The sequence below is a fragment of the Pseudomonas moraviensis subsp. stanleyae genome, from assembly GCF_036283065.1.
In the GTDB taxonomy this organism is placed as follows: domain Bacteria; phylum Pseudomonadota; class Gammaproteobacteria; order Pseudomonadales; family Pseudomonadaceae; genus Aquipseudomonas; species Aquipseudomonas stanleyae.
The window spans coordinates 57,672-390,897 of record NZ_JAADJI010000007.1; the positions used below are offsets into that span (position 1 = coordinate 57,672).

General features: G+C 59.8%; 288 protein-coding genes, 3 tRNA genes and 5 pseudogenes. 169 read left to right on the plus strand and 127 right to left on the minus strand.

The annotated features are described in order from the left end of the window. Positions 1-51: 51 nt before the first annotated feature. A complete protein-coding gene (locus GXB78_RS13815) occupies positions 52-819 on the plus strand; it encodes a GntR family transcriptional regulator (RefSeq protein ID WP_110646639.1) in 768 nt (255 codons plus the stop codon). Between the two features lie 149 nt (positions 820-968). On the opposite strand, the gene smpB is transcribed toward GXB78_RS13815, so the two are convergent. After that, positions 969-1,451, minus strand: a complete 483-nt coding sequence (gene smpB / locus GXB78_RS13820) for an SsrA-binding protein SmpB (protein WP_007953781.1) — start codon at positions 1,449-1,451, stop codon at positions 969-971. A gap of 119 nt (positions 1,452-1,570) precedes the next feature. Here smpB and GXB78_RS13825 point away from each other — a divergent pair, with 119 nt between their 5' ends. Genes GXB78_RS13825 through GXB78_RS13835 form a run of 3 tightly spaced genes read left to right on the plus strand, consistent with a single transcriptional unit; the run spans position 1,571 to position 3,723 of the window. After that, positions 1,571-2,974, plus strand: a complete 1,404-nt coding sequence (locus tag GXB78_RS13825; protein WP_329515787.1) for a sodium-dependent transporter — start codon at positions 1,571-1,573, stop codon at positions 2,972-2,974. A 7-nt stretch (positions 2,975-2,981) separates the two neighbouring features. Continuing rightward, positions 2,982-3,416: a type II toxin-antitoxin system RatA family toxin gene (locus GXB78_RS13830; protein WP_329515788.1), complete on the plus strand. Its 435-nt coding sequence runs from the start codon at positions 2,982-2,984 to the stop codon at positions 3,414-3,416. Next, entirely contained in the window at positions 3,379-3,723 is a 345-nt protein-coding gene (locus GXB78_RS13835; RefSeq protein WP_329515789.1) for an RnfH family protein, read from the plus strand. The genes GXB78_RS13830 and GXB78_RS13835 overlap by 38 nt, the downstream gene beginning before the upstream one ends. A 61-nt stretch (positions 3,724-3,784) precedes the next feature. Here GXB78_RS13835 and GXB78_RS13840 read toward each other — a convergent pair whose 3' ends face one another. After that, positions 3,785-4,312 (minus strand): outer membrane protein assembly factor BamE, encoded by a 528-nt coding sequence (locus GXB78_RS13840; RefSeq protein ID WP_329515790.1) that lies wholly within the window; start codon positions 4,310-4,312, stop codon positions 3,785-3,787. Between the two features lie 97 nt (positions 4,313-4,409). Between GXB78_RS13840 and fur the strand changes: the two genes are divergently transcribed. Then, entirely contained in the window at positions 4,410-4,814 is a 405-nt protein-coding gene (fur, locus tag GXB78_RS13845) for a ferric iron uptake transcriptional regulator (RefSeq protein ID WP_016771770.1), read from the plus strand. A gap of 76 nt (positions 4,815-4,890) precedes the next feature. Here the strand turns inward: fur and recN are convergent, their stop codons facing one another. Continuing rightward, complete coding sequence (recN, locus tag GXB78_RS13850) at positions 4,891-6,564, minus strand: DNA repair protein RecN (RefSeq protein WP_329515791.1); 1,674 nt, start codon at positions 6,562-6,564, stop codon at positions 4,891-4,893. A gap of 240 nt (positions 6,565-6,804) precedes the next feature. On the opposite strand from recN, the gene grpE reads away from it, so the two are divergent. The 8 genes from grpE (at position 6,805) to GXB78_RS13890 (ending at position 17,278) form a co-directional block, all read left to right on the plus strand. After that, on the plus strand, positions 6,805-7,371 hold the full coding sequence (gene grpE / locus GXB78_RS13855; protein WP_039759570.1) for a nucleotide exchange factor GrpE: 567 nt from the start codon (positions 6,805-6,807) through the stop codon (positions 7,369-7,371). Between the two features lie 102 nt (positions 7,372-7,473). After that, entirely contained in the window at positions 7,474-9,390 is a 1,917-nt protein-coding gene (gene dnaK, locus GXB78_RS13860) for a molecular chaperone DnaK (RefSeq protein ID WP_042608859.1), read from the plus strand. Positions 9,391-9,687: 297 nt separating this feature from the next. Further along, positions 9,688-10,812 carry a molecular chaperone DnaJ gene (dnaJ, locus tag GXB78_RS13865; RefSeq protein WP_039759565.1) on the plus strand — a complete coding sequence of 375 codons (1,125 nt, stop codon included), beginning with the start codon at positions 9,688-9,690 and terminating at the stop codon, positions 10,810-10,812. A gap of 9 nt (positions 10,813-10,821) precedes the next feature. After that, positions 10,822-11,625 carry a 4-hydroxy-tetrahydrodipicolinate reductase gene (gene dapB / locus GXB78_RS13870; protein WP_016771766.1) on the plus strand — a complete coding sequence of 268 codons (804 nt, stop codon included), beginning with the start codon at positions 10,822-10,824 and terminating at the stop codon, positions 11,623-11,625. A 258-nt stretch (positions 11,626-11,883) separates the two neighbouring features. Continuing rightward, complete coding sequence (gene carA / locus GXB78_RS13875; protein WP_016771765.1) at positions 11,884-13,020, plus strand: glutamine-hydrolyzing carbamoyl-phosphate synthase small subunit; 1,137 nt, start codon at positions 11,884-11,886, stop codon at positions 13,018-13,020. Positions 13,021-13,144: 124 nt separating this feature from the next. Beyond that, positions 13,145-16,366: a carbamoyl-phosphate synthase large subunit gene (gene carB, locus GXB78_RS13880; protein WP_039759558.1), complete on the plus strand. Its 3,222-nt coding sequence runs from the start codon at positions 13,145-13,147 to the stop codon at positions 16,364-16,366. A 2-nt stretch (positions 16,367-16,368) separates the two neighbouring features. Further along, positions 16,369-16,845, plus strand: a complete 477-nt coding sequence (gene greA, locus GXB78_RS13885; RefSeq protein ID WP_101158199.1) for a transcription elongation factor GreA — start codon at positions 16,369-16,371, stop codon at positions 16,843-16,845. A 28-nt stretch (positions 16,846-16,873) separates the two neighbouring features. Further along, complete coding sequence (locus tag GXB78_RS13890; RefSeq protein ID WP_016771762.1) at positions 16,874-17,278, plus strand: hypothetical protein; 405 nt, start codon at positions 16,874-16,876, stop codon at positions 17,276-17,278. Positions 17,279-17,287: 9 nt separating this feature from the next. Here GXB78_RS13890 and GXB78_RS13895 read toward each other — a convergent pair whose 3' ends face one another. Further along, entirely contained in the window at positions 17,288-17,596 is a 309-nt protein-coding gene (locus GXB78_RS13895; protein ID WP_003221534.1) for a YhbY family RNA-binding protein, read from the minus strand. 101 nt (positions 17,597-17,697) lie between these two features. Here GXB78_RS13895 and rlmE point away from each other — a divergent pair, with 101 nt between their 5' ends. The 16 genes from rlmE (at position 17,698) to GXB78_RS13975 (ending at position 33,300) form a co-directional block, all read left to right on the plus strand. Beyond that, positions 17,698-18,327, plus strand: coding sequence for a 23S rRNA (uridine(2552)-2'-O)-methyltransferase RlmE (gene rlmE, locus GXB78_RS13900; protein ID WP_329515792.1), 630 nt, complete (start codon positions 17,698-17,700; stop codon positions 18,325-18,327). A 202-nt stretch (positions 18,328-18,529) separates the two neighbouring features. After that, positions 18,530-20,437 (plus strand): ATP-dependent zinc metalloprotease FtsH, encoded by a 1,908-nt coding sequence (gene ftsH / locus GXB78_RS13905; protein ID WP_016771759.1) that lies wholly within the window; start codon positions 18,530-18,532, stop codon positions 20,435-20,437. Between the two features lie 8 nt (positions 20,438-20,445). Further along, positions 20,446-21,297, plus strand: coding sequence for a dihydropteroate synthase (gene folP / locus GXB78_RS13910; RefSeq protein WP_329515793.1), 852 nt, complete (start codon positions 20,446-20,448; stop codon positions 21,295-21,297). Between the two features lie 16 nt (positions 21,298-21,313). Beyond that, the gene (glmM, locus tag GXB78_RS13915) at positions 21,314-22,651 is read left to right on the plus strand and encodes a phosphoglucosamine mutase (protein ID WP_329515794.1); all 1,338 of its coding nucleotides are present in this window, start codon (positions 21,314-21,316) and stop codon (positions 22,649-22,651) included. A gap of 65 nt (positions 22,652-22,716) precedes the next feature. Next, positions 22,717-23,472 (plus strand): triose-phosphate isomerase, encoded by a 756-nt coding sequence (gene tpiA, locus GXB78_RS13920; protein ID WP_329515795.1) that lies wholly within the window; start codon positions 22,717-22,719, stop codon positions 23,470-23,472. 4 nt (positions 23,473-23,476) lie between these two features. Next, positions 23,477-23,860: a preprotein translocase subunit SecG gene (secG, locus tag GXB78_RS13925; protein WP_016771756.1), complete on the plus strand. Its 384-nt coding sequence runs from the start codon at positions 23,477-23,479 to the stop codon at positions 23,858-23,860. Between the two features lie 22 nt (positions 23,861-23,882). Then, a tRNA-Leu gene (locus GXB78_RS13930) sits at positions 23,883-23,968 on the plus strand. Between the two features lie 97 nt (positions 23,969-24,065). Next, positions 24,066-24,142 (plus strand) — tRNA-Met (locus GXB78_RS13935). Positions 24,143-24,281: 139 nt separating this feature from the next. Continuing rightward, positions 24,282-24,740, plus strand: a complete 459-nt coding sequence (rimP, locus tag GXB78_RS13940; RefSeq protein ID WP_007973115.1) for a ribosome maturation factor RimP — start codon at positions 24,282-24,284, stop codon at positions 24,738-24,740. A gap of 47 nt (positions 24,741-24,787) precedes the next feature. Then, a complete protein-coding gene (gene nusA, locus GXB78_RS13945) occupies positions 24,788-26,269 on the plus strand; it encodes a transcription termination factor NusA (RefSeq protein WP_024011569.1) in 1,482 nt (493 codons plus the stop codon). A 27-nt stretch (positions 26,270-26,296) separates the two neighbouring features. Next, positions 26,297-28,825 (plus strand): translation initiation factor IF-2, encoded by a 2,529-nt coding sequence (gene infB / locus GXB78_RS13950; protein ID WP_329515796.1) that lies wholly within the window; start codon positions 26,297-26,299, stop codon positions 28,823-28,825. A gap of 159 nt (positions 28,826-28,984) precedes the next feature. Then, positions 28,985-29,386, plus strand: a complete 402-nt coding sequence (rbfA, locus tag GXB78_RS13955) for a 30S ribosome-binding factor RbfA (RefSeq protein WP_016771753.1) — start codon at positions 28,985-28,987, stop codon at positions 29,384-29,386. Between the two features lie 4 nt (positions 29,387-29,390). Next, on the plus strand, positions 29,391-30,308 hold the full coding sequence (truB, locus tag GXB78_RS13960) for a tRNA pseudouridine(55) synthase TruB (RefSeq protein ID WP_024011571.1): 918 nt from the start codon (positions 29,391-29,393) through the stop codon (positions 30,306-30,308). Positions 30,309-30,451: 143 nt separating this feature from the next. Then, positions 30,452-30,721 carry a 30S ribosomal protein S15 gene (gene rpsO / locus GXB78_RS13965; protein WP_016771751.1) on the plus strand — a complete coding sequence of 90 codons (270 nt, stop codon included), beginning with the start codon at positions 30,452-30,454 and terminating at the stop codon, positions 30,719-30,721. A gap of 204 nt (positions 30,722-30,925) precedes the next feature. After that, positions 30,926-33,031, plus strand: coding sequence for a polyribonucleotide nucleotidyltransferase (pnp, locus tag GXB78_RS13970; protein WP_329515797.1), 2,106 nt, complete (start codon positions 30,926-30,928; stop codon positions 33,029-33,031). A gap of 196 nt (positions 33,032-33,227) precedes the next feature. Next, positions 33,228-33,300, plus strand: a tRNA-Thr gene (locus tag GXB78_RS13975). 21 nt (positions 33,301-33,321) lie between these two features. Here the strand turns inward: GXB78_RS13975 and GXB78_RS13980 are convergent. Further along, positions 33,322-33,663: a type II toxin-antitoxin system HicB family antitoxin gene (locus tag GXB78_RS13980; protein WP_056782875.1), complete on the minus strand. Its 342-nt coding sequence runs from the start codon at positions 33,661-33,663 to the stop codon at positions 33,322-33,324. Next, entirely contained in the window at positions 33,660-33,911 is a 252-nt protein-coding gene (locus tag GXB78_RS13985) for a type II toxin-antitoxin system HicA family toxin (RefSeq protein WP_329515798.1), read from the minus strand. The genes GXB78_RS13980 and GXB78_RS13985 overlap by 4 nt, the downstream gene beginning before the upstream one ends. A 353-nt stretch (positions 33,912-34,264) precedes the next feature. Between GXB78_RS13985 and GXB78_RS13990 the strand changes: the two genes are divergently transcribed. Further along, entirely contained in the window at positions 34,265-34,564 is a 300-nt protein-coding gene (locus GXB78_RS13990; RefSeq protein WP_064119459.1) for a DUF6388 family protein, read from the plus strand. Between the two features lie 117 nt (positions 34,565-34,681). On the opposite strand, the gene nadC is transcribed toward GXB78_RS13990, so the two are convergent. After that, positions 34,682-35,530, minus strand: coding sequence for a carboxylating nicotinate-nucleotide diphosphorylase (nadC, locus tag GXB78_RS13995; RefSeq protein ID WP_329515799.1), 849 nt, complete (start codon positions 35,528-35,530; stop codon positions 34,682-34,684). 265 nt (positions 35,531-35,795) lie between these two features. On the opposite strand from nadC, the gene GXB78_RS14000 reads away from it, so the two are divergent. The 5 genes and pseudogenes from GXB78_RS14000 to GXB78_RS28185 all read left to right on the plus strand — a co-directional run bounded on the left by GXB78_RS14000 (position 35,796) and on the right by GXB78_RS28185 (position 41,756). Beyond that, positions 35,796-37,979, plus strand: coding sequence for a DUF1631 domain-containing protein (locus GXB78_RS14000; RefSeq protein ID WP_329515800.1), 2,184 nt, complete (start codon positions 35,796-35,798; stop codon positions 37,977-37,979). Between the two features lie 64 nt (positions 37,980-38,043). After that, positions 38,044-38,604 carry a 1,6-anhydro-N-acetylmuramyl-L-alanine amidase AmpD gene (ampD, locus tag GXB78_RS14005; protein ID WP_329515801.1) on the plus strand — a complete coding sequence of 187 codons (561 nt, stop codon included), beginning with the start codon at positions 38,044-38,046 and terminating at the stop codon, positions 38,602-38,604. After that, on the plus strand, positions 38,601-39,440 hold the full coding sequence (ampE, locus tag GXB78_RS14010; RefSeq protein WP_329515802.1) for a regulatory signaling modulator protein AmpE: 840 nt from the start codon (positions 38,601-38,603) through the stop codon (positions 39,438-39,440). The genes ampD and ampE overlap by 4 nt, the downstream gene beginning before the upstream one ends. 1,254 nt (positions 39,441-40,694) lie before the next feature. Beyond that, positions 40,695-40,898 (plus strand): annotated as a pseudogene (locus tag GXB78_RS28180) (HAMP domain-containing protein); the annotation flags it as partial. A 153-nt stretch (positions 40,899-41,051) separates the two neighbouring features. Further along, on the plus strand, positions 41,052-41,756 hold the full coding sequence (locus GXB78_RS28185; RefSeq protein ID WP_408005132.1) for a methyl-accepting chemotaxis protein: 705 nt from the start codon (positions 41,052-41,054) through the stop codon (positions 41,754-41,756). 122 nt (positions 41,757-41,878) lie between these two features. Here GXB78_RS28185 and GXB78_RS14020 read toward each other — a convergent pair whose 3' ends face one another. Together GXB78_RS14020 and cra are read right to left on the minus strand one after the other, a co-directional pair. Next, positions 41,879-42,655 carry a TatD family hydrolase gene (locus GXB78_RS14020; RefSeq protein ID WP_329515804.1) on the minus strand — a complete coding sequence of 259 codons (777 nt, stop codon included), beginning with the start codon at positions 42,653-42,655 and terminating at the stop codon, positions 41,879-41,881. Between the two features lie 3 nt (positions 42,656-42,658). Next, entirely contained in the window at positions 42,659-43,654 is a 996-nt protein-coding gene (gene cra, locus GXB78_RS14025) for a catabolite repressor/activator (RefSeq protein WP_227973672.1), read from the minus strand. 305 nt (positions 43,655-43,959) lie between these two features. On the opposite strand from cra, the gene ptsP (GXB78_RS14030) reads away from it, so the two are divergent. The 4 genes from ptsP (GXB78_RS14030) (at position 43,960) to GXB78_RS14045 (ending at position 51,220) form a co-directional block, all read left to right on the plus strand. Then, positions 43,960-46,821, plus strand: a complete 2,862-nt coding sequence (gene ptsP / locus GXB78_RS14030) for a phosphoenolpyruvate--protein phosphotransferase (RefSeq protein WP_329515805.1) — start codon at positions 43,960-43,962, stop codon at positions 46,819-46,821. Then, positions 46,821-47,762: a 1-phosphofructokinase gene (pfkB, locus tag GXB78_RS14035; protein WP_329515806.1), complete on the plus strand. Its 942-nt coding sequence runs from the start codon at positions 46,821-46,823 to the stop codon at positions 47,760-47,762. The genes ptsP (GXB78_RS14030) and pfkB overlap by 1 nt, the downstream gene beginning before the upstream one ends. An 11-nt stretch (positions 47,763-47,773) precedes the next feature. Continuing rightward, complete coding sequence (locus GXB78_RS14040; RefSeq protein WP_329515807.1) at positions 47,774-49,507, plus strand: PTS fructose-like transporter subunit IIB; 1,734 nt, start codon at positions 47,774-47,776, stop codon at positions 49,505-49,507. A 171-nt stretch (positions 49,508-49,678) separates the two neighbouring features. Continuing rightward, complete coding sequence (locus GXB78_RS14045; RefSeq protein ID WP_329515808.1) at positions 49,679-51,220, plus strand: alkaline phosphatase D family protein; 1,542 nt, start codon at positions 49,679-49,681, stop codon at positions 51,218-51,220. A 188-nt stretch (positions 51,221-51,408) separates the two neighbouring features. Here GXB78_RS14045 and GXB78_RS14050 read toward each other — a convergent pair whose 3' ends face one another. The 3 genes from GXB78_RS14050 to GXB78_RS14060 all read right to left on the minus strand — a co-directional run bounded on the left by GXB78_RS14050 (position 51,409) and on the right by GXB78_RS14060 (position 57,117). Beyond that, a complete protein-coding gene (locus GXB78_RS14050; RefSeq protein ID WP_329515809.1) occupies positions 51,409-51,777 on the minus strand; it encodes an endonuclease domain-containing protein in 369 nt (122 codons plus the stop codon). Positions 51,778-52,036: 259 nt separating this feature from the next. Next, positions 52,037-54,565 carry a sulfite reductase flavoprotein subunit alpha gene (locus tag GXB78_RS14055; RefSeq protein ID WP_329515971.1) on the minus strand — a complete coding sequence of 843 codons (2,529 nt, stop codon included), beginning with the start codon at positions 54,563-54,565 and terminating at the stop codon, positions 52,037-52,039. A gap of 233 nt (positions 54,566-54,798) precedes the next feature. Beyond that, positions 54,799-57,117 carry a TonB-dependent receptor gene (locus tag GXB78_RS14060; RefSeq protein WP_329515810.1) on the minus strand — a complete coding sequence of 773 codons (2,319 nt, stop codon included), beginning with the start codon at positions 57,115-57,117 and terminating at the stop codon, positions 54,799-54,801. A 207-nt stretch (positions 57,118-57,324) separates the two neighbouring features. Here GXB78_RS14060 and GXB78_RS14065 point away from each other — a divergent pair, with 207 nt between their 5' ends. Together GXB78_RS14065 and GXB78_RS14070 are read left to right on the plus strand one after the other, a co-directional pair. Further along, positions 57,325-58,005 carry a Fe2+-dependent dioxygenase gene (locus GXB78_RS14065; protein WP_329515811.1) on the plus strand — a complete coding sequence of 227 codons (681 nt, stop codon included), beginning with the start codon at positions 57,325-57,327 and terminating at the stop codon, positions 58,003-58,005. Further along, positions 58,002-58,757: a tetratricopeptide repeat protein gene (locus tag GXB78_RS14070; protein ID WP_329515812.1), complete on the plus strand. Its 756-nt coding sequence runs from the start codon at positions 58,002-58,004 to the stop codon at positions 58,755-58,757. Before GXB78_RS14065 ends, GXB78_RS14070 begins: the two co-directional genes overlap by 4 nt. 270 nt (positions 58,758-59,027) lie before the next feature. Here the strand turns inward: GXB78_RS14070 and GXB78_RS14075 are convergent, their stop codons facing one another. The 5 genes from GXB78_RS14075 to GXB78_RS14095 form a co-directional block, all read right to left on the minus strand. Next, the gene (locus tag GXB78_RS14075) at positions 59,028-60,191 is read right to left on the minus strand and encodes a type III PLP-dependent enzyme (protein WP_073473833.1); all 1,164 of its coding nucleotides are present in this window, start codon (positions 60,189-60,191) and stop codon (positions 59,028-59,030) included. Positions 60,192-60,844: 653 nt separating this feature from the next. After that, the gene (locus GXB78_RS14080) at positions 60,845-62,002 is read right to left on the minus strand and encodes an osmoprotectant ABC transporter ATP-binding protein OsmV (protein ID WP_281924808.1); all 1,158 of its coding nucleotides are present in this window, start codon (positions 62,000-62,002) and stop codon (positions 60,845-60,847) included. Then, positions 61,999-62,652, minus strand: coding sequence for an ABC transporter permease (locus GXB78_RS14085; RefSeq protein WP_042608800.1), 654 nt, complete (start codon positions 62,650-62,652; stop codon positions 61,999-62,001). The genes GXB78_RS14080 and GXB78_RS14085 overlap by 4 nt, the downstream gene beginning before the upstream one ends. 13 nt (positions 62,653-62,665) lie before the next feature. Next, positions 62,666-63,559 carry a glycine betaine ABC transporter substrate-binding protein gene (locus GXB78_RS14090; RefSeq protein WP_329515813.1) on the minus strand — a complete coding sequence of 298 codons (894 nt, stop codon included), beginning with the start codon at positions 63,557-63,559 and terminating at the stop codon, positions 62,666-62,668. A 19-nt stretch (positions 63,560-63,578) separates the two neighbouring features. After that, a complete protein-coding gene (locus tag GXB78_RS14095; protein WP_177327464.1) occupies positions 63,579-64,268 on the minus strand; it encodes an ABC transporter permease in 690 nt (229 codons plus the stop codon). Positions 64,269-64,718: 450 nt separating this feature from the next. On the opposite strand from GXB78_RS14095, the gene GXB78_RS14100 reads away from it, so the two are divergent. The 3 genes and pseudogenes from GXB78_RS14100 to GXB78_RS28190 form a co-directional block, all read left to right on the plus strand. Continuing rightward, the gene (locus GXB78_RS14100) at positions 64,719-66,302 is read left to right on the plus strand and encodes a peptide chain release factor 3 (protein WP_016771727.1); all 1,584 of its coding nucleotides are present in this window, start codon (positions 64,719-64,721) and stop codon (positions 66,300-66,302) included. 326 nt (positions 66,303-66,628) lie between these two features. After that, positions 66,629-67,753 carry a protein adenylyltransferase Fic gene (fic, locus tag GXB78_RS14105; protein ID WP_071174372.1) on the plus strand — a complete coding sequence of 375 codons (1,125 nt, stop codon included), beginning with the start codon at positions 66,629-66,631 and terminating at the stop codon, positions 67,751-67,753. A gap of 12 nt (positions 67,754-67,765) precedes the next feature. Continuing rightward, positions 67,766-67,885, plus strand: a pseudogene (locus GXB78_RS28190) (hypothetical protein); the annotation flags it as partial. Positions 67,886-68,620: 735 nt separating this feature from the next. Here the strand turns inward: GXB78_RS28190 and GXB78_RS14115 are convergent. After that, positions 68,621-69,073, minus strand: coding sequence for a hypothetical protein (locus tag GXB78_RS14115; RefSeq protein WP_329515815.1), 453 nt, complete (start codon positions 69,071-69,073; stop codon positions 68,621-68,623). 737 nt (positions 69,074-69,810) lie between these two features. On the opposite strand from GXB78_RS14115, the gene GXB78_RS14120 reads away from it, so the two are divergent. Together GXB78_RS14120 and GXB78_RS14125 are read left to right on the plus strand one after the other, a co-directional pair. Beyond that, the gene (locus GXB78_RS14120; protein WP_329515816.1) at positions 69,811-70,992 is read left to right on the plus strand and encodes an MFS transporter; all 1,182 of its coding nucleotides are present in this window, start codon (positions 69,811-69,813) and stop codon (positions 70,990-70,992) included. A gap of 159 nt (positions 70,993-71,151) precedes the next feature. Next, positions 71,152-71,412 carry a hypothetical protein gene (locus tag GXB78_RS14125; protein WP_329515817.1) on the plus strand — a complete coding sequence of 87 codons (261 nt, stop codon included), beginning with the start codon at positions 71,152-71,154 and terminating at the stop codon, positions 71,410-71,412. A 218-nt stretch (positions 71,413-71,630) separates the two neighbouring features. On the opposite strand, the gene GXB78_RS14135 is transcribed toward GXB78_RS14125, so the two are convergent. From GXB78_RS14135 to GXB78_RS14175, 9 genes are all read right to left on the minus strand, one after another. Further along, positions 71,631-72,611, minus strand: coding sequence for a peptide ABC transporter ATP-binding protein (locus tag GXB78_RS14135; RefSeq protein ID WP_329515818.1), 981 nt, complete (start codon positions 72,609-72,611; stop codon positions 71,631-71,633). Beyond that, positions 72,611-73,579, minus strand: coding sequence for an ABC transporter ATP-binding protein (locus GXB78_RS14140; protein WP_016771722.1), 969 nt, complete (start codon positions 73,577-73,579; stop codon positions 72,611-72,613). Before GXB78_RS14140 ends, GXB78_RS14135 begins: the two co-directional genes overlap by 1 nt. 10 nt (positions 73,580-73,589) lie before the next feature. Continuing rightward, on the minus strand, positions 73,590-74,516 hold the full coding sequence (locus GXB78_RS14145) for an ABC transporter permease subunit (RefSeq protein ID WP_016771721.1): 927 nt from the start codon (positions 74,514-74,516) through the stop codon (positions 73,590-73,592). An 11-nt stretch (positions 74,517-74,527) separates the two neighbouring features. Further along, the gene (locus tag GXB78_RS14150) at positions 74,528-75,538 is read right to left on the minus strand and encodes an ABC transporter permease subunit (RefSeq protein WP_016771720.1); all 1,011 of its coding nucleotides are present in this window, start codon (positions 75,536-75,538) and stop codon (positions 74,528-74,530) included. Positions 75,539-75,611: 73 nt separating this feature from the next. Continuing rightward, on the minus strand, positions 75,612-77,207 hold the full coding sequence (locus GXB78_RS14155) for an ABC transporter substrate-binding protein (protein WP_329515819.1): 1,596 nt from the start codon (positions 77,205-77,207) through the stop codon (positions 75,612-75,614). A 77-nt stretch (positions 77,208-77,284) separates the two neighbouring features. After that, on the minus strand, positions 77,285-78,706 hold the full coding sequence (locus GXB78_RS14160; RefSeq protein WP_329515820.1) for an OprD family porin: 1,422 nt from the start codon (positions 78,704-78,706) through the stop codon (positions 77,285-77,287). 175 nt (positions 78,707-78,881) lie between these two features. Then, positions 78,882-80,480, minus strand: a complete 1,599-nt coding sequence (locus GXB78_RS14165; protein WP_329515821.1) for an ABC transporter substrate-binding protein — start codon at positions 80,478-80,480, stop codon at positions 78,882-78,884. Between the two features lie 301 nt (positions 80,481-80,781). Continuing rightward, positions 80,782-82,407: an ABC transporter substrate-binding protein gene (locus GXB78_RS14170; RefSeq protein ID WP_042608790.1), complete on the minus strand. Its 1,626-nt coding sequence runs from the start codon at positions 82,405-82,407 to the stop codon at positions 80,782-80,784. A 260-nt stretch (positions 82,408-82,667) separates the two neighbouring features. Continuing rightward, on the minus strand, positions 82,668-84,269 hold the full coding sequence (locus tag GXB78_RS14175; protein WP_329515822.1) for an ABC transporter substrate-binding protein: 1,602 nt from the start codon (positions 84,267-84,269) through the stop codon (positions 82,668-82,670). Between the two features lie 1,190 nt (positions 84,270-85,459). Here GXB78_RS14175 and GXB78_RS14180 point away from each other — a divergent pair. Then, positions 85,460-85,822, plus strand: coding sequence for a DUF6124 family protein (locus tag GXB78_RS14180; RefSeq protein WP_329515823.1), 363 nt, complete (start codon positions 85,460-85,462; stop codon positions 85,820-85,822). A 169-nt stretch (positions 85,823-85,991) separates the two neighbouring features. Here GXB78_RS14180 and GXB78_RS14185 read toward each other — a convergent pair whose 3' ends face one another. Further along, positions 85,992-86,708: an SIMPL domain-containing protein gene (locus GXB78_RS14185; protein ID WP_329515824.1), complete on the minus strand. Its 717-nt coding sequence runs from the start codon at positions 86,706-86,708 to the stop codon at positions 85,992-85,994. Positions 86,709-87,110: 402 nt separating this feature from the next. Between GXB78_RS14185 and GXB78_RS14190 the strand changes: the two genes are divergently transcribed. The 4 genes from GXB78_RS14190 (at position 87,111) to GXB78_RS14205 (ending at position 91,683) form a co-directional block, all read left to right on the plus strand. Beyond that, complete coding sequence (locus GXB78_RS14190) at positions 87,111-88,373, plus strand: ATP-binding protein (RefSeq protein WP_212615312.1); 1,263 nt, start codon at positions 87,111-87,113, stop codon at positions 88,371-88,373. Next, entirely contained in the window at positions 88,366-88,926 is a 561-nt protein-coding gene (locus tag GXB78_RS14195) for a response regulator transcription factor (protein ID WP_003221630.1), read from the plus strand. The genes GXB78_RS14190 and GXB78_RS14195 overlap by 8 nt, the downstream gene beginning before the upstream one ends. Before the next feature lie 96 nt (positions 88,927-89,022). Next, positions 89,023-90,750, plus strand: a complete 1,728-nt coding sequence (locus GXB78_RS14200) for an ABC transporter ATP-binding protein/permease (protein ID WP_329515825.1) — start codon at positions 89,023-89,025, stop codon at positions 90,748-90,750. A 186-nt stretch (positions 90,751-90,936) separates the two neighbouring features. Continuing rightward, positions 90,937-91,683 carry a FadR/GntR family transcriptional regulator gene (locus GXB78_RS14205; RefSeq protein ID WP_110603732.1) on the plus strand — a complete coding sequence of 249 codons (747 nt, stop codon included), beginning with the start codon at positions 90,937-90,939 and terminating at the stop codon, positions 91,681-91,683. 4 nt (positions 91,684-91,687) lie between these two features. Here the strand turns inward: GXB78_RS14205 and GXB78_RS14210 are convergent, their stop codons facing one another. Together GXB78_RS14210 and GXB78_RS14215 are read right to left on the minus strand one after the other, a co-directional pair. Further along, a complete protein-coding gene (locus GXB78_RS14210; protein WP_329515826.1) occupies positions 91,688-92,035 on the minus strand; it encodes a hypothetical protein in 348 nt (115 codons plus the stop codon). Between the two features lie 190 nt (positions 92,036-92,225). After that, positions 92,226-92,606, minus strand: a complete 381-nt coding sequence (locus GXB78_RS14215) for a hypothetical protein (RefSeq protein WP_329515827.1) — start codon at positions 92,604-92,606, stop codon at positions 92,226-92,228. Between the two features lie 298 nt (positions 92,607-92,904). Here GXB78_RS14215 and kdgD point away from each other — a divergent pair, with 298 nt between their 5' ends. The 5 genes from kdgD to GXB78_RS14240 all read left to right on the plus strand — a co-directional run bounded on the left by kdgD (position 92,905) and on the right by GXB78_RS14240 (position 99,678). After that, positions 92,905-93,816 carry a 5-dehydro-4-deoxyglucarate dehydratase gene (gene kdgD / locus GXB78_RS14220; RefSeq protein ID WP_329515828.1) on the plus strand — a complete coding sequence of 304 codons (912 nt, stop codon included), beginning with the start codon at positions 92,905-92,907 and terminating at the stop codon, positions 93,814-93,816. A gap of 71 nt (positions 93,817-93,887) precedes the next feature. After that, on the plus strand, positions 93,888-95,333 hold the full coding sequence (locus GXB78_RS14225; RefSeq protein WP_329515829.1) for an aldehyde dehydrogenase family protein: 1,446 nt from the start codon (positions 93,888-93,890) through the stop codon (positions 95,331-95,333). Positions 95,334-95,511: 178 nt separating this feature from the next. Continuing rightward, on the plus strand, positions 95,512-96,873 hold the full coding sequence (locus GXB78_RS14230; RefSeq protein WP_329515830.1) for an MFS transporter: 1,362 nt from the start codon (positions 95,512-95,514) through the stop codon (positions 96,871-96,873). A gap of 11 nt (positions 96,874-96,884) precedes the next feature. Next, on the plus strand, positions 96,885-98,438 hold the full coding sequence (gene garD / locus GXB78_RS14235; protein ID WP_065615781.1) for a galactarate dehydratase: 1,554 nt from the start codon (positions 96,885-96,887) through the stop codon (positions 98,436-98,438). Positions 98,439-98,736: 298 nt separating this feature from the next. Then, on the plus strand, positions 98,737-99,678 hold the full coding sequence (locus tag GXB78_RS14240; protein WP_329515831.1) for an AEC family transporter: 942 nt from the start codon (positions 98,737-98,739) through the stop codon (positions 99,676-99,678). A 100-nt stretch (positions 99,679-99,778) separates the two neighbouring features. Here GXB78_RS14240 and GXB78_RS14245 read toward each other — a convergent pair whose 3' ends face one another. From GXB78_RS14245 to gatC, 6 genes are all read right to left on the minus strand, one after another. Next, positions 99,779-100,159 carry a carboxymuconolactone decarboxylase family protein gene (locus tag GXB78_RS14245; RefSeq protein ID WP_123443389.1) on the minus strand — a complete coding sequence of 127 codons (381 nt, stop codon included), beginning with the start codon at positions 100,157-100,159 and terminating at the stop codon, positions 99,779-99,781. Further along, positions 100,156-101,232 (minus strand): calcium/sodium antiporter, encoded by a 1,077-nt coding sequence (locus GXB78_RS14250; protein ID WP_329515972.1) that lies wholly within the window; start codon positions 101,230-101,232, stop codon positions 100,156-100,158. Before GXB78_RS14250 ends, GXB78_RS14245 begins: the two co-directional genes overlap by 4 nt. A gap of 31 nt (positions 101,233-101,263) precedes the next feature. Then, positions 101,264-101,635: a septal ring lytic transglycosylase RlpA family protein gene (locus tag GXB78_RS14255; protein ID WP_042608775.1), complete on the minus strand. Its 372-nt coding sequence runs from the start codon at positions 101,633-101,635 to the stop codon at positions 101,264-101,266. 153 nt (positions 101,636-101,788) lie between these two features. Next, complete coding sequence (gatB, locus tag GXB78_RS14260; protein WP_329515832.1) at positions 101,789-103,234, minus strand: Asp-tRNA(Asn)/Glu-tRNA(Gln) amidotransferase subunit GatB; 1,446 nt, start codon at positions 103,232-103,234, stop codon at positions 101,789-101,791. A gap of 10 nt (positions 103,235-103,244) precedes the next feature. Beyond that, a complete protein-coding gene (gene gatA / locus GXB78_RS14265) occupies positions 103,245-104,696 on the minus strand; it encodes an Asp-tRNA(Asn)/Glu-tRNA(Gln) amidotransferase subunit GatA (RefSeq protein ID WP_150742786.1) in 1,452 nt (483 codons plus the stop codon). Between the two features lie 16 nt (positions 104,697-104,712). Next, positions 104,713-105,000 carry an Asp-tRNA(Asn)/Glu-tRNA(Gln) amidotransferase subunit GatC gene (gene gatC, locus GXB78_RS14270; RefSeq protein WP_024011606.1) on the minus strand — a complete coding sequence of 96 codons (288 nt, stop codon included), beginning with the start codon at positions 104,998-105,000 and terminating at the stop codon, positions 104,713-104,715. Positions 105,001-105,211: 211 nt separating this feature from the next. On the opposite strand from gatC, the gene mreB reads away from it, so the two are divergent. From mreB to tldD, 8 genes are all read left to right on the plus strand, one after another. Then, positions 105,212-106,249 (plus strand): rod shape-determining protein MreB, encoded by a 1,038-nt coding sequence (gene mreB / locus GXB78_RS14275; RefSeq protein ID WP_002555108.1) that lies wholly within the window; start codon positions 105,212-105,214, stop codon positions 106,247-106,249. Positions 106,250-106,554: 305 nt separating this feature from the next. After that, positions 106,555-107,661 carry a rod shape-determining protein MreC gene (mreC, locus tag GXB78_RS14280; RefSeq protein WP_329515973.1) on the plus strand — a complete coding sequence of 369 codons (1,107 nt, stop codon included), beginning with the start codon at positions 106,555-106,557 and terminating at the stop codon, positions 107,659-107,661. After that, positions 107,661-108,152 carry a rod shape-determining protein MreD gene (gene mreD, locus GXB78_RS14285; protein WP_042608773.1) on the plus strand — a complete coding sequence of 164 codons (492 nt, stop codon included), beginning with the start codon at positions 107,661-107,663 and terminating at the stop codon, positions 108,150-108,152. The genes mreC and mreD overlap by 1 nt, the downstream gene beginning before the upstream one ends. Positions 108,153-108,189: 37 nt before the next feature. Beyond that, entirely contained in the window at positions 108,190-108,786 is a 597-nt protein-coding gene (locus GXB78_RS14290) for a Maf family protein (protein ID WP_329515833.1), read from the plus strand. Between the two features lie 58 nt (positions 108,787-108,844). Then, the gene (gene rng / locus GXB78_RS14295; protein ID WP_329515834.1) at positions 108,845-110,302 is read left to right on the plus strand and encodes a ribonuclease G; all 1,458 of its coding nucleotides are present in this window, start codon (positions 108,845-108,847) and stop codon (positions 110,300-110,302) included. Positions 110,303-110,377: 75 nt separating this feature from the next. Further along, a complete protein-coding gene (locus GXB78_RS14300) occupies positions 110,378-114,181 on the plus strand; it encodes a YhdP family protein (RefSeq protein ID WP_329515835.1) in 3,804 nt (1,267 codons plus the stop codon). A 132-nt stretch (positions 114,182-114,313) separates the two neighbouring features. Next, a complete protein-coding gene (locus tag GXB78_RS14305; protein ID WP_329515836.1) occupies positions 114,314-115,174 on the plus strand; it encodes a carbon-nitrogen hydrolase family protein in 861 nt (286 codons plus the stop codon). 4 nt (positions 115,175-115,178) lie between these two features. Next, positions 115,179-116,621, plus strand: coding sequence for a metalloprotease TldD (gene tldD, locus GXB78_RS14310; protein ID WP_329515837.1), 1,443 nt, complete (start codon positions 115,179-115,181; stop codon positions 116,619-116,621). A 51-nt stretch (positions 116,622-116,672) separates the two neighbouring features. Here tldD and yjgA read toward each other — a convergent pair whose 3' ends face one another. Continuing rightward, complete coding sequence (gene yjgA, locus GXB78_RS14315) at positions 116,673-117,197, minus strand: ribosome biogenesis factor YjgA (protein WP_042608768.1); 525 nt, start codon at positions 117,195-117,197, stop codon at positions 116,673-116,675. 108 nt (positions 117,198-117,305) lie between these two features. Here yjgA and pmbA point away from each other — a divergent pair, with 108 nt between their 5' ends. The 6 genes from pmbA to GXB78_RS14345 all read left to right on the plus strand — a co-directional run bounded on the left by pmbA (position 117,306) and on the right by GXB78_RS14345 (position 122,673). Further along, the gene (gene pmbA / locus GXB78_RS14320) at positions 117,306-118,652 is read left to right on the plus strand and encodes a metalloprotease PmbA (protein ID WP_042608767.1); all 1,347 of its coding nucleotides are present in this window, start codon (positions 117,306-117,308) and stop codon (positions 118,650-118,652) included. Positions 118,653-118,904: 252 nt separating this feature from the next. Continuing rightward, positions 118,905-119,312, plus strand: coding sequence for a FagA protein (locus GXB78_RS14325; protein WP_329515838.1), 408 nt, complete (start codon positions 118,905-118,907; stop codon positions 119,310-119,312). Beyond that, positions 119,293-120,669 carry a class II fumarate hydratase gene (locus GXB78_RS14330; protein WP_329515839.1) on the plus strand — a complete coding sequence of 459 codons (1,377 nt, stop codon included), beginning with the start codon at positions 119,293-119,295 and terminating at the stop codon, positions 120,667-120,669. Before GXB78_RS14325 ends, GXB78_RS14330 begins: the two co-directional genes overlap by 20 nt. A gap of 27 nt (positions 120,670-120,696) precedes the next feature. Beyond that, positions 120,697-121,137, plus strand: coding sequence for a hypothetical protein (locus GXB78_RS14335; protein ID WP_329515840.1), 441 nt, complete (start codon positions 120,697-120,699; stop codon positions 121,135-121,137). A 1-nt stretch (position 121,138) separates the two neighbouring features. After that, entirely contained in the window at positions 121,139-121,750 is a 612-nt protein-coding gene (locus GXB78_RS14340) for a superoxide dismutase (RefSeq protein WP_329515841.1), read from the plus strand. Positions 121,751-121,779: 29 nt separating this feature from the next. Then, positions 121,780-122,673, plus strand: a complete 894-nt coding sequence (locus GXB78_RS14345) for a ZIP family metal transporter (protein WP_329515842.1) — start codon at positions 121,780-121,782, stop codon at positions 122,671-122,673. 66 nt (positions 122,674-122,739) lie between these two features. On the opposite strand, the gene GXB78_RS14350 is transcribed toward GXB78_RS14345, so the two are convergent. The 10 genes from GXB78_RS14350 to GXB78_RS14395 all read right to left on the minus strand — a co-directional run bounded on the left by GXB78_RS14350 (position 122,740) and on the right by GXB78_RS14395 (position 129,743). Then, positions 122,740-123,015: an HPr family phosphocarrier protein gene (locus GXB78_RS14350; protein WP_137215498.1), complete on the minus strand. Its 276-nt coding sequence runs from the start codon at positions 123,013-123,015 to the stop codon at positions 122,740-122,742. A 15-nt stretch (positions 123,016-123,030) separates the two neighbouring features. Continuing rightward, positions 123,031-123,888, minus strand: coding sequence for an RNase adapter RapZ (gene rapZ / locus GXB78_RS14355; RefSeq protein ID WP_042608760.1), 858 nt, complete (start codon positions 123,886-123,888; stop codon positions 123,031-123,033). 2 nt (positions 123,889-123,890) lie between these two features. Further along, a complete protein-coding gene (gene ptsN, locus GXB78_RS14360; RefSeq protein ID WP_039759380.1) occupies positions 123,891-124,355 on the minus strand; it encodes a PTS IIA-like nitrogen regulatory protein PtsN in 465 nt (154 codons plus the stop codon). A 12-nt stretch (positions 124,356-124,367) separates the two neighbouring features. Further along, positions 124,368-124,676, minus strand: coding sequence for a ribosome hibernation-promoting factor, HPF/YfiA family (gene hpf / locus GXB78_RS14365; protein ID WP_007912419.1), 309 nt, complete (start codon positions 124,674-124,676; stop codon positions 124,368-124,370). 73 nt (positions 124,677-124,749) lie between these two features. Beyond that, the gene (locus tag GXB78_RS14370) at positions 124,750-126,240 is read right to left on the minus strand and encodes an RNA polymerase factor sigma-54 (RefSeq protein ID WP_329515843.1); all 1,491 of its coding nucleotides are present in this window, start codon (positions 126,238-126,240) and stop codon (positions 124,750-124,752) included. 166 nt (positions 126,241-126,406) lie between these two features. Beyond that, a complete protein-coding gene (gene lptB / locus GXB78_RS14375) occupies positions 126,407-127,132 on the minus strand; it encodes an LPS export ABC transporter ATP-binding protein (RefSeq protein WP_024011621.1) in 726 nt (241 codons plus the stop codon). Beyond that, entirely contained in the window at positions 127,132-127,677 is a 546-nt protein-coding gene (lptA, locus tag GXB78_RS14380) for a lipopolysaccharide transport periplasmic protein LptA (protein ID WP_329515844.1), read from the minus strand. Before lptA ends, lptB begins: the two co-directional genes overlap by 1 nt. Then, on the minus strand, positions 127,664-128,236 hold the full coding sequence (gene lptC, locus GXB78_RS14385) for an LPS export ABC transporter periplasmic protein LptC (RefSeq protein WP_024011622.1): 573 nt from the start codon (positions 128,234-128,236) through the stop codon (positions 127,664-127,666). Before lptC ends, lptA begins: the two co-directional genes overlap by 14 nt. Positions 128,237-128,244: 8 nt before the next feature. Continuing rightward, a complete protein-coding gene (locus GXB78_RS14390) occupies positions 128,245-128,769 on the minus strand; it encodes a KdsC family phosphatase (protein ID WP_016771677.1) in 525 nt (174 codons plus the stop codon). Continuing rightward, positions 128,769-129,743, minus strand: a complete 975-nt coding sequence (locus tag GXB78_RS14395) for a KpsF/GutQ family sugar-phosphate isomerase (protein ID WP_042608754.1) — start codon at positions 129,741-129,743, stop codon at positions 128,769-128,771. Before GXB78_RS14395 ends, GXB78_RS14390 begins: the two co-directional genes overlap by 1 nt. 272 nt (positions 129,744-130,015) lie before the next feature. Between GXB78_RS14395 and GXB78_RS14400 the strand changes: the two genes are divergently transcribed. From GXB78_RS14400 to hisC, 10 genes are all read left to right on the plus strand, one after another. Beyond that, positions 130,016-130,825, plus strand: coding sequence for an ATP-binding cassette domain-containing protein (locus GXB78_RS14400; RefSeq protein ID WP_329515845.1), 810 nt, complete (start codon positions 130,016-130,018; stop codon positions 130,823-130,825). After that, complete coding sequence (gene mlaE / locus GXB78_RS14405; protein WP_039759366.1) at positions 130,825-131,622, plus strand: lipid asymmetry maintenance ABC transporter permease subunit MlaE; 798 nt, start codon at positions 130,825-130,827, stop codon at positions 131,620-131,622. Before GXB78_RS14400 ends, mlaE begins: the two co-directional genes overlap by 1 nt. Further along, on the plus strand, positions 131,622-132,089 hold the full coding sequence (mlaD, locus tag GXB78_RS14410; RefSeq protein ID WP_016771673.1) for an outer membrane lipid asymmetry maintenance protein MlaD: 468 nt from the start codon (positions 131,622-131,624) through the stop codon (positions 132,087-132,089). The genes mlaE and mlaD overlap by 1 nt, the downstream gene beginning before the upstream one ends. A gap of 11 nt (positions 132,090-132,100) precedes the next feature. Further along, positions 132,101-132,754 carry an MlaC/ttg2D family ABC transporter substrate-binding protein gene (locus GXB78_RS14415; RefSeq protein ID WP_329515846.1) on the plus strand — a complete coding sequence of 218 codons (654 nt, stop codon included), beginning with the start codon at positions 132,101-132,103 and terminating at the stop codon, positions 132,752-132,754. Next, entirely contained in the window at positions 132,751-133,056 is a 306-nt protein-coding gene (locus tag GXB78_RS14420) for an STAS domain-containing protein (RefSeq protein ID WP_329515847.1), read from the plus strand. The genes GXB78_RS14415 and GXB78_RS14420 overlap by 4 nt, the downstream gene beginning before the upstream one ends. A gap of 115 nt (positions 133,057-133,171) precedes the next feature. Next, positions 133,172-133,411 (plus strand): BolA family protein, encoded by a 240-nt coding sequence (locus GXB78_RS14425; protein ID WP_042608750.1) that lies wholly within the window; start codon positions 133,172-133,174, stop codon positions 133,409-133,411. Between the two features lie 22 nt (positions 133,412-133,433). After that, positions 133,434-134,699 (plus strand): UDP-N-acetylglucosamine 1-carboxyvinyltransferase, encoded by a 1,266-nt coding sequence (gene murA, locus GXB78_RS14430; RefSeq protein ID WP_329515848.1) that lies wholly within the window; start codon positions 133,434-133,436, stop codon positions 134,697-134,699. Between the two features lie 128 nt (positions 134,700-134,827). Next, on the plus strand, positions 134,828-135,463 hold the full coding sequence (gene hisG, locus GXB78_RS14435; RefSeq protein WP_123451702.1) for an ATP phosphoribosyltransferase: 636 nt from the start codon (positions 134,828-134,830) through the stop codon (positions 135,461-135,463). A gap of 126 nt (positions 135,464-135,589) precedes the next feature. Continuing rightward, positions 135,590-136,927, plus strand: a complete 1,338-nt coding sequence (gene hisD / locus GXB78_RS14440) for a histidinol dehydrogenase (protein WP_329515849.1) — start codon at positions 135,590-135,592, stop codon at positions 136,925-136,927. A gap of 2 nt (positions 136,928-136,929) precedes the next feature. Further along, positions 136,930-137,982, plus strand: a complete 1,053-nt coding sequence (gene hisC, locus GXB78_RS14445) for a histidinol-phosphate transaminase (RefSeq protein WP_329515850.1) — start codon at positions 136,930-136,932, stop codon at positions 137,980-137,982. Between the two features lie 52 nt (positions 137,983-138,034). Here the strand turns inward: hisC and GXB78_RS14450 are convergent, their stop codons facing one another. Beyond that, positions 138,035-138,421 (minus strand): hypothetical protein, encoded by a 387-nt coding sequence (locus GXB78_RS14450; protein ID WP_329515851.1) that lies wholly within the window; start codon positions 138,419-138,421, stop codon positions 138,035-138,037. A 164-nt stretch (positions 138,422-138,585) separates the two neighbouring features. Between GXB78_RS14450 and GXB78_RS14455 the strand changes: the two are divergent. Beyond that, positions 138,586-138,723 (plus strand): annotated as a pseudogene (locus tag GXB78_RS14455) (histidinol-phosphate transaminase); the annotation flags it as partial. A 192-nt stretch (positions 138,724-138,915) separates the two neighbouring features. Here GXB78_RS14455 and GXB78_RS14460 read toward each other — a convergent pair. From GXB78_RS14460 to algW, 3 genes are all read right to left on the minus strand, one after another. Further along, complete coding sequence (locus GXB78_RS14460) at positions 138,916-139,635, minus strand: DUF4198 domain-containing protein (RefSeq protein WP_329515852.1); 720 nt, start codon at positions 139,633-139,635, stop codon at positions 138,916-138,918. A gap of 12 nt (positions 139,636-139,647) precedes the next feature. Next, positions 139,648-141,753: a TonB-dependent siderophore receptor gene (locus GXB78_RS14465; RefSeq protein WP_329515853.1), complete on the minus strand. Its 2,106-nt coding sequence runs from the start codon at positions 141,751-141,753 to the stop codon at positions 139,648-139,650. 88 nt (positions 141,754-141,841) lie between these two features. Next, positions 141,842-142,999 carry a Do family serine endopeptidase AlgW gene (algW, locus tag GXB78_RS14470; protein WP_016770590.1) on the minus strand — a complete coding sequence of 386 codons (1,158 nt, stop codon included), beginning with the start codon at positions 142,997-142,999 and terminating at the stop codon, positions 141,842-141,844. 104 nt (positions 143,000-143,103) lie between these two features. On the opposite strand from algW, the gene GXB78_RS14475 reads away from it, so the two are divergent. From GXB78_RS14475 to cysN, 4 genes are all read left to right on the plus strand, one after another. Continuing rightward, positions 143,104-143,862: a Nif3-like dinuclear metal center hexameric protein gene (locus GXB78_RS14475; protein WP_329515854.1), complete on the plus strand. Its 759-nt coding sequence runs from the start codon at positions 143,104-143,106 to the stop codon at positions 143,860-143,862. 243 nt (positions 143,863-144,105) lie between these two features. Continuing rightward, complete coding sequence (gene cysD / locus GXB78_RS14480) at positions 144,106-145,023, plus strand: sulfate adenylyltransferase subunit CysD (protein WP_007912374.1); 918 nt, start codon at positions 144,106-144,108, stop codon at positions 145,021-145,023. Positions 145,024-145,127: 104 nt separating this feature from the next. Further along, positions 145,128-145,469: a four helix bundle protein gene (locus GXB78_RS14485; RefSeq protein WP_039759341.1), complete on the plus strand. Its 342-nt coding sequence runs from the start codon at positions 145,128-145,130 to the stop codon at positions 145,467-145,469. Between the two features lie 53 nt (positions 145,470-145,522). Continuing rightward, positions 145,523-147,421, plus strand: a complete 1,899-nt coding sequence (cysN, locus tag GXB78_RS14490; protein WP_329515855.1) for a sulfate adenylyltransferase subunit CysN — start codon at positions 145,523-145,525, stop codon at positions 147,419-147,421. Positions 147,422-147,600: 179 nt separating this feature from the next. On the opposite strand, the gene GXB78_RS14495 is transcribed toward cysN, so the two are convergent. Genes GXB78_RS14495 through GXB78_RS14505 form a run of 3 tightly spaced genes read right to left on the minus strand, consistent with a single transcriptional unit; the run spans position 147,601 to position 150,981 of the window. Next, positions 147,601-148,503, minus strand: a complete 903-nt coding sequence (locus tag GXB78_RS14495; RefSeq protein ID WP_329515856.1) for an acyltransferase — start codon at positions 148,501-148,503, stop codon at positions 147,601-147,603. Then, positions 148,504-150,603 carry a phosphate acetyltransferase gene (gene pta / locus GXB78_RS14500; protein ID WP_329515857.1) on the minus strand — a complete coding sequence of 700 codons (2,100 nt, stop codon included), beginning with the start codon at positions 150,601-150,603 and terminating at the stop codon, positions 148,504-148,506. A gap of 51 nt (positions 150,604-150,654) precedes the next feature. Further along, positions 150,655-150,981, minus strand: coding sequence for a DUF3565 domain-containing protein (locus GXB78_RS14505; protein ID WP_329515858.1), 327 nt, complete (start codon positions 150,979-150,981; stop codon positions 150,655-150,657). Between GXB78_RS14505 and GXB78_RS14510 the strand changes: the two genes are divergently transcribed. The 3 genes from GXB78_RS14510 (at position 150,950) to GXB78_RS14520 (ending at position 153,357) form a co-directional block, all read left to right on the plus strand. Further along, positions 150,950-151,435, plus strand: a complete 486-nt coding sequence (locus GXB78_RS14510) for an FKBP-type peptidyl-prolyl cis-trans isomerase (protein ID WP_016771661.1) — start codon at positions 150,950-150,952, stop codon at positions 151,433-151,435. The genes GXB78_RS14505 and GXB78_RS14510 overlap by 32 nt on opposite strands. A 123-nt stretch (positions 151,436-151,558) precedes the next feature. Beyond that, complete coding sequence (locus GXB78_RS14515; RefSeq protein WP_253499088.1) at positions 151,559-152,041, plus strand: glutathione peroxidase; 483 nt, start codon at positions 151,559-151,561, stop codon at positions 152,039-152,041. A gap of 212 nt (positions 152,042-152,253) precedes the next feature. Then, positions 152,254-153,357 carry an NADH:flavin oxidoreductase gene (locus GXB78_RS14520; RefSeq protein WP_329515859.1) on the plus strand — a complete coding sequence of 368 codons (1,104 nt, stop codon included), beginning with the start codon at positions 152,254-152,256 and terminating at the stop codon, positions 153,355-153,357. 116 nt (positions 153,358-153,473) lie between these two features. On the opposite strand, the gene GXB78_RS14525 is transcribed toward GXB78_RS14520, so the two are convergent. Beyond that, a complete protein-coding gene (locus tag GXB78_RS14525) occupies positions 153,474-154,673 on the minus strand; it encodes a glycosyltransferase family 4 protein (protein WP_329515860.1) in 1,200 nt (399 codons plus the stop codon). A gap of 40 nt (positions 154,674-154,713) precedes the next feature. Beyond that, the gene (cysZ, locus tag GXB78_RS14530) at positions 154,714-155,466 is read right to left on the minus strand and encodes a sulfate transporter CysZ (protein WP_329515861.1); all 753 of its coding nucleotides are present in this window, start codon (positions 155,464-155,466) and stop codon (positions 154,714-154,716) included. 311 nt (positions 155,467-155,777) lie between these two features. Between cysZ and trxB the strand changes: the two genes are divergently transcribed. Beyond that, positions 155,778-156,740 (plus strand): thioredoxin-disulfide reductase, encoded by a 963-nt coding sequence (gene trxB, locus GXB78_RS14535; protein WP_042607647.1) that lies wholly within the window; start codon positions 155,778-155,780, stop codon positions 156,738-156,740. Between the two features lie 190 nt (positions 156,741-156,930). Here trxB and GXB78_RS14540 read toward each other — a convergent pair whose 3' ends face one another. The 5 genes from GXB78_RS14540 to GXB78_RS14560 form a co-directional block, all read right to left on the minus strand. Then, positions 156,931-157,269, minus strand: coding sequence for a HopJ type III effector protein (locus tag GXB78_RS14540; RefSeq protein ID WP_329515862.1), 339 nt, complete (start codon positions 157,267-157,269; stop codon positions 156,931-156,933). After that, positions 157,262-157,558 carry a DUF1244 domain-containing protein gene (locus GXB78_RS14545; protein WP_039759325.1) on the minus strand — a complete coding sequence of 99 codons (297 nt, stop codon included), beginning with the start codon at positions 157,556-157,558 and terminating at the stop codon, positions 157,262-157,264. Before GXB78_RS14545 ends, GXB78_RS14540 begins: the two co-directional genes overlap by 8 nt. 112 nt (positions 157,559-157,670) lie before the next feature. Further along, positions 157,671-158,042, minus strand: a complete 372-nt coding sequence (gene folX / locus GXB78_RS14550; protein WP_016771653.1) for a dihydroneopterin triphosphate 2'-epimerase — start codon at positions 158,040-158,042, stop codon at positions 157,671-157,673. 72 nt (positions 158,043-158,114) lie between these two features. After that, positions 158,115-158,825, minus strand: a complete 711-nt coding sequence (gene folM / locus GXB78_RS14555) for a dihydromonapterin reductase (RefSeq protein WP_329515863.1) — start codon at positions 158,823-158,825, stop codon at positions 158,115-158,117. 58 nt (positions 158,826-158,883) lie between these two features. Next, entirely contained in the window at positions 158,884-159,453 is a 570-nt protein-coding gene (locus GXB78_RS14560; RefSeq protein WP_329515864.1) for an antibiotic biosynthesis monooxygenase, read from the minus strand. 211 nt (positions 159,454-159,664) lie between these two features. Between GXB78_RS14560 and GXB78_RS14565 the strand changes: the two genes are divergently transcribed. Beyond that, positions 159,665-160,624, plus strand: a complete 960-nt coding sequence (locus GXB78_RS14565) for a MerR family transcriptional regulator (RefSeq protein ID WP_329515865.1) — start codon at positions 159,665-159,667, stop codon at positions 160,622-160,624. A 3-nt stretch (positions 160,625-160,627) separates the two neighbouring features. Here the strand turns inward: GXB78_RS14565 and GXB78_RS14570 are convergent, their stop codons facing one another. Next, positions 160,628-161,233 (minus strand): hypothetical protein, encoded by a 606-nt coding sequence (locus GXB78_RS14570; protein WP_329515866.1) that lies wholly within the window; start codon positions 161,231-161,233, stop codon positions 160,628-160,630. A 54-nt stretch (positions 161,234-161,287) separates the two neighbouring features. Beyond that, entirely contained in the window at positions 161,288-161,764 is a 477-nt protein-coding gene (locus GXB78_RS14575; RefSeq protein WP_329515867.1) for a PAS domain-containing protein, read from the minus strand. Positions 161,765-161,918: 154 nt separating this feature from the next. Between GXB78_RS14575 and GXB78_RS14580 the strand changes: the two genes are divergently transcribed. The 4 genes from GXB78_RS14580 (at position 161,919) to GXB78_RS14595 (ending at position 165,346) form a co-directional block, all read left to right on the plus strand. Further along, positions 161,919-162,374 carry a flavodoxin gene (locus tag GXB78_RS14580; protein WP_329515868.1) on the plus strand — a complete coding sequence of 152 codons (456 nt, stop codon included), beginning with the start codon at positions 161,919-161,921 and terminating at the stop codon, positions 162,372-162,374. A 174-nt stretch (positions 162,375-162,548) separates the two neighbouring features. Then, positions 162,549-163,331, plus strand: coding sequence for a class II aldolase/adducin family protein (locus GXB78_RS14585; RefSeq protein ID WP_329515869.1), 783 nt, complete (start codon positions 162,549-162,551; stop codon positions 163,329-163,331). Then, positions 163,331-164,233 carry an alpha/beta fold hydrolase gene (locus tag GXB78_RS14590; protein ID WP_329515870.1) on the plus strand — a complete coding sequence of 301 codons (903 nt, stop codon included), beginning with the start codon at positions 163,331-163,333 and terminating at the stop codon, positions 164,231-164,233. Before GXB78_RS14585 ends, GXB78_RS14590 begins: the two co-directional genes overlap by 1 nt. A 201-nt stretch (positions 164,234-164,434) precedes the next feature. Next, positions 164,435-165,346: an SDR family oxidoreductase gene (locus tag GXB78_RS14595; RefSeq protein ID WP_329515872.1), complete on the plus strand. Its 912-nt coding sequence runs from the start codon at positions 164,435-164,437 to the stop codon at positions 165,344-165,346. 42 nt (positions 165,347-165,388) lie between these two features. Here GXB78_RS14595 and GXB78_RS14600 read toward each other — a convergent pair whose 3' ends face one another. Both GXB78_RS14600 and GXB78_RS14605 read right to left on the minus strand, forming a co-directional pair. Continuing rightward, the gene (locus tag GXB78_RS14600; protein WP_329515873.1) at positions 165,389-165,649 is read right to left on the minus strand and encodes a hypothetical protein; all 261 of its coding nucleotides are present in this window, start codon (positions 165,647-165,649) and stop codon (positions 165,389-165,391) included. Beyond that, complete coding sequence (locus tag GXB78_RS14605; RefSeq protein ID WP_329515874.1) at positions 165,649-167,730, minus strand: S-type pyocin domain-containing protein; 2,082 nt, start codon at positions 167,728-167,730, stop codon at positions 165,649-165,651. Before GXB78_RS14605 ends, GXB78_RS14600 begins: the two co-directional genes overlap by 1 nt. Positions 167,731-168,440: 710 nt before the next feature. Between GXB78_RS14605 and GXB78_RS14610 the strand changes: the two genes are divergently transcribed. The 5 genes from GXB78_RS14610 (at position 168,441) to GXB78_RS14630 (ending at position 177,933) form a co-directional block, all read left to right on the plus strand. Beyond that, entirely contained in the window at positions 168,441-170,234 is a 1,794-nt protein-coding gene (locus GXB78_RS14610) for a DUF1302 domain-containing protein (protein ID WP_329515875.1), read from the plus strand. Positions 170,235-170,257: 23 nt separating this feature from the next. Further along, positions 170,258-171,625 carry a DUF1329 domain-containing protein gene (locus tag GXB78_RS14615; protein WP_329515877.1) on the plus strand — a complete coding sequence of 456 codons (1,368 nt, stop codon included), beginning with the start codon at positions 170,258-170,260 and terminating at the stop codon, positions 171,623-171,625. A 138-nt stretch (positions 171,626-171,763) separates the two neighbouring features. Continuing rightward, positions 171,764-174,319: a LuxR C-terminal-related transcriptional regulator gene (locus GXB78_RS14620; protein ID WP_329515878.1), complete on the plus strand. Its 2,556-nt coding sequence runs from the start codon at positions 171,764-171,766 to the stop codon at positions 174,317-174,319. Between the two features lie 150 nt (positions 174,320-174,469). Beyond that, positions 174,470-174,868: a hypothetical protein gene (locus tag GXB78_RS14625; RefSeq protein ID WP_329515879.1), complete on the plus strand. Its 399-nt coding sequence runs from the start codon at positions 174,470-174,472 to the stop codon at positions 174,866-174,868. Positions 174,869-174,900: 32 nt separating this feature from the next. Then, positions 174,901-177,933, plus strand: coding sequence for a dermonecrotic toxin domain-containing protein (locus GXB78_RS14630; RefSeq protein ID WP_329515881.1), 3,033 nt, complete (start codon positions 174,901-174,903; stop codon positions 177,931-177,933). A gap of 14 nt (positions 177,934-177,947) precedes the next feature. On the opposite strand, the gene GXB78_RS14635 is transcribed toward GXB78_RS14630, so the two are convergent. After that, the gene (locus tag GXB78_RS14635; protein ID WP_329515882.1) at positions 177,948-178,739 is read right to left on the minus strand and encodes an IclR family transcriptional regulator; all 792 of its coding nucleotides are present in this window, start codon (positions 178,737-178,739) and stop codon (positions 177,948-177,950) included. Between the two features lie 163 nt (positions 178,740-178,902). On the opposite strand from GXB78_RS14635, the gene hmgA reads away from it, so the two are divergent. The 3 genes from hmgA to maiA are packed head-to-tail and all read left to right on the plus strand — an operon-like array spanning position 178,903 to position 182,163. Continuing rightward, positions 178,903-180,207, plus strand: coding sequence for a homogentisate 1,2-dioxygenase (gene hmgA / locus GXB78_RS14640; protein WP_329515883.1), 1,305 nt, complete (start codon positions 178,903-178,905; stop codon positions 180,205-180,207). A gap of 3 nt (positions 180,208-180,210) precedes the next feature. Then, on the plus strand, positions 180,211-181,515 hold the full coding sequence (fahA, locus tag GXB78_RS14645) for a fumarylacetoacetase (RefSeq protein WP_329515884.1): 1,305 nt from the start codon (positions 180,211-180,213) through the stop codon (positions 181,513-181,515). Between the two features lie 12 nt (positions 181,516-181,527). Next, on the plus strand, positions 181,528-182,163 hold the full coding sequence (maiA, locus tag GXB78_RS14650; RefSeq protein ID WP_329515885.1) for a maleylacetoacetate isomerase: 636 nt from the start codon (positions 181,528-181,530) through the stop codon (positions 182,161-182,163). Between the two features lie 101 nt (positions 182,164-182,264). Here the strand turns inward: maiA and GXB78_RS14655 are convergent, their stop codons facing one another. Beyond that, positions 182,265-183,068 (minus strand): SirB1 family protein, encoded by an 804-nt coding sequence (locus tag GXB78_RS14655; protein WP_329515886.1) that lies wholly within the window; start codon positions 183,066-183,068, stop codon positions 182,265-182,267. A 183-nt stretch (positions 183,069-183,251) separates the two neighbouring features. Between GXB78_RS14655 and GXB78_RS14660 the strand changes: the two genes are divergently transcribed. Further along, a complete protein-coding gene (locus GXB78_RS14660; protein ID WP_252875628.1) occupies positions 183,252-184,271 on the plus strand; it encodes a Glu/Leu/Phe/Val dehydrogenase family protein in 1,020 nt (339 codons plus the stop codon). A gap of 167 nt (positions 184,272-184,438) precedes the next feature. On the opposite strand, the pseudogene GXB78_RS14665 reads toward GXB78_RS14660, so the two are convergent. Then, positions 184,439-184,693: pseudogene (locus GXB78_RS14665) on the minus strand (YebG family protein); the annotation flags it as partial. Between the two features lie 336 nt (positions 184,694-185,029). On the opposite strand from GXB78_RS14665, the gene GXB78_RS14670 reads away from it, so the two are divergent. Beyond that, on the plus strand, positions 185,030-185,530 hold the full coding sequence (locus GXB78_RS14670; RefSeq protein ID WP_016771633.1) for a phosphate-starvation-inducible protein PsiE: 501 nt from the start codon (positions 185,030-185,032) through the stop codon (positions 185,528-185,530). Here GXB78_RS14670 and GXB78_RS14675 read toward each other — a convergent pair. Both GXB78_RS14675 and GXB78_RS14680 read right to left on the minus strand, forming a co-directional pair. After that, positions 185,527-185,844, minus strand: coding sequence for a DUF3509 domain-containing protein (locus GXB78_RS14675; RefSeq protein WP_253499151.1), 318 nt, complete (start codon positions 185,842-185,844; stop codon positions 185,527-185,529). The two genes, GXB78_RS14670 and GXB78_RS14675, sit on opposite strands and share 4 nt — an antisense overlap. Positions 185,845-186,107: 263 nt before the next feature. Next, on the minus strand, positions 186,108-187,484 hold the full coding sequence (locus GXB78_RS14680) for an L-serine ammonia-lyase (protein ID WP_329515887.1): 1,377 nt from the start codon (positions 187,482-187,484) through the stop codon (positions 186,108-186,110). A 135-nt stretch (positions 187,485-187,619) separates the two neighbouring features. Between GXB78_RS14680 and GXB78_RS14685 the strand changes: the two genes are divergently transcribed. Together GXB78_RS14685 and GXB78_RS14690 are read left to right on the plus strand one after the other, a co-directional pair. After that, a complete protein-coding gene (locus tag GXB78_RS14685) occupies positions 187,620-188,567 on the plus strand; it encodes a LysR substrate-binding domain-containing protein (protein ID WP_329515888.1) in 948 nt (315 codons plus the stop codon). A 200-nt stretch (positions 188,568-188,767) separates the two neighbouring features. Continuing rightward, positions 188,768-189,175, plus strand: a complete 408-nt coding sequence (locus GXB78_RS14690) for an HPF/RaiA family ribosome-associated protein (RefSeq protein ID WP_016771629.1) — start codon at positions 188,768-188,770, stop codon at positions 189,173-189,175. A gap of 292 nt (positions 189,176-189,467) precedes the next feature. On the opposite strand, the gene fecA is transcribed toward GXB78_RS14690, so the two are convergent. The 3 genes from fecA to GXB78_RS14705 all read right to left on the minus strand — a co-directional run bounded on the left by fecA (position 189,468) and on the right by GXB78_RS14705 (position 193,437). Beyond that, positions 189,468-191,801: a TonB-dependent Fe(3+) dicitrate receptor FecA gene (gene fecA, locus GXB78_RS14695; RefSeq protein WP_329515889.1), complete on the minus strand. Its 2,334-nt coding sequence runs from the start codon at positions 191,799-191,801 to the stop codon at positions 189,468-189,470. Positions 191,802-191,977: 176 nt separating this feature from the next. Next, a complete protein-coding gene (locus tag GXB78_RS14700) occupies positions 191,978-192,910 on the minus strand; it encodes a DUF4880 domain-containing protein (protein ID WP_329515890.1) in 933 nt (310 codons plus the stop codon). Next, positions 192,907-193,437, minus strand: coding sequence for a sigma-70 family RNA polymerase sigma factor (locus GXB78_RS14705; RefSeq protein WP_408005128.1), 531 nt, complete (start codon positions 193,435-193,437; stop codon positions 192,907-192,909). The genes GXB78_RS14700 and GXB78_RS14705 overlap by 4 nt, the downstream gene beginning before the upstream one ends. A gap of 146 nt (positions 193,438-193,583) precedes the next feature. Here GXB78_RS14705 and GXB78_RS14710 point away from each other — a divergent pair, with 146 nt between their 5' ends. From GXB78_RS14710 to GXB78_RS14735, 6 genes are all read left to right on the plus strand, one after another. Further along, positions 193,584-193,889 carry a DUF3649 domain-containing protein gene (locus GXB78_RS14710; RefSeq protein ID WP_039759274.1) on the plus strand — a complete coding sequence of 102 codons (306 nt, stop codon included), beginning with the start codon at positions 193,584-193,586 and terminating at the stop codon, positions 193,887-193,889. Beyond that, entirely contained in the window at positions 193,886-195,469 is a 1,584-nt protein-coding gene (locus tag GXB78_RS14715; RefSeq protein ID WP_329515892.1) for a PepSY-associated TM helix domain-containing protein, read from the plus strand. Before GXB78_RS14710 ends, GXB78_RS14715 begins: the two co-directional genes overlap by 4 nt. Next, positions 195,469-195,795 (plus strand): DUF3325 domain-containing protein, encoded by a 327-nt coding sequence (locus GXB78_RS14720; RefSeq protein ID WP_329515893.1) that lies wholly within the window; start codon positions 195,469-195,471, stop codon positions 195,793-195,795. The genes GXB78_RS14715 and GXB78_RS14720 overlap by 1 nt, the downstream gene beginning before the upstream one ends. Before the next feature lies 1 nt (position 195,796). After that, complete coding sequence (locus GXB78_RS14725; protein ID WP_408005129.1) at positions 195,797-196,363, plus strand: RNA polymerase sigma factor; 567 nt, start codon at positions 195,797-195,799, stop codon at positions 196,361-196,363. Then, the gene (locus GXB78_RS14730; protein ID WP_329515894.1) at positions 196,360-197,349 is read left to right on the plus strand and encodes a FecR family protein; all 990 of its coding nucleotides are present in this window, start codon (positions 196,360-196,362) and stop codon (positions 197,347-197,349) included. Before GXB78_RS14725 ends, GXB78_RS14730 begins: the two co-directional genes overlap by 4 nt. A gap of 211 nt (positions 197,350-197,560) precedes the next feature. Beyond that, on the plus strand, positions 197,561-199,990 hold the full coding sequence (locus GXB78_RS14735; protein WP_329515895.1) for a TonB-dependent siderophore receptor: 2,430 nt from the start codon (positions 197,561-197,563) through the stop codon (positions 199,988-199,990). A gap of 200 nt (positions 199,991-200,190) precedes the next feature. On the opposite strand, the gene GXB78_RS14740 is transcribed toward GXB78_RS14735, so the two are convergent. Further along, the gene (locus GXB78_RS14740) at positions 200,191-201,066 is read right to left on the minus strand and encodes an AraC family transcriptional regulator (protein ID WP_329515896.1); all 876 of its coding nucleotides are present in this window, start codon (positions 201,064-201,066) and stop codon (positions 200,191-200,193) included. Between the two features lie 141 nt (positions 201,067-201,207). Here GXB78_RS14740 and GXB78_RS14745 point away from each other — a divergent pair, with 141 nt between their 5' ends. After that, positions 201,208-202,110, plus strand: coding sequence for a DMT family transporter (locus GXB78_RS14745; protein ID WP_329515897.1), 903 nt, complete (start codon positions 201,208-201,210; stop codon positions 202,108-202,110). 18 nt (positions 202,111-202,128) lie between these two features. Here GXB78_RS14745 and GXB78_RS14750 read toward each other — a convergent pair whose 3' ends face one another. From GXB78_RS14750 to GXB78_RS14765, 4 genes are all read right to left on the minus strand, one after another. Further along, positions 202,129-202,638, minus strand: a complete 510-nt coding sequence (locus GXB78_RS14750) for a DUF2165 domain-containing protein (protein ID WP_329515898.1) — start codon at positions 202,636-202,638, stop codon at positions 202,129-202,131. 149 nt (positions 202,639-202,787) lie between these two features. Further along, positions 202,788-203,762, minus strand: coding sequence for a 2-hydroxyacid dehydrogenase (locus GXB78_RS14755; RefSeq protein WP_329515899.1), 975 nt, complete (start codon positions 203,760-203,762; stop codon positions 202,788-202,790). 933 nt (positions 203,763-204,695) lie between these two features. Then, complete coding sequence (locus GXB78_RS14760; RefSeq protein ID WP_329515900.1) at positions 204,696-205,070, minus strand: DUF6124 family protein; 375 nt, start codon at positions 205,068-205,070, stop codon at positions 204,696-204,698. 390 nt (positions 205,071-205,460) lie between these two features. Beyond that, positions 205,461-206,429, minus strand: coding sequence for a LysR family transcriptional regulator (locus GXB78_RS14765; RefSeq protein WP_325721256.1), 969 nt, complete (start codon positions 206,427-206,429; stop codon positions 205,461-205,463). Between the two features lie 279 nt (positions 206,430-206,708). Here GXB78_RS14765 and GXB78_RS14770 point away from each other — a divergent pair, with 279 nt between their 5' ends. From GXB78_RS14770 to GXB78_RS14785, 4 genes are all read left to right on the plus strand, one after another. Further along, complete coding sequence (locus GXB78_RS14770) at positions 206,709-208,208, plus strand: efflux transporter outer membrane subunit (RefSeq protein ID WP_329515901.1); 1,500 nt, start codon at positions 206,709-206,711, stop codon at positions 208,206-208,208. 139 nt (positions 208,209-208,347) lie between these two features. Beyond that, positions 208,348-210,540, plus strand: coding sequence for an FUSC family protein (locus GXB78_RS14775; protein WP_329515902.1), 2,193 nt, complete (start codon positions 208,348-208,350; stop codon positions 210,538-210,540). Further along, the gene (locus GXB78_RS14780; protein WP_329515903.1) at positions 210,530-210,730 is read left to right on the plus strand and encodes a DUF1656 domain-containing protein; all 201 of its coding nucleotides are present in this window, start codon (positions 210,530-210,532) and stop codon (positions 210,728-210,730) included. Before GXB78_RS14775 ends, GXB78_RS14780 begins: the two co-directional genes overlap by 11 nt. 25 nt (positions 210,731-210,755) lie before the next feature. Next, positions 210,756-211,622 (plus strand): HlyD family secretion protein, encoded by an 867-nt coding sequence (locus GXB78_RS14785; protein WP_329515904.1) that lies wholly within the window; start codon positions 210,756-210,758, stop codon positions 211,620-211,622. A gap of 96 nt (positions 211,623-211,718) precedes the next feature. On the opposite strand, the gene GXB78_RS14790 is transcribed toward GXB78_RS14785, so the two are convergent. From GXB78_RS14790 to GXB78_RS14800, 3 genes are all read right to left on the minus strand, one after another. Further along, complete coding sequence (locus tag GXB78_RS14790; RefSeq protein WP_329515905.1) at positions 211,719-212,714, minus strand: SEL1-like repeat protein; 996 nt, start codon at positions 212,712-212,714, stop codon at positions 211,719-211,721. 237 nt (positions 212,715-212,951) lie between these two features. Continuing rightward, complete coding sequence (locus GXB78_RS14795; protein WP_329515906.1) at positions 212,952-213,776, minus strand: SDR family oxidoreductase; 825 nt, start codon at positions 213,774-213,776, stop codon at positions 212,952-212,954. Positions 213,777-213,813: 37 nt separating this feature from the next. Then, positions 213,814-214,278, minus strand: a complete 465-nt coding sequence (locus tag GXB78_RS14800) for a multidrug transporter (protein ID WP_071174448.1) — start codon at positions 214,276-214,278, stop codon at positions 213,814-213,816. A gap of 168 nt (positions 214,279-214,446) precedes the next feature. Between GXB78_RS14800 and GXB78_RS14805 the strand changes: the two genes are divergently transcribed. Continuing rightward, a complete protein-coding gene (locus tag GXB78_RS14805) occupies positions 214,447-217,275 on the plus strand; it encodes an RHS repeat domain-containing protein (protein WP_329515907.1) in 2,829 nt (942 codons plus the stop codon). 74 nt (positions 217,276-217,349) lie between these two features. On the opposite strand, the gene GXB78_RS14810 is transcribed toward GXB78_RS14805, so the two are convergent. From GXB78_RS14810 to yaaA, 13 genes are all read right to left on the minus strand, one after another. Further along, a complete protein-coding gene (locus GXB78_RS14810) occupies positions 217,350-218,801 on the minus strand; it encodes a mannose-1-phosphate guanylyltransferase/mannose-6-phosphate isomerase (RefSeq protein WP_186568165.1) in 1,452 nt (483 codons plus the stop codon). A 101-nt stretch (positions 218,802-218,902) separates the two neighbouring features. Continuing rightward, positions 218,903-219,559, minus strand: coding sequence for an alginate O-acetyltransferase AlgF (locus GXB78_RS14815; protein ID WP_137215452.1), 657 nt, complete (start codon positions 219,557-219,559; stop codon positions 218,903-218,905). Positions 219,560-219,573: 14 nt separating this feature from the next. Next, positions 219,574-220,746 carry an alginate O-acetyltransferase gene (locus tag GXB78_RS14820; protein ID WP_329515908.1) on the minus strand — a complete coding sequence of 391 codons (1,173 nt, stop codon included), beginning with the start codon at positions 220,744-220,746 and terminating at the stop codon, positions 219,574-219,576. 10 nt (positions 220,747-220,756) lie between these two features. After that, positions 220,757-222,322, minus strand: a complete 1,566-nt coding sequence (locus GXB78_RS14825) for an MBOAT family O-acyltransferase (RefSeq protein WP_329515909.1) — start codon at positions 222,320-222,322, stop codon at positions 220,757-220,759. A 285-nt stretch (positions 222,323-222,607) separates the two neighbouring features. Beyond that, entirely contained in the window at positions 222,608-223,732 is a 1,125-nt protein-coding gene (locus tag GXB78_RS14830) for a mannuronate-specific alginate lyase (RefSeq protein WP_329515910.1), read from the minus strand. An 8-nt stretch (positions 223,733-223,740) separates the two neighbouring features. After that, positions 223,741-225,207: an alginate O-acetyltransferase gene (locus GXB78_RS14835; RefSeq protein ID WP_329515911.1), complete on the minus strand. Its 1,467-nt coding sequence runs from the start codon at positions 225,205-225,207 to the stop codon at positions 223,741-223,743. 11 nt (positions 225,208-225,218) lie between these two features. Further along, positions 225,219-226,790, minus strand: a complete 1,572-nt coding sequence (algG, locus tag GXB78_RS14840; protein WP_329515912.1) for a mannuronan 5-epimerase AlgG — start codon at positions 226,788-226,790, stop codon at positions 225,219-225,221. Between the two features lie 26 nt (positions 226,791-226,816). Next, on the minus strand, positions 226,817-228,298 hold the full coding sequence (locus GXB78_RS14845) for an alginate export family protein (protein WP_329515913.1): 1,482 nt from the start codon (positions 228,296-228,298) through the stop codon (positions 226,817-226,819). Further along, positions 228,295-229,797 carry an alginate biosynthesis TPR repeat lipoprotein AlgK gene (algK, locus tag GXB78_RS14850; protein WP_408005130.1) on the minus strand — a complete coding sequence of 501 codons (1,503 nt, stop codon included), beginning with the start codon at positions 229,795-229,797 and terminating at the stop codon, positions 228,295-228,297. The genes GXB78_RS14845 and algK overlap by 4 nt, the downstream gene beginning before the upstream one ends. Before the next feature lie 15 nt (positions 229,798-229,812). Then, a complete protein-coding gene (locus GXB78_RS14855; RefSeq protein WP_024011680.1) occupies positions 229,813-230,982 on the minus strand; it encodes an alginate biosynthesis protein Alg44 in 1,170 nt (389 codons plus the stop codon). A 35-nt stretch (positions 230,983-231,017) separates the two neighbouring features. Beyond that, a complete protein-coding gene (gene alg8 / locus GXB78_RS14860) occupies positions 231,018-232,499 on the minus strand; it encodes a mannuronan synthase (protein WP_161806094.1) in 1,482 nt (493 codons plus the stop codon). 85 nt (positions 232,500-232,584) lie between these two features. After that, positions 232,585-233,901 carry a nucleotide sugar dehydrogenase gene (locus GXB78_RS14865; RefSeq protein WP_186551312.1) on the minus strand — a complete coding sequence of 439 codons (1,317 nt, stop codon included), beginning with the start codon at positions 233,899-233,901 and terminating at the stop codon, positions 232,585-232,587. A gap of 809 nt (positions 233,902-234,710) precedes the next feature. After that, a complete protein-coding gene (gene yaaA / locus GXB78_RS14870; protein ID WP_329515915.1) occupies positions 234,711-235,490 on the minus strand; it encodes a peroxide stress protein YaaA in 780 nt (259 codons plus the stop codon). 326 nt (positions 235,491-235,816) lie between these two features. On the opposite strand from yaaA, the gene GXB78_RS14875 reads away from it, so the two are divergent. The 6 genes from GXB78_RS14875 to GXB78_RS14900 all read left to right on the plus strand — a co-directional run bounded on the left by GXB78_RS14875 (position 235,817) and on the right by GXB78_RS14900 (position 241,052). Continuing rightward, complete coding sequence (locus GXB78_RS14875) at positions 235,817-236,941, plus strand: polysaccharide deacetylase family protein (protein WP_329515916.1); 1,125 nt, start codon at positions 235,817-235,819, stop codon at positions 236,939-236,941. Between the two features lie 337 nt (positions 236,942-237,278). Next, a complete protein-coding gene (locus GXB78_RS14880; protein WP_024011685.1) occupies positions 237,279-238,673 on the plus strand; it encodes a PhoH family protein in 1,395 nt (464 codons plus the stop codon). 175 nt (positions 238,674-238,848) lie between these two features. Beyond that, positions 238,849-239,322 (plus strand): cyclic pyranopterin monophosphate synthase MoaC, encoded by a 474-nt coding sequence (gene moaC, locus GXB78_RS14885; RefSeq protein ID WP_041479492.1) that lies wholly within the window; start codon positions 238,849-238,851, stop codon positions 239,320-239,322. Next, on the plus strand, positions 239,319-239,561 hold the full coding sequence (gene moaD, locus GXB78_RS14890; protein ID WP_090188144.1) for a molybdopterin converting factor subunit 1: 243 nt from the start codon (positions 239,319-239,321) through the stop codon (positions 239,559-239,561). Before moaC ends, moaD begins: the two co-directional genes overlap by 4 nt. Before the next feature lie 2 nt (positions 239,562-239,563). After that, positions 239,564-240,016: a molybdopterin synthase catalytic subunit MoaE gene (gene moaE, locus GXB78_RS14895; protein WP_329515917.1), complete on the plus strand. Its 453-nt coding sequence runs from the start codon at positions 239,564-239,566 to the stop codon at positions 240,014-240,016. Between the two features lie 259 nt (positions 240,017-240,275). Then, positions 240,276-241,052 carry an ABC transporter substrate-binding protein gene (locus GXB78_RS14900; protein WP_329515918.1) on the plus strand — a complete coding sequence of 259 codons (777 nt, stop codon included), beginning with the start codon at positions 240,276-240,278 and terminating at the stop codon, positions 241,050-241,052. A gap of 102 nt (positions 241,053-241,154) precedes the next feature. Here GXB78_RS14900 and GXB78_RS14905 read toward each other — a convergent pair whose 3' ends face one another. From GXB78_RS14905 to GXB78_RS14925, 5 genes are all read right to left on the minus strand, one after another. Further along, entirely contained in the window at positions 241,155-241,781 is a 627-nt protein-coding gene (locus GXB78_RS14905) for a helix-turn-helix transcriptional regulator (RefSeq protein WP_329515919.1), read from the minus strand. A gap of 84 nt (positions 241,782-241,865) precedes the next feature. Then, positions 241,866-242,993: an NAD(P)/FAD-dependent oxidoreductase gene (locus tag GXB78_RS14910; RefSeq protein ID WP_329515920.1), complete on the minus strand. Its 1,128-nt coding sequence runs from the start codon at positions 242,991-242,993 to the stop codon at positions 241,866-241,868. Between the two features lie 149 nt (positions 242,994-243,142). Continuing rightward, entirely contained in the window at positions 243,143-244,087 is a 945-nt protein-coding gene (locus tag GXB78_RS14915; RefSeq protein WP_329515921.1) for an ornithine cyclodeaminase family protein, read from the minus strand. Between the two features lie 117 nt (positions 244,088-244,204). Further along, the gene (gene rhlB, locus GXB78_RS14920) at positions 244,205-245,683 is read right to left on the minus strand and encodes an ATP-dependent RNA helicase RhlB (RefSeq protein WP_329515922.1); all 1,479 of its coding nucleotides are present in this window, start codon (positions 245,681-245,683) and stop codon (positions 244,205-244,207) included. Positions 245,684-245,779: 96 nt separating this feature from the next. Further along, positions 245,780-246,436, minus strand: coding sequence for an alpha/beta hydrolase (locus GXB78_RS14925; protein ID WP_329515923.1), 657 nt, complete (start codon positions 246,434-246,436; stop codon positions 245,780-245,782). Between the two features lie 468 nt (positions 246,437-246,904). Here GXB78_RS14925 and GXB78_RS14930 point away from each other — a divergent pair, with 468 nt between their 5' ends. From GXB78_RS14930 to GXB78_RS14945, 4 genes are all read left to right on the plus strand, one after another. After that, complete coding sequence (locus GXB78_RS14930) at positions 246,905-247,936, plus strand: amino acid ABC transporter substrate-binding protein (RefSeq protein ID WP_016771583.1); 1,032 nt, start codon at positions 246,905-246,907, stop codon at positions 247,934-247,936. Between the two features lie 66 nt (positions 247,937-248,002). After that, the gene (locus GXB78_RS14935) at positions 248,003-249,184 is read left to right on the plus strand and encodes an amino acid ABC transporter permease (protein WP_329515924.1); all 1,182 of its coding nucleotides are present in this window, start codon (positions 248,003-248,005) and stop codon (positions 249,182-249,184) included. A 10-nt stretch (positions 249,185-249,194) separates the two neighbouring features. Next, positions 249,195-250,289, plus strand: coding sequence for an amino acid ABC transporter permease (locus GXB78_RS14940; protein ID WP_329515925.1), 1,095 nt, complete (start codon positions 249,195-249,197; stop codon positions 250,287-250,289). 13 nt (positions 250,290-250,302) lie between these two features. Further along, positions 250,303-251,067, plus strand: coding sequence for an amino acid ABC transporter ATP-binding protein (locus tag GXB78_RS14945; protein WP_016771581.1), 765 nt, complete (start codon positions 250,303-250,305; stop codon positions 251,065-251,067). 55 nt (positions 251,068-251,122) lie between these two features. Here GXB78_RS14945 and GXB78_RS14950 read toward each other — a convergent pair whose 3' ends face one another. Both GXB78_RS14950 and GXB78_RS14955 read right to left on the minus strand, forming a co-directional pair. Next, on the minus strand, positions 251,123-251,611 hold the full coding sequence (locus tag GXB78_RS14950) for a type II toxin-antitoxin system MqsA family antitoxin (protein ID WP_329515926.1): 489 nt from the start codon (positions 251,609-251,611) through the stop codon (positions 251,123-251,125). Further along, a complete protein-coding gene (locus GXB78_RS14955) occupies positions 251,608-251,919 on the minus strand; it encodes a type II toxin-antitoxin system MqsR family toxin (RefSeq protein ID WP_329515927.1) in 312 nt (103 codons plus the stop codon). Before GXB78_RS14955 ends, GXB78_RS14950 begins: the two co-directional genes overlap by 4 nt. A 166-nt stretch (positions 251,920-252,085) precedes the next feature. Between GXB78_RS14955 and GXB78_RS14960 the strand changes: the two genes are divergently transcribed. The 5 genes from GXB78_RS14960 (at position 252,086) to GXB78_RS14980 (ending at position 256,063) form a co-directional block, all read left to right on the plus strand. Further along, positions 252,086-252,745, plus strand: a complete 660-nt coding sequence (locus GXB78_RS14960) for a FadR/GntR family transcriptional regulator (protein ID WP_329515928.1) — start codon at positions 252,086-252,088, stop codon at positions 252,743-252,745. After that, positions 252,735-254,039, plus strand: coding sequence for a CynX/NimT family MFS transporter (locus GXB78_RS14965; RefSeq protein WP_329515929.1), 1,305 nt, complete (start codon positions 252,735-252,737; stop codon positions 254,037-254,039). Before GXB78_RS14960 ends, GXB78_RS14965 begins: the two co-directional genes overlap by 11 nt. Positions 254,040-254,229: 190 nt before the next feature. Then, positions 254,230-254,700, plus strand: a complete 471-nt coding sequence (locus tag GXB78_RS14970; protein ID WP_329515930.1) for a nuclear transport factor 2 family protein — start codon at positions 254,230-254,232, stop codon at positions 254,698-254,700. Between the two features lie 40 nt (positions 254,701-254,740). Next, positions 254,741-255,043 (plus strand): GIY-YIG nuclease family protein, encoded by a 303-nt coding sequence (locus GXB78_RS14975; RefSeq protein WP_329515931.1) that lies wholly within the window; start codon positions 254,741-254,743, stop codon positions 255,041-255,043. A gap of 84 nt (positions 255,044-255,127) precedes the next feature. After that, positions 255,128-256,063, plus strand: a complete 936-nt coding sequence (locus GXB78_RS14980) for a glutathione S-transferase family protein (protein WP_329515932.1) — start codon at positions 255,128-255,130, stop codon at positions 256,061-256,063. Positions 256,064-256,146: 83 nt separating this feature from the next. Here GXB78_RS14980 and GXB78_RS14985 read toward each other — a convergent pair whose 3' ends face one another. Both GXB78_RS14985 and yejK read right to left on the minus strand, forming a co-directional pair. Beyond that, positions 256,147-256,497: a glutaredoxin family protein gene (locus GXB78_RS14985; protein ID WP_329515933.1), complete on the minus strand. Its 351-nt coding sequence runs from the start codon at positions 256,495-256,497 to the stop codon at positions 256,147-256,149. Continuing rightward, positions 256,497-257,501 (minus strand): nucleoid-associated protein YejK, encoded by a 1,005-nt coding sequence (gene yejK / locus GXB78_RS14990; RefSeq protein ID WP_039759184.1) that lies wholly within the window; start codon positions 257,499-257,501, stop codon positions 256,497-256,499. Before yejK ends, GXB78_RS14985 begins: the two co-directional genes overlap by 1 nt. Positions 257,502-257,986: 485 nt before the next feature. On the opposite strand from yejK, the gene GXB78_RS14995 reads away from it, so the two are divergent. Beyond that, the gene (locus GXB78_RS14995) at positions 257,987-258,268 is read left to right on the plus strand and encodes an HU family DNA-binding protein (protein ID WP_003221909.1); all 282 of its coding nucleotides are present in this window, start codon (positions 257,987-257,989) and stop codon (positions 258,266-258,268) included. A 195-nt stretch (positions 258,269-258,463) separates the two neighbouring features. Here the strand turns inward: GXB78_RS14995 and rlmF are convergent, their stop codons facing one another. The 5 genes from rlmF to GXB78_RS15020 form a co-directional block, all read right to left on the minus strand. Continuing rightward, positions 258,464-259,483, minus strand: a complete 1,020-nt coding sequence (gene rlmF / locus GXB78_RS15000) for a 23S rRNA (adenine(1618)-N(6))-methyltransferase RlmF (protein WP_329515934.1) — start codon at positions 259,481-259,483, stop codon at positions 258,464-258,466. Between the two features lie 225 nt (positions 259,484-259,708). Then, positions 259,709-262,555, minus strand: a complete 2,847-nt coding sequence (locus GXB78_RS15005; protein WP_329515935.1) for a valine--tRNA ligase — start codon at positions 262,553-262,555, stop codon at positions 259,709-259,711. Between the two features lie 140 nt (positions 262,556-262,695). Further along, positions 262,696-263,097, minus strand: coding sequence for a DNA polymerase III subunit chi (locus GXB78_RS15010; RefSeq protein WP_329515936.1), 402 nt, complete (start codon positions 263,095-263,097; stop codon positions 262,696-262,698). Between the two features lie 8 nt (positions 263,098-263,105). Beyond that, positions 263,106-263,534, minus strand: a complete 429-nt coding sequence (locus GXB78_RS15015) for a DNA polymerase III subunit chi (RefSeq protein WP_329515937.1) — start codon at positions 263,532-263,534, stop codon at positions 263,106-263,108. Positions 263,535-263,591: 57 nt separating this feature from the next. Continuing rightward, positions 263,592-265,082, minus strand: coding sequence for a leucyl aminopeptidase (locus tag GXB78_RS15020; RefSeq protein ID WP_329515938.1), 1,491 nt, complete (start codon positions 265,080-265,082; stop codon positions 263,592-263,594). 575 nt (positions 265,083-265,657) lie between these two features. On the opposite strand from GXB78_RS15020, the gene lptF reads away from it, so the two are divergent. The 8 genes from lptF (at position 265,658) to pdxJ (ending at position 274,060) form a co-directional block, all read left to right on the plus strand. Further along, a complete protein-coding gene (gene lptF, locus GXB78_RS15025) occupies positions 265,658-266,779 on the plus strand; it encodes an LPS export ABC transporter permease LptF (protein WP_329515939.1) in 1,122 nt (373 codons plus the stop codon). Beyond that, positions 266,772-267,833, plus strand: coding sequence for an LPS export ABC transporter permease LptG (gene lptG, locus GXB78_RS15030; RefSeq protein ID WP_329515940.1), 1,062 nt, complete (start codon positions 266,772-266,774; stop codon positions 267,831-267,833). Before lptF ends, lptG begins: the two co-directional genes overlap by 8 nt. Before the next feature lie 173 nt (positions 267,834-268,006). Further along, positions 268,007-269,803, plus strand: coding sequence for a translation elongation factor 4 (gene lepA, locus GXB78_RS15035; RefSeq protein WP_016771564.1), 1,797 nt, complete (start codon positions 268,007-268,009; stop codon positions 269,801-269,803). Positions 269,804-269,812: 9 nt separating this feature from the next. After that, positions 269,813-270,667, plus strand: coding sequence for a signal peptidase I (gene lepB, locus GXB78_RS15040; protein ID WP_258640550.1), 855 nt, complete (start codon positions 269,813-269,815; stop codon positions 270,665-270,667). A gap of 169 nt (positions 270,668-270,836) precedes the next feature. Next, a complete protein-coding gene (gene rnc, locus GXB78_RS15045) occupies positions 270,837-271,526 on the plus strand; it encodes a ribonuclease III (protein ID WP_024011703.1) in 690 nt (229 codons plus the stop codon). Next, positions 271,519-272,421 carry a GTPase Era gene (gene era, locus GXB78_RS15050; protein ID WP_016771562.1) on the plus strand — a complete coding sequence of 301 codons (903 nt, stop codon included), beginning with the start codon at positions 271,519-271,521 and terminating at the stop codon, positions 272,419-272,421. Before rnc ends, era begins: the two co-directional genes overlap by 8 nt. 166 nt (positions 272,422-272,587) lie before the next feature. Beyond that, complete coding sequence (gene recO, locus GXB78_RS15055; protein ID WP_329515941.1) at positions 272,588-273,277, plus strand: DNA repair protein RecO; 690 nt, start codon at positions 272,588-272,590, stop codon at positions 273,275-273,277. A 39-nt stretch (positions 273,278-273,316) separates the two neighbouring features. Next, positions 273,317-274,060 carry a pyridoxine 5'-phosphate synthase gene (gene pdxJ, locus GXB78_RS15060; RefSeq protein WP_076566005.1) on the plus strand — a complete coding sequence of 248 codons (744 nt, stop codon included), beginning with the start codon at positions 273,317-273,319 and terminating at the stop codon, positions 274,058-274,060. Between the two features lie 126 nt (positions 274,061-274,186). Here pdxJ and mltF read toward each other — a convergent pair whose 3' ends face one another. Next, positions 274,187-275,647, minus strand: a complete 1,461-nt coding sequence (mltF, locus tag GXB78_RS15065) for a membrane-bound lytic murein transglycosylase MltF (RefSeq protein ID WP_329515942.1) — start codon at positions 275,645-275,647, stop codon at positions 274,187-274,189. Positions 275,648-275,932: 285 nt separating this feature from the next. On the opposite strand from mltF, the gene purL reads away from it, so the two are divergent. The 3 genes and pseudogenes from purL to GXB78_RS15080 all read left to right on the plus strand — a co-directional run. Next, positions 275,933-279,829: a phosphoribosylformylglycinamidine synthase gene (gene purL, locus GXB78_RS15070; RefSeq protein WP_329515943.1), complete on the plus strand. Its 3,897-nt coding sequence runs from the start codon at positions 275,933-275,935 to the stop codon at positions 279,827-279,829. A gap of 5 nt (positions 279,830-279,834) precedes the next feature. Next, a complete protein-coding gene (locus GXB78_RS15075; RefSeq protein ID WP_095050948.1) occupies positions 279,835-280,146 on the plus strand; it encodes a Nif3-like dinuclear metal center hexameric protein in 312 nt (103 codons plus the stop codon). 895 nt (positions 280,147-281,041) lie between these two features. Next, a pseudogene (locus tag GXB78_RS15080) lies at positions 281,042-281,242 on the plus strand (DUF6124 family protein); the annotation flags it as partial. A gap of 66 nt (positions 281,243-281,308) precedes the next feature. Here the strand turns inward: GXB78_RS15080 and GXB78_RS15085 are convergent. The 8 genes from GXB78_RS15085 to GXB78_RS15120 form a co-directional block, all read right to left on the minus strand. Then, the gene (locus GXB78_RS15085; RefSeq protein WP_329515944.1) at positions 281,309-287,041 is read right to left on the minus strand and encodes a membrane-targeted effector domain-containing toxin; all 5,733 of its coding nucleotides are present in this window, start codon (positions 287,039-287,041) and stop codon (positions 281,309-281,311) included. Positions 287,042-287,244: 203 nt separating this feature from the next. Then, positions 287,245-288,960: an N-acetylglucosamine-specific PTS transporter subunit IIBC gene (gene nagE / locus GXB78_RS15090; protein WP_329515945.1), complete on the minus strand. Its 1,716-nt coding sequence runs from the start codon at positions 288,958-288,960 to the stop codon at positions 287,245-287,247. 34 nt (positions 288,961-288,994) lie between these two features. After that, positions 288,995-291,508, minus strand: a complete 2,514-nt coding sequence (gene ptsP / locus GXB78_RS15095) for a phosphoenolpyruvate--protein phosphotransferase (protein WP_329515946.1) — start codon at positions 291,506-291,508, stop codon at positions 288,995-288,997. 30 nt (positions 291,509-291,538) lie between these two features. Beyond that, complete coding sequence (locus tag GXB78_RS15100) at positions 291,539-292,561, minus strand: SIS domain-containing protein (protein ID WP_329515947.1); 1,023 nt, start codon at positions 292,559-292,561, stop codon at positions 291,539-291,541. Then, on the minus strand, positions 292,542-293,648 hold the full coding sequence (gene nagA / locus GXB78_RS15105; RefSeq protein ID WP_329515948.1) for an N-acetylglucosamine-6-phosphate deacetylase: 1,107 nt from the start codon (positions 293,646-293,648) through the stop codon (positions 292,542-292,544). The genes GXB78_RS15100 and nagA overlap by 20 nt, the downstream gene beginning before the upstream one ends. A 24-nt stretch (positions 293,649-293,672) precedes the next feature. After that, complete coding sequence (locus GXB78_RS15110) at positions 293,673-294,404, minus strand: GntR family transcriptional regulator (protein WP_065615855.1); 732 nt, start codon at positions 294,402-294,404, stop codon at positions 293,673-293,675. Between the two features lie 282 nt (positions 294,405-294,686). After that, complete coding sequence (locus GXB78_RS15115; RefSeq protein ID WP_329515949.1) at positions 294,687-295,202, minus strand: L,D-transpeptidase family protein; 516 nt, start codon at positions 295,200-295,202, stop codon at positions 294,687-294,689. A 74-nt stretch (positions 295,203-295,276) separates the two neighbouring features. Continuing rightward, the gene (locus GXB78_RS15120; protein ID WP_329515950.1) at positions 295,277-295,831 is read right to left on the minus strand and encodes an NUDIX hydrolase; all 555 of its coding nucleotides are present in this window, start codon (positions 295,829-295,831) and stop codon (positions 295,277-295,279) included. 147 nt (positions 295,832-295,978) lie between these two features. Here GXB78_RS15120 and GXB78_RS15125 point away from each other — a divergent pair, with 147 nt between their 5' ends. From GXB78_RS15125 to purT, 5 genes are all read left to right on the plus strand, one after another. Continuing rightward, positions 295,979-296,578 carry a CoA pyrophosphatase gene (locus GXB78_RS15125; protein ID WP_329515951.1) on the plus strand — a complete coding sequence of 200 codons (600 nt, stop codon included), beginning with the start codon at positions 295,979-295,981 and terminating at the stop codon, positions 296,576-296,578. 39 nt (positions 296,579-296,617) lie between these two features. Next, positions 296,618-297,142, plus strand: coding sequence for a gamma carbonic anhydrase family protein (locus GXB78_RS15130; protein WP_329515952.1), 525 nt, complete (start codon positions 296,618-296,620; stop codon positions 297,140-297,142). After that, entirely contained in the window at positions 297,139-297,354 is a 216-nt protein-coding gene (locus GXB78_RS15135) for a DUF1289 domain-containing protein (RefSeq protein WP_329515953.1), read from the plus strand. Before GXB78_RS15130 ends, GXB78_RS15135 begins: the two co-directional genes overlap by 4 nt. A 154-nt stretch (positions 297,355-297,508) precedes the next feature. Then, the gene (locus GXB78_RS15140; protein WP_016771544.1) at positions 297,509-297,976 is read left to right on the plus strand and encodes a VUT family protein; all 468 of its coding nucleotides are present in this window, start codon (positions 297,509-297,511) and stop codon (positions 297,974-297,976) included. A gap of 100 nt (positions 297,977-298,076) precedes the next feature. Next, positions 298,077-299,258: a formate-dependent phosphoribosylglycinamide formyltransferase gene (gene purT, locus GXB78_RS15145; protein ID WP_024011715.1), complete on the plus strand. Its 1,182-nt coding sequence runs from the start codon at positions 298,077-298,079 to the stop codon at positions 299,256-299,258. 92 nt (positions 299,259-299,350) lie between these two features. Here the strand turns inward: purT and GXB78_RS15150 are convergent, their stop codons facing one another. From GXB78_RS15150 to GXB78_RS15160, 3 genes are all read right to left on the minus strand, one after another. Next, a complete protein-coding gene (locus GXB78_RS15150; protein ID WP_329515954.1) occupies positions 299,351-300,667 on the minus strand; it encodes an MFS transporter in 1,317 nt (438 codons plus the stop codon). Positions 300,668-300,934: 267 nt separating this feature from the next. Next, positions 300,935-302,176, minus strand: a complete 1,242-nt coding sequence (locus tag GXB78_RS15155; RefSeq protein ID WP_329515955.1) for a CNNM domain-containing protein — start codon at positions 302,174-302,176, stop codon at positions 300,935-300,937. 12 nt (positions 302,177-302,188) lie between these two features. Next, a complete protein-coding gene (locus GXB78_RS15160) occupies positions 302,189-303,001 on the minus strand; it encodes a cytochrome C assembly family protein (protein ID WP_016771539.1) in 813 nt (270 codons plus the stop codon). A gap of 210 nt (positions 303,002-303,211) precedes the next feature. Between GXB78_RS15160 and ffh the strand changes: the two genes are divergently transcribed. The 12 genes from ffh (at position 303,212) to GXB78_RS15220 (ending at position 314,322) form a co-directional block, all read left to right on the plus strand. Beyond that, positions 303,212-304,588 carry a signal recognition particle protein gene (gene ffh, locus GXB78_RS15165; protein ID WP_007967791.1) on the plus strand — a complete coding sequence of 459 codons (1,377 nt, stop codon included), beginning with the start codon at positions 303,212-303,214 and terminating at the stop codon, positions 304,586-304,588. A 310-nt stretch (positions 304,589-304,898) separates the two neighbouring features. Further along, complete coding sequence (gene rpsP, locus GXB78_RS15170; protein WP_003185073.1) at positions 304,899-305,150, plus strand: 30S ribosomal protein S16; 252 nt, start codon at positions 304,899-304,901, stop codon at positions 305,148-305,150. Between the two features lie 5 nt (positions 305,151-305,155). Beyond that, complete coding sequence (gene rimM, locus GXB78_RS15175; protein ID WP_016771538.1) at positions 305,156-305,692, plus strand: ribosome maturation factor RimM; 537 nt, start codon at positions 305,156-305,158, stop codon at positions 305,690-305,692. Positions 305,693-305,694: 2 nt separating this feature from the next. Continuing rightward, on the plus strand, positions 305,695-306,447 hold the full coding sequence (trmD, locus tag GXB78_RS15180; RefSeq protein WP_038860625.1) for a tRNA (guanosine(37)-N1)-methyltransferase TrmD: 753 nt from the start codon (positions 305,695-305,697) through the stop codon (positions 306,445-306,447). Positions 306,448-306,492: 45 nt separating this feature from the next. Further along, positions 306,493-306,843, plus strand: coding sequence for a 50S ribosomal protein L19 (rplS, locus tag GXB78_RS15185; protein ID WP_003175895.1), 351 nt, complete (start codon positions 306,493-306,495; stop codon positions 306,841-306,843). A gap of 187 nt (positions 306,844-307,030) precedes the next feature. Next, positions 307,031-307,927, plus strand: coding sequence for a site-specific tyrosine recombinase XerD (xerD, locus tag GXB78_RS15190; protein ID WP_329515956.1), 897 nt, complete (start codon positions 307,031-307,033; stop codon positions 307,925-307,927). Between the two features lie 249 nt (positions 307,928-308,176). After that, the gene (gene dsbC, locus GXB78_RS15195) at positions 308,177-308,908 is read left to right on the plus strand and encodes a bifunctional protein-disulfide isomerase/oxidoreductase DsbC (protein ID WP_329515957.1); all 732 of its coding nucleotides are present in this window, start codon (positions 308,177-308,179) and stop codon (positions 308,906-308,908) included. Between the two features lie 131 nt (positions 308,909-309,039). Beyond that, positions 309,040-310,344: a homoserine dehydrogenase gene (locus tag GXB78_RS15200; protein WP_024011722.1), complete on the plus strand. Its 1,305-nt coding sequence runs from the start codon at positions 309,040-309,042 to the stop codon at positions 310,342-310,344. A 105-nt stretch (positions 310,345-310,449) separates the two neighbouring features. After that, positions 310,450-311,859, plus strand: coding sequence for a threonine synthase (gene thrC / locus GXB78_RS15205; RefSeq protein WP_329515958.1), 1,410 nt, complete (start codon positions 310,450-310,452; stop codon positions 311,857-311,859). A gap of 120 nt (positions 311,860-311,979) precedes the next feature. Next, entirely contained in the window at positions 311,980-313,353 is a 1,374-nt protein-coding gene (locus tag GXB78_RS15210) for a transporter substrate-binding domain-containing protein (protein ID WP_329515959.1), read from the plus strand. A 117-nt stretch (positions 313,354-313,470) separates the two neighbouring features. Beyond that, complete coding sequence (locus GXB78_RS15215; protein ID WP_129999847.1) at positions 313,471-313,878, plus strand: response regulator; 408 nt, start codon at positions 313,471-313,473, stop codon at positions 313,876-313,878. Positions 313,879-314,040: 162 nt separating this feature from the next. Continuing rightward, positions 314,041-314,322 (plus strand): DUF3509 domain-containing protein, encoded by a 282-nt coding sequence (locus tag GXB78_RS15220; RefSeq protein WP_016771530.1) that lies wholly within the window; start codon positions 314,041-314,043, stop codon positions 314,320-314,322. A gap of 222 nt (positions 314,323-314,544) precedes the next feature. Here GXB78_RS15220 and GXB78_RS15225 read toward each other — a convergent pair whose 3' ends face one another. Continuing rightward, a complete protein-coding gene (locus tag GXB78_RS15225; RefSeq protein ID WP_329515960.1) occupies positions 314,545-315,744 on the minus strand; it encodes a CaiB/BaiF CoA transferase family protein in 1,200 nt (399 codons plus the stop codon). Between the two features lie 146 nt (positions 315,745-315,890). Here GXB78_RS15225 and GXB78_RS15230 point away from each other — a divergent pair, with 146 nt between their 5' ends. The 3 genes from GXB78_RS15230 (at position 315,891) to GXB78_RS15240 (ending at position 319,568) form a co-directional block, all read left to right on the plus strand. Continuing rightward, the gene (locus GXB78_RS15230) at positions 315,891-316,433 is read left to right on the plus strand and encodes a YaeQ family protein (RefSeq protein ID WP_007908961.1); all 543 of its coding nucleotides are present in this window, start codon (positions 315,891-315,893) and stop codon (positions 316,431-316,433) included. Between the two features lie 54 nt (positions 316,434-316,487). Further along, positions 316,488-318,197 carry a single-stranded-DNA-specific exonuclease RecJ gene (recJ, locus tag GXB78_RS15235; protein ID WP_329515961.1) on the plus strand — a complete coding sequence of 570 codons (1,710 nt, stop codon included), beginning with the start codon at positions 316,488-316,490 and terminating at the stop codon, positions 318,195-318,197. 264 nt (positions 318,198-318,461) lie between these two features. Beyond that, positions 318,462-319,568: an NADH:flavin oxidoreductase/NADH oxidase gene (locus GXB78_RS15240; protein ID WP_329515962.1), complete on the plus strand. Its 1,107-nt coding sequence runs from the start codon at positions 318,462-318,464 to the stop codon at positions 319,566-319,568. Between the two features lie 176 nt (positions 319,569-319,744). Here the strand turns inward: GXB78_RS15240 and GXB78_RS15245 are convergent, their stop codons facing one another. Next, the gene (locus GXB78_RS15245) at positions 319,745-321,373 is read right to left on the minus strand and encodes a glucan biosynthesis protein D (protein ID WP_329515963.1); all 1,629 of its coding nucleotides are present in this window, start codon (positions 321,371-321,373) and stop codon (positions 319,745-319,747) included. 403 nt (positions 321,374-321,776) lie between these two features. Here GXB78_RS15245 and GXB78_RS15250 point away from each other — a divergent pair, with 403 nt between their 5' ends. From GXB78_RS15250 to GXB78_RS15265, 4 genes are all read left to right on the plus strand, one after another. Then, complete coding sequence (locus tag GXB78_RS15250) at positions 321,777-321,962, plus strand: hypothetical protein (protein WP_016771524.1); 186 nt, start codon at positions 321,777-321,779, stop codon at positions 321,960-321,962. 303 nt (positions 321,963-322,265) lie between these two features. Next, positions 322,266-322,847, plus strand: coding sequence for a ComF family protein (locus GXB78_RS15255; protein ID WP_329515964.1), 582 nt, complete (start codon positions 322,266-322,268; stop codon positions 322,845-322,847). A 5-nt stretch (positions 322,848-322,852) separates the two neighbouring features. Next, positions 322,853-323,410 carry a hypothetical protein gene (locus tag GXB78_RS15260; RefSeq protein ID WP_042606925.1) on the plus strand — a complete coding sequence of 186 codons (558 nt, stop codon included), beginning with the start codon at positions 322,853-322,855 and terminating at the stop codon, positions 323,408-323,410. Between the two features lie 281 nt (positions 323,411-323,691). After that, positions 323,692-324,423 carry a tellurite resistance TerB family protein gene (locus GXB78_RS15265; RefSeq protein WP_329515965.1) on the plus strand — a complete coding sequence of 244 codons (732 nt, stop codon included), beginning with the start codon at positions 323,692-323,694 and terminating at the stop codon, positions 324,421-324,423. 294 nt (positions 324,424-324,717) lie between these two features. Here GXB78_RS15265 and GXB78_RS15270 read toward each other — a convergent pair whose 3' ends face one another. The 5 genes from GXB78_RS15270 to tssI all read right to left on the minus strand — a co-directional run. Next, the gene (locus GXB78_RS15270; protein ID WP_329515966.1) at positions 324,718-325,149 is read right to left on the minus strand and encodes a hypothetical protein; all 432 of its coding nucleotides are present in this window, start codon (positions 325,147-325,149) and stop codon (positions 324,718-324,720) included. A 1,268-nt stretch (positions 325,150-326,417) separates the two neighbouring features. Further along, entirely contained in the window at positions 326,418-327,386 is a 969-nt protein-coding gene (locus GXB78_RS15275) for a tetratricopeptide repeat protein (protein WP_329515967.1), read from the minus strand. Then, entirely contained in the window at positions 327,379-330,387 is a 3,009-nt protein-coding gene (locus GXB78_RS15280; RefSeq protein ID WP_329515968.1) for a hypothetical protein, read from the minus strand. Before GXB78_RS15280 ends, GXB78_RS15275 begins: the two co-directional genes overlap by 8 nt. A 1-nt stretch (position 330,388) precedes the next feature. Further along, on the minus strand, positions 330,389-331,222 hold the full coding sequence (locus GXB78_RS15285) for a DUF4123 domain-containing protein (RefSeq protein WP_329515969.1): 834 nt from the start codon (positions 331,220-331,222) through the stop codon (positions 330,389-330,391). Further along, a partial coding sequence (gene tssI / locus GXB78_RS15290; protein WP_329515970.1) for a type VI secretion system Vgr family protein occupies positions 331,207-333,226 on the minus strand: 2,020 nt, incomplete at its 5' end. The genes tssI and GXB78_RS15285, both read right to left, overlap by 16 nt.

Genomic DNA, 333,226 nt, shown 5'->3' on the forward strand with positions numbered 1-333,226 from the left:
AGGCCAGAATAGACAGCCCGGCGAGCGGTCGGGATCGTGGAGAAATGAGTTATGGGCTTTGATCAGATACGTCAGCGCCGTTTGTCTGACGATATTGTCGAGCGCCTCGAAGGGATGATCCTCGAGGGCACGCTGAAGTCGGGCGAGCGGCTGCCGGCCGAGCGCGCGCTGGCCGAACAATTTGGCGTATCACGCCCGTCGTTGCGCGAGGCGATTCAGAAGCTGGCAGCCAAAGGCTTGCTGGTCAGCCGCCAAGGCGGCGGCAATTATGTGGTGGAGGGGCTGGGTTCGACGTTCAGCGATCCGCTGTTGCAATTGCTTGAAAGCAATCCTGAAGCGCAGCGCGATTTGCTCGAGTTTCGGCACACCCTGGAGGCGTCGTGCGCTTATTACGCCGCATTGCGCGCCACCGATGTAGATCGTGAGCGCCTGACCGCTGCCTTCGAAGAGCTGCAGGATTGCTACTCGCGTCATGAAGAAGTCAGCCGCGCGGAAGAGGGCGCGGCGGATGCGAAATTTCATCTGGCGATTGCCGAGGCCAGCCACAACGCGGTGTTGCTGCATACGATTCGCGGCTTGTTCGATCTGCTCAAGCGCAACGTCGTGACCAACATTGGCGGCATGTACAAACAGCGCACGGAAACCCGCGACATGCTGATCTCGCAGCATCGCGAATTGTATCTGGCGATTATCGAAGGGCGTGCCGAGCAGGCGCGCGAGGTGTCCAGCCGACATATTCTGTATGTACAGGAAGTACTGGAAGAGGTGCGTCAGGAGGTGCAGCGCATGGCTCGGGCGGAGCGGCGCAAGGGGATGTGAAATAGCGCATCAATTGTGGCGAGGGAGCTTGCTCCCGCTCGACTGCGCAGCAGGCGCATTCGACTCCCGCGACTCTGAAAAAAGCGAGAGCCGCTGCGCGCCTCAACGGGAGCAAGCTCCCTCGCCACAGTTGTGCTTCAGGGCGAGGATCAGTCTTCCTTGCCCTTGTTGCGCACCGCTCGCTGCAACTCACGACCGGCGTCGCGCTCGCGCTCGGTGTCACGCTTGTCGTATTCCTTCTTGCCCTTGCCCAGAGCGATCTCGCACTTGACCATGTGCTTGCTCCAGTACCAGGACAGGCAGACGCAGGCGTAACCCTTTTGCTGCACGGCGGCGGCGAGCTTGTCCAGCTCGCGGCGGTTGAGCAGCAGTTTGCGTGTGCGCACCGGGTCGGCGATGACGTGAGTGCTTGCGGTCATCAACGGCGTGATGTGGCTGCCGAGCAACCATGCTTCGCCGTCCTTGAGCAGCACGTAGCTGTCGACCAGCTGTAGTTTGCTCGCCCGCAGACTTTTTACTTCCCAGCCGGCCAGGACCAGACCAGCCTCGAACTTGTGCTCGATGAAGTAATCGTGTCGCGCCTTTTTGTTCTGCGCGATGGTCCCTGTTGGGTGTTTCTTCTGTTTAGCCATAGGGGCGGCATTATATGGAGTTGTTCGGCTGTCGGCTACGGTGTTGCTGCGTGCTTGAGCAGGTTGAGTGAATCCCGGACAATGCGGCCTCTTTTTCTAACGCTTGGGCGTGATAAACGATGTCGACAGACAAGGTTTCTGTCCACGGCAGTTGGGCTAGCCGCTGGGTATTCATACTCGCCGCGACCGGTTCGGCCGTGGGACTGGGTAGTATCTGGAAGTTCCCCTACATGGTCGGGGTCTACGGTGGCGGCGCCTTCGTGCTGATGTTCCTGGCGTGCATCGCGCTCATCGGCGTCCCGGTCATGCTCGCGGAAACCCTGATCGGCCGGCGCGCCCGGCAAAGTCCGGCGAACGCCTTGAAGGTGCTGGCGCTGGAGGCGGGGCACTCGGCCAAATGGTCGTGGGGCGCGTTTGCCGGGATGATCACCGCCCTGTTGATTCTGTCTTTCTATAGTGTGGTCGGCGGCTGGTCGCTGGACTACATCGTCGATATGGGTCGGGGCGATTTCCAGGGCGCGACGGCCGATCAGGTCGGCGCCTATTTCGGCAATGTCATCTCCAACCCATGGCGCCTGACACTTTGGCACACGATTTTTATGCTGCTGTCGGCCTATGTGATCGCCAAAGGTGTGGTCGCCGGGCTTGAGCGCAGCCTGCGGATCATGATGCCGCTGCTGTTCGTGATGGTGTTGGTGTTGCTGGGTTACAGCATGACCACCGGACATTTCATGGAAGGCGTGCATTTCATGTTCGACTTCCACCCGGAAAAAGTCCTCGACGGCCTGCTGCCAGCGATGGGCCACGCGTTCTTTTCGCTGAGCGTTGGCGTCGGCTCGATCATGATCTACGGCGCCTACATGCCGAAGAACACCTCGCTGTCGGGCACGGTGGTCGGTGTTGCGCTGCTGGATACTTTTGTATCGTTGGTCGCCGGTCTGGCGTTGTTTCCGATTGTGTTCGCCGCGGGCCTGAACCCGAGCGAAGGTCCGGGCCTGATGTTCGTCAGCCTGCCATTCGCTTTTGGTAACGTATTTCTTGGCCAGTTGATGGGCGTGGTGTTCTTTGTGCTGGTCGCGGTGGCCGCGTGGAGCTCGGCAATTTCCCTGCTCGAGCCGATGGTGGCTTACCTCGTTGAGCGCACGAAAATCAGCCGCGCCTGGGTGACTTTCTGGCTGGCGTTCACCTGCTGGTTTGTCGGTCTGGGCACGGTTTTTTCCTTCAATATCTGGAAGCAAGCCAAGTTTTTCGTGAACGAAGGCGGGACGTTCAGCCTCTACCAATGGGGTGCGCAGGGCGGTCTCGACTTCTTCGGCGTGATCGATTTCTTCACCTCGCGGATCATGTTGCCCCTCGGTGGCTTGTGTTTCGTGCTGTTCGCGGGATGGGTGATGGGGCGTGAAGCGGTGCGGGATGAATTGTCCATCCGTAACCCGGTTCTGTTTGCCCTGTCCCTGTTCTTGATGCGCTACGTGGCGCCTATCGGCATTCTTGTAGTCTTTGCCGCTCAGCTCTGGAAGTAACGCTTACATGACGACACATATCCAACGATCCGCGCTTCTGCCGTACCCGGCGCAATTTCTCTACGACCTGGTCAACGACGTCGCGCGGTACCCGGAGTTTCTGCCGTGGTGCTCAGAGGCCGAAGTACTGGAAAGCTCCCCGGACCACATGCGCGCCAGTGTCGGCGTGGCCAAGGGCGGCCTCAGTCAGCATTTCGTCACGCGCAATACGCTGGTGCCGGGGCAGTCGATCGAGATGAATCTTGAAGAAGGTCCGTTCACTCAGTTGCACGGCATCTGGGTATTCAAGGCGCTGAACGAAAAGGCCTGCAAGATCAGTCTGGATCTGTCGTTCGATTACGCCGGGCCTCTGGTGCGCGCTACGTTGGGCCCGTTGTTCAATCAGGCGGCCAATCAGCTGGTGGATGCTTTCTGCCAGCGCGCCAAGCAGATGCACGGTTGAGCCGGTGATCGACATAGAAGTTGTTTACGCGGCGGTTGATCGGCAGGTTTTGCGTGCGGTCAGCGTCGCAGATGGCGTTAGCGTTCGGGCGGCGGTGGACGAATCGGGCATCGCGGCTGAGTTTCCTGAGCTGAATCTGGCGGAATGTCCGCTGGGGATTTTTGGCAAGGTCGTGACTGACGCGGATGCGCGTGCTGTTCAGGCCGGCGATCGCATCGAAATTTACCGGCCGCTGCTGGCAGATCCCAAAGAGGTTCGGCGCCTGCGTGCGGCCAAGGCTGCCGAGGCCAAGGCGCGCAATTCCTGATCAAGCCAAACGGCAGGCAATAAAAAACCCGGAATCTCCGGGTTTTTTATTGCCTCGCGTATTACTGCGGCGAGGTGTCCAGCGGTTCTGGTGTCGGAACCGGTACGGTTTCCACACCATCGACATCCTTCTGGATCTGATCCAGCAAGGAGCCTGGCTTGGCCGGCTTTTCAGCTTCTGGCTTCTCGACGTTTTCAGCAGGCGCGGTCACGTTCGTGCCGCTGTCCTTGCCGAGAATGGCTTCGTCACGGCTCACGCCCGGCATGAAGTCACCGGACAGGCTGACAAGCTGGTCGTTGGAATTGAAGATAACGCTGATTCGTTCCTGCTGGCGTTCACCGCCACCCGGTTGCAGGCTGTACAGATAATCCCAGCGATCGGCATGGAACGTGTCGGCAAGCAGAGGGTTGCCCATGATAAACCGTACTTGCGGCCGGGTCATTCCCGGGCGTAACTGGTCTATCATGTCCTGCGTGACGACATTGCCCTGCTGGATGTCGATTTTGTAAACCCCGGGGAATGAACAACCGGCGAGTGCGAGCAGTCCCACAAAGGTGAAACTGGTTAGCAAGAGCTTGGTGTTTTGCATCGGTGGGCGACTTCCACTATCTTGGCTGGGACAACGTAAACGCCGATCATACCCGCATTAAGAGAAGCTGCGAAGCAGCATCGCGAGAAAGCTGACCATGGTTGAAAATAGCGAACTACGCAAAGCCGGCCTCAAAGTGACCCTGCCACGGGTCAAGATCCTGCAAATGCTCGACTCCACCGAGCAGCGCCACATGAGTGCCGAGGACGTCTACAAGGCGTTGATGGAAGCTGGTGAGGACGTCGGTCTGGCCACGGTTTACCGTGTACTGACTCAGTTCGAAGCGGCCGGCCTCGTGGTCCGCCACAACTTCGACGGCGGCCACGCGGTCTTCGAACTGGCTGACGGTGGCCACCACGACCATATGGTCAACGTGGAGTCGGGTGAAGTGATCGAATTCTTCGACGAAGAAATCGAAAAACTTCAGAAATCGATCGTCGAGAAGCATGGCTTCGAGATGGTTGATCACAATCTCGTACTGTACGTACGCAAGAAAAAGTAAGCATGTCGCGCGAATTTCACATTCGCGAAACGAACGAAGGCGACCCAAGGGTCGCCTTCGTGCTTTCTACCGTTTGTCAGGCTTTGGCGGTCACCACCATTTTTTTCGCGTGAGCCAGGGATTCCTTGGTCAGATCGATGCCACCGAGCATGCGCGCGACTTCTTCGATGCGCTCGTTCTTTGTCAGCTTGGCGACAGCGGTGTGAGTCGCCTTCTCGTCGCGAACCTTGTGCACGAACAGATGCTGATGACCCTGCGCCGCCACTTGCGGCAAGTGGGTCACGGTCAAGACCTGGCCGCGATCACCGAGGCGCCGCAGTAGCTGCCCTACGATCTCGGCAGTCGGGCCGCCGATACCTACGTCCACTTCGTCGAATACCAGCGTTGGCACGCGGGATGTCTGAGCGGTGATTACCTGAATCGCCAGACTGATCCGTGACAGCTCACCGCCGGAGGCGACTTTGGCCAGTGCCTTGAGCGGTTGGCCGGGGTTGGCGCTGACCAGCAGTTCGACCTGTTCAAGCCCGTTCGGCAGCAACTCGTCGCTGCTGTTGGCTTTCAGTTCAATGGTGAAGCGGCCGCCGGGCATGCCCAGGCGCTGGATTTCCTGTTCTACCGCGCTGGCGAGGCTGCCGGCTGCCTGGTGACGAAGATCACTGAGTTCGCGGGCTTTCTCTTGATAGTGGCGGGCGTAGGACGCCAGTTCTTCACCAAGGCGCTCGATGGATTCATCGTTGGCGTTCAGGGTTTCGATTTCATCGAGCAGCTTCTGCTGCATCTCGCCGACTTCGGTCGGCTGGATCCGGTGTTTGCGCGCCAGGGTGTAGATAGCGTCGAGGCGCTCTTCGAGATATTGCAGGCGAGCCGGGTCGGCATCGAAGTTGTCGAGGAAGCGGTTGAGCTCGCCGACCGCTTCTTCTACCTGAATCTGCGCGCTGGTCAGCAGGCTACTGGCTTCACCCAGCGCACCCACCGAATTGTTCACGCTGGACAGGCGATTGAGACTGGCGGTCAGCGCATTCAGTACGTTGCCGGAATCGCTTTCGCTGCACTGCTCGACCACTTGTCGGCAAATGCCCAGCAAGGTTTCGGCGTTGGTCAGGTTCTTGTGTTCCTGCTCCAGCTGTTCGAGTTCGTTTTCCCCGAGCCCGAGGTTTTCCAGTTCTTCGAGCTGGTAGCTGAGCAGTTGATGACGTGCGCGTTGTTCATCGCCGGAGTTGGAGAGACGCTCCAGTTCCTGGCGGGTCTGGCGCCAGCGCTGCGCGGCAAGTTGCACCTGACGCGCCAGATCGGTCGCGCCAGCGTACTCGTCGAGCAGGCGGCGATGGGTGTCGGTTTTCAGCAGCGACTGGTGTTCATGCTGGCTGTGGATATCGATCAGCAGCTCGCCAAGGGCTTTGAGGTCGCCAAGCGGGCAGGGCGTGCCGTTGATATAGCCGCGCGAACGACCTTCCGAGGTGATGACCCGGCGCAGGATGCACGGCCCGTCGTTTTCCAGATCGCGCTCGGCCAGCCAGGCGCTGGCTTCGGGGATATCAACCAGGTCGAACGTCGCGAGAATGTCGGCCTTATCGGCGCCCGGGCGAACCACGCCGCTGTCGGCACGATCGCCCAGAGTGAGGCCCAGGGCATCGAGCATGATCGACTTGCCGGCGCCGGTTTCCCCTGTGATCACGCTCATCCCGCGATCAAGTTCGAGATCGAGATGTTCGACGATGGCGTAGTTGTGTACGGACAGGTGCACCAGCATAAAGGCAGCTCCCAGGCTTGAAGTCTGGTTATTTATACAGTGTTTTGTTCAGGCCTGACAATGCCCACGCTTAGCTCGATTTCCTTGATCGAAAAGTTTTCTTAGCGCATTCGAGAATGACTATTCAGCACTTTTTTGTAGGGGCAATCGATTACAGCCCTTGAAGCCTGATTTTGCGGCCCCATATATCGGGGCAGAAGCGCGAGTCAGACTCGCGGACGAAATTGAAAGGAGAATTCTATGGCTGACGAACAGACAGTAGATACGCAAAACCCAGATGCCAATCAGGCGCCCGAAGGTTCGGGTGACGACCTGGCGACCCGTGTGCAAGTGCTCGAAGAGCAATTGGCCGCCGCGCAGGATCAGTCTCTGCGTGTTGCTGCCGATCTGCAGAACGTTCGCCGCCGTGCCGAGCAGGACGTCGAGAAGGCGCACAAGTTTGCCTTGGAAAAATTTGCCAGCGACCTGCTGCCGATCGTCGACAGCCTGGAGCGCGGCCTCGAACTGTCGAGCCCGGACGACGAAAGCATCCGTCCGATGCGCGAAGGCATCGAGCTGACCCTGAAAATGTTCCACGACACCCTCAAGCGCTACCAGCTTGAAGCGATCGATCCGCATGGCGAACCGTTCAACGCCGTTCACCATCAGGCGATGGCCATGCAGGAAAGCGCCGACGTCGAGCCGAACAGCGTGCTGAAGGTTTTCCAGAAGGGCTACCAGCTCAATGGTCGTCTGCTGCGCCCGGCAATGGTCGTGGTCAGCAAGGCGCCGGCACCGGTTTCGCCTTCGATTGACGAGCAGGCTTGAAATTAGCCGCAAGGCCCCCATTTAGAAGTCAAGCGTTTAAGTGCTACCGCAGTCAGCCACCACTGCTGCGGCAACAAAATCCAAAGTTTCGGGAGAGTGAACATGGGCAAAATTATCGGTATCGACCTGGGGACTACCAACTCCTGCGTCTCCGTGCTGGAAAACGGCAAAGCCAAAGTTATTGAAAACGCTGAAGGCGCGCGTACCACGCCGTCGATCATCGCTTACGCCAACGATGGCGAAATTCTGGTAGGTCAGTCGGCCAAGCGTCAGGCTGTCACCAACCCGCACAACACCCTGTACGCAGTAAAGCGTCTGATCGGCCGTCGTTTCGACGAAGAAGTTGTGCAGAAAGACATCCAGATGGTCCCTTACAAGATCGTCAAGGCTGACAACAATGACGCCTGGGTTGAAGTGAACGGCCAGAAAATGGCTCCGCCACAAATCTCGGCTGAAATTCTGAAGAAGATGAAGAAGACTGCCGAAGACTACCTCGGCGAGGCAGTGACCGAAGCGGTGATCACCGTTCCGGCCTACTTCAACGACAGCCAGCGTCAGGCCACCAAAGACGCCGGCCGCATCGCTGGTCTGGACGTAAAACGTATCATCAACGAACCAACCGCAGCCGCTCTGGCCTACGGTATGGACAAGGCCAAGGGCGATCACACCGTGATCGTTTATGACCTGGGTGGCGGTACTTTCGACGTTTCCGTAATCGAAATCGCTGAAGTTGACGGTGAGCACCAGTTCGAAGTGTTGGCCACCAACGGTGACACCTTCCTCGGCGGTGAAGACTTCGACATTCGTCTGATCGACTACCTCGTTGACGAATTCAAGAAAGAAAGCGGCATGAACCTCAAGGGTGACCCGCTGGCCATGCAGCGCCTGAAAGAAGCCGCTGAGAAAGCCAAGATCGAGCTGTCGTCCGCTCAGTCGACCGACGTCAACCTGCCGTACATCACTGCAGACGCGACCGGTCCTAAGCACCTGAACGTGAAAATCTCCCGTGCCAAGCTCGAAGCACTGGTTGAAGACCTGGTTCAGCGCACCATCGAACCTTGCCGCATTGCCATGAAAGACGCCGGTATCGACGTCAGCGCGATCAACGACGTGATTCTGGTCGGTGGTCAGACTCGTATGCCGCTGGTGCAGAAGCTGGTTACCGATTTCTTCGGTAAAGAAGCGCGTAAAGACGTCAACCCGGACGAAGCCGTTGCCATGGGTGCTGCGATTCAGGGTGCTGTTCTGGCCGGCGACGTGAAAGACGTGCTGCTGCTCGACGTCAGCCCGCTGACCCTGGGTATCGAAACCATGGGTGGCGTGATGACCGCGCTGATCGAGAAAAACACCACGATTCCTACCAAGAAATCGCAAGTGTTCTCGACTGCCGACGACAACCAGGGCGCTGTGACCATTCACGTTCTGCAGGGCGAGCGCAAGCAAGCCGCACAGAACAAATCGCTGGGCAAGTTCGACCTGGCCGACATTCCACCAGCTCCACGTGGTGTGCCGCAGATCGAAGTGACCTTCGACATCGACGCCAACGGCATCCTGCACGTCGGCGCGAAAGACAAGGCTACCGGCAAGACCCAGTCGATCGTGATCAAGGCCAACTCCGGTCTGTCCGACGAAGAAATCGAGCGCATGGTGCGTGACGCCGAGGCGAATGCCGAGGAAGACCGCAAGTTCGAGGAACTGGCCGCTGCCCGTAACCAAGGTGATGCACTCGTGCACTCGACTCGCAAGATGATCGCTGACGCGGGCGACAAGGTCACCGCCGAAGAGAAGACTGCAATCGAAGCCGCCGTGGTTGCTCTGGAAGCCGCCGTCAAAGGCGACGACAAGGCTGCCATCGAAGCCAAGGTTGAAGAGCTGTCGAAAGTCTCCGCTCCGGTTGCTCAGAAGATGTACGCCGAACAGGCTCAGCCAGCTGATGGCGCAGCCCCGCAAGGCGAATCGGCTGAGAAGGCTGACGACGTTGTCGACGCCGAGTTCGAAGAAGTAAAAGACCACAAGTAAGTTGTTGGTCGCCCGGTTGACTGCCTTGCGGCGGTGACTGGTAGGATGTCGCCGCGCGGGAGCTTGCCTCCCGCGTTGGCGTATCTGGAATACGCGAATTTTTACAGCATGCGACAGCGTTCGGATGTTGGCGGTATGGCCGGGAATGCTCCTGCTTTTCGCGCCGCAGATACCGCATCAATCAAGACCAGGATCGTTGAATTGACGTGAGTTGGGTCCGGGCCTTAATGGGGGCTCAACGAGTTTGGCGAGGCTCAGGAGGGGTTTGCCGAACGTCCTTAAGAGTGCAAAGAACTTATGGCAAAGCGTGACTATTACGAAGTATTGGGTGTCGAGCGGGGCACGAGCGAAGCGGACCTGAAAAAGGCCTATCGCCGTCTGGCCATGAAGCACCACCCCGACCGTAATCCCGGCGACAAGGCTTCGGAAGAAGCATTCAAAGAGGCCAACGAGGCCTATGAAGTGTTGTCCGACGCCAGCAAGCGCGCGGCATACGACCAGTATGGTCATGCTGGCGTCGATCCGAGCATGGGCGGCGGCGGTGCAGGTTTCGGTGGCCAGAATTTCTCGGACATCTTTGGCGATGTCTTCAGTGACTTCTTTGGTGGCGGTCGCGGCGGTTCCCGTGGCGGCGCGCAGCGTGGCAGCGATCTGCGCTACACCCTGGAGCTGAATCTGGAAGAAGCAGTGCGCGGCACGTCGGTGAATATCCGCGTTCCGACACTGGTCAATTGCAAGCCGTGCGATGGTTCCGGTGCGAAGAAAGGCTCCTCGCCGACGACGTGCCCGACCTGCGGCGGCATCGGTCAGGTGCGCATGCAGCAGGGCTTCTTCTCGGTGCAGCAGACCTGCCCGCGCTGCCATGGCCAAGGCAAGATCATTTCCGATCCGTGCGACTCCTGCCACGGCGACGGTCGCGTCGAAGAGTACAAAACCCTGTCGGTGAAAGTACCGGCCGGTGTTGATACCGGCGACCGCATTCGTCTGTCCGGCGAAGGCGAGGCGGGTACCCAGGGCGGGCCGACTGGCGACCTGTATGTTGTGATCAATGTGCGCGAGCACGACATCTTCCAGCGTGACGGCAAGCATCTGTTCTGCGAAGTGCCGATCAGCTTCGTCGATGCAGCGTTGGGCGGCGAGCTGGAAATCCCGACCCTCGACGGTCGCGTCAAACTGAAAATCCCCGAAGGCACGCAGACCGGCAAGCAGTTCCGCGTACGCGGCAAAGGCGTGGCGCCAGTGCGTGGCGGCGGTGCCGGTGACCTGATGTGTCGTGTGGCTGTGGAAACGCCGGTCAACCTCAATCGTCGTCAGCGTGAACTGCTGGAAGAATTCCGCAGCTCCCTGGCTGACGACAACAGCCATTCGCCGAAAACCACCGGTTGGTTCGACGGTGTGAAGCGTTTCTTCGGCGATTTGTAAGGAGTCGGCATGCGACGTATTGCAGTGATGGGCGCCGCCGGGCGCATGGGCAAGACCCTGATTGAAGCAGTGCAGCAGACGCCGGGTGCCGGTCTGACGGCGGCGGTCGATCGTCCCGACAGCACGCTGGTCGGCGCGGATGCCGGTGAGCTGGCAGCGCTGGGCCGTATCGGCGTGCCGCTGTCCGGTGATCTGGATCGTGTGGTTGAGGAGTTCGATGTGTTGATCGACTTCACCCACCCGACTGTGACCCTGAAGAACCTCGCGTTCTGCCGCAAACATGGCAAGGCGATGATCATCGGTACCACCGGTTTCAGTGTGGAAGAGAAGCAGTTGCTGGCCGAGGCGGGCAAGGACATTCCAATCGTCTTCGCCGCCAATTTCAGCGTTGGCGTCAACCTCTGCCTGAAGTTGCTCGACACCGCTGCGCGCGTGCTGGGCGACGATGTCGACATTGAAATCATGGAAGCCCATCACCGCCACAAGGTCGATGCCCCGTCGGGCACCGCCGTGCGTATGGGTGAAGTGATTGCTGATGCGCTGGGGCGTGATCTGAAGAAGGTCGCGGTCTACGGTCGCGAAGGTCAGACCGGTGCGCGTGAGCGTGAAACCATTGGTTTCGCCACCGTGCGCGCCGGCGATATCGTCGGTGATCACACCGTCCTGTTCGCTGCCGATGGCGAGCGCGTCGAGATCACCCACAAGGCTTCGAGCCGCATGACCTTCGCCAAGGGCGCGGTGCGTGCGGCGCTGTGGCTGGATGGTCGCGAGCCGGGCCTGTACGACATGCAAGACGTGCTCGACCTGCGTTGAGTCGTTGCTGAACCCGGCGCAAACGTCCCGTTTTGCGCCGGTTTTTACCGCTTGGCGACGACCTGTCGCATTCCCCGGCCTTTAAGGCTCTTTAGCGGTGGACCAAAAACGGCCTTTTCTGTAAGCTACAGCTTTAGTGTGTCCACTAAAAGCGCGCAGAATAATTTCAGTGAAGAAGCGGGGTGACGTGTCCATACGTCACTCCGCTTTTTTACAACCTGCGATTGCCCTTTCATGCGTTATTTACGGGAGGTCTTCTTGACTAAGCCAGCCATACTCGCCCTTGCTGATGGCAGCATTTTTCGCGGCGAAGCCATTGGAGCCGACGGTCAGACCGTTGGTGAGGTGGTGTTCAACACCGCAATGACCGGCTATCAGGAAATCCTTACCGATCCTTCCTACGCCCAACAGATCGTTACCCTGACTTACCCGCACATCGGCAACACCGGTACCACGCCGGAAGATGCCGAGTCCGACCGCGTATGGTCCGCTGGCCTGGTCATCCGTGACCTGCCGCTGGTAGCGAGCAACTGGCGTAACACGATGTCCCTGTCCGATTACCTGAAAGCCAACAATGTAGTGGCAATCGCTGGTATCGACACCCGTCGCCTGACCCGCATCCTGCGTGAAAAGGGCGCACAGAACGGCTGCATCATGGCCGGCGACAACATCTCCGAAGAAGCGGCCATCGCCGCTGCGCAAGGCTTCCCGGGCCTGAAGGGCATGGACCTGGCGAAAGTCGTCAGCACCAAGACTCAATACGAATGGCGCTCGACTGTCTGGGATCTGAAAACCGACAGCCACGCAACCATCGAAGCTTCCGAACTGCCATACCACGTGGTCGCCTACGACTACGGTGTCAAGGTCAACATCCTGCGAATGCTGGTCGAGCGCGGCTGCCGCGTCACCGTAGTGCCTGCGCAGACTCCAGCCGCCGATGTGCTGGCGCTGAAGCCGGACGGCGTGTTCCTGTCCAACGGCCCTGGTGATCCGGAGCCATGCGACTACGCGATCCAGGCGATCAAGGAAGTGCTGGAAACCGAGACGCCGGTGTTCGGCATCTGCCTCGGCCACCAGCTGCTGGCTCTGGCCTCCGGCGCCAAGACCCTGAAAATGGGCCACGGCCACCACGGTGCCAACCACCCGGTGCAGGACCTGGACACGGGCGTGGTGATGATCACCAGCCAGAACCACGGTTTTGCGGTAGACGAAGCCACCCTGCCGGCCAATGTGCGCGCGATCCACAAATCGCTGTTCGACGGCACCCTGCAAGGCATCGAGCGCACCGACAAGAGCGCGTTCAGCTTCCAGGGTCACCCTGAAGCGAGCCCGGGCCCGAACGATGTTGCGCCACTGTTCGACCGCTTCATCAACGAGATGGCCAAGCGACGCTAAGCGTTCGCCTTGAGACTATAGAGAGAAGCCCTCGAGGGCGGCCCCGGCACCGGCGGCCCCTTCGGGACTTCAGAAATCGATCAAGACGGCTTGCCGACTGACCTGCGGATTTGAGTGACAAACCATGCCAAAACGTACAGACATTAAAAGCATCCTGATTCTCGGTGCTGGCCCGATCGTGATCGGCCAGGCCTGCGAATTCGACTACTCCGGCGCCCAGGCCTGCAAAGCCCTGCGCGAAGAGGGTTACCGCGTCATCCTGGTGAACTCCAACCCGGCCACCATCATGACCGACCCGGACATGGCCGATGCCACCTATATCGAGCCGATCAAGTGGCAGACCGTTGCCAAGATCATCGAAAAGGAACGTCCGGACGCCGTACTGCCAACCATGGGCGGCCAGACTGCATTGAACTGCGCCCTGGACCTGGAGCGCGAAGGCGTTCTCGAGAAGTTCGGTGTAGAGATGATCGGCGCCAACGCCGACACCATCGACAAGGCTGAAGACCGTTCGCGTTTCGACAAGGCGATGAAATCCATCGGCCTGGCGTGCCCGCGTTCCGGCATCGCGCACAGCATGGAAGAGGCCAACGCGGTTCTCGAAACCCTCGGTTTCCCGTGCATCATCCGTCCGTCCTTCACCATGGGCGGCACCGGTGGCGGTATCGCCTACAACCGTGAAGAGTTCGAGGAAATCTGCGCCCGTGGTCTGGACCTGTCGCCGACCAAAGAGCTGCTGATCGACGAATCGCTGATTGGCTGGAAAGAATATGAAATGGAAGTTGTCCGCGACAAAAAGGACAACTGCATCATCGTCTGCTCGATCGAAAACTTTGACCCGATGGGCGTGCATACCGGCGACTCGATCACCGTCGCTCCAGCCCAGACGCTGACCGACAAGGAATACCAGATCCTGCGTAACGCCTCGCTGGCGGTACTGCGCGAGATCGGCGTCGAGACCGGCGGTTCCAACGTGCAGTTCGGTATCTGCCCGAACACTGGCCGCATGGTCGTGATCGAGATGAACCCGCGAGTATCGCGTTCCTCGGCACTGGCTTCGAAAGCCACCGGTTTCCCGATCGCCAAAGTCGCGGCCAAGCTGGCTGTGGGTTACACCCTCGACGAGCTGTCGAACGACATCACCGGCGGCAAGACCCCGGCGTCCTTCGAGCCGTCGATCGACTACGTCGTGACCAAGTTGCCACGCTTCGCCTTCGAGAAATTCGCCAAGGCTGACGCGCGCCTGACCACGCAAATGAAGTCGGTCGGTGAAGTCATGGCCATCGGCCGGACCTTCCAGGAATCCCTGCAGAAAGCCCTGCGTGGTCTGGAAGTCGGCGTTTGCGGTCTGGACGAGAAGCTCGATCTGAGCAACCCGGAAAGCATGAGCGTGCTCAAGCGCGAACTGACCGTGCCGGGCGCCGAGCGTATCTGGTACGTGGCGGACGCCTTCCGCGCCGGTCTGTCGGTCGAAGACATCTTCGGCATGAACATGATCGATCCGTGGTTCCTGGTGCAGATCGAAGACCTGATCAAGGACGAAGAGAAGGTCAAGACTCTCGGTCTGTCCTCGATCGACCGTGACCTGATGTTCAAGCTCAAGCGCAAAGGTTTCTCCGATCAGCGTCTGGCCAAGCTGCTGGGCGTCACCGAGAAAAACCTGCGCACTCATCGTCAGAAGCTCGAAGTATTCCCGGTTTACAAGCGCGTTGACACCTGCGCCGCCGAGTTCGCCACCGACACCGCTTACCTCTACTCGACCTACGAGGAAGAGTGCGAAGCCGCGCCGTCGGGTCGCGACAAGATCATGATCCTGGGTGGCGGTCCGAACCGTATCGGCCAGGGCATCGAGTTCGACTACTGCTGCGTTCACGCTGCTCTCGCCCTGCGCGAAGACGGCTACGAAACCATCATGGTCAACTGCAACCCGGAAACCGTTTCCACCGACTACGACACTTCCGACCGACTGTACTTCGAGCCGGTAACCCTGGAAGACGTGCTGGAAATCTGCCGCGTCGAGAAGCCGAAAGGCGTGATCGTCCAGTACGGCGGCCAGACTCCGTTGAAACTGGCTCGCGCGCTGGAAGCTGCTGGCGTGCCGATCATCGGCACCAGCCCTGATGCTATCGACCGTGCCGAAGACCGCGAGCGCTTCCAGCAAATGGTCGAGCGCCTGAACCTGCGTCAGCCGCCAAACGCCACCGTGCGCAGCGAAGACGAAGCAGTTCGTGCTGCCGCGAAAATCGGTTATCCGCTGGTGGTGCGCCCGTCCTATGTACTGGGTGGCCGTGCGATGGAAATCGTCTACAAGGAAGACGAGCTCAAGCGTTACCTGCGTGACGCGGTGCAAGTGTCCAACGACAGCCCGGTGCTGCTCGACCACTTCCTCAACTGCGCCATCGAAATGGACGTGGACGCGGTTTGCGACGGCAAAGACGTGGTGATCGGCGCGATCATGCAGCACATCGAACAGGCGGGCGTTCACTCCGGTGACTCCGCGTGCTCGCTGCCGCCGTACTCGCTGCCGGCGCACATCCAGGACGAGATGCGCGAACAGGTCAAGAAAATGGCCCTCGAACTGGGCGTTGTCGGCCTGATGAACGTGCAATTGGCTTTGCAAGGCGAAGACATCTACGTCATCGAAGTCAACCCGCGCGCCTCGCGTACCGTGCCGTTCGTTTCCAAGTGCATCGGTGTTTCCCTGGCGATGATCGCTGCCCGCGTGATGGCCGGTAAGACCCTGAAGGAAATCGGCTTCACCAAGGAAATCATCCCGAACTTCTACAGCGTGAAAGAGGCGGTGTTCCCGTTCGCCAAGTTCCCTGGCGTTGACCCGATCCTCGGCCCAGAGATGAAGTCGACCGGTGAAGTAATGGGCGTCGGCGACACCTTCGGCGAAGCATTCGCCAAGGCGCAGATGGGCGCCAGCGAAGTACTGCCGACCGGCGGCACCGCGTTCATCAGCGTGCGCGATGACGACAAGCCACTGGTTGCAGGCGTGGCCCGTGATCTGATCAACTTGGGCTTCGAAGTGGTCGCCACTGCTGGCACTGCCAAGCTGATCGAAGCGGCAGGCCTGAAAGTGCGCCGCGTAAACAAGGTGACCGAGGGGCGTCCACACGTGGTCGACATGATCAAGAATGACGAAGTCACGCTGATCATCAACACTACCGAAGGTCGTCAGTCGATCGCCGATTCGTACTCCATTCGTCGCAACGCCCTGCAGCACAAGATCTACTGCACCACCACCATCGCTGCGGGCGAAGCGATCTGCGAAGCGCTGAAGTTCGGTCCGGAAAAGACCGTACGCCGCTTGCAGGATCTACACGCAGGATTGAAGGCATGAGCATAACCAAGTACCCGATGACTGTTCAGGGCGCCAAAGCCCTGGAAGAAGAACATGCTCACCTGACCAAGGTCGTTCGTCCGAAGCTCAGCCAGGACATCGGTACGGCCCGCGAATTGGGTGACTTGAAGGAAAACGCTGAATACCATGCCGCGCGCGAACAGCAGGGCATGGTCGAGGCGCGGATTCGTGACATCGAAGGCCGGATTCAGAATCAGGTCATCATCGATGTCACGGCGATTCCGCACACCGGCAAAGTGATTTTCGGTACTACCGTCGAAATCGCCAACGTCGAGACTGATGAAAGCGTCACTTACCACATCGTGGGTGAGGATGAGGCTGACTTCAAACTCGGCAAGATTTCCGTCGGTTCGCCGCTGGCCCGCGCCTTGATCGGCAAGGAAGAGGGCGACGTGGTCGCCGTCAAAACGCCAAGCGGCGTGATCGAGTACGAGATTGTCGAAGTTCGTCACATCTGAAAGAAGGCGCCCGCTGCATGCGGGCGCCATGCTTTGGCAACTGACCCAGATGCTTTGGGTCGGTGGTCTATGGTTGATTCACATCGGTTTGCAGCCGGCGCTGGGCCAGATCGGTCTGGCGCCGCTGTTGATCGACGAAGTTGCCAGTGCATTCGAAGTGCTGGTGGTGGGATTCGCCGCTCTGTGCGTGATTTTTCAGGCTTTGGTGCTGGTACAGGCCGAGGGCCTTGGCAGTCTATGGCGGGATTTTCGCGGGCAGGTGCTGTTGATGGCGTTGTACGCGTGCGCAATGTATGTCGCCGTGCGTGTCGGCTGGCCGGATGCGCAGCGCTGGCAGGTATTCAGTTATCTGGTGCTGGGATTTTCCGGGTTGGTGCTGGTCATGCAGCCGGTGCCGGGATGGAGTGGCAGGGTGCGCGAAGCACACCCTTGACCCTGCGCATCACTTGAAGCGATGAACGTTCGACAGCTGCTTGTTGACGCTGAAGTTCTTGCGGTAGACCAGAGCCATCTTGCCGATGACCTGAACCAGGTCCGCTTTGCCGACCTTGCACAGTTCGGCGATGTGCGCCAAACGCGACTCGCGGTCGAGGATGTTGAGCTTGATCTTGATCAGCTCGTGATCCGCCAGGGCGCGTTCAAGTTCGGCTAAAACACCTTCGGTCAAACCGTTGTCCGCCACCGTCAATACTGGTTTGAGGTGGTGGCCGATGGATTTGTACTGTTTCTTCTGCTCTGGAGTGAGCGGCATAATCTGACCCTTTCGTCTGGATTCTGTAAAATGGCGGCCATTTTACCCGAGGGTTCGTGGATCCGCCCAACTAATCACGACCCTAATCATCGAGGTGCCCAATGGCGCGTTCCAAGACAAGCCTTGGTTGGCTGAAAAGACATGTCAACGATCCTTATGTGAAGCAGGCGCAGAAGGATGGCTATCGCTCGCGTGCAAGTTACAAGCTTCTGGAGATCCAGGAAAAATACAAATTGATCCGTCCGGGCATGAGCGTGGTCGACCTCGGCGCGGCGCCGGGTGGCTGGTCGCAGGTCACCAGTCGATTGATCGGTGGCCAGGGGCGTCTGATCGCTTCTGACATTCTTGAAATGGACAGTATTCCGGACGTGCATTTTATCCAGGGCGACTTCACTGAGGATGCGGTGCTCGCTGAAATCCTGGAGGCCGTGGGTAATTCGCAGGTGGACCTTGTGATTTCCGATATGGCCCCCAATATGAGTGGTACGCCCGAAGTGGATATGCCCAAGGCCATGTTCCTCTGTGAGCTGGCTCTGGACCTGGCGGAACGGATCCTAAAGCCCGGTGGCAATTTTGTTATCAAGATTTTTCAGGGTGAAGGGTTCGATGTTTATCTGAAGGATGCTCGGAAGAAATTCGACAAGATCCAGATGATCAAGCCAGACTCTTCCCGTGGCAGCTCCCGCGAGCAATACATGCTCGCCTGGGGTTATCGCGGCGGTGATGCGTAAAACGAGGTTTTTCGGCAGGGCGATAGGTTTTTCATATTTCGCTCTGCGTGCATAAGCGAATATTGTGTAGAAAGTGTTTCACAAAGGGTTACAGACGGCGCCTGCCAGAGTTGTAGGTAATGTAGTAAGTTAGGCCGGTGAATATCATGCGAAGCGCGCGCCAGTAGCGGAGCTTGCTTCAGAGGGTAGTTAATTGAACGATATGGCAAAGAATCTGATCCTGTGGTTGATCATCGCGGCTGTCCTGGTGACGGTGATGAACAACTTCTCCAGCCCTAACGAGCCGCAGACCCTCAACTATTCCGACTTCATCCAGCAGGTCAAGGATGGCAAGGTCGAGCGCGTAGCCGTCGATGGCTATGTGATTACCGGCAAGCGCACCGATGGCGACAGCTTCAAGACCATTCGTCCGGCAATCCAGGACAATGGCCTGATCGGCGATCTGGTCGACAATCACGTTGTGGTTGAAGGCAAGCAGCCTGAGCAGCAAAGCATCTGGACCCAGCTTCTGGTGGCCAGCTTCCCGATCCTGGTGATCATCGCGGTGTTCATGTTCTTCATGCGCCAGATGCAGGGCGGCGCCGGTGGCAAGGGCGGGCCGATGAGCTTCGGCAAGAGCAAGGCGCGCCTGCTCTCCGAGGATCAGGTCAAAACCACGTTGGCTGACGTTGCCGGTTGCGACGAAGCCAAGGAAGAAGTCGGCGAGCTGGTCGAGTTCCTGCGTGATCCGGGCAAGTTCCAGCGTCTGGGCGGCCGCATTCCACGCGGTGTGCTGATGGTCGGCCCGCCAGGTACCGGTAAAACCTTGCTGGCCAAGGCGATTGCCGGCGAAGCGAAAGTGCCGTTCTTCACCATTTCCGGTTCCGACTTCGTCGAAATGTTCGTCGGTGTCGGCGCCAGCCGCGTCCGCGACATGTTCGAGCAGGCCAAGAAGCACGCACCGTGCATCATCTTCATCGACGAAATCGATGCCGTGGGTCGCCATCGTGGTGCCGGCATGGGTGGTGGTCACGATGAGCGTGAGCAGACTCTCAACCAGTTGCTGGTAGAGATGGACGGCTTCGAAATGAACGACGGCATCATCGTGATTGCCGCAACCAACCGTCCGGACGTACTCGACCCTGCGCTGCTGCGTCCGGGCCGTTTCGACCGTCAGGTGGTGGTTGGCCTGCCAGACATTCGTGGTCGCGAGCAGATTCTCAAAGTACACATGCGCAAAGTGCCAATGGGCGACGACGTTGCTCCGGCAGTCATCGCACGTGGTACTCCGGGCTTCTCCGGTGCTGACCTGGCCAACCTGGTCAACGAAGCGTCGCTGTTCGCTGCTCGCAGTGGCAAGCGTATTGTCGAGATGAAAGAGTTCGAACTGGCCAAAGACAAGATCATGATGGGCGCCGAGCGCAAATCCATGGTCATGTCCGAGAAAGAAAAGCAGAACACTGCTTATCACGAAGCTGGCCACGCCATTGTCGGTCGCGTCGTACCTGAGCATGACCCGGTCTACAAGGTCTCGATCATCCCGCGCGGTCGTGCGCTGGGTGTGACCATGTTCCTGCCGGAAGAAGATCGCTACAGCCTGTCCAAGCGCGCGTTGATCAGCCAGATCTGCTCGCTGTACGGTGGCCGTATTGCTGAAGAAATGACGCTGGGCTTCGATGGTGTGACCACCGGTGCCTCCAACGACATCATGCGTGCAAGCCAGATTGCCCGGAACATGGTGACCAAGTGGGGGCTGTCGGAAAAACTCGGTCCGCTGATGTACGCCGAAGAAGAGGGCGAAGTGTTCCTCGGTCGCGGCGGTGGCGGTCAGGCTGCCAGCTTCTCCGGTGAGACAGCCAAGCTGATCGACTCCGAAGTGCGCAGCATTATCGATCAGTGCTACGGCACCGCCAAGCAGATCCTCACGGACAACCGTGACAAGCTGGATGCCATGGCTGATGCGCTGATGAAGTACGAAACCATTGATGCCGAGCAGATCGACGACATCATGGCGGGTCGCACCCCTCGTGAGCCGCGTGACTGGTCCGGTGGCACCGGTACGCCTCCGCCGCCTGTCGTGCAGGACGAGCGTCCGGAAAAACCGATTGGCGGTCCGGCTGCTGACGTTTAAGGTTTGAAATGACTTCTGTTCAGTCCCTGACCCGGTTGCCTTGCGGCAACCGGGTTCTTGATTTGGCCCATACGCATGTCATGGGCATTCTCAATGTCACTCCCGATTCCTTCTCCGACGGTGGCCGTTATAGCCAGCTGGACGCAGCTCTGCGCCACGCCGAAGCCATGGTGCTGGCTGGTGCGACGCTGATCGATGTCGGCGGCGAATCGACCCGGCCGGGTGCTCGAGCGGTTTCTCCTCTGGAGGAGCTTGAGCGCGTCGCACCGATTGTCGAGCTGATCAATCGCGAGCTGGATGTCATCATTTCGGTTGATACTTCTACGCCGGCAGTCATGCGCGAAACCGCACGGCTTGGCGCTGGATTGATCAACGACGTGCGTTCTCTCCGTCGCGCTGGTGCGCTGGATGCGGCAGCGGCGACCGGGTTGCCGGTCTGCCTCATGCATATGCTCGGCGAGCCGGGCGATATGCAGGATAATCCGCAGTATCAGGATGTCACTCGCGAGGTCGGTGATTTTCTTGTCGAGCGCATGGATCAATGCGCGCAGGCGGGCATTCCTGCCGAGCGGATCATTCTTGATCCCGGCTTCGGCTTCGCCAAAACCCTGCAGCACAATCTAAGCTTGTTCAAGCACATGGAGGCCCTGCATGCGCTGGGTCGACCGCTGCTGGTAGGGGTTTCGCGCAAGAGTATGATTGGTCACGCTTTGAATCGTCCCGTTGGCGAGCGTCTGCATGGCGGCCTGGCGCTGGCGGCGTTGGCGTCGGTCAAGGGCGCGCGGATATTGCGCGTTCACGACGTGGCGGAAACCGTCGATGTGGTGCGAATGATCGCGGCCGTTGAATCAGCCGAATAAGAATGATGGAGCACTTATGAGCAAGAAATATTTTGGTACCGACGGCATTCGCGGTCGCGTTGGTGAGTACCCGATCACGCCTGACTTCATGCTCAAGCTCGGCTGGGCGGCAGGCATGGCTTTCCGCAAGATGGGCGCCTGCAAGGTGCTGGTCGGCAAAGACACGCGGATCTCCGGCTACATGTTCGAGTCTGCACTCGAGGCGGGGCTGACCTCGGCGGGTGCCGATGTGATGCTGCTCGGCCCGATGCCGACGCCAGCCATCGCCTACCTGTCGCGCACTTTCCAGGCTGAAGCCGGGATCGTGATCAGTGCATCGCACAACCCGCATGACGACAACGGTATCAAGTTCTTCTCCGGCAAGGGCACCAAGCTGCCGGATGAATTGGAGCTGATGATCGAAGAGTTGCTGGATACGCCGATGACCGTCGTCGAGTCGAGCAAGATCGGCAAGGTCTCGCGAATCAATGACGCATCGGGTCGCTACATCGAGTTCTGCAAAAGCAGCGTACCTACCGGGACCAACTTCGCCGGTCTGAAAATCGTCATCGACTGTGCCCACGGTGCAACCTATAAGGTAGCGCCGAGCGTCTTCCGTGAATTGGGCGCCGAAGTCGTCGTGCTTTCTGCCCAGCCGAATGGACTGAACATCAACGATAACTGCGGTTCCACGCACATGGGGCCATTGCAGGCGGCAGTGCTGGCCGAGCATGCCGACCTGGGTATCGCCTTTGATGGTGATGGCGATCGGGTATTGATGGTCGATCACACCGGCACCATTGTCGATGGTGATGATCTGTTGTTTATCATTGCCCGCGATCTGCATGAGCGCGGCAAGTTGCAGGGTGGCGTGGTCGGTACCCTGATGAGTAACCTTGGCCTCGAGTTGGCTTTGGCAGATCTTTCGATCCCGTTCGTGCGCGCCAATGTCGGTGACCGCTACGTGATCGCTGAGCTGCAGGAGCGCAACTGGCTCGTAGGCGGGGAAAACTCCGGGCATGTCGTCTGTTTCAATCACACCACCACGGGCGATGCGATCATCGCAGCCTTGCAGGTGTTGATGGCTTTGAAATCGCGCAACGAAGGTCTCGCACAAACCCGGCAGGCGTTGCGCAAGTGCCCTCAGGTGTTGATCAACGTTCGCTTCGGTGGCGGTGAAAGTCCGCTGGAGCATCCGGCTGTCAAGGAAGCCAGTGCCCGTGTGACTCAGGCGATGGCGGGGCGCGGTCGCGTGCTTTTGCGCAAGTCCGGCACAGAGCCTCTGGTGCGCGTAATGGTCGAAGGCGAAGATGAAAACCAGGTTCGCGGCTATGCCGAAGAGCTGGCAAAACTGGTAGCCGAAGTTTCTGCCTGATACGGCTTGCAAGCCATGATTGTGTTGGGTAACATCTGCGCCCACTTTGACCGACGAGGTACAGCATGCGTCGCCCTATGGTAGCTGGTAACTGGAAGATGCACGGTACCCGCGCCAGCGTCGCTGAGCTGATCAATGGCCTTCGTCATCTGGCCTTGCCAAGCGGTGTTGATGTCGCGGTATTCCCGCCTTGCTTGTATATCAATCAAGTGATTGATGGCTTAAAAGGCAAGTCGATTTCGGTCGGCGCGCAGAATTCCGCGGTGGAAGCCATGCAAGGTGCGCTGACCGGTGAGATTGCTCCCAGTCAGCTGGTGGATGCAGGATGTTCCCTGGTGCTTGTCGGGCACTCCGAACGCCGCCAGATTATGGGTGAGCGAGACGGGATGCTGAATCGCAAGTTCGCAGCGGCGCAGGCATGTGGCTTGATTCCGGTGTTGTGTGTAGGGGAAACCCTCGAGCAGCGCGAAGCCGGAAAAACTCTTGAGGTTGTCGGGCGTCAGCTGGGCAGCATCATCGAGGAGCTGGGTGTCGGTGCCTTTGCCAAGGCAGTCATTGCTTACGAGCCGGTCTGGGCCATTGGTACCGGGCTGACTGCAACGCCGCAACAGGCGCAGGATGTGCATAAAGCCATTCGCGACCAGTTGGCGGCAGAGAATTCTGAAGTCGCACGAGGTGTGCGGCTTCTATACGGCGGCAGCGTGAAGGCGGCCAATGCGGTCGAACTGTTCGGCATGCCGGATATCGATGGGGGGCTCATTGGTGGAGCTTCCCTGAATGCAGATGAGTTCGGTGCGATCTGTCGCGCCGCGGGAAACTGAAAAAATGCTGGAAACAGTCGTAGTCGTTTTTCATCTGCTGGGTGCATTGGGCGTAGTTGCTCTGGTTTTGCTGCAGCAGGGTAAGGGTGCGGACGCTGGCGCGTCTTTCGGAGCAGGTGCTTCAAATACTGTGTTCGGAAGCCAAGGTTCCTCTACCTTTCTTAGTAAGTTTACTGCTATACTTGCCGCCGGTTTCTTCATAACCAGCTTGGGGTTAGGTTACTTTGCTAAAGAGAAGGCTCATCAGCTGACTCAGGCAGGTCTGCCAGATCCAGCAGTGTTGGAAGTACCTAAGCAACAACCGGCTTCTGATGATGTCCCGGTGCTTCAAGAGCAAAAGTCGGCTACTCCGGCGACTGACGTGCCTCCAGCTCAAGAGCAGAAGTAAGAAGAGTTTCAAACGTAGTATTGCCGAGGTGGTGGAATTGGTAGACACGCAACCTTGAGGTGGTTGTGCCCATAGGGTGTAGGGGTTCGAGTCCCCTTCTCGGTACCAATTAGTCAGGAGAGCCCGCTGTTGCGGGCTTTCTTGCAGGTGGAAGGTTACATTGACCCTAAAAGGGATCGGTCGTATACTTCCGCCCCAGCTTTGTCGCGGGGTGGAGCAGTCTGGTAGCTCGTCGGGCTCATAACCCGAAGGTCGTCGGTTCAAATCCGGCCCCCGCAACCAGTTTAAGGAGCCCCTTTTAAGGGGCTTTTTGTTAGCTGGATACTTTCAACGCCGCTGTTCGACGGCGTTTCAAGGATGGGCGTTATGCCCATTTTTTTATTTTGCAAAGCATGCACATATCATGCACTAGGGGGTTCAGGTGTCGAGCAAGCTAGAAGAGTTGCAGGCCTTGCTGGCCCCGGTGGTCGTGGCCCTGGGCTATGAATGCTGGGGTATCGAGTTTTCGGCTCAGGGTCGTCACTCGATGTTGCGCGTTTATATCGATAAAGAGGGTGGCGTGCTGGTGGACGATTGCGCCATTGTCAGCCGTCAGATCAGCGGTGTTCTGGATGTTGAAGATCCGATCTCCGTTGAATACACCCTTGAAGTTTCCTCGCCTGGCATGGAGCGCCCGCTGTTCACTCTTGAGCAGTTTGCCAAATTTGCCGGTGAACAAGTGAAGATCAAGCTGCGCTCGCCTTTCGAAGGTCGACGCAACTTTCAGGGCCTTCTGCGCGGTGTAGAAGAGCAGGACGTCGTGGTGCAGGTGGAAGACCACGAGTTCCTGTTGCCGATCGATATGATCGACAAGGCCAACATTATTCCCAGTTTTGACTGAGACGCGGATCCCGCGGATCCAATGGCTTGCGAAAGGCGAGGCGTACGATGAGCAAAGAAGTACTGCTGGTTGTTGAGTCGGTATCCAATGAAAAGGGTGTACCGGCAAGCGTAATTTTTGAAGCGCTGGAGCTGGCTCTGGCCACTGCTACCAAAAAGCGTTTTGAAGACGAAGTGGACCTGCGTGTGGAAATCAACCGCCACACCGGTTCCTACGAAACCTTCCGTCGCTGGACGGTCGTCGAAGAGAATGATCTCGACGATCCGGCCATCGAGACCTGGCCAAGCAAGGTTGCCGAAACGCATCCTGGCGCCAAGGTTGGTGACGTCGTCGAAGAGAAAATCGAATCCATCGAGTTCGGCCGCATCGCTGCACAGACTGCCAAGCAGGTCATCGTGCAGAAAGTTCGCGAAGCCGAGCGCGCTCAAGTGGTTGACGCCTATCGCGAGCGCCTGGGAGAAATCATCTCCGGCACCGTGAAAAAAGTTACCCGCGATAACGTGATCGTCGATCTGGGCAATAATGCTGAAGCATTGCTGGCCCGCGAAGACATCATTTCTCGCGAAACCTTCCGTGTCGGCGTGCGTCTGCGTGCGCTGCTCAAGGAAATCCGCACCGAGAACCGCGGCCCGCAGCTGATCCTGTCGCGTACCGCGCCGGAAATGCTGATCGAGCTGTTCCGTATCGAAGTGCCGGAAATCGCCGAAGGCCTCATCGAGGTCATGGCCGCCTCCCGTGATCCGGGTTCGCGCGCCAAGATCGCCGTCCGCTCCAAGGACAAGCGCATCGACCCGCAAGGTGCATGCATCGGTATGCGCGGTTCGCGCGTCCAAGCGGTATCGGGTGAGTTGGGCGGTGAGCGTGTTGATATCGTGCTGTGGGACGACAACCCGGCCCAGTTCGTGATCAACGCCATGTCCCCGGCCGAGGTTGCGGCAATTATCGTTGACGAAGATGCCCATGCCATGGACATCGCCGTTGGCGCAGACAATCTGGCTCAGGCCATCGGTCGCGGTGGTCAGAACGTGCGTCTGGCCAGCCAGTTGACTGGCTGGACCCTGAACGTGATGACCGAATCGGACATCCAGGCTAAGCAGCAAGCAGAAACCGGCGACATCCTGCGCAACTTCATCGACGAGCTGGAAGTCGACGAAGAGCTGGCTCAGGTGCTGGTAGATGAAGGCTTCACCAGCCTGGAAGAGATTGCCTACGTACCGGTGGAGGAGATGCTCAACATCGACGGCTTTGACGAGGACATCGTCAACGAGCTTCGTGCTCGCGCCAAGGATCGCTTGTTGACCAAAGCCATCGCTACTGAGGAAAAGCTGGCAGACGCCCATCCGGCCGAAGACCTGCTCTCGCTTGAGGGTATGGACAAGGATTTGGCGATGGAACTGGCGGTGCGCGGCGTAATTACCCGCGAAGACCTGGCCGAGCAGTCTATTGACGACCTGCTCGACATCGACGGCATTGACGATGATCGTGCCGGCAAGTTGATCATGGCCGCCCGAGCCCACTGGTTCGAGTAATTAGGCGCGGCCTGAGGAGAGAAGTGCATGACGCAAGTCACGGTGAAACAACTGGCCGATGAGGTCAAAACACCGGTAGAGCGCCTGTTGCAGCAGATGCGTGAGGCAGGTCTGCCGCACACCGCCGCCGACGAAAATGTGACTGACAGTGAGAAGCAATCCCTGCTGACTCACTTGAAGAGCAGTCACAAGGCGAAAGTGGAAGAACCACGCAAGATCACGCTGCAGCGTAAAACCACCAGCACCCTGCGTGTGGCTGGTAGCAAGAGCATCAGCGTTGAAGTTCGCAAGAAGAAAGTTTTCGTACAGCGCAGCCCGGAAGAAATCGAAGCCGAGCGCAAGCGTGAACTGGATGAGCGTCGCGCAGTAGAAAATGCTGCCCGTCAGAAGGCTGAAGAAGAAGCCAAGCAACGCGCCGAAGAAGAAGCGCGTCGCCAGCCTGCTGCTGCGCAGAACGCTGCCAGCGACGCCGTTGCGGCGCCGGCTGCTGCCGAACCTGTTCGCGAAAGCGCACCGGTGGTGGCTGCTGCTCCAGCTCCTTCGGCTGACGTTCGCAACAAGCAGAACGAACAGCGCCGTCCGGACAAGCCACGTGCCGACGACAACAATCGTCGCAGCGGTGGCGGTGATGGCGAGCGCAAAAACGCTCCGCATCGCGCATCGGTCAAGGAAAAAGCCCCGGCGCCACGCGTGGCGCCACGCACTACCGACGAAGAAAGCGATGGCTTCCGTCGTGGTGGTCGCGGCAAGGCCAAGCTGAAGAAGCGCAACGCCCACGGTTTCCAGAGCCCGACCGGCCCTGTCGTGCGTGATGTGCAGATCGGCGAGACCATCACGGTTGGCGATCTGGCCAACCAGATGTCGGTCAAGGCTGCTGAAATCATCAAGTTCATGTTCAAACTGGGTACCCCAGCGACCATCAACCAGGTGCTTGATCAGGAAACTGCTCAACTGGTAGCCGAAGAACTGGGCCACAAAGTGACCCTGGTCAGCGACACTGCCCTGGAAGATTCCCTGGCCGAGTCCCTGAAGTTTGAAGGCGAGTCGTTCTCCCGTGCACCAGTCGTGACCGTAATGGGCCACGTTGACCACGGTAAGACTTCCCTGCTCGACTACATCCGTCGTGCCAAGGTAGCTGCTGGCGAAGCCGGCGGTATCACCCAGCACATCGGTGCATACCACGTTGAGACTGATCGCGGCATGGTCACTTTCCTCGACACCCCGGGTCACGCTGCGTTTACCGCAATGCGTGCCCGTGGTGCCAAGGCGACCGACATCGTGATCCTCGTGGTCGCAGCGGACGACGGCGTGATGCCGCAAACCATCGAAGCCGTTCAGCATGCTCAGGCAGCTGGCGTGCCGCTGGTGGTCGCAGTGAACAAGATCGACAAGCCGGGCGCCGATCTCGATCGCATCCGCAGCGAACTGTCGGTTCACGGCGTGACTTCCGAGGACTGGGGTGGCGACACGCCATTCGTACCGGTTTCGGCGAAGATGGGTACCGGCGTGGACGAGCTGCTTGAAGCCGTTCTGCTGCAGGCCGAAGTTCTCGAACTGAAGGCCACTCCGTCGGCTCCTGGCCGTGGTGTCGTGGTTGAGTCGCGTCTCGACAAAGGTCGTGGCCCGGTGGCAACCGTGCTGGTTCAGGACGGTACCCTGCGTCAAGGCGACATGGTTCTGGTCGGTTCGAACTACGGCCGCGTACGTGCCATGCTCGACGAGAACGGCAAGCCGATCAAGGAAGCCGGTCCTTCCATCCCTGTCGAGATTCTCGGCCTGGACGGTACGCCGGACGCTGGCGACGAGATGAGCGTGGTTGCCGACGAGAAGAAAGCCCGTGAAGTGGCTCTGTTCCGTCAAGGCAAGTTCCGCGAAGTCAAACTGGCTCGCGCTCACGCCGGCAAGCTGGAAAACATCTTCGAAAACATGGGTCAGGCCGAGAAGAAGACGCTCAACATCGTCCTCAAGTCCGACGTCCGTGGTTCGCTGGAAGCGTTGAACGGTGCCTTGAATGGCCTGGGCAACGATGAAGTGCAAGTGCGCGTCGTGGGTGGCGGTGTCGGTGGTATCACCGAATCCGACGCCAACCTGGCACTGGCTTCCAACGCTGTACTGTTCGGCTTCAACGTGCGTGCCGATGCTGGCGCTCGCAAGATCGTCGAGCAGGAAGGTCTGGATATGCGTTACTACAACGTGATCTACGACATCATCGAAGACGTCAAGAAAGCCCTGACCGGCATGCTCGGCAGCGATGTTCGCGAGAACATCCTGGGTGTGGCCGAGGTGCGTGATGTGTTCCGTTCGCCGAAGTTTGGCGCGATCGCCGGTTGCATGGTGATCGAAGGTGTCGTGCACCGTAACCGTCCGATCCGTGTACTGCGTGAAGACATCGTTATCTTCGAAGGCGAGCTGGAATCCCTGCGCCGCTTCAAGGATGACGCTTCCGAAGTGCGTGCCGGCATGGAATGCGGTATCGGCGTGAAGAGCTACAACGACGTCAAAGTCGGCGACAAGATCGAAGTCTTCGAGAAGGTTCAGGTTGCTCGCAGCCTCTGACTCGCGCACTTCAAGGGCCGCGATGGGCCGTAGCATGCAAATGCACGGCACAGCGTCCGGACTCTAAACGCAACGCCCGGTCTGGCTTTTGTCAGGCCGGGCGTTTGCCGCTTTCAGACCTTGCGGGTTTCACCGCTGGGCAGTAACAGGTAACAAATCATGGCAAAAGAATACAGCCGTACCCAACGTATCGGCGATCAGATGCAGCGCGAGCTGGCGCAACTGATCCGTCGCGAAGTCAAAGACCCGCGCGTCGGCCTGGTCACCATCACTGCTGTGGAAGTGTCCCGTGACGTCGGTCACGCGAAGATTTTCATCACCGTGATGGGTCAGGACAACGCTGAAGACATCGCGCAAAGCATCAAGGTGCTCAATGCCGCCGCAGGTTTCCTGCGCATGCAATTGGCCCGTGAAATGAAGCTGCGCAGCGTGCCGCAATTGCACTTCCACTACGACGAATCCGTCGTGCGTGGTGCGCACCTGTCGGCATTGATCGAGCGCGCCGTGGCTGAAGACAATCAGCACGTTGCCGCTCCAGCACCTGAAGACACCAAGGAGTAATTCGGTGGCTCAGGTCAAACGTATCCGTCGTAACGTCAGCGGCATCATCCTGCTCGACAAGCCGTTGGGTTTCACTTCCAACGCCGCGTTGCAGAAGGTGCGCTGGCTGCTTAATGCCGAGAAGGCCGGGCACACCGGCAGCCTCGACCCGCTGGCCACCGGCGTGTTGCCGCTGTGCTTCGGCGAGGCGACCAAGTTCTCGCAGTACCTGCTCGATTCCGACAAGGGCTATGAAACCCTGGCGCAACTGGGCAAGACCACCACCACGGCCGATGCCGAAGGCGAGGTTTTGCAGGAGCGTCCGGTGACCGTTGGTCGCGCCGATGTCGAAGCGGTTCTGCCAAAATTTCGTGGGCAAATCAGTCAGATACCGCCGATGTACTCGGCGCTCAAGCGTGATGGCCAGCCGCTGTACAAACTGGCACGTGCAGGCGAAGTAGTGGAGCGCGAACCGCGTTCTGTTACTATTGCGCGCTTGGAATTGCTGGCCTTCGAAGGCGATACTGCGCGGCTTGCGGTGGACTGCAGCAAGGGCACCTATATTCGGACCCTGGTGGAGGATATCGGTGAGCAACTCGGTTGTGGTGCGTACGTCGCAGAATTGCGTCGGACCCAGGCCGGGCCTTTCACCCTCGCGCAGACCGTGACCCTCGAAGAGCTGGAAGCGGTACATGCCGAAGGCGGCAATGAAGCGGTCGACCGCTTCCTGATGCCATCGGACAGCGGCCTGCAGGATTGGCCGTTGCTGCACTTCTCGGAAGCGAGCGCGTTCTACTGGCTCAACGGCCAGCCGGTACGTGCCCCGGATGCACCGAAGTTCGGCATGGTGCGAGTACAGGATCACAATGGTCGCTTCATCGGTATCGGTGAAGTGAGCGAAGACGGGCGTATCGCGCCGCGTCGCTTGATTCGGTCAGAATGACCGGAACCGGTCTGCGTTAAGCGGGCCGGCGAGTGTGGCTGTTAACAGGCATGGTCACTACTCATTTATAGATACAGGGATTTGTCCCTGGCCTGTTGAAGCTGTTTCCCTGAAACAGTTTCCTGATAAGGAAGGATTGCCTCATGGCTCTCGACGTTCAAGAAAAAGCTCAAATCGTTGCTGACTACCAGCAAGCTGTTGGTGACACTGGTTCGCCAGAAGTGCAGGTTGCACTGCTGACCGCCAACATCAACAAACTGCAAGGTCACTTCAAGGCCAACGGTAAAGATCACCACTCCCGTCGTGGTCTGATCCGCATGGTTAACCAGCGTCGCAAGCTGCTGGACTACCTGAAAGGCAAGGACGTGAGCCGGTACGCCGCTCTGATCGCTCGCCTGGGTCTGCGTCGCTAATCAGCGATTGCGCTATGAGGTTGGTGGTCTGTCGGACGTCAGCGGTTTTCCGCTGGCGTCTTGCAGGCTCCCAGCCTCAAGTTTTATCTGCAGCATGGCTTTACCTGTAATACCCGGACAATTGCCATCGGGCCGATTCCCGAGATTGCCCAAGAATTCGCAAGAAACCGTTTCCCCCAAGAGCCACAAAGAAGGTAGGACACCGTGAACCCGGTAATCAAAAAATTCCAGTTCGGTCAATCGACCGTTACCCTCGAGACAGGCCGTATCGCCCGTCAGGCCTCCGGCGCAGTATTGGTCACCGTTGACGACGACGTCAGCGTGTTGGTGACTGTTGTCGGTGCAAAGCAAGCCGATCCGGGCAAGGGCTTCTTCCCTCTGTCCGTGCACTACCAGGAAAAGACTTACGCTGCCGGTAAGATCCCTGGCGGTTTCTTCAAGCGTGAAGGCCGTCCTTCCGAGAAAGAAACCCTGACTTCGCGACTGATCGACCGTCCGATCCGTCCACTGTTCCCAGAAGGCTTCATGAACGAAGTGCAGGTTGTCTGCACCGTCGTTTCCACCAGCAAGAAGACCGATCCGGACATCGCTGCGATGATCGGTACCTCGGCTGCCCTGGCCATTTCCGGCATTCCGTTTGACGGCCCGATCGGCGCCGCTCGCGTGGCGTTTCACGAAAGCACCGGCTACCTGCTGAACCCGACTTATGAACAGCAAGCCGCTTCGAGCCTGGACATGGTCGTTGCCGGTACTTCCGACGCCGTACTGATGGTTGAATCCGAAGCCAAAGAGCTGACCGAAGACCAGATGCTGGGCGCGGTACTGTTCGCTCACGACGAATTCCAGGTTGTGATCAACGCTGTTAAAGAACTGGCTGCCGAAGCCGCCAAGCCAACCTGGAACTGGGCTCCACAGCCTGAAGCCACCGAGCTGCTGGGCGCTATCCGTGCCGAGTTCGGCGAAGCGATCTCCCAGGCTTACACCATCACCATCAAGGCCGACCGTTACGCTCGCCTGGGTGAGCTGAAGGACCAAGTGGTTGCCAAGCTGTCCGGTGAAGAAGGCCAGCCAAGCGCTGCTGAAGTCAAGGCAGCCTTCGGCGAAATCGAATACCGCACCGTTCGCGAAAACATCGTTAACGGCAAGCCACGTATCGACGGTCGCGACACCCGCACCGTACGTCCGCTGAACATCGAAGTCGGCGTTCTGCCGAAGACCCACGGTTCGGCACTGTTCACCCGTGGCGAAACCCAGGCACTGGTTGTGGCAACACTGGGCACCGCCCGTGACGCGCAACTGCTGGACACCCTGGAAGGCGAAAAGAAAGACCCGTTCATGCTGCACTACAACTTCCCGCCGTTCTCGGTAGGCGAGTGTGGTCGCATGGGTGGCGCCGGTCGTCGCGAAATCGGTCACGGCCGTCTGGCCCGTCGTTCGGTTTCGGCCATGCTGCCAGCCGCTGACGTGTTCCCGTACACCATCCGCGTAGTGTCGGAAATCACCGAATCCAACGGTTCGAGCTCGATGGCTTCCGTGTGCGGCGCTTCCCTCGCGCTGATGGACGCTGGTGTACCGATGAAAGCACCGGTGGCCGGTATCGCCATGGGTCTGGTTAAAGAAGGCGAGAAGTTCGCCGTCCTGACCGACATCCTCGGCGACGAAGATCACCTGGGCGACATGGACTTCAAGGTAGCCGGTACCGCCAAAGGTGTGACCGCGCTGCAGATGGACATCAAGATCAAGGGCATCACCGAAGAGATCATGGAAATCGCTCTGGGCCAGGCCCTTGAAGCGCGCCTGAACATCCTCGGCCAGATGAACCAGATCATTGGCCAGTCGCGTACCGAACTGTCGGCCAACGCTCCGACCATGATCGCGATGAAGATCGACACCGACAAGATCCGTGACGTTATCGGTAAAGGTGGCGCGACCATCCGTGCGATCTGCGAAGAAACCAAGGCTTCGATCGACATCGAAGACGACGGTTCGATCAAGATCTTCGGCGAAACCAAGGATGCCGCAGAAGCAGCGCGTCAGCGCGTTCTGAGCATCACTGCAGAAGCCGAGATCGGCAAGATCTACGTAGGTAAGGTTGAGCGCATCGTCGACTTCGGCGCATTCGTCAACATCCTGCCGGGCAAGGACGGTCTGGTGCACATCTCGATGCTGAGCGACGCTCGCGTAGAGAAAGTCACCGACATCCTGAAAGAAGGCCAGGAAGTGGAAGTGCTGGTACTGGACGTGGACAACCGCGGCCGTATCAAGCTGTCCATCAAAGACGTGGCAGCTGCCAAGGCTTCGGGCGTTTAATCACCCCAACGCTTTAGCGCAATGAAGATGCCCCCGCCGTGAACACGGCGGGGGCATTTTTTTGCCTGAAATAAAGAGCAAAAGATCCCAGCCTGCGGCGGCTCCTACAGAAGCGGTGTGATAACCCGATCATGTGGGAGCTGCGGCAGGCTGCGATCTTTGCTTTTGTGAAAACCGGTGCTAGGTTTAGCGCACCGCCCGTGTAGCTCAGCCGGTAGAGCAGCGCACTCGTAACGCGAAGGTCGCAGGTTCGATTCCTGTCTCGGGCAAAAAAATTTTCGCCTTCGGTTTCATGCGTGGTGTTGGAGGTATTCGTTCAGTGCTTGACGTGTCAGATCATTCAACGACACATTTTGACGGGTTGCCGCCAAAGCCGCTGCCAAATGCAGATCGTGACCGATGCGAACATTGAATGATCCTTTGCACGGAATTTCCGGCTTCTGCCCGAGCTGCTGACAGGTTTGCAAATAGTCATCTACCGCCTCGCGAAAGGCTGCTTCCAGCTCAGCCACCGTTTGTCCTTCATAATTCACCAATGCCCTGATGAAAAGGAGTTTTCCGAACAGGCACTTATCCTCGGTGCTCGCCTCAATAGAGCCAACATAGCCTTTGTAGTGCAGCTGGGAACTCATGGAATCAGGCCTCCTGTTTTCAATTGCTCGATAATCTGGCGTCTTGCGTATGTTTTGATCTCATTTCCGGGATGTGGTTTGTGCAGGTTGATCATTGCGCTCGGGTCGCCATTGTCGAATTTGATCCTGCTGCCGGATCCTTCCAGTTGGGAATAACCAAGCCGACCTAACAGAGTCACAAGCTCGGACCACATGAATGCGCTTTGCCCGTTGATTAGCTTGGCGAGAAGTTTTTCAGTCTTTGACATGCTGGCCTTTTTTGCAACTGAATATAGTTGCACGTTTTTAAGCGGTCAATGTGAAGGTTCGTTCGTCGTAACCTGAAAAATCGATGGTGAGGGTTTATACGCAGTGAATTTCGCGCATGGAAACAGGAAACTGTAACCAAGCGCATACCACCCTTCATTTCATTCCCCCAGTTGCACTGGCTTGCGTCTCTGTTAGGATTCCTTTGTTCCAGACAAGCAAGCACCGTTGTTTTCACATGATCCACGAATGGTCCTGAAGGCCAGGAAAACCCGAGCTCCCAATGGCTTCCTGCGTCAGAGAGATCCTTGATGATCCAGATCCATCCTCCATTCTTAAGATCAGCGAGAACCCCATGACTGAATTGACCCAAGAGCAACGCCACGAACAAGCGCTCGAGAAATACAAACTGGATGCGCCGCAGCTGTTGGAAGAGATCAAGGACTTGAGTCCTGATGATCAGAAAGACCAGATCCAGTGGGCCTTCGAAGACGAAGCCGAAGCGCAGGGCTTGCAGCCGTGGGAGCTGACGCTCAAGTACACGAGCACGCCGGAGGAGTTCGAGGCGCAGCGCCTTGTGCTGCACAAGGAAGCGGCGGAAGTATTGGGTGTCGAGTGGGACGAGTACTGCGAGATGAACAATCTAGTCGTTTAAAAGCAGCTACAAGTTTCGAGCTGCAAGCTACAAGTCAAAGCAGAATCGCTCAGCTTGCAGCTTGCAGCTTGCAGCTTGCAGCTTGCAGCTTGCAGCTTGCAGCTTGCAGCTTGCAGCTCAGAGACTGAGTCGCATCGACAGATCCACCGCTTTGACATCCTTGGTCATCGCGCCAATCGAGATGTAATCCACGCCCGTTTCGGCGATTGGCAGCAGCGTGCTTTCGTTGATGCCGCCGCTGGCTTCCAGTTTTGCTTTGCCGGCGGTCAGGCGGACCGCTTCGCGCATGTCGTCCAGGCTCAGTTCGTCGAGCATGATGATGTCGGCGCCGGCCTCCAGCGCCTGCTTCAACTCCTCAAGACTTTCCACTTCGATCTCCACCGGTTTGCCCGGGGCGATCTTGTGCGCGGCGGCCACGGCTTCAACGATGCCACCGCTGGCGGCGATGTGGTTTTCCTTGATCAGGAAAGCGTCGTACAGACCGATGCGGTGGTTGTGGCAGCCGCCGCAGGTCACTGCGTATTTCTGCGCCAGGCGCAGGCCGGGCAGGGTCTTGCGGGTGTCGAGCAGCTTCACCTGCGTTTCGCCGACGAAGTCCGCCAGGTACTGCGCGCGGGTCGCCACACCGGACAGCAACTGCAAGAAGTTCAACGCGCTGCGTTCACCTGTCAGCAGTGAGCGAGCCGGCCCTTCCAGATGAAACAGCGGCTGATTGGCTTTGACCCGCTGGCCGTCGACCACTTGCCAATGCACCGCCACGCGCGGATCGAGCTGGCGAAACACCGCATCGACCCACGCGGTGCCGCAGATGACCGCGTCGTCACGGGTGATGATGGTGGCTTTGGCCAGGCGTTCGGCCGGGATCAGTTGCGCGGTGATGTCGCCGCTGCCAACGTCTTCGAGCAACGCACGGCGCACGTTGTTTTCGATTTCGGCGGTCAGATCGGCGAGACGTAGATTCGGCATAACGGACTCCACAAACAAAGTGGTTCGATTATAGGGGCAGGGCGCGAGCCAACCCAAGGCGAGAACGCGCGTGCCTGACGCATCTGGTCGATTTTCTCAGCCGAGGGCGGGGTTCGTGGCGTATAGGGGAAACCCTGAGGCCTATAGCATCGGCGACATCTTTTGCCAGATAATCCGCCTTGTATTTGACGTCATGGCTTTGACGAACGACTCCGCTGGGGCAGTGTCAAAGCGACGAACCGAATCACCGGTCCAGGAGGCTTGGATGCGCAACGACGGGAAAGTGGTGCCTTTGCACCGGGCGACTGCCGATCTGGCGGACCACTCGCCGCTTGCCCGCTTGCCGGTGATCCTGCTGCAAGTCCGCGACAAGGCTGCGCAGCAGCTGCGCCACGATTTGCAGGAGCTGTTCGATAACGCCGACGACACGTTGTTCGAAATGGCCGACCGGGCGCGCAACGATGTCGATCAGAACATCTTTTTCGAAGCCATGCGCGACCTGCGCCTCAAGCGCAAGAACATCGAGCGCGGCTTTCTCGAATTGTTCTTCGAAGCCTTCGCCGGTCTTACTCAATACGATCCGGCGGCCAATACCCTGCCCCGCACGCTGGTGGTCGAAGATTCGGCGCTGCGCACCGATGCCATGGAGCGCACCGTCGCCGTGCAGACCATGGTCAGCCGTGTGCTCAAACGCGACGGCTTCGCCCTCGACCAACTGACGGCGCGGTTCAGCTCAATGCTCGGCAAGCGTCTCGACGATCAGCACAATCCGCTGAGCCCGGCGATGCTCTGCGAATATTTCCTGCAGGCCGGGCGTAATCTTGGCGTCGAGATCAAGGTCAAGCTGATCCTGCTCAAACTGTTCGAACGCTACGTGCTGGCTGACACCGAGCAGTTGTACGCCGAGGCCAATCAGTTGCTGCTCGCCACCGGCGTGTTGCCGCATCTGAAACCCGCTGTGGCTCGTCGCGTTGTCGAACCTGCGGACAGCGACACCTTCATTGAAGATCTCGACGCGCCGCCGCCAGCGGACGAAGGCGTCGAGGAAGTATTCGCCGCGATGCAGCAATTGCTCGCCCACGTGCGCGGCCGCGTCACACCGACACTGGAACCCGGCGCGCCGGCGCATCCGATCAACACCCGCGACCTGCTGCGTCTGTTGTCGCACTTGCAGCAGTACGTACCGGCGCTGGAGGCTCAGGAAGATTTCGATCTGCGTCATCAGCTCGAACAGCTGCTGACCCGGGTCAGCGTCAGAAGCGGCCGCTCCCGCGTCGTCGCGACTGCCGACGAAGACGTGATCAACCTGATCGCCATGGTCTTCGACTGCATCCTCGAGGATCGCAACGTGCCCGACGCGCTCAAGGCGCTGATCGGCCGATTGCAGATTCCGATGCTCAAGGTTGCGGTACTGGACAAGAGTTTCTTCAGCCGCAGCACCCATCCGGCGCGGCGCCTGCTCAACGAAATCGCCGAAGCCGCCATGGGCTGGAGCGATTGCGACGGTGCTGAGCGCGACAGCCTCTACGTGCGCATCGAGCAAGTGGTGCAGCGCTTGCTGAGCGAGTTTGTCGACGACCCGGCGATCTTCTCCGAACTGCTCGCCGACTTCCTCACCTTCACCCAGGAAGAACGCCGCCGCACCGAACTGCTCGAACAACGCTTGCGCGATGCCGAGGAAGGCCGGGCGAAAGCCGAGTTGGCTCAGCATCGCGTCGCGCAGGCGTTGCAGCAGGCATTGCTGGGCAAAGTGCTGCCGGCCTCAGTGGTCAGTTTCGTCCAGCAGGCCTGGAGCAAAGTGCTGTTGCTGACTTGTCTCAAGCATGGCGATCAGTCTGCCGAATGGCACGCCGATGTGCAGACCATGGAACAGTTGGTCTGGAGCGTGCAACGCCACGACGACGGCGAATCCAGCCTGCGTCTGCTGGCGCTGGTGCCGGGTCTGCTCAAGTCGCTGCGCGATGGCCTGAGCAGCACTGCGTTCGACCCGTTCGCCACCAGCGAATTCTTCAGTGAACTGGAGGCTCTGCATGTGCGCGTGCTGGAGCGCTCCGAGGCCGCCGATCACAGCGTCACGCCGCAGATCGAAGTCACGCCGCAGATTTTGCAGCACAGCGCCGAGCAAGCTGCGGCATCCGCTCCAGCACCGGGCTCGGCGCATGGCGCTGCCGGTTTGTCTCAGGTCGAGCAGTTGCGTGTGGGCAACTGGGTGGTGTTCGACGAGGACGACGAACAGACCTTGCGTTGCAAACTCGCGGCGATCATCGATGAGACCGGCAAATATGTCTTCGTCGACCGTACCGGTATGAAAGTGCTGGAGCGCAGCCGCACCGATCTGGCCCTGGCATTGAGCCGTGGCGTCGCGCGCGCACTGGATGACACCTTGTTGTTCGACCGCGCACTGGAAGCGGTGCTGGGCGACCTGCGGCGACTCAATCGCGGCAAGTGATCGCGCGCCGGGGGCGGATCGCGGCATACTGGGCGCCCACATGGTCGGCGTTGAAGGAATCGGTATGCAGTTGGATCCCGCGAGCGGGTGGTGTCATGGCGTGCAGATCTGCCCGTCGCCCAACTTCAATGAGCGCCCGGCGGGCGAAGTGTCCCTGTTGGTCATCCACAACATCAGCCTGCCGCCGGCGCAGTTCGCCACCGGCAAGGTCCAGGAATTTTTCCAGAATCGTCTGGATGTCACCGAACACCCGTACTTTGCAGGCATCGCTGACCTGCGCGTCTCGGCGCATTTTCTGATCGAACGTGACGGCAAGGTCACCCAGTTTGTCTCTTGTCTTGCGCGGGCATGGCATGCCGGCGTTTCGATGTTCGAAGGTCGTGAAACCTGTAACGATTTTTCCGTGGGCATCGAGCTGGAAGGCACCGATGATCTGCCGTTCACCGACGAACAATATCGCTCGCTGACGGCGCTGACCCGGCAGTTGCAGGAACGTTTTCCGGCGATCACCGATCAACGCATCTGCGGCCACAGCGATATCGCTCCGGGGCGCAAGACCGATCCGGGACCGGCATTCGACTGGGCACGCTACCGCGCCGCCCTGGCAAAAGAGGAAGGACAATGAGTTTTCTGGTGTTACTGCTGGCGGTGTGGATCGAGAAGTTTTCGGCCCTGCGCCATCGGCTTCAACGCGACGGCGGATGGATCCGCGAACTGCACAAGCTCGAAAGCAGTGAACGGCTGGCCAAACAACCGTGGCTGGTGCTGACGATTCTGGTGCTGTTCCCAGTGGCGTTGCTGGCGCTGTTGCTATTGGTGCTGGAACCAGTGGCGTACGGTTTGCTGGCGCTGCCGGTGCATTTGCTGGTGGTGATTTACAGCCTCGGGCGTGGCGATCTGCTCGGCGGTCTCGGGCCGTTCCGCGATGCCTGGCGCCGTGAGGATCTGCAAGCGGCGGCGCATGTGGCCAAGCGCGACCTGAACATCTGCGCCGACAGCGGCGAGCAATTGCTCGAGCAGGTGCAAGGGCATCTGCTGTGGCAGGCTTATCAGAGTTTCTTCGCGGTGATCTTCTGGTACTTCCTCCTCGGCCCGGTGGCGGCATTGGCCTATCGCTTGCTGGCGCTGGCCGAAGAGCACGGTATCAACCCGGCGCTGGTCGAGCGCGCTGCGCAGTTGCGTCATGCCTTCGATTGGGTGCCGGTGCGTTTGCTGGCGGCGAGCCTGGCCCTGGTTGGCAACTTCGTCGCGGTCAGCCGCGTGATGCTGCATGAGCTGCTCAACTGGAACATCAGCGCTGCACAGTTGATCAACAAGGTCGGCCTCGCCGCTGGAGAGATCCCGCCCCCAGCGGTCGGCCCGGACGGCATCAACACCCTCGACTGCCTGTGGGAACTGCTGCTGCGCGCGGCGGTGCTGTGGTATGCCGGGTTTGCCTTGTGGACTGTTCTGGTTCACTGATGATCTGAAGTGAACATTGTGGCGAGGGAGCTTGCTCCCGCTGCGTGGCAAAGCCGCCCTCGCTGTTTCGTCACCTACAACAGTTTTGTCTGATTGGCGACTGCTACGCAGCCGAGCGGGAGCAAGCTCCCTCGCCACAGTGGCTGTCGTTCGTCCTTCTGCCATTAACCTTAAGTTACAAAACCCTCCGCTGATTTGAGCTATACAGAGATAGCGCCCGATAGTGGCTATCTGCTGTCGCCCGCGCCTGCCAATAAAAACAAGAAAAACCAAGGGAGACTTCCAGTGAAGAGCTTGCTCTATCCCGCCGTCTCGCTGATGAACCGTCTGAGCTTCGGCATGAAGTTCAGCCTGATCAGCGTGTTGTTCCTGGTGCCGATGCTGGTGACCAATTTCTATCTGGTGCGCGACTCCTATCGCGAATTTCAGGGCACCCGTGTCGAACTGCAGAGCCTCGACCTGTTGGGCAGCAGCCTGACCCTGCGTCGGGATCTGGAGACCTTGAACAATCTGGTGCAGATCGACGTCACCCTCGGCCAGTCCGCCAAGGCGGGCAATGTCGAAGCGCAGATCCAGACCCTGGAGCAGGCCGTGCTCGCGCGTCTCGAAGGGCTGACGGCGATGACCGACGACCCGGAGCAGATCAAGCAATTCGAGGCCAAGCGCGATGAAATGATCGCCGCGTTCAAGGCCCAGCAAGCGGAGAGCTCGCGGCAAAGCAAAAGCGCGTTGATCGGCAAATTGCTGGCCAGTGCGCAGATTTTCAGCCAGATCATCAGCAGTCAGGCTGGCCTCAGTCGCGATAATCAAAGCGATATTCGGCAGCTCAGCGAACTGGTGACGCTGATCACCCCTAGCGTCACGCAAATCCTCGGCGAAGGCCGGGCAATGGGTTCGTACTCATTGGGCCAGGGCTTTCTCAATAGCTCCTCGAGCACACGTTTTGACGAATTGCTGGTGCAGATCGAAAAACTCCAGGCCGAGTACGCGCTGAAACTGCAAGACGCCCTTGCTTCCAGCAGCGCCGCCCGCGAATCGCTCAGTGCCCAGGCCGACAGCAGCAAGGCTTCGCTCAAGCAGGCCAGCGAACTGTTCGAAGAACAAGTGGTGATGGCCGACACCCTCGATGCGCCGTGGCAGGGGTTTTACGATCAGGTCACCGGGCTGATGGAACACACCTACCAGCTCAATCAGGCCACGCTGAAATTTCTCGACAGCCAGTTGCAACGGCGCCTGGCGCAGAACCGCACGCATATGATCCTGCAGGCCTCGGCGCTGTCAGTGGTGTTCGTGCTGATTTTCTATCTTTATGGCGGTTTCTACGCCTCGACCCGCACCACCCTGAAAAGCCTGGGGGCGATGATGGACAAGGTCGCGGCCGGTGACATGACCGTCAATTTCAAGGCCAGCAGCCGTGATGAACTGGGCGAGTTGGGAGAGGTGTTCAACGGCACGGTGAAGAAGATTCACGACCTGATCGAACGCGTCGGCCACACCGTTGGCGAAGTCGAGCGTCAGGCCGGGCAGGTGGAAAGCGTGTCGGCACAGAGCAATCAGGCTGTCGCCGGGCAGCGTTCGCAGATCGAACAAGTGGCGACGGCGATGAACCAGATGTCGGCGACTTCAATGGAGGTTGCCCGCAGTGCCGCCGCTGCGGTGAGCAGCGCCCACAGCGTCAACGATGAAACCCTCAGCGGACGCGGGCTGGTGGAATCGCAGCAGGACAGCATTGCCGCGCTGGCCAGCGAGATCGATCAGTCGGTGCTGGTGATCAATCAACTGGCCAGCGACAGCCAGTCGATCAGCCGTGTGCTGGAAGTGATCAAGAGCATCGCTGAACAGACCAACTTGCTGGCGCTCAACGCCGCGATCGAAGCGGCGCGGGCCGGTGAGCAGGGCCGCGGCTTTGCCGTGGTCGCCGATGAAGTGCGCACCCTGGCCAAGCGCACCCAGCAATCGACCGAAGAGATCGAGCAGATGATCGCCAAACTGCATGGCGGCGTCGGCGCGGCGGTGAAGGCCATGGGCATCAGCCATCAGATGGCCAATGGCACGGTGGGGCAGTCGGAGAAGGTCCAGCAGGCGCTGGAAAATATTCTCGGCGCGGTGGGCATGATCGTCGACCAGAACCAGCAGATTGCCGCTGCCGTGGAGCAGCAGACCGCTGTGGCGCATGACATCGACCAGAACATCGTCGAGATCAACCGCGCCGGCGAACGCACGGCGCAAGGCGCACACCAGACCGAAGATGCCAGCCGCGCACTGTCCGCGCAGGTGGTTGAACTCAAACAACTGATCAGCGCGTTTCGAGTCTGAGCCATTCACCGTCCCCCTGTAGGAGCTGACGAGTGCAACGAGGCTGCGATCTTTTGATCTTCAAATGCAAAGTCAAAAGATCGCAGCCTCGTTGCACTCGTCAGCTCCTACAAGGGGATCGGTTACCAGCCAAAGACTTCGCAGCAGTTGGCGGTGCTGGCGTTGGCGAGTTGTTCAGGCGTGATATTCATCAGCTCGGCCAACGCGGCACAGATTGCCGGCAAATGCGCCGGGCTGTTGCGCTGGCCGGGGAACATGGCGGGGGCCATGTCCGGTGAGTCGGTTTCCAGCACCACCGAGTGCAGCGGCAGTTCCGGCAGGACCCGATGCATGCGCAACGCCTGCGGCCAGGTCGGTGCGCCGCCAAGACCCAGTTTGAAACCGAGCTTGATGTATTCCCGTGCTTCTTCGCGGCTGCCGGCGAAGGCGTGGATGATGCCGGCGCGTTTGAGCTTGAAGCGTTTGAGCGTGGCGATCACCGCCGCATGGCTGCGGCGTACGTGGATCAGCGCCGGCAGATCGAAATCCACCGCCAGTTGCAGTTGTGCTTCGAACAACGCTTGCTGGCGCTCGCGATCCAGGGTTTCGATGAAATAATCCAGACCGATCTCGCCCACCGCACACAACTGCCGATGCCCGCGCAGGCGCGTCAGCCAGTCACCCAGTGCGTGCAGATCCTCGGGGCGATGCTGATCGAGAAACACCGGATGCAATCCGAACGCCGCATACAGGTCGGCATCGCTCTGCACCAGATCCCAGACCCTTTGCCAGTTGCCCTGATGCACGCCCAGCACGACCATGCGCCGCACGCCGAGGGCGCGGCTTTCGGCCAGCAGCGCCGTGCGATCGGCATCGAAGTCGGGGAAGTCGAGGTGGGTGTGACTGTCGATCAGCTCCACGATTCAGTCCCGATGAATACGCTGCTTGAAGGTCCGCGCAATGGCTTGCACGCCCGGCTGGTAATCGTCCTGCTCGACGGCGGCCAGGGCCAGTTCCAGGGCCTTGTCGGCGATCAACTGGTGTTGCTGGGACATGGCGTTGACCGGCAGCGGCAGGAAATCCAGCAACTGCGTGTCGCCGAAGGTGCCAAGGCGCAGCGGCCGCGATTTCAGCGGGAAATCATGCAGCGCATCGAACACGCCCTGCAGCAGCACGTAGGACGTGGTCACCAGCGCATCAGGCAAATGCCCCAGCCGCTGCAGGAGTTCTTCCATCAATTGCTTGCCGCACTCGCGGCTGAACGACTCGGCGTGCTCGACCAGCACCTCGCCCTGGAAATCTTTGAGCGCTTCGCGGAAACCGGCAGCACGTTCCTGGCTGATGCTCAATTCCGGGCGGGCGCCGAGCAGCACGATCTGTTTCGGCTGCGGATCGAGCAGGCTCTGGGTCAGGTGCAGGCTGGCCTCGCGGTCATCGCTGATCACCGAGCAGAAATGCTCCGGCTCCATGACCCGGTCGATGGCGATGATCGGCAGACCCTTGGCCTGCAACTGGCGGTAGCTGTCATCGCCGGCCGGCAGGCAACTGGCAACGATCAGCGCATCACAGCGACGGGCGCGGAACAGTTGCAGGAGCTGGCGCTCGCTGTCCGGCGCATCGTCGGAACTGGCGATCAGCAATTGATAACCGCGCGCCCGGGCGCCTTGTTCGAGCAACTTGGCGATCCGCGCGTAACTGGGGTTTTCCAGATCCGGCAGGATAAAGCCCAGGGTGCGCGTGTGCCGACTGCGCAGGCCGGCCGCTTGCGGATTGGGCGTAAAGCCATGCAGATCGACCACCGCGCGCACGCGCTCGACGGTCGCGTTGCTGATGCGTTGCTGTTCGGCCTTGCCGTTGATGACGTAGCTGGCGGTGGTGACGGAGACGCCGGCCAACCGCGCGATATCACTGAGTTTCAACCCGGTATTTCCTTGTTTTTTCGAGCATGCCGCGACATTTTCGCCAATCCTACCCGATAAGGGCAGCCGACTTATTGCCTGGGCAGATCCGACCAGTTGGACTTCAAGGATGAGACATTATCGAGTAACGTGCCGATCAATCTAGATTAAACGTTTCAGCAAGCGTATTTTCTACGTTTTGGACGCCTTTGGCCGGTCCTGCCGTGAAACCGCCAAAACTGCCGCTGAAAAGCGCGGCAGAGCGCCTAAGCTGTGAACCATTCAAAACAATACCTGGCGTTGAACTGCGCCAAAAAGGAGATCGCATGCTCGAGCTCACTATAGAGCAGATATCCATGGGCCAGTCGGCCGTGGATAAACCCGCCGCCCTGCAATTGCTCGCCAGTCATCTGGTCGCCGACGGTCTGGTGGCCGACGGTTACCTCGCTGGCCTGCAGGCCCGGGAAGCCCAGGGCTCGACCTTTCTCGGTCAAGGCATCGCCATTCCCCACGGCACCCCGGAAACCCGCGATCAGGTATTCGCCACCGGCGTGCGCCTGATGCAGTTTCCTGATGGCGTCGATTGGGGCGATGGCCAGATCGTCTATCTGGCGATCGGCATCGCGGCGAAATCCGACGAACACCTGCGCCTGCTGCAACTGCTGACCCGCGCCCTCGGCGAGACCGATCTGGGCCAGGCGTTGCGTCGTGCCAGCTCGCCCGAAGCGTTGCTGAAGTTGCTGCAAGGCGCGCCGCAGGAACTGGCGCTGGACGCGCAGATGATCGGCCTCGGTGTGTCGGCCGACGATTTCGAAGAGCTGGTCTGGCGCGGCGCGCGTCTGCTGCGTCAGGCCGACTGCGTGAGCAACGGCTTTGCCGGCGTGTTGCAGCAAGTCGAAGCGCTGCCATTGGGCGATGGCCTGTGGTGGCTGCACAGCGAGCAGACCGTGAAGCGTCCGGGACTGGCGTTCGTTACCCCGGATAAACCGATGCGCTACCTTGGCCAGCCGCTCAGCGGTTTGTTCTGCCTGGCGAGCCTGGGCGAAGCGCATCAGGCCCTGCTTGAGCGTCTGTGCGCGTTGCTGATCGAAGGTCGCGGCCACGAACTGGGCCGCGCCACCAGCAGCCGCAAAGTCCTCGAAGTGCTCGGCGGTGAACTGCCGGCTGACTGGCCGAGCGCGCGCATTGCCCTGGCCAACGCCCATGGCTTGCACGCGCGCCCGGCGAAAATTCTTGCGCAACTGGCGAAAAGCTTTGATGGCGAAATTCGCGTGCGCATCGTCGACAGTCAGGACAGTGCCGTGTCGGTGAAGAGCCTGAGCAAACTGCTCAGCCTCGGCGCCCGGCGCGGTCAGGTATTGGAGCTGATCGCCGAACCAAGCATCGCCGCCGATGCCTTGCCGGCCCTGCTCGCGGCGATTGAAGAAGGCCTCGGTGAAGAGGTCGAGCCGCTGCCGGCCGTGAGTCAGCAGCGCGAAGCGATCGCCGACATCGCCGAAGTGCTGGTCGCTCCGGCCTCCGGCAGCCTGTTGCAAGCGATCCCCGCCGCCCCGGGCATCGCCATCGGCCCGGCGCACATTCAGGTGCTGCAGGCCATCGATTACCCGTTGCGCGGCGAGTCGGCGGCGATCGAGCGCGAGCGCCTCAAGCAAGCGCTGAGCGACGTGCGCCGCGACATTCAGGGCTTGATCGAACGCAGCAAGGCCAAAGCGATTCGCGAGATTTTCATCACCCACCAGGAAATGCTCGACGACCCGGATCTGACTGACGAAGTCGACACCCGCCTCAAGCAAGGCGAAAGCGCTGAAGCGGCGTGGATGGCGGTGATCGAAGCAGCGGCGAAACAGCAGGAAGCGCTGCAGGACGCTTTGCTCGCCGAGCGAGCCGCGGATCTGCGTGACATCGGTCGCCGGGTGCTGGCGCAGTTGTGTGGCGTGCAGACCGCGAACGAGCCGGAGCAACCGTACATTCTGGTGATGGACGAAGTCGGCCCATCCGATGTCGCGCGGCTGGATCCTGCGCGAGTGGCGGGGATCCTCACCGCGCGCGGTGGCGCTACCGCGCACAGCGCCATCGTCGCCCGTGCCCTCGGAATTCCGGCATTGGTCGGTGCGGGAGCGGCGGTGTTGCTGCTCGAACCGGGCACGCCGCTGTTGCTCGATGGTCAGCGTGGCCGTCTGCATGTCGACGCCGATGCCGCGACGCTGCAACGCGCCGCTGAAGAACGCGACAGCCGCGAGCAACGCCTGAAGATCGCCGCCGAACAACGTCATCAACCGGCGCACACCACCGATGGTCATGCGGTCGAAGTATTCGCCAACATCGGCGAAAGCGCCGGTGTCACCAGTGCGGTGGAGCAGGGCGCCGAAGGTATCGGCCTGCTGCGCACCGAACTTATTTTCATGGCCCACCCGCAGGCGCCGGACGAGGCGACGCAAGAGGCCGAGTACCGTCGCGTCCTCGACGGTCTCGCCGGGCGGCCGCTGGTGGTGCGTACGCTCGATGTCGGCGGCGACAAACCGCTGCCGTATTGGCCGATTGCCAAGGAAGAAAACCCGTTCCTCGGTGTACGCGGCATTCGCCTGACCTTGCAGCGTCCGCAGATCATGGAAGCGCAACTGCGTGCCTTGCTGCGCTCGGCCGACAATCGCCCGCTGCGGATCATGTTCCCGATGGTTGGCAGCGTCGAAGAGTGGCGCCAGGCCCGCGACATGACCGAGCGTCTGCGCAAGGAAATTCCGGTCGCTGATCTGCAACTGGGGATCATGATCGAAGTGCCGTCGGCCGCACTGCTCGCGCCGGTGCTGGCCAAGGAAGTCGACTTCTTCAGCGTCGGCACCAACGACCTCACGCAATACACCCTGGCCATCGACCGTGGTCATCCGACCCTGTCGGCGCAGGCGGATGGCTTGCACCCGGCAGTGCTGCAACTGATCGACATCACCGTGCGCGCCGCCCATGCCCATGGCAAATGGGTCGGTGTCTGCGGCGAGCTGGCGGCCGATCCGCTGGCGGTGCCGGTGCTGGTCGGCCTCGGCGTCGATGAGCTCAGTGTGTCCGGTCGCAGCATTGCCGAAGTCAAGGCGCGCATCCGTGAACTCAGCCTGACCCAGGCGCAAACCCTCGCTCAACAGGCCCTGGCCGTGGGCAGCGCGAATGAAGTGCGCGCATTAGTGGAGGCCCTGTAATGGCCAAGATTCTCACCCTGACCCTCAACCCGGCACTCGACCTCACCGTTGAGCTGTCGCGGCTGGATGCCGGTCAGGTCAATCGCAGCGACGAGATGCACACCCACGCTGCGGGCAAGGGCGTCAACGTCGCCCAGGTGCTGGCGGACCTCGGCCATCAGGTCACCGTCAGCGGCTTTCTCGGCGAAGACAATCTGCAAGCATTCGAAACCCTGTTCGCCAAGCGCGGTTTCGTCGACGCGTTCATCCGCGTGCCGGGCGAGACGCGCAGCAACATCAAAGTCGCCGAACAGGACGGGCGCATCACCGACATCAACGGCCCGGGGCCAGTGGTCGATGCAACAGCGCAGCAAGCTCTGCTTGATCGACTGTTGCAGATCGCACCGGGGCACGATGCGGTGGTGGTCGCCGGCAGCTTGCCGCGCGGCGTCACTGCGCAGTGGTTGCGTGAGCTGATCGAGAAGCTCAATGCCCTCGGCTTGAAAGTCGCCCTCGATTCCAGCGGAGAAGCCTTGCGCGCCGCGTTGCACGCCAGCCCCTGGCTGATCAAACCGAACACCGAAGAACTGGCCCATGCACTGGGCTGCGAAGTGGTTTCGCCGATTGCCGAAGCACAAGCCGCCGCACGTTTGCACGGGCAAGGCATCGAGCACGTGGTGATCTCCCACGGCGCCGACGGGGTCAACTGGTTCAGTGTCGGCTCGGCCCTGCATGCCTCGCCGCCGAAGGTCAGCGTCGCCAGCACCGTGGGTGCAGGCGATTCATTGCTCGCCGGCATGCTCCACGGTCTGCTCAGCGCCGACACCCCCGAACAAACCCTGCGCACCGCCACCGCGATTGCGGCGATGGCGGTGACCCAGATCGGTTTTGGCATCAACGACCCTGCGCAACTGGCGCAGCTCGAACAGGGCGTGCGCGTGCGCCCCCTGACAGAACAATAAGAGGGTTTGTCATGAAGTTAGCCATTGTTACGGCTTGCCCGAACGGCATGGTCACCAGTGTGCTGTGCGCGCGTCTGCTCGATGCAGCGGCGCAGCGTCAGGGCTGGAGCACCAGCGTCGAAGTGGTCGATCCGGCGCACCCGGAACGCGAATTGTCGGCGGCGACAATCGAAGCCGCCGAGTGGGTGTTGCTGGTCACCACTGGCGCGGTGGACATGAGTCGCTTTGTCGGCAAGCGCGTGTTCCAGATCGCTCCGGCGCAGGCCTTGCAGGATGTCGAAGCGGTGCTGCGTCGCGGTGCTGAAGAGGCCGAAGTCTACGTGGCCAGCGAGGTCGAACCGGCGATCGATGCGCCACGTGCACCACGCATCGTCGCCATCACGGCCTGCCCGACCGGCGTCGCCCACACCTTCATGGCCGCCGAAGCGTTGCAGCAGACTGCCAAGCGTCTGGGCTATGAATTGCAGGTCGAAACTCAAGGTTCGGTGGGCGCGAAAACCCCGCTCAGCGCAACGGCCATCGCCGAGGCTGACGTGGTGCTGCTGGCGGCGGATATCGATGTTGCCACCGAGCGTTTCGCCGGCAAGAAAATCTATCGCTGCGGCACTGGCGTTGCGCTGAAGCAGTCCGAAGCAACGCTGAAAAAAGCCTTGGCCGAAGGTGCGGTAGAAAGTGCGGCAAGCGACGGCAAGGCCCCGGCCAAGTCCGAGAAAACCGGCGTCTACAAACACCTGTTGACCGGCGTCTCGTACATGCTGCCGATGGTGGTGGCGGGTGGTTTGCTGATTGCGTTGTCCTTCGTGTTCGGCATCACCGCGTACAAGGAAGAGGGCACGCTGGCAGCGGCGCTGATGCAGATCGGCGGCGAAACCGCGTTCAAGCTGATGGTGCCGCTGCTGGCCGGTTACATCGCCTACTCGATCGCCGATCGCCCGGGCCTTGCTCCGGGGATGATCGGCGGCTTGCTCGCAGGCACTCTGGGCGCCGGATTCATCGGCGGGATCATTGCCGGTTTCATCGCCGGTTACGCCGCCAAAGCCATCGCCCGCTATGTGAAATTGCCGCAGAGCCTGGAAGCGTTGAAGCCGATTCTGATCATCCCGTTGCTGGCCAGTCTGGTCACCGGCCTGGTGATGATTTACGTGGTCGGCAAACCGGTCGCCGGCATGCTCGCTGCGCTTACGCAGTTCCTCGACAGCATGGGCACCACCAACGCGATTCTGCTCGGCGTATTGCTCGGCGGCATGATGTGCGTCGACCTCGGCGGGCCGATCAACAAGGCTGCCTATGCGTTCTCGGTGGGGCTGCTGGCCTCGCAGAGTTACGCACCGATGGCCGCGACCATGGCCGCCGGCATGGTGCCGCCGATTGGCCTGGGCATCGCCACCTTCATTGCCCGGCGCAAGTTTGCCCAGACTGAACGCGAGGCCGGCAAAGCAGCCTTCGTGCTCGGCCTGTGCTTCATCTCCGAAGGGGCGATACCATTTGCCGCGAAAGACCCGCTGCGGGTGATTCCGGCGAGCATCGCCGGCGGCGCGCTGACCGGCGCCTTGTCGATGTATTTCGGCTGCAAACTCATGGCGCCGCACGGTGGCTTGTTCGTGCTGGCGATCCCCAATGCGATCAACCATGCGTTGCTGTATCTGCTGGCGATTGTTGCGGGGAGCCTGGTCACGGCGGTGGTGTATGCGCTGCTCAAGCGGCCTGAGGCTGTCGAGCTGGCAGTCGAACCCGTCAATGCCTGACACCCGCTAAACCCTGTGGGAGCGAGCCTGCTCGCGAAGGCGGTCTGCCAGCGACGTCCAGGTTGACTGACACATCGCTTTCGCGAGCAGGCTCGCTCCCACAGGAGTCTGCGTTGTCATAGCGGGTTCATACAGCCGTGCTTAAGTTTTCCCTTTTGCAGGGAGAACACCATGAGCGATTTCAATCTCGGCCGGCGTCGCGTCATGCAAGCGGTTGGTGCCGGGCTGTTGCTGCCGGGGTTGGCGCCGGCGGTGATTGCTTCGGTCAAGGATCGTCCGCAGCTCACTGACGGCGTGCAGTCCGGCGACCTGCTCGGCGACCGCGCGATGATCTGGAGCCGCAGTGATCGCCCGGCGCGCATGGTGGTCGAGTGGGACACCGGCAGCCTGTTCGGCAACCCGCGCAAATTCGTCTCGCCCCTTGCCGATGCACGCAGCGATTTCACCGCCCGCGTCGAACTCACCGGCCTGCCGGCCAACCAGGCAATTTTCTATCGCGTGCACTTCGAAGACGCCCAGAGCGGCGTTGCCAGCGAGCCGTGGTTCGGTCATCTGCGCAGCGTGCCGACGGCCAGGCGTGACCTCCGTTTTGTCTGGAGCGGCGACACCGTCGGCCAGGGCTTCGGCATCAACCCGGACATCGGCGGCATGCGCATCTACGAAGCCATGCGCCTGCGCCTGCCGGACTTCTTTATCCACAGCGGCGACACCATCTACGCCGACGGCCCGGTGCCCGCGCAACTGACCACCGAAAGTGGCCGCGTCTGGCGCAATATCACCACGCAAGCCAAGAGCAAGGTCGCGCAGACGCTCGACGACTATCGCGGCAACTATCGCTACAACCTGATGGATGAAAACATCCGCCGCTTCAACGCCGAAGTGCCGCAGATCTGGCAGTGGGACGATCACGAAGTGGTCAACAACTGGTCACCGGGCAAGCAACTGGATGAACGCTATCAGGAGAAAGATATCCACAAGCTGGTCGGCCGTGCCCGACAGGCATGGCTGGAATATGCGCCGATGCGTTTGCAGACGGCGGACGGTGGCGGGCGGATCTATCGCAAGCTCAATTACGGGCCGATGCTCGATGTCTTCGTGCTGGATATGCGCAGCTATCGCGAAGCCAATGATGACAACCTTGGCGCGGCAAAACCTTTTCTCGGGCGCGAGCAACTGGACTGGCTAAAGCGCGAATTAAAGGCATCGAAGGCGCAGTGGAAGGTGATTGCGGCGGACATGCCCATCGGCCTTGGCGTCCCGGACGGCGAGGTCAGCCCGGGCGTTGCGCGTTGGGAAGCGGTGGCCAACGGCGACCCTGGCGCGGCGCAGGGGCGTGAGCTGGAAGTCGCCGAGCTGCTCGGATTCCTGCGCGCGCAGCAGGTGCGTAATTTCGTGTTTCTGACGGCGGATGTGCACTACTGCGCTGCGCATCACTATCACCCGGATCGCGCCGCGTTTCAGGATTTCGAACCGTTCTGGGAATTCGTCGCCGGGCCGCTGAATGCCGGCAGTTTCGGGCCGAATCCACTGGACAAGACGTTTGGGCCGGAGGTGGTTTTCGAGAAGGCGCCGCCCGCACAGAACACCTCGCCGTTTGCCGGGTTTCAGTTTTTCGGTGAGGTGAATATCGAAGGGCAGAGTGGCGAGATGAGTGTGGTGTTGCGGGATCTGGATGGGGTGGCGGTGTTTGAGCAGAAGTTGCAGCCTGTTTAGTCACTCTGGATCAAAAGCCCCTCACCCCAGCCCTCTCCCAGAGGGAGAGGGAGCCGACCGAGGTGTCTTGTGTCATGCATCGACCTGGAAGACCTAGGTGATTATGGTTTTGGATTCAGTGAAGAACGCTCAGGTCGGCGTCGATCTCAAGCATCCCCCAATCAGTCCCCTCTCCCTCTGGGAGAGGGCTAGGGTGAGGGCATTCTCCTGTCCGCCGCAATACTGATGATCTGCTCCAACACATCATCCATCTGCTGAAGCACCTCAAGATTACTGAATCGCACGACTTGAATGCCTTGTTGATACAGGAAGTTCGACCGGCGCCGGTCATGAATCACTCCGGCCGTTTCAAAGTGCTGCCCACCATCCAGCTCAATCGCCAACTTCAAATCCACACAGTAGAAGTCCAGCACATACGGTGGACATGGAAACTGTCGACGAAACTTCAGGTTGGCGATCTGCCGGGAACGCAGACGCTGCCAAAGCAGGTGTTCGCAATCTGTCTGGTTGGTGCGTAACTGGCGGGCGAATTGGGCGAGGGTAGGGCGGCTTGGCATGGCTTCACGGTCCTTGTGAAGTTGACTGGAGATTTAACCGTAGCCCATTTCCCTCATCGGAACGCCGCCCGCCCAGCCCTCTCCCGGAGGGAGAGGGAGCTGACCGAGGTGTCTTGCGTCGTGCATCGACTTGGAAGACCGAGGCGATTATGGCTTTGGATTCAGTGAAGGACGTTCAGGTCGGCGTCGATCCCCAGCATCCCCCAATCAGTCCCCTCTCCCTCCGGGAGAGGGCTAGGGTGAGGGCTTCTCGCCGGCGTTAGTAAACATCCCGGCGATACCGTCCCAGCTCGATCAGCCGTTCAACTTCAGCAGCGCCGAGAACATCATTGAGCACCTGATCCACTCCCGAAGCCATCCCTTGAAGGCTGCCACAGACATAAATCACCGCCCCCTCCGCCAGCCACTTTTTCAGCTCATCAGCCGACTCACGCAAGCGATCCTGCACATAAATCTTCTCGACCTGGTCGCGGGAAAACGCCAGATCCAATCTCGCCAGATCACCATTGACCAGCCACTCTTCCAGCTCGGCGCGGCAGAGGAAGTCGTGCTCGCGGTTGCGCTCGCCGAACAGCAGCCACTGCCGTTGCTGGCCGTCGGCAATGCGTGCCTTGAGCAGGCTGCGCAGGCCAGCGAGGCCGGTGCCGTTGCCCAGGAGGATCATCGGCACCGGCTCGTTCGGCAGATGGAAACCACTATTGCGCCGCACCCGCAGGCTGATGCTGCCGCCAACCGGCGCATGCTCGGTGAGCCAGCCGGAGCCGATGCCGAGGCTGCCGTCGCTGTGCTGTTCCTGACGCACGATCAGCTCGAGCATGCCGTCGGCGGCGATCGAGGCGATGGAGTATTCGCGCATCGCCAGCGGCACCATTGCATCGACCAGCGATTGCGCATGCAGGCCGACCAGATGCGCGCGGTGTTCGGGCAGTTGGCGTGAGGCGAGCGCCACTTCCAGCGGCTCGTCGATGCCGTTGACCTTCACCGGGGTTTCGCCACGGATGCCGAGGCCGTCGAGGAAATGTTCGATGGCCCACGGGCAATTGCGTGGCAGCACTTCGACCAGGTCACCGGCCAGCCAGCTGCGCGTGTCCGGGGCTTTGAGGCCGAGCAGATAGACCGGCGCGCCGCTGCTGTCGGGGTTCATCAGTTCGCGGCGGACCAGCGTCCAGTTGTCGTAGCTTGGCGCTTGCCAGGTCTCCGTCGGCGCTTGCCCGGTCAGCTGGCCGAGTTGCGTTTGCCAGTGGCGCAGCGCGTAGGGATCGCCGCTGTCGACTTCCACTGGCGCGAACAAGGTCTTACCGCCGTGTTCGCCGAGCCATTGATGCAAGCGTTTGGCGAAGCCGCAGAAGTGCGCGTACTGCCGATCGCCGAGGCCGAGCACGGCGTAGTTGAGGCTGTCGAGTGTCGAGGCCTTGGCCAGCACTTTGCGTTCGAAACCACGGGCGCTGTCCGGCGCTTCGCCGTCGCCGAAGGTGCTGACCACGAACAAGGCGTTGTTGGAATTGCGCAGATCCTGTTCGCTGAGATTGGCCAGCGACTGCACGTTGACCGGTAGTCCGGCGGCCTGCAATTGCCCGGCGGTCTGCCACGCCAGTTGCTCGGCGAAACCGCTCTGGCTGGCGAAGCCGATCAGCCATGCCGAAGCATCGGCGGACGGTTGCGCCAGGCCTTGGCGGGCATCCTTGATCTGCTTTTTCTTGCGTCCACGATCCAGATACAGCAGCCAGCCGGTGATGAAAAACAGCGGCATGCACACCGCCGCAATCGTCACGATGATGCGCCCGACGAGGCCGAAATAGCTGCCGACGTGCAGTGCGTAAATGCTGGTCAGCAATTGTGCCTTGAAGCTTTTGTCGGCATAGCGGTCAACGCGTTTGACCACGCCGGTGGCCGGGTCGAGGGTGATCTGGTTCAGCGCACGATCATGAGGCGAGCTGTCGAGCAGGTAGAACACCGTCGCCGGCTGGCCGGCCACTGCTGGCATGCGGATGTTGTACGCGGCCAGGCCCGGGCCGGCGGCGCTGTAGATGCTGCTCCACATTGCCGCGTAGTCGGCTGTCGGCGCCGGACCTTCCGGCGCCGGGCCGCGACCACCGCGCACGCGCTCGTTTTGCGGCGCGTCGGAAAGCAGTCGGGTCAGGCCTTTGTTGTACCACTCGTACGACCAGGACAACCCGGTCAAGGCCAGCAGCAGATACACCAGCAAACACCAGGTGCCCGCCACCGAGTGCAGATCCCAATTGAACGCGCGCCCTTTCTTTTTCCAGTCCAGCGTCAGCCACACGCGCCAGCTGTTCCACTGACGCGGCCAGCGCAAATACAGACCAGAGAGACAGAAGAACAACAGCATCAAGGTGCAGGCGCCGGTGATGTTGCGCCCGGTGTCACCCATGGCGAGGAAGCGGTGCAGTTGCAGCATCAGGCCGAAGAAATCCTGGCCAGTGGCGTCGCCCTTGAATTCGGCGGTGTACGGATCGAAGTAGCGCATCTCGCCACGCCGTTCGCCCTTGGGCGGGGTGAAGAACACCCGTGCGGCGTGACCGCTGTCGGTCTCGACCCAGAGCATCGCGACTTTCTTGCCGGACGCGGCTTCGATGCGCTCCACCAATTCAACTGGCGGCAACACGCCGGCGACCTGCTTTTCCACCTGCAGAACGGACGGATTGAGCGCGCGCAGGATCTCGTCCTGAAACGAATAGGCCGCGCCGGTGATGCCCATCAGGGCCAGCACCAGCCCCGCGGTGATGCCAAAAAACCAGTGCAACTGGAACAGGGTTTTCTTCAACACGTCACTCGCCGTCCATTCGGAAATTGTCATCACGGCGGGCATTATGCCGTGGGTTATCAAGAAGCGTTTTGCGTAACACACAAAAGCCCCGTTCAACTGAATGAACGGGGCCGAGCCTCGCGGCACATTCTCTGTGGGAGCGAGCCTGCTCGCGAAAGCGGTGTGTCAGTCAGCATCGATGTTGCTGAAAGATTGCCTTCGCGAGCAGGCTCGCTCCCACAGGTTCCAAATCGTCAGAAGTGGAAGTTGGTACTCAACAGCGCCGTACGTCCCGCCGCCTGATTGGCGAAGTGAGTCGAGAAGGCTTTGTCGTAATAGGTTTCGTCGGTGAGGTTCTGCACGTTGAGTTGCAGGTCGACATTCTTGGTCAGCTTGTAGGCCGCCATCGCGTCGTAACGCACATAGGAATCGACCATTGTCGTGTTGGCCACACTGCCGTAGACGTCGTCGACGTAGAATGCGCCACCACCGATGGTCAGCTTCGGCGTGACTTGATACGTGGTCCACAGGCTGGCGCTGTTTTTCGGCGTGTTCGGCAGTTCGTTGCCGTCGTTGGCGCGACCCAGCGGGCCGCCGTCGACCTGTTCGCTGTCCATGAAGGCGTAACCAGCGAACACCTGCCATTTGTCGGTGATCCTGCCGCTGGCCGACAGTTCGAAACCTTGTACCCGGGTCTTGCCGGCGTTCTCGTAGGAACTGGTATCGACCTGCACACGAGCGTTTTCCTTCTCGGTGCGGAAGATGTCGGCGGTCAGCGACAGGCGATCATTGAGCAGATCCCACTTGGTGCCGATCTCGTAGTTCTTGGTGGTTTCCGGCTCCATGTCGCTGCTCAGCAGGTTGCCGCTGCGATCCGGCGTGCCGCCCAGCGGGTTACCTTCCTGACCTTCGCCCAAGGTGTTGCCCGGCGGTGTCGCCGAGGTCGCATAGGAGGCGTAGATGCTGCCGTTTTCCGCCGGTTTGTAGACCACGCCGAACTGGCCGGTGACGAACTCGCTGGTGTCATCGCCCTTGGAGGTGGTGGTGCCTGCGGCGTTGTAGGTTTTGTAGTCGGTGTCGAAGTGGTCGTAACGCAGGCCCATGTTCACCAGCCATTGCTCGGACAATTCCAGCGTGTCGAAAACGTACAGTGCGTAGGTGTCGGCCTGGGTGTCGGTGCCGGCGTAGTTGCGCGAGATCGCGCCGTTCCATGGATCGTTCGGGTTCGGGTTCGACAGCGAGGTGCAGTTGTAACCGCTGGCGGCGCCGATCAGGCCCGGGTTGCAGTTGGTGCTGGAGTTGCCGGGCGTGCGCGGCGTGGTGTCGGTGTTGACGTTGTACGAGGATTTCTCGCTCTGCTCGCGGGTGTATTCGACACCGGTGGAGAAGCTGTTCTTGAAGCCGGCCACGTAGAAGGTGCCGAACAGGTCGGTCTGGTTGGTGGTGGTTTCGGTGTTGCTCACCCGCGTGTTGGCCCGGCGCCAGACGCTGCCATTGTTGACGTTGCCCTTGCTGTCGTCCGGCTGGGTGAGGATGTAATCCTGCATGCTGGTGCCGTGGCGCAGGGTGTTCTTGATGGTCAGCGCATCATTCAGGTCGTGCTCGATGGCGAAGGTCGCGGTGTCGGTGCGGCCCTTGCGGAAGTCGCGATCCAGACCATAGAAATTGTCGTGATCGCCACCGGCGTACGGCTTGTCCGGATTGGACTTGGTGCGCGCGGCCGAACCGCCGGTTGGAATGGTGTACGGGATGCCCGAGTCCGGGGTGTCGTTGCTTTCCAGGTGGTAGTAGTCGAGGTTGACGCGGGTATCGGTGCCCAGGCCAAAGGCCAGGGACGGCGCGATGCCCCAACGGTCGTAATCGACCTTGTCGCGACCGGCGACGTTGCTCTCATGGCTCATCAGGTTGAGACGGCCGGCAGCGCTGTCGCTGAACTGGTAGTTGCCATCGAGGGTGTAGCGTTGGGTCTGGTCGGAGCCGTAGGTGAAGCCGCCGTCGAACGAGTTGCCCAGGTGCGCTTTCTTGCTCACCAGATTGATGCTGCCGCCGGCGGCGCCGCGGCCGCCAATCGCCGAGTTCGGGCCTTTGCTGACTTCGATGTTTTCCACGGCGAAGATCTCGCGGCTCTGCGAACCGGTGTCGCGCACGCCGTCCAGGTAAGTGTCGCCCTGGGCGTCGAAGCCGCGAATGAACGGACGGTCGCCCTGCGGGTTGCCGCCTTCACCGGCGCCGAAGGTGATGCCCGGCACTGTGCGCAGCGCGTCCTGCATGTTCAGCGCGCCGGTGTCCTTGAGCACTTGTTGCGGAATCACGGTGACCGAGCGCGGGGTGTCGACCAGCGGTGCGGTGTACTTGGGCGAGGAGGCTTTTTCGACCTGGTAGGAGGTCGCGTCCTGGGCTTCGCCGGTGATGGCGGTGGCGTCCAGGGCAATGGCATTGCCGGAAGCTTTGCTGTCGGTCTTTTCCGCTGCGAAGACCATTTGGCCTGCGGAGCCGGCGGTGATCGCGACACCGATTGCCGAGGCGAGCAGACGTGGTGAACTGACCGGTAATTGTGCGTGTTGACGTGCCATTTTTATTCCCCTCCCCAAGGATTTGAGGCGGCGGAATATAGGGTAAACAGGTATTCGTATCAATTGCGAAACATTGTTATTCGCATTGAATTTACATTCTTTACAATTTGCCCTTACGGTTTCTGTTCGTTCATTCGTCTTGCGGGTTTTACACGGTCAATAAGAATCAATACCATTGCCGCCTTCTTGCCATCAGGTGACATTGCCATGCTGCTGCACATTCCCGGGCTGTTCGCAAAAGACGAAGTGCAGCGCATTCGCCAGGCCCTGGAGCAGGCGGACTGGGCCGATGGCAAGGTCACCGCAGGCTTCCAGTCGGCCAAGGCCAAGCACAATCTGCAATTGCCCGAAGGCCACCCGCTGGCCAAGGAGATCGGCGCGGCGATGCTTGAGCGGCTGTGGAAAAATCCGCTGTTCATGTCCGCCGCATTGCCGCACAAAGTCTTCCCGCCGTTGGTGAACTGTTACACCGCCGGCGGCAGTTTCGATTTCCATATCGACAATGCCGTACGCCAGCCCAAGGGCAGCATCGAGCGGGTGCGTACCGATCTGTCGGCGACGCTGTTTTTCAGCGAGCCGGAAGATTACGACGGCGGCGAGCTGGAGATTCAGGACACCTATGGCACCCAGCAAGTGAAGCTGCCGGCCGGCGACATGGTGTTGTATCCGGGCACTAGTTTGCACAAGGTCAATGCGGTCACTCGCGGCGCGCGTTATGCGTCGTTCTTCTGGACGCAAAGTCTGGTGCGCGAAGACAGCCAGCGCGCGTTGCTGTTCGAAATGGACGGGGCGATTCAGCAGCTCACTCGTGACGTCCCCGATCACCCCTCGCTGATCCGCCTCACCGGCACTTATCACAACCTGCTGCGGCGTTGGGTCGAGGTATGAGTTTCCTGCTACGCCGCGAGGAAGTCCTCGACGCCGCCGGCTTGGCGGCGATGCTCGAAGAAAGCCCGGCTCGAGCGGCGCAGGCGATTTTACTGGCAGCGGGCGAGGGCGAGGTTGAAGCGCAGGCGCTGCTCGGGCAGATCCTGCTCGACGGCCAGGGCATCGCGCAGGATCAAGCGCTGGCGCTGCGCTGGTTCGCCATCGCCGCCGGTCGCGGGCACCTGATGGCGCGCAACATGCTCGGGCGTTGTCAGGAGCATGGTTGGGGTTGTGCTGCGAATCCGTCGATTGCGGCGCAGCATTATCGGATCGCCGCAGAAGCCGATCTGGATTGGGCGATGTACAACCTCGCCAATCTGCTGGCGACCGGGCGTGGTGTCGCGGTCGATCATCAGCAGGCCTTGGCGCTGTATCGGCGCGCGGCTGAGTTGGGCCATGCGAAATCGATGAATCTGCTTGGGCGGTATCTGGAGGAAGGGCAGGTGTGTTCGGCGGATCCGCTGGCGGCGCGCGAGTGGTATCGGCGCTCGGCTGAGGGTGGGGATTTTCGTGGGCAATTCAGTTATGCGGCGGTGCTGGCGGGTGAAGGACGGATTGATGAGGCGGTCGACTGGCTTGAGAAAGCCTTGGCCGGCGGTAATCTGAATTTCTTGCGGGTGGCGAGTCAGACGCTGTCAGGTGCGACAGATCCCAGAATTCAGGGGATGGCTGCTCAGTTCGCACTTCGATACGCAGAGTTGCAGCGCGGCTGAAACCGCAAAGCCCTCACCCTAGCCCTCTCCCAGGGGGAGAGGGGACTGACCGCGTCGTTCCTGCGCTATACATCGACCTGAAATATCCAGTCGAACTCAATTTTGAAAAGCATGCACATCGGCTCCCTCTCCCTCGGGAGAGGGCTGGGGTGAGGGGCCTCGGTCTCAAGCTCGCAACAACTTCAAGCCGAACGCACAGACACAAAAAAGCCCATGACACGTCATGGGCTTTTCTCTTGCAGCTTGCAGCTCAAAACTCGCAGCTGCTCCTTACACGTAAAACGACTTCAACGGCGGAAACCCATTGAATTCAACCGCGCTATAGCTGGTGGTGTACGCGCCGGTCGACAACCAGTACAGACGATCACCAATTGCCAGGTTCAGCGGCAGACCGTACTTGTAGTTCTCGTACATGATGTCGGCGCTGTCGCAGGTCGGGCCGGCGATGACGACTTCTTCCATCTCGCCTTTCTTCTCGGTCCAGATCGGGAACTTGATTGCTTCGTCCATGGTTTCGATCAGGCCGGAGAACTTGCCCACATCGGTGTACACCCAGCGCTCGACAGCAGTGCGCGATTTGCGCGCAACCAGCACCACTTCGCTGACCAGGATGCCGGCGTTGGCGATCAGCGAACGTCCCGGCTCAAGGATGATTTCCGGCAGGTCATCACCGAAGTCTTCTTTCAGGAAACGGATGATTTCTTCGGCGTAGGTTTCCAGGCTGTTGGTGCGGGTGATGTAGTTGGCCGGGAAGCCGCCGCCCATATTGATCAGCTTGAGGTGGATGCCGTCTTCTTCTTTCAGACGCTCGAAGATCACTTTGACCTTGGCGATTGCTGCGTCCCAGACGCTGATGTCGCGCTGCTGCGAGCCGACGTGGAACGAGATGCCGTAAGGCACCAGGCCCAGATCGCGGGCGAGGATCAGCAGGTCCATGGCCATGTCGGTCTGGCAACCGAATTTGCGCGACAGCGGCCAGTCAGCGGTGGTCGAGCCTTCGGTCAGGATGCGCACATAGACTTTCGAACCCGGTGCAGCCTTGGCTATGTTGCGCAGGTCGGCTTCGGAGTCGGTGGAGAACAGGCGCACGCCCTTGTCGTAGAAGTAGCGGATGTCCTTGGATTTCTTGATGGTGTTGCCGTAGCTGATACGGTCCGGGCTGACGCCGCGATCCATCACTTTGTCCAGCTCGTAGATCGAGGCGATGTCGAAGCTCGAACCCTTGTCTTTGAGCAGGTCGATGATCTCGACGGCCGGGTTGGCCTTGACCGCGTAGTAGACCTTGGCGAATTCGAAACCGGCGCGCAGGTCATCGTAGGCCTGGGCGATCATCGCGGTGTCGATCACCACGAACGGGGTTTCCTGTTTGTCGGCGAACGCCTTCATTTTGTCGAATGTAGCGCGCGCGAAATAGTCTTCGACCTGGATCGACATGCTGGGAACTCCTGCTGGCAAACTAAGTTAATCAATGGGTGCATGAACGCCCTCCGTATCCCCACTTTGGTTCGCCTACTTCCCAAGGCATGTCGCCGAAAGCAAAAAGGCCCAGAGATGTGCCGCTATCCCTTGGCCTTGCTGTCTCGTCGTCAGTACTTGAGCCGGATGGATCGTTTCCAGCATGGACGTTCGGCGCGAACTTTAGGGCGTGAGGGGCGTGAGATCAACTAAAAATGTCGCGTTTTTGCACGCTTCTGACGTGCGACGCGTTCATCACTCCTTGTACCCGACCGAGATGACGGGGAGATGTTCCCGACGAATTTTCGAGTGTTAAACATATCTGCACGTTCGTGGCTTTTGTCAGCTAGATCGCAGATAAGTGTGATAGCAGCAACTTCGGCGACGTTGGCGGCGAGAGAGACTTTTGAAGGAGGATTTGGACCTCGAAGAAGCTGAATTGACGATGCTATTGCAGGAGAGGCTGTTGAGATTCTTTGTCACCCTGCGAAGATCAACAAAATCACGCAGATCCTGTGGGAGCGAGCCTGCTCGCGAAGGCATTTTCACAGCCGCCATCAGCGTCGACTGATATTGCGCTTCGCGAGCAGGCTCGCTCCCACAGGGATCGGGTTTCAACCAGCGCAGATGGTTTACGCGACCACGGTCTCAGCCGGCGAGACGATGTTGGTCTTCATCCCGCGCGAGCGACCCGAACTCAGATAAGCCGCGATCGATTCCTGCGTCACCTCGCCGAGGAACACTCGTTCGGCATCCATCACCGGCAGCCAGGCGCGGTTGAATTCATACATGCGCGACAGCAGGATGCGCAGGTGCTCGTCGTACGCCGCCGTGGCGTTGAACTCACGCAGGAATTGCGCACAGGTGCCGGTCTGCCGATGCAGGTCGCGACGGCGCACGTAACCCAGTGCCTTGTTCTCTGAACAGGTGACCACCACGTAGCGACGGTCGTGCTCGTCCATCAATTCCAACGCGTCGGCCACTGGCGTTTCCGGGCTCACCGAGGGTGCGTTGTCCGCCGCGTCTTCGGCTTTCACCAACAGCAGGCGCTTGAGCGTGCTGTCCTGACCGACGAAGTTGCTGACGAAGTCATCCGCTGGATGCGCGAGCAGCGTGTCGGGATGGTCGATCTGCAGCAGCTTGCCGGCGCGGAAAATGGCGATCTTGTCGCCCAGCTTGATCGCTTCGTCGATGTCGTGGCTGACCATGATCACGGTCTTGTTCAGCGCGCGCTGCATCTCGAAGAATTCGTTCTGGATCATCTCGCGGTTGATCGGGTCGACCGCGCCGAACGGTTCGTCCATCAGCAATAAAGGAGCATCTGCCGCCAATGCGCGGATCACACCGATACGCTGTTGCTGGCCACCGGACAATTCCCGCGGATAACGATGCAGATACTGCTTGGGCTCAAGCTTGATCATGCTCATCAGTTCGCGGGCGCGGTCGTGGCATTTCTGTTTGTCCCAGCCGAGCAGTTTCGGCACGACGACGATGTTCTCTTCGATGGTCATGTTCGGGAACAGACCGATCTGCTGAATCACGTAGCCGATATTGCGGCGCAGGGTCACTTCGTCGAGATCGGTAGTGTCCTCGCCGTTGATGAGAATCTTGCCCGAGGTCGGTTTGATCAGGCGGTTGATCATCTTCAGCGTGGTGCTTTTGCCGCAACCCGATGGCCCGAGGAACACGCAGATCTCGCCTTCATTGACGGTCAGGCTTACCGAGTCCACGGCTTTGACATCTTTGCCGTTGCTTTGGAAGGTCTTGCTGAGGTTTTGAAGTTCGATCATTTGAGGAGTCCTTTTGGAGTCAGCGAGCGTTGCAGCCACTGCAAAACGAGATCGGCGAAAATCGCCAGAAGACTGACCAGCAGCGCGCCGACGATAAGCATCGACATGTCACTGCGGCTGATGGAGGCGAGGATCAACACACCGAGGCCGCCGGCGCCGATGGTCGCGGCGATGGTCATCACGCCGATATTCATCACCACGGCGGTACGCACGCCAGCGAGGATCACCGGCACCGCGATCGGCAGTTCAACCATGCGCAGGCGCTGGCCGAAGGTCATGCCGATGCCGCGCGCGGCTTCGCGGATGCCCGGCTCGACACCGGTGAGGGCGAGGTAGGTGTTGCGCATGATCGGCAGCAACGAATAGAGGAACACGGCGGTGATCGCCGGCAGCGGCCCCAGGCCTTGGCCGAACTTGGAGTAGAACGGCAGCAGCAGGCCGAACAGGGCAATCGACGGCACGGTCAGCAGCACCGTGGCGCTGGCCTGCAACGGGCCGGCGAGGCTCGGGAAACGTGTCATCAGAATGCCCAACGGCACGCCGATGACAATCGCCAGGGTCACGGCGATGCCGACCAGGGTGATGTGCTGCCAGGTCAGGTGCATCACCTGCTGCCAGTCGAGATGGGAAAAGGCGTTCAGAAATTCCATGACTTCTCCTCTCTTAATTCAGTGGATGCTGGCGCAGGAAATCGGCGGCAACGGACGATGGGCTTTCATGATCGACATCGACCCGCGCGTTGAGCTGGCGCATGGTTTCGTCGTCGAACAGTTCGGCCAACGGCTTGAGCTGTTCGGCCAGTTTCGGGTTGGCGTCCAGCGTGGCCTGACGTACTACGGGAGCTGCGGTGTAGTCGGGGAAGTAATGCTTGTCGTCTTCCAGCAACTTCAGGCCGAAGGCATTGAGACGACCGTCGGTGGTGTAGACCAGACCGGCAAACACCTGACCGTTGCGCAGCGCGGTGTAGACCAGGCCGGCGTCCATCTGGCGGATGTTCTTGCGGGTCAGGTTCATGCCGTAGAGCTTGACCATGCCGTCGAGACCGTCGGAGCGGTTGGCGAACTCGGTGTCCAGCGCCACCAGATGATTGGTCTTGGCTTCGGCGCGCAGCACTTCGTTGAGCTGGCTGATGTTGTTGATCTGCGGATATTCCTCGGCCACTTTCTTCGGCAGGGCGAGGGCGTAGGTGTTGCTGAATTTCGACGGCGTCAGCCAGATCAGGCCTTTTTTCGCGTCGAGTTCTTTGACCCGGGCGTAGGACTGCGCGCTGTCGAGTTTTTCCGTGACGTGGTTGTAGGCCACCAGCGACACGCCGGTGTATTCCCAGAGCAGGTCCAGTTGCCCGCTTTCGTGGGCGCTACGGGCGAGGTTACTGCCCAGACCGCCGGTGATCTGCGCGTCGTAGCCTTTGCTGCGCAGGTATTGCGCGGTGATTTCGGCGAGCAGGGTCTGCTCGGTGAAGACCCGGGCGCCGAGGCGGATGAGCGGTTTTTCAGCGGCTTGCGCCAATCCTGCGAACAGCAGGACGCAGCCTAAGATCAAGCTAAATCGTTTCATGAGTATTCCTTGCAAAGCCTTAGGACGGGCGCAAACCGCGTTCCAGCCAGAGACGGCTGGCGAGGGTGACCACGCCATCGAGCAGCAGCGCCAGCAGCGCGGTGCACGCGGCGCCGAGCAGCAGTTGCGGCTGATTGTTCAGGGCGATGCCGGGGAAGATCAGGCTGCCGAGGCTGTTGGCGCCGATCAAGAAGGCCAGCGGCGCGGTGCCGACGTTGATGGCCAATGCAACACGCACACCACCGATGATGATCGGCACGGCGTTGGGCAATTCGACTTTCCACAGCACCTGGCGCGGAGTCATGCCGATGCCGACGGCGGCTTCTTTCAGTGAGCCCTGCACATTTTTCAGGCCTTCGTAGGTGTTGCGCACGATCGGCAACAAGGAAGCGAGGAACAGCGCGAAGATCGCCGGCCCGCTGCCGATGCCGAGGATGCCCAGCGCAATCGCGAGCACGGCCAGCGGTGGCACGGTATTGCCGATATTGAAGATCTGCATGAAGCGTTCGGCGCGGCCGACCATGGTCGGGCGGCTGAGGAAGATACCGGCGGGGATGCCCACGACAAGGGCGGCCAGCATGGAAGCGAGGACGAGAATCAGATGAGCTTGCAGGTAAAACAACAAATCGTCGCGGTAGTGTTCGATCGTGTTGATGCCGATCCAGTGGACCAGCAGGGCCAGGAGCGCGATCACCACCGCACCTCCCATCAGCCCTTTGCCATAGCGGATAGCCACAGGCGGACTCCTTTTTTTGTAGTCGGCGAACGCTCTCCCGTGTGGCATGCCATACATGGCTGCCGGGAATAAACGTTCGCGAGAAGCAGCTCCCTCAGCACCGGCAAAAAGCGGTCTGAAAGCGAGCCATGAGCGCAGCCTCGTCAGGCTAACTTGCTGATTTTTCAGCCCCTGACGAAAATTCGTAACAGGGGATGGACGTCTCCGAGCTTTAAAAGGTTCCCACATAAGATGCCATCTGGCCACCTGTAGGAGCTGCCGAAGGCTGCGATCTTTTGGCTTTGTTGGTAAAAAACACGATCAAAAGATCGCCGCCTGCGGCAGCTCCTGCGGGGTTTCGCGCGGCCGAGGGACGGTGGTTCGGCGATCACTTTTTAAGCTATACTCGCCGCCCTTTTTTGAATCACCGCCAGGCGATTTCCCATGACCCAACAGGCCGCCGAAGTCGCGAAACGCCGCACTTTCGCCATTATTTCCCACCCCGATGCCGGTAAAACCACGATCACCGAAAAGCTCCTGTTGATGGGCAAGGCGATTGCAGTGGCCGGTACGGTGAAATCCCGTAAATCCGATCGCCATGCGACATCCGACTGGATGGAGATGGAGAAGCAGCGGGGTATTTCCATTACCACGTCGGTCATGCAGTTCCCCTATCGCGAACACATGATCAACCTGCTCGACACCCCGGGCCACGAAGACTTCTCCGAAGACACCTACCGCACCCTGACGGCGGTGGACTCGGCGTTGATGGTGCTCGATGGCGGTAAGGGTGTAGAGCCGCGGACCATTGCGCTGATGGACGTTTGCCGTCTGCGTGACACGCCGATCGTCAGCTTCATCAACAAACTCGACCGCGACATCCGCGACCCGATCGAACTGCTCGACGAAATCGAAGCCGTCCTGAAGATCAAGGCGGCGCCGATCACCTGGCCGATCGGCTGCTATCGCGACTTCAAGGGCGTGTACCACCTGGCCGACGACTACATCATTGTCTACACCGCTGGTCACGGTCACGAACGCACCGAAACCAAGATCATCGAGAAACTCGACTCCGACGAGGCGCGCGCGCACCTGGGCGATGAGTACGAGCGCTTCATCGAACAGCTGGAACTGGTGCAGGGCGCCTGCCACGAATTCAACCAGCAGGAATTCCTCGACGGTCAACTGACCCCTGTGTTCTTCGGTACTGCACTGGGCAACTTCGGTGTCGACCACGTGCTCGATGCTGTCGTCGATTGGGCGCCGCGCCCGCTGGCCCGTGTCGCCAACGAGCGCACGGTCGAGCCGGTGGAAGAGAAGTTCTCGGGCTTCATCTTCAAGATCCAGGCGAACATGGACCCGAAACACCGCGACCGCATCGCCTTCATGCGTATCTGCTCCGGCAAGTACGAAAAAGGCATGAAGATGCGTCATGTGCGTACCGGCAAGGACGTGCGCATCGGCGACGCCCTGACGTTCTTCTCCTCTGAGCGTGAACAGCTGGAAGAGGCTTACGCCGGCGACATTATCGGTCTGCACAACCATGGCACCATCCAGATCGGCGACACCTTCAGCGAAGGCGAAGTCCTCGGTTTCACCGGTATTCCGCACTTCGCCCCGGAACTGTTCCGTCGAGTGCGTCTGCGTGATCCGCTGAAGTCCAAGCAGTTGCGTCAGGGCCTGCAGCAGTTGGCGGAAGAGGGCGCAACGCAGGTGTTCTTCCCCGAGCGCAGCAACGACATCATTCTTGGCGCCGTGGGTGTGCTGCAGTTCGATGTGGTCGCCAGCCGCTTGAAAGAGGAATACAAGGTCGAGTGTTCGTATGAGCCGATTACTGTGTATTCGGCGCGCTGGATCGAGTGCGATGACAAGAAGAAGCTTGAGGAGTTTTCCAACAAGGCGGTGGAAAACCTGGCGCTGGATGGCGGTGGTCATCTGACCTATCTGGCGCCGACGCGGGTGAATCTGGCGTTGATGGAAGAGCGCTGGCCGGATGTGAAATTCCGCGCGACGCGGGAGCATCATTAAGAGTTGAGTTGGTTTTATGAAAGCCCCTGGGGTGTAGGCCTTGGGGGCTTTTTTATGGGCTGCCGGTTTTGGTCTTGGCGGCCTTTGGGCCGACCAGGCTCTTTCTTCAAAAAGTGCGCTGGGTTGGAGAACAATACGTCGCTTGAAATCCATTTTGAAGACACGACATGCGCACATGTCGTCGTCAGCGACATGAGATCGTGACGTGTCGTCAAAATCTCAAAAAAGCGACACGTAGGGCGCACATGTTTACACTGACGCCATAAGGGGGCGCATACAGGTGTCCTTACCTTAAATGTTTATCCCAAGGATCAGGCCCTTCATCCATGACCATACACGCACTTCCTTGGACGGCGGACAAGCCGTATAACCAGCTTCCGACCTTACCACCCAAAGCAGAGCTGGAGACTCGAGCAGTGCTCAAGCGCTGCATCGAGGCCCGCACAGCGCTTGCGGAGTTGAAGCAGGCAGCCGAGCTCATTCCGAACCAAACGGTGTTGATCAACACCATCCCATTGCTGGAAGCGAAGGACAGCTCCGAAATCGAAAGCATAGTCACCACCACGGATTTGCTCTTTCAGCACGCCCATGATGGCGAAAATCACGCCGACCCCGCTACCAAAGAAGCTCTGCGCTATCGCAAGGCTCTCCATCATGGCTACCAGTCTTTGGCCGAACGCCCACTTTCCACTGGTACGGCAGTCGAGATTTGTCGCACTCTCAAAGGTGTGGATATGGACATACGCCGTGTTCCCGGTACTCAGTTAGCCAACGACCGTACAGGCGAGATCATCTACACACCTCCCGAAGGTGAGGATCACCTGCGTGATCTACTCGCTAATTGGGAGCGCTTCCTGCACAACGAGACGGATCTGGATCCACTGGTGCGTATGGCCGTCGGGCATTACCAGTTCGAGGCGATTCACCCGTTTACCGATGGCAACGGCCGTACCGGACGAGTGCTCAATACTCTGTACCTCATTCAAGAAGGTTTGCTGAACCTGCCGATCCTTTACCTCAGCCGTTACATCATCGCGCACCGCGCCGAGTACTATCGATTGCTGCTCGATGTCACTCGCGAGCAAGCATGGGAACCCTGGCTGCTTTACATGCTCAGCGCTGTGGAGGAAACCGCCCGCTGGACCAGCGCCAAAATCGCCGCCATCCGCAGCCTGTCCGAGCACACCACCCAGTTTGTTCGAGAGCAACTCCCAAAAACATATTCCCGCGAGCTGGTGGACGTCATTTTCGAGCAACCCTACTGCCGCATCAGCAACGTCGTTGATAAACAGATTGCCCAGCGTCAAGCTGCCTCCCGCTACCTCAAAGAGCTGGTCGCCATTGGCGTTCTGCAAGAAGTGCAGGTCGGTAAGGAAAAGCTGTTCATCCATCCCAGGCTGATGCAATTACTGATTCGCGACAGCAACGACTTCAGGGCCTATGCCTTATAACATCGTTGCGTCTCCAGGCAGTTGCGTCAGGGTCTGCAACAATTGGCGGAAGAGGGCGCGACGCAGGGGTTCTTCCCGGAGCGCAGCAACGACATCATTCTTGGCGCCGTCGGTGTGCTGCAGTTCGATGTGAAGACTTGGGGGCTTTTTTTTGCCGGGTGTATATCCGTTTCTGCGGGTGTTGCGGCTGGCGGTTTCGCCCTTACGGCGAGTCACCTTTTTCAGACGCCGGAGTGCCGGCCCAGCAAAAAGGTAACCCAAAAGGCTTGCTCCTGCGTTCGGCCCTCGCAGGCTCGGGTCCCTTCGCTCCGGGACTGATCCGGGCGCAGCGGCTCCGGTTTGCTTCGCTGCACCTCCTTCCGCTGTGTCTGGCTGCGCCAGACGGTCGCTGCGCTCCCACGCCCGGATCAATCCCTCCACTCAGCCTTCCGACGTCGCCGGTGGATCAACAGCAAGATCAAAAGCACTCGAGCTTGCGCTCATTGTTGAGTGGGGCGGCTTTGCCGCGGGCAGCTGCGCTGCTTTGCTTTTTTGTGGGAGCGAGCCTGCTCGCGAAGGCGTCTTTATTGCCGGCCCATCTACTACCGAATGCACGCCATCCATTGTGGGAGAGTTTGCTGAGTGAGAGCTATACGTCGCTTGAAACCCATTTTTGAAGACACGACGTTCGCACATGTGGCCGTCAACGGAGATCGAAACGTGTTGTCAAAGCCAAAAAAAGCGGAGTTCCCAGCAAGGCTTTGGAAAAACGGCGTTGATAGAAGAGCGCTGCCGGGTGTGATACTCCGCGCGACGTGTGAGGATCATTAATAAAACTTGATGTTGAACAAAAGACGAAGGCTTAGGGCTTCGCCTTTCTGTTACTGCTTATTTTTTCCCGAGTTTATATTTATCTGCTAAATCAGAAGAGGCCCCAACAAATCCATTGATATCAGTCTTGCCCTCGATTGAAACTGTAGTTCCTGTTGTCGATGTAACGGAAAATCTAAAATCAGCAGTGATGATTTGTTTGGTTAATTCGAAGTTTATGATGTCAATTGTGCCTGAGTTGACGTTCCACGGCTTTTCAGTGTCTGACTCTGTATACCAAACGCCGAACTCTACGTTGGGGGTATAATTTTTCAATTCGTAAGTTTTTCCAGGTTTTATGGACTCGGCATCGTTTATATCGAAAGTAATAACATGTATTTCTTTCGTCGCAAAAACTCCTGAAAACGCAAGGTATTTATTGCTTGTGGCTACGTGAACGTAGAAGGCCTCCTGAGCGGGGGCTGAGTTTTTTTTAGCGGAAAAACTTTTTGAAAGGGCTGGATTTGCCATTTTTCTCTCCTGTCTTTGCTCTCGGTATAGGTAATTTATAAGAAAAAATCTACGCCCGTTGTTAACTGCTGCCTACTGTCAATGTTGACAGTTAAACGTTTCAGCACATACGTGATGTGAAATGGAGTTCGCTCTGAGCAGTACAAAGTTCGGGCCGCCCCAGCTTTTTGGATTGAGTGGATATCCGTTGCCTGCCGGTTTCGCCCTTGCGGCGATTCCTTCTTTTGATTTTGCTTTTTGGAAGCGAGCCTGCTCGCGAAGGTGTTTTTATTGCCGGCCCTCTACTACCGAATCCACTCCATCCAACGAGATGTCGAACGTGTGCGCTAGGCTTGGGTTTGGTGGTGGAAGCGTATGCGCCTGCCTTTAGTTTTGCGGTGGGTTTGCCCCTCATCGGAACGCCGCCCGCCCAGCGCTCTCCCGAGAGAGAGAGGGAGCCGATTGATGGGCTGTTCAAATCCTGAGTTCGGCTCGGTATTTCAGGTCGGCGTACCTTGCCCGAAAACAACGCGGTCAGTCCCCTCTCCCTTCGGGAGAGGGTTAGGGTGAGGGGCTTTTGATCTTTAGCGCCGCGTGAACAATGAACTTGAAATCCGGGCGCAGCGATTTCTCTGTAAGGCATTTTCCTTCAGCGTCGTAGCCATACTCTGCTTTTACTTCGCCTACCTCACCCCCCCACGACATTCCAATCCAACCCGTCTACTGTTCAGCGAACCCTCGCCCACAGCGGACGTTACATGCTCAAAGGACTGACTCATCTGTTGCACCCCAACGGCTATTTCACCCCCATGGCCTGGATCCTCGCGGCTCTGTTGTTCATCAACCGCCTCAGCGCCATGGTCAAGTTGTTCATGGCGCTGTACCTGCGTCAGGAATTGGGGCTGGCGATTGAAACCGTCGGCTGGTTGCTGTCGGCCTATGGCGCGGGGTTGTTGGTCGGTTCGATGCTCGGGGGCTGGCTCAGTGATCATGTGCGCACGGCGCGGCTGACGGCGGCGTTGTTTTTCGTCTCGGTGTGGGTGCTGATGCTGTTGGGGCTGGTGACGCAGGTGCCGTGGCTGGCCGCTTTGTTGTTGCTCAGCGGTGTCATCGACGGCGCGATTCGGACGTTGCATCAGCGGCTGATCATGGAGTATTGCGAAGTCGCGCAACGTTCCCGTGCGCAGGCTCTGAGTCGGGTGGCGCGTAATCTGGGCATGGCCGCCGCCGGGGTGGCCGGTGGGGTGTTGGCGCAGGCGGATTTTCGTTGGGTGTTTTTTGCCAGTGCAGCGATGACGATGCTGGCGTTGCTGTGGTTCGTGCGCACGACGTGGCGGCGGCCGGTGCTGGTGCTTGAGGATGAGTCCGATGATGGCTCAAGCCTGCCGTATCTCGACAAGCCGTTCCTCTGGCTGCTGGCGGCGACGGCCGTGCTCGGCATTGCATTCGACACGGTCTACAGCACGCTGGGCAATTATCTGCGTGATTACTACCACCTGAGCACCGAAGCGATCGGTTGGCAGTTCGGGCTCAATGCGCTGTTGGTGATCGCGCTGCAGATTCCGCTGTCGCACTCGGTAGAACGCTGGGGCGCGCGCTGGCAAATGCTCGTCGGCAGTGTGCTGTTGGCCTGCGGATTGGGCATGTTGCCGTTCGGTTCCGGGTTGGCTTTTGTCTGTCTGTCGACGCTGATCTGGACGCTGGGCGAGGCGCTGTTCATGCCGCCATTGAATGTACTGGCGATGCAGTTTGCCCAGAGCGGCAAGAGCGGTCAGTACTTCGGGCTGTTCTTCATGAGCTGGAGCGCCAGCGCGCTGTTGTCGCCGGTACTCAGCGGTCACCTCTATGGTCATTTTGGCGGGCACAGCGTGTGGCTGATGAGCGCACTGCTGGTGCTGATCTCAATTCCACTGACTTGGCAGGCCACGCGCCACGCTTAGCTGTTTCGGTTATTGCCATTATTCGAAAGCAATCTGTCCGCCGATGGCATTTCTCCGCTAGCTGCCGCGTCCTAACTGGTGAGCCGGGCGGATTGAGACTAGATTTCACACGGAGCCAGTCCGGCAAGCATGTCTTAGCGCAACAGGATGGAGTCGGCCATGAAAAGCAGATTGCTACGGATATTGATGTTGTTGAAAGTGATGGTGATGCTGTCCCTCGGCACCGCAACGGCCTGGGCCGAGTGCGAGGATCACGATTCGCAGGCCTTCAACGGCCAGGTTGGGCATAGCGGGCTGATGATTGCCAAGTCCGAGTCGGAGCCGGGTGATCTGGGACAGGGTGGCGCCGACAACGATGACGACTCGACCACTGACGAGCCGGATACCGATGAAGACGAAGAGGGCGATAGCCAGACGTAGATAGTCGACCAAATAAAAACCCCTTCGGCCTCGATTGATGCGCAATCGAGGTAGAAGGGTTTTGTTATCGCATGAATTCTTGAATCAACACGAACTCCCTGTGGGAGCGAGCCTGCTCGCGAAAGCGGTTTATCAGTCACCGATGATGTTGACTGAGATGACGCCTTCGCGAGCAGGCTCGCTCCCACATGGGGTTTTGTGTTGGCCTCCGGAGTGGCTTACGCCGCGCCGTCGAGGAACTGCTCGGCGTAGTGGCAGGCCACCTGGCGATTATCCAGTTCACGCAACAACGGCTCTTCCGTGCTGCAACGCTCGGTCGCGTACGGGCAGCGCTTGTGGAAAGCGCAGCCTGAAGGCGGGTTGAGCGGGTTGGGCAGTTCGCCGACGATCTTGATTTTCGGCTTGTGCGGGTCCGGGTGAATGGTTGGGGTCGCCGACAGCAGCGCCTGGGTGTACGGGTGCAGGGGGCGTTCGTAGATGTCGTTTTTCGGACCCAGTTCCACCGGGCGGCCGAGGTACATCACCATCACATCATCGGCCACGTGCTGCACCACCGCGAGGTTGTGCGAGATGAACACGTAGGCGGTGTTGAACTCCTGCTGCAGATCCATGAACAGGTTGAGCACCTGCGCCTGAATCGACACGTCGAGTGCGGAGGTCGGTTCGTCCGCCACCAGCACTTTCGGTTGCAGCATCATGGCCCGGGCGAGGGCGATACGCTGGCGCTGACCGCCGGAGAACATGTGCGGATAGCGCTGGTAATGCTCGGGACGCAAGCCGACCTGCTTCATCATCGCCTGGACTTTCTCGCGACGCTCTGTGGCCGACAGCTTGGTGTTGATCAACAGCGGTTCGGCCAGTTGATCACCGATTTTCTGCCGTGGGTTCAACGATGCATATGGGCTCTGAAAGACCATCTGCACGTCTTTGCGCAGTTGCTTGCGCTCGGCCTTGTCGGCGCCGGCGACTTCCTGGCCGGCGATCTGCAGCGAGCCCGACGACGGCTCTTCAATCAGCGTCAGCGCGCGGGCAAGGGTGGATTTGCCGCAGCCCGATTCACCGACCACGGCGAGGGTCTTGCCGGCTTCCAGTTCGAACGACACGCCGTTGAGCGCGCGCACGGTGGCGTGGCCCTTGAACAGGCCACGGGAGACTTCATAGTGACGGGTCAGGTCGCGGGCGGTAAGTACGACGGCCATTACGCCACCTCCTGGTTCAGCGGGTAGAAGCAACGGGCGAGGCTGTTGGCTTTCGGATCGAGGCCCGGACGCTGGGTGCGGCAGTTGTCCTGCACGTACGGGCAGCGCGGCGACAGCAGGCAACCCTGCGGACGGTCGTAGCGGCCCGGGACGATGCCCGGCAGGGTCGACAGACGCGAGGCGCCAAGGCTGTGCTCGGGAATCGCCTTGAGCAATGCTTCGCTGTACGGGTGCGCCGGAATGTCGAACAGTTGCGGCACCTGGCCGACTTCAACGGCCTGGCCGGCGTACATCACGCAGACGCGCTGAGCGGTTTCGGCAACGACGGCGAGGTCGTGGGTGATCAGCACCAGACCCATGTTCTGTTCTTTTTGCAACGCCAGTAGCAGGTCCATGATCTGCGCCTGAATCGTCACGTCGAGGGCCGTGGTCGGTTCGTCGGCGATCAGCAATTTCGGCTCGCCGGCAATCGCCATGGCGATCGCGACACGCTGGCTCATACCGCCAGACAGTTGATGCGGGTAGGCGTCCATGCGGCTGGCGGCGCCCGGGATTTCGACTTTTTCCAGCAGTTCGATGGCACGCTTGCGCGCTTGCTTGCCGGACATTTTCAGGTGCAGGCGCAGCACTTCTTCGATCTGGAAACCGACGGTGTAGCTCGGGTTCAGCGCGGTCATCGGGTCCTGGAAAACCATCGACAGGTCTTTGCCGACGATCTGCCGACGCTGACGATTGCTCAGTTTGAGCATGTCCTTGCCGTCGAAGCTGAGCGAGTCGGCGGTGACGATGCCGGGATGCTCGATCAGGCCCATCAGCGCCATCATGGTCACGGATTTACCCGAACCCGACTCGCCAACGATGGCCAGTACTTCGCCTTTGTCGACTTTCAGGTCGAGGCCGTCGACCACCGGCGTGGCGGTCTTGTCGCCGAAGCGGACGTTGAGATTCTTGATTTCTAGCAGTGACATTTGAATCTCCTCAGGCGGCGTTCTTGAGTTTCGGGTCCAGCGCATCGCGCAGGCCGTCGCCCATCAAGTTGATTGCCAGCACGCTGAGCAAAATGGTCAGACCCGGCAGGCTCACCACCCACCAGGCGCGTTCGATGTAATCGCGGGCCGAAGCCAGCATGGTGCCCCACTCAGGGGTTGGCGGTTGTACGCCGAGGCCGAGGAAGCCCAGTGCGGCGGCATCGAGAATCGCCGAAGAAAAGCTCAGGGTCGCCTGCACGATCAGCGGCGCCATGCAGTTGGGCAGCACGGTGATGAACATCAGACGCGGCAGACCGGCACCGGCCAGGCGCGCGGCAGTAACGTAGTCGCGGTTCAGTTCGCCCATCACGGCGGCACGGGTCAGACGCACGTAGGACGGCAGGGAAACCACGGCAATCGCGATCACGGTGTTGATCAGGCCAGGGCCGAGGATGGCAACGATCGCCACGGCCAGCAGCAGCGACGGCAGGGCCAGCATGATGTCCATCAGACGCATGATGGTCGGGCCGACCACTTTCGGGAAGAAACCGGCAAACAGACCCAGCAGGATCCCCGGAATCAGCGACATCACCACCGACGACAAACCGATCAGCAGCGACAGGCGCGAGCCCTGGATCAGACGCGACAGCAGGTCACGGCCCAATTCGTCGGTGCCAAGCAGGAACTGCATCTGCCCGCCTTCGAGCCACGCCGGCGGCGTCAGCAGGAAGTCACGGTATTGCTCGCTCGGGTTATGCGGCGCGACCCACGGCGCGAAGATCGCGCAGAAGATGATCAGCAGCATGAACAGCAGGCCGGCAACGGCGCCCTTGTTCTTGGAGAACGCTTGCCAGAATTCTTTGTACGGTGACGGGTACAGCAGGCTTTGATCCACGGCGGACGTGGCGGTGGCTACTGAGGAAGTTGGAGTGCTCATGGGTATTGACCTCAGCGCTGATGACGGATGCGTGGGTTGGCAAAACCGTAGAGGATGTCCACCACGAAGTTGACCAGAATCACCAGGCAGGCGATTAACAGGATGCCGTTCTGCACCACCGGATAGTCCCGGGCGCCGATGGCTTCGATCAGCCATTTGCCGATGCCGGGCCAGGAGAAGATGGTTTCGGTCAGGACCGCACCGGCCAGCAGCGTGCCGACCTGCAGGCCGACCACGGTCAGCACCGGAATCAGCGCGTTGCGCAGACCATGCACGAACACCACGCGCGACGGCGACAGGCCTTTGGCCTTGGCGGTGCGGATGTAGTCTTCGCGCAGCACTTCGAGCATCGACGAACGGGTCATCCGCGCGATCACCGCCAGCGGAATGGTGCCAAGGACGATGGCCGGTAGGATCAGGTGATGCAGGGCGTCGAAGAACGCGCCGACGTCATCGGCCAGCAGCGTGTCGATCAGCATGAAGCCGGTTTTCGGCTCGATGTCATACAGCAGGTCGATGCGCCCGGAAACCGGGGTCCAGCCCAGGCTCACCGAGAAGAACATGATCAGGATCAGGCCCCACCAGAAGATCGGCATCGAATAGCCCGCGAGGGAGATGCCCATCACCCCATGGTCGAACAGCGATCCTCGTTTGAGTGCCGCGATCACCCCGGCCAGAAGCCCGAGGATGCCAGCGAACAGCAGGGCGGCCATGGACAGTTCCAGGGTCGCCGGGAAAAGAGAGGTGAACTCGGTCCACACACTTTCACGGGTACGCAACGACTCACCGAGATCGCCCTGGGCCAGTTTGCCGATGTAGTCCAGATACTGGGCATACAGCGGCTTGTTCAGCCCCAGGCGTTCCATTGCCTGAGCGTGCATTTCGGGGTCGACCCGACGTTCGCCCATCATCACTTCCACGGGGTCGCCCGGAATCATGCGAATCAACGCGAAAGTCAGCAAGGTGATGCCGAAAAACGTGGGGATCAATAACCCCAGTCGGCGGGCAATAAAACTAAACATCTTGTGTGGTACCTCATCAGCCGGTTAGGCGTGTCCGGCGTCCCTCAGGTCAGGGACGCCGGGCGTTTCTTATCTACTTCACCTGGGTGGTGGCGAAGTTATTAGTGGTGAGAGGGCTGATGTGGTAGCCCTCTACATTTTTGCGCATTGCAGTGAACATCCGAGTATGGGCCATGCTGATCCATGGCTGGTCCTGATTAAACAGCACTTGAGCCTGTTCGTAGAGCGCGGCGCGTTCGGCCGGATCTACTTTAGCCCTTGCTTCATCCAGCAGTGCCTGGAATTTTTCGTTGCACCAGCGTGCGTAGTTTTCGCCGTTCTTGGCGGCCTCGCAACTGAGCATAGGCGTCAGGAAGTTATCCGGGTCGCCGTTGTCGCCCGCCCATCCGGCCGAGACCATGTCATGCTCGCCGGCCTTGGCGCGCTTGAGCATCTCGCCCCATTCCATCACGCGGATGTCGATCTTGATCCCGACTTTCGCCAGGTCAGCCTGCATCATTTGTGCGCCGAGCATCGGATTGGGGTTGGTCGGACCACCGCCGTTGCGGGTGAACAGGGTAAACGTGGTGCCTTCCGGAACCCCGGCTTCCTTGAGCAGCTTGCGCGCTGCATCGAGATCGCGTGGCGGGTTCTTCAGGTCATGGTTGTAGCCGAGCAGGGTCGGCGGATACGGGTTGACCGCCACCGAAGCGTTGCCCTTGCCGAACAGCGCGTTGACGTAGGCTTCCTTGTCGAAAGCGATGTCGATGGCTTTGCGCACGCGCACATCGCTCATGTACTTGTGCTGGGTGTTCATGGCGATGTACGAAACGGTCATCGCGTCGAGCTCGTCGACTTTCAGGTTGCTGTCTTTCTTGATGCTCGGAATGTCATCCGGTTTCGGATACAAGGCGACCTGGCATTCGTTGGCCTTGAGCTTCTGCAGGCGGACGTTGTTGTCGGTGGCGATTGCCAGGATCAACGCGTCGGCCGGTGGCTTGCCACGGAAATAATCCGGGTTGGCCTTGAAGCGTACCTGGGCATCCTTGGCGTAGCGCTGGAAGATGAACGGGCCGGTGCCGATCGGCTTGTTGTTCAGATCGCCGGCCTTGTTGGCCTTGAGCAACTGGTCGGCGTATTCGGCCGGGTAGATCGACGAGAACGCCATGGCGAGGTCGGCGAGGAACGGCGCTTCGCGGCGGGTCAGGGTGAACTTGACCGTGTTGTCGTCGACTTTTTCTACGCTTTTCAGCAATTCCTTGAAGCCCATGCTTTCAAAGTACGGGAAGCCCACGCTCGACAGTTTGTGCCACGGGTGATTCGGGTCCAGCTGCCGCTGGAAGCTCCAGACCACGTCGTCGGCATTCATGTCGCGGGTCGGCTTGAAATATTCGGTGGTGTGAAACTTGACGCCTTTGCGCAGGTGGAACGTGTAGGTCAGGCCGTCTTCGCTGATGTCCCAGGACTCGGCAAGTGCCGGAATCACTTCAGTGGTGCCGGGCTTGAAATCGGCCAGGCGGTTGAAGATGGTTTCGGCCACAGCGTCCGCCGTGACTGCAGTTGTGTACTGGACCATATCGAAGCCTTCCGGGCTGGCTTCGGTGCAGACCACCAAGGGTTTGGCCGAGGCGCCGACAGCGACACTCAGCAACGCAGCCGCGATGGCTGCACGTAGGGGAAGCATTTTCATCGATAACCCTCTGCAATCGGTTGAAGACAGAAAACCGAACGGCCGACTCATCATGAGTCAGCCGTCGGTTGGCGTTTTTACAGAATGTTGAACGGGATGGTGGTTACGAGGCGGAACTCATTGATGTTGCCGTCAGCCTGATGCTCGCTGGCGCGGTGAGTGGTATAGGTCGCGCGAATTGCAGTGGCTTTGAGCGGGCCGCTCTGCACGGCGTAGGACGCACCGACACCGTACTCGTAGTGGGACTCGCCATCCATCAGGCTCAGGTCGCCGCGCTTGGCGCCCGGATCAGTGTAGGCGGTGCCGCGGTAGTGAGTACCGTCGATGCCCCAACCGCGTGCCTGGTAGATATTGAATTTCAGGCCTGGCACGCCGTATTCGGCCATGTTGATGCCATAGGCGATCTGGAAGGACTTCTCGTTCGGGCCGTTGAAGTCCGACAGCAGGGAGTTTGCCAGGTAGATGCCGTTGGTTTCGTGCAGATAGTCGAAGTACTCGTTACCGTTCACTTGCTGATACGAGAAGGTCAGGCTGTGGGCCTGGTGGGCCAGACCCAGCGACAGCGAGTATGTATCGTTGTCGATGTTGCCCATCAACTTTTTGCCTTCGTCGACAGTCTTGTAGTAGTTCAGACCGGTGGTCAGGCTCAACACTTGGCTGTCGCCCAACTCGTGGGTGGCGCCGAAGTAGTACTGATTCCAGAAGTCTTCGACGTTGGAGCCGTAAAAGCTGGTTTTCAGACTCTTGAACGGTTGGTAGTTGACGCCGGCAACGTAAACCTTGTCTGTCTCGACGCCGGTGGCGGAATACTCGGTGCGAAATTTCGACAGGCTTTGTTCGGTACGAGGGGAAACGCGGTCGAAGCCACCCGCGTCGAACGACAGGTTGTTGAACTCTTCGCTGTGCAGGGTAATACCTTCAAAGCTCGAAGGCAGCGGACGGTTGCCGATGACATCGACAATCGGCGTGCTGAAGTTCTGGCGACCTGCGGTCAATGTGGTGTTGGAAACACGAAGCTTGACGTTGGCCAGACCCAGCTTGCTCCATTGGTCGACAGCGTCGCCGTCGGAATCCGCCAGGGTCCGGTTGGAGCCGCCAGCAATGTCCTTGCGATCACGATCCAGCACAATGGCGTTATAAGCGGCGACTTCGGTGCTCACGCCCACGGTGCCTTGGGTGAAGCCCGAGGTGTAGTTGACGATGGTGCCTTGCACCCAGTTGATCCGGCGTGGCGTCGGAGTGCGAACGGTAGGCGTGGTGTTCTTGTCGCTGTTTTTCACGTAGCTGAAACGGTCGTCGCGACGACGCAATTCGTTGGCATACCAGTTACGGGTTGTACCGCCCAGGCTTTGTCCATCGATAAAGCCTTTGGCCTCGCTTTGGGCGCTGCTGCCGGCCAATGTGGTAGGGACGAATTCCTGACTTGCAGGTTCGGCGTACGCCGTAGCGGTGATGCTGCTGATGGCCAGGGCCAGTATCGCGGTGCTGCTCAGTTTCATGGGTGAAGCTCCTTTACTTTCTTTTTATCCGGCTTTTTTTGGTAGTCCGGTTATTGGTTTAGAACTCGTTCACACATCGCAAACGTTTGCAAAAGGCCGGATTGGCGAATTTCGGCAAAGCGCTTGCGTGAGGGGAGTAGACGGCTCCCCTCAGCATTGCGGCTAATCGGTGGGTTTAATCGATACTGACACCCGAGAACACGTTGCGGCCGAACGGGCTGACTTTGAACCCTTCGACTCTTGTGCTTAACGGCTGGTTGACCGTCGAGTGGGCGACAGGCGTGATCGGCACTTGCTGTTTAAGCAATTGCTGGGCCTGTTTATAAAGCTCGGTGCGCTGGTCGCGGTCGGTGACGACCTTGGCCTGTTTGATCAGCTTGTCGTAAGCCGGATCGCACCACATGGAATAGTTGTTGCCGCCGATGGCGTCGCAGCTGTACAGCGTGCCCAGCCAGTTGTCCGGGTCACCGTTGTCACCGGTCCAGCCGATCAGGCTGATGTCATGCTCGCCGTTCTTGGTGCGCTTGATGTACTCGCCCCATTCGTAGCTGACGATCTTCACTTTCAGACCGATCTTGGCCCAGTCGGACTGGAGCATTTCGGCCATCAGCTTGGCGTTCGGGTTGTACGGACGCTGCACCGGCATTGCCCACAGGGTGATCTCGGTGCCTTCTTTGACGCCGGCAGCCTTGAGCAGCTCTTTGGCTTTTTCCGGGTTGTAGGCGGCGTCCTTGATGGTGTCGTCGTAAGACCACTGCGTCGGTGGCATGGCGTTTACGGCCAGTTGGCCGGCACCTTGATAAACAGCGTTCAGAATCCCCTGTTTATTCACCGCCATGTCCAGCGCCTGACGCACTTCCAGTTGATCGAACGGCTTATGGCGCACGTTGTAGGCGATGTAGCCGAGGTTGAAGCCTGGCTTGGTAATCAGCTGCAGCTTCGGATCGGTTTTCAGCGCTTCGACGTCGGCAGGGCGCGGGTGCAGGGTGATCTGGCACTCGTTGGCCTTGAGTTTCTGCACGCGGACCGAGGCGTCGGTGTTGATCGCGAAAATCAGGTTCTTCAGCTTGACCCGGCTCGGATCCCAGTACTGCGGGTTACCGGTATAGCGGATGTTCGAGTCTTTCTGGTAGCTCTTGAATACGAACGGCCCGGTGCCGATCGGCTTCTGGTTGATATCGCTCGGCTTGCCGTCGGCCAGCAGCTTGTCGGCGTATTCGGCGGACAGAATCGAGGCGAAGCTCATGGCGATGTTCTGGATGAACGCGGCATCGACGCTGTTGAGCGTGAACTCCACGGTCAGCGGCCCGGTCTTCTCGACCTTGGCGATGTTCTTGTTCAGGCTCATCCCGTTGAAGTACGGAAACTCGGTGGGATAGGCCTTGCGAAACGGCTGTTGCGCATCAAGCATGCGATTGAACGTGAACACGACATCGTCAGCGTTGAAATCGCGGCTCGGCTTGAAGTAAGGGGTTGTATGAAATTTCACGCCTTCACGCAGGTGAAAGGTGTATTTCAGGCCATCTTCGGAAATGTCCCATTGGGTCGCCAGGCCCGGTACGACATTGGTCGCGCCTTTTTCGAACTCGACCAGGCGGTTGTACAGCGGCTCGGCGGCGTCGTTGTCGGTGGCCGTCGTGTATTGCGCGGTATCGAAACCCGCCGGGCTGCCTTCCGAGCAGAACACCAGGCTATCGCTGGCGGCGTAGCTTGCAGACGTGGCGGCCAACAGGCCGGCGCCCAACAGTGCGGAAAAAACCAAGGTATGGCGCATGACGCTCCCTCTTTTTTAGTGTTGTGCAATGCGCCTGGGTCCCGATCCCGGGACTTTCTGGTCGCATTGAGCTCAATCCAATACGTACGGCAAAACCGGTGGCCCACGCAGACACTGGTCAGTACGCGACGGTAGGCACCGTGCTTCTGGCAGTAAATACGTAATTGCCTTAATGCTCGTAGGAAAAGTCGACGCACCTATACCGAAGCAATCATCTGCGGCGGATTTGGGTGTAGGCCTTTTCCTTTTTTCCCGGAAGATAAAGCAACGGCGACGTCAGAAACGCCGCCGCTGCAATGTCTTACTTGCTGACGCTGACGCCGTAGAAGGAATTCAGGCCAAATGGGCTGATCTTGAAATCCTGCACGTTGGCGCGCATGGGTTGATACACCGTCGAGTGAGCGATAGGTGTCATTGGGACTGCATCTTTGAGGACGTGTTGCGCCTGTTTGTACAGCTCGGTGCGCTTGCCCTGGTCGGTGGTACGTTTGGCTTCCTTCACCAGACCGTCGAATTTCTTGTCGCACCATTTGGAGAAGTTGTTGCCACTCAGCGAGTCGCAGCCGAACAGCACGTTGAGCCAGTTGTCCGGATCACCATTGTCACCGCTCCAGCCAATGATCATGGCTTGGTTCTCACCACCTTTGGAGCGCTTGATGTACTCGCCCCACTCGTAGCTGGTGATCTTCACTTTCAAGCCGATCTTGGCCCAGTCGGACTGGAGCATTTCAGCCATCAGTTTGGCGTTCGGGTTGTACGGACGCTGAACCGGCATCGCCCACAGGACGATTTCGGTACCTTCCTTGACGCCGGCTTCCTTGAGCAGCTGCTTGGCTTTCTCAGGATCGTACTTGGTGTCTTTGATGGTGGTGTCGTAGGACCACTGGGTCGGCGGCATGGCGTTGACGGCCAGTTGGCCAGCGCCCTGGTAAACCGAATCGATGATCTGCGGCTTGTTCACGGCCATGTCCAGCGCCTGACGCACGCGCAGGTCAGCCAGCGGGTTGGCCTCGTTGCTGCCCTTGACCTTATCCATCACGTTGTAGGCGATGTAGCCCAGGTTGAAGCCGGCCTGATCCGGCATCTTCAGCGACTTGTCTTCTTTCAGCGCCTTCAGATCGGCCGGACGCGGGAACAGGGTGACCTGGCACTCGTTCTTTTTCAGCTTCTGGATACGCACCGACGGGTCGGTGGTGATGGCGAAGATCAGGTTGTCGATCTTCACGTCTTCAGGCTTCCAGTAATCCTTGTTGCCGGTGTAACGGATGTTCGAGTCTTTCTGATAGCTCTTGAACACGAACGGGCCAGTGCCGATCGGCTTCTGGTTGATGTCGGCGGCTTTGCCATCCTTGAGCAGCTGGGCGGCGTATTCGGCGGACTGTACCGAAGCGAAGCTCATGGCCAGGTTCTGGATGAACGCGGCGTCGACTTCTTTCAGGGTGAACTTGACGGTGTGGTCGTCGACTTTATCGATCTTGGTGATGTTGGTGTCCATCCCCATGTCGGTGAAGTACGGGAATTCGGTCGGGTACGCCTTACGGAACGGGTCGTCCTTGTTGATCATGCGGTTGAACGTAAACAGCACGTCGTCGGCGTTGAATTCACGAGTCGGCTTGAAATACGGGGTGGTGTGGAACTTGACGCCTTCGCGCAGGTGGAAGGTGTAAGTCAGGCCATCATCGGAAATGTCCCACTTGGTCGCCAGACCAGGAATCACGGCGGTGCCGCCGCGCTCGAACTGGGTCAGACGGTTGAACATGGTTTCGGCTGAGGCGTCGAAGTCGGTTCCGGTGGTGTACTGGCCTGGATCAAAACCGGCCGGGCTCCCTTCGGAGCAGAACACCAGGTTAGTCGCAGCGGTGGCGAAAGGTGCGGAGGCTAACAAGCCTGCGCCGACTAGAAACGGAATGACCGCGTGTTTAAGCATGTTGGCCTCATGATTTGTTGTCATTTTTTAGTAGTGAGGTACGACCTCGTGAGTCGTGCCTGCGGATACTTATGCAGGGCCCATACCCAATGCAAGATCCAGAGCGGTCGGCGGCCTTAAACGGTGGCACGAACGTACCTTAATGTCGCATCTGTGTAACTTTTGACGCATTTGACCGTTTGCGGGTGGTTTTTAAGGTGCAAATGCAGCCCCGAAACGGTGCGCCGGTCACCTTCTGCGCGCCGCTCTGGGGCCGGGTGTTACTTATTTATACCTACACCGTAGAAGGGGGTTAGACCGAAAGGGCTGATACGGAAGTCGCTGACTTCCTTGCGCAGCGGTTGGAACACCGTGGAGTTGGCGATCGGCGTGATCGGCACCTGCTGTTTAAGGATCAGTTGCGCCTGTTGATACAGTTTTACCCGTTGCGCTTTATCCGTGGCCACTTTGGCCTGCTGCACCAGTTTGTCGTAGGCGGGGTCGCACCATTTCGCATAGTTGCTGCCTTTGACGGCCGCGCAGCTGTAAAGCACGCCCAGCCAGTTGTCCGGGTCGCCGTTGTCGCCGGTCCAGCCATAGATCATCGCGTCATGTTCGCCGTTCTTGGCGCGCTTGATGTACTCGCCCCATTCGTAGCTGACGATGTTGGCCTTGATGCCGATCCTGTCCCAATCCTGCTGGATCATCTGCGCCGACATTCGTGCGTTCGGGTTCGAGGCGCGCTGCACTGTCATCGCCCAGAGGTTGATGGTTGTACCGGGTGCAACTCCGGCCTCCTTGAGTAGCGCCTTGGCCTTGGCCGGGTCGTAAGGCGCGTCTTTGATGTTCGGGTCGAATGACCATTGCGCGGGTGGCAAAGCGTTCTGGGCCAACTGACCGGCGCCCTGGTAAACCGCCTTGATGATCGCCGGCTTGTCGATGGCCATGTCCAGCGCCTGACGGACCTTGAGCTGATCAAGTGGCGCGTGGGTGGTGTTGTAGGCGAGGAAGCCGAGATTGAATCCGGCCTGTTTAAGCACGCGCAGGTTCGGGTCTTTTTCCATCACCTCGATATCGGCCGGGCGCGGGTAGCCACTGACCTGGCATTCGCCGGCCTTGAGCTTCTGCAGGCGCACGGCGGCATCGGGTGTGATCGAGAAAATCAGGTTGTCGATTTTCACGTCTTCGGGTTTCCAGTAGGCCTTGTTCGCCGCGTAGCGGATCTGCGAATCCTTTTGATAGCGTGTGAACACGAACGGGCCGGTGCCGATCGGTTTCTGGTTGAGGTCGGCGGCTTTGCCGTCCTTCAACAGTTGTGCGGCATATTCGGCCGACTGCACCGAGGCGAAGCTCATGGCGAGGTTCTGTACGAAGGCTGCGTCAACGTTGTTGAGGTTGAAGCGCACGGTGTGGTCGTCGAGTTTTTCCACCGATTGGATCGTGGTGTTCAGGCCCATGTCGGTGAAGTACGGGGATTCGGCGGGGTAGGCCTTGCGGAAGGCATTGTCCGGGTCGAGCAGGCGCTGGAAGGTGAACAGGACGTCGTCGGCATTGAAGTCGCGGGTCGGGGTGAAGTAGTCGGTGGTGTGGAATTTCACGCCTTCGCGCAGGTGGAAGGTGTAGTGCAGGCCGTCGCTGGAGACGTCCCATTTTGTCGCCAGGCCAGGTTCAATGTCGGTGCCGCCGCGCTGGAATTGGGTGAGGCGGTTGAAGACGGTTTCGGCGGAGGCGTCGAAGTCGGTGCCGCTGGTGTATTGGCTTGGGTCGAAGCCGGCGGGGCTGGCTTCGGAGCAGTAGACGAGGGTTGTGGCGGCGTTGGCGATCGGTGCGGTGGCGGCAAGGGCCAGGGAGATCAAGAGCGGTTTGAGGGTGGATCTTGGCATGGAGTCCCCGGGGAATTGGCGGTGGTGGTGGATTGAGATTAGCGGGGATTCGGGGGCGTCCGGAAATATCGTTTTTCTCGTGGGAGTGTCTATCTCGGTATATGTGGCTGTGTTTTGGGTGCATATCCGTTGCTTCGGGTGCTGCGGCTGGCGGTTTCGCCTGACGGCGACTTACTTTTTTACAAGCGCCTAAAAAAGTAAGCAAAAAACGCTAGCTCCTACGTTCGGCCCACTCGCTGGGGCTCGGGGTCCCTTCGCTCCGGGACTGATCCGGGCGCAGCGGCTCCGGTTTGCTTCGCTGCACCTCCTTCCGCTGTGTCTGGCTGCGCCAGACGGTCGCTGCGCTCCCATCCCCGGATCAATCCCTCCGCTCAGCCTTCCGACGTCGCCCGTGGATCAAGATCAAGATCAAAAGCAGGCGAGCTGACACTCGGCCTATTGAGTGGTGAGGAGCGGTTGTTCGGCTTTGGTTTTGTGGTGGGTTTGCCCCTCACCCCAGCCCTCTCCCGAGGGAGAGGGGGCCGATTTTTGGGCTTTTCAAGGCCGGATTTCAACGCGGTATTGCACGTCGGCGTAGCTCTCGCAATCACCTCGGTCAGTCCCCTCTCCCTCCGGGAGAGGGCTAGGGTGAGGGGCTTTTGACTTTCTGCATATTTGCATTCAGCTCGGTATTCCACGTCGGCGTAGCGCTCGCAATCACCTCGGTCAGTCCCCTCTCCCTCTGGGAGAGGGCTAGGGTGAGGGGGTTTTGACTTTCTGCATATTTGCATTCAGCTCGGTATTCCACGTCGGCGTAGCGCTCGCAATCACCTCGGTCAGTCCCCTCTCCCTCTGGGAGAGGGCTAGGGTGAGGGTTTGCTTTTGGCTGTTTAAATCCGATGCCAAATAACCCGAACCTTCCCACAAGGTTTTCAGGTTGTCCGTCGGACGTCTGCTCTCTAGTCTGGGTCGTCGCTGGTTGTTCAGCGATCGGGTGTGAGAACCCGACATTCATAGTCATTCAGTGCCCAGATCCGCATAATTGCCGCCAGCAAGTCTGCTGCCTGCAAAGTGCGTTATGGCGGCTCTGTGCGGGCGGACGTATGTCCGGCCGGGTGCCTATGACCGGTTTTCTCACCCCGCACAAAGCTGCCACCTCTTCGCCGTGTGAGAAACGGCATCGAGATGGCTCAACCTCATAGGTGAAGCGCATGACCAAGCCAGTCCCCGACCCACCCGAAGAAATCCCAACCCCCCTCGAAGCGGCGCTGCGCGCCGACGATCTGGCAAAAAACCGCGAAGCCATAAAACGTGCCCTCGATTTCTACCTCTGCCCGGCACCCAGCAAACCGCATCCACCGAGCACGATGTTTCTGATCCAGCCCGACATCGACACCGAAAGCCTGCTCGCCCACGCCTGCGAATCCCTCGCATCAGCCAATACGCTGGCCAGCGATTTCGCTGATCAGCTCGGTCGGCCGCAGCGCAATACGGCGCTGGCCATTCAACAGATCATCATGCTGGCGGAGCTGGCGGTGAATCGGGCGCTGGATCGGGTTGATCCGCACGCTTGAGACCGCGTCATCGTTCTTCGCGAGCAGGCTCGCTCCCACATTCAAATGTGTTCAACCTGTGGGAGCGAGCCTGCTCGCGAAGGCGGTGGAATATTCACCACAAATCCCGGGCACAAAAAAACCGCCGATCATTCACTGATCGGCGGTCCTTCATTGAGCCAAGCTCAAATCACTGCATCAACACTTCAATCGAGCCATCAGCGGTCATGCTGACCTGGCTGGTGCCGGCTTCGACTTCCGGGGTCACCGGAGCGGAATCCATGGCGGCGGCTTTCATCATCATCGGCGCGCGCAGGTACGGTTGTGGGTAACCGTTGCTGTTGAGGTTCAGATTGACGATTTTGTAACCCTTGCCGCCCAGGGCGTCGGTGGCCAGTTGCGCGCGGTTTTTGAAGGCGGTAACGGCTTCCTTGAGCAACTGGTCTTCGCTGGCCTTGCGGGTCGGGTCGGCGATGGCGAAGTCCATACCGCCCATTTTAAGGTCGGTCAGCAGTTCGCCGGTGAGTTTGGACAGGGCGGCGAAGTCGGTGCTTTCCAGGCGCAGTTCGGCGCGTTCACGCCAGCCGGTGATCTTCTGGCCTTTGGTGTCGTAGATCGGGTAGCTGTTGCGGCTGCCGGTGCGCAGGGTGATGTCCTTGACCTGTTTGGCCTGGGCGGTGGCCTTGTTCATGGTGGTGCTGATGGCGGCGGCGAGTTTGGCCGGGTCGGTGTTCTGCTCTTCGGTGTAGAGCGTCACGATCATCTGGTCGCGGGCGACTTCCTGGCTGACTTCGGCGCGCAGGGAAATCTGGTTGTAGTGCAGCTCATCGGCGGCCAGCGCCGGAAGGCTGGCGACGCTGCCGACGGTCAGGGCGAGGAGGGCGGCGCTGCGGCGAAATGTGTGCATGAAAGCTCCTTGAATGAGGCGCAGGTGTTGGGGCTCGGCCTGCGTGAACAATCAGACTCTAACTTCTATGATCCGGTTCGCCCAGTTACAACTTCTATACAGATCGGCCTGGTGGGGCGGCAGTGCCTTTGTGGCGAGGGAGCTTGCTCCCGCTCGGCTGCGCAGCAGTCGTAAAATCAGCAGCAGCGCTGTTTCAGAAAGATCACGGTAGCCGGGTTCGGGCCTGCTTCGCAGGCCAGCGGGAGCAAGCTCCCTCGCCACAGGTGATATGCCGCAACAAAAAATCGCCTCGTTTGAATTTACGGGCAGCGCCATGTGGTCGTTTGCCGCACTTTCGCCTCTCACGCCCGCGCCTTGGTTATACTCCGTGCGATCCGCCTGGAGCGCTCATCAGGAGAGCTCATGCTCGCCCCCGTACAACTGACTTCCGCCACTCGCCAGAATCTCTGGCGGCTGACTTTCATCCGCACCCTGGTGCTGGCCGCGCAGGCCGGGTCCGTGGGCCTGGCCTACTGGCTGCAATTGTTGCCGTTGCCTTGGGTGCAACTGGCGATGACCCTGGGCTGTTCGATTCTGCTCTGCGTGTTCACCGCCGTGCGCCTGCGCACGTCGTGGCCGGTGACCGAGCTTGAATACGCGCTGCAACTGGCCTGCGATCTGGTGATCCACAGTGCGCTGCTGTATTTCTCCGGCGGCTCGACCAATCCGTTCGTTTCTTATTATCTGGTGCCGCTGACGATTGCGGCGGTGACGCTGCCGTGGCGTTATTCGGTGATTCTCTCGGGCATCGCGCTGGCGCTGTACACGGTGATGCTGACGCGTTTCTATCCGCTGGAAACCCTGCCGGTCGCCCGTGAAAACCTGCAGATCTACGGCATGTGGCTGAGCTTCGCCCTGGCTGCTGCGGTGATTACGTTCTTCGCCGCACGCATGGCTGAAGAGCTGCGCCGGCAGGAAGAGCTGCGGGCGATTCGTCGTGAAGAAGGTCTGCGCGATCAGCAGTTGCTGGCCGTTGCGACCCAGGCTGCCGGTGCGGCGCATGAGCTGGGTACGCCGCTGGCGACCATGAGCGTATTGCTCAAGGAAATGCAGCAGGATCATCCCGATGCACTGCTGCAGGACGACCTGAAAGTGCTGCAGGATCAGGTCAAGTTGTGCAAGGAGACCTTGCAGCAACTGGTCCGCGCTGCCGAGGCCAATCGGCGTCTGGCGGTGGAGATGCAGGACGTCACCGACTGGCTCGACGAAGCGCTGAACCGCTGGCACCTGATGCGCCCGGAGGCCAGTTATCGCTTCCAGCGTCTCGGTCAGGGCGCCGTGCCGCGCATGGCGCCGCCGCCGGATCTGACTCAGGCGCTGCTTAATTTGCTGAACAATGCCGCGGATGCCTGCCCGGAAAATCTCCAGGTCACGTTGGACTGGGATGCGGAAACCCTGACCATCAGCATTCGCGACCACGGCGCCGGAGTGCCGCTAGCCATCGCCGAGCAGATCGGCAAACCGTTTTTTACCACCAAGGGCAAAGGTTTCGGCCTGGGCCTGTTTTTGAGCAAGGCCAGCGTGACACGCGCCGGCGGCTCAGTGAAACTCTATAGTCATGAGGAAGGCGGCACGCTCACCGAGCTGCGCCTGCCCCACGGCGCCCGAGGAGACCAACATGAGTGACGAAATCCAAGTCGAAGGCGAAGAACTGCCGCATCTGCTGCTGGTCGACGACGACGCGACCTTCACCCGCGTCATGGCCCGCGCCATGGCCCGCCGCGGCTTTCGCGTCAGCACTGCCGGCTCCGCTGAAGAAGGCCTGACCATCGCCCAGGCCGATCTGCCTGATTACGCTGCGCTGGACCTGAAAATGGACGGCGACTCCGGGCTGGTGCTGCTGCCCAAGCTGCTGGAGCTGGACCCGGAAATGCGCGTGGTGATCCTCACCGGTTATTCGAGCATTGCCACCGCGGTCGAGGCGATCAAGCGCGGCGCCTGCAACTACCTGTGCAAACCCGCCGATGCCGACGACGTGCTGGCCGCGTTGCTGTCCGAGCACGCCGACCTCGACAGTCTGGTGCCGGAAAACCCGATGTCGGTCGACCGCCTGCAATGGGAACACATCCAGCGCGTGCTCACCGAGCACGAAGGCAACATCTCCGCCACGGCCCGCGCACTGGGCATGCACCGCCGCACCCTGCAGCGCAAACTGCAGAAGCGTCCGGTGCGTCGCTGAACCTGCGCTGAACGACTATCGCCAGCCCTCGCGATAAATCGCGCCGATCATCTATGATCGGCGCGTGTCTGTTCTATTTTCAATCGAGCCTTATCCATGAATCAGAACGCTGAATATTCCGCGGTCAACGATGCTGTGCGCGGGCAGTTTTTTCGCAAAGTCTGGGCGATGACCACGCCTTACTGGCGCAGCGAAGAGAAGGGCAAGGCCTGGACGTTGCTGATTGCCGTAATCGCGCTGACGCTGTTCAGCGTATGGATCGCGGTGTGGCTGAACAGTTGGTACAAGGACTTCTACAACGCCTTGCAGAAAAAGGATGAGGCGGCGTTCTGGCAGTTGATTCTGTACTTCTGTGGTATCGCCGCCGTGGCGATTCTCGCTGCTGTTTACCGGCAGTATCTGACGCAGATGCTGACCATTCGCTGGCGGGCGTGGCTGACCGAAAAACACTTCACCCGTTGGCTGGAACACAAGAATTACTACCAACTGGAGCAGGGCGGTTATACCGATAACCCCGACCAGCGCATTTCCGAAGACCTTAATAAATTCACCGCGAACACCCTGGCGCTGGGCTTGGGGTTGATCCGTACGGTCGTCAGTCTGGTGTCGTTTTCGATCATCCTGTGGGGCGTCTCCGGGAGCATCGAGGTGTTCGGTTTCACTGTTCCCGGCTACATGTTCTGGTGTGCACTGGTGTATGCGGCGGTCGGTAGTTGGCTGACGCACTTGATCGGTAGACGCCTGATCGGTTTGAACAACAACCAGCAGCGTTTTGAAGCCGACCTGCGTTTCTCGATGGTGCGGGTGCGCGAGAATGCCGAAAGCATCGCCTTGTACAACGGCGAACCGAACGAAAACCGCCGCTTGAGCAATCGATTCGGGCTGGTCTGGCACAACTTCTGGGACATCATGCGGGTGTCCAAGCGTCTGACATTCTTCACTTCGGGCTATGGCCAGATCGCGATTATTTTTCCGTTCATCGTTGCAGCCCCACGGTATTTCAGCGGCAAGATCGAGCTTGGCGAGCTGATGCAGATCAACTCGGCGTTCGGCAATGTGCAGGAGAACTTCAGTTGGTTCATCAGCGCTTACCAGGATCTGGCCGAGTGGCGCGCCACTTGCGATCGTCTGCTGAGTTTCCGCAATGCCATGAGCAACAACGAGGAGCGGGTGCCCGCTATCGACGTGCAGAACCAGGGCAGCGAATTGCAGGTACATGGCCTCGGCCTGGATCTGGCCGATGGTCGGCATTTGCTGACCAGCGCCGACATGACCGTAGAAGCAGGCGAGCGAGTGATGCTCAGCGGCCGTTCCGGCAGCGGCAAGTCCACATTGCTGCGGGCGATGGGCCATTTGTGGCCAGCGGGGCACGGCAATATTCGGTTGCCGGCAGCGCGTTATCTGTTCCTGCCGCAGAAGCCTTATCTGCCGATCGGCACATTGCGTGAAGCGCTGAGTTATCCACAACCCGGCGACGCCTACGCGCCAGAGCGTTATGCACAGGTGCTGGAAACCTGTCGCTTGCCGCACCTGGTTGGACGTCTGGATGAGGCCAATCACTGGCAGCGCATGCTTTCGCCGGGCGAGCAGCAACGCCTGGCGTTCGCCCGCGCACTCCTTTATGCACCGCAATGGCTGTACATGGACGAAGCCACTTCGGCGATGGATGAAGAAGACGAAGCGACGTTGTATCAGGCGCTGATCGATGAGATTCCGGGGTTGAGCATTGTCAGCGTCGGTCACCGAAGCAGTTTGAAACGATTCCATCCGCGGCATGTCAGGATCGACAGCGGGCGTCTGGTCGAACAGGCCATAACCGTCTGAACAACCATCTGTGGGAGCGAGCCTGCTCGCGAAGGGGTCATATCGGTCGACGAATCTGTCGTCTGAACCACCGCTTTCGCGAGCAGGCTCGCTCCCACAGTGGGGCAATGTGATCTGCCCGGTGATCGTACAACCCGCTTGAGCTATGATGGCGCCAAGCCGAACTTTCGAGACAAGATACAAATCATGGAAAAGCTGATCGACACCCCGCGCCTCCCCCGCAAGCGCCGCAGCCTCGCCCAGGAATTGGTGACGGTGTTGAGCGAGCAGATCCGCGATGGCCTGCTCAAGCGTGGCGACAAGTTGCCCACCGAGTCGGCGATCATGGAAGCCCATGGTGTCAGCCGCACCGTGGTCCGCGAGGCAATTTCCCGTCTGCAGGCCGCCGGCCAGGTGGAAACCCGCCACGGCATTGGCACCTTTGTTCTCGATACGCCGAGCCCGAGCGGTTTCCGCATCGATCCGGCCACTGTCGTCACCCTGCGTGACGTACTGGCGATTCTCGAATTGCGCATCAGCCTCGAAGTCGAATCCGCCGGCCTCGCCGCGCAACGCCGCAGCCCCGAGCAACTGGCAACCATGCGCGCCGCCCTCGACGCCCTGAACGAAAGCGCCTCGCATGCCAGCGATGCGGTGTCGTCAGACTTCGCTTTCCACCTGGAAATCGCCCTGTCCACCGGCAACCGCTACTTCACCGACATCATGACCCACCTGGGCACCAGCATCATCCCGCGTACGCGGCTGAACTCGGCGCGTCTGGCTCACGATGATCAACAGCACTACATGAGCCGCCTGAGCCGCGAGCACGAAGAAATCTACGACGCGATTGCCCGTCAGGATTCCGATGCTGCCCGCGCAGCGATGCGGTTGCACCTGACCAACAGCCGCGAAAGACTGCGCCAGGCCCATGAAGAGGCGCAGGCGCAGGGTTAGCTCATTATTCCAGGATTACGTACAAATTTATTGGGGGGGCCGGGAAGGGAGCATCATTTACGGCGCACCAGAATCTCGAGAGCGTGAAGTCGAACTTTTCTTTCTCAATCGGAAAGACGAATTCCTTTCCATGATTTTCTTCAGTCACAAAGATCGAGGAAATCCAAGGGGTTATTTGAAACAGCTCAAAAGTGATCTTATCGCCAACCTTGTATGCAGGATTCCAGGGCACGATGCCGTGGGCAGGGCCTTCGAGCTTGGTAGTGTCAAGGGTTAGACTGCCCTGCCCAGTGCGATAAGCCTCTCTAAATGTAGGGTCGTAAGATTTTTTTTTTGATTTGGTTAAAGCCATCTCTAAATTCCTTTTTCAGAATGATTAAGCCATGACTCGAATCACGGCATCGTGTAGGGGACTCACCACCTACGTGATCATTAGGGGCAAGAATCGAACGGCTGACACCTGTAAGAAATACCAGTACGGACGAACGGTTGACCTGTCGCTGGATTGCCTGAGCGGTGCACGAGCAGACGCGTCGAGAGGATCAGGGTTCAATTCGCATCCTCAACGCCCGCGAATACGGCTCCATACTCGACTCATCCCGAAACTTGTACCTCAGCTCCACCTCGCGGTTCAGATACGGTTGCAGCGCTTCTTTCGGCAGTTGCACTTCGATATCGAACAGCTTCTCCATTTCATCCTCGGCGTCGTCCCAGGCGCCAGTGTCCACCTCATCGCCTTCCCATTCAGGATCCTCGGCATCGCTGCCGAGGATCGCGTAAACGCTCCAGTTCGCTGCGAAATCGCTGGAATCCGGAACCTGCACGGTAAGGATATCCGGCAGTTGCGAAAGCTTAAGGGTGACGCAGTCGTCCTGTGCAGGCGCGACGTGGGAGAGGGTGGGGGCGGCAAAATGCATCGACATAACGGCTTCCTTTGAGTGGTCCGCCACGATCCTTCGTGGCAGTCGACGTACTTTACGAGCCGCTGGTCCCTGAGGAATTAAACGAATCCAGACCAGATATTTCCGCCAGCAAATGCTTCAAGCACGGGCCTTCCAGCGATTTCAGCAAGCGCAAAAAGCGATGTTGTCGGACAAAAAAGCGCTGCCAACGATGAAATGCAGTTGACGGTTATCTTTTAAGTTGTACGATGACCTACAACTTCGGCGAAGGCTGAACGGTCCACTCACAATAAAACGTTGCTACCAGGGTGTTCGAATAATGAATCCACAAGAACTGAAGTCCATCCTCTCTGCCGGCCTGCTGTCTTTCCCGGTGACCGATTTCAACGCGCAAGGCGATTTCAACCGCGCGGGCTACATCAAACGCCTGGAATGGCTGGCTCCGTATGGCGCTTCGGCTCTGTTCGCCGCCGGCGGCACCGGTGAGTTCTTCTCCCTGGCCGCCAGCGAATACTCGGAAATCATCAAGACTGCCGTCGACACCTGCGCCACCAGCGTGCCGATCCTCGCCGGCGTCGGTGGCTCGACCCGCCAGGCCATCGAATACGCTCAGGAAGCCGAGCGTCTGGGCGCCAAAGGCCTGTTGCTGCTGCCGCACTACCTGACCGAAGCGAGCCAGGACGGTGTTGCCGCCCACGTTGAAGCCGTGTGCAAATCGGTGAAGATCGGCGTGGTCGTCTACAACCGTAACGTCTGCCGCCTCACCGCGCCGCTGCTGGAACGTCTGGCCGAGCGCTGCCCGAACCTGATCGGCTACAAGGACGGTCTGGGCGATATCGAGTTGATGGTGTCGATCCGTCGCCGCCTCGGTGATCGCTTCAGCTACCTGGGTGGTCTGCCGACCGCTGAAGTCTACGCCGCTGCCTACAAGGCGCTGGGCGTGCCGGTGTACTCCTCGGCGGTGTTCAACTTCATCCCGAAAACCGCGATGGACTTCTACCACGCGATCGCTCGCGAAGATCACGCCACCGTCGGCAAGATCATCGACGACTTCTTCCTGCCGTACCTGGACATCCGTAATCGCAAGGCCGGTTACGCCGTGAGCATCGTCAAGGCAGGTGCAAAAATCGCCGGCTATGACGCAGGTCCGGTGCGCGCGCCGCTGACCGATCTGACCGGCGAAGAGTACGAAACGCTCGCCGCGCTGATCGACAAGCAAGGCGCGCAATAAACCAGAGAAGCGAAGCCGCTGAGCAATCAGCGGCTTTTTGCGTGAAGGCTTTTAGAGTTGAGGGCTGCCCTGTGACAACTGCAAAACGCTACGACAACTACATCAATGGCGAATGGGTCGCCGGTGCCGATTACTCGGCCAACATCAACCCGTCGGAACTCAGCGACACCATCGGCGACTACGCCAAGGCCGACCTGACTCAGGTCAACGCCGCCATCGACGCCGCCCGCGCTGCTTTCCCGGCGTATTCCACTTCGGGCATCCAGGCTCGTCACGATTCGCTGGATAAGATCGGCACCGAGATCCTCGCCCGTCGCGAAGAGCTCGGCACGCTGCTGGCCCGTGAAGAAGGCAAGACCCTGCCGGAAGCGATCGGTGAAGTGACCCGCGCCGGCAACATTTTCAAATTCTTCGCTGGCGAATGCCTGCGTCTGTCCGGCGACTACGTGCCGTCGGTACGCCCGGGCGTCAACGTTGAAGTCACTCGCGAAGCGCTGGGCGTGGTCGGTCTGATCACCCCGTGGAACTTCCCGATCGCCATCCCGGCGTGGAAGATTGCTCCGGCCCTGGCCTACGGCAACTGCGTCGTGCTCAAGCCTGCCGATCTGGTTCCGGGCTGCGCCTGGGCGCTGGCGGAAATCATTTCCCGCGCAGGCTTCCCGGCCGGTGTGTTCAACCTGGTGATGGGCAGCGGTCGCGTGGTTGGCGAGGCGCTGGTCAACAGCCCGAAAGTCGACGGCATCAGCTTCACCGGTTCGGTAGGTGTTGGTCGTCAGATCGCAGTGAACTGCGTTTCGCGCCAGGCCAAAGTGCAGCTGGAAATGGGCGGCAAGAACCCGCAGATCATTCTCGATGACGCCGACCTCAAGCAAGCGGTCGAGCTGTCGGTGCAGAGTGCGTTCTACTCCACCGGTCAGCGTTGCACAGCGTCGAGCCGTCTGATCGTCACCGCCGGCATTCACGACAAGTTCGTCGAAGCCATGGCCGAGCGCATGAAGTCGATCAAGGTCGGCCACGCGCTGAAAGCCGGCACTGACATCGGTCCGGTGGTCTCCCAGGCGCAGCTTGAACAGGACATGAAGTACATCGATATCGGCCAGTCCGAAGGTGCACGTCTGGTCAGCGGTGGTGGTGTGGTGACCTGCGACACCGAGGGCTATTTCCTCGCGCCAACGCTGTTCGCCGACAGTGAAGCGTCGATGCGTATCAGCCGCGAAGAGATCTTCGGCCCGGTGGCCAACATTGTTCGTGTGGCCGATTACGAAGCCGCGCTGGCAATGGCCAACGACACCGAATTCGGCTTGTCGGCCGGCATCGCCACCACCTCGCTGAAGTACGCCAACCACTTCAAGCGCCACTCCCAGGCCGGGATGGTGATGGTCAACCTGCCGACCGCCGGTGTGGATTACCACGTACCGTTCGGTGGTCGTAAAGGCTCGTCCTACGGCTCCCGCGAGCAAGGCCGCTATGCGCAAGAGTTCTACACCGTGGTGAAAACCGCCTACGTAGGCTCCTGATACACGCAATACCCCTGTAGGAGCTGCCGAAGGCTGCGATCTTTTGATCTTGATCTTAAAAACAGGATCAAAAGATCGTCCGATCGCGGCCCGAGCCTTCGGCAGCTCCTACAGGGAATAAATGCAAGACCAAAGAAGCTTCACCCCGCATAAAAATAATCAGTGGGAGTACATCTGCATGCAATCCTCCAAGCCGACTCACGTCCGCTATTTGATCCTGCTCATGCTGTTTCTGGTGACCACGATCAACTACGCCGACCGTGCCACGATCGCCATTGCCGGCTCCAGCCTGCAAAAGGATCTGGGCATTGACGCCGTTACCCTCGGCTACATCTTTTCCGCATTCGGTTGGGCCTATGTCGCCGGGCAAATTCCCGGTGGCTGGCTGCTCGATCGCTTCGGCTCGAAAAAAGTCTATGCCCTGAGCATTTTCACCTGGTCGCTGTTCACCGTGCTGCAAGGCTTCGTCGGTGAATTCGGCATGTCCACGGCAGTGGTTGCGCTGTTCATGCTGCGTTTCCTCGTGGGCCTGGCCGAAGCGCCATCGTTCCCCGGCAACGCGCGCATCGTCGCCGCGTGGTTCCCGACCGCTGAACGCGGTACCGCTTCGGCGATCTTCAACTCGGCGCAGTACTTTGCCACCGTGTTGTTCGCGCCGCTGATGGGCTGGATCGTCTACAGCTTCGGCTGGGAGCACGTGTTCATCGTCATGGGTATCCTCGGCATCGTGTTCTCGCTGGTGTGGCTGAAAGTCATCTACAGCCCGCGCGAGCACCCACGCGTCAACGAGGCCGAGTTCAAGCACATCGCTGACAACGGCGGCATGGTCGACATGGATCAGAAGGGCAAGAAGTCCGACGGTCCGAAGTGGGATTACATCCGTCAGCTGCTGACCAACCGCATGATGCTCGGCGTGTATCTGGGCCAGTACTGCATCAACGGCATCACCTATTTCTTCCTGACCTGGTTCCCGGTGTATCTGGTGCAAGAGCGTGGCATGACCATTCTCAAGGCCGGTTTCATCGCTTCGTTGCCGGCCATCTGCGGCTTTATCGGCGGCGTGCTCGGCGGGGTGATTTCCGACTACCTGCTGCGCAAGGGCCACTCGCTGACCTTCGCCCGCAAGGCGCCGATCATCGCTGGTCTCTTGGTATCGAGCAGCATCGTTGCGTGCAACTATGTTGATGTGGAGTGGATGGTGGTCGGCTTCATGGCTTTGGCATTCTTCGGCAAAGGCGTTGGCGCACTGGGCTGGGCGGTGGTTTCCGACACCTCGCCGAAACAGATCGCCGGTCTGAGCGGTGGCCTGTTCAACACCTTCGGCAACATCGCTTCGATCACCACGCCGATCGTGATTGGCTACATCATCAGCTCCACCGGTTCGTTCAAATGGGCGCTGGTGTTTGTCGGCGCCAACGCACTGGTCGCGGTGTTCAGCTATCTGGTCATCGTCGGCCCGATCAAGCGTGTGGTTTTGAAAGAGCCGCCAGCCAAGGGTGGCGATGAAGTCACCGGCAATTTGTCTCAAGCGCATTCCTGAGGAGCGGCGTCATGCAGTTGATTGAACATTCCGACTCGCCGCGCTACATCCGCCTGCACGAGCGGGACAACGTTGTAGTGGTGGTCAATGATCAGGGCGTACCGGCCGGTACCGAGTTTGCCGATGGCCTGGTCACCGTGGATTTCGTCCCGCAGAGCCACAAGGTCACCCTGGAGGATATTCCCGAGGGCGGCCCGGTGATTCGTTACGGGCAGATCATTGGCTATGCATTGCAGCCGATCCGTCGTGGCAGTTGGGTCAAGGAAGATCAACTGCGCATGCCGACCGCGCCGCCGCTGGACAGCCTGCCGCTGTCCACCGACGTGCCGGCCGCGCAGGCACCGCTGGAAGGCTTCACCTTCGAGGGTTATCGCAACGCCGACGGCACCGTCGGCACGCGCAACATTCTCGGCATCACTACCACCGTGCAGTGCGTCACCGGTGTGCTCGATCACGCGGTCAAGCGCATCAAGGAAGAGCTGCTGCCGAAGTACCCGCACGTCGATGACGTGGTGGCGCTGACTCACAGTTACGGCTGCGGCGTGGCAATCACTGCCACCGACGCCTACATCCCGATTCGTACCGTGCGCAATCTGGCGCGCAACCCGAACCTGGGCGGCGAGGCGCTGGTGATCAGTCTGGGCTGCGAGAAATTGCAGGCCGGGCAGGTGATGCACGAGGATGATGCTTCGGTGGATCTGAGCGATCCGTGGCTGTACCGCTTGCAGGATTCCAGTCACGGCTTTACCGAAATGATCGAGCAGATCATGGAGCTGGCTGAAGTCCGCTTGAAGAAGCTCGACCAGCGCCGCCGTGAAACCGTGCCGGCCTCCGAGCTGATTCTCGGTATGCAGTGCGGCGGCAGCGACGCCTTCTCCGGCATCACCGCCAACCCGGCGCTGGGTTATGCCTCGGACTTGCTATTGCGTGCGGGGGCGACGGTGATGTTTTCCGAAGTCACCGAAGTGCGCGATGCGATCTACCTGCTGACCTCTCGCGCGCAGACACAGACCGTCGCCGAAGAATTGGTGCGCGAGATGGACTGGTACGACCGTTACCTGGCCAAGGGCGAAGCCGATCGCAGCGCCAACACCACGCCTGGCAACAAGAAGGGCGGGTTGTCGAACATTGTCGAGAAGTCCCTGGGCTCGATCGTCAAGTCGGGCAGCAGCGCGATCAACGGCGTGCTCGGCCCGGGCGAGCGCTTCAAGCAGAAGGGCCTGATTTTCTGCGCGACGCCGGCGAGTGATTTTGTCTGTGGCACCTTGCAACTGGCGGCAGGGATGAACCTGCACGTGTTCACCACTGGCCGCGGCACGCCTTACGGGCTGGCCATGGCGCCGGTGGTCAAGGTGTCGACGCGGACTGAACTGGCGCAGCGCTGGCCGGATCTGATCGACATCGATGCCGGACGCATTGCTACCGGGCGCGCGACCATCGAGGAGCTGGGCTGGGAGCTGTTTCACTATTACCTGGATGTTGCCAGTGGCAAGCAACAGACCTGGGCGGAGAAGCACAAGCTGCATAACGACATCACCTTGTTCAACCCGGCGCCGATTACCTGATTGGTGCCGGGAAGATCAAAACCCCCCTCACCCCAGCCCTCTCCCGGAGGGAGAGGGGGCCGACCCGGGAATATTCGCGAAGCACACCGACCTGAAATGGCTTTACAGAATCCATAGTCGACTCGGTCTTTCAGGTCGATGTATGACGCAAGACATCTCGGTCAGTCCCCTCTCCCTCCGGGAGAGGGTTAGGGTGAGGGGCTTTTGCCTTTCAGCTTTCGGCTTTTGGATTGAGGCCATAGCGCCGCAAGTGGCTTATCATTAGCCCCCTATCGACGCTCACCCAAGGCTATCCGGCATGCTGGCAATCTTTCTTGAAACCCTGAACATCACCGCGCCGGTGTTTGCCATGCTGTTTCTCGGTGTGCTGCTCAAGCGCATCGACTGGATCAACGACAACTTCATCCATACCGCCTCGTCGCTGGTGTTCAACGTGACCATGCCGGCGCTGCTGTTTCTCGGCATCCTCCACGCTGACCTGCATGCGGCATTGCAGCCTTCGCTGCTCATCTACTTTTCCCTCGCCACCCTGGTGAGTTTCGCCGTGGCCTGGGGCTGGGCGATTTTCAAGTGTCCGCGGGAAGATCGCGGCATCTACACCCAGGGCGCGTTTCGCGGCAACAACGGCGTGATCGGCCTCGCGCTCGCCGCGAGCATGTACGGCGATTACGGGATTTCCCTCGGCGCAATTCTCGCGGCGCTGGTGATCCTGTTCTACAACACGCTCTCGACCATCGTGCTGGCGGTGTACAGCCCGGTGATCAAGTCCGATCCGTGGAGCATCTGCAAAAGCGTGTTCAGCAACCCGCTGATCATCAGCGTGATTGCGGCGGCGCCGTTCGCCTATTTCAAGATCGGCCTGCCGGGCTGGCTGGAAACCTCCGGCCAGTATCTGGCGCAGACCACTTTGCCGCTGGCGCTGATTTGTATCGGCGGCACGCTGTCACTGGCGGCGTTACGCAAGAGCGGCAAGATGGCGCTCAGCTCCAGTCTGGTGAAGATGGTCGGTCTGCCGTTACTGGCAACCGTGGGCGCGTGGTTGTGGGGCTTTCGCGGGGCGGAGCTGGGGATTCTGTTTCTCTACTTCGGCAGCCCGACGGCAGCGGCGAGTTTCGTCATGGCCCGGGCAGCGCAGGGCAATCATGAGCTGGCAGCGGCGATTATCGTGATGACCACGTTGATGGCGGCGATTACCACCAATGTCGGGATCTTTGTGTTGCAGTGGGGTGGGTGGATCTGATCAAGGATGTGCGGTGTCTGGCAGGGCCTCTTCGCGAGCAGGCTCGCTCCCACAGGGAAACGCATTGCAAATGTGGGAGCGAGCCTGCTCGCGAAGGTGGTCACTGCGGTTTCTGATAGCTATCGATCACTTCCTGCGCTGCGCGAAACGCATCGATCGCCGCCGGCACGCCGGCATACACCGCGCAATGCAGCAGCGCCTCGCGAATCTCCTCCACTGTGCAGCCATTGTTCAGCGCGCCGCGTACGTGGCCCTTCAATTCCTGCGGGCACTTCAACGCGGTCAGCGCGGCGAGGGTAATCAGGCTGCGGGTTTTCAGCGACAGACCTTCGCGATTCCACACCCCGCCCCACGCGTGTTCATTGACGAAATCCTGCAGCGGCTGGGTGAATTCGGTGGCATTGCCCAGTGCGCGATCGACGAAGGCATCGCCCATGACCTGACGACGGATTTCAACCCCGGACTGCTTCGACTCGCTCATGGCACATCTCTCTTGTGGTGTTGGCGACGCCAGGCGCGGATCGACGTGAACAGCAGAAACGTCAGCAGCGCCGGCAGGACATAAAACAGCATCAAGCGCTCGAGTTTGCCGGCCAGCGGCATGCCGGTGGTGAACGACACCACGTGCAGCCCGTAGACCAGATACAAACCCAGCAGCAGCAAGCCTTCGGCCCGGGTCACGCGATAGCCGGAATAGAACACCGGCAGACACAACGCAGCGACGCCGAGCATCACCGGCAAGTCGAAATCCAGCGCGTTGGGCGAAACCGAAAGCGGCGCCGGTGCGAGCAACGCGGTCAGCCCCAGCACACCGAGCAGGTTGAACAGGTTGGCGCCGATCACGTTGCCCACGGCAATGTCGCGCTGCCCGCGCAACGCGGCGATCAGCGAAGTTGCCAGTTCCGGCAGCGAGGTGCCGACCGCGACCACGGTCAGGCCGATGACCCGTTCCGACAGGCCAAGATCGGTGGCCACGACCACGGCGGCGCCGAGCAGCAAGCGGCCGGCGAACACCAGCATGGCCAGGCCAGCGACAATCATCAGCACACTGATCAGCCAGGATTGCCGGGTATCCTGCAGTCGTTCGGAATGAGGGCGGGTCGAGTGTCGCGACTGGCGAAACAGCAAGCCGAGATACAGCGCCAAGGCCCCGAGCAGCAGGACGCCGTCGAAACGCCCGAGTTCTTTGTTCCAGGCGAGGACGAATACCAGCAGGCCGGCGCCGATCATCAGCGGGATATCCAGGCGTACCAATTGTCGCGAAACGCGCAGCGGGATGATCAGCGCCGACAGGCCGAGGGTCACCAGAATGTTGAAGATGCCGCTGCCGACCACGCTGCCGACGGCGATGTCCGGGTTGTTCGTCAGCGTCGCTTGCAAGCTGACGGCCATCTGTGGCGCGCTGCTGCCGAGGGCGACGATGGTCAGGCCGATGATCAGCGGACGCACATGCAGACGCTCGGCCAGACGCACGGCGGCGCGCACCATCAGCTCGGCGCCGATGATCAAAAGACACAGGCCGCTAAACAGTTCGATGACGTTGATCAGCGGCAGATCGGCTAGTCCGAAAATGGTCGGCGCTCCATCAGTCCAGGGCCTGCACGCGAACCCGTGCGGTGCCGCTGCGCAGCATGCCGATCTCGTCGGCGGCCTCGCGCGACAGATCGATCAGTCGGCCACGGGTGTGCGGGCCACGGTCATTGATGCGGACCACGACCGATTCGTCGTTTTTCAAGTTGGTGACCTTCACCCGCGTGCCGAACGGCAACTGGCGGTGGGCGGCGGTCAGGGAATGCTGGTTGAACGCCTCGCCGCTGGCGGTGCGTTTACCGTGGTGTCTGGCTCCATAGTAGGAGGCGACGCCGGTCTGGTCGTAACCGTGCGGGTCGATGGTGTCGGTACTGGCGCAACCGGCCAGCAGGGAGAGCAGGGCGCTGCTCAAAAACAGACGCTTCATTCAAGGTTTCCCGGATACAAATGTGGGAGCGAGCCTGCTCGCGAAGAGGCCATTACATTCAACATCCATGTTGGATGTCAGGGCGCCTTCGCGAGCAGGCTCGCTCCCACAGGGATCGGAGCCAGTCATGACTGCGGCTGGCTCCATTTGTGGTCAGCCTTCGAGCTTGCTTTTCAGCAGTTCGTTCACCTGCTGCGGGTTGGCCTTGCCTTTGGAGGCTTTCATGGCCTGGCCGACGAAGAAGCCGAACATCTTGCCGCGTTTGGCTTCGTCTGCCGCGCGGTACTGTTCGACCTGTTCGGCGTTGGCTGCGAGCATTTCGTCGAGCACGGCGGAGATTGCGCCAGTGTCGGTGACCTGCTTGAGGCCGCGCTTTTCGATGATCTCGTCAGCACTGCCTTCGCCATTGGCCATCGCTTCGAACACAACCTTGGCGATCTTGCCGGAGATGGTGTTGTCCTTGATGCGCTGGAGCATGCCGCCCAGTTGCTCGGAGGACACTGGCGAATCCTCGATGTCCAGGCCCTGCTTGTTGAGCAGGCTGCCCAACTCGACCATCACCCAGTTCGCCGCCAGTTTCGCGTCGCCACCGATGGCCGCGACTTTCTCGAAGTAGTCCGCCTGTTCACGGCTTGTCGCCAGCACGTTGGCGTCGTAGGCCGACAGACCGAACTGGCTCTGGAAGCGTTCGCGCTTTTGCGGTGGCAGTTCCGGCAGGGTCGCACGCACTTCACCGAGGAACGACTCTTCGATGACCACCGGCAGCAGGTCCGGATCGGGGAAGTAACGGTAGTCGTTGGCTTCCTCTTTCGAACGCATCGGACGGGTCTCGTCCTTGTTCGGATCGTACAGGCGGGTCTGCTGGATCACTTTGCCGCCGTCTTCGATCAGCTCGATCTGGCGCTGGACTTCCGAGTTGATCGCCTTCTCGATGAAGCGGAACGAGTTGACGTTCTTGATCTCGCAGCGGGTGCCGAACTCGACCTGGCCTTTCGGGCGCACCGAGACGTTGCAGTCGCAACGCAGCGAACCTTCGGCCATGTTGCCGTCGCAGATGCCCAGGTAACGCACCAGCGCGTGGATGGCCTTGACGTAAGCCACGGCTTCCTTGGCGCTGCGCATGTCCGGCTCGGAAACGATTTCCAGCAGCGGCGTGCCGGCACGGTTCAGGTCGATGCCGGTGGCGCCGTTGAATTCTTCGTGCAGGCTCTTGCCGGCGTCTTCTTCCAGGTGGGCACGGGTGATGCCGACGCGTTTGACCGTGCCATCCTCGAGGGCGATGTCCAGGTGGCCCTTGCCAACGATCGGCAATTCCATCTGGCTGATCTGATAGCCCTTCGGCAGGTCCGGATAGAAGTAGTTCTTACGGGCGAACACGTTGTGCTGGCCGATCTCGGCGTCAATCGCCAGACCGAACATCACCGCCATGCGCACCGCTTCCTGGTTGAGCACCGGCAGCACGCCGGGCATGCCCAGGTCGATCAGGCTGGCCTGGGTGTTCGGCTCGGAACCGAACGTGGTGGAACTACCGGAAAAGATTTTCGACCGGGTGGTGAGCTGAGTGTGAATCTCCAGCCCGATCACGACTTCCCATTGCATGTGTGTCTCCTCAGAAGCCGGTTGGGGTGCGGGTGTGCCAGTCAGTGTTGAGCTGATACTGGTGGGCAACGTTCAACAGGCGGCCTTCCTGGAAGTACGGCGCGAGCAACTGCACGCCCACTGGCAGACCGTCGACAAAACCGGCCGGCATCGACAGGCCCGGCAGGCCGGCGAGGTTGGCGGTGATGGTGTAGACGTCTTCCAGATAGGCAGCGACCGGGTCGCTGTTCTTCGCGCCGAGTTTCCACGCCGGGTTCGGCGTGGTCGGGCCGAGAATGATGTCGACTTCATTGAAGGCAGCCATGAAATCGTTCTTCACCAGACGACGGATCTTCTGCGCTTTCAGGTAGTAGGCGTCGTAGTAACCGGCGGACAGCGCGTAGGCACCGACCATGATCCGGCGCTGCACTTCCGCGCCGAAGCCTTCGCCACGGGAGCGTTTGTACAGGTCGATGAGGTTTTCCGGGTTCTCGCAGCGATGGCCGAAACGCACGCCGTCGAAACGCGAGAGGTTCGAGGAGGCTTCTGCCGGGGCGATCACGTAGTAGGCCGGAATCGCGTGCTGCATGTTCGGCAGGCTGATTTCCTTGATCACCGCACCGAGCTTCTGAAGCTGCTGGATGCTGTTCTGGATCAGCTCGGCGATGCGCGGGTCGAGACCGGCGCTGAAGTATTCCTTCGGCACGCCGATGCGCAGGCCTTGCAGCGAATCGCCCAGGCCGGCGGAGTAATCCGGCACTGGCTCGTCGATGCTGGTGGAATCGTTCGGGTCGAAGCCGGCCATGCCTTGCAGCAGGATCGCGCAGTCTTCGGCCGTGCGCGCCAACGGGCCGCCCTGATCGAGGCTGGAGGCGTAGGCGATCATGCCCCAGCGCGAGACGCGACCGTAGGTAGGTTTCAGGCCGGTGAGGTTGGTGAACGCCGCCGGCTGACGGATCGAGCCGCCGGTGTCGGTTGCGGTGGCGGCAGGCAGCAGGCGCGCGGCCACAGCGGCGGCGGAACCACCGGACGAACCGCCCGGTACGTGTTCCAGGTTCCACGGGTTTTTCACCGCGCCGTACCAGCTCGACTCGTTGGCCGAACCCATGGCGAATTCGTCCATGTTGGTCTTGCCCAGGGTCACCGCGCCGGCAGCAGCCAGTTTCGCGACTACGGTTGCGTCGTATGGAGCCTTGAAATTGTCGAGCATCTTCGAGCCGCAGCTGGTGCGGATGCCCTGGGTGCAGAACAGGTCCTTGTGGGCGATCGGCGCGCCGAGCAGGGCGCCGCTCTCACCATTGGCCCGGCGTGCGTCGGCGGCTTTCGCCTGCTCGATGGCCAGGTCCTCGGTGAGGCTGATGAAACTGTTGAGCTGCGGATCGAGCTGGGTAATACGCGCCAGCAGGACTTTGGTCAGCTCTTCGGAGGAAAACTTTTTATCGGCGAGACCGCGGGCGATCTCGGCCAGAGTCATTTGATGCATTGCAGGCTCTTTCCCTTTAGTCGATGACTTTCGGAACCAGATACAGGCCGTTTTCGACCGCTGGTGCGATGGACTGGTAGGCCTCGCGATTATTCGTCTCGGTCACCACGTCGGCGCGCAGGCGCTGACTGGCTTCCAGGGGGTGGGCCAGCGGCTCGATACCGTCGGTATCAACGGCCTGCATTTCGTCGACCAGCCCGAGAATGCTGTTGAGGGCGGAAGTAATGTGCGGAAGATCGGCATCGTTGAGGCCAAGGCAGGCCAGGTGCGCGATTTTTTCCACGTCGGAGCGTTCTAGCGCCATCGGGATTCTCCAGTGGAAAACAGAACGGACGGCGTCCGTGTGTTAGATTGTCGGAACACTACCGCACTTCTACGGTCATAAGGCCGCGATTGTGGGGCTTGGTGCACAGAAAAGCGGCCAATTTAACATATTGGCGCCTTGCCCAAAATCCCTGTCGTTGTTAGAGTTTGCCGCACTTTTTTACCCACGCGTTGCCTAGGGTCCCTTTCCCATGTTCAAGAAACTGCGTGGCATGTTTTCCAGCGATCTTTCCATTGACCTGGGCACTGCCAACACCCTTATTTACGTGCGCGAGCGCGGTATCGTCCTGAATGAGCCATCGGTTGTGGCCATTCGGACACACGGTAACCAGAAAAGTGTCGTCGCTGTCGGCACCGAGGCCAAGCGCATGCTCGGCCGTACGCCGGGCAACATTGCTGCCATTCGTCCGATGAAGGATGGCGTGATCGCCGACTTCAGCGTCTGCGAAAAGATGCTGCAGTACTTTATCAACAAGGTTCACGAAAACAGTTTCCTGCAGCCCAGCCCTCGTGTGCTGATCTGCGTCCCATGCAAGTCCACCCAGGTTGAGCGTCGCGCCATCCGTGAATCGGCCCTTGGCGCCGGTGCCCGTGAAGTGTTCCTGATCGAAGAGCCGATGGCCGCTGCGATCGGTGCCGGTCTGCCGGTTGAGGAAGCGCGCGGTTCGATGGTCGTGGACATCGGTGGTGGTACCACTGAAATCGCCCTGATCTCCCTCAACGGTGTGGTTTACGCCGAATCCGTACGTGTCGGCGGCGACCGTTTCGACGAAGCGATCATCACCTATGTGCGCCGCAACTACGGTAGCCTGATCGGTGAATCCACCGCCGAGCGCATCAAGCAGGAAATCGGTACTGCCTACCCGGGCGGCGAAGTGCGCGAAGTCGATGTTCGCGGTCGCAACCTGGCCGAAGGCGTTCCACGCGCATTCACCCTGAACTCCAACGAAGTGCTCGAGGCTCTGCAGGAGTCGCTGGCAACCATCGTTCAGGCGGTGAAAAGCGCGCTGGAGCAATCGCCGCCGGAACTGGCTTCCGACATCGCCGAGCGTGGCCTGGTGCTGACCGGTGGTGGTGCGCTGCTGCGTGACCTCGACAAGTTGCTGGCCCAGGAAACCGGTCTGCCGGTGATTGTTGCCGAAGATCCGCTGACTTGCGTTGCTCGCGGCGGTGGCCGTGCGCTGGAAATGATGGATAAGCACACCATGGACCTGCTTTCGAGCGAATAATCAAACGGCGTGAAAGCTACTCAGGGCTGGGAGCCTTCGGCTTTACGCGCGCAATACTGCGTTAAAAACAGGCTCGGAATGCTCATTTACAACCCGTAAACTCCGCTTCCTCGCCTGTTTTTGCCTTGTCTTGCCGTCGCTCGCTACGCTTTCACACCATTTGAAGCTTCGAATGCAATACGTGGGTGAACGCACAGGCAGCACTTTGCAGTGCTGCCTGTTGGCGTTTATCTTCTGTCAGTCTTCATCCAGGCCGGTTTGATGCCGTATGAATAAACAGAACATTTGCCTGGGAGGAGCGGCTTATTAAACCGCTTTTCACCAAGGGCCCTTCGTTGGGCGTGCGCCTGTTGGTGCTGGCCGTGCTTGCGGTCGCGCTGATGGTGGTCGATGCACGTTTCGACCTGCTCAAGCCCGCGCGCAAACAAGCGTCGCTGGTGCTCATGGACGCCTACTGGATCACTGACCTGCCCGGCCGCTTGTGGGAAGGGGTTGCCAGCCAGTTCGGCAGCCGCACCGAGCTCGTCGCCGAAAACGAAAAACTCAAGACCGAAAACCTGCTGTTGCAGGGACGCATGCAAAAGCTCGCGGCCCTGACCGAGCAGAACGTTCGCCTGCGCGAGTTGCTCAATTCCTCTGCGCTGGTCAACGAAAAGGTCGAAGTGGCCGAGTTGATCGGCATGGACCCCAACCCCTTCACCCATCGCATCATCATCAACAAAGGCGAGCGCGACGGCGTGGTGCTCGGCCAACCGGTGCTCGATGCCCGCGGGCTGATGGGCCAGGTGGTCGAATTGATGCCTTACACCTCGCGAGTCCTGCTGCTGACCGACACCACCCACAGCATTCCGGTGCAGGTGAACCGCAACGGTCTGCGCGCGATTGCCAGCGGCACTGGTAACCCGGAACGTCTGGAATTGCGTCACGTCGCCGACACGGCGGACATCAAGGAAGGCGATCTGCTGGTCAGTTCCGGTCTCGGCCAGCGCTTCCCGGCGGGCTACCCGGTGGCGACGGTCAAGGAAGTCATCCACGATTCCGGCCAGCCGTTCGCCATTGTCCGCGCCGTGCCGACCGCCGCCCTGAATCGCAGCCGCTACCTGCTGCTGGTGTTCAGCGACAGCCGCACCGCCGAGGAGCGCGCCAATGACGCGGCCCAGGCGCAGGAACAGCTCGATGCCCACGGCGGTGGCCCGATGTTGCCCGCCAGCGTGCCGAAACCGTTGATCATGCCCGCCACGCCTTCGACCGCTACATCATCAGCACCGGCCGCCGAAGCCACAGCGCCTGCCGTTGCACCTGCCAAGCCCGCCGCGAGCAAACCGCCCGCTGCCGCTCCGGCCGCTGCCAAACCACCGGCCGCCAGCAAACCACCGGCGAAACCGCCAGCGACTACCGGGGGACGAGAATAATGGTCGGCGCGAAAAAATCCGCAAACGGCTGGATGATCTGGCTGACCTTCTTCGTCGGCATCCTGCTCAGCGTTTCACCGTTGCCGATCTTCATGGAAATCCTTCGCCCGCTGTGGCTGGCTTTGCTCGTGACTTTCTGGGCGTTGTACATGCCGCACACGGTCGGCATGGTCACCGCGTTCTGTCTGGGGTTGGCCGAAGATGTCCTGCAGGGCGACCTGCTCGGGCAGAACGCGCTGATCCTGACCCTGATCACATTCCTTGTACTGTCGTTGCAGCAGCGTCTGCGCATGTTCCCGATGTGGCAGCAGTGCCTGGTGATCCTGGTGATCTTCGGCCTCGCGCAATTGGCGCAACTGTGGCTCAGCGCTTTGACCGGCAATCGTCAGCCAACTCTGGCGTTGGTCCTGCCGGCACTGGTCAGTGCCTTGCTCTGGCCGTGGGTCAGCTTCGCCCTTCGCGGGATGTGCCGACGCTACAGAATCTATTGAGCCGGTGAAGCAGGGCACTGAACAGGGAGATGTTTTGATGAAACTGCTTTACCTCGCCTCAGGCTCACCGCGTCGCCGTGAATTGCTCACGCAGATCGGCGTGCAGTTCTCCGCCATCAGCGCGGATATCGACGAAACCCCACTCCCGGAAGAATCCCCTTCGGCCTATGTCGAACGCTTGGCGCGTGGCAAGGCCGAGGCCGGTCGCCGCTCGGTCGTTTCTGACCAGCCATTCTGCGTGCTCGGCGCCGACACCGCTGTGGTGCTCGATGGCAAAATTCTTGGCAAACCGGTGGACGAAGCCGATGCATGCGCCATGCTGATGATGTTGTCCGGCAACGAACACGAAGTGCTGACCGCCATCGCCGTGCTTGAAGGCGAGCGCTGCGAGTCGCGGGTGGTGCGCAGTCGGGTGCGTTTTCGCGCGATCAGCCGCGATGAGGCCGGCGCCTACTGGGCCAGTGGCGAGCCGCGTGACAAGGCCGGCGGTTACGGCATTCAGGGTCTTGGTGCGGTGTTTGTCGCCGGGCTCGACGGCAGCTATTCGGCGGTGGTCGGCCTGCCGCTGTGCGAAACCTGCGAGGTGTTGGGCCATTTCGGCATACCCTGTTGGCAAAACCTGAACACGCCCTGAGCGTCGTACGAATCCAGATGCGGCCACTATCGTGAACATGCCTGAACGAGATCCTGCCATGAGTGAAGAGATTCTGATCAACATCACGCCGATGGAGTCGCGCGTGGCGGTGGTCGAAAACGGTGTGCTGCAAGAAGTCCACGTCGAGCGCACGCAGAAACGCGGGATCGTCGGCAACATCTATAAAGGCAAGATTGTCCGCGTCCTGCCGGGCATGCAGGCGGCATTCGTCGACATCGGCCTCGATCGCGCCGCATTCATTCACGCCGCCGAAATCTCCCTGCGTGAAGGTCCTGCGGTGGAAAGCATCAGTTCGCTGGTGCACGAAGGTCAGAGCCTGGTGGTGCAGGTCACCAAGGACCCGATCGGCTCCAAAGGCGCACGCCTGACCACGCAACTGTCGATTCCTTCGCGTTATCTGGTGTACATGCCGCGCACCGCCCACGTCGGCATTTCCCTGAAGATCGAAGACGAAACCGAACGTGAGCGCCTCAAGCAGGTGGTCAGTGATTGCGTGGCCAAAGAAGGCATCAAGGAAGCCGGCGGCTTCATTCTGCGCACGGCCGCTGAAGGCGCCGGCGCTGACGAAATCCTTATGGACATCCGTTACCTGCGGCGCCTGTGGGACCAGATCAACGAACAGATCAAGACCATCGCCGCGCCAAGCGTGATCTACGAAGACCTCGGCCTGGCCCTGCGCACCCTGCGCGATCTGGTCAATCCGAAGATCGAGAAGATCCGCATCGACTCGCGGGAAACCTTCCAGAAAACCACGCAGTTCGTCGCCGAACTGATGCCGGAAATCGCCGATCGTCTGGAACACTATCCGGGTGAGCGACCGATCTTCGACCTCTACGGTGTCGAAGACGAAATCCAGCGTGCGCTGGAGCGCAAGGTGCCGCTGAAGTCCGGCGGTTATCTGGTGATCGATCCGGCGGAAGCCATGACCACCATCGACGTCAACACCGGGGCGTTCGTCGGTCATCGCAACCTCGAAGAAACCATTTTCAAGACCAATCTCGAAGCGGCCACGGCGATTGCCCGGCAGATGCGTCTGCGCAATCTTGGCGGGATCATCATCATCGACTTCATCGACATGGAAGATGAAGAGCACCAGCGTCAGGTCTTGCGCACTCTGGAAAAACAGCTGGAGCGCGATCACGCCAAGACCAACATCATCGGCATCACCGAACTGGGCCTGGTGCAAATGACCCGCAAGCGCACCCGCGAAAGTCTTGAGCAGGTGCTGTGCGAGCCGTGCAGCAGTTGCCAGGGACGCGGCAAACTGAAGACCGCTGAAACCATCTGTTACGAGATCTTCCGCGAGATTCTGCGCGAGGCCCGGGCCTATCAGGCCGAGGGTTACCGGGTGCTGGCCAACCAGAAAGTGGTCGACCGTCTGCTCGACGAAGAGTCCGGTAACGTCGCCGAGCTTGAAGGCTTCATCGGCCGCACCATACGCTTCCAGGTGGAAACCATGTATTCCCAGGAACAATATGACGTGGTGCTGCTCTGAAGCCCTGCAGCACCATTCATTCAACGCGGCTGGCCTCAGCTTTTCGCAGTTTTTTTGCCATGGGAGCCAACTGACATGGAGCGTCTGACACGCATATTGGCCGCACTCACCCGCTGGGGGCTGGGCCTGTGCGCGTTGGTTCTGGTGTTGATGGCGTTGTACGTCAGCCTCGGCCGCGAGCTGACCCCTTTGGTGGCGGAATACCGCGCCGACATCGAAGACAAGGCCAGCGCCGCTCTTGGCATGCCCTTGCAGATCGGTGAGCTGGAAGGCAACTGGAGCGGCTTCGCGCCGATCCTGCTGGCCCATGACGTGATGCTTGGTGACGGCACCAACGCACTGCGCCTCGATCGTGTGCGGGTGGTGCCGGATCTGTGGGCCAGCGTGCTCGCCCGCGAAGTGCGCCTCGCGCATATCGAACTCAACGGTTTGAAGATCAGCCTCAAGGAAGCCGAAGACGGCACTTGGGCGCTGGAAGGTCTGCCGGTGCAGAAGGACCAACCGTTCGATGCGGCGCAACTGTTCCAGCGCTCGCAGATGATCAAACAATTGTCGGTGCTCGACAGCCAGGTGACCCTGCAACCGCTCGATCACCCGCCGATGACGCTCACCTATGTCGGCCTCAATCTGCGTACCGGCGCCAGTCGCCAGCGTCTTGACGCGCGTCTGACCTTGCCCGATGGCCAGCCCGTCGCGCTGAGCCTGCGCAGTCAGCTGCGTCCTGACCAGTGGCAGAACAGCGCCATCGAGGGTTATGCCAGCCTGCCACAGAGCGACTGGTCGAAATGGCTCCCCGAGCGTCTGACCCAGCAATGGAATTTTTCCGAGATCAAGGCCGGCGGCGAACTCTGGGTCGATTGGGCCGAAGGCACCCTGCAAAGCGCTGCGTTGCGCCTGAATGCACCTCAGGTCACCGGCGCCTACGCCGAGCGCAAGCCGATCCAGATCAACAATCTGGCGCTCAACGCCTATTACCGCAACAGTGCCGAGGGCGCGAACGTCACCCTCGATTCACTGGCAATGAGCTTCGGCGAAACCCGCTGGGAATCCCGCGTGCAGATACAACAGACTCGCGCCAGCGCCAAGGCGGAAGAGCTCTGGCATTTGCAGGCCGATCGCCTCGATCTGACCCCGATTACACCGCTGCTCAATGCGCTGGGGCCGTTGCCGCAGAGTTTTGCCACAGTGGTTGAACGCTTGAAAGTGACTGGCGGCCTGCGCAATGTCCTGCTGGATTTCCGTCCGACCGCTACCGATGGCAGCAAATTCGGCTTTGCCGCCAACCTCGATAACGTCGGTTTCGACGCTTACCACGGCGCTCCGGCGGCGCGAAATGTCAGCGGCAGCCTCAGTGGCAATCTCGACGGCGGCGAGTTGCGCCTCGACAGCAAGGACTTCGTCCTGCACCTCGATCCGATTTTCGCCAAGCCATGGCAATACCTGCAGGCCAATGCGCGCCTGACCTGGAAGCTCGACAAGGACGGCTTCACCCTGATTGCGCCGTACCTGAAGGTGCTGGGCGAGGAGGGCAGGATTGCCGGCGACTTCCTCATCCGCCTGCACTTCGACCATAGCCAGGAAGACTACATGGACCTGCGCGTCGGCCTGGTCGATGGCGACGGCCGCTACACCGCCAAATACCTGCCAGCCGTGTTGAGCCCGGCGCTTGATGAATGGCTGCGCACGGCGATCCTCAAAGGCGCGGTGGATCAGGGCTTCTTCCAGTATCAGGGCTCGCTGAGCAAGAACGCCGGCGACGCTGATCGCAGCATCAGTCTGTTCTTCAAAGTACATGACGCCGAACTGGCCTTTCAGCCGGGCTGGCCGCATGTGAGCAAGGTCAGCGGCGACGTATTCATCGAGGACAGCGGCGTGCGCATCTGGGCCAGCAAGGGCCAGTTGCTCGACACCCAAGTCAGCGATGTTTTCGTCAATATTCCTCATGTACCGGCCGGGCAGAACTCCCATCTGTTCCTCGATGGCGCGTTTGCCGGTGGCCTGGGCGATGGCTTGAAGATTCTTCAGGATGCGCCGATCGGCACTGGCGAGACCTTTGCCGGTTGGGAAGGCGCTGGCGATCTCAACGGCAAGCTCAAACTGGATATTCCGCTGGCCAAGGGCGAGCAGCCGAAAATCCTCGTCGACTTCAAGACCTCCAATGCGCGGCTGAAACTGGCCGAGCCGAAGCTGGAACTGAGCCAGCTCAAAGGCGATTTCCGCTTCGACAGTAACAAAGGCCTCAGCGGCCAGAACATTTCTGCGCGAGCCTTCGACAAACCGGTCACTGCGCAGATCTTCGCCGATGGCAGCCCCAACCAGATCAAGACTCGGGTGGCGGCGTCGGGGCAGGTCGAAGTGAAAAAGCTCACTGACTGGTTGGGCGTGACCCAGCCGCTGCCGGTATCCGGGACCATTCCTTATCAGTTGCAGCTGAATCTCGCAGGCGCCGACAGTCAATTGATGGTCAGTTCCAGCCTCAAAGGCGTGGCGGTGGATTTGCCGGCGCCGTTCGGCATGGCCGCCGATGTCGGTCGGGACACGGTGTTCCGCATGACCCTGCAAGGGCAGGAGCGGCGTTACTGGGCCAATTACGGCCAACTGGCCAGTTTCACCTTTGCCGCGCCACCGAGCAATTTCGCCGATGGCCGTGGCGAGCTGTTTCTCGGCGCTGGCGACGCGGTATTGCCGGGCGCCAAGGGCCTGCGGATTCGCGGCGTGCTGTCGGAGCTGGACGTGGCGCCGTGGCAGGATCTGGCCAATAAATACGCCGGGCAGGATCCAGGCGGCAGCGCCAAACAGTTGCTCAGCAGCGCTGACGTCAAGGTCGGCAAACTGACTGCGTTCGGTACCACGCTGGATCAGGCCTCGGTGCAGATCAATCGCAAGCCCGGCGCGTGGAATCTGGCGCTCGACAGCCAGCAGGCCAAGGGCAGCGCCAGCCTGCCGGACGCCAAGGGCGTGCCGATCGCGGTAAACCTGCAATACGTGAAACTGCCGGCGCCGGACCCGGCGGTGCAGGCTGACGAAAACGCGCCGGATCCACTGGCATCGGTCGATCCGACGAAAATCCCGGCACTGGATATCACCCTCAATCAGTTGTTCCTCGGTCCCGATCTGGTTGGCGGTTGGTCGCTGAAAGTACGGCCGACCGCCAAAGGCATCGCCCTGAACAACCTCGACATGGGCCTCAAGGGCATCCTCCTGCAAGGCAATGGCGGCTGGGAGGGCACGCCGGGGGCGACCAGCAGTTGGTACAAGGGCCGCATTGGCGGCAAGAATCTGGCTGACGTGCTCAAGGGCTGGGGCTTCGCGCCGAGCGTGACCAGCCAGGAATTCCACATGGATGTTGACGGCCGCTGGCCGGGCTCGCCGGCATGGCTGGCGACCAAGCGCTTCTCCGGCACCCTCGACGCCTCGCTGAACAAGGGCCAGTTCGTCGAAGTGGAGGGCGGCGCCCAGGCGCTACGGGTGTTCGGCCTGCTCAACTTCAACTCGATCGGCCGGCGTCTGCGTCTGGACTTCTCCGACCTGTTTGGCAAAGGCCTGAGCTACGACCGGGTCAAAGGTTTGCTGGTGGCGAATAATGGTGTCTACGTTACGCAAGAGCCGATTCGCCTGACCGGGCCTTCGAGCAACCTTGAGCTGGATGGCACGCTGAATATGGTCGATGACAAGGTCGATGCGAAATTGCTGGTCACGCTGCCGGTGACCAACAACCTGCCGATCGCCGCGCTGCTCGTCGGCGCACCGGCGGTCGGCGGCGCGCTGTTCCTCATCGACAAGCTGATCGGCGACCGCGTGGCGCGCTTCGCCAGCGTCAAGTACACCGTCACAGGCCCATGGAAAGAGCCGAAAATCACCTTCGACAAGCCTTTTTAACTAGCAGACACTACCCCGTGTAGGAGCTGCCGAAGGCTGCGATCTTTTGATCTTGTTATTGAAGATCAAGATCAAGAGATCGCAGCCTTCGGCAGCTCCAACACAGTTCTGCGTAAATCCCGAGGAGCGGCCATGTCTTTAGCGGTGATTCAAATGGTCAGCCAGAGCGACGTGCTGGCCAATCTGGCCCAGGCCCGACGCCTGCTCGAGCAGGCGGCCGCCGCCGGGGCGAAACTCGCGGTGCTACCGGAAAACTTCGCCGCCATGGGCCGTCGCGACGTTGCCGATATCGGCCGCGCCGAGGCCTTGCGCGGCGGGCCGATCCTGCCCTGGTTGAAACAGACCGCCCGTGACCTCACCTTATGGATAGTCGCCGGCACATTGCCGTTGCCACCGCTGGGTCAGCCCTCGGCCAAGGCCAATGCCTGCTCGCTGTTGATCAACGAACACGGCGAAATCGTCGCGCGCTATGACAAGCTGCATCTGTTTGATGTCGACGTGGCGGACAATCGCGGCCGGTACCGGGAATCCGATGACTATGCTTATGGCGGTAATGTAGTGGTGGCAGATACGCCGGTGGGGCGCGTCGGTCTGAGCGTGTGTTACGACTTGCGCTTCCCGGAGCTGTACAGCGAATTGCGCGCCGCCGGAGCCGAGTTGATTACCGCACCGTCGGCGTTTACTGCCGTGACCGGCGCCGCGCATTGGGATGTTTTGATCCGCGCACGGGCCATCGAAACACAGTGTTATATCCTGGCGGCCGCACAGGGCGGCAATCATCCGGGGCCGCGGGAAACCTTCGGGCATGCGGCGATTGTCGATCCGTGGGGTCGCGTGCTGGCCCAGCAGGATCAAGGCGAGGCGGTATTGTTGGCCGCCCGCGACAGCGATGAACAGGCGTCCATCCGGGCGCGCATGCCGGTGACGCGTCATCGGCGGTTTTTCTCGCAGGGCGCCCAGCGGCCTGCTTCAGAACACGAATTTAAGGCGTAAACCTATGAGCGAGTTGTTGTCCTCAGTCAGTGATCACCTGTTGGCACCCGGCGGTGTCACGATCGAGAGCCTGCAAGGCGTGCTCGGCGATCTGGCCGGGCCGGGCATCGATGCCGCCGACCTGTATTTCCAGGGCCAGATCTCCGAGTCGTGGGCGCTGGAAGACGGCATCGTCAAGGAAGGCAGCTTCAACCTCGATCAAGGTGTTGGCGTGCGTGCGCAGTCCGGTGAGAAAACCGGGTTTGCCTACAGCAACGCGATCACCCTCGAGGCCCTGGGCGCAGCCGCCCGTGCCGCGCGCTCGATCTCCCGCGCCGGCCAGAACGGCACCGTGCAGGCGTTCAGCAGCCAGGATGTCGCGCAACTGTATGCACCGGATAACCCGCTGGAAGTGCTCAGCCGCGCGGAAAAAGTCGAGTTGCTCAAACGCATCGACGTCGCCACCCGTGCACTCGATCCGCGGATTCAGCAGGTCAGCGTGAGCATGGCCGGGGTCTGGGAGCGGATTCTGGTCGCCTCCACCGACGGTGGCCTGGCCGCTGACGTGCGGCCACTGGTGCGTTTCAACGTAAGCGTCATCGTCGAACAGAATGGCCGTCGCGAACGCGGCGGGCACGGCGGCGGTGGGCGTACCGATTACCGCTACTTCCTCGCCGAGGACCGTGCGATGGGTTACGCCCGCGAAGCGCTGCGCCAGGCACTGGTCAATCTGGAAGCGATTCCCGCGCCGGCCGGTACCTTGCCGGTGGTGCTGGGTTCCGGCTGGTCTGGTGTGCTGCTGCACGAAGCGGTCGGTCACGGTCTGGAAGGCGATTTCAATCGCAAGGGCAGCTCCGCCTACAGCGGGCGCATGGGCGAAATGGTTGCCTCCAAGCTGTGCACCATCGTCGATGACGGCACCTTGAGCGGCCGTCGCGGCTCGCTGAGCGTCGATGACGAAGGCACGCCGACCGAGTGCACCACGCTGATCGAAAACGGCGTGCTCAAAGGCTACATGCAAGACAAGCTCAACGCGCGGCTGATGGGCGTGGCGCGCACCGGTAACGGTCGCCGCGAATCCTATGCGCATCTGCCGATGCCACGCATGACGAACACCTACATGCTTGGCGGTGAAAGCGACCCGGCGGAAATCATCGCCTCGGTGAAGAAGGGCATCTACTGCGCCAACCTCGGCGGCGGTCAGGTCGACATCACCAGCGGCAAGTTCGTGTTCTCCACCAGCGAGGCGTATCTGATCGAGGACGGCAAGATCACCGCGCCGGTCAAAGGCGCGACGTTGATCGGCAACGGCCCCGAGGCGATGAGCCGGGTGTCGATGGTCGGTAACGATCTGGCGCTGGACAGCGGTGTGGGTACGTGCGGCAAGGATGGGCAGTCGGTGCCGGTGGGTGTCGGCCAGCCAACGCTGAAAATCGATGCGATTACCGTGGGTGGCACGGGCGCATAAGAGAAGTGGGGCTTTCGGGTGGCGCGCAGCACGGCCACCCGGTGGCGATTTTCAACGCAGGCCGCGTTGAGTCTCGTCCAGCTCCCGAATGTATTTGAAGATCTTGCGGCTCGAAGCAGGTGGCTTGTTTTGCGCAACCTCATGCTGGGCCTGACGGATCAGGGAACGCAATTGCTGGCGATCGGCGTCCGGGTACTCGACGACGAATTTCTCCAGCACGGCGTCATCGCCCGCGATCAGGCGGTCACGCCAGCGTTCCAGATTATGGAAACGCTCGTTGTACTGGCGAGTGGAGGCATCGAGTTGATCGAGCAGAATCAGAATCGCGTCAGTGTCCTGATCGCGCATCAGTTTGCCGATGAACTGCAAATGCCGTTTACGCGCGATGTTCGCGGTGTGCTTGGGCGCATCGGCCAGTGCCCGGCGCAAAGCGTCGGTCAACGGCAGTTTGGCGACCAGATCAGGCTTGAGTGTGGTCAGGCGCTCACCGAGGTCAACCAGCGCATGCAACTCGCGTTTGACCTGAGATTTGCTTTTTTCTCCCGTATCGAGGGAGTCGTCGTAAGAATCAACCATGGTGGCAGTCCGCAAAGAAACGCCGCCATGATAACCAGTCGGGGGCCGCTTGTCCGGCCCGGTCGCTCGATGACCCCAGCCGAAAGCAGAATTTGAGTGGAGATGAGCATGAGTGCAGTTCAAAGCGTCGGCCCGCAGGCATTGCCGGCACTGCAAGAACAGGTCGAGCAGATCATCGCCGAAGCCAAGCGCCAGGGCGCCAGCGCCTGTGAAGTCGCGGTGTCGCTGGAGCAGGGGTTGTCGACCTCGGTGCGGCAGCGCGAGGTTGAAACCGTTGAATTCAACCGTGATCAGGGTTTTGGCATCACCCTTTACGTCGGCCAGCGCAAGGGCTCGGCGAGCACCTCGGCCACTGGCCCTGAGGCGATTCGTGAAACGGTCGCAGCTGCGCTGGCCATCGCCAGGCACACTTCCGAGGACGAAGCCTCGGGCCTCGCCGATGCGGCGCTGATGGCCAGGGACGTGCAGGATTTCGACCTGTTTCACGAGTGGGACATCACTCCGGAGCAAGCCATCGAGAAAGCCTTGCTCTGCGAGGCCGCGGCGTTCGACGCCGATGCGCGGATCAAGAACGCCGACGGCACCACCCTCAGCACCCATCAGGGTTGCCGCGTTTACGGCAACAGTCACGGTTTTATCGGCGGTTACGCGTCGACCCGGCATAGCCTGAGTTGCGTGATGATCGCTGAAGCCGACGGCCAGATGCAGCGCGATTACTGGTATGACGTCAATCGTCAGGGCAGTCTGCTCGCCGATCCGGTGAGCATCGGCCAGCGTGCCGCGCAACGCGCAGCGAGCCGTCTGGGCGCGCGTCCGGTGCCGACCTGCGAAGTGCCGGTGCTGTTTTCCGCGGAGCTGGCGGGCGGCCTGTTCGGCAGCTTCCTCTCGGCAGTTTCCGGTGGCAGCCTGTATCGCAAATCGTCGTTTCTTGAAGGCACTCTGGGGCAGAAGCTGTTCCCGGAATGGCTGACCATCGATGAGCGACCGCATCTGATGCGCGCGATGGGCAGTGCTTCCTACGACGGTGACGGCCTGGCGACCTACGCAAAACCGTTCGTCGAGAAGGGCGAATTGGTCTCGTACATCCTCGGCACCTACTCCGGGCGCAAACTGGGCATGCCGAGCACCGCCAATGCGGGCGGCGTGCACAACCTGTTCGTCACCCATGGCGACGAGGATCAGGCCGCGCTGTTGAAGCGCATGGGCCGCGGTCTGTTGGTTACCGAGCTGATGGGCCATGGCCTGAACATGGTCACTGGCGACTACTCGCGCGGGGCCGCGGGTTTCTGGGTCGAGAACGGCGAAATCCAGTTCGCCGTGCAGGAAGTGACCATCGCCGGCAACATGCGCGACATGTTCAAGCAGATTGTCGCGGTGGGTAATGATCTGGAGCTGCGCAGCAACATTCGTACGGGTTCAGTGTTGATCGAACGGATGACTGTCGCCGGCAGCTAAGCCGCGAATCCGCCAACAAAAAAAGGCGCGCCATCCGTTCTGGATGGCGCGCCTTTTTTATTCGCTTCGCACAAATCCCCTGTGGGAGCGAGCCTGCTCACGAAAGCGGTGGATCAGTTGCAGATGTGCTGACTGACACAGCGCATTCGCGAGCAGGCTCGCTCCCACAAGTGAACAGCGCAAACTCGCTCGCTTGTTTTGGTTCTCATTATCATCTAATAATGAATCTCATCTCCGAACGAGTCCCGGATCATGAGTTCTGCCTTGCACGAGCAGCCCTACCTCGAAAGCTGGCGCTGGATGAGCCGCCAGATCCGTTGCGCGCTGGATCCTGACGAACCGCGCCTGATCGAACATTACCTCGCCGAAGGGCGTTATCTGTCCTGTTGCACGACGACTTCGCCGTGGATCGTCGCTGAAACGTCTTTCCGCCTGCTGCTCGATACCGCCACCGACATCGCGCTGCCGTGGCACTGGCGCAGCGTCTGTCTCGATCAAGCCTGGCGCCCATTGCGCGAAATGGAGCGCCTGTCGCTGTGCCAATGCCGGTTGCAGCGCTGGCAACGCTACACCTGGCAGCTCGCCACCTGCGAGTTGCAACCGTCGATTCCTCTCATTGATCTGCTGCAAGGACACTCGAATGACCAAGACACGTATTGAGCGCGACAGCATGGGCGAATTGCAGGTGCCGGTGGACGCGCTCTATAGCGCGCAGACTCAGCGCGCCGTGGACAACTTCCCGATCAGCGGCAAGCCGATGCCGACGCAATTCATTCGCGCGCTGATCCTTGCCAAAGCCGCCGCGGCCCGGGCCAACGTCGAGCTGAACCAGATCAGCGCAGCCCAGGGCAAAGCCATCAGCGATGCCGCGCAAGGCCTGCTCGAAGGCGACTTCATGCAGCATTTTCCGGTGGATATCTTCCAGACCGGTTCCGGTACCAGCTCGAACATGAACGCCAACGAAGTGATCGCCACACTGGCCAGCCGCATGCTCGGCGAGCCGGTCAATGCCAACGATCACGTCAATTGCGGGCAGAGCAGCAACGACATCATCCCGACCACCATTCACGTCAGCGCCGCGCTGGCGCTGCATGAACAACTGCTTCCGGCGCTGTTGCATCTGGTCCAGGGCATCGAGCGCAAGGCCGGGCAGGTGCATCACCATGTCAAAACCGGTCGCACCCATCTGATGGACGCGATGCCGGTGCGCATGAGCCAGGTACTCAACGGCTGGGCACAGCAGCTCAAGGCCAATATCGGGCATCTGCAGGATTTGCTGCCGAGCCTGCAAGCGCTGGCGCAGGGCGGCACCGCCGTGGGCACCGGGATCAATGCGCATCCAGAATTCGCCGCGCGCTTCAGTCGGCATCTCAGCCAACTGACCGACGTGCAATTCAGCCCGGGCAAGGATCTGTTCGCCCTGATCGGCTCGCAGGACACCGCCGTCGCTGTCTCCGGCCAACTCAAGGCCACCGCCGTGTCACTGATGAAAATCGCCAATGACCTGCGCTGGATGAACTCCGGTCCATTGGCCGGTCTTGGCGAAATCGAACTGGAAGCGCTGCAACCGGGGTCGTCGATCATGCCCGGCAAGGTCAATCCGGTGATTCCGGAAGCCACCGCCATGGTCGCCGCGCAGGTGATCGGCAACGACTCGGTGATCACCGTCGCCGGCCAGTCCGGCAATTTTGAACTGAACGTGATGCTGCCGATTATCGCGTACAACCTGCTGAGCAGCATCGAACTGCTGGCTAATGCCAGCCGCCTGCTTGGTGACAAGGCAATCGCTACTTTCAAGGTCAACGAATCGCGCTTGCAGGAAGCGTTGTCGCGCAACCCGATTCTGGTCACCGCCCTCAACCCCATCATCGGCTACCAGAAAGCCGCCGACATCGCCAAGCAGGCCTACAAGGAAGGCCGCGCGGTGATCGACGTCGCCCTGGAACACACCGACCTGTCGCGCAGCCAACTGGAAGAGTTGCTCAACCCCGAGAAACTCACCGCCGGCGGCGTATAAACCCCGCAACCGCTTTGGAGGTTCACCATGGAGCACTGGAAACGCACGATCGAACGGGCCAATCGCTGCTTCATGTTGGGCGAGCTGATCGACGCCCGCGAGGCTTACCTGCAAGCGCTGGCCCTGGCGCAAGTGCTGTTCGAACGCTGGGCGGATGCCGACGAAGCGGTGGCGGCCTGCGTCGTCTCGCATCACAACCTCGCCGACCTGCATTTGCGCCTGAATCAACCGGAGGAGAGCGCCGAATACCTGTGCGCTATCCATCAACGCTTGTTGCAGACCATGCAGGACGAACGCCTGCGCCCGGCGCTGCGTGAGGCGGCGTTGCGCCAGAGCAGCAAGACCTACGTCGAACTATTGAATTTCATCAGCGAGCACGGCGAATACCCACGGACCCAGCGCCTGCTGCATCCGGACACCGGCAATGCCCGCCGCGCCATAGTCACCCATCACCACGGAGTTCATTGAAATGGCTTTTACCTTGCCTGTCTTGCCTTACGCCTACGATGCCCTCGAACCGCATATCGATGCGCAGACTATGGAGATCCATTACACCAAGCATCACCAGACCTACATCAACAACCTCAACGCCGCCGTGGAAGGCACCGAGTTCGCAGAGTGGCCGATAGAAAAACTCGTCGCCAGCGTTGAGCAATTGCCGGAAAAACTTCGCGCGGCGGTGATCAATCAGGGCGGTGGCCACGCCAACCATTCGCTGTTCTGGGAAGTGATGGTGCCCAACGGCGGCGGCAAGCCCGCCGGCGCGCTGGCCAAGGCCATCGACGAGCAACTCGGCGGACTCGACAGTTTCAAGGAAGCGTTCACCAAAGCCGCGCTGACCCGTTTCGGCAGCGGCTGGGCCTGGCTCAGCGTGACCCCGGAGAAAAAGCTCATCGTGGAAAGCAGCGGCAACCAGGACAGCCCGTTGATGAACGGCAATACCCCAATCCTCGGGCTCGACGTCTGGGAGCACGCTTACTACCTGCGCTACCAGAACCGTCGTCCGGAATACATCAACGCGTTTTACAACGTGATCAACTGGCCGGAAGTTGCTGCGCGCTATCAGGCCGCACTGGTTTAAGCCTTCAATAAAAACAATCAGGGCTGACTATGGGCACGGAAACACTGGCGATTGGCAGCGGGCGGATGTTTCGTTACGCGGTGGGCTCGCTGTTGCTGTTGGCGGGGATGACTCTGCTGGTCGCCCACGGTTTGCAATGGCTGAATCTGGAACCGCGGCTGCTGCGCGCGTTGCAGGGCGGCGCCATTTGCGCTCTCGGCACGGCGCTCGGCGCGGTGCCGGTGCTGGTCATTCGGCGCATGCCGCAGGCGCTCAGCGACACCTTGTTGGGATTTGGTGCCGGGGTGATGCTGGCGGCGACGGCGTTTTCGTTGATCGTGCCGGGGATTGCTGCGGCTGAGAGTCTTGGCCTGACGCCATGGGCCGCCAGTGGTTTGATCTGCTTTGGCATCCTGCTCGGCGCCTTCGGCCTGTATCTGGTGGATCGCAGGGTTTCCGGTGCCACGCCGGAGATGCTCGTCGGCACGCTCGAGCGTCCGGTGATTCCACCGCGAATCTGGCTGTTCGTGTTCGCCATCATCGCGCACAACATTCCGGAGGGCATGGCGGTCGGCGTGTCTGCCGGTGGCGGCATGGCAGACGCCGACAGTCTGGCAATGGGCATCGCTTTGCAGGATGTGCCGGAAGGTCTGGTGATTGCTTTGGTGCTGGCCGGGGCGGGGATGTCGCGAGTCAGGGCATTTCTGATCGGCGCGGCGTCAGGGCTGGTCGAACCGGTGTTCGCGTTGTTATGCGCGTGGCTGGTCAGTCTGGCTCAAGTGCTGTTGCCACTGGGGCTGGCGCTGGCGGCCGGGGCGATGTTGCTGGTGGTGACTCACGAAGTGATTCCGGAATCGCGTCGTCATGGGCATGACAAGCTGGCGAGTCTTGGTTTGCTGATCGGGTTTTGTCTGATGATGGTGATGGATACGGCGTTGGGTTGAAAGAAGATCAAAAGATCGCAGCCTGCGGCAGATCCTGCAAAGGCTGCGATCTTTTGACTTTGGCTGTCAGCCACCTTCGTCGAAGTAGTTGTTGATCAGTTCGACCAAGGCGTCCATGGCTTCCTCAGCCTGTTCGCCTTCGGTGCTCAAATGGATTTTGGTGCCCTTGCCCGCCGCGAGCATCATCATCGCCATGATGCTTTTACCATCTACCGTTGTCTCGGGCGTGCGACCGACTCTTATCGTAGTCTCCGGAAACTTGCCGGCCACGCCGACGAACTTGGCCGATGCCCGGGCATGCAGACCCAGCTTATTGATGATTTCGATTTCACGAGCAGGCATCGCGGTGTGAATCCTTTAGGTGAGGTCGCGGTGGCGAACCTGGACGTTCTTCAGGGTTTTCTGCAGGGCCTGACCCAGGCGTTCGGTCAGGTAGACGGAGCGGTGATGCCCGCCGGTGCAGCCAATGGCAATGGTGACGTAGGCGCGGTTGCTGGCGGCGAAACGTGGCAGCCACTTGTTCAGGTAGGCGTAGATGTCCTGATACATTTCTTCGACGTCCGGCTGTTCCGCCAGGTACTCGGCCACTGGGGCATCGAGCCCCGACTGCGCGCGCAGCTCCGGTTTCCAGTACGGATTGGGCAGGCAACGTACGTCGAAAACCAGATCGGCATCGACCGGCATGCCGCGCTTGAAGCCGAACGACTCGACCAGAAACGCCGTACCAGGCTCCGGCTGATTCAACAGGCGCAACTTCAGGGTATCGCGCAGTTGATACAGATTGAGGTGGGTGGTGTTGATTTTCAGGTCGGCCAGATCGGCGATCGGGCCGAGCAGGGCGCTTTCATCGTGGATGGCTTCGGCCAGGGAGCGATTGGCGTTGCTCAACGGGTGACGACGACGGGTCTCGGAAAAACGCTTGAGCAGGGTTTCTTCGTCGGCGTCCAGATAGAGCACATCGCACTTGATATGCTTGGCCCGCACGTCTTCGAGCAATTCCGGGAAACGAGACAGATGGCTCGGCAGGTTGCGTGCATCGATCGACACGGCAACCAGCGGCTGCGCCAGTTCAGTGTGGATCAACGCGCGCTCGGCCAGTTCCGGCAGCAAGCCGGCCGGCAGGTTGTCGATGCAGTAGTAGCCGTTGTCCTCAAGGACATTCAGGGCGGTACTTTTACCTGAGCCCGAACGGCCACTGACAATGATCAAACGCATGATTAGTGCCCGTTCTGCTCGTCCAGTACAACCTGGTACAAGGCTTCGTTGCTCGCGGCGCTGCGCAGCTTTTCGCGCACTTCCTTGCGGTCGAGCATGCTGGCGATCTGGCGTAGCAATTCCAGATGCGCGTCGGTCGCGGCCTCCGGGACCAGCAGCACGAACAGCAGGTCAACCGGGGCGCCGTCGATGGCGTCGAAATCGATCGGGGCTTCGAGGTGCAGCAGGGCACTGACGGGCGCCGTGCAGCCCTTGAGGCGGCAGTGGGGAATGGCGATGCCGTTGCCAAAACCGGTGGAACCGAGTTTTTCACGGGCGATCAGCGCCTCGAAAACATCCTGCATCGCCAGATCCGGCACTTCGCGGTGGATCAGGTTGGCAATCTGTTCGAGGGCTTTTTTCTTGCTGCCGCCCGGCGCGTTCACCTGGGAACGGCCGGGGGTCAGGATGGTTTCAAGTCGGATCATGGGATAGGGGTGTTAACGACCGGTTGCGCCCTGGAGGAGGCTCTGGGTCTTTTCCTTATGCTTTTTGAGTTGGCGATCCAGCTTGTCGGTGAGTGAGTCGATCGCAGCATACATGTCGGTATCTTCTGCGTTGGCGACCACTTCGCTGCCGGGGATATGCAAGGTGGCTTCGATCTTCTGCTTCAGCTTTTCGACGCACATCGTGACTTGCACGTTGGTGATCTTGTCGAAATGTCGCTCCAGTCGTTGGAGTTTTTCCTCGATGTAGGAACGCAGAGGTTGGGTCACTTCCAGTTGGTGTCCACTGATGTTGACTTGCATACAGCTTCTCCTTCGTTGCCAGTGCATAAAGCGGCAGGCCGAAAAGCCTGCCACTGGAACGCTGTAACGTGGCTTACATCAACCGCTTGCGTTCGCTCGAAGGCGCGATTCCGAGGGATTCGCGGTACTTGGCGACGGTGCGGCGAGCCACCTGAATGCCTTGTGCCTCCAGTAAACCAGCGATCTTGCTGTCACTCAACGGCTTTTTCTGATTTTCCGCCGCGACCAGTTTCTTGATGATCGCGCGAATCGCCGTGGACGAGCATTCGCCGCCTTCGGAGGTGCTGACGTGGCTGGAGAAAAAGTATTTCAGCTCATAAATACCGCGCGGGGTATGCATGAATTTTTGCGTGGTCACTCGGGAAATCGTCGATTCGTGCATGCCGACCGCTTCGGCGATGTCATGCAGTACCAGCGGTTTCATCGCTTCGTCGCCGTATTCGAGGAAACCGCGCTGATGTTCGACGATCTGCGTGGCCACTTTCATCAGTGTTTCGTTGCGGCTCTGCAGGCTCTTGATGAACCAGCGGGCTTCCTGCAACTGATTGCGCATGAAAGTGTTGTCGGCGCTGGTGTCGGCGCGCTTCACAAAACCGGCGTACTGGGCGTTGACGCGCAGACGTGGCACCGATTCCTGGTTCAGTTCGACCAGCCAGCGCTCGTTGTCCTTGCGCACGATCACGTCAGGAATGACGTATTCGGCTTCGGTCGATTCGATCTGCGAGCCCGGACGCGGATTGAGGCTCTGCACCAGTTCGATAACCTGGCGCAGCTCGTCTTCCTTGAGCTTCATCCGACGCATCAACTGGCTGTAATCACGGCTGCCCAGCAAGTCGATGTAATCGGCGACCAGACGCTTGGCCTCGGTCAGCCACGGCGTCTTGGCGGGCAACTGGCGCAGTTGCAGGAGCAGGCATTCGCTGAGGTTGCGCGCACCGATTCCGGCGGGTTCGAATTGCTGGATGCGATGCAGGACGGCTTCGATCTCGTCGAGCTCGATGTCCAGTTCCGGATCGAACGCTTCAAGAATTTCTTCGAGGGTTTCGTCCAGATAGCCCTGATTGTTGATGCAATCGATCAGGGTCACGGCGATCAGGCGATCGGTGTCGGACATCGGCGCCAGGTTCAGTTGCCAGAGCAGATGGCTCTGCAGGCTCTCCCCGGGGGACGTGCGGGTGGTGAAATCCCACTCATCGTCATCGCTACTGGGCAGGCTGCTGGCGCTGGTCTGGTAGACGTCTTCCCAGGCTGTGTCCACCGGCAGTTCGTTGGGGATGCGCTCGTTCCATTCGCCATCCTCGAGGTTGTCCACCGTCGGGGCGGTTTCCTGGTAGGAGGGTTCCTGGATTTCGGCAGGCTTCTGTTCGGCGCTGTCGGCCAAGGGATCGGCGTTGTCGAAGTCGTCGCCTTCTTCCTGGCGTTCGAGCATCGGATTGGATTCCAGCGCCTCCTGGATCTCCTGTTGCAGGTCCAGGGTCGACAATTGGAGCAGGCGGATGGCCTGTTGCAGCTGCGGTGTCATCGTCAGCTGCTGGCCCATTCTCAAGACTAGCGATGGTTTCATGGCAGGGGCTTAACACCTTATTCGCCGGCGCTTTGCGCCATCCACTACAGGGCGCCGAAGCGCCAAACTTAAGCAAATTATATGCCTGAAACTGAAGTGTTTGCCTAGAGCGCTGTAACAATTAAAGCGGATAAATGCGCCTTGAATCGATACAGCGCTGTCGCGCTTACAGGCGGAACTCGTGACCCAGATACACTTCCTTGACCAGATCGTTGGCCAGGATGGTCTCGGCATCGCCCTCGGCGATCAGTTGACCGTCGTTGACGATGTAAGCGGTTTCGCAGATATCCAGCGTCTCACGCACGTTGTGGTCGGTGATCAGTACGCCGATGCCCTTGGCCTTGAGGTGGTGGATGATCTGCTTGATGTCGCCGACCGAGATCGGGTCGACACCGGCGAACGGTTCGTCGAGCAGGATGAATTTCGGCGCAGTGGCCAGAGCGCGAGCGATTTCCACCCGGCGACGCTCGCCACCGGACAGGCTCATGCCGAGGTTGTCGCGGATGTGGCTGATGTGGAATTCCTGCAGCAGGCTTTCCAGCTCCTTGCGACGGCCGGCCTTGTCGAGTTCCGGGCGAGTCTCGAGTATCGCCATGATGTTGTCGGCGACCGACAGCTTGCGGAAGATCGACGCTTCTTGCGGCAGATAGCCGATACCGGCCTTGGCGCGACCGTGCATCGGCTGGTGGCTGACGTCCAGATCATCGATCAGCACACGGCCCTGATCGGCCTGCACCAAGCCGACGATCATGTAGAAGCAGGTCGTCTTGCCGGCGCCGTTCGGGCCGAGCAGGCCGACGATCTGCCCGCTGTCGATCGACAGGCTGACGTCACGCACGACCTGGCGGCTTTTATAGGCCTTGGCCAAGTGCTGAGCTTTCAGAGTTGCCATTACTGGGTTTTCTCTTCGGTTTTCTTCTTCGGCTGGATCACCATGTCGATGCGCGGACGCGATTCGGTGACCTTGCTGCCCGTGGCGCGACCGGCGCTGGCCAGTTTCTTCACGGTGTCGTAGACGATTTTTTCGCCCTGGGTGACGTTGTCATCCTTGTCGATAACCTTGGCCTTGTCGATCAGCACCACGCGGTTCTGCTGGGCGTGGTACTGAATGGTTACGCCGTAGCCCCTGACCGGGTTGGCGTCGCCCTGGGTCTGCAACTGCTCGAAGTAAGCCAGATTGCCCACCGAGGTCACCACGTCGATGTCGCCATTGGGCGCACGGGTCATGGTTACGGTGTTGCCTTTGACGATCATCGAGCCCTGGGTAATGATCACGTCACCTTTATAGGTGGCGATGCCATTCTTGTCGTCCAGCTGGGCGTCGTCGGCCTGAATGCGGATAGGTTGCTGCTGATCGTTCGGCAGGGACCAGGCGCTCGCGCTTCCCAGTGCTGCGCCCAGACTGAGCAAAATAGGGAGGGTTTTAACGAGCCTCATACTGTCCTCTTACGTTCGATTGCAGGTGTATCCTGCTGTCCTTCAGGTACGCTTTCATTCCGACGCCAGTCGACACGCCGCCAGCGCCCTCGATTCTAACGGGTTGCGCAGTCTGCGCATATTCCTGCTGCGGGAACACGGTCATGCGGGTGCTGGTGATCAGGGTGCCGCGCTGTTTCTCATCGGTGCGCTGTACGCGGACCGAATCGATCAATTCCACCTCGGTACCGCCGGAGTTCACTTCGCCGCGCTCGCTGGTCACGTGCCATGGGAAGTCGGTGCCGCGATACATATTCAAATCAGGCTTGGTCACCAGAGTGACATCGGTGGCCTTGACGTGCTCGGCCTTGTCCGAAGTCATCTCGTACTGCACCTTGCCGTCGGGCAGGTACTGAATGGTGTGCGTGTTGGTCGCGTACCAGTCGATCGGATTCTCGGCTGCCGAGACCGGTGGCTTGTCGAGGAAGCGCTCCGGGCTGATGTTCCAGTAGCCGACCGCAGCGAAAATCGCCGCGATGCAGCCGAACAGCAGGAAGTTGCGAAACTTTTTGCTAAACATGGTCAGGCTCACAGGTACGCGGCGTTGGCCGCTTCGAGGCGGCCCTGGGCGCGCAGGATCAATTCGCAGAATTCGCGGGCGGCACCTTCGCCGCCACGGGCGCGGGTAACGCCGTGGGCGTGTTCGCGGACGAAATCGGCAGCGTTGGCCACCGCCATGCCCAGCCCTACGCGGCGGATCACCGGCAAGTCTGGCAGATCGTCGCCCAGATAGGCGACTTCTTCATAGCTTAGGCCCAGTTGCGCGAGCAGGCCGTCGAGCACCACCAATTTGTCTTCACGCCCCTGAAACAGGTGCGGGATGCCTAGGTTCTTCGCGCGGCGCTCGACCACCGGGGTCTTGCGACCGCTGATGATCGCGGTTTGCACGCCGGCATTCATCAGCATTTTGATGCCCTGACCGTCGAGGGTGTTGAAGGTCTTGAACTCGCTGCCGTCTTCGAGGAAGTACAGACGGCCGTCGGTGAGCACACCGTCGACGTCGAAGACTGCCAGTTTGATCGCTTTGCCGCGTTGCAGCAGATCGTTGCTCATTACATGACTCCTGCGCGCAGCAGATCGGAGAGGTTGAAGGCGCCGATCGGGCGGTCCTCTTCGTCGACGACTACCAAGGCGCTGATTCGATGGTCTTCCATGATTTTCAGGGCTTCAGCGGCAAGCATGTCGGGCCGCGCGGTTTTGCCGTGTGCGGTCATCACTTCATCGATGGTCGCGTTGCGAATGTCGATGGTGCGGTCCAGGGTGCGGCGCAAATCGCCGTCGGTGAAGATCCCGGCGAGTTTGCCGTCGGCCTCAAGGATAGCGGTCATGCCGAGGCCCTTGCGGGTCATTTCCATCAGCGCGTCCTTGAGCAGGGTGCCGCGTTGTACTTGCGGCAACTCCTCCCCGGCGTGCATGACGTTTTCCACTTTCAGCAACAGGCGCCGGCCAAGGGCGCCGCCCGGATGCGAGAAGGCAAAGTCTTCGGCGGTAAACCCGCGCGCTTCCAGCAAGGCCACGGCCAGGGCGTCACCCATGACCAGCGCTGCGGTGGTCGAAGATGTCGGTGCCAGATTCAACGGGCAGGCTTCGTGCTCGACGTGCACATTGAGATTGACCTCGGCAGCCTTCGCCAACGGCGACTGCGGGTTGCCGGTGACGCTGATCAGCTGGATACCCAGGCGTTTGATCAATGGCAGCAGCGTTATGATTTCGTTGGTCGAGCCGGAATTCGACAGCGCCAAGATGACGTCGTCGCGGGTGATCATGCCCATGTCGCCATGGCTGGCTTCCGCCGGATGCACGAAAAACGCCGGAGTGCCGGTGCTGGCCAGCGTCGCGGCGATCTTGTTGCCGATGTGTCCGGATTTGCCCATGCCGACCACGACCACGCGGCCCTTGCTGGCCAGAATCATCTCGCAAGCGCGTACGAAATCGGCGTCGATATGGGCCATCAAGCCTTGGACGGCTTCCACTTCGAGGCGGATGGTGCGTTGTGCCGACTGAATCAGGTCGCGGGTTTTGCTCATGTCAGAATCGTATGGCCCGATGAAAAGGCGGCGATTATAGCGGTTATGTGGCAAAGCCTCACGCAAGTTCGTCGTGCTTTGTCATTACTGGTTACCAAAACCCTCCGAAAGTCGCTGCGAGCCTCATGTGTCGGCGATTCTGGCCGGGTTCTCGCTTGGGCGCTCAGCCTTTGCAGTGATATAGTTCGCCGCCAGTTCGGCCTGCCCGGGATGCAGGTGTTTCCGAGGAAAGTCTGGCATCCCAGTGAGAGGCTGCATCGCAAGGAGTTTAGATGAGTGCCGATAACGCCTACGCGGTCGAGCTGAAGGGAGTTTCCTTCAAGCGCGGTGCGCGGAGCATTTTCAATAACGTCGATATCCGCATCCCGCGCGGCAAGGTCACCGGCATCATGGGGCCTTCCGGCTGCGGCAAGACCACGCTGCTGCGTCTGATGGGCGCGCAGTTGCGGCCGTCCAGCGGCGAAGTCTGGGTCAACGGGCAGAACCTGCCGACGCTGTCGCGCAGTGACCTGTTCGACGCGCGCAAGCACATGGGCGTGCTGTTTCAGAGCGGTGCGCTGTTTACCGATCTCGATGTGTTCGAGAACGTCGCCTTTCCGCTGCGGGTTCACACCGAGCTGCCGGAAGACATGATCCGCGACATCGTCCTGCTCAAGTTGCAGGCCGTGGGGCTGCGCGGTGCCATCGAACTGATGCCGGACGAACTGTCCGGCGGCATGAAGCGCCGAGTGGCACTGGCCCGGGCGATTGCCCTCGATCCGCAGATTCTCATGTACGACGAGCCCTTCGTGGGGCAGGACCCGATCGCCATGGGCGTGCTGGTGCGCCTGATCCGCCTGCTCAACGATGCCTTGGGCATCACCAGCATCGTGGTGTCCCATGACCTGGCGGAAACCGCGAGCATTGCCGACTACATCTATGTAGTGGGCGATGGTCAGGTGCTGGGGCAGGGCACGCCGGATGAGCTGATGAATTCGGATGAGCCGCGTATCCGCCAGTTCATGACCGGCGATCCCGATGGTCCGGTGCCCTACCATTTTCCAGCGACGGATTACCGCGCAGATCTTCTGGGGAAGCGCTGATGCGCAGAATTTCATTGATGGAACGCGTGCGTCGGTTCGGCGAATCGGCGATCGACGCGGTCGCGGTGTTTGGTCGAGCGACCCTGTTCCTGTTTCACGCCCTGCTGGGCCGTGGCGGTATCAGCGGTGGTTTCGGTCTGTTGATCAAGCAGTTGCACTCGGTCGGCGTCATGTCGCTGGTGATCATCGTCGTTTCCGGCATCTTCATCGGCATGGTCCTCGCGCTGCAGGGCTTCAGCATTCTGTCCAGCTATGGTTCAGAGCAGGCGGTGGGGCAGATGGTCGCCCTGACGTTGCTGCGTGAACTGGGACCGGTGGTCACGGCGTTGCTGTTTGCCGGGCGCGCCGGTTCGGCGCTGACCGCCGAGATCGGCAACATGAAATCCACCGAGCAGCTGTCCAGCCTGGAAATGATCGGTGTCGACCCGCTCAAGTACATCATTGCACCGCGCCTGTGGGCCGGCTTCATTTCCCTGCCGGTGCTGGCGATGATCTTCAGCGTCGTCGGCATCTGGGGCGGTTCGTGGGTCGCGGTCGACTGGCTGGGCGTCTACGAAGGCTCGTACTGGGCGAACATGCAGAACAGCGTGACCTTCACCAGTGATGTGCTCAATGGCGTGATCAAGAGTGTTGTCTTCGCCTTTGTGGTGACCTGGATTGCCGTATTCCAAGGCTATGACTGTGAACCCACTTCCGAGGGAATCAGTCGTGCCACTACCAAGACCGTGGTGTTTGCCTCGCTGGCAGTGCTCGGTCTGGACTTTATTCTGACCGCTTTGATGTTTGGAGATTTCTGATGCAAAACCGCACCCTGGAAATCGGTGTCGGCCTGTTCCTGCTGGCAGGGATCCTGGCTTTGCTGCTGCTCGCCCTGCGCGTCAGCGGCCTGTCTCCGACTTCGTCCACCGACACTTATAAGTTGTACGCCTACTTTGACAATATCGCCGGTCTGACGGTCAGAGCGAAAGTGACCATGGCCGGTGTGACCATCGGCAAGGTCACCGCCATCGATCTGGATCGCGACAGCTTCACCGGTCGGGTCACGCTGCAGGTGGATAAAAAGGTCGACAACCTGCCGGTTGACTCGACTGCGTCTATCCTCACCGCGGGTCTGCTGGGCGAGAAATACATCGGTATCAGTGTCGGCGGTGAAGACACCCAGTTGAAAGACGGTGGAACCATCCACGACACGCAGTCGTCACTGGTACTGGAAGACCTGATCGGTAAATTCCTGCTCAATACCGTTAGCAAAGACGCCAAATGAGGAGCTTTTGAATGATCTCTATCTTGCGACGTGGCCTGTTGGTGTTACTCGCGGCCCTGCCGTTGATGGCTAACGCTGCACCGGGGCAATCGGCTCATGACCTGATTCAGGACACCACGAACCGGATGCTTGCCGATTTGCAGGCCAATAAAGAGAAGTACAAGCAGGATCCGCAGGATTTCTACGCGGCGCTGAACAGCATTGTGGGGCCCGTGGTGGATGCCGAGGGCATCTCCAAAAGCATCATGACCGTGAAGTATTCGCGCAAGGCCACGCCTGCGCAGATGCAGCGCTTCCAGGAAAACTTCAAGCGCGGTCTGTTCCAGTTCTACGGCAACGCTCTGCTGGAATACAACAACCAGGGCATCACGGTTGACCCGGCCAAAGACGAATCGGGCGACCGCACCAGCGTCAACATGACCGTCAAGGGCAGCAATGGCGCGATCTATCCAGTGCAGTACACCCTTGAGAAGATCGGCGGCGAGTGGAAGCTGCGCAATGTGATCATCAACGGTATCAACATCGGCAAGTTGTTCCGTGACCAGTTCGCCGATGCCATGCAGCGCAATGGCAACGATCTGGACAAGACCATCGATGGCTGGGCCGGTGAAGTGGCCAAGGCCAAGCAGGAAACCGACAAAGCCGCCGCGAAGCCAGCGCAATGAGTGAGGCGGCAGTACGGATGAGTGATGTCGACGAGCTGGTGCTCAGCGGCGTGCTGGATTACCGCACCGGGCCCGACCTGCGTAAGGAAGGGCAGGCGCTGATCAAGTCGAGCAAGGCGTCGACGCTGGTCATCGATTGTTCGGCGGTGCAGAAGTCCAGCAGCGTCGGCCTGTCGTTGCTGCTGTGCTTCATGCGTGATGCTCAGGCGGCCGGCAAGGCCGTCAGCATCCGCGCGATGCCCGAAGACATGCGCGAAATCGCTCAGGTCAGCGAGTTGACGGAGCTGTTGGCGCACCCCTGAACCATCATCTGTAAACAAGCCCCCCGTCAGAGTCCTGCGTCGCGGGGTTCGCAGGCGCGGGGCTTTTTTGTATGATGTCCGACCCGTGCGCACAGGGCGCCGATTGAGGTTGAGCATGCAGGCCGTAGAAGTGAAGAGCTTCCTTGAAGGAAAGCTGCCAGGAACGCTGGTAGAAGTTGAAGGCGAAGGCTGCAACTTCCAGCTGAACGTGATCAGCGATGAACTGGCGGCGTTGAGCCCGGTGAAGCGTCAGCAGCAGGTCTATGCCCATTTGAACCCATGGATCGTCGATGGCAGCATCCATGCGGTCACTATGAAATTTTTCAGCAGCGCGGCCTGGGCCGAGCGCACCTGAGCCCTAGGGCGTCGAGATACTAATGGATAAATTGATTATTACCGGTGGCGCTCGTCTTGATGGCGAGATCCGCATTTCCGGCGCGAAGAACTCCGCCCTGCCGATCCTGGCCGCGACCTTGCTGTGCGATGGTCCGGTCACCGTTGGCAACCTGCCGCACCTGCACGACATCACCACCATGATCGAGCTCTTCGGGCGCATGGGCATTGAGCCTGTGATCGACGAGAAGCTCAGCGTCGAAATCGACCCGCGCACCATCAAGACCCTGATCGCGCCGTACGAACTGGTGAAAACCATGCGTGCGTCGATCCTTGTGCTCGGCCCGATGGTCGCGCGTTTCGGTGAAGCCGAAGTGGCACTGCCTGGCGGTTGCGCCATCGGCTCGCGTCCGGTCGACCTGCATATCCGTGGTCTCGAAGCCATGGGCGCAATCATTGACGTCGAAGGCGGCTACATCAAGGCCAAGGCGCCGGAAGGTGGCCTGCGCGGCGCGCACTTCTTCTTCGACACCGTGAGCGTGACCGGTACCGAGAACATCATGATGGCCGCTGCCCTGGCCAAGGGTCGCAGCGTGTTGCAGAACGCCGCTCGCGAACCTGAAGTGGTCGACCTGGCGAACTTCCTCAATGCCATGGGCGCCAAGGTTTCCGGTGCCGGCACCGACACCATCACCATCGATGGCGTCGAGCGTCTGGGTTCGGCGTTCTACAAGGTCATGCCTGACCGGATCGAAACCGGCACCTATCTGGTCGCCGCTGCCGTCACGGGTGGCCGCGTCAAGGTCAAGGACACCGATCCGACCATCCTCGAAGCGGTGCTGGAAAAACTGCGTGAAGCCGGTGCGGAAATCACCTGCGGTGAAGACTGGATCGAGCTGAACATGCACGGCAAGCGCCCGAAAGCGGTCAACGTGCGCACCGCGCCGTACCCGGCGTTCCCTACCGACATGCAGGCACAGTTCATCTCGCTCAACGCCATTGCCGAAGGCACCGGTGCAGTGATCGAGACGATCTTCGAAAACCGTTTCATGCACGTCTACGAGCTGCACCGCATGGGCGCGCATATCCAGGTTGAAGGCAACACCGCGATCGTCACCGGTATCGAGAAGCTCAAGGGCGCGCCAGTGATGGCTACCGACCTGCGCGCATCGGCCAGTCTGGTGATCTCGGCGCTGGTTGCCGAAGGCGACACGCTGATCGACCGCATCTACCACATCGACCGTGGTTACGAGTGCATCGAAGAAAAACTGCAAATGCTGGGTGCCAAGATCCGTCGCGTTCCGGGCTGATCGCTGCATCGGGACACACGGACGTGTCCACTGAATTCGTTTCGAGTCGAGGGTGTGCGCACCCTCGATGTGTGTCCGGCGCCGACTGCGACCGGGCATGAGTACCTTGATAAGGACTGACGTTTCCCATGTTGACCATCGCACTGTCCAAGGGCCGCATCCTTGACGACACTCTGCCGCTTCTCGCTGAAGCGGGCATCGTGCCGACCGAGAATCCGGACAAGAGCCGCAAGCTGATTATCCCCACGACCCAGGACGACGTGCGTCTGCTGATCGTGCGTGCCACCGACGTGCCGACCTATGTCGAGCATGGCGCGGCCGACCTCGGCGTTGCCGGCAAGGACGTGCTGATGGAATACAGCGGCCAGGGCCTGTATGAGCCGCTGGACCTGCAGATCGCCCAGTGCAAGCTGATGACCGCCGGCAAGATCGGCGCGCCGGAGCCCAAGGGCCGTCTGCGTGTGGCGACCAAGTTCGTCAATGTTGCCAAGCGTTACTACGCCGAGCAGGGCCGTCAGGTCGATATCATCAAGCTGTACGGCTCGATGGAACTGGCGCCGCTGATCGGTCTGGCCGACAAGATCATCGACGTGGTCGACACCGGCAACACCCTGCGCGCCAACGGCCTGGAGCCCCAGGAACTGATCGCCACGATCAGCTCGCGCCTGGTGGTCAACAAGGCTTCAATGAAAATGCAGCACGCCCGAATCCAGGCGTTGATCGACACCCTGCGCAACGCAGTGGAATCGCGACACCGCGGCTGATCTACCTGCGCGACCCGAGGTCGCGCCGTCTATCCGCCTCATAGCCAGAATTCTCAGGTGCCCAAGCGGATCGAATGCTAGTTTCGGGCGCCTGAGTTTTTTGCCAATTCCTATGAGGCTCTCGCTATGACCGCACCGACTGCAATTCGCCGACTCAACGCTGCTGACCCGGATTTCGCACATCATCTGGATCATCTGCTGAGCTGGGAAAGTGTGTCTGACGACTCGGTCAATCAGCGCGTGCTGGACATCATCAAGGCTGTGCGTGAACGCGGTGACGCGGCGCTGGTCGAGTTCACCCAGAAGTTCGATGGTCTTGAAGTCGCTTCGATGGCCGACCTGATCCTGCCGCGTGAGCGCCTCGAACTGGCCCTGACCCGCATCACCGTGCCACAGCGCGAAGCACTGGAAAAAGCCGCCGCCCGGGTGCGCAGCTATCACGAAAAGCAGAAGCAGGACTCCTGGAGCTACACCGAAGCCGACGGCACGGTGCTCGGCCAGAAAGTCACGCCGCTGGATCGTGCCGGCCTGTATGTGCCGGGTGGCAAGGCCTCGTATCCGTCGTCGGTACTGATGAACGCGATTCCGGCCAAGGTTGCCGGCGTGACCGAAGTGGTGATGGTCGTGCCGACCCCGCGCGGTGAACTCAACGAACTGGTGCTGGCGGCTGCCTGCATTGCCGGCGTCGATCGTGTGTTCACCATCGGCGGTGCGCAAGCGGTTGCCGCGCTGGCTTACGGCACCGAAAGCGTGCCGCGTGTCGACAAGGTCGTCGGCCCGGGCAACATTTATGTCGCCACCGCCAAACGCCACGTTTTCGGCCAGGTCGGCATCGACATGATCGCCGGCCCTTCGGAAATCCTCGTGGTCTGCGACGGCCAGACCGATCCGGACTGGATCGCCATGGACCTGTTCTCCCAGGCGGAGCACGACGAGGACGCGCAAGCGATTCTGGTCAGCCCCGACGCCGAGTTCCTCGACAAGGTAGCGGCGAGCATCGACAAACTGCTGCCGACCATGGACCGCGCAACCATCATCGAGACCTCGATCAATGGCCGTGGCGCGCTGATCCAGGTCAGCGACATGGCCCAGGCCATCGAAGTCGCCAATCGCATCGCCCCGGAACACCTGGAATTGTCGGTCGCTGATCCACAAGCCTGGCTGCCGCAGATCCGTCACGCTGGCGCGATCTTCATGGGCCGCCACACCTCCGAAGCGCTGGGCGACTACTGCGCCGGCCCGAACCACGTATTGCCGACTTCGGGCACTGCGCGTTTCTCCTCGCCGCTGGGTGTCTACGATTTCCAGAAACGTTCTTCGATCATCTTCTGCTCCGAGGCCGGTGCTTCCGAGCTGGGCAAGACTGCATCGGTACTGGCCCGTGGCGAATCGCTTAGCGCCCACGCGCGCAGCGCCGAATACCGCATCAAAGATGAAGAGTTTCTGAAAGGGCAGGGGGAATGAGCATGAGTAAATTCTGGAGCCCGTTCGTCAAGGATCTGGTGCCTTATGTGCCGGGCGAACAGCCGAAGCTGACCAGACTGGTCAAGCTCAACACCAACGAAAACCCCTACGGCCCGTCGCCAAAAGCATTGGCGGCGATGCAAGCCGAGCTCAACGACAATCTGCGCCTGTATCCGGATCCAAACAGTGATCTGTTGAAAAACGCCGTGGCCGAATACTACGGCGTGCAAACCAGTCAGGTGTTCCTCGGCAACGGTTCCGACGAAGTGCTCGCGCACATCTTCCACGGTTTGCTGCAGCACGATCAGCCGATTCTGTTCCCGGACATCAGCTACAGCTTCTATCCGGTCTACTGCGGGTTGTATGGCATTGAATTCGATGCAGTGCCGCTGGATGCGCAATTCCAGATCAACCCGGCCGACTATGCCAAACCGAATGGCGGGATCATTTTCCCCAACCCGAACGCCCCGACCGGTTGCCTGCTGGCGCTGGACGCGGTTGAGCAGATCCTCAAGGCCAGTCCGGATTCGGTGGTCGTGGTGGACGAGGCTTACATCGACTTTGGCGGCGAAACCGCGATCAGTCTGGTGGACCGTTATCCGAACCTGCTGGTGACGCAGACATTGTCCAAGTCCCGTTCGCTGGCTGGCCTGCGTGTCGGTCTGGCGGTAGGGCATCCTGATCTGATCGAGGCGCTGGAGCGGATCAAGAACAGCTTCAACTCCTATCCGCTGGATCGTCTGGCGATTGTCGGTGCGGCGGCAGCTTTCGAAGATCGCGAGTATTTCGACAAGACCTGTCGTCAGGTGATCGACAGCCGCGATTGGGTGGTGGCGCAATTGCAGGCCAAGGGCTTTGAAGTGCTGCCATCGGCGGCCAACTTCATCTTCGCCCGGCATCCGCAACATGACGCGGCGGGGCTGGCGGCCAAGTTGCGTGAGCAGGGCGTCATCGTGCGGCACTTCAAGCAAGAGCGGATTGCACAGTTCCTGCGGATCTCGATTGGCACGCCGGAGCAGAATCAGGCGTTGATTGACGGATTGGATCAGGCCTGACGTCTGGCGCCGCTCCCCCGGCTCCTTGATTGTTCAATAGCCGGGGTGATTTTTAAGCGATGACCACGGCATTGATATTGAATTCACCACTGACTTCGATTCCGTCCTTGGTTTTGAAACGGTATTCACCCTTTGCTGACGTCAGCGGGGAGTTCACATCCATTTCCACCTGTCCGCTTTCGGCCACGTAGGAAATCCCCCTGACAGATGTACGTGCGTCGCCTTCTTTCAACTGCACCGTGTGCTGACCCGCCGCAAGCTCTGGATGGCCAATCATCACCGTGTCGGATCCGTTCGCGCCTAAAAGAATTCCGCCGCCGTCTCCAGTCGGGACCAAGTTAACGAGAACCGCGTCGAAGCCTCCGTTGTCGCCGAGCCGAACACTGAACGAACCACTAGCCTTTACCTTTGCTTTTTTTAGCTTGTCGAGGATGTCCATGTCTATCACCTGCCTATCGTTGAAAGCATGAGGAAACAGGATCAGATTAGGTATTTGCGTGTGCTCATACCACTGACAGAAATGACAGTCTATGAGATCGTTTTAGTCGGGAATATTCATTCAAACCGTACTTATGGTTATGAGCTTCGTTAAAAGTCTAGCCTCAGACTGCGCCAAGGCTGCGCGAGCAGGGGGTGATCGTCCGGCACTTCAAGCAAGAGCGGATTGCGCAATTCCTGCGGATCTCGATTGGCACGCCGGAGCAGAATCAGGCGTTGATCGATGGGCTGGGCGACCTCTAAAAGCAAAAGCCCCTCACCCTAACCCTCTCCCAAAGGGAGAGGGAACTGAATGGGGAATATGCAGAGGTACGCCGGCTTGAACGATTTGTGGTGAATCCATAATCGACTCGGTTTCTCAGGTCGATGTATCCCGCAAGACAACTCGGTCGGCCCCCTCTCCCTCCGGGAGAGGGCTGGGGTGAGGGAAGCTTTTTACTCGTGATGCGGCTCGCCGAGGAACGTCAGCGAACTGAACAACCCTCGACTATCCACATCCACGCTGTCCCTCACCGGCACTTCAACCTGCGCCGCAATCACGTTCAAACCCTCATTTCTCACCAGCACCTGCGCACGCCCATCCTTGTCGGTCTCGGTGCTCAGCGTATTTGGCGAACTGCGGTAATCGCCATACAACTTCACCCCCGCCGCTGGTTTGCCATCGAGCAGCACCCGCACTGGCAACGATTTGCCCGGTCCGACGGTAAGCGGATCAACTTCCGGCAGGATCAGCAGTTTGATCTGGTCCAGTTTCGGCAACTTTGCCCCCGGCTGATAGATCGCCAGGCTGTACTTGAAAGTCTGCGTGGCCTCGGTGGCGCCGGGCACTTTGCTGCGGCCCTCGTTGACCCACTTCTTGTCCGCCGTCTGCGACCACATGCCATTGTTCAGCGCCACGGCCATCACCGCCGGCGGCTTCAACGGTTTCAGTCGGGCATGATCGGCCAGGCGCTCGACGCTGACCGGGATCATCTTGCCGCCGGCATCATAAGCCCAGGCCCCGCTGATTTTCCGCGCCTTGAAGGAGTTGTCTTCAGCGCCGTGACCGTAGATCACTTCGATGTTGCCGCGTCGTTCCTCTGTCCACAGACCGTGCGCCGACACCTGGCCGGTGAACAGCGCAGCGATGAGCAGAAGGGGTTTGCCGTAGTGCATGGTGACGTCCTTTTACAGGTTGAGTGTCAGGCTGACGGTGAAATTGCGTGGCTCGCCGGGGTTGACCCAGTAATTGCTGTAGGAGCGCTCGTAGTATTTTTCGTCGAAGATGTTGTTCAGATTCAGGCCGAGCGTGACGTTGTCGCTGGCCTTGTAGTGGGCGAGCAAGTCGACGGTCTGATAGGCCGGCAATTCGAAGTCGCTGCCTGACTCGCCCGAGCGATCGCCGACGTAAGTGAACGCTGCGCCGACGTCCGAGCCGCGCAGACGCCCATCCTGAAATTCATACACACCCAGCAGACTGCCGCTGCGTTTGGCCACGCCGAGGATGCGGCTGCCGGTCGCAATGGTCGCGTCGCCCTTGGTCACCTCGGCGTCGATGTAGGCGAAGGCGCCGATGACCCGCACCGCGTCGGTGACCTGGCCGCTTACTTGCCAATCGAAACCCTGACTGCGCGCCTTGCCGATGGCGCGGCTGGTGTCGGTGCCCGGGTCGAGGGCGAGGACGTTTTCCTTGTCGATGTGGAAGAAGGCGAGGGTGCTGCTCACGCGCTCATCGAACAGTTCGTTCTTGATCCCCACTTCGTAACCGACACCTTCTTCCGGGTCGAAGGATTTGCCGGAAGCGTCCAGGCCATTGTTCGGTTTGAACGAAGTCGAGGCGTTGGCGAACAGGCCGGTAGTCGGCGTGAGTTGATAGAGCAAGCCGGCGCGTTGGGTCAGCGCGTCGTGGCGTTGCTGGCTCTTGGCGTTACGGCTGTGATCGTCGATGCGCTGATCGAAGTGCTCGAAGCGCGCGCCGAGCATGCCGCGCAGTTTGTCGGTGAAGATGATCTGGTCTTGCAGGTTCAGCGCGTGACTTTCGACGTGTTCGAAGAAGTCAGTGCCCGAGCGTGCACCATTGGGTTTCGGCTGGCCGTAAACCGGCTTGTAGATGTCGATGGCGTAGGGGCCGCCGGCGATGGTGGTGACGCGTTCGTCCTTGCGGTAATTCTCGTACTCGGTGCCGATCAGCAATTCATGCTGCCACGGACCGAGGTCGAACAGACCGCGCAGTTCCAGTTGGGTGATGCTGTCGTGCCAACTCGTATCGCGTTCGCGCAAGCGGCGGTTGACCGTGTGGCCATCGGCGTTCAGCGCTCGTTGTTCCGAGGCGTCGCCCCAGAGTTTGCCCTCCTTGTAATGACTGGCCAGACGCAGTTTCCAGCTGTCGTTCAGATGGTGTTCAAGGGTGGCCTGGAGCAGGTTGTTGTGGTTGTCGATGTTGCCGTCGTTGGGTTCGCCGAGGAAGGTCGAACGGGATACGCCGCTCCATTTATTGTTCGGCGCCACTACACCACGATCGAACGTCGAGTTGTGACGGACAATTTCGCTTTCCACCAGCAGCGAAGTGTCCGGGTTCAACTGCCAACTGATCGAGGGCGCGACGAAGACCCGTTGGCTGTCGACGTGGTCGCGGAAGCTGTGGTTGTCTTCGACCGCGAGATTGATGCGCGAGAGCACATTGCCCTGTTCATCAAGGGGCGTGTTGACGTCCAGTGCGGTGCGATAGCGATCCCAACTGCCGGCGCTGGTCTGCAAGGTAGTGAATGCTTCGGGCTGTGGTTTCTTGGTGACGATGTTCACCGTGCCGCCGGGATCGCCTCGACCGTAGAGACTGGCAGCCGGGCCCTTGAGCACTTCGATGCGCTCGATGTTGGCCGCATCCGGCGTGCTTGGGTAGCCGCGATTGGCGCTGAAGCCGTCCTTGTAGAACTCGGAAGTGGTGAAGCCGCGCACGCTGTACTCGTACAGAGTCAGGCCGCCGAAGTTGTTCTGCTTCGAAACCCCGCCGGCAAAATCCAGCGCGCGCTCGACGCTGGTGCTGCCCAGATCCGAAAGCACACTCGCCGGGACCACGCTGATGGCTTGTGGGATATCGCGAATCGCCGTGTCGGTTTTGGTCGCACTGGCGGAGCGGGTCGCGCGATAGCCGCTGACCGGGCCGGTGGGGGATTCGTAGTCGGACGTGACGCTGATGGCTTCCAGCTCAACGGGCTGCGGTTCATCGGCGAAGGCGGGATCGCAAAGCAAACCCAAGGTCAGGCCCAGCAGCGAGGCCTTTTTGCGAGACGACATGTTATGTTGTTCCAATTGCTAGAATTGAAACAATATAACATGCCTGTTGAGAATGTCTGTTATTCGCGCCACTGGCGCGAAAACATTTTTACTCTTCTTTTTCTTTCACCGGTGCTGGCGGTGGGCGCAAGCCGATTTCAGCAGTCAGCTTCAGCTCTTTGCCGTTGCGCATGACCTGGATTGTGACCTTGTCGGTCGGTTTGATTCGCGCCACCTGGTTCATCGAACGGCGACCATCGCCAGCCGGCTCACCATCTATACTCAGAATCACATCGCCCAGTTGCAGCCCGGCTTTCTGCGCCGGGCCGTCACGGAAGATCCCTGCGACGACAATCCCCGGGCGCCCGGACAAGCCAAACGACTCGGCCAGTTCCTGGGTCAGCGGTTGCACTTCGATGCCCAGCCAGCCACGAATTACCTGACCGTGCTCGATGATCGATTTCATCACTTCCATCGCCAGTTTCACCGGAATGGCAAAGCCGATACCTTGCGAGCCGCCGGACTTGGAGAAGATCGCCGTGTTGATGCCGGTGAGGTTGCCGTTGGCATCGACCAGCGCACCGCCGGAGTTGCCCGGGTTGATCGCCGCGTCGGTCTGGATGAAGTCTTCATAGTTGTTCAGCCCCAACTGATTACGGCCGGTGGCGCTGATGATGCCCATGGTCACGGTCTGGCCGACGCCGAACGGGTTGCCGATGGCCAGCGCAACGTCGCCGATGCGAATGCTGTCGGAGCGGCCAACGGTGATCGCCGGCAGGTTTTTCAGGTCTATCTTCAGGACAGCAAGGTCGGTTTCCGGATCGCTGCCGATCACCCGCGCGAGTGTTTCGCGACCATCCTTGAGCGCCACGACAATCTGGTCGGCGCCGCTGGTGACGTGGTTGTTGGTGAGGATGTAGCCTTCCGGGCTCATGATCACCCCGGAACCGAGGCTCGATTCCATGCGCTTCTGTTTCGGCGAGTTGTCACCGAAGAAGCGGCGGAACTGCGGATCCTCGAACAGAGGATGCGCCGGTTTGTTGATGACCTTGGTGGTGTACAGGTTGACCACCGACGGCGCGGCGATGCCCACCGCGTCCGCATAGGACACCGGCCCCTGTTGCACGATCGTTGTCTGTGGCGCCTGTTGCAGATTGACGTCGAGGCTCGGCAGCCCGACCCACTCGGGGTAACGCTGAATAATCAACAGAGCGATAAGCACACCGGCCAACAGCGGCCAGCCAAAAAAACGCAGCGCCTTGAGCATTAAGCACGTTCCTGGAAAGGTTGCAGGCGAGGTCAGACCGCCCATAATGTCGCGCATTATACGAGGCCGCGCGTGCCTCTGAACGGGATATTTAGGAGTCTGTCATGGCCGTTGCCCTCAGCACCCTCGTCGAAGAAGCCGACCGCTACCTGGCCAGTGCAAAAATTGCCGATTATTGCCCCAACGGATTGCAGGTCGAAGGCCGCCCGCAGGTGATGCGTATCGTCAGTGGCGTCACCGCCAGCCAGGCTTTACTGGACGCAGCCGTGGAAGCCGGGGCCGATCTGATCCTGGTCCACCACGGTTATTTCTGGAAAGGCGAAAACCCTTGCGTCACCGGCATGAAACAGCGCCGCTTGAAGACCCTGCTCAAGCACGACATCAGTCTGCTCGCTTATCACCTGCCGCTGGATCTGCACCCGGACGTCGGTAATAACGTGCAACTGGCGCGTCAGCTCGACATCACTGTCGAAGGGCCGCTGGACCCGAGCAACCCGAAAGTGGTCGGACTGGTCGGTTCGCTGAACGAGCCGATGACCGCGCGGGATTTCGCGCGCAAGGTGCAGGAAGTCATGGGCCGCGAGCCGCTGCTAATCGAAGGCAGCGGCATGATCCGCCGCGTCGGCTGGTGCACCGGTGGCGGGCAGGGTTATATCGATCAGGGCGTGGCGGCGGGTGTCGATCTGTTCATCAGCGGCGAGGCCTCCGAGCAGACTTTCCACAGTGCGCGGGAAAACGACATCAGCTTCATCGCCGCCGGCCACCACGCCACCGAACGCTATGGCGTGCAGGCGCTGGGCGAGTATCTGGCGAAGCGCTTTGCCCTTGAGCACATCTTCATCGATTGCCCCAACCCGATCTGACACATCGTTCGCTGTGTAGGAGCTGCCGAAGGCTGCGATCTTTTGATCTTGATCTTTAAAAACAAAATCAAAAGATCGCAGCCTTCGGCAGCTCCTACATGGGCCGGCGCGCCCAAACGAGTGGGCATATTCATATACCCTTTCGATCTAGTTGGCGTCCTGATTAGAAGAGGTCGCTGTGCTAGGATTCCCCGCTCGAACACGGCCCGCTGGCCGTTCATAAGAAAGCTTTCGTGAGTAGCCATGGTCGACAAACTGACGCATCTGAAACAGCTGGAGGCGGAAAGCATCCACATCATCCGCGAGGTGGCCGCCGAGTTCGATAACCCGGTGATGCTGTACTCCATCGGTAAAGACTCCGCCGTGATGCTGCACCTGGCACGCAAGGCGTTCTTCCCGGGCAAACTGCCGTTTCCGGTGATGCACGTCGACACCCGCTGGAAATTCCAGGAAATGTACAAGTTCCGCGACAAGATGGTCGAAGAACTGGGCCTGGACCTGATCACCCACATCAACCCCGATGGCGTGGCGCAGAACATCAACCCGTTCACCCACGGCAGCGCCAAGCACACCGACATCATGAAAACCGAAGGTCTGAAACAGGCACTCGACAAGCATGGTTTCGACGCAGCGTTCGGCGGCGCCCGTCGCGATGAAGAGAAATCCCGTGCCAAAGAGCGCGTGTACTCGTTCCGCGACAGCAAGCACCGCTGGGACCCGAAAAACCAGCGGCCCGAGCTGTGGAATGTCTACAACGGCAAGGTCAACAAGGGCGAATCCATCCGTGTGTTCCCGTTGTCGAACTGGACCGAGCTGGACATCTGGCAGTACATCTATCTCGAAGGCATCCCGATCGTGCCGCTGTACTTCGCCGCCGAGCGCGAAGTGATCGAGAAGAACGGCACGCTGATCATGATCGACGACGAGCGCATCCTCGAACACCTGTCCGACGAAGACAAAGCGCGCATCGTGAAAAAGAAAGTGCGGTTCCGCACCCTTGGCTGCTACCCGTTGACGGGCGCGGTGGAGTCCGAGGCCGAAAGCCTCACGGACATCATTCAGGAAATGCTCCTGACGCGAACTTCCGAGCGCCAGGGCCGGGTCATCGACCACGATGGCGCAGGCTCGATGGAAGACAAAAAACGTCAAGGTTACTTTTAAGCTTCGAGTTACAAGCGGCAAGCTGCAAGTTAAAGGCGGTATGAGTAGCTTTGCAGTTTGGCGCTTGCAGCCGGTTGCTGCGGGCCGGAATCGGATGACTCGTAATGGATTTCGAGAGACTGGTTGTATGGCAGCGAAGCAAATGTCTGGCGGTGAGGATTTTCAAAGAGTTTGCGCGGTGCGGGGATTTTGGATTCAAGGATCAGATCACCCGTTCTGCACTTTCAGTGCCTTCCAATATCGCTGAAGGCATGGAGCGTCGGAGTTGCAAAGAAAAGGTTCATTTTCTTTGGATTGCGAAAGCTTCTTGTGGAGAGCTGCGCACCCAGATCCTGATAGGCCGAGATATCGCTTACATCGCAGAACCACTGGCTGAAAATTGGATTATGGAGACCCGAGAGCTTTCTAGGATGCTGGTTGGGTTGATCAACAAAATTTCTGACTAGCTGTACGCCGACAAGCTTGCCGCTTGAAGCTTACAGCTTGGAGCTTGAATGCAATGAGCCATGCTTCTGATTTGATCAGCGAGGACATCCTCGCCTACCTGGGCCAGCACGAACGTAAAGAGCTGCTGCGCTTTTTGACCTGCGGTAATGTCGATGACGGCAAGAGCACCCTGATAGGGCGCCTGCTGCACGACTCGAAAATGATCTACGAAGATCACCTCGAAGCGATTACCCGCGATTCGAAGAAATCCGGCACCACCGGTGACGACATCGATCTGGCATTGCTGGTCGACGGCCTGCAGGCCGAGCGTGAGCAGGGCATCACCATTGATGTCGCCTACCGCTATTTCTCCACCGCCAAGCGCAAATTCATCATCGCCGACACCCCCGGCCATGAGCAGTACACCCGCAACATGGCCACCGGTGCGTCCACCTGTGACCTGGCGATCATTCTGGTCGATGCCCGTTACGGCGTGCAGACCCAGACCCGTCGCCACAGCTTCATCGCTTCGTTGCTGGGCATCAAACACATCGTCGTCGCCATCAACAAGATGGACCTGAAGGACTTCGACGAAGGCGTGTTCGAGTCGATCAAGGCCGACTACCTGAAATTCGCCGAAGGCTTGAAGATGAAGCCGACCAGCATGCACTTCGTGCCGATGTCTGCCCTCAAGGGCGACAACGTGGTGAACAAGTCCGAGCGCTCGCCCTGGTACACCGGCCAGTCGCTGATGGAAATTCTCGAGACCGTGGAAGTGGCGGGTGATCGCAATTTCACCGACCTGCGTTTCCCGGTGCAGTACGTCAACCGTCCGAACCTGAACTTCCGAGGTTTCGCCGGCACTCTGGCCAGCGGCATCGTGCACAAGGGCGACGAAGTCGTGGTGCTGCCATCCGGCAAGAGCAGCCGCGTGAAATCCATCGTCACTTTCGAAGGCGAGCTGGAACATGCAGGGCCTGGTCAAGCGGTGACGCTGACCATGGAAGACGAAATCGACATTTCCCGTGGCGACCTGCTGGTGCATGCCGACAACGTGCCGCCAGTCACCGACAGCTTCGAAGCGATGCTGGTGTGGATGGCTGAAGAGCCGATGCTGCCGGGCAAGAAATACGACATCAAACGCGCCACCAGTTACGTGCCGGGCTCGATCGCCAGCATCGTCAACAAGGTCGACGTCAACACCCTGGAAGAAGGCCCGGCGAGCGCGTTGCAGCTCAACGAAATCGGCAAGGTGAAGATCGCACTCGATGCACCGATCGCCCTCGACGGTTACGAAAGCAACCGCACCACCGGCGCGTTCATCGTCATCGATCGCCTGACCAACGGCACCGTGGGCGCCGGCATGATCGTCGCGCAGCCAGTGACGCACGGCACCGCCACGCATCACGGCAAACTGGCGCACGTGGCGACCGAGGAACGTGCCCAGCGCTTCGGCCAGCAACCGGCCACCGTGCTGTTCAGCGGCCTGTCGGGCGCGGGCAAAAGCACATTGGCGTATGCGGTCGAGCGCAAGCTGTTCGACATGGGCCGTGCGGTGTTTGTACTGGATGGTCAGAACCTGCGTCACGACCTCAACAAAGGTCTGCCACAGGATCGCGCTGGACGTACCGAGAACTGGCGTCGTGCCGCGCATGTCGCGCGTCAGTTCAACGAAGCGGGGCTGCTGACATTGGCCGCGTTCGTTGCGCCAAGTGCCGAAGGTCGCGAGCAGGCCAAGGAACTGATCGGCAAGGATCGCTTGCTGACGGTTTACGTGCAGGCCTCGCCAACCGTCTGCGCCGAGCGTGACCCGCAAGGTCTGTATGCCGCTGGCGGCGACAACATCCCGGGCGAATCCTTCCCGTACGACGTGCCGCTCAATGCCGATCTGGTGATCGATACGCAGTCGCTGAGTCTGGAAGAAAGCGTCAAGCAAGTGCTGGAGCTGTTGCGTCAGCGTGGCGCGATCTAAGCACTGAAGCAGCGACAAGCTTCCAGTTTCAAGCGGCAAGAAAAAGCCCGTCGATGAGCAATCATCGGCGGGCTTTTTTGTCGCTTTGAGAATGTCAAAAGATCGCAGCGTTCGGCAGCTCCTACAGGGTGTGCACCGATTCAATGTAGGAGCTGCCGAAGGCTGCGATCTTTTGATCTTTAACGCTTTGGATATTCGCGGTGCATCTGCTCCAGCAACGCATCCTTGTCCAGCCACAGCTGGTTGATCCAGCCCTGAAACTGCAAACGGTACTCGCCGTCCTGGTCGTAGTTCTTGCCGATGAACGCTGGTGGGATTTTGATTTCTTCAAAGTGCACCACCACATCGCGCACATTGCCGCAGAGCAAATCCCAGAACCCCGGACGCCCGGCCGGGTAGTGAATCGTCACGTTGACGATCGATTCCAGCTGTTCACCCATCGCATCGAGGACAAAGGCAATCCCGCCCGCCTTGGGCTTGAGCAGATACTTGAACGGTGATTGCTGCTGCGCATGCTTGCCTTCGGTGAAGCGTGTGCCTTCGACGAAGTTGAAAATCCCCACCGGGTTATGCCGGAATTTTGCGCAGGTCTTGCGCGTGGTCTCCAGATCCTTGCCTTTCTTCTCCGGATGTTTTTCCAGATACGCCTTGGAGTAGCGCTTCATGAACGGAAAGCCCAGCGCCCACCAGGCCAGACCAATCACCGGCACCCAGATCAACTCCTGCTTGAGAAAGAATTTCAGCGGTTGAATCCTGCGGTTGAGCACATATTGCAGCACCAGAATGTCCACCCAGCTCTGGTGATTGCTGGTGATCAGGTACGAGTGCTGATAGTCGAGACCTTGCAGGCCGCTGAGGTGCCAGCGGGTGCGCCGTACCAGATTCATCCAGCCCTTGTTGTTGCTGATCCACGCTTCGTGAGTGTGGCTCATCAGCCAACCGGCAATGCGCTGGGTAAAGGCAAACGGCAGGGCCTTGACCAGCGCCACGCAGAACAGGAACGAGCAGAGCAGAATCGTGTTGAGCGCCAACAGCAGCGAGGCGATCGCGCCGCGCACGGGTGCGGGTAGAAAATCCAGCATTTACACATCCATAGGTCGGTTGGCGGCTTGAATCGCAGTGAGCGCGATGGTGTAGACGATGTCATCGACTTGCGCGCCGCGCGGCAAGTCGTTTACCGGTTTGCGCAGGCCTTGCAGCATCGGCCCGAGGCTGACGCAATCGGCGCTGCGCTGTACGGCTTTGTGCGTGGTGTTGCCGGTGTTCAGATCGGGGAAGACAAACACTGTGGCGCGCCCGGCGACCTGACTGTTCGGCGCCAGTTGTCGGGCAACGTCGGCATTGGCGGCGGCGTCGTACTGCAGCGGGCCGTCGATCAGCAGCGAGTGTTGCTGTTCGTGAGCGAGCAGGGTCGCCTCGCGGACTTTCTCGACTTCTTCACCGCGCGCCGATTCGCCGCTGGAATAACTGATCATCGCCACCCGTGGGATGATGCCGAATGCCGCTGCTGAATCCGCGCTTTGCAGGGCGATCTCGGCCAGTTCGGCAGCGCTCGGGTGCGGGTTCATCACGCAGTCGCCGTAGACCAGCACTTCTTCCGGGAAGAGCATGAAGAACACCGACGACACCAGTGTGCAGCCCGGTGCGGTCTTGATCAGTTGCAAGGCCGGGCGGATGGTGTTGGCGGTGGTGTTGATCACCCCGGAGACCAGGCCGTCGACCTCGTCCAGCGCAAGCATCATAGTGCCGATCACCACGGTGTCTTCCAGCTGCTGCTCGGCCATCGGTGCATTGAGGCTTTTGCTTTTGCGCAGGGCGACCATCGGTTCGACGTAACGCTCGCGGATATGGTCCGGGTCGAGAATTTCCAGACCCGGCGGCAACACGATGCCTTGGGCGCGGGCGACCGCTTCGACGTCTTCGGGTTTGGCCAGCAGCACGCAGCGGGCGATCCCGCGTTCCTGACAGATTGCCGCCGCTTGCACGGTGAACGGCTCGCTGCCTTCAGGCAACACGATGCGCTTGTTCGCCGCTTGCGCACGCTGGATCAATTGATAACGGAACACCGCCGGTGACAGGCGCATCTCCCGAGGTGTACCGCAGCGCTGGTGCAGCCAGTTGGCGTCGAGATGGCTGGCGACGAAATCGGTGATGATCTCCGCGCGCTCGCGGTCATCGATGGGGATTTCCTTGTTCAGGCCGTTGAGCAGATTAGCGGTGTCGTACGAGCCGGTGCTCACCGACAACACCGGCAGCCCGGCCTGCAACGCGCCTCGGCACAGGTCCATGATGCGCGGGTCGGGCAGGGTGTCGCTGGTCAGCAGCAGGCCGGCCAGCGGCACGCCGTTGATCGCGGCAAGGCTGACGGCGAGGATGATGTCGTCGCGATCACCCGGCGTCACCACCAGCACGCCGGGCTTGAGCAGCTCGACGGTGTTGCGCATGGTCCGCGCGCAAATGATGATTTTGCTCATGCGCCGGGTTTCGTAGTCGCCGGCGTTGAGCACCTGCGCGCCCATCAGGTCGGCGACGTCGCGGGTGCGCGGCGCGTTGAGTTCAGGCTGAAACGGGATGCAGCCGAGCAGGCGGAAATCACCGCTGCGCAGCAACGGCGAATGCTCCTTCAGCCGCGTGGCGAAGGCCTCCATGCTCTCGTCGGTCTTGACCTTGTTGAGGATCACGCCGAGGACTTTCGGATCTTTCGGGCCACCGAATAGTTGAGCTTGAAGCTCGACCCGACCAGAGAGTTCGGCGAGGACTTCGTTTTCCGGCGCCGAAACCAGTATCACCTCGGCATCCAGACTCTTGGCCAAGTGCAGATTGACCCGCGCGGCGTAGCTGGCGCTGCGGGTCGGCACCATGCCCTCGACCACCAGCACATCCTTGCCGACCGCCGCCTGCTGATACAGGGCGATGATTTCTTCGAGCAACTCGTCGAGCTGACCGTCGCCGAGCATCCGCTCGACATGCGCCAGGCCCAACGGTTGCGGCGGTTTCAGGCCGTGGGTGCGCGCCACCAGTTCGGTGGAACGCTCGGGGCCGGTGTCGCCCGGATGCGGCTGGGCGATCGGTTTGAAGAAGCCGACTTTGAGGCCGGCGCGTTCAAGCGTGCGCACCAGCCCGAGGCTGATGGAGGTCAGACCCACGCCAAAATCGGTGGGGGCGATAAAAAAAGTTTGCATGGGAATTCTCTATGCAAGGGTGTCAGCCTATGTCTGGCCGACTACCGAAATTCAGTCGCCAAGGTTAGCGCTAACCGAGCCTTGTGCACACCAACCGCAGGCAAAGGGTTGACCTGTTTTTTCAATACGTTGCGCCGGATCCAGGACCCAGGGGCGGGTTTGCCACGGCGGCTGATGGCGCAGGTGCTGGGTGTGGCCACAGGAAAGCTCGACCACCCAATGGCCGTCTTCGTCCTGATGAAAGCCCATGATGGTCGAAACCCGTTTGTCCGGGTTGTGGTCGCTTTCACGCGATTGCTTCGCTAAACTTGGCCTTTCTATATTCTTATGCAAAAGGTCTCGCCCCATGCTGATCGCCGCCAATAAGGCTGTCTCCATCGACTATACCCTGACCAACGACGCTGGTGAGGTCATCGACAGCTCCGCCGGCGGCGCTCCGCTGGTCTACCTGCAAGGCGCAGGCAACATCATCCCGGGCCTGGAAAAAGCCCTCGAAGGCAAAGCCGTCGGCGACGAGCTGAAAGTGGCTGTTGAGCCGGAAGACGCTTACGGCGAATACGCCGCCGAGCTGGTCAGCACCCTGAGCCGCAGCATGTTCGAAGGCGTTGACGAGCTGGAAGTCGGCATGCAGTTCCACGCTTCGGCGCCGGATGGCCAGATGCAGATCGTCACCATCCGTGATCTGGACGGCGACGACGTCACTGTCGACGGCAACCACCCGTTGGCCGGTCAGCGCCTGAACTTCGAAGTGAAGATCGTTGATATCCGTGACGCCAGCCAGGAAGAAATCGCCCATGGTCACGTCCATGGCGAAGGTGGCCATCACCACTGATTTTCTGCGCTAAGCTTCGAGTACTGAAGAGGCGCCTGTGGGCGCCTTTTTAGTCCGCGGCTGTCCCTGGTGGCCTCGCCAAGTGGCTGTTTCGAGTAGAACACGAGAATCCTGGAGTTCGGCATGAGTGCTTTTCACGACCTTAAGTTGACAGCCCTGGATGGTCAGGAGCTACCGCTGGCGCCGTTCAAGGGCCAAGTCGTGCTGGTGGTCAACGTGGCCTCCAAATGCGGCTTGACCCCCCAGTACGCGGCACTGGAAAACCTCTACCAGCAATACAAAGACAAAGGCTTTACTGTGCTGGGCCTGCCATGCAACCAGTTTGCCGGACAGGAGCCAGGCTCGGAAAAGGAAATCCAGGAGTTCTGCAGTCTCAACTATGGCGTGACGTTCCCGTTGTCGAGCAAGCTCGAAGTCAACGGCCACGAGCGGCATCAGTTGTATCGCCTGCTGGCGGGCGAGGGCGCCGAGTTTCCCGGTGATATCACCTGGAATTTCGAGAAGTTCCTGCTCGGCAAGGACGGCCGGGTGCTGGCACGGTTCTCGCCGCGTACGGCGCCGGATGATCCGACCATCGTGCATGCGATTGAAAAAGCGCTGAGCTGAAAAGCAGGATCAAGAGATCGCAGCCTTCGGCAGCTCCTACAGGGGGAACACAAATCCCGTGTAGGAGCTGCCGAAGGCTGCGATCTTTTGCTTTTCAATCTTTTGATCCTTAATCACCAAAATCAATAATGCTGTTCATCAGGATCGGCTGCTCATATTATCGTCGTCATATCGATTCATGCCTGTCGCCAACGTTTTCGTGGAGCCTCCCGATGCCTGTTCAAGCCCTGTTCAAACCATTCCACCTCGGTGCCCTCGAACTGCCGACCCGCGTGGTCATGGCGCCAATGACCCGCTCGTTCTCGCCGGGCGGCGTGCCCAATTCCAAGGTCATCGAGTATTACCGCCGTCGCGCGGCCGCTGGCGTTGGTTTGATCATCACCGAAGGCACCACGGTCGGCCACATCGCGTCCAACGGCTATCCGAATGTGCCGCAATTCTTCGGTGATGCACCCTTGGCCGGCTGGAAAAAAGTGGTCGACGCCGTGCACGCCGAGGGCGGCAAGATTGTCCCGCAACTGTGGCATGTCGGCAGCGTACGCCGCCTCGGCACCGAGCCGGACGCCAGCGTGCCGGGTTACGGCCCGTCGGAAAAACTCAAGGACGGTCAGGTCGTGGTTCACGGCATGACCAAACAGGACATCCAGGACGTGATCGCCGCGTTTGCCCAGGCTGCCAAAGATGCGCAGAGCATCGGCATGGACGGTGTGGAAATCCACGGCGCCCACGGCTATCTGGTCGATCAGTTCTTCTGGGAAGGCAGCAACCAGCGCACCGACGAATACGGCGGCAGCCTGGCCAACCGTTCGCGTTTTGCCATCGAACTGATTCAAGCGGTGCGCGCGGCGGTCGGTGAAGGCTTCCCGATCATCTTCCGCTTCTCGCAATGGAAGCAGCAGGATTACACCGCGCGTCTGGTGCAGACCCCCGAAGCGCTGGGCGAGTTTCTTCAGCCGCTGTCTGACGCTGGCGTGGACATTTTCCACTGCTCGACCCGCCGCTTCTGGGAGCCGGAGTTCGACGGCTCGGATCTGAACCTCGCCGGCTGGACGCGCAAGCTGACTGGCAAACCGACCATCACCGTGGGCAGCGTCGGCCTGGACGGTGAGTTTCTGCAGTTCATGGTCAACACCGACAAGGTCGCACAACCGGCCAGTCTGGAAAACCTGCTGGAGCGTCTGAACAAAGAGGAGTTCGACCTGGTGGCGGTGGGCCGTGCGCTGTTGGTCGATCCGGACTGGGCGCAGAAAGTCCGCGAAGGACGTGAGCAGGAAATCTTGCCGTTCAGCCGAGAGGCGTTGATGACCTTGGTCTAAGCGACGCCAGTTCGAACCATTCGCGCGCAGGCTCGCTCCCACCCTTGATCGCATGAATGCGGTGCCCATGTGGGAGCGAGCCTGCTCGCGAAAGCTGTTTTTATGTCGACGAAAATCTAAAGTTGTGTCTGCGCCCGAGGAATCACTTGCTCCCCCACACAAGCCCCACGCAAATACCCCTCGAACTGCTCGATAATCGCTCCCCAGCCCTGGCGACTGCCATGCTGTCGCGCATTCAGCCTGACGCAACGCAAGCGCTCATCCTCTTCCATCAACCACACCGCCGCCTCGCAAAAGGCCTGCTCATCGCCGGGCATGGCTGACACGCCGTTGTAGCCATGGCGAATATGCTGCGCCGCCGCTGCCTGATCATAAGCCACTACGCCGAGTCCCGAGGCCAAGGCCTCCAGCACCACATTGCCGAAAGTTTCGGTCAGGCTGGGAAAGACAAAAAGATCCCCGGAGGCATAGTGGGCCGCCAGCGTTTCCCCACGCTGCGCGCCGCAGAAGATCGCTTCCGGTAATTCTTTTTCCAGCGCCGAACGCTGGGGGCCGTCACCGACCACGATCAGTTTCAGATGGCGCTGTGGATAAGTTTCCCGCAGGGTCTCGAAGCAACGTTTGAGCAGCCCCAGATTCTTCTCCGGGGCGAGCCGCCCTACGTGAATCACGGCGATATCCTGCTCGGACAGTCCCCATTGCTCACGCAACGCATTCTGCCGTTTGCTCGGGTGAAACAACTGGCTGTCGACACCCCGCGACAACAACGCCAAGCGCTCGAAGTGCCGGCGCTCCAGCTCCAGGCGCTGACTGACGCTTGGCACCAGGGTCATTGCCGAGCGATTGTGAAACCAGCGCAAATAATGGGTGAGCATTCGCGTCAGCAGACTGAGGCCGTATTGGCTGGTGTATTGCTGAAAGTTGGTGTGGAAACCGCTCACCACCGCAATCCCCAGGCGCCGTGCTGCACGCAATGCCGACAAACCGAGCGGGCCTTCCGTGGCGATATACAGCACATCCGGACGTTGGCGTTTCCAGCGGCGCAGCAATTTGTGCATCGACGACTGGCCCCATTGCAGCCCCGGATAGCCCGGCAGTGGCCATCCGCGACACAGCAACAGCGCATCGTCCTCGCTGCGCTGCGGGTCGCTGGCCTGACGCGGGCGCACCAGCTCCACCTGATGGCCGCGCGCGCGCAAGCCCTCGCACAAACGGCCAAGGGTATTGGCCACGCCGTTGATTTCCGGTGGGAAGGTTTCGCTGATGAGGGTGATGTGTAGAGCTGTCGTCATGACCTCAGTGTCGGCTGAGGCCATGTCGACGTTGTGACGTTCAGATGATGGATTTGTGACGCAGTCAGTGCTGCGTCACCAGATTCTCGGCGCCACGTTCGCGCACCCAGAACAGCGTGGCCCCGGCCACCGCCGCCGGCATCATCAGGATGTTCACCACTGGGATCAGCAGCACCAGATAAACGATCCCGCCAAAGCTCATGCTCTGCCAGCGCTTCTGCCGCAGCCAGGCGAGCATCTCGTTCCAGCCGAGTTTATGGTTGTCCGCCGGATAGTCGATGTACTGGATCGCCATCATCCATACACCAAACAACAGCCACAGCGGCGCGGCAATGATATTCACCACCGGGATGAACGAGAGGATGAACAGGCCGATGGCGCGCGGCAGAAAATAACCGAGCTTGCGCATTTCCCGGGCCAGGGTGCGCGGGATCATCGCGATCAGTTCGCCCCAACTGAATGCCGGGAAATCATCGGTACCGCGCACCACCACTTCGACTTTCTCCGCGAGGAAGCCGTTGAACGGTGCGGCAATAATGTTGGCGAGCATGGTGAAGGAGAAGAACACCATCAGCGCCACCAGCACCACGAACAGCGGCCAGAGGATATAGCTGAGGAAACTCAGCCATTCAGGCAACGACGGCATCAGCGTATCGACCCACAGGCTGAACTGGTGGCCGGCCAGATAGATCAATCCGACGAACAGCACCAGGTTGATCGCCAGCGGCAGCAGCACGAACAGGCGCAAGCCTGGGCTCAAGACCAGTTTGAGGCCTTCGCGCAGGTATTGCGGGCCGGACAGAACGGGGGCGGGCATAAGGTGCTCCGAAGCTAAGGAAAACGCGCCGACGTTACCGACTTTGTCACAGCGGCGAAAGCGTGGCAGAGCAATCGACATTCACTGTAACAAAGAGGTCTATCTCGTCAGCGTCTCGGCATAGAGACCACCTATGAGCTGGATTGTTAAACCGTATTTCCTTAATCTTGCCCCCCTCGATACGCTGCACCCAACTTTTTACAGGACTGTCGAGTTAAGCCTTCCCCAAGGTGTCCACAGTCCTTTTTTATTCCGCCGGCCGTCCGGCGTCCGCGCCAGATTTTTCATGGCCGGCCAACAGGAGCAGATTCATGTCTGAAGTCCGTCATTCGCGAGTGATCATTCTTGGTTCCGGCCCCGCCGGTTACAGCGCTGCGGTCTACGCGGCCCGCGCCAACCTCAAGCCTCTGCTGATCACCGGCATGCAGGCCGGCGGTCAACTGACCACCACCACCGAAGTCGACAACTGGCCGGGCGATGTGCACGGCCTGACCGGCCCGGTGCTGATGGAGCGCATGCGCGAGCACGCCGAGCGTTTTGAGACCGAGATCGTTTTCGATCACATCAACGCTGTGGACTTCGCTGCCAAGCCCTACACCCTGACCGGCGATAGCGCGGTCTACACCTGTGACGCGCTGATCATCGCCACCGGCGCCAGCGCCCGCTACCTGGGCCTGCCGTCGGAAGAGGCGTTCATGGGCAAAGGCGTGTCGGCCTGCGCGACCTGCGACGGTTTCTTCTACCGTAACAAGCCGGTCGCCGTGGTTGGCGGTGGCAACACTGCGGTTGAGGAAGCGCTGTATCTGGCCAACATCGCCAGCACCGTGACCCTTATCCACCGTCGCGAAACCTTCCGCGCCGAGAAAATCCTGATCGACAAGCTCAACGCCCGTGTGGCTGAAGGCAAGATCATCCTCAAGTTGAACGCCAACCTGGACGAAGTCCTCGGCGACAACATGGGCGTCACCGGCGCGCGTCTGCGCAACAACGATGGCAGCTTCGACGAGATCAAAGTCGACGGCGTGTTCATCGCCATCGGCCACACCCCGAACACTTCGCTGTTCGAAGGCCAGCTTACCCTCAAGGACGGCTATCTGGTGGTGCACGGTGGCCGTGAAGGCAACGCAACGGCCACCAGCGTCGAAGGCATCTTCGCCGCCGGTGACGTGGCTGACCACGTTTACCGTCAGGCCATCACCTCGGCCGGCGCTGGTTGCATGGCGGCACTCGACACCGAGCGCTACCTGGACGGCCTGCAGAACGCCACGTTCTAAGACCCCAGGGTACAAAAAAACCGGCCAGAGATTGGCCGGTTTTTTTGTGCTCGCTATTCACCGCCACCACCTATCCAGTGTGGGAGCGAGCCTGCTCGCGAAAGCGGTCTATCAGTCGACATCAACGATGAATGTCAGTCCGTCTTCGCGAGCAGGCTCGCTCCCACAGGGGTTATGGGTGGCTTTGGGATCAGCGGCGGGTCAGGGGTTGTGTGGTGAATTTCACGCCCGCCAGACCATGCTTGATCAACGCGCGAATATTGCCGTGATCACTGCCCTCAGGCGTCGCCAGCACCGAGCGGTAATGCTCGCCGAACGCCAGCAGCGTTTCTTCATCGCTCAGACCTTCCAGCAGGGCCAGGCCCAGTGTCTTGCACGAACCTTCGTTCTGCCCGGCAGCGTTTTCCACACCGCCGTTATTGAACGCCTGAGGCTGGTAGTGGTAACCGGCGGCGATGAACGCCAGGGTGTCGGCGAAAGCATGTTCGCCGCTCTTGAGGCTGGCGCGCAGGGTGTTCAGATCAGTCATTGGGTTTTCCTTTGGCGAACGCCGCTTGCTGTTCGGCGCTGGCTTCTTGCTGGTATTGGGCTTTCCACTCGGCGTAGGGCATGCCGTACACCACTTCGCGGGCGTCATCGAGGCTGACCTCGATCTGACGTTGATCGGCTTCGGCCTTGTACCACTTCGACAGGCAGTTGCGGCAGAACCCGGCGAGGTTCATCAGATCGATGTTCTGCACGTCCTTGCGGCTGTCGAGGTGAGCGACCAGTCGGCGGAAGGCGGCGGCTTCGAGTTCCAGGCGTTGTTGCTCGGTCATAGGGGTCTCTGCGAGACAGCTTCAAGCGGCAAGCTTCAAGCTGCAAGATGGATCGGGGTCGGCTGTTAGCTTACCGTTTGAAGCTTGAAGCTTGAAGCTTGAAGCTTGAAGCTTAGCGGCTCGCCGCGAGCGTAATCGATACCGACTCGGCAAAGCGCAGCGCGTGTGGTTTGTCGACTTCGACTTCGGCGTACAGCACCGATGCGTTGGTCATCACCAGATCGAGCAATTCTTGCGTCAGGCGCTCGAGCAGGGCGAAACGGTTGCCTTCGACGTGGGCGATGATCGCTTTGGTGATGGTGCGGTAATTCAGCGCATGGTCGATATCGTTGTCGCGCACCGCTTCCTGTGCCGCGTACAGAATGGTCAGGTTGATCAGCACATCCTGCTTGTTGAGGATTTCGTCCTCGTTGATGCCGATAAAGGTGCGCAGGCGCAGATCCTTGACCCGGATGCGCGCCATTCCCGGTTGAAGTTGTGGCATTGATTTGCTCCGTCCAATCTATAGCAGGCGTTCTGGTGGATCTTACTCGACTCGCAGCCGAAGCGGGACGGCCTATTTGACGTGCCGGCCGCCGTTGACGGTCAGGGTCGTGCCGGTGACATAAGGATTGTCGAGCAGATAGCGCAGGCTCTGGTAGATCACCTCGCTGCCGGGCTCGATGCCCAGCGCGGATTTGGCCAGCGCCCTGGCGCGGTACGCAGCGTCGTCGTCAGGGTTGAACAGCACCAGTGCCGGAGCGATGCCGTTGACCTTGATGGCGGGCGCAAAGCGCGCGGCAAACGACAGGGTCAGGCTGTCAAGGCCGGCCTTGCTGGCGCAATAACCGATGTGTTTGCTGCTGCCCTTGCGGGTGACGTCGTCGCTGATGTGGACGATGTCGGCCGGCGTCGAGCGCTGCAGCAACTCGGCGCAATTCAAATTGATCAGGTAAGGCGCGAGCATGTGAATGTTGAACATGCGATTGAAGGCTTCAGCTTCGCTGCCTTGGGTTTCCGCCAGCCATTCAGAGGCGTTGTGCACAATCGCGCGCAAACTGTCGGTATGCGCTTTCAGCGCGTCGATGAAGGCAAGAATACCGGCTTCGCTGGAGAAGTCCGCGTACAGGCCTGTCGCGCCCAGATCGCGCAATCGCTGCACATCCGGGCGTTCGGTTCGGTACGTGAAGATGACTCGATGGCCATCCTCGATCAAGCGCTGCGCGCAGTGCAAACCGACACGCTGGCCGGCGCCGGTGATGAGGATCGGGGCTGGGGAGTCTGGCATGGGCGGCTCGCATCGCGGTTGAAGCGAAAACTATAACAGGCTCGCCGCCCGCTGCAGATCAGCGATTCTGTGCCGACGCTGTGGCCGCCAGTGGCCGCGTCGGCGTGCTGTTCAACCAGTTCGCCAGCAGGCGCGTCGATAACGGGATGAAGAAATACACCATCAGCGGTGTCAGGCACGCCGTGCCGATCAATATGCGTGGCAACAGGCTCAGCTCAGCGAGCAGCGGGCCGAGGACAAAGTTGAAAATCAGCGACACCGGGAAAAATGCCAGCCAGATTGCAACGGCCTGTTTCCAGCGCGGTGGACGTTGTCCGGCGGCGCCAAACCAGCCTTCAATGCCGCTGACACGATGTTCTTTGGGGTGTTCGAAAAGATCGCTGCCGCGGTTCAGCCAGGCGGTACGCGACGCCGAGTATTCCCACGCATGCAGCGTCTGTTCATCGACAAAGCGGAAAATGATCTGAAATTCGTTATCGCCTGGCGGCGGCGCAAGCACGCCGGAGCCGAGGTAGCCGGGAAAGTCGGTAGCCAATTGTTCGCCTTCGCGAAGCCAGGCGATCAGATCGTGATAGCGGCCATCGGCGACGCGACGCGCTACCATCAGCGTGACGGGGGAAGTAGACATTTTGTATCTCCGTATTTCGAATGCGTCGCTCCGGGTAAGAGCTTCGCCTGACGCAGTCCGGGGTAGAGGCCTGCGCTTCACAGCAAGCAAGGATTATTCCTGATTTTGTCGATTAAACCAGCGACGTTCGTCGTAGATCTTTACTTGAACGTTTGCTGTCCACCATGTTTAGAATGGGATCCAATAAACCGACATGGAAGTTGACCGCCAGATGCCTGTAATCACGGACACTCGCCAGGCTTCGACAACATCCGGCACGCTTGAGCGCGTAGAGCTGTTTCCCATCCGCGAAGTAGCGCGCTTGACTGGCGTCAACCCGGTGACCCTGCGTGCCTGGGAGCGCCGTTATGGACTGATCCAGCCGACCCGCACCGAAAGCGGGCATCGTCTGTATTCAATGAACGATATCGAGCGCGTTCGCAGTATTGTCGACTGGATCGATCGCGGCGTGGCGGTGAGCAAGGTCGGCAAGATTCTGGCGAAAACAGAGCCTTTGAAGGTGCTGGCGAACTTTATCCCCGATGACCACGTGCAGGCCGACTACAAGCAATGGCAGGAGCAGGTTCAGCAGGCGGTCAGTGAGTTTGACGACCAGCAACTGGATCGGGTCTACGGGCAGATTTTCTCGTCTTACACGCTGCCGGTGGTGTTCGAAGCCATCATCATGCCGCTGTGGCGGCAACTGCTACAGCGCCAGGACGCCTTCGGGCAAACCAGCGAATGGTTGTTTCTGGACGGCTTTCTCAGAGCACGCGTGCTGCAGCGCATTGTCATGTTGCGCGGCGCGCAACCGCGTCGGGTGATTGTCAGCGCGCTTGCGGGGCAATGCAGAGAGCTTGAGTTGCTCGTAGCGGCGCTGTTTCTCAGCGGCAACGATTCCGGCGTTCGGGTGCTGACCACCGGCCAGCCTTTCGATGAATTGACGCTGGTCTGCGAAAAGGTAAAACCTGAAGCACTTGTGCTGTTTTCAAATCACGCCCCCGGGCCAGAACTGCCCCGGCGTCTGAACCGGTTGGCCCTGAGTCTGGATTGCCAGCTGATGCTGGCCGGCGATGCCTCCGAACTGGCTGAAGATGGTCTGGCCGGTTCGTCAGTGGCTTGTCTGGGCAATGAGGGCGCGACAATGCGTCACCGCATGAAGCAATTCATGGCAGGCAAACTGGATACCTGAAACTCAGGCGTGCAGGGCGGGGTGAGTCAAACGATGTTGTTGCAGGATGAACTGACGCAGGCGCTCGGTTTCATCGGCATCGGTCTGGCTCAGTTCGTAAGCGAAGAAACCTTGCTCGGTCTCCCGCTCGAAATGGCCGCGCAACGAGATGCGCTCATAACCGGAGGGGCTGAACCACAGGGCGAAATGTTTCGGTGGTTTGGTCTTGTTGCGCACTTCCAGCAAAACGCCTTTGTGCGATACCTCATGAACCCACAGCGTGCCGGGCTGGCCCTTGGCATTTTCCAGTGCCACCGGCTCCTCAAGCACGAGGCGCCATGGGCGCACCATCGGGCCATCTTCGTAAATGCTTGGCACACCGAGACGCAGGTGCAACGCGTGGAACTCGTCTTCGACCAGATGCAGCGGAAAAGTCATCTGCTGATTTTCGAAGTTGGCCTGGATCGTCACCTGCTCGTGCGCCGCAAGGCGAGTGAGCAGATCACGGATCTGTGAACCACCATTAACCAGCAGACTCGACGTCGCATCCCGCGCATTCAGTTGCGGGTTGTGCTGCATGGTCTGGATAAAATCCAGCTCGTCCTGGGTGAGGAGGGCGTCGCGCTGCATGGTTAACTCGAAGTGAATAATTACAAAGTCATTGGTGATTGTAGTTAATGACCATCAGTTCGCGGTTTTGTTTGCGCCGTTCGTCGCTTTCAATGCGGCGAGCTCGCTTTGCAGTGCCGCCAGTTGTGCTTCCAGCTGGGCAACCCGTTGCTGGGCCTTGACCTGAACCGTCACATCCTTTTGCACACCGATGAAGTAAGTCTGCCCGTCATCGGCATTCTTCACCGTCGACAACGACAGCTCGTTCCAGAACGGTGTGCCATCCTTGCGATAGTTGCGCAGGATCTCCCGGCACGAACCGCCTTCGCGCAACGTCTCGCGAATCAGCTGCAGGCTTTGTTGGTCACGGTCTCCAGACTGCAGGAAGCGACAGTCCTGATAGAGAATCTCCTCACTGCTGTAGCCGGTCAACCGTTCAAAAGCGGGGTTGACGTAAATCAGGATATTGTCCTGCTCACCTTCCTTTTCTGCGACCACGATGCCGTCGTTCGAGGCGTTGATCACCATTTGCAGCAGACTGGCGTTGATCATCCGAGAATCCCTTCCGTTGTGTCAGTGGCTGGCATTCTAGAAGAAAGCCGCGGACTGTCTATAGGCCAGCACCTCGCATTGAGAGCTGATCGCAACGGCGGCGCATGGGCTGTTACTATCGCGGCTCTTTTTTCTCAGTTTCAGGATCAGATTGATGAAAGTCGCCATCCTCTCCGGTTCGGTCTACGGCACCGCCGAAGAAGTCGCCCGCCACGCCCAGAACCTGCTGAAAGCCGCTGGCTTTGAAACCTTCTACAACTCGCGCGCCACGCTGGCTGATATTCAGGCGTTCGGCCCCGAGGCCCTGCTGGCTGTGACTTCAACCACTGGCATGGGCGAGCTGCCGGACAACCTGCAACCCTTGTATTCGACCCTTCGTGATCAATTGCCTGCAGCATGGCGCGGTCTACCCGGCGCGGTGATTGCCCTCGGTGATGCCAGCTATGGCGACACCTTTTGCGGCGGTGGCGAGCAGATGCGGGAGTTGTTTGGCGAACTGGGCGTAACCGAGGTTCAGGAAATGCTGCGCATCGACGCCAGCGAAAGCGTCACGCCGGAAACCGATGCCGAGCCGTGGCTGGCGCAGTTGATTGAAGCGCTCAAGGGCTGATCGCCAAACATTCCGCTGCACCTTGCGGGCGTCGTTGCGTTGGAAGTCATCCAGGCTGTTTGCCCGACTGACTCGTTCAGTCATCAAGCTGGCTGCCAATGCAACTACGCGATGCCCTGCGCCTGACTAGACTGCTGACACGAGCAGAACAAGAAGAACGCAGAGGTGCATACAGTGAGCGTAGCCCCCGTCCAATCGTCGCCGAATGTCAAAGACCAGGTCAGCGTTGCCGAGTGGCAGGCCCGTGTCGATCTTGCCGCCTGTTATCGCCTGGTTGCACTGCACGGCTGGGACGATCTGATCTTCACGCATATCTCGGCCAAGGTGCCCGGCACCGAAGATTTCCTGATCAATCCGTTTGGCCTGATGTTCCATGAGATCACCGCCTCGAGCCTGGTGAAAGTCGATCAGGCCGGCAACAAACTCATGGACAGCCCGTACGAGATCAACCCTGCCGGTTACACCATCCACAGCGCTGTTCACGAAGTGCGCCACGATGTGGTTTGTGTGCTGCATACGCACACCGCGTCAGGCGTTGCGGTGTCGGCGCAAAAGCAGGGCGTTCTGCCGATCAGTCAGCAGTCGTTGTTCGTCTTGTCGAGCCTGGCTTATCACGCTTATGAAGGCGTGGCGCTGAATCATGAAGAGAAGGCGCGCCTGCAGGCCGATCTCGGCGACAACAATTTCCTCATGCTGCACAACCACGGTCTGCTGACCTGCGGCGGCACTATCGCCGACACTTTTCTGATGATGTTCACCTTCCAGCGTGCCTGCGACATTCAGGTCATGGCGCAAACGGGCGGGGCGGAACTGATCGCCATCGAACCGCAGATTCTCGCGGGCGCCAAGGCGATGATTGCCGGCGTCACCAAGAGCGCACAGGGCATGGGCGGCGTGCTGGCATGGCCGGCGCTGCTACGCAAACTCGATCTACAGGATCCGGGGTATAAATTCTAATGCCACTTGGCGAGATTCCTCTGAGTGTCTGGCGCAAGCGCAGCCGGACCTTCGTTTTTCGTGGCCAGTCGATCCGCTACTGGACAGTCGGGCAGGGTGAGCCGCTGCTGTTGATTCACGGTTTCCCCACCGCCAGTTGGGATTGGCATTACCTGTGGCAGCCACTGGCACAGCGTTATCAGGTGATCGCCTGCGACATGCTCGGCTTCGGCGATTCAGCGAAACCGCGCAATCACACCTACAGCCTGCTGGAACAAGCCGATCTGCAACAGGCGCTGCTCGCCCATCTTCAGATCGAACAAGCGGTGCATATTCTTGCTCACGATTATGGCGATAGCGTCGCCCAGGAATTGCTCGCCCGGCATTACGAGAAACGCATCGAAGTTGCCAGTTGCGTGTTTCTCAATGGTGGCCTGTTTCCGGAAACCCATCGGCCATTACTGATGCAGAAACTGCTGCTCAGCCCGATTGGCTGGCTGCTCGGCCGCGCATTCAGCCGTGAGGCGTTGGTCAAAGGTTTCCGCCAGATCTTCGGCCCGCAGACCCAGCCGAGCGAAAGCGAGCTGGATGATTACTGGAGTCTGGTCGACAGCAACCATGGCCCGCGCATCCTGCATAAATTGATCACTTACATTCCCGAGCGCCGGGTGCAACGTGAGCGCTGGGTGACGGCCATGCAGCAGGATGACATTCCCTTGCGGGTGATCGACGGCGCATTCGATCCGATCTCCGGTGTGCACATGGTCGAGCGCTATCGCGAACTCATCCCGGATGCTGACACCGTTTTGTTGCCGGGCGTCGGCCACTATCCGCAAACCGAGGCGCCAGTGCAGGTGCTCAAGCACTATCTGGCGTTTCGTGATCGTCTGGTATTGCCTCCGCGCAAAGTGGCGTACTCCTGACAGATCAAAAGATCGCAGCCTTCGGCAGCTCCTACATTGGATTTGTGTAGGAGCTGCCGCAGGCTGCGATCTTTTGATCTTTTGACGTCTTTATCATCGCGCAACCTTATCGCGCACCATTCAGCCCCAGCCGTGTTCGTTGTGACTCAAAGCCCTGTGCCTGACACTCAGGATCAATACTGGCCTGCTGGAGTTGCTGCGATGAATGAACCCGTGCGTTTCGAAGATAAAGTCGTGATTGTCACCGGCGCCGGTGGCGGCCTCGGTCGCGCGCATGCGCTGCTGTTCGCCAGACAGGGCGCCAAGGTGCTGGTCAACGACCTCGGCGGCTCGACGCAGGGCGAAGGCGCCAATGCCTCGGCCGCCGACCGCGTAGTGGCGGAAATCCGCGAGGCCGGCGGTATTGCCGAAGCCAACCACGATTCGGTCACCGACGGTGACAAACTGGTGCAGAACGCCCTTGATGCCTTCGGCCGCGTCGACGTGGTGGTCAACAACGCTGGCATCCTGCGCGACAAGTCGTTTCACAAGATGGACGACGCCGACTGGGATCTGGTCTATCGCGTGCATGTCGAAGGCGCCTATAGGGTGACCCGTGCTGCCTGGCCGCATCTGCGCGAGCAAAACTACGGCCGGGTAATCTTCACCGCCTCCACGTCGGGCATCTACGGCAACTTCGGCCAGTCCAACTATGGCATGGCCAAACTCGGGCTGTATGGTCTGACCCGCACACTGGCAATTGAAGGGCGCAAGAACAACATTCTGGTCAACGCCATCGCCCCCACCGGCGGCACACGCATGACCGAGGGCCTGATTCCGCCGCAGGTATTCGAGCAACTGAAGCCGGAACTGGTCAGCCCATTGGTCGTGTATCTGGCCAGCGAACAATGCCAGGAAACCTCCGGCCTGTTCGAAGTCGGCGGCGGCTGGGTGGGCAAGGTGCGCTGGGAACGCAGCCTCGGCGCCGGTTTCGATCCGCGCGAAGGCTTCTCGCCGGAAGACGTCGCGGCGCACTGGCAGCAGATTTGCGACTTCGAAGGAGCGGCGCATCCGAAGGACAATATTGAAGCGCTGAAGGAAATGATGGCGAATTTGCAGAAGTATTCGATTTGAAGGTAACGGAGCCACCAGCCCTCGCGGCTGGTGGCTCCAATTTCAGATGTATCTTTTTTCTGTCATGAACTTGGGCGGCGTCCAGTTAGGTCCTTTGACAGCCAGGCCTTTTGCTCCCTCCAGTAAGATCCCAGCAGCGAAGAGCCGAGAATACGAGGCTTCCAGGGTCCCATATTCTTTGATCAGGTCTCGATTGTGCCGTCTGATCATCATATCCAGATGTGGCGTTGCCTGAAGTAACGCGAACACAGTGACTATGTCATCCAGAGGTTCATTTTTAACAATCATCTCAACGGTGCTCATTACCACATCCCCTTCAGCAATTTCTGGTAATCACGTTCTTCCTGCTCCATTGCTGCAGCCAGTGCTTCGGACGTGTAGAGAAGTGTGGGATCGTCTTTCAACTGGAAATCTTCCAACGTTGCCGTATGTACGTTATTCCAGATCGGTGACCCGATCTCTGGCATCTCGGTATCACCAAAGCCTAAAGCTCTGAATCTTTCGAACTCCCTTATCTCGTGAGTGTAGAAACGTTTGTCAGTGTCGGTAGCTTCGAGTTCTCCACGAGCGATTCGCTCCAGGCGATCAAGCATTACGTCATTGGCAGCTGATTGTGGAAACTTTGAAATATGTAATTTCACGATGTCCGTTCCTTCCGGTGAAACAATGGCTGTTGTCCACTGCAGATCTGATATTTCATCTCCAATCTCGTCAGGGTTGAAACCACGCCCGCTGTGCTTCCCCTCTTCGGTCGCCCCCTCATGAGGACTACTGAACACCACATAAAGCGGCTCAATCCCCGAATCAGCCGGAAACACGATGATGAATCGATCCCAGCCTTCAACCAGGATCGGGTTCAGATCCAGCCGCCCTTCAACCGGAACAATGGAAGCGCCGGAATAGGCGGGAGAACCGGTATCCACTATTGGCAAGGCGGTCGATTGGTCTCCCTGCGAGATTGCCGGTGTCCAGGTCAGGAAGTCGGTGGGCGAGTCCGATAGTGCGACCTTGTACACGTCGTTGAGCAAATCGTAAGCGGCATTCAAAACCAGCACACTTGAGCGAATATGGAAGTCATCACTCGTAGCGACGAACACTTGCGTGCCAGCCCCGAGTCGCCTGACGCCTAGCCCGACCTGCATCTCCAAACTACCCTCCCGGTCTGCGATTCTCCGTAGCGTCTCGGCCGGCTCGGACGACAATTCGGCCAGTGGAACGCTCATGGCGAAGCGTTCGCCGTTGCCCAAAGGTGACGGCATTAATAGCGCCGCGAACCCCATCAGTACTGGACTGCCGAACAGCGCCGTGCCCGTCGCTGTCAGGGTCGCTTTTGCAGTACGTAGCGCATTGAGTATTCCCGCCGAGATAGCCGGGCTGAGCGGAACGGCTGTCGAAGCGAAAGAAACGGCCGGGCCATTGCTGGCCATTGCTCCAGAAGCCGGAAAGACATGCTTCCTGTCCTCCTGTAACCGAGCCTGTTCTGCCGCATGGGCCAGCGCCGCTGCTTCAGCTTTGGCTTGTGCCTCGGCCTGGGCGATTTTCAACGCAGCCAGCCGCTCTTTCTCCCGAGCTTCTGCCTCTGCATTCAGGCGTGCGGTCTCAGCCGCCAGTCGAGCCTGTTCGGCCTCGCGACGCTGTTTCTCCGCCAACGCGGCCAGACGCGCCTGTTCGCGTGCGCGAATTTCTTCCTGCTCCCGGCGCACCGCTTCGGCAATGTCACGCTGGCGCTGTTGCTCCGCGGCAATGCGGGCACGTTCCGCAGCTTGGCGTTGCGCCTCTGCCGCTGCCGCCTGTGCCTGATCCTGGGCCTGTACGGTGGCCAGCCAATTGAGTACGCCAGCCTGTTGCTGGTTGAGCAGCGCCAATGTCTGGCCCAGCAGCCGCGCTTCGTGGGCGGCCCGAAAGGACTCGCTCCACAACGCTCTGCTGCGGACCGCTGCGCCATGCGCGCGCCGATTGGCCGATGCCTGATTCAGGTAATCCTTGAAGGTTTTTCCCAACGGATCGCTGCCATAAAATCGGTTGGCGATGGCAGTCTGCCGTTGAAACTCGGCGCTCTTGCGTTGAATCAGCGTGTTCCTGACGCCCACTTCGCGGGCCAGTGCTGCGGCAGGTGGCAGAGGATTCGTCGGCCCTTCCAGCCTGGTCGCCGCCAGTTCGACCTCAATGGTTTGGGGAATCGAGGCGGTTCTTGCGTTGAATTCCTGTTCCACGGCGACTTGCGTTTCATGCATCAATTCACGCGTCTGCGGATTGGCCCCGGCAGGACCGAACATGCCGCTGTAGGAGTAATTCATGTCGCGTTCTTTGAATGGTTCGAAGCCATCAGGGCCGAGCTCCCTGATATGTACTGGATCCAGTTCCAACGGTGGAGGCTTTTGCATATTCATGTCCTTTGAATGTGCGTAGTCACTCGCTCGAAAAAAGTGCGCACGGGTGGCGATGACATCCGTGTCACCAGCGAATGGTTGAGGTGTTTCAAGTTACCTCAGAGTGACGGTTATCAAATCCGAGAAGCCGGTCAGTAACAGGGCGTTGTGTCGAGAGGGTTTTCGCTGGTTTTGATCGATGCAGAGGAAATTCGTCCGAGCTTCGAAGAAATGTCTGACGCGCTGATCGGAATATTTGCCGAACCGCTCTCCAGCCTTTTTAAACGCCCATAAAAAAGGCCGCTGCAAACGCAGCGGCCAAGGTAAGACGTTGGATCAAGGAGCTACAAATCAACGTCAGTGAACAGCGGGGCGATAGACCGAAAAATCGATTTATCCGAAATCGGTAGCCAATCGCATGCGCATTCTGCGGAGCGGGCCTGGCGGTTTCCGGCAAGTTCTGGAAAGCGCGCTCAGATTAAGGGTTTGAGCCTGTAGGAAAAATACCAATTCCAGACATGCACTGTTACGGGGCGCGCAACAGTGGGGTGCCCATGCATGGCGCTGATGACGCACCATCCAGCCAGTCCATGAACCGCTCCAGGCCCCGCCGTACAAGGCCATTCATCCTTTCGAGCGACAACGCAAATACCTCCTTGGTGCGCTTATCGACCGCATCGCCCGGCAGTAGGGTGGGGTCTTCTGTCACTCACCGGGGAAGACGCATGACAAAAACAACAATGCGCGCCATCTTCACACCGCAGGCGTTGGCCGCTGCGGTGGCTTTGGGTTGCTGCACCCAGGCGCACGCGGTCGCCTTCAATATCGGCGAGATCGAAGGCACCTTCGACTCGTCACTCTCGATCGGCGCCAGCTGGGGCATGCGCGATGCCGATGATTCGCTGGTCGGCACGGTCAATGGTGGCAGCGGGCAATCCTCGACCGGTGATGACGGGCGCCTGAATTTCAAGAAGGGCGAAACCTTCTCGAAAATCTTCAAGGGCATTCACGACCTCGAATTGAAATACGGCGATACCGGTGTATTCGTACGCGGCAAGTACTGGTACGACTTCGAGCTCAAGGACGAAGACCGCGAGTTCAAGCCGATCAGCGACAGCGGCCGTAAGGAGGGCGCCAAGTCTTCCGGTGCGCAGATTCTCGATGCCTTCGTCTATCACAACTACGCCATCGCCGATCTGCCTGGCACCGTGCGGGCCGGCAAGCAGGTGGTGAGCTGGGGCGAAAGTACCTTCATTGGCAACTCGATCAACAGCATCAACCCGATCGACGTCTCGGCGTTCCGGCGTCCCGGTGCCGAGATCAAGGAAGGCCTGATTCCGGTGAACATGCTGTTCGGTTCGCAGAGCCTGACCGACAAACTCTCGGTCGAAGGCTTCTATCAACTGGAATGGGACCAGACCGTTCTCGACAACTGCGGCACGTTCTTCGGCGTCGACGTGGCAGCGGACGGTTGCAACAACGGCTACACCGTCGGCAGTCCGGCGGTGGCGCCACTGGTACCGCTGACCACCGCATTTGGCCAAGGCATTCAGGTCACCCGCGAAGGCGTGGTGATTCCCCGTGGCGGCGATCGTGATGCGCGTGATTCCGGGCAGTGGGGCACGGCGCTGCGCTGGCTCGGCGAAGACACCGAATACGGCCTCTACTTCATGAACTACCACAGTCGTACGCCGACGGTCGGCACCACCACCGCCGGATTGTCGACACTGGCGGCATTGCCCGCCATGGTTGGCATTGCCAACGGCCTCGCGCCTGGCAGCGGTGCGGGGCTGGCGCAAAGCGTGATGCTCGGGCGTGGACAGTATTACCTCGAATATCCGGAAGACATTCGCCTCTACGGCGCGAGTTTCTCCACCACTCTGCCCACGGGCACCGCGTGGACCGGCGAGATCAGTTACCGGCCGAACGCGCCGGTGCAGGTCAACACCAACGATCTGACCCTGGCGCTGGTCAACCCGATTGCCGGCGGCACCGCTTCGCCACTCGCCACTTCTCCCGGTGCGGACAACAAAGGCTACCGGCGCAAGGAAGTCACGCAGATCCAGAGCACCCTCACGCACTTCTTCGATCAGGTGCTGGGCGCCGAACGCCTGACCGTAGTCGGCGAAGCGGGGGTGGTGCATGTCGGTGGGCTGGAGTCACGCAGTGAGCTGCGTTATGGCCGTGATTCGGTCTACGGCCAGTACGGTTTCGGCGGCGACACTGACGGCTTTGTCACCTCGACTTCGTGGGGCTATCGCGCCCGGGCGATTCTCGATTACGCCAACGTCATCGGCGGGGTCAACCTCAAGCCCAACCTGTCGTGGTCGCATGACGTCGCCGGTTACGGCCCCAACGGCCTGTTCAACGAAGGTGCGAAAGCTGTGAGCCTCGGCGTCGATGCCGACTACCGCAACACCTATACCGCGAGCTTGAGTTACACCGACTATTTCGGTGGCGATTACAACTTCCTCGAAGACCGTGACTTCGTGGCCCTGAGCTTCGGCGTGAACTTCTGATCTGCCCGAGAAGGATGACTGCAATGCGCAAAACGATTCTGCAATGTGGCGTGCTGGCCTTGAGTCTGCTGGCGGCCAACGTGATGGCGGCGGTGTCGCCGGATGAAGCCAACAAACTCGGCACCAGCCTGACCCCGCTCGGCGCCGAGAAGGCCGGCAATGCGGACGGTTCGATCCCTGCGTGGACCGGTGGCATCCCGAAAAACGCCGGCGCGGTGGACAGCAAGGGCTTCCTCGCTGACCCCTTCGCCAACGAAAAACCACTGTTCACCATCACAGCGGCGAACGTCGAGCAGTACAAGAGCAAGCTTTCCGATGGCCAGGTAGCGATGTTCAAACGCTACCCGGAAACCTACAGGATCCCGGTTTACCCGAGCCACCGCACCGTCGCCGCTCCGGCGGAAATCTACGAGTCGGCCAAGCGCAGCGCGCTCAACGTCAACGCCATCAACGATGGCAACGGCCTGGCCAATTTCACCGGCAACCGCTACTACGCCTTCCCGATTCCGAAGAACGGTGTCGAGGTGCTGTGGAACCACATCACCCGTTATCACGGTGGCAACCTGCGGCGGATCATCACCCAGGTCACGCCGCAGACCAACGGCAGCTACACGCCGATCCGCTTCGAAGAAGAGATCGCCGTGCCGCAACTGATGAAGGACATCGACCCGGATAAAGCCGCCAACGTGCTGACCTTCTTCAAGCAATCGGTCACCGCCCCGGCGCGACTGGCCGGTAACGTGCTGCTGGTGCACGAAACCCTCGATCAAGTGAAGGAACCGCGTCTGGCGTGGATCTACAACGCCGGCCAACGCCGCGTACGTCGCGCGCCGCAAGTGGCCTATGACGGCCCGGGGACAGCGGCCGATGGCCTGAGGACTTCCGACAACTTCGACATGTTCTCCGGCGCGCCGGATCGCTACGACTGGAAACTGGTCGGCAAGAAGGAAATGTACATCCCCTACAACAGCTACAAACTCGACTCGCCGAAGCTCAAGTACGACGACATCGTCAAGGCCGGGCATATCAATCAGGACCTGACCCGCTACGAACTGCACCGCGTCTGGGAAGTGATCGGCACGGTCAAACCGAACGAGCGGCACATCTACGCCAAGCGCCACATGTACATCGACGAGGATAGCTGGCAAGTGGCACTGGCCGATCACTACGACGGCCGCGGGCAACTGTGGCGCGTCGCCGAAGGTCACGCCCAGTACTACTACGATCACCAGGCCCAGGCCTACACACTGGAAGCGCTCTACGACATTATCGCCGGCCGCTACATTGCGTTGGGCATGAAAAACGAAGAGAAGCACAGCTTCGAATTCGGCTTCGAAGCCAAGGCTGCCGATTACACCCCGTCAGCCTTGCGCGCCGAGGGCGTGCGCTAACGGTTGTGCCAGACCGCTGGACAAAAGGCGACCGCACGGTCGCCTTTTTTATGGCCATCGATCAGCGTGCTGAATACTCGTCAACAAGCGCGCAGGAGAGGGCTAGGGTGAGCGCACAACGATAAGAAGGCTCACCCGATGACCGCCATGACCCCGTGCCTGGATCGACCCGGATTTCTGCCCAGGCTTTCTTCGCATCATCAGCCTCGCGCTCGCTTGAGCGAACCTTTGCTGGCAGCGAACGCACGGGTCAGGCTGCTGTGCGCGCCGGCTGGCAGCGGCAAAACCGCTCTGCTCACCGAATGTCTTCTGCAGGTGCGTGCAGACTGCGAAGCAGTTTGGCTGCCGCTGGCCGGAGCCGCGCTCAGCCCCGAGGAATTTTGCCTGCGTCTTACTCGCGCGCTCGGTCTGGTCGAAGGCCTGGACGTTACGCAACTGATGGCGGAGCTGGCCCGTTGGTCCAGACCGACCTCGCTGTTTATCGACGATTACAGCCGTCTTCCGGATCCGGCTCTGGATGCTCTGCTGGATCGCTTGCTGGCGGTCAGCAGCCCGGTGCTCACCTGGTGGATCAGCACGCGCCGCCGGCCGCAGTGCAACTGGCCACGGCTGTTGCTCGATGACGAACTCTACGACTCCGAGCACGCCAGCCTGGCGCTGACGCACGATGAGGTGGTATCGGTGTTGCGCTATTTGCCGCCAGACCAGGCGGACCGTGTCGCTACTCGAATCATCCAGCGTACCGGCGGTTGGTGTGCGGGTGCGCGCATGGCGCTCCTGCAAAAGTGCGACTGGTCGCAAAACCTGCTGCCGCAGCAGCGTGTCGACACCTTGCTCGATTATCTGCAGCACGAACTCTTCAGCAACCTGACGCCGGAGCAGGATGAGGCCTGGCGTGTGCTGGCTCACCTGCCGCGGTTCAACGCGCAGTTATGCGAGCATTTGTTCGGTCCCGGTGAAGGCGCGCAGCTGCTGCATGATCTGCAAGTGCTCGGCTGCTTTATCGAGCCGTGGCAGCAATCCGCTGGCTGGCTCCAGGTCTTCCCCCCGCTGTCGCGGATCATGCAGGAGTCGCATTGGCCGTGTGCGCGTTCCTGGCACCGGCGCGCCTGTCAGTGGTTCACCGCGACGCAGGATTGGCGCGCAGCGTTCGAACAAGCGTTGTTGGCCGAGGAATACGAAACCGCCGTCAGCCTGTTGCAGCATTTGAGCTTCGAGGACTTGTTCGAAGACCAGACCGTCGTCCTGCTGTTGCGCTTGCATGAGCAACCAAGCCAGGAGCTGACCCTGATGACACCGCAGCTGATCGGGCTGGTCGCCGCGGCGTTGCTGTTCGCCGGTCGCTTCGAACAGGCCGGGCAATGCCTGGGGCATCTCGCCCGCTTCATGCCGCAGCCGACAGCGCAGTCGGAGCAGCAATTGTTGGCACGCTGGCAAGCGCAACAAGGCTGGCTCTGCCACCTGCAAGGGCAGATGGAGCCAGCGCGTGCCTGTTTTCAGGAGGCGTTGTCAGCACTGGCTGACGATGCCTGGCAGGCGCGTCTCATGTGCCTGTCGGGACTGACCCAGCAGGCGTTACTGTGTGGTGAACTCGATCAGGCCCATGCCCTCAATCGCGAGGCGTTGTGCCTGGCGCGTGCTCACGACTCCCTGTTGTTCGAAGGGTTGCTCGAGCTTGACCATGCGCAATGGCTCGAGCAACGAGGGGCGCCCCTGCGTGCCGAGCATCTGCTGGTGGACATCGAGCACTTGCTGCGCCAGCGCGCCATGGTGCCCGTGCCGCTGCTGGGCCGGATTGCCCTGCGCCGCGGACGGCTGGCGCTGTGCATGGGGCTTGAAGAGCAGGCTGCGCAGCTGTTCAGCCGAGGTCTTGAGGATTGCTTGCGCAGCCACGACAAGCGGGTCCTCTATGGTTATTTGGGACAGGCGCAACTGGCCGGCAATCGCGGCGATTACGCGTGCGCTTTCGAACGCCTGCGCGAGGCCGAAAGGGTCATGCAGCAGCGGCAGATACCCGATACGGTCTATCGCGGGGTCGTGCTGCAGGTCAGCAGCCAGTTCTGGTTGCAGCAGGGCCGGCCGCAACTGGTCCAAGAGGCGTTGGGCCGGCTGTTGCGGCATTACCGTGGCCCCTCTGCGCTGCAAGCGCCACCCGCGACGTTCGAGCTGATTATCCGCATCGAATACCTGCTGGCCTGCGCGCAGGCGCAATTGAATCCGGGCGAAAACTGCTTGGCAACGATTGAGCGACTGTTGAGTCAGACCGAGGCCAGAGGCATGTTGACGGCGCAAACCGAGTTACTCCTGGCCTTCGCCCAGTTGGCCGAATCGAACGGTGACACGGTGGCGGCGCAGCAAGCTTTCCAGCGAGCCGGAATGCTTGTGGAACGCTGCCGGTTGCAGCAAGCCATGCGGGAATGGGAATTACGCCGAGACAACGTCGGCGCGGAGTCTGGCAAGCAGGTGCCCGCCTGGCTGGGCAATAACGGTGATCATGCGCCGGGCCTGAGTCGACGCGAGTGCGAAGTGCTGACGTTGATTGCTCAAGGGGCTTCGAATCAGCAAGTTGCCGAAAAACTTTTTATTTCACTGCATACAGTAAAAACCCATGCGCGACGCATTAACGGGAAGTTGGGTGTGGAGCGCAGAACTCAAGCGGTGGCAAAAGCAAAGTTGCTGGGAATACTGGTTTAGTTGGGAAGTTTCGAACCGCAAAAGGTTGTGTTTGTTGGTTGGCATGTTTTGTAAATTGTTCGCTCTTCAAGTTAGTCGGAAAAGAAACTACCTTGCAACTATCTACAGTGGCTGTGTTCGCAGCTCTGGATAGTCAAGTAAGGAAGCATTGTGGTCAAGTTACATAAAAGTCTTATGCGTGGTTCTTTCGGCGAGCAAGTTGCCTGGCCTGAAGAGTGGGAAAAGGCAGCACAAGCAAAAGCCGAACTTTTCAAGATTGTCGATGCTATGCCGAGCGTGCTGGATGTTCTTCGCGGCATGCTGGAAAGTGAATTGAAGCGATTGGGCAAGACCGTTGATATCGACAAGGTCTATATCAATACTGATCCTGCATTCCCTGCTGACGAAAATCGGCCTTCAGGTACTCTTTGGGATGTCACTGTTTATTGCCTGAATAATAACGTCAGTCCGGCCTACATAATGGGTGGTGATGGTGTTTTCTCTCTGCCAGATACATTCAGTGAACAATTCAAGGTCAATGCCTCAATCCCATTATTGTCGAAGATCTGATCGCTGCCGTCGCTGCCGGACTGGAAAAAACCTTGCGAACCGAGATCGCAAAGTTCTGGGCGGCGCCCGCCAGAACAATGGGGGCGAACTCTGCACCGTTGTCCAACAAGCAGGCATTCATCAACGCGTACGGCTTGGTCACGAGTGCAGAACTGTCCCTGTCGGTCATGGCCAACAATTTTGATGCCCAGTTGGGTGAACGATTCGCTCATCTGCTACACGCAGATTCCGGTCGCGCAGCGTTTGAAGTGAAGTTGCAACCGGCACAGGATTATCTTCTGTCGCGCCAGCCCTGTTTCGTTCTGGACAATGCCGAGCGTCCGGAAACAGAAATGCGGTTGGTCAATGAATCGACTTCCTATCTCATGCACACGCCGGAGAATGGCTTCGAGTTCTTTGACAAAAATACCGAGCTGCACAGCAAACTGCAGCAGCGGTTGTCTTTGGCCAGCGATCAGATCAGTTACCTGAAAGCCACGCAAAGTCCTCAGGCGTTTTGCGTAGAGACTCACCTCAAGGGCCAGATGGAAAGCGTGTCATCCTTGCTCGCTGGCCGGGAACAACTGGAAACTCCGCTCACCTGCGCGCTGCAGGAAAACCAGGGTCTGCATGTGCTGCGCTACGGTATCGAGACCCGCTTCTATCTGCTCTGGGCTGCATTGAAACGCACCGATTGGCCGCTATGGCTGCATGCCGCTGGTAGCGATATGCAACAGCGATACAGCGAGCTTGAAGAATCCCGGGATGAATACCAGGCTGCCTATTCAAGCGCCTTCGATGCATGTTTTTCATTCAAGGATCATGTAGTGCGCACGTTCGCCGAATGGGCGGACAGGGTGCTCGGTGAACAACTGGATCCGGAAACGATAAGTGTCCATAGCTCGTACAGTCTGCAAATTGCCGGACGTACTATTGATCAGGAAGATACCCGGACGCTGACGGAATTTATCGTTTTCGGTCTGCATGACAGTGGCCATAAAGCCACTCTGAATATAATCGGCGCTCCCCAGGGAAGTCGGCTGACACCTGTAGCACTCGAGCAGTGGCTGGAAAATCGTAACCTGCGACTGGGGTTTACCGGCAGTCTGGCATTCTCACCTTCGATTGATTATCAGGAGGCATATCGCAACTATCTCTTCAGCCAGATGGAGTTTGCTGCTTTTGTTGCTCGCCACTCCGGAAAGCTGGACTCCACCGATGCGAACATCATCGCTCGCGCCATGGCCAATGACCCCGCGGTGACTATTCAGGGATTGCGAATCAGATCCCAGGTACCAGCGTTGAAAGACGTCCTGATCATTTCGGCCAGAGAATATGTACCGTCGCTGATGTTGATCAAAACGCCTGCCGGTGAATTCGAACTGCAAAAATTTGCTGATATCTACGCGGCCACCCGCTGGCTGGAGTCGGCATTGTCCGCAGATCGTGAATACGCTGCATTGCTCATCCATCCGGATTACCTGCACGACGCGGGGGAGTTGCTCGGCAGCGCTCGCACACAACTGAGCTATCGCTATACGCTCGATAGCCGACCGGTTGATCTTGGGCTGAACCCCAAAGCACCGTTGGCTGATTATGCAAGTGTCGCTTACCGAGCCGAATTTGCCCTGCACAAGGCCATTGCGCCGGTAGGCTATCGAGCACTTGGCTTCGAGGGCCGCAAGCGCTATTCGCGTCTGACAACCGAACTCAAGGCACTGTCCACGGTTGATGCACGAGACAATGGTTTCCCGACATTCGAGCAGTTCACTTATGACTCGGTGAAAGCGCAGATAGAAGATATTTTGCGAACCCGTGGCAGCACCGTTTCGGTCAATCCGGACCACATCATCGTTCAGACCGAAGACTTCCGTAAGAGCGTTACCGACGTCTTGCTCGAGGGACTCGCCTTTGAAGCGGTGCACCCGGCCTACGAAACGAAGTTCAGCCCGAAATACTATTTGGTAAATGGCCATCCCATCATCGAAAAGCTGGACATCCGCGACCTGTCCTCGCTGTCAAAGACATTCCGTCCCGGTGACCGATATGCCGCGATGCTGAAAGAGCAGTATCAGAACAAGGCTCACTCTGATTACCCATTCAAACGCGAGGTACATGCGCGGAAAATTCGCTGTGAGATGTACTGCAATGCTTTTGCCGACTTTATCAATGGCAGACTATCGACAGAGGCTTTCTCTGCTATCCAACGCGTAATCGACAATCTGAAAGGAGGTGGCGGTTATCAGGCCAACGTGGATAGTGTTTCCGAAGGTGGCGTCGGGCTATATAAATTCAATGTCGGCACGCTGGGTCTGACGACTGCCTGGGATCGAACGGTTGGCGGCGTTTATGTTTTCCGACTGAAGGTGTATACGGAATTCTACGACTTGCTTTATACGCCGGACGCGCCGGATCTGATCAGTTTCCGGCCAATCGCTGAGTTCATTCCTTCGATTCGTTTCCGATACGGCCCGTTCAGGAAGTACTACAGCGAGCGGATACTGCTGGTCGACCAGAAAGTGGTCAATGACTATTTCGATAATCTGGTCGCAACGGTTGATACCAAACCGGTCATTCGTACGCAGCAGCGTTCGTTACTGCCTGATCTGTTCACTTTCCATGACGAGCGCGTGCGCCGGGTATTGAGTGACATCGACGAACGTACCACCAGTCTCAACGAAATAATCGCCGGTGTGGTTTATGAAAACCTGTTGAAGGCCGCGAACATTGTGAGCCTGCTGGTGCCCCCCGTAGGCACTGTCGTGGTGGCTGTACAGGTGATGAAAAGCATCTACGACGCGTCGCAGTCGCACCGACGCGGTGATTATTCCGCCGCGCTGGGGCATGTGCAGGATGTATTGAGCGGGCTGCTGACGTTGGGACAGGCTGCGGCGGCGGGCGCACCGGCTAAAGAACTTACCCGTGCGCAACGCTCGTTTCTCAGTTTGTTCGAAGACGCCCGCACGGTGGCAGAACTCGTTACGTATTACACCGGCCATAAAGACCCCCAGGATGAGCTGATCGGTTTCTTCAAGTCACTGATGGAAGATTCCGGCTCTGCATTGAGCAAGACCACGGTGCGTTGAGCCGTTTCGAGCGCTCATAGTCCAGCTTGTCCTTCATAACCCATTCGCCAACTCACGGCCCGCGTCGCAGCCAACAACCGCTGCGCCGCCGGGCCGTTTTCGTCGGCGTGGAACAGCGAGGTCGGGCCAACAATGGTCAGCACTGCAGCGATCTGCCCGACCGCGTTGAACACCGGCGCAGAGAGCGCATCCACCCCCGGCATCAACAAACCATGCACATGATGCAGACCGCGTTCGCGAATCTGTTCGCACAGCACTGCATAGGCTTTTTCGTCCTTGAGCGGATGCTCCGCAACGGCGATTTCCTGTTCGCGTAATTCATCGGTTTCCCGATGCGGCAGGTAAGCGCTGAACACCAGCCCGGTGGATGAACTGAGCAGCGGCAGCACCGAACCCAATTGCGTCACCACCGTCACCGCGCGCACCGCCGGTTCGATGTGCACCACGGTTGCGCCCTGATTGCCCCATACCGCGAGAAAGCAGGTTTCGTTGAGTTCGTCGCGCAACTCGGACAACGGCAGGGCGGCGACTTTCAATACGTCCATGCTGTTGAGTGCGGCCAGGCCCACGCGTAGCGCTTCGCGACCGAGGCCGTAGTGGTTGGTGGCGGCGTTCTGTTCGGCAAATCCGGAGGCGATCAACGCCTGCAAATAGCGATGCACCTTGCTCGCCGGCATCTGCACATGCTCGGCCAGACGCGACAGCGAAGTCGACGGTGACAGCTCGGCCAGGGCCTTGAGGATGTCGGTGCCGACTTCCGCGGAGCGGACTTTCTGTTTGCCGTTGCTGTCGCTGGTTTTTTCCATGGGGCTGGCGGTTCCGGTTCGAATGGGCGTCTTTATAGCTTGACGCTGGATAGCGAGCAAATTACGTTATGCGTAATCAAATTACGATAATAACAACCCCGGCGTGCCGAGACCTCTGAGCCAGAGCGATCGGCCATTGCCGACTCCCTGTTCAGGAGGCTCCATGAACCTCGATTCAACCGCGCAGGCCTTGGCTTATCAGTCCGGCTTCGGCAACGAATTCAGCACTGAAGCGTTGCCCGGCGCGCTGCCCGTTGGCCAGAATTCTCCGCAAAAAGCCCCGTACGGCCTGTATACCGAATTGTTCTCCGGCACCGCGTTCACCATGCCGCGCAGCGAAGCGCGACGTACCTGGATGTACCGGATTCAGCCATCGGCCAATCACCCGGCGTTCGTCAAACTGGAACGGCAACTGGCGGGCGGGCCGTTGGGTGAAGTAACCCCCAATCGCCTGCGTTGGAATCCGCTGGATCTGCCGACCGAGCCGACGGATTTCATTGACGGTCTGGTGAGCATGGCGGCCAACGCCAGCGCCGAGAAACCGTCCGGCATCAGCATTTATAACTACACCGCCAACCGTTCGATGGAGCGCGTATTCTTCAACGCCGATGGGGAAATGCTGCTGGTGCCGCAACTCGGTCGCCTGCGCATCGCCACCGAATTGGGTGTTCTGGACGTCGCGCCGCTGGAGATCGTGGTGCTGCCGCGAGGCCTGAAATTCCGCGTTGAATTGCTCGATCCGCAGGCGCGCGGTTACCTCGCCGAGAACCATGGTGCGCCGCTGCGCCTGCCGGATCTGGGACCGATCGGCAGCAACGGTCTGGCCAATCCGCGGGATTTCCTCACGCCGGTCGCTGCTTATGAAAACCTGCAGCAACCGACCACCCTGGTGCAGAAGTTTCTTGGCCAGTTGTGGGCCACCGAACTCAATCATTCACCGTTGAACGTGGTCGCCTGGCACGGCAACAACGTGCCGTACAAATACGACCTGCGCCGTTTCAACACCATCGGCACGGTGAGTTTCGATCACCCGGATCCTTCGATTTTCACCGTACTGACCTCGCCAACCAGCGTCCACGGTCTGGCCAACCTCGATTTCGTGATCTTCCCGCCGCGCTGGATGGTCGCTGAAAACACCTTCCGGCCGCCGTGGTTCCATCGCAACCTGATGAACGAATTCATGGGCCTGATCCAGGGCGAGTATGACGCCAAGGCTGAAGGTTTCGTGCCCGGCGGCGCTTCGCTGCACAGCTGCATGAGCGCCCACGGCCCGGATGGCGAGACCTGCACCAAAGCGATCAACGCCGTGCTTGCGCCGGCGAAAATCGACAACACCATGGCCTTCATGTTCGAGACCAGCCAGGTCTTGCGGCCGAGCCGCTTTGCCCTCGAATGCCCGCAATTGCAATCCACTTACGATGCTTGCTGGGCGACGCTTCCCGCCACGTTCGACCCGACCCGGAGATAACCCATGACACACAATTCCATCCCCCGCAGCTGGGTCGCTTCGGCCAACGGTCACAGCGATTTCCCTTTGCAGAATCTGCCGCTGGGCGTGTTCAGTGTTGACGACTCCACTCCACGCGCAGGCGTGGCGATCGGTGAACACATCTTCGATTTGCAGGTGGCGCTTGAGGCCGGTCTCTTTGACGGTGTCGCCCGCAGTGCCGTGGAAGCCATGCATGGGGGGCAATTGAACGCGTTCTTCGAACTCGGCCGGGAACCGCGGGTCGCCCTGCGCGAACGCCTGCTCGAACTGTTCAGTGAAGGCAGCACCCTGCGCGGCAACATCGAAGCGCAAGGGGCGACAATCCTGCCGTTGGCTGCCGATTGCCAGGTGCACCTGCCGGCGCGAATCAGTGATTACACCGACTTCTACGTCGGCATCGAGCACGCGCAGAACGTCGGCAAACTGTTCCGCCCGGATAACCCGCTGCTGCCGAACTACAAGCACGTGCCGATCGGTTACCACGGTCGCGCTTCCACGGTGCGAGCGTCCGGCACCGAAGTGCGCCGGCCGAAAGGCCAGACCCTGCCGGCCGGGCAGACTGAGCCGGTCTTCGGCCCGTGTGCGCGTCTGGATTACGAACTGGAACTGGGCATCTGGATCGGCCCGGGCAACGATATGGGCGAGCCGATTGCCATCGGTGACGCCGCCGAGCACATCGCTGGTTTCTGCCTGCTCAACGACTGGTCGGCACGGGATATCCAGGCCTGGGAATACCAGCCACTCGGGCCCTTCCTGTCGAAGAGTTTCATCACCAGTGTCTCGCCCTGGGTGGTGACGGCCGAAGCGCTCGAGCCGTTCCGCACGGCGCAACCTGCGCGTCCTGAGGGTGATCCGCAGCCGCTGCCGTATCTGCTCGACAAGCGTGATCAGGACGGCGGCGCCTTCGACATCGAACTGGAAGTGCTGCTGCGCACCGAAGCCATGCGCGAGCAGGATCTGCCGGCCCATCGCCTGACCCTGAGCAACACCCGATACATGTACTGGACCGTCGCGCAGATGGTTGCGCACCACAGCGTCAACGGTTGCCAATTGCAGGCCGGTGACCTGTTCGGTTCGGGCACCTTGTCCGGCCCGGAAAACGGTCAGTTCGGCAGCCTTCTGGAAATCACCGAGGGCGGCAAAAAGCCGATCGAACTGGCCTCCGGCGAAGTGCGCAAATTCCTTGAGGACGGTGACGAAATCATCCTGCGCGCGCGCTGCGTCCGCGACGGTTTCGCCCCGATCGGCTTCGGCGAATGTCGCGGCACCGTGCTTGCGGCGCGCTGACAGGAGCGGCTTATGGATCTCTACACTTATTACCGTTCCACTTCGTCGTATCGGGTGCGGATTGCGTTGGCGTTGAAGGGGCTCGATTATCAAGCGTTGCCGGTCAATCTGATCTCGCCACCGGGTGGCGAGCACCGGCAAGCGGCGTATCTGGCGCTCAATCCGCAGGGCCGGGTGCCGGCCTTGCGCACTGATGACGGCGAGCTGCTGATTCAGTCGCCGGCAATCATCGAATATCTGGAGGAGCGTTATCCACAGGTGCCGTTGCTGCCGGATGATCTTGTCGCACGTGCGCAGGTGCGTGGTGTTGCCGCAGTGATCGGCTGCGATGTGCATCCGCTGCACAACGTCAGCGTGCTCAATCGCCTGCGCCAGTCGGGGCAGGATGAGACGCAGGTGGTGGAGTGGATCAGTTACTGGATCAGCCAGGGTCTGGCGACGGTGGAGCAGTTGATCGGTGATAGTGGTTTTTGTTTTGGCGAATGGCCGTGCGTGGCGGATGTGTATCTGATTCCACAGTTGTACGCGGCAGAGCGGTTCAATGTCAGCCTCGAGGCATATCCGAAAATCCGCCGTGTTGCTGAGTTGGCGGCTGAACATCCGGCGTTTATCAAGGCGCATCCTGCCAATCAACCGGACACACCGTAGTCCCCTGTGGGAGCGAGCCTGCTCGCGAAGACGGAGTGTCAGTGGCCTTTCATTCAGCTGACACAGCGCCTTCGCGAGCAGGCTCGCTCCCACAAAAAGCGCTAATGGACGACGGAGTTGGGTGGCAGATGGCCGAGGCGTTCGGTCAGGCGCAGGCGCTGGATCGGGTCTTCACTGAGCAACAGCGCGTGCTCCAGATCGAAGCGCTCGGCGTTGGGGCAATCCAGCCGCTGGTACAGACTGGCCCGGGCCATGTAATCGGCCGCCTTGGCGCTACCCAGTTCGAGTACCCGTTCCGCGTCGATCAGCGCGGCGATGAAGTCGTCGTGGGTCAAGTGCAATTGGCGCAGGTTGCGCGACAGGCGCTGGAGCATCTGCACCGGCGTTGCCGTCAGCAGATGCTCGGCGCTGAGCTGCATGTTCGGGCCGTACTGGCGTTGCAATAATTCTCGGCAGTCATTCGGATACAGCCGCCGCCCGCCGCAAGGGTCGAGCAAATGATCAGCGCCCGGAACCCGCAGCAGAAAATGCCCCGGGAAATTCACCCCGACCAGAGGAATCTCCAGGCCGTGGGCCAACTCCAGCGCAATCAGCGCCAGTGCCAGCGGCTGCCCGCGTTGGGTGTGCAAGACACGATGCAGCAGCGCCGCCTGTGGACGCAGCGGCAGGAAATCATCCTGGGCAAAACCGAGATCGACCATGCGTCGCAACAGCGGTTGCGCCAGTTCGCTGACCGGCAGCATCGGCAGGCCATAGCTGACCCGTAATTGCAGATCCTTGAAAGTGTTCAGCCACGCCTCGGGTTCGAGGGTTTTGTCGTGCTCGGCACTTATCCACAGTGCGGCTTCCAGCAGGGCTGGCGGCGAACGGTGCAGGCAGTCGAAGAAGCGTTGGCGCGGACTCATCTAAATCTCCCTCCAATGCCTCGTTTTAGCCTCGTCCGGGGTGTTCGTCCAGTAGCTGACTCTCTGGATGCGAGTTATATGGCGAGTCAGTGTCCGCTCGGCGGCTCATGCCGGTGCGCGCCAGCAATTTTCAGGGGCAAGCCTATACTGGCGTTCTACAAGAAGTGATTCGGGAGCCTGTCGATGTTCGCTCTCATGCAAAGCACTCGCCTGGAATCGCTGCACCTGAGCGTTGACCCGGTCACCGGGTTGAAGGCGGTCATTGCCATTCATAACAGCCATCTGGGGCCTGCCCTGGGCGGGTGCCGTTACCTTGCTTATCCCAACGACGAATCCGCTGTCGAGGACGCCATTCGCCTGGCGCAAAACATGAGCTACAAAGCAGCACTCGCCGGCCTTGCGCAGGGTGGTGGGGTGGCGGTAATCGTGCGGCCGATCCATGTCGAGAATCGCGGCGCGTTGTTCGAAGCTTTCGGTCGTTGCATCGAGCAGCTCGACGGCCGCTACATCACCGCCATCGACAGCGGTACTTCAGTGGCGGACATGGACTGCATCGCCCAGCAGACCCGGCATGTCACCAGCACCACTTCGGCAGGCGACCCGGCGCCGCACGCAGCCATGGGTGTGTTCACCGGAATTCGCGCGACGGCAATGGCGCGTCTGGGTAGCGACAACCTCGAAGGTCTGCGCATTGCGATCCAGGGGCTTGGCAATGTCGGTTATGCGCTGGCCGAGCAACTTCACGCGGCAGGCGCCGAGTTGCTGGTCAGTGACATCGACCACGGCAAGGTGCAACTGGCGATGGAACAGCTCAATGCCCACCCGATCGCCAACGATGCATTGCTCAGCACGCCGTGCGACATTCTGGCGCCGTGCGGATTGGGCGGGGTGCTCAACAGTCATTCGGTCTCGCAATTGCGCTGTTCGGCGGTCGCCGGCTCGGCGAACAATCAACTTTCCCATCTGGACGTGGCGGATCAACTGGAACGACGCGGGATTCTGTATGCGCCTGACTATGTGATCAATGCCGGCGGGCTGATTTACGTTTCGCTGAAACATCGCGGCGAGGAATTGCCGACCATCACGGCGCACTTGTCGAAAATCAGTTCGCGGCTGACTGAAGTGTTCGCACACGCCCAAGCGGAAAAACGTTCGCCGGCGCGAGTGGCGGATGAGTTGGCGGAGAAGGTTTTGTATCGTTGAAAAAGCAAAAGATCGCAGCCTTCGGCAGCTCCTACAATCGGAATGTAGGTGCTGCCGCAGGCTGCGATCTTTTGATTGGGCGCTGATTACTTCGGCGCTTTCGCTGCTTTCGCGGGCTTCGCCGGCGCCTCGTCAGATTCTGCCGCTTCAGCTTTTTCGACAGGCTCGGCCGGCGCATTGATCAGCTCCGACAGCGCATCGGGCTGGCTCTTGAACGCCCGGGCGAACACATCGCGGTTCTTCGCCATGTAGATCCCGGCTTCTTCCACTTGCTGTTCGGTCAGGGACGGAACGGCTTTTTGCAGCACATCGGCCAGATATTCGGCCAGTTCGAGCATTTTGTCATGACGATCAGCTTCGGCTTTATCCATGAACAAGCGCTCCAGATCTCGGCTGCTGCGGTATACCACTTCGACGGCCATTCACCACCTCACATGCCTTCACGTTAAGTTGTCTTGACGACTACTGTATCCATATACAGCGAAAAGGATAAGCGAATCCCTGCGCCATGGGTAGTGGCTTTTCAATGTAGACCGGATTTAGCGTTTGTCAGGGGGACGGTGTCGCTGCTATCGCGAGCAGGTTCGCTCCCACAGAAACTCCAGCGGTGCGACCAAACGCCACGGCGCGGGATTTGCGGCGGATCGCCATGATGCGTGGCCCTGAACCTGCATGAAAACTGTTGCAACAAGGCGCGCGCGCAAAACCGTCACGTGCGATACGCATCATCCGCCCGAAACGGGCTAAGGACATTCATCGTGAAAATCAACTGGGCCGAGAAACTGCGGCGTAACGTGCACCAACTGGCCGAGTCGCTGGGCAACCTGTTCGTCGAAACCTTTCACTACCTGGCGCTGTTCGCCATCGGTGCGGTGACGGCGTGGGCGGCGGTGATGGAGTTTCTCGGCATGCTCGAAGTCGGGCACATCAAGATCGATGACATTCTGTTGCTGTTCATCTATCTGGAACTGGGGGCGATGGTCGGGATTTATTTCAAGACCAACCACATGCCGGTGCGCTTCCTGATCTACGTGGCGATCACTGCGCTGACGCGCCTGCTGATCTCCAATGTCTCGCACCACAACCCGCCGGACATGGGCATTATCTACCTGTGCGGCGGCATTCTGCTGCTGGCGTTCGCGATCCTGGTGGTGCGTTACGCGTCGTCGCAATTCCCCTCAGTGAAGATCGAGAACCCGCAGCGCAAGATCGGCACGGGTTCCAGCGAACATCCTGAAGTGGAGAAGGGCGAGCTTTAAAGGCTCGCCGCCTGGCCGGGCTGGCCTTTGACGCGGGGCGGTGGCGGGGTGAGCCCGGCGCCGCTGGTCATGGCTTCGAGAATCGACATGGCGCTGTGGCCCTGTTCGATGGCAATGCCGAACTGAATGCTTTGCACCAGCCGTTTCAGACGCTCGGGGTCATTGCGCTGTTCGGCACTGATCATGCGTTTGGCCACGATGCGGCCAGCGTTGGACAGGGTCAGCATGATGCTGCCGTCCAGGCCCTGAATGCTCAGATTGATCTGATAGTCCGGCGCGAAAGCATCGGTAATGATTTGAAATGGGTTGTCCATGATGCGTCACCGCCTGATTGAACGTGCAGTTGTTGACCGGCCATGATCCGATTTGGTTCGCAACACCAGACCACTGGCATCTCGTTCGCTGAGGTTTGCAATTTCCTTTTGCCTCAAGAGTGACGTAGCAAGGCCCATGCCGGAAAAATTGTCGAACAATAAACCCGGTGAAAAAAACGGCGAGCCTTGAGGCTCGCCGTTTTTTTTGGCGCATTTTCAGGGCAGGAATGAGTCAACGACCGCTGACGGTGCAGTCAGGTCAATCAGCACTCCACCCAGTTCACGGCCAGCCCGCCCCGGGACGTTTCCTTGTACTTGTCGTGCATGTCGGCGCCGGTGTCGCGCATGGTGCGGATCACCCGGTCGAGGGAAATGAAGTGATTGCCGTCGCCGCGCAGGGCCATTTGCGTGGCGTTGATTGCCTTCACCGCCGCGATGGCATTGCGCTCGATGCACGGCACTTGCACCAGGCCACCGACCGGATCGCAGGTCAGGCCCAGGTTGTGTTCGAGGCCGATTTCGGCAGCGTTTTCCAATTGCTCTGGAGTTGCCCCGAGTACGTCGGCCAGGCCGGCGGCGGCCATCGCACACGCCGAGCCGACTTCGCCCTGACACCCGACCTCGGCACCAGAGATCGACGCATTTTTCTTGCACAAAATGCCGACGGCGGCCGCGGCTAGGAAGAATGCGACGACGTCATCGTCAGACGCATCCGGATTGAATTTCATGTAGTAGTGCAGGACGGCCGGAATGATCCCGGCGGCGCCATTGGTCGGAGCGGTGACCATGCGCCCGCCGGCGGCGTTTTCCTCGTTGACGGCGAGGGCGAACAGGTTGACCCATTCCATCGCCGACAGGGTCGAACTGATCACATTCGGTTTGCCGATTTCCAACAGGCTGCGGTGCAGTTTCGCCGCGCGGCGCGGCACTTTCAGACCGCCGGGCAGGATGCCTTCGTGGCGCAGGCCTTGTTCGACGCATTCGCGCATCACCGACCAGATGTTCAGCAGGCCCTGGCGAATCTCGGCATCGCTGCGCCAGGCGCGCTCGTTGGCCATCATCAATTCGGACACGCGCAGATTGTGTTGCTTGCACAGGGCGAGCAGCTCGGCGGCGCTGGAAAAATCGTACGGCAACACCACGTCACTGGTCGGCGCCACACCGGACTCGGCTTCAGCCGCTTCGACGATGAAACCGCCGCCCACCGAATAATAGGTTTGCGTGAACAACTCGGCGCTTTCGCCGTAGGCGCTCAGCGACATGGCGTTGGGGTGGTAGGGCAGGCTCTCGTCGAGCAGCAGCAGATCACTCTGCCAATCGAAAGCAATCGAACGCTGACCGGCGAGTGACAGTTGCCTGGTTTCGCGCAGTTGCTGGATGCGTCGATCGATGGTCGACGGATCGATGCTGTCCGGCCACTCGCCCATCAGGCCCATGACAGTCGCGCGGTCGGTGGCATGGCCAACGCCGGTGGCCGACAGCGAACCGTACAAACGGATTTCCACCCGTCGCACGTCATTGAGCAGATGCTGGTCGATCAGGGTTTGGGCAAACGTCGCCGCTGCGCGCATCGGACCGACGGTATGGGAACTGGACGGGCCGATGCCGACTTTGAATAGATCGAAAACACTGATAGCCATGCTAAACCCTCACAAGCAATGGAGTAGGAATCGCTGCCATTTTTTGTCGGACAAGCGCAATGTCGGCGATACTGCCTCGCTCGGTCCGAGCTGACCAACGAAACCTCCTAAGACAGCCTTTAGCAGGACTAAACAATGAGTCGTCAATTGCATGCCCAGACCTACGTCTGGCTACAGGTGTTTGCCTGTGCGGCGCGGCACCTGTCGTTCACCCGTTGTGCCGAAGAACTGCACATCACCCCGGGGGCGGTCAGCCAGCAGATTCGCCAATTGGAAGAGCGCCTGGGCTTTCGCCTGTTTCATCGGCGAGCGCGCGGCGTTGAGTTGAGCGCGCAGGGGCAGCGGCTGGCGATTACCGTCAACGAAGCCTATGGCAGCATCGATGCGGAGCTGCGCCGACTGGATGCCGGGATGATCAGCGGGACGTTACGGCTGCGTTCGATTCCGTCGTTTCTCGGCAAGTGGCTGACCCCACGCTTGCCGCGCTTGCAGCAACGCTTTCCGGACATCCAGTTGCGCCTGGTGGCGGAGGACAGCAGCGTGCCGTTGCACGAAGGCGATTTCGATCTCGCCATCGATCTAAACGACGGCAGTTACCCCGGATTGTTATCCACAGCCTTGCTCGACGAACAGATATTTCCGGTATGCGCGCCGAGCCTGCTGCGTGGGCGACCGCCGTTGCACGGGCCGGCGGATCTGGTGCATTTCCCGCTGCTGCACGACATCACCGCTTGGCGTGGCAGTTACGAATACGCGGAATGGGAGTTCTATTTGAATGCGATCGGCTTTGAAGGCGCCGATGTGCGACGCGGGCATACGTTCAATCGCAATCACCTGACCATCGAAGCGGCGATTGCCGGCATGGGCGTGGCAATTGCCCGGCGCACGCTGCTCAACGACGAACTGGAACGCGGCACTCTGATCCTGCCATTCGGCTTGTCGGTACCCAACCATAAACGCTACGTGCTGCTGTATGCGCCGGGGGCGTTGAGTCATCCGGGCGTGCGGGCTGTGCATGACTGGCTGGTGGAGGAGGCGGGGATTTTTCGCAGTCAGCACCCGCTGAATGAGCAGCAGATGTGAGCGGATTTTGCCGGGAGGCGAGGCGATCCAACTCCCGACCTTAGCAGCGCTTTGCTCGGTTGTCCGGCTTTTTTTGCGAATGAATATTTTTCTTTTTTCAGGGGTTGAAATGTTCGGCGCTCGGGCCGATTGTTGTAACCAGGAGGTCAGGAAATTCACTTCAAGGCCTCCAGCGAGCTAGCTGAAATAAGGGATGAACTATGCAAATCCAAGTCAACAGCGATAACCATATTCAAAGCAGTAAGCGACTGGAGGAGTGGGTACGTACAACTATTGAGAGCACGCTCGACCGTTATGAAGAAGACCTGACCCGTGTCGAAGTCCACCTGAGCGACGAGAACGGCGAGAAACCAGGTCCCCATGACTTGCGCTGCCAACTGGAAGCGCGGCCAAAAGGCCACCAACCGATTTCCGTGACCCACAAAGCCGATTCGCTGGAACAGGCGATCGACGGTGCTGCCGAGAAACTCGAGCACAAACTGGATCATCTGTTCGGCAAACTGCGAGGTAAACCACGCGCCGCTGTAGTGCCATTTACCGGCAAGGCCAACGACAAGCTGTTGGCGGAAGAATTCGACGAGAACGAACAGGCAGCGATCAACAGTTGATGCGCTGATTTCACAAGTCACCAAAGGAGAACGGGCCTGCTGATGCAGGCCCGTTTTTTTTGTTCGAGGTGTTGGTTGTTTCGCGGCAGGGTTGGAGATCGTAGCCCCTCATCGGAACGCCGCCCGCCCAGCCCTCTCCCGAGGGAGAGGGAGCCGATCCCGGTTGTTTTCAAGTCCAGAGTTCGGCTCGATAATCCAGGCGAGCGTAAATCGTAAATACACCTCGGTCAGTCCCCTCTCCCTCTGGGAGAGGGTTAGGGTGAGGGGCTTTTGATCTTCAACGGATCAGGACTCAGAACGCCACCGACGTCTGCACATAAACCGTCCGCGGCTCCCCTACGTACTTGCCCTTGTTGTTGTCATCAAACGAGCGCGTGAAGTACTGCGTGTTGAAGATATTCTTTACCCCCACGGCCACATTCAAATCCGACAGTTGCGGTCCGAAGTCGTAAGCAGCGCGGCTGCTGAACAGCATGTAACCGGGGATCTTGCCGGTGCTGCCGTCGGCGCTTTCCTTCGAGGTATTGGCGTTGTCGGCGAACTGGTCGCTCTGGAAGCTGCTGTCCAGATTCAGCTTCCACGGCCCTTCGCTATAACCAACACCAATCGTGCCTTTGTGTTTAGAGGAAAACGGCACGCGGTTGCCTTTGTTCGGCCCGTCCTCGCGAATGGTTGCGTCGACGTAGGCATAGGTGGCGTAGACATCGAAACCGGCCAGGGCCTGGCTCAAGTCATCGAGGGCGTAATTGACGCTGGTCTCGATGCCCTGATGGCGGGTTTCGCCGCGGGCAATCACCGAATCGTTGGTCTGGTTGCTTTCGTACTGGTTATCGAAGTTGATCAGGAACGCACCGATTTCCGCGCGCAGGGCACCGTTGTCATAGCGCGTGCCGAGTTCCCAGGTGCGGGCCTTTTCCGGTTTCACTTCGCCGCTGCTCACGCGATTGGGCATCTGGCTGTACTGCACGCTGCCGAACGAGCCTTCGGTGTTGGCATACAGATTCCAGCTGTCGGTCAGGTGATAGAGCACGTTCAGCGCCGGCAGCGCGGTGTTGTAGTCGCCCTTGTATTTAACGTTGGTCAGATTGTTGGTCTGTTGCGACTCGATCATCTCGTAACGCACGCCCGGGGTGATGGTCCATCGGCCGATTTCGATGCGGTCATCGACGAAGAACGCATTGGCCTCGGTGCCGCCACGGGTGTCGCGGTCGTTGCGGCTGCTGGTGGTCGGGTATTGGTTGGCGCTGATCGGCGTGCGATAGCGCAGTTCGTGGCCAGCCTCGTTGATGTAGCGGTAGCCGACGCCGACTTCATGGCTGCTCGGACCCAGGTCGAAGCCTTGGGCGAAGCGGGTTTCCAGACCACGCACCCAATACTCGCGCGGCGACAGCGAAAGGAACGTGCCCTGATCCAGATAACCGCTGCGCAAAGTCTTGGTGAAGAAGGTGTTGGCGGTGAACTCGCGGCGATCTTGCTGATAGCGATAGCCGAAATTGAACATGGTCCGGCGCCCCCAGAATTGATCTTTGGGGCGCGTCGACTGATACGGATCGGCATCGTAATCGGCGACGTTCAGACCGCCGGGCATGTCGGCCTTGCCTTCGTAATACTGAGCCATGGCGTTGAAACTGTTGGCTTCGTCGAGCTGGTATTTGCCCTTGAGAATCAGGTCGTCGATCTCGGTATCGCTGTGCTCACGCCAGTCACCGCCACGGGTGCCGGAGTACAGCAAGGCGCCGCCCAGGCCGTTGGCGTTGGTGCCGCCGGCCAGCAGATTGGCGCTGGTCTTGAAACCGTCGTGGCTCGACGACGGGCTGGTTTCAGTCTGGAAACCACCCTTGACCGTTGGTTCGTCGGGAATCGCCCGGGTCACGAAGTTGACCACGCCGCCGACGTTCTGCGGGCCATAACGAACGGCGCCGCCGCCACGCACCACGTCCACCGCATCCATGTTACCCATGCTGATCGGCGCGAACGACAACTGCGGCTGACCATACGGCGCGAAAGGCACCGGGATGCCGTCCATCAATACTGTCGAGCGCGCGGCCAGGCGTGGATTCAAACCGCGAATGCCGAAATTCAGCGCCATGTCATGGCTGCCGGTGCCGTTGTTTTCCGGTGCATTGACGCCGGGGATGCGGTTGAGCACGTCGCGGGCCTGGGTCGCGCCCTGGCGTTCGAATTCCTCGCGGCGAATCACATCACGCGCGCCGGGGTGTTCGAAGACATTGACCTGCGCCGCATCGCCGAGCCAGTCGCCGACCACGGTCGAGGTGCCCAGCTCCAACGCCGCGTCAGCCAGCGGTTGCAGGCTGAAGGCATTGTCGCCCTCGGCGCGGGCTTGCAGGCCGGTGCCTTCGAGCAACGCATCAAGGCCTTGCTGCGTCGTGTAATTGCCTTCCAGACCACGGCTCTGCACACCGCTGGTCACTTGCGAGCCGAAGGAAATCAGCACGCCAGCTTCACGGCCAAACTGGTTGAGCGCGGTTTCCAGCGACGCCGGGGCAATGTGGTAGACCTTGGCCTCGGCGCCCAGCGCGGCGGGCAGGGCGGTGAAGCTGAGGCTGGCGCCGAGCAGCAGATTGCGCAAGCTGCGGGCCAGTGGCGTAAGGCGGGTGGGCTGCATGTGGACGATCCTGAGAAGGTGGAATCAAGGAGGCTTTCCTTCTCTGTCACGCCAGATCTGAAAAACGGCTCATTTTTTTTCAGAATCAAAAGATCGCAGCCTTCGGCAGCTCCTACAGAAAAAATGCATTCCAAATGTAGGAGCCGCCGAAGGCTGCGATCTTTTGATCTTGCTGTTCAAACCCGCGCTTCGACGCTCACCCAATAACGGGTAAAGCGCTTCACCTTGATCGGCAGACTGATCTGCAGCAGATCAAGAATCCGCTCACTGTCATCCAGCGGATACGTCCCGGAAATCAGCAGATCGGCGACTTGCCTGTCGCACCTCAGTTGCCCGCGCCGATAACGGCCAAGCTCTTCGAGGAAATCGCCGAGGCGCATATGCGCGGCGACCAGCATGCCGTCAGTCCAGGCACCGCTGTTGGCGTCCAGCGGCTTGGCCTCGCTGACGGAGCTGGCAGTGAAACTCAACTGCCGCGCGACCGGCAGCAGCAGGGGCGTACGCTGGTTGGTGGTGAGTTCGACTCGCCCTTCAAACAGCGCGATCTGCGTGCGATCGGCAAACTGCCGCACGTTCAGGCGCGCGCTCTGGGTTTTCAGCACGCCGTGGGCCGTGCGTATTTCGAACGGATTGGCAGCGTTCAACAGCATTTCGCCATCGAGCAGGCGAATCAAACGCTGCGCCTTGTCGACGTCGGCGGAGCTGGCGGTATTGAGCTGCAAGGAATCGGCGCCGCCCAGGGCAATCCTGCGCCGCTGCCCGACCGGTGTGCGGTAATCGGCGAGCAGCGACGGCAGCGGCGTGTGCTCGCGCAGGCCCCAGGTCGCCGCTGAGCCGGCCCCTAGAATCAGCAGCATTTTCAGCGCCTGACGGCGACTGCCGGACTTCGGTCCATTCAGCGCCGCGTGGGCCAACGGCGATGACACGCCGCGCAAGCGCTGGTTGACCCGTTGCATGTGTTCCCACGCCCGGCGGTGTTCGCTGTGCGCATCCAGCCATTGTTGCCAGGCCTGCTGCTGGCGCGGGGTGAGCGTGCCCTGCTGCATCTCCAGCAGCCAGTGCACCGCCTGTTCGGCGACTTGCGCGGAGAAATCCGGCACGCGATTCACAGGGCGAAATAGCAGCGCATGGCCGCTTTGTTCAGGTGACGTTTGACCGTGGCCACCGAGATACCCAGTTCTGCGGCGATCTGTGGATAAGTCAGCCCATCGACCTGCGCGAGCAGAAAGGCGCGTTTGACCGGGCGTGGCAAACCGTCGAGCAGCTCATCGAGCTCGGTCAACGTCTGCAGGATGATCGCCTTGTGTTCTTCCGACGGCGCGGCCATCTCCGGCATCTGCGCCAGCGTCTCGAGGTAGGCGCGCTCCAGATCCTGACGTCGGTAATGGTTGAACAGCACGCGCTTGGCCAGCGTGGTGAGAAACGCGCGCGGTTCGATGATCACCGGCGGTTCGCGGGCGCTCAGCACTTTGATGAACGTGTCCTGCGCCAGATCCGCCGCGCTGTCCGGACAGCCGAGCTTGCGTCGCAGCCAGCCGGTGAGCCAGCTGTGATGGGCGTGGTAGAGCGATTCGACGGAATGAGCGGGCGGCAACGAAATGACTCCGGACGCAAAGTTTGCGTAGAGAACGCGCATTAGAGAACAAGAACGGTTCGCATTGTAGGGGCTGGCGACCGTGTCCGGCAATCAGATGCTTTTGCGTATGAGAATATTTATCATTAATATTGCCCGCCTGTAGATTCGGCTTGTCGGCCGAACGTTTTTCGTTTCAGGGTCGAAACATGAAAGGCAAACTCGCCACACTTCCCATGTCTTATCGTCTGGCCGTCACTTCGCGAGTGTTGGCGGCGATTTTCGGCGGCTATCTGGTCGCGGCGCTGGCCAGTGTCACCCTGACGTTGTGGCTGCCGCTGAACCGCGCCGAAGCGGTGGTCACTGGCATGACCGTGTCCTTTCTCGTTTATCTGGTCGCGGTGCTCTGGTGCTTTGCCTGCCGCAGCGCGTGGTCAGCGTGGGTCGGCCTGCTGGTGCCGAGCGTGATTCTCGCCACCATTTCCGGCGCCGCACGCGGTCTGGGGCTGGCATGAAAGAGAGCTTCCGGCAGGCGATGGCCTGGCTGCACACCTGGGCCGGGCTGGTGTTCGGCTGGTTGCTGTTCGCGATTTTTCTCACTGGAACGCTGGCTTACTTCAAAGACGAAATCAGCCACTGGATGCAGCCGGAAATTGCTGCGCACTCGCTCGACGCCGAAGCAAGCCTGACGCTGGCGCAAGACTATTTGCAACAGCACGCCGCCGGTGCCTCGCGCTGGCTGATCGATTTGCCCGATGCCCGCGATCCCGGCCTCACCGTGCGCTGGCAACAGGCGCCGGGCAAACCCGGCGAGCGCGGTCGCTTCGAATCCCGAACCCTCGACGCCCAGAGCGGTGCCGAAGTACAGGGCCGCGAAAGCATGGGCGGCGAGTTCTTCTACCGCTTCCACTTCCAGTTGCAGATGCCTTATCCGTGGGGCCGCTGGCTGGCGACCATCGCCGCGATGGTCATGTTTGTCGCGTTGATCAGCGGCATTATCACCCACAAGAAAATCTTCAAGGACTTCTTCACCTTCCGCCCGCGCAAGGGCCAGCGTTCCTGGCTCGACGGGCACAACGCCGTTGGTGTGCTGGTGCTGCCGTTTCATTTGATGATCACCTACAGCAGCCTGGTGATTTTCATGTCGATGGTCATGCCCGCCAGCATCGTTGCCTCTTACGGCAGTGACGTGCGCAAGTTTTACGACGAAGTCTTTCCCGCCTCCAAAACGCCGGAACGTGCTGAGATCGCCGCGCCGCTGACCGCCATGGCGCCGCTACTTGCCAAGGCCGGCGAGCAGTGGTCGGGCGGCCATACCGCGCGCCTGTCGGTGAGCAATCCGGGCGATGCCAGCGCCACGGTGGTGCTGTCCCGCGCGGGCGATCGGGTGGTGCATGATTTCGGCCGGGCGGTGACGTTCAACGGCGTCACTGGGCAGCTTCTGAGCAGTACCCCCGATCAACCCATGGCGATGGCGGTGGGTGGTGCATTCTACGGTCTGCACATGGGCCATTTCGCTGGGCCGCTGTTGCGCTGGCTGTATTTCATCTGCGGACTGGCCGGCACGGCGATGATCGGCACCGGGCTGGTGATCTGGCTGGGCAAGCGTCAGCTCAAGCACGCAAAAAGCGCGGCGCTGCCGTTCGAATTGCGTTTGGTCGAAGTGCTGAATATTGCCAGCATGGCCGGGCTGGTGTCGGCGGTGGCGTTATTCTTTCTGGCCAATCGGTTGTTGCCGGTGAGTCTGACGGGACGGGCCGACTGGGAAGTGAATGCGTTCTTCATCGCCTGGGGCCTGAGCCTGGTGCATGCAGTGTTGCGTCCGGGCCGCAAGGCCTGGATCGAACAGCTGACGCTCGGCGCCGCGCTGTTTATCGCGGTGCCGCTGATCAATGCGCTGACTACGCCGTGGAATCTTGGCGCGACCCTGATACAGCGCGACTGGGCATTGGCCGGGTTCGATCTGAGCTGCCTTGCGGCCGGACTTTTTCTCGGCTGGGCTGCGCGCAAGATGCAGCGTGCTGATAACCGCGTCAGCGTCCGCAAAGCAAAGTCCTCGCCTCGGTCGATCACTGTCGAGCAGGGTGCGAACTGATGCTGCTGGCCCTGTTACTCACTTACGCCGGCTTCAGCGTTTTATGCCTGTCGATGGCACGCCATCACGCTGAATTGCTCGGCCACAAACCCTCTGCTGTACGGCAGCGAGCATTGGCGTTGGCGGGATGGCTGTTGCTGGCGCTGTCGCTGTGGGCAGCGGTGACGGCCAATGGCTGGAGTTTCGGTCTGGTCGACTGGTTCGCCGTGTTGATGCTCAGCGCTTTGGCCCTGGTGCTGTTGCTGCCGTATCGCCCGCGTTTCGCCTTGGCACTGGCCGGGTTGAGCCTGCTGGCCAGTCCGGTTGCGGCATGGGCGCAGTGCTGAAGTGCTGATCGGTCTACCGCCGGAATCGGGTGAGGATGAAGCGCGTGGCGCGCGTGCGCATTTTCTCCAGGTTTTTCTGTCCCAGCGTGCGCAAATGGAAGCTCTGGTGAACCGGCGCGTCGGTTGTCGGGCGACGGCGGCGGATCTGGTCCAGGATCTGTTTTTGCGCTTCTGGCGCCGGCCGCTGGTGCAGGTCGAAGAACTCAGCACTTATCTGCTGCGCTGCGCCGGCAATATCGCCATCGACCATCTGCGCAGCGAAGGCACGCGTGCGCGGGTCAACGAAGGCTGGCAGCCGGATGAACCGGACAGCCACGGCAGTGAGCCCCAGGCTGCGCTCGAGGCCGGTAATGATCTGCGCCATGTCGAAGCGGCGTTGCGCGCCTTGCCCGAACGCACGCGGCAGATTTTTCTGCTCAATCGCATTCACGGGCGCAAGTACGCCGAAATCGCCAAGGCCATGGGGCTTTCCCAAAGTGCCGTGGAAAAACATATGATGCGCGCCCTCGAGGCCTGCAAGGCCAGCCTGCGCGACCCCGCGCCACGTCTGCCAGGGAAAGCACCGTGAAGCCATCCAATCCGATCACACCGACCCCGGCTCAGGAGCAGGCCGCGCTGGCCTGGCTGAGCCTGCTGCATGACCGCCCGAGCACTGGCGACCAACTCACCTTCAGTCAATGGCTACGCGCCGATCCCGCCCATGCCGAGGCATATGCGCAGGCGCAGGTGATCTGGGAACTCAGCGAAGCCCCGGCGCGCACCCTGGCCGATGAAGAGGCGTTCGCGCTGCAAGGTTATTTGCAAGCGATGGATGCGCCGCGTCGTTCGCCGTTGTTGCGTTGGTCCGGAGCGCTGGCGCTGGCCGCGTGTCTGCTGCTGATGGTCAGCCTCGGCACGGGCTGGCAGGCGCAGCGCTGGCTCGACGATCTGCGCGCCGATCATGTCTCGGCGCCCGGCGAAATCCGCACGGTGACACTGGCCGATCAGTCGCAAGTGACATTGGATGCCGACAGTGCGATCGCCGTGGACTTCAGCCACGGTCAGCGCCGCGTGCAGTTGATCCGTGGCGCCGGTTTCTTCAGCGTCACCCACACCGGCGATCCGTTTGTGGTGGCAGCGGAGCTGGGTGAGGCGCGGGTGCTGGGCACCCGGTTCGAAGTGCGCCGGCAACCCCACGGCGCGCAGGTGACGGTGTTGTCCGGGCGCGTCGCGGTGACGGCGGGTGAGCATGGCTCGCCGCAGATTCTCACCGCCGGCCAGCAGGTTGCCTACGCCGACGGCAAGGCGGAACAACTGCATGCCGTGGACAGTGAAGCGCAACTGGCCTGGCGTCAGGGTTGGCTGACTTACTACAAGACCACGCTGGCCGATGTCGTCGAGGATCTGCGCCGCTATTACCCGGGGCGGATTGTGCTGCTCAACGATGAGCTGGCAGCGCGCAAGGTCAGCGGCAGCTTTCCGAGCAAGGACCCGCAGGCGGTGCTCAATTCGCTGCAAGGGGTGTTGGGGTTTGAGCAGCATCGGGTGTTGGGACAGCTGATTATTTTGCGCTGAGGCTGCCGGCATCTTCGCGAGCAGGCTCGCTCCCACAGGGAAACGCATTCCAAGGTGGGAGCGAGCCTGCTCGCGAAGGCGTCCGCCCAGGCAACAAATCCCCCGAAAATATTTTCAAATTAAAGGTGAGGTAACTCCGAGCCCCATCCGTGTAGTGACTGAAACTGCGAGCCATTCGCATCCGTTGCGGTTCTACACAGGTCATTGAGCAATGAAGTCCAGGGCAAAATCCGGTTCGGTCAAACAGTGGTTGCGCATGTCGGCGTTGAGTTTTTCCGCGTTGGCATTGCTGCCGGTGAGTGTGGCGCTGGCCGCAGAAGCGGTGAGCAATCAGGCGCAACAGCAATTCAATTTCGCCCTCGCCGCCAAACCGCTGCCGCAAGCCCTGAGCGATTTCAGCCGCGTGACCGGGCAAAGCGTGGTCTACACCGACGAAGCGCCGTACGGCCTCAATGCTCCGGCCGTCAGCGGCCAGATGAGTGCCGAGCAGGCCCTGCAACGCTTGCTCGGCAACTCCGGCCTGAGCTTTCGCCGCACTGATAGCCACACTCTCGCGCTTGAGCCGGCGCCGACCGAAGGTGCGCTCAATCTCGGCGCCACTACCATCACGTCCACGCGCGACGAATCGCTGAGTTATCAGCCGCCGGAAACCAGTTCGGTGATGCGCTCATCGGCATCGCTGCAAGAGATCCCGCAGACCGTCAATGTCATCCCGGCGCAGGTCATCCGCGATCAGGCGCCGCGCAATCTCGATGACGCGCTGGCCAATGTCAGTGGCATCACTCAGGGCAACACCTTGGGCAGTACGCAGGATTCGGTGATGACTCGCGGTTTCGGTGACAATCGCAATGGCTCGATCATGCGCGACGGCATGCCGCTGGTGCAGGGCCGTGGCATGAACGCCACGGTCGATCGCGTCGAAGTGCTCAAGGGCCCGGCCTCATTGCTCTACGGCATTCAGGATCCGGGCGGCGTGGTCAACCTGGTCAGCAAGAAGCCTGAACTGACCCAGTACAACGCCGTGACCGTGCGCGGTTCGACCTACGGTGATGGCAAGAACGGCAGCGGCGGCGCCTTCGACAGCACCGGTGCGCTGGGCGAGTCCGGCTTCGCTTATCGCATGGTCGTCGATCATGAAGACGAAGATTACTGGCGCAACTACGGCACCCACCGCGAGACGCTGATCGCGCCGTCGCTGGCCTGGTTCGGCGAGCGCACCAAGCTGTTGTTCGCCTACGAGCACCGCGAATTTCTCACGCCGTTCGACCGTGGCACCTTGATCGATCCGCGCACCAACCATCCGCTGGATATCTCGCGCAAGCAGCGTCTCGATGAGCCGTTCAACGACATGGAAGGGCGCTCGGATCTGTACCATTTTGAAGCCGACCACGAACTCAACGACGACTGGAAAGCCCACTTCGGCTACAGCTGGAATCGCGAGACCTACGACGCTAGCCAGGTGCGCGTGACTGCGATCGACACCAGAAAAGGCACACTGACCCGCAGCATGGACGGCACCCAGAATGCGATCAGCACCGACCGGTTCACCACCGCCAGCCTCGAAGGCAAAGTGAATGTACTGGGCATGCAGCATGATCTGGTGTTTGGCGTCGACGACGAGTACCGCAAAATCTACCGCGAGGATCTGATCCGGCAGAAAAGCCTGACCACGTTCAGCTATCTCAATCCGGTGTATGGCCGCGAAGTAATCGGCACCACCGTGAGCGCGCCCGACAGCGCGCAGACCGATAAACTGCGCAGCGATTCGATGTTCCTGCAGGATTCGATTCATCTCAATGAACAGTGGATTCTGGTCGCCGGCGGACGCTTTCAGGAATACGACCAGTACGCCGGCAAAGGCGTGCCCTTCAAGGCCAACACCGACAGCAACGGGCAGAAGTGGGTGCCGCGCGCGGGTCTGGTGTATCGCTACACCGATGCCTTGTCGTTCTACGGCAGCTACACCGAATCGTTCAAACCCAACTCGACCATCGCCCCGCTGAGCGGCAGCAGCACTGTGCTCGACGGCAGCATTGCGCCGGAAGAAGCCAAGTCGTGGGAGCTGGGCGCGCGACTGGATATGCCGGGCAGCATCACCGGCAATATCGCGCTGTTCGACATCAAGAAACGCAACGTGCTGGTGGCCAATTCCGAAGGCCCGACGACGATTTACAGCGCGGCAGGCGAGGTACGTTCACGCGGGCTGGAAGTCGACCTGAGCGGGCAACTCAGCGAGCACTGGAACCTGATCGGCAGCTACGCCTACACCGATGCCGAAGTCACCGAAGACCCGGACTACAAAGGCAAGCGTTTGCAGAACGTGGCGAAGAATTCCGGCTCGCTGTCGGCGGTGTATGATTTCGGCAATGTGTTTGGCGGAGATCAATTGCGGGTCGGGGCGGGGGCGCGGTATGTCGGCGAGCGCGCAGGGAATGCGGTGAATGATTTCGATCTGCCGAGCTATACCGTGGCTGATGCGTTTGCCACTTACGACACTACAGTTGAGGGGCAGAGGGTCAAGTTTCAGTTGAACGTGAAGAACCTGTTTGATCGCACCTATTACACCTCGTCGGCGAGCCGCTTCTTTGTCTCGATGGGGGATTCGCGGCAGGTTTCCTTGTCGAGCACTGTGGAGTTTTAAGGCAAGATCAAAAGCCCCTCACCCTAGCCCTCTCCCGGAGGGAGAGGGGACTGATTGGGGGATATTGAAGAACTCCACCGATGTGATCGATCTTTACCGAATCCCTAATCGACTCGGCCATTCAGGTCGATGTAAAACGTCAGACACCTCGGTCGGCCCCCTCTCCCTCTGGGAGAGGGCTGGGGTGAGGGGAAAAGGGCTCAACGCAAAAATGCCTGCCGATACTCGCCCGGCGTCCCACCCAAAACCTGCTTGAACCGATTGGTGAAATGACTGGCACTGGCAAACCCGCACGCCAGCGCAATCTCCCCCAAGGGCAACGCCGTGCCGCGCAACAATTCCCGCGCGCGGCTCAGCCGGCGCGCCAGCACGTATTGATGCGGTGGCAGGCCGAAACTGGTGCGAAACATCCGCGCAAAGTGATATTCCGACAGCGCGCACAGCCCGGCCAGTTGCCCGAGGCTGATCGGCTCGGCCAACTGATTGTCGATGAACTCCACCAGTTGCCGACGTTGGTGCGGCGCCAGTCCGCCCTTCAAGCGCAAGCCCTGTCGCGCACCCACCTGGCTGAGCAGCGTGTGGCTGATCAATTCGTGGGCGAGGCTGCTGGTCAGCAAGCGTTCGGCTGGCTCTTGCCAGTTCAGGCTCAACAATCGGCGAAAGCGTTGCGCCTGCTGTGGATCTTCGAGAAAGGTCTGTTCGCGCAACTGCATCTCGCGCGGTTCGCGGTCGAGCAAAGTGACGCAACCGAGGGCGAATTGTTCGGCGCTGAAATACAGGTGCGCGAGCCGGATATCGCCATTGATCACCCAGCCCGATTCATGTTCGGCCGGGAGGATGCACAGCTTGTCCGGCCCGCCCTTGCGGCCCGGCTGGCCACGGCGGAATGTGCCGGTGCCGCCAGCGATGTAACAGGACAAGGTGTGATGACTCGGCGCTTCGTATTCCTGGGCGTCGTGGTGGTTGGTCCACAAGGCCGCAGACAAGCCGTCACCGAGCTCGGCGCTGTGCACCAGACGTGCATTCGGCGAGCGGTTGAGGGCTTGAAAGACTTGCAGGGTATCGATGGCGGCCATGTTCGGTTCTCTTCAACGCCTTCGCATCCTACTCCGTAGATGCCGCACTGCCAGCCTGTCGCCAGACAAAAGCGCAAGATTCTGCAAGCGTCCAAGGAAGGCCGAGGCAGACACTCAAGGCCTGTTTAAGGAGTGTTTGCCATGAATCTGTCGTTGTACCTGCTGACCGTGCTGATCTGGGGCACCACTTGGATTGCCTTGAAATGGCAATTGGGCGTGGTCGAAATTCCCGTGTCGATCGTCTATCGCTTCGGCCTCGCTGCGCTGGTGCTGTTCGCGTTGTTGTTGCTCAGCCGGCGCCTGCAACCGATGAACCGCCGTGGGCATTTGATCTGTGTGGCACAGGGTTTGTGCCTGTTCTGCGTGAACTTCATGTGCTTTCTCACCGCCAGCCAGTGGATTCCCAGTGGGCTGGTGGCGGTGGTGTTTTCCACGGCAACGCTGTGGAACGCGCTGAATGCGCGGGTGTTCTTCGGCCAGCGCATTGCGCGCAATGTGTTGCTGGGCGGTGCGTTGGGGCTGTCGGGTCTGGGGCTGTTGTTCTGGCCGGAGCTGGCAGGGCATCAGGCCAGTCCGCAAACCCTGCTTGGCCTTGGGTTGGCGTTGTGCGGAACCTTGTGTTTTTCGGCGGGCAATATGCTTTCGAGTCTGCAACAGAAGGCAGGGTTGAGACCGCTGACCACCAATGCCTGGGGCATGGCCTATGGTGCGGCGATGCTGACGGTGTGGTGTCTGTTCAAAGGCATACCCTTCGACATGGACTGGTCGCCGCGTTATGTCGGCGCGTTGCTGTATCTGGTGATTCCCGGCTCGGTGATCGGCTTCACCGCGTACCTGACGCTGGTCGGGCGCATGGGCCCGGAGCGTGCGGCTTATTGCACGGTGCTGTTTCCGGTGGTGGCGCTGAACGTGTCGGCGTTTGCCGAAGGTTATCAATGGACTGCGCCGGCGCTGGCCGGATTGGTGTTGGTAATGCTCGGCAACGTGTTGGTGTTCCGTAAACCGAAAACGCTGTTGTCAGCAGGGCAAGGGAAGTTGGCCTGATAAAACGAGCGCTGCTGTTCAGCGCTCGACTTTCAACGTGATATAGATCATTACCGGGAAGATGAAGTCGACTATATGTCGTGCCCAGTCTTTGGCATTCCATGATTGCGAAGTGTCCATGTCGAACCATTCGACGCCGACCGTTTGCAGGCACGCGTAATAAATGAAGATGGCGACCAATATGCCCATGATCGAGAATTTCTTGGCCTCATGAAACTCCGCAGCCGATGCATCAATGTAGCGATATAACTGGTAAGTGCCGATCAGGCACAGCGCCGTATAAATGACTTCCATGGTAATGATGAACCAGTAGATCCGGTGATGGATCATGGGTGTGTCAATCGCCCGGTACATGATGTTTTCACTGGCATTGGTGGTGTCCATGCTCAGGATATGCGCGACATAAGTGTAATTGGATTCGTAGTCGGTGAAGTTGTGGATCATTACCAGCAGGCCGAAGAAGCTTATATAAGCCATCAAGATGACTTTGCTGTAACGAATGAGTTTGTCGGTGGTCAGGGTGTTCACGGGATTGGCTCTCCATGGCAATTAATCAATAAGTTGATAATTTGCGAGAGCTTATAGTGCAGTTACTGGGTTGGGCTTATTTGTACGGTTGCAAGTTATGTGGAGAAATAGATAAAGAGGCCAGCGCGAGAGGACGCTGGCCCTTTTTTTCAGCCACGCCAGACTTGCGAATTGACCAGATCCTGCGGCCGTTCGCCAAGCAGCGCGCTGCGCAGGTTGGCCAATGCGCGATTGGCCATCGCTTCACGAGTCTCGGTGGTGGCCGAACCGATGTGCGGCAGGGTCACGGCGTTCTTCAACTGGAACAGCGGCGATTCGGCCAGCGGTTCTTTTTCGTAGACGTCCAGGCCCGCGCCGCGGATGCGGTTGTTTTGCAGGGCTTCGATCAGCGCTGGCTCGTCGACGACCGGGCCGCGCGAGATGTTGACCAGGATAGCGCTCGGCTTCATCAGCGCCAGCTCGCGATGGCTGATCAGGTGGTGGGTCTTTTCGCTCAGCGGCACTACCAGACAGACGAAATCGGCTTCGGCCAGCAGCTCATCGAGGCTGCGCAACTGCGCACCGAGCTCCTGTTCCAGTTCGGTCTTGCGGCTGTTGCCGCTGTAGATGATCGGCATGTTGAAGCCGAAGCGACCGCGTCGTGCAACGGCAGCGCCGATGTTGCCCATGCCGACGATGCCGAGGGTCTTGCCGTGCACATCACTGCCGAACAGCGGGGCGCCGATACTGGCTTGCCATTGGCCGGCCTTGGTCCAGGCGTCGAGTTCGGCGACGCGGCGGGCACTGCTCATGATCAGGGCGAAGGCGAGATCGGCGGTGCTTTCGGTGAGCACGTCGGGGGTGTTGGTGAGCATGATCCCGCGTTCGTTGAAGTAGTCGAGGTCGTAGTTGTCGTAGCCGACCGAGACGCTGGAGACCACTTCGAGTTTTGTCGCGGTTTGCAGTTGCGCGCGGCCGAGTTTGCGACCGACGCCGATGAGGCCGTGGGCGTGGGGCAGGGCTTCGTTGAACTGGGCGTTGATGTCACCGGTCTTGGGGTTGGGGACGATGACGTCGAATTCTTCTTGCAGGCGTTCGATCATGGGCGGGGTGATGCGGCTGAAGGCCAGGACTGTTTTTTTCATTGGGGTTGGGCTCGTCGGGGCTTGATTGCAAGCACGCTAACATTTTCTCGCCCGGGTTGTCTTGGCGGCCTATGGGCCGACCATGCCTTGGGTGTTCCGGGTGTATATCCGTTTCTGCGGGTGTTGCTGATTACGGTTCCGCCCTTACGGCGGGTCACCTTTTTCAAACGCCAAAAAGGTAACCCAAAAGGCTTGCTCCTGCGTTCGGCCCTCGCAGGCTCGGGTTCCTTCGCTGCGGGATCGATCCGGGCGCAGCGGCTCCGGTTTGCTTCGCTGCACCTCCTTCCGCTGTGTCTGGCTGCGCCAGACGGTCGCTACGCTCCCACGCCCGGATCAATCCCTCCACTCAGCCTTCCGACGTCGCCCGTGGATCAAGATCAAAAGCACTCGAGCTTGCGCTCATTGTGGAGTGGGGCGGCTTCGCCGCGGGCAGCTGCGCTGCTTTGGTTTTGCTTTTGTAGGAGTGAGCCTGCTCGCGATGGCGGCCTGCTGGTCAACGAATTTCTATCGAATTCACTCGCTCCAACTGTAGGAGCTGCCGAAGGCTGCGATCTTTCGATCTTGCTTTTGCTTTTCTGTGGGAGCTGGCTTGCCAGCGATGGCGGCCTGGCAGCCGACCTGTTTCGCGCTGGTGCGCGCATTCCAACTGTAGGAGTGCGCCTGCGCGCGAGGGCGGCCCGCTAGTCGACGAATTTCTATCGAATTCACTCGCTCCAACTGTAGGAGCTGCCGAAGGCTGCGATCTTTTGATCTTGCTTTTGCTTTTCTGTGGGGCCTGGCTAGCCAGCGATGGCGACCTGACAGCCGACCTGTTTCTCGCTGATGTACTCGATTCAAACTGTGGGAGCGAGCCTGCTCGCGAAAGCGGTTTATCTGACACCCGAATGTTGAATGTGCCGAAGCCTTCGCGAGCAGGCTTGCTCCCACAGAGGCTTAATTGCGTGTCGGGTATTGTTGGATTTCGTAATTATCCAGCACCCGGTTCACCGCCAGTTCCGCCAGCATGATCACCTGCTGAATGGCCAATATCGTGTGCCGCTGCGGGCTGTCGACGTGGGCGGCGATGTCGCTGCTCATGATGCTGGCCGAGGCGAGGGATTCGCAGGCATGGGCCAGCAGGCTTTCGTTGTCCTGGTCAGGGGCGACCTGGAACATGGTGCTGGGTTTGTGGTTTTGCTGCGCGCTGGCGGACGGTTTGAGGTAGTGGTCCAGCGCACGCTCGGCGGCGCCGTGGAGTTTTTTCGAGGCGGGGGATTGGTAGGGGGAAGTGCTTTCGGATTCGGGGGGATTGGGTGTGGGTTTGAACATGGTGAAACTCCATTCGGGAAGTGGAGTTCGCCACTGACTGCGACCAAGCAATCGGGTGGCGAACCGTACGCGGGTTGGTCGACCAGGGAATGGAAACCCGGCAGGGCCAAAGCCCTCCCACGCACAGCTCGCCATTAAGCATGCTTGAAAATGTGCGCCATTCTAAACCCGGACGACCAAGTCCGGTCGCCGATTCGTCAGCAACCGCCAAATCCTAGCCAGCGCACTTCCGACGGACAACCTGCAAAACCTGTCAGACACTTCCTTGTAAACGCGTCCATGTAGGAGCTGCCGTAGGCTGAGATCCGTTGATTTTTAAACAGCAAGATCAAAAGATCGCAGCCTCGTTGCACTCGTCAGCTCCTACCCGAAGTCAGCGGTGTTTAAAACTCAGGTGGCGACCCGGACGCCAGCCAGGCTTCCGGTCAATTCATACGCCACCAGTTCCGCCTGATGCGCCGCCAATATCTCCGGCAACGATCCGCGCAAATATTCCACCCAGGTTTTGATCTTCGCATCCAGGTACTGCCGCGACGGGTAGATCGCGTAGAGGTTGAGTTCCTGCGAGCGGTAGTTCGGCATCACGCGTACCAGGGTGCCGTTGCGCAGGCCTTCGATGGCGGCGTAGACCGGCAGCACGCCGACGCCCATGCCGCTGGTGATGGCGGTTTTCATGGCGTCGGCGGAGTTCACCAAAAACGGCGAGCTGTTGATGGTGACCATTTCCTGACCGTCCGGGCCGTCGAAGGTCCATTTCTCCAGGGGAATCACCGGGCTGACCAGGCGCAGGCAGGCGTGGTTGAGCAGGTCGCTGGGTTTCTGTGCGGCGCCGTTGGCTTTTACGTAGGCCGGCGAGGCGCAGACGATGCTGTAGGTGATGCCCAGGCGTTGCGAGACGAAGCCTGAATCGGGCAGTTCACTGGCCAGCACGATCGATACGTCGTAGCCCTCGTCGAGCAGGTCCGGCACGCGGTTGGCCAGGGTCAGATCGAAGGTCACGTCGGGGTGGGTCTTGCGGTAGCGGGCGATCGCGTCGATGACAAAGTGCTGGCCGATGCCGGTCATGGTGTGCACTTTCAGCTGACCGGCCGGGCGCGCGTGGGCGTCGCTGGCTTCCGCTTCGGCTTCCTCGACGTAGGCGAGGATCTGTTCGCAGCGCAGCAGGTAGCGTTTGCCGGCCTCGGTCAGGGCGATGCGCCGGGTCGTGCGATTGAGCAGGCGGGTTTGCAGGTGGGCTTCCAGGTTGGAGACCGCGCGCGAGACGTTGGCGGTGGTGGTATCCAGTTGCACGGCGGCGGCGGTGAAGCTGCCCGCTTCGGCAACACAACTGAAGGCGCGCATGTTTTGCAAAGTGTCCATGGGGTGCTCTCAAGGGAGATGGCAAATTGTGACACGAAGTTTCGGGGGCTGAGACCCCAGACTTAAGGATTATCTCGTTAACCGTAACAAAGATTCACAGAAATCCCAGCTTATCGCCACAGAGGCAGCTCCATAGAATTGCGCCGGTCCCTGGGTAGGAGCTGCCGAAGGCTGCGATCTGTAGATTTTGTTTTAAGGGAAGCAAGATCAAAAGATCGCAGCCTTCGGCAGCTCCTACACAAGTCCCTCGATTGATCCCTTTCTCAGGAATTCGCAGCTGTGCCGCGTCGCATCAACAGAGCGCTTTTGCCGCTCAGTGTTCTGGCTTTAACCCTGGCTCTCGGCGGCTGCATCTCAACCCAAGGCATTGCCCCACACGGCGAGGCGCTGGAGGCCGATTCACTGGCCACTGACGCCGCCATTGCCGAGGCCGCCAAAGACGCGCACTGGCCCACCGCCCAATGGTGGCGGGCATTTGGCGATGCGCAACTGGATCGCTGGATTGACCTCGCCGTGCAAGGCAGCCCGAGCATGGCCATCGCTGCTGCACGTGTGCGTCAGGCGAAAGCAATGGCCGGTGTTGCCGAAGCCGCCGAGGCGTTGCAGATCAATGGCGAGTCGACCCTCAAACGGCACAACTGGCCGACCGATCAGTTCTACGGTCCTGGCGATTTGGCCAATACCACGACGTGGGATAACAACGCCGCGGTCGGCTTCAGCTACGCCCTCGACCTCTGGGGCCGCGAGCGCAATGCCAGCGAACGGGCGGTGGATCTGGCGCATGTCAGCGTGGCCGAGGCGCGCCTGGCGCAGTTGGAACTGCAGAACAACATCGTCCGCGCCTACATCGAACTGTCGCTGCATTACGCCCAGCGCGACATCGTCGCGGCGACGCTCAAACAGCAACAGCAGATTCTCGATCTGGCGCAGAAACGCCTGAACGGAGGCATCGGCACGCACTTTGAAGTCAGTCAGGCCGAAACGCCGCTGCCGGAAACCCATCGCCAACTCGATGCGCTGGACGAGGAAATCGCCCTGAGCCGCAACCAGATTGCCGCGCTGGCCGGCAAGGGCCCGGGCGCTGCTGCGCAACTGCAGCGGCCGACGCTGTCCCTCGCGGCGCCGTTGAAGTTGCCCTCGGCATTGCCTGCCGAACTGCTCGGGCAGCGCCCGGATGTGGTTGCCAGTCGCTGGCAAGTGGCGGCGCAGGCGCGGGGAATCGATGTCGCCCATGGCGGTTTTTATCCCAATGTCGATCTGGTCGGCAGCCTCGGCTACATGGCCACGGGCGGCGGTGCACTGGAGTTTTTGACTGGCAGGAAACTCAACTACAACGTCGGCCCGGCGATCTCGTTGCCGATCTTCGACGGCGGTCGACTGCGTGGCGAATTGGGCGAAGCGGCGGCCGGTTATGACCTCGCCGTGGCGCACTACAACCAGACGTTGATCAACGCACTGAAGAACATTTCCGATCAGTTGATCCGCCGCGAGTCGATGGACAAGCAGCAGGACTTCGCCGCCGAATCCGTCGCCGCTGCACAGAAGACCTACGACATCGCGATGATCGCCTATCAACGTGGCCTCACCGATTACCTCAATGTGCTGAATGCGCAGACCCTGCTGTTCAAGCAGCAGCAAATGCAGCAGCAGGTGCAGGCGGCGCGGCTGAGTGCGCATGCCGAGCTGGTGACAGCGTTGGGTGGCGGCCTCGGTGCGGGGGACGACATGCCGACGGCCGAGCAGACCCAAGCCCCGAAAATCCCGGCGCTCCTGCGTTGAACACAGCACCCATCGTGGGAGCGAGCCTGCTCGCGAAGAGGGCGTATCAGTCAATGAACATGTTGCCTGACACGCCGCTTTCGCGAGCAGGCTCGCTCCCACAGGTTTCAAGTCCGCATTGCATGCCTGAGTATTTTCAATGACCTCCTTGCCCGCCCCTCTGCGCTGGCTCCACTCCCTGGAATGGCGTCGCGGTTTCTTCGACTGGGCACGCAGCGATGGCGTGACCTGGGTCTATATTTTCAAGGTGTTGCTCGCCGCGTTTCTCACCCTGTGGCTGGCGATGCGTCTGGAACTGCCGCAGCCGCGTACGGCGATGATCACCGTGTTCATCGTCATGCAGCCGCAGAGCGGCCAAGTGTTCGCCAAGAGTTTCTATCGCTTCCTCGGCACGCTGGCCGGGTCGGCGATGATGGTCACGCTGATTGCCTTGTTCGCGCAGAACACAGAGCTGTTTCTCGGCTCGCTGGCGATCTGGGTCGGCATCTGCTCGGCGGGAGCTGCGCGCTGCCGCAACTTTCGCGCGTATGGTTTTGTTCTTGCCGGTTATACGGCGGCGATGGTCGGTCTGCCGGCGCTGGCGCACCCGGACGGCGCCTTTATGGCGGCGGTGTGGCGGGTGCTGGAGATCTCGCTGGGAATTCTCTGTGCGACGCTGATCAGCGCCGCGATCCTGCCGCAGACTGCTAGCGCGGCGATGCGCAACGCCTTGTATCAGCGCTTCGGTGTGTTTGCCCTGTTCGTCACCGACGGCTTGCGCGGGCGCAGCAAAACCGAGGCGTTCGAAGCCAGCAACGTGCGCTTCATTGCCGAAGCCGTGGGCCTGGAAGGGCTGCGCAGCGTGACCGTGTTCGAAGACCCACACATGCGCCGGCGCAACGGCCGCCTGAGTCGTTTGAACAGCGAGTTCATGGGCATCACCACGCGCTTCAACGCCTTGCATCAATTGCTTGAACGCCTGCGCGGCAATGGCGAAGAACACGTCGTGGCGGCGATCAAACCGGGCTTGCAGGATCTCGCCGAAGTGCTCGACGGTTTCAGCGGTCGCGCCCTCACCAGCCCGGATGCTGCCCGTTTGGCCACCGCGCTGGCGACCTACAAGGAAGGCCTGCCGGCACGCGTTCGAGCTCTGCGTGGCATTTTTCAGGACACCACTCCGAGCGAAGCCGAACAGCTGGATTTTCATACGGCCTATGAATTGCTCTACCGCTTCGTCGACGACCTGCACAGTTATGCACAGACCCACGCGTCCCTCGCCGATCACCGCCACGAACGTGAACGCTGGGACGAGCCGTTCACCCCGCAAACCAACTGGTGGGCGGCGGCCGCGTCGGGGATTCGTGCCTCGTTCATCCTGATTGTGCTGGGCAGCTACTGGGTCGCTACCGCGTGGCCGAGCGGGGCGACCATGACCCTGATCGCCGCCGCAACCGTGGGCCTTTCCGCTGCCACACCCAACCCGAAACGCATGGCTTTTCAAATGGCCTGCGGGACTTTTCTCGGCGCACTGATCGGCTTCGTCGAGATGTTTTTCATCTTCCCGTGGATCGACGGCTTCCCCTTGCTCTGCGTGATGCTCGCACCGGTGATCGTACTCGGTTCGTTCCTCGCCTCACGGCCGCAGTACGCCGGTGTCGGGCTGGGCCTGCTGATTTTTTTCAGCACCGGTTCGGTGCCGGACAATCTCACGATCTACAACCCTTACACCTTCATCAACGACTACATCGCCATGGTCATGGGCATGCTCGTGTGTGCCGCCGCCGGGGCGATTATTCTGCCGCCGAACAGTCGCTGGTTATGGCAGCGCCTGGAGCAGGATCTGCGCGGGCAAGTGGTCTATGCCATCAGCGGCAAGCTCAAGGGCCTGGCGTCGAGTTTCGAGAGCCGCACCCGCGATCTGCTGCATCAGGCCTATGGTCTCGCGGCGGGGCAGCCGAAGGTACAAAAGAGTCTGCTGCGCTGGATGTTCGTGGTGCTCGAAGTCGGCCACGCGATCATCGAGTTGCGCAAGGAACAGGCGATCCTGCCGGTGCACCCGGCGTATGCCGAATCGCAGCCGTGGCGCCAGGCAATCCGGGTGATGGGGCGTGCGTTGGTGCGCCTGTTTTTGCAGCCGAACGCGAGCAATCTCGAGCGCGCGCTGGTGGCGGTCGATCACGCGATCAGCCGCGTCGCCGCCACGGATGAACCGTTCGCGCCGCACTTCGATACCTCGGCGTTGCGCCGGGTGAAAAGCTATCTGCACTTCATCCGCACCTCATTGCTCGACCCGCAATCACCCCTCGCCAAATTCGTTCCCGCCAGGCCCGAAGGACTTGCCCATGCCTCGTGAAATTGCCTTCCACGGCGTGTACATGCCGACCATGACCCTGATGTTTTTCATTGCTGCGGGGCTGGCCTGGGCGCTGGACCGCTTCCTCTCGGGGCTCGACCTGTACCGTTTTTTCTGGCACCCGGCGCTGCTGCGTCTGAGCCTGTTTACCTGTCTGTTCGGCGCCATGGCGCTGACTGTCTACCGTTGACTCTCTGTCTCTGAAGAAGGCCCTGATGAAAAAGTTTTTCAGCCTGCTCGCGACCCTGCTGGTTCTGGCCCTGGCGCTGTGGATCGGCCGCACGTTGTGGCAGCACTACATGAACACGCCGTGGACCCGCGATGGCCGCGTGCGCGCCGACATTATCAACGTCGCCGCCGACGTCACTGGCGAAGTGGTCGAGGTGCCGGTGCGTGACAATCAGTTGGTGAAGAAGGGCGATCTGCTGATGCGCATCGACCCTGAGCACTACCGCATCGCGGTCAGGCAGGCGCAGTCGCTGGTCGCCTCGCGCAAGTCGACCTGGGAGATGCGCAAGGTCAACGCCCACCGCCGCGCCGACCTCGACAACCTGGTGATCTCCAAGGAAAACCGCGACGACGCCAGCAACATCGCCGACGCCGCGCTGGCTGACTACCAACATGCCCAGGCACAACTGGAAGCGGCCGAACTCAACCTCAAACGCACCGAAGTGCGCGCCGCAGTGGACGGCTACGTGACCAACCTCAATGTGCATCGCGGCGACTACGCACGCATCGGCGAGGCGAAGATGGCCGTGGTCGACATGAACTCGTTCTGGGTTTATGGCTACTTCGAAGAAACCAAACTGCCGCATGTGAAAATCGGTGACGAAGCCGATATGCAGCTCATGAGCGGCGAAGTGCTCAAGGGCCATGTCGAGAGCATTTCCCGCGGCATCTACGACCGCGACAACCCGGAAAGTCGCGAACTGATCGCCGATGTGAACCCGACGTTCAACTGGGTGCGCCTCGCGCAGCGGGTGCCGGTGCGCATTCACATTGATGAAGTGCCGGAGGGCGTGGTGCTGGCGGCGGGGATTACTTGCACGGTGGTGGTGAAGCAGGACGTTGTGGATAACTGACAGACCGCGTTGACTGAATCGCGAGCAGGCTCACTCCTACACTGGATCTGTATCACTCCGACGATCCACTGTGAGCGAGCCTGCTCGCGATCCGGGTTATCGGTAGAACGTTTTGACCACCCGCAGTCCGGACTCGATGGTCTCATCGACTGTTAACCGTTTGTCTTCAATGAGGGTGATTATCCGCTGATCATTGGCAATATTTGCGTCAGGTTTTTTCAACTGAGCGGCGCGATTGATCACGATGTAGATCAATACATGATCTCGGTTCCTGATGAATGGCAGGTCCATGGCATCGCCGATCGACTGAGTCATGTAGGCATGACGTTCAGCGGTCGTCAGGCCCTTGAAGGTATCCGGATAGTCCTGATAGATCTGGGCGGAGTAGCGGGCGACGTCCTCTGCTCGTTCTTCTGCGGCCAATGCCGCCTTGCTGGCGACCTGAGGGACGAGGTCGTTGTAGCGTTTGTCAGCCTCGGCAACCTGGCTCGGGCTCATCCGGGTTTTGAGTGTGGTGCCGATGGCGGCGTCCTCAGTATCGATGAGGAATTTGCTCCACGCGTAAGCTTCGGGCAGGTTGTCCTGTTTTTCGTACTTTTTGATCAGTTCCTTCTGGGCATCCGGATAACCGTGTTGCGCTGAGCGCAGCAGCCAGCGCATGGCAAGTTTGGCGTCTTTTTTCGCCCCGAGAGTGCCGGAACTGTACATATCGTACAGGCCGTACTCCGCACACCAGTCATTTTGCTTTGCCGCGTAAGCTGTGTAGTTGAAAACCTGATTTTTGTTTTTGCTCAGGTCGCCGGACTGCATCACCATTGTGGACAGGTAGCAAAACGCTCGAGGGTGGTTCGGCGCCGCCATGACCAGGCAAGTTTGGGCGACATCCCGCGATCCGCCCTCGAACATCAGCAAACCTGTGCCAAACAGAATGTCGCTGTCCATCTGTGGATTGCAGTATTCATTTGCGGTGACGGCTGGCAAGAGCGCTTGCGCGGTCAATTTCGGCAGGGTGTCGTTGAGGGGCACTTCTTGAGTGGAACAGCCCGCCAGCCATGTGAGCAATGCCAAAGGCAATAAGTTGAGAAGTTTCAAAAGTTGGTCCTGATCTGAAGTGAAGCATACGCAGGGCGGCGTCAGGCAGGCAAACAAAGCAGCGACGTTTCCGTAGAGAAAGGCCGGGGGAGGGGGATATCAGTGTTCAGCAGTTCCCTTGCTTCGATGCGTGCACCAGCGATTCCATGCGCTATACGGTTCACTTGAAGCATTGCATGCTTCAAGTGCGGCGCATTCTACGTTGATCGGCTGATTTGGCAATTTCACTGAAGTGAATCAGAGCTTCCCACGCAAGCCGAACCGCTTCATCAACGTCGACTCCAGCAAACCCTTCGGCAGCAACGTCGCCAGCAACGGCAACGCCCGGCTGCCGTTGCCAATGCGCACCAACCGTGGCGGCTTGCTCTGCTGCACAGCCGTCAACAACTGCGCGGCGAACTCAACCGCTGGCGTCGGTCTGTCCTCCGATGCCTTGGCCCGTGCGCGAATGCCTTCACGCAATGGAAACCACGGCGATTGCTCATTGATCAACTGTTCGGCCTCATTTCCGGCGTTCTTCGCGAAACTGGATTCGATTGCCCCGGGCTGGACTTCCATCACGCGAATGCCGAACGGCGCAAGTTCCATTCGCAGGGCATCACTCAGCGCATGCACCGCCGCTTTCGAAGCGCAGTAGGCGCCGGCGAATGGCGTGACCAGCACGCCGGAGACACTGCCGATATTCACCACCAGTCCCTTGGCCCGACGCAACAGCGGGAACAGCGCGCGGGTGACGCCGACAATCGAGAACACATTGGTTTCGAACTGGCGCTGTATCGCCGGCACGCCGCCGTCGAGCAACGGCCCCATCGCGCCGTAACCGGCGTTGTTGATCAACACATCGAGGCCGCCGTGCTGCTGGTTGAGGCGCTCGGCGAGTTGCGCCAGTGCGGGGCCATCGTTGACGTCCAGCTGAATCGCGGTAAAACCGGCGGCGCTGAGCGCAGCGACGTCTTCGGTTTTGCGCGCGCTGGCCCATACTTCGTAGTCGGCTGCTTTGAACGCATCGGCGAGGGCGCGGCCGATGCCGCTGGAACAACCGGTAATCAACGCAACGGGCATGGCGCATTCCTTGTGCAAAAAAAGTCGGGGGAGGGCATCAGTCGGCGAAACTACCCTGCAAATGCTCGGCGCGAAACTCCAGGGTTTGCGGGCGATACCCGGGGCGCAGCGGCGGCAGTGGCAAGCAGTCTTCCCAGGTCGCGCCGGCCTGCAGTTCGCCGGGTCCGCGATAGCGTGGCGCTGTGTATTGATTGTCGGCGAGGTTGACCGTATCGCCCGGCGCGTACGCGGCAATGCGCCAACGCAGTTCGGTCAGCGGCACGTCGTTGCCGTTGTTCATTTTCAATTGCAGCGGCCGGTCGGCCGGGCATTGTTCGGGAGCGTAGGCAATGCGCAGCTCCAGACGCGCCAGTTGCTTGATCTCGCGATTGTCCAGCCACACCACCCACATGGCCACGAAGCCCAGGCCGATCGCAGCGGCCACCGATACCGGCAAGGCCTTGGCCGGATAGCGCAGCAGCAGGATCAGCCAGGTGATGACCAGCAGGATACCGATGAACATGCGCGAACGCTCCATGTGGGATGAGCCCCATCCTACCGAAGGCCTCGCGCGATGGGTATTGCTGACGAGATCAATCCTACCGTCGGTCGGAACTGTAATTTCTGACAGTGGCTGTCCGGGCCTGCTCTTGGTCAGATGGCCAAAAGCACACACGGACGTTGACTGACCATGGCTATCCACAGCAAAACGCCGACGCTGGCCGTGAACGATCCGCGCGGTCTGGCCATCCTCACTGTCAATTACTGGCGCACCGATGCGTCCCTGCCAGGCGAGCCGCGGATCGAGCGGACTTTGCGCGACGTTGACGGGCGTGCGATCAGTCAATGGGATGCTCGACTCTGGGCGCTGCAAGCGATTGATCCGCAGACGCCTGCCAGTCTTGCATCGGTCTACTCGCTCAATGACAGCTTGCTGCGCTCGGACAGCACTGATGCCGGCATTGAAGTGCAGTTACCCGGTCTGGCTGGCGAGATGCTGTTCAGTTGGGACAGCCGCGGCACATGCCGTCATATTGAATACGATGATTTGCTGCGCCCGCTCGCGGTGTTCGAAGAAGGTGCTGGCGAACCTCGTCGTTGCGCCGAGCGTTTTGCCTATGGCCGCCCCGGCGCGGGCGAGCCGCTGCGCAATCAGCTCGGTCAATTGATCCGTCATGACGATCCGGCCGGTAGCGTCCTGTTCGAGCAGTTCGCAATCACCGGACAGTGCAGCGAAAACACCCGCCAATTCACCCTTGAACCGTTTGTGCCGAATTGGCCAGAAGCTGACGTCGAGCGACGACTACTGCTGGAGTCCGAAGGGGCAACTACGCGTTGGCGCTTTTCACCGCAGGGATCTGTGCTGGAACAGGTGGATGCCGGTGGCCATCGGCAGGTGTTCGCGCTGACTCTGGACGGTCGCTTGCGCAGGGTTGGTTTACGGCTCAGGCATCAGACTTCAGACCATCCTGTGGTCAGTGATATTCGCTACAACGCCGAAGGCCAGGTCACCCGGGAGCTGGCGGGCAACGGCGTTCTGACCACGCTGAGCTACAGCCCCGAAGATGGCCGTCTGCTCATCCGCCATGCTCAGGACCCACTGTGCAACGTCTGGCAACACCTGCTGTATGCCTATGACCCGATGGGCAATGTGCTGAGCATCGAAGACCAGGCATTGCCGGTGCGCTGGTTCGCCAACCAGCGCATCGAGCCGGTCAGTCGTTATCGCTACGACAGTCTTTACCAGTTGATCCACGCCACTGGCTGGGAGGCCGGCGCCGCCGGTGGCGGGCCCACAGCGGTGGTCAGATACACGGAGGAGTATCACCACGATGCTGGCGGCAACCTGCTCGAGCTGACTCACGTCGGCGCACAAAGTCCTGGGCATCAACTGCAGGCCGCGCGCTACAGCAATCGTTGCCTGCCGTGGCGCGACGCAAGGCCGCCCGACGAGGCAGAGATCGCCGCAGCGTTCGATGCGCGGGGCAATTTGCTGTTGCTGGATCAGGGACGCCAGCTTCGGTGGAATCTGCGTAATCAGCTGGCTTCGGTTGTGGCCGTGCAACGTGAATCAGGCGCCAACGATGATGAAGCCTATCTCTACGATGGCGCCGGGCTGCGTGTGCGCAAAATGGGCGTGTCCCTGACCAACGCACGCCACTTGCTCGCAGACGTCCGTTATCTGCCAGCGCTGGAGTTGCGCACCGACACGGGCTCTGGCGAGAGGCTGCAAGTCATCACCGTGCAGACCGAACTCAACAGCGTCCGCGTTCTGCACTGGGAAAGCCCGGCACCGACGGGCATCAACGATCTCTACCGATACAGCTTCAGCGATCATCTGGGCTCGATCAGCCTTGAGCTGGACGCTGATGCGCGGTTGATCAGCCGCGAGCATTTTTATCCGTACGGTGCGACTGCGTGGGCCGATGAGCCTGATGTCAGCTATAAAACCGTGCGTTATTCAGGCAAGGAACGCGATGCGACCGGGCTTTATTACTATGGCTATCGTTATTACATGCCTTGGTTGCAGCGCTGGTTGAACCCAGACCCCAAGGGATTTGTCGATGGGCCGAATCTCTTTCAGATGGCCGGCAATTCACCCATCCGTTACGTGGACAGTGATGGCGGCAGCAAAGGCGATACCTCTGAGCTGGCGGGCAGTGCACAGAAGCAAAGCGCTTTGCTCGAATCAATGACGTCGGCAGCCGCTGATGTCAGGAACTCGCTGCTAAACCATACCCAGGCGCGACACCGCTTCCGAGCGCTGGCAAGGCGAGTCGTTACGCAGTTGGCCAGCCGCGCCGTCAGCGCCGGAGCTCAAGCAGTCGGCGGGGCTGTAGGTGGCGGACTGGGCGGCGCATTTGGGCCGATGGGAGGCGCGCTTGGAACGAAACTGGGTTCGAAAGCCGGCAGTAAGCTGGCTGACGCAGCAATCAACACCGTCGTGGACGCCTATCAATTGAATCGGCCCATCAACTTTACGGGCCGGGAGATGAACCCGAAGGCTTTCGTCGAAAGCGTAGAGCCCAAAAAACAGCGGACTTATGCGCAAGTGAAACTGGAAATGTCCGCACACGATTTTCGTACTTCAGAGGGGCGATCGCGACTGTTCAAAGTGGCGCGGACCAAGGTTGAGGACAAGATGCTCTCGGTTGCCGGCGACAAGCTTGGAGCGGAGGCTCCGGGACTGATTCAGACCGGGCGGGAGTTTGTCCGTGCTGCGCAAGGACTTGATGCCGAGGCGTTGAGCCAGACCTGGGAAGATATTCCGGTGGACATCGACATGGCGACCTTCAGAACGCAGGCCATCGTGACCGAGCTGGCAACTGCCGGCAGCTCTGACGCTAAGCTCTTCGAAGCAGTTTCCGAACTGTCCGTTAAAACGGCGAGCACTGTTCAAACGCTGGAGCGTACTCAGGACTTCATCGGCCTGGTGGCGCCCAGACCCTATGCGGGGCGGCAGCAATCAATGGGTGGTTATGCCCGGCCAACCCCACGACGGCAAAACACCCACAGCTGAAAAAGCCCCCGCCCAGCCCGCTGCGGATAGGGGACGCAACGGGCTGGACGAGGGCTTCTTGTTTCAGCGGGGGATCACTGCGCGATGGTTTTCACCGACACGCCGCGCTCGATCGGGGTGGAGCGGCCGTAGATATCTTCGAAGCGCTCGATGTCGTCTTCGCCGAGGTAGCTGCCCGACTGCACTTCGATGATTTCCAGCGGGATCTTGCCCGGGTTGCGCAGGCGATGCACCGAGGCGATCGGGATGTAGGTCGACTGGTTTTCGGTGAGCAGGAACACGTTCTCGTCGCAGGTCACTTCGGCAGTGCCGCTGACCACGATCCAGTGTTCGGCGCGGTGGTGGTGCATCTGCAGCGACAGGCACGCGCCCGGCTTGACCGAGATGTGCTTGACCTGGAAACGCCCGCCCATGTCCACCGAGTCGTACGAGCCCCACGGACGATACACTTCGCAGTGGTTCTGGGTTTCGCTGCGGCCCTGGGCATTGAGGGTGTTGACCATCTGCTTGACGCCCTGGACCTTGTCCTTGTGGGCAATCATCATCGCGTCCTTGGTTTCGACCACGACGATGTTTTCCAGACCGATCACCGAGACCAGTTTGCCGTTGCCGTGGATCATGCAGTTCTTGCTGTCCTGAATCACCACGTCGCCTTTGCTGACGTTGCCGTTGGCGTCTTTCTCGTTGACTTCCCATAGCGACGACCAGCAACCGACATCGCTCCAGCCGGCGCTCAGCGGCACGACGCAGGCGCGCTGGGTTTTTTCCATCACCGAGTAGTCGATGGAATTGTCCGGGCAGCAGGCGAAAGTGGCTTCGTCCAGGGTCACGGTGTCGGCGTCCTGCTGGCTGCGCTCGAGGGTCAGCAGGCAGGTGTCGTAGATGTCCGGATCGTGCTTTTTCAGTTCTTCGAGGAAGCGGCTGGCGCGGAACAGGAACATGCCGCTGTTCCAGTAGTAACCGCCGGATTCGACGTACTCGGTGGCGCGCTTGACGTCCGGTTTTTCGACGAAGTGCGAGACGCGGCTGACGCCCTCAGGCAGCAGCGAATCAGCGGTGGACTTGATGTAGCCGTAGCCGGTTTCCGGTTTGGTCGCCGGCACACCGAACAGGACCATTTCGCCGTTCTCGGCCGCGACGGTGGCCAGGGCCAGGGCGCGTTGCAGGGCTTTCTGGTCTTCCAGCACGTGGTCGGCCGGCAGTACCAGCATCAGTTCGTCACGACCTTCGTTGACCAGCATCATCGCGGTCAGCGCCACGGCCGGCGACGTGTTGCGGCCGAACGGTTCCATCAGGATGCGCTGGCATTCCAGATTGCGTGCAGCCAGTTGCTCGTTGACGATGAAACGGTGTTCCTTGTTGCAGACCACGATGGGCGTGTCCATGCCTTCGAACACCAGGCGCTCGAGGGTCTGCTGGAACAAGGTGTGTTCGCCGGTCAGGGCGAGGAATTGCTTGGGGAATTGCTTGCGCGAAAGAGGCCACAGACGCGAACCGCTACCACCTGACAAGATCACCGGAATCATAATGTTTACTCCATAAATGCAGTTGAGAGCTGCAAGCTGCAAGTGGTGAGTTAGAAGCACTGCACTTGCAGCTTGAAGCTAGTAGCTGATAGCTCGAGCGATTAGCGAGTCGACACCGGGCGTTTCACCCAGACTGGCGACAGGTTGCTGCCGTTGCCGGTGACGTACAGCACGGCTGCCTCACCACGCTCCAGCGCGACCGGTTTCACGTCGCCGACTTTCTTGTCGCCTTCGTACAGCGCCAGGCTGACTTTCACCGGGTTGATTTCACGTTCGCCACGACCTTTGGCAGCCACGTTCGGCACCACGTCGGTCTTGCCGTCGGCGGTTTTCAGGGTCAGCGATTTGTCGCTCAGGTTCTGCACGCGCACCAGGGATTTCTGCTTGTTCTTGAACGGTGGTTCTTCGATCAGTTGCGGCGCGCCGGAAGCGTTGTTGACCAGGGTGTAGTAGTGGTCACCGGCCAGTTTCACCGGCAGGGTCTGGCTGCCGACCTTGGCGCTGTAGTCGCCGCCCGGCATGAAGCTGAAGTCGCTGCTGGCCAGTGGCGCGATGTCGCTCAGGTTAGTGCTGCCGACAGTCGCGCTGACTTCCGCGTTGCTGGCGTTGTAGACACGCACGAAGGTCGAGCCTTTCGGTGCGGTCGGGCCGTACAGTGCGGCGTCGCCACCGGCGAAGGCTGGGACGGAAAGTACGCTGAGGCCAGCAACCAGTGCGAAGCTTTTAGCGAGACGACGAGGAGTTGTAGTGAAAGTCATGGTGTACCTCTCTTTCAGTTTTGCGCCCGATCGGGCGTCTCGGATTTAGTGTTGATGGCTACGTTTTGTTGGCGGGCGCCGGCTTGTTTGAGCTCTGCGACCCACTGCGGGTCGGCGTCGCCGATTTCGTTGTTCACAGGCAGATATCGTTCAGGAAACTCCCAGATCAGCACTTGTGGCGGGCTGTTCTTGAAGTCATCGCTTTTCAGGTAGCTGAGCATTGGCAGAATCGGGCCGTGGCCGTCTTCGGCGTAGTTGACGACGTCACTGTGCAGCGCTTGTTTGAGCGCACCGACGAAGTTCCAGTTCGGGTTGGCGCTGTAGCTGGTGCCGATCAGCGCGACCGGTACTTCGCTGTTGGCGAACAGGGCGTCGTCACCGGCAGGTTGCTCGGCGGCAACGGTGTTGCGTTTGAGCAGAGGCTCAGGCGCCGGCATCATGTTTTCGAACAGCGGATCGAGCGGCAGGAACAGACGCAGATCGCCCTTGTGCGTGACCTGCTCCGCTGGCGTGGTGACGAAGCGCTGTGGCTCGCCGCTCAGCGGGAATTTCTCGGCAATGGTCTTGGCCAGCGTATTGGCTGCGATTTCTGCGCCTTCCGGGGTCCAGTGGGTGTCGGTGCGCAGGAACACTTGCTCACCGTTCTGCTTGGCCTGTTGCAGCGGGCCGAGCAGATCAGGGGCGAGGATCTTGTCGGCCGCGACACGGGCGTGGAAGTCCTGATACAGATTCTGGTGAATGCTCGCAGGCTTCACTTCACCCAGATGCTCCGGATACAGACGCACCTTGGCCGGCACGATCGCCATCACCAGTTTCACGCCTTTGTCTTTCAGGGTCTGGCGCACGCCTTCGACCAGCGCGTAGTTGCCTTGCAGGTTCTGCTCTTCGTTGACGATCGGGTTGAATTCCTCATCGCTGTACAACCACTGGTCGCGGCCGAGCACGACGCCCGGACGACCTTCGTTGAACAGTTTGAAATCCAGCGCGGCCCAGAGGTTGGTGCCCAGACGCTTGATCGGGAATTCCTCGTCGTAGTGGGTTTCCACTGCCTTGGTCCAGCGGCCGTTGAGCACCGTCGCATCGGCGTTGGTGCTGAAGCCGAAGAAGCTGCGAATCGACCACAGACCCAGGACCAACAGCGTCACCAGGAACAGGGCGATGTAGAAGATGCGTAATGAGCGGGTCATGTCAGATCCCTCAGAACTGGAAGTAAAGGAACGGCGAGAAGCTTTGCGCCGAGAGTTTGAGAATCGAGGCGATGAACAACAGCAGGATCAGCCCGCGCATCACGTAGCGCGACCAGTCTGCGGTCCAGTAGGCCGGTTGCACCTGAGCTTCGACGCCGACGGTGTAGCCAGGTTCATGGATGCTCGCCGGATTTTCACCAGGCACTGCCTTGATCATTCCCGGGGTCGCAGTGGCAGGGCCGTCGGCCTCGACGTTGACAGCAGGTTTGGTCTTGGCTGGCGGCTGATTGGTGTACAGATCACGCAGGCCGAAGAACGCCAGGGTCACGTAGGCCACCACCAGAGTCGCCACTTGCAGGCCGGTCAGGCTGGCCTGATTGAGTTCCGACAGCGACCAGTCGCCGAAGCTGAACATCGCGCCGTACATGCGCCCGGCAACGTGCAGGTTCTCGGCACGGAAGATCACCCAGCCCATCACCACCAGCAGGAACGTCAGTGCCCAGCGGATCGGGTTGAGGCTGCGCGGCGAAGTGTTCAGGCCGAGCATTTTTTCGATCGCCAGCCACATGCCGTGCCAGGCGCCCCAGATGATGTAAGTGATGTTCGCGCCGTGCCACAGACCACCGAGCAGCATGGTCAGGAACAGGTTGCGATAGGTCATCAGCGTGCCTTTACGGTTACCGCCGAGGGTGATGTACAGATAGTCACGCAGCCAGGTCGACAGGCTGATGTGCCAGCGGCGCCAGAACTCGGTGATCGACTGGCTGATGTACGGCTGCTTGAAGTTTTCCATGAAGCGGAAACCCATCATCAAGCCCAGGCCGATGGCCATGTCGCTGTAACCGGAGAAGTCGAAATACAGTTGCGCGGTGTACGCCAGCGCACCCAGCCAGGCATCGCCCGTGGTCGGGTTCTGCAGGGCGAAGCAATGGTCGGCGACCACGGCGAGGGTGTCGGCGATGAAGACTTTCTTGATGAAACCCTGCATGAACCGCGTGCAGCCCTCGGAGAACTTGTCGAGGGTGTGCGTGCGGTTGTTGAACTGATCGGCGAGGTCACGGAAACGCAGAACCGGGCCGGCAATCAGGTGCGGGAAGATCGCCACGAACGCTGCGAAATCGATCAGGTTGCGCGTCGCCGGCGTGTCGCCACGGTAGACGTCGATGATGTAGCTGATCGATTCGAAGATGTAGAACGAAATACCGATCGGCAGCAGCACGTGGGTCAGGATGAACGGCTCGAGACCGAACGAAGTCATGATCGCGTTGATGCTGTCGACGCCGAAGTTGGCGTACTTGAAGTAGCCGAGGATGCACAGGTCGACGGCCACGCCGAGCAGCAGCCAGCGCTGTGCCGGTTTGGTTCGGACGCCGGCGGCACCGACCTTGAGGCCGATCCAGTAGTTCCACAGCGTTACCGCTGCGAACAGCGCAAGGAAGTCCACCCGCCACCAGGCGTAGAACACGTAGCTGGCGATCAGCAGCAGCAGGTTGCGATAGCGTTGCCCGCTCAAGTAGTACAAGCCGAGAAAGATCGGCAAGAACAGAAACAGGAACACGTTGGATGAAAATACCATCCCGATCTCTCCATGTTTGAACCAACAGTCAAGGGCCAAAGCCCCCCCAAACCCCCCGTGGTAGTGGAGGGGTGACACAGTGTTTGCTTGAGGTCTGGGCTGGCCGTCAAACCGCGCCCCTCACCCCCCGCCCTCTCCCGGAGGGAGAGGGAGCCTGATCTCCATGGTTTTCAAAAATGGAGATCGACTCGGTATTTCAGGTCGGCGGATTTCTCAAAAGCACCTCGGTCAGTCCCCTCTCCCTCCGGGAGAGGGTTAGGGTGAGGGGCTTTTGCTTTTCGCCTTTCAAGAACCTTTGTTGCCCTTTTCATGCGACGGGTCGTAGACCTTGGTCAGATCTCCGCCAAGGCGGAAAGTCTTGAACGGTTGCATGTCGCGCTTCTTCTCGATCACATCCGGCGCACAGGTGTAGAGCGTGCAGAACGGTTCGAGCCAGGCGAATTTCATGTCCTCTTTCAAGTCGGTCATGTCCTGCTTTTTGCCGTTCTTTTCTTCGAACTCATCAGGGTCTTTCACGCCGGCCAACACACGATCACCGAGACGCTTGAGCGCGCCATTGTTTTCCTGGCGCAGATCGACACCGTTGACCTGGGCGAAACTGGCGATCATCGCCAGCGGTGGCAGGGCGTAGTTGTGATAGGCGAGGGCGCGTTGCTGGCGCTTTAGTTCGTTGGGCAGGAAGCCGTCGGCGTCGACCTGATTGACGCCGACCTTGTATTCCTTGACCGCCCAATCAAACAGGTCGCGGCGGTTGGTGGCGACGGCGGTGGCCATCACCGACCAGGCAGCCCAGTACGAGTGGTTGTTGGTTTTTTCCAGCGGCAGGTTGTCCCAGTCGCTGACCACCTGATCAGCCATTTTGCTGAACCAGGCTTCGATCAACTGCGCTTCCTGCTGGTGCTGAGCCAGTGGATGCGAGTCGGAAAACTTCAGGTGAATGTACGAAGACGCCATGCTGCCCAGCGCCCATTTGCGCATCGACTTGCCGGTGTGGTTGAAGTCTTTCGACATCAGCGCATCGGCTTTCGCCCACGCGGTCAGCCAGTTGAGCGTGCATTCGAGCTGCTCCGGGCGACCGTCGCGCATGAACTGCATGACGCGCTTGGCGGTGCCGCGCTCAAGCGTGGTGATGTCTTTGGTGGTATCGCGAAAGGCTTTTTCCGACTGCACGTTCAGCGTCGCGCGGGCCTTGTCCGAACCTTCGTATTTACTGCGAAATTGCAGCGGACCGGTGTACGGCGCCGGCATCGCGTCGCAGCCTTCGCTCTTGTCGCCGGTCTTGAATTTATCCACCGGGGCGAAGTAGCCCTGCGGTGGACGCAATGGCGCGGCGGCCTGAGTTGCCCCGGCGAACATCGCCAGGCTCAGCAGCGTCGGTGCCAACAGGTTTTTCAGTTTCGGATTTCGCATAGCAGACCTCATTGCCCGAGCTGCGCGGTCTGTTGACCTGCGCCCGGGAATACGTTGCGTTTGCAGATTTTCGCTTCGACTTTTTGTGGCGCGGCGCCAGGTCCGGCTTCAGGACCCTGGACTTCGACCGCCAGCAGGTTTTGCGAGGCCCAGTCTTCGTCGGTGCGCAGCTCAAAGGCGAAACGACCGTCGGTATCGGAGGTTTCCGGTTTCTCGATCTTGATGTCCTCGTGGCGACCGTTCATGTACCAGAGGGTGGCTTGCAGGGTTTTCACCGAGGTGTCGGCGAAGCGGATGTCGACCTGATGGTTGGCGTTCTGCAGGTTCAGGTTCTTGCTGTTGACCAGCAGTTCTTGCTTGCTGCCCGGCTTCAGCGTGGTGCTGGCGGACATCTGCGCATCCTTGCCTTCACAACCGTTGTCGAGCAGCGCCATCATCTGGCGATAGATGGTTTCCTGATCGAGGCGGTACAGCGGCGAGAATTCCCAGATGAGAATCTTCGGCGGGGTCTTCTGGAATTCTTCGCTGCCCAGGTACTGCAGCATCGAACCTTCGAAACCGCCGCCGGGGAAGGCCACGTTGAGAATGTCGGCGCCGATGGCTTCTTCGAGGAAACCGGCGAAGTTGTAGTTCTTGCCGCTGTGCGACGTACCGACCAGGGTGATCTGCGGATTGCCGGAATCGCCGAACAGATCGCCGTCGCCTGCCTCGCCTTTCGGCTCGGTGGTGAACTGGTCCATGTACTGGATCGCGTAGCTGGTGCCACACAGTTGCCCGGCCATGTTGTGCAGGGTGCCGGTCTTGCCCATGCGCCCGGACTTCTTGGTCTCGAATTCACGCTTGGGAATGTCGGCGAAAGCGGGGATCTGCTTGACTTTTTCGGCGACGATTTTTGCCGTGCGCTGGGCGCCGTATGGCGTCCAGTGCTGGTCGCCACGGAAGTAGAAGTCGTGGGCGGGCAGGGTGTCCGGCAGCGACTCGTTGGTCAGCGGCGACAGGTCCGGCACGACGTAACCCATCTTGGCGAAACGGCCGAGCATGGTCTTGTAGTTGCCCAGCGCTTTCTCGTAATCGAACGCGGCTTTTTCCTGCGGGTTGAGCTTGTTGCGGTTCACCAGGCCACGGGTCGGCTGGTAGACGATCACCAGCTCCACGCCTTTGCTCTTGAACGCATCGTGCAACTGTTGCAGGCGCTTGTAGCCGGCCGGCGTGGTGTTGAACTCGGTGCGCAGGTCTTCCTGGGTACGGAACAGCCAGTCGCCCTGGGCCTGTACCAGCGTGGTGAAGTTCTGCTGATAACGCGTGGTGTAGTTCTTCGCGTCATGGGCAGCCGGGCACAGGTTGCAGCACGGTTCGGCGGTGAACTTCGGTGGCGCGGCGCTTGCGCCTTCAGCGTCGGCGCGGGCGTTGCCGGCAGCAAGAATGCCGAGGGTCAGGGCCGAGAGGCTGAGCAGTTTGATCATGTGTGGGTGCATAAAAATTATCCTCAGTCCTGCATTTCGGTCTGGCGTTCGACAGGGTCGATCAGCACGGCTTTCTGCTGGCGCACCAGCAGGTCGAGAATTTCATCCTGGCGCTCGCCAAGGATGCCGTTGAAGCTGATGCCGCTGGACTTGGTCGGCGCCAGCATCGACACGCGATACAGCTCGACACTCAACGGCGAGTCGATCGACAGCGGGCCGCTGCCATTGGCCGCCAGCTCGCCGCCCACCACAATCAGCGACACCTGCGCGTCGAACGGGTCGAGCTTGATGTCACGGTCGGTGTCGGTCAGGTCCTTGATGTGGCCGTAGATACCGGTCAGGCCGTTGGTCATGGCAACGTTTTCGTAGAGGCGGATGTTCACGCTGTTACGAATACGGATGCCGTGACGGGTATTGCTGATGACCTTGTTGCCCCACAGCAGGTTGTCGGCGGACTCGTAGAGCGTGATGCCGTCGGTGTGGTTCTTGTAGATCTCGTTGTAGGCAATGATGTTGTTGACGCTGTTACGGTCGATCACCAGGCCCGACAACTTGTTGTCGAAACTCTTGTTGTTGAAGATGAAGCTGTCGTTGACCTCACGGGAAATGATGATCCCGTGCTTCTTCTTCGTGCCGTAGACAGTGTTCTCGGCAATGATCAGACGGTGCGAGCGGTCATGCGGGTCGATGCCGTAGACGATGTTGTCTTTGTACGTGTTGCCCTTGACCACGAAGTCGCTGGTTTCGTAGCAGTAGAAGCCGTACCACATGTCCGAGAACTCGGAGCCGACGATCCAGCCGGTCGGTTCCGGGCGCTTGAGGACTTTGGCCATGTTCGGCGTGTACTGGGAAATACTCACCCCGTACGACTTACTGTTGGCGTAACCGAAACTGGCCATCTTGCTGTTGACGATGTAGGTCTCGGTGCCGCCCCAGGCGAGCAGGAACGGACGGAATTCCTTCGGCGAACGGAAGGTTGCCGGGCCGTTTTCCTTCTCGCGCCAGCCGGTGACTTTGGTGTCACTGACGAACAATTTGCCGTCGTTGACCAGGAACGAACCGGCCTCCTGCGACAGGCGCAGTTCCTGGGTCTGACCGTCGATTTCGAGGATGCCTTTCTCGCCAACGACGATCGGCAATCTGGCCAGGTACACGCCCGGAGCGGTCTCGCTGAAATACTGCTTGGGCAGTTTTTTCGCCAGATCCTTGAGGTTCATGTAGCCGTCGTCGATGAAGATCGCCTGCGGGATGCCGTGCTGACGCACCACCCATTCGGCCATCTTGTTATCGCCGCCGATGAAGTCCTTCAGGGCGTTTTCCTGCATCATCCGGCGCACGCTGATCTTGCCCGGCTTGCTGCGCACGATTTTCGCGGCAGCGGCTTCGGCGGTGAAGCCGGACAGGTCGGGCAGTTTCGGCTTGGCCAGTTGCAACGCCTCGGTCGGCGCGCTGCTGACGGTGTAGGTCTTGGCCTGTTGCAGTTCCTTGGCCACGGTCGCAGGTTTCGCCGGTTCAACATTGGCGAAGGCGCCGGCGCTGGCCAGCAGCATCGCGCCGGCCAGCAGGCTGAGTGAGCCTGTTCTGGTGCTGATCATGTCGGGCACTCCCTTGGCGGTTTGCATCAGAAGCGCCAGATCACGTCGATGAATGCGCGGTGCATGTAGGAATCAACCTGGCTGCCGTAGGCATCGCCCGGTTTGAACACACCGCCACGGAAACGCACCAGTGCCGAAGGCTCGTCGATCGACTGGCTCAACGCCGCTGGCAACAGGCCTTGCTTGAAGTACTTGGTGACGACCAGGTCCATTTCCTGACCCAGGTCCTTATTGCCATCTTCAAGCGGCAAGGATGTGCTGGAGAGGATTGCGCCGGTGACGTCGTCGGTGTTGTTTTCCACCGCGTTGATGCCGTTGCTGCCGACCGGCTTGTTGCCGTCGACACGCCAGAACTTGTGGTAGATCAGGCTGGCGTCGTACTCGTCGTTGACCATCCACGAACCGAACAGGGTGGCGGTCTGCATGTTGTTCATTTCGCCACGGAACGCTTCACCGAAACGGTGTACGCGCGAGCGGGTACCGGTGTAGTTGGAGCGGTTGCTCTCCAGACCGTTCTGCTCGTAATCAGCACTGGCGCGAGCATAGGCACCGCCCACTTGCCACTGCGGATCGAGGCGCAGACGCACGCCGACATCCGCCGCCCAGCCACTGATGTCATCGCTGCGCTTGGCTTGTGCCGGGCGCGTGCCATCGGCGTTCAGCGGGTTGACCGTGTCGCGGTCGCCGCTCATGCCGGTGATGCTGCCCCAGTAGTTGACGGTGTTGGTGTTGCGCCAGTTGTAGGCATCGCTGTCGGCGGTCAGGCCGATCCAGCTGATGTCGCCGTTCTGGGTCTTGTCCAGCGAGTCGCGCGGCACGCCCGGCTCGGCGTAATCGAGTTTGCCGTCATCGTGGGCGTGATGACCGCGAATGCCGACCCACTGGCCCGGCGTCCACTGGTACGCGGCGTCGGCGTAGGCGTGCAGGCGATCCTTGTCTTTCGGCGCCAGCTCTTTGAGGTCGGTGCGGTATTCGCTGAAGCGCTCGGCAACACCGGCATTGGCCCGCAGCAGGGTGGTGTCGAAGGTCCAGTTCAGCGCTTCGATGTTAGTGTCGCGCCATTGGCCGTCGTCATTGCGCAGGCGCTGGCGACCGAACTTGAGGATCTCGCCAGGGTAGGGCGTGAAGCCGCTGTAGCCGACCCAGAACTCGCGCATCGCGAGGTAGTTTTTCTTTGTTTCGCGATCGCCGCTGTCGGTGGACTCTGCGCCGTCCGATTGTTGCAGGGTGTCGGTCTCGATGATGTCGGTCGAGGTCACTGCCTGACCCATCGCATAGGCGCTCCACGCGCCGCTTTCGCCATAGATCCACGGACGCAGATCGAGGCCGACGCCGTTGACGTCGCCGCCACGGGCGGTGCCGAGGTCGCGGTCGTCTTCGGACTGGCCGGTGAGCTTCACTTCCAGGCCGAAGTTCTTGCTTTCAGTCATCGCAGCCAGTGTCGGGCAAGACCAGATCAGCGCGAAGGTGAGGCCAATACCGGCCTTCACGAATGGGTTCAGCTTCATAGTTTTTCCTCGCCGTCTTCTTCTTGCAGGGCGTGCAGTTGCAGCGTGTTCGGGTTCAGGGCGCCACGGCTGGCCTGTTCCTGTTGCAACAGGCGGCGGGCTTCGGGCAGGCGCTCGGGCGGCAATTGCGCCTCGAGAGTTGCCGCCAGTTCATCGGCTTGCGGGGTGTTCTGGGCCTTGGCCAGTTGGCTGAATACGTAAGCGTTCAGCGGGTCGGGCTTGGTGCCCTTGCCTTGGGAAAACAGCTGCGCGATGGCGAAGTCGGCACTGTTCTGGCCGTTGCGCGCAGCGGTCAGCAGATGGTCGAGAGCCTTCTGCGGATAGACCTTGCCCAGGTAGCCACGACGGTAGATCTGGCCGAGGTAGTAATCGGCGGCCACTTCGCGGCCAACGGCTTTCTGGAAATGTTCTTCGGCGACTTTTGCGTCAGCCGGGACCAGTTTGCCCTCGTAGTAGACCTTGCCCAGCAACAGTTCGGCGCGTGGCTGGTCGGCGGCGCGGCCGTTGTCCAGGTACTTCATCATCTGATCGACGTCGCCCAGTTCAGGGAAGTCGTAAAGCAGTTGGGCGAGGGTCACCCACGACGCCGGATAGCCCGGAGCGATCGGCTCGAGCAGCGCCTGCGCGGTTTTTTCGTCAGTCTTGCCAAGGGTCGAATCGGCCAAAACACGGGCCACGGAGTCGACACGCTGCGCGGTGACGGTGCCACGGCTGTAACCGGCCTGCATCTGCTTGATCAGCTCGGCCTGTTGGTCCGCCTGGCCACGTTTCTGGTAAACGGTGGCCAGTTCGACGTAGCAGATGTCGGTGGTGTTGAGCGCGGCCTTGCAGATTTTTTCCACGTCATCCAGGTGCTGGTCGTAAGTGCCCTGGGTGCGATACAGCAGCACTTGCGCCAGACCGGCTTCCGGGTAGCCCGACTTGCGCCACTGATCGATCTGCTGCTGAGCGTTGATGTTGGGGAAGCTGTGCGGGTATTGCAGATACAGCATCGCCAGCGGGATCAACGTGTTGCCTTCGCCATTGGCGGCGGCTTTTTTCAGCAGGGTTTCGGCTTCGTGGTGCTCGGCTTCGGTCGAGCCCGGCTTGGCCACCAGCAGGCGACCGAGACGTGCCTGGGCACGCGGCGAAACGCTCGCCGCTGCGCGGTAAGTCGCTTCGGCCTGTTTCATCTGCGCCGGGTCACGGCTGTCGACCTGAATATCGGCCAGGCCGACTTGCGCTTCGCTGTAACCCAGATCGGCCAGTTGCTGGTAATTCTGCGCGGCGGTGGCGGTGTCGCCACGCTTGAGCGCTTCGTTGGCCAGACGCTGATCGGGCAGCCCGGCGCAACCGGCCAGAGAAACTGCCAGCGCCAGCGAGCACACCATCAACCCCATGTGGGAGCGAGCCTGCTCGCGAAGCAGTCGACTCGGTACTTCAGACAGACCGCGCTGGCCCTTTCGCGAGCAGGCTCGCTCCCACAGGGTCGGCGGTGTGTTCAAGTTATGCGTAGTCACAGGCATGTCCTCGACTTAAAGACCGGCAGCCATGGCTTTGTCGATCAGCCAGTTCAGGTTCGGGCCACGGTCGCTGTTCACTTCCACCGGACGGCCGGCGAGGCTGCTGTCGAGCGGCTCGTCAGGCTGGATCTGCACGCGGATGTCGGAGGACAGGTCGGCGCTCTTCAGGCTGGTGCTGCTGACGATCTTGCCGGTGCGGGTCTTGTCTTCGCCGGCGATCTGGAAGCTCACCGGGGTGCCCGGACGCACGTCGCCGAACTGACGATAGGAGAAGCGTGCTTCAACGTTGGCCTGGGTGTTGCGCGGCACCAGTTGGAAAATCACGTCGCCCTTGCTCGCGTACTGACCGTCAGCCACCAGTTGCTGGGCCACGGTGCAGTCGCACGGCGAAGTCAGGGTGCCGGTCATTTGCTTGCCGAACAGTTCTTCAACCTTGGCCGGGGCCAGTTGATCTTCGGCCAGATGACCCTTGAGCACGTCGAGCATGCTGGTGCTGAAGGTCGCCAGCGGGGCGCCTTTGGCGGCAACGCCGTCGGACTTGACCAGGCTCTGCACGGTGCCGTCGCGCGGCATGGTGATGTTCATCCCCGGCACGCTGACCAGACCGGCCTGGGCGTGGCTTACGAAGTACATGCCGTACACCGACTTGAAGATGAAACCGGCAGCGACCAGGCCGACCGCGAAAATACCGGCGCTGAAGGTCACGGCTTTCAGGCGGCCGAACGGAGTCATGCCGGTGTCGTTGGTCTTGTTCTTGCGCGCCTTGGTGAAATTGTCGCGCTGCAGGGTCGCCAGTACTTCACCGATGCTGACGATGTCGCCGGCCAGGTGCGAAGTGATCAGGTGGCGCAGGGTGGAAATGTCCTGCGGCTCCAGGTTCTGGAACTGGCAGCCGGCACGCCCGGTGGCGCGGTCAAAGGAACGCACCTGCAGTTCAACGTCCATGGCCAGGCCGAGGTTGTCGATGACAAATTGCAGACGCGCCTTGTACACCTCGCCGATGGTCAGCGGCATCTGCCCGGCGTTGAACGCCAGACCGCCAGCCGACAGATCGAGGACCCGCGCTTCGAGCGGAGTCCGGTCAGGGCCGAAGAAACGCAGCTTGGCCGGGATTTTCACGCGAGCGTGCTGGCGCTGGGCTTCGGATTCATGCACTACGTTGACGTTGACGGCGGTATTCATAGGGGCGATTTCCTTGTTAATTCAATAGGAGCGGGTCAGACCATCATCAGCAGCACGGCGACAAAAATGCTGCCGGCGGAGAAGGTCATGGTCCGAGACGACCAGGTGTTGAACCAACGTTGAAAGCTGGCGAGATCACGGGTCAGGGATGTGGGCTGGCGAGTCCAGGATTGTTGGTCGAGGCGGAAGAACACGTAGATCTTCACCAGGGCGCCAACGATCTGGTTGTAATACAGAATCGCCGGGTAAGCAGGGCCGATACGGTGGCCGGAACACGACAGCAACAGCGTCAGGATCAGGCGGGTGATGCCGATCCACAGCAGGTACACGAGGATGAACGCGGTGCCGTACTTGAAGCTGGCGATCAGCGCGACGGTGAGGCCGAGCAGCGAAGTCCACATCGACACGCGCTGGTCGAACAGCACCACCGAGGTGAACACGCCGAGGCGGCGGATACCCAGGCCCAGTGCGCGCGAGTTCTGGCGCAGGTTGTTGCCGTACCAGCGGAACATCAGCTTGCGGCTGGCCTTGATGAAGCTCTTTTCCGGCGGGTGCTCAACGGTGTTGATCGCGGCGTCCGGCACGTAGAAGGTGTCGTAACCCAGGCGCATCAGGCTGAACCAGCTCGACTTGTCGTCACCGGTGAGGAACTTGAAGCGGCCCAGACGCCAGTGTTGCAGCGAGTCGCTTTCAACGTCGGCGATGAATTCCGGATTGGTCACCACGGAGGCTTTGAACACCGACATCCGACCGGTCATGGTCAGTACGCGCTTGGACAGGGCCATCGAGCACATGTTGATGTGACGCTGGGCGAAACGCAGCTTGTGCCATTCGCTCATGATGTAGCCGCCGCGCACTTCGCAGAACTCGTTGGTGGTCAGGCCGCCGACATTGCCGAACAGCTGGAACCACGGCACGGTCTTGCGCACGACGCCTTCGCCGAGCACGGTGTCGCCGTCGATCACGGCCACCACGGCACGGTCGTCCGGCAGGTGACGGGAGATCGCGCGGAAACCGAAGGCCAGACCATCGCGCTTGCCGGTACCGGGAATGCGCACGAAGTCGAGCTTGACCCGCTCCGGCGGATTCATCCGCGCCCACAGCGCCTTGACCAGCAACTCGTCGGACATTTCCACGATCGAGCAGACAATGGTGGTCGGCAGTTCGCAGTCGATGGCTTCGCGGATCACCGAGCTGTAGACCTGCGCGGTTGTCAGCGCGTCAATACGAAAGCTGGTGACCATCAGAAACACATGCGACGGGTCGGCCGCTTTACCCAGCTTGCGTACTTTGCGACGCAGGTGCGGGTAGACGATGTAGAGAAAAATCATGCCACGCACAAAGTGCGTTGCACCCATCGAGTAGCGCCAGATACCCACGGCGCCAATCAGGAAAATGAAGTCCTTCGACTCGGAGTCGAATGTGGACGTGGGCAGCATCAAGGCCAGGCCCATCAGCAGACTGAGATAAAAAAGCCAGCCGGCTGATTGCAGAAAAAAATGTTTGAGCTTGGTCATAACCGTCATCCGAAGGTGATGGAGGCTTCAAGCCGCAAGCGTGTTGCTTTTGCTTGCGGCTTGAAGCTTGAGGCTTGCTGCAGCCTTACCAGCAAATGCCTTCGGTGCGGCTACCGGCGCTGGTGGCCTTGGACATGAAGCCCACCAGGTCGATGACTTGCTTGCCCTGCGGCGCTTCCTGGGCCAGCGCACGGAATTTCTCGTCGCGGTTGCCGAGGATGATCACGTCGGAGTTGTCGATCACCGAGTCGAAGTCGGAGTTGAGCAGGGACGACACGTGCGGAATCTTCGATTCGATGTAGTCCTTGTTCGCACCGTGGACACGGGCGTACTCGACGTTGCTGTCGTAGATGCTCAGGTCGTAACCCTTGCCGATCAGCATTTCCGCCAGCTCAACCAGCGGGCTTTCGCGCAGGTCGTCGGTACCGGCCTTGAAGCTCAGACCGAGCAGGGCGACTTTGCGTTTTTCATGGCTTTCAACGATGTCGAAAGCGTTCTGCACTTGCGATTCGTTACTGCGCATCAGCGAGTTGAGCAGCGGTGCTTCGACGTCCAGGGAACCGGCGCGGTAGGTCAGCGCACGCACGTCTTTGGGCAGGCACGAACCGCCGAAGGCGAAGCCCGGGCGCATGTAGTACTGGGACAGGTTCAGGGTCTTGTCCTGGCAAACCACTTCCATCACTTCACGACCATCGACGCCGACGGCTTTGGCGATGTTGCCGATCTCGTTGGCGAAGGTCACTTTGGTCGCGTGCCAGACGTTGCAGGTGTACTTGATCATCTCGGCAACGGCGATGTCCTTGCGGATGATCGGTGCGTCGAGTTCTTCGTACAGCGATTGCAGAACGTCGCCCGAGGCGGTATCGAACTCGCCGATAACGGTCATCGGTGGCTGATCGTAGTCAGCGATGGCGGTGGATTCACGGAGGAATTCCGGGTTGACCGCAACGCCGAAATCGACGCCGGCCTTCTTGCCGGAGCAGTCTTCCAGAATCGGGATGACCACGTTGGCCACGGTGCCTGGCAGCACGGTGCTGCGCACGACGATGGTGTGGCGGGTGGTTTTTTCACGCAGGACAAAACCGATCTCGCGGCATACGGCCTCGATGTAGTTCAGTTCCAGGTCGCCGTTCTTCTTGCTTGGCGTGCCGACGCAGATCATCGACAGGTCGGTATCACGAATCGCCTCGGCGAAATTGGTCGTGCCGCGCAGACGACCGGTCTGGATACCCTGTTGCAGCAGTTCGCCCAGGCCTGGTTCGACGATTGGCGATTTGCCGGCGTTAATCATGTCGATCTTGTCTTTGGCAACATCGACGCCAACTACGTCATGGCCCCGTGCAGACAGGCAACCGGCACATACTGCGCCAACGTAACCCAAACCAAATATGCTGATGCGCATCGCAATTACCTCTGTATATATCAGGCCTTAGAAGGCCGGAGTTAATGGTGTTCAGCGGTCACTAGTGCACTCGGAAGTGCGGCTTACAGGCGCCACAATGCCGTGTGCAGGCATACAAAGTTCCGAGTGTCTAATAAGTGCACTCAAGAAGTGCGCAACTAGGCCTTGTTGTTATGACTTGCCCTGTTATGCAGCCGATCTTCCGTGCGGGAAGACTCTAGTGCAGTCGTGTAGCCTGCTCGACGTCCGGTAGGGAGCCGGTAAATCAAGCAGTTAGGTGCTCAGGCGAGCACGTTTATAGGGGCGCGGCCTTGGCCTTTGTAGGGGATATTAATGGTGCGTATCTCCTGTCCATCGATTGTTTTGAGACTCGTTAGTCACTCAGGCAAGTTGCTGTGACAACTTGGTTACATGGCTATCTGCTCTGCGTAAGTTATCTCGTACAAACTCGGCGAGAATCGTTACCGGTGGTATGAGCAACGCATTTGGACATAGTTCCAGCCCGCTCATCGTGCCGGCCGAAATTTTTTGAAATACTGACTAAGATGGCACTGGGTGCAAAGTGATAGCACTAACGATTTCGCCCTTTATTGATCGGGGTGAAACCGGGGTCGATAGTTTTGTGCCACTACCGGTAAAAAATTTAAGTGCCACTACTGAAAAAAAACTTCAGTGTCGAGTGAAACTAAAATTAGAAAACAGGGTGTGGTTTTATTGGCGCCATGAAATTGGCGATATATAGCGAGGGGATTTTGACTTCGGGCGGACTGCACGACTCCTGATGAAAAGAGTCGTGCAAAGGGCATGCTTTATTCCGGGGCGTGGTCGCGCAAAAACACCAGATTGTCGGGTTTCGATTGCTCGGCGCTGTAGCGATAACCCTGCACATCGAATTGCTTGAGCTGAGCCGGATCGTTGATGCGTTCCTGAATCACAAAACGGCTCATCAGGCCGCGCGCTTTCTTCGCATAGAAACTGATGATCTTGTACTGGCCGTTCTTTTGATCCTTGAACTCGGTGTTGATGATCCGCGCCTTCAAGGCGCTGCGCTTGACCGCGGAAAAGTACTCGTTGGATGCAAGGTTGAGCAGCACGTCATCGCCCTGATCGGCCAGCGCTTCGTTCAGCCATTCGCTGATGCGCGTACCCCAGAACGCATACAGATCCTTGCCACGGGCGTTGGCCAGTCTGGTGCCCATTTCCAGACGATAGGGCTGCATCAGGTCCAGCGGGCGCAGCAGGCCATAAAGGCCGGAGAGCATGCGCAGGTGCTTTTGCGCGTAATCGAATTGCGCCTCGCTGAACGACTGCGCGTCGAGGCCGGTGTAGACATCGCCCTTGAATGCGAGCAGGGCCTGCTTGGCGTTCTCTGGTGTGAAGGCCGGCGTCCAACTGCCGAAACGCGCGGCATTGAGGCCACCGATCTTGTCGGACACATGCATCAACTCGCTGATCTGCGCCGGGCTCAGCTCGCGCAGCTGCTGGATCAGTTCCTGGGAATGGTCGAGGTACTGCGGCTGAGTGAAGCGCTGGGTCGCCGGCGGTGTTTCGTAGTCGAGTGTCTTGGCGGGGGAAATCACCATCAGCATGAAGTCGTCTCCTTTAATCGTGGGGGCGATTCTAGGGGGTTGTTCTTGTTGACTCCAGCTATGGGGGTTATAGGTCGGTGCAAGTGCCGGGATTTGCGACGGTTGGTGGATTTTACCCTCACCCCAGCCCTCTCCCAGAGGGAGAGGGGGCCGATGTTCGCTGGCTTCAAATTTGAGTTCGACTCGATAGCTCAGGTAGACGGATATCGAAAGAACCGCTCGGTCAGCTCCCTCTCCCTCTGGGAGAGGGCTGGGGTGAGGGTGACGACCTTGAATCTTGCACATCAGCTATAGTGCCGCGCGGGTTTTGTTATGGAGACATCCCTTTGCGCATTGTTCTTTTATTCACCGCGTGGCTGTTGAGCTTCGCGGCCGTCGCGGCGCCCGGTGATGCGGCGACGCTGGATCGCACGACCTGGCCGGAGCAGCTCAGCAATCCGACCCTGTTCGACGTCGCTTCGCGGGCGGAGATTCTCATGTTCGCTCGCGGTCTGCTCGGCACCGAGTCCATCGACGAAGCGGCACTGGCCCAGCGTCTCGGTCTGCGCACGGTCAATATCGATGCGGTCAATCAGTTGCGCCAGCGCCTCTGGCAGCGTTTGCTCGCCAACTACAATCACGCCCAGCAGAGCTGCGATCAGGACGCCTCGTTCTGCTTCCTTGTCGAAGATTTGCCGACCCTGCGCGAGCAGGCGGCCAAGTTCGTGGTCAGCGACGACAGCTATTACACGAAGTGGGCCGAGCCGAGCCGGATCTTCCATTTGCAGTACCTCGACGAGTTGATGCGCAAGGCCGCGCTGTCACCGCAAACCAGTAACGAATTCGATCGTTTCGGCGACTACGAGCGCAACGGCGACGACATGCACGACCGGCTGTTTCTGCTGACCTTCGACAGCGCCGCCAACGTGCAACCGGACAACACTGACTGGCTGACCGAATACCTGCGCAAGTCCAATCTGAGCGGGACGTTCTTTGTCCTGGGCAAGGATATTCAGGCGCGACTCGGCGGGCGCTCGGTCAGCAGCCTGCAGGCGAGCTTTTCCCGGCAGTGCGTCGGCGTGCAGGGCTGGGAGTTCCGCTCCCACAGCCATTGGCAGGACTGGCAGGATTCAGTACGGCGCAGCGCAGATCTGGTGAAAAACAAACTGCCGGAAAACTACGTGCCGCTGTTCCGTCCGCCGGATGGCCAGCGCCGCAGTGACGCGCAGGGTTTTTTCAATAGCCAGGGCCTGCAAGTGGCGCTGTGGGACATCGATGCCCAGGACGGTGCCGGCAAGCTCAAGGGCCCGGCCAGCGCGCAGCGGGTGTTGACCCTGATGTTGCTGTGGCGTCACGGGGTGATCAATTTCAACATGAAACAGGATGCGGTGAAGACGTCCTTGCCGTGGCTGATCACCCAGACTGCGCAGAGCGGCATCGGCTGGGAAGACTGTCAGGACGCGTTCCGTTGAGAAACGAAGAAAAGCCCGGAAACATTGGGCCTTGGGTGATTTTCGGGAGGAATTCGATGCAGGCGGACTTCCGACTTTAGCGGTGTCTGGGGAGTCCGCCAAGGGCTTTTCGTCACTCTGCAAAATAAACTTAAAAAAACCGTCAAAGTACTTTTTTATGTCATCGGTTTTGGAGTATTACGAAGACAGACCGCCGAAACCTGCAACACAGGTGGCGTCTTCCCAGACTCCTATTGTGTGCAGTTCATCCAGCCCTCGTGGATGAATTCGGCAGTCACCTCGAGGCGCAGCACTGTCAAGGTATTGCGTCGAATGGCTCCCACATAGGTGACCGAGTATGGATGATCACGGACGCAGCCCTTCCTCCAACCAGCCAATCCTGTATGTACTCGATACCAACGTATTGATTCACGATCCAAATGCCCTGCTGAATTTCGAAGAACACCACGTCGCTATCCCGATGACCGTGCTGGAAGAGCTGGACAAGCTCAAGAGCGGCCATCACAGCGTGGCCGCCGAATGCCGCCAGGCAATCCGCTTGATCGACAAGACCCTGGGCGATGCGTCCCCCGAAGACGTCGAACTGGGCGTGCCGATCCAGCGTGGCAAGGGCGGGCCGAAGGGCTTGCTGTCAATTCTGATGAGCAAGCAGGCCGAGTCGAACCTGATTCTGCCCGAGCACCTGAACGACAACAAAATCATTAACCAGTTGATCGATCTGCACACTCGCGATCCGCAGAAACCGGTGGTACTGGTCACCAAAGACATCAACATGCGCCTCAAGGCGCGCGCCTGTGGCATCGACGCCGAGGACTACAGCACCGATCAACTGGTCGATGACGTGTCCCTGCTGCCCAACGGCTATCACAACATGACCGGCTCGTTCTGGGACCGCGTGAGCAAGGTCGAAACCCGTCAGGACCATGGCCGCACCTGGCATCAGGTGCAACTGATCGACAACCTGCCGGCGGTGCACATCAACGAGTTCATCATCGACGAGCAGGGTTTCGTCGGCTGGATCAAGGAAATCCAGGAAGACAGACTGCTGATCCTCGACCTGCATCAGGAGCCACTGCTGCATCAGGAGGCCTGGGGCCTGAAGCCGCGCGACATCTATCAGAGTCTGGCGCTGTACGCGTTGCTTGATCCGGACATTCATCTGGTCAACCTGTCCGGCGCCGCCGGGTCCGGTAAAACCATTCTGGCGCTGGCCGCTGCGATCGAGCAGACCATGGTCAGCAAGCGTTATCGCCGCATCATCGCCACCCGCAGCGTGCAGGGTCTGGACCAGGAGATCGGCTTCCTGCCGGGTACCGAAGCGGAAAAAATGGAGCCCTGGCTGGGCGCCATCACCGACAACCTCGAAGCCTTGCACATGGATGACGAAAACACCCATGGCAGCGTCGACTACATCCTCAGCAAAGTGCCGTTGCAGTTCAAATCGCTCAACTACATTCGTGGTCGCAGCTTCCAGCAGAGCCTGATCCTGATCGACGAATGTCAGAATCTCACGCCGCACCAGATGAAAACCATCATCACCCGTGCCGGCGCCGGTTCCAAAGTGGTGTGCCTGGGCAACCTGGCACAGATCGACACCCCTTACCTGTCCGCGACCAGCTCCGGGCTGACCTATCTGACCGAACGCTTCAAGGACTTCCCCAACGGTGTGCACATCACCCTGCAAGGGGTGCCTCGCTCGATCCTGGCCGAATACGCCGAATCGCATCTCTAAGAGGAGCAGCAACAAGCTTCAAGCCGCAAGCTACAAGTGGTCCGAGTGAAATTCACTTGCCGCTTGAAGCTTGCGGCTTTCGGCTGTTTAAATGCGAGCTTTCCTGCCGCCTGCCTACCGCGCTTTAACTTGCCGCTTGTAGCTTGCCGCTCGCAGCTGCCTCAAGGAGGCCCTCGTGCTGACTCATCTCGATTCCCAAGGTCGCGCCAACATGGTCGACGTCACTGAAAAAGCCGTGACGTTCCGTGAAGCGACCGCTCAAGCGCTGGTGCGCATGCTCCCCGCAACCCTGCAGATGATCGTCAGCGGCGGTCATCCCAAGGGTGATGTATTCGCCGTGGCACGCATTGCCGGGATTCAGGCGGCGAAGAAAACCAGCGATCTGATTCCCCTGTGCCACCCGCTGATGCTCACCGGCGTCAAAGTCGAACTCAGTGCCGAGGGCGATGACAGCGTGCGCATCGTTGCCCGCTGCAAGTTGTCCGGGCAGACCGGCGTCGAGATGGAAGCGCTGACCGCCGCCAGCGTCGCCGCCCTGACCATCTACGACATGTGCAAAGCCGTGGATCGTGGCATGACTATCGAAAGCGTGCGTCTGCTGGAAAAAGTCGGCGGCAAGAGCGGCCACTTCCAGGCGGAGCAGCCATGAACCTGACCGTGAAGTTTTTTGCCCGTTACCGTGAAGCGCTGGGCGTGGATTCGGTAAAGGTTGAAGGAGATTTCGCCACCGTCGATGACGTACGCGCACTGCTCGCGCAACGTGATGGCGCCGAGGTGCTGAGCGAGCAGAACCTGATGTGCGCACGCAACGAAGATCTCTGCCAGCTCGATGAGCCGGTGGCCGATGGTGACGAAGTAGCGTTTTTCCCCACCGTGACCGGAGGCTGAACATGGCGATTCGGGTGCAGGCCACGCCGTTCGATCCGGGCGCTGAAGTCAATGCGATGCACGCGGCCAATGTCGGCGTTGGCGCGGTGGTGAGCTTTGTCGGTTACGTCCGTGACTTCAACGACGGGCTCGACGTGGCCGGGATGTTCCTTGAGCACTATCCGGGCATGACCGAAAAAGCCCTCGGCAAAATCGCCGTCGAAGCCGAGCAGCGCTGGCCGCTGCTGAAGCTGGAAGTGCTGCACCGCATCGGCGCGCTGGAGCCGGGCGAGCCGATCGTCTTCGTTGGCGCCGCCAGCGCCCACCGCCAGGCCGCGTTCGATGCCTGCGCCTTCGTCATGGACTACCTGAAAACCCGCGCGCCGTTCTGGAAGAAAGAAAACACCAGTGACGGCTCGCGTTGGGTCGAAGGGCGCGACAGTGATCATGCGGCGGCCGATCGCTGGAAGAAGTAATTCCTGTAGCGCCCTCCAGTCAGTCTTCGCGAGCAGGCTCGCTCCCACAATTGGAATGCGTTCCCCTGTGGGAGCGAGCCTGCTCGCGAAGGCGTCATCTGCGACACCGAAACCTCCCCTCTCTACCCGATTGACGATTTGTACCTGAGAGTCCAGTATGGATTTCCAAGTACAAAAAAGCTTCTGTCTTGCAGCTGATAGCTTGCCGCTTGTAGCTGCTCTTCTTGCCAAACCAACAACAAACCGCGAGAGAACGAACATGAAGAAACTCCCCCTCATCACCGGTCTGGCCCTCAGTCTGTTGTCCTGTGCCAGCGTCTTTGCCGCCGAGAAAACCCTGCGCATCGGTATCGAAGCGGCTTACCCGCCGTTCGCGTCGAAAACCGACAAAGGTGAAATCGTCGGTTTCGACTACGACATCGGCAATGCCCTGTGCGCGCAGATGAAGGTCAATTGTGTGTGGGTCGAAGGTGAGTTCGACGGGCTGATCCCTTCACTGAAAGTGAAGAAGATCGACATGGCGCTGTCGTCGATGACCATCAACGAAGATCGCAAGAAGTCGGTGGATTTCAGCCACAAGTATTACTTCACGTCCTCGCGCCTGGTGATGAAGGAAGGCGCTACGGTGGATGATCAGTACGCCAGCCTCAAAGGCAAGAATGTCGGCGTGCAGCGCGCGACCACCACCGATCGTTATGCCACCGAGGTGTTCGAACCCAAGGGCATCAACGTCAAGCGCTACAGCAACAACGAAGAAATCTACATGGACCTGGCGGCGGAGCGCCTCGATGCGATTTTCGCCGACACCATTCCGCTCAATGACTTTCTGTCGATGCCGCGCGGCAAGGGTTACGCGTTTGTCGGGCCGGAGCTGAAGGATCCGAAGTATGTCGGCGAGGGGGCCGGGATTGCGGTGCGCAAGGGTAATGCCGAGCTGGTCAGCCAGTTGAACAGCGCCATCGACGGGATTCGCGCGAGTGGCGAATATCAGAAGATTTCCCAGAAGTATTTCAAGACCGACATCTACGGCGATTGATCAAGCGCTTTTCGCGAGCAGGCTCGCTCCCACAGGGGGAACGCATTCCAAATGTGGGAGCGAGCCTGCTCGCGAAGAGGCCAGCGCTAGCGATGCAAATCTTCAGCCCTTCAATTCCTTCAAATGCTTGTACACCGTCGCCCGTCCCATGTTCAGCACATTGGCCACGTAGTTCGAGGCGCTTTTGCCCTTGAACGCGCCTTCGGCGTGCAGCGCCAGCACCAATTCGCGTTTGTGATCGCGGGTCAGCAGGTTCAGGCTCAACTGCCGCTCGCGCAGCCAGGCGTGGAGGAAGGTGTTGATGCGTTCCTGCCAGTCATCACGGAACAGCGAGTCCGGTTGCGGAATCAGTTTGCTTGGTGACAGAAACAGATCCAGCGCCGCCTTGGCGTTCTCGAACAGGGAAATATTCAGATTGATGCACAGCACCGCCAGCGGCCGGCTTTCGCTGTCGCGCAGCACAGTGCTCAGGCTACGAATTTTCTGACCGTCCCAATTGAGCTTTTCGTACGGGCCGATGTTCCTGTCGCTGACATCCTCGCTGAGCATGTCCTCCAGCGACGAGTCGTCGCCGATGTCGCGCTTGGACAGGTTGTTGGCGATGTAGTCGACCTTCTGCGTGCGCAGGTCGTGCAGCACCACCTCGGCATGGGGAAAGAACAGCGTGGCGATGGCGTCGGCGATGGCGCGGAAGTTATCCAGCGCCGGGTCGAATTCGGGGGCAGTCATGACAGTGGAGCTCCAGGCAGCGTCAGCGCCCCTTGTGCCGGGGCGCTGCGAGTGTGCCGCAATCTCTTGGACGCGTCGATGCGATCAAGCCAGTCGGGCCGGGGAGAGCATGGCGCTGTCCAGACCGAATTGATGCAGGTGCTCGGGGAACGGCTCGCCGCGCACCAGCGCCGCACTGGCCTGGCCCATCGCCGGCGACGTCTGGATACCGTAACCGCCCTGCGCGGCGACCCAGAACAGCCCCGGCACTTGCGGGTCGAAGCCGCTGAGCAGATCACCGTCCGCCACGAAACTGCGCAGACCGGCCCAGGTGCGGGTCGGGCGGCGGATGGTCAGCGTGGTGGCTTCTTCGATCTGATAAATGCCCATGGCGATGTCGAGTTCTTCCGGCTGCACGTCGTGCGGTTCGACCGGGTCGGCATTGGCCGGCGAGCCGAGGAACATGCCGGCGTCGGGCTTCATGTAGAAGGATTCGTCGAGGCTGACCAACATCGGCCAGTGATGAATATCCACGCCTTCCGGGCCGGCAAAGATAAACGCAGCGCGACGTTTCGGTTGCAGGCCCAGCGGCTGCGCACCGGCGAGGACACCGATCTTGTCCGCCCAGGCGCCGGCGGCGTTGATCAGCACCGGTGCGCTGAACGTCTCGCCATTGGTCTGCACGATCCACAGGCCATCGGCATCGCGGCTCAGGCCGAGCACTTCGCAATCGGTGTGGACTGTGCCGTGGTTGCGGCGAATGCCGCGCAGGTAGCCCTGATGCAGCGCATCGGTATCGATGTCGCAGGCCGAAGGATCGTAGATCGCGCCGTGGACTTTTTCCCGGCGCAGGATCGGCAGGCGTGCGCAGGCCTCGTCGGCGCTGAGCAGTTGCATCTGCGGCACTGTGGCTTTGGCGCTGAGGTACTGGTTGTTCAGTTCAGCTGCATCACCGATGAAGTCGACGGTCATTTCGCCGCGTGGGGTCAGCAGCGGATGCTCGCAGAAGCCGCTCGGAGGACTGTCGAAGAAGGCGCGGCTGGCCTGGGTCAATGCGCGTACCTGTGCCGTGCCATAAGCAGCGGTGTACAGCGCCGCGGAACGACCGGTGGAGTGGTAGCCGGGATGGGTTTCACGCTCAAGCACGATCACTTTGCCGTGCGGCGCCAGCCAGAACCCGGTGGAAGCGCCGGCAATCCCGCCGCCAATGATGATGAAATCTGCGTGGTTCATGTAGGTCTCCAGTGGGTACGCAATATCAAGGCGTTCGCTAGTCCCTGTGGGAGCGAGCCTGCTCGCGAAAGCGGTGTATCAGTCGACATCTTCGGTGAATGTCAGACCGCATTCGCGAGCAGGCTCGCTCCCACAAGGGATTTTTGGCGCTAGTGGGTTAAGTGATAAACCGCATTGGCGAGGGCAATGTCTTCCAGGCCCAAGCCGATTGAACGGAAGAACACGTGACGGTCGTAACCCGGGCGCTGCACTTTTTCGCTGAGCAAATCCGCCAGGTCGCCAACAATCGAATCCTTGTCCCATCCATGCTGCTCAGCGGCAATCAACATCTCACCCGCCGACCCCGGCGTGGTCAGACGATAGTCGCAGAACACCTGCATGTCGTTGAGGCTTTGCGGCGGCACTTCATGGGCGCAGGGAGCGTTGGTGCTGATCGAGGTGATCAGTGCCGGTTTGCTTAACGCGGCAGGATCAATCACTGGGCCGGCCGACGAGGTGCAGAGCATGATCACGTCAGCTTCGGCGATAGCGGTCTCGCGACTGTCGGCAATCTTCACTTGCGGCGCGATGGTTCTCAACACGGTCTGTGTTTCAGGATCTGCCAGCAGCGACGGCGAATACAGATTAATGCTCTGCCAATCGCGCAACGCTTTCACATAGTGCAGATGCGCTTGAGCGACCTTGCCGCTACCGATGATTGCCAGTCGTTGGGCGTGCAACGGCGCCAGGGCATCGACCGCCACCGCTGTGGTCGCGGCGGTGCGCGCGGTGGTGAGTTCGCCGGCATCGCAGAGCAGCAGTGGTTGACCGGTTTTCATCGACATCAACAATGTCCACGCTGTCACCAGCGCACCCTGATCACGAACGATGTACGGCGAAGTCTTCATTCCGTACACGCCGTCTTGAGCCAGCACGCCCAGATAATTGATGAAGTCGCCGGCACCCTGTGGGAATTCCACCAGTTGCTGAGCTGGCTGCACGGCGTTACCGGCCGCCAGATCACGGAACAGTTTGCGCAGGATCTGCGGCACATCAATGCGTGCCAGCAGCGCACGGGCCTGGGCTTGATCGATCACGTAGGGCGTACTGGACATGTTGTGCTCCAAAACTGAACTTATTTTTCCATTATGGACTTTTAGTTTATCCGGGCAACCGTCAGGCATAAAAAAAGCGCAGTCCGTTTCCGGCTGCGCTTTTTCATTTCGTGGCGCTTACTGCGGGCGCTTGCGCTCAACTGCGCGCAGCAGATGCGTCGGCGGTGTTTCGCAGCTGATCTTGCGACCGAGCTTTTCTTCGATGGACGGCAACTGATAAGAGTCGTCCTCGCCGGCAAAGCTGATCGACACACCGTCAGCGCCCGCGCGACCGGTACGGCCGATGCGGTGCACGTAGTCGTCCGGCACTTCCGGCAGAGTGAAGTTGATCACGTGGCTGATACCGTCGATGTGGATGCCGCGCCCGGCGACATCGGTGGCCACCAGCACGCGAATCTTGCCTTCGCGGAAACCTTCCAGGGTCTTGATGCGCTTGTGCTGCGGCACGTCCCCGGACAATTGCGCGGCGTTGATGCCGTCCCGCACCAGGCGCTCTTCGATACGGCGCACTTCGTCCTTGCGGTTGGCAAACACGATGACCCGCTCCCAACCGTTGTCGTTGACCAGGTTGTAGAGCAGTTTGTATTTGTCGGCAGCGGCCACGGCATAGATATGCTGCTCGACGTTCTCGTTGGCGACGTTGGTGATTTCGATTTCGACGATAGCCGGGTCGGTGGTCCATTGCTTGGCGAGGTTCATCACGTCTTCGGTGAAGGTCGCGGAGAACAGCAACGTCTGGCGCTCGGACTTCGGCGGGGTCTGGCGAATGATCTGCCGTACCTGCGGGATGAAACCCATGTCGAGCATGCGGTCGGCTTCGTCCAGCACCATCACTTCGACCATGTCCAGGTGCACGTCGCCGCGCTGGTTGAAGTCGAGCAGGCGGCCCGGCGTGGCAACGAGAATGTCGCAATGACGCGCTTCGAGGTGCTTGAGCTGTTTGTCGAAGTCCATGCCGCCGACGAACGTCATCACGTTCAGGCCGGTGTACTTGGTCAGGTCAGCGGCGTCCTTGGCGATCTGCACCACCAGCTCGCGGGTCGGCGCGATGATCAACGCGCGCGGCTCGCCCATGTAGCGCTCTTTCGGCGGCGGTGTCTGCAGCAACTGGGTGATGATCGAGATCAGGAACGCGGCGGTCTTGCCGGTGCCGGTTTGCGCGCGGCCGATGGCGTCTTTGCCGGCGAGGGTGAAGCCCAGCACTTGCGCCTGGATCGGCGTGCAGTAAGGGAAGCCCAGGTCCTGGATGGCGTGCATCAGTTCCGGGGCGAGCTTGAAATCGTGGAAACGGGTTTTGCCTTCCTGGGGTTCGACGACGAAATCTTCGAGTTTCCAGGGAATCACCGGTGCCTTGGGCTTCGGTTCGCGACGTGGTCTGGCCGGTTTCGGCGCCTCGCCAGGTGCAGGCTCGGCAGCGATTGGCGCGGCCGCGGCAGGTTGTGCTTCTGGCTTCGGTGCCGCGACGGGAGCGGGGCGGTCGGCCTGCGGGGCATCGGTGCGATGACCGGGGGCGTGCGACGGCGCACTGGGAACTGGCGCGAGCTGCTCAGCCTCGCTTTTACCGAACATTTTCTTGAGTGCTTCGAGCACGGTCATCTCATCAATTGGTTAAGGAATGTACGCCGGCCAGTGTAATGCAAGAAACGGGCGCGGCGTAGTAGGAGGGATCAATGGGCCGACATTGGTCGCAAATCAGCGCAGACGTTCGCTCAACCAGACGCCAATGTCGCGGATCTCTTCAGGTAACACTTCGTGCTCCATTGGGTATTCCTGCCATGTCACGGTGACACCATGCTTCACCAAATGCTCATAGGCAGTGCGGCCCATCGAGTTCTGCACCACACCATCGAACTGGCCGTGCAGACACAGCGCAGGAATGCGCTGCTGACTGGCGCAAAGCTCCATCTCGTCAGTGAATGTCGGTGCATAAGTCGACAACGCCAGCACCCCACCCAACGGGCCCTGCCATTTCAGGAATGCGGTGTGCAATACCACGGCGCCGCCCTGGGAAAACCCGGCAAGAAAAATCCTCGAGGCGTCTATTCCGCTGGCGCGCTCGCTTTCGATCAGTTCGATGATGCGCTCTGCCGACGCTTCCAACTGATCACGGTCGATCGCCCGGGCCGGGCTCATGGCCTTGATGTCGTACCAGCTGGGCATGGCATATCCGCCATTGATCGTCACTGGAAGGGTCGGCGCCTGCGGCAGTACGAAGCGCGTGCTCAGCAGACTTTCCTGCAAAGCTTCGGCCACCGGCAGGAAGTCGTAACGGTCGGCGCCGAGGCCGTGCAGCCAGATCACGCAGGCATCCGCGGGCTTAACAGGCTGAAGAATCAAGGGCTCGGTCATGTTTGCTCCAAAAATGTGCGGGCGCTCTCATTGAGTGCGTGATTGAAGTGCGCGCCCGGTTGATCCGTTAACAAGATGTCGCAAGGTTACAAGTTTAGCTATTGACGTGTCGCGCAATGGCTTCGACAAGCGGTCTGGTACGGCGTTTGCTATGGAGCTTTGCGTATGAAGCATCCGTTGCGCGGCGGTAACACTATCAGTCTACGTCGCACGATGGGACAGCAACGAATCCGGTGATGGATGTTCGCCAATGGCCGCTACGGGCTTAGCGAACGTGAAAGGGCTACAGCCCGTTCGGCCGATTGGTGAGAAGTGAGTGATCCATGATGTGGATTTTCTCCTACTAGACTCATAGCGAAGGTCTTACGTCGGTTGACCCCAAAAAAAGCCAACACGGGTCAACAACGCCTCAAAAGGGTGCGACAGGACTCAAGCTCCGACACAACAAGAGCAAAACTGGAGGTTTGAATGAAGATGTTGAAATCCACTCTGGCGGTCGTGACTGCAGCAGCAGTACTCGGTGTCAGCGGGTTCGCTCAGGCGGGTGCAACCCTGGATGCGGTACAGAAAAAAGGTTTCGTGCAGTGTGGCGTGAGCGACGGTCTGCCGGGCTTCTCGGTACCGGATGCGACCGGCAAGATCCTCGGCATCGACGCCGACGTCTGCCGCGCTGTGGCCGCAGCCGTTTTCGGCGACGCCAACAAGGTCAAGTTCAGCCAGTTGAACGCCAAGGAGCGCTTCACCGCGCTGCAATCGGGCGAGATCGACATCCTGTCGCGCAACACCACCATGACCAGCTCCCGTGACGCGGGCATGGGCCTGAAATTCCCGGGCTTCATCACCTACTACGACGGCATCGGCTTCCTGGTGAACAACAAGCTGGGCGTGAAAAGTGCCAAAGAGCTCGACGGCGCTACCATCTGCATCCAGGCCGGTACCACCACCGAGCTGAACGTTTCCGACTACTTCCGTGGCAACGGTCTGAAATACACCCCGATCACCTTCGACACCTCCGATGAAAGCGCCAAGTCGCTGGAGTCCGGTCGTTGCGACGTGCTGACCTCCGACAAGTCCCAGCTGTTCGCCCAGCGCAGCAAGCTGGCCTCGCCGAAGGACTACGTGGTGCTGCCGGAAACCATTTCCAAGGAACCACTGGGCCCGGTCGTGCGTAACGGCGACGACGAGTGGCTGGCCATCGTGCGCTGGGTTGGCTACGCGCTGCTCAATGCCGAAGAAGCCGGCATCACTTCGAAGAACGTCGAAGCTGAAGCCAAGTCGACCAAGAACCCGGACGTGGCCCGTATGCTCGGCGCTGACGGCGAGTACGGCAAAGACCTGAAACTGCCGAAAGACTGGGTTGTGCAGATCGTCAAGCAAGTCGGCAACTACGGTGAAATCTTCGAGAAAAACCTCGGCAAGAGCACTCCGCTGGAAATCGACCGTGGCCTGAACGCCCTGTGGAACAACGGCGGCATTCAGTACGCACCACCAGTGCGCTAATGGTTCTATCACCCGGCGGGCCAACCGCCGGGTGATGTTCTTGTTCCATTTCTTTCGGGGCACTTCATGCAAAATTCTATCGGCGCACCAAAGCAGAGGCTCAGCCTCAGCGATCCACGAGTGCGTGCGTGGCTATTCCAGATCATCACCGTTGTGGCGGTGGTCTCGCTTGGCTGGTACCTGTTCGACAATACGCAAACCAACCTTCAGCACCGGGGCATCACCTCCGGTTTCAGCTTTCTGGAGCGCAGTGCCGGGTTCGGCATCGCTCAACACCTGATCGACTACACCGAAGCGGACAGCTACGCGCGGGTGTTTGTCATCGGCCTGCTCAACACTCTTCTGGTGACCTTTATCGGCGTGATTCTGGCGACGATTCTCGGTTTCATCGTCGGCGTGGCGCGGCTGTCGCAGAACTGGATCATCGCCAAACTGGCGACGGTGTATGTGGAAGTGTTCCGCAACATTCCGCCGCTGTTGCAAATCCTGTTCTGGTACTTCGCGGTGTTCCTGACCATGCCGGGGCCGCGCAACAGCCATAACTTCGGCGACACCTTCTTCGTCAGCAGCCGCGGCCTGAACATGCCGGCCGCACTCGCAGCTGACGGCTTCTGGGCGTTCGTGGTCAGCATTGTGCTGGCCATCGTCGGCATCGTGCTGATGTGTCGCTGGGCCAACAAGCGCTTCGAAGAAACCGGTGTACCGTTTCACAAGTTCTGGACCGGCCTGGCCATTCTGTTGGTGATCCCGACCTTGTGCGCACTGATCTTCGGTGCTCCGCTGCACTGGGAAATGCCTGAGCTCAAGGGCTTCAACTTTGTCGGCGGCTGGGTGCTGATCCCGGAACTGCTGGCCTTGACCCTGGCGCTCACGGTGTACACCGCAGCGTTCATCGCTGAAATCGTGCGTTCCGGGATCAAGTCGGTCAGCCACGGCCAGACCGAAGCAGCGCGTTCCCTCGGCCTGCGCAACGGCCCGACCCTGCGCAAGGTGATCATCCCGCAAGCCCTGCGCGTGATCATTCCGCCGCTGACCAGCCAATACCTCAACCTGGCGAAAAACTCCTCGCTGGCCGCTGGTATCGGTTATCCGGAAATGGTTTCGCTGTTCGCTGGCACCGTGCTCAACCAGACCGGACAGGCCATCGAAGTGATTGCCATCACCATGAGCGTGTACCTGGCGATCAGTATCAGCATTTCCCTGCTGATGAACTGGTACAACAAGCGCATTGCGCTGATCGAGCGGTAAGGAAAAGCGCATGAGTACTCATACTTTCAAACCCGACATGCCTCCACCCAACAGCAGCATCGGCGTGGTGGCGTGGATGCGCGCAAACATGTTCTCCAGCTGGCTCAACACCCTGCTGACGCTGTTTGCGTTCTACCTGATTTACCTCGTCGTGCCACCGATCCTCAGCTGGGCGATTGTCGACGCCAACTGGGTCGGCACCACCCGCGCTGACTGCACCAAGGAAGGCGCCTGCTGGGTATTCATTCAGCAGCGGTTCGGCCAGTTCATGTACGGCTACTACCCGACCGAACTGCGCTGGCGCGTCGACCTGACCGTGTGGCTGGCGGTCATTGGCGCAGCACCACTGTTCATCTCGCGCATGCCGAGTAAAGCGGTGTACGGACTGAGCTTCCTGGTGCTGTACCCGATCATTGCCTTTACCTTGCTGCATGGTGGTTTCGGAATGACCACCGTCCCGACCAGCCAGTGGGGCGGGCTGATGCTGACCCTGGTGATCGCCACTGTCGGCATCGCCGGGGCGCTGCCGCTGGGCATCGTGCTGGCGCTGGGACGGCGTTCGAACATGCCGGCGATTCGTGTGGTCTGCGTGACCTTTATCGAGTTCTGGCGCGGCGTGCCGTTGATCACTGTGCTGTTCATGTCCTCGGTGATGCTGCCGCTGTTCCTGCCCGAAGGCATGAACTTCGACAAACTGCTGCGGGCGCTGATCGGGGTGATCCTGTTCCAGTCGGCGTACGTCGCCGAGGTGGTGCGTGGCGGTCTGCAAGCGATTCCCAAGGGACAGTACGAAGCGGCTGCAGCGATGGGCCTCGGTTACTGGCGTTCGATGGGCCTGGTGATTCTGCCGCAAGCCCTGAAACTGGTAATCCCGGGCATCGTCAACACGTTCATTGCGCTGTTCAAGGACACCAGCCTGGTGATCATCATCGGCCTCTTTGACCTGCTCAACAGCGTCAAGCAAGCCGCCGCCGACCCGAAATGGCTGGGCATGGCTACTGAAGGCTACGTGTTCGCCGCCCTGGTGTTCTGGATTTTCTGTTTTGGTATGTCGCGCTATTCCATGCATCTGGAACGCAAGCTCGACACTGGCCACAAGCGTTAGGAGTTCTCTGTAAATGAGCGAAGCAATCAAAAAGCCTGTGGGTCCGGAAGGCATCATCCAGATGCAGGGCGTGAACAAGTGGTACGGCCAGTTTCACGTGCTCAAGGACATCAACCTCAACGTCAAACAGGGCGAGCGTATCGTCCTCTGCGGCCCGTCGGGTTCCGGTAAATCGACCACGATTCGTTGCCTCAATCGTCTGGAGGAACATCAGCAGGGCCGTATCGTCGTCGATGGCGTGGAACTGACCAACGACCTCAAGCAGATCGAAGCGATCCGCCGCGAAGTCGGCATGGTGTTCCAGCACTTCAACCTGTTCCCGCACCTGACCATTCTGCAGAACTGCACCCTGGCGCCGATGTGGGTACGCAAGATGCCCAAGCGCAAGGCCGAGGAAATCGCCATGCATTACCTGGAACGCGTACGCATTCCGGAGCAGGCGCACAAATACCCGGGGCAACTGTCCGGCGGTCAGCAGCAGCGTGTGGCGATCGCCCGCGCCTTGTGCATGAAGCCGAAAATCATGCTGTTCGACGAACCGACCTCAGCGCTCGATCCGGAGATGGTGAAAGAGGTTCTCGACACCATGATCGGCCTGGCCGAAGACGGCATGACCATGCTCTGCGTCACCCACGAAATGGGCTTCGCCCGTACCGTGGCCAACCGCGTGATCTTCATGGACAAGGGCGAGATCGTTGAGCAGGCCGCGCCGAATGACTTCTTCGACAATCCGCAGAATGATCGGACCAAGCTGTTCTTGAGTCAGATTTTGCATTGATGGTGGATGAGTAAAACCAACCCGGCGATGTGCCGGGTTGGTTTTTCTGGACGGTTCAGGACACGGAGAGGGATTCGTGTTCTTTGTGGACGATGTGCTCGAAACCTCTCAAGTCTGCACCTTCGCCGAGAGTCTTCACATCGGTTAGCAAGTACGGGTAACGATCCAATAAACGCATCAACAGTATGAGCGCCTTGGGCGGCAATACATCGCCGCGCTCATAGCGAGAAAATGCGTTATGCCCACCCCCAGACAGCAGTTGTACCGTCTCTTTTTGCGTCAGGTGCAATTTGCGACGGATACGCTTCATCTCGTCACCAATCATTTGCCTCGCAGCGATAACCAACTCATCACCTGCGTTGCAATACCGCTGCGCACTATCGGTGTCGGGGTCCCATTCGATCTCACCGCACTTCTGGCATTCCCAGCCAGAAAGATTATCGACACGACGCTCCATGCCTTTGACTCTCAGGGTTTCGCCGCGCCCCTGAAAATGCCTCATTCCTTCACGCGTCCCGCAGCTGACACATTGCTGGGTTTTCATGGGTTTTTCTCCTTAAAGGAGATCACCGGTGGGCTGCCGCCGGGGCGGTATGTCACCTTGATGTAAATCTCCTGATCTCGCGAATTGATGTGATACACGTCTTGCCAGATTCGGTGATCGTCATAGGTAGTCATCGATTTGTACAACATCCTGGTTTGTAGCTCGAAAACAATCTCCTGCATTTCGCTGATGTTGAAGCCGAGCTTCTCAGCTGACCTTACTGAAGTTTTGGTGAAAGCATTTTGACCCAGTCGCCTCACTTCAGACTTGATCACCGCCAAGTCGTAATGGGGTGTGTTCTTTTCCATAAGAAGCCAAAACCCTGTCCCTGAAACTACCCTTAAAGGGTAATTTTGACCAATCGAAAATGCCGCTCCATGTGTCTCCGATTGACCCTAGGTGGTTGCCGTCCTACATGGGTCTGACTAACATGTCGGAAAATTCATCCTATGATTGGATGAAAAGGCGAGGCTCATGTCCGAAATTTCCCCTTTGATCAAGCGATCCCTGGTCGATCAGGCTCTGGACCAACTGCGCCAGCGCATCAACAGCGGTGCTTGGCAGGTCGGCGAGCGTCTGCCGACCGAGCCTGAGCTGTGCGCCGAGCTGGGCATCAGCCGCAATACCGTGCGCGAGGCGATGCGTGTGCTGGCGTTTTCCGGGCTGATCGAAATTCGTCAGGGCGATGGCAGTTATCTACGCGCAGTGGTTGATCCGCTGGATACGCTGAAGGCGTTGTCCCGCTGTTCGCTGGAGCAGGCCCGGGAAACCCGGCACATCCTCGAAGTCGAGGCGATCGGCCTGGCGGCGTTGCGCCGTACCGATGAGGATCTGGCGGCACTGCGCGAAGCGCTCGGCACCAGTGGCAGCCATTACCACGGCGATCTCGACACGTACATTGCCTGCGATCTGGTGTTCCATCGGCGTCTGGTCGACGCCGCGCACAACCCGACCCTCAGCGAGCTGTATCGCTATTTCTCCAGCATCGTCGGCGCGCAATTGCGCCAGACCCTGAATATCACCCCGCGCCGTCAGGAAGTGTTCGACCTGCACATCGACCTGCTCGATGCGGTCGAGCAACGCGACCCGGAACGGGCCAAAGCCTTGTCGAGGCAGTTGATCAATGAACCTTGAAACCGAGAAAACCATGACCCGCACCGAGTTATCCACAGCGCCGAAACGCACCACCGAGCTGGATGAGCTGTTGATTGATGCCGAAGCCGATGACGAGCAGGTGCAGCAAAGCCACCCGTTGGTGAAACGTCCATGGCTATTGCTGCTCGGGCTGATTCTGGTGGCGCTGAACCTGCGCCCGGCGTTGTCGAGCATGGCGCCATTGCTCAGCGAGGTCTCCAGGAGCCTCGGGCTGTCTGCAGCGCAGGCGGGATTGCTGACCACGTTGCCGGTGCTGTGCCTGGGCTTGTTCGCGCCGCTGGCGCCGATCCTCGCGCGGCGTTTCGGTGCTGAGCGGGTGGTGCTGGGGATTCTGCTGACGCTGGCCGGCGGGATTATCCTGCGCAGCAATTTCGGTGAGATCGGCCTGTTCGCCGGCAGCGTCCTTGGCGGCGCCAGCATCGGTATCGTCGGCGTGCTGCTGCCGGGCATCGTCAAACGCGATTTCGCCAAACACGCTGGCACCATGACCGGCGTCTACACCATGGCCCTGTGCCTTGGCGCGGCGATGGCGGCGGGTTCGACCGTTCCACTGAGTGAACACTTCGGCAACAGCTGGGCGATGGGCCTGGGCTTCTGGGTGATTCCGGCATTGGTGGCGGCGGTTTTCTGGTTGCCTCAGGTCGGCTCGAAGCACGGCGCGCACAACGTCGCCTATCGCGTGCGCGGGTTGCTGCGTGATCCGCTGGCCTGGCAGGTGACCTTGTACATGGGCCTGCAATCGTCGCTGGCCTACATCGTGTTTGGCTGGTTGCCATCGATCCTCATCGGGCGCGGGCTGACACCGACCCAGGCCGGATTGGTACTCTCCGGTTCGGTGATCATTCAACTGGTCAGTTCGCTGGCTGCGCCGTGGCTGGCGACCCGTGGCAAGGATCAACGTCTGGCGATTGTTGTAGTCATGGCGCTGACCCTGGCCGGCCTGTTCGGCTGCCTGTACGCGCCGATCGAAGGTCTGTGGGGCTGGGCGATTCTGCTCGGGCTGGGGCAGGGCGGTACGTTCAGTCTGGCATTGACGCTGATCGTTCTGCGTTCGCGTGACTCCCATGTCGCGGCGAACCTGTCGAGCATGTCTCAGGGTTTTGGCTACACGCTGGCGTCCATGGGGCCATTCGCCGTGGGCGTGGTCCATGACTGGACTGGCGGCTGGAATGCGCTGGGCTGGATCTTCGGCATTATCGGCGCCGGCGCAATCCTCGCCGGGCTGGGTGCCGGCCGGGCGCTGTATGTGCAGGTGCAAAGCGAAAAGATCTGAATGCACTGTTTCCAAATGTGGGAGCGAGCCTGCTCGCGAAGGCGGTGTTTCCGTCAACACAGATGTTGAATGTTGAATTGCCTTCGCGAGCAGGCTCGCTCCCACAAAGGTTTTGCGTATTGCCGATAGTGTTTCTTCGCGCGGCAGATTATGGTGCTGGCAATCTGTATATCTTTCCTTGGAGATTGCCTTGAGCGAAGCCCATAGCGCCCTGATCACCCGCTTCTACGAGGCCTTCCAGCGCCTCGACGCCGAAGCCATGGCCGCCTGCTACACCGACGACGTGGTCTTCAGCGATCCGGCCTTCGGTGAGTTGCGCGGGCGCGATGCCGGCGACATGTGGCGCATGCTCACCACCCGCGCCAAGGATTTCTCCCTGACCTTCGACAACGTCCGCGCCGACGAGCGCACCGGTGGCGCGCATTGGCTGGCGACTTACCTGTTCAGCCAGACTGGCAATGTCGTGGTCAACGATATTCAGGCGCGCTTCGTCTTCCGCGAGGGCAAGATCTGCGAGCACCACGACCACTTCGATCTGTGGCGCTGGTCGCGGCAGGCGCTGGGTTTCAAAGGCCTGCTGCTGGGCTGGACGCCGCTGGTGCGCAACGCCGTACGTGCGCAGGCGCGCAAGGGACTGAAGGCATTTCAGGCCGGGCGCTGATAAGATCGCCGCCTGTTTTCCTACACATTCAGATCCCGAAGTGACCAGCCTTAGCGAAAAATCCGTCGACGATGCCGAACCGGTGAGCAAATCCTGGTTCGTTTATCTCGTGCGTGCCGCCAATGGCTCGTTGTACTGCGGGATCAGCGATGACCCGGTGCGCCGTTTCGCCAAGCATCAAAGCGGCAAAGGCGCACGGTTCTTCCTCTCCAGCCCGGCGATGGCACTGGTTTATACCGAGCTGTGCCGCGATAAAAGCGATGCGTTACGGCAGGAGCGCTTGATCAAAAAACTCAGGAAGAGCGCCAAGGAATGCCTCGTCGCCTCTTATCAATCTGACTGATTGGTTCCCATCAGGCAGATCGGTAGGCCTGTCAGGTAATGCGCGCTAAGCTGCGGATTCACTTTTCCAGCGGCGGAGCCGAGCATGTCCGAGTTGATTCTGCATCATTACCCGACCTCTCCATTTGCCGAGAAGGCTCGCCTGCTGCTGGGCTTCAAAGGCTTGTCCTGGCGTTCGGTGCATATCTCGCCGGTGATGCCGAAACCGGATCTGACCGCCCTGACCGGTGGCTATCGCAAAACTCCGGTATTGCAGATTGGTGCTGACATCTACTGCGACACTTCGCTGATCGCCCGTCGCCTGGAGCAGGAAAAGGCGTTGCCGGCGTTCTTCCCTGAAGGTCAGGAATTCACCTCCGCCAGTTTTGCCACGTGGGCTGACTCGGTGGTGTTTCAACATGCGGTGAGCTTGGTGTTTCAGCCGGAATCGGTCGCCGTGCGCTTCGCCAAGTTGCCGCCGGAAGCGATCAAAGCGTTTATCGCCGACCGCGCCGGTTTGTTCAGTGGTGGCAGCGCCACGCGTTTGTCCGCCGAACAGGCCAAGCATCAATGGCCGACGATCATGGCCCGTCTGGAGCAGCAGTTACAGCGCGAGCAGGGCGACTTCCTGTTTGGCGAGCCGTCGATTGCCGACTTTGCGTTGGCGCATCCGCTGTGGTTCCTCAAGGCGACGCATGTGACTGCGGGCCTGGTGGATGAGTACCCGGCGGTTTCGGCGTGGCTGAGTCGCGTGTTGGGCTTCGGTCATGGCGCGGCGAGTGCGATGACGTCCGAAGAGGCGCTTGAGGTTGCACGCAACGCGACGCCGGCGGCATTGCCGGATGAGCAGTTCGTAGATCCGAACGGCTTCAAGGCTGGGCAGCAGGTGGCGATTGCCGCGACGGATTACGGGGTTGATCCGGTGCTGGGTGAGTTGCTGTTTGCCGGCAGTGAAGAACTGATCATTCGCCGAGAAGACGAGCGCGGCGGCGTGGTGCACGTGCACTTTCCGCGCTTCGGCTTCCGTATCGAAGCGCGCTAAAAGCAAAAGATCGCAGCCTTCGGCAGCTCCTACATGAGACTTGGGTAGGAGCTGCCGAAGGCTGCGATCTTTTGATCTTGATGTTATTTCAGGGCAGCGAGGATTTCGTCCGGATCAAACCTGCGAATCAACGTGCCGTTCACATCGATCAGCGGAATCCCGCGTCCGCCCAATGCTTCATACGCCTTGCGCGCTTCAACATCCTTCTCGATATCGAACTCCTTGAAAGGTATGCCCTTGCTGTCGAGAAAGCGTTTGGTCTGCTTGCAGTAGCCGCACCAGTCGGTGGCGTAGAGCACGACGTTGGCTTGCGCGCGCGTCTGCTCCGAGACCATTTGCGAGGGATTGAACACCCGCTCGATCTTGCCCCAGTTCTGGTAGACCACGACTACCAGCAGCACCAGGGCAACCTTTTTCAACACATTGCCGAGCATCAGTTGCGGCGCTTCAACTGATCGGTCAGCGAAGTCGGCAGGCCTTTGATGATCAGGGTGCCGTTCTCCTCGTCGTATTCGATCTTCGAACCCAGCAGATGCGCTTCGAAGCTGATCGACAGGCCTTCGGCGCGGCCGGTGAAACGACGAAATTGGTTGAGGGTGCGTTTGTCCGCCGGGATCTCTGGCGACAGGCCGTAGTCCTTGTTGCGGATGTGATCGTAGAAGGCTTTCGGACGTTCTTCGTCGATCAGCTCCGACAATTCTTCCAGGCCCATCGGTTCGCCGAGTTTGGCCTGGCTGCTGGCATAGTCGACCAGGGTCTTGGTTTTCTCGCGGGCCGAGTCTTCCGGCAGATCTTCGCTTTCGACGAAGTCACTGAAGGCCTTGAGCAGGGTGCGCGTTTCGCCGGGGCCGTCGACGCCTTCCTGGCAGCCGATAAAGTCGCGGAAATACTCCGAGACCTTCTTGCCGTTCTTGCCCTTGATGAACGAGATGTACTGTTTCGACTGCTTGTTGTTCTGCCACTCGGAAACGTTGATCCGCGCTGCCAGATGCAACTGGCCAAGGTCGAGGTGGCGCGATGGCGTTACGTCGAGCTCGTCGGTCACCGCCACGCCTTCGCTGTGGTGCAGCAGGGCGATCGCCAGGTAATCGGTCATGCCTTGCTGATAGTGGGCGAACAGCACATGGCCGCCCACCGACAGGTTGGATTCTTCCATCAGCTTCTGCAGATGCTCGACCGCCACTTTACTGAACGCAGTGAAATCCCGGCCGCCTTCCATGTACTCCTTCAGCCAGCCGCTGAAGGGGAACGCACCGGACTCCGGATGGAACAGGCCCCAGGCTTTGCCCTGTTTGGCGTTGTAGCTTTCGTTGAGGTCGGCGAGCATGTTTTCGATGGCTGCGGACTCGGCCAGTTCGGAGTCACGGGCGTGCAGCACTGCGGGCGTGCCGTCGGGTTTTTTGTCGATCAGGTGGACGATGCAATGACGGATCGGCATGGGCTTCTCGGCTGTTGGAAGGGAGGAGGGCAGGCTCCCCCGAAAAAGCGCTCAGTGTAACCGAATCTCCGGCCGAGGCCCTGTGCAGGAGCTGCCGAAGGCTGCGATCTTTTGATCGTGTTTTTGAAAAAGCAAAGTCAAAAGATCGCAGCCTTCGGCAGCTCCTACAGTCGGGCCAAGGCTTAAATCGGGGCAAGTGGCCGGCCTTATGCGGTTTTTTACCGGTTTAGAGCAATAAAGCTGACCAAATGGGTAGCTAGAGGCGGATATTTCCTTGTCGCTGTGCTAGTTTTGCCCGGTCTTACGCGAAGTCACTGCGTTAAGCGTGCATTCAGCATTTGTCAGGTCGAACCAAACCCTGATTTCGGCATCTATAACCCGACTCGTCGTGGTTATCGCCGAGGGTGCCAGATCCAGAAGATCGGGCTCGATGGCTGACACTGCACTCTGCAATCCATATGAATTTGATAGGGAAGGAACACTACATGGCTCTTACTAAAGACCAACTGATCGCCGACATCGCTGAAGCTATCGACGCGCCGAAAACCACCGCGCGTAACGCTCTGGACCAACTGGGCCAAATCGTTGCCGATCAGCTGGAAAACGGCGGCGAAATCACCTTGCCAGGTATCGGCAAGCTGAAAGTGACCGAGCGTCCTGCCCGCACTGGCCGTAACCCTTCGACTGGCGCTGCCATCGAAATCCCTGCCAAGAAAGTGATCAAGCTGGTTGTGGCCAAAGGCCTGACCGACGCTGTGAACAAGTAAGACGCAGCGATAAAAAAACCGTGCTTCGGAGTGATCCGGGGCACGGTTTTTTTGTGTCTGTGATTTAGCGACTGAATCGCAGGGCCAATGTGGGAGCGAGCCTGCTCGCGAAAGCGGCGTGTCAGCCAGCTTCGATATCGACTGACCCACCGCTTTCGCGAGCAGGCTCGCTCCCACAGGGGGATCTACAGCGCCTTAGCGCACCCAGCGCTCACGCCGCCAGATCTGCTGCTCGGACTTGGTCTGGAAGGTCCAGGCCACGAAACGGCTCTGCTTCTGCCCCTGGGACATCTCCACGACCTGGCTCTCCAGCACGCCAGCCTTCTTCAGCGCAGTTTCGATGGCCGGCAGGTTCGACGCCTTCGACACCAGGGTGCTGAACCACAGCACTTTGTGCTGGAAGTTCGCGCTCTCGGCAATCAACTGCGTCACGAAGCGCGCTTCACCGCCTTCACACCACAGCTCCGCCGATTGCCCACCAAAGTTCAGCACCGGCAGTTTGCGTTTCGGATCAGCCTTGCCCAGGGCACGCCATTTGCGCTCGCTGCCCTTGGTCGCTTCTTCCATCGAAGCGTGGAAGGGCGGGTTGCACATGGTCAGGTCAAAGCGCTCGCCCGGCTCCAGCAAGCCGATCAGGATGTGCTTGCGGTTTTCCTGCTGGCGCAGCTGGATCACCTTGCTCAGATCGTTGGACTGCACGATGGCTCTGGCAGCGGCCACGGCGGTCGGATCGATTTCGGAGCCGAGGAAGTGCCAGCGGTATTCGCTGTTGCCGATCAGCGGATAAACGCAGTTGGCGCCCATACCGATGTCCAGCACGTTGACGATCGCGCCGCGCGGAACCTTGCCGTCGTTCATGCTCGCCAGCAGGTCGGCGAGAAAGTGCACGTAATCGGCACGCCCTGGCACCGGAGGGCAGAGGTAGTCCGCCGGGATGTCCCAATGCTGAATGCCGTAGAACGCCTTGAGCAGCGCCCGGTTGAACACGCGCACCGCGTCGGGGCTGGCGAAGTCGATGCTTTCCTTGCCGTACGGGTTGGTGATCACGTACCTGGCCAGTTCCGGCGTGGTCTTGATCAGCGCCGGAAAGTCATAGCGACCCTGATGGCGATTGCGCGGATGCAGGCTGGCCTTCTCGCGCGGCTCGACGGCTTTGCTCGGGGACGCGGCGTCAGGCTTCTTGCGCGCAGGTTTGGGTGTGCGGGGGGCAGTCATGGGCGTGGTCGATTCGGGTATGGCTGAAAGTGGCGGGTATTGTCCCACATTGACGTCGAATACGCCGAACCCATGTAGGAGCTGCCGAAGGCTGCGATCTTTTGATCTTGATCCTGAAAAACAAGATCAAAAGATCGCAGCCTTCGGCAGCTCCTACAGGGGGAAATGTGGTGGGCATAAAAAAGGGAGGCCACCTGGGCCTCCCTTTTTCAGTGCGATCTGCCGTTACAAACTGGCAATCCGCGCGTGCTGCTCGGCCAGCTTGCCGAGGGCCTGTTCAGCCTCGGCCAGTTTGGCGCGTTCCTTCTCGATGACTTCGGCCGGTGCCTTGTCAACGAAACCGGCGTTCGACAGCTTGCCGCCAACCCGCTGAACCTCACCCTGCAGACGCAGGATTTCCTTGTCCAGACGTGCCAGTTCGGCGCCCTTGTCGATCAGGCCGGCCATCGGCACCAGCACTTCCATCTCGCCCACCAGTGCGGTAGCAGAGAGCGGCGCTTCTTCTCCAGCCGCAAGAACGGTGATCGATTCCAGACGCGCCAGCTTCTTCAGCAGCGCTTCGTTCTCGGTCAGGCGGCGTTGGTCGTCAGCGCTGACGTTCTTCAGGAAGATCGGCAGTGGCTTGCCCGGGCCGATGTTCATTTCGCCACGAATGTTGCGCGTGCCGAGCATCAGTTCCTTGAGCCATTCGATGTCGTTTTCCGCCGCCGGATCGATGCGCTCTTCGTTGGCCACCGGCCAAGGCTGCAGCATGATCGTCTTGCCCTGAACGCCGGCCAGCGGCGCGATGCGCTGCCAGATTTCTTCTGTGATGAACGGCATGAACGGATGCGCCAGACGCAGCGCCACTTCCAGTACGCGCACCAGCGTACGGCGAGTGCCGCGCTGACGTTCGACCGGCGCGTTCTCGTCCCACAGCACTGGCTTGGACAGTTCCAGATACCAGTCGCAGTACTGGTTCCAGATGAACTCGTACAGCGCTTGTGCGGCGAGGTCGAAACGGAACTGATCGAGTTGACGGGTCACTTCGGCTTCGGTGCGTTGCAGTTGCGAGATGATCCAGCGATCGGCCAGCGACAGCTCGTAGGCGTCGCCGTTCTGGCCGCAGTCTTCGCCCTTGTCCAGAACGTAACGCGCGGCGTTCCAGATCTTGTTGCAGAAGTTGCGATAGCCTTCGACGCGGCCCATGTCGAACTTGATGTCGCGACCGGTAGAGGCCAGCGAGCAGAAGGTAAAGCGCAAGGCGTCGGTGCCATAGCTTTCGATGCCGTTGGCGAATTCTTCGCGGGTGGCTTTCTCGATCTTCTTCGCCAGTTTCGGTTGCATCAGGCCCGAGGTGCGCTTGTGCACCAGGGTTTCCAGGTCGATGCCGTCGATGATGTCCAGCGGGTCCAGGACGTTGCCCTTGGACTTGGACATCTTCTGGCCCTGGCCGTCGCGCACCAGACCGTGTACGTAAACGGTCTTGAACGGAACCTGCGGCGTGCCGTCTTCGTTCTTCATCAGGTGCATGGTCATCATGATCATCCGGGCAACCCAGAAGAAGATGATGTCGAAACCGGTGACCAGCACGTCGGTGGAGTGGAATTTCTTCAGGAACTCGGTCTGCTCGGGCCAGCCGAGGGTCGAGAATGTCCACAGGCCGGAGCTGAACCAGGTGTCGAGGACGTCGTTGTCCTGTTGCAGCGCAACGTCCGGGCCGAGGTTGTGCTTGGCGCGCACTTCGGCTTCGTCGCGGCCCACGTAGACCTTGCCCGACTCGTCGTACCAGGCCGGGATCCGGTGGCCCCACCACAGCTGACGGCTGATGCACCAGTCCTGGATGTCGCGCATCCACGAGAAGTACATGTTTTCGTACTGCTTGGGCACGAACTGGATGCGCCCGTCTTCGACGGCAGCGATCGCCGGCTCGGCCAGCGGTTTGGTCGACACGTACCACTGGTCGGTCAGCCACGGCTCGATGACGGTGCCGGAGCGATCGCCCTTCGGCGTTTTCTGGTTGTGATCATTGACGCTCACCAGCAGCCCGGCGGCGTCGAACGCGGCGACGATCTGCTTGCGCGCTTCGAAACGTTCGAGGCCAGCGAACTCGGCCGGAATCTTGCCGTCGATGCTCTCGTTCAGCGTGCCGTCGAGGTTGAACACCTGTGCGGCAGGCAGCACGTTGGCGTTCTTGTCGAAGATGTTCAGCAGCGGCAGGTTGTGGCGCTTGCCGACTTCGTAGTCGTTGAAATCGTGGGCCGGGGTGATTTTCACGCAGCCGGTGCCGAATTCAGGATCGCAGTAATCGTCGGCGATGATCGGAATACGGCGGCCAACCAATGGCAGCTCGACAAATTTACCGATCAGGGCCTTGTAGCGCTCGTCGTTCGGGTTAACCGCGACGGCGGAGTCGCCGAGCATGGTTTCCGGACGGGTGGTGGCGACGATCAGGAAGTCATTGCCTTCAGCGGTTTTTACGCCATCGGCCAATGGGTATTTCAGGTTCCACAGGAAACCTTTCTCTTCGTGGTTTTCCACTTCGAGGTCGGAAATCGCCGTGTGCAGTTTGGTGTCCCAGTTGACCAGACGCTTGCCGCGGTAGATCAGGCCGTCTTCATGCAGGCGCACGAACGCTTCTTTCACCGCTTCCGAGAGGCCGTCGTCCATGGTGAAGCGCTCGCGGCTCCAGTCGACGGACGAGCCGAGGCGACGGATCTGCCGGCTGATATTGCCGCCGGACTGATCTTTCCACTCCCAGACTTTTTCGAGGAATTTCTCGCGGCCCAGATCATGACGATTCTGGCCTTGGGCTTCGAGTTGGCGCTCCACCAGCATCTGCGTGGCAATACCGGCGTGGTCGGTGCCCGGTTGCCACAGGGTGTTGCGACCTTGCATGCGGCGGAAACGGATCAAGGCGTCCATGATCGCGTTGTTGAAGCCGTGACCCATGTGCAGGCTGCCGGTGACGTTCGGCGGCGGGATCATGATGGTGTAGGACTCGCCCGCGCCTTGCGGGGCGAAGTAGTTCTCGGACTCCCAGGTCTTGTACCAGGAAGTTTCAATGGCGTGCGGCTGGTAGGTCTTATCCATGCGCGGCGGGACCCTATTGGCATTTATTCAGGAAAAGCCGGGAAGTATAGCCGTGGGGGCAGCCACAAGCCACAAGCTGCAAGCTTCAAGAGGAGCGCGGCGGATTTGCTTTGGCTTTGGCTTTGGCTTTGGCTTGCAGCTTAAAGCTTGCCGCTTGCAGCTGCGGCGAGCAGCCGCTCCATCCGTGCCTCGAGGCGGCGTTTGATTTCGGTTTCGATGTGCGGAGCGAAGTCGTCGATCACGTCTTGCATGATCAATTGCGCGGCCGCGCGCAGTTCGCTGTCCAGATGTAGCAGGGCGTCCGGGCCTTTATCCACAGGCGCGACGGTTTGGGTGGCCGGGGGCGGCGCTGGCGCTGGCTCGACGGCCGCCGGCTGGTTGCCGACGGAATCGAACAGCATCGGAATCTGTTCCTGTTCGCTGTCATCGACCGTATCGGTCAACAGCGGCGGTTGCAGGTTGTCATCGCCGAGCAACTGGCGGATCGATTCAAGATCGTCCAGCAGGTGTGCGGATTTCTGTTGCGGTTTCGGAGTGTCCATTGGAATGCTCAGAGTCGCTGTAAACGGTGGTCTTGCAGAGAATAGCCCTGTTCGCGATAGAAGCGGAAACTCTCCCGCGCCGCCGCTCGGATGGTCGGGTCTTCCACCACCACTTCCGCCACGCGGGCGAACTTGCTGGCGAAGGCCGGGACTTTCAGGTCGAGATTGACCAGCAGATCCTGATGCTCACCGCAGTCTTCCCCGAGTCCCAGCACGATCAAGCCGTCCGGCTCACTCTCGGCAGGGCCGTGGGGCACGAAGCTTTCGCCCTTGAATGCCCACAGGCGCGCATCGAGATTGTCCCGCTGGGCCGCATCGCTGCAATGCAGGTAGATACGGTGGCCCATGCGCCATGCTTTCTCGGTGAGCTTGCAGGCAAAATCCAGGCGCGCCGAAGGATCGGCGCTGGGCAGGATATAGAAGTCGACTTTGGTCATTGCGGTTCCAGAGCGGCAAGTGGCATCACCCGAGAGTGACGCCACCTTTCAGCGATTTCAGGCCTTGGCGCGATCCAGCAGGTACTGGGTCAGCAGCGGAACCGGACGGCCAGTGGCGCCCTTGTCCTTGCCGCCGCTGGTCCACGCGGTGCCGGCGATGTCCAGATGCGCCCAGTTGAGGTTCTTGGTGAAGCGCGACAGGAAGCAGGCGGCGGTGATGGTGCCGGCCTTCGGCCCGCCGATATTGGCGATGTCGGCGAACGGGCTGTCCAGCTGCTCTTGATACTCGTCGAACAGCGGCAGTTGCCAGGCGCGGTCGTCGGCGGCCTTGCCGGCGCTGAGCAACTGGTCGATCAGTTCGTCGTTGTTGCCCAGCAGGCCGGACGTGTGTGCGCCCAGGGCCACCACGCAAGCACCGGTCAGGGTGGCGATGTCGATCACCGCTTGTGGCTTGAAGCGCTCGGCGTAGGTCAGCGCATCGCACAGCACCAGACGGCCTTCGGCGTCGGTGTTGAGGATTTCCACGGTCTGGCCGCTCATGGTGGTGACGATATCGCCCGGACGCGACGCGTTGCCGCTCGGCATGTTTTCGGCGCAGGCGAGGATGCACACCAGATTGATCGGCAGTTTCAGTTCAAGCACGGCGCGCAATGTGCCGAACACGCTGGCCGCGCCGCCCATGTCGTACTTCATTTCGTCCATGCCGGCGCCCGGCTTCAGGCTGATGCCGCCGGTGTCGAAGGTGATGCCTTTGCCGACCAGCGCGTACGGCTTCTCGGATTTCTTGCTTCCGTTGTATTGCATGACGATCAGGCGTGGCGGCTGGGCGCTGCCCTGGCCAACGGCGTAGAACGAACCCATGCCGAGGGATTTGATCTTCTTCTCGTCGAGTACTTCGACTTTCAGATCCTTGAACTCTTTGCCCAGGTTCTTCGCCTGTTCGCCCATGAACGTCGGGTGGCAGATGTTCGGTGGCAGGTTGCCCAGATCGCGGGTGAAAGCCATGCCGTTGGCGATTGCGGTGGCATGATTGACGGCGCGCTGCACTTCGGCCTGTGCAGCCTTGATGGTCAGCAGGGTGATTTTCTTCAAAGCGCGGGGTTCGGCTTTCTGGCTCTTGAACTGGTCGAAGGTGTAGCCGCCGTCGACCAGGGTTTCTGCCAGCAGGCGAGTCTTGCCGTAGCTGTCGCGACCTTTGACGATGACTTCATCGAGCGCCAGTACGGCATCGCCGCCGCCCAGGCCTTTGAGGGTATTGAGGATACCGGCAACGATCTTGCGGAACGGACGGTCGCCCAGTTCTTCGTCCTTGCCCACGCCGACCAGCAACACGCGCTCGGCTTTCAGGTTCGGCAGGCTGTGCAGCAGCAGGCTCTGACCGACCTTGCCGGCCAGGTCGCCACGCTTGAGCACTGCGCTGATCGCGCCACCGCTCGACTCGTCGACCAGTCTGGCGGCGACACCGAGTTTGCGGCCTTCGCCGACGGCAACCACCAGGGTGGCGGTTTTCAACGTTTCTGGGCTAACGCTTTTTACAACCAGTTCCATGTCCGGATCCCTGAATGAATGGTCAACACGCAGGCGTTCGACGCTGTCCGCAGTCGCCTGCTTATAGATAGAAGAGGCGCAGGCCAAAGCCTGCGACAAGGGCCGCAGTTTGAACCTCGCTCCCCGCGCCTGACAACCCTAGGGGGCGTTCTCAATTAGTTTTCACACCGCGCTGTCGCCTTAAAGCCAGCCAGGCAAGGCGCAGGCCGCTGGGAATGGTTGTTCCCTTTCCAAGGCCTGCAACGCAGACTGGCCGGCTTTAAGGCACAACCCGAAGGGCCGGGCCTGCTGTTGTGCAGGGCTGCGTTGCTCGAAGCTTATTTGGAATGACCAAACCACGCTTCTCGCGCCTTGTCCTGCACAACAGCAGACGCGGCGCGGTGTGAAAACTAATTGAGAACGCCCCTAGGTTGTACGATCAGCAAAGGATTACAGAGATGGATGAGTGTGCGCAGTGACAGGCGCACCCAATCACAGGATAATGCCGCATCTTTTTTCGACCGCTCTGCATGGCGGGCCGGTCGATGTGCTTGCTTGTTTGGCCGCCTTAGCCTGACAACCCTGGAGTGTCTGGTTTGATCGTCTTCCGTTATCTGTCCCGCGAAGTCCTGTTGACCCTCAGCGCCGTAAGTGCCGTGCTGCTGGTCATCATCATGAGCGGTCGTTTCATCAAATACCTGGCGCAGGCTGCGGCCGGTCAGCTCGATCCGGGCTCGTTGTTCCTGATCATGGGCTTTCGTCTGCCGGGTTTCCTGCAACTGATTCTGCCACTGGGCCTGTTCCTCGGGATCCTGCTGGCCTACGGTCGCCTGTACCTCGAAAGCGAAATGACCGTGCTCTCGGCCACCGGCATGAGTCAGCAGAAGCTGTTTCGCATGACCCTGTTTCCGGCGACGCTGGTGGCACTGGTGGTGGCGTGGCTGAGCCTTGGCCTGGCTCCGCAGGGCGCCAACCAGTTTCAGCTGTTGCTGAACAAACAGGACGCGCTGACCGAGTTCGATACCCTCGAACCGGGCCGCTTCCAGGCGTTGCGTGACGGTACTCGAGTGACCTATACCGAAACCCTGAGCGACGATCGCGTCAATCTCGGCAGCGTGTTCATTTCGCAGAAGAACCTCGGCGCCGATAAAAAGGACCGCGGGATTTCCGTGCTGGTGGCCGAATCAGGCCGTCAGGAAGTTCACCCCGACGGCAATCGCTACCTGATCCTCGATAACGGTTACCGCTATGACGGCAGCCCGGGTCAGGCCGATTACCGCGCCATCCATTACGAAACCTACGGCGTGCTGCTGCCCAAGCCGGACGTCAGCGAAGAAGTCACCGATCGTGATGCGATGCCGACCTCGTCCCTGTGGGGCAGCGACGACATCCGTTCGAAAACCGAGCTGCAATGGCGCATGTCCCTGCCGTTGCTGGTGTTCATCGTGACCCTGATGGCGGTGCCGCTGTCGCGGGTGAATCCGCGTCAGGGGCGTTTCCTCAAGCTGCTGCCGGCGATTCTTCTTTATATGGCTTACCTGACCATCCTGATTGCCGCCCGCGGCGCCCTCGAAAAAGGCAAGATCCCGCCGGCCCTTGGCCTGTGGTGGGTGCACGCGATCTTCCTGCTCATCGGCCTGGGCCTGCTCTATTGGGAGCCGCTGCGCCTGAAGCTGGCCAGCCGTCGCAGCGCCGCGCTGGAGGTGGCCCGTGGTTAAACTCGACCGCTACATCGGCAGCAGCGTATTCATGGCGATCATCGCCGTGCTGGCGATCATTCTCGGCCTGGCGACGCTGTTTGCCTTCATCGATGAAATGGGCGACGTCAGCGACACCTACACTCTGGTCGATGTGCTCAGTTTCGTATTGTTGACCGCGCCGCGCCGCCTCTATGAAATGCTGCCGATGGCCGCTTTGATCGGCTGCCTGATCGGTCTTGGCAGCCTGGCCAGCAGCAGTGAGCTGACGGTCATGCGCGCTGCTGGCGTGTCGATCGGGCGTATCGTCTGGGCCGTGATGAAGCCGATGCTGGTGCTGATGCTCGCCGGCGTGCTGATTGGCGAATACGTCGCCCCGGCCACCGAGAGCATGGCCCAGGCCAATCGCTCGCTGGCCCAGGGCAGTGGCGACGCGCAAAGCGCCAAGCACGGTATGTGGCACCGTCAGGGTGAAGAATTCATCCACATCAACGCGGTGCAACCGAACGGTCTGTTGTACGGCGTGACGCGTTATCACTTTGACAAAGAGCGCCATCTGCTCAGCTCCAGCTTCGCCAAAAAGGCCGAGTTTGACGGCACCAAGTGGCAGCTCACGGACGTTGCCACCACGCTGTTCAAGGAGCGCAGTACTGAAGTCGTCAATACCCCGAGTGAGGAGTGGGACGTGGCGTTGAGCCCGCAACTGCTCAGCACCGTGGTCATGGCGCCGGAATCGCTGTCGATCAGCGGTCTGTGGGGCTACATCCACTATCTGGCCGAGCAGGGCCTGAGCAACGGCCGCTACTGGCTGGCATTTTGGGTCAAGGTGTTGCAGCCGCTGGTGACCGCCGCGCTGGTGCTGATGGCGATCTCGTTCATCTTCGGCCCGCTGCGTTCGGTGACCCTGGGCCAGCGTGTTTTCACCGGCGTGCTGGTGGGCTTCACCTTCCGCATCGTCCAGGATCTGCTGGGGCCATCGAGTCTGGTGTTCGGTTTCTCGCCGCTGTTTGCCGTGCTGGTGCCGGCCGGCGTGTGTGCGCTGGCGGGTGTCTGGCTGCTGCGCAGGGCCGGTTGATGAACATCTGTTCATCTTTGCCTTGAACCTCGAAAACGCCTCGGTCGCCAGACCGGGGCGTTTTTGCGTGTGATCCGGGTGACAGGCGAACGTGACGCTTGCGCCGTGTATCAGGTACAATTCCCGGCTATTTTTCGGCGGGCCAAGCCTGCAGCCTTTTTGAGTGTTGATCCGTGAGTGATTTGAGTCATATCCGCAATTTCTCCATCATCGCCCACATTGACCATGGCAAGTCGACGCTGGCTGACCGTTTCATCCAGATGTGCGGCGGCCTGGCCGAGCGTGAAATGGAAGCCCAGGTACTGGATTCCATGGATCTTGAGCGTGAACGCGGGATCACCATCAAGGCCCACAGCGTTACCCTCTATTACAAAGCCAAAGACGGCATCACCTACCAGCTGAACTTCATCGACACCCCGGGCCACGTCGACTTCACCTACGAAGTCAGCCGTTCCCTGGCCGCGTGTGAAGGCGCCTTGCTGGTGGTCGATGCGGGGCAGGGCGTTGAGGCCCAGTCCGTGGCCAACTGCTACACCGCCATCGAGCAGGGCCTCGAGGTCATGCCGGTGCTGAACAAGATCGACCTGCCTCAGGCCGAGCCGGATCGCGTCAAGGACGAGATCGAGAAGATCATCGGCATCGACGCTACCGACGCCGTCACTTGCAGCGCCAAGACCGGCCTGGGTGTCGACGAAGTGCTCGAGCGGCTGGTCCACACCATTCCCGCGCCAACCGGCAACATCGAAGATCCGCTGCAAGCGTTGATCATCGACTCGTGGTTCGACAACTACCTGGGCGTTGTCTCCCTGGTACGCGTGCGCCACGGCCGTGTGAAGAAGGGCGACAAGATTCTGGTCAAGTCCACCGGCAAGGTGCACCTGGTCGACAGCGTCGGCGTGTTCAACCCGAAACACACCGCTACTGTTGACCTCAAGGCCGGCGAAGTGGGCTTCATCATCGCCAGCATCAAGGACATTCACGGTGCGCCGGTCGGTGACACCCTGACCCTGAGCTCCACGCCAGACGTTCCGGTACTGCCGGGCTTCAAACGCATCCAGCCACAGGTTTACGCCGGTCTGTTCCCGGTCAGCTCCGACGACTTCGAGGATTTCCGCGAAGCGCTGCAGAAGCTGACCCTGAACGACTCGTCGTTGCAGTACACCCCGGAAAGCTCCGACGCCCTGGGCTTCGGCTTCCGTTGCGGCTTCCTCGGCATGCTGCACATGGAAATCATCCAGGAGCGCCTGGAGCGCGAGTACGACCTGGACCTGATCACCACCGCGCCGACGGTAATTTTCGAGTTGGTGCTGAAAACCGGTGAAACGATTTACGTCGACAACCCGTCGAAGCTTCCGGATGTGTCGGCGATCGAGGACATGCGCGAACCAATCGTGCGCGCCAATATCCTCGTGCCGCAGGAACACCTGGGCAACGTCATCACCTTGTGCATCGAGAAACGCGGCGTGCAGGTCGACATGCTGTTCCTCGGCAATCAGGTGCAAGTCACCTATGACCTGCCGATGAACGAAGTGGTCCTGGACTTCTTCGACCGTCTCAAATCCACCAGCCGCGGCTATGCTTCGCTGGACTACCATTTCGATCGTTACCAATCGGCTAATCTGGTGAAACTGGACGTGCTGATCAACGGCGACAAGGTCGATGCCCTGGCATTGATCGTGCACCGTGACAATTCGCACTTCAAAGGTCGCCAGTTGACCGAGAAGATGAAAGAACTGATTCCTCGTCAGATGTTCGACGTGGCGATCCAGGCCGCCATCGGTGGTCAGATCGTGGCCCGGACAACCGTCAAGGCGCTCAGAAAGAACGTATTGGCCAAATGCTACGGCGGTGACGTCAGTCGTAAGAAGAAACTGCTCGAGAAGCAGAAGGCCGGTAAGAAACGCATGAAACAGGTCGGCAACGTGGAAATTCCACAGGAAGCCTTCCTCGCCGTGCTCAGGTTGGAATAATCAGGTCCTATGTCGCTAAATTTCCCGCTGTTGCTGGTCATCGCCGTGTTCGTCTGCGGCCTGTTGGCGTTGCTCGATCTGCTGTTCCTGGCACCGCGTCGGCGAGCTGCCATTGCCTCTTATCAAGGCAGTGTCAGCCAGCCCGAGCCTGTGGTGGTCGAGAAGCTGAACAAAGAGCCGCTGCTGGTCGAATACGGCAAGTCGTTCTTTCCGGTGCTGTTCATTGTGCTGGTGCTGCGTTCGTTCCTGGTGGAGCCGTTCCAGATTCCATCCGGCTCGATGAAACCGACCCTGGACGTCGGCGACTTCATTCTGGTGAACAAGTTTTCCTACGGGATCCGTTTACCGGTGATCGACAAGAAGATCATCGAAGTCGGTGATCCGCAGCGCGGCGATGTCATGGTGTTCCGCTACCCGAGCGACCCGAACGTCAACTACATCAAGCGCGTGGTCGGACTGCCAGGTGACACGGTGCGTTACACCGCCGACAAGCGTCTGTTCGTCAACGGCGAATCGATTGCCGAGAAGATGGTCGGCGCCGAAGCGGGATCGCTGGGCAGCGCGGAGCTCTACCAGGAAAAACTCGGTGCAGCCGAGCACCTGATCCGCAAGGAAATGAGCCGCTACCGCGCCACTCCGGATCGTTCGTGGACGGTGCCTGCCGGGCACTACTTCATGATGGGTGACAACCGCGACAATTCGAACGACAGTCGCTATTGGGATGATCCGAACATTCCCAAGGACCTGCTGGGCATGGTTCCCGACCGCAATATCGTCGGCAAGGCTTTCGCAGTCTGGATGAGCTGGCCAGAGCCGAAACTCAGCCACCTGCCGAATTTCTCGCGGGTCGGCCTGATCAAGTAACCAAACACGGCGCTGTTGACCACAGCGCCGAATGCATTTCTGGAGCCGGCACAATCGGCTTCGCAATCGCCAGGATCTAATTTTTGAACACAGCGTTAATTGTCCCAGGCCTGCGCCGTACCCCGGCGGTGGCAGTGGAAACCAGCCACGAACTCAGCGTGGGTAAACCGTGAGCGTTTCTCTAAGCCGTCTCGAGCGCCAGCTCGGTTACACCTTCAAGGACCAGGAGCTGATGCTGCTGGCCCTCACGCACCGCAGTTTTGCCGGGCGCAACAACGAGCGTCTGGAATTCCTCGGTGATGCCATCCTCAACTTCGTCGCTGGCGAGGCGCTGTTCGATCGCTTCCCGCTGGCCCGCGAAGGCCAGTTGTCACGTTTGCGCGCACGGCTGGTAAAAGGTGAGACCCTGGCCGTACTGGCTCGCGGTTTCGACCTCGGCGATTATCTGCGCCTGGGTTCGGGTGAACTGAAGAGCGGTGGTTTCCGCCGTGAATCGATTCTGGCCGATGCCCTCGAAGCTCTGATCGGTGCGATCTACCTCGATGCCGGCATGGACGTTGCCCGCGAGCGCGTGCTGGCCTGGCTGGCCGGCGAATTCGAAGGCCTGACGCTGGTCGACACCAACAAGGATCCGAAAACCCGCTTGCAGGAACACCTGCAATCGCGCGGTTGCGAACTGCCACGCTATGAAGTGGTGGATATCCAGGGCGAACCGCACTGCCGTACCTTCTTCGTCGAGTGCGAAGTGGTCTTACTGAATGAAAAAAGCCGAGGTCAGGGTGTGAGTCGTCGTATTGCCGAACAGGTAGCGGCCGCCGCAGCACTGATTGCCCTGGGCGTGGAGAATGGCAATGACTGATACAAACGCAACTCGCTGTGGCTACGTTGCCATCGTCGGCCGTCCCAACGTCGGCAAGTCGACGCTGCTCAACCACATCCTCGGGCAAAAACTCGCGATCACCTCGCGCAAGCCGCAGACCACGCGGCACAACATGCTCGGCATCAAGACCGAGGGTGACGTGCAGGCGATCTACGTCGACACCCCTGGCATGCACAAGGGTGGCGAAAAGGCCCTGAACCGCTACATGAACAAAACCGCTTCGGCGGCGTTGAAAGACGTTGACGTTGTGATCTTTGTCGTCGACCGCACCAAGTGGACCGACGAAGACCAGATGGTTCTGGAGCGTGTGCAATACGTGACCGGCCCGCTGATCGTCGCGCTGAACAAGACCGATCGCATCGAAGACAAGGCCGAGCTGATGCCGCATTTGAGCTGGTTGCAGGAACAACTGCCGAACGCGCAGATCATCCCGATTTCCGCGCAGCACGGGCACAACCTCGAAGCGCTGGAAAAGGTCATCGCCGATCACTTGCCGGAGAATGATCACTTCTTCCCGGAAGACCAGATCACCGACCGCAGCAGCCGTTTTCTTGCCGCCGAACTGGTGCGCGAGAAAATCATGCGCCAGATGGGCGCCGAGCTGCCGTACCAGATCACCGTCGAAATCGAAGAATTCAAGCAGCAGGGCAAGACCTTGCACATCCACGCGCTGATTCTCGTCGAGCGTGACGGCCAGAAGAAAATCATCATCGGCGACAAGGGCGAGCGCATCAAGCGCATCGGCACCGAAGCGCGCAAGGACATGGAGCTGCTGTTCGACTCCAAGATCATGCTCAACCTGTGGGTCAAGGTGAAGGGCGGCTGGTCCGATGACGAGCGCGCGCTGCGTTCGCTGGGTTACGGCGATTTGTAAGTAGCGATCTCGAAAACACCGATACTCACTGTGGGAGCGAGCCTGCTCGCGAAGAGGATGTAACATTCAGCATCGATGTTGACTGTCACTCCGCTTTCGCGAGCAGGCTCGCTCCCACAGTAGTTTTGGGTTGTATGTAAAACCGCGTTTCTTCATCGAGAACTCAATGTCGCAAACCCCACCACCCGCCCAACCCGCCTATGTTCTGCACTCGCGCGCCTATCGCGAAACCAGCGCACTGGTCGATTTCCTCACGCCGCAAGGTCGGCTGCGGGCGGTGTTGCGCAGTGCGCGAGGCAAGGCCGGCACACTGGCGCGACCGTTCGTGGCGCTGGAGGTCGAGTTCCGTGGCAAGGGCGAGCTGAAGAATGTCGGGCGCATGGAGAGCTCCGGCACCTCGGCGTGGCTCAATGGCGAGGCGCTGTTCAGCGGTCTCTACCTCAATGAGTTGCTGATTCGCCTGTTGCCCGCGGAAGATCCGCATCCCGGGGTGTTCGATCACTATGCCGCGACACTGCTGGCGCTGGCAGAAGGTCGGCCGCTGGAGCCATTGTTGCGCTCCTTCGAGTGGCGGTTGCTGGATGATCTCGGCTACGGCTTTTCCATGAACACCGACATTCACGGTGAGCCCGTCGCTGCGGATGGACTCTATCGCCTGCAGGTCGATGCCGGACTCGAGCGGGTTTATCTGTTGCAACCGGGCCTGTTCAACGGCACCGAGCTGCTGGCCATGGCTGAAACCGACTGGTCGGCGCCCGGTGCACTCTCTGCGGCCAAGCGTTTGATGCGCCAGGCGCTGGCGGTGCATTTGGGCGGGCGTCCGCTTGTCAGTCGCGAGCTGTTTCGCAAGCCCTGATATGCTGTGCGCCGAATCTCTCAATCCAGGAGCGCATCCGTGACCAGCAGCAATCGCATTCTTCTCGGCGTGAACATCGACCACGTCGCCACCCTGCGTCAGGCCCGTGGCACGCGCTACCCGGATCCGGTCAAGGCGGCGCTGGACGCAGAAGAGGCGGGCGCCGATGGCATCACTGTGCACCTGCGTGAAGACCGCCGGCACATCCAGGAGCGCGACGTGCTGCTGCTCAAGGATGTGCTGCAAACGCGCATGAATTTCGAAATGGGCGTTACCGAGGAAATGATGGCGTTCGCCGAGCGCATCCGCCCGGCGCATATCTGCCTGGTCCCGGAAACCCGCCAGGAATTGACCACCGAAGGTGGTCTGGATGTAGCGGGGCAGGAGGAGCGCATTCGCGCTGCGGTCGAGCGTTTGTCGAAAATCGGCAGCGAAGTATCGCTGTTCATCGACGCCGACGAGCGCCAGATCGCCGCCTCCAAACGCGTCGGTGCGCCGGCTATCGAGCTGCACACCGGGCGCTACGCCGATGCCGAAACTCCCACCGAGGTGGCCGAAGAGCTCAAGCGTGTCGCTGACGGTGTGGCCTTTGGTCTGGCGCAGGGGCTGATCGTCAATGCCGGGCATGGCCTGCATTACCACAACGTCGAGGCAGTCGCGGCGATCAAGGGCATCAACGAACTGAACATCGGCCACGCGCTGGTGGCGCATGCGTTGTTCGTCGGCTTCAAGTCTGCCGTGTCGGAAATGAAAGCGCTGATCCTCGCTGCTGCCAAATCCTGAGCAGCTACACAAAACCCCTGTGGGAGCGAGCCTGCTCGCGAAAACGATGTATCAGTCAAAGATAATGTCGACTGACACGACGCTTTCGCGAGCAGGCTCGCTCCCACATGGGGTATGTGGTGTGGGTTAGAGCGGGGCGGGTTCCTGCGCTGGCTTTGACTTGTCGATCGCCGGCACATGCAGGTTGCCTTCGGCCACCTGGTCGCCCTCCAGCTGCGGCTGGGTCACCCAGGTGAGGATGTCGTAGTAGCGACGGATGTTCGCTACGAAATGCACCGGTTCGCCACCGCGGGCATAGCCGTAACGGGTCTTGCTGTACCACTGCTTCTGCGACAGGCGCGGCAGGATCTTTTTCACGTCCAGCCACTTGTCCGGATTCAGGCCTTCCTTTGCCGCCAGTTTGCGTGCGTCGTCCAGATGGCCGCTGCCGACGTTGTACGCGGCCAGGGCAAACCAGGTGCGGTCCGGTTCCTGGATCGAATCGTCGAGCTGATCCTTCATGTAAGCCAGGTACTTCGCACCGCCCATGATGCTCTGCTTGGGATCGAGGCGGTTGGACACGCCCATCGCCTGCGCGGTGTTCTGGGTCAGCATCATCAGGCCGCGGACGCCGGTTTTTGACGTCACCGTCGGCTGCCACAGGGATTCCTGATAACCGATGGCCGCCAGCAGGCGCCAGTCGACTTTCTCTTTCTTCGCGTAATTCTTGAAGTGCTGCTCGTATTTCGGCAGGCGTTGCTGCAGGTGCTGGGCGAAGGTGGTGGCGCCCATGTAACCGAGCACATCGACGTGGCCGTAATAGCGGTCTTTCAGGCGTTGCAGGGTGCCGTTTTTCTGCACCTTGTCCAGATAGGCGTTGATTTCGTTGAGCAGGCTGTTGTCCTCGCCCGGACCAACCGCCCAGCTCTGGCTGCGCGCGTCGCCAAGGTCGAAGGCCACGCGGATATTGGTGAAGTACACCTGGTTCATCGCCACTTCGTTGGAGTCGACCAGGGTCAGGTCAATCTGGCCCTCATCGACCATGCGCAGCAGATCGACCACTTCAACCGCGTCGGATTCTTCGTATTCGATGCCGGGAAATTTCTGTTTCAGCCCGGCCAGTTGCTCGGCGTGGGTGCTGCCCTTGAGCACGGTGATCTTCTTGCCGACCAGATCCGCCGGATCGGTCGGCCGCGACTGGCCGTTGCGGTAGATGATCTGCGGAGTCACTTCAAGATAGGAGTGGGAGAACCGCACCTGCTTCTTGCGTTCATCACTGCTGACCAGACCGGCCGCCGCGAGCACCGGGCCGTTGGGCTTGCCGACCTGATTGAACAGGACATCGAGATTGTCGGCGGTTTCGATCTTCAGCTCGACGCCCAAATCGTCGGCGAAACGCTTCACCAGCTCGTATTCGAAGCCGGTTTCACCGCTGCGATCCTGAAAGTAAGTGGCGGGGCTGTTGCGGGTAACCACGCGCAGCACACCGTCCTCCTTTACGCGCTCGAGTGTGTTGGGTTTATCAACACAACCACCGAGCATCAGGAAGAGTCCGGTTGCGATCAGCCATTTGGCGTATCGCGGACGCAAAGCCGTTGGGAAAAACATCTGCGCAGTATACGCAAACGGCCACGGGCGCCATATCTCGACAGCGTAGGACTAGTCTGCTAGCGATCACAAAACCGAACGAAATCCCTTGAATACGGGCTCTCAGGGCATTTTGTTACAGTAAAAATAAGCTGCGCTGAAACCCCCGATATACCTGACCCCGAAGGCAGAAACACAGATTGCTACCCGAGTGCAACCGTGCGTAGCGTTTCGAGTGATGTTGAGGGCGGTTTAGGCTAGAATGCACGGCCTCAAAGCACACCCCTTCCCGAGGCTGTCCCGAAGATGTTGATCCTGCGCGGCGCTCCTGCCCTTTCTGCCTTTCGCCACAGCAAACTCCTTGAGCAACTGAGCCAGAAGGTTCCAGCTGTCAGTGGCCTGTATGCTGAATTCGCTCACTTCGCCGAAGTCACCGGCGTCCTGACCGGCGACGAACAGCAGGTGCTAGCGCGCCTTCTGAAGTACGGCCCAAGTGTTCCGGTTCAAGAGCCGACCGGTCGTCTGTTTCTGGTGTTGCCGCGGTTCGGCACCATCTCGCCGTGGTCGAGCAAGGCCAGCGACATCGCCCGCAACTGCGGCCTGAGCAAGATCCAGCGCCTGGAACGCGGTATCGCCTTCTACGTCGCCGGCCAGTTCAGCGAAGCCGAAGCCCAGCTGATTTCGGACGCCCTGCATGACCGCATGACCCAGATCGTGCTGGCCAACCTCGAGCAGGCCGCTGGTCTGTTCAGCCACGCCGAGCCGAAGCCGCTGACTGCAATCGACATCCTCGGTGGCGGTCGCGCCGCGCTGGAAAAGGCCAACACCGAGCTGGGCCTGGCCCTGGCCGAAGACGAGATCGATTATCTGGTGAACGCCTTCAACGGTCTCAAGCGCAACCCGCACGACATCGAACTGATGATGTTCGCCCAGGCCAACTCCGAGCACTGCCGCCACAAGATCTTCAACGCCAGTTGGGACATCGACGGCCAGAGCCAGGAAAAAAGCCTGTTCGGCATGATCAAGAACACCTATCAGATGCACAGCGAAGGCGTGCTGTCCGCTTACAAGGACAATGCTTCGGTGATCGTCGGCAACGTTGCCGGCCGCTTCTTCCCGAACCCTGAAACCCGCCAGTACGGCGCGGTGCAGGAGCCGGTGCACATCCTGATGAAGGTCGAAACCCACAACCACCCGACCGCGATCGCTCCGTTCCCGGGCGCATCCACCGGTTCCGGCGGCGAAATCCGTGACGAAGGTGCAACCGGTCGTGGCGCCAAACCGAAGGCCGGCCTGACCGGTTTCACCGTATCGAACCTGCAGATCCCGGGCTTTGAACAGCCGTGGGAAGTGCCGTACGGCAAGCCTGAGCGCATCGTCACTGCCCTGGACATCATGATCGAAGGCCCGCTCGGCGGCGCTGCGTTCAACAACGAATTCGGTCGTCCGGCCCTGACCGGCTACTTCCGTACCTTCGAACAGTCGATCAGCACGCCGCACGGTGACGAAGTGCGCGGTTACCACAAGCCGATCATGCTCGCCGGCGGCATGGGCAACATTCGTGAAGAGCACGTCAAGAAAGGCGAGATCGTCGTTGGCTCCAAGCTGATCGTGCTCGGCGGCCCGGCGATGTTGATCGGTCTCGGTGGCGGCGCGGCTTCGTCGATGGCCACCGGCACCAGCTCGGCGGATCTGGATTTTGCTTCCGTACAGCGTGAAAACCCTGAAATGGAGCGTCGCTGCCAGGAAGTCATCGACCGTTGCTGGCAACTGGGTGACAAGAACCCGATCAGCTTCATCCACGACGTCGGCGCGGGCGGTCTGTCCAACGCCTTCCCGGAACTGGTCAACGACGGCGACCGCGGTGGCCGTTTCGAACTGCGCAACATCCCCAATGACGAGCCGGGCATGGCCCCGCACGAAATCTGGTCGAACGAATCCCAGGAACGTTACGTGCTGGCGGTCGGCCCGGAAGACTTCGAGCGCTTCCAGGCGATCTGCGAACGCGAGCGTTGCCCGTTTGCTGTCGTCGGTGAAGCCACCGCCGAACCGCAGCTTACTGTCACGGATAGCCACTTCGGCAACAACCCGGTGGACATGCCACTGGAAGTGTTGCTGGGCAAGGCGCCGCGCATGCACCGTTCGGTGGTTCGCGAAGCCGAGCTGGGTGATGACTTCGATCCGTCGGACCTCGACATCAGCGAATCCATCGAGCGCGTTCTGCATCACCCGGCCGTGGCGAGCAAGAGCTTCCTGATCACCATCGGCGACCGCACCATCACCGGCCTCGTTGCCCGTGACCAGATGGTCGGCCCATGGCAAGTGCCGGTGGCCGACGTTGCCGTCACCGCCACCAGTTTCGACGTCTACACCGGTGAAGCGATGGCAATGGGCGAGCGTACTCCGCTGGCTCTGCTGGACGCCCCGGCCTCCGGCCGCATGGCTATCGGCGAAACCATCACCAACATTGCCGCGTCGCGGATCAACAAGCTCTCCGACATCAAACTGTCGGCGAACTGGATGTCGGCGGCCGGCCACCCGGGTGAAGACGCGCGTCTGTATGACACCGTGAAAGCGGTCGGCATGGAGCTGTGCCCGGAGCTGGGCATCACCATTCCGGTGGGCAAGGACTCGATGTCCATGGCCACGCGCTGGACCGACAACGGCGAAGACAAGACCGTCACCTCGCCAATGTCGCTGATCGTCACCGGTTTCGCGCCAGTGGCTGACATCCGTCAGACCCTGACCCCGGAACTGCGCATGGACAAGGGCACCACCGACCTGATCCTGATCGACCTCGGTCGCGGGCAGAACCGCATGGGGGCGTCGATCCTCGCGCAAGTCCACGGCAAACTCGGCCAGCACGCGCCGGATGTCGATGACGCCGAAGACCTGAAGGCCTTCTTCGCGGTGATCCAGGGCCTCAACGCCGACGGTCACCTGCTGGCCTACCACGACCGTTCCGACGGTGGTCTGCTGACTTCCGTGGTGGAAATGGCCTTCGCCGGCCACTGCGGTCTGAGCCTGAACCTGGACAGCGTTGCCGAATCCTCATCGGAAATCGCCGCGATCCTGTTCAACGAAGAACTCGGCGCGGTGATCCAGGTTCGTCAGGACGCTACCCCGGACATCCTCGCGCAGTTCAGCGCCGCCGGTCTGGGCGACTGCGTGTCGGTGATCGGTCAGCCGATCAACAATGGCCAGATCAACATCACCTTCAACGGTGACACGGTGTTCGAAGGCCAGCGTCGTCTGCTGCAGCGTCAGTGGGCCGAGACCAGCTATCAGATCCAGCGTCTGCGCGACAACGCCGACTGCGCCGAGCAGGAATTCGACGCGCTGCTGGAAGAAGACAACCCGGGCCTGAGCGTCAAGCTCAGCTACGACGTCAACCAGGACATCGCCGCGCCGTACATCAAGAAAGGCATCCGCCCACAGATTGCCGTGCTGCGTGAGCAGGGCGTCAACGGTCAGGTGGAAATGGCCGCGGCGTTCGACCGCGCCGGTTTCAGCGCGATCGACGTGCACATGAGCGACATCCTCGCCGGTCGTGTCGACCTCAACGAGTTCAAAGGCCTGGTGGCCTGCGGTGGTTTCTCTTACGGCGACGTACTCGGCGCCGGTGAAGGCTGGGCCAAGTCGGCGCTGTTCAACAGCCGCGCCCGCGATGCGTTCCAGGGCTTCTTCGAGCGTAACGACAGCTTCACCCTGGGCGTGTGCAACGGTTGCCAGATGATGTCCAACCTGCACGAGCTGATCCCGGGCAGCGAGTTCTGGCCGCACTTCGTGCGCAACCGCTCCGAGCAGTTCGAAGCGCGCGTGGCGATGGTGCAGATCCAGGAATCGAACTCGATCTTCCTGCAGGGCATGGCCGGTTCGCGCATGCCGATCGCCATTGCTCACGGTGAAGGTCATGCCGAGTTCGCCAGCGAAGAAGCATTGCTGGAAGCCGATCTGTCCGGTTGCGTGGCGATGCGTTTTGTCGACAACCACGGCAAGGTCACCGAAGCCTACCCGGCCAACCCGAACGGCTCGCCGCGCGGGATTACCGGCCTCACCAGCCGTGACGGTCGCGTGACGATCATGATGCCGCACCCGGAGCGGGTGTTCCGCGCAGTGCAGAACTCGTGGCGTTCGGAAGACTGGAACGAAGATGCACCGTGGATGCGCATGTTCCGTAATGCTCGTGTGTGGGTTAACTAAGCGTCGTGTACAAGCTGGCGTTTTTTGTTCCTGACAGCCATGTCGAGGTGGTCAAGGGCGCCGTATTCGCTGCTGGTGGTGGGCGGATCGGTGACTATGACCACTGTGCGTGGCAGGTGCTTGGCTCTGGTCAGTTTCGGCCTTTGGATGGCAGTCAGCCGTTTATTGGCGAAGCAGGGCAGGTTGAGCGGGTTGAGGAATGGAAGGTTGAGCTTGTGGTGGCGGATGAGTTGATCGTGGCTGTTGTGGCGGCGTTGAAACTCAGTCATCCGTATGAGACGCCGGCTTATGAGGTGTGGCGGTTGGAGGATTTCTGATCTTCTTTGCTGCTTGAACGGGAAACTCGCAGATGAGTGATTGTCTGCGGGTTTTTTGTTGGGCTTGGTTTTATGTTGATTTGGGTGAATATCCGTTGCTTCGGTAGCGGCTGCTGGCGGTTTCGCCTGACGGCGACTCACTTTTTTTACAAACGCCTAAAAAAAGTAAGCAAAAAAACGCTTGCTCCTGCGTTCGGCCCTCGCAAGCTCGGGTTCCTTCGCTGCGGGATCGATCCTGGCGCAGCGGCTCCGGTTTGCTTCGCTGCACCTCCTTCCGCTGTGTACGACTGCGTCGTACGGTCGCTGCGCTCCCACGCCCGGATCAATCCCTCCACTCAGCCTTCCGACGTCGCCCGTGGATCAAGATCAAAGGCACTCGAGCTTGCGCTCATTGTGTAGGAGCCGCCGAAGGCTGCGATCTTTTGATCTTTCCTTTGCTTTTCTGTGGGAGCGAGCCTGCTCGCGAAGGCGGCCTGACAGCCGACCTGTTTCTTCCTGATGTATACCGCCTCCCTTGTAGGAGTGAGCCTGCTCGCGATGAGGCCCATCCATGCGCCCGAGAACTTGAAATTGTTTAAATCCGGTACCTAATAACCAGAATCTTCCCACAAGGTTTTCAGGTTGTCCGTCGGACGTGCGAGCTCTAGTCTTTTCCCGTCGCTGCGAATCAGCGACCGGGAGTGAGATCCCCGGATAGCTTGCAACTGGCGCCAGCACCACGATAATTGGCGCCAGCTCAATCTGTTGCCTGCTTTATGGCGGCTGTGTGCGGGCAGACTTCGGTCTGGCCGGTTGCCTGCTCCGGTGGATCTCACCTCGCACATAGCTGCCACCTATTCGCCGCGTGAGATCCGGCGATTGATGGTTGCCCATTAGCGTCAGCAGGAGAAACATTGTGGATAAAATCTTTCCCGACCCACCCCTCGACTCAACCACCCCCCTCGAACAAACCATCCGCGCCGACGACCTCGCGAAAAACCGCGAAGCGATCAAGCGCGCTCTGGATTTTTACCTGTGCCCGCAACCGAGCAAGGCGCACCCGCCCGGCACCATGTTCCTCATCCAGCCCGAGATCGACACCGAAACCCTGCTTGCCCTTGGCCAAAAAAACCACTGAGCGGTCAAGCCCAGTGGTTTTCCCTGATGCGCAAGCGAACCCGCGTTATTTCACTTGCGTCAACTTCACACCCGTTTCAAGCATCTCGATCAGCGTCCGCAGGTATGTGAACCCCTGATCTTTTTTCTCCCAACGGTCTATGAACAGCAAGCCTTTGTCATTGACCTGGATCGGCGTGACGACGATGTCACCAGTTTTGGACTTGTGCACCAGACGGCTACCGCTCGGGCCTTCATTTTCGATGAGGAACAGGCCCGAATGGGTCAGTTTGCTACGGCTGACAGACGGGGTCAGGGCAGGTTTTTTCTTTCCGGTTACGGCTACGTTCATAAGAAAATCGTTTTGCAGGCCGCGGAAGTTGATTCCGCGCTTTTGTGTCACATCGGCGACGACTTCGCCTGCGCCGCGATGGACGTCTCGGGCCAGCTCAGGAGCGGTGTCGCGCACGTGCAGGCTGACGGCCGAAAGTGTATCGGCCAGACCCGGCACACCGAGGTTGTAATTGGTGTGCGCATTGCCAACGAGCGCCACCCACTTATGCGGCCCGTGGGCCAGTTGGTCTGCCTCGATCACCCGAGTGGCGAAATAGCTGAACATCTCGTTTCGCGAGATATCTGCGTCAGCAATGCCCTTGAGGTGGTAAGAGGCGGTGCAATCGAGCGCCCTGATGCGGATGTTGTACTTGGCCGCCGCCTGATAGACCGCCGTGTACGTATCGCTGCCGGTGTAAGTCGGCATCTGCCCTTGATCCTGACGATGCAGATACACCTTCAGCCTGTCCGGCATGAGCTGGTCCCGCAGAAAAATGTCGAGATCGGCCTGGTGCAGGTCGGTGAACAGGTGTTCCACATACAACGTGTCATACCCTGCATCCTTGAGTGCTTTCATGTGCTTTTTCAGCAGCGCTTTGCTCGACACATCGGCATGGGCTTCGCCGATCAGAAGATTCAAACGTCGGTCGGCCAATTGCTGCAAAAAAACTTCGAATGTGCAGTCGGAAGTGATCGCTGGCAGGATCGGCGCGTCGGGAGGAATGTAGTCGGTAAAAGCGTCTCTGGCGGTTTTTTCCAGCCGTTTGCGCTGGGCAAGAAAAGCGTCGTAGGCCGGTTTTTCACTGGCTACTGTCGGGGGGTAATTGGAGTCCATGGCGTGGGGCGTATGCAACATTTCAGCAATGTCGTCGCGCAATGGCGAAGCGATATCGAATTCGCTGAAATGGTCAACAGTGGCAGCTGTGGCCGGCGGCCTGGAGACGGGTAGAGGTGCCTTGTACGTACTCGGCATCTGCACGAGGTAATCACCTTGCGCTGGCGCGTCTGCGGCGGTGGCACCAGGCGCATCCCTGCCTATGCGTGCGGTTTGAGTCAAGCCGATATCTTCAACACGCACGGCGACGGCCTCATGCAGGTCGGCCAGGCCCGGCGTGTTGTCGAAGGTGGTCATGCGCGACTGCTCGGTCAGGACGATCCAGCGTTCTTCACCGGCTGCGGCGATATCGCCGGCAAGCGCCCTGTGCGAATAGAAGTTTCTGATGGAGTTGCTTCGCGGGGTCAAAGGCGAGACCTCGGACATCACCATGATCCCTTCGAGTTTATAACTGGTCGAGCCGTCCAGTGCGTGGATGCTCATGCCTTTTTCCCGGGCAGTGCGCACCAGCGCCAGGTAAGAAAATGCTGAGTCCGGCTGATACCCCATGGCTTTGTCGAGCCCCTTCAGATGTTTCTTGATATGGCGCCAGGAGCCGTTTTTGTTGAGCTTCTCCAGTTTGAGATGAAAAACGTCCCCTGGCAGGTATTCGAGAAACAGGTGCTTGTAGCCGTTCTCCACGAGCACGTCGAGATTGTCGATCAATACCTGTTTGCTGGCGATCGAACCGGGCTGCGCACCGATAACCAGATTCTTTGCGGTGAACGCGTCGCTGGTGATCAATTGCGCGAAGGTGGTATCGGCGGCAACCGCAGGGACCGGGGCGCGGGCGGGCAGGGGAGCGAGTTGAGCAAAGTGGCGCTTAGCGTCTGAGGTGATTTTTTCGACCTGTTGCAGATAGGCGATGCGCATGTTGGCCAGCCTGTCGACAACAGTCACCATGATGACGTGCGGCGAGACGCCCATGTAATGCTCGCCCATCTGCAGCAGTTTTTCCCGCGCTTGCGGCAGCAGCATCGTTTCGACGCGATCCCGGTACTTGGGCGCAACCCCATAGTCCTTGTGCGGACCGGGGCTATCGGGCACGGCTTCGTACTTCGGTGCACCGCCGGACAAGCCGCTTCGGACCATCACCCCGTCGGAATTACGTACGGTCAGAATCCCGCTCGAAAGCAGTCCTGAGCCATTCGGATCCGGGCGATAAAGCAAATAACGGCCCAGTGCGTCCGGGGTGTTGCTGGCGTAATACTCCTGCCCTCTGAAGACGACCGCATGCATATCGTCCCAGGCGGGATCAGTCGCCACTTGATCGACCAACGCCACAACGTTCGGTTGCTCGTCGCTGGCAGTGGCGACAGCCTGACGCAAGGGACGCCGGACGGGTTTGAGTGAACGCAGCGCCGGACGGAGATCCGTCAGCACCGCGCCGGCACTGTTGAACAGATAACCGAGCAAGTGCCGGAACGCTTCGTTGTTGTTGCCCTGCCGATAGGCATGCAGGGCGAGCATCGCGTCCTTGAAGGCCAGCAACAGACCGGTGCTCAGGCTCAACAGCGGGAAGGGGGCGGTGGCGATGGCCGCGACCCATTCAACGCTCGTCCAGATCAGGCCGGCGATCATTTCGGCACGACTGGTGGTGGTCGCATGGACGTTGTCGATCCGTCGTTGCAGCTTCATGTCGTACAGCGCCGAACGCAGGTCGCTGACGGCGTCGGCCGGTCGCATCGAGTCATAACGGGCGGGACTGGGGGTCGTTTTGTTGAGGTCTTTGGGCAGTTTCCTGCGGATGTTTTCCAGATGCGTGCGGACCCGGGTCTGGGCGCTGACACCCACGCGTGAGGTGAAGTATTCGATCATGCCCGATTGCTGCAGCAGAAAATTGAACAGGCGCGCTTCACGAAAACGCACGCCGTCCGGTGCGTCCGGCGTGTACAGCAGGACTGGCTTGTCGCCATGGCTGAACAGCCAGGTATCGATCACCCATTCGCCGTCGATCATCAGCCGGTGGATCGGGTACTTCGTCCGCGTCTGCCCCGACGTTTGATCCATGCTGGTGATGCTTTGCTGGAGCCATTGCAGGTCGCTGCTGGAGATATGTCCTTGCAGCTGGCATTCCAGCGCGGCGCTTTTCATCTGCCGCTGGGTGATCGCCAGTGTCGCGTTACGTCTGAAATCGTAGCCTTCGCTCTGCGAATGCTGCAGTTCCTTTTTGACTTTGTCGGTGTAGCGTTGGCCGATCCACACCCCTGTCACCGAGCGCGCGACATTCTGTGCGGTCAGGCTGCTGATATCGATGCCTTGCGGACCTTTGAAGTGCGCAGAACGCGAGAATTTCTGGTCGAGAAAACCGACACCGTCGGCGTAGCCATCGCGATACAGTCGGGTATACGTCAAAGGTTTCGGTGTCCATGAGGGCACGATCGATTTTGCCGAATACGCCCAGACGGTGTCAGGGTCGACGTCATTGGCGGGGCGCTTGAGCAAGCGGTTCAGGCTGATCTTCGCTTGCTCGTGTACGTAATCGTCAAACGTCTGGAAACGCCCGCCCGACAGCGGATGCTTATTGAACGCACGCAGCGCGCCCTCGGCGTCGTCGGTCAGCGTCGACAATTGCCGGCGGTTGGCTGCAGTGGTCGAGCGATACCACAACGGTGTGCTGAAATCATAGTCATCGACGCGTGTGGCGAGCACGTGTTCAGCCATCGCTTTGAGGCAGTCGAGATGGTTGCCGAGGTGATCGAAAGTGACCTTCTGGTGCTCCGCTGCTTCCGGCCTGAAACTCAGTCCCGACAAGACCTTGCGCAGAGCGGGGCGAAAGCGCATCGGCGCGCGGCTGATCAGATAGCCGGCCATGCTCTTGGCGGTGTCACTCTGCCTGGCCCAGGCCAACAGATGGGTCTGGCATTCGCGCTCACTGTCAAAGGCCTCGAACTGGCGTTCGCGGGGTGCTTGTGGCGTGCAGAGCAGAACACGTTTGACCGCACCGGACTGGTCGTTCTGCCGCAGCACCCAAAGGTCTTGCAGTTGCGCACCATGCAAAGACAGCGTGGCGGCGCGCAACTGTGAATCGCTGCCGCTGCGCAGGCGCTGGATCATTTGCAGGTCGCTGTCGAGCAGGTGCCCTTGCAGTGCTGCAGTATGGGCGAGCGCGACAATGCGCTGATCAAGCATCTGCTCGATGGCGGGTTTTATCGCCGAGCTTGCCTGCATTTGCGTCTGCAAGCGTGCGAAGTCGACGCGAGGTTGCAGATCCAGTGCCTGTTTGACCAACCAGGCGGGCGTCACTTGCGCATATTCGTCAGGTAACGGCAGGCCGTTGTAGGTCAGGCGGGTGTAGCGGAGAAATTCCGAGCCGGGCAACTCGTCGCCGGTGTGCGGGCCACGCAGGGTCAGCTCGAGCAGATTGCGCTCGTGCACATATACGCCGTATCCGGGGACGCGCCGATCGGTGGTGATCTGCAACTTGTGCGGTTCCAGATCGTCGATTTCCAGCTCATCGCTCAGACGTTCCAGCCATTGGTGGCGGGCCACGGCCATCAGGCTGACCGCCGGTCCCATCAAGTCAAGCAGGTCTTGCCGGGCCCGATTGTAGTTGCCCAGGTGCAGGGCCAGTTCGGCCCGCTTGACGGCGTTGGCGCTGCGGTACCAGTCCGGAGCGCTGTTGCGCAGATGCCGTTCGAACAGAGTTTGCGCCTGTAATGTCAGACGCGGGGTGAGATCCGGCAGCGCAGCGCTGATGGCGCGCTCCAGCTCGGCGATCAGTCGAGCGGCATCCTGCTGCGGATTGGCGACAAAACTCAACGCATGTTCGATATCCAGGGTGCGTTTTTCGATCAATGCATCGTAGATGTGCTCGAACAGCGGTTTGCTGTCGATGGGTGACAGCTGCAATGGCCAGATTCCTGCTGCACCGATTTCGTGGTAGCGGCTGGGCAGCATCTGCACTAATTCGTCACGACTGATGCTGTGCTTCATGGTGTCGAGCAGATGGGCGTCGAGATCGGCCAGGGAATTGAACAACTCCATGCCTCTGGCCGGGGTGAACAGAACCACGAAGCCAGCGCTCTGGTCGGTCAGCAGATCGCTGACCCTTGGGGTGTCTTTTTGCGTAACAACAAACGCCCCGGCCAGCTCGACAGTGGTGTGCTGGTAATTGAACTGCAGCGCATACATGGCCGGACGCAACAGAGGGCCCAGCGCCAGTTTCTTCATCAGCTCACCGGCCTGCGGGTGCAACAGGCGATCCTTGACGGCCTGTTGCGCCTCGTACTCCAGCGCGGTGAAGCCAGCATCGTATTTAAGGAAGGTTTTTGCCGGTTTGCCGTCGATCTGGTCACGCAGATCCATGTTGATCAGTTGCGTGTTGAGGCGGACTTTCAGCGTAGCGATCAGTTGCTTGCCTGTCTCGCTCTGCAGGTCGCTGGTTGCCAGCGCCTGATAGAGCGCGCGACTGCGTTGCAGATAGCTGTCGCGATAGGTTTTCAGCTGCTCTTCAATGCGTTTGAGATGGGCCTGCTCGGTGCTCGGTTTCTGCTCGGGCAACAGCGGGGTTGCGGTTTTGAAAATAAGACGGCCGATCTGGTTGAGGTCGTTTTTGATCTCTTCGGGTCTGGGCGCGGTGAGGGTGCTCATGGGCACGATTTCCATGCTGGGGATGAAGGGCCAGCATGGCGATCGAGGCATGGAGGAGGGTGGTAGTTATGTATCGGGCATGGATGGAAATTTCTTCCTCGCTCCAGACCTTTGCGCAGCGCAGTAACCATGTTTTTTCATGAAGCGTGCATTGCAGAGGACGGCGGGCCTGCTCGCGAAGAGGCCCGCCTGGCCAGCGCATATCAGACCTGCGCGCTGACCTCCCGACGATTCACCAACGCCTCGATCGCCCCACTCAAACTCGCTGCCTTGTCCCCCACCAGCAAGTGCCAGACGCCGCCGTCCAACTGGCTGACGCCCAGGCACCCCAGCCCTTTCAACTGCGCCTCGGACAATGCCTTGCCATCGGCCAGTTGCAGGCGAATGCGGGTCATGGCGATGCAATCCAGCTGCAGCACATTGTCGCCACCGCCCAGTGCGTTCAGCCATTGCTGCGCCTCGTTGCTGGTAAGTGCAACTGTCGTCGGCTCATCGGCAACTACTGCGGTTTCCACCAAAGCAGTACGACCCAGCGCAGGCATGGCCAAGCGGATTTCATCGGCAATGCTGTCCGCCAGCGGCCCGACCACGACCTGCAAACTGCCACCCTTGCCTGGACGCACCACGGCCATCGCGCCCAGCGCTTTCAGCTCGGCGTCCGAGGCCTTGTTGCGGTCGACCATTTCCAGGCGCAACCGTGTGGTGCATGCGCCGACGGTCAGCAGGTTGTCTGCGCCGCCCAGGGCTTTGATGTAAGCGCTGGCGCGTTCGGTTTCCGAGAGCACGGCTTTTTCTGCCGTGGCCACGTCTTCACGCCCAGGTGTCTTCAGGTTGAAGCGGCGGATACAGAAGTCGAAAACCAGATAGTAGATGGCCGCGTAAGCCAGTCCGACAGGTACCACCAACCAGCCATTGGTCGACTTGCCCCAGCCGAGAATCATGTCGATGAAACCACCGGAAAAGGTGAAGCCCAGATGGATGTTCAGGCCGTTGGTGACCGCCATCGACAGCCCGGTCAGCAGCGCGTGCAAGAGGAACAGCAGCGGCGCGAGAAACATGAAGGCGAATTCGATCGGCTCGGTCACACCGGTCAGGAACGAGGTCAGCGCCATCGACAGGAAGATCCCGCCCATCACCTTGCGCCGCTCCGGCAGGGCGTTGCGGTACATCGCCAGGCATGCGGCGGGCAGGCCGAAGATCATCATCGGGAACATGCCGGTCATGAACTGGCCGCCCTTCGGGTCGCCGGCAAAATACCGCGACAGATCGCCAGTCACCAATGCCCCAGTGGTCGGATCGGTGAAGTTGCCGAAGACGAACCACGCCATGTTGTTGAGGATGTGATGCAGGCCGGTGACGATCAGCAGGCGGTTGAACACGCCGAAGACGAAGGCGCCGATGCTGCCGCTTTCCATCATCAGCGCGCCGAACGCATTGATGCCCTGCTGGATCGGCGGCCAGATATAACCGAACAGCACGCCCAGACCGACTGCCGCGAACCCGGTGACAATCGGCACGAATCGCCGGCCACCGAAGAACGCCAGATACTCCGGCAGCTTGATGTCCTTGAAGCGGTTGTACAGCGCGCCGGCCAACAGGCCGCTGACGATGCCGGCGAGCATGCCCATGTTGATCGTCGAGTCGAGCACCTTGAGCGTGGAGATCATCACCAGATAACCGATCACCCCGGCCAGGCCGGCGGTGCCGTTGTTGTCCTTGGCGAAACCGACGGCGATGCCGATGGCGAAGATCATCGCCAGGTTGGCGAAGATCACTTGCCCGGCATCGTGAATGATCGCGATGTTCAGCAGATCGGTGTCGCCCAGGCGCAGCAGCAGGCCGGCGATCGGCAGGATCGCGATCGGCAGCATCAGCGCGCGGCCGAGGCGTTGCAGGCCTTCGATGAAGAGTTGGTACATGGTGGTTCTCCTGCTCTTTGAAGAGAGCTTGTTGTTAGGGCAACGGCCAGTTCTGACGGCAGGCGTGCCGCACCGCGGCGGCGCTGGAGAGCTTGAGCAGGTCGCGGCTCAGGCGCTGACATTCGGCTTCGTGCAGCTGGCGCACACGGTCCTTGATCTCACCGATCTGCACCGGGCTCACCGACAGCTCGGTAACGCCCAGGCCGATCAGCACCGGCGTCGCCAACGGGTCGGAGGCGAGGGCGCCGCAGACGCCGACCCAGCGCTTGTGCACCGCCGCGCCTTCGCAAGTCATGGCGATCAGGCGCAGCAGCGCTGGATGCAGGGCGTCGACCCGCGCCGCCAGCCCGGCGTGATCGCGGTCCATGGCCAGGGTGTATTGCGACAGATCGTTGGTACCGATCGAGAGAAAGTCGGCGTGTTCGGCCAGTTGTTCGGCTTGCAGCGCGGCGGCAGGAACTTCGATCATCACGCCGATCTGCGGACGCTCGGCAATGCCCAGCTCAAGGCACAAGGCATCAACGCGCTGGCGGATCTGCAGCAGTTCGTCGACTTCAGTGACCATCGGCAACAGAATCCGGCATCGCTGCAACGGCTTGACCTGCAACAGCGCGCGCAGTTGCTGATCGAGGATGTCCGGGCGCGCCTGCGCCAGACGAATACCGCGCAGGCCGAGCACCGGGTTGGCTTCGGCAGGCAGCGGCAGGTAGTCGAGTTGCTTGTCGCCACCGACGTCGATGGTGCGGATGATCACCGACTTGTCGCCCATGGCATCGATGACCGCTTGATAGGCGCTGCGCTGTTCTTCGACGTCCGGTGCAGTCTGACGATCGACGAAGAGAAACTCGGTGCGCAACAGGCCGACGCCATCGGCACCGTTGGCAAAAGCGTCCGTCGCTTCGCTGCTTGAGGCGACGTTGGCGACCACTTCGATGTGCACGCCATTGCGCGTTTCGGCAGGCAGATGCGCCTTGGCTTGCTGGCTTTCGCGGCGCTGCTGGTGCTCGATCTGCGCCTGTTGCACGTCGGCCAGGCGTTGCGCATTCGGCGTCAGTTCGAGACGACCGCCGTCAGCGTCGAGCACCACGGCCTGATCTTGCGGCTGCTCAAGCAATTGCGCGCCCAAAGCCACGAGGCACGGCAGGCCTTTGCCGCGCGCCAGAATCGCGACGTGCGAGGTTGCGCCGCCCTCGGCCATGCACAACCCGGCGACACCTTCCGCGCTGAGTTGCAGCAGATCCGATGGGGTCAGTTCCTGGGCGGCGACGATGGCGCCGGCCGGTACCTGGTATTGCCAGGCCTCCCCAAGCAGGGCGCGCAGCACGCGTTGCTTGAGGTCGCGCAAATCGTTGGCGCGTTCGGCCAGCAGCGCACTGCCGATACCTTGCAGCATGTCGCACTGCGCGTCGATCGACTGACTCCAGGCGTGAGTCGCCGCGGTGCCTTGCACGATGAACTGCTGCGCAGCGTCGAGCAGAGCCGGGTCTTCGAGCAGCGCCATGTGCGCGGCGAAGATCGCTTCTTCGTCGGCGTTCCTGTGCTTTTTCGCTTGGGCGAGGGTGGCGGCGATTTCGCTGCGCACTGCGTTCAATGCCGTTTCGAGAAGCTGCTGCTGTTGCTCCGGATCGTGATTGCCCGCATCCGCCGGCAGCGTGATCGCGTTCAAGCGAAACAACGGCCCGGCGACCAGCCCCGGCGCCGCGCAAACGCCGTGCAGCACGCCAGCCTCGGCCGGGCGTTTCGGCGCCGCAGTGCGGACCGGCGCTTGCGCGTGATGATCCTCCGGCAGTGCCGTGGCCAATGCGCTGAGCAAGGCTTGCAATGCTGCATCGGCGTCCGGGCCCTGACAACTGACCTGCACCTCATCCTGTTCTCCGATCGCCAGCCCCATCAGCCCGATCAGGCTGTTGCACGGCGCCGATTTGCCATTGAAGTGCAGCTGTGACCGGCTGTTGAAACCCTGAGCAGTCTGGCGGATCAGCGCAGCGGGACGCGCATGCAAACCGCCGCGATGAGCGACGCGCATTTGACCACGAACCTCAGGCCCGCCGCTTATATCGGTATTCGCCGCGACAACGTTGCGCGCGATGATGTGCAGCAGCGGCTCGCCGACTTTCACCGCTTTGAGGGTGATCGGCCGCACCTGAAAATCCGCGCTGTTGGTCAGGATCAACAGGCTGACCAGGCTTTTGCAGTGCTGGCCGACCTTGTCCAGGTCATAGCGCAACAGCGGCTGACCGAGGCTCACGCGATCGCTTTCCTTGACCAGCATGGCAAAACCTTCGCCGTTCAGCTCAACGGTGTCGAGGCCCAGGTGCAGGAGGATTTCCGCGCCGTTGTCGGCGCGCACGGTCACCGCGTGGCTGCTGCGCGCGACGTGGATGATCACCCCGGCGCAGGGCGAATACAGCGTGTCGTTGAGCGGGTCGATGGCGATGCCGTCGCCCATCGCGCCGCTGGCGAACACCGCGTCCGGGACGTTGGCGAGCGTCAGCACGGGGCCGCTGAGCGGGGCGCTGAGGGTCAGCTCTTTATTGTTGTCGGGCATGGCTGGATCTCATCAGATGAATCTCGGTGGTCAATGCGTGCGGGTCACTTTGCTCAAATGGCGCGGCTGATCCGGGTCCATGCCCCGCGCCACGGCCAGGCCTGCGGCCATCACGTAGAAACTCTGGATCGCCAGAATAGGGTCGAGGGCCGGGTGCTCGGCGCGGGTCAGGGTCAGGTCGCGCTCGCTGACGTCATCCGGGGCAGCGAGCAATACCCGGGCGCCGCGTTGACGCATTTCTGCCGCGAGGCTCAGCAGGCCGGCTTGCTCGGCACCGCGAGGGGCGAAAACCAGCAGTGGATAGTGCTCGTCGATCAACGCCATCGGCCCGTGACGGACTTCGGCGCTGCTGAACGCTTCGGCCTGAATCGCCGAGGTTTCCTTGAATTTCAACGCCGCTTCCTGGGCGATGGCGAAACCGGCGCCACGGCCGATCACCATCAGGCGCTCGCAATCGCGCAGCGCTTCGATGGCGACGCTCCAGTCCTGTTTTGCGGCTTCGCGCAAACCTTCAGGCAGCGCGTTGCCGGCCTCAAGCAATTCGCTGTCCTCTTTCCAGTGCGCAATCAAACGCGCGCTGGCGCTGAGGGTGGCGATGAAGCTCTTGGTCGCGGCGACGCTGCTTTCAGTCCCGGCAAGCAGCGGCAGGCTGAATTCACAGGCCGCTTCCAGTGGCGAATCGGCGGCATTGACCATTGACACGCTCAGCGCGCCACGCTTGCGCAACAGGCGCAGGCTGTTGACCAGGTCCGGGCTCTGCCCCGACTGCGAAAACGCGAAGGCGACCTGACCGCTGACCTTCAGGGGCGCTTGCTGCATGGTCACCACCGACATCGGCAATGAGGCCACCGGCACGCCCAGTTGCTGCATGGTCAGGTAGGCGAAGTAGCTCGCCGCGTGGTCGGAGCTGCCTCGGGCGACGGTCATCGCTACTTGTGGCGGCTGCCGGCGCAGGCGCCCGGCGATCTCGATCATCGGCGCATCGAGCTGTTGCAGTTGGGCTTGCACGGCCTCGAACGAGGACAGCGCCTCTTCAAGCATTTTTGAAGTCAATGTCTTCTCCTTCGACCGTGACGGCGGTCAGTGTGAGTGAGCGATCGAACCGCACGCAGTCGGCCCAGGCACCCGGGGCAAGGCGCCCGCGTTCGGGAATGCCGAGGTAGTCGGCGGGAAATTGCGACAGACGCTGCGAGGCTTCGCTGATCGGCAGACCGATCTTCACCAGATTGCGCAGGGCCTGATCCATGGTCAGGGTGCTGCCGGCCAGCGTGCCGTCGGGCAGGCGCACGCCGCCCAGGCATTTGGTCACGGTGTGGCTGCCGAGCTTGTATTCACCGTCGGGCATGCCGGCGGCGGCGGTCGAATCGGTGACGCAATACAGGCACGGGATCGAGCGCAGGGCCACGCGAATGGCGCCAGGGTGCACGTGCAGCAGATCGGGGATCAGCTCGGCGTATTTGGCGTGGGCCAGCGCCGCGCCGACGATGCCCGGCTCGCGGTGATGTAGCGGACTCATCGCGTTGTACAGGTGAGTGAAACTGGTCGCACCGGCAGCCAGCGCGGCGACGCCTTCCTCGTAACTGCCGAGGGTGTGGCCGATCTGCATGCGGATGCCACGGCTGCTCAGCTCACGGATCAAGGCATCGTGACCGGCGATTTCCGGGGCGATCGTAATCACGCGGATCGGCGCCAGCGCCAGATATTCTTCGACTTCGGCGATCAACGCGGTGTGGGCGAAATTGGGTTGGGCACCGAGTTTTCCCGGGTTGATGTACGGGCCTTCAAGGTGCACGCCAAGCACTCGCGCGGCGCCTTTCGGACGCTGTTCGCAGAATTCTCCTACCTCTTTAAGGACGCTGGAGATCTCGGCGCTCGGCGCAGTCATGGTGGTGGCCAACAGCGAAGTGGTGCCAAAACGCACATGGGTTTTGCTGATGGTTTCGAAGGCGCTGGCGCCTTCCATGATGTCTTTGCCGCCGCCGCCGTGGACGTGCAGATCGATAAAACCGGGCAGCAGATAGGGCAGATCGTTATCGGCCGGATCGCAGGGCACGCCTTCGATCGACACGAGCTTGCCGTGTTGGTGAATCAGCCGGCCGCGAACCCAGCCGCTGGCGGTGAGGATGTTGTCTTCTGACATTTTCGTTCTCGCTTGGGGCCGCGCTCAGCGGCGCAGCTCTGCAACAAAGTCGTAGTAATCGTTGCGGCAATAGGTGTCGGTGACTTCGATCGGCGTGTTGTCTTCCAGATAGCCGACCCGGGTCATCAGCAGCATGGCGGTGCCGGGGGCGATGCCGACCAGGGCGGCGAACTCGTCAGAGGCGTTGATCGCCTGGATGTGCTGGAGGGCGCGGACGATCGGTTTGCCGATGCCGTCGAGATATTCGTAGAGCGAATCGCCCACCGCTTGCGGCTTGGGCATGATCGACGCGGGCAGGGTGCTCATTTCAATCGCCATGACCGTGTCATCGGCTTTGCGCAGACGCTTCATGCGCGCGACCTTGTCGTTCGGCGACAGGCCGAGGCGGATCAGTTCTTCGTGGGTCGGCAGGGTGATTTCCCGCTCCAGCCATTTCGAGCTGGGTACGAAGCCTTTCAAACGCAGCATTTCGCTGAAGCCGGAAAGACGTGACAGCGGTTGTTCCAGGCGGGGGGTGATGAATGTTCCAGAGCCTTGCAGCCGGCGGATCAGACCTTGATCGAGCAAGACTTCCAATGCCTTGCGCGCGGTGACCCGGGAGATGCCGAGCTGGTCGCTGAGGTTGCGCTCGGACGGCATTGCCTGTTCGGCCTTCCACTGCCCGGCATGAATCGCCGCTTCCAGATTGCGCGCCAGCTGCAAGTACAGCGGCGTCGGCTGGGCGTCGTCAGGACGTAGGGATTGGAGGTCGTTCATGTAGGTCGTTTCCGCTGCGAGTATAGGATTGTTGTGGCTCGCTTGTGGGGCGGAAACTAATACCACTTGAATACCATGTCAACGCAGGTAAATGGCTTGTAACCCGCGAATATCGGGGCTTTAGGGGGTGGTGGTCTTAAGTGGTATTAGCGGTGGACGTTGAAAAGCAAAAGATCGCAGCCTTCGGCAGCTCCTACAGTGGGAAGTGGTATCAACCCTGTAGGAGCTGCCGAAGGCTGCGATCTTTTGATTTATTTTTTTGCGGGCGACCAGCGGTCGAGGTTACGGACGAATCTCGATCATCGTGCCGTCGGGCACCAGGTTCCACACTTCACGCATATCGACATTGCGCATGGCGATGCAGCCATCGGTCCAGTCGAGGGTGTGGAACAGCTGCTCCGGGTTGTCTTCCGAGTCCGGAGTGCCGTGGATCATGATCATCCCGCCTGGCTCGACACCTTCGCGGCGGGCGCGGGCGGCATCGCTGATGTTCGGGTAGGAGATGTGCATCGACAGGTTGAATTTCTCGCTGGTCTTGCGCCAGTCGATCCAATAGAAGCCCTCGGGTGTGCGTTTGTCGCCTTCGATCAGTTTCGGGCCTTTTTTCGCGCCCTTGCCCAGCGAGATGCGATAAGTCTTCAGTGGCTTGCCGTCGGCAATCAGTTGCAGTTGGTGGGCTGATTTGAGGACCAGGATTTTTTCGATCAGCGGGGTGTTCGACGGCGTCACGGTGGTCACGAATGACGCTTGCGAAACGCTGACGAACGACAGGCAGAACAGGGCAAGCAACCAGCGCATTGAAACGATTCCCCAGGGAGTGACGCAATCAGGTTTTAGGTGGGAGCTGCCGAAGGCTGCGATCTTTTGATCTTCTAGCCAACAATCACCGGCTGAACCAATGGCGGAATCGATTCCGAACGTACCGGATACTTTTCGACGCGCCGATCAGCGAAGAAGCATTCTAAGGTACGCCCGACCGTGCGGAAAGCCAGCTCGTCCCAAGGGATGTCGGCCTCATCGAACAGCTGCACTTCGAGGCTTTCCGGCCCGGCAGCGAACTGCAGATCGGCCAGTTCGGCGCGAAAGAATACATGCACCTGGCTGATGTGCGGTACGTCGATCAGCGTGTAGATGCTCAGGTTGCGCACCCGGGCGCAGGCTTCCTCGGCGGTTTCGCGGATGGCGGCCTGTTCGATCGTCTCGCCGTTTTCCATGAAACCGGCGGGCAGTGTCCAGTAACCGAGGCGCGGCTCGATGGCGCGGCGGCAGAGCAACACTTTTGTACCCCAGGTCGGCACGCAACCGGCGACGATATTGGGATTCTGGTAGTGAATGGTCTGACAGCTGTCGCAGACAAATCGCAGCCGCGAGTCGCCTTCGGGAATGCGCTGGGTGACCGGGTTACCGCAGTGGCTGCAAAATTTCATGCTCGGGTTCCTGAATGCTGCGCCTATCTTGGCGTGCAGCGGGGGCGGTCGGCAAGTTGTCGTTTCGCGACACGACGGGTTTCGGGGGCTTGGGCGCTCGCTTTGATTGGTGCATGATGCGGAGCAAGGCACCGATCGAGAACACTCATGCTGGACGAGCTACTGCATAGGGTAAGCAACCACACACCGCGCACGCTGGAGACCGACGCACGTTTCCCCGAAGCCGCCGTGCTGGTGCCGATCACCCGCAGTGACGAACCGGAACTGGTCCTGACCCTGCGCGCCAGCGGGCTTTCGACCCACGGCGGCGAAGTCGCCTTCCCCGGAGGGCGCCGCGACCCGGAAGACCCGGACCTCATATTCACCGCGCTGCGCGAAGCCGAAGAAGAGATCGGCCTGCCGCCGGGCCTGGTCGAAGTCGTCGGCCCGCTGAGTCCGCTGATTTCCCTGCACGGCATCAAGGTAACGCCGTATGTCGGGGTGATTCCCGACTTTGTCGAATACCAGCCAAATGATGCCGAAATCGCCGCCGTCTTCAGCGTACCGCTGGAATTCTTCCGCAAGGACCCGCGCGAACATACCCATCGGATCGACTATCAGGGCCGCAGTTGGTATGTGCCGAGCTATCGCTTCGGCGAGTACAAGATCTGGGGCCTGACGGCGATCATGATCGTCGAGTTGATCAACCTGCTCTATGACGCCAAAATCAGCCTGCACCGACCGCCGAAAAGCTTTATCGATACCTGAGCCGTCGTTCGAACGGCCGTGAGCCCTGAGGAAAACAAGATGAAATACCGCCTGGGCGACGCCCGTGTCGAAACCCATCCACAGAGCTGGGTCGCGCCCAATGCCGTGCTGGTGGGCAAGGTTCGCCTGGAAGAGGGCGCCAACGTCTGGTTCAACGCCGTATTGCGCGGCGACAACGAACTGATCCTCATCGGCAAGAACAGCAATGTGCAGGACGGTACGGTGATGCACACCGACATGGGCTATCCACTGACCATCGGTGCCGGCGTGACCATCGGCCACAACGCCATGCTTCACGGTTGCACGGTCGGCGATTACAGCCTGATCGGCATCAACGCGGTGATTCTCAACGGCGCGAAGATCGGCAAGAACTGCATCATCGGCGCCAATTCGCTGATCGGCGAAGGCAAGGAAATTCCCGACGGTTCGCTGGTGATGGGCTCGCCGGGCAAGGTCGTGCGTGAACTCACCGAGCCGCAGAAAAAGATGCTCGAAGCCAGCGCCGCGCACTATGTGCATAACTCGCAGCGTTACGCCCGCGATCTGGTTGAGCAGGAACAATGACGACTGTCGAACGACCCGTCGCCTCGCCGTGTGTGAATATTTGCGCGCTGGATGAAGATGATGTTTGCACCGGATGCCAGCGCACGGTCGCAGAGATCACCCGCTGGGGCCGCATGAACAACGACGAGCGCCGGGTGGTGCTGGGGTTGTGTCATGAGCGGGCGAAGGCGAGTGGGTTGGTCTGGATGATTCCCGCGAAGTCAGGCTTCTGAGCCACCGCTTTCGCGAGCAGGCTCGCTCCCACCTTGAAAATGCCTTCCACTGTGGGAGCGAGCCTGCTCGCGAAGACGTCGGTCCTGTCACCGCACCTATTGGCGCAATACCAGCGCTCGAGTAACCTGTGCGCCAAATCGACAGGCCGCCTCCATGATCTTCCTCATCGCCTATATCAGCAGCGTCGTGCTGATCAACTTCGCCTTTTCCACCGCACCGCACCTGGACATCATCTGGTCGGCCTGGGGCGGATTGGTGTTTGTCCTGCGCGACATGGTGCAAACACGCTTCGGTCATGGCGCGATCGTGGCGATGCTGGCGGCGCTGGTGCTCTCCTACATCACTTCCGACCCTTCCATCGCGCTGGCCAGCGCCACGGCGTTTGCGGTCTCCGAGTGCATCGACTGGCTGGTGTTCAGCATCACCAAGCGGCCGTTGCGCGACCGCTTGTGGATCAGTTCGGCGCTGAGCATTCCGCTGGATACCTTCATCTTTTTCGGCATGATCGACGCCTTGACACCACCGGTGATCATCACTGCGCTGGCTTCGAAGTTCGCCGGCGTCACCGCCGTCTGGCTGATCATGGCCTGGCGTGATCGCAAACAGGCTGTCGCCAGCTGAAGCCAAACCCTCGGGTTCATGTAAAATGCCGCGCTTTCTCCCCATGGAAAGCGCACTTGCGTGGCTTTCCTCGATGATCCGCTTCCTTTGAGGACCTGAGATGACCCGTATCGGAACTCCATTGTCGCCAACCGCGACCCGCGTATTGCTGTGTGGCTGTGGTGAGTTGGGCAAGGAAGTGGTAATCGAACTGCAGCGCCTGGGCGTTGAAGTGATTGCCGTCGACCGCTACGCCAACGCCCCGGCCATGCAAGTCGCCCACCGCAGCCACGTGATCAACATGCTCGATGGCGCTGCTTTGCGTGCAGTCATCGAGGCTGAGAAGCCGCACTTCATCGTGCCGGAAATCGAAGCCATCGCCACCGCAACGCTGGTCGAGCTGGAAGCCGAAGGCTTCACCGTGATTCCGACCGCGCGCGCCGCACAGCTGACCATGAACCGCGAAGGCATCCGTCGCCTGGCCGCCGAAGAGCTGGACCTGCCGACCTCGCCGTACCACTTTGCCGACACCTTCGAGGACTACAGCAAAGCCGTTCAGGACCTGGGTTTCCCTTGCGTGGTCAAGCCGGTAATGAGTTCGTCGGGCAAGGGCCAGAGCCTGCTGCGCAGCGCCGATGACGTGCAGAAAGCCTGGGATTACGCGCAAGAGGGCGGGCGCGCCGGCAAAGGTCGGGTGATCATCGAAGGCTTTATCGATTTCGATTACGAAATCACCCTGCTGACCGTGCGTCACATTGGCGGCACCACCTTCTGCGCACCGGTCGGTCACCGTCAGGAGAAGGGCGACTATCAGGAATCCTGGCAGCCACAGGCCATGAGCCCGATTGCGCTGGCTGAATCCGAGCGCGTTGCCAAAGCAGTCACTGAAGCGTTGGGTGGCCGTGGTCTGTTTGGCGTCGAGCTGTTCATCAAAGGCGATCAGGTGTGGTTCAGCGAAGTCTCGCCGCGCCCGCATGACACCGGTCTGGTGACGCTGATTTCCCAGGACCTGTCGCAATTCGCTCTGCACGCCCGCGCCATTCTTGGCCTGCCGGTACCGCTGATCCGTCAGTTCGGCCCGTCGGCGTCGGCGGTGATTCTGGTGGAAGGCCAGTCGACCCAGACTGCATTCGCCAATCTCGGTGCTGCGCTGAGCGAGCCGGACACCGCGCTGCGTCTGTTCGGCAAGCCGGAAGTGAACGGTCAGCGCCGCATGGGCGTGGCGCTGGCACGGGACGAATCGATCGAAGCTGCTCGCGCCAAGGCCACTCGTGCGTCGCAGGCTGTTGTTGTAGAGCTGTAAACCGAGTCGCGGCAGCTATTCGCGAGCAGGCTCGCTCCCACATTTGGAATGCATTTCCCTGTGGGAGCGAGCCTGCTCGCGATAGCTATCTATCAAGCGACACGATTCAGGTCATTGCCACGGGTTTCCTTCAGGCACAACACCGCAATCAAGCTCAACACCGCTGCCGCCGACACGTACCCGCCGACATAGCTCAACCCACCCATCGCCACCAGTTTCTGCGCAAAGAACGGCGCCGCCGACGCCCCGACGATGCCGCCCAGGTTGTACGCCGCTGAAGCGCCGGTATAACGCACATGGGTCGGAAACAGCTCAGGCAACAGCGCGCCCATCGGTGCGAACGTCACGCCCATCAAAAACAGCTCGATGCACAGAAACAGCGCCACGCCCCAGGTCGAACCCTGGGTCAGCAACGGTTCCATCAGAAATCCGGACAGAATCGCCAGCACGCCACCGATGATCAGCACCGGTTTGCGCCCGTAACGGTCGCTGGCCCAGGCGGATAATGGCGTCGCTGCGGCCATGAACAACACGGCAAAGCACAACAGGCCGAGGAAAGTCTCGCGGCTGTAACCCAACGTGGACACGCCGTAGCTCAGCGAGAACACTGTCGAGATGTAGAACAGCGCATAACAGACCACCATCGCCGCCGCCCCGAGCAGGGTCGGCGCCCAGTATTGGCTGAACAACTCGACCAGCGGCACTTTCACCCGTTCCTGACGGGCGATCGCGTTGGCGAATACCGGCGTTTCATGCAGCTTTAGGCGCACATACAGGCCGACCATCACCAGCGCCGCGCTGAGCAGAAACGGAATGCGCCAGCCCCAACTGCGGAACTGCTCGTCATCCAGGGTCATGGCCAGGGTCAGGAACAGGCCGTTGGCTGCAAGAAAACCAATCGATGGCCCGAGCTGCGGGAACATGCCGAACCAGGCACGTTTGCCCTGCGGCGCGTTTTCCGTGGCCAGCAGCGCCGCACCGCCCCATTCTCCGCCAAGGCCCAGACCCTGCCCGAAGCGCAGCACACACAGCAGAATCGGCGCCCAGGCACCGATGCTGTCGTAGCCCGGCAAGACGCCAATCAAGGTTGTGCACACCCCCATCAGCAGCAGTGAGGCAACCAGCGTCGATTTGCGCCCGATGCGGTCGCCGAAGTGGCCAAACAGCGCCGAACCCAGCGGTCGGGCGAGAAAGGCGATACCAAAAGTGAGAAACGCCGAAAGCATCTGCGCCGTGCCGGAGGTCTGCGGAAAGAACACCGGCCCGATTACCAGCGCCGCAGCAGTGGCATAAACGTAGAAGTCGTAGAACTCGATCGCGGTGCCGATAAAACTGGCCGTGGCCACGCGGGTGGCAGAATTGGTCGGCTGGGCAGGCGCGGTTTCGCTGTAAGCGGTATGGGTCGTCATGCGGTGATCCCTGACAGTCATGAGCTCCAGTGGAGCGAATTATTATGGTCGAACACCCAGGGATGTGGGGTAGGGCGCGAGCGCTGTTTCGAGTAGGAACAGTCGTCGGTTTGCAGCGGAAACAGTCGGGATCCGGGTAGTGCCGGGTAAGCACAGGGAGCGACGGCGCTTGGGTAAGCGCCTCGATTATAGGAAGGGGGCTAACGATCAAACAAGCGCAAAAGATCGCAGGGTAGGAGCTGCCGAAGGCTGCGATCTTTTGATCTTCTATCGGGCAGGCACTAAAGCAGGCACCGATGAAGTCAGCCAGATCAACACCTTGCTCACCCGATTCTCCTCGGTCTCGAGGATTTCCAGTCGATAACGCCCGATCTTCAGACACACCGCGCTTTCCGGAATGGTTTCCAGCGCTTCGGTGACCAGACCATTCAACGTCTTCGGCCCATCGCTCGGCAGATGCCAGCCCAGGCACTTGTTCAGATCGCGGATCGACGCGGCACCATCGATCACCATGCGCCCGTCGGCCTGAGGATGGATGTGCGGGTTGTCGAGGCTGTGCTCGCTTTCGAATTCGCCGACGATCTCTTCGAGAATGTCTTCAAGGGTGACGATGCCCAGCACTTCGCCGTACTCGTCCACGACCATGCCGAGGCGGCGTTGCTGCTTGTGGAAGTTCAGCAGTTGCAGCTGCAACGGCGTGCTTTCCGGGACGAAGTACGGCTCGTAGCTGGCGGCCAGCAGCGCCTCGCGAGTCAGTCCGCCATTACTGAGCAGGTGGCCGATCTGGCGGGTGTTGAGCACCGCTTCGACCTGATTGATGTCACTGTGAAACACCGGCAGACGCGTGCGCTTGTTCTCGCGCAGTTGCTCGATGATCTCTTCGATCGAATCGTCGAGGTTGATACCGTCGACGTCACTGCGCGGCACCAGGATGTCGTTGACCGTGATGTTGTCCAGCGCATGAATGCCCGACACTGGATGGGCGCGCACCGGATGTTCGGGGTCATCATTGTGATCGGCCGGCACCTCGTCCTCGCTCTGTTGCACCACCTGAGCCTTGCGCGTGAATGGGGTCATCAGCAAGGCGCTGAGGCGGCTGAACAGCCACGCGAACGGATAGACGATTTTCATCGGCACGGCCAGCAGGGCATTGCCGAACGCCAGCACGGCGTCGGGATAGCGCCGGGCCACGGTGCGCGGGAAATAATCGGCGAACACCAGCAGGATTGCACCGGCGCCAAGGCAGGCCGCCCACGGGCCATTTTCTTCGCAGAGAAAAATCGCCAGCAGCGTCGCGATGATTACCGCCAGGGCGCGGCACAGGGTGTTGCAGAGGATCAGGCTGTCGAGCGCAAAGTTCAGCTTCGCCAGCGGTTTATCGCCGGCGCGCGAGGCGACACGTTGCGCGAGCAGATGCTGTTGCGCGATTTCGACGGCGGTAAACAGCCCCGACCATAAAATCAGCAGGACAAATACCGCGAGCATCGGCCCTATGGGCAAACCGTCCATTTATGCCGCCCGTCAGATGTGCAGAATGTATTCACGAACCAGTTTGCTACCGAAGTACGCCAGCATCAGCAGGCAGAAACCGGCGAGGGTCCAGCGAATCGCCTTGTGGCCACGCCAGCCCAGACGGTTGCGGCCCCACAGCAGCACGCTGAAGACGATCCACGCAAGGCAGGCCAGCAGGGTCTTGTGCACCAGATGCTGGGCAAACAGGTTCTCGACGAACAGCCAGCCGGAGATCAGCGACAGCGACAGCAGCGTCCAGCCGGCCCAGAGAAAACCGAACAGCAGGCTCTCCATGGTTTGCAGCGGCGGGAAGTTCTTGATCAGCCCGGACGGGTGCTTGTGCTTGAGCTGATGGTCCTGCACCAGCAACAGCAACGCCTGGAACACGGCGATGGTGAACATGCCGTAGGCGAGGATGGACAATAGAATGTGGGCGAGGATGCCCGGCTCTTCATCGATGATCTGCACCGTGCCGGTCGGCGCGAACTGCGCCAGCAATACCGTGATCGCGCCCAGCGGGAACAGCAGCACCAGCAGGTTTTCCACCGGGATCCGCGAACAGGCGAGCAGGGTCAGGGCAATCACCGCGGCGGCAATCAGGCTCGAGGCGCTGAAAAAGTCCAGGCCCAGGCCGATCGGGGTCAACAGATGAGTGAGCAGGCTGGCGCCGTGGGCGAGCACAGCGAACACGCCGAGGCTGACCAGCAGGCGCTTGTTCGCCTTGGCGCCGGTGGCCAGGCGGGTACTTTGATAGACGGTCGCAGCGGCGTAGAGCAGGGCGGCGGCGAGGGTGGTCAGCAAACTGGGTGACAAGGGGAGCATAAATCCTGTTAGGCGAGCCCGAAAGGCGCTGAGTTTGGCATAGAACCGCCACGGCACGAAAGACTCCGCAAGCTGACGGCGAGGTGTCCGCCGGCCGCAGTCTTCGCTATAATCCGCGACCTGCCCACGCCGCAGGCTCGCCGAGCACATGTTGATTCCGGTCTGGGCCGCCATTATCCCGGTTCGTACAGGGCCTGAAAGGATCGCGCAATGTTTGAAAACTTAACCGACCGTCTCTCGCAGACGCTGCGCCATGTCACCGGCAAGGCGAAGCTGACCGAGGACAATATCAAAGACACCCTGCGTGAAGTGCGCATGGCGTTGCTCGAAGCTGACGTCGCACTGCCGGTGGTCAAGGACTTCGTCAATTCGGTCAAGGAGCGCGCTGTTGGCACCGAGGTGTCGCGCAGCCTGACGCCGGGCCAGGCGTTCGTGAAGATCGTCCAGGCCGAACTCGAAAGCCTGATGGGCGCGGCCAACGAAGATCTGAACCTGAGCGCTGTTCCTCCTGCCGTGATTCTGATGGCCGGTCTGCAGGGTGCGGGTAAAACCACCACTGCCGGCAAGCTGGCGCGCTTCCTTAAAGAGCGCAAGAAGAAGTCGGTCATGGTCGTCTCGGCGGACATCTACCGTCCGGCGGCGATCAAGCAACTGGAAACCCTGGCCAACGACATCGGCGTCACGTTCTTCCCGTCCGACCTGAGCCAGAAGCCGGTCGACATCGCCAACGCGGCTATTAAAGAAGCAAAACTGAAATTCATCGACGTGGTCATCGTCGACACCGCCGGTCGTCTGCACATCGATGAAGAGATGATGGGCGAGATCAAGGCGCTGCACGCCGCGATCAATCCGGTCGAAACCCTGTTCGTGGTCGACGCCATGACCGGTCAGGACGCCGCCAACACGGCTAAGGCCTTCGGCGATGCGCTGCCGCTGACCGGTGTGATCCTGACCAAGGTTGACGGCGACGCCCGTGGCGGTGCCGCACTGTCGGTGCGCGCCATCACCGGCAAGCCGATCAAGTTCATCGGTATGGGCGAGAAGAGCGAAGCCCTCGATCCGTTCCACCCTGAGCGTATCGCCTCGCGCATCCTCGGCATGGGCGACGTGCTCAGCCTGATCGAGCAGGCTGAAGCGACCCTCGACAAGGACAAGGCCGACAAACTGGCCAAGAAGCTGAAAAAGGGCAAGGGCTTCGACCTCGAAGACTTCCGCGATCAGCTGCAACAGATGAAGAACATGGGCGGCCTCGGCGGCCTCATGGACAAACTGCCGAGCATCGGCGGCGTCAACCTGTCGCAGATGGGCAATGCCCAGAACGCCGCAGAGAAGCAGTTCAAGCAGATGGAAGCCATCATCAATTCCATGACCCCGGCCGAGCGCCGCGACCCTGAGCTGATCAGCGGTTCGCGCAAGCGTCGGATCGCCATGGGTTCCGGCACGCAGGTGCAGGACATCGGCCGCTTGATCAAGCAGCACAAGCAGATGCAGAAGATGATGAAGAAATTCACCGCCAAAGGCGGTATGGCGAAAATGATGCGCGGCATGGGCGGTATGTTGCCCGGCGGCGGCATGCCGAAGATGTAAGACGCTCCGTCTGACTCGTTTCTGCTTATGTATGGCAAGTGAATGGGTGAGGCGGGCACAAGATCCGCGCCGGTCGTCGCACCGGCGCAGACCCTGCAAGGACGCAGGATCAACAGCAAACCCGCACTCGGCGGGAGCTGACTGGCCGTTTTCATCGACGGCTCTCTATGCAAATCCGCACGGCATGCCATGGGCGCCGGAAAAAGTCATTTGCAAAAGTCCGGATATTCCTTAGAATATGCGGCCTTTCGGGCACCCATGCCCGCTGTGCATTTAGATTTGCAGCACCGACTACAGGAACGATGTTCACATGCTAACAATCCGTCTTGCCCTTGGCGGCTCCAAAAAGCGCCCGTTTTACCACCTGACCGTAACCGACTCGCGTAACCCGCGTGACGGCTCCCACAAAGAACAGGTTGGTTTCTTCAACCCTGTTGCCCGTGGTCAGGAAATCCGTCTGTCCGTGAACCAAGAGCGCGTTGCCTACTGGCTGAGCGTTGGTGCACAACCTTCTGAGCGCGTTGCTCAGTTGTTGAAGGAATCTGCCAAGGCTGCGGCCTGAGCAATATGAACGCGACGCCAGCTCCTGCCGATGATTTGATCGTTATTGGCAAAATTTATTCTGTTCATGGCGTTCGCGGCGAAGTGAAGGTTTATTCCTTTACTGATCCGACTGAAAACCTGTTGCAGTACAAAACCTGGACGCTCAAGCGCGAAGGCAATGTCAAACAGGTCGAGCTGGTCAGTGGACGCGGGAGCGACAAGTTCCTGGTCGCCAAGCTCAAGGGTCTCGATGATCGTGAAGAAGCTCGTCTTCTGGCCGGTTATGAGATCTGCGTGCCGCGCAACCTGTTCGCTGAATTGACCGAAGGCGAGTACTACTGGTACCAGCTGGAAGGTCTGAAGGTCATCGACACCCTTGGGCAACTGCTCGGGAAAATCGATCATCTTCTGGAAACCGGCGCCAATGATGTAATGGTCGTCAAGCCTTGCGCTGGCAGCCTGGATGATCGCGAACGCCTGTTGCCCTATACGGAACAATGCGTGTTGGCCGTCGACCTGGAAGCGGGCGAGATGAAGGTGGATTGGGACGCGGACTTCTGAACGTGGCTAACTTGCGCGTAGAAGTGATCAGTCTGTTTCCCGAGATGTTTTCCGCCATTGGCGATTACGGCATCACCAGTCGTGCGGTCAAACAGGGGCTCTTGCAGCTGACCTGTTGGAATCCGCGAGATTACACGACGGATCGGCATCACACTGTGGACGATCGCCCGTTTGGCGGTGGTCCGGGCATGGTGATGAAGATCAAGCCCCTGGAAGATGCTCTGGCCCAGGCCAAGGCAGCAGCCGGGGAGGCGGCGAAGGTGATTTACCTGTCCCCCCAAGGCCGTCAACTGACTCAGTCGGCGGTACGCGAGCTGGCACAATCGGATGCATTGATCCTGATTGCCGGCCGCTACGAAGGCATTGACGAGCGCTTTATTGAGGCTCATGTCGATGAAGAGTGGTCGATTGGCGACTATGTACTGTCTGGCGGCGAGCTGCCGGCCATGGTCCTGATCGATGCGGTTACACGACTGCTGCCTGGAGCTTTAGGGCATGCGGATTCCGCTGAGGAAGATTCCTTTACGGATGGTCTGCTGGATTGCCCGCACTACACCCGACCGGAGGTGTATGCGGATCAGCGTGTTCCCGACGTGTTGCTGAGTGGCAATCACGCGCATATCCGGCGTTGGCGTTTACAGCAGTCCCTTGGTCGGACCTATGAACGACGCGCCGATCTTCTGGAAAGCCGCTCGCTTTCTGGAGAAGAGAAGAAGCTGCTCGAGGAATACATCCGCGAGCGGGACGATAGTTAACAACGTATCGATGGTAGATCGAACGATTTACCTTAGGAGCACAGCATGACCAACAAAATCATCCTTGCACTCGAAGCAGAGCAGATGACCAAAGAAATCCCTACCTTCGCCCCAGGCGACACTATTGTCGTTCAGGTGAAAGTGAAGGAAGGCGATCGTTCCCGTCTGCAAGCGTTCGAAGGCGTTGTAATCGCCAAGCGTAACCGCGGCGTGAACAGTGCGTTCACCGTTCGTAAAATCTCCAACGGTGTTGGCGTAGAACGTACTTTCCAGACCTACTCCCCGCAGATCGACAGCATGGCTGTTAAACGTCGCGGTGACGTACGTAAAGCCAAGCTGTACTACCTGCGCGACCTGTCGGGTAAAGCAGCTCGCATCAAGGAAAAACTGGCTTAAGTCCAGCTTCCGATGCAGAAAAAAGCAGCCTACGGGCTGCTTTTTTGTTGCCTCGGATTTACCGGTTCCATCTCACACGCCTCGTTCAATGAAGCTGCCTGTTTCTTGATCTGGCCGGCTATGAAAGACTAGTGCACCTTTACCGTCTATTTGCACGCAGCGCGAAAACTGCCTGCCCTGAGCATCCATGCCTGCCATCGACCATCCGCTGATTGATCAATTCCTCGACGCTTTATGGCTGGAAAAAGGCCTGTCCGACAATACTCGCGACGCCTATCGCAGCGACCTCGCACTGTTCAACGGCTGGTTGCGGGAGAAGAATCTCGAATTGATCAATGCCGGTCGCGAGTTGATCCTCGATCACCTGTCGTGGCGTCTGGAGCAAAATTACAAGCCACGCTCGACCGCGAGATTTCTTTCCGGGGTGCGTGGCTTTTATCGTTATCTGCTGCGGGAAAAACTGATCAGTGTCGACCCGACCTTGCGCGTCGACATGCCGCAACTGGGCAGGCCGCTACCCAAGTCGCTGTCGGAAGCCGATGTCGAAGCGCTGCTCAAGGCGCCGGATCTGAGTGACGCCATCGGCCAGCGTGACCGCGCGATGCTGGAAGTCCTGTATGCCTGCGGCCTGCGCGTGACCGAACTGATCAGCCTGACGCTGGAGCAGGTCAACCTGCGCCAGGGTGTCCTGCGGGTGATGGGCAAGGGCAGCAAGGAACGGCTGGTACCGATGGGCGAGGAGGCGATTGTCTGGGTCGAGCGTTATATGCGCGATGGCCGTAGCGAATTGCTCGGTGGCCGCCCCAGCGATGTGCTGTTTCCCAGCCAGCGCGGCGAGCAGATGACCCGGCAGACGTTCTGGCATCGCATCAAACACCAGGCCAAGGTCGCCGGGATCAGCAAGTCGCTGTCGCCGCATACGCTGCGCCACGCGTTTGCTACGCACCTGCTCAACCACGGCGCGGACTTGCGCGTGGTGCAGATGTTGCTCGGGCACAGCGACCTGTCCACCACGCAGATCTATACCCACGTCGCCCGCGCTCGCTTGCAGGACTTGCACGCCAAACACCATCCTCGCGGCTGAACACAAAACCCTGTGTAGGAGCTGCCGAAGGCTGCGATCTTTTGATCTTGCTTTCGTTCACAAAGCCAGAATCAAAAGATCGCAGCCTTCGGCAGCTCCTACGGAGTGAGATCGATGTCTTGTGTCAGGCGCATTCGGCCCTCGCGGCCTTATGTGTTAGGCTTTGCCGGTTTGCACGATGGACGGTTATGACCCGGTGTTTCGCACGGGCGTTCTGATCGTTTCATTGGCCCGCCCTCAGGAGTACTCATGCGTCTGACCCAGATTTTCGCCGCCGCCGCTATTGCGCTGGTGAGCACCTTTGCCGTCGCCGACGACGCGGCCAACAAAGCCATTCGTCAAAGCCTGGAAAAACTCGAACTCGAGGTTCCGGTCGAAAGCATCAGTGCCAGCCCGTTGCCGGGCATGTACGAAGTCAAACTCAAAGGCAGCCGCGTGCTTTACGCCAGCGCCGATGGCCAGTACATCGTGCAGGGCAACCTGTACCAGCTCGAGAACGGCAAACCGGTCAACCTGACCGAGAAGACCGAACGCCTGGGCATTTCCAAACTGATCAACGCCATCCCGGTAGCCGAAACCGTGGTCTACCCGGCCGTGGGTGAAACCAAATCGCACATCACCGTGTTCACCGACACCACCTGCCCGTACTGCCACAAATTGCACGCTGAAGTGCCCGAGCTGAACAAGCGCGGCATCGAAGTGCGCTACGTGGCGTTCCCGCGCCAAGGCCTGAATTCGCCGGGTGACGAACAGCTGCAAGCGGTGTGGTGCTCCAAGGACAAGAAAGCCGCCATGGACAAAATGGTCGATGGCAAGGAAATCAAGGCCGCCAAGTGCGATAACCCGGTTTCCAGGCAATTCGCCCTCGGTCAGTCGATCGGCGTGAACGGTACACCGGCCATCGTTTTGGCCGACGGCCAGGTCATTCCGGGCTACCAGCCTGCGCCACAAGTCGCCAAACTGGCGCTGGGCGCGAAGTAATTCGCATCGTCACGGGCAGCCGTTGACGATCGTGGTCCGGCAGCAACAGCGCCGGGCCATCAACAGAGAGCCGCGAGCACGCGGTTGTTTTCCGGCCGACCCTGCGTCGGCCGTTTCATGGGGAGTTCACAGTGAATCCGGTCAAAGTAGGCATCTGTGGGTTAGGGACCGTCGGTGGCGGTACCTTCAACGTACTTCAGCGCAACGCCGAGGAAATTGCTCGTCGTGCCGGGCGTGGAATCGAAGTGGCACAAATTGCCACGCGCACGCCAAAGCCTCAGTTCCAGACGACCGGTATTGCGATTACCAACGATGTCTTCGAAGTGGCCACGAACCCTGAGATCGACATCGTCATAGAGCTGATGGGCGGCTACACCGTTGCCCGCGAGCTGGTACTCAAGGCCATCGAGAATGGCAAGCATGTGGTCACCGCGAACAAGGCCCTGATAGCCGTTCACGGTAATGAGATTTTCGCCAAGGCACGCGAGAAAGGCGTGATCGTGGCGTTCGAAGCAGCGGTGGCCGGTGGCATTCCGGTGATCAAGGCTATCCGCGAAGGCCTGTCCGCCAACCGCATCAACTGGGTGGCGGGCATCATCAACGGCACCGGCAACTTCATCCTCACCGAAATGCGCGAGAAGGGCCGTACATTCGAAGACGTGCTCGCCGAAGCGCAGGCGCTGGGTTATGCCGAAGCCGATCCGACCTTCGACGTCGAAGGCATTGATGCCGCGCACAAGCTGACCATTCTGGCGTCGATTGCGTTCGGTATTCCGCTGCAATTCGACAAGGCTTACACAGAAGGCATCACCAAGCTGACCACCGCCGACGTCAACTATGCCGAAGCGCTGGGCTATCGCATCAAGCACCTCGGTGTGGCGCGCAGCACTGACGCCGGCATCGAGTTGCGCGTACACCCGACGCTGATCCCGGCCGATCGCCTGATTGCCAACGTCAACGGCGTGATGAACGCAGTGATGGTCAACGGTGACGCCGCCGGTTCGACCCTGTTCTACGGCGCCGGCGCTGGCATGGAGCCGACCGCTTCGTCGGTGATTGCCGATCTGGTTGACGTGGTTCGCGCGATGACTTCGGACCCGGAAAACCGCGTGCCGCACCTGGCCTTCCAGCCGGACTCGCTGTCGGCGCATCCGATCCTGCCGATCGAAGCCTGCGAAAGCGCTTACTACCTGCGCATTCACGCCAAGGACCATCCCGGCGTACTGGCTCAGGTGGCGAGCATCCTGTCGGAGCGCGGCATCAATATCGAATCGATCATGCAGAAGGAAGTCGAAGAGCATGACGGCCTCGTGCCGATGATCCTGCTGACCCACCGTGTGGTCGAGCAGCGCATCAACGATGCGATCACTGCCCTGGAAGCTCTGGCTGGCGTCGACGGCCCGGTTGTACGGATCCGTGTCGAACATTTGAACTAAAAGCAGCGGCAAGCTTCGAGCTGCAAGCGGCAAGAGAGAAGCAGTCTGGCTTTTACTTGCGGCTTGCAGCTTGAGGCTTGTAGCTCAAACCAAAGGTTTGCCCTTATGCGTTATATCAGTACTCGCGGCCAGGCCCCGGCCCTGAATTTCGAAGAGGTCCTGCTGGCCGGTCTGGCGACCGATGGCGGTCTGTACGTCCCGGAAAATCTGCCACGTTTCACTCAGGAAGAGATCGCTTCCTGGGCCGGCCTGCCGTATCACGAACTGGCCTTCAGGGTGATGCGCCCGTTCGTCACCGGCAGCATCCCGGATGCCGATTTCAAAAAGATTCTTGAAGAAACCTACGGCGTGTTCGCTCACAGCGCCGTTGCGCCACTGCGTCAGCTCAATGGCAACGAGTGGGTGCTGGAGCTGTTCCACGGCCCGACCCTGGCGTTCAAGGACTTCGCCCTGCAACTGCTGGGTCGTCTGCTCGACTACGTGCTGGCAAAGCGCGGCGAGCGCGTGGTGATCGTCGGCGCCACTTCCGGTGATACCGGTTCGGCGGCTATCGAAGGCTGCAAGCACTGCGAAAACGTCGACATCTTCATCCTGCACCCGCACCAGCGCGTCTCTGAAGTGCAGCGTCGGCAGATGACGACGATCTTCGGCGAGAACATCCACAACATCGCCATCGAAGGCAACTTCGATGACTGCCAGGAAATGGTCAAGAACAGCTTCGCCGACCAGAGTTTCCTCAAGGGCACGCGTCTGGTGGCGGTGAACTCGATCAACTGGGCGCGGATCATGGCCCAGATCGTTTACTACTTCCATGCGGCCCTGCAGTTGGGCGGTCCGGCGCGTTCGGTGTCGTTCTCGGTCCCGACCGGCAACTTTGGCGATATCTTCGCCGGTTACCTGGCGCGCAACATGGGCCTGCCGATCAACCAGTTGATCGTGGCCACCAACCGCAACGACATCCTGCACCGCTTCATGAGCGGCAACCAGTACGTCAAGGAAACCCTGCACGCGACCTTGTCGCCGTCGATGGACATCATGGTTTCGTCGAACTTCGAGCGCTTGCTGTTCGACCTGCACGGGCGCAATGGTGCGGCGATCGCCGGCCTGATGGACTCGTTCAAAAAGGACGGCAGCTTCAGCGTTGAACAAGAGCGCTGGACCGAAGCGCGCAAACTGTTCGACTCGCTGGCGGTGGACGATGCGCAGACTTGCGAAACCATCGCCGAAGTCTACGAGCAGAGCGGCGAAGTCCTTGATCCGCACACGGCGATCGGTGTGAAAGCCGCGCGCGAATGCCGTCGCAGTCTGGACATCCCGATGGTGATTCTCGGGACTGCCCATCCGGTCAAGTTTCCTGAGGCAGTGGAGAAAGCGGGTGTAGGAAAAGCGCTCGAACTACCTGCACATCTTTCTGATTTGTTTGAGCGAAACGAGCGCTGCACGGTTCTGCCAAACGACCTGAAAGCCGTGCAAGCCTTTGTCAGCCAGCATGGCAACCGCGGCAAGCCACTCTAAGCCGGTAAAAGCTGTCACATTTTGAAGCCCGTCTCCTGACGGGCTTTTTTGTTTCTGCTGCCACACTGCTCGGGTTTTCACCCACGAAGGACGGGTGAGTCGATCACGAAGGAAATGGCAATGCGGTTTTACAGAGGTTTGAAACCGGCACTGGGCTGGTTGTTTTTGTTGGCGGTGCTGGGATGGATGCACAACGGCGTGGCAGCGCAAATGGCACTCGATCAGGCGAATGCGGCAGTCAATGTGCAGGCTGTCGAACTGGATGCGCACGAGCGGCAATGGATCCGTGACAACCCCAAAGTGACGGTGGCATCGGTGCAATATCCGCTGTACCTGTTTCAGGACGAACACGGCCAGTGGAGTGGTCTGAACAACGATGTACTCAAGCGCGTCAGCGCGATGACCGGCCTGCAATTCGAGCACCAGGAATCGTTCTCTACCGACCATATGCTGGATCGCCTGCAAAGCGGGGTCGCGGACATCAGTACCACGTTGGCCATGAGTGATGAACGCAAGACCTTTCTCGATTTCAGTCATGCTTTCGGAGGAGCCGGCTGGGTTTTTGTCGGACATGCCAGTACCCCGAGGGTGGAGTCTTTCGAGCAACTGGCGAAGCGCGTTCTGGTGCTGCCCACCCGCCATGCCCTGGAGGATGTGATCCGGCGCGATTATCCCACGATTGAAATACGCTCAGTGAAAACCTACGCCGAAGCGCGGGCGCTGGTCGAAAGCGGTGAAGCCTACGCAACCATCGAAAACGAAATCGGCGCGCAGCTCTATCCGTTGGGAATGCTCAAGGTAGGCGCACTGGTGGAGGGCAAGTGGGAAGCCGATCACCTGGCTGTACGAAAAGGCATGCCGCAGCTGCTGAGTATTCTCAACAAGGCGCTGGAAGCTTTCCCTGCTACGGAGTTGCGGGCGATCCGTCTCAAATGGCTGCAAGGCATTTCGCCGCCGCCCGTGCCGTCCATCTGGGAACGGCTGGTCGAGTGGGCATGCTGGGCGATGGGGGTGATCGGCGTTTTCGGAATACTGTCGCTGGTGTGGAACAGGCGCCTGGCGGCGGTGATCAAGTTGCGCTGTGAAGCGGAAAAGGAGCTGGGTGATCAGCTGGCTTTTCAGCACGCCCTGATTGATTCCATGCCGGATCCGGTGTTCGTGCGCGATCTGCAGGGGCGCCTGATCATCTGCAACCGCAGTTACGAAGAGGCGCTGTCGGTGCGCCTGGATCAGATGCAGGGGCGTTTGCTGATCGAGGTTGACGCGTTTCCCGAAGCCACCGCGCGGCTGCTGCACGATGAGTTCATCGCGCAGTTGCAGACCCGCAAGTCGCGCTTCAGCAAGCGCCAGTTGCTCTTCAATGGCGGGCCGCGGGAGGTCTATCAGTGGACGGTGCCGTTTTACAGCGGCGACGGAAAATTGCGCGGCCTGTTGGGTGGCTGGACCGACATCACTCAGCGTAGGACCGAGAGCGGGTGCCGCTGTCTGCAGTAAAGAAGGGAAATGTCCTGCAAGACGTGGCTACTTTTCTGATGGGAGGCTTAAGACGCCTGCCCTAGAGTGAACGACAACTGCGGTGAGAGTCCGCGATGATCGCTCCAGAGGTCGCCCATGCGCTCGCTTAAAGTCCTGATTCTTGAACCCAACCCGTTCCAACTGATGGCGTTGCATCAAATGCTCAATGCCATCGGCATCTACGACGTACTGACCGCGCCTTCGCTTGCGTCAGCCTTGTGTTCACTGGGGCATCGCGGTGCGGTCGATATCGCCATTTGCGATCCGCAGCTCAAAGGCGGAGATGGCCTGGCCTTGATTCATCACCTGGCCGCGCACCGTGAGGCGCGTGCGTTGATCCTGCTGGGCTCGGTCGCGCAGAGCTTGTTGAATGATCTGGAACCGGTACTCCGCCAACAACGCCTGCGCCTGCTGGGGCGGCTGCAAACGCCGGTCTCGGCGGTGCTGATGAGGGGGCTGCTGGACAACTATCTGATCTCGCCACCGGAACTCATCGAGGCCTGAAGCCGGCGGTTGTTTTTCTGTCATCTTCGCCGTGCATGCTCTGTCAGACGCGGACCCGCAAGATCGGGACGCGACAGGCAGAACTTTCTTCTCGGGCCGGTGGTCATTTAATGTGAACACGCCCCAGGCACTGTGTTTTCGGACTATTGAGTGGAGATCGAGATGGAAAGTATCAGTCTATTGCTCGGTGAGGCTCTGAGCCCGTATCAGGTGACGCTGACCCCTCGCGGCAGCCATGGTGAATGTCTGGTGACGCTGAAGAACAGCAGCGGCGCCATTGTGGTGGAACGCGAATTCAATCAGGCCCAGTTGAGCGACAAGCGCTTGCTGACCGACGTGGTGGACGGCCTGCACCGTGACGTGATGATCGCCGAAGGGCGGCTTGAACCCTGCGTCATCGCGGCGTTGCGCAATGCGGCTCTGGACAAGCGTCCGGCCCTGTAAAGATGAAAAATTTTTTGTGGGAACCTTCCTGCATCCTTGTCAGTCAGACCCCATAACAGCGAGATCAAGCATTGTGCTCCGGTGCTTGTCGCTTGCTGCTACGGGTCTCGAAGCAGACCACGTTTAACCCCGAGTCGTCTCCCCACTTCTCGGGGTTTCTTTTTGCCTGGTGTTTGCTCAAAGCGTGGCTTGTTGCTCGAAAACCACAGCGCCCAGCGCTGCTTATATGGCTCCGTCTTCACGCAACCGGGCGATTTGCTCAGCGTCGTAACCCAGCTCACCCAGCACCTGCGCATTGTGTTCGCCAAGCCGCGGTCCGACCCATTCGGACGAGCCCGGCGTTTGCGACAGTTTCGGCACGATGCCGGGCATCTTGAAATCCTTGCCGTCCGGCAGCTTGGCATGCAGGAACATCTCCCGTGCCAGGTATTGCGGATCGTTGAACATATCCTCGGCACTGAAGATCCGGCTGACCGGTACGTCGGCCTGGTTGAGCAGATCGAGGACAGTCTGCAGAGGCAACGAATTGACCCAGCGATCAATCACGCCATACAACTCGTCGCGGCGAGTGTCGCGGCCGTCATTGCTTGCCAGTGCCGGGTCATTGGCCAGATCTTCGCGGCCAATCACCTGCATGAAGCGTTTGAAGATCGCATCACCATTGGCGCCAATCTGCACATGCTTGCCGTCGGCGCTGGTGTGGATCGAAGAGGGCGTGATGCCCGGCATGATGTTGCCGCTGCGCTCGCGGATGAAACCGAAGACGTCGAATTCCGGAACCATGCTTTCCATCATCGCGAAGATAGCTTCGTACAGCGCGACGTCGACGACTTGGCCCAGACCGCCATTGACCTCGCGATGACGCAGCGCCATCAGCGCACCAATCACGCCCCACAGCGCGGCAATCGAGTCGCCGATGGAAATCCCGGTACGCACTGGCGGCCGGTCTTCGAAACCGGTGATATAACGCAAACCGCCCATGGATTCGCCGACCGCGCCGAACCCGGGCTGGTCTTTCATCGGCCCGGTCTGGCCAAAACCGGACAGGCGCACCATCACCAGTTTCGGGTTCAGTGCATGTAGGGTTTCCCAGCTCAAACCGAGTTTTTCCAGTACGCCGGGGCGGAAGTTTTCGATGAGGATGTCGGCTTCGCCCAGCAGCTGTTTGAGGATCGCCAAACCGTCGGGGTGTTTCAGATTGAGGGTCAGCGACTTCTTGTTGCGCGCCTGCACGAACCACCACAACGAGGTGCCTTCGTACAACTTGCGCCACTTGCGCAGGGGGTCACCGCCGTCCGGCGATTCGATCTTGATCACTTCAGCGCCGAACTCGCCACAAATACGCGAGGCAAACGGCCCGGCAATCAACGTACCCAATTCAATGACTTTCAGACCCGAGAGCGGTTTGCTGGTGAACGGCATGCGAAATCCTGTAGGACAAGGCTGAGCGGATAGAGGGTTTTAACATAGCCGGCTGTCAGACGCCGCAGCTTGATTGCCATCAATTCGATGATTGCCTGTGGCATCGGTTAGACTTGCCGACTTTCCTCGTATCAAGAAGCCCGTTCATGGCCCAGCCGTCCACTACCTACAAATTCGAACTGAACCTCACCGACCTCGACCGCAGCGTCTACGAGAGCGTCAAGCAGACCATCGCCCGTCATCCTTCGGAGACCGAAGAGCGCATGACCGTGCGGCTGCTGGCCTACGCGCTCTGGTACAACGAGCAGCTGTCGTTCGGCCGTGGTCTGTCAGACGTGGACGAACCGGCCTTGTGGGAAAAGAGCCTGGACGACCGTGTCCTGCACTGGATCGAAGTCGGCCAGCCGGATGCCGATCGCCTGACCTGGTGCTCGCGCCGCACCGAACGCACCAGCCTGCTGGCGTACGGCAGCCTGCGCGTGTGGGAGACCAAGGTGATCCCGGCGATCAAGAATCTGAAAAACGTCAACATCGCTGCCGTCCCGCAGGAAGTGCTGGAGACCCTGGCCAAGGACATGCCGCGCGTTATCAAGTGGGACGTGATGATCAGCGAAGGCACGATCTTCGTCACCGACGACCGCGGTCAGCACGAAGTCCAGTTGCAGTGGTTGCAAGGTGAGCGCGGCTGAGGTCGCAACACCGCTGATATTTCCCACGAATCAAAGAGAAGCCTCCGTCGCCCCATGCGTATCGAACCTCGTCAACTGCCTGCCACGCTGCCTTTTCTCGGTGATCTGCCGCCACTGCTGACCCGTCTGTATGCGGCGCGGGGCGTGCAATCGGAAGCGGAGCTGGACAAGAGTCTGGCGCGCTTGATCCCGTTTCAGCAGCTCAAAGGCATCGATGCGGCAGTAGACCTGCTGGTGACGGCGCTGGAACAACGCCAACGCATTCTGATCGTCGGCGACTTCGATGCTGACGGCGCCACCGCCAGCACTGTCGGTGTGCTCGGCCTGCGCCTGCTGGGCGCGGCGCATGTCGATTATCTGGTGCCGAACCGTTTCGAATACGGCTATGGCCTGACGCCGGAAATCGTCGAAGTCGCGCTGACCCGTGAACCGCAATTATTGATCACCGTCGACAACGGCATCTCCAGCGTCGAAGGCGTCGCGGCGGCCAAGCGCGCCGGGCTGAAAGTGCTGATCACCGACCACCACTTGCCCGGCGATGAACTGCCGCAGGCCGATGCGCTGGTCAATCCGAACCAGCCGGGCTGCGAGTTTCCGAGCAAGGCGCTGGCCGGCGTCGGGGTGATTTTCTATGTGTTGATGGCCTTGCGCGCGCGTTTGCGCAGCCTCGGCTGGTACCAGAGCAAGCCGCAACCGAACATTGGCGAACTGCTCGATCTGGTGGCGCTGGGCAGCGTCGCTGACGTGGTACCGCTGGATGCCAACAACCGCATTCTGGTGCATCAAGGTCTGGAACGGATTCGTGCCGGGCGGGCGCGGCCGGGGATCAAAGCGATCCTTGAAGTCGCCAAGCGCGACGCGGCGCGGATCACTTCCACCGATCTTGGCTTTATCGTCGGCCCGCGCCTCAATGCGGCGGGGCGTCTGGACGACATGAGCCTGGGCATCGAATGCCTGCTCACCGGCGACGCCAATCTGGCCCAGGAGATGGCCGCGCAACTGGACGGCATGAACCAGGATCGTAAATCCATCGAGCAGGGCATGCAGCGTGAAGCGCTGGCGCAGCTCAAGGATCTGCCGGTCGAATCGATGCCGTTTGGTCTGTGCCTGTTCGACCCGGAGTGGCACCAGGGCGTGATCGGCATCCTCGCCTCGCGGATGAAAGAGCGCTATTTCCGCCCGACCATTGCCTTCGCCGATGCCGGTGATGGCATGCTCAAGGGCTCCGGGCGTTCGGTGCAGGGCTTCCATATACGTGATGCGCTGAGCGTGGTCGCGGCACAGCATCCCAACCTGATCGCCAAGTACGGTGGCCACGCGATGGCGGCCGGTCTGACCTTGCCGCAGGAGAATTTTCCGCTGTTCGCCGAGGCATTCGACGCCGAAGTGCGTAGGCAACTTCGCGAGGAAGACCTCACCGGGCGCATGCTGTCGGACGGCACGCTGGCTGTCGAAGAGTTCCACCTCGAACTGGCCCGCGCCTTGCGCCATGCCGGGCCGTGGGGGCAGCACTTTCCGGAGCCGCTGTTTCATGGCGTGTTTCAGCTGGTCGAGCAGCGCGTGGTCGGCGAGCGGCATTTGAAAGTGGTGCTGAAAAGCGAATGCGGCTCGGTGAAGCTCGATGGCATCGCGTTTGGCATTGATCGCGATGTGTGGCCGAACCCGACGATTCAGTGGGTCGAGTTGGCCTATAAACTTGACGTTAACGAGTTTCGTGGCAACGAGACTGTGCAGTTGATGATTGCTCATATCGAACCGCGTTAAGCCATTCGCGAGCAGGCTCGCTCCCACAAGACTGCACCGTACCTGTGGGAGCGAGCCTGCTCGCGAAGCGTCCTCACACACCGAATTACTCTGAACCCTCCGTCATCCTCGGTTGTCGACTAGGCTCTAAGCACTGCTTGATTGGCCTTGTGACGTCTTGTCGAATTTTTTGCCCGCGGGGGCGGGTGTTGCACCCTTTTTCTGTCACTCGTCGACTTTTCAAACAGAACCCTGGAGCCTGCCCACTGATTCGAGAGGTGCCCCATGAGTCTGCTGCTTGAACCCTTTACCCTTCGCCAACTGACTTTGCCCAACCGCATCGCCGTGTCGCCGATGTGCCAGTACTCCAGCGTCGACGGCCTGGCCAACGACTGGCATCTGGTGCACCTGGGCAGCCGCGCGGTGGGCGGTGCCGGTCTGGTGTTTACCGAAGCCACGGCGGTCACTGCCGATGGGCGCATCACCGCCGAAGATCTCGGTCTGTGGAACGACGAACAGATTGCTCCGCTGCAACGCATCACCCGTTTTATCACGGCCCAAGGCGCGGTCGCCGGCATTCAACTGGCCCACGCCGGGCGCAAGGCCAGCACTCACCGGCCATGGATCGGCAAGCATGGCAGCGTCAAACCCGAAGATGGCGGCTGGACCCCGGTCGGGCCATCGCCGATTGCGTTCGATCCTCAGCACACGCAACCGAAACAGTTGGATGAAGGGCAGATCGCCGAAGTGATTCAAGCCTTCGTCGACGCGGCCAAACGCGCGCTGACGGCCGGTTTCAGCGTGGTCGAGGTGCATGCCGCGCATGGCTATCTGCTGCATCAGTTTCTCTCGCCGCTGAGCAATCAACGCCGCGATCAGTACGGTGGTTCGTTCGAGAATCGTATCCGTCTGGTGCTGGAAGTCACTGAAGCGGTGAGGGCGGTGTGGCCAGAAGAATTGCCGGTGTTTGTCCGCGTCTCGGCGACTGACTGGGTCGAAGATGGCTGGAATCCAGACGAGACCGTGGAGCTGGCGCGGCGTCTGCACACCCTCGGCGCGGATCTGATCGATGTTTCGTCTGGCGGGACTGCGGCCAACGCGGAGATTCCGGTCGGCCCGGGTTATCAGACGCGTTTCGCCGAGCGTGTACGCAAAGAGTCAGGCATCGCCACCGGCACTGTCGGAATGATTACCGAGCCTGCGCAGGCCGAGCACATTCTGCGCACCTGTCAGGCCGATATCATTTTCCTCGCCCGCGAGCTGCTGCGTGATCCGTACTGGCCGCTGCACGCCGATGATGATCTGGGCGGGCGCAAAGCGGTGTGGCCGGCGCAGTATCAGCGCGCGACCCATCGGGATCAGCCGATTCATGAATCGGATTTGCGTGATTGATTGAAGGCTGGAAAGCAAAAGCCCCGAGCCGGTGATGGTCGGGGCTTTTCTATTCGGCCCAAGTTTGCGTTTCCCAGGCGGGCCTTCGCGAGCAGGCTCGCTCCCACAGTAGGAATGCGGACCCCTGTGGGAGCGAGCCTGCTCGCGAATGAAGCCAGAACAGCCGCCTTAGAACCTCAAGGATATTTACGCTTGTCCGGCGCCGGCGGGAAATACTGGTACAGCCAGGTCTCGCTCAACGTGCGGTCATTGGTGCGGATGAACAGGCGCAGTTCCACTGGCTCGACGCTGTCATTGGTCGGGTACCAGTCGAACAGAATTCGATAACCCTTGATGTCATCCAGCACCAGCACGCTGAAGTCCTGCACCTTGCCGTTGGAGCAAGTGATCACCGGCTCGATCCCAGTGCCCTGTGGCAGGCGCTCGAGGCCGCCACCGGTGAAGTCCACGGCAAAGCGCCGGGCCCAGACTGGCGGGTAGTGCTCACCCGGCGCCCAGCCCTCAGTGAAGCCGCCCATGCCCGAACGCGTCGCATGCACCCGTGCCAGTGGTGTGCCGACCGGTGGCAGCGCGCTCCAGTACAGCTTGTAACCGTAATTCAGCGAATCACCGGCAGCCACCGGTTTCTTCGGCGTCCAGAACGCGACGATGTTATCCAGCGTCTCGCCGGTTGTAGGAATTTCCAGCAGATCGATAGAGCCTTCGCCCCATGCGGTTGTAGGTTCTACCCACAGGCTCGGGCGTTTGCTGTACCAGTCGACAGTGTCCTGATAGTTGGCGAATTCGTGGTCGGTCTGCACCAGGCCAAAGCCCTTTGGGTCCTTGTCGGCAAATGCGTTGAATTGCAGCGTCGCCGGGTTGTTCAACGGACGGCAGATCCACTCGCCATTGCCGCGCCACATGGCCAGGCGATCGGAGTCGTGGATTTGCGGGTGAATGGTGTCGCACATGCGCCGTTCGTGGGTGCCGCAGCTGAACATGCTGGTCATCGGCGCCACGCCGAGTTGTTCGATGGTGGTTCGAGCGTTGATGTGCGCGTCGATTTCCATGACCACGCGCTCGGCCTGGCAATCGATGTCGAAGCGATAGGCGCCGGTGGCGCTCGGCGAGTCGAGCAGGGCGTAGACCACAAAGCGCGTGGCGTTCTTGTCCGGCGTCTCGAACCAGAACTTGGTGAAGTCGGGAAACTCTTCGCGCTTCTTCGCGTACGTGTCGATGGCTAGGCCGCGTGCGGAGAGGCCATATTGGCCAGTGGCGTCGACCGCGCGGAAATAGCTGGCGCCGAGAAACGACACCACATCATGGCGATCCAGCTCCGGCGCCTTGAACAGTTTGAAACCGGCGAAACCCAAGTCGCCCTTGAGCTGCTGGGTGTCGACCGAAGTGTTCTCGTAATTGAACAGCGCTGGACGGAAATGCACTTCGCGAGCCATGCGCGTCTTCGGATCAACGCTGTACATGCGCACCGGTTGACGGAAACCCATGCCGACGTGGAAGAACTGCACGTCCAGCTGGCCTTTGTTCTCCTTCCACAGGGAATGCTCGCCGTCGTAGCGGATCGCGTTGAAATTCTGTGGAGTCATGGTCGCCAGAGTCGGCGGCAATACCTGTTTCGTATCCTGATAGGCATTGCCGGCGAGCTGCTTGGCCTGACGCTTCAACGACTCGAAATCGAAGGCCTGAGCCTCGCCATCGGCGGCGCCACTATTGGCCGCCCAAGCGCGAGCGGCCAACAGGCCCGACGCGGAAAGACCGGTATAGGCCGCAATGGCCATGGACGCTTTGAGCAAATTCCTGCGGTGCATAAATACAACCTGTCGTGTGCAATCCCGCGCCTTTCCTGGCACGTGTCGGATCGGAAATTACGGTTCGGTCATGCCTTCGGCCAAACGCAACGGACTATAAACAGATGCCCGCTAGCTTAATCGGTTCGATTGTCGGGCAAAAAGCCTTGTTTGCATCGCGTCATCTGGCAATGAAACAAGACATGTCTGTAATTTTTCTGACAGGGCTCTCTGATTTAGAGGGCATATCTGCTTTTTTCGATTAATTACTCTAAAAACCACTTTTCAACGCCGATTTAATTCCTATTCTATGGGCAAGACCGGATACAAGCCTTCGTGCCGGCAGGGCACACGACGCTGCTCGTAGAGGCAGGGCGATGTGAGGTTCAGCAGTTTCTTGACTCAATAGAGAAGGACATCGTCCATGGCAAAAATACAGGGCATCACCGAAATGTTGGGCATCTTCCCTTGCTTGGGCGGCGGGCGCAGAAGACGCCGCCTCAATTCCGAAGAATTGAAGCTGGTGGAACGTTATCGAGAGCTATCGGAGAGCGACCGGATCGCCATGCGTTATCTGGTGGATGCGATGAGGAGTGTTTCGCGGTTTTAGCGCTGAAGCAGGCACCGTGAAAGCCATTTGGCTTCCACGGTGGACGGATAAATCAACCTGACCTGTGGCGAGGGAGTTTGCTCCCTCGCCACAGTTTTTTGGCAGCAACGGGATGATGCCGTAGGAAATGGGAGTTTTTCAGGAAGGTCGTATCTGTAGGAAATGCCTGTTTTTGTGCAGGCATCAGCGTGACCACCCCTAGCAGGTGTTTTTTCCGTTATTTGTTTGATCTTGCGCGTCGCTGCAGATGCTCGGCCCTTGGTTTCAGGGCTTAAGAGATTGTCATGAATAACGGAGAATTCGATGAAAGTATCCCTCAAGCAGATCAACGGCCCTTGGGATCAGGGCTGGGTGCTGGACAAACACATGGTAAGTAGTACCTTTCTGGGCAACGATGATCGCGGACACCCATGTTTCGATAATCAGCGTACCGAGATAGGTGAGGCAACCTACCAGCTCAAGTACCAGAAGGATTGGAACCAGGTCGGCCCACTTGCTCAAGCCGTAGCGACGAATGTGTTCCCCAGACTGGACCAGGTCGGGTTTGTAGTGCCTATGCCGGCTTCGAATATCCGTCAGCGACAACCGGTGACTGAGGTTGCCCTTGCGTTGGGACGAATCATCGGGCGGCCGGTTTTTTCGGATTTGCTCAGAAAGGCGGCGACGGGAAAGTCGCTCAAGGATCTGCGTTCCAAAGCAGAGAAAGTTGCTGCAATTGGCAACAGTTTTAGCATCAATGATGAAATCACTACTGATGGGCGCTGGAATGTTTTGGTAGTAGATGATCTGTTTGATAGTGGGGCGTCGATGGACGCTGCCTGCGCCGTTTTACGTAAATATCCAAAGGTCGGAAAGATCTACGTAGCGGCACTAACCTGGAAATGAACTCAATGACCACTGTATTTATTGCTGGCTCTATCAACATCAAGAACCTTGATCCAAAGGTTAAAGAGCGCATCAATAATATCGTTGCGTCTGATTTTGAGGTGGTGGTGGGTGATGCGGGTGGCGCTGATAGCTCCATTCAGGAGTACCTGCTGAGTCTCGAAGCTTCCAGAACAACGGTGTTCTGCAGCGGCTCGGTGCCCAGGAATAACCTTGGGCAATGGCCCGCCAGGCCCGTGGCCTCAAAACATACCAAGGGATCAAGAGCCTTTTTCACCGAAAAAGACGTGGTCATGGCCGAAGCGGCTGATTATGGCTTGATGATCTGGGATGCCAAGAGTACCGGTACGCTCAGCAATGTCATTGAACTGTTATCGCGAAAAAAGAAGTCGCTTGTATTCGTCAACAAGGAAAAGCAATTCAAAGTGGTCGGGGATGTCAGCCAGCTCGAGGAGTTGATTGCAGTCATGTCCGACCACGCCAGGCAAAAAGCCAACGAAAAAATCAGGCTGTTCGATCGTATTTCCTTGTTGAAACACGATCAGGCAGAGCTTTTATTTTGATGATGGTTTTTTGTGATCCCGGCACTGTGTAGTAGCCGGGGCGAAGGGCCTTGCAACGTACTCGAAATGCCTCTGTTGCGGAACATCAATAAAATGACGGTTTGACGCAGGGTCAGCAGCAGGGGTTAACCATCGTTGGGTTTGATTGATTGTCTGGAGTGTACATCCCACACGGCTGCTGGTTGAGCAACATCTCGAAGCACACTCGCGGGGCGGGTTGGGGCACTTTCGAACTAGGCTGAGGGCCTTAGATCCGGATAACCCTTGTTTGGAGACGGAACATGAACACCCGTGGATTGCTCGATCAACTGCTCAAGTCCGGGCAGGAAATGCTGCAGAACAAGGCCGGCGGCGCTTCCAACAAATCGGCTGCCAGCGGACTTGGCGGCTTGCTCGGTGGCTCGTCAGGCTCCAGCAGCCTCGGCGGCCTGCTCTCAGGCGCGGGTGGCGGCGCATTGGCCGCAGGCGCGATGGGCCTGCTGCTCGGCAATAAAAAGGTCCGCAAGGTCGGCGGCAAAGTCGCCCTCTACGGCGGCCTCGCCGCGCTGGGCGTCCTGGCCTACAAGGCCTACGGCAACTACAACGCCCAAAAAGGCAGCGCACCACAACGCGAACCGCAAACCCTCGACCGCCTGCCACCCGCTCAAGTCGAGCAGCACAGCCAAGCAATCCTCAAAGCCCTGGTCGCCGCCGCCAAAGCTGACGGCCACATCGACGAGCGCGAGCGCGAACTGATCGAAGGCGAATTCACCAAACTCGACAACGACCAGGAGCTGCAACACTGGCTCCACGCCGAACTCAACAAACCCCTCGACCCCACCGACGTCGCCCGCGCGGCGAGTACTCCGGAAATGGCGGCGGAGATGTACATCGCCAGTGTGATGTTGGTGGATGAGGAGAGTTTTATGGAGAAGAGTTATCTGGATGAACTGGCTCGGCAGTTGAAATTGGAGCCGGGGTTGAAGGTGGAGTTGGAGAGGCAGGTGCGGTTGGCGGGGGCGGATAGCGTGTAATCGTAGTGGCGATCGCCGGGCATCAGCAGGCGGTTGCCCTTTTACGTTAGCTAGACTTCATGCGTTACAGTCGTTCTCGTAACGGCGTTGAATCGATCCTTGTCCCGATGGCGGACATTGCTCTTGCGACTGGCTCTGTACATACTTTTGGTACTATCCGCGTAATAGAGCTGGCAAATAGATCACTGGCAATCGGTGATTAGCGCACTGACTTCGTCGCCAGATCGGTGTTATTCAACAGTCGACCGTTGAGGTCTGAGTCGGCGGGCCTGCCGTCGAGCAAGTTTCCTTCTGCTAGAAGTATTTGAATGGGTATGTGTCTCCCGTGATTATTATTGAACCTTTTTCTGTATATACGTTGTTGATGTTGTTGATAACCAGCTGTAGGTTGGTTGGGTTTTGAAAAAGATGATAGAAGAGTTCGAAGTAAAGATAATCTTCGATCAAACTTGCTGCTAGGTTTGGATGGATGTTCAGAAGTTCATTGAAAGTCGGGTAATCAACTATCGCAAGCTCGGGGATGTCCGCATAGCCTTGCTCGGTATCGTCAATCCTGCATTCCGAAATAAACGTGTTTGCAATAATTTCAAACTCTCTTGGGAAGTCGCCGGGCTTGATTTGCAGTATGTAGGGCTGAGTCTTGATCGTAACCGCCTCTCCGAATCCCAAGCTTCTATAAGATACGGTATTTGGATTGACTGCGTTGCCCGAGCACTTAAATATCATGGTTTTGCTTTCGCTTTTATAGTTTGGTTGTCGAGATTTACCCGAAAGGAAACTCGTCTTGCACTAAAGGTCTGAGGCCTTTCCCCAAATTAATTGCGTCGGCATCGGCATCGGCATCGACTGCGAACGCACACTGTTTTAGCGTAGTGGGTTGCTCGAACAAATTTTGTCATCGGTTGCTGAGAAAGCAGCGCCGCTACACCCTATGGATTAGCCAATTTCAGGTCCACTGCTTTCCGCGTATACTCCTGGTTTGTAAAGTCTGCATCAGATTTTTTTAACTTTATGCAGCGTGTGATCTAAAATTTTTTCAAGGCCGCTCCAGGTTTTGGCGGTGTCGGTGTATATTGGAGATTCCCAATCTTGATTTGCAATTAATGAAATTCTAAAAGAGCCATTTTTGCTAAATTCTGGATACCATCCGATGTCTATTGTTTGTTTGGGAATGCTGCCTGTAAAAGATCCTCTTTCAGGTTGTCTGAGATCAGTGCGATGTCGTAATCGATTAGGTTGGATAGTTCGTCGTAAATTACTTTTCCGCCGAGATTTATTATTGTTTTAAATTTCATGGTTTTTTGCGTTTAATTGCGAGAGTAAGAAAAAGGGGGGCGGATTTGTATTCGGTTTGTAGAGAATAAATCTGTCCTCTTTTGCTCGGTCCCTTTTGCTCGTGTAAGGCATGATAAACCGTGTTCTGTCCTGAATGTAATTGAGCGAATTTGGTTTGTTAAGAGTATTGGATCGTCTAATATCCGTATATTGGGTCAAAATAAGATAAGGAGGGTGATTTTTTTTCCAGTCTTCCGAGAACTCATCCCCTTTTTTGATTTTCTGTAGAATTCATTTTTTTAGCCGGCTCCGGGAGCAGTCGCTTTGCGTCTTCTGGTGCTGTTCCTGCATCTAGTTTTGAAAGTAAAAGCGTCAAGCCTATGCTTCAATCAGATTTTCTGGATAACCAATTTCATTGGATGGATCTGAGATTTTATATGCGTAGGTGCCAACTGCACCTATGTGGCTGTATTTCGCTGATTTTTTAACCCAGTATGGCCTCAAGCCTTGGCTTCAAGTTCCAATGACAGTTTGCCGAAGTTGACGCTACGTACGCTACCGTGTTGGGCCATGTATATCGCAACCCAGGGATCGGCCTTTGCTCGTTTAGGGAACTCGACTTTCTGCGAGTTTTAAGTTTGGCGATCTTCAGTTCTTATAGCTTTTAAACATGTTTTGAATACGTTGAGCGATAGTTGAGACCAATGCCATGCGAGAGCTCAGTAACCATAAGCGGGAACAAAATAAGAAAGTGGTGGGCGTGTTTTTTTCCATTCTTCCGCAAATAGAAGACCTTGCTTGATGGCTTCCTTGGTCATTTTTTCAGTGATTTTTGGGAGCATTCTTTCGCCGTCTTCAGCTGCTGTCCCGCCACCCTCGAATTTAGACAACAGATAGGCTAGTCCATAAGCCTCAATCAAGTTTTTTGGGTAGTCTAGATCGTTTGGTATATGGGCTACGCTGAGGGCGTAATTACCAACCGCGCTGACGTACCCGCCTTCGGCCGATTTTTTTAACCAATAAGCAACTTCTTCTTTGTTACCTCCATGTTCAAATAAATAGTTGGCATAAAAATACATTGCTTTGGGATATCCACCTTCAGCTGACGCTTTGTACCATTTTTGAATGGTTTTTTCGCGGCTACCTGGAACGATGAACCATCCTTCCCCATCTTCGTAGATTCCTGCGAGTGTATTCTGTGCTAGAGGATCACCTGCCTCCGCTGCCATTTCTAACCAACTGAATCCTTGTTTGGTTATGAATAAAACGGTCATTGCTTCAGTATCGTTGTTCTTAGCTCGTTCCTGAGCTATTTGTATTGCTTGTTCTCGCCATTCGTCTGCACTCTTACCACCGCAGCTTTTCATTTCATTACAGATATCACTCTTGCTGCTTAGTCTTAGCATTGCGTAAAGGTTGCCCTGTTGCGCAGCTGCTTCATACCATTTTCTTGCTTCATCAGTCGTGTATCGGTTGCTCAGCCGAATCGCCTCTGCCAAGTAATATTGGGCTGTCTCGTCACCAGCAATAGCAGCACTTTCTAGTAAAGGTTGAGAGTCGTACCAGTCGCTTTGCTGATACAAAATTAGTCCTCTCTCTTTTTTCGACTGCTGTTCTTGTGTTAGTTGCGCAGAAGCTGAGTAGGGAAAAAGGACGGATAGAAATAAGCATAATATGATTTTAATCAATGTTAGGTCCTTTATAGCTTGCTTTTGTATCTTGGATTGGAGCGAAAGCCGGGCCCTTATAGATGGCGTTGTACTCACAGTGTCCATTTAGTCGGGCGCCTAATCTCGCTACATGCTCGCGATAAATCCTTCTTGAGTCGTTACTGACCTTATCCAGAGCCTTAACTCGTTCAGCCATAAATGAATCGAGCTTGAATTTGTTTTTACAATATGTAAGCCCGGCTTGCGGTGATCGCAATCCATCCCGATTCATACGTATAATTGCCTCTTCGAACTGCAAAGTAGCGTTGGGGTTGGATGATATCCACCCTAAACACCGTTCGATCGCTCTCTGCTGTAGTTGATATGCCTCGTCTTCCTTTACGCTTTTATTGTCTTGGTCTTCTTCTATTGAAAAAGGTTCAGGAGATGAGCTAAGGGTCAATAGCAACGGTCCAAGTGCCTGTGGCTGCAAGTTACATACCCATTCCTGCATCTCTTTCTGCTTTTTGTCGGTGACGATTGAGTAAGCAATCGATCCCCCACGCCCACCCTCAGTCAGCGCATCAAATATCCCTTTAACAATGGCATATCCACGCACATAGGCAAACGCCACATCGATACCAGTGGCGCCGAGGAAGCTTAGCTTTTGCAGATAGTCCATGGCTTCCCCATCGACCCACTCAAGATCCTTGTATTGGTTCGCGGCCATTTCCTGTCGCACCAGTTCCGTCAAGGCCACGATGCTGTCGTAGCCGACTTCAAAGGTCAAATACCCTTTGACGCCTGCGCCCCAGACCAGCGCGCCCTTGATCGATAACAGCAGTAGGCCGTTTTGCATCCGCAGGTGCATGTCGCCGGTGTAGCCGGCGCCGATGGCTACGGCCACTTCAACTTCCAGTTTGGCCAAAGGGCGCCACTGGTTGGCTGAAATGCGATTGGGCACGGGAGCAGGAGGGAGGACGCTTGGGGGAGGGCTCCAGAACAGTTTGCCGGTGACTTTGCACCCGGCCTGGGCACCGGCAAATACTTCAAACTTGGCCAGCTCCCCGGATTTTTCGGCCATGTCGACGCCGACTAGGCTGGTGTAGCCGGTTTTTTGATCCAGGGTCAAATCGCGCGAAAGCATGAGGCTTGCGCCAGCGAATCCCCAAGCCTTGGCTTCCAGATCCAGAGACAGTTTGCCGAAGTTGACGCTGCGCACGCTGCCGTCATGAGCCTTGTATTTTGCGATCCAAGGATCAGCTTTTGCCCGTTTCGGGAATTCGACTTTGAGTAAGCTAACTTCCCCGCGCCACGCTGTTACATCCAGTGCAACTTCTACGTTGGCAATCTGAGGGGATCCACTTTTAAGAGTGGGGCCTTCCATTTTGACTTCGGACAGCAAGTTGGCGCTTTCCGGAAGTAAGCATCGAACGAGTTGGGCTTGGGGGCTGTTGTCGAACAGCATGAGATTGCGCAGCTGTTTATCTTCGAAAACCATGGCTTTCAGATTTTCGCCCCAGGCTTGGCGTTTGGCTTCGGCTTTTAGGCTTTCGACCTTGTAGCCTTTGGCTTCCAGCGCCGCGAAGAACTTATCAGGCACAAACAGTCCATTTTCATCGAACCATGGTCCCTTTTCATCGAATTGGAGCGCGCCTTCCTGTTCCAGCCAATCGCTGAATACCCGATCGTCATCGGCCTCTTTGGCAATCGATTTTGGCAGGCTGGTCGCAAGCTCCTTGAGTTGGCCTTGGAATGCGTTACCACTGATTTGTGCCAGATGTTTCAGGCTGATGTGGTTAAGGATCGTCGTTGATGAGGCGCTGCTAAGTTCACGCAGAGGTATGTTGGTTTTGGCCAGACGTTCGATCGGCTTTGGTTTATAGCTTTCCGCTTCCCACAGGAACAGGCGGGGTGGCTTGAGCCCACGTACACGCGCCTCTGCAGTGATCTGGATTCGCTCTGCCTCGGTATTCAGGTCGTACCACTGCTTTTGCAAACTGACGAACAGAACGCCGGGCGGTGCGGACTTGCCGCCAGTGGCCGACACCCATTGAGAGTAACGCTCCTCGATTTTTTTCTCGAGTTCATCGCGTTTGTTGGTCAGCTCGATAAACGCCTGAAAATCCTCGCTGCCGGTGTATTGGTCGTCAGGGCTGAGCGCAAACTCGGGAACTGCGATCCCGCATTCGGCAACCTCTACGATAGCATTTATGTACGTTGACATCAGATCTTTCAACGCCAGGATGTTGAGCTGAACACCCCTTAGCTTTTTTTTGTCGATCTCGCCGGTTTCGATCAGCTTTTTGTGAAGCGCCTTGTACTCTTTCAGGTGCTCCCAGGCCGAAGCGACCTTGCCGGTGCCAGGGTCAAACATTTTGTAGCCGTGGGCTTTCGCCTTGTCGCGTTCTTCAATGTATTTGTCAATTGCGTCACGCGCCTTCAAGGCACGCGGGGTATAAAGAACGCCGTTTTCCCGTTTGTACCCCAGTGTCTTTGCTTTCGCATCGGAGACTTTTTCCAGCGTCTGCATGTTTTGCTGATTTTTCTCGATGCGTTTTCCGGCATGGAACATCTCACGTTCGGCATGCATTACCGCGTCGCTATCACCTTTAGCCTTTGCCGCTTCCCAATCCTTGCGGCACTGTGCTTTTTTTGCAGTGTCCTCGGGGATTGCCGCTTTCGACTCCACATAACTGGAGTGTTGCTCACCTTCTAGGAAAGCTTCCGGACCCGGAGTGAGGAAGTAGTCCATCAACCCTGCATCGGCGATGTTGCTCATGCGGGCTGCTTTATCCGTGTCTACGGTTTTCTGCTTGAGTAGGCTGACGCTTTCCTTGAGTTTCTCGGACGTGCGCTTGGGCAACAGCCAGAAACGGCGCTGACCGGTGACGTAGATGATGTCGTCATAGCTGCTGCTGCAGCCCGGCTTCTTGTCTTTGCAGAACGTTTCCGCGTCGGCAGTCTTTTTTGGCGGATCGGCCGGAATGACAACAGGGGGCTGTTCGGATAGGGATGTTTCTTCGGACGTACCTGTCATCTCAGACTTCCAGTCGTTGTACTTTCTCGAATGCTGGCATGTCGCTGCTCAGCAAGTTCATGACGTCAGTGCGCGCCTGCAACGGGCCTTGGTTTAGATTCGGCAGCAGGCGCTCAAGATGACGTCCTTCTTCAATGCCGTGATCCACCAGCAGTTGCAAATTATCGGCCACGCCAGACAGCTGCGAATCCGTTAAGCCAGCAGCGGACTCGGCGTTCCGCAGCCGAATCCAGTACCACCAGCGGATCTCATCGAACGCTATCAGTGTGTCGCTCGTTAGATGCAGCGGATATTTTTGTTCGCCATTGGAGGCATCAACTTTTTCTATTTGTTCCCAAACACGCCAGTGTTGATCGTCGCTGTGGGCGGGCGGGGTGTAAACGCTGTCCCAAGGGCCGAACAGAGGTCGGGCGGGTACCGTCAGCGCCAGCGCGCTCCAGAACGCCGGGTCGTAGTAGCGAGCCAGTGAGTCACCATGAGCCGGGTCGTTCATGCGCAGGAGGCGACGAGCATGCAAGAGCACGGTCTCCGGTTTTTCACACGAAGTGAGCAGAATACCGGCTCGGTTGTCGCGGCATAGCTCAAGGGCTTGGGCGGCGGCAGGACTTCCCGCTATCAGTTGTAGCCAGATCGGACTGACATCATTCATTTCGGCAAACGGCGTGTCCTGAAACAACTTCTCAACACCATTCAACCCGGACTGTTGGTAAAGCTTTTCCAGAGCCCGAGGCTGGCGAACGCTGTCGATGATGGCATACAGGGTGCGGTTTCCGGTGGTGCCCAATGGCGTCGCGGCCACGGATTTTTCCAGGAAGTGACTTAGCCATTCAGACATGGACAAACCTCACGCGAGCAAGCGCCATTGGCTTGCTTTCCACAAATCGGAACAAGGGGCAGGCCTTGAATGCTTTTTCGTACAAACGGGTTCGCCATAGGTGGCACTGTTACCTGCCCCGCCTTATCAGCATCAGCCTGTTTTAAAGGCCCCGGCATCAACGGCGCCGCACCAGTCCCGCTTCCCGGGCTGCCTCCGGAGTTCATGTTGATCACCGGCCCGCTCAGGGTCACGCCGCCGGCGTCGATCTTGATGAAGCTGCCGCCACCCACCAGCGTGAGTTCGGCACCAGCTTCCATCACCACTTTCATGCCGCTGCTCAGGTGGATTTCCTGGCCGGCGTCGATGAACTGGCCGGTGCCGATCTTGATGTGCTGATTCACACCGACGGTGAGGTGGTCGTTGGCGCGGGTTTCTACTTTGCGGTCGGCGTAGACGGTGTGGTGTTCTTCGGCCTTGAATTCGCTGTAGCTGTTCTGTTCGACGGTGTCGTGGCGTTCGTTGCCGACGCGGATCTTCTGGTCGTGCTCGATGTTTTCGTCCCAGTCGCGCTGGGCGTGCAGGTAGATTTGTTCCTGGCCTTTTTTGTCTTCGATGCGCAGTTCGTTGTAGCCGCCACCGCCCATCGAACTCAGGGTTTTGAAGGTGCTGCGGGTCTTGTTTGCCGGCAGTGGGTAGGGGACGGTGTTTTCCTTGTGGTACAGGCAGCCGCTGATCAGCGGTTGATCGGGGTCGCCTTCAAGGAACGTGACCAGCACTTCCATGCCGATGCGCGGGATGGCGATGCCGCCGTACTGGGCGCCGGCCCAGGCGCTGGAGACGCGCAGCCAGCAGCTGGTCTTGTCGTCGGCCTGGCCTTCGCGGTCCCAGTGAAACTGGACTTTGACCCGGCCGTACTCGTCGCAGTGGATTTCTTCACCTTTCGGGCCGGTGACCACCGCGCTCTGGCTGCCGAGAATGCGCGGTTTCGGGTGGCGCAGCGGCGGGCGGTTGGGCACGTCCCATGGCGTGGCCTGGAAGCGGTTGCGGTAGCCCTGATGGAAATCGTCTTTCAGCGCCGTGGTGTCGCTGGTCACCGACTCTTCGAGCACTTGCGGCTGCTTGCCTTCGTGCAGGACTTCGGTGAGCAGCCAGAGGTCGTTCCATTTGGCTTTCGGGTGTTCGGTCAGGGCGAGGAAATGACCGCTGACCAGCAGTGGCTGATCACTCTTGCCTTCGGCCAATTGGAAGTCGCTGCGGTGGCGTTCGAGGGCACGTTTGGCCAAATGTTTGCCGCGCTCGCGGTCGATGAAACGGCCCGAGTAATCGTAGTCTTCGAGGTCGGGGAGGGCGTCGCCACGGTTTTCGCTTTCCAGGGTCAGGCGCGGTTTTTCGAAATCGTAATCGCGGCGGGTGGTGCGGCTGGTGCGGGTTTCCAGGCGCAGGTCGAAACGCTTGATCACCGGGTTGCTGGCGACCATGCCGGAGTCTTGCTGATAGGGCACCGGCTTGAGCTTCGGGAACACCGTTTGGTCATCGCCGAACACCAGCTTGTGCGCGTTGGCGCTGTGCTGGAAGTGGAAGTGAATGCCTTCCTCTTCGCACAGGCGCTGAATGAAGTGCAGATCCGACTCGTCGTATTGCACGCAGTAGATGCGCTCGGGATAAATCGAACCGGTCTTGAATTCGTAGGCGTTGCTCTGGATGCCGTGCTCTTCCAGCACCAGGCCGATGATTTTCGGCACGCTGAGGTTCTGGAAGATGCGCTGGTTGATGCGGTGCGCGAGGTACGCCAGTTGCGGGCGCAGGGTCACCGAATAACGAGTCAGGCGCTTGCCGGAATCGCCTTGCGCGGCGCGGTAGATCTGGCCATGGATGCCGCTGCCGTCAGGCGACAGCTGCAGAAAGGCCGGTTTGTGCAGCAGGGTTTCGAGGTCCAACGACGGCTGCTCACTGACCAGCTCCACCTCGAAGACAAAAGGCTGGCTGATGGCTTCCCGGCCTTGCAGGGTAAACACCTGAAAG

What these genes read in the sequence shown, in the direction of transcription:
- GXB78_RS14370 (WP_329515843.1), bottom strand. Translation starts at nt 126,240, where the DNA reads ATGAAACCATCGCTAGTCTTGAGAATGGGCCAGCAGCTGACGATGACA.
- rapZ (WP_042608760.1), bottom strand. Translation starts at nt 123,888, where the DNA reads ATGCGTTTGATCATTGTCAGTGGCCGTTCGGGCTCAGGTAAAAGTACC.
- GXB78_RS14660 (WP_252875628.1), top strand. Translation starts at nt 183,252, where the DNA reads ATGTTCGCTCTCATGCAAAGCACTCGCCTGGAATCGCTGCACCTGAGC.
- GXB78_RS14545 (WP_039759325.1), bottom strand. Translation starts at nt 157,558, where the DNA reads ATGACCGAGCAACAACGCCTGGAACTCGAAGCCGCCGCCTTCCGCCGA.
- ptsP (WP_329515946.1), bottom strand. Translation starts at nt 291,508, where the DNA reads ATGCCCGACAACAATAAAGAGCTGACCCTCAGCGCCCCGCTCAGCGGC.
- GXB78_RS14065 (WP_329515811.1), top strand. Translation starts at nt 57,325, where the DNA reads ATGCTGCTGCACATTCCCGGGCTGTTCGCAAAAGACGAAGTGCAGCGC.
- GXB78_RS14475 (WP_329515854.1), top strand. Translation starts at nt 143,104, where the DNA reads ATGGCCGTTGCCCTCAGCACCCTCGTCGAAGAAGCCGACCGCTACCTG.
- GXB78_RS15215 (WP_129999847.1), top strand. Translation starts at nt 313,471, where the DNA reads ATGCGCTCGCTTAAAGTCCTGATTCTTGAACCCAACCCGTTCCAACTG.
- GXB78_RS14675 (WP_253499151.1), bottom strand. Translation starts at nt 185,844, where the DNA reads ATGGACAACCCATTTCAAATCATTACCGATGCTTTCGCGCCGGACTAT.
- GXB78_RS14345 (WP_329515842.1), top strand. Translation starts at nt 121,780, where the DNA reads ATGGGCACGGAAACACTGGCGATTGGCAGCGGGCGGATGTTTCGTTAC.
- glmM (WP_329515794.1), top strand. Translation starts at nt 21,314, where the DNA reads ATGAGCAAGAAATATTTTGGTACCGACGGCATTCGCGGTCGCGTTGGT.
- folP (WP_329515793.1), top strand. Translation starts at nt 20,446, where the DNA reads ATGACTTCTGTTCAGTCCCTGACCCGGTTGCCTTGCGGCAACCGGGTT.
- GXB78_RS14655 (WP_329515886.1), bottom strand. Translation starts at nt 183,068, where the DNA reads ATGAGTCCGCGCCAACGCTTCTTCGACTGCCTGCACCGTTCGCCGCCA.
- rpsO (WP_016771751.1), top strand. Translation starts at nt 30,452, where the DNA reads ATGGCTCTCGACGTTCAAGAAAAAGCTCAAATCGTTGCTGACTACCAG.
- rhlB (WP_329515922.1), bottom strand. Translation starts at nt 245,683, where the DNA reads ATGACCGTGCTCGAAGCACTCAAGAAAATGTTCGGTAAAAGCGAGGCT.
- tpiA (WP_329515795.1), top strand. Translation starts at nt 22,717, where the DNA reads ATGCGTCGCCCTATGGTAGCTGGTAACTGGAAGATGCACGGTACCCGC.
- GXB78_RS14050 (WP_329515809.1), bottom strand. Translation starts at nt 51,777, where the DNA reads ATGCCAAGCCGCCCTACCCTCGCCCAATTCGCCCGCCAGTTACGCACC.
- lptC (WP_024011622.1), bottom strand. Translation starts at nt 128,236, where the DNA reads ATGTTTAGCAAAAAGTTTCGCAACTTCCTGCTGTTCGGCTGCATCGCG.
- GXB78_RS14155 (WP_329515819.1), bottom strand. Translation starts at nt 77,207, where the DNA reads ATGAAAATGCTTCCCCTACGTGCAGCCATCGCGGCTGCGTTGCTGAGT.
- cysD (WP_007912374.1), top strand. Translation starts at nt 144,106, where the DNA reads ATGGTCGACAAACTGACGCATCTGAAACAGCTGGAGGCGGAAAGCATC.
- GXB78_RS14215 (WP_329515827.1), bottom strand. Translation starts at nt 92,606, where the DNA reads ATGTCGATGCATTTTGCCGCCCCCACCCTCTCCCACGTCGCGCCTGCA.
- GXB78_RS15115 (WP_329515949.1), bottom strand. Translation starts at nt 295,202, where the DNA reads ATGCGCTGGTTGCTTGCCCTGTTCTGCCTGTCGTTCGTCAGCGTTTCG.
- GXB78_RS13895 (WP_003221534.1), bottom strand. Translation starts at nt 17,596, where the DNA reads ATGCCGCTCACTCCAGAGCAGAAGAAACAGTACAAATCCATCGGCCAC.
- GXB78_RS13815 (WP_110646639.1), top strand. Translation starts at nt 52, where the DNA reads ATGGGCTTTGATCAGATACGTCAGCGCCGTTTGTCTGACGATATTGTC.
- mltF (WP_329515942.1), bottom strand. Translation starts at nt 275,647, where the DNA reads ATGTTTTTCCCAACGGCTTTGCGTCCGCGATACGCCAAATGGCTGATC.
- GXB78_RS14575 (WP_329515867.1), bottom strand. Translation starts at nt 161,764, where the DNA reads ATGATCAACGCCAGTCTGCTGCAAATGGTGATCAACGCCTCGAACGAC.
- dnaJ (WP_039759565.1), top strand. Translation starts at nt 9,688, where the DNA reads ATGGCAAAGCGTGACTATTACGAAGTATTGGGTGTCGAGCGGGGCACG.
- GXB78_RS14760 (WP_329515900.1), bottom strand. Translation starts at nt 205,070, where the DNA reads ATGTTCAAACCCACACCCAATCCCCCCGAATCCGAAAGCACTTCCCCC.
- mreB (WP_002555108.1), top strand. Translation starts at nt 105,212, where the DNA reads ATGTTCAAGAAACTGCGTGGCATGTTTTCCAGCGATCTTTCCATTGAC.
- GXB78_RS14935 (WP_329515924.1), top strand. Translation starts at nt 248,003, where the DNA reads ATGCAAAATTCTATCGGCGCACCAAAGCAGAGGCTCAGCCTCAGCGAT.
- cysZ (WP_329515861.1), bottom strand. Translation starts at nt 155,466, where the DNA reads ATGCCCGCCCCCGTTCTGTCCGGCCCGCAATACCTGCGCGAAGGCCTC.
- GXB78_RS14165 (WP_329515821.1), bottom strand. Translation starts at nt 80,480, where the DNA reads ATGCGCCATACCTTGGTTTTTTCCGCACTGTTGGGCGCCGGCCTGTTG.
- rpsP (WP_003185073.1), top strand. Translation starts at nt 304,899, where the DNA reads ATGCTAACAATCCGTCTTGCCCTTGGCGGCTCCAAAAAGCGCCCGTTT.
- algG (WP_329515912.1), bottom strand. Translation starts at nt 226,790, where the DNA reads ATGATCAGCACCAGAACAGGCTCACTCAGCCTGCTGGCCGGCGCGATG.
- GXB78_RS14350 (WP_137215498.1), bottom strand. Translation starts at nt 123,015, where the DNA reads ATGCCTGCTCGTGAAATCGAAATCATCAATAAGCTGGGTCTGCATGCC.
- gatA (WP_150742786.1), bottom strand. Translation starts at nt 104,696, where the DNA reads ATGCATCAAATGACTCTGGCCGAGATCGCCCGCGGTCTCGCCGATAAA.
- recO (WP_329515941.1), top strand. Translation starts at nt 272,588, where the DNA reads ATGTCGCAAACCCCACCACCCGCCCAACCCGCCTATGTTCTGCACTCG.
- GXB78_RS14965 (WP_329515929.1), top strand. Translation starts at nt 252,735, where the DNA reads ATGAACCTTGAAACCGAGAAAACCATGACCCGCACCGAGTTATCCACA.
- trxB (WP_042607647.1), top strand. Translation starts at nt 155,778, where the DNA reads ATGTCTGAAGTCCGTCATTCGCGAGTGATCATTCTTGGTTCCGGCCCC.
- cysN (WP_329515855.1), top strand. Translation starts at nt 145,523, where the DNA reads ATGAGCCATGCTTCTGATTTGATCAGCGAGGACATCCTCGCCTACCTG.
- GXB78_RS15155 (WP_329515955.1), bottom strand. Translation starts at nt 302,176, where the DNA reads ATGGACGGTTTGCCCATAGGGCCGATGCTCGCGGTATTTGTCCTGCTG.
- GXB78_RS14460 (WP_329515852.1), bottom strand. Translation starts at nt 139,635, where the DNA reads ATGCACTACGGCAAACCCCTTCTGCTCATCGCTGCGCTGTTCACCGGC.
- GXB78_RS14115 (WP_329515815.1), bottom strand. Translation starts at nt 69,073, where the DNA reads ATGGCAAATCCAGCCCTTTCAAAAAGTTTTTCCGCTAAAAAAAACTCA.
- GXB78_RS14395 (WP_042608754.1), bottom strand. Translation starts at nt 129,743, where the DNA reads ATGAGCAAAACCCGCGACCTGATTCAGTCGGCACAACGCACCATCCGC.
- folX (WP_016771653.1), bottom strand. Translation starts at nt 158,042, where the DNA reads ATGCCACAACTTCAACCGGGAATGGCGCGCATCCGGGTCAAGGATCTG.
- smpB (WP_007953781.1), bottom strand. Translation starts at nt 1,451, where the DNA reads ATGGCTAAACAGAAGAAACACCCAACAGGGACCATCGCGCAGAACAAA.
- GXB78_RS15140 (WP_016771544.1), top strand. Translation starts at nt 297,509, where the DNA reads ATGATCTTCCTCATCGCCTATATCAGCAGCGTCGTGCTGATCAACTTC.
- GXB78_RS14080 (WP_281924808.1), bottom strand. Translation starts at nt 62,002, where the DNA reads ATGATCGAACTTCAAAACCTCAGCAAGACCTTCCAAAGCAACGGCAAA.
- lptA (WP_329515844.1), bottom strand. Translation starts at nt 127,677, where the DNA reads ATGAGGCTCGTTAAAACCCTCCCTATTTTGCTCAGTCTGGGCGCAGCA.
- GXB78_RS14335 (WP_329515840.1), top strand. Translation starts at nt 120,697, where the DNA reads ATGGAGCACTGGAAACGCACGATCGAACGGGCCAATCGCTGCTTCATG.
- recJ (WP_329515961.1), top strand. Translation starts at nt 316,488, where the DNA reads ATGCGTATCGAACCTCGTCAACTGCCTGCCACGCTGCCTTTTCTCGGT.
- GXB78_RS15260 (WP_042606925.1), top strand. Translation starts at nt 322,853, where the DNA reads ATGACCACTGTATTTATTGCTGGCTCTATCAACATCAAGAACCTTGAT.
- GXB78_RS14140 (WP_016771722.1), bottom strand. Translation starts at nt 73,579, where the DNA reads ATGTCACTGCTAGAAATCAAGAATCTCAACGTCCGCTTCGGCGACAAG.
- GXB78_RS13840 (WP_329515790.1), bottom strand. Translation starts at nt 4,312, where the DNA reads ATGCAAAACACCAAGCTCTTGCTAACCAGTTTCACCTTTGTGGGACTG.
- mlaD (WP_016771673.1), top strand. Translation starts at nt 131,622, where the DNA reads ATGCAAAACCGCACCCTGGAAATCGGTGTCGGCCTGTTCCTGCTGGCA.
- GXB78_RS14400 (WP_329515845.1), top strand. Translation starts at nt 130,016, where the DNA reads ATGAGTGCCGATAACGCCTACGCGGTCGAGCTGAAGGGAGTTTCCTTC.
- GXB78_RS14170 (WP_042608790.1), bottom strand. Translation starts at nt 82,407, where the DNA reads ATGCTTAAACACGCGGTCATTCCGTTTCTAGTCGGCGCAGGCTTGTTA.
- GXB78_RS14425 (WP_042608750.1), top strand. Translation starts at nt 133,172, where the DNA reads ATGCAGGCCGTAGAAGTGAAGAGCTTCCTTGAAGGAAAGCTGCCAGGA.
- GXB78_RS15220 (WP_016771530.1), top strand. Translation starts at nt 314,041, where the DNA reads ATGGAAAGTATCAGTCTATTGCTCGGTGAGGCTCTGAGCCCGTATCAG.
- GXB78_RS15130 (WP_329515952.1), top strand. Translation starts at nt 296,618, where the DNA reads ATGAAATACCGCCTGGGCGACGCCCGTGTCGAAACCCATCCACAGAGC.
- GXB78_RS15150 (WP_329515954.1), bottom strand. Translation starts at nt 300,667, where the DNA reads ATGACGACCCATACCGCTTACAGCGAAACCGCGCCTGCCCAGCCGACC.
- pfkB (WP_329515806.1), top strand. Translation starts at nt 46,821, where the DNA reads ATGGCCAAGATTCTCACCCTGACCCTCAACCCGGCACTCGACCTCACC.
- xerD (WP_329515956.1), top strand. Translation starts at nt 307,031, where the DNA reads ATGCCTGCCATCGACCATCCGCTGATTGATCAATTCCTCGACGCTTTA.
- GXB78_RS14780 (WP_329515903.1), top strand. Translation starts at nt 210,530, where the DNA reads ATGCCTCGTGAAATTGCCTTCCACGGCGTGTACATGCCGACCATGACC.
- GXB78_RS14560 (WP_329515864.1), bottom strand. Translation starts at nt 159,453, where the DNA reads ATGTCTACTTCCCCCGTCACGCTGATGGTAGCGCGTCGCGTCGCCGAT.
- GXB78_RS14340 (WP_329515841.1), top strand. Translation starts at nt 121,139, where the DNA reads ATGGCTTTTACCTTGCCTGTCTTGCCTTACGCCTACGATGCCCTCGAA.
- secG (WP_016771756.1), top strand. Translation starts at nt 23,477, where the DNA reads ATGCTGGAAACAGTCGTAGTCGTTTTTCATCTGCTGGGTGCATTGGGC.
- ptsP (WP_329515805.1), top strand. Translation starts at nt 43,960, where the DNA reads ATGCTCGAGCTCACTATAGAGCAGATATCCATGGGCCAGTCGGCCGTG.
- GXB78_RS14390 (WP_016771677.1), bottom strand. Translation starts at nt 128,769, where the DNA reads ATGAGCAACGATCTGCTGCAACGCGGCAAAGCGATCAAACTGGCAGTC.
- GXB78_RS14495 (WP_329515856.1), bottom strand. Translation starts at nt 148,503, where the DNA reads ATGCTGGATTTTCTACCCGCACCCGTGCGCGGCGCGATCGCCTCGCTG.
- GXB78_RS14515 (WP_253499088.1), top strand. Translation starts at nt 151,559, where the DNA reads ATGAGTGCTTTTCACGACCTTAAGTTGACAGCCCTGGATGGTCAGGAG.
- GXB78_RS14745 (WP_329515897.1), top strand. Translation starts at nt 201,208, where the DNA reads ATGAATCTGTCGTTGTACCTGCTGACCGTGCTGATCTGGGGCACCACT.
- GXB78_RS15135 (WP_329515953.1), top strand. Translation starts at nt 297,139, where the DNA reads ATGACGACTGTCGAACGACCCGTCGCCTCGCCGTGTGTGAATATTTGC.
- GXB78_RS14755 (WP_329515899.1), bottom strand. Translation starts at nt 203,762, where the DNA reads ATGAAAAAAACAGTCCTGGCCTTCAGCCGCATCACCCCGCCCATGATC.
- GXB78_RS14485 (WP_039759341.1), top strand. Translation starts at nt 145,128, where the DNA reads ATGGATTTCGAGAGACTGGTTGTATGGCAGCGAAGCAAATGTCTGGCG.
- GXB78_RS14720 (WP_329515893.1), top strand. Translation starts at nt 195,469, where the DNA reads ATGCTGCTGGCCCTGTTACTCACTTACGCCGGCTTCAGCGTTTTATGC.
- GXB78_RS14950 (WP_329515926.1), bottom strand. Translation starts at nt 251,611, where the DNA reads ATGAAAACCCAGCAATGTGTCAGCTGCGGGACGCGTGAAGGAATGAGG.
- GXB78_RS14830 (WP_329515910.1), bottom strand. Translation starts at nt 223,732, where the DNA reads ATGCGAAATCCGAAACTGAAAAACCTGTTGGCACCGACGCTGCTGAGC.
- GXB78_RS15015 (WP_329515937.1), bottom strand. Translation starts at nt 263,534, where the DNA reads ATGACCAAAGTCGACTTCTATATCCTGCCCAGCGCCGATCCTTCGGCG.
- GXB78_RS14880 (WP_024011685.1), top strand. Translation starts at nt 237,279, where the DNA reads ATGGATGATCACGGACGCAGCCCTTCCTCCAACCAGCCAATCCTGTAT.
- GXB78_RS14795 (WP_329515906.1), bottom strand. Translation starts at nt 213,776, where the DNA reads ATGCCCGTTGCGTTGATTACCGGTTGTTCCAGCGGCATCGGCCGCGCC.
- thrC (WP_329515958.1), top strand. Translation starts at nt 310,450, where the DNA reads ATGCGTTATATCAGTACTCGCGGCCAGGCCCCGGCCCTGAATTTCGAA.
- recN (WP_329515791.1), bottom strand. Translation starts at nt 6,564, where the DNA reads ATGCTGGTGCACCTGTCCGTACACAACTACGCCATCGTCGAACATCTC.
- GXB78_RS14925 (WP_329515923.1), bottom strand. Translation starts at nt 246,436, where the DNA reads ATGACCGAGCCCTTGATTCTTCAGCCTGTTAAGCCCGCGGATGCCTGC.
- GXB78_RS14945 (WP_016771581.1), top strand. Translation starts at nt 250,303, where the DNA reads ATGAGCGAAGCAATCAAAAAGCCTGTGGGTCCGGAAGGCATCATCCAG.
- GXB78_RS14120 (WP_329515816.1), top strand. Translation starts at nt 69,811, where the DNA reads ATGCTCAAAGGACTGACTCATCTGTTGCACCCCAACGGCTATTTCACC.
- GXB78_RS14210 (WP_329515826.1), bottom strand. Translation starts at nt 92,035, where the DNA reads ATGGCTTTAACCAAATCAAAAAAAAAATCTTACGACCCTACATTTAGA.
- dsbC (WP_329515957.1), top strand. Translation starts at nt 308,177, where the DNA reads ATGCGTCTGACCCAGATTTTCGCCGCCGCCGCTATTGCGCTGGTGAGC.
- maiA (WP_329515885.1), top strand. Translation starts at nt 181,528, where the DNA reads ATGGATCTCTACACTTATTACCGTTCCACTTCGTCGTATCGGGTGCGG.
- GXB78_RS14705 (WP_408005128.1), bottom strand. Translation starts at nt 193,437, where the DNA reads ATGCGCGTTCTCTACGCAAACTTTGCGTCCGGAGTCATTTCGTTGCCG.
- GXB78_RS14100 (WP_016771727.1), top strand. Translation starts at nt 64,719, where the DNA reads ATGACCCAACAGGCCGCCGAAGTCGCGAAACGCCGCACTTTCGCCATT.
- pta (WP_329515857.1), bottom strand. Translation starts at nt 150,603, where the DNA reads ATGCAAACTTTTTTTATCGCCCCCACCGATTTTGGCGTGGGTCTGACC.
- rlmE (WP_329515792.1), top strand. Translation starts at nt 17,698, where the DNA reads ATGGCGCGTTCCAAGACAAGCCTTGGTTGGCTGAAAAGACATGTCAAC.
- GXB78_RS15250 (WP_016771524.1), top strand. Translation starts at nt 321,777, where the DNA reads ATGGCAAAAATACAGGGCATCACCGAAATGTTGGGCATCTTCCCTTGC.
- GXB78_RS13985 (WP_329515798.1), bottom strand. Translation starts at nt 33,911, where the DNA reads ATGTCAAAGACTGAAAAACTTCTCGCCAAGCTAATCAACGGGCAAAGC.
- GXB78_RS14290 (WP_329515833.1), top strand. Translation starts at nt 108,190, where the DNA reads ATGAAACTGCTTTACCTCGCCTCAGGCTCACCGCGTCGCCGTGAATTG.
- ffh (WP_007967791.1), top strand. Translation starts at nt 303,212, where the DNA reads ATGTTTGAAAACTTAACCGACCGTCTCTCGCAGACGCTGCGCCATGTC.
- GXB78_RS14135 (WP_329515818.1), bottom strand. Translation starts at nt 72,611, where the DNA reads ATGGCCGTCGTACTTACCGCCCGCGACCTGACCCGTCACTATGAAGTC.
- GXB78_RS15230 (WP_007908961.1), top strand. Translation starts at nt 315,891, where the DNA reads ATGGCCCAGCCGTCCACTACCTACAAATTCGAACTGAACCTCACCGAC.
- GXB78_RS14045 (WP_329515808.1), top strand. Translation starts at nt 49,679, where the DNA reads ATGAGCGATTTCAATCTCGGCCGGCGTCGCGTCATGCAAGCGGTTGGT.
- GXB78_RS15010 (WP_329515936.1), bottom strand. Translation starts at nt 263,097, where the DNA reads ATGGACACTCCGAAACCGCAACAGAAATCCGCACACCTGCTGGACGAT.
- alg8 (WP_161806094.1), bottom strand. Translation starts at nt 232,499, where the DNA reads ATGACCAAGCTCAAACATTTTTTTCTGCAATCAGCCGGCTGGCTTTTT.
- ftsH (WP_016771759.1), top strand. Translation starts at nt 18,530, where the DNA reads ATGGCAAAGAATCTGATCCTGTGGTTGATCATCGCGGCTGTCCTGGTG.
- GXB78_RS14930 (WP_016771583.1), top strand. Translation starts at nt 246,905, where the DNA reads ATGAAGATGTTGAAATCCACTCTGGCGGTCGTGACTGCAGCAGCAGTA.
- GXB78_RS15225 (WP_329515960.1), bottom strand. Translation starts at nt 315,744, where the DNA reads ATGCCGTTCACCAGCAAACCGCTCTCGGGTCTGAAAGTCATTGAATTG.
- GXB78_RS13830 (WP_329515788.1), top strand. Translation starts at nt 2,982, where the DNA reads ATGACGACACATATCCAACGATCCGCGCTTCTGCCGTACCCGGCGCAA.
- GXB78_RS14605 (WP_329515874.1), bottom strand. Translation starts at nt 167,730, where the DNA reads ATGCAAAAGCCTCCACCGTTGGAACTGGATCCAGTACATATCAGGGAG.
- GXB78_RS14420 (WP_329515847.1), top strand. Translation starts at nt 132,751, where the DNA reads ATGAGTGAGGCGGCAGTACGGATGAGTGATGTCGACGAGCTGGTGCTC.
- GXB78_RS14570 (WP_329515866.1), bottom strand. Translation starts at nt 161,233, where the DNA reads ATGCAGCGCGACGCCCTCCTCACCCAGGACGAGCTGGATTTTATCCAG.
- GXB78_RS14915 (WP_329515921.1), bottom strand. Translation starts at nt 244,087, where the DNA reads ATGTCCAGTACGCCCTACGTGATCGATCAAGCCCAGGCCCGTGCGCTG.
- GXB78_RS14085 (WP_042608800.1), bottom strand. Translation starts at nt 62,652, where the DNA reads ATGGAATTTCTGAACGCCTTTTCCCATCTCGACTGGCAGCAGGTGATG.
- infB (WP_329515796.1), top strand. Translation starts at nt 26,297, where the DNA reads ATGACGCAAGTCACGGTGAAACAACTGGCCGATGAGGTCAAAACACCG.
- GXB78_RS14190 (WP_212615312.1), top strand. Translation starts at nt 87,111, where the DNA reads ATGCTCGCCCCCGTACAACTGACTTCCGCCACTCGCCAGAATCTCTGG.
- rng (WP_329515834.1), top strand. Translation starts at nt 108,845, where the DNA reads ATGAGTGAAGAGATTCTGATCAACATCACGCCGATGGAGTCGCGCGTG.
- GXB78_RS14090 (WP_329515813.1), bottom strand. Translation starts at nt 63,559, where the DNA reads ATGAAACGATTTAGCTTGATCTTAGGCTGCGTCCTGCTGTTCGCAGGA.
- nusA (WP_024011569.1), top strand. Translation starts at nt 24,788, where the DNA reads ATGAGCAAAGAAGTACTGCTGGTTGTTGAGTCGGTATCCAATGAAAAG.
- GXB78_RS13835 (WP_329515789.1), top strand. Translation starts at nt 3,379, where the DNA reads ATGCTTTCTGCCAGCGCGCCAAGCAGATGCACGGTTGAGCCGGTGATC.
- fur (WP_016771770.1), top strand. Translation starts at nt 4,410, where the DNA reads ATGGTTGAAAATAGCGAACTACGCAAAGCCGGCCTCAAAGTGACCCTG.
- GXB78_RS14845 (WP_329515913.1), bottom strand. Translation starts at nt 228,298, where the DNA reads ATGAAGCTGAACCCATTCGTGAAGGCCGGTATTGGCCTCACCTTCGCG.
- GXB78_RS14200 (WP_329515825.1), top strand. Translation starts at nt 89,023, where the DNA reads ATGAATCAGAACGCTGAATATTCCGCGGTCAACGATGCTGTGCGCGGG.
- hpf (WP_007912419.1), bottom strand. Translation starts at nt 124,676, where the DNA reads ATGCAAGTCAACATCAGTGGACACCAACTGGAAGTGACCCAACCTCTG.
- GXB78_RS14505 (WP_329515858.1), bottom strand. Translation starts at nt 150,981, where the DNA reads ATGGAGACAGCCTTATTGGCGGCGATCAGCATGGGGCGAGACCTTTTG.
- nagA (WP_329515948.1), bottom strand. Translation starts at nt 293,648, where the DNA reads ATGTCAGAAGACAACATCCTCACCGCCAGCGGCTGGGTTCGCGGCCGG.
- nagE (WP_329515945.1), bottom strand. Translation starts at nt 288,960, where the DNA reads ATGTACCAACTCTTCATCGAAGGCCTGCAACGCCTCGGCCGCGCGCTG.
- yaaA (WP_329515915.1), bottom strand. Translation starts at nt 235,490, where the DNA reads ATGCTGATGGTGATTTCCCCCGCCAAGACACTCGACTACGAAACACCG.
- dapB (WP_016771766.1), top strand. Translation starts at nt 10,822, where the DNA reads ATGCGACGTATTGCAGTGATGGGCGCCGCCGGGCGCATGGGCAAGACC.
- moaD (WP_090188144.1), top strand. Translation starts at nt 239,319, where the DNA reads ATGAACCTGACCGTGAAGTTTTTTGCCCGTTACCGTGAAGCGCTGGGC.
- GXB78_RS15020 (WP_329515938.1), bottom strand. Translation starts at nt 265,082, where the DNA reads ATGGAACTGGTTGTAAAAAGCGTTAGCCCAGAAACGTTGAAAACCGCC.
- GXB78_RS14960 (WP_329515928.1), top strand. Translation starts at nt 252,086, where the DNA reads ATGTCCGAAATTTCCCCTTTGATCAAGCGATCCCTGGTCGATCAGGCT.
- GXB78_RS14230 (WP_329515830.1), top strand. Translation starts at nt 95,512, where the DNA reads ATGCAATCCTCCAAGCCGACTCACGTCCGCTATTTGATCCTGCTCATG.
- GXB78_RS14635 (WP_329515882.1), bottom strand. Translation starts at nt 178,739, where the DNA reads ATGGAAAAAACCAGCGACAGCAACGGCAAACAGAAAGTCCGCTCCGCG.
- GXB78_RS15125 (WP_329515951.1), top strand. Translation starts at nt 295,979, where the DNA reads ATGCTGGACGAGCTACTGCATAGGGTAAGCAACCACACACCGCGCACG.
- GXB78_RS14300 (WP_329515835.1), top strand. Translation starts at nt 110,378, where the DNA reads ATGGAGCGTCTGACACGCATATTGGCCGCACTCACCCGCTGGGGGCTG.
- GXB78_RS14145 (WP_016771721.1), bottom strand. Translation starts at nt 74,516, where the DNA reads ATGAGCACTCCAACTTCCTCAGTAGCCACCGCCACGTCCGCCGTGGAT.
- GXB78_RS14070 (WP_329515812.1), top strand. Translation starts at nt 58,002, where the DNA reads ATGAGTTTCCTGCTACGCCGCGAGGAAGTCCTCGACGCCGCCGGCTTG.
- GXB78_RS14160 (WP_329515820.1), bottom strand. Translation starts at nt 78,706, where the DNA reads ATGAAACTGAGCAGCACCGCGATACTGGCCCTGGCCATCAGCAGCATC.
- mlaE (WP_039759366.1), top strand. Translation starts at nt 130,825, where the DNA reads ATGCGCAGAATTTCATTGATGGAACGCGTGCGTCGGTTCGGCGAATCG.
- carB (WP_039759558.1), top strand. Translation starts at nt 13,145, where the DNA reads ATGCCAAAACGTACAGACATTAAAAGCATCCTGATTCTCGGTGCTGGC.
- GXB78_RS28185 (WP_408005132.1), top strand. Translation starts at nt 41,052, where the DNA reads ATGTCGGCGACTTCAATGGAGGTTGCCCGCAGTGCCGCCGCTGCGGTG.
- GXB78_RS14810 (WP_186568165.1), bottom strand. Translation starts at nt 218,801, where the DNA reads ATGATTCCGGTGATCTTGTCAGGTGGTAGCGGTTCGCGTCTGTGGCCT.
- hmgA (WP_329515883.1), top strand. Translation starts at nt 178,903, where the DNA reads ATGAACCTCGATTCAACCGCGCAGGCCTTGGCTTATCAGTCCGGCTTC.
- lepB (WP_258640550.1), top strand. Translation starts at nt 269,813, where the DNA reads ATGTCGCTAAATTTCCCGCTGTTGCTGGTCATCGCCGTGTTCGTCTGC.
- GXB78_RS14955 (WP_329515927.1), bottom strand. Translation starts at nt 251,919, where the DNA reads ATGGAAAAGAACACACCCCATTACGACTTGGCGGTGATCAAGTCTGAA.
- GXB78_RS14450 (WP_329515851.1), bottom strand. Translation starts at nt 138,421, where the DNA reads ATGGACATCCTCGACAAGCTAAAAAAAGCAAAGGTAAAGGCTAGTGGT.
- GXB78_RS14590 (WP_329515870.1), top strand. Translation starts at nt 163,331, where the DNA reads ATGCCACTTGGCGAGATTCCTCTGAGTGTCTGGCGCAAGCGCAGCCGG.
- GXB78_RS14855 (WP_024011680.1), bottom strand. Translation starts at nt 230,982, where the DNA reads ATGAATACCGCCGTCAACGTCAACGTAGTGCATGAATCCGAAGCCCAG.
- GXB78_RS14815 (WP_137215452.1), bottom strand. Translation starts at nt 219,559, where the DNA reads ATGACTTTCACTACAACTCCTCGTCGTCTCGCTAAAAGCTTCGCACTG.
- GXB78_RS14000 (WP_329515800.1), top strand. Translation starts at nt 35,796, where the DNA reads ATGCGCAACGACGGGAAAGTGGTGCCTTTGCACCGGGCGACTGCCGAT.
- kdgD (WP_329515828.1), top strand. Translation starts at nt 92,905, where the DNA reads ATGAATCCACAAGAACTGAAGTCCATCCTCTCTGCCGGCCTGCTGTCT.
- GXB78_RS14540 (WP_329515862.1), bottom strand. Translation starts at nt 157,269, where the DNA reads ATGACTGATCTGAACACCCTGCGCGCCAGCCTCAAGAGCGGCGAACAT.
- GXB78_RS14325 (WP_329515838.1), top strand. Translation starts at nt 118,905, where the DNA reads ATGAGTTCTGCCTTGCACGAGCAGCCCTACCTCGAAAGCTGGCGCTGG.
- GXB78_RS14465 (WP_329515853.1), bottom strand. Translation starts at nt 141,753, where the DNA reads ATGTCGTCTCGCAAAAAGGCCTCGCTGCTGGGCCTGACCTTGGGTTTG.
- GXB78_RS15120 (WP_329515950.1), bottom strand. Translation starts at nt 295,831, where the DNA reads ATGAAATTTTGCAGCCACTGCGGTAACCCGGTCACCCAGCGCATTCCC.
- rlmF (WP_329515934.1), bottom strand. Translation starts at nt 259,483, where the DNA reads ATGACTGCCCCCCGCACACCCAAACCTGCGCGCAAGAAGCCTGACGCC.
- tldD (WP_329515837.1), top strand. Translation starts at nt 115,179, where the DNA reads ATGAGCGAGTTGTTGTCCTCAGTCAGTGATCACCTGTTGGCACCCGGC.
- ampE (WP_329515802.1), top strand. Translation starts at nt 38,601, where the DNA reads ATGAGTTTTCTGGTGTTACTGCTGGCGGTGTGGATCGAGAAGTTTTCG.
- GXB78_RS14180 (WP_329515823.1), top strand. Translation starts at nt 85,460, where the DNA reads ATGACCAAGCCAGTCCCCGACCCACCCGAAGAAATCCCAACCCCCCTC.
- GXB78_RS14735 (WP_329515895.1), top strand. Translation starts at nt 197,561, where the DNA reads ATGAAGTCCAGGGCAAAATCCGGTTCGGTCAAACAGTGGTTGCGCATG.
- pmbA (WP_042608767.1), top strand. Translation starts at nt 117,306, where the DNA reads ATGAGTGCAGTTCAAAGCGTCGGCCCGCAGGCATTGCCGGCACTGCAA.
- GXB78_RS13980 (WP_056782875.1), bottom strand. Translation starts at nt 33,663, where the DNA reads ATGAGTTCCCAGCTGCACTACAAAGGCTATGTTGGCTCTATTGAGGCG.
- GXB78_RS13990 (WP_064119459.1), top strand. Translation starts at nt 34,265, where the DNA reads ATGACTGAATTGACCCAAGAGCAACGCCACGAACAAGCGCTCGAGAAA.
- GXB78_RS14835 (WP_329515911.1), bottom strand. Translation starts at nt 225,207, where the DNA reads ATGCACCCACACATGATCAAACTGCTCAGCCTCTCGGCCCTGACCCTC.
- mreD (WP_042608773.1), top strand. Translation starts at nt 107,661, where the DNA reads ATGGTCGGCGCGAAAAAATCCGCAAACGGCTGGATGATCTGGCTGACC.
- GXB78_RS14245 (WP_123443389.1), bottom strand. Translation starts at nt 100,159, where the DNA reads ATGAGCGAGTCGAAGCAGTCCGGGGTTGAAATCCGTCGTCAGGTCATG.
- GXB78_RS15270 (WP_329515966.1), bottom strand. Translation starts at nt 325,149, where the DNA reads ATGATATTTAAGTGCTCGGGCAACGCAGTCAATCCAAATACCGTATCT.
- yejK (WP_039759184.1), bottom strand. Translation starts at nt 257,501, where the DNA reads ATGCCGATCCGTCATTGCATCGTCCACCTGATCGACAAAAAACCCGAC.
- GXB78_RS14680 (WP_329515887.1), bottom strand. Translation starts at nt 187,484, where the DNA reads ATGGCTATCAGTGTTTTCGATCTATTCAAAGTCGGCATCGGCCCGTCC.
- lptB (WP_024011621.1), bottom strand. Translation starts at nt 127,132, where the DNA reads ATGGCAACTCTGAAAGCTCAGCACTTGGCCAAGGCCTATAAAAGCCGC.
- GXB78_RS14910 (WP_329515920.1), bottom strand. Translation starts at nt 242,993, where the DNA reads ATGAACCACGCAGATTTCATCATCATTGGCGGCGGGATTGCCGGCGCT.
- gatC (WP_024011606.1), bottom strand. Translation starts at nt 105,000, where the DNA reads ATGGCGCTAGAACGCTCCGACGTGGAAAAAATCGCGCACCTGGCCTGC.
- GXB78_RS14095 (WP_177327464.1), bottom strand. Translation starts at nt 64,268, where the DNA reads ATGGGAGGTGCGGTGGTGATCGCGCTCCTGGCCCTGCTGGTCCACTGG.
- GXB78_RS15005 (WP_329515935.1), bottom strand. Translation starts at nt 262,555, where the DNA reads ATGGATAAGACCTACCAGCCGCACGCCATTGAAACTTCCTGGTACAAG.
- yjgA (WP_042608768.1), bottom strand. Translation starts at nt 117,197, where the DNA reads ATGGTTGATTCTTACGACGACTCCCTCGATACGGGAGAAAAAAGCAAA.
- hisC (WP_329515850.1), top strand. Translation starts at nt 136,930, where the DNA reads ATGAGTAAATTCTGGAGCCCGTTCGTCAAGGATCTGGTGCCTTATGTG.
- GXB78_RS14205 (WP_110603732.1), top strand. Translation starts at nt 90,937, where the DNA reads ATGGAAAAGCTGATCGACACCCCGCGCCTCCCCCGCAAGCGCCGCAGC.
- GXB78_RS14985 (WP_329515933.1), bottom strand. Translation starts at nt 256,497, where the DNA reads ATGCTCGGCAATGTGTTGAAAAAGGTTGCCCTGGTGCTGCTGGTAGTC.
- GXB78_RS14825 (WP_329515909.1), bottom strand. Translation starts at nt 222,322, where the DNA reads ATGGTATTTTCATCCAACGTGTTCCTGTTTCTGTTCTTGCCGATCTTT.
- grpE (WP_039759570.1), top strand. Translation starts at nt 6,805, where the DNA reads ATGGCTGACGAACAGACAGTAGATACGCAAAACCCAGATGCCAATCAG.
- rimM (WP_016771538.1), top strand. Translation starts at nt 305,156, where the DNA reads ATGAACGCGACGCCAGCTCCTGCCGATGATTTGATCGTTATTGGCAAA.
- GXB78_RS15240 (WP_329515962.1), top strand. Translation starts at nt 318,462, where the DNA reads ATGAGTCTGCTGCTTGAACCCTTTACCCTTCGCCAACTGACTTTGCCC.
- purL (WP_329515943.1), top strand. Translation starts at nt 275,933, where the DNA reads ATGTTGATCCTGCGCGGCGCTCCTGCCCTTTCTGCCTTTCGCCACAGC.
- GXB78_RS14820 (WP_329515908.1), bottom strand. Translation starts at nt 220,746, where the DNA reads ATGACCCGCTCATTACGCATCTTCTACATCGCCCTGTTCCTGGTGACG.
- GXB78_RS14580 (WP_329515868.1), top strand. Translation starts at nt 161,919, where the DNA reads ATGAAAGTCGCCATCCTCTCCGGTTCGGTCTACGGCACCGCCGAAGAA.
- GXB78_RS14060 (WP_329515810.1), bottom strand. Translation starts at nt 57,117, where the DNA reads ATGGCACGTCAACACGCACAATTACCGGTCAGTTCACCACGTCTGCTC.
- GXB78_RS14255 (WP_042608775.1), bottom strand. Translation starts at nt 101,635, where the DNA reads ATGAAGCGTCTGTTTTTGAGCAGCGCCCTGCTCTCCCTGCTGGCCGGT.
- GXB78_RS14185 (WP_329515824.1), bottom strand. Translation starts at nt 86,708, where the DNA reads ATGCACACATTTCGCCGCAGCGCCGCCCTCCTCGCCCTGACCGTCGGC.
- GXB78_RS14415 (WP_329515846.1), top strand. Translation starts at nt 132,101, where the DNA reads ATGATCTCTATCTTGCGACGTGGCCTGTTGGTGTTACTCGCGGCCCTG.
- GXB78_RS15280 (WP_329515968.1), bottom strand. Translation starts at nt 330,387, where the DNA reads ATGACAGGTACGTCCGAAGAAACATCCCTATCCGAACAGCCCCCTGTT.
- GXB78_RS13825 (WP_329515787.1), top strand. Translation starts at nt 1,571, where the DNA reads ATGTCGACAGACAAGGTTTCTGTCCACGGCAGTTGGGCTAGCCGCTGG.
- GXB78_RS14620 (WP_329515878.1), top strand. Translation starts at nt 171,764, where the DNA reads ATGACCGCCATGACCCCGTGCCTGGATCGACCCGGATTTCTGCCCAGG.
- GXB78_RS14865 (WP_186551312.1), bottom strand. Translation starts at nt 233,901, where the DNA reads ATGCGCATCAGCATATTTGGTTTGGGTTACGTTGGCGCAGTATGTGCC.
- GXB78_RS14805 (WP_329515907.1), top strand. Translation starts at nt 214,447, where the DNA reads ATGGCTATCCACAGCAAAACGCCGACGCTGGCCGTGAACGATCCGCGC.
- GXB78_RS15245 (WP_329515963.1), bottom strand. Translation starts at nt 321,373, where the DNA reads ATGCACCGCAGGAATTTGCTCAAAGCGTCCATGGCCATTGCGGCCTAT.
- nadC (WP_329515799.1), bottom strand. Translation starts at nt 35,530, where the DNA reads ATGCCGAATCTACGTCTCGCCGATCTGACCGCCGAAATCGAAAACAAC.
- era (WP_016771562.1), top strand. Translation starts at nt 271,519, where the DNA reads ATGACTGATACAAACGCAACTCGCTGTGGCTACGTTGCCATCGTCGGC.
- GXB78_RS14765 (WP_325721256.1), bottom strand. Translation starts at nt 206,429, where the DNA reads ATGGACACTTTGCAAAACATGCGCGCCTTCAGTTGTGTTGCCGAAGCG.
- GXB78_RS15210 (WP_329515959.1), top strand. Translation starts at nt 311,980, where the DNA reads ATGCGGTTTTACAGAGGTTTGAAACCGGCACTGGGCTGGTTGTTTTTG.
- gatB (WP_329515832.1), bottom strand. Translation starts at nt 103,234, where the DNA reads ATGCAATGGGAAGTCGTGATCGGGCTGGAGATTCACACTCAGCTCACC.
- GXB78_RS14740 (WP_329515896.1), bottom strand. Translation starts at nt 201,066, where the DNA reads ATGGCCGCCATCGATACCCTGCAAGTCTTTCAAGCCCTCAACCGCTCG.
- GXB78_RS14565 (WP_329515865.1), top strand. Translation starts at nt 159,665, where the DNA reads ATGCCTGTAATCACGGACACTCGCCAGGCTTCGACAACATCCGGCACG.
- GXB78_RS14195 (WP_003221630.1), top strand. Translation starts at nt 88,366, where the DNA reads ATGAGTGACGAAATCCAAGTCGAAGGCGAAGAACTGCCGCATCTGCTG.
- fic (WP_071174372.1), top strand. Translation starts at nt 66,629, where the DNA reads ATGACCATACACGCACTTCCTTGGACGGCGGACAAGCCGTATAACCAG.
- GXB78_RS14775 (WP_329515902.1), top strand. Translation starts at nt 208,348, where the DNA reads ATGACCTCCTTGCCCGCCCCTCTGCGCTGGCTCCACTCCCTGGAATGG.
- GXB78_RS15285 (WP_329515969.1), bottom strand. Translation starts at nt 331,222, where the DNA reads ATGTCTGAATGGCTAAGTCACTTCCTGGAAAAATCCGTGGCCGCGACG.
- GXB78_RS15160 (WP_016771539.1), bottom strand. Translation starts at nt 303,001, where the DNA reads ATGCTCCCCTTGTCACCCAGTTTGCTGACCACCCTCGCCGCCGCCCTG.
- ampD (WP_329515801.1), top strand. Translation starts at nt 38,044, where the DNA reads ATGCAGTTGGATCCCGCGAGCGGGTGGTGTCATGGCGTGCAGATCTGC.
- GXB78_RS14940 (WP_329515925.1), top strand. Translation starts at nt 249,195, where the DNA reads ATGAGTACTCATACTTTCAAACCCGACATGCCTCCACCCAACAGCAGC.
- GXB78_RS14610 (WP_329515875.1), top strand. Translation starts at nt 168,441, where the DNA reads ATGACAAAAACAACAATGCGCGCCATCTTCACACCGCAGGCGTTGGCC.
- dnaK (WP_042608859.1), top strand. Translation starts at nt 7,474, where the DNA reads ATGGGCAAAATTATCGGTATCGACCTGGGGACTACCAACTCCTGCGTC.
- GXB78_RS15255 (WP_329515964.1), top strand. Translation starts at nt 322,266, where the DNA reads ATGAAAGTATCCCTCAAGCAGATCAACGGCCCTTGGGATCAGGGCTGG.
- GXB78_RS14525 (WP_329515860.1), bottom strand. Translation starts at nt 154,673, where the DNA reads ATGGCCTCAGCCGACACTGAGGTCATGACGACAGCTCTACACATCACC.
- GXB78_RS14905 (WP_329515919.1), bottom strand. Translation starts at nt 241,781, where the DNA reads ATGACTGCCCCCGAATTCGACCCGGCGCTGGATAACTTCCGCGCCATC.
- hisD (WP_329515849.1), top strand. Translation starts at nt 135,590, where the DNA reads ATGACCGCACCGACTGCAATTCGCCGACTCAACGCTGCTGACCCGGAT.
- GXB78_RS14175 (WP_329515822.1), bottom strand. Translation starts at nt 84,269, where the DNA reads ATGCCAAGATCCACCCTCAAACCGCTCTTGATCTCCCTGGCCCTTGCC.
- GXB78_RS14980 (WP_329515932.1), top strand. Translation starts at nt 255,128, where the DNA reads ATGTCCGAGTTGATTCTGCATCATTACCCGACCTCTCCATTTGCCGAG.
- GXB78_RS14800 (WP_071174448.1), bottom strand. Translation starts at nt 214,278, where the DNA reads ATGTTCATCGGTATCCTGCTGGTCATCACCTGGCTGATCCTGCTGCTG.
- GXB78_RS15085 (WP_329515944.1), bottom strand. Translation starts at nt 287,041, where the DNA reads ATGAGCACCCTCACCGCGCCCAGACCCGAAGAGATCAAAAACGACCTC.
- algW (WP_016770590.1), bottom strand. Translation starts at nt 142,999, where the DNA reads ATGCTCAAGGCGCTGCGTTTTTTTGGCTGGCCGCTGTTGGCCGGTGTG.
- ptsN (WP_039759380.1), bottom strand. Translation starts at nt 124,355, where the DNA reads ATGATCCGACTTGAAACCATCCTGACCCCCGGCCGTTCCCAGGTGAAC.
- GXB78_RS14330 (WP_329515839.1), top strand. Translation starts at nt 119,293, where the DNA reads ATGACCAAGACACGTATTGAGCGCGACAGCATGGGCGAATTGCAGGTG.
- purT (WP_024011715.1), top strand. Translation starts at nt 298,077, where the DNA reads ATGACCCGTATCGGAACTCCATTGTCGCCAACCGCGACCCGCGTATTG.
- GXB78_RS14600 (WP_329515873.1), bottom strand. Translation starts at nt 165,649, where the DNA reads ATGAGCACCGTTGAGATGATTGTTAAAAATGAACCTCTGGATGACATA.
- GXB78_RS14595 (WP_329515872.1), top strand. Translation starts at nt 164,435, where the DNA reads ATGAATGAACCCGTGCGTTTCGAAGATAAAGTCGTGATTGTCACCGGC.
- moaE (WP_329515917.1), top strand. Translation starts at nt 239,564, where the DNA reads ATGGCGATTCGGGTGCAGGCCACGCCGTTCGATCCGGGCGCTGAAGTC.
- GXB78_RS14690 (WP_016771629.1), top strand. Translation starts at nt 188,768, where the DNA reads ATGCAAATCCAAGTCAACAGCGATAACCATATTCAAAGCAGTAAGCGA.
- GXB78_RS14995 (WP_003221909.1), top strand. Translation starts at nt 257,987, where the DNA reads ATGGCTCTTACTAAAGACCAACTGATCGCCGACATCGCTGAAGCTATC.
- GXB78_RS14040 (WP_329515807.1), top strand. Translation starts at nt 47,774, where the DNA reads ATGAAGTTAGCCATTGTTACGGCTTGCCCGAACGGCATGGTCACCAGT.
- hisG (WP_123451702.1), top strand. Translation starts at nt 134,828, where the DNA reads ATGTTGACCATCGCACTGTCCAAGGGCCGCATCCTTGACGACACTCTG.
- GXB78_RS14150 (WP_016771720.1), bottom strand. Translation starts at nt 75,538, where the DNA reads ATGTTTAGTTTTATTGCCCGCCGACTGGGGTTATTGATCCCCACGTTT.
- murA (WP_329515848.1), top strand. Translation starts at nt 133,434, where the DNA reads ATGGATAAATTGATTATTACCGGTGGCGCTCGTCTTGATGGCGAGATC.
- GXB78_RS14615 (WP_329515877.1), top strand. Translation starts at nt 170,258, where the DNA reads ATGCGCAAAACGATTCTGCAATGTGGCGTGCTGGCCTTGAGTCTGCTG.
- GXB78_RS15265 (WP_329515965.1), top strand. Translation starts at nt 323,692, where the DNA reads ATGAACACCCGTGGATTGCTCGATCAACTGCTCAAGTCCGGGCAGGAA.
- GXB78_RS14900 (WP_329515918.1), top strand. Translation starts at nt 240,276, where the DNA reads ATGAAGAAACTCCCCCTCATCACCGGTCTGGCCCTCAGTCTGTTGTCC.
- GXB78_RS15110 (WP_065615855.1), bottom strand. Translation starts at nt 294,404, where the DNA reads ATGAACGACCTCCAATCCCTACGTCCTGACGACGCCCAGCCGACGCCG.
- folM (WP_329515863.1), bottom strand. Translation starts at nt 158,825, where the DNA reads ATGCCAGACTCCCCAGCCCCGATCCTCATCACCGGCGCCGGCCAGCGT.
- rbfA (WP_016771753.1), top strand. Translation starts at nt 28,985, where the DNA reads ATGGCAAAAGAATACAGCCGTACCCAACGTATCGGCGATCAGATGCAG.
- rplS (WP_003175895.1), top strand. Translation starts at nt 306,493, where the DNA reads ATGACCAACAAAATCATCCTTGCACTCGAAGCAGAGCAGATGACCAAA.
- GXB78_RS14715 (WP_329515892.1), top strand. Translation starts at nt 193,886, where the DNA reads ATGAAAGAGAGCTTCCGGCAGGCGATGGCCTGGCTGCACACCTGGGCC.
- fahA (WP_329515884.1), top strand. Translation starts at nt 180,211, where the DNA reads ATGACACACAATTCCATCCCCCGCAGCTGGGTCGCTTCGGCCAACGGT.
- GXB78_RS14240 (WP_329515831.1), top strand. Translation starts at nt 98,737, where the DNA reads ATGCTGGCAATCTTTCTTGAAACCCTGAACATCACCGCGCCGGTGTTT.
- GXB78_RS14710 (WP_039759274.1), top strand. Translation starts at nt 193,584, where the DNA reads ATGAAAGGCAAACTCGCCACACTTCCCATGTCTTATCGTCTGGCCGTC.
- fecA (WP_329515889.1), bottom strand. Translation starts at nt 191,801, where the DNA reads ATGCAGCCCACCCGCCTTACGCCACTGGCCCGCAGCTTGCGCAATCTG.
- garD (WP_065615781.1), top strand. Translation starts at nt 96,885, where the DNA reads ATGCAGTTGATTGAACATTCCGACTCGCCGCGCTACATCCGCCTGCAC.
- GXB78_RS14685 (WP_329515888.1), top strand. Translation starts at nt 187,620, where the DNA reads ATGAGTCGTCAATTGCATGCCCAGACCTACGTCTGGCTACAGGTGTTT.
- GXB78_RS14075 (WP_073473833.1), bottom strand. Translation starts at nt 60,191, where the DNA reads ATGTCGATCCAGGTCGAAGACTATTTCGCGCGCGCTACATTCGACAAA.
- GXB78_RS14125 (WP_329515817.1), top strand. Translation starts at nt 71,152, where the DNA reads ATGAAAAGCAGATTGCTACGGATATTGATGTTGTTGAAAGTGATGGTG.
- GXB78_RS14785 (WP_329515904.1), top strand. Translation starts at nt 210,756, where the DNA reads ATGAAAAAGTTTTTCAGCCTGCTCGCGACCCTGCTGGTTCTGGCCCTG.
- GXB78_RS14305 (WP_329515836.1), top strand. Translation starts at nt 114,314, where the DNA reads ATGTCTTTAGCGGTGATTCAAATGGTCAGCCAGAGCGACGTGCTGGCC.
- GXB78_RS14520 (WP_329515859.1), top strand. Translation starts at nt 152,254, where the DNA reads ATGCCTGTTCAAGCCCTGTTCAAACCATTCCACCTCGGTGCCCTCGAA.
- GXB78_RS14510 (WP_016771661.1), top strand. Translation starts at nt 150,950, where the DNA reads ATGCTGATCGCCGCCAATAAGGCTGTCTCCATCGACTATACCCTGACC.
- GXB78_RS13890 (WP_016771762.1), top strand. Translation starts at nt 16,874, where the DNA reads ATGCTTTGGCAACTGACCCAGATGCTTTGGGTCGGTGGTCTATGGTTG.